At 49.4% G+C, this 461,373-nt stretch carries 375 protein-coding genes, 5 pseudogenes and 1 riboswitch (2 of these 381 cut by a window edge); of the genes and pseudogenes, 196 read left to right on the plus strand and 184 right to left on the minus strand.

Annotated elements, in window-relative coordinates; translation table 11 throughout:
- From PQG83_RS10240 to PQG83_RS10275, 8 genes are all read right to left on the minus strand, one after another.
- On the minus strand, positions 1–400 hold the beginning of the coding sequence (locus tag PQG83_RS10240; protein WP_312749062.1) for a dihydrolipoamide acetyltransferase family protein. It extends 905 nt beyond the left edge of the window; the window shows 400 of its 1,305 coding nt (coding positions 1–400); it begins with the start codon at positions 398–400; its stop codon lies beyond the left edge, outside the window.
- 90 nt (positions 401–490) lie between these two features.
- On the minus strand, positions 491–1,459 hold the full coding sequence (locus PQG83_RS10245) for a pyruvate dehydrogenase complex E1 component subunit beta (protein WP_312749064.1): 969 nt from the start codon (positions 1,457–1,459) through the stop codon (positions 491–493).
- Between the two features lie 97 nt (positions 1,460–1,556).
- The gene (gene pdhA / locus PQG83_RS10250) at positions 1,557–2,549 is read right to left on the minus strand and encodes a pyruvate dehydrogenase (acetyl-transferring) E1 component subunit alpha (protein WP_312749066.1); all 993 of its coding nucleotides are present in this window, start codon (positions 2,547–2,549) and stop codon (positions 1,557–1,559) included.
- Between the two features lie 307 nt (positions 2,550–2,856).
- Positions 2,857–4,017 (minus strand): DUF1207 domain-containing protein, encoded by a 1,161-nt coding sequence (locus tag PQG83_RS10255; protein WP_312749068.1) that lies wholly within the window; start codon positions 4,015–4,017, stop codon positions 2,857–2,859.
- A gap of 388 nt (positions 4,018–4,405) precedes the next feature.
- Positions 4,406–4,693, minus strand: a complete 288-nt coding sequence (locus PQG83_RS10260; RefSeq protein ID WP_312749069.1) for a hypothetical protein — start codon at positions 4,691–4,693, stop codon at positions 4,406–4,408.
- 149 nt (positions 4,694–4,842) lie between these two features.
- Positions 4,843–5,607 carry a chlorite dismutase family protein gene (locus PQG83_RS10265; RefSeq protein ID WP_312749071.1) on the minus strand — a complete coding sequence of 255 codons (765 nt, stop codon included), beginning with the start codon at positions 5,605–5,607 and terminating at the stop codon, positions 4,843–4,845.
- 606 nt (positions 5,608–6,213) lie between these two features.
- Complete coding sequence (locus tag PQG83_RS10270; protein WP_312749072.1) at positions 6,214–6,546, minus strand: hypothetical protein; 333 nt, start codon at positions 6,544–6,546, stop codon at positions 6,214–6,216.
- Positions 6,547–6,744: 198 nt separating this feature from the next.
- The gene (locus tag PQG83_RS10275) at positions 6,745–7,344 is read right to left on the minus strand and encodes a Slp family lipoprotein (RefSeq protein WP_312749073.1); all 600 of its coding nucleotides are present in this window, start codon (positions 7,342–7,344) and stop codon (positions 6,745–6,747) included.
- Between the two features lie 285 nt (positions 7,345–7,629).
- On the opposite strand from PQG83_RS10275, the gene PQG83_RS10280 reads away from it, so the two are divergent.
- Entirely contained in the window at positions 7,630–8,073 is a 444-nt protein-coding gene (locus PQG83_RS10280; RefSeq protein ID WP_312749074.1) for a hypothetical protein, read from the plus strand.
- Positions 8,074–8,476: 403 nt separating this feature from the next.
- On the opposite strand, the gene PQG83_RS10285 is transcribed toward PQG83_RS10280, so the two are convergent.
- Positions 8,477–9,376, minus strand: coding sequence for an NAD(P)-dependent oxidoreductase (locus PQG83_RS10285; protein ID WP_312749076.1), 900 nt, complete (start codon positions 9,374–9,376; stop codon positions 8,477–8,479).
- 494 nt (positions 9,377–9,870) lie between these two features.
- Here PQG83_RS10285 and PQG83_RS10290 point away from each other — a divergent pair, with 494 nt between their 5' ends.
- From PQG83_RS10290 to PQG83_RS10300, 3 genes are all read left to right on the plus strand, one after another.
- Complete coding sequence (locus PQG83_RS10290) at positions 9,871–10,977, plus strand: glucose 1-dehydrogenase (protein WP_312749078.1); 1,107 nt, start codon at positions 9,871–9,873, stop codon at positions 10,975–10,977.
- Positions 10,978–11,149: 172 nt separating this feature from the next.
- Entirely contained in the window at positions 11,150–11,971 is an 822-nt protein-coding gene (locus PQG83_RS10295) for an MIP/aquaporin family protein (RefSeq protein WP_312749080.1), read from the plus strand.
- A 41-nt stretch (positions 11,972–12,012) separates the two neighbouring features.
- Entirely contained in the window at positions 12,013–12,228 is a 216-nt protein-coding gene (locus PQG83_RS10300; protein ID WP_312749081.1) for a hypothetical protein, read from the plus strand.
- A gap of 394 nt (positions 12,229–12,622) precedes the next feature.
- On the opposite strand, the gene PQG83_RS10305 is transcribed toward PQG83_RS10300, so the two are convergent.
- Positions 12,623–13,837 (minus strand): hypothetical protein, encoded by a 1,215-nt coding sequence (locus PQG83_RS10305; RefSeq protein ID WP_312749083.1) that lies wholly within the window; start codon positions 13,835–13,837, stop codon positions 12,623–12,625.
- Between the two features lie 687 nt (positions 13,838–14,524).
- Between PQG83_RS10305 and PQG83_RS10310 the strand changes: the two genes are divergently transcribed.
- Positions 14,525–15,862, plus strand: coding sequence for a M20/M25/M40 family metallo-hydrolase (locus tag PQG83_RS10310; protein ID WP_312749085.1), 1,338 nt, complete (start codon positions 14,525–14,527; stop codon positions 15,860–15,862).
- A gap of 160 nt (positions 15,863–16,022) precedes the next feature.
- On the opposite strand, the gene PQG83_RS10315 is transcribed toward PQG83_RS10310, so the two are convergent.
- From PQG83_RS10315 to PQG83_RS10325, 3 genes are all read right to left on the minus strand, one after another.
- Positions 16,023–16,832 carry an RNA polymerase sigma factor gene (locus tag PQG83_RS10315; protein ID WP_312749086.1) on the minus strand — a complete coding sequence of 270 codons (810 nt, stop codon included), beginning with the start codon at positions 16,830–16,832 and terminating at the stop codon, positions 16,023–16,025.
- A gap of 11 nt (positions 16,833–16,843) precedes the next feature.
- Positions 16,844–17,113 (minus strand): hypothetical protein, encoded by a 270-nt coding sequence (locus tag PQG83_RS10320; RefSeq protein ID WP_312749087.1) that lies wholly within the window; start codon positions 17,111–17,113, stop codon positions 16,844–16,846.
- 213 nt (positions 17,114–17,326) lie between these two features.
- A complete protein-coding gene (locus PQG83_RS10325; protein WP_312749089.1) occupies positions 17,327–20,191 on the minus strand; it encodes a sigma 54-interacting transcriptional regulator in 2,865 nt (954 codons plus the stop codon).
- A gap of 240 nt (positions 20,192–20,431) precedes the next feature.
- Between PQG83_RS10325 and PQG83_RS10330 the strand changes: the two genes are divergently transcribed.
- The 17 genes from PQG83_RS10330 (at position 20,432) to PQG83_RS10410 (ending at position 42,859) form a co-directional block, all read left to right on the plus strand.
- Positions 20,432–21,130, plus strand: a complete 699-nt coding sequence (locus tag PQG83_RS10330; RefSeq protein WP_312749091.1) for an alternative oxidase — start codon at positions 20,432–20,434, stop codon at positions 21,128–21,130.
- A 36-nt stretch (positions 21,131–21,166) separates the two neighbouring features.
- On the plus strand, positions 21,167–22,378 hold the full coding sequence (locus tag PQG83_RS10335) for a hypothetical protein (RefSeq protein ID WP_312749092.1): 1,212 nt from the start codon (positions 21,167–21,169) through the stop codon (positions 22,376–22,378).
- Positions 22,379–22,621: 243 nt separating this feature from the next.
- On the plus strand, positions 22,622–23,062 hold the full coding sequence (locus tag PQG83_RS10340; RefSeq protein WP_312749093.1) for a hypothetical protein: 441 nt from the start codon (positions 22,622–22,624) through the stop codon (positions 23,060–23,062).
- 76 nt (positions 23,063–23,138) lie between these two features.
- Complete coding sequence (locus PQG83_RS10345) at positions 23,139–23,615, plus strand: GlcG/HbpS family heme-binding protein (RefSeq protein ID WP_312749095.1); 477 nt, start codon at positions 23,139–23,141, stop codon at positions 23,613–23,615.
- A gap of 88 nt (positions 23,616–23,703) precedes the next feature.
- A complete protein-coding gene (locus PQG83_RS10350) occupies positions 23,704–24,612 on the plus strand; it encodes a heme-binding protein (RefSeq protein WP_312749096.1) in 909 nt (302 codons plus the stop codon).
- Between the two features lie 33 nt (positions 24,613–24,645).
- The gene (locus tag PQG83_RS10355) at positions 24,646–26,292 is read left to right on the plus strand and encodes an SMP-30/gluconolactonase/LRE family protein (RefSeq protein WP_312749097.1); all 1,647 of its coding nucleotides are present in this window, start codon (positions 24,646–24,648) and stop codon (positions 26,290–26,292) included.
- Positions 26,289–27,350, plus strand: a complete 1,062-nt coding sequence (locus PQG83_RS10360) for an SMP-30/gluconolactonase/LRE family protein (protein ID WP_312749099.1) — start codon at positions 26,289–26,291, stop codon at positions 27,348–27,350. The genes PQG83_RS10355 and PQG83_RS10360 overlap by 4 nt, the downstream gene beginning before the upstream one ends.
- Positions 27,351–27,568: 218 nt before the next feature.
- Positions 27,569–28,075 (plus strand): YkgB family protein, encoded by a 507-nt coding sequence (locus tag PQG83_RS10365; RefSeq protein ID WP_312749101.1) that lies wholly within the window; start codon positions 27,569–27,571, stop codon positions 28,073–28,075.
- Between the two features lie 442 nt (positions 28,076–28,517).
- The gene (locus PQG83_RS10370; RefSeq protein WP_312749103.1) at positions 28,518–29,315 is read left to right on the plus strand and encodes a TVP38/TMEM64 family protein; all 798 of its coding nucleotides are present in this window, start codon (positions 28,518–28,520) and stop codon (positions 29,313–29,315) included.
- Positions 29,316–29,339: 24 nt separating this feature from the next.
- Positions 29,340–30,890, plus strand: coding sequence for a GMC oxidoreductase (locus PQG83_RS10375; protein ID WP_312749105.1), 1,551 nt, complete (start codon positions 29,340–29,342; stop codon positions 30,888–30,890).
- Positions 30,887–31,915 (plus strand): VOC family protein, encoded by a 1,029-nt coding sequence (locus PQG83_RS10380; protein WP_312749107.1) that lies wholly within the window; start codon positions 30,887–30,889, stop codon positions 31,913–31,915. The genes PQG83_RS10375 and PQG83_RS10380 overlap by 4 nt, the downstream gene beginning before the upstream one ends.
- Positions 31,916–31,949: 34 nt before the next feature.
- A complete protein-coding gene (locus PQG83_RS10385; protein WP_312749109.1) occupies positions 31,950–34,619 on the plus strand; it encodes an MGH1-like glycoside hydrolase domain-containing protein in 2,670 nt (889 codons plus the stop codon).
- Between the two features lie 4 nt (positions 34,620–34,623).
- Positions 34,624–36,708, plus strand: coding sequence for an amylo-alpha-1,6-glucosidase (locus tag PQG83_RS10390; RefSeq protein WP_312749111.1), 2,085 nt, complete (start codon positions 34,624–34,626; stop codon positions 36,706–36,708).
- Positions 36,709–36,944: 236 nt separating this feature from the next.
- Positions 36,945–37,217 carry a hypothetical protein gene (locus tag PQG83_RS10395; protein WP_312740614.1) on the plus strand — a complete coding sequence of 91 codons (273 nt, stop codon included), beginning with the start codon at positions 36,945–36,947 and terminating at the stop codon, positions 37,215–37,217.
- Positions 37,218–37,425: 208 nt separating this feature from the next.
- Positions 37,426–39,942: an ATP-binding protein gene (locus PQG83_RS10400; RefSeq protein ID WP_312740615.1), complete on the plus strand. Its 2,517-nt coding sequence runs from the start codon at positions 37,426–37,428 to the stop codon at positions 39,940–39,942.
- Between the two features lie 759 nt (positions 39,943–40,701).
- Complete coding sequence (locus tag PQG83_RS10405; protein ID WP_312740617.1) at positions 40,702–42,357, plus strand: PAS domain-containing sensor histidine kinase; 1,656 nt, start codon at positions 40,702–40,704, stop codon at positions 42,355–42,357.
- Between the two features lie 376 nt (positions 42,358–42,733).
- A complete protein-coding gene (locus PQG83_RS10410) occupies positions 42,734–42,859 on the plus strand; it encodes a hypothetical protein (RefSeq protein ID WP_312740619.1) in 126 nt (41 codons plus the stop codon).
- A gap of 569 nt (positions 42,860–43,428) precedes the next feature.
- Here the strand turns inward: PQG83_RS10410 and PQG83_RS10415 are convergent.
- The gene (locus PQG83_RS10415) at positions 43,429–44,520 is read right to left on the minus strand and encodes a hypothetical protein (protein ID WP_312740621.1); all 1,092 of its coding nucleotides are present in this window, start codon (positions 44,518–44,520) and stop codon (positions 43,429–43,431) included.
- A gap of 61 nt (positions 44,521–44,581) precedes the next feature.
- A pseudogene (locus PQG83_RS20985) lies at positions 44,582–44,902 on the minus strand (tRNA-binding protein); the annotation flags it as partial.
- Positions 44,903–46,020: 1,118 nt separating this feature from the next.
- Between PQG83_RS20985 and PQG83_RS10425 the strand changes: the two are divergent.
- The 10 genes from PQG83_RS10425 to PQG83_RS10470 all read left to right on the plus strand — a co-directional run bounded on the left by PQG83_RS10425 (position 46,021) and on the right by PQG83_RS10470 (position 55,263).
- Positions 46,021–46,332 (plus strand): virulence RhuM family protein, encoded by a 312-nt coding sequence (locus tag PQG83_RS10425; RefSeq protein WP_312740625.1) that lies wholly within the window; start codon positions 46,021–46,023, stop codon positions 46,330–46,332.
- Complete coding sequence (locus PQG83_RS10430) at positions 46,329–46,640, plus strand: DUF4258 domain-containing protein (protein ID WP_312740627.1); 312 nt, start codon at positions 46,329–46,331, stop codon at positions 46,638–46,640. Before PQG83_RS10425 ends, PQG83_RS10430 begins: the two co-directional genes overlap by 4 nt.
- A complete protein-coding gene (locus PQG83_RS10435) occupies positions 46,625–46,837 on the plus strand; it encodes a hypothetical protein (RefSeq protein ID WP_312740629.1) in 213 nt (70 codons plus the stop codon). The genes PQG83_RS10430 and PQG83_RS10435 overlap by 16 nt, the downstream gene beginning before the upstream one ends.
- Positions 46,838–47,115: 278 nt before the next feature.
- Positions 47,116–47,823, plus strand: coding sequence for a virulence RhuM family protein (locus tag PQG83_RS10440; RefSeq protein ID WP_312740630.1), 708 nt, complete (start codon positions 47,116–47,118; stop codon positions 47,821–47,823).
- Positions 47,824–47,834: 11 nt separating this feature from the next.
- Positions 47,835–48,041, plus strand: a complete 207-nt coding sequence (locus tag PQG83_RS10445) for a hypothetical protein (protein WP_312740632.1) — start codon at positions 47,835–47,837, stop codon at positions 48,039–48,041.
- Between the two features lie 561 nt (positions 48,042–48,602).
- Positions 48,603–51,809 (plus strand): PAS domain S-box protein, encoded by a 3,207-nt coding sequence (locus PQG83_RS10450; RefSeq protein WP_312740633.1) that lies wholly within the window; start codon positions 48,603–48,605, stop codon positions 51,807–51,809.
- Between the two features lie 137 nt (positions 51,810–51,946).
- Positions 51,947–52,351 carry a hypothetical protein gene (locus PQG83_RS10455; protein ID WP_312740634.1) on the plus strand — a complete coding sequence of 135 codons (405 nt, stop codon included), beginning with the start codon at positions 51,947–51,949 and terminating at the stop codon, positions 52,349–52,351.
- Between the two features lie 103 nt (positions 52,352–52,454).
- On the plus strand, positions 52,455–52,622 hold the full coding sequence (locus PQG83_RS10460) for a hypothetical protein (protein WP_312740635.1): 168 nt from the start codon (positions 52,455–52,457) through the stop codon (positions 52,620–52,622).
- 787 nt (positions 52,623–53,409) lie between these two features.
- Positions 53,410–53,898: a HugZ family pyridoxamine 5'-phosphate oxidase gene (locus PQG83_RS10465; protein WP_312740637.1), complete on the plus strand. Its 489-nt coding sequence runs from the start codon at positions 53,410–53,412 to the stop codon at positions 53,896–53,898.
- Positions 53,899–54,711: 813 nt separating this feature from the next.
- Entirely contained in the window at positions 54,712–55,263 is a 552-nt protein-coding gene (locus PQG83_RS10470) for an inorganic diphosphatase (protein ID WP_312740639.1), read from the plus strand.
- 178 nt (positions 55,264–55,441) lie between these two features.
- Here the strand turns inward: PQG83_RS10470 and PQG83_RS10475 are convergent, their stop codons facing one another.
- Positions 55,442–56,581 (minus strand): glutathione-independent formaldehyde dehydrogenase, encoded by a 1,140-nt coding sequence (locus PQG83_RS10475; protein WP_312740641.1) that lies wholly within the window; start codon positions 56,579–56,581, stop codon positions 55,442–55,444.
- Between the two features lie 408 nt (positions 56,582–56,989).
- Between PQG83_RS10475 and PQG83_RS10480 the strand changes: the two genes are divergently transcribed.
- The gene (locus tag PQG83_RS10480; RefSeq protein ID WP_312740643.1) at positions 56,990–57,529 is read left to right on the plus strand and encodes a ferritin-like domain-containing protein; all 540 of its coding nucleotides are present in this window, start codon (positions 56,990–56,992) and stop codon (positions 57,527–57,529) included.
- 9 nt (positions 57,530–57,538) lie between these two features.
- Positions 57,539–58,060 carry a gluconokinase gene (locus PQG83_RS10485; RefSeq protein ID WP_312740645.1) on the plus strand — a complete coding sequence of 174 codons (522 nt, stop codon included), beginning with the start codon at positions 57,539–57,541 and terminating at the stop codon, positions 58,058–58,060.
- Positions 58,061–58,177: 117 nt separating this feature from the next.
- Here the strand turns inward: PQG83_RS10485 and PQG83_RS10490 are convergent, their stop codons facing one another.
- Positions 58,178–59,005: a protein kinase family protein gene (locus PQG83_RS10490; RefSeq protein WP_312740647.1), complete on the minus strand. Its 828-nt coding sequence runs from the start codon at positions 59,003–59,005 to the stop codon at positions 58,178–58,180.
- Positions 59,006–59,268: 263 nt separating this feature from the next.
- On the opposite strand from PQG83_RS10490, the gene PQG83_RS10495 reads away from it, so the two are divergent.
- The 5 genes from PQG83_RS10495 (at position 59,269) to PQG83_RS10515 (ending at position 65,623) form a co-directional block, all read left to right on the plus strand.
- Positions 59,269–61,098, plus strand: coding sequence for a glycoside hydrolase family 15 protein (locus PQG83_RS10495; protein ID WP_376753592.1), 1,830 nt, complete (start codon positions 59,269–59,271; stop codon positions 61,096–61,098).
- Between the two features lie 99 nt (positions 61,099–61,197).
- A complete protein-coding gene (locus PQG83_RS10500; RefSeq protein WP_312749126.1) occupies positions 61,198–61,704 on the plus strand; it encodes a hydrogenase maturation protease in 507 nt (168 codons plus the stop codon).
- 347 nt (positions 61,705–62,051) lie between these two features.
- Positions 62,052–62,756, plus strand: a complete 705-nt coding sequence (locus PQG83_RS10505; protein WP_312740651.1) for a hypothetical protein — start codon at positions 62,052–62,054, stop codon at positions 62,754–62,756.
- A 189-nt stretch (positions 62,757–62,945) separates the two neighbouring features.
- Positions 62,946–63,362: a nickel-responsive transcriptional regulator NikR gene (gene nikR / locus PQG83_RS10510; RefSeq protein ID WP_312740652.1), complete on the plus strand. Its 417-nt coding sequence runs from the start codon at positions 62,946–62,948 to the stop codon at positions 63,360–63,362.
- A 188-nt stretch (positions 63,363–63,550) separates the two neighbouring features.
- Entirely contained in the window at positions 63,551–65,623 is a 2,073-nt protein-coding gene (locus tag PQG83_RS10515; RefSeq protein WP_312740653.1) for a TonB-dependent receptor, read from the plus strand.
- Positions 65,624–65,975: 352 nt separating this feature from the next.
- Here PQG83_RS10515 and bfr read toward each other — a convergent pair whose 3' ends face one another.
- Both bfr and PQG83_RS10525 read right to left on the minus strand, forming a co-directional pair.
- Positions 65,976–66,449: a bacterioferritin gene (bfr, locus tag PQG83_RS10520; RefSeq protein WP_312740654.1), complete on the minus strand. Its 474-nt coding sequence runs from the start codon at positions 66,447–66,449 to the stop codon at positions 65,976–65,978.
- Between the two features lie 231 nt (positions 66,450–66,680).
- Positions 66,681–67,001: a heavy metal-binding domain-containing protein gene (locus PQG83_RS10525; RefSeq protein WP_312740655.1), complete on the minus strand. Its 321-nt coding sequence runs from the start codon at positions 66,999–67,001 to the stop codon at positions 66,681–66,683.
- Positions 67,002–67,528: 527 nt separating this feature from the next.
- Between PQG83_RS10525 and dnaE the strand changes: the two genes are divergently transcribed.
- Positions 67,529–70,993: a DNA polymerase III subunit alpha gene (gene dnaE, locus PQG83_RS10530; protein WP_312740656.1), complete on the plus strand. Its 3,465-nt coding sequence runs from the start codon at positions 67,529–67,531 to the stop codon at positions 70,991–70,993.
- 19 nt (positions 70,994–71,012) lie between these two features.
- Entirely contained in the window at positions 71,013–72,008 is a 996-nt protein-coding gene (locus PQG83_RS10535; protein ID WP_376753521.1) for an acetyl-CoA carboxylase carboxyltransferase subunit alpha, read from the plus strand.
- Positions 72,009–72,282: 274 nt separating this feature from the next.
- Here PQG83_RS10535 and PQG83_RS10540 read toward each other — a convergent pair whose 3' ends face one another.
- Positions 72,283–72,684, minus strand: coding sequence for a hypothetical protein (locus PQG83_RS10540; RefSeq protein ID WP_312740660.1), 402 nt, complete (start codon positions 72,682–72,684; stop codon positions 72,283–72,285).
- Between the two features lie 41 nt (positions 72,685–72,725).
- Between PQG83_RS10540 and PQG83_RS10545 the strand changes: the two genes are divergently transcribed.
- Entirely contained in the window at positions 72,726–73,691 is a 966-nt protein-coding gene (locus tag PQG83_RS10545) for a metallophosphoesterase (RefSeq protein ID WP_312740662.1), read from the plus strand.
- 294 nt (positions 73,692–73,985) lie between these two features.
- A complete protein-coding gene (sthA, locus tag PQG83_RS10550) occupies positions 73,986–75,404 on the plus strand; it encodes a Si-specific NAD(P)(+) transhydrogenase (RefSeq protein WP_312740664.1) in 1,419 nt (472 codons plus the stop codon).
- 19 nt (positions 75,405–75,423) lie between these two features.
- Here sthA and PQG83_RS10555 read toward each other — a convergent pair whose 3' ends face one another.
- The 6 genes from PQG83_RS10555 to PQG83_RS10580 form a co-directional block, all read right to left on the minus strand.
- The gene (locus PQG83_RS10555; RefSeq protein WP_312740666.1) at positions 75,424–77,214 is read right to left on the minus strand and encodes a TIGR03545 family protein; all 1,791 of its coding nucleotides are present in this window, start codon (positions 77,212–77,214) and stop codon (positions 75,424–75,426) included.
- Positions 77,214–77,732: a TIGR03546 family protein gene (locus PQG83_RS10560; RefSeq protein ID WP_312740668.1), complete on the minus strand. Its 519-nt coding sequence runs from the start codon at positions 77,730–77,732 to the stop codon at positions 77,214–77,216. The genes PQG83_RS10555 and PQG83_RS10560 overlap by 1 nt, the downstream gene beginning before the upstream one ends.
- A 101-nt stretch (positions 77,733–77,833) precedes the next feature.
- Positions 77,834–79,450 carry a ferredoxin-like domain-containing protein gene (locus PQG83_RS10565; RefSeq protein WP_312740670.1) on the minus strand — a complete coding sequence of 539 codons (1,617 nt, stop codon included), beginning with the start codon at positions 79,448–79,450 and terminating at the stop codon, positions 77,834–77,836.
- 51 nt (positions 79,451–79,501) lie between these two features.
- Positions 79,502–80,389, minus strand: a complete 888-nt coding sequence (locus tag PQG83_RS10570; protein ID WP_312740672.1) for a formate/nitrite transporter family protein — start codon at positions 80,387–80,389, stop codon at positions 79,502–79,504.
- A gap of 489 nt (positions 80,390–80,878) precedes the next feature.
- On the minus strand, positions 80,879–81,358 hold the full coding sequence (locus PQG83_RS10575) for a cupredoxin domain-containing protein (protein WP_312740674.1): 480 nt from the start codon (positions 81,356–81,358) through the stop codon (positions 80,879–80,881).
- Positions 81,359–82,022: 664 nt separating this feature from the next.
- On the minus strand, positions 82,023–82,922 hold the full coding sequence (locus PQG83_RS10580; RefSeq protein ID WP_312740676.1) for a MerR family transcriptional regulator: 900 nt from the start codon (positions 82,920–82,922) through the stop codon (positions 82,023–82,025).
- A gap of 726 nt (positions 82,923–83,648) precedes the next feature.
- Between PQG83_RS10580 and PQG83_RS10585 the strand changes: the two genes are divergently transcribed.
- The 20 genes from PQG83_RS10585 to PQG83_RS10680 all read left to right on the plus strand — a co-directional run bounded on the left by PQG83_RS10585 (position 83,649) and on the right by PQG83_RS10680 (position 102,938).
- A complete protein-coding gene (locus tag PQG83_RS10585; protein WP_312740678.1) occupies positions 83,649–84,032 on the plus strand; it encodes a c-type cytochrome in 384 nt (127 codons plus the stop codon).
- A 159-nt stretch (positions 84,033–84,191) separates the two neighbouring features.
- Complete coding sequence (locus tag PQG83_RS10590; RefSeq protein WP_312740680.1) at positions 84,192–85,247, plus strand: SUMF1/EgtB/PvdO family nonheme iron enzyme; 1,056 nt, start codon at positions 84,192–84,194, stop codon at positions 85,245–85,247.
- Positions 85,248–85,555: 308 nt separating this feature from the next.
- The gene (locus tag PQG83_RS10595) at positions 85,556–85,915 is read left to right on the plus strand and encodes a hypothetical protein (protein ID WP_312740682.1); all 360 of its coding nucleotides are present in this window, start codon (positions 85,556–85,558) and stop codon (positions 85,913–85,915) included.
- The gene (locus tag PQG83_RS10600) at positions 85,915–86,718 is read left to right on the plus strand and encodes a formylglycine-generating enzyme family protein (protein WP_312740684.1); all 804 of its coding nucleotides are present in this window, start codon (positions 85,915–85,917) and stop codon (positions 86,716–86,718) included. The genes PQG83_RS10595 and PQG83_RS10600 overlap by 1 nt, the downstream gene beginning before the upstream one ends.
- A gap of 336 nt (positions 86,719–87,054) precedes the next feature.
- Positions 87,055–87,987, plus strand: a complete 933-nt coding sequence (locus tag PQG83_RS10605) for a TIGR01777 family oxidoreductase (protein ID WP_312740686.1) — start codon at positions 87,055–87,057, stop codon at positions 87,985–87,987.
- 35 nt (positions 87,988–88,022) lie between these two features.
- A complete protein-coding gene (locus tag PQG83_RS10610) occupies positions 88,023–88,607 on the plus strand; it encodes a redoxin family protein (protein WP_312740688.1) in 585 nt (194 codons plus the stop codon).
- Between the two features lie 11 nt (positions 88,608–88,618).
- A complete protein-coding gene (locus PQG83_RS10615) occupies positions 88,619–89,104 on the plus strand; it encodes a DUF4149 domain-containing protein (RefSeq protein WP_312740690.1) in 486 nt (161 codons plus the stop codon).
- A gap of 11 nt (positions 89,105–89,115) precedes the next feature.
- Positions 89,116–89,604, plus strand: a complete 489-nt coding sequence (locus PQG83_RS10620) for a PDZ domain-containing protein (RefSeq protein ID WP_312740692.1) — start codon at positions 89,116–89,118, stop codon at positions 89,602–89,604.
- Between the two features lie 311 nt (positions 89,605–89,915).
- On the plus strand, positions 89,916–90,950 hold the full coding sequence (locus tag PQG83_RS10625) for a YbgA family protein (RefSeq protein WP_312740694.1): 1,035 nt from the start codon (positions 89,916–89,918) through the stop codon (positions 90,948–90,950).
- A complete protein-coding gene (locus PQG83_RS10630; protein WP_312740696.1) occupies positions 90,943–91,890 on the plus strand; it encodes a MerR family transcriptional regulator in 948 nt (315 codons plus the stop codon). Before PQG83_RS10625 ends, PQG83_RS10630 begins: the two co-directional genes overlap by 8 nt.
- A gap of 32 nt (positions 91,891–91,922) precedes the next feature.
- Positions 91,923–92,432, plus strand: a complete 510-nt coding sequence (locus PQG83_RS10635; RefSeq protein WP_312740698.1) for a sirohydrochlorin chelatase — start codon at positions 91,923–91,925, stop codon at positions 92,430–92,432.
- A gap of 56 nt (positions 92,433–92,488) precedes the next feature.
- Positions 92,489–92,845, plus strand: a complete 357-nt coding sequence (locus PQG83_RS10640; RefSeq protein WP_312740700.1) for a VOC family protein — start codon at positions 92,489–92,491, stop codon at positions 92,843–92,845.
- An 82-nt stretch (positions 92,846–92,927) separates the two neighbouring features.
- Positions 92,928–94,163, plus strand: a complete 1,236-nt coding sequence (locus tag PQG83_RS10645) for an NAD(P)/FAD-dependent oxidoreductase (RefSeq protein ID WP_312740702.1) — start codon at positions 92,928–92,930, stop codon at positions 94,161–94,163.
- A 228-nt stretch (positions 94,164–94,391) separates the two neighbouring features.
- Entirely contained in the window at positions 94,392–95,033 is a 642-nt protein-coding gene (locus tag PQG83_RS10650; RefSeq protein ID WP_312740704.1) for a globin, read from the plus strand.
- Positions 95,034–95,130: 97 nt separating this feature from the next.
- Positions 95,131–96,087, plus strand: coding sequence for an ethylbenzene dehydrogenase-related protein (locus tag PQG83_RS10655; RefSeq protein ID WP_312740706.1), 957 nt, complete (start codon positions 95,131–95,133; stop codon positions 96,085–96,087).
- Between the two features lie 628 nt (positions 96,088–96,715).
- The gene (locus tag PQG83_RS10660) at positions 96,716–97,234 is read left to right on the plus strand and encodes a pyridoxamine 5'-phosphate oxidase family protein (protein ID WP_312740708.1); all 519 of its coding nucleotides are present in this window, start codon (positions 96,716–96,718) and stop codon (positions 97,232–97,234) included.
- A complete protein-coding gene (locus tag PQG83_RS10665; RefSeq protein ID WP_312740710.1) occupies positions 97,207–99,495 on the plus strand; it encodes a PEP/pyruvate-binding domain-containing protein in 2,289 nt (762 codons plus the stop codon). The genes PQG83_RS10660 and PQG83_RS10665 overlap by 28 nt, the downstream gene beginning before the upstream one ends.
- A 176-nt stretch (positions 99,496–99,671) precedes the next feature.
- On the plus strand, positions 99,672–100,556 hold the full coding sequence (locus tag PQG83_RS10670; RefSeq protein ID WP_312740712.1) for a phosphate-starvation-inducible PsiE family protein: 885 nt from the start codon (positions 99,672–99,674) through the stop codon (positions 100,554–100,556).
- 201 nt (positions 100,557–100,757) lie between these two features.
- On the plus strand, positions 100,758–101,642 hold the full coding sequence (locus PQG83_RS10675; protein ID WP_312740713.1) for a phosphate-starvation-inducible PsiE family protein: 885 nt from the start codon (positions 100,758–100,760) through the stop codon (positions 101,640–101,642).
- A gap of 780 nt (positions 101,643–102,422) precedes the next feature.
- Positions 102,423–102,938, plus strand: coding sequence for a DUF427 domain-containing protein (locus PQG83_RS10680; protein ID WP_312740714.1), 516 nt, complete (start codon positions 102,423–102,425; stop codon positions 102,936–102,938).
- A gap of 67 nt (positions 102,939–103,005) precedes the next feature.
- Here PQG83_RS10680 and PQG83_RS10685 read toward each other — a convergent pair whose 3' ends face one another.
- Together PQG83_RS10685 and PQG83_RS10690 are read right to left on the minus strand one after the other, a co-directional pair.
- Positions 103,006–103,350 carry an SDR family oxidoreductase gene (locus PQG83_RS10685; RefSeq protein ID WP_312749128.1) on the minus strand — a complete coding sequence of 115 codons (345 nt, stop codon included), beginning with the start codon at positions 103,348–103,350 and terminating at the stop codon, positions 103,006–103,008.
- Positions 103,351–103,738: 388 nt separating this feature from the next.
- Positions 103,739–104,176, minus strand: a complete 438-nt coding sequence (locus tag PQG83_RS10690) for a c-type cytochrome (RefSeq protein WP_312740715.1) — start codon at positions 104,174–104,176, stop codon at positions 103,739–103,741.
- A 478-nt stretch (positions 104,177–104,654) separates the two neighbouring features.
- On the opposite strand from PQG83_RS10690, the gene PQG83_RS10695 reads away from it, so the two are divergent.
- The 4 genes from PQG83_RS10695 (at position 104,655) to PQG83_RS10710 (ending at position 109,883) form a co-directional block, all read left to right on the plus strand.
- Positions 104,655–106,088, plus strand: coding sequence for a multiheme c-type cytochrome (locus PQG83_RS10695; protein ID WP_312740717.1), 1,434 nt, complete (start codon positions 104,655–104,657; stop codon positions 106,086–106,088).
- Entirely contained in the window at positions 106,085–107,359 is a 1,275-nt protein-coding gene (locus tag PQG83_RS10700; RefSeq protein ID WP_312740719.1) for a multiheme c-type cytochrome, read from the plus strand. The genes PQG83_RS10695 and PQG83_RS10700 overlap by 4 nt, the downstream gene beginning before the upstream one ends.
- Before the next feature lie 236 nt (positions 107,360–107,595).
- The gene (locus PQG83_RS10705) at positions 107,596–108,282 is read left to right on the plus strand and encodes a hypothetical protein (RefSeq protein WP_312740721.1); all 687 of its coding nucleotides are present in this window, start codon (positions 107,596–107,598) and stop codon (positions 108,280–108,282) included.
- A gap of 167 nt (positions 108,283–108,449) precedes the next feature.
- The gene (locus tag PQG83_RS10710) at positions 108,450–109,883 is read left to right on the plus strand and encodes a cryptochrome/photolyase family protein (protein ID WP_312740723.1); all 1,434 of its coding nucleotides are present in this window, start codon (positions 108,450–108,452) and stop codon (positions 109,881–109,883) included.
- Positions 109,884–111,453: 1,570 nt separating this feature from the next.
- Here PQG83_RS10710 and PQG83_RS10715 read toward each other — a convergent pair.
- Positions 111,454–111,810, minus strand: coding sequence for a c-type cytochrome (locus PQG83_RS10715; protein ID WP_312740724.1), 357 nt, complete (start codon positions 111,808–111,810; stop codon positions 111,454–111,456).
- 403 nt (positions 111,811–112,213) lie between these two features.
- The gene (locus tag PQG83_RS10720; protein ID WP_312740726.1) at positions 112,214–115,072 is read right to left on the minus strand and encodes a cbb3-type cytochrome c oxidase subunit I; all 2,859 of its coding nucleotides are present in this window, start codon (positions 115,070–115,072) and stop codon (positions 112,214–112,216) included.
- A gap of 838 nt (positions 115,073–115,910) precedes the next feature.
- Between PQG83_RS10720 and PQG83_RS10725 the strand changes: the two genes are divergently transcribed.
- The 16 genes from PQG83_RS10725 to PQG83_RS10800 all read left to right on the plus strand — a co-directional run bounded on the left by PQG83_RS10725 (position 115,911) and on the right by PQG83_RS10800 (position 130,537).
- Complete coding sequence (locus PQG83_RS10725; protein ID WP_312740728.1) at positions 115,911–116,147, plus strand: hypothetical protein; 237 nt, start codon at positions 115,911–115,913, stop codon at positions 116,145–116,147.
- Complete coding sequence (locus tag PQG83_RS10730; protein ID WP_312740730.1) at positions 116,122–117,165, plus strand: SAM-dependent methyltransferase; 1,044 nt, start codon at positions 116,122–116,124, stop codon at positions 117,163–117,165. The genes PQG83_RS10725 and PQG83_RS10730 overlap by 26 nt, the downstream gene beginning before the upstream one ends.
- 11 nt (positions 117,166–117,176) lie before the next feature.
- On the plus strand, positions 117,177–117,716 hold the full coding sequence (locus PQG83_RS10735) for a DUF2878 domain-containing protein (RefSeq protein ID WP_312740732.1): 540 nt from the start codon (positions 117,177–117,179) through the stop codon (positions 117,714–117,716).
- The gene (locus PQG83_RS10740; RefSeq protein WP_312740734.1) at positions 117,713–118,519 is read left to right on the plus strand and encodes a DUF1295 domain-containing protein; all 807 of its coding nucleotides are present in this window, start codon (positions 117,713–117,715) and stop codon (positions 118,517–118,519) included. The genes PQG83_RS10735 and PQG83_RS10740 overlap by 4 nt, the downstream gene beginning before the upstream one ends.
- Positions 118,516–119,184: a DUF6134 family protein gene (locus tag PQG83_RS10745; RefSeq protein ID WP_312740735.1), complete on the plus strand. Its 669-nt coding sequence runs from the start codon at positions 118,516–118,518 to the stop codon at positions 119,182–119,184. The genes PQG83_RS10740 and PQG83_RS10745 overlap by 4 nt, the downstream gene beginning before the upstream one ends.
- Positions 119,185–119,196: 12 nt before the next feature.
- Positions 119,197–119,733, plus strand: coding sequence for a lipocalin family protein (locus PQG83_RS10750; protein ID WP_312740737.1), 537 nt, complete (start codon positions 119,197–119,199; stop codon positions 119,731–119,733).
- Positions 119,734–119,904: 171 nt separating this feature from the next.
- Complete coding sequence (locus tag PQG83_RS10755; RefSeq protein WP_312740739.1) at positions 119,905–121,197, plus strand: NAD(P)/FAD-dependent oxidoreductase; 1,293 nt, start codon at positions 119,905–119,907, stop codon at positions 121,195–121,197.
- Positions 121,148–121,945 carry a DUF1365 domain-containing protein gene (locus PQG83_RS10760; protein WP_376753593.1) on the plus strand — a complete coding sequence of 266 codons (798 nt, stop codon included), beginning with the start codon at positions 121,148–121,150 and terminating at the stop codon, positions 121,943–121,945. The genes PQG83_RS10755 and PQG83_RS10760 overlap by 50 nt, the downstream gene beginning before the upstream one ends.
- Entirely contained in the window at positions 121,942–123,231 is a 1,290-nt protein-coding gene (locus PQG83_RS10765) for a class I SAM-dependent methyltransferase (RefSeq protein ID WP_312740743.1), read from the plus strand. The genes PQG83_RS10760 and PQG83_RS10765 overlap by 4 nt, the downstream gene beginning before the upstream one ends.
- 401 nt (positions 123,232–123,632) lie before the next feature.
- Positions 123,633–124,970 carry a cytochrome ubiquinol oxidase subunit I gene (locus tag PQG83_RS10770; protein ID WP_312740745.1) on the plus strand — a complete coding sequence of 446 codons (1,338 nt, stop codon included), beginning with the start codon at positions 123,633–123,635 and terminating at the stop codon, positions 124,968–124,970.
- Positions 124,970–125,992: a cytochrome d ubiquinol oxidase subunit II gene (locus PQG83_RS10775; protein WP_312740747.1), complete on the plus strand. Its 1,023-nt coding sequence runs from the start codon at positions 124,970–124,972 to the stop codon at positions 125,990–125,992. Before PQG83_RS10770 ends, PQG83_RS10775 begins: the two co-directional genes overlap by 1 nt.
- On the plus strand, positions 125,985–126,419 hold the full coding sequence (locus tag PQG83_RS10780) for a thiol-disulfide oxidoreductase DCC family protein (protein WP_312740749.1): 435 nt from the start codon (positions 125,985–125,987) through the stop codon (positions 126,417–126,419). Before PQG83_RS10775 ends, PQG83_RS10780 begins: the two co-directional genes overlap by 8 nt.
- Before the next feature lie 102 nt (positions 126,420–126,521).
- Entirely contained in the window at positions 126,522–128,183 is a 1,662-nt protein-coding gene (locus PQG83_RS10785) for a cryptochrome/photolyase family protein (RefSeq protein ID WP_312740751.1), read from the plus strand.
- Positions 128,184–128,615: 432 nt separating this feature from the next.
- Positions 128,616–128,969 carry a hypothetical protein gene (locus PQG83_RS10790; protein WP_312740752.1) on the plus strand — a complete coding sequence of 118 codons (354 nt, stop codon included), beginning with the start codon at positions 128,616–128,618 and terminating at the stop codon, positions 128,967–128,969.
- 148 nt (positions 128,970–129,117) lie between these two features.
- The gene (locus PQG83_RS10795; protein ID WP_312740754.1) at positions 129,118–129,951 is read left to right on the plus strand and encodes a hypothetical protein; all 834 of its coding nucleotides are present in this window, start codon (positions 129,118–129,120) and stop codon (positions 129,949–129,951) included.
- Between the two features lie 178 nt (positions 129,952–130,129).
- A complete protein-coding gene (locus PQG83_RS10800; RefSeq protein WP_312740756.1) occupies positions 130,130–130,537 on the plus strand; it encodes a hypothetical protein in 408 nt (135 codons plus the stop codon).
- Positions 130,538–130,679: 142 nt separating this feature from the next.
- On the opposite strand, the gene nhaR is transcribed toward PQG83_RS10800, so the two are convergent.
- Positions 130,680–131,606: a transcriptional activator NhaR gene (gene nhaR / locus PQG83_RS10805; RefSeq protein WP_312740758.1), complete on the minus strand. Its 927-nt coding sequence runs from the start codon at positions 131,604–131,606 to the stop codon at positions 130,680–130,682.
- A gap of 250 nt (positions 131,607–131,856) precedes the next feature.
- Here nhaR and PQG83_RS10810 point away from each other — a divergent pair, with 250 nt between their 5' ends.
- From PQG83_RS10810 to PQG83_RS10830, 5 genes are all read left to right on the plus strand, one after another.
- Positions 131,857–133,284 (plus strand): HlyD family efflux transporter periplasmic adaptor subunit, encoded by a 1,428-nt coding sequence (locus PQG83_RS10810; RefSeq protein ID WP_312740760.1) that lies wholly within the window; start codon positions 131,857–131,859, stop codon positions 133,282–133,284.
- Between the two features lie 58 nt (positions 133,285–133,342).
- The gene (locus tag PQG83_RS10815; protein WP_312740762.1) at positions 133,343–134,785 is read left to right on the plus strand and encodes a TolC family protein; all 1,443 of its coding nucleotides are present in this window, start codon (positions 133,343–133,345) and stop codon (positions 134,783–134,785) included.
- 18 nt (positions 134,786–134,803) lie between these two features.
- Positions 134,804–136,468 carry an ATP-binding cassette domain-containing protein gene (locus PQG83_RS10820; protein ID WP_312740765.1) on the plus strand — a complete coding sequence of 555 codons (1,665 nt, stop codon included), beginning with the start codon at positions 134,804–134,806 and terminating at the stop codon, positions 136,466–136,468.
- 445 nt (positions 136,469–136,913) lie between these two features.
- Positions 136,914–137,249, plus strand: a complete 336-nt coding sequence (locus PQG83_RS10825) for a thioredoxin family protein (RefSeq protein WP_312740768.1) — start codon at positions 136,914–136,916, stop codon at positions 137,247–137,249.
- 553 nt (positions 137,250–137,802) lie between these two features.
- Positions 137,803–138,477 (plus strand): glutathione peroxidase, encoded by a 675-nt coding sequence (locus tag PQG83_RS10830; RefSeq protein WP_312740771.1) that lies wholly within the window; start codon positions 137,803–137,805, stop codon positions 138,475–138,477.
- Positions 138,478–139,222: 745 nt separating this feature from the next.
- Here the strand turns inward: PQG83_RS10830 and PQG83_RS10835 are convergent.
- The 44 genes and pseudogenes from PQG83_RS10835 to PQG83_RS11050 form a co-directional block, all read right to left on the minus strand.
- On the minus strand, positions 139,223–139,999 hold the full coding sequence (locus PQG83_RS10835; protein ID WP_312740773.1) for a CpsD/CapB family tyrosine-protein kinase: 777 nt from the start codon (positions 139,997–139,999) through the stop codon (positions 139,223–139,225).
- Positions 140,000–140,008: 9 nt separating this feature from the next.
- Positions 140,009–141,280 carry an AAA family ATPase gene (locus PQG83_RS10840; protein WP_312740776.1) on the minus strand — a complete coding sequence of 424 codons (1,272 nt, stop codon included), beginning with the start codon at positions 141,278–141,280 and terminating at the stop codon, positions 140,009–140,011.
- A 109-nt stretch (positions 141,281–141,389) separates the two neighbouring features.
- Positions 141,390–142,868 carry a GumC family protein gene (locus PQG83_RS10845; RefSeq protein ID WP_312740777.1) on the minus strand — a complete coding sequence of 493 codons (1,479 nt, stop codon included), beginning with the start codon at positions 142,866–142,868 and terminating at the stop codon, positions 141,390–141,392.
- Between the two features lie 4 nt (positions 142,869–142,872).
- On the minus strand, positions 142,873–143,718 hold the full coding sequence (locus PQG83_RS10850) for a polysaccharide biosynthesis/export family protein (protein WP_312740779.1): 846 nt from the start codon (positions 143,716–143,718) through the stop codon (positions 142,873–142,875).
- A 426-nt stretch (positions 143,719–144,144) separates the two neighbouring features.
- Positions 144,145–144,861, minus strand: coding sequence for a polysaccharide biosynthesis/export family protein (locus tag PQG83_RS10855; protein WP_312740781.1), 717 nt, complete (start codon positions 144,859–144,861; stop codon positions 144,145–144,147).
- Between the two features lie 414 nt (positions 144,862–145,275).
- Positions 145,276–147,810 (minus strand): polysaccharide biosynthesis protein, encoded by a 2,535-nt coding sequence (locus tag PQG83_RS10860; RefSeq protein ID WP_312740783.1) that lies wholly within the window; start codon positions 147,808–147,810, stop codon positions 145,276–145,278.
- Positions 147,811–147,979: 169 nt separating this feature from the next.
- Entirely contained in the window at positions 147,980–149,137 is a 1,158-nt protein-coding gene (locus tag PQG83_RS10865; RefSeq protein WP_312740784.1) for a DegT/DnrJ/EryC1/StrS family aminotransferase, read from the minus strand.
- Between the two features lie 152 nt (positions 149,138–149,289).
- On the minus strand, positions 149,290–150,000 hold the full coding sequence (locus tag PQG83_RS10870; RefSeq protein ID WP_312740786.1) for a class I SAM-dependent methyltransferase: 711 nt from the start codon (positions 149,998–150,000) through the stop codon (positions 149,290–149,292).
- Positions 150,001–150,623: 623 nt separating this feature from the next.
- Positions 150,624–151,709, minus strand: coding sequence for a non-hydrolyzing UDP-N-acetylglucosamine 2-epimerase (gene wecB / locus PQG83_RS10875; RefSeq protein WP_312740787.1), 1,086 nt, complete (start codon positions 151,707–151,709; stop codon positions 150,624–150,626).
- The gene (locus PQG83_RS10880; RefSeq protein ID WP_312740789.1) at positions 151,706–152,917 is read right to left on the minus strand and encodes a glycosyltransferase family 4 protein; all 1,212 of its coding nucleotides are present in this window, start codon (positions 152,915–152,917) and stop codon (positions 151,706–151,708) included. Before PQG83_RS10880 ends, wecB begins: the two co-directional genes overlap by 4 nt.
- A 59-nt stretch (positions 152,918–152,976) precedes the next feature.
- A complete protein-coding gene (locus PQG83_RS10885) occupies positions 152,977–153,981 on the minus strand; it encodes a glycosyltransferase family 4 protein (protein WP_312740791.1) in 1,005 nt (334 codons plus the stop codon).
- Positions 153,982–154,561: 580 nt separating this feature from the next.
- A complete protein-coding gene (locus PQG83_RS10890) occupies positions 154,562–155,896 on the minus strand; it encodes a right-handed parallel beta-helix repeat-containing protein (protein WP_312740794.1) in 1,335 nt (444 codons plus the stop codon).
- 125 nt (positions 155,897–156,021) lie between these two features.
- A pseudogene (locus PQG83_RS10895) lies at positions 156,022–156,209 on the minus strand (integrase core domain-containing protein); the annotation flags it as partial.
- Positions 156,210–157,138: 929 nt separating this feature from the next.
- Positions 157,139–159,004, minus strand: coding sequence for an asparagine synthase (glutamine-hydrolyzing) (asnB, locus tag PQG83_RS10900; protein ID WP_312740797.1), 1,866 nt, complete (start codon positions 159,002–159,004; stop codon positions 157,139–157,141).
- Positions 158,992–160,023, minus strand: coding sequence for a glycosyltransferase family 4 protein (locus PQG83_RS10905; protein ID WP_312740800.1), 1,032 nt, complete (start codon positions 160,021–160,023; stop codon positions 158,992–158,994). Before PQG83_RS10905 ends, asnB (PQG83_RS10900) begins: the two co-directional genes overlap by 13 nt.
- Positions 160,024–160,061: 38 nt before the next feature.
- Positions 160,062–161,204: a glycosyltransferase family 4 protein gene (locus tag PQG83_RS10910; protein WP_312740802.1), complete on the minus strand. Its 1,143-nt coding sequence runs from the start codon at positions 161,202–161,204 to the stop codon at positions 160,062–160,064.
- Positions 161,191–162,102, minus strand: coding sequence for a glycosyltransferase family 2 protein (locus PQG83_RS10915; protein ID WP_312740804.1), 912 nt, complete (start codon positions 162,100–162,102; stop codon positions 161,191–161,193). Before PQG83_RS10915 ends, PQG83_RS10910 begins: the two co-directional genes overlap by 14 nt.
- Before the next feature lie 202 nt (positions 162,103–162,304).
- Entirely contained in the window at positions 162,305–162,940 is a 636-nt protein-coding gene (locus PQG83_RS10920) for a hypothetical protein (RefSeq protein ID WP_312740806.1), read from the minus strand.
- A 546-nt stretch (positions 162,941–163,486) separates the two neighbouring features.
- Positions 163,487–164,428 carry a class I SAM-dependent methyltransferase gene (locus tag PQG83_RS10925; RefSeq protein WP_312740808.1) on the minus strand — a complete coding sequence of 314 codons (942 nt, stop codon included), beginning with the start codon at positions 164,426–164,428 and terminating at the stop codon, positions 163,487–163,489.
- A gap of 788 nt (positions 164,429–165,216) precedes the next feature.
- Positions 165,217–167,451 carry a right-handed parallel beta-helix repeat-containing protein gene (locus tag PQG83_RS10930; RefSeq protein WP_312740810.1) on the minus strand — a complete coding sequence of 745 codons (2,235 nt, stop codon included), beginning with the start codon at positions 167,449–167,451 and terminating at the stop codon, positions 165,217–165,219.
- 614 nt (positions 167,452–168,065) lie between these two features.
- Positions 168,066–169,196, minus strand: a complete 1,131-nt coding sequence (locus PQG83_RS10935; RefSeq protein WP_312740813.1) for a glycosyltransferase — start codon at positions 169,194–169,196, stop codon at positions 168,066–168,068.
- Positions 169,197–169,548: 352 nt separating this feature from the next.
- Positions 169,549–170,739 carry a glycosyltransferase family 4 protein gene (locus tag PQG83_RS10940; protein ID WP_312740816.1) on the minus strand — a complete coding sequence of 397 codons (1,191 nt, stop codon included), beginning with the start codon at positions 170,737–170,739 and terminating at the stop codon, positions 169,549–169,551.
- 410 nt (positions 170,740–171,149) lie between these two features.
- Positions 171,150–172,301 (minus strand): O-antigen ligase family protein, encoded by a 1,152-nt coding sequence (locus tag PQG83_RS10945; protein ID WP_312740818.1) that lies wholly within the window; start codon positions 172,299–172,301, stop codon positions 171,150–171,152.
- Positions 172,302–172,934: 633 nt separating this feature from the next.
- A complete protein-coding gene (gene asnB / locus PQG83_RS10950) occupies positions 172,935–174,839 on the minus strand; it encodes an asparagine synthase (glutamine-hydrolyzing) (RefSeq protein WP_312740820.1) in 1,905 nt (634 codons plus the stop codon).
- 428 nt (positions 174,840–175,267) lie between these two features.
- On the minus strand, positions 175,268–176,545 hold the full coding sequence (locus PQG83_RS10955; RefSeq protein ID WP_312740822.1) for a glycosyltransferase: 1,278 nt from the start codon (positions 176,543–176,545) through the stop codon (positions 175,268–175,270).
- A 30-nt stretch (positions 176,546–176,575) separates the two neighbouring features.
- Positions 176,576–177,805 (minus strand): glycosyltransferase, encoded by a 1,230-nt coding sequence (locus tag PQG83_RS10960; RefSeq protein ID WP_312740824.1) that lies wholly within the window; start codon positions 177,803–177,805, stop codon positions 176,576–176,578.
- A gap of 309 nt (positions 177,806–178,114) precedes the next feature.
- Positions 178,115–179,539 (minus strand): hypothetical protein, encoded by a 1,425-nt coding sequence (locus tag PQG83_RS10965; protein WP_312740826.1) that lies wholly within the window; start codon positions 179,537–179,539, stop codon positions 178,115–178,117.
- Positions 179,540–179,853: 314 nt separating this feature from the next.
- Positions 179,854–180,825, minus strand: a complete 972-nt coding sequence (locus PQG83_RS10970) for a glycosyltransferase family 2 protein (protein ID WP_312740828.1) — start codon at positions 180,823–180,825, stop codon at positions 179,854–179,856.
- A 262-nt stretch (positions 180,826–181,087) separates the two neighbouring features.
- Positions 181,088–182,929, minus strand: a complete 1,842-nt coding sequence (gene asnB / locus PQG83_RS10975) for an asparagine synthase (glutamine-hydrolyzing) (RefSeq protein ID WP_312740830.1) — start codon at positions 182,927–182,929, stop codon at positions 181,088–181,090.
- Positions 182,930–183,015: 86 nt separating this feature from the next.
- On the minus strand, positions 183,016–183,888 hold the full coding sequence (locus tag PQG83_RS10980; RefSeq protein ID WP_312740832.1) for a phosphotransferase family protein: 873 nt from the start codon (positions 183,886–183,888) through the stop codon (positions 183,016–183,018).
- 507 nt (positions 183,889–184,395) lie between these two features.
- Positions 184,396–185,745 carry an ABC transporter ATP-binding protein gene (locus tag PQG83_RS10985; RefSeq protein WP_312740834.1) on the minus strand — a complete coding sequence of 450 codons (1,350 nt, stop codon included), beginning with the start codon at positions 185,743–185,745 and terminating at the stop codon, positions 184,396–184,398.
- A gap of 26 nt (positions 185,746–185,771) precedes the next feature.
- Positions 185,772–186,584 (minus strand): ABC transporter permease, encoded by an 813-nt coding sequence (locus PQG83_RS10990; RefSeq protein WP_312740836.1) that lies wholly within the window; start codon positions 186,582–186,584, stop codon positions 185,772–185,774.
- A gap of 365 nt (positions 186,585–186,949) precedes the next feature.
- Positions 186,950–188,071 carry an SGNH/GDSL hydrolase family protein gene (locus PQG83_RS10995; protein WP_312740838.1) on the minus strand — a complete coding sequence of 374 codons (1,122 nt, stop codon included), beginning with the start codon at positions 188,069–188,071 and terminating at the stop codon, positions 186,950–186,952.
- 680 nt (positions 188,072–188,751) lie between these two features.
- Entirely contained in the window at positions 188,752–189,735 is a 984-nt protein-coding gene (locus PQG83_RS11000) for a glucosamine inositolphosphorylceramide transferase family protein (protein ID WP_312740841.1), read from the minus strand.
- 154 nt (positions 189,736–189,889) lie between these two features.
- Complete coding sequence (locus PQG83_RS11005) at positions 189,890–190,609, minus strand: class I SAM-dependent methyltransferase (protein WP_312740844.1); 720 nt, start codon at positions 190,607–190,609, stop codon at positions 189,890–189,892.
- A 197-nt stretch (positions 190,610–190,806) separates the two neighbouring features.
- Positions 190,807–191,988 carry a glycosyltransferase family protein gene (locus tag PQG83_RS11010; protein WP_312740847.1) on the minus strand — a complete coding sequence of 394 codons (1,182 nt, stop codon included), beginning with the start codon at positions 191,986–191,988 and terminating at the stop codon, positions 190,807–190,809.
- A gap of 135 nt (positions 191,989–192,123) precedes the next feature.
- Positions 192,124–193,116: an NAD-dependent epimerase/dehydratase family protein gene (locus PQG83_RS11015; RefSeq protein ID WP_312740850.1), complete on the minus strand. Its 993-nt coding sequence runs from the start codon at positions 193,114–193,116 to the stop codon at positions 192,124–192,126.
- Positions 193,117–193,267: 151 nt separating this feature from the next.
- The gene (locus tag PQG83_RS11020) at positions 193,268–194,566 is read right to left on the minus strand and encodes a DUF4910 domain-containing protein (protein ID WP_312740853.1); all 1,299 of its coding nucleotides are present in this window, start codon (positions 194,564–194,566) and stop codon (positions 193,268–193,270) included.
- Between the two features lie 23 nt (positions 194,567–194,589).
- Entirely contained in the window at positions 194,590–195,129 is a 540-nt protein-coding gene (rfbC, locus tag PQG83_RS11025; RefSeq protein WP_312740856.1) for a dTDP-4-dehydrorhamnose 3,5-epimerase, read from the minus strand.
- Complete coding sequence (locus PQG83_RS11030) at positions 195,126–196,364, minus strand: methyltransferase domain-containing protein (RefSeq protein WP_312740859.1); 1,239 nt, start codon at positions 196,362–196,364, stop codon at positions 195,126–195,128. Before PQG83_RS11030 ends, rfbC begins: the two co-directional genes overlap by 4 nt.
- 157 nt (positions 196,365–196,521) lie before the next feature.
- Complete coding sequence (locus tag PQG83_RS11035; protein WP_312740862.1) at positions 196,522–197,511, minus strand: GDP-mannose 4,6-dehydratase; 990 nt, start codon at positions 197,509–197,511, stop codon at positions 196,522–196,524.
- Between the two features lie 2 nt (positions 197,512–197,513).
- On the minus strand, positions 197,514–198,287 hold the full coding sequence (gene rfbF / locus PQG83_RS11040; protein ID WP_312740865.1) for a glucose-1-phosphate cytidylyltransferase: 774 nt from the start codon (positions 198,285–198,287) through the stop codon (positions 197,514–197,516).
- A 543-nt stretch (positions 198,288–198,830) separates the two neighbouring features.
- Complete coding sequence (locus tag PQG83_RS11045) at positions 198,831–199,511, minus strand: FAD-dependent oxidoreductase (RefSeq protein WP_312740868.1); 681 nt, start codon at positions 199,509–199,511, stop codon at positions 198,831–198,833.
- Between the two features lie 729 nt (positions 199,512–200,240).
- Complete coding sequence (locus PQG83_RS11050; RefSeq protein ID WP_312740871.1) at positions 200,241–200,741, minus strand: transcription termination/antitermination NusG family protein; 501 nt, start codon at positions 200,739–200,741, stop codon at positions 200,241–200,243.
- Between the two features lie 1,525 nt (positions 200,742–202,266).
- On the opposite strand from PQG83_RS11050, the gene PQG83_RS11055 reads away from it, so the two are divergent.
- The 5 genes and pseudogenes from PQG83_RS11055 to PQG83_RS20990 form a co-directional block, all read left to right on the plus strand.
- Complete coding sequence (locus tag PQG83_RS11055) at positions 202,267–203,154, plus strand: tetratricopeptide repeat protein (protein ID WP_312740874.1); 888 nt, start codon at positions 202,267–202,269, stop codon at positions 203,152–203,154.
- Between the two features lie 70 nt (positions 203,155–203,224).
- Complete coding sequence (locus PQG83_RS11060) at positions 203,225–207,457, plus strand: PKD domain-containing protein (protein ID WP_312740877.1); 4,233 nt, start codon at positions 203,225–203,227, stop codon at positions 207,455–207,457.
- 428 nt (positions 207,458–207,885) lie between these two features.
- On the plus strand, positions 207,886–208,131 hold the full coding sequence (locus PQG83_RS11065; protein ID WP_312740880.1) for a transposase: 246 nt from the start codon (positions 207,886–207,888) through the stop codon (positions 208,129–208,131).
- A 147-nt stretch (positions 208,132–208,278) separates the two neighbouring features.
- Positions 208,279–208,509 carry a hypothetical protein gene (locus tag PQG83_RS11070; protein ID WP_312740882.1) on the plus strand — a complete coding sequence of 77 codons (231 nt, stop codon included), beginning with the start codon at positions 208,279–208,281 and terminating at the stop codon, positions 208,507–208,509.
- 230 nt (positions 208,510–208,739) lie between these two features.
- Positions 208,740–208,970: pseudogene (locus PQG83_RS20990) on the plus strand (integrase core domain-containing protein); the annotation flags it as partial.
- Positions 208,971–209,140: 170 nt separating this feature from the next.
- Here the strand turns inward: PQG83_RS20990 and PQG83_RS11080 are convergent.
- The 4 genes from PQG83_RS11080 to PQG83_RS11095 all read right to left on the minus strand — a co-directional run bounded on the left by PQG83_RS11080 (position 209,141) and on the right by PQG83_RS11095 (position 217,448).
- Positions 209,141–211,402 carry an FG-GAP-like repeat-containing protein gene (locus PQG83_RS11080; RefSeq protein ID WP_312740884.1) on the minus strand — a complete coding sequence of 754 codons (2,262 nt, stop codon included), beginning with the start codon at positions 211,400–211,402 and terminating at the stop codon, positions 209,141–209,143.
- A 714-nt stretch (positions 211,403–212,116) separates the two neighbouring features.
- On the minus strand, positions 212,117–213,766 hold the full coding sequence (locus PQG83_RS11085) for an FG-GAP repeat domain-containing protein (protein ID WP_312740886.1): 1,650 nt from the start codon (positions 213,764–213,766) through the stop codon (positions 212,117–212,119).
- A 1,179-nt stretch (positions 213,767–214,945) separates the two neighbouring features.
- Complete coding sequence (locus PQG83_RS11090; RefSeq protein WP_312740889.1) at positions 214,946–216,247, minus strand: O-antigen ligase family protein; 1,302 nt, start codon at positions 216,245–216,247, stop codon at positions 214,946–214,948.
- A 235-nt stretch (positions 216,248–216,482) separates the two neighbouring features.
- A complete protein-coding gene (locus tag PQG83_RS11095; RefSeq protein WP_312740892.1) occupies positions 216,483–217,448 on the minus strand; it encodes a KpsF/GutQ family sugar-phosphate isomerase in 966 nt (321 codons plus the stop codon).
- A gap of 441 nt (positions 217,449–217,889) precedes the next feature.
- Here PQG83_RS11095 and PQG83_RS11100 point away from each other — a divergent pair, with 441 nt between their 5' ends.
- Positions 217,890–218,585, plus strand: a complete 696-nt coding sequence (locus PQG83_RS11100; RefSeq protein WP_312740893.1) for a hypothetical protein — start codon at positions 217,890–217,892, stop codon at positions 218,583–218,585.
- Between the two features lie 57 nt (positions 218,586–218,642).
- Entirely contained in the window at positions 218,643–219,611 is a 969-nt protein-coding gene (locus PQG83_RS11105; RefSeq protein ID WP_312740894.1) for a Gfo/Idh/MocA family protein, read from the plus strand.
- An 11-nt stretch (positions 219,612–219,622) separates the two neighbouring features.
- On the opposite strand, the gene PQG83_RS11110 is transcribed toward PQG83_RS11105, so the two are convergent.
- The gene (locus PQG83_RS11110; protein WP_312740896.1) at positions 219,623–220,327 is read right to left on the minus strand and encodes a hypothetical protein; all 705 of its coding nucleotides are present in this window, start codon (positions 220,325–220,327) and stop codon (positions 219,623–219,625) included.
- Positions 220,328–220,679: 352 nt separating this feature from the next.
- Here PQG83_RS11110 and PQG83_RS11115 point away from each other — a divergent pair, with 352 nt between their 5' ends.
- Positions 220,680–221,618: a class I SAM-dependent methyltransferase gene (locus PQG83_RS11115; RefSeq protein WP_312740898.1), complete on the plus strand. Its 939-nt coding sequence runs from the start codon at positions 220,680–220,682 to the stop codon at positions 221,616–221,618.
- A 248-nt stretch (positions 221,619–221,866) separates the two neighbouring features.
- Entirely contained in the window at positions 221,867–223,540 is a 1,674-nt protein-coding gene (gene ilvD, locus PQG83_RS11120) for a dihydroxy-acid dehydratase (protein ID WP_312740901.1), read from the plus strand.
- 24 nt (positions 223,541–223,564) lie between these two features.
- Here the strand turns inward: ilvD and PQG83_RS11125 are convergent, their stop codons facing one another.
- The 14 genes and pseudogenes from PQG83_RS11125 to PQG83_RS11180 form a co-directional block, all read right to left on the minus strand.
- Positions 223,565–224,386 carry a hypothetical protein gene (locus PQG83_RS11125; RefSeq protein WP_312740904.1) on the minus strand — a complete coding sequence of 274 codons (822 nt, stop codon included), beginning with the start codon at positions 224,384–224,386 and terminating at the stop codon, positions 223,565–223,567.
- Positions 224,387–224,416: 30 nt separating this feature from the next.
- Positions 224,417–224,824 (minus strand): annotated as a pseudogene (locus PQG83_RS20995) (multiheme c-type cytochrome); the annotation flags it as partial.
- A gap of 51 nt (positions 224,825–224,875) precedes the next feature.
- The gene (locus PQG83_RS11130) at positions 224,876–226,213 is read right to left on the minus strand and encodes a multiheme c-type cytochrome (RefSeq protein ID WP_312740907.1); all 1,338 of its coding nucleotides are present in this window, start codon (positions 226,211–226,213) and stop codon (positions 224,876–224,878) included.
- A gap of 9 nt (positions 226,214–226,222) precedes the next feature.
- A complete protein-coding gene (locus PQG83_RS11135) occupies positions 226,223–226,615 on the minus strand; it encodes a hypothetical protein (RefSeq protein ID WP_312740910.1) in 393 nt (130 codons plus the stop codon).
- A gap of 77 nt (positions 226,616–226,692) precedes the next feature.
- The gene (locus tag PQG83_RS11140) at positions 226,693–227,571 is read right to left on the minus strand and encodes an ethylbenzene dehydrogenase-related protein (RefSeq protein WP_312740913.1); all 879 of its coding nucleotides are present in this window, start codon (positions 227,569–227,571) and stop codon (positions 226,693–226,695) included.
- 386 nt (positions 227,572–227,957) lie between these two features.
- The gene (locus tag PQG83_RS11145) at positions 227,958–229,211 is read right to left on the minus strand and encodes an NHL repeat-containing protein (protein WP_312740916.1); all 1,254 of its coding nucleotides are present in this window, start codon (positions 229,209–229,211) and stop codon (positions 227,958–227,960) included.
- A gap of 90 nt (positions 229,212–229,301) precedes the next feature.
- Complete coding sequence (gene tatA, locus PQG83_RS11150; protein ID WP_312740919.1) at positions 229,302–229,625, minus strand: twin-arginine translocase TatA/TatE family subunit; 324 nt, start codon at positions 229,623–229,625, stop codon at positions 229,302–229,304.
- A gap of 22 nt (positions 229,626–229,647) precedes the next feature.
- Positions 229,648–230,463, minus strand: coding sequence for a tetratricopeptide repeat protein (locus PQG83_RS11155; protein ID WP_312740922.1), 816 nt, complete (start codon positions 230,461–230,463; stop codon positions 229,648–229,650).
- 14 nt (positions 230,464–230,477) lie between these two features.
- Complete coding sequence (locus tag PQG83_RS11160) at positions 230,478–231,590, minus strand: hypothetical protein (protein WP_312740925.1); 1,113 nt, start codon at positions 231,588–231,590, stop codon at positions 230,478–230,480.
- Positions 231,591–231,662: 72 nt separating this feature from the next.
- Positions 231,663–233,435 carry a B12-binding domain-containing radical SAM protein gene (locus tag PQG83_RS11165; protein ID WP_312740928.1) on the minus strand — a complete coding sequence of 591 codons (1,773 nt, stop codon included), beginning with the start codon at positions 233,433–233,435 and terminating at the stop codon, positions 231,663–231,665.
- 248 nt (positions 233,436–233,683) lie between these two features.
- A complete protein-coding gene (locus PQG83_RS11170; protein ID WP_312740931.1) occupies positions 233,684–234,640 on the minus strand; it encodes an ethylbenzene dehydrogenase-related protein in 957 nt (318 codons plus the stop codon).
- Between the two features lie 115 nt (positions 234,641–234,755).
- The gene (locus PQG83_RS11175; protein ID WP_312740934.1) at positions 234,756–235,727 is read right to left on the minus strand and encodes a TorD/DmsD family molecular chaperone; all 972 of its coding nucleotides are present in this window, start codon (positions 235,725–235,727) and stop codon (positions 234,756–234,758) included.
- A gap of 335 nt (positions 235,728–236,062) precedes the next feature.
- Entirely contained in the window at positions 236,063–236,674 is a 612-nt protein-coding gene (locus PQG83_RS21000) for a 4Fe-4S dicluster domain-containing protein (RefSeq protein ID WP_376753523.1), read from the minus strand.
- Positions 236,675–236,738: 64 nt separating this feature from the next.
- Positions 236,739–237,737 carry a hypothetical protein gene (locus PQG83_RS11180; protein ID WP_312643619.1) on the minus strand — a complete coding sequence of 333 codons (999 nt, stop codon included), beginning with the start codon at positions 237,735–237,737 and terminating at the stop codon, positions 236,739–236,741.
- A gap of 254 nt (positions 237,738–237,991) precedes the next feature.
- On the opposite strand from PQG83_RS11180, the gene PQG83_RS11185 reads away from it, so the two are divergent.
- Positions 237,992–239,086 (plus strand): WD40 repeat domain-containing protein, encoded by a 1,095-nt coding sequence (locus PQG83_RS11185; RefSeq protein ID WP_312740937.1) that lies wholly within the window; start codon positions 237,992–237,994, stop codon positions 239,084–239,086.
- Positions 239,087–239,157: 71 nt separating this feature from the next.
- On the opposite strand, the gene PQG83_RS11190 is transcribed toward PQG83_RS11185, so the two are convergent.
- The 34 genes from PQG83_RS11190 to PQG83_RS11355 form a co-directional block, all read right to left on the minus strand.
- Entirely contained in the window at positions 239,158–240,618 is a 1,461-nt protein-coding gene (locus tag PQG83_RS11190) for a sigma-54-dependent transcriptional regulator (RefSeq protein WP_312740940.1), read from the minus strand.
- Positions 240,615–243,800, minus strand: a complete 3,186-nt coding sequence (locus PQG83_RS11195; RefSeq protein WP_312740943.1) for a PAS domain S-box protein — start codon at positions 243,798–243,800, stop codon at positions 240,615–240,617. Before PQG83_RS11195 ends, PQG83_RS11190 begins: the two co-directional genes overlap by 4 nt.
- 102 nt (positions 243,801–243,902) lie before the next feature.
- Entirely contained in the window at positions 243,903–244,823 is a 921-nt protein-coding gene (gene secF, locus PQG83_RS11200) for a protein translocase subunit SecF (protein ID WP_312740945.1), read from the minus strand.
- Positions 244,824–244,975: 152 nt separating this feature from the next.
- Positions 244,976–246,610: a protein translocase subunit SecD gene (gene secD / locus PQG83_RS11205; RefSeq protein WP_312740947.1), complete on the minus strand. Its 1,635-nt coding sequence runs from the start codon at positions 246,608–246,610 to the stop codon at positions 244,976–244,978.
- Between the two features lie 19 nt (positions 246,611–246,629).
- Entirely contained in the window at positions 246,630–246,953 is a 324-nt protein-coding gene (gene yajC, locus PQG83_RS11210; RefSeq protein WP_312740949.1) for a preprotein translocase subunit YajC, read from the minus strand.
- Positions 246,954–246,994: 41 nt separating this feature from the next.
- The gene (gene tgt, locus PQG83_RS11215; RefSeq protein WP_312740951.1) at positions 246,995–248,170 is read right to left on the minus strand and encodes a tRNA guanosine(34) transglycosylase Tgt; all 1,176 of its coding nucleotides are present in this window, start codon (positions 248,168–248,170) and stop codon (positions 246,995–246,997) included.
- A 30-nt stretch (positions 248,171–248,200) separates the two neighbouring features.
- On the minus strand, positions 248,201–249,982 hold the full coding sequence (gene argS, locus PQG83_RS11220; protein WP_312740955.1) for an arginine--tRNA ligase: 1,782 nt from the start codon (positions 249,980–249,982) through the stop codon (positions 248,201–248,203).
- A 68-nt stretch (positions 249,983–250,050) separates the two neighbouring features.
- Positions 250,051–251,124, minus strand: coding sequence for a glycosyltransferase family 9 protein (locus tag PQG83_RS11225; RefSeq protein ID WP_312740957.1), 1,074 nt, complete (start codon positions 251,122–251,124; stop codon positions 250,051–250,053).
- A 4-nt stretch (positions 251,125–251,128) separates the two neighbouring features.
- On the minus strand, positions 251,129–251,749 hold the full coding sequence (gene mobA, locus PQG83_RS11230; RefSeq protein ID WP_312740960.1) for a molybdenum cofactor guanylyltransferase: 621 nt from the start codon (positions 251,747–251,749) through the stop codon (positions 251,129–251,131).
- A gap of 65 nt (positions 251,750–251,814) precedes the next feature.
- Entirely contained in the window at positions 251,815–253,638 is a 1,824-nt protein-coding gene (locus PQG83_RS11235) for a c-type cytochrome (RefSeq protein ID WP_312740962.1), read from the minus strand.
- Positions 253,639–253,699: 61 nt separating this feature from the next.
- Complete coding sequence (locus tag PQG83_RS11240; RefSeq protein WP_312740965.1) at positions 253,700–254,668, minus strand: c-type cytochrome; 969 nt, start codon at positions 254,666–254,668, stop codon at positions 253,700–253,702.
- A 45-nt stretch (positions 254,669–254,713) separates the two neighbouring features.
- The gene (locus tag PQG83_RS11245; protein WP_312740968.1) at positions 254,714–256,027 is read right to left on the minus strand and encodes a c-type cytochrome; all 1,314 of its coding nucleotides are present in this window, start codon (positions 256,025–256,027) and stop codon (positions 254,714–254,716) included.
- A 68-nt stretch (positions 256,028–256,095) separates the two neighbouring features.
- Positions 256,096–258,066, minus strand: coding sequence for a cytochrome ubiquinol oxidase subunit I (locus PQG83_RS11250; protein ID WP_312740970.1), 1,971 nt, complete (start codon positions 258,064–258,066; stop codon positions 256,096–256,098).
- A gap of 708 nt (positions 258,067–258,774) precedes the next feature.
- Positions 258,775–259,659 carry a formylglycine-generating enzyme family protein gene (locus PQG83_RS11255; protein ID WP_312740973.1) on the minus strand — a complete coding sequence of 295 codons (885 nt, stop codon included), beginning with the start codon at positions 259,657–259,659 and terminating at the stop codon, positions 258,775–258,777.
- 86 nt (positions 259,660–259,745) lie between these two features.
- The gene (locus tag PQG83_RS11260) at positions 259,746–260,663 is read right to left on the minus strand and encodes a formylglycine-generating enzyme family protein (RefSeq protein ID WP_312740975.1); all 918 of its coding nucleotides are present in this window, start codon (positions 260,661–260,663) and stop codon (positions 259,746–259,748) included.
- A 48-nt stretch (positions 260,664–260,711) separates the two neighbouring features.
- Complete coding sequence (locus PQG83_RS11265; RefSeq protein ID WP_312740977.1) at positions 260,712–261,089, minus strand: hypothetical protein; 378 nt, start codon at positions 261,087–261,089, stop codon at positions 260,712–260,714.
- Between the two features lie 3 nt (positions 261,090–261,092).
- On the minus strand, positions 261,093–261,827 hold the full coding sequence (locus PQG83_RS11270; protein WP_312740979.1) for a DUF3047 domain-containing protein: 735 nt from the start codon (positions 261,825–261,827) through the stop codon (positions 261,093–261,095).
- Positions 261,827–263,698, minus strand: coding sequence for a cytochrome ubiquinol oxidase subunit I (locus tag PQG83_RS11275; RefSeq protein WP_312740984.1), 1,872 nt, complete (start codon positions 263,696–263,698; stop codon positions 261,827–261,829). The genes PQG83_RS11270 and PQG83_RS11275 overlap by 1 nt, the downstream gene beginning before the upstream one ends.
- Position 263,699: 1 nt before the next feature.
- Positions 263,700–264,773 carry a hypothetical protein gene (locus PQG83_RS11280; protein WP_312740987.1) on the minus strand — a complete coding sequence of 358 codons (1,074 nt, stop codon included), beginning with the start codon at positions 264,771–264,773 and terminating at the stop codon, positions 263,700–263,702.
- A 65-nt stretch (positions 264,774–264,838) separates the two neighbouring features.
- Positions 264,839–265,318, minus strand: a complete 480-nt coding sequence (locus tag PQG83_RS11285) for a PCP reductase family protein (protein WP_312740989.1) — start codon at positions 265,316–265,318, stop codon at positions 264,839–264,841.
- A 7-nt stretch (positions 265,319–265,325) separates the two neighbouring features.
- Positions 265,326–266,051, minus strand: a complete 726-nt coding sequence (locus PQG83_RS11290) for a DUF420 domain-containing protein (protein ID WP_312740991.1) — start codon at positions 266,049–266,051, stop codon at positions 265,326–265,328.
- Between the two features lie 22 nt (positions 266,052–266,073).
- Positions 266,074–267,051 (minus strand): methyltransferase, encoded by a 978-nt coding sequence (locus PQG83_RS11295; RefSeq protein WP_312740993.1) that lies wholly within the window; start codon positions 267,049–267,051, stop codon positions 266,074–266,076.
- Between the two features lie 185 nt (positions 267,052–267,236).
- Complete coding sequence (locus tag PQG83_RS11300; RefSeq protein ID WP_312740995.1) at positions 267,237–268,031, minus strand: carboxypeptidase-like regulatory domain-containing protein; 795 nt, start codon at positions 268,029–268,031, stop codon at positions 267,237–267,239.
- 290 nt (positions 268,032–268,321) lie between these two features.
- On the minus strand, positions 268,322–270,331 hold the full coding sequence (locus PQG83_RS11305; RefSeq protein ID WP_312740997.1) for a thioredoxin domain-containing protein: 2,010 nt from the start codon (positions 270,329–270,331) through the stop codon (positions 268,322–268,324).
- Between the two features lie 71 nt (positions 270,332–270,402).
- Positions 270,403–271,737, minus strand: a complete 1,335-nt coding sequence (locus PQG83_RS11310) for a HEAT repeat domain-containing protein (RefSeq protein ID WP_312740999.1) — start codon at positions 271,735–271,737, stop codon at positions 270,403–270,405.
- A gap of 49 nt (positions 271,738–271,786) precedes the next feature.
- A complete protein-coding gene (locus PQG83_RS11315; RefSeq protein ID WP_312741001.1) occupies positions 271,787–272,461 on the minus strand; it encodes a hypothetical protein in 675 nt (224 codons plus the stop codon).
- Positions 272,458–273,378 (minus strand): carboxypeptidase-like regulatory domain-containing protein, encoded by a 921-nt coding sequence (locus PQG83_RS11320; RefSeq protein ID WP_312741003.1) that lies wholly within the window; start codon positions 273,376–273,378, stop codon positions 272,458–272,460. The genes PQG83_RS11315 and PQG83_RS11320 overlap by 4 nt, the downstream gene beginning before the upstream one ends.
- Positions 273,379–273,393: 15 nt before the next feature.
- Positions 273,394–274,311: a carboxypeptidase-like regulatory domain-containing protein gene (locus PQG83_RS11325; RefSeq protein ID WP_312741006.1), complete on the minus strand. Its 918-nt coding sequence runs from the start codon at positions 274,309–274,311 to the stop codon at positions 273,394–273,396.
- A gap of 366 nt (positions 274,312–274,677) precedes the next feature.
- Positions 274,678–275,619 carry a formylglycine-generating enzyme family protein gene (locus PQG83_RS11330; RefSeq protein ID WP_312741008.1) on the minus strand — a complete coding sequence of 314 codons (942 nt, stop codon included), beginning with the start codon at positions 275,617–275,619 and terminating at the stop codon, positions 274,678–274,680.
- A gap of 486 nt (positions 275,620–276,105) precedes the next feature.
- Positions 276,106–280,980: a hypothetical protein gene (locus PQG83_RS11335; RefSeq protein WP_312741010.1), complete on the minus strand. Its 4,875-nt coding sequence runs from the start codon at positions 280,978–280,980 to the stop codon at positions 276,106–276,108.
- Positions 280,981–281,254: 274 nt separating this feature from the next.
- Complete coding sequence (dat, locus tag PQG83_RS11340; protein ID WP_312741012.1) at positions 281,255–282,109, minus strand: D-amino-acid transaminase; 855 nt, start codon at positions 282,107–282,109, stop codon at positions 281,255–281,257.
- 13 nt (positions 282,110–282,122) lie between these two features.
- On the minus strand, positions 282,123–282,437 hold the full coding sequence (locus PQG83_RS11345; RefSeq protein ID WP_312741014.1) for a protease inhibitor I42 family protein: 315 nt from the start codon (positions 282,435–282,437) through the stop codon (positions 282,123–282,125).
- A 48-nt stretch (positions 282,438–282,485) separates the two neighbouring features.
- On the minus strand, positions 282,486–282,878 hold the full coding sequence (locus tag PQG83_RS11350; protein ID WP_312741016.1) for a Rieske (2Fe-2S) protein: 393 nt from the start codon (positions 282,876–282,878) through the stop codon (positions 282,486–282,488).
- Positions 282,879–282,891: 13 nt separating this feature from the next.
- Positions 282,892–283,389, minus strand: a complete 498-nt coding sequence (locus PQG83_RS11355) for a DUF192 domain-containing protein (RefSeq protein ID WP_312741018.1) — start codon at positions 283,387–283,389, stop codon at positions 282,892–282,894.
- 220 nt (positions 283,390–283,609) lie between these two features.
- Here PQG83_RS11355 and PQG83_RS11360 point away from each other — a divergent pair, with 220 nt between their 5' ends.
- Positions 283,610–283,942, plus strand: coding sequence for a hypothetical protein (locus PQG83_RS11360; RefSeq protein ID WP_312741020.1), 333 nt, complete (start codon positions 283,610–283,612; stop codon positions 283,940–283,942).
- An 85-nt stretch (positions 283,943–284,027) separates the two neighbouring features.
- Here PQG83_RS11360 and PQG83_RS11365 read toward each other — a convergent pair whose 3' ends face one another.
- Positions 284,028–284,525, minus strand: a complete 498-nt coding sequence (locus PQG83_RS11365; RefSeq protein WP_312741022.1) for a hypothetical protein — start codon at positions 284,523–284,525, stop codon at positions 284,028–284,030.
- 635 nt (positions 284,526–285,160) lie between these two features.
- Positions 285,161–285,799, minus strand: coding sequence for an MBL fold metallo-hydrolase (locus PQG83_RS11370; protein WP_312741023.1), 639 nt, complete (start codon positions 285,797–285,799; stop codon positions 285,161–285,163).
- 338 nt (positions 285,800–286,137) lie between these two features.
- On the opposite strand from PQG83_RS11370, the gene PQG83_RS11375 reads away from it, so the two are divergent.
- On the plus strand, positions 286,138–286,896 hold the full coding sequence (locus tag PQG83_RS11375; protein ID WP_312741025.1) for a hypothetical protein: 759 nt from the start codon (positions 286,138–286,140) through the stop codon (positions 286,894–286,896).
- 103 nt (positions 286,897–286,999) lie between these two features.
- Here the strand turns inward: PQG83_RS11375 and PQG83_RS11380 are convergent, their stop codons facing one another.
- From PQG83_RS11380 to gltB, 3 genes are all read right to left on the minus strand, one after another.
- On the minus strand, positions 287,000–288,499 hold the full coding sequence (locus tag PQG83_RS11380) for a multinuclear nonheme iron-dependent oxidase (RefSeq protein WP_312741026.1): 1,500 nt from the start codon (positions 288,497–288,499) through the stop codon (positions 287,000–287,002).
- Positions 288,500–288,774: 275 nt separating this feature from the next.
- Positions 288,775–290,205: a glutamate synthase subunit beta gene (locus PQG83_RS11385; protein ID WP_312741027.1), complete on the minus strand. Its 1,431-nt coding sequence runs from the start codon at positions 290,203–290,205 to the stop codon at positions 288,775–288,777.
- Positions 290,198–294,754: a glutamate synthase large subunit gene (gene gltB / locus PQG83_RS11390; RefSeq protein ID WP_312741028.1), complete on the minus strand. Its 4,557-nt coding sequence runs from the start codon at positions 294,752–294,754 to the stop codon at positions 290,198–290,200. The genes PQG83_RS11385 and gltB overlap by 8 nt, the downstream gene beginning before the upstream one ends.
- Positions 294,755–295,080: 326 nt before the next feature.
- Here gltB and PQG83_RS11395 point away from each other — a divergent pair, with 326 nt between their 5' ends.
- Entirely contained in the window at positions 295,081–296,085 is a 1,005-nt protein-coding gene (locus PQG83_RS11395) for a polyprenyl synthetase family protein (RefSeq protein ID WP_312741029.1), read from the plus strand.
- A gap of 192 nt (positions 296,086–296,277) precedes the next feature.
- Here PQG83_RS11395 and PQG83_RS11400 read toward each other — a convergent pair whose 3' ends face one another.
- The 5 genes from PQG83_RS11400 to lptF all read right to left on the minus strand — a co-directional run bounded on the left by PQG83_RS11400 (position 296,278) and on the right by lptF (position 301,974).
- Positions 296,278–297,231, minus strand: coding sequence for a hypothetical protein (locus tag PQG83_RS11400; RefSeq protein ID WP_312741030.1), 954 nt, complete (start codon positions 297,229–297,231; stop codon positions 296,278–296,280).
- A gap of 5 nt (positions 297,232–297,236) precedes the next feature.
- On the minus strand, positions 297,237–298,202 hold the full coding sequence (locus PQG83_RS11405; RefSeq protein ID WP_312741031.1) for a diacylglycerol/lipid kinase family protein: 966 nt from the start codon (positions 298,200–298,202) through the stop codon (positions 297,237–297,239).
- A gap of 107 nt (positions 298,203–298,309) precedes the next feature.
- Positions 298,310–299,515 (minus strand): CDP-alcohol phosphatidyltransferase family protein, encoded by a 1,206-nt coding sequence (locus tag PQG83_RS11410; RefSeq protein WP_312741032.1) that lies wholly within the window; start codon positions 299,513–299,515, stop codon positions 298,310–298,312.
- Positions 299,516–299,755: 240 nt separating this feature from the next.
- The gene (gene lptG / locus PQG83_RS11415) at positions 299,756–300,826 is read right to left on the minus strand and encodes an LPS export ABC transporter permease LptG (protein WP_312741033.1); all 1,071 of its coding nucleotides are present in this window, start codon (positions 300,824–300,826) and stop codon (positions 299,756–299,758) included.
- An 89-nt stretch (positions 300,827–300,915) separates the two neighbouring features.
- Positions 300,916–301,974 carry an LPS export ABC transporter permease LptF gene (gene lptF / locus PQG83_RS11420; protein ID WP_312741034.1) on the minus strand — a complete coding sequence of 353 codons (1,059 nt, stop codon included), beginning with the start codon at positions 301,972–301,974 and terminating at the stop codon, positions 300,916–300,918.
- Between the two features lie 59 nt (positions 301,975–302,033).
- Between lptF and PQG83_RS11425 the strand changes: the two genes are divergently transcribed.
- Complete coding sequence (locus PQG83_RS11425; RefSeq protein WP_312741035.1) at positions 302,034–302,753, plus strand: phosphocholine cytidylyltransferase family protein; 720 nt, start codon at positions 302,034–302,036, stop codon at positions 302,751–302,753.
- Between the two features lie 99 nt (positions 302,754–302,852).
- On the opposite strand, the gene PQG83_RS11430 is transcribed toward PQG83_RS11425, so the two are convergent.
- From PQG83_RS11430 to PQG83_RS11440, 3 genes are all read right to left on the minus strand, one after another.
- A complete protein-coding gene (locus PQG83_RS11430; RefSeq protein ID WP_312741036.1) occupies positions 302,853–303,662 on the minus strand; it encodes a nucleotidyltransferase family protein in 810 nt (269 codons plus the stop codon).
- 27 nt (positions 303,663–303,689) lie between these two features.
- Complete coding sequence (locus tag PQG83_RS11435; RefSeq protein WP_312741037.1) at positions 303,690–304,814, minus strand: GNAT family N-acetyltransferase; 1,125 nt, start codon at positions 304,812–304,814, stop codon at positions 303,690–303,692.
- 99 nt (positions 304,815–304,913) lie between these two features.
- Positions 304,914–305,648 (minus strand): sterol desaturase family protein, encoded by a 735-nt coding sequence (locus tag PQG83_RS11440; protein ID WP_312741038.1) that lies wholly within the window; start codon positions 305,646–305,648, stop codon positions 304,914–304,916.
- A gap of 400 nt (positions 305,649–306,048) precedes the next feature.
- On the opposite strand from PQG83_RS11440, the gene PQG83_RS21005 reads away from it, so the two are divergent.
- From PQG83_RS21005 to PQG83_RS11495, 12 genes are all read left to right on the plus strand, one after another.
- Complete coding sequence (locus PQG83_RS21005) at positions 306,049–306,480, plus strand: HIT family protein (protein WP_376753594.1); 432 nt, start codon at positions 306,049–306,051, stop codon at positions 306,478–306,480.
- Positions 306,481–306,697: 217 nt separating this feature from the next.
- Positions 306,698–308,464, plus strand: a complete 1,767-nt coding sequence (locus PQG83_RS11445; RefSeq protein ID WP_312741039.1) for a fatty acyl-AMP ligase — start codon at positions 306,698–306,700, stop codon at positions 308,462–308,464.
- 36 nt (positions 308,465–308,500) lie between these two features.
- Positions 308,501–309,445 (plus strand): NAD-dependent epimerase/dehydratase family protein, encoded by a 945-nt coding sequence (locus tag PQG83_RS11450; protein WP_312741040.1) that lies wholly within the window; start codon positions 308,501–308,503, stop codon positions 309,443–309,445.
- A gap of 40 nt (positions 309,446–309,485) precedes the next feature.
- Entirely contained in the window at positions 309,486–309,731 is a 246-nt protein-coding gene (locus PQG83_RS11455) for an acyl carrier protein (RefSeq protein WP_312741041.1), read from the plus strand.
- Positions 309,732–309,733: 2 nt separating this feature from the next.
- Entirely contained in the window at positions 309,734–310,963 is a 1,230-nt protein-coding gene (gene spt / locus PQG83_RS11460) for a serine palmitoyltransferase (protein ID WP_312741043.1), read from the plus strand.
- A gap of 115 nt (positions 310,964–311,078) precedes the next feature.
- Positions 311,079–313,457, plus strand: coding sequence for an ELM1/GtrOC1 family putative glycosyltransferase (locus PQG83_RS11465; protein WP_312741045.1), 2,379 nt, complete (start codon positions 311,079–311,081; stop codon positions 313,455–313,457).
- 64 nt (positions 313,458–313,521) lie between these two features.
- Positions 313,522–314,913 (plus strand): surface carbohydrate biosynthesis protein, encoded by a 1,392-nt coding sequence (locus PQG83_RS11470; protein WP_312741047.1) that lies wholly within the window; start codon positions 313,522–313,524, stop codon positions 314,911–314,913.
- Positions 314,914–315,005: 92 nt separating this feature from the next.
- Positions 315,006–316,097, plus strand: a complete 1,092-nt coding sequence (locus tag PQG83_RS11475; protein WP_312741048.1) for a Gfo/Idh/MocA family protein — start codon at positions 315,006–315,008, stop codon at positions 316,095–316,097.
- A gap of 24 nt (positions 316,098–316,121) precedes the next feature.
- Positions 316,122–317,705, plus strand: coding sequence for a D-lyxose/D-mannose family sugar isomerase (locus PQG83_RS11480; protein ID WP_312741050.1), 1,584 nt, complete (start codon positions 316,122–316,124; stop codon positions 317,703–317,705).
- Positions 317,702–318,400 carry an HAD family hydrolase gene (locus PQG83_RS11485; RefSeq protein WP_312741052.1) on the plus strand — a complete coding sequence of 233 codons (699 nt, stop codon included), beginning with the start codon at positions 317,702–317,704 and terminating at the stop codon, positions 318,398–318,400. Before PQG83_RS11480 ends, PQG83_RS11485 begins: the two co-directional genes overlap by 4 nt.
- 106 nt (positions 318,401–318,506) lie before the next feature.
- A complete protein-coding gene (locus PQG83_RS11490; RefSeq protein ID WP_312741055.1) occupies positions 318,507–319,214 on the plus strand; it encodes an acylneuraminate cytidylyltransferase family protein in 708 nt (235 codons plus the stop codon).
- 163 nt (positions 319,215–319,377) lie between these two features.
- Positions 319,378–320,400, plus strand: coding sequence for a class I SAM-dependent methyltransferase (locus PQG83_RS11495; protein ID WP_312741057.1), 1,023 nt, complete (start codon positions 319,378–319,380; stop codon positions 320,398–320,400).
- Positions 320,401–320,486: 86 nt separating this feature from the next.
- Here PQG83_RS11495 and PQG83_RS11500 read toward each other — a convergent pair whose 3' ends face one another.
- A complete protein-coding gene (locus PQG83_RS11500) occupies positions 320,487–321,104 on the minus strand; it encodes a class I SAM-dependent methyltransferase (protein ID WP_312741060.1) in 618 nt (205 codons plus the stop codon).
- 400 nt (positions 321,105–321,504) lie between these two features.
- Positions 321,505–322,443, minus strand: coding sequence for a phytanoyl-CoA dioxygenase family protein (locus tag PQG83_RS11505; RefSeq protein ID WP_312741063.1), 939 nt, complete (start codon positions 322,441–322,443; stop codon positions 321,505–321,507).
- A gap of 330 nt (positions 322,444–322,773) precedes the next feature.
- Here PQG83_RS11505 and PQG83_RS11510 point away from each other — a divergent pair, with 330 nt between their 5' ends.
- Both PQG83_RS11510 and PQG83_RS11515 read left to right on the plus strand, forming a co-directional pair.
- Positions 322,774–323,517 carry a 2,3-bisphosphoglycerate-dependent phosphoglycerate mutase gene (locus PQG83_RS11510; RefSeq protein WP_312741066.1) on the plus strand — a complete coding sequence of 248 codons (744 nt, stop codon included), beginning with the start codon at positions 322,774–322,776 and terminating at the stop codon, positions 323,515–323,517.
- A 16-nt stretch (positions 323,518–323,533) separates the two neighbouring features.
- Positions 323,534–324,247 (plus strand): 2OG-Fe(II) oxygenase, encoded by a 714-nt coding sequence (locus tag PQG83_RS11515; RefSeq protein WP_312741069.1) that lies wholly within the window; start codon positions 323,534–323,536, stop codon positions 324,245–324,247.
- Positions 324,248–324,285: 38 nt separating this feature from the next.
- Here the strand turns inward: PQG83_RS11515 and PQG83_RS11520 are convergent, their stop codons facing one another.
- The gene (locus tag PQG83_RS11520) at positions 324,286–325,014 is read right to left on the minus strand and encodes a hypothetical protein (protein WP_312741072.1); all 729 of its coding nucleotides are present in this window, start codon (positions 325,012–325,014) and stop codon (positions 324,286–324,288) included.
- 362 nt (positions 325,015–325,376) lie between these two features.
- Here PQG83_RS11520 and PQG83_RS11525 point away from each other — a divergent pair, with 362 nt between their 5' ends.
- Both PQG83_RS11525 and PQG83_RS11530 read left to right on the plus strand, forming a co-directional pair.
- A complete protein-coding gene (locus tag PQG83_RS11525) occupies positions 325,377–326,381 on the plus strand; it encodes a glycosyltransferase family 2 protein (protein ID WP_312741075.1) in 1,005 nt (334 codons plus the stop codon).
- A gap of 48 nt (positions 326,382–326,429) precedes the next feature.
- A complete protein-coding gene (locus tag PQG83_RS11530) occupies positions 326,430–327,692 on the plus strand; it encodes a glycosyltransferase (protein ID WP_312749129.1) in 1,263 nt (420 codons plus the stop codon).
- Between the two features lie 409 nt (positions 327,693–328,101).
- Here the strand turns inward: PQG83_RS11530 and PQG83_RS11535 are convergent, their stop codons facing one another.
- The 4 genes from PQG83_RS11535 to nadA form a co-directional block, all read right to left on the minus strand.
- Positions 328,102–328,608, minus strand: coding sequence for a DUF2141 domain-containing protein (locus PQG83_RS11535; RefSeq protein WP_312741077.1), 507 nt, complete (start codon positions 328,606–328,608; stop codon positions 328,102–328,104).
- Positions 328,609–328,694: 86 nt separating this feature from the next.
- A complete protein-coding gene (lspA, locus tag PQG83_RS11540; protein ID WP_312741079.1) occupies positions 328,695–329,216 on the minus strand; it encodes a signal peptidase II in 522 nt (173 codons plus the stop codon).
- Positions 329,213–332,071, minus strand: coding sequence for an isoleucine--tRNA ligase (ileS, locus tag PQG83_RS11545; RefSeq protein ID WP_312741081.1), 2,859 nt, complete (start codon positions 332,069–332,071; stop codon positions 329,213–329,215). The genes lspA and ileS overlap by 4 nt, the downstream gene beginning before the upstream one ends.
- A 175-nt stretch (positions 332,072–332,246) precedes the next feature.
- Positions 332,247–333,350, minus strand: a complete 1,104-nt coding sequence (gene nadA / locus PQG83_RS11550; protein WP_312741083.1) for a quinolinate synthase NadA — start codon at positions 333,348–333,350, stop codon at positions 332,247–332,249.
- A gap of 336 nt (positions 333,351–333,686) precedes the next feature.
- Positions 333,687–333,789: riboswitch (TPP riboswitch) on the plus strand.
- Positions 333,790–333,893: 104 nt separating this feature from the next.
- On the opposite strand from nadA, the gene thiC reads away from it, so the two are divergent.
- The 5 genes from thiC (at position 333,894) to ygfZ (ending at position 338,813) form a co-directional block, all read left to right on the plus strand.
- Positions 333,894–335,828, plus strand: coding sequence for a phosphomethylpyrimidine synthase ThiC (gene thiC, locus PQG83_RS11555; RefSeq protein ID WP_312741085.1), 1,935 nt, complete (start codon positions 333,894–333,896; stop codon positions 335,826–335,828).
- Between the two features lie 119 nt (positions 335,829–335,947).
- Positions 335,948–336,748 carry a sulfide-dependent adenosine diphosphate thiazole synthase gene (locus PQG83_RS11560; protein ID WP_312741088.1) on the plus strand — a complete coding sequence of 267 codons (801 nt, stop codon included), beginning with the start codon at positions 335,948–335,950 and terminating at the stop codon, positions 336,746–336,748.
- A gap of 52 nt (positions 336,749–336,800) precedes the next feature.
- Positions 336,801–337,316, plus strand: a complete 516-nt coding sequence (locus PQG83_RS11565; protein WP_312643834.1) for a tetratricopeptide repeat protein — start codon at positions 336,801–336,803, stop codon at positions 337,314–337,316.
- 22 nt (positions 337,317–337,338) lie between these two features.
- Positions 337,339–337,722: a response regulator gene (locus PQG83_RS11570; protein WP_312741091.1), complete on the plus strand. Its 384-nt coding sequence runs from the start codon at positions 337,339–337,341 to the stop codon at positions 337,720–337,722.
- Complete coding sequence (ygfZ, locus tag PQG83_RS11575; protein ID WP_312741093.1) at positions 337,719–338,813, plus strand: CAF17-like 4Fe-4S cluster assembly/insertion protein YgfZ; 1,095 nt, start codon at positions 337,719–337,721, stop codon at positions 338,811–338,813. The genes PQG83_RS11570 and ygfZ overlap by 4 nt, the downstream gene beginning before the upstream one ends.
- Before the next feature lie 45 nt (positions 338,814–338,858).
- Here ygfZ and PQG83_RS11580 read toward each other — a convergent pair whose 3' ends face one another.
- On the minus strand, positions 338,859–339,335 hold the full coding sequence (locus PQG83_RS11580) for a hypothetical protein (RefSeq protein ID WP_312741095.1): 477 nt from the start codon (positions 339,333–339,335) through the stop codon (positions 338,859–338,861).
- Between the two features lie 237 nt (positions 339,336–339,572).
- Between PQG83_RS11580 and PQG83_RS11585 the strand changes: the two genes are divergently transcribed.
- Positions 339,573–339,794 carry a hypothetical protein gene (locus PQG83_RS11585; protein ID WP_312741097.1) on the plus strand — a complete coding sequence of 74 codons (222 nt, stop codon included), beginning with the start codon at positions 339,573–339,575 and terminating at the stop codon, positions 339,792–339,794.
- Between the two features lie 147 nt (positions 339,795–339,941).
- Here the strand turns inward: PQG83_RS11585 and PQG83_RS11590 are convergent, their stop codons facing one another.
- The gene (locus tag PQG83_RS11590) at positions 339,942–340,334 is read right to left on the minus strand and encodes a nuclear transport factor 2 family protein (protein WP_312643846.1); all 393 of its coding nucleotides are present in this window, start codon (positions 340,332–340,334) and stop codon (positions 339,942–339,944) included.
- Positions 340,335–340,371: 37 nt separating this feature from the next.
- A complete protein-coding gene (locus PQG83_RS11595; RefSeq protein WP_312741099.1) occupies positions 340,372–341,295 on the minus strand; it encodes a DMT family transporter in 924 nt (307 codons plus the stop codon).
- Positions 341,296–341,820: 525 nt separating this feature from the next.
- Here PQG83_RS11595 and PQG83_RS11600 point away from each other — a divergent pair.
- Entirely contained in the window at positions 341,821–342,168 is a 348-nt protein-coding gene (locus PQG83_RS11600) for a 4Fe-4S dicluster domain-containing protein (RefSeq protein WP_312643850.1), read from the plus strand.
- A gap of 105 nt (positions 342,169–342,273) precedes the next feature.
- On the opposite strand, the gene smc is transcribed toward PQG83_RS11600, so the two are convergent.
- The 3 genes from smc to PQG83_RS11615 all read right to left on the minus strand — a co-directional run bounded on the left by smc (position 342,274) and on the right by PQG83_RS11615 (position 348,353).
- Positions 342,274–345,948 carry a chromosome segregation protein SMC gene (smc, locus tag PQG83_RS11605; protein WP_312741101.1) on the minus strand — a complete coding sequence of 1,225 codons (3,675 nt, stop codon included), beginning with the start codon at positions 345,946–345,948 and terminating at the stop codon, positions 342,274–342,276.
- Positions 345,949–346,260: 312 nt separating this feature from the next.
- Positions 346,261–347,199 (minus strand): 4-hydroxy-3-methylbut-2-enyl diphosphate reductase, encoded by a 939-nt coding sequence (gene ispH, locus PQG83_RS11610; protein WP_312741103.1) that lies wholly within the window; start codon positions 347,197–347,199, stop codon positions 346,261–346,263.
- Positions 347,200–347,360: 161 nt separating this feature from the next.
- Positions 347,361–348,353, minus strand: a complete 993-nt coding sequence (locus tag PQG83_RS11615) for a 3-oxoacyl-ACP synthase III family protein (RefSeq protein WP_312741106.1) — start codon at positions 348,351–348,353, stop codon at positions 347,361–347,363.
- Between the two features lie 235 nt (positions 348,354–348,588).
- Here PQG83_RS11615 and PQG83_RS11620 point away from each other — a divergent pair, with 235 nt between their 5' ends.
- A complete protein-coding gene (locus tag PQG83_RS11620) occupies positions 348,589–349,650 on the plus strand; it encodes an outer membrane protein assembly factor BamD (RefSeq protein WP_312741108.1) in 1,062 nt (353 codons plus the stop codon).
- 395 nt (positions 349,651–350,045) lie between these two features.
- Here PQG83_RS11620 and galE read toward each other — a convergent pair whose 3' ends face one another.
- The 3 genes from galE to PQG83_RS11635 all read right to left on the minus strand — a co-directional run bounded on the left by galE (position 350,046) and on the right by PQG83_RS11635 (position 352,905).
- Positions 350,046–351,065: a UDP-glucose 4-epimerase GalE gene (gene galE / locus PQG83_RS11625; protein ID WP_312741110.1), complete on the minus strand. Its 1,020-nt coding sequence runs from the start codon at positions 351,063–351,065 to the stop codon at positions 350,046–350,048.
- A 462-nt stretch (positions 351,066–351,527) separates the two neighbouring features.
- Positions 351,528–352,277, minus strand: coding sequence for a cytochrome c biogenesis CcdA family protein (locus PQG83_RS11630; RefSeq protein WP_312643863.1), 750 nt, complete (start codon positions 352,275–352,277; stop codon positions 351,528–351,530).
- Positions 352,278–352,284: 7 nt separating this feature from the next.
- The gene (locus PQG83_RS11635; protein ID WP_312741112.1) at positions 352,285–352,905 is read right to left on the minus strand and encodes a TlpA disulfide reductase family protein; all 621 of its coding nucleotides are present in this window, start codon (positions 352,903–352,905) and stop codon (positions 352,285–352,287) included.
- 431 nt (positions 352,906–353,336) lie between these two features.
- Here PQG83_RS11635 and ccmA point away from each other — a divergent pair, with 431 nt between their 5' ends.
- Positions 353,337–354,011: a heme ABC exporter ATP-binding protein CcmA gene (gene ccmA / locus PQG83_RS11640; protein WP_312741115.1), complete on the plus strand. Its 675-nt coding sequence runs from the start codon at positions 353,337–353,339 to the stop codon at positions 354,009–354,011.
- Positions 353,998–354,675 (plus strand): heme exporter protein CcmB, encoded by a 678-nt coding sequence (locus tag PQG83_RS11645; protein ID WP_312741117.1) that lies wholly within the window; start codon positions 353,998–354,000, stop codon positions 354,673–354,675. The genes ccmA and PQG83_RS11645 overlap by 14 nt, the downstream gene beginning before the upstream one ends.
- A gap of 558 nt (positions 354,676–355,233) precedes the next feature.
- Here PQG83_RS11645 and PQG83_RS11650 read toward each other — a convergent pair.
- A complete protein-coding gene (locus PQG83_RS11650; protein WP_312741120.1) occupies positions 355,234–356,907 on the minus strand; it encodes a hypothetical protein in 1,674 nt (557 codons plus the stop codon).
- Positions 356,908–357,423: 516 nt separating this feature from the next.
- Between PQG83_RS11650 and ccmC the strand changes: the two genes are divergently transcribed.
- The 7 genes from ccmC to PQG83_RS11685 are packed head-to-tail and all read left to right on the plus strand — an operon-like array spanning position 357,424 to position 363,029.
- Complete coding sequence (gene ccmC / locus PQG83_RS11655) at positions 357,424–358,149, plus strand: heme ABC transporter permease CcmC (RefSeq protein ID WP_312741123.1); 726 nt, start codon at positions 357,424–357,426, stop codon at positions 358,147–358,149.
- Positions 358,146–358,658: a cytochrome c maturation protein CcmE domain-containing protein gene (locus PQG83_RS11660; RefSeq protein WP_312741125.1), complete on the plus strand. Its 513-nt coding sequence runs from the start codon at positions 358,146–358,148 to the stop codon at positions 358,656–358,658. Before ccmC ends, PQG83_RS11660 begins: the two co-directional genes overlap by 4 nt.
- The gene (gene ccmE, locus PQG83_RS11665; RefSeq protein ID WP_312741128.1) at positions 358,642–359,097 is read left to right on the plus strand and encodes a cytochrome c maturation protein CcmE; all 456 of its coding nucleotides are present in this window, start codon (positions 358,642–358,644) and stop codon (positions 359,095–359,097) included. The genes PQG83_RS11660 and ccmE overlap by 17 nt, the downstream gene beginning before the upstream one ends.
- An 18-nt stretch (positions 359,098–359,115) precedes the next feature.
- Positions 359,116–361,065, plus strand: coding sequence for a heme lyase CcmF/NrfE family subunit (locus PQG83_RS11670; protein WP_312741130.1), 1,950 nt, complete (start codon positions 359,116–359,118; stop codon positions 361,063–361,065).
- The gene (locus PQG83_RS11675; protein ID WP_312741132.1) at positions 361,062–361,625 is read left to right on the plus strand and encodes a redoxin domain-containing protein; all 564 of its coding nucleotides are present in this window, start codon (positions 361,062–361,064) and stop codon (positions 361,623–361,625) included. The genes PQG83_RS11670 and PQG83_RS11675 overlap by 4 nt, the downstream gene beginning before the upstream one ends.
- Positions 361,625–362,089 (plus strand): cytochrome c-type biogenesis protein, encoded by a 465-nt coding sequence (locus PQG83_RS11680; RefSeq protein ID WP_312741134.1) that lies wholly within the window; start codon positions 361,625–361,627, stop codon positions 362,087–362,089. Before PQG83_RS11675 ends, PQG83_RS11680 begins: the two co-directional genes overlap by 1 nt.
- A 16-nt stretch (positions 362,090–362,105) precedes the next feature.
- Positions 362,106–363,029, plus strand: a complete 924-nt coding sequence (locus PQG83_RS11685) for a tetratricopeptide repeat protein (RefSeq protein ID WP_312741137.1) — start codon at positions 362,106–362,108, stop codon at positions 363,027–363,029.
- A 141-nt stretch (positions 363,030–363,170) separates the two neighbouring features.
- Here the strand turns inward: PQG83_RS11685 and PQG83_RS11690 are convergent, their stop codons facing one another.
- Both PQG83_RS11690 and PQG83_RS11695 read right to left on the minus strand, forming a co-directional pair.
- Positions 363,171–364,049 carry a hypothetical protein gene (locus tag PQG83_RS11690; protein WP_312741139.1) on the minus strand — a complete coding sequence of 293 codons (879 nt, stop codon included), beginning with the start codon at positions 364,047–364,049 and terminating at the stop codon, positions 363,171–363,173.
- Between the two features lie 244 nt (positions 364,050–364,293).
- Entirely contained in the window at positions 364,294–365,313 is a 1,020-nt protein-coding gene (locus PQG83_RS11695; RefSeq protein ID WP_312741142.1) for a hypothetical protein, read from the minus strand.
- 503 nt (positions 365,314–365,816) lie between these two features.
- Between PQG83_RS11695 and PQG83_RS11700 the strand changes: the two genes are divergently transcribed.
- On the plus strand, positions 365,817–366,059 hold the full coding sequence (locus tag PQG83_RS11700; protein WP_312741145.1) for a type II toxin-antitoxin system Phd/YefM family antitoxin: 243 nt from the start codon (positions 365,817–365,819) through the stop codon (positions 366,057–366,059).
- A gap of 108 nt (positions 366,060–366,167) precedes the next feature.
- Positions 366,168–366,446 carry a type II toxin-antitoxin system VapC family toxin gene (locus PQG83_RS11705; RefSeq protein ID WP_312741147.1) on the plus strand — a complete coding sequence of 93 codons (279 nt, stop codon included), beginning with the start codon at positions 366,168–366,170 and terminating at the stop codon, positions 366,444–366,446.
- 103 nt (positions 366,447–366,549) lie between these two features.
- On the opposite strand, the gene PQG83_RS11710 is transcribed toward PQG83_RS11705, so the two are convergent.
- Entirely contained in the window at positions 366,550–369,027 is a 2,478-nt protein-coding gene (locus PQG83_RS11710; RefSeq protein ID WP_312741149.1) for a VIT and vWA domain-containing protein, read from the minus strand.
- A gap of 182 nt (positions 369,028–369,209) precedes the next feature.
- On the opposite strand from PQG83_RS11710, the gene PQG83_RS11715 reads away from it, so the two are divergent.
- A complete protein-coding gene (locus PQG83_RS11715; RefSeq protein WP_312741151.1) occupies positions 369,210–369,476 on the plus strand; it encodes a ribbon-helix-helix domain-containing protein in 267 nt (88 codons plus the stop codon).
- On the plus strand, positions 369,476–369,628 hold the full coding sequence (locus tag PQG83_RS11720) for a type II toxin-antitoxin system RelE/ParE family toxin (RefSeq protein WP_312741154.1): 153 nt from the start codon (positions 369,476–369,478) through the stop codon (positions 369,626–369,628). The genes PQG83_RS11715 and PQG83_RS11720 overlap by 1 nt, the downstream gene beginning before the upstream one ends.
- A gap of 314 nt (positions 369,629–369,942) precedes the next feature.
- Here the strand turns inward: PQG83_RS11720 and PQG83_RS11725 are convergent, their stop codons facing one another.
- The 4 genes from PQG83_RS11725 to PQG83_RS11740 all read right to left on the minus strand — a co-directional run bounded on the left by PQG83_RS11725 (position 369,943) and on the right by PQG83_RS11740 (position 373,633).
- Positions 369,943–371,316, minus strand: a complete 1,374-nt coding sequence (locus tag PQG83_RS11725; protein ID WP_312741157.1) for a hypothetical protein — start codon at positions 371,314–371,316, stop codon at positions 369,943–369,945.
- Entirely contained in the window at positions 371,316–371,867 is a 552-nt protein-coding gene (locus PQG83_RS11730) for an RNA polymerase sigma factor (protein ID WP_312741158.1), read from the minus strand. The genes PQG83_RS11725 and PQG83_RS11730 overlap by 1 nt, the downstream gene beginning before the upstream one ends.
- 252 nt (positions 371,868–372,119) lie before the next feature.
- Positions 372,120–372,959, minus strand: coding sequence for an endonuclease/exonuclease/phosphatase family protein (locus PQG83_RS11735; protein WP_312741160.1), 840 nt, complete (start codon positions 372,957–372,959; stop codon positions 372,120–372,122).
- A gap of 194 nt (positions 372,960–373,153) precedes the next feature.
- Positions 373,154–373,633 (minus strand): hypothetical protein, encoded by a 480-nt coding sequence (locus PQG83_RS11740; RefSeq protein ID WP_312741162.1) that lies wholly within the window; start codon positions 373,631–373,633, stop codon positions 373,154–373,156.
- A 145-nt stretch (positions 373,634–373,778) separates the two neighbouring features.
- On the opposite strand from PQG83_RS11740, the gene PQG83_RS11745 reads away from it, so the two are divergent.
- Positions 373,779–374,465 (plus strand): class I SAM-dependent methyltransferase, encoded by a 687-nt coding sequence (locus tag PQG83_RS11745; RefSeq protein ID WP_312741164.1) that lies wholly within the window; start codon positions 373,779–373,781, stop codon positions 374,463–374,465.
- Between the two features lie 130 nt (positions 374,466–374,595).
- On the plus strand, positions 374,596–376,113 hold the full coding sequence (locus PQG83_RS11750) for a class I SAM-dependent methyltransferase (RefSeq protein WP_312741166.1): 1,518 nt from the start codon (positions 374,596–374,598) through the stop codon (positions 376,111–376,113).
- An 18-nt stretch (positions 376,114–376,131) separates the two neighbouring features.
- Here PQG83_RS11750 and PQG83_RS11755 read toward each other — a convergent pair whose 3' ends face one another.
- On the minus strand, positions 376,132–377,067 hold the full coding sequence (locus tag PQG83_RS11755) for a Ppx/GppA phosphatase family protein (RefSeq protein ID WP_312741169.1): 936 nt from the start codon (positions 377,065–377,067) through the stop codon (positions 376,132–376,134).
- A gap of 244 nt (positions 377,068–377,311) precedes the next feature.
- Here PQG83_RS11755 and PQG83_RS11760 point away from each other — a divergent pair, with 244 nt between their 5' ends.
- The 3 genes from PQG83_RS11760 to PQG83_RS11770 all read left to right on the plus strand — a co-directional run bounded on the left by PQG83_RS11760 (position 377,312) and on the right by PQG83_RS11770 (position 379,734).
- Positions 377,312–377,584: a Fe(2+)-trafficking protein gene (locus tag PQG83_RS11760; RefSeq protein ID WP_312741175.1), complete on the plus strand. Its 273-nt coding sequence runs from the start codon at positions 377,312–377,314 to the stop codon at positions 377,582–377,584.
- 225 nt (positions 377,585–377,809) lie between these two features.
- Positions 377,810–378,370, plus strand: a complete 561-nt coding sequence (locus PQG83_RS11765) for a YqgE/AlgH family protein (RefSeq protein ID WP_312741178.1) — start codon at positions 377,810–377,812, stop codon at positions 378,368–378,370.
- A gap of 89 nt (positions 378,371–378,459) precedes the next feature.
- A complete protein-coding gene (locus PQG83_RS11770; protein WP_312741181.1) occupies positions 378,460–379,734 on the plus strand; it encodes an AmpG family muropeptide MFS transporter in 1,275 nt (424 codons plus the stop codon).
- 110 nt (positions 379,735–379,844) lie between these two features.
- On the opposite strand, the gene PQG83_RS11775 is transcribed toward PQG83_RS11770, so the two are convergent.
- The 4 genes from PQG83_RS11775 to PQG83_RS11790 form a co-directional block, all read right to left on the minus strand.
- On the minus strand, positions 379,845–380,264 hold the full coding sequence (locus tag PQG83_RS11775) for a hypothetical protein (protein WP_312741184.1): 420 nt from the start codon (positions 380,262–380,264) through the stop codon (positions 379,845–379,847).
- A gap of 6 nt (positions 380,265–380,270) precedes the next feature.
- Positions 380,271–380,687: a hypothetical protein gene (locus PQG83_RS11780; protein ID WP_312741186.1), complete on the minus strand. Its 417-nt coding sequence runs from the start codon at positions 380,685–380,687 to the stop codon at positions 380,271–380,273.
- Positions 380,688–380,704: 17 nt separating this feature from the next.
- A complete protein-coding gene (locus PQG83_RS11785) occupies positions 380,705–381,466 on the minus strand; it encodes a DUF1295 domain-containing protein (RefSeq protein ID WP_312741191.1) in 762 nt (253 codons plus the stop codon).
- Positions 381,467–381,571: 105 nt separating this feature from the next.
- Positions 381,572–384,535, minus strand: coding sequence for a DUF748 domain-containing protein (locus tag PQG83_RS11790; RefSeq protein WP_312741193.1), 2,964 nt, complete (start codon positions 384,533–384,535; stop codon positions 381,572–381,574).
- Between the two features lie 398 nt (positions 384,536–384,933).
- Between PQG83_RS11790 and ffh the strand changes: the two genes are divergently transcribed.
- From ffh to PQG83_RS11845, 11 genes are all read left to right on the plus strand, one after another.
- Positions 384,934–386,322, plus strand: coding sequence for a signal recognition particle protein (gene ffh, locus PQG83_RS11795; protein WP_312741195.1), 1,389 nt, complete (start codon positions 384,934–384,936; stop codon positions 386,320–386,322).
- Between the two features lie 60 nt (positions 386,323–386,382).
- Entirely contained in the window at positions 386,383–386,661 is a 279-nt protein-coding gene (gene rpsP, locus PQG83_RS11800) for a 30S ribosomal protein S16 (RefSeq protein ID WP_312643964.1), read from the plus strand.
- An 82-nt stretch (positions 386,662–386,743) separates the two neighbouring features.
- A complete protein-coding gene (rimM, locus tag PQG83_RS11805) occupies positions 386,744–387,286 on the plus strand; it encodes a ribosome maturation factor RimM (protein ID WP_312741198.1) in 543 nt (180 codons plus the stop codon).
- Entirely contained in the window at positions 387,276–388,040 is a 765-nt protein-coding gene (trmD, locus tag PQG83_RS11810; protein WP_312741200.1) for a tRNA (guanosine(37)-N1)-methyltransferase TrmD, read from the plus strand. The genes rimM and trmD overlap by 11 nt, the downstream gene beginning before the upstream one ends.
- Positions 388,041–388,055: 15 nt before the next feature.
- A complete protein-coding gene (gene rplS, locus PQG83_RS11815; RefSeq protein WP_312741201.1) occupies positions 388,056–388,514 on the plus strand; it encodes a 50S ribosomal protein L19 in 459 nt (152 codons plus the stop codon).
- A 25-nt stretch (positions 388,515–388,539) separates the two neighbouring features.
- Entirely contained in the window at positions 388,540–389,193 is a 654-nt protein-coding gene (gene rnhB, locus PQG83_RS11820) for a ribonuclease HII (RefSeq protein ID WP_312741203.1), read from the plus strand.
- Positions 389,190–389,576, plus strand: coding sequence for a YraN family protein (locus PQG83_RS11825; RefSeq protein WP_312741206.1), 387 nt, complete (start codon positions 389,190–389,192; stop codon positions 389,574–389,576). Before rnhB ends, PQG83_RS11825 begins: the two co-directional genes overlap by 4 nt.
- Positions 389,577–389,716: 140 nt before the next feature.
- Entirely contained in the window at positions 389,717–390,385 is a 669-nt protein-coding gene (gene ftsE, locus PQG83_RS11830) for a cell division ATP-binding protein FtsE (RefSeq protein WP_312643977.1), read from the plus strand.
- Positions 390,382–391,281 (plus strand): cell division protein FtsX, encoded by a 900-nt coding sequence (locus PQG83_RS11835; protein WP_312741210.1) that lies wholly within the window; start codon positions 390,382–390,384, stop codon positions 391,279–391,281. Before ftsE ends, PQG83_RS11835 begins: the two co-directional genes overlap by 4 nt.
- A complete protein-coding gene (locus tag PQG83_RS11840) occupies positions 391,230–392,474 on the plus strand; it encodes a murein hydrolase activator EnvC family protein (RefSeq protein ID WP_312741213.1) in 1,245 nt (414 codons plus the stop codon). The genes PQG83_RS11835 and PQG83_RS11840 overlap by 52 nt, the downstream gene beginning before the upstream one ends.
- 27 nt (positions 392,475–392,501) lie before the next feature.
- Complete coding sequence (locus tag PQG83_RS11845; protein ID WP_312741216.1) at positions 392,502–393,815, plus strand: S41 family peptidase; 1,314 nt, start codon at positions 392,502–392,504, stop codon at positions 393,813–393,815.
- 27 nt (positions 393,816–393,842) lie between these two features.
- On the opposite strand, the gene PQG83_RS11850 is transcribed toward PQG83_RS11845, so the two are convergent.
- Positions 393,843–394,079, minus strand: a complete 237-nt coding sequence (locus PQG83_RS11850; RefSeq protein ID WP_312643985.1) for an Lrp/AsnC family transcriptional regulator — start codon at positions 394,077–394,079, stop codon at positions 393,843–393,845.
- A 124-nt stretch (positions 394,080–394,203) separates the two neighbouring features.
- A complete protein-coding gene (locus PQG83_RS11855) occupies positions 394,204–394,680 on the minus strand; it encodes a histidinol-phosphatase (RefSeq protein WP_312741219.1) in 477 nt (158 codons plus the stop codon).
- A 200-nt stretch (positions 394,681–394,880) separates the two neighbouring features.
- Between PQG83_RS11855 and thiS the strand changes: the two genes are divergently transcribed.
- The 10 genes from thiS (at position 394,881) to PQG83_RS11905 (ending at position 404,768) form a co-directional block, all read left to right on the plus strand.
- Complete coding sequence (thiS, locus tag PQG83_RS11860; protein WP_312741222.1) at positions 394,881–395,135, plus strand: sulfur carrier protein ThiS; 255 nt, start codon at positions 394,881–394,883, stop codon at positions 395,133–395,135.
- A gap of 19 nt (positions 395,136–395,154) precedes the next feature.
- Entirely contained in the window at positions 395,155–395,928 is a 774-nt protein-coding gene (locus PQG83_RS11865) for a thiazole synthase (protein ID WP_312741225.1), read from the plus strand.
- A 12-nt stretch (positions 395,929–395,940) separates the two neighbouring features.
- Complete coding sequence (gene thiE / locus PQG83_RS11870) at positions 395,941–396,567, plus strand: thiamine phosphate synthase (protein WP_312741227.1); 627 nt, start codon at positions 395,941–395,943, stop codon at positions 396,565–396,567.
- A gap of 196 nt (positions 396,568–396,763) precedes the next feature.
- Positions 396,764–398,446: a proteasome ATPase gene (gene arc, locus PQG83_RS11875; protein ID WP_312741229.1), complete on the plus strand. Its 1,683-nt coding sequence runs from the start codon at positions 396,764–396,766 to the stop codon at positions 398,444–398,446.
- Between the two features lie 30 nt (positions 398,447–398,476).
- Positions 398,477–399,955, plus strand: coding sequence for a depupylase/deamidase Dop (gene dop / locus PQG83_RS11880; protein ID WP_312741230.1), 1,479 nt, complete (start codon positions 398,477–398,479; stop codon positions 399,953–399,955).
- Positions 399,956–399,997: 42 nt separating this feature from the next.
- Positions 399,998–400,840, plus strand: coding sequence for a proteasome subunit beta (prcB, locus tag PQG83_RS11885; RefSeq protein ID WP_312741231.1), 843 nt, complete (start codon positions 399,998–400,000; stop codon positions 400,838–400,840).
- A gap of 3 nt (positions 400,841–400,843) precedes the next feature.
- Positions 400,844–401,527: a proteasome subunit alpha gene (prcA, locus tag PQG83_RS11890; protein ID WP_312741232.1), complete on the plus strand. Its 684-nt coding sequence runs from the start codon at positions 400,844–400,846 to the stop codon at positions 401,525–401,527.
- A 281-nt stretch (positions 401,528–401,808) separates the two neighbouring features.
- On the plus strand, positions 401,809–403,185 hold the full coding sequence (gene pafA, locus PQG83_RS11895) for a Pup--protein ligase (RefSeq protein ID WP_312741234.1): 1,377 nt from the start codon (positions 401,809–401,811) through the stop codon (positions 403,183–403,185).
- A gap of 44 nt (positions 403,186–403,229) precedes the next feature.
- On the plus strand, positions 403,230–404,093 hold the full coding sequence (locus PQG83_RS11900) for a M23 family metallopeptidase (RefSeq protein WP_312741236.1): 864 nt from the start codon (positions 403,230–403,232) through the stop codon (positions 404,091–404,093).
- A 117-nt stretch (positions 404,094–404,210) separates the two neighbouring features.
- On the plus strand, positions 404,211–404,768 hold the full coding sequence (locus tag PQG83_RS11905) for an LOG family protein (protein ID WP_312741238.1): 558 nt from the start codon (positions 404,211–404,213) through the stop codon (positions 404,766–404,768).
- A gap of 11 nt (positions 404,769–404,779) precedes the next feature.
- On the opposite strand, the gene PQG83_RS11910 is transcribed toward PQG83_RS11905, so the two are convergent.
- Positions 404,780–405,547: a hypothetical protein gene (locus PQG83_RS11910; protein WP_312741241.1), complete on the minus strand. Its 768-nt coding sequence runs from the start codon at positions 405,545–405,547 to the stop codon at positions 404,780–404,782.
- 410 nt (positions 405,548–405,957) lie between these two features.
- On the opposite strand from PQG83_RS11910, the gene PQG83_RS11915 reads away from it, so the two are divergent.
- The 12 genes and pseudogenes from PQG83_RS11915 to PQG83_RS11970 all read left to right on the plus strand — a co-directional run bounded on the left by PQG83_RS11915 (position 405,958) and on the right by PQG83_RS11970 (position 419,269).
- Positions 405,958–407,553, plus strand: a complete 1,596-nt coding sequence (locus PQG83_RS11915; protein ID WP_312741245.1) for a TolC family protein — start codon at positions 405,958–405,960, stop codon at positions 407,551–407,553.
- A gap of 311 nt (positions 407,554–407,864) precedes the next feature.
- Positions 407,865–409,004 carry an efflux RND transporter periplasmic adaptor subunit gene (locus PQG83_RS11920; RefSeq protein ID WP_312741248.1) on the plus strand — a complete coding sequence of 380 codons (1,140 nt, stop codon included), beginning with the start codon at positions 407,865–407,867 and terminating at the stop codon, positions 409,002–409,004.
- Between the two features lie 23 nt (positions 409,005–409,027).
- Positions 409,028–409,726, plus strand: a complete 699-nt coding sequence (locus PQG83_RS11925) for an ABC transporter ATP-binding protein (RefSeq protein ID WP_376753595.1) — start codon at positions 409,028–409,030, stop codon at positions 409,724–409,726.
- Positions 409,727–409,730: 4 nt separating this feature from the next.
- Positions 409,731–410,951: an ABC transporter permease gene (locus tag PQG83_RS11930; protein ID WP_312741253.1), complete on the plus strand. Its 1,221-nt coding sequence runs from the start codon at positions 409,731–409,733 to the stop codon at positions 410,949–410,951.
- 64 nt (positions 410,952–411,015) lie between these two features.
- Positions 411,016–411,711 (plus strand): hypothetical protein, encoded by a 696-nt coding sequence (locus PQG83_RS11935; RefSeq protein ID WP_312741255.1) that lies wholly within the window; start codon positions 411,016–411,018, stop codon positions 411,709–411,711.
- On the plus strand, positions 411,708–412,715 hold the full coding sequence (locus PQG83_RS11940) for a ribonuclease Z (protein ID WP_312741257.1): 1,008 nt from the start codon (positions 411,708–411,710) through the stop codon (positions 412,713–412,715). Before PQG83_RS11935 ends, PQG83_RS11940 begins: the two co-directional genes overlap by 4 nt.
- Before the next feature lie 27 nt (positions 412,716–412,742).
- Entirely contained in the window at positions 412,743–413,084 is a 342-nt protein-coding gene (locus PQG83_RS11945; protein ID WP_312741260.1) for a DUF3147 domain-containing protein, read from the plus strand.
- Between the two features lie 75 nt (positions 413,085–413,159).
- Positions 413,160–413,579 (plus strand): DUF6941 family protein, encoded by a 420-nt coding sequence (locus PQG83_RS11950; protein ID WP_312741263.1) that lies wholly within the window; start codon positions 413,160–413,162, stop codon positions 413,577–413,579.
- 483 nt (positions 413,580–414,062) lie between these two features.
- The gene (locus PQG83_RS11955; RefSeq protein ID WP_312741266.1) at positions 414,063–415,136 is read left to right on the plus strand and encodes a hypothetical protein; all 1,074 of its coding nucleotides are present in this window, start codon (positions 414,063–414,065) and stop codon (positions 415,134–415,136) included.
- Between the two features lie 227 nt (positions 415,137–415,363).
- Positions 415,364–417,802, plus strand: a complete 2,439-nt coding sequence (locus PQG83_RS11960) for an SUMF1/EgtB/PvdO family nonheme iron enzyme (RefSeq protein WP_312741269.1) — start codon at positions 415,364–415,366, stop codon at positions 417,800–417,802.
- A gap of 312 nt (positions 417,803–418,114) precedes the next feature.
- A pseudogene (locus PQG83_RS11965) lies at positions 418,115–418,659 on the plus strand (REP-associated tyrosine transposase).
- Positions 418,660–418,930: 271 nt separating this feature from the next.
- A complete protein-coding gene (locus tag PQG83_RS11970; RefSeq protein ID WP_312741274.1) occupies positions 418,931–419,269 on the plus strand; it encodes a hypothetical protein in 339 nt (112 codons plus the stop codon).
- 219 nt (positions 419,270–419,488) lie between these two features.
- Here the strand turns inward: PQG83_RS11970 and PQG83_RS11975 are convergent, their stop codons facing one another.
- Both PQG83_RS11975 and PQG83_RS11980 read right to left on the minus strand, forming a co-directional pair.
- Positions 419,489–421,867 carry an nSTAND1 domain-containing NTPase gene (locus PQG83_RS11975; protein WP_312741277.1) on the minus strand — a complete coding sequence of 793 codons (2,379 nt, stop codon included), beginning with the start codon at positions 421,865–421,867 and terminating at the stop codon, positions 419,489–419,491.
- A 17-nt stretch (positions 421,868–421,884) separates the two neighbouring features.
- On the minus strand, positions 421,885–422,643 hold the full coding sequence (locus PQG83_RS11980; RefSeq protein ID WP_312741280.1) for a TIR domain-containing protein: 759 nt from the start codon (positions 422,641–422,643) through the stop codon (positions 421,885–421,887).
- A gap of 502 nt (positions 422,644–423,145) precedes the next feature.
- On the opposite strand from PQG83_RS11980, the gene PQG83_RS11985 reads away from it, so the two are divergent.
- Positions 423,146–424,120, plus strand: a complete 975-nt coding sequence (locus PQG83_RS11985) for a TraB/GumN family protein (RefSeq protein ID WP_312741283.1) — start codon at positions 423,146–423,148, stop codon at positions 424,118–424,120.
- Between the two features lie 22 nt (positions 424,121–424,142).
- Here the strand turns inward: PQG83_RS11985 and PQG83_RS11990 are convergent, their stop codons facing one another.
- Positions 424,143–424,955: an SDR family oxidoreductase gene (locus PQG83_RS11990; RefSeq protein WP_312741286.1), complete on the minus strand. Its 813-nt coding sequence runs from the start codon at positions 424,953–424,955 to the stop codon at positions 424,143–424,145.
- A gap of 560 nt (positions 424,956–425,515) precedes the next feature.
- Here PQG83_RS11990 and PQG83_RS11995 point away from each other — a divergent pair.
- The 6 genes from PQG83_RS11995 (at position 425,516) to PQG83_RS12020 (ending at position 432,272) form a co-directional block, all read left to right on the plus strand.
- A complete protein-coding gene (locus PQG83_RS11995) occupies positions 425,516–426,112 on the plus strand; it encodes a nucleoside deaminase (RefSeq protein WP_312741289.1) in 597 nt (198 codons plus the stop codon).
- Positions 426,113–426,156: 44 nt separating this feature from the next.
- Positions 426,157–426,990 carry an ROK family protein gene (locus tag PQG83_RS12000; protein WP_312741291.1) on the plus strand — a complete coding sequence of 278 codons (834 nt, stop codon included), beginning with the start codon at positions 426,157–426,159 and terminating at the stop codon, positions 426,988–426,990.
- 95 nt (positions 426,991–427,085) lie between these two features.
- Positions 427,086–427,475, plus strand: a complete 390-nt coding sequence (crcB, locus tag PQG83_RS12005; RefSeq protein ID WP_312741294.1) for a fluoride efflux transporter CrcB — start codon at positions 427,086–427,088, stop codon at positions 427,473–427,475.
- 148 nt (positions 427,476–427,623) lie between these two features.
- Positions 427,624–430,461, plus strand: a complete 2,838-nt coding sequence (gene uvrA, locus PQG83_RS12010; protein ID WP_312741296.1) for an excinuclease ABC subunit UvrA — start codon at positions 427,624–427,626, stop codon at positions 430,459–430,461.
- Between the two features lie 488 nt (positions 430,462–430,949).
- On the plus strand, positions 430,950–431,444 hold the full coding sequence (locus PQG83_RS12015; protein ID WP_312741299.1) for a hypothetical protein: 495 nt from the start codon (positions 430,950–430,952) through the stop codon (positions 431,442–431,444).
- A 48-nt stretch (positions 431,445–431,492) separates the two neighbouring features.
- On the plus strand, positions 431,493–432,272 hold the full coding sequence (locus PQG83_RS12020; protein ID WP_312741302.1) for a L,D-transpeptidase: 780 nt from the start codon (positions 431,493–431,495) through the stop codon (positions 432,270–432,272).
- Positions 432,273–432,295: 23 nt separating this feature from the next.
- Here PQG83_RS12020 and PQG83_RS12025 read toward each other — a convergent pair whose 3' ends face one another.
- On the minus strand, positions 432,296–432,850 hold the full coding sequence (locus tag PQG83_RS12025) for a Slp family lipoprotein (RefSeq protein WP_312741306.1): 555 nt from the start codon (positions 432,848–432,850) through the stop codon (positions 432,296–432,298).
- Between the two features lie 523 nt (positions 432,851–433,373).
- Between PQG83_RS12025 and PQG83_RS12030 the strand changes: the two genes are divergently transcribed.
- A complete protein-coding gene (locus PQG83_RS12030; protein WP_312741309.1) occupies positions 433,374–433,796 on the plus strand; it encodes a DUF6335 family protein in 423 nt (140 codons plus the stop codon).
- 211 nt (positions 433,797–434,007) lie between these two features.
- On the opposite strand, the gene PQG83_RS12035 is transcribed toward PQG83_RS12030, so the two are convergent.
- Both PQG83_RS12035 and PQG83_RS12040 read right to left on the minus strand, forming a co-directional pair.
- Entirely contained in the window at positions 434,008–434,559 is a 552-nt protein-coding gene (locus PQG83_RS12035; RefSeq protein WP_312741310.1) for a Spy/CpxP family protein refolding chaperone, read from the minus strand.
- Positions 434,560–434,869: 310 nt separating this feature from the next.
- Positions 434,870–435,208 (minus strand): tRNA-binding protein, encoded by a 339-nt coding sequence (locus PQG83_RS12040; protein ID WP_312741313.1) that lies wholly within the window; start codon positions 435,206–435,208, stop codon positions 434,870–434,872.
- A gap of 316 nt (positions 435,209–435,524) precedes the next feature.
- Between PQG83_RS12040 and PQG83_RS12045 the strand changes: the two genes are divergently transcribed.
- Positions 435,525–435,887: a hypothetical protein gene (locus tag PQG83_RS12045; RefSeq protein WP_312741315.1), complete on the plus strand. Its 363-nt coding sequence runs from the start codon at positions 435,525–435,527 to the stop codon at positions 435,885–435,887.
- 270 nt (positions 435,888–436,157) lie between these two features.
- On the opposite strand, the gene PQG83_RS12050 is transcribed toward PQG83_RS12045, so the two are convergent.
- On the minus strand, positions 436,158–436,790 hold the full coding sequence (locus PQG83_RS12050) for an HNH endonuclease (RefSeq protein ID WP_312741318.1): 633 nt from the start codon (positions 436,788–436,790) through the stop codon (positions 436,158–436,160).
- Positions 436,791–436,921: 131 nt separating this feature from the next.
- On the minus strand, positions 436,922–437,653 hold the full coding sequence (locus PQG83_RS12055; protein ID WP_312741321.1) for an oxygen-binding di-iron domain-containing protein: 732 nt from the start codon (positions 437,651–437,653) through the stop codon (positions 436,922–436,924).
- A gap of 361 nt (positions 437,654–438,014) precedes the next feature.
- Between PQG83_RS12055 and PQG83_RS12060 the strand changes: the two genes are divergently transcribed.
- The 10 genes from PQG83_RS12060 (at position 438,015) to PQG83_RS12105 (ending at position 457,952) form a co-directional block, all read left to right on the plus strand.
- Positions 438,015–440,477, plus strand: a complete 2,463-nt coding sequence (locus tag PQG83_RS12060; RefSeq protein ID WP_312741324.1) for an ATP-binding protein — start codon at positions 438,015–438,017, stop codon at positions 440,475–440,477.
- Between the two features lie 187 nt (positions 440,478–440,664).
- Positions 440,665–441,102, plus strand: coding sequence for a DUF2780 domain-containing protein (locus tag PQG83_RS12065; protein WP_312741327.1), 438 nt, complete (start codon positions 440,665–440,667; stop codon positions 441,100–441,102).
- A gap of 41 nt (positions 441,103–441,143) precedes the next feature.
- A complete protein-coding gene (locus PQG83_RS12070) occupies positions 441,144–441,836 on the plus strand; it encodes a DUF2959 domain-containing protein (RefSeq protein WP_312741330.1) in 693 nt (230 codons plus the stop codon).
- A gap of 309 nt (positions 441,837–442,145) precedes the next feature.
- A complete protein-coding gene (locus tag PQG83_RS12075) occupies positions 442,146–442,394 on the plus strand; it encodes a GlsB/YeaQ/YmgE family stress response membrane protein (protein WP_312749131.1) in 249 nt (82 codons plus the stop codon).
- Between the two features lie 573 nt (positions 442,395–442,967).
- Positions 442,968–446,543 carry an AsmA family protein gene (locus PQG83_RS12080; RefSeq protein WP_312741332.1) on the plus strand — a complete coding sequence of 1,192 codons (3,576 nt, stop codon included), beginning with the start codon at positions 442,968–442,970 and terminating at the stop codon, positions 446,541–446,543.
- Positions 446,544–446,890: 347 nt separating this feature from the next.
- Positions 446,891–447,511, plus strand: coding sequence for a DUF1318 domain-containing protein (locus PQG83_RS12085; RefSeq protein ID WP_312741334.1), 621 nt, complete (start codon positions 446,891–446,893; stop codon positions 447,509–447,511).
- The gene (locus tag PQG83_RS12090) at positions 447,484–455,388 is read left to right on the plus strand and encodes a CHAT domain-containing protein (protein ID WP_312741336.1); all 7,905 of its coding nucleotides are present in this window, start codon (positions 447,484–447,486) and stop codon (positions 455,386–455,388) included. The genes PQG83_RS12085 and PQG83_RS12090 overlap by 28 nt, the downstream gene beginning before the upstream one ends.
- A 220-nt stretch (positions 455,389–455,608) precedes the next feature.
- Positions 455,609–456,136, plus strand: a complete 528-nt coding sequence (locus PQG83_RS12095) for an SH3 domain-containing protein (RefSeq protein WP_312741339.1) — start codon at positions 455,609–455,611, stop codon at positions 456,134–456,136.
- A complete protein-coding gene (locus PQG83_RS12100; protein WP_312741342.1) occupies positions 456,133–457,032 on the plus strand; it encodes a M48 family metalloprotease in 900 nt (299 codons plus the stop codon). Before PQG83_RS12095 ends, PQG83_RS12100 begins: the two co-directional genes overlap by 4 nt.
- Positions 457,033–457,235: 203 nt before the next feature.
- On the plus strand, positions 457,236–457,952 hold the full coding sequence (locus PQG83_RS12105; protein ID WP_312741344.1) for a TIGR02391 family protein: 717 nt from the start codon (positions 457,236–457,238) through the stop codon (positions 457,950–457,952).
- A gap of 645 nt (positions 457,953–458,597) precedes the next feature.
- On the opposite strand, the gene PQG83_RS12110 is transcribed toward PQG83_RS12105, so the two are convergent.
- From PQG83_RS12110 to PQG83_RS12115, 3 genes are all read right to left on the minus strand, one after another.
- On the minus strand, positions 458,598–459,311 hold the full coding sequence (locus PQG83_RS12110) for a PD-(D/E)XK nuclease domain-containing protein (protein ID WP_312741347.1): 714 nt from the start codon (positions 459,309–459,311) through the stop codon (positions 458,598–458,600).
- Positions 459,280–460,224 carry a TIR domain-containing protein gene (locus tag PQG83_RS21010; RefSeq protein ID WP_376753524.1) on the minus strand — a complete coding sequence of 315 codons (945 nt, stop codon included), beginning with the start codon at positions 460,222–460,224 and terminating at the stop codon, positions 459,280–459,282. Before PQG83_RS21010 ends, PQG83_RS12110 begins: the two co-directional genes overlap by 32 nt.
- Positions 460,225–460,431: 207 nt before the next feature.
- Positions 460,432–461,373, minus strand: the final stretch of a protein-coding gene (locus PQG83_RS12115) for a hypothetical protein (protein WP_312741350.1). It continues 4,134 nt past the right edge of the window; only the last 942 of its 5,076 coding nucleotides appear in the window; its start codon lies off the right edge, out of view — the gene reads right to left on this strand; its stop codon occupies positions 460,432–460,434.

The raw sequence follows: 461,373 nt of genomic DNA on the forward strand, positions 1-461,373 counted from the left end.
TCTTCGCACTGCCGGACTTTTCTTCCTTGGCCGGGATGGATGGTGCCGGGGACGGAGGAGAATGCTTTTCTTTTCGAGAAGGAGCAGGAGAATCCTTTTGAGGTTCACGTGCTGCAGCCTGGTCCTCAGAAGTCTCAGACAGCGTGGCCTCAATATCATCGTCCTCTTCTCCGATCACGGCAATGAGCTTCCCGGCTTTCACGGTTTCCCCTTCGGGCACTAATACTTTTTTCAGGACACCGGACCCAAAGGATTCCAGATCGAGGACGGCTTTGTCCGTTTCAATTTCTGCCAGAATGTCTCCCGAGTCAACAGCATCCCCTTCATGCTTTTTCCAAGCTACCACCACTCCTTCCTCCATCGTGTCTGTAAGCTTGGGCATGACGACGCGCGTAATCATAAGCCTCTCCTGTTATGGCAGAAAAATCCATTGTAAGACTCTATGACGAAAAATGTTGGAGAAATAGTCATGACAAAAATAGGTTGCATGTTAAAGGATCTCTTTGACCGCCGATATAACCCGAGCCTGGTCGGGAACGGCCAGATCTTCAAGCGGCCTGGCATACGGCATGGGGACTTCCTCACCGGCGACCCTCACGATGGGCCCATCTAATAAATCAAATCCTTTTGAATAGATAGTCTCGGCAATCTGAGCGCCCAACCCGCAAAACTCCCATCCCTCTTCCACAATAACGACACGCCCGGTTTTCTTGACAGATTCCAGGATGGTATCGGTATCCAGGGGTTTTAATGACCTCAGATCGATGACTTCGGCATTGATGCCTTCCTTTGATAAGGCTTCCGCGGCCTCAAGCGCCAGTAAGGCCATCTTTGAATAGGCCACAATGGTCACATCGCTTCCTGTTCGCGTCACAGCGGCTTTGCCGATCGGAAGAGTGTAATCCTGCTCAGCCACCTCGCCTTTCGTGCCATAGAGAAGTTGCGCTTCAATAAAAATAACCGGATTCTCATCACGAATGGCGCTCTTCAATAATCCCTTCGCATCAGAGGGCGTTGCCGGGGCAATCACTTTCAGTCCGGGTACATGGCAGAACCAGGCTTCAAGACTCTGCGAATGCTGGGCGGCCAGTTGATGGGCCGCACTCCCCGGCCCGCGGATCACCATGGGCGCTGATAACTGGCCTCCGGACATATAGCGAATTTTCGCCGCATTATTCACGATTTGGTCAAGGGCAAGAATGCCGAAATTAAAGGTCATCAATTCAACAATGGGACGCAACCCAGCCATCGCCGCGCCAATGGCCAACCCGGTGAATCCGGCTTCAGTAATCGGCGTATCTAATACCCGCTCAACGCCGAATTCCTCCACAAAGCCTTTGCTCACTTTAAAGGCTCCCTGGTAATACCCGACCTCTTCCCCGATTAAAAAGACGCGGGAATCCCGTTGCATTTCCTCACGCATCGCCTGATTTAAGGCTTCCCTATAGGAAATCAACATGGTTCGTCATCATTCAAAAATAATTGATCATCGTGTTGCATTGATGAAGGAGATACCACCCCGATCCTTCCGGCTTAACCTTTGTAAGAGCAAATTTTCACTCAACTAATACATCCTCATGGAGCGCGCCGGGCTCAGGAAACGGACTTTCATCGGCAAACTTCACAGCTTCGGTCACCGTCTCAATCACATCTTTATCCATCTGCTTAAAGTCGGCCTCGGTAGCCAGGCCATCCTGAAGGATCCGGCTCTTGAGAAAAATCAACGGATCCTGCTTACGGGCTTCTCCAACTTCTTCCTTCGTTCGATAATGACCGTGGGCGGGATCGGACATGGAATGACCCATAAATCGATACGTTGACGCCTCAATAAAGTATGGTTGTGGTTCTTTTCGCAACTTCTTCACCACGCCCGCGGTCAACTCCTTCACCGCCAGCACATCCATCCCATCCACCTGTTCCGCTTCAATCCCATGCGCCCTGGCCCGTTCGGCAATGTCTTTATACAGCAGCATCTCGCGTTCAACCGGCGTACCCATCCCGTACCGGTTGTTTTCGCAAATAAAGATGACAGGTAACTTCCACAACGCCGCCAGATTGAAGGCTTCATGCGTATGCCCGCTGGGAACCGCTCCATCACCAAAAAAGCAGAGAACCACCCGGTCTTCCTTGCGATACCGTGAGGCAAACGCCAACCCGACTGCAAGCGGTAAATGCCCACCAACAATGGCATACCCGCCCATGAAGTGCCGTTCGACGTCGATGAGATGCATCGATCCTCCTTTGCCTTTACACAAGCCGGTGGCCTTTCCAAACAATTCAGCCATCACATTTTTGGGATCCGACCCCTTGGCCAGACAATGTCCGTGATCCCGGTAGGAGGTAATGACATAGTCATCCGGGCGAATCGCATGCATACATCCCACGGCGACTGCTTCCTGACCGATGTATAAATGAAGGAAGCCTGCGATCTTCGCTAAGGCGTACATCTCCGCCGACTTTTCCTCAAAGCGTCGGATGAGGAGCATGTCCCGGTACAATGTCAAGAAATCGTTCTTGTTCGAATGGTGTTCCACCGTACTCTTCGCCATAATTGCGTGTCTTCGTTTTCCTTCAGTGCTGTCTTTGTAACGTTAGAAGAACTGTAGCAAGAGATCGCCTGCCGATACAATTTTTAAAGTCTTTACCGAAAAATTTTTTACCTTTCCTTCCCCTTTGACTTCCATGCAAATCAGGACCAGTCCTAGACTCCTTCTCAGGTTCACCTCGTTTGGAATTTTCCAAAAAAATCCAGGAAACACATTTCACATGTTGTCAGGCATGTGGAAAATTCCCACATCAAGGAAGGGGCTTACCTTTTCTTCTCCAATGACTTCTAAGGCGCGATAAGGTTGGAGGTCAGTAATACAGATGAAGGCCGACTCCGATCCACTCGGTTCGCTGAGAATAAAATTGGCCGTTGGGTGAAGCACCCTTATAATACTCCATTAAGAGTTGAAGTTTGCGATCGCCGATACGGGCATTTTCGAATTGTAGCCCTGCCATCAGCGAACGGTTGATGATCCAATTGCTTCTCTCATTGACCTGAAAATCTCCATACGCCACCGGACGAATCTTCCCGCTCAATAACGTCCAAGGGCTCGTTAATTCGGCCCCGAATTGGCTTGTGCCGCGGCCTAACGAGTCGGGATCCCGATTCACCAGTATCCCGCCGCCGCCATACACCCGGAACCAGTCGAACAATTCATAGGACAACTTTGCATCAATTTCTTCATAGGACAAATTGATTCTGTTCGGCTGGTTATTGAGAATGAATTCATCACCAAGATGGGAACTTTGATGATGGATGCGAAGGAAGCCGGAAAGGGAACCGGTCCGATAACTGGCAAGAAGGCCGGCAGTATAATCAGCGTTGACAAGGTCTTTGGACGACGCGTCCAAATCGAACACGCTGAAAACTCCGCCCTGGAACGCGATTTCCCATTGTCCGTCGAATGGCGCAGCATTCCGATAGATCGCGAACGTTTCTCCGAAATTTGCCGAGCCGGTTTTTGAGGGTTCGGAACCTTTTGAAATATCACGATAGGTCACGGAGAAATGCGGCCAACGTGGGTCGGCATGAAGCGGATCGAAGAGAAGACCATTCGGAAGAAACTTGGACTCGGGCTTGGGAATTTCTTGCGTGATAGCATCCGATGGAGGAGGTTTGGGAGTCACGGAGTCGGCATTGCCCTCTATGACTTCTACTCGCTTGACACCGGGAATGTTTTCCAGCGCGGTCTGGACCTTCGTTCGGTCCAGAGTCCCGAGCGAAACGGCATAGACGGTCACGACGCCGTCTTTTACGATCAAGGAGGCATTGGTTGCGTTAAATTCATGTTGAAGTACAGCGGCGGCATATCCGGCGATGTAGGAATCTTCGACCGCGATGGCGTTTGGCATCCATCCAAAAATACAACAGAGTAGGAACACGATCACGTTTGTCCATTTCCGCAATCCTGTATGGGTCGTTGTGGGAACCGTAGAATCTGCGGCGAGAGAAGCAACCGGTTGGGTCATGGGAATTTGCGCTCCTTACCGAAGGTTAAAAGGAATAAGAACCTCGCGAGGAAATACTCAACGCTCAGGGAACACCGGAAAGTTCTCTTAGCTGGCACCACAGACCACTTTCTTTTTGGAGTGGTCAGGTTAGGGCATCCTGGTTTATCAGGAAGAAGCCCTGCTCACAAAATAGCATGACGAATGATTTTGGTTGGACAGACAAAACGTCAGGGTGAGCGGCATAATTTGGACATTGTCAAATAAGAAGATTCACGGGGTCACGCGCAAAGGACTGATTATTTATTCAACAATGACGATTTGGTTCTTATGTCTGTCCCAATAAGAAGGCCGGCTGCAGAGTCAGTCCACAGCCGGCCTTCTTAGAGATGCGTAAAAGGAATGAGAATTACTTTTTCATCGGTTCTTCTTTCATGGGTTTCTTTTTCTTTTTACCCATTTTCTCTTTTCCCTGGGCTTCTATGTTACCAGGCATCTCCTGGCCTTTGGCGTCGGATGACATCTCTTCGCCTTTTCCCTTCATGTCCCCCATGGCGTCATCAGCCGTTTTCATGCCCTCCTCTTTCATCGTTTCGGTCTTGTCTGTCATTTCGTCTCCCATCCCGGCCGCAAACGATACGGAACCGATCCCAAACAGCAACACGATACCTGCACACATCAGAAATACGCGTTTCATAGAATCACCTCCTTGAACAGACACACAGGTTGAATGGTGAAGATGTGAAACCGTGGGAAGAATGTTTGGCATGTTTCAATCCTTTCACCTCTGATGCCAAGGTTGGTTGCCACAAGGATGACGGGGCCCATCACCAGGCCGTCATCCGGCTATTTCACAAGAAGGTCGACAATATCATTCCAGCTTTTCAATGTGCCGATGATCGTCGGCTCTCCGAGCTGAACATTGAAGATATCTTCACGGACCATCCGTAACGCAATAACCAGGTCATTGAAATCCACCAGATTATTGGTTTCAAAGATGGTGAGAAAGTCCACATCCGAAATCCCGGTGGAATGGTACAATTTCCGCTTCACCGTTTTTAAATAGGCAACCGTGGGAATGGTGTGTTCTTTCATCAGTGCCACACGATCCTCTTTAGACAGGTTCCACCATTCGGCATTTTTCCGAATGGGGATCATAATCGCATAGGTAGACGGATCACCTTCGTATTTCGCCCCTTTCAGTTGTTGAAGCAAATCAGGAAAATCCGGAGCATAATTCAATCCCTTGGTCACCCCGCTGATCGTGTACTCCAAATCCAAATGCCGGCCAAGGCGGGTACTCCGAAGTTGGGTCAGTAATTGCTGGTTGGTTTTGAGTTCAGCGGAATGCAGACGAAGCAAAAAATGGGATTCTGTCGTCAATCCATAAGTCCAATATCCATCCACGGTCACCTGACTTGTGAATGCCTCCAACAGAGCTTTGGCCTCCTCCCCGCCTTTCTGCCTTTCCTCCATCGGCAAATCCTTCCAATCTTTATCCACCTCATAAAGGGCGAAGGTCCCAAACACCGGGGCATCGGCGGCCCAGCTTAACCCAGACAAACAAAATTGCACGACCGTAATGAACAACAAAGATAGTAATACAGGCATATGTTCACTCCTTTTTACCTGAGCCTTATTTTTTAACATGCGAATAGCAAACGTCGGCTTACGGATGACCGGATAGATCTCCCAGGAATCCCCTTAGGAATTTTTGAACGGGAATCACCACACGCGGGTCGACTTTAGAACGGGCACGAGGGAAGAAATAATCTTTTAAGAAATGTTGAGATCTGGAGAAAGGCCACAGCAGAAAAAGGTCAGGAATACCACAAAAAAAATGCTGGTACGGGAGTTTTTGCGGAGGGTCTGCTCCGTGGCGGTAAAGCGGCCATTGCCCTATCAATAGCGCGACTTTCAGAACAGTCGGGACTCTCACGAATATTCCCTTTCCGACTGAATGACTCCGGCCCTACCCGCTAAGAGACCATTGTGGAGAAAACCTCACCAAAGACCTGTGGAGGTCATTCCATATTGACGATCGACCGGAAAACCCCAGGCAAACGCATGGACTTGGATAGTTGTCTTTTATCCCTTCTATCCGTTACACGAGAAAAAAAACGGCCTGTCGAGAGAAACACCCTCGACAGGCCTCAACACAGCTGGATAACTCTGATATTTCTCTAACCGGAAAACACTCCGATCATACTTCTGTCCTTATCTCCCTAAATTGTCTATTGTTGAATTGATGCTTTTACTCCGTTGATTAACCTCCCCCTTTGCCCCTTCCCGGAGTTGATCCACAATTCCCCCGGCTTCTTGTTGGGTGGAACGTTGGGCTTCAATGGCCCGCTCCTTTTGTGTTTCCTTGATGTTCTCTGCCGCATCCTCCATATTTTTCATCTCTCTCTCCTGAGCTTCATTGGCCGCCTGGTTTCTCTCTTCAGCTTGATTCTGTAAATCATCCGCCGTCCCCGTCCCCGCCACGGACAATCCTGATACACCAACTACACACAGTACAGAAAATGCTCCTGATAATATCCAGGTCATAAAAACCTCCCTGAGAAGAATGGTAAAGAGTAGAAAAACAAAGATGCCTCAATATTACCCATGAGACAGATATGCTGTAACTATTGGAAACCCTGGCAGTCAGCTACCCTCTTTTCGGATCTCAAATTTTTTGTACGGACACATAACACCTTGCCTCTTTTATACAATAGAGTCAATTTGCATCATCCCGGCAAATGTTCATCGCCAACCCCTGTGTCCCCTAAAATTGCGTCGGGCGTACCCAAAGGAATACGGAGAATACGGCCAATACCATCCCCGATTCCGGCCCCAGTAGGGATAAGGCCCCCAATAGGGACCATACCCGTATCCGCCTTGAGGAATCAGCGGCCACACTTTCAAGGCTTGAATGGCAAGAACAGGATAATTTTTTTCTTCTGCATCCACTTGCACGGACTTTTGGCCGGTCACTTCGCCTAGAATTGTTACCCGAGTGCCTTCGGGAAGCGTGGCCGGATCAAGAAAGGGCTGCTGAGTGGCAATGAAACGACCTTGGGAGAGAGTCCGATTCCATTTGGGAATCGAATCGCTGTCTAAGGGGATCTGAAGTACCATCACTTCGGTCCGGTCCACGAGACGTTTCGCAGACAGGACGACTCCACCCACCTTGAGAAGGTGTCCGATATGTGCAGAGGGGTCTTGAATCACGTTGGCAAACGACGCACCGGCCGTCACCTGCCCTTCCTGGTTTGTGGAAAACGGGGAGGAGGAAAATGTCGCGCACCCACTCAGGCCAACCAACAGAACCACCAGATGAATACCCCGCATCCCAATTTTCATAGAGCCCTCCTTCACCCCCTTATCTATTATACGCTTTCTCCCCCGTCCTTGAAGAGGAAAGAAGGGTAAGGATCTCTTGTTTGCCGGATTGATGAACTTTCGAATCTATTCGTTGAGAAGCCAACGAGAATGCAAAGACACAGGTGCTCCATCCACGAATCGCAATAATCCCATGCCCAGATGGTTCTTTGACTTGTGATTTCCCTTGTGATTTCCGTTGTTCCAGGTTACATTTCACCTATCACTATCAATTAATGACCTCTACCTACCCAAAAGGAGCAGACAATGGCTGCAAAAAAAGCGGTAAAGAGCACGGCGAGAAATGCCTCCAAAAAGGTCTCTCAAGTTAAGTCAGCGGCAAAGAAAAAATCAGCGACCGTGGCCAAGCAAGCCAAGACAGCGGCCAAAACCGGAGTCAAGAAAGCTAAGACCGCGACCAACCGGGCAAAAAGCACGATTTCCAAAGCCAAGAAAACGGCTACAAAGCGATCCGCCGGCGTTTCCTCGCGTGCGAAGAAAACCGTGAGCCAATTGAAAAAGGAAGGGGCGAAGAAAGTAGCCTCCACCAAAAAGGCCGTCAAAAAGAATACTCGAAAGGGTAAAAGCACCGTGCGCAGCGCAGCGAAGCAAGCCGGGAAAACGGTAGGAAAAAATGTGGGAAAAGCAATAAAAACAGTTGAGGAATTGGTCCAACAAGCCCAGGAATATGGCAAATCCCTACTTGGCTAACAAGCACTGGGTTTCAAAGATGTCCTTGCCATACACTTTAACCGACCTGTCATCCTGAGACCATGGCGAAGGATCTGTGCCCAGGTTGACGATGCGACGGCACCGCGAGATTCTTCGTTTCACTCAGGATGACAAGGGCTCCCTGGACGTTCTCTAACTGTTCCTCGCTCATGATGCACCCGGCCGTGTCCGAACATGCCCATCGTCGTTCCTTGAACCCTTGGATGAGTGATTGAGACAGCTTGTCATGCTGAGCCCACGGCGAAGAATCTGTGCCCAGGCGGAAAATAATCCGGCTCAGCGAGATCCTTCTGTGGACCCGGCCCTGAGCTTTGCCGAATGGGTCAGGATGACAAGAGCCTCATTAATCCGTGGGACTAAGAGAAAAACGGGTGCGACCCAATTACTGCGAACAGCGGTCTTTAAAGGTCAGTTCCGCAATACCGGATTTATCCAATTCCCCTTTCCCCAGCTTCACCAATCGTTGATATTGTTCCAACGTCGATTTGGCCAGAGGCAAAGTGAGGCCCACGGATTCCGCGAGCGCATAGGCAATGCCGGAATCCTTGGCGGCATGGGCTACAGAAAAATAGCATTCGTGATCGCGTTGTTGCATATCGGCTCCGTCGGTTTCCAGAACCCGTGATGCCGCTCCGGTCTGACTGAACACTTCCCGCAACATCGTCAGATCCAGCCCAAGCGCGTCTCCAAGGCCTAACCCCTCCGCCAAACCGGCGGTGTTGATATTCATCACCATATTGACCAAGGCCTTGACCTTTGCGGCTTGACCGGCGGGGCCAATAAGACGTAACTGAGCACTTAAGGTGGTTAAAACCGGCTTGGCTCGTTCAAAGACTTCAGGCTTTCCTCCACACATCAGGTATAACGTGCCTTCACGCGCTTGAGGAATGCTGCTGGCCATACAGGCCTCCAGACAATACCCCCCTCGTGCTTCCACATGTTGTTCGATTTCCATGTGAACGTGAGGGGAGAGTGTCGCACAATTCACAAACAATCGATCCTCGGCATTTTTCAAAAGACTGTTCGGATGACCATCTGAAAAAATCTCCTGCATCGCCCCGTCATCCGTCACCACCGTAAAAATCGTACTCGATAAGGCGGCCACCTCACCAGGAGTGGACACGGCCTCACAGCCTAATTCTTTGGCTAGACTGTTCGCTCTTTGGCTGTCCACATCGAAAACCGCAGTCACCGGATACCCCACATCCCGAAGCCGGCGAGCCATATTGGCCCCCATCCGCCCGACCCCCACAATCCCGATCCGTTCCATTGACGGTTTCATATCCTCCCCTTTTTAAACAAATTGAACCCGAAAAAAAAGGCTTGCTGGTTCACTCCATACATCTACCAAACATGGACACCGATGTATAGCAGTCAGCCGACACTCTTCTCATGAGAGGTCATCATTTGTTCCAAAACATTTCAGCATGGCCGGGAACTTCTCCGGCCCTTTCATGTCGTCAATCGAGTTGGTCCCCTAAGTTCAGTGGTTCCCGTGGAGTTGACTCCACGGGTCATGGGCCCAATCCCTCAGTAATTTTCACCGCGCCCCTGCCTCCCACCGGAACATGAATGAAGGAGTGGCTTTCCTTCCCAATCAACCAAGCTTGAAAGAGCCGAAAGGGAATACCCACCGTCCCTGACGGGTTATAGGGCCAACAGAACCCGGCAATTCGATGAAACAAATTTGAACCACATTAGACGATAGGGCATGTTGTTGCGAACGAACGTTCACGTACCCCATGTACTATTATTCTCTTGCCATGGAGTCACCAGATGAAAGCCATTGCCGTGATCCCCGGAAAACCCAACTCCATCCATTTACGACAGGTTCCTTCCCCTCGATTGGACCACATTCCCGATCATCGAGGTGTGCTCATTCAGGTGCTTCGAGTCGGGGTGGATGGCACGGACAAGGAGATTAACGCCGCCGAATACGGGCAGGCCCCTCCAGGAGATGATTTTTTGATCACCGGCCATGAATGTTTTGGGCAGGTGCGCGAGGTGGGAAAAGAGGTCACGGAATTTGCCACCGGGGATTATGTGGTCCCGACGGTCAGACGGCCCGGACAAAGTTTTTATGATCAAATCGGTCAATACGATATGACTACGGACGAAGTGTATTTCGAACGAGGGATTAACTTGCGGCATGGGTATCTGACTGAGCACATCGTGGAACATCCCGATTATCTAGTGCGGATTCCGCAAGGCCTCAAACATGTGGGTGTGCTGTTGGAGCCCACCTCCGTTATTGAAAAAGGCATCATCCAAGCATATGAAAGTCAGCGCCGACTCAAAATCTGGAGGCCGCGGCGGGCCGCCGTGTTGGGTGCCGGAACCATCGGGCTCCTGGCCGCGCTCTCCCTCCGCATGCGGGGACTGCAAGTCACCAACATCGGTCGGACTCCGCCGCCCTACCGCAACTCACGACTGCTGGAAGAAATCGGTGTCAGGTATGTCTCCAACCAGGAAATGCCTCTTCCTGACGCGGCCAAACACTTTGGCCCGTTTGACATCATGTTTGAAGCCACCGGCCATGCCCAAATGGTCTTCGAGGCCATGGAGCATCTGGGAAAAAACGGAGTATTGATTCTATCCAGCGTGACGGGAGGGGGACGGACCTTACAAGTGCCTGCCGACATGATTAACCTGGGATTTGTGTTAGGGAATAAAGTGATGGTCGGAACCGTGAATGCCAATCGCGAATATTTTGAAGCGGGGGTCTACGATCTGGCGCGGGCGGAGTTGGAGTATCCTGGCTGGCTGTCCAAGCTCCTGACTCATCCGGTTGACGGATTGGACCGCTATGAGGAGATGATGCGTTTACTGACCGAGGAAAAGGGCGCCATCAAAGTGTTCGTGAATGTTGCCAAGGAATGTTGAAAGTTCCGGTGGATAGCTTCCGACAGTTTGCCGTAGGTAGAACGCATCCATATTGGGTCGTCTGTCTCTACGATCGTTTCTGTCTTCCTTGTGTCACCTGAAAAACGGGGTTTTCCCATAATGGCTCACCATCACCTTCTCAAAGCAAGCCAGTGGAGGACCTAAACGTTTCATGCGTGAATCCTTCAGACATCATTGGCCTGAATACTTGATGGAGGCGGCAGGCCTGGGATTATTCATGATCTCGGCAGCCACGTTCGCCATCCTTTTGGAGCACCCCGCGTCTGCTTTCAGGCAGAGCCTTCCCGACGCGACGGTTCGCCGTTTAATCATGGGAATCGCCATGGGACTCACCGCAATCGGCATTATTTATTCACCCTGGGGGAAACAATCCGGGGCCCATATTAATCCATCGGTCACCTTGACGTTTTTCCGACTGGGGAAAGTTCAATTCTGGGACACGGTCTTCTATATCCTGTTTCAATGTTTTGGCGGGGTGGTAGGCATTTTCCTGGCTTCCTTTGTGGCCGGGAGCTTTCTGTTAGATCCCTCGGTCAATTATGTGGCGACACTCCCTGGACCGGAGGGAGAGAGCCTGGCCTTTTTCGCGGAAATGTGCATTTCCTTCGGGTTGATGACGGTCGTGTTAATGTCAAGCAATCATCCGGCCCTTTCACGCTGGACCGGAGTGTTTGCCGGAATGCTCGTGGCCACCTACATTACGGTTGAAGCGCCATTCTCCGGGATGAGCATGAACCCTGCCCGGAGTCTGGCGTCCGCTTTTCCCGCTCAACTCTGGACCGGTTTTTGGATATACCTCACCGCGCCGGTTCTTGGAATGCTGTTGGCCGCGGAAGCCTATCTTCGAGTGGCGGGGATTCACAAAGTCTGGTGCGCCAAACTTCATCACCACAATTCCAAACGGTGTATTTTCCGCTGCGGATATCATGAGGCACCGGCATCGAAGACCCCGTCTTTTCACACATCAGGCTGAACTCACCGCAATCAACCATTTTCTCATAGGGGAGAGCGTATATGACCTGTGCATGCGGCCAACCCATCGCTCATTCGGAATTCATTCAATCCATCCGTGATGGCCGGATACCATTTGAGGTCTATCACTGGCCCTGCCCCTCCTGCTCCACCTTGATGGAAGAACTGCGTTTAGCGGCCGACCCGAATTATCACACGGCATCTTCCCTCGCCTATCCCGTCAGAACTGACAGGGAGCCAACAGTCGTATGCCTGTAAGGCCTGCCGCATTCCCCTATTCCCAGCATCAATGGGTATTGGTTTTTTTCAACGGGAAATCCACCCGCCTTTCAATTCCCAAGGCCGTCCGGCTTTAACGAATCCCCCTCCTGATCGGCCTGGGGGGAAAACGGGAGGTTACGAAAGTCCATATTCAGCATCCCGATGGGTCCGTTTCGGTCATCCAGCAGCACCCATCCATCAACCAACCACTCATCGTCCAGGAATACCAAGGAAACGTGAATGCCCCAAGGGCAGAATAGGAAGGTCGAGTCAGCAGGAACTATCCAAAATACATGACCAGTTGTGGGACCTTTTCCAAAATGAAAATATCGTATTGCACGACTTTCCCCAGAATCTGACCCCGAATCGTGATTGAACGAAACCTCTTCTCCTAATCGCCGTGGGGTGTGTTCATAGGCTGAGCATTTTCTTTGGTTTTAGGGTACTTCTTCAATTCTTCTCTCGTGGCCCCCTGAACGAGATCTGTGGGTGAGGACAAACGCAAGTAACTGCCCATGCCAAATTGGGTATTCTTATCAAATGTGAGGTTGGCCATCACCGAATCCCCTTTTATTCTGCCTAAGGTCGTTCGGGCCTCATCGTGCGAACTGGCATGAACTTCAAAGATGTTGGTTGTAGCCCGCTCGGGGGTCATGAGATGTTCAAAAATCTGCCGTCGTGGATTGCCGACGGCCACGGGCCACACAACGGGAATTAACACATGGAGTTTGTCCCACTCTTTCGGACCTAACTCTTTTTTCCATTGGCTCATTGCGCTCAACCCCGCTTGTACCTGCAGTTCCACGGCGGTTTTCATGGCCTCCGCAACATAAGGGATTATTTTGTGAGAAAACGCACGATAAGACTGTTCATCACCGGAGCCATTTTCAATACAATCACGTAAATATTCATTCACCATATCCAACATCTTCATGGCTCTCATCGAGGTAGCTTGACCAATATCACTTTTCCCTAAATGTTCTTTGATGTTTTCAACATGTGTTTTATATTTAATCAGAGGTTCTTCCCATCCCTCAGGTCGATTGGCCACATTGTCAAAGTAGGGAGAAATTAAAATAAAGACTCCCATTGGAATGTGCGCAAGGATCTTTTCCATCTCATACCTGACGGAAGTCGGCGTGACGGATTCGACGGGACGGTCTCTTCGGTACAGGTAATAGGTACTGCCAACCCCCTCTTTTCCCGGTTCATAGTCACTCGCAATGATCACCGGGTAAATATTCTGACCAACATTTCGGATGAAATTTTGATAATTGTTTTTCCTGAACCAATCCATATTGCGCAAGGCTTCATATGTTTGTTTTTTGAAATGAGCGGCGTCTGCCCCCGCACCAGCTGGTTCGGCTCCTTCTTCATCGACATTGGGCCGCACACCTTTATAATCCATATACTCCACTGTCTTATCTCCCGCGTACGAAACACTGTCCATCAAGAATTTTTTATACTCCTCGTCTTTTTCAAGTTCCAGAAGGGCTTTAAAATATTCCTGATCGCCCTCCGGGTAATCCTCTTTCGATTGTGAAAAAACCGGGCTAGGTAATAGGGTTTGAATAAACAACTCGATCCCCCAGATCAAAGCAAACAAAATCCTCTTGTTCCTCATGAAGTGACAATGTTGGAAAAATGGATATAAGGAATGGCTTGCGATTAGTGTCTGGCGTTTCTTGTGAAGCTTTTGCAACATAGGAACTCCCGATTCAAAAAGAATGAAAAGAAATTTCAACGCACATTTCCAGCCTATTTTTGGGAAGATCCCTACAAATAGTCAATTGACCGTTGCCAGATCTTACTTAAACAAATTGTCATGCTGAGCAACGCGAAGCATCTGGCTAAGCCAAAGCCTGATTGAGCTGGGCTCAGATCCTTCGTTCCTCTCAGGATGACAAGAAGAAGCACGAAGTCTTCCACCGCCTGTCCTGAGCTTGACCGAAGTTAATCAGATAAATCTTGCTAGGGAACATTGAACGTCTGAAGATGAAAAGAGGACCGGGTGGGAGACACCCTCAAGGGAATTGTCATGCTGAGCATCGCGAAGCATCTGGATGAGCCAATGCCTGGGTGAGCTGGGCTCAGATCCTTCGTTCCTCTCAGGATGACAAGAAGAGGAAGTTTTATAGCGCCTGTTCTGAACTTGGCCAAAGGGAGAAAATATGACTGAAGTTTTTCGGTGATCATTAAAAATGAGTATCCTTTGGTCAGCCGCAATTGGTATACACTATTGAACCCTTTTGGGCATGCAAGTCATCAACGTGAACTTCCCGGATCAAGCCCCATGATACCGTTGTGTCTGAGAACTCTCTTCCTGTTAATCCTGCTGGTCCCTCCAACCATGGCCAAGGGGCAGGAGGTTGACTGGATGGCGACTGTCGGCGAGGCCAAGGAAACCTTGCAGCGCTATCTTCAATTCGACACCACCAACCCGCCGGGGAATGTCACGGAGGCAGCCGGATTCCTTCAGGCTATTCTCGAGAAAGAGGGACTCACGGTCACGCGGTACGAAGCTGCACCGGACAAAATCAATCTATTAGCTCGTCTCAAGGGCACGGGGAAGGCCAAGCCTATTCTGTTGCTCCATCACATGGATGTCGTGCCTGCAGACGCGAGTCGCTGGGATGGCGTCGATCCTTTTGGTGGCGAGATGAAAGACGGCCACATCTGGGGCCGTGGGGCGATCGACATGAAAGGCACGGGTGTGCTTCAACTCTACGCCTTTCTGACGCTGGCGCGGCAGAAGATTCCACTCGACCGCGATATCATTTTCATGGCGGTGAACGACGAAGAAATCGGCGGGACGATGGGCACGCGCTATATGCTCGACCACCACTATGAGGCACTCGATCCCGAGTACGTTCTGGACGAGGGAGGGTTCGGCAGTCGAGAAATTTTCGTGGACGGGAAGTTGGTTTTCGGCATTTCCGTGGCGGAGAAGCGGGCGCTCTGGCTCCGTGTGACAGCCCGCGGAACTGCCGGTCACGGCTCTCAACCGCATGATCAGAATCCGAATGACAAGTTGCTCCAGGCGCTCACGAGGCTTTTCAGCAAGCCGTTTCCGACGATTCCCAATCCTGTCCTTGACGCGCTCGAGACCCGGCTCGGCCCACTTACACCAAACCAGTTCACGAACGCCATCCGGCAGACGACGGTCTCGCTCACCTCGCTTCGGTCCGGTGTGGGCGATCCGCCCAAGGCAAATGTGATTCCCTCGCTGGCCACTGCGACTCTCGATACCCGATTGCTGCCGGGCATGGATGCCGAAGCTTTTCTGTCGGAATTGAAGTCCAGACTTGGAGATGAGATCGACGTGGAAGTGATCCACCCGGCGAGCGAGTCTGTCGTAACACCTCATGACACCGAAATGTTTCGAGCGCTGTCCAACGCCATCACACGGCACCATCCCGACGCGACCGTCGTACCGATGATTATTCCTTACGGAACCGATTCGAGGATGTTTCGTCTACGCGGAGCCAAATGCTATGGCATCCTCCCCCTCGTGCTCAGCACTGAACTTGCCACGTCCATCCATGGTGACACTGAGCGAATCCCTGTCGACCAATTCGAGACGGGAATCCGTATCTATTACGAGAGCCTGGTTGAAGCGGCCGCCCGCTAGGTCTTGGTTATCCCTCCGATATTGTGATGTCCCCACCGCTGGTCATGTGCCCTTCTAGCGGTCCTTCATGACCTGACCACGCATTCGATACCCTCCGGCGCTCAGCATTCACGGCGCCGTCCATCTATTCCCAAGCCACTGAACATTTCCCCTTCATCGATCAGGCACATTGTTTAAGGGGCCAGGGATCTAGAGGCTCCGGGTCGGACTGCTCCATGTAGGGTTGCAACGCCTCGCGGACTTTGGTTCGTGCCCGATGTAATAATACCCGTTGATTCGTATCGGAAAGATTGAGCATGCTGCACACTTCCTCAGACTCAAAGCCCTCAACATCCCGGAGGAGGATGACTTTGCGTTGCATGGCAGGAAGCCTGTGAATGGCTCCGGCAATTCGGTGAATGAGTTCCTTGTTCATGATCTGTTGATCCGCTGGAACATCGGGTTGAGACGACGTCCTATTTAAACAAGACCCGGGCCACGCCTCACCACCCAGGGCGATCATGTTTTCAAATGATTCCGCCCCCCCCTGTTCAGTCCCGTCTGATTTCCCGGGAAATTCCACATACCGGCTTTCCCGCACTCCCTGGGTTTTAGCCCGGTTCATAAGGATCCGAAACATCCAGGTTTTGAGCGATGAACGCCCTTCAAACCGGTGAATCCCCTCTAACACAGCCACCCAGGTGTCCTGGACCACCTCTTCGGCCACCGCTTCGCAATGAACGAATGTCATGGCCACACGGAGTAATGGGGAATGAAATCGCTCGACGAGCTCAGAAAAAGCATGTTCCTCTCCCCGCTTGATGGCCTCTACTAAAATCGCTTCGGCACTTCCAGCCTTGATGCCAACCAGCGATTGCGACGTATCCGATTCCTCGACACCCATGACAGAAGTCATGAGACGTTCGGAACGATCAACCAAATGCTGGACAACAGGCAACACGTCAACGCAATTAGCCATGGCAGTATTCATGACAAACTCCTCTATGATGTAATTTGAGTAAATAAGACATGATGAATAAACAGTGGACAGCTTGATAACACGCAGCCCTTGTCGAGAATCCCTCGAATCATGTGGACGCCTTCGGGTTCAACAAAGGTGACTTCAGATAAATCCAGTGCAACAATTTTCCCTTCGGCCAACAGGTTCTTGAATTCGGTTTCCATCACCTCGATCCAATCTGAAACGATCCGACCTTCAACTTTCATCGTCGTGTGCTTTTCTGCGGTATCCATCAGAGTAATTCGAATCATCGGTATTTCCTTCTGCTCGATTGTGTTCAAGGTCTTCATGATCTATGGCATTTCGCAACCTTGATGCCAAAATAAAACCGGCCACAGAGATCCCCTCTAAGTGGCCGGTTTTGATAATGTTTCTTTCGAATTACCCGTTACATGTCATCCTGGCTTTCGGTTAAATCAATTCCCAATATATTGGGACCTTCCCAACATATTGGGAAAATATTCCTATTTCTTCCGGGAAAGACCCAATTTTTTCATTCGAGCTTCCAATGTTGTAGGCCTGAGTCCCAACAGTACCGCTGCACCGCCAGGACCGCTGATCTTCCATCCCACCTGCTCCAGAACCTGTTCGATATGTCGCCGCTCACAGGCCTCTAACGTCAACACTTCTTCATTTTCACCAGCGTCTCCTACGGGTTGGGAATCAATCGTGATGGTTTGCAGACTCTTTCCTTCCGACAAAATAACGGCCCGCTCAATCACATGCTCCAACTCCCGAATATTCCCCGGCCAGCCGTATGAGATAAGCGTCTTCTGGAATATCTCGGGAATACCGGTAATTTTTTTCCCCATGCGGGCAGCATATTTCTGCACGAAGTATTCCGCTAACAGGGGAATATCTTCTTTCCGTTCCCGGAGGGAGGGAAGCGCGAGAGGAAAGACATTTAACCGGTAATATAAGTCCGGTCGAAATCTCCCTGCCCGTGTTTCCTGAGCTAACTCCCGATTCGTCGCCGCAATCACGCGAACGTGCACCTGAATGGTTTTCGTTCCGCCCACCCGCTCAAATTCCCCTTCTTGTAGGACCCGCAACAGTTTGGATTGCACATCCAAGGGAATTTCCCCTATTTCATCAAGGAAGATGGTGCCCCCATCCGCTAATTCAAATCGGCCGATCTTTCGACTTAGCGCTCCCGTAAATGCTCCCTTTTCGTGTCCGAATAATTCGCTCTCGATCAACCCTGACGGAATGGCCGCGCAGTTCACCTTGACCAACGGTTTGGTCTTGCGGGGACTCAAATTGTGAATAGCCCGCGCCATAAGTTCTTTGCCCGTTCCCGTTTCCCCGGTAATCAGAACTGTGGAATCGGTCGGCGCCACACGCTCCACATTTCGTAACACGGTCTTGAGGGCAGGTGATTCCCCAATTAACTCCTCGAAGTTGTGTACGCTCTGGATTTCTTCTCTGAGGTAGGTATTCTGCGCCTCAAGTTTGGCCTTCTCCTGTTCCATCAGAATGCGATCGGTAATATCCAGGAACATCGTGCGGGTGTACTTTTCGCTGGGGTCGGGCTTTGACCACCATTGGATCCATAACGGCTTGCCGTTATCCTTGCGGCGGAGCTCCAGTACGACTCCGCCCGTGTCCGTGCCGCGACCCATAGCCGCAAGCGCATCCTGTAAGCGTCGCTGGGCATCAGGCGTGTCGGGAATGAATGTTTTTCCGAAGGTGTGAGGAACCTCTTCGGGCGTGATTCCCAGGATGTTCATCGCCGCACGATTGGCGCGGATAAAACGGGTATCCACTCCCTCATGGACATAGGCAATCGGAGCCTCGTCAAATAAATCCCGCAAACGCTCTTCGTTTTCGGCCAGCCGGGCATGGATGGTTTGGCGCTCCAATTCCGCTCCCGCCCTCGCGCCGAAAATTCGAAAGAGGGGGAGCAGCCGGGCATCCATGGGCATCGGACGCACGTCCAACGCGGCCAGATGTCCGAGCACGTCACCAGCCTGATTCACTAAGGGGATGGCCAGGTAACTTTCGGCTCCTAATTCAACCAACCCTTCTTCGTGCGGAAACAACTGTTGAATACGTTCCGGAAAATGACAGATCTCCCCGGCTAACACCTGTTTACAGGGGCTATGCTCCAATTCATATTCAAAATTCGGTAGAAACCCTTCGCCTGTCCAGAAAGCCAGTGTGCGCACCTTGGTCTCGTTCGGGATCATTTCGGACACGAAGGCATAACGCACGTCCAGGGCAGATGCCAAATTCTTCACGAGTGATTGGAAAAATTGATCACCGGTGGTCGCGGCCGTGCCCTCCACGATTTTTCTCAGGATCAACTCTCCGCGATGAACACTTTCCTCCAGGCGCATTCGGGCCAACTCGGTGGCCGCGCGTGCCGCGAATATTTTAAAGATGGAATAATCTTGCGGACTCGCCGACATCGGTTTGACATCAAGAGCCGCCAAATGCCCCAGCACGGTTCCATCGGAAGCAATCAATGGAATGGCCAGATACCCTTCCGCTTGTAATTCCACCAATGCCTGATCATTGGGAAACAGGGTTTGGACTCCGTGAGCGAAATGACAAATTTCGCCACGAATGACTTTTTCACAAGGCGTTCCCGCCAAATCATATTCAAAATTTTCGATAAACTTCTGTCCCTCCCAAAACGCCAGAGTCTTCACCCTGGTCCCTTCCTTGAGAAGTTCTCCCACAAAGGCGTACCGGACTCCGAGGGCGGCCGCCAGATTACGCGCCAGGGCTTGGAAAAACGCTTCTCCGGATGTCGTCGCGGTACCTTCATCCACCAAGCGAAGAATGAGATTACTTTTTCGCAAGGCCTGATCCAGCCGGGCGCGTTCAATTTCCGCGACGAGACGACTCGCAAAGATTCGCATGACGGAGGCCGTCTCCTCCGTTTGAGGCATCGGCTTGTCGTCCAGAACGGCCAAATGTCCCACAACCGTATTCGAGGAATCGATCAACGGGACGCCATAATAACTGGTGACATTCCATTCTTTGATCAATGGACCGGCAGGATAGAGGGCAGCAAGATTTTCAGGATGGTGAACGATGTTTCGATTCAGCACAGACTCACAAGGCCCCCCCGGCAATACTGGAAACCGGGAAAGCAATCCATGGGGAGACCATCCGGCTTTCAACTGGTAACACCCTTCGGTCTCGGTTAACTCGGACACGTAGGCATATTGCACGCCAAGCGATTTGGCCAACTGCTCAATGAGCGATTCAAAGAAACGTTCACCCGTCTGAGTCTCAACGCCCTGAACGATATTGTGTAACGTCTGATCTTTGGCAGATGACAAAAGGGGAGAAGTTGAGGTGGTGAGTGCTTCGGCCATAGCACCCTCCTTTGGATAGAAAACAGCCGGTCATACACACGTGAGCGAGGGAATGTGAACCCCGGTCACACAATGGGACTCTATTATCCATAAACAAATGCAGAAATGGAATACTTATCTTTGTTCCTGGCTTCGGGTTCAGCCGGGTGGGTGTACCAATTGGCTTACTTTTCTCTCCCTTTTCCCTGTTCAACTGTAATACCAAGCCTCCATCGTCTGACTAACGGGGAAAATTTCCTGGTGACATCTCACCCGGGATCACCAAAAACCATCGACTTCATTATTACTATGCTTTCCCACGAACAACTCCATAAAGAACAACAGAATTCGCTCGCCAGCCCGCCGATCCGTTATGGAATGCTCGCGAAAATCCTGTTTTTGACCATGGATATCGTGTACGGGCGTAAGCGAACCTGGAACAAATTTAAAATTTTGGAGCTCATCGCACGAGTTCCTTATCAGGCCTGGGAACACGTCGCCTATATTGCCATCACCCATTCCTACCACCAGGCGGACTTCGCCCGCCGCATCTACGAGAGAATCCAGGAATCCCGGCACCAGCAGGACAATGAACAATGGCACTTGCTCATCCTGGAGGAATGGATTCATCGCCGCGGCATCCGTGAGGGGTTCCTGCGACACCGTCTGATCCCCCAAGTCATCGCCTTTGTCTACTACCACATCAGTTGGTTGTTATACGTCATCAACCCGTCTCTCAGTTATCGATTGAATATGGAATTTGAAGACCATGCCGAACGTGAATATATGAGATTCGTGCAGGAGCATCCGGAATTCGATCGGGAACCGTTTATGAGTTGCTTCAAACAGGAATTCGGAAATTTTGACACGATGGGGGACGTTCTCCGCCAGATCGGATTCGACGAGCGCATGCACAAAGAGGACAGCTTGAAAAAAATTGAACAGGCACGGTTCACGTAATTATCTTCCGCCTTGCAGCGAATCACACACAATCTCATGGCTACACCGATCCTCTTCACTCTTGGTATGGCCTTTATTGTAAGCCTGTCAGGTTGCCTATCACCCATCGCTCTTCATAAAGCCGTATTGGAATACGACCGGACGGTCAACCGTGTGGAAGCCGAACTGCTGCTCCTGAATATTGCCCGTGCCCGTCAATACCATCCGATCCACTTCACGACGGTGTCCAGCGTCGCGGCCACCTTCGACTTTCGCACGGAGGCCGGCATCCTTGGTCGAATCGGTCCTTCGCCGGAAGATGCGCCGGTGGAGGTGGGATTCAGCACGAGTGTGGCAGAAAATCCCACGGTCACCATTATTCCCATATCCGGAGAAGAATTTACCAAACGCATTCTCAGGCCGCTGGACGAATCCCAGTTTGAATTTCTGGTTCATCAAGGGCTGGACATCAATATGCTCCTCCGGTTGATGGCCCGTGGTGTGCTTGTAGAAGAGGAAGGCACGTCCGTCACCCTCTTAAATAATCCCACTCACACAGATGATTACCGGCAATTCCGCCAACGACTTCTCCACCTGGCGGCGCTCAATCAATCCGGCCATCTCTTTATTCAGCCGTTATCGTATGAAGAAGCCTACCCTGTCGCGCTGGACCGTGCACTCACGCCGGTGGAGGTCGTGGCCGTTCTGGAGAAAGGGTACCGGTGGGTGCGGCCGGAGAAATCTTCAACTCCCATGCTGATGCGCAAGATACTCGGACGCCTCGTCGTCACCAATTACAATCCGAATACGATGAGCAGTGACACACGCCGGGTTTTGAATGAAACGATCAATCAGGACCCTCGGGACTGGGTCTACGTGGATATCCAGCCGGGATCTCCAGGAGGTAATTATCCCTTTCAGGGACGTATCATGCTCAGAAGCTTCAATGCCATTCTCGGGTTTATCGCCAGAGGGATCGGAGAAGATCCTGAATTTCCCGTCGATGCGGATCCCCGAACCGATACGATCGGCCCCAACCCGGCCCGTACGTTGGAAATTGCCGAAACCACTTCCCCACCGAACGATTCGGATTTCTCGGTGGAACTGGAAGGACGCCATTACTCGTTACGACGTGTCCCCGTGACGCAAGGAATGGTCCCAAGCTGGAACCAGGAAGCCTTCAGCGTTCTAACTAATCTATTTCAAATGACCGTCACCGACGTATCCAATACGAAAACCCCGTTGATCACGATTCCCAAGGGCGAATAATTTTCTCATTTCCACGCCCGACCTAATCACCCTTCTATTGTTTTTTCATTTCCCGGTTTCATCCGTCCGTCATTCTTATGGTCGTTTTCAGGAGTACTCTATGCACGTTGCCATACAACGGAACACGTGTAGGGGTTCATGTGAAACAGAACACGGGTATGTCGGACTAAGGGGCGACACAAGAGATGAATGTATCGGAACGATGATTCATCTCACCCACACCAACACATACAGGAGGTTTCCATGAACACATTCGCACAGCGGCTTTCTATTCGTCGGACGATCGGAATGGCGGTACTCGGGCTTGTTCTTATGAGTGCATCCCAAAGCTTTTCAGACATGACGGTGTCCACCACGAAATTCGAAGGGATCAAAGCCAACACGGGAATGGCCATGCTGACCAAAGAAGGCAAGACCAACACCTTGTCATGGTCGAAAGATTTTAAAATCCCCGATGCGCCGGCTCCTCATTGGCAGGTGGTGGATTCAAACGGGAATACCTTTATGCTGAATCGTCTGGTCATCAAGGGCGACAAGCAAAATAAATCCATTACCGTCCCGTCGTATGTCAAAGATATCGCCAAAGTACAAATCTGGTGCGCGTACGCTGAAGTGTTGCTCGGGGAAGCCTCCTTTCCAAAGCCAATGGCCATGGACAGTTTCGATTGGTTCAACCCGGCATAAGGCCCGTGAAGAGTTTCCTGCTCCGTGATTCACGGAGCAGGAAATTTTCATCCTTTTACATTGGGGAGCTCGATACATGCTTACGACACGCACCATTCTCGCATGCCTCTGTCTTGTTGTGCTGACCACTCCGGTTCATGCGCAATTACTGGTGAAAAAAACTCTGTCGCTGGACGCAGCCAAAAAGGTGGCCGCGGCTGCAGAGGCCGATGCCAGGGCCAAAAAAGCACGCGTCGTCATCGCTGTGGTGGATGAAGGCGGGCACCTTCTCCTGTTGGAACGACTGGATGACACCCAGGTGGCCAGCGTGGATGTGGGTATCGGGAAAGCACGAACGGCTGCGATCTTCCGGCGCCCGAGCAAAGTCTTTGAAGATCAAATCCGCAACGGACGAGTGGCGGCGCTGGGCCTTCCCGGCGTCACGGCCTTACAAGGCGGCATACCCATCATCGTCGATCAGCAGGTGATCGGAGCCATTGGCGTCAGCGGAGAAACTCCACAACAAGATGAGGACATTGCCGTCGCCGGCGCACGGGCGTTGGCCGTCCCCTGAGAAGGCCAATCGGAGTTCACCATCCGGAACACGTTCACGGCAGGATGCGGCAAGTAAAATCCTATATGCATTAATAAGGAGAACGACGATGAACCGGTTCATGCTCACTTCAATCAGTCTGGCCTCTGGAATCATTCTGAGCTTCGGTCAGACCGCTGCAGATGCCCAGGTTTCGGATAAGCGAACGCTCACGCTGGCGGGCGCTCACACCGTGATGAACGGTGCGGTCGAGGCGGCCAAAAAGATGAATGCCCCCGGCGGATCGATTGCGATTGTCGATGATGGCGGAAACCTTCTGTGCTTGGAACGACTGGACGGGACGTTCGCCGCTTCCTCGAATATCGCCATCGGGAAGGCACGAACCGCAGCCTTATTCAAAAAACCCACCAAGATCTTTGGAGAAGCCATTAACAAGGGGCGAACGACCATGGTTTCCCTCAATGACTTTACTCCCTTGCAAGGAGGCGTTCCGATCCAATGGGAGGGAACCGTGATCGGGGCAATCGGAGTGAGTGGCGCGGCCAGCGCTCAACAAGATGAAGAGTTGGCGATGGCCGGCGCGGAAGCTCTTGATGGGATGAGTCCGTCATTGACACCCGCGTCCCAACTGCTACCCGTCACATTTATCGCCAGTCATGAGGTTCATAAAGCGTTCTCCAAAGGCGCCGTGCTGGTGGGTAAAGAAGAAACGATGATGCATGCCGACCGGAATTATATGGTGCATGCCAGCCATCGCGAAAAAGCCGGGATGGCGGAGATACATGAATTGGATACCGATATCGTGTACGTCCTTCAAGGCACGGCGACACTGGTCACCGGCGGCCAGGCGATCGACGCGAAAATCACCGCGCCCCATGAACTTCGCGGATCGTCTATTGAAGGGGGAGAGACCCGTCATCTGGTAGCAGGCGATGTCATCGTGATTCCCCATGGCGTCCCTCACTGGTTTCAGGAGGTTCAGGCGCCTTTTGATTACTACGTTGTCAAAGTCAGGTAACCACAACACTGTTTCTGCAAACGGAGATTCATCATGTCGGCATACTGGCACATATTCATCTTACTGACGGTTTTCGTATGGCATTCCGCCTGGCTCCCTTCTGCCTGGAGCACAACCTCGGTATTGAATAAGCGGCCGGATGCGATCATAGATCTTATGACCGAGGAGGGCGTCCAACTGGTGAAGGGACAGTGGCGATATCAGGATACCTCGCTGGTGGAAGTCACGCATCCAGGTCCCGGCGTGGATTTGGGACCGAGCGGCCCTCCAATCCGCACGTTCGATGTGTTGCCTCATGCCGGCGTGAAGGAGTTTGACGATTCGTCCTGGCAACCTATTCCGGCACCGGGTTTGGAAACCAGACGAGCCACAGGAAAATTGTGCTTTAACTGGTACCGCATCAACCTCACCATGCCCGAACGGATCGGAACCTTCAACACCGCAGGATCAACGGCCGTGTTTGAAATCGTGATTGACGATTATGCGGAAGTCTGGGTGGACGGCAAACTTCCCCTGGTTCTCGGCCAATCCGGAGACCACCTCATTCAGGGTTTTAACGCTCCCAACCGTGTCGTGCTTTCCCGCCATGTGCAACCCGGCCAGACCATCCAACTCGCCGTGTTCGGAGTGAACGGTCCCTTATCCAATCCTCCCGGAAATTTCATATGGGTTCGATCGGCGACGCTTGATTTTTATCAGGCATTCCGGATCGAACAGAACAAAGAATTTGTCGGGAACGTGGTCCGGAAGGATCCGGCCCTCGATGCCATCGTCTCCCCCGAAACCAAACTGGAAAAACTCGCCTCAGGCTTCTCGTTTACCGAAGGTCCCGTATGGGTACCCAAAACCGACAAGACCGACGGGTATCTGTTGTTCAGCGATCCCAACGACAACACGATTTATCGCATGACGGCGGAAGGCACGGTTTCCGTCTTCAGGGTGAAGAGCGGGTACTCCGGTTTCAATATCGGTGAATACCATCAGGCAGGCTCGAACGGACTCGCCTTGGATCACCAGGGACGACTGACCATCAATCAACACGGGAATCGCCGTATCATCCGGGTTGAACCACACGGGAATATCACCGTCCTCGCGGACCGGTATGAGGGGAAGCGGCTCAACAGCCCGAATGATCTGGTGTATAGATCCGACGGGTCGCTTTACTTCACCGATCCCCCATTCGGCCTTCCCAATGCATTCACCGATTCCCGGAAGGAACTGCCCTATAGCGGGGTATTCCGTTGGCATGAAGGGAGGCTTCAATTGGTGGCCAACGACTTACGCGGACCCAACGGCCTTGCCTTCTCGCCGGATGAAACATATTTATATGTCGACAATTGGGATCCCGAGAAAAAAATCATTATGCGCTATGACGTGCAGCCAGATGGGACATTGTCGAACGGACAGGTGTTCTTTGATATGACCCACGCCACCGGGGAGGATGCCCTTGACGGGTTAAAAGTGGATCAGCAGGGAAATGTGTATGCGACCGGACCCGGCGGATTATGGATCCTTTCGCCCGAAGGCAAACACCTCGGAACCATTCAGGGACCTGAAAATCCTCATAACATGGCGTGGGGTGATGACGACCGGCAGACTTTATACATCACGGCAGAATCGGGAATTTATCGCATCCGCCTGAATACCTCAGGTGCCGCGTCAAAGAAAGACCCCACATGACACCGGCACATCGTCGACCCTCCAGTCTGATGATCGTCCTCGCCCTTTTCTGGTATCTGGGATTTCCGCTTTTCGCCTTATCGGGAGACTCCATGAACCCGATGGCCGCATCCGGGATCCGCCTCATCTCACTGGACCCACGTTTCGAACACATGCTGTCGCCGGATACACCCCTGGAAATACTTGCGGAGGGGTTTACGTGGGTGGAAGGTCCGGTCTGGAGATCGGCTGACAACACGCTTGCATTCTCCGACATTCCGGACAACTCCGTGTTCATCTGGAAAGCGGGAAAACCGGCCACACGCTTGTTGTATCCCAGCGGCTACTCAGGAATGACACGATTTGGGGGTGCCGAGCCGGGTTCAAACGGATTAACGCTTGATGCCACGGGCCGATTGGTTCTATGCCAACATGGAGACCGTCGTATCGCGCGATTGGAATCGAATGGGCAACTCACCGTCCTGGCCGATCGGTATCAGGGGCGGCGCCTGAACAGTCCGAACGATCTCGTATACAAATCGAATGGCGATCTGTATTTCACCGATCCCCCGTTTGGTCTACCCAAGCAATTTGACGATTCTTCAAAGGAACTATCTTTTCAAGGCGTCTACCGTCTCACCCCGCAGGGCCGTCTGGATGTGATCATCCGGGATATCGTCGCCCCGAATGGCTTGGCGTTTTCTCCCGATGAAAAAAGGCTCTATGTGACCGATGTGAATCCCAAACGTGCTGCCTGGCTCGTCTATGATGTCCTTGGGGATGGAACGGTCACGAACGGTCGGGTCTTCGCCGATGCCACACCCTGGCGGAAAGATCCGTATTTCGGACCCGATGGTATCAAGGTCGATAAGGACGGCAATGTGTGGGGAGCCCGCCCTGGCGGGATCAACACCTTTGGCCCTGATGGCGATTTATTGGGGATGATCGAAACCGGCATGCCGACCTCTAATCTGAATTGGGGAGAAGACGGCAGCATCCTCTTTATCACAGGAGGTTCCACCGTTTACCGTTTGAAAACCACAACCCGTGGTGCAATCGCTCAATCTCCTCTTCAATGAGTTTGTGTATTCAACGGCCTCCCGCCGCCGTGTTTTCACAATGCTGACCTTCCGATTATTCCGTTCATATCCGTAACAAAAACTTCGATCATCCGACCAATAGGTGAAAATAAACGAATAACCTTTTGGACCATCCGGATTAGGAATTCCCAAACACCGCCAACTCATACCGAATATTGCCCGGTGCAGACCCGGCTCACAAAAAGGAGGATCACATCATGGCCACGATAACTGCAACAACCAGCCTGACCCATAAAGTGGATATCGGACAGACGATCACCAGGATGGGAATATTTCTGACGAGATTGGGCCTCGTCATCGTTTTTCTTTGGATCGGTGCCATGAAGTTTACCGCCTATGAAGCTCAGGCCATTCAACCGTTGGTGGCCAACAGCCCGTTCATGAGTTGGCTGTATGGTCTCTTCAGCATCCAGGCTTTCTCGAATGGTTTAGGAGTGCTGGAAATCACCATCGGCTTGATGATTGCCGCCAGAGAAATTTCCCCGCTGGTGTCTGCAATCGGGAGCGCGTTCGGCGCCGTATTATTTTTGGGCACACTGAGTTTTATGGTTTCCACGCCTCCGGTGTGGGAAGCCACTCTGGGTGGGTTCCCGGCCTTGTCAGTCGCACCGGGGCAGTTTCTTTTAAAGGATCTGGCTCTCCTGGGAGCCGCCATTTGGATATGTGGGGAATCTCTGGAGGCCATGAAAAATCGATTTGCATAAGTCCGGAAGGAGACCAACGGCCCCGTCACAAGATAAAGGAAATCATCATGGTAACCTGCGATCAATGCCGACATTCTGTGACATTTTACGAATGGCATTCCAAACAGAACCTTTGCGAACATTTACTCTTAGATGTTTTATCCAGCTCCCAATGCCTCTCATACCCTCGGCCACGGTTTTTCACCCGCATCCCCGAGCAGACGGCCGCCTAGGATCCTGGAGCACAGAGAAGGAGATTGTCCCCTTTCTGTGCTCCACTCCGTGAATCCTCTTCTTAATTTCCCCCAAATCCTTCAGCCTTTGGCGATCGGGTTTTTTCCTTACACGGCCCTTGGAATAAAAATCTCCGGACCCATTCCACTGTAATATTCTCACGCGACATCGGACAAAGAGTGGACATTGATCCGTCACCAATCACAGCATAGGCGTTGAGGAAACGTTGATGACCTCGTCCATCTTAATCAATAACATCTCCCTTTTCCGGCTGCTGAAATGGACGGTTGGTTCAATAATCGTTCTGTCCCTGGTATTCATGCTCCCTTTCGAGGGGTTGTCCATTCTCTCGTCCGGCACGCTGGAGCACCACTACGCACATGTCCGGACCTTTTCTCATGATCATTATGCGTTGAGCGTCATGTTGTATATCGGTCTGTATTGTTTCCTGGCGGCACTGTCTCTTCCTGGAAAATTGATGCTCACCCTTGCAGCCGGACATTTCTTCGGAACGGTATTGGGCACCGTGTATATTCTCTGGGGAGCCACGACAGGAGCGGCTCTGGCATTTTTAGGAGCACGATATGTCTTTCGGGAGGCGGCACAGGAGACATTCACCCACCGCCTTCCCGCCTTTCATCACACCCTGAAGTCCAAGGCATTTTCCACACTCCTGATTCTCCGGCTGCTTCCTGTCGTACCCTTTACCATCTTAAATCTGTTGGCCGGTCTCACGCCCATCACGTTCAACACATTCTTATGGGCTACCGTGATTGGCATTCTCCCATGCGCGCTCTTCCTCTCCTATTTGGGAAGCCAAATGGCTCACCTGTTGCCGGTATCCGATTGGGCACCTGATTCTCTGATTCTGCCTGTATCGGGTCTGGCATTACTGGCACTCATTCCACTGGCCTATCTATCTTTCACTTGTCAGAAAAAATTTGTCGAGGCCGGAGCATCTTCCGGTCGCCCGGTATCCCGGTCTTTCAGGCCTGACCATTCCAAGATCACAGCTATACACCCCTAACGGCATTTTCACGACGAGGCACCTATGTCCAACTCCAATCATTATGATGTCATCATTATCGGAACCGGAGCCGGCGGAGGCACACTGGCGTATCGACTGGCCCCGACAGGGAAAAAAATTCTTCTGCTGGAGCGAGGGAATTATCTCCCGCGTGAAAAGGATAATTGGAATTCCCGCGCCGTCTTCGTGGACAGTAAATATAAAGCCAGGGTGACCTGGAAAGACAAACAGGGCCACCCATTCCATCCCGGCATTCATTACTATGTGGGAGGCAACACGAAGGTCTATGGAGCTGCCCTTCTCCGCTTCCGGCAGGAGGATTTCGGCGAAGTCAAACATCACGGCGGCGTATCTCCTGCCTGGCCCATCCAGTATCAGGATTTGGAACCCTATTATACGGAGGCCGAACACTTGTACCACGTGCATGGCCGACACAGTGAAGATCCCACCGACCCTCCGGTCAGCGCCGATTACCGCTATCCAGCCATGCGTCACGAACCCCGAATCCAGGAATTGCATGAAGACTGGCAGCGATTGGGTTATCGCCCCTTTCATTTGCCGGTTGGCGTCATGTTGGATGAAGAACGACCCTCTCAGAGCCGATGCATCCGGTGTAATACCTGTGACGGCTTCCCGTGCGTCATGAATGCCAAGGCCGATGCCCAGGTTGTTTGCGTGGATCCTGCTCTTCAACATTCCAATGTCACACTGCTGACTCAAGCTGAAGTCATCAAACTGGATACCAACGCTTCCGGCAGATCAGTCACGTTCGTTCACGCCAAGTGCGGTGAGGCGCTTCGAACATTCTCCGCGGATATGGTGGTGGTAGCCTGCGGCGCCATCAACTCGGCGGCACTGCTGTTGCGATCGGCCAACTCCCAACATCCTCATGGCCTGGCCAATTCATCGGGTGTGGTGGGACGCCATTATATGTGCCATAACAATTCCGTCATGCTGGCGATTTCCAAGCGGCCCAATCCGACGCAATTCCAAAAAACAATCGGATTGAACGATTTTTATTTTGGCTCTCCGGATTGGCATTTCCCCATGGGCCATATATCCATGGTGGGAAAACAGGATCTGGACATGCTCAAATCCGGCGCACCAGGCTTTGCACCAGGGATGGCCTTGGATGTTATGGCCAAACATTCTTTGGATTTCTGGATGACCTCCGAAGATCTTCCGGACCCTGATAATCGCGTCGAAGTGGATCGAGACGGTCAGATCACCCTGCGCTATAAGGACAATAATCTGGAAGGACACCGAAGGCTGGCGGCAACCCTCAAGGGCATGCTGAACCGGATTGGATGCGAGGAACGGCTGCTCCCCTCACACCTCTATCTTGGCAAAAAAATTCCCATTGCCGGCACGGCCCATCAATGCGGCACCATTCGTTTCGGTTATGACCCTACGACGTCTGCCCTGGATATCAACTGCCGGGCCCATGACCTGGACAATCTCTATGTGGTCGACGCCAGCTTTTTCGTCTCCAGTACCGCGGTGAATCCATCCCTCACGATTATGGCCAATGCCCTGAGAGTTGGTGACCACATTAAGGAGCGTCTCCAAGCATGAACGTCTTGATGTCCCTCCGACGTACCTTTGCCCTCTGCCTGTTCGTATGGCACTTCGGAGTATTCGCCTGGGCCGCGCCATCGGCACCCGGCATTACGGCCGTCGACTCCGTGGGAATGACGGTTCAGGAGATGGACCGCTCCATGAAGTTTTACACCGAGGTCTTAACCTTTGAACCCGTCTCCGATGTGGAAGTCTGGGGATCTGAATACGAACAGTTCCAGGGCATTTTCGGCCTCCGCATGCGCGTGGTTCGCCTGAAACTTGGCGAGGAGTGTATTGAACTCACCGAATACCTGACTCCCAAGGGTAAACCTATCCCACCGGACTCACGCAGTCACGACCATTGGTTCCAGCATGTGGCCATTATCGTTCAGGACATGAACCAGGCCTACCACTGGTTGCGGCAGCACCAGATACGTCATGTTTCTACGGGCCCCCAGCGGCTACCTGACTGGAACCCGCAAGCAGGCGGAATTCGGGCTTTCTATTTTCAGGATCCGGACGGGCATGTCCTGGAAATCCTTCAATTTCCGCCAGGAAAGGGACAAAGCAAATGGCACCAACCCACCGACCGGCTGTTTCTGGGTATCGATCATACCGCCATCGTCGTCAAAGAAACGGAGGCCAGTTTACGAATGTTTCGTGATACACTAGGATTACGCGTCGTGGGGGAAAGCGAAAATTATGGAACAGAACAGGAACATCTCAACCAGGTGTTTGGCGCACGACTTCGCATCACCGCTCTTCGGGCAATCGAGGGACCCGGAATCGAGTTCCTGGAATATCTAAGCCCCAACGACGGACGATCGATGCCGGAATCTGAACGCCCGAACGATCTGTTTCATTGGCACACGCGACTGGTCACGACACAAATGCCCGCCCTGATTCGCCAGCTCACAATGATGCGAACCCCGTTTCTTTCCGGTGGGCCCATCACCCTCCCCTCGCCAACCTTTGGATTTGCCTCAGGCCTCCTGATCCGCGATCCAACAGGGCACGTCCTGCAAATCGTCCAACGATAATCACGAACGCATCTAGCATAGGGAGCCTCGTCCAATGCCCAAAGCCCCGCTCCACCTGACAAAAGAAGAAGCACGATTAGAGGAAGCCAAAAAGCGCACCGTGCATTGGAAACGGTGGGGACCCTATCTGAGTGAACGCCAATGGGGCACCGTTCGTGAGGATTACAGCCCCCACGGGAACGCCTGGGAATACTTCTCTCACGACCAGGCCCGCTCACGCGCCTATCGGTGGGGCGAGGATGGCATCGGTGGCATCTGCGACCGCCACCAGCAGATTTGCTTTGCGCTGGCGCTCTGGAACGGAAAAGATCCGATTCTGAAGGAACGCTTGTTTGGCTTGACCGGGAACGAAGGCAATCATGGGGAAGACGTCAAAGAGTATTACTTTTACCTGGACTCCACACCGACGCATTCCTACATGAAGTTTTTGTATAAATATCCCCAACACCCGTTTCCCTATGCCCAATTGATCGAAGAAAACCGGAAGCGGGGCAAACACGATTGGGAATATGAGTTGATGGACACGGGTGTGTTTGATGACAACCGGTATTTCGACGTGTTTATCGAATATGCCAAAGCCACACACGAAGACATCCTGATCATGATTACTGCTCATAACCGGGGGCCTGACGCCGCGGAGCTTCATGTGTTGCCGACCATCTGGTTCCGCAACACCTGGTTCTGGACGCCGCATGCGCCACGTCCCACTCTCAATCGGGATGAAGACCTTGGCGATGCGCAGGCCATCCACCTGGACCATGAACAATACGGGTCGCGATGGTTGTTATGCGAAGGCACACCGGACATGCTCTTTACCGAAAATGACACCAATACACAGCGACTGTATGGGGTGCCCAACGCCGGCCCCTACGTCAAAGACGGGATCAATGACTATATCGTCGCCGGCACACAAGGGACAGTGAATCCGCAACAAGTGGGAACGAAGGCTGCGATCCATTATCATCCCTTGATTGCTCCCGGACAAAGCATCACCTACCGACTGCGATTGACCAACCTCCCTCCGACCGAGGGCCAGTTGGGCGAAGAATTTGAAACCCTTTTCCCGGCGCGCCAACAGGAAGCGGATGAATTTTTTGCCAAACGACTCGGAACGTGCCATTCCGCCGATGCCCAAAATGTTCAGCGTCAGGCATTTGCGGGGATGCTGTGGAGCAAACAGTTTTATCATTTTGACGTGCGCACCTGGCTTGCCGGCGACCCCACAGGACCGTCGCCTCCCGCAGGGCGAAAAGATGGCCGGAACACGGATTGGAAGCATCTCTATAATGAAGACATTATTTCCATGCCCGACAAATGGGAATATCCGTGGTTTGCCGCCTGGGACCTTGCCTTTCATTGCGTGCCGTTGGCTCTGGTCGATCCCGATTTCGCGAAGGACCAGCTCCGGTTGCTGGTACGCGAATGGTACATGCATCCCAACGGTCAAATTCCGGCCTATGAGTGGGCGTTCGGCGATGTGAATCCGCCCGTCCACGCCTGGGCCACCTGGCGGGTGTATAAAATTGAAAAACGCATCAGGGGCAAAGCCGACCGGGTGTGGTTAGCCAAGATATTCCATAAACTCCTGCTGAACTTTACCTGGTGGGTCAACCGGAAAGATGCCGATGGCCGGAATATTTTTCAGGGAGGGTTCCTCGGACTGGATAATATCGGCCTTTTCGACCGGTCCGCGCCGCTTCCCACCGGCGGATATATCGATCAATCCGACGGCACCAGCTGGATGGGCATGTATTGCCTGAATATGCTGGCCATTGCCCTGGAACTGGCACGACACGATCCATCTTACGGCGATGTGGCCAGCAAGTTCTTTGAACATTTTGTCTACATCTCGCACGCCATTAATCACATCGGGGAAGGCAATCACGAAGCCTCCCTCTGGGATGAGACCGACGGCTTCTATTATGACATGCTGCATTTTCCGGACGGCCACCATCAACAAATGAAGGTCCGGTCCATGGTGGGATTGATCCCGCTCTTTGCCGTTGAAACGTTGGAACCGGAAGTGGTGGATGCCTTGCCGGGCTTTAAACGGCGCCTGTTGTGGTTTATCGAAAACCGCCCGGAATTCCGGCGTCATGTCTGTTCAACCAGCCTGCCGGATGGAAGTGTTCGTCGGATGCTCTCCATAGTGGATCAGGAACAACTTCCTCGCGTCATGAAGTACATGCTGGATGAAGAAGAATTTCTCTCCACGTATGGCATTCGAGCCTTATCAAAATACCATCAAGACCACCCCTATGTGCTCCATGTGAATGGAGATGAACATCGCGTGGATTATGAACCGGCCGAATCCAAAACAGGGTTGTTCGGCGGCAACTCCAATTGGCGGGGACCGGTTTGGTTTCCGGTCAATTTTCTGCTCATCGAATCATTACAAAAGTTCCATCATTTCTTCGGCGATCAGCTCACCATGGAATGCCCGACCGGATCAGGATCGCAACAAACTTTGTGGCAAGTCGCGGCGGAACTATCCCGTCGTCTCAATCGTCTCTTCCTTCGTGATCCTTCCGGGCATCGACCGGTCTTCGGGGGAGTCGCCAAGTTTCAACAGGATCCGCATTGGCGGGATTACCTGTTATTCCATGAATATTTTCACGGAGACAATGGGGCGGGATTAGGCGCCAGCCACCAAACGGGCTGGACCGGACTTGTCACCAAACTGTTGGAACAATCAGGAGAATAGGACCATGCCTTCCACGACAAAGCCGTCAGACCGCAGGCCAACCCTGTCCCGGAGCGCACCAGCCTGGCCACAGGTCGTGGATGTTGGCAGAGAAATTTGCGGCGATTTGTGGCTGTCCGAACGGCGGGAATGGCTCGTCACTAATGGCATCGGAGGGTTTGCCTCCGGCACCGTGGCGGGTTCCCTGACCCGACGGTATCACGGCCTGCTCATTGCCGCCCTCAAGCCACCCCTCGGACGCACCTTGTTGGTCAGCAAACTGGAAGAAACTGTGGAGTACCAGGAACAAATCGTTCAGCTCTCCACCAACCATTGGCATAGCGGAACCGTGGCGCCAGCGGGATTTGTCTTCCTGGAACGCTTCCGCCTGGAAGGCACGACACCGGTCTGGACGTTTGCCATCGGGGACGCATTAGTCGAAAAGCGCATATGGATGGAACCCGGTGAGAATACCACGTACGTGCAGTACGCCTTCACCAGAGGATCGCTTCCGATTCGCCTCAATCTGCGAGCCTTCATCAATCACCGGGACTACCATGGCATCACGCTGGACACTCTTCATGAATTTTCAACCACCGCCATCCCGCATGGACTCCAGATTCTACCCGCAGAAGGTTCTCCGTTTATCCTGTCCGCATCGGGAGGATCGGTTGAAGCCGCCAATATGTGGTACCACAATTACGATCTGCCGCTCGAACGCGAACGGGGACTTCCCGATCGGGAACATCATCTGCACATCGGCACATGGAACATCGACTTGAAACCGGGCGAAGTGATCACCTGGATGGCCAGCACCCGTCTTAAGCCGTCCAGACCCGCTGCTTCGTGTTTCGAATTACGCCGACGCCATGATATGGCATTACTCCAATCGGAACCTACGGTAAAACAATCGCCCCAGGGTTGGCCGGACTGGATCCAACAGCTCACACTGGCCGCCGATCAATTTATCGCCTCACGCCCCCTGGCAACTCATGACGCCGGTCATACCATCATTGCCGGGTATCACTGGTTTGGGGATTGGGGCCGGGACACGATGATCAGCCTGCCGGGACTCACCCTGACCACCAGGCGCGTTGACATCGCTCGCAGCATTCTGTCGACGTTCGCGCAATATGCCAATCAAGGCATGCTGCCCAATCGTTTCCCCGATGCGGGGGAGGAACCGGAATACAACACCGTTGATGCGACGCTCTGGTACGTCGAGGCCGTCCGTCAATATGTGGACGCCACCGATGATCGCACCTTTCTCAAAACGATCTTTCCCGTGCTTGTCGAGATGCTGGCGTGGTACCGCAAGGGCACCAGGTTTGGAATCGGTATGGATCCCGCCGATCACTTACTTCATGCCGGAGAGCCGGGCGTACAGCTCACCTGGATGGATGCCAAGATCGGAGACTGGGTCGTGACTCCGCGGGTCGGCAAACCTGTCGAGATCAATGCGCTGTGGTACCAAGCCTGGCTGACCTTGGGCCAATTGGCCAGGACCATGAAAGAGCCGCACGAGGAATTTCTACAAACAGCCAAGGCCATCCACACATCCTTTCAACGGTTCTGGGACGAACGATTACACCGCTGTTATGACGTGGTGGACGGACCGCATGGCCATGATCCGGCCCCACGACCCAATCAATTGTTCGCCGTGTCCCTGCCAAACAGTCCGCTCACCTACAAACAGCAACATGCTGTCGTGGATTATTGCGCCCAACATCTCTACACATCGTATGGGTTACGCAGCCTGGGACAGGAAGATCCCCAATACGTAGGACAGTATGAAGGAGATACCCGGCAGAGGGATGGCGCCTATCATCAAGGCACCGTGTGGGGCTGGCTACTTGGTCCTTTTGTGCTGGCACACTTTCGGGTCTATCGCAATCCCGAAGCTGCTCGATCGTATCTTGCACCGATGGCTCATCATCTCAACGATTACGGACTGGGAACGCTGGGAGAAATTTTTGACGGCCAACCTCCGTACGCTCCACGTGGCTGCATCGCCCAAGCCTGGACCGTGGCCGAAATCCTCCGCGCCTGGCATCTCATTCACACGTCCACCAACAAGCATAGAACAGAAAACCATACGCCCCAAAAATAAAGTGCTCTGGTCCAATTGAGACTTGTCATTCTGAGGCCAGGCCGAAGAATCTGTGCCCAGCCTGAAGATGTAACGACTCAAAGGGATCCTTTCATTTTCCGCAGATGCCCCTTTCACCACTTGTTTTCTCTCACACATCCATCCTCCAATGTTCCCCAATAATAGAGACTTAAAGAATTTGAAGATAATGGATGTTTTATCTATAGTGGCGTACACAACTGGCGGGAGGCACTGTCATGGTAGCGGTCTCATTTCGCTGGATCGTGGCGGACCAGATGCAAGAAGGACGGCCAGCCGCCAATACAATCGCGTTCGATTTCCAACACACCGGCAATGGCTTTGTTCAGAAGCCTCTCCGTAACCACAAGATAATCTCATTCCTCCAAACCATCCGGATCGGCCCTTGGCGGGCAGAAACCGGGCGTTCCAAATTCCTTCGTTCCTCGTCGGTCGAGCGAATGGGGGCGTCCATTCATGCTCGCATGGGCCACACCTCCATCTTCAGATAGCCGAAAAAGGAATACTTCAAACGTCACGACAATAAACATTCCCTACATTCGTACAGTTATGTGGAATAGTTATGGCCCTTCCTTTCCTACCGATTGATCTTTTTTTTCGAACCGAAACGTATGGGCGAACCGCGCATGACTTGTACGAGCAGGGCAGTAATCAATGGATAGACTGTCAAAACCTATCCAGATCATTCCGAGGTTCACGATGACCCTCATCTCCACGTTACGCAGTTTTTATTTAAGACTCGTGACAAACAAGGAAGACAGTTCGCAGCTCCATGAATCTGAATCTTACACAAATTGGTGCACCCGGTTTGCCTGGGAACGCTTGACCGTCCTTTATCTTTTGGGTTTGGTCGCCAATCCGGCATTCATCGTAGCCGACGTCCTCCTCCATCAAGAGCACCTCGATGCAATCCTCGACATACGCACGATTTTGGAGTTAGGGCTCCTCGGTTGTTTTCTGCTGGTGAGATACCAACCTGCCGCAATCCCGCCACATGTGTTCTTAATCCTTTGGGTATTGATTGGCAACCTGTGCATCGTCCAGATGACCGTCGTGCTTGGCGGATTCACCGCCCAGTATTACAACGGACTCAATCTCGTATTCCTGGCTGCAGCGGTCATTGTGCCGGTGTCCTGGCCCAGTCATCTGATCGCTCAGGCGGGAACGCTCATAGCATATTATGGGCTGAATCTTCTCAAGACATCTGTGACGGCTGATATCGATGCAGCCATTGAGAACTCGTTTTTTCTCATATGGACCTGTGTCGCCTTACTGTTCTCGGTTTCCCTCTACGAGCGACTGCAGCGGGCCGAATTTCAAGCACGGCTCCTCGAGCGAAAGGCAAGGGTTGAATTGGAGACATCCAATCAAAAACTTCTCGAACTGGATCGGTTGAAAAGTGAGTTCTTTGCCAATATCAGCCATGAAATTCGCACGCCGCTCACTCTGGCGGTGGGTGCATTTAAGACGCTCTTGAAATCTTCACTAGGCGCAGAAGCCAAAGAGGTGGTCCAGACCGGTTTACGGAATGCATCAAGACTCTTGTTTCTCATCAATGAGTTGCTGGACCTGGCTAAATTCGACAGCGGTCGCACCACTCCGAACAAACGGTGTATGGATTTCGCTGCGCTCGTGAGCAGTGTGGTGATGAATTTCGATTCCAGCCCGACCCGTCGCATCCATGTGAAAGGCCTGATGCAACCGGTGGCCCTGGAGGCCGATCCACTCCAAATGAAAAAGGTGCTGTATAACCTGCTCTCCAACGCCTTCAAGTTCAGCGATCCCCATGAAGGCCAGGTGTGGATTCGTCTCTCCTCCAAGGAACATTCCATTGAGCTGGAGGTTGAAGACAACGGCATCGGCATTCCACCCGAACAATTAGGTCGAATCTTCGACCGATTCACTCAAGTGGAAAGCAGTGCCACGCGGCGGTACGAAGGCAGCGGGATCGGATTGGCCCTGGTGAAGGAAATCGTCATGCTGCATGGGGGAACCATTGCGGTGGAAAGCGACCCCGGCCGTGGTTCCGTATTTACCATCACCTTGCCTCGCGGGAATGTGACGGCTGATCAGATCCTTGCCATTCAAGACGACGAGGAGGATCGGGACGTTCTTCCCAGACCAGCCGAAGACGCACAGAAAGACGATGAGTCCTTTCTTTCCCCCGCTGAAAAACATGACGCCCCTTTGGTGTTGGTGGTCGATGACAATGCCGATATGCGCGGGTACGTCAAAAAAATATTGCACAGACAATATCAGATCGTGGTAGCCAGGGACGGGGCGGAAGCCCTGGAGATGGCTCAACACTTCCACCCGGCATTGATTCTGACGGATGTCATGATGCCGAAAATGAGCGGACAGGATCTCTTGAAGGCCGTTCGAAGCGATAAGGCACTTCGCTCGACCCCCGTGATTTTCTTAACAGCCCGCGCTGGGACCGAAGCACGCATTGAAAGTCTGGAAGCCGGAGCCGACGATTATCTTTCCAAACCCTTCGACGAACCGGAACTCCTGGCACGCGTCGACAACCTGATACGAACACGCCTACAAGAACGGGAACTCGTGCAATTACAAAAAGAAAAATTAGCCAGGTTCTTACCTCAAAATCTGGCCGACATGATTATGTCGGGCGACCACGAGGATTTCCTGAAAGGGCATCGCAGAGAAATCACCGTGCTCTTCATCGACCTTCGAGGATTCACCCCCTTTACTGAAACGGTAGCTCCCGAAGTGGTGATGACGGTCCTTCGTGAATACCAGACCGTGATGGGTTGTCTGATCTCCGAATATGGCGGAACACTTGAGCGATTTGCCGGCGACGGCATCATGGTCTATTTTAACGATCCGCAGCCCTGTCCCAATCATGCGGAACAAGCGGTGCGCATGGCGATCGCCATGCGACGTGAGGTCTTTTCGTTGGAAGGGCAATGGAAAAAGCGCGGCATTTCCCTCGGGGTAGGAATCGGGATAGCGACCGGATTTGCCACAATTGGTTTGATTGGATTTGAAAGGCGAATGGACTATACCGCGATCGGGCCCGTCACCAATCTTGCCTCCAGACTCTGCAGCGAGGCCCAACACGGTCAAATCCTGGTCCCGGAACAAGTCTCCTTCCTTCTCGGAAAGTTGGTCTCGACCGAACCGGTCGGGGAACTCGCACTGAAAGGCATTCAACGGCCCCTTTCCGTCTATCAGGTGATCGGATTGAACACCTAAGCGAATGATCTGACGATTGATAAATATGGTCAGCGCAGTCCGGATGTATTCGACAATAGATCCGCCGTTTAACGCTGGGAAAAATCTTTGGCTGCCAACCGCCGTTCGCTCCACGTGTCCCCAACTCTGGACCGTGTCAGAAGTCATCCACGTCCCCCAGTCGTTCCCCATCCCCATTGTCATTCTGAGGTCTGCCGAAGAATCTGTGCCCAGCCTGTAGACTCCACCGCCCAGCAAGATCTTCGGTGCCCCCCGTCGTTCCCCATCCCCATTGTCATTCCGAGGCCACGCCGAAGAATCTGTGCCCAGCCAAAAGACCCCCACAACTCACCGAGATCCTCTCGGTCCATTAGGAATGACATGGTCGCTCAGGACATATGCATTTCAGTGGTCACCCACCATAAGCAAAGCCTCCACCACAATCATCCGCGACATTAATTATCGCGATTCTGCCCTTTTTCGTCCTTTGCGTTTGTCCTTCTTCAACTCATCACAATCCAAGCTTTATTGCGCACTATAGCGGGTTGCGCGTGCACAGTTTCCTTCTTGATGTTGTCCCCCACGATTAAGCTCCTCTATTCCGCTGATCCAAGACTGGGGGAGAGTCAGCCGTCTTCCAGATTCCGTTTTTTTTGGTAGTGAGCAATTTTGACCAGACTGCTGCGTGGCTTCTTGCAAGAATAGATCGCCTTGAATGACAAAAAACCAATAACCAATCTAACGCAACCCTGAGCGATCCTTACAGGAAGGGGGCACGCTATGGCCACAGATTATCAAAAAAGAATAGGGATGCAGTTCAAAGATACCAAAGAATTAATAGACGGTCATGTGCATCTCTTTCTTTCGGCTTCTTCACGAACCAGTCCTACCGGGATCGTTCATCAGGATGACCTCAAACAGCTAAATCGGCAATGTGATAAATCCTTCATTCTGGTCGGGAATACCGGGGGAGATATTCTTTTCGTCAATTCCCGAATAGAGGACTGGTTCGATTATCCCAGCAAGGAGTTAATCGGGAAACCCTTAGAATGTCTTATTCCGGGACAATTTCGAGTCCAACTGACCGACGAGCGTTTAGCATTCGTGTTGACACCCTACCGCGAGTCCAAGGAACATGAACCTGAATTTCAGGGACGTGGTAAAAACGGAAGGACCATCCCACTCCAAATCAGGCTCGATCCGATGGGGAAGGAACACGATGGAGTAACTTTGGTGACGATGACGAATATCACCGAGCGCCAACGGGATGGGGAAACGATTCGCCAGTCGGCCGTGGCGCTTCATGAACAACTGGATCTCAATAAAACCATCACCGATAATGCCTCTGCCAGCCTGTTGATGCTAGATACCGCCGGACGAGTGACATTTGCCAACCCCTCCACGGAAATCGTGATGGGGTTCAAACCCCAAGAACTGATCGGCAAAGTCCTGCATAAGATGGTTCACCATAGTCATCCTGATGAAACGCCATTTCCCATTAAGGATTGTCTCCTTAACGGCCTTTTTCCTTTACACGTCGTTCTCATCAGCCATGAAGACGTGTTTATCCATAAAGACGGTCATTATTATCCCGTGCGGTGCAATGCCAGGCAGATTGTCAAGCAAGGAGTGCCCGTTGGCATCGTCCTTGAAGTTGTGGATATTACAGACCTTCAACGGGCCGAGAAAGGTCGACTACTTTTCACGCTGGAACTTGCGCGACAAGTGCATGATCGCACAGAAGAACTGGTTAATTCTCAAAAACGGTTACGGGAATTGGCGACCGAACTCAATTTAACCGAACAACGCGAACGGCAACGCATTGCGATAGAACTCCATGATTATCTCAGCCAACTGTTAGTAGTGTGCCGCTTAAAGCTGAGCCAGACCATGCAGGTCCTCAAACCTGAATCCCAGGAGTTCGGTCTTATCAAAGAAACCGACGACGTCCTCGATCAAGCCCTCACCTATAGCAGAACATTAGTGGCGGAATTAAGCCCCTCGGTCTTGTTTGAATTCGGATTGGTAGCAGCGTTGCAATGGTTGGCCGGTCAAATGATTAACCATGGACTCAAGGTAGCAATGACCTGTGAGTGCATTCAAGACCTGAAAATCCCTGAGGAACAGGCAATTTTATTGTATCAATCGACCCGCGAGCTGTTACTCAATGTCATGAAACATGCCGCCATCGACCGTGCCACGCTCAAACTCGGCAAGAAGGAGAACGTATTACGCATAACCGTGCGCGATGAAGGGAAAGGGTTTCAGCCAACCACAGGAATCGGTACACAGCCCTGCAAGGAGCAACCGATGAAATTCGGCCTGTTCTCCATTCGCGAACGCATGATCAGTCTTGGAGGATCATTTGAAATTTCATCACAGCCTGCTCAAGGGACCACGGCCAGCCTCATCATACCCCTATCACTGGAGGACTAAGCGCGTGCCTTAATACAACAGGACCCTGCTGGTGGCTTAACCAGCACCTCCTCTCTCTCCGAACTACTCCATGATATTTCACTTCCTTGTCTCAAAAGTGGAGTGTGTCTCAAAGATTTTCCCTTGGGGAGAATTAACGAGCCATGTTGAAGGCCGGAGCCGTGGCTCTTTTACCCAAAGAAGCTGCCGTGGCCGAACTTTATCACCTGGTCAGGACCGTCACCGGGTCTCAGTCATAAGTCAACGCTATTTAGATTGTTGATAGTGCGGCCCGAGGATTACCCCCTGACTGCACGACGTCCGGTCGAGATGATATGGTGTTCTGCTCTTCGCGGGGACCAGCTTGGCCACCGAACCGACGGAGGTGGAGAAATTTGTGAAGTCCCGTATTGGGATCAGCAAGATGATGATGGACTATTTTAAGGGTGGAAATGGTTACGGGGACGGTCAACGACCCTCGCCCGAGGCGATGAAAACAATGGGTGCGGATATCAATACATAGCTCAGCGAGTTGTTGGTAAAGCATGATATGACGATCGATAAATATCGCCAACACAGTTCTGAGGTATATGACGATGATGCGGTCGCAAGCACTATCTCAACGATTACGGACTGGGAACTCTGGGAAAAATCTTTGACGGACAACCACCGTTCGCTCCACGGGTCCCCCAAGTCTGGACCGTGTCCGAAGTCCTCCGCCCCTGGCATCTCATTTACCATTCCACCAACAACCCCAGAACAAAAAACCACACTCCTAAAAATAAAGTTCTCTGGTTTCCCCTTAGAATTGTCATTCTGAGGCCACGCCGAAGAATCTGAGCCCAGCCAAAAGACTCCACAACTCCCCAAGATCATCAGATTCCTTCAGGCAGTCCCCCCACCCGCCTTGTCATTCTCAGGCCATGGCGAAGAATCTGTGCTCAGCCTGAATATGACCATTTTTCCCAGAATGTTTTCTCCGTCATCCCGACATTAATTATCGGGAATCCATCTATTACATTTGTTCTTCCTGCTGGACTTTGACAGGAATTTCCTTATTTCATTATCCCGTATTTTCCACACCTCATCACCTCAGAGTTGCACGTGATCAAGAAATTTGGACACGGCACTGACCGCTTCCCGAAGCTCCTGCATGTTCCCGGACGGATCATGATAGATCCAGATTTTCGCTTGAAGGAGATGCAGGAGTCCGAGCACACGGTCCGACCGACTATTACTCAAGGACCAGACCACCTCCGTGAGTACTGGAAACTCAATATCATCAGGGGAGGCGATCGTATCCACCGCTTCTGCCAGATACTCCACCATCGGCACAAAGGCGGCCCGATTTCCCGTGGTGCCATAAATTCGGCCAATCCCTCTGGCGGCAGACGCCTGAATCATAGGCAACTGGTTCCGGTCCTGGAACAACGCCACAAGATGAGGCAACCCTTCCTCCCCTGCGGATGCCAGGGCCTCAATCGCTTCCACCGGAAAATGCTGCCGTTGAATAAAAGTCAGCAGGCTGGGAAGAAATGTAGAGGAGGAAAAACCTGCCATCTGTTGAACAATGAGTTGTTGTTGAGCGGGTTGGGTTTCAGAATCCAACAGGAGCGAGGCTAACCGTGAGGCATGTCCCCAGTCAGCCATGACCAGTAACGGAAACTCCGATCGTGCAACCTCTTGAAGCAGCGAGGCAAACACGGCACTCTCTTCAAAGGCTTCCCCGGCCTCACGGAACCCGAGCTTCTCATCAGAAGAAGGACCCCGTACCTCCGTGAGCCAACCCAGGTCTACACCATTCAAATGATATCGGAACCGGCAGGCCGGACCATTCCATAGACGATCCGGGGCCTCCTCCAATTCCGCATCCCCACCCCCGGGTGTGGTTCCCACAAACCGTTTCCGCTCCACACAAAACACGCGAAACTCTACATCATGCGAAGCCGAGGAATCGCTCACGACCGAAAATCCCAGTTCTTGAAATCGCTTGGCAACCAGAGTATGCAATGCCTCCGACTGAACGAGTCCCTCCTCCGTCCTGACGCTGGAAGTAAGGAGAATGATATGGATCTGAGCTAACTGCGAGATCTGTTCAGAGGAAAGATGCACCCGCCGGGCCATTCCGTCGGAAGGTCCGGTGACGAAGACCAGCGCAAACAGGCAAACCAGCACTCGACGCATAGACGCTCTCCTGGAGAAAGGTTGGCAGGGCTAATACCCCAGGCTTGCACCATCTTCGTTCCAGGGGAACCGGCTTATCCGGGACACACATCGCGACCTCCACGTTGACCGTAGGCAACAATCCGATGACCAGATATTCGGACATCACCGGACCAATCAGCTTGGGTGCCAAACTGACAATCGCCACAAGCTTTCTCTACAGCCCATCCTGTTTGGACAGATGCGTGTTCTGCGCGCACGATTGCTTCATGCCGACTTCCCCGCCGAAATCAAACTGCAAAAGGTAGGCCGGTTTGCCAGCCACAGAAAATAGCGCTGCACTGACAATACGCCCAACCCGCATTTCAACGGTGGTGAATTCAGTCCAGGAGATATTCTGCACTTCGCCCTCCTTACCAAACGTCAATGCCCTGGACTCATTTCTGATCATCCAGGGCTCTCCTCTCCCGGTTTGGATCGGCGTCAAAAATCCCGTTTCTCCAGGATCGAATCCAGGAAGAAGTCATGTCGATGCCAAACATGAACCACCCTTCTCCCTCGAAAATCGGTTAGTAGGCTTCATTGATCTCATGAATTTTCAAGGTTTGAATCTCGCAGGTGCCCCCATGGTCGGCACAAAATTGAAGTTTCTCCTGAGTTTCTCGTCGCCAGAATATCTCGTTCAATCGCATCCCCACATTGTCATTCTGAGGCCACGCCGAAGAATCTGTGCCCAGCCCGCAGACCCCACAGCTCAGGGATATTTTTCGGTGGACCTTGCCCTGAGATTTGCCGAATGGGTCAGGATAGCATCGGCGCTCAGAACATATGAGTTTCGTTGATTACTCACCTTTGGAAAACATTCCCCTCCGTCATCCTCGCCATCTGTGATCGTAGATTCATCCTATAGATTTTTCATTCATGAGGTTTTTCCCTTGCCCTTCCTACAAATATTTGGCAAAAGCTTTCGTCCGAAAACCCTCATATTCTATCTGTACATTAATGTAAGGGTTGGCTATCCTCCTTTAATTGCTAACTAAGTCCTGCTCGTAACAATAAAATTGTGCGGCAAGATATATTTGGAAGGCGTTAAATTCGTTTTCATTTTTCTCAAACTTCCAAGGTACAAAAAATTAATACCAACCACTTTTCGATGAACTCAAAGAAAAAAATCAACCCGATAAATTTCATTATCATCGTCCGCATTTTTGCGGTGTCCTCCTTTTCGCATAAAGTTAACGGATACTATTTTTTAACCACGAATGAAGATATCGCCCTGAGAATCGGAGAATTCAAATTGGGATTCAACTCAGATGCTTTGAAATATGCTCTTTTTATCAAAGAGTCTGGGCAACACGGATTTGCCACAAGCGAGACCCTTTTATATTGATTAACGAATAGGCCGCCACACACTCTTGTACTCTTTTCACTGGATAGAGCCACCCTTAGGAATCGTGTCAAACTGTGACCGGGCATTCACGAAAGAGGCTGATATGGGCATGCCTCCCCAGGAGACTTTCATTGCCGACTAATCGCCAGAGGCAAACAACCGGCTCCGTGCAACCATCTGCCGCCCCTTCCAAAAGCCCTGGCGGGGAGGTGGTGTTTTATCGGTCGCCGGATGGGATGGTTCGCCTCGACGTTCAACTCACCAAGGACACAGGCTGGCTCAGCCTGACCCAGATGGCTGAGCTGTTCGGACGCGATAGGCCATTGATTTCACAGCATTTACGAATTGTTTTCACTTCTGGGGAGCTGGAGCGAGAGGCAACCGTTGCAAAAGATACAACAATTACGGCCGACAGAAAGACCGGCCACGAAAGAAGCGTGTGAAAACTATTCAAGATTGTTTCGGACGAAGTGTGAGGCTCACGAATGAGCGTGTGGCCCACATTCTTCAACACAAAGAAATGGCCGACATGGCGACGGAAATTGAACGAGTCCTCTCAGCTCCAGCCGAAGTTCGGCGTTCTCGATCAGACGCCACTGTTCAATTATTTTACGAATTTTATGCCAAGACACGTGTGGGTGGGAAATGGCTCTGTGTCGTGGTAAAGTATGGCACAGATGATGCGTTTGTTGTGACGGCCTATTTAACCGACCAAATCAAAGACGGAGCAATCGTATGGCCGAAAAAGTAAAAGTGTGGTTCGATCCGGAAGGGGACTTTTTGGAAGTCCAATTTAAAGACGCCCCTGGATTTCTGCGTCCTACCGGTCATGAGGCGGTCATGGAGCGCGTCGATGAACAAGGCCATGTATTGGGATTTAGCGTTTTCGGTGTCAGCCGTTTTCAAAAAGATCATCCCCTGGAAGCTGAACTCGTCACGGACAGATAACCGGACCACGGGAATTCATCAATCCTTTTGTCACTTTGGACCCGGCCTTTCTCCCCTCAAAGCTGTTATCTGCACTAAAGGTTTCAAAACAAAATACTGCTTTTTTTCCGCAAAAAACATTTTGTGTGAACGAAGCCTGACCTTCACGACATCCGGTCGATGGTATATTGAGCCCGACTCGACCAACCAACTTTTCTTACTACATTCTGAGAGACTCTACGCATGAGCACGGCAGGCGGAGAATTGTCGTTTATGAGACCCCGGACGGCGAAATTCGTGTGGACGTGCGACTTGAGCAGGAGTCCGTCTGGCTTACGCAACGGCAAATTTCAGACCTATTCGATACATCCACGGACAACATCGGCTTACATTTGAAGAACATCTTCAACGAAGGTGAACTGGACGAATCAGCAACTGCCGAGGATTCCTCGGTAGTTCAAATGGAAGGCAAACGACGGGTCACTCGCACAATTAAACACTACAACCTGGACGCCATCATCTCCGTCGGGTACCGCGTCAACTCCAAACGCGGCACACAATTTCGCATTTGGGCGACACAGATATTGCGTGATCATCTGGTGAAAGGCTACTCCGTCAACCAGCGTCGGCTGGAGGAACTCCAGCAGACGGTCCGGCTGATGGCGACCATGGCTATACACAGGGGCCTTTCCGGTGATGAGGGCACCGCGCTTCTCCGCATGGTGGGCGAGTACAGCCGGGCGCTGGATCTGCTTGACGATTATGACCACCAACGGGTTCCCGCCCCCAGGTCAGGGAGCCAGACACGTTACGCCTTAACCTATGAGGAAGCCATTGGCATTGTGGATCGTTTGCGAGAACGATTTGGGGGTTCGGCCCTCTTTGGGCAGGAAAACGATGAAAGCCTGCACAGTAGCCTGCAAGCGATCATGCACACGTTCAGTGGGCAGGATCTCTATCCCAGCTTGGAAGAGAAAGGGGCCCACCTATCTGTATTTCCTGGGTAAACCACTTCTCTGTGGATGGAAACAAGCGTATCGCGGCTGCGTTATTTCTTTGGTTTCTGGAACGCAACAGCGTCCTGACCAATGCCACCGGGGCGCGTTTGATTTCGGATGCCGCACTCGTGGCCATGACCCTGATGATCGCGAAAAGCCGTTCGGAAGAAAAGGACGTGTTGGTGCGCATCGTCATGCACCTCCTCTGTCAACACGACCCAGTATGAGCCACGCTAGACATTAGACGGCAATGCTAGATTGATTTAGCTGGACTTTACCAATTTTTATTCTCTCGTTCTGAAAGACATTCATGACCATGAATCTGACCCCCATCATGATCGGAGTTTCTTTGAGTGTTGTGCTCCACGCAGGGAAAAGTCTGAAGACGGTCACCCTCATTTTACCATTATCACTGGCAGTGATAAGGGAGCTCAATCTTACATTAGGACCCAGCCGGTGGCTTAACAACACATCCCCCTCTCCCAAAACTTCTTTTGGTACATCACTTCCTTGCCTCAAATGTGAAAAGTGGCTCAACTCAGTACCTGTACAAAATGGGCTAAAAAATTTGATTTGGATCTTTGCTGACCCGGGCAGGGAGTGCATCCCCTGAAAATTCTCATAACAACAGCCCCTTATCGATGAAATTCGATCTCCACAATTTGAAAAATGAGGACCGATTCGGATGTGATGGATGTCGCAGCTTGGCTTTGTCCGATCCCCTCCAGGCCTTGTATAATCTGACTAGAAGACGCCCGACACAATTTCACTAAATTTAGGAATAAAAGTTGAGCCCTAATACCCCGGATACCGGCTTAGAAACTCTTTGGGAGGAAATCCGCCGGTATATGGGAGTCACTCCTTCCTTTTTTCGGCTGGCCAGTGCAGATCCGGCCGTTGCCCGCGGTTTATTCGAACTTGCCAAATTCGCCTATCTGGAAAGTCCCCTTCCCGCGCTATTCAAGGAAAAACTTTTTACCTATTTGTCCCGCTTCTGCGGAGTCCGCTATTGCGTGACGCGTCATGCGGCATTTTTGTTGGGTCGGGGGAATATCGCCGGAGACCCTGCCTGCCCTCCCCTGACACCCGAAAAAGTCATGGTCCTGCTCAGCGAACCTTTTCCTGAACGCGATCAACTCCCGCACATTCTTTCAGAACTGGAAAGCCTCACGGCTCCCTTAAAAGAATGGCCGGACTTCGAATCGGTGACGGGAAGGTATGTGCGCATCGCCTCTGCCGTCATCTTCCTAGAACCCGGACGTTCTCCCCAATGGTGTGCCGCCTTGCGGCGTCTCTTGGGACCACGTCAATTCGAATGGCTCATGCTGTTTCTCGCCTTTGTCAGGACCGCGCATTTTTGGACACAGGTCCACATGTCGACCGACGACACAATCCCGATGTTGAGTGATTCGGCTGCCACCGAGCATGATCCCGTGAGTAGTCCATCTCCCAGACTGGTGTTTGAGGAGGATATAGAAATTCTGTTTCGGGAGCATCAGGCGTTGGTCGAACCGCTCTTACAGAAGGCCCAAGATGCCGTGCAGTTCGAATTGGGATCTCAGCTTCGAGCGGAGTTACAGGAATTACGCACGACCCATCGGCTTGCCCAGGCTTTGAAAAAAAGTGAGGCCCGGTTTCGCGATCTCTATGAAAATGCTCCGGATATGTTTTGCTCGATTGATGCCGAGACCGGCGTTATTCTGGAATGTAATCACACACTTCTGGACAAGACCGGTTTTACTCGCGAGGAAATCGTCGGCAAGCCCGTCTTCGAACGGTATACCCCCGCCTCTCGGGAACAAGCCCGCTTATGCTTTCAACAGTTCCGCCAACATGGAGTCGTCCAAGATGCAGAATTGCAATTGCTGACCCGTGAGGGAAAAACAATTGAGGTCAGCCTGAATGCCACGGCCGTGCGTGATGCTTCCGGGCACATTATCTCCAGCCGCTCCATATGGCGTGATATCAGTAAGCAGAAATCCCTTGAGGATCAACAACGCTTAATATTTGAAGCCTCCCCGAACGGCATTCTCGTCGTCAATGCCGAGGGAAGGATTCTCATGGCCAATTCCCGAATAGAAGACTGGTTCGGCTATCGCCGTGAGGAATTGATCGGGACCCCCGTTGAACGTCTTGTTCCGGAGCGGTTTCGAACTCAACATGCCGGCGACCGTCGTGAATTCATGTTGGTGCCACAAGTCAGGCCCATGGGAAAAGGCCGTGATCTCTATGGCTTGTGCAAGGACGGCAGCGAAGTCCCTCTCGAAATCGGCCTTAATCCGATGGGAAGAGAACATGACGGAAGGATCCTGGTGACGATAACCAATATGACCGAACGGAAGCGGGATAGAGATACCATTCGTCGGTCGACCGTGGCACTCCATGAACAATTAGACCTCAATAAGACGATCACCGATAATGCCTCCACCAGCCTTCTGATGATTGATACCTCAGGACAAGTGACTTTTGCGAATCCAGCTACTGAAACCGTGATGGGGTACAAACCCGAAGAGCTGATCGGCAAAGTCTTACATCAAGTGGTGCACCATTCGCACCCGGATGGGGTGCCCTATCCCAATGAGGAATGTCCTATTACCAGGATTCTTCCTTCAAACGACGTCCTCTCCAATCATGAAGACATGTTCATCCATAAAGATGGTCATTTTTATCCCGTCCGATGCAATGCCAGGCAGATTTTTAAACAAGATGTGCGGGTGGGCATTGTCATTGAAGTTTCGGATATCACGGATATCAAGCGTGCGGAGAAAGACCGTCAACTCTTCACCCTTGAACTCGCCCGACAAGTCAATGAGCGGACGGAGGAGCTCCTCAACTCTCAAACTCAATTGCGTGAATTGGCGACAGAACTCAACCTGACAGAGCAACGGGAACGGCAACGCATTGCCATGGAGCTGCATGATTACTTGAGCCAACTCTTAGTGGTGGGGCGGTTGAAGCTGGGCCAGACCAGACAGGTCCTGGATGGGAACGTGGAAAGTCTTAATCTCGTCAAGGAGACGGAAGACGTTCTTGATCAAGCCCTCACCTACACGAGAACCTTAACGGCTGAATTAAGCCCGTCGGTCTTATTCGAATTCGGATTGCTGGCCGCCTTGCAATGGCTGGCCAATCAGATGATCCACCATGGATTAAAAGTGGAATTCGAATCCGGTGGGGTTGAAGAACTGAAACTGCCGGAAGAACACGCGATCTTATTGTATCAATCGACCCGCGAACTGTTTCTCAATGTGATTAAACATGCCGACACGGGCCGTGCCACACTTACACTTGGCAAAGAAGAGGGGATGTTACGTATTTCCGTCCGCGATGAGGGGAAGGGGTTTCATCCCCCCAAAGGAACTGCCACCCAGCCGTTCACGGACCAAGCGGTGAAATTTGGTTTGTTCTCCATTCGCGAACGCATGATCACCCTTGGAGGAACATTCGAAATTGAATCCCTACCTGATCACGGAACCACGGCCCGCCTCATGGTACCCCTAGCGTTAAAGTTGGAAAAGATTTCTACACCACAACCGGATACGGACGGGCAGCACGTCGATCAACCCACGGTCGATCAATCTTTACCGGAAGCAGGCGATCTCCCAAAGACCAGCACAAAAAACCAAATCCGCATTCTGATCGCCGATGACCATGTGATGGTGCGGGAGGGGTTAAGGAAAATGTTGGAGAGCCATGAAGATCTGGAACTGGTAGGGGAAGCCGGGAACGGCAAGGAAGCCATCGATTTAGTTGAACGCCTGAAACCTGCTCTGGTGATCATGGATGTCAATATGCCACAACTGAATGGCATTGAGGCTACATCCCGGATAAAAGCGCATCATCCGGATATCATTATTATCGGTTTATCTGTCAATGCCGGTGGAGAAAATCAACAAGCCATGCTAAAGGCCGGAGCTGTCGCCCTCTTGCCTAAAGAAGCTGCGGTCGCCGATCTATATCAAATGATTACAACCGTTATGACGTCACAGCCCTGAATCTGTGGCATTCTGATAGTTGACAGAGCGCCCCGTGAGTTGCGCTCTAAACTGCACAAGGTTTGTTGGAATGCTATGATGGAATACAACATGAAGGACTGAATTATTTACTCACATTCTGAAAGGAATTCATGACCATGAATCTGCTACGCATGATGATCGGCGTTTCTTTGGGTGTTGTGCTCTTCGCGGGGGCCGGGTTTGCCACAGAACCGGCCGAAGTGGAGAAATACGTGAAGGCCCGTATTGAGATCGGCGAGATGATGACGAACTACTTTAAGGGTGGAAAGGGATACGGGGACGGTCAACGACCCTCGCCGGAGGCCATGAAAGAAATGGGCGCAGATATCAATACAAAACTCAGTGCATTATTGGCAAAGCATGATTTGACGATCGAGGATTATCGCCAACGCAGCCCTGAGGTCTTTGCCGATGATGCGGCCGTACAAGAGTATCTCAGTAAGCATCCGGAACTGAAAGCACGCTACGATGCTCTTCCACTGGGCAGTATGAAAGGCGGGAGCACCGGGCGGGGATACTGAGACACCCCTAATTTCAGACAGAATTCTCCCTCAAAAAAACTCCTTGGCTATTGCCAAGGTGACCAAGGGAAGGGGCGGTCTTAATGGGACCCTGCCCATAACGATGCTAATCTGTTTTCCCATCGACACACAATTGAAGGATGGTTCGGCCTTGCGATTGGCGCTGGCCGAACCCAAAGATATCGAATCGCTTCGCCAGCTGTACCACGTGATTGTCGATGAAGGGACTTCCTTTCCCCATGAGCAGATGCGGCCAGCTGGTTTGGTTTGAGTTCAGAGGCTGTTGAAAAAAGCCGCCAGCGGCGTTCTCCCCATTTTTCTGTGCTCACGTACTGGAAGTACGCTCTGCGCGCAAAACAAAAGTTGTGCCCTTCGGGACACGGCAGGCAATTTTCGGCCTCCCCTTCGGCATGACTCAGGACAGGACTGGACGGAACCTTCGGGAACACTCAGGGCATGCTTTTGGGGACCGCCCCGAGACCTCTAATATGCAACGTGTCTGTGAGGCAATATGCCCTTGAAAATTGGTTTTATTCAACACTCCCGTTCAGAAAAATCTGTCGTGACGGATTACATGTTTCCAGGAAAGATATTTTCATGAAATTGAATGCCTCCGAAGTTTTATTGACTCACCCCGTTCCAGTCACCTAGGTGATAGGCTCGCCAAACACAAGATTTACGAAGCCAGAGAACTCACTCCGAACAGGGGCTACTCCTTGCCCTTGAACTGTCCGATGCCGCTGCCGCTCTCCAAGGCGCGTGTTCCAACAAGCATTAACCGTCATTGTTTCCCGCCTTGAAACAGCCAAAGCACAGGTCCTTATCCGAACATTCTGTCGGGTTACGCCTTGACAAATAGGCCCGTTCCCGTACTATCGAAACACAAGAACAGCAGGGCAGATCCGTGCTCAACCCTTACAAATAAGACACACAATTAATTGGATTTTTCTCTTTCTGTGCCTTTGTCATAGAACTTGAAATCAGGGAGATGCGGGCGTGGCATCATTCGCTTCCCCACTCTCCAACTGAAACTCTATCAATGGAGGTCGTGACATCTCATGAACGATGAACAGCCGGCCACGGTCTGCACCAGTCTCATAGACGGAATGCAGAGTCTCCAACTCTCAACAGTCGGGGTGGACGGCACCCCTCACTGCAGCTATACGCCCTACTTACACCGGGCTTCTGGCAGCTTTTACATCTTTGTCAGTCAACTGGCCACGCATACCCGTCATCTGCTGGCAAACCGGACTGTTGCCATCATGATCATTGCCGATGAACAGTCGACGCCACAGATTTTCGCCAGGACGAGGGTGCAATACGTATGTGAGGCCGTACAAATTCCGCCCGATCATCCCGAATACGAGTCTGTGCTGGACGATTATCAGGAACGTCATGGCAAGATGGCCGGCCTGTTACGGCAGCTGCCGGACTTTGTTCTGTTTCAACTGCACACGAAGAGCGGACAGTTTGTCATGGGGTTTGGCAAAGCGTACACACTGACCGGAGACAATTTGTCGGTCTTCGAACATTCCCGCACGGGATAGCGTGATTAATGGGGCGGTTGAAAAGCCGCCAGCGGCGGGAAGACTCAGGGCATTCTTTTTTGAACCGCCCCGAGGTCTGTGATATGCAACGTGCCTGTGGGTAGATATGCTCTTGAAAATTATTATTATTCAATACTCCCTTAATCAATAGCCTCCTGTAATCCCTTATGGGACGTTAACTAGATACGTAGGTGAAATACGATCTGCAACCGACCCAGTAAATTCCCCTTCAGAGAAAGACTGGGTAATCGATCGTTTAAACAAAACACTGGCCGGCCTCTATTTCAGCCCTAAACGCGTCTCTGTACTTTACAGGAGAGTAAGGGTTCGCTATTCTTGCCAAGGACTGAAGACACCTTCCCGATAACTGTTCAGGGAACTCTCCATCACACAAACGATCGTCATGGTGCAACCTCGGCCTTGGTAGCCCGGGCTTTGGTCCTCTGGCTAGAGCCACGGCTCCTCCTGGATCCTCCCCCTCACAAGGATAGCGGACTCCATCGGACGGCAATCCGTACATTTCGAATACGTGTAAATTTGCTTCCTGCGTGCTCCCTCGCGGGCGGAAATCACACGAAGGGAGAGGCTTGAATGGATACCCTGGAGAACCGACACGAGCAACTTGTTCAAGGGAAAAACACAATTATTAAACGGTATGTGAATAATGGAGAACACTATACGGCGGAACAATGGAAAAGCAGATTTTATGTGCAAGGATACGGAAAACGTATATGCATCTGATGAACCATATGGAGAGCGCTTTCGCATAGAAAGCACCACGATCACCAACTACTGAATATGAGGAACACCACGATGACCAAGTTAGCCAAGAGTCAGTATTTTAATCCCTGGCATCATGCCAGCCCCGGAGACAAATTACCCGAGTTCGTGAATGGAATCATTGAGATTCCCAAAGGCACGAGAGCAAAATATGAATTAGAGAAAGAGAGTGGCCTGCTGATACTGGACAGAGTGTTATACTCTTCCGTGTATTACCCCGCCAATTACGGATTCATTCCCCAAACGTACTGTGAAGATAAAGACCCCTTGGATATTTTGATTATTTCACAAATTGATGTGGTCCCGATGTGTATCGTGCCGGCCAAAGTCATCGGGGTCATGCGGATGCTTGATAACGGAGAAGCGGATGACAAACTCATCGCGGTTGCGGCAGGCGATCCCAGTGTCAGTCATATCAAGGACATTTCCGAATTGCCCCAACACTTTATTTCCGAAATGCGGCATTTCTTTGAAGAGTACAAGACTCTTGAACATAAAGCGGTGGTGGTGGAGGAGTTTTTAGAAAAAAAAGTGGCTCAAAACATTCTGAATCAGAGCCTTGCGATGTATAAAGATATGTTTTGAAACATAGAGTTACCAAATTGGCCCAAGGCCGACAGTCCGGGTGAGTCACAATGGATCTCCCCGGCCTTCGTCTCATGCGGGACGATTTTCAATCAGGATTGAACCGAAAAATCTGGTAACACATCACCCCTGAGTGCAAACCGGTTGCTCATGATGAGGATCTACCATTTTCCTATTCTCAAGCTGCAGGCTTAAGCAGGACCTTGACCCAGCCATTTTCCCCCGCATCAAAATGCCGATAGGCTTTGGGTCCATCCCGAAGTGGCAACTCGTGAGTGACGAGGAACGAGGGCTTTGCTTTGCCCACCTCAATAAGATTGCATAATCGCCGATTATATGCCTTAACGTTGGCCTGACCGGTTCCTATCCGCTGCCCCTTGGACAGGAAAAGACTCCAGTCGAATGCCGGCTGTCTTTTCTGAGCCAATGCTTCTGACAACTTCGGATCCTCAGGTTGGAACCCGCCCACCACACCTATTCGGCCTGTCGGGCGCACCGATCGTATAAGATTATTCATCGTGATATCGGCCTGTTCGTGATTTTGCGGATCGTACGCATGGTGTCCCAGGCATTCGCAGCCTGAATCCGCGCCCTCCCCGTCAGTCAGGTCCAGAATCTGATCAACCGGGGAAACTCTCGATTCATCGATGGGAATAGCACCGATTTTCTCTGCCAGTCGTAATCCATCGGGGTGACGGTCCACAATCATGACCTTACTGGCACTTTTGAGGATGGCCGAGTAAGCTGCCAGGAGCCCCACCGGTCCCGCACCATAGATGACGACCGAATCGCCCGGCTGGACACCGGCCATCTCAGTCGCATGATATCCGGTCGGAAAGATGTCCGACAGCAGCACGTAATCGGCTTCTTTCTCCTGCGCATCCTCAGGCAACCGCAAACAGTTAAAATCACCGTATGGCACACGCAGGTACTCCGCCTGGCCACCTGGATAAGGACCCATTCCCGCACAGCCATAGGCTCCGCCGGCCGTACCTGGGTTGACCGTCAGACAGAAGGCGGTCAACCCGCTTTCGCAGTTTTTGCAGAATCCGCAACTAATATTGAAGGGCAGACAGACACGGTCGCCAACCTGCACCTGTGCCACATGAGCGCCCACCTCAATCACTTCGCCAAGATTTTCGTGCCCGAATATTGTGCCCGGCTCAATGGGCATTCGTCCTTCATACATATGTAAATCAGAATCGCAGATATTGGTCGTGGTCATTTTCACCAACACATCCGTTGGTCGCTCGATCGTTGGATCAGGCACTTCTTCCAGACTCACATCATGGGGTCCGTGATAGACCAGTGCTTTCATGGCTTCGTTCCTCCTATGGTTATAGGTGAAACATCCAACATTCCTTGTTAAGCCCAAGCCACGGACCGGTTGTAAACCACATTTCCCCGGCAGGCTCAACCATGACTTCGGTAAGAATAAAGTAGCCTCTTATTAAAAAGGAAAATGACAGAAAATGGCACTGGGAAAAACCCTGGCTGACCCATTCTCAAGAGACTCCCCTTTGCCTTTCCCTGAAGTCTTCCACTTTTTAGATAAAATACAGAATGAAATGAATATTTTGGCCATTGCCCTCTGACAGACAGGACTGAGAAGGTTGGGAAAAACACCATGAAGGCCGTCCAGGCTCACGTGCCAGGGACCTAGTCTGATGACGGTTCCTGAGCTGAAATACTGTTTATATAGACAAGACTACGTTAGGAGGCATGAATGAAAGATCAACCATTTCTCACAGACGTCCAAACCTTACGCAAACGCGCAAGAGAACACATGGAAAAAGGAGCGGTGACGCCTGGTTACTCCGCCGACCGGGACACCGTGATAAAGCTACTCAATGAGGCCCTTGCAACTGAAATCGTCTGTGTCCTCCGATATAAGCGGCACTATTATATGGCCTCAGGCATTCATGCTCAGAGCGTGGCGGCGGAATTTCTTCAACATGCCAATGAAGAGCAAGGCCATGCCGATCAGCTGGCGGAGCGGATCGTCCAATTGGGCGGCGAACCGAATTTCTCTCCTGAGGGAATGCTTATGCGCAGTCATGCCGAATATGTGGAAGGCACTTCCCTGGTCGACATGATCAGGGAAGACCTGGTGGCGGAGCGCATTGCTATTGATAGCTATCGGGAAATGATCAACTATCTCGGCACCAAGGATTCGACATCCCGCCGCATGTTGGAGGGCATTTTGGCGGTCGAGGAAGAGCATGCTGATGACCTCGTCTCCCTTCTGGAGGAAATGGGCTCCTAACGATTAGCTATGAGAGAAGCAAAGAACCGGGACATATGGATCGTCATCCTTATGGGTGTCTCGGGTTCAGGAAAAACCACCATTGGTCAACTCCTGGCCAGAAATCTCGGTTGGTCTTTTTACGAAGGCGATGATTTCCATTCAGCGCGGAATGTGTCCAAATTGCAGGGTGGGATTCCGTTAAGTGAGGAAGATCGGCTTCCTTGGCTTTTTGCTATTCATCAACTGGTTCACGATCTGATAAGCCAATCACAGCGCGCCGTCATTACGTGTTCCGCTTTAAAACAGGCCTATCGGAAGTTAATCACTGAGGGACGCCCTCAAGTTTCATTGGTGTATTTGCGAGGCAATTATGCGTTGATCCACCCGCGCCTGCAGTCACGAACCGGCCACTTTATGAAAGCCGACCTGTTAGCCAGTCAGTTTACTGCACTTGAGGAACCTCACGATGTCCCCTTCATCGACGTTTCTCAACCGCCGGAAGTGATTGCGGAACAAATCAAAAGAATGCTGCATTTACAACCCGCATAACAGATCTGCGAGGTCATGATACGAACAGCTGTACATGATTTGGACATTGTTCCCGGAGGGAGAAGATTTATGATGAGGCATGAGGGAGGGCCCCTTCCTCTCACATTGATCAGAGAATCAGGGCATTCTGGGAGATTGGTCTTTTTCCTTTTTCCACTTATACCAGATGGTTTCATTGCTCCCATGCGGATAGATCATGCGTTTCAGCGCAATGTAGGGTCGCCAGAGAAAGCGGTGGTATCGTTTATTTAAATCCGATCGTTTCGCCAACTGCTGTTCGTTCTCTGATAATCTCTGCGGTTGGAACGTGTGTTTGTGTTTATACAGATGATAAATGTCCTCCCGAATCAAGCGTTGGAAAATCTTCTCAGTCAGCCCGCCCACCCAACCCTGCCGAACCGGGACAGTCAGGCAAATTTGGAAATCGATGAGAAAGGGCTTTCCCTCTGTGGAACAAATGATATTCCCCCGTTTATTCAGGTCCGCATAGAAAATGCGACGCCGGTGAACCGCCTGAAGAATGACCCGTAATTGATCGAAAAAATCCGGAGCCAGTGATGTGGCATACGTCGCCATCGCTGGATCTCCGACCACCACGTTAAATTGTTCCTGGATGCGTTTTTCTATTTCATGAAGCGTGTGTCCTTCAATAAACCGATGAAAATATCCTCGTCTCCCATATCGCGGTCCTAAGGCTGGAATGCCCGGGAGATCAGACACCATCTGATAAATGCGATATTCCCGCCTGGATATCCAACCCGTCAGGGGGCGAAACAGCCAGCCCAGGACAAAACGAAAGTCGCTGAGCTTAAGGACATATCGTTCGCCTTCCTGATTCCGATACAAAACATTCACGGAGAAAAAATCGTCCTTCAGTATCCGTTCATAGCCGTACTCGGCTCCATAAATTTCCACGACTGGGGGATAGGATCGTGTGATAGGCATGGTATGTTCAGCGCCTGTGCGCAACCGGCTCCCATGGTACACCATCTGAAAAAAAATTTCGCCCGGTTGTCTTCATAGATAAATGACCGCAAAACGGTTACCCCACCACAAGTACGGCTCACGTCTCAATACATGCACTCGCGTAATCCCGGGTATTCCAGCTCATTTTTTTCAGACATATCCTGGATTTTCTGATAAGGTAAACCAAAGAGACGTTCAGCAACCCGACTCTTTCGTATCACGAGACCGACTTGTTTTCAACAATGCCCTATCAGCCCATCGAAAATTACGGCCTGATCGGAAATATGCAGACGACCGCACTGGTCGGCATGAACGGGTCCATCGATTGGTTCTGCTATCCTTATTTCGACTCTCCCAGTGTGTTCTGCGCGATTCTGGATGATGCCAAAGGTGGCAGGTTTAAAATCGCTCCCGTTCCGGACGGGGTGAAGTCCAAACAATATTATTGGCCGGACACCAATGTCCTCGTGACCCGGTTTCATACTCCGGCAGGAGTAGGGCGGATGATCGACTTTATGCCGGTCGGGGTTCGCACGTCTGACTGCACCCGGGACGGGTTGATCCGCCGCGTGCAAGCCATTAGAAAATCGATGACCTTTCGTCTTGAATGCCGTCCGGCCTTCAACTATGGTCGAGATACCCATACACTCACGATCACCAAAGATGGAGCTCGCTTCCAATCCTCCCGCCTGACGCTTCGACTTGGATCCACGATTCCACTGATACAGGATGGCGACGGAATTTTCACCGAATTCACCCTTCAAGAAGGGGAAGAAATCGATTTTTGTCTTCAAGAGGTCGAATCGGGCCATACCCAAAGCACCTCATGTCCAGAAACACAAGCCGAAGAATTATTTAAGCACACGGTCGACTATTGGCGTCGATGGCTGTCGAAATGCACGTACACCGGTCGCTGGCGGGAAATGGTCCACCGCTCTGCGCTGGTTCTTAAACTGTTGACGTTCCAGCCAACCGGGGCCATTGTCGCCGCTCCAACCTGCAGTCTTCCTGAAGAGATCGGCGGGGTTCGGAATTGGGATTATCGTTATACCTGGATCCGGGACGCCGCCTTCACCTTGTATGGATTATTGCGTATCGGATTTACTGAAGAAGCTTCGGCCTTCATGCAGTGGCTGGAAGCCCGTTGTCATGAATTGAATCCTGACGGATCCTTACAACTGATGTATGCGATTGACGGGCACCACCAACTCACCGAAGAAACATTGGCTCATCTCGAGGGCTATCGGGGTTCACGACCGGTCCGAGTGGGAAATGGCGCCTATAATCAACTCCAACTCGATATTTACGGTGAATTAATGGATTCCGTGTACCTCTACAATAAGTACGGCACTCCTATTTCGTACGACCTGTGGAAACACCTTCGGCGCATGATCAATTGGGTCTGCGACAACTGGCAGCGCACCGACGAGGGCATATGGGAGGTGCGCGGGGGCCAGCAACATTTTGTCTATTCCAAATTGATGTGTTGGGTGGCCGTGGACCGTGGGCTGCGCCTGGCCGAAAAACGGTCCTTCCCGGCAGACCGCGAACAGTGGCTGAAGACCCGGGATAATATCTATGAAGAAATCATGTCCAAAGGATGGGATTCAGATCGACAAGCCTTTATCCAGCGATATGGAAGCTCTTCGCTGGATGCCGCAAATTTAGTGATGCCCCTGGTGTTTTTTGTCTCACCTACCGACCCCCGTATGCTCAAGACCCTGGATGCCATCAACCGGAAGCCGGAACAAGGAGGCCTGGTCTCCAACGGACTGGTCTATCGGTATAATTTATCCGAAATTCAGGACGGACTGGACGGAGAGGAAGGCACGTTCAATCTTTGTACGTTTTGGCTCGTAGAAGCCATGACCCGCGCCGGACAGGCGGATCGCAATCGCTTAGAAGAAGCCCGTCTTGTGTTTGAGCAAATGCTCGGATATGCCAACCACTTAGGGCTGTATGCCGAAGAAACCGGCCATCACGGTGAGGCCCTCGGCAATTTCCCGCAAGCCTTTACGCATCTCGCCCTCATCAGCGCCGCCTTCAATCTGGATCGGGCGTTAGGTAAGTAACCCGGAGCGCCTCTCTTTTCGACTCTCTGGTCTCCGGTTCTTCCTGTGAAATCCGGACGACCATTGCCGAACACCTCAACATGCTCCTACACTTTACGGATGCATGTGATCATTGGATGCGGGAATCTCTATCGAAAGGATGACGGGATAGGAGTCGTTGTGGCTCACCGACTCCAGTCATATTTTTCCCAACATCCTCAATCCGATCTTCAAATTATTGAGGCAGGCACCAATGGGATCGATGTGCTGTTTCAGGCTCAAGGGGCCGCCAAGCTGACTATGATCGATGCCTGCTCCAGCGACTCCGAACCGGGCACCATTTTTCACCTCTCCGGCCGTGACCTAATAAAACGGCCTCCACCAAATTTCAATCCGCATAATTTTCGCTGGGATCATGCCGTCCATGCCGGGCGGATCATCTTTCAAGATGCGTTCCCCCAAGATATCACCGTCTTTCTCATTGAAGTGTTCGATACCACCTTTGGAGCCAATCTGAGCCCGGGTGTCGCCGCTTCGGTTGAAAAGAATTGCGCCATGATCACCTCATTCATTCACGAATCATCCCCCACACCTTTGCCGACACCACAATCACAAACTCTTCTCTAACCGGCCTTACTCGGCTTGCTGTGAGAAATATGTTATATACTGCCAAGTGTCCTTCATGGGGCTTTTCCAATGTCTGAAACTTTTTCGAGATTTTCACCTCAGAACCAAAGCAATTCTCCAAACCACAGAAGCCCGTTTATGATTGATATGGAAACCATTAAACAATCTCCGGAAAAAGCCTTTGCATTTGACGGGTCATCTTACATGGACAATTCCCTACACGGTGTCAACATGGGAAACGCCACGGTTCGTTCCCTCAAGCTTTCCGTTCCAAGGGGAGAAGGGGTCGCAGCCCGGCACCCATGGATTCACCAACACCGACCGTCTTGCCCGGATTACAAAGGATTATGATGCTCAGTATTCTTGGATTAGGGTTTTTAATGGGTATGCGCCATGCTTGTGAAGCCGACCATGCTGCCGCCGTAGCCTCTTTAGCCACCCGAAGTGGATCGATCTCACAAACCGTCAAACAGGGGATGGTCTGGGGATTGGGGCACACACTGACGTTGTTGATCTTCAGTTCGCTGGTTTTGTTATTGGGCAGTATCATTCCCGAACGATTCGCTGCAGGATTGGAACTCATGGTGGGTTTGATGTTAATAGGTCTGGGACTCGACGTGTTCCGACGACTACTCAAAAACCGGATTCATTTTCATGTTCACCAACATCCGGATCGCCCTCCTCACTTTCATGCCCATGCCCATACCGAACCCACACACCCTGATAATACGTCCCATGATCATGCACATGGTTTTCCCTATCGTGCGTTGCTGATAGGCCTGATGCACGGGATGGCCGGATCAGCCGCGCTGATCCTCTTAACGCTGAACGCCACCCTGTCCATGAGCCAAGCCATCATGTATATCCTTCTGTTCGGGTTAGGATCGATACTCGGCATGGGCCTCCTGTCCGTGGTCATGGCTATTCCCTTTTGGTACTCAGCCCGATCCCTGACATGGCTCCATAACGGGCTTCAGGCTTGCGTGGCGGTGATGACCACCATTCTGGGGATCGCGATAGCATTTTCCTCAGGATCCGCGCTCTGGCATTAACGAATCTTATCTCAAGTCTTCACGCACCCCGCCTTCATCAACGCGACTTCACATCCTCCTCGGCTTTTTATGCCGATCGATTGTCATGATGTTCGGACCGGTCTTCTCGTCCGGCCCATCAATTGTCTTTTTACAGAAAAGGCCATAGGATAGGAGGCATCTCAAAATCTGCCTGGAAGGAATATGACAATGAGTCAATTGGTCCGCTTTGGAGTTTCCCTTGAAGAAACACTCCTTGCCGCTTTTGATCAACACATCAACCGGAAAGGATACCAGAATCGCTCTGAGGCGATTCGAGACCTCATCCGCAATCAGCTTGTGGGGGAAGAATGGGGCGGAAATAAAGAGACTGTCGGCACCATTACCCTCGTGTATGACCATCATCAATCAGATGTGCTGCAGCAATTAACTCACCATCAGCACGAATACGGGAAGCAAATCATTTCGAATCTGCATGTGCATTTGGATCACGACCATTGTCTGGAAGTCATTGTGGTCAGAGGGCGAAGTTCAGCCCTCGTCGATTTAGCCAATCTGTTGATTAAAACCAAAGGAGTCAAGCATGGACAACTCACGATGACGACCACGGGAAAAGCCGTGAAATAGGCCTCATTCCTCCTCTCAAGACTTTTCTGTCACACCGCATAGCTTCCTCTCCCCCCATGCCGTTTGCCGCGCGATTTTGGATTGACAATATGAGCGGACCTTGCTAAAAGTCGTGCTACTAATTTAACTTTCGTGTCACTAACCAGTTTCTCCTTCGCCCCCACACTCGTTTTTTCTTTACCAATTCCATGGGTAGGCGGTATCTTCACACGCTGGCGGTATGTTCACCGGCCTGTATTCTCTTCAGCCTCTTTTGGGCCGGTTCGGCATCAGGCCATGACCAGGAGGACGTCACGGTTTTAGAAGAGGTGCAGGTCGTTGGAGAACGCCCCATTGCGGCTTCTTCCAATCGAATCATTCTCAATGAGGATATCCTGCTTCAACCTCAAGGGCGGCCTGCGGACTTATTGCGGTTGGCTCCCGGCCTTATTACCTTGGAACATTCAGGCGGCGCCGGAAAGGCTGACCAGTTTCTCCTGCGCGGCTTTGACGCCGATCATGGCACAGACCTGGCCCTTCACGTGGATGGCATGCCGATCAACATGCGCAGCCATGCGCATGGGCAAGGATACGGGGACTTGAATTTCATTATCCCGGAAACCATTGAGGAAATTACCGTCAAAAAAGGACCCTACCATGTGGAGTATGGGGACTTTGCCACTGCCGGCGCTGCCAATTATGTCACCCGTGAGTCGGTTCCCCAAACCATGGTGCAATCCGCCGGAGGTAATTTCAATACCCAACGACATCTGTTCATGACCTCTCCCACTCACGATAGATTCCGCACCCTTTTTGCGGGAGAATTTTATTACACCGACGGCCCCTATGATTTTGTCAATCGCAATACCCGATACAACGGGCTGGCGAAACTGACGTTTGATCCCTCAGCCACATCCCAACTCAGTGTGACGCTTTCCCAATATTATGGACGATGGAACGGGTCAGGCCAGATTCCTTTACGGGACGTAAGGTCCGGAGGGGTGGACCGCTTTGGTTCCCTTGACCCTTCAGAAGGCGGCAAATCGTTACGGAGCACCGGTCGATTGGATTACCATTACGATCTACCCGGCGGGGGGACGGTATTCGCCAATCTGTGGGCTCAATATTATTACCTGTCCCTGTTCAGCAACTTCACGTTTTATCTTCATGATCCGGTCAATGGTGACGGGATTGAACAGACCGACCGACGATGGTTGACCGGAAGTGATATCGGTTATCGGCAGATTTTTCGCCTGCTCGATTATGAAGGCACCATGACGGCAGGACTTCAGACACGCTTTGATCAAATCCAGGTGCGTTTGGGCACGCAACAGAAACGCTCGTCCCTGGCGATCACACAGGAATCAGACATTTTCGAGGCCTCTTATTCTCCCTATCTGAGGTTGGATCTTCAATTTCTTCCCTGGATGCGATTTGTAGGAGGCGGCCGTGTTGATGTCTTCACGTATCATGTGAAAGATCGTTGCGGGGCAGATTGCTCAGAAAGACCAAACGGGACAGCCTCAAATGCCATCGCCAGCGGAAAAGCCAATCTCATTGTTGGTCCCTGGTACCAGACGGAATTTTTCTTAAATGTGGGAACCGGTTTTCACAGCAATGATGCGCGGGAGGCCGTGGAAAATCCATCGACTAACAGCTTAACCCGAGCTATTGGCTATGAAATCGGGATCAGGAGCCGCCCATGGAACTGGTCCGAATTTCTGGCCACATTTTGGCTGTTGGATCTGGAATCTGAATTGGTATTCGTGGGGGATGAAGGGACCACGGAACCGCGAGGAAAGACGCGTCGCCTGGGAACAGAATTCAGCTCTCGAATCACCCCGATGGATTGGCTCACCATTCGAGGAGATATCACGTATACCCATGCCGAGTTTCGAAAAACGGGGGATGCCGTCCCTTTGGCGCCGCAGTTCACCGCGTTTTCATCCGTCACAGCCCGCTTCCCGATTGGACTATCGGGAACGTTGCAAATGTTGACGGTGGGAAGCCGTGCCGGCACGGAAGATGACAGCGTGAAACTGGAACCATTTACGATTTTCGATCTGGTTCTTCGCTACAAAATCCCTCTTGCGCCACCAACCGGACGACTGGAGGCATTTTTTAGCATCCGCAATTTGACCGATACCGATTGGCGTCAGGCCCAATTTTATTATGAGTCCCGTCTTCCCGGAGAACCCGCCGGAGGTGTTGCCGATATTCACTTTGTCCCCGGCACTCCACGGATGTTCATGGGTGGGATAACGTGGTTTTTCCCCGCATAACGGCAGGTCAACGATCGCCTTCGACAGATTTGCAAGAGGCTCCTCTGCAAACAGTTTTAGGGTCTGTTGAAAAAAGCCGCCACCGGCGTTCTCGCCATTTTTCCGTGCTCACGTACTACGCGTACGCTCCGCGCGTAAAAACGGCTGCGGCCTTGCTGGACGGACTTTTTTGAACCGACCCGGAGCCTTTGATGAGAAATCTAATCCTGGGCAAATTTGTCCGTGAAAATCTTTATTATTCAACACTCCCTTTTACGATAGACTCACCCCTCCTCCATGACATGAAACAGGGCTTTCCAGAATGCCATCGGCAACCCCGGAAAGCCCTATAAAGTTTCAGAAATGGAAGCGCCTATTTTTCGTGCATGTGTTGGGCCAGATAATTTTCTACACCCACCTGCTTGATTGTTTCCATTTGCGTTTCGATCCAATCGATATGTTCTTCTTCACTTTTAATAATACTTTCCAACTTGGCGCGAGTGGTGAAATCGCCCACTGTGGCACAATGGCCGATGGCCTCGGTGAGAAGGACCACCGCTTCGCGTTCAAGAGCCAAATCTGACTTAAATTGCTCAGGAACCGTCTCCCCAATTTTAAGCGTACCCAATTTTTGCAAATTGGGAACACCTTCCAAATAGAGAATATGCTCAATCAGTTCTTCTGCATGTTTCATTTCATCAATCGAATGTTTCCTGATTTCATTATGCAATTGTTCATATCCCCAATTTCCACACATTTCGCCATGCAGAAAATATTGATTAATCGCAGTGAGTTCATTCGTCAGAATTTTATTGAGAAAATCGATCACACCCTTTTTTGCCTTCATGGAAGTTCTCCTTTTTTAAAAATTGTCTCAAACGTGAGAAATTGCGTGTTCTTGTTCAATTACTTTAAATATTTTATCGGTCCAGCTTCGGCCTGGTCAATGTTTTTATTTAGGGAAAATTAATTAATATTGAATTCCTTTCTCAACTTCGTTGATCTATATTTTCAAGTTCAACTATTTCCGTTATTCCCGAGCTGGAGAATATGAAGTTCGTCCTCCGTCACCCAATGCTTATTCCACCCTCACGGCAGTCCCGCTGACACTCACCATGAGCATGCTCCCGGTTTCTCCCATGACTTCGTAATCCAAATCAATGCCGACAATGGCATTGGCTCCCACCCTTAAGGCTTCTTCCTGAATTTCCTGGAAGGCGATTTCACGCGCGCGTCGCAATTCCTTTTCGTAGGCCCCTGATCGGCCGCCAACAATATCACGAATATTGGCAAAAAAATCTCTAAAAAAATTCGTGCCCAAAATGGCTTCCCCTGCCACCACACCTAAATATTCTTTAATCCGTTGGCCTTCAACATTGGGCGTCGTTGTCAGAATCATGTCTTCTCCCTCCTTTTACCTGAGTAGCAAATGCTTCAGATACTCTGTCAATTGATATCCATGCTATTCAACGTGGGTGTTCCCCATTATAATTTTTCCACAAACAATTCGTGCATGTCAGTTATGGGAGCGTGAGAAAGAGTCGAATGAATACAGGGAGAAAAATTTATCTCTGAAATCAGGATTTTTTTCGGAACATCTTTTTTGTGACCCAATTCTCCGCAACATCTCTATTGTGACCCAACCCGTGGTAGGAGTTTCATCGGTCACTACTATGCCCACCAAATAAGCAATCTGCTTAACGCATTCTCTCCCTTGGCGTTCAATCGGATCCTCACGATTTATCCACATACTTGTGCCCATTTTTTCTGGATTACTTATTTTCAATTCTCCTTATGATTCTTTCAATTTATCCTTGCAATTTTTGAAAAATTCAGAAACACGGTCACCGCGTGGTTTTTCACAGAGTGATTTCATTTGACTTCATTCGAGGTGCTCATTAGAATTTTTACGGAAGGACCATATGAGTGCCGGCACAATTCGTTCATCTTCATCTTCACACCCAGTATAGTCTCCTCGACGGGGCCAACCAACTCACACCCCTGTTCCAACAGGTGAAGAATTTTGGTATGCCCGCCGTCGCCATGACCGACCATGGCAATCTCTTCGGCGCCATTGATTTTTATCAAAAAGCCAAAGCGCATGATGTCAAGCCGATTATCGGGTGTGAAGCCTATATGGCTCCCGGCCACCGCACGCAGCGGGCAGGACACCTTGCGCATAACGAATATTTCCATCTGATTCTTCTTGCCACGAATCAAGTCGGCTATCACAACCTCATTAAACTCTCCAGCAAGGCCTATCTTGAAGGCTTTTATTACAAGCCTCGCATGGACAAGGAATTATTACAGGAACATCAGGAAGGTCTAATTGCCCTGTCAGGTTGTTTGAGCGGAGAGGTGCCACAGCTCATTAACCACCAGGATATGGAAGGGGCGCTGCGGGTGGCAGATGAGTATCGGTCAATCTTTGGAAAGGACCGCTATTACCTGGAAGTTCAGGCTAACGGGTTGGATCATCAACTTGTTGCGAATCGAGGGTTACTGGAGATTCATGAAAAGCTTGGCATTCCGCTGGTCGGCACCAACGATTGCCATTATCTCAATAAACGAGATGCGCGTCCCCATGAAATCATGTTGTGCCTTCAAACGGGAAAAACGCTTAAAGATCCCAACCGGATGAAATTTGATACCGATCAGTTATATGTGAAATCCACTGAAGAAATGATCGCGGAATTTGCGGAATTTAACCGCGCGGTCTTAAATACTACTCAGGTGGCCGAACAGTGCGATCTTCAATTGGAGTTCGGAACCTCCTATCTGCCGGATTATCACGTTCCTGAAGGACAGACTCATAACTCCTACCTTAAGCACCTTGCGGAAGAAGGCCTTCGAAGCCGTTTACGAGAACGCCCAACGGGCATTCCATCCGAAGCCTATCAACAGCGACTTCACACTGAACTCGCTGTGCTGAATGCCATGGGGTATGCCGGATATTTTTTGGTTGTGTGGGATATCATCAATTTCGCCAGGTCCCGCAACATTCCGGTCGGCCCCGGGCGAGGATCGGCCGCCGGAAGCCTTGTGGCGTACGCCCTGCGAATTACGGACCTCGATCCCCTCACCTACAACCTGCTCTTTGAACGCTTCCTCAACCCCGAACGTGTCACCATGCCGGATATCGACATGGACTTTTGCATGGACCGCCGTGGCGAAGTGATCAACTATGTCATTGAGAAATACGGAGAGGCGCATGTATGCCAGATCATTACCTTTGGCACACTAGGGGCCAAAGCGGCCATCCGGGATGTGGGGAGAGTGATGGACTTTCCCTATGCCGAAGTTGACCGGGTCGCGAAGTTGGTTCCCACCCAACTCAACATCACTCTCCAGGATGCCCTGAAACAGGAACCACGCCTGCAGGAACTTGTCGATCAAGATGCCAAAATGAAGGAACTCATGGATACGGCCATGGCCCTGGAAGGCCTGGCGCGACATGCCTCGACTCATGCGGCAGGCGTGGTCATTTCACAAAAACCCCTCATGGATCATGTGCCCCTCTACAAAACAAGTAACGACGAAATCGTGACCCAATACACGATGACCGATCTGGAAAAAGTCGGGTTGGTGAAATTCGATTTTCTGGGGCTCAAAACCCTGACCATGATTCATGACGCAGTTCGGATGGTCAATGCTCAACATCCTGATGAGCCGCCATTGGACATCAACAATCTGCCCTTGGATGATCTCCAGACGTTTGAGCTGCTCAGCTCTGGAAAAACTTCAGGGATTTTCCAACTGGAAAGTTCCGGCATGCGAAACCTGTTGGTTAAAATCAAGCCGGAAACGTTTGAAGATCTGATCGCTATCCTCGCGCTCTATCGTCCCGGCCCCTTAGAAAGCGGCATGGTGGATGATTTTATTAAACGAAAACGCGACGCCTCCCAAATTGTCTATGACCCTCCGCAATTGGAACCCATTCTCAAAGAAACTTATGGGGTGATCGTCTACCAGGAACAGGTCATGGCCGTCGCCAACCAGTTGGCAGGATTTTCATTGGGACAAGCCGATTTACTTCGGCGGGCGATGGGCAAGAAAAAACATGAGGAAATGGCCAAACAAAAAGAATTGTTTGTCTCGGGCGCCAAAGGGAAGGGAATTTCGGAAAAACTCTCCGAAAAATTATTTGACCAAATGGCCTTTTTCGCAGGCTACGGATTTAACAAGTCTCACTCCGCTGCCTATGCGGTCGTGACATACCAAACGGCTTACCTGAAAGCCCATTTTCCCACTGAATTTATGGCCGCTCTGCTGACATCTGAAATGGGAAATACCGACAAAATGGTCGGCTATTTTACCGAATGCCGTGAATTGGGGGTACACATTCTGCCCCCCGATGCCAACCAAAGCTTAAAAAACTTCAGTGTCGTGCCTGAGGGTATCCGGTTCGGGTTAGTGGCAATCAAGAACGTCGGTGGAAACGCCGTGGACGTGATTTTAGAATCACGAGACAGGGAAGGCCCGTTTTCATCCTTTATTGATTTTTGTTGCCGCATGGATTCGCAAAAGGTCAACAAACGGGTGCTGGAAGGACTCATCAAGGTCGGAGCCTTTGATTCCATGGGTTTCACGCGCGCCAGCATGTTTAAGGTCCTGGATGAAGCCTTGGAGCATGCCTCGACGGTCCAACGCAACAAACGGGAAGGGCAAACCAGTTTGTTTGAAATACTGGCTCCGGAGCCGGCAGCCCCCAAGCAGGAAGGTTTTGGTTTCGCCATTCCACAGATTCCCGAGTGGTCGCAGAATGACTTACTTAAATATGAACGGGAGCTGACCGGCTTTTATATCACCGCGCATCCTCTCAACCGTCACAGCGTTGGTATCACTCATTTTTCTACCTGCTCCACCCAGACCATTCGCGACGTCGGCGACGGCCGAGAGGTCAAAGTTTGCGGCGTCATTTCCAGTCTCAAAATTACAACGACGAAAAAAGGCCATAGGATGGCTTATGCCCAATTGGAAGATTTGCACGGAACCGTTGAAGCGATTATTTTCCCTGAGACCTTTAAGCAACACGAAGAATTATTGGGGCCGGAATCGGTGGTTCGAATTACCGGGACCGTCGATCTCATGGATAATGGCGCCCGAATCAAAGCCACCAAAGTCGAATCGCTCTCTCAATTAGAAAATGAAACGGTGAAGCACGTGACCCTTAAGGTCCACGAACAGGACGTTACCCCCCACAATCTGCTAGACTTAAAGGAAATATTCGAACGCCACCGCGGTCCGACCCCTATTTCGTTGGCGTTTCACTTGCATCCTAACTTGACGGCCAGCATGTCAGGATTATCGGACATTGGCATTTCTCCGTCCCCGGAGTTTTTAGAAGAAGTGGAACATCTCCTCGGCACATCCACGGTCACCTTCCAATAATTTCTCTCTACCAAGGAGCTTGTCCGTGCGTGAATACCTGGACTTTGAAAAACCCCTGAAGGAACTTGAAGAACGCATCGCCAAGTTAGTGAAATCAAAATCCAAAAAGGTCTCGGTTCAGGAGGCCATCGTCAAATCGACGGAACAACTGGCAAACCTTGAACGTGAGATCTATGCCAATCTTTCCCCATGGCAACATAGCCAAATCGCCAGGCACCCACAGCGCCCTTCGATTTCTGATTACCTGGAGCACATGACCAATGGTTTTATGGAACTCCATGGTGACCGCCTGTTCGGCGACGACCGGGCGATCATTGGGGGGTTTGCCACATGGAAGGGTCGCTCCATCATGGCCATCGGTCATGAAAAAGGAAAGACCTTAAAAGAACGCATGCGCCGAAATTTTGGTATGGCTAAACCAGAGGGCTATCGAAAAGCCTTGCGTCTCATGAAATTAGCGGAACGCTTCAATCGACCAATCATTACCTTTATCGATACGCCAGGAGCATACCCCGGCGTCGATGCGGAGCAGCGCGGCCAAGCCGAGGCCATTGCCAGAAATTTACTTGAAATGTCCAGATTGCAAGTGCCGATTCTTGCCGTGGTCACAGGAGAAGGCGGCAGTGGCGGCGCGTTGGCCTTAGGTGTGGCAGATCGGGTTCTGATGCTCGAACATGCCATTTATTCGGTCATTTCCCCGGAAGGCTGCGCCGCTATTTTGTGGGGAGACGCCTCAAAATCCGCCGATGCCGCGACGGCCTTACGAATGACGGGACCGGAGTTGCGCAAACTCAATATCATCGAAGAGGTGATACCTGAACCCATGGGAGGAGCCCATCGCGATGCGAAACTCATGGCCGACCGGGTCTCCGAGGCACTCGACACCCATTTCTTGCAATTACAGAAAATGTCGCCCGCAGCACTCCGAAAACAGCGAGAGGCGAAATTCCGGAGTCTGGGTGCCTTTGGCTCTTCTCCGGCCACGCCCAAACAGGTGAAAATGGTCAACTCATGACGCGCTGGAAGTCCGTCACCGGGTTTACGCGACCACGACCCCACAGGATAATTTCCTTTTGAGTTGTTCGCCCGTTCTCCAGGCGGTTGTTCATTCCCCCCCCATTAGGTATCACGAGGTTCACGTTTCGCAGTCCTATTATTTTTGTGCTCAAGGCAACTGCCACTATTTATTGCGGACCAGAGCCCACAGGATGATCCTTCTCTGAGCAGGAAGGACCTCCATCTATCAAAGAGAGTCGGCCCAAAAAATCTTCGACTGTGAGGATAGAGAATTAGTTTGAAGATGCTGGAGGATTCAAATTATCTGGAGGAGGTTCCCACTGTTCTAACCGCTCGACCAAAGGACGGGCTTCCGGAGTCGATTCGCGCGTCGGCTCACTTGGTGGATGATCCCAGGTCAACTCAACAAAACCATGCTCCTCGAAGGTCTGTCGGATCACATGGACCAAGGCCTCCAGCGTGACTTCATCACTCATGGTCAAATCCAGGACCCGCTCTGGCGTCTTCACAGGCGGAGGGCTTTCATGCATCAATGCCCAACACCGATTGAAGACCGTCTCTCTCACAGAATGCGGGGCATTCATCGTTTCGAGATCTGCCGTACATAATGCCAATACCATGAGGACAAATTGGATATCGGGCAATTCAGGATTCATGAGATCTAATCGTTGCATAATGCCCATGCTACCTCTGATCCCACTTGGCTGACAAGCATATGACCCATCACCACGACCAAGAAGCCTTTGCCAAATTAGTGGACCGTATCGGGCCTGACCATGCAGGCCAACGCATGGAAATGCAGGCCCACTATTCGGCCCTCCTGTTAAAAGGTTATCACCTTCACATTCACATGGAGGAATTTCCAGCCATTGCCTGGCTCATCAAAACACTCTTAAAAACGACCGGCCTTTGGCCGCTGGCCGTCAAGAATACCTCCCAATATCGAATTGTCGAACACACGGTCCCGATTCCGCACCTGCCCGAGTCCTTTGATGGATTTCGAATTCTGCATTTGTCGGATCTTCATATCGAAGGGATGATCGATAAAGGCCAAGCGCTTCAGACCGCTCTGTCCACCTTGCGATACGACCTGTGCGTCATGACGGGCGATTTTCGCTTTCTCACGTATGGCCATTATGACAAGACACTGACACTCATGGAGTCATTGGTCAGCACGATCCATGCTCCCTATGGCGTCACGGGCATTTTGGGGAATCACGATTGGTTGGAAATGGTGCCCGGACTTGAGCGGTGTGGAATCCGCATGCTCCTCAATGAAGCTCAATCCCTGGAAAAGGGATCGGATGCGATTTGGCTCCTCGGATTAGATGATGTCCATTATTACGAAACCGGTGACCTGGAGAAAGCCATACGCCTCGCGCCCACCGACGCCGTACGAATTCTCTTGGTCCATTCCCCGGAGATTATTCCTGAGGCCTCGATTGCCGGAATGGATCTGTACCTCTGCGGCCACTCACACGGAGGCCAAATCTGTCTTCCAGGAAGCCAACCCATCATTACCCATTGCCGCTGCCCCAGAGCCTACAAGGCAGGCCCCTGGGAATATCAATCCATGCGCGGGTACACCTCTCGAGGAGTCGGCACCTCCCTGTTTCCCATCCGGCTGTTCTGCTTTCCGGAAATCATCATCCATACGCTCACACGAGCCCCTAAATCTTGAGCGTCGCCTGTCCCCAACTCACAAAGAGGCTCCTCGACATCCCGGGAAATTTCACTACAGATCAAGATGGACAGCCCATATACATTCCTAAGAGTATGACCCCTTTAAAGCCAGATTTCCACCGGCCATCAATGCATGCACGGGCGGGCGGAAGCCTTCTCAGACAGTCTTATGTACCCAACAGCAAGCATGCGGCTATCAGGATCCAGAAGTAGCTTGACCTGTACTTCTTTCTTTTGCCACGCTATGCTCTGAGCGATCACCTGTTATAGCATCCTCCTTCGTTTTTTCATCATGAGCTCCCAGATCACGCCACCTTCACCATTTGAATACGACCTGATTTGTATCGGTAGCGGACCGGCCGGACAACGGGCGGCCATTCAAGCAGCCAAAGTAGGAAAACGCGTGGCGGTGATTGAAAAGAAGCGTGTCGGCGGCGGCTCCTGTTTAGAGACCGGAACCATTCCCAGTAAAACCTTTCGTGAAGCCGTCTTGTCCTTTACCGGACCCCAGCAACATTGGGGTCGTCTGTCGGACACCGCGAAAATACGACCCACGGCCGAGCAACTGATCACTCGCGTGGCGGAAGTCATTCGCATCGAAGGTGAGGTGATCAACGATCAATTACGAAGAAACGATGTGGAATTCTTACAAGGAGAAGCCTCCTTTGTGGATCCTCATACCCTCTTGGTTCAGACCGACCAACATTCACAAACCCTGTCGAGCGCCCACATTCTGATTGCCGTGGGGACCATACCAACGCCTCCACCCAACATTGCCATTGACGGCCAATATATTCTCGATAGTGATAGCATCATCCATCTGCAACAGCTTCCACGAACCATGACCGTGGTTGGAGCCGGGATCATCGGCATTGAATATGCCTCAATGTTAGGCGTACTTGGCGTCGAGGTCACCCTTGTGGATTCACGAATCCGACCGCTGGAATTTCTGGATAGCGAAATCGTCGATGAACTCATTTATCAGATGCGAAATCACCAGGTGACTTTTCGACTGGGTGAAACTGTCGAAAAGTTAGAAATCGCGACCACACCTTCCCGAAAAGTCGTGATTCATTTGGCCTCCGGAAAACGACTGGTCTCAGGCCTGGTCCTTTATTCCGTCGGACGAACAGGATCCACATCAACACTCCAACTCGAAAAAGCCGGATTGTCCGTGGATGCCCGTGGCCGTCTGCAAGTCGATTCGCACTATCGCACGACTGTCCCGCATATTCTAGCCGCGGGCGATGTCATCGGCTTTCCAAGTCTGGCAGCCACCTCTTCCGAGCAAGGCCGTTTAGCGGCCTGCTATGCCTTCGACATGGAAGCCACACCGATGACGAACCTGTTTCCTGTTGGTATTTATGCCATTCCGGAAATTTCTATGGTGGGAGCCACAGAGGAGCAACTGACGCTCGAAAAAGTTCCGTATGAGGTGGGAGTCGCCCGTTACCGCGAAATCGCAAGGGGCACAATTCTGGGGGATCCGAACGGCATGTTGAAACTGTTATTTCATCGAAAAGATCACCGGCTATTGGGTGTGCATGTGATCGGGACTGGAGCGACCGAGCTGATTCACATCGGACAGGCCATCCTTCATACCGAACGGGGGCTGGAATATTTCCTCACGACAGTCTTCAATTATCCAACGCTAGCGGAATGCTACAAAGTGGCAGCCTTGGACGCCTACAATAAGCTTTGTGAAATATAATACACATTTGAGGTCACAGTTAAAACGGAAGTTTGAATCCGCCGGGAAGATCCTTTAGGCCTTTCTTGGGAAGACCTTTTTCCAGAAGACTCTTGAGCACCTCATTATGCTGCGTGACCCGCTCCGTCAACTCACCGGCAATTCGTTCAAACCCGGATAAATTTTTCTTGAGTTGTTGCATCGGTTCTGCAATCTTCGCCGAGATGGCCGTCTGAAGCTCAGCACCAAACTTCGCAGCCAATTCATTTACCATCTTGCCGGCCGCATCCTGAAGAATACGATCCAGGTCGGAGGATATCGTGACATCAGGCTGGTCCAATGTCCCCGTCACATCGGCCTGAATAGACAACTGGGAAATATCAGTCACGGCAGAGCTGAGCGCTTGAGTCAAAGGATTGGGATCATCCTCCCTTCCTGCAGACAGGTGAAGGCCACGAAGATTCCCGGCGCCATGAACCGTCAAGGCCTGGCCTATGAGTTCCGTGTTCACATTGATATCGCTCATCCCGCTCGTCAGGGTAACCGGCCATTTGGCATCTTTGGATAATGCGAGATCGGTGAGTTCATATCCTTTCGCCTGCACCATAAACTGATCCTTGGAATCGGCGGGCTCCACGTGGTTGAGCGCCCCTTCCAATGCAACAGACTGGACTCCTTTTAACCGGTCACCGGAAAAAGCGAATGTCGTGGGTTGTCCCAACGTCGGTTGATCGGTGGTGATATTGCGAACAGTCCCTGCCAACTCCCCTAAGTCTAAATCGATTGATACCTTCGTCAAACGAATCAAAAAGTCCGGGAGCGGATTCGCTTCCATGAAATGCACATCCAGGCCCTTCCCCCGCAAAGGCTTGTCCACCTGAGGACCATCCTCCCCACCCACGGTCCTTGCTCCTTCCAGAAGCGGTTTCGCTCGCGCATACCAAAACGCCCCCTGGTGAACCCACGAACTAATCTGAGGTCCTAATAGCATTTGGCTCATATTGGCCAATCCTTGCGGAGACAAATTATATTTAGCCTTGAGATGTTGAATATCCCGTTGTGGTGCGGTTTGAATCTGCTTCAACCGAGTACGGAACAACGCCATCGTTTTTTCAAAATCCTTTTTGGCGCCTGTGAGAGATTCAATTTCCTGTTCAATATCCTGCTTCAACGCTTGCACTTCGCCAACTCCTCCCAGCAAGCCTTCCAATCCACCCTTCCCCGCTTTTTTTAAATTTTTTACGCGTTCCTCATATTGGGCCAGCTGAGCTTTTCCCGGTAAATTCTTCAGTCGTGATTCCCACGCTTCCTGTTCCCGCTGCATATCCCCCTTCAGCGCTTCAATCAACCGGAGAGTTTCCAGATCTTCGTTCTCCAAAATTTTTTTCACGTCAGGCACTTCCAGAGCCGGAAGAGCAAGAGAAAACATCCCGGACTCCTCTTCAGGAGACACATCTGAGACCGGCTGAACGGCGCCGGAAGTGGTTCGGGGAGTATCCAATCGAACCCCTTCCACAGTCATTTCCTCAACAATGACTTTTCTTCGAAACAGGTTCAGTCCGTCTAGATTCATCGTCACCGTGGCCACTTCCACCGCATTCGTCATGGGCATCTTGGGATTTGTCACTTGCAGTCCGGTCAAGGAGAGTCCTGCCGGAAACAGGCTGAGATCGGCCGCATCGACCTCCACCTTGGCTCCCACAGCTTTGGTCCCCGCACTTTCAATTGCACCTTTCACCCATTCATCCACAAAAAATATCCACACACCACACACAATGGCCGCAAACACCACAAATGCCCCAAGCCCCCACCACCGAATCCATTTCGTCATCAGCCTGGCCTCCATGACGAAAGGGTTTCATAGGTCTGATACAACTTACTGGCTTTAAACATTTGCATGATCCGTGTTTTCTGAACCCAGGCCATGACATGTTGGCGATAGCGACGTATCAGGAGGTTCAAAAGCAGAAGAACAGGAACGAACATCGCAACGGAAAACACCAGGCTGCCCATCACAATAGAATTATTGAAATGCTCCAGTCGCCACCACACCGATTGATAGAGAGAGGTCCAAAGATCTGCCAGGGACGGAGCGGTCAGAACAGCCAACCCAAGCCGGTGGAAGAGCGGATCAAGCAGATAGGCAATCCCCGTAAACAGCGCCAGCCCCAACAGAAAAGCCGATAGATTCACACGCAGAACCAATACCAGCAGGACCACAAAGAGATTGTGCAAGCTCATAAATGGGGTGAGCCCCACGATCATCGCAAAACACAATCCCAAAGAAATTTGCCCTGGATCGGTTTCTGAATTCAGAACGCGGAGCAGTTTGGCAAGAAGCTTAATCATGTCCTTTAAAAGGCAGGTAATATGGACATAATATCAGAATAGCGTTGAGACCGTGCTACGTCTACCCGATAAATGGCAGAAAAGTTCAAACAGATTGGAACTTAATTCATACTTGGTGAGGTAAGTAACGTAGCCGCGGTGTCGTTCCTTTTGCTTGTTGTCTTTTCTGGATCAATGGGCCGCCGAGATACGCTACGCTTATTGATGGTTTTGGCCTTTGTACGATGCATTTTCTCTCGAGAGTGGTACGGAAGAATTCCGCTTAGGACCTCCGCCAGGGTATCGCACGGGACATCCTCTAATAATTTGATGGCAGGCTTGGGATCGGGGCCGGAACGGCCACCGACAAAAATATCCACGGCCTCGATAATCTGACCTTTAATTCTGACCTTTTTCCCCAACAAACCGACATCGGCTACAAGGTGATTTCCGCAGCCTGCCGGACATCCCGACCAGTGCATGGTGATGGGCTTCATCTCCGTGCCGATCATCGCTTCAATGCGTTTGGCGGTTTCCACCGCCCGACTTTTCGATTCGATCACGGCGAGGTTGCAGTAGTCGCTCCCCACGCAACTGACCAGGCCCTTTTGTACCGGTGTGGGATTGTAAACAAAGCGTTGTAATAAAGGCTCCTCCGTCAGGTCTCCCAACACGCGGTCCGAAACGTTGGGCATGATGACCGCTTGATTGGCTGCCAGGCGGAGTTCCCCGGTACCGTAGGTATCAGCCAGACCGGCTATTCCGTGTAAATCATCCGCCTGAATCCGGCCGACGGGAATTTTAAGCCCCACATAGTTTAAGCCTGACTGCTTTTGCCGATAGACACCCATATGATCGTTGACGGACGACTTCCGTACATCGGTCCCCGCTCGTGATAATTCCCATCCCACTTCCCGCTGAACTTCCAGACGAAACCGCTCTTCGCCCCAGTCATCCAACAAAAACGCCAGTCTGGCAGTGGTGCGGGAGTCCCGGCATCCATGATTCCGAAAGACGCGAAGGATGGCTCCTGTCACCGCCACGACTTCCCGGGGAGTTACGAACACGTCAAGTGGGGTGGCAATGCGGTACCCGCCGGATCCAAGTTTGCCTCCGGCCAACAGATTAAATCCGGTGATCGCGTTGCCCTCCCCCTCGACCGTCGCGGGCACCAGAGCCAGATCTTGTGTTTCAAGATGTAAACAATTGTCAAGGCAGCCGGTAATCGCCATGTTAAATTTTCTGGGAAGATTCGAATAGGCCCGATGCCCTACCAATTCTTCTGTGAGCCGCTTGACCAGATCCGTGGCGTCCAGTTGTTCTTGCGGCGTCAACCCGGCTACGGGACACGTCATGATGTTGCGGACGTTATCCATGCCGGTTTGCAACGAGCACAAGCCCGCCTCTTCCATTTGACGAAACACTTCCGGTACATGCTCAATCTTCATATGGCGTAATTGAAACTGCTGACGGGTTGTCAGATCCAACACGCCGTTTCCAAAGGTGTTCGCGAGGTGCGCCAATGTGCGCATCTGGACCGACGTGGTTCTTCCTCCTGGAATCCGCACGCGAATCATGAAGTATCCCGGCGTGGGATTTCGCAAAAATAATCCATACCATTTCAGCCGTTGAATATCTTCATCCGGGATCGCCTCCCACCCTAATTCGGCATATCGGGCAATATCCTCTTTGATGTCCAAGCCGTCTTTTTCCCCCTTGAGCACTTCAATCTTATTCATCAGAATCCCTTCCCGTTCCTTTCTCGATTTGGTCAAACTCCTTGATATTATCTAATTTCTCCGAACAGCTAGGGGCTGAGACAATATTTTCCCCTCTGCTGGTAGATGTATGGGCCGTGACGATTCAGGCGCCACACCTTCCACAATCCTTTCTGTGTTCCTGATCCACCCACGCACAGGACTGATGATCCAATAAGCACCTCCCATAAACACGACCCCACCGACGATATTTCCGGATACCACCCACATCTGATTCCAGAAAAACCCGGCCCAGGAAACCTCCGGACCATGGGGAAGGAATAAGGCGATTCCTAAGAGCGATTGATTCGCAATGCTGTGTTCAAACCCGCTTCCGATGAACGCGAAGAGGCACCAAAAAATCAGCATGATCTTGGCGGCATCATTGGTCGTGCGGGCAGCCGACCACACCGCCAAACACACAAGCCAGTTGCAAAGAATCCCCCGAATGAACAGTTCCCCCATCGATAGATTCATTTTAAGGGATGCCACGTGCAGCAATAGATCGCTTTGCGGGGCCTTTCCCACCACCCCTGAATACGCGACCAACCAGGCCAATCCCAATGATCCGGCGAGATTACCCACAAACGACCAGAAAAAAATCAGCCCGACCTCTTTCATCGTGATGGCTTTCGCCAGGGCACCAAGGGCACACACCATATTGTTTCCGGTAAATAGCTCCGATCCCGCAAAAATGACGAGGGTGAGCGCAATGCCAAATGACACGCCCATCACAAGTTTCAACCCGGCAGAACCTCCGGCCCAGAATGGAGCTCCGACACTAAAAATCAAACAAATTCCAAACCCGAGATAAATGCCGGCCAGGGCGGATAAGACGAGGTATCCGATGGGATTGCTTCGGAAGTACCCCACTTTTCTTTCTGCCAGTTGAACCATCCGTTCGACATCCACCGTATGCATGACGTTCTCCTTAACCAGGTGTTCGGTTGTCAAAAAAAAAGCGCCAACTGCCTGAGCTACGGTCGGATTCTTCCGCCTTGCCCGGGCAGTGGCGCCTTTGCCACCTTCCCCACCGTTCGCTCCTCGAATGATGGAGTATGAATGCTGTTTCTTACCTGATGGCTAAACCGTTCGTTTAGAAAGATTGTCGATTCAAAGTGTCAGTTCCGTCGACCCATCACCCATTTTTCGCATTCGACTAAAATAAATAAAAAAAACGCCCAATCCCCTCTCAGGAATTGGACGCCCATTGTCCAAAATCTTCATGTAAATTGAAAAGCGACGTCATCGTCACTTTTTGATATTTTTATCAGACAACCAAACTGATGTCAAATATGGGGCAGACCCATAGGGTTGAATCAATTACACCTATCGAAGGTATAAAGAGAACAGGGCCCCTGAATTGATGTGATCCAGAGACCCCATTTTCATTGCCATTTAGTCTGAAGGTTAGAAGGCGCCGGTCCCAGTCCTGGAATCTGCGACAATCACTTCACCCCTCATACTGCCCTTTCCGTGGATGGGGCAGTAGAAGACATCCCAGCTGCCTCCAAAGTTTTCCCCCACTTTGGGGGTGACTTTAAGTACCACGGTTTGCCCCGGCATAATCTTCCAACCGCTAGCGGCCCCGTCCTTCACCATCTCGGCCTCCCCAGATACCTCCACATCCATGTGCTGGAAGGACTTAGAGACAAATTCATGGGGGGTCATATCTTCATTTTTTAAGGTGATGGTGTTGGTCATGCCGGCATCCATAGTAAACCCCGGGGTCAATGTGCCGGATGGGCCAGTGGTGTTAATGTGATAGCCATTCCCCTTCATGACAATTTCTGTGGTCGGCCCCTTGGCCGCCAGAACCGGAAAAGCCATGGCAAGAGTGAGAGTTCCCATAAGTAATAATTTGGAACTGTTTAAATGGAAATTCTTCATAAGTCCTCCTGTGGGTTGTGAGTGATAAATTTTTGAAAGGTTGGGGATAACCGAATTCTCCACTTCAGCTCCCTTAACTTTCTTCATACCCCCAATTTACTGTCAAACATTCCACAACATCAAACAATGTTTAATAAAACATTAGACATAATTTATTTATACGTATTTTTACTCTGAAACCCTAGACAGGAAACTCGTTCAGATTGAGAAGAAAAATTCACTCTGTCCTCTATCAGCCTCAAGCCATTCCATTACCTAATTTTCGATGTATTGCTTACCCGTTCCGGCCGCCAAGGAGCCCAGCTCAGTCATTAATCAACGCATCTTTTTTTGCTTTCTCCATTTTCTAAAAGGCCAGAAGTTCGGTCTAATTACAGGACCCACTCCCCTGAAAATTTATAGCGTGATTTCATGATTGCGGAACTGTTTGGTTTGCTTCTGAAGTTCAGAAATGACTATCGGGTTCTCCAACGCATTTGAAAATTGAACTCTGATCATGAAATCCGGATTCCATCGCCATGATTATGAATGCACAGACTGGCAAACCAAAGCATGTCCAACGAGAGATGGAGAGAAAGAGAGAGAAAAAGAAGAAATATCAGTAAGGAAATTGCTGCACGGGAAAAGCCATCAAAAAGTTGATACTGAGGATGAAGAAAACTCTTTAGTGAGGAAGAGAGTGTACGAAGGCATCAAGGGATGACATGTCTGAAAAGACCGTGATTTTTTCATTCAAAAAGAGAGAGGAATGGGCTTGCGCAAATTGTCCGCCTACGCCAATGGGTGCGAGGGGTTTAACGAGTGAAGTTAATTCCTTGACCATCATCCTGGCCTCCGTGAGGGTACGGTCAACCGTCAGGGAAAGGAGAACATACGATGGGCGGAACTGTTCACAGAATTTCGCCAGTTCGGGAATCGGAAGATTGGCCCCTAAATAGTGTACGCGACATCCACGCACCGCGCAGAGGTAGGCTGCCGTCATGGCCGAAATCTCGTGCCACTCCTGGGCCGGACAAGCCACAACCACATGCGGATCTCCCTCTGATAATTGAAATTGATTCAGGGCCGAAAAGATTTTCTGCTTGACCTGGTTTGAGACGAAGTGCTCTTGGGCGACCCCCATCACGCCGTCATGCCATAGCTGGCCCACCCTCTCCTGTAGAGGAAGCAGGAATCGGTGCAACGCTTCCTCAAACGGGATGACAGCCAATGCGCCATTCAGTTTTCGCTGAAAGATGAGCCGATTTCCCTCCTGGATCGCCTGAATCAATTCGGAGATGAGGCCCTCGGAATGCGGTGTCTCAGCCGCGGATCTCACCCAGTCCTGTTGAGCTAGCCTGAGGAGTGTTTCCCGGCCGGTCTCTGCCAGTTGCCCGATACTCATCCCCTGATCGACTTGTGATTTCAGGTATCTGAACAGTCGAACATCTTCATCCTTGTAGAGCCTATAGCGATTGGCTCCCCTAGTTGGATCTACTAAACCATAACGTTTTTCCCAAGCACGTATCACATGTGTCGAAATTCCCGTAAGTTTTGAAAATCGTTGAATTCTATACAGTGCCATTCTAAGAAAATACAATTAGAGTCTAATGTATGTCAAAAATTTAGACATTAACACTTGACAAACATTATACTAAGTGATAAAACTTTAAACATACAATAGACAAACATTAATGAATGATCATTCAATTACGTCAATCTTTTAAGGGAGGTGCTAAAATGGATCTTCAAATCACACTCCAGAACACTGGCTCAATTGACGGATCTATTGCCGACCCTGGAACACGACCGACATGCATGAGATGCGGGGGCCTCTTAGTTAGCACGTTTTGCATTTCCCCAGACGAGGGCACCTGCGATTTTCAAATACCAGTGGCTAAGTGTCTCCAGTGCGGTGATGTGATTGACCCGGTAATCATGAAGCACCGACTATCAAAGACCCTGCCCCAGCCGAAGCCCAAGAATAGACGTCAATTTGCCAATCTGCAGGTCATTTCAAAAGGATGAATCGAAGTAAAGGAGACAGAAATTCAATTTTCATTCATCTATGAAGTCACGGATCAAAAAATCTCAAAAAATAAAATTTCCTTTGTATTTACGGATCAATTTCTAAATAGCGGCCATGAACTTTTCTCTAATCAAAAATTTATCCACAGACTCAATAATGATGCAGCGAAGCAATTTTTTATATTTCACTTACCTAGCCGTATTCCTTATAATAGGCTGCGGTCAAGGAGGCACTTCTTCGCGACCAACCTTAGACGTTCCGCTTGAATACGCCGACAAACACATGCCAAAAGGATGGTGGAATGACTCAGTGGTTTTGTCGGAAGGTCGCCTACTGTATCAGGGTGTAACGAAACCATTCGTGAATTGTGCGAAATGTCACGGGAGGGATGGGAAACCCACCAAGAGAGGTGCCCCTGATCTCACTGATCCTAGAAGAGTCAGGAGATTTTCCGATTCCTACTGGTTTTGGCGCATCGAAGAGGGAATTCCCATGACTACCATGGAGGGCTGGTCCAAAAAGTTATCTGATCAGGAGATCTGGAAGATTATTGCCTATCAACGGAACTTTGCACTCAGGGGGCAGGTCTATAATCCTGCAACCGACAAATGGGAGGATCCTGAGGCCCAGCAGACACCCGGTGCCAGCCCGGATAACTCAAAATGAGGCGAAATAAAACATCGACCGATAGACAAAGGGATTCAGAGAGCAAGGAGGTAATGATGTCTGTGTGTAATGTGCAGGCCGGGCCGGCGGTTCATGCGACAGAGTGTCACAATTGAAATCTATTATTAATTTTATGATCCACCTGGGAGGTATGAAGTGATGAAGTTCAAAAACTCACTCGCTGAAACAAGAAAAGTCGGCGATCAACTCAAAATTCGATTGTTCGCATCCGCACTCATCGTTCCGGCCGTTCTCATGTCATTCGGGTCTGTGCTCGCCAACGAGATGGTCCATATTCCATCCGGCAAATTCATAATGGGAATCGATAAGGTCATGCCAACTTCGGCCAAGGGTGGGAAGTTAAGACCCTGGTCTGCGGAAGCTTTCCATGATGAAGGTCCTGCACACCAGGTTGAGTTGGGCTCTTATATGATCAACAAATATGAAGTGTCCAATGGCGAGTACAAGGAATTCATGAAGGCCACCAATCATCCTGCGCCCGCCTACTGGGACGACCCTCGTCTCAACAAGCCTAATCAGCCAGTAGTGGGAGTCAATTATAATGATGCAACGGCCTTCTGTGAATGGAAGGGGGCACGCCTGCCCACCGAGGCCGAGTGGGAAAATGCAGCACGTGGGCCGCAGGGACTCAGGTATCCGTGGGGAGACCAGCTCGACCCCAAGCTCGCCAATTTCGGAAGGAATCAACCTTCCACCATGCCGGTCGACTCTCTCCCTGAAGCAGCCAGTCCCTATGGGCTCCATCATATGGCCGGGAATGCTTTCGAGTGGGTCTATGATTGGTATGATCCCCGGTTTTATGAGAAGGGCCCATTCACCGTGAATACGACGGGTCCCGAAAAACCGGTATGGCTCGGGGGAACCGGTCTGTATGTTGATCGGCTCACGACCGGTGAAAAGAGAGTGATCCGCGGCGGGTCTTGGAATGCCCCAGGCACGAGTGTCACCACCACGCATCGGTTTTGGAATCAACCTATGAACAACAGCTACGGCGTGGGCCTGGGATTCCGGTGTGCCAAAACAGCCACCAAAGAACCGGAGCAGTACGTGCAATATCACTTCATGCATGCTCTGATCAGCATGGGAGAAGAAAAGTGGAAGGATGCACTTGATTCAATAGAGAAAGCCCTCCAGGAGGACCCGGATAATGCGGAGTACAAGGCCACCCGAGAGGTCATCAAGAAGCAGATGTAAGCATTTCGGATGAGATTCTGACGAGGCAGCATCATCATGATCTGCCTCGTCACCCATCACTCTTTGCGAGCCGTCCTATGCTGGCAAGCACAATCAAGTAGTTCAACGAGAACCCAGCTTCTCGGTCATTCCTTTCAGTAAGAAACCAGGAGACAGTGCGAATGGGGTGTCCCCGGGTGGAGACCAGAATCCGAAGCTTACCCAAAATACGTCTGAGGAAGTCAACATGATCGCACCCTCTCAAAAAATTCCTGAAATGGAGTGGCGGCAAAGAAGATTGAGGCGAACATTCTTAATAAGAGGTTGTCATGAAACACCTATTGCCAATTGCGATCTTGCTGCTAGTCACCATCTCAGTCCCCGCAGCAGCCGAGCCAATCCAGCCGACTCACGATACAGTCGCCGAAGCCCAACATCTTATCCATGATGCCGGCCATTCCATGGATAAGGCATGGGATGCCTTTCACAAAGCCGCCCTTGGAGGGACTCTGGCTTCTCCGGAAATTCAAACTGCCGCGGAAGCAGACCTGATGAAAGGGCGCGATCTTTTGCGGAAAGCCATGATGGCGCAACATGAGGGCAACATAGAAGAGGTGAGAAATTTAACGAAACAAATACAGCAATTGAGTGTTGAGATCCAACGAAAAAGCCAAATGGAGAAAGAATAATGGTCTTGCTGTCCTTATTGGTATTCCTGTTGTCCATAGGGTTGGCACAACCCTCATGGGCACTTCATCTCGAAGAACTATGGGATTACGCGCCGATGATCAAGATTCCGAAGGGTCCATTTCTCCGCGGAAGCCTTCCGGAATCAGGTCGATTGGACGAATTCCCACAAAGGGAAATTTATCTGGATGAATTTTTCATCGACAAGTACGAGGTCACCAATCATCAATATACAGAGTTTTTGGTGGCAACGGGGCATAGGGAGCCGTTGAATGTGTATGGGGAGGTCTCTCTAAGCCAGGAAGAGGGGATCGATCATTTGCCGGTCGTACAAGTGAACTGGAATGACGCTGAGGATTACTGCATATGGATAGGGAAACGTCTTCCAACCGAAGCAGAGTGGGAAAAGGCGGCCCGCGGAACTGATGGGCGGACCTATCCATGGGGGAACTCCCCTCCCACGAAAGATCTTGCGAACTATGATCGGGAATGGGATGACGGAAATGCACTGCAATTGATCGGGACTTTTCCAGGTGGGGCATCACCGTATGGTGTGCAAAACATGGCCGGAAACGTCAGGGAGTGGGTAAAGGATTGGTACGCCGAGGACTACTACAAAGAATCCCCAGATCGAAATCCCAAAGGTCCGGGCTCAGGAATTTTGAAGGTCGTTCGTGGTGGATCCTGGCATAGTTTGGAGGCCGATATCAGGACGGCCGCCAGAGGGAAGGGAGGGTTTGCTCTGAAAACTCATGGAGTGGGCTTTCGATGTGCCAGGGATGTCAAATCACCTGAGGCTCATTAAAGCCAGGCTGGGATATGAATATCCCTGTATTACGGAGGAAGATTGACCGGAAATTCGAAGGCTCACCATGAATAAAATCAAATAACCTTATCCACGACTGTTTCGGCATAAGGGCCATCCCACAACGTTGGCCCCCATCCCGGTTCTTATGAGGTGGGAAACTCAAGGACACGCTGTTCATGAAACCATGGATCATTTCTCCTCACATTTTTCATTCTACTTACCATCCGGAACTCAACCAAATCCGGCGGATTCCGGTTGGGAATCCATGTCGTCGGCATTCCTTCATTTTCCGTGTGAAGGGAGGATGAAGGAAGGGTCCCGAAAGGAGTTGTCATGAAATTTGTCATTGCCGGTGGAACAGGATTTATCGGACAAGAGGTTTGCCGGGTGATGATTAATGAAGGGCATTCCCTAATCATTCTCACCCGCCATGCAGGGAATTACAGCGCGTCTGCCACCCCACAGCGTCATTTCGTCCAGTGGGACGGCGTAACTCAGGGGTCATGGGTACAGGAATGCGATGGCGCAGATGCCGTCATCAATCTATCCGGTGCACCAATTGCGGATTCCCGTTGGACGGACAAGCGAAAACACGAGCTTATTGACAGCCGGGTTCAGCCGACTCAAGCCTTGCTTCAAGCCATCCCAAGCTGGAAAAACAAACCACACACCTTTATTTCCGCATCAGGAGTCGGCTTCTATGGAGCCAGAGGTGAAGAAGAGCTCAATGAATCTTCTCCTCCTGGCAAAGGCTTTCTTTCAGATCTTTGTCAGGTTTGGGAAAATACGGCCATGGAAGCCGAAGCCCTGGGTCTTCGGGTTATTCCAATCCGATTCGGAATGGTCTTAGGGCCGGACGGGGGAGCCCTATCGAAAATGTCTTTGCCCTTTCGCTTGTTTCTGGGCGGTCCCGTTTTACCAGGAACGCAATATGTTTCGTGGATCCACCGGAATGATCTTGCCCGTCTCATTCTTTTTGTGATCACCCGCTCTACGCTGATCGGACCGGTCAATGGAGTCGCCCCCGAAACAGTCACCATGCGCGACTTTTGTACGACATTGGGGCAATCCATGAACCGTCCATCCTGGTTCCCCGTTCCGGAATTTATGTTGGAAGTCGCCCTGGGAGAGCTTGCCACGATGTTGACGACCGGCCAACGCGTTCATCCGCAAAAAGCCCTGAAGAGTGGATTTTCTTATTCCTATCCCACCCTCCAGGACGCGTTACAATCAATATTTGGCAAACCATCATCTCAAGCAACATAGCTGAATTAACCCCATTTAAGCTAAGGAGCGAACCGATGAACATCACAGATAAAAAACAATCACTTTGGTTACTCTTTATCATGCTGTGTTTTCCAGGTTTGACTGCCGGATTGGTTATTATTTCCGGAGGATCCTCCGTCTTGGGAGCGCCTCTCTTATTAGAGAAAGGCAGCCTCATCCCTTCTGTGACCGTTATCGGAAAAGATGGAGAGGCCATTTCCCTCGATACTCTCAAGGGAAAAGTGACGTTAATCAGTATTGTGCCACAGCTGAATACTCCGGTGTGCGATGAACAGACTCACCGGTTCAGTGAACGCAATGGAGGCTTGGATCAATTAATGTCATTTGTCACCCTGAGTACGAATACCTATAAGGATCAACAGGAATTTTCGGATAAGGCGGATATTCATAATATGACATTTTTATCGGACGCTCCTGATTATCACTTCGGCACACATACAGGTCTGCTGCTAAAAGATCTGAGCATCCTTCATCGCGCCGTGCTCGTGCTGGATACTCAGGGGATTATTCGATATGTTGAAATGGTACCCATGGGACAGCTGCCTGATTTCGACCAGGCCTTGCAGGTGTCCCGAAGCCTGCTGGCCAATGTTTCTTAAGAGGTGACGCCATGACTGAACACATTCTCATTTTTTTTAATTTGTTGGCCAGTGCCGTGTTGGTCGGGAAAATTGTCTTTCTTTCCTTTGTCACAGCACCCGTGCTTTCCCGGACGCTGGATGCCGATGCTTTTGCACGAGTCGTGCGAAGTCTGTTTCCTCCCTACTACGGATTGGGAATGCTCAGTGCCGCCGTTGGATGGTTCACCAGCCTCGCCCTGGGTTTTTTTCATGGATTCGGACCCGTGGTACTTATACCCGCTACGTTGTGGTTGGGAATACTCGCGATCGAGCAGTATTGCCGAACTCCTCTGATTGCCCAGATTAATGAACTCAGCGATCAGCTCAAGGCCAAACAACTCAAAGGGATTTCCACACCTCTCCTTCAACGACAAAGAGATGGCCTCCATCGGCGTTCCGTGCAATTAAATTCTCTTGTGCTGCTCATGGGTTTGTGTGTTCTCGGTTTTTCCGGTCTGTCATCCTCACTGCCATAAAGGAGTTTTCCATGCTGATACGCTTACCCTTCAATACCTATGCAAGTCGGTGTCTCAACATTTTAGGAGCCGTGGTCCTTTCAGCGGTGGTATGCACGCCATGGGCCTTGGGTGAGGATGTCCGCTCTATTGATTCAGCGGCTCCCACCAATCCTCATGCCAGTCCTCCAGGCCCCAACACACCCCCTCCCTCGGGGATTGTGGGACTTGCCTTGCATATCACAGCCGGTCGAATTGGAGAACCCGCTCGATTGATCATTCGCGCCGTGCATCCGTCCGGACCCGCCGCACGGGCCGGACTGAATCATGGGGAGGAAATTCTGACCGTCGACGGGGTCCCCGTGGCCGGGAAAACCTATCAGGAAGCGGTCGGGCTCATCCGTGGAGAAATAGGAAGCAGCGTAAGCCTTGGACTCACGGGACCGCAAGGTGAACACACGGTCAGTCTGGTCCGAATCAGCGAATCGATCTTAATGGAGCAAACACCTCAGGTCATGTGAGCAAGGAAAATATACAGCAGGGTGGTAGAAACTCAAGCCACCTTGTGCAAAAACGAATCAGACGATTACTGTGAGGTATGAGACACAACAAGGCCATGGCTCCCTCCATCAGATTTTGTAAAAATTATTTTCGCCTGAAGGAATACTTTTCTCGAATCGGATTTGGTTTTTTGCACAACCCGGCTCTTTTCAATTGTGGATCATACCCAATCCCGTTCACAGGCGTTCAATCAACGCGTACCAGGAGTTTAAAAAATTTCAAAAGACTATCCGTGAACCGGTGAACCTCAACTGAAAGAATGAGTATGACCATGACCACACGACTCATCGCCATTGATCACGCGAAAGACCGGAATGCTGCGGAAAAAGAAGCTCTGACCACGAACCAACTGCAAGACCTGAAACCGCGATTGGGCATCAGCCAATGTTTGCTCGGCGACACGGTTCGATACGATGGCGGACACAAACGGGATGCCTTCCTCACAGATGTGCTGGCCCCCTTTGTCGAATGGCTTCCGGTCTGTCCGGAAGTCGAAGCGGGACTGGGCACCCCGCGAGAGGCCATGCATTTGGCCGGCGATCCCGATGCGCCACAACTCCTGACCATCCGCTCTCACATTGATCACACCATGACACTCCAGACTTTTAGTCAGCGCCGGGTTCAGGAATTACAAGAAACTGATTTAGATGGATATATTTTCAAAAAAAGTTCCCCCAGTTGCGGAGTCTATCGGGTCAAGGTCTATACCGAGAAAGGGCAACCTTCTAAACAGGGTACCGGTATTTTTTCAGCCGCCTTTCAAAAAGCGTTCCCCCTGCTCCCTGTGGAGGAAGAAGGACGCTTGAGCGACGCACCAATTCGGGAAAACTTTATCGAGCGCATTTTCTGTTATCGGAGGTGGAAAACCCTGTTCCAACAGGGTCGGGTCAGCCGGGGGGCCATTGTCCAGTTCCATACCCGCCACAAATATTTATTGCTCACCCACAGCCGTTCGCATTATCAGGACCTTGGACAACTCATCGCGAAGGCCGGCCAATACACACCCGGTGAGCTGGCGGATCACTATGGCCCGCTTTTTATGGACGCCCTGAAAAGCAAGGCCACAGTGCGAAAACATGTGAATGTTCTCCAGCATCTGGCGGGCCACTTTAAAAACCAACTGAGCCCGGTTGAACGGGCCGAGTTGCAGGAAACCATTCAGGATTACCACCGGCATCTCACCCCCCTGGCCGTGCCGCTCACGCTCATTAAACATTATGTGCGCATCCTGGCTGTCCCCTATTTAGTTGACCAGGTCTACCTCAACCCGCACCCCAAAGAACTCATGTTGCGCAACCATGTCTAACAGTCCAAAAGATTCCCAGACCTTTCGGATTAAATCTGTGGCCAGTACCACTGGACTCAGCACTCACGTGATCCGGAAATGGGAAGAACGCTACCATTTAGTCCATCCGCAGCGAGGCCCTAACGGCTATCGACTCTTTACCGAAGAAGACATTCAATTTCTCCTCTATTTGAAATCACAATTGGATCATGGTGAATCCATTGGTCAATTGGCCCAAGCCGGGGAGCAGGAACTCCGACATTCGATGAATCATGTCCCTCTCAACCTCTCGGGGATAGCCCCCACCTATTGGAATGACACCCAGGAAATGATTCGCTTGGCGCGCCACCAGGACGTCCAGGCCATTACCATCATGCTTGAAAAGTGGATTAATCATATGGGGCTTGAGAAAGCCCTGGAGAGCATTATTTTTCCGGTCTTGCGTCTGATCGGCGACCTGTGGCATCAAGGAGGGATGAGTCTGAGGGGGGAACAAAGCGTGAGCCGGTTGGTGCGTCAACACCTCATTAACGTTCTACGCGAAGAACCTCCTCTGGGAGGACCGCACGCCTTAATCGCCTGTGTGCCTGGAGACTTTCATGAAATTGCTCCACTGACCGCGGCGGTCCTTTTACGAGGACTTGGATGGCACAGCATCTATCTCGGGCCCAATGTTGCATTTGAGATGCTGGAAATGGCTCTGCGCCGGAAACACACACAGCTCATTCTCCTTTCCTGCAATCTTGAACCGGAAGAGAAAATACTACGGTCCTGGCTGCAAAAGATCACTCGACATCTTCAACCATTGTGTGCGGTAATGGTGGGAGGACCTGGGTTTAAACCGTATGAGCCTCTTTTTCGCACTCACAACATTACATATTTCACCCAAGTCCATGATGTCAAAACGTTGAAACAACGAACTGGCATGGCTGAAAGCGCCAGGGCTTTCCACCCATTATAATTCTCCCCTGGCAACATGAAGGAGTCCGCAACATGTCAGAACCTCACAAAGCTATTCTTCTTGTCGGACACGGAGGCATTCCCAAAGGATACCCATCGGATCTCATTACAAAATTGAAACGCCTTGAAGCCCAGCGAAGAGCAACAGGCAGTCCCATGTCGCCCGAAGAATTGGAATTGGACACCAAGGTTCGCACATGGCCGCGGACACCTGAGACAGATCCGTACAAGGCTGGCCTCGAAACCCTCGCAGCCGCCATGAAGCCACTCTTAAATGGTTCATTGTTTGGCCTGGCGTATAACGAGTTCTGTGGACCGACACTCGCCGAAGCGGTTGAATCCCTCATTCGCCAGGGCGCACAGACCATTACGGTGGTCTCGACTATGTTTACTCCTGGAGGATCACATTCCGAAAGTGAAATCCCCGAAGAACTGGAAGAACTCCGCAAGAAACACCCGAAGGTCACCCTCATCTATGCCTGGCCCTATAATCTGGAAAAGGTCTCAAAAATGTTGATGGAGCACGTCCAACAATTTTCATAGGCTGTCATTCTTTCACCCATCTCGAAACACACGCAAAGAGAGGTAAGCAAAAGCGCATGGCAGCCAGAGGGCAACGCACCTTGACTAAAAAGCAAAAGCTCCCGTCCAGGCCCCCAAAACTGGATACGATCCATCATGTGGCGATTCCCGTCCCGAATGTGGCCGAAGGGGTCGAATGGTATACCTCCCGCTTCAACTGTTGCGTCGAGTATATCGATGACACCTGGGCGCTTCTGGCTTTCGCCAATACCAAGCTTGCCCTGGTCCTCCCTCGGGAACATCCGTCTCATTTTGCGCTCAGTCGTCCAGATGCCCACAAATTTGGAGAGCTTGTTACCCATCGTGACGGACTCAATTCGGTCTACATCACCGATGCCTTCGGCAATTCCATTGAGGTGTTAGAAGAGTCATAATTTAGAGATCTTTCGACACAGTAGGCATATCATTTTTTCTTTCTGGGCCTAAACACACACATCTTCTATGAAGAATGCTGATGTGCTCATCATCGGAGCCGGCCTTGCCGGACTTTCCTGCGCAAAGACCTTAGCGGATCATGGGATAGATTTTTTACTTCTTGAAGCATCCGAAGAGGTAGGAGGGCGAATTGGATCAGATCATCTCGACGGCTTCATTCTCGACCGGGGCTTCCAGGTCTTTTCCACGGCTTATCCCGAAGCCAAACGCATGCTGGATTATCCTTCCCTTGAGCTTCATCATTTTTTCCCTGGTGCGGTGATTCGGTCTCTTGGAAAATGGCATCGAATGCCGGATCCCTTTCGCCATCCCTTACAGAGCATTCACGCACTTTTCAATCCTATTGGTACCCTTTCAGATAAAATTCGGGTGGCCAAATTTCGCCATCTGGCCCGGTCAGGAAATCTGAATGATCTCTTTCAAAGGCCCGAAACCACAACATTCCAACACCTCAAAAATTTCGGATTTTCCTCCTCCATAATCGAACGATTTTTTCGACCATTCCTTAGTGGTGTCTTTTTGGATCCTGAATTACAGACTTCCAGTCGTATGGCGGAATTTGTCTTTCGGATGTTTGCGTCTGGAAACATTTCACTTCCCGCCAGGGGGATGGGAGCCATACCCCGACAACTGGCATCCGGTCTTCCAGCAGGACGAATTCGAACTCAAGCGAGGGTCACATCCATTCAGAAAACATCGGTGACCTTGGAATCCGGGGAAGTCCTCTCCGCTCGCGCCAGTGTCCTGGCCACCGACGGACCAGCCGCAACGAGTCTTGTTCCCGGCCTCAAATCATCTTCCTATCGCAGTGTGACCTGTTTCTATTATGGCGCCCCTGAACCGCCCTTTTCAGGGCCATTTCTGTTATTGAACGGAGAGGGAGCCGGCCCAATCAATAACCTCTGTGTCCTCACTCAAATCGCCCCGAACTATTCCAGGACCAAAAGCCAGTTGATCTCCGTTTCAGTGCTCAACCATGCTGATTCTTCCACAAAAGACCTTGCCACCCGGGTTCGCCAACAATTGCGGGAATGGTTTGGCTCACCAGTCGAAGACTGGCAGCCAATTCGCGCCTATCACATCGCAGCCGCTCAACCCGTCCAGGTCCCACCATTCCCTAACCCGCTCTCCCGTCAGACACATGTTCAGGATGGCGTCTTCGTCTGTGGGGATTTTTGTGCCACCGGGACTATTGATGGAGCCATCTTTTCCGGTCGCCGTGCGGCGGAGGATATTCGAAAATGGCTGGAGGCATGATATCCGGCATTCTTCCTATTTTCTAGAAATTCCCGCCCGACAACATTTGAATTTCGATTCCTACCATTGAGAGGGTCTGCCTTCAGACACGCACACGCGGAGATTGGGCGGTCCGTTTGTCTAAGGTTTTTCCATTTCCCTTCAGCCTCCTTTTAGCCTCCGTCAGACTCCAGGGTGTACACTGAAAAAGGAACAACATTCAGAGACCTTAAGGAAAGGCACCTTGACATGGATCACATTACCCCCAAATTTTCAGATACAGACATTCATATTCTGGAATGTGGCCTAGGATGGATTAAGGACGCTGAGGATGCTTTTGCCGACAAGCTTTTTCATCGCCTGTTGCGGGATCATCCTGAGGTCACAAGCTCTCTTCTCACAATGGGACTACAACCATTCAGCAGGCGAATCGTCCAGATCCTCGATACGATTATCCGGGAAATCCGCTCATGCGGAAACATTCATTCATCCATTAGAGAACAATGGACAGACCTGCTTCCCACAACGGTGAACCACCACCTGGAGCCTCAACAGCTGCTCAGGATGGCGGAAACATATTTGGACATTTTCTCTGAGTTAGCGGAAGATGCCTGGAGCCCTGCCATGGAATCAGCGTGGGAAAAAATTATTCACGAGGTGAGCGTCAACTTGTGGGGACAACAACCTGCATCATTGTCTCTTACAAACATTTCATCGCCTTTTCCATTCTTTAAAAGGAGGAATCATCGCATGACCCAACCGTTTGCATTTTTTTTGGGGACCTTCATGATTTTGGCCGGCAGCATCGCCTCCATCGGGCTTTGGAGTCGTTATCGGCTGGCAGAAGCCAAGCTATCAAGGAACCTCAGGCTTAAAAAAGTTTGGTGCTGATCTGTCAGCGGTGTGATACCAAGGTTCCCAATGGATATTTCCTAAGAACCGGAAATGAAAATATTGAGGAATGATCTCTCAGCGTAAAGGAGAAATAATGAGGAATCCCACACAACAACGCCCAATGACTTCAATCATGCTCGTCTCCGGAGTTCTGGCAATAGGGGGTCTTTTCGCCATGATCGACATCCCTCTGGCCGTAAGCCAACCGGTGACGATTCCCATTGCTTCCATCACAGGAGACATCGCGATGGATGCGGCAAATCCAATTTGGGAATCCGTTCCTGGAGTGGTCGTGCCATTGAGCGGGCAGACCATCACCACCCCCATGCATCCCAACATCTCGGTGAAGACTGTTATGGTGAAGATGGCCACCAATGGACAGGACATTGGCGTCTGGGCTAATTGGGGTGACCAGACCATCAACAACACGACCATCGGGCCTCAAGATTTTCGAGATCAAATGGCCATCCAGTTTCCGGTTCAAGATTCCGGAGCTCCCCCATTTCAATGCATGGGTCAATCGGGGGGAACCGTGAATATCTGGCGATGGAACGCTGAATGGCAAAAAGACCTTGGCGCGGGAGTGGCCGGCATGTGGGACGTAGATCAGCAATACCCCTCAATCGCCTGGGACTACTATTATGAGGAACCCTCACGGGGCGTCACATATATGAATCGAACCGGACGAAGCTCCGGGCCTTTTAATGAGGGCATCTGGTCTGGAAACATCATGTCAGATCCTTCACTCCGGATCAGTTCAGTAGAAGATCTGAACGCCAATGGCTTTAGTACTCTTACCACTCAGGCGACACAAAACGTGCTGGGCAACGGATTATGGGAACCATATGGCGCCCTTAAGGGAGGGTGCTGCAATGGACCAACGTGGCGGGTCGTCATGAAACGATCCTTGACGACTGATGATCCCGGTGATGTCCAGTTTAAATCCGGTTCAAGCTTTCCAGTGGCCTTTGCCGTGTGGGACGGCTCGAATGTAGAGCGTAACGGGATGAAAGGGATTTCAACCTGGTTTACCGCTCAAATGCCGAATTAGTCACCTGTTTTTCTAGGGAAATAATCAGTTTACCCTGAGCCCTCGGCATAAGCCGGGGGCTTTCCTCATCTGTTGTTATTTCGAAATTGATTGGTCTCTGATGTCGTGGCTAGCCTGGCATTTTCGCCAGATACTTGCACCTCCAGAAGCTTCAGAGAACTAGATGAACATGCTGTGTCCCGACATTCATCCAGTATGTCAGCCCTCTCCAGTGATTGTTTCGGACTTGAAATAGCCCTTCTCCCTAGCCACAAAATGAGGAGTTGGAACTACTCCAACCGTCAGGCTATCCCTTATCTCAATCGTGTTTTTTAAACTTTCATGTTATGGAAATTGTTTTTCTTCACTAATGATAGTATACCTATCATTTCAACATAACTTGGCTTTGACCAAAACCTGAAGTGGAATCTCAGTCATAAGGTTCGTGCCCTGGCGCTGAGAGAGGTTCCAACCATCCGTCGTTTTTCAAGAAAGAGACTTTTCTGGCCAAACGATCATTTATCAACGTCATGCCACAACAACACAAACACACATTCTGTCAATGGCCGGGATTGAAACAGAAACCCTATTCTTACATTCTTGAAACTATCTTTTTTCAGCCATATCAAAGGACAAAGAGGGAACGAACGTGATCGAAGAACCAGCGCTTGGTTTTGCATTTGATGGCGAGAACCCTTCGTCCAAAGAATCTGGAGAGGCTCTATCTCTTCGAATTCGGCGGCTGATGGACTCTCAGCCCTTTGCGGTATTATGCACACAGGGTGAACAGCATCCCTATGGTTCTTTGGTGGCCTTTTCGATGACAGAAGATTTGGCCACCGCTGTCTTTGCCACCCCTGTCACCACAAGAAAATTCAAGCTACTAAGCCAAAGCGATCGGGTCGCACTCCTGATCGACAATCGTTGCCAGCATCCCGACAATATGATGAATGTGGAAGCCGTCACGGCAACAGGACAGGCCAAACGGGTGGAAGAAGGAAGGGACTTCGAATTCTGGTCGCGATTATTGACGGCACGCCATGGGTACCTTTCCGGTTTCGTCCGCGCACCAACTGTGGCACTCTTTCGCATTGAAATCGTAAGGTATTTTCATGTCGAACGGTTTCAGGAGGTCCGACAGTGGATTCCCCAAAGAATACCTGGATAATTTCCCTTGGAGAGACGGCCGGCCATGATGTGAATGTGGTTGGAGGAAAGGCGGCTGCTCTCACCAGGATGATCTCTGCAGGTGTCCACATCCCGGCGGGTTTTTGCCTTACCGTATTTGCCTATCAACACGTGCTTTCTCGTTCAGATCTGCCGAACGTCATTCACATGGAATTGGGACGGAAACCCCTGGACAAGATGCGCTGGGAAGAAATTTGGGACGCGGCCTTACGAATTCGATCAGCCTTTTTGAGAACTTCTCTTCCGCCTGAACTTGTGCAAGCCATCTATGAGGCTGTATCCCGGCTGAATTCGGGACATCCCCTTGCGGTGAGATCTTCGGCTCCTGGCGAAGACTCGGCCCAACGTTCCTTTGCAGGGCTTCATGAATCGATCGTGAATGTTCAAGGCAAGGAATCGGTGATTCGAGCCGTGCAGACGGTTTGGGCGTCTCTTTGGTCGGATGCGGCCCTGCTGTATCGCAAGGAATTACTCCTCGACCCACGCCACAGTCTCATGGCCGTCATCGTTCAGGAAATGGTTCCTGCGGAATACTCCGGTGTCGCCTTTGGACGTGATCCGCGAAACCAGACTGTGGATAGGGAAATTGTGGAAGCGGTCCCGGGCCCATGCTCAAATCTGGTTGACGGTCTCTTGGAACCCGACCGATGGATACTCAAACGGAGCTCCGGGGAAGTCGTCGAGTGGAAGGCGGGGGTCCGGAATGGCGAACGGCGTGACTCCGCCCTCTTGAGTGATCAGGATCTTCACGTACTCCATACACGTCTTGGGCAGGTAGAGAAATTGTTCGGATGGCCTCCGGACATGGAATGGGCAGAACAAGGGGGCACATTCTCGGTCCTTCAGGCCCGTCCCATTACATCCGGTCAGTCTGTGCTCCAATCAGATGACCGTGGCTGGTATCTGACCCTTCGCCCCAAACTTCCACAACTTCGACAATTGGCAGAAACCGTCTCCAAAACATTAATTCCTGAACTTGAACACCTTGGACACCAATGGGCCACCCAGAACATAGAAAAACTGGATGACAGCCGTCTTGCGGACTGCATGGAGGAAAGACGTTCTTCCCTCAATGCCTGGCGGGAAATTTATAAGAAGGACTTTATTCCTCTTGCCCATGGGGTACGGTATCTGGGGGCCTATTACAATGATGCCATCCAGCCCAGGGATCCCTATGAATTCATGCTGCTCCTTAAGGGACAGAATTTTCTTGCCTCCCGACGCAATACCGCTCTTGAGCACCTTGCCCAACAGGTCCAAAACGTTCCCCTTCTTAAAAGAACACTCAAAGAAAGTGCGATGTCCGTATCAGACAAGTCATCTGAACACTGGGAAGCTCTAAAGCAACACATTATGGATATCCAAGGGGGGCCTGAATTTCTGAAGAATTTCGAGCGATTTCTCTCGACCTTTATGGACACCGCCTATAATGGAGAACGTCTGCTGAATCGTCCGGATTCCTTGTTCAATTTACTTTGCCAGATTGGGACTCTCGCGATACAAAGATCTCCGCAAAACGAGCACAATCAAAAGACCAACGTTATGGCACTCCAACAGCGTTTGATAGACGCGGTCGGAAATCCGCGTCAGGAGGAAGCCGGGGAGGTCATTGCTATAGGCCAACTCAGCTGGCGTCTCCGTGATGATGACAACATCCTTTTGGGCCGCCTGGAAAGCCAGTTTCTTCGGGCATTGCAGCTTGGGGCCAAACGGTTACGCGAAACCGGGCGCCTGACCGGGGGGCATCCAGGGGAGAAGGAGGCACCCCGTATAGCCCAAATTCTTCGTGATCCACAACACGGCCCCCTTCACATCGACGAAGAAGCGCCAAAGGCATGTCTTTCTCCCCTGCCCGTCAACGAAAAGCCTCGTCAGCTCGTAGGACAGCCTGCTTCCCCCGGACTGGTAGAGGGACCGGCTTGCGTCGTGAACGGCATCGAAGAGTTCCGGAATTTTCAACAAGGCGACATTCTGGTGTGTGAATCCATCCAACCGACCATGACCCATTTGGTTCTTCTCGCCTCTGCGGTGGTTGAGCAACGAGGAGGTATGTTGATTCACGGGGCCATTATTGCGCGTGAACTGGGCATTCCCTGTGTGAATGGCATTGCCCATGCGACAAATGTCATTTGCCATGGGGATCAATTAATGGTGGATGGTCATCTTGGCATTGTGACAATTGGAGCTCCAGATTTCGAACTGGAAGACCATGTCTTTTCCGAACAACCGTACCCAATCTGAATGGTATCCCAATTAAATAATTATGAAGAAAATAAACGGCTACGGCTTTGGGATAGTGAAGCCTATTTTCTCATAAAATTTCCGAAGATCCTCAAGTGAAATTTTGAACGGTCAATTGATCTTTATTGTGAGCTCTATGAGATTTTTTTAGCCAAAATATAAGGGGGATTCAAGCCATGATCCAAATCACCTATTTGAGTTCGGCCACACGAGCCATGTCTCAGGGTGACTTAGAAGACATTCTGAAAACGGCCCGAGAAAATAATGCCCGCTTAGGCATCACCGGAATGTTGCTCTATGGCAATAAAACCTTTATTCAAATCTTGGAAGGTGAAGAGGGCGTGGTTGATGAATTAGTCAAAACCATCAAACGCGATCCGCGTCATACCAATTTTCAGATTGTCAAGAAAAAGCTTATCGACCAGCACGAATATGCCGACTGGAGCATGGGCTTTAAACGGGTCTCCGGCGAGGACTTTGAGGCAGTCAAGGGACTCGAGGATTTTGAGGAGAAGAATTTCAATACGATGTTTTTGGGTAGTCATGCGAGTCTGGTCGACTCCTTGATGGATCATTTCCGGAAGGAGCGAATCAAAAAAATCGGCCAGGAAGAACTCTCCCTGGATGAAGAAGATCGGTTCATGAAAATTCTTCATCACATTATTCGTGGAGCCGTAAAGGTTCTGGCCGTTCTGATGGTCTTTACCATTCTCTGGGGCGTGGTTGATGTCGTATATATCCTCTATCAACAGCTACTGGCCCCCACCTTTACCACCTTCAGCATTCGGGATATTGTCACGACCTTCGGTGCCTTTATGGCCGTGCTCATCGCTATAGAAATTTTTATTAACATTACCCTCTATATTCGCAAAGATGTTATTCATGTCAAATTAGTCGTGGCCACCGCTCTGATGGCGATTGCCCGAAAGGTCATTATATTTGACTTTTCAAAAATCACCCCACTTTATATTTTCGGCACGGCGACTGTGGTGTTGGCTTTAGGCATTACCTACTGGCTGATCGACAGACCGTTGCCCACAGGTGAGTCAGAAAATCAATAGATACCCACGACCTTTCGGAGGTGGTGTTTTGAATTTCGCGCTTCGCCCGTTTTGCTCTGTCGTGGCCTATCCCTGACATCATGGACACATCTGAACCACTCGAGAATGTCCGTACAGGGAGAGCATGAAAACCCGCGAAGGCTTAAAAGCACGTTCCAGGATGCCTTCCTACAAAAACGGGTTCGGAACGAGATTGAACCCATGATCCAAATCACCTATTTGAGTTCGGCCACACGAGCCATGTCTCAGGGTGACTTAGAAGACATTCTGAAAACGGCCCGAGAAAATAATGCCCGCTTAGGCATCACCGGAATGTTGCTCTATGGCAATAAAACCTTTATTCAAATCTTGGAAGGTGAAGAGGGCGTGGTTGATGAATTAGTCAAAACCATCAAACGCGATCCGCGTCATACCAATTTTCAGATTGTCAAGAAAAAGCCCATCGACCAGCACGAATATGCCGACTGGAGCATGGGCTTTAAACGGGTCTCCGGCGAGGACTTTGAGGCGGTCAAGGGACTCGAGGATTTTGAGGAGAAGAATTTCAATACAACGTTTTTGGGCAGTGATGCGAGTCTGGTCGACTCCTTGATGGATCATTTCCGGAAGGAGCGAATCAAAAAAATCGGCCAGGAAGAACTCTCCCTGGATGAAGAAGATCGGTTTATGAAAATTCTTCATCACATTATTCGCGGAGCCGTAAAGATTCTGGCCGTTCTGATGGTGTTTACCATTCTCTGGGGCGTGGTTGATGTCGTATATATCCTCTATCAACAGTTACTGGCCCCCACCTTTACCACCTTCAGCATTCGGGATATTGTTCCAATATTTGGTTCATCGTTAGCGCCAATCATTGCCATAGCAATTTTCAAAAACATTACGCTCTATATCCGCAAAGATGTTATACACATTAAATTAGTCGTGGCGACCGCATTAATGGCCATCGCTAGAAAGGTGATCATTTTCGATTTCAAAGAGATGACCCCGCCCTATATTTTTGGAACCGCTGCGGTCGTGTTGGCTTTGGGTATCACCTACTGGCTCATCGAAAGACGGCTCACCTGGAGTGAGCCGGATAATCTGTAATGATTAAAGAAGTAATTATCTGCCATTGTGTATTGACGGAAGACCAATCGTGTCTCATGTCACATCCGCTGAAGAATTGTATATGCTCACCGCTACGTGTTTCCCGGCAAGAGACCTTCGCGAGAAATAGCTTACCGCTTACACCGTCGTTGGATATTTCGGTATTCCAGCTTCTTCAGTCTTTACGACCATTTGCACCTCGACCAACTATTATCCCCTGCCCCCGCAGTCGGTGTGTCCTGTCACTCCCACCTCTCGATACCATTTAGGTATCCTTTGTACTCTTCCGAAGTCACATTTCATTTGCAACGGAAGTTTGCGTGATTCTTTTTCCATAAACCTGTGGTCCACCAACTTTCCTGTATTCATGCTGATTCACCAACTATCCCATTCTAAAGGGGCGGATTTTTATTCATTCGACAGAGATCCTCCGTCAACACATGAGATCTGGCAGAATTGTCTAGGGTTTTTGATGTTCTCCTTGGAGAGTACGTGACTGGTGTAGTTAAATGGAATAAAGGGCTCAATGTTCTACAAAAATATTTATACGATGGGGGAGTGGGACAACATTTTGTTGGGCTACCAGGTTGCGGTCAACTTACCGAATGGACAGATCATCTGACTGTTGAGTAATCCGCATCCCTCTACTTTCAGGTGGGAGGACGCATTACAGGAAACTGTTTATAACTGTGGTCATCTTATTCGGCAGTTAGGACAAAACTTCATGGAGAGACTTCAGAAATGATGTAAATCTGTTCTGCAATATCTTAGGACAATACAATGCAAAAACTCATCTTTGAACAAAATCCGGAAATCCAGATCCCGAGGCGAGGGCAAGAGTCTGTTTGGAATTACCCCCGTCCACCCAGACTGCAGCGGGTTCATCAACAAATGAGAGTTGAGTTTGGGGGTTTGGTCTTGGCTGAAACAACCCAGGGCTATCGGGTACTCGAAACAGGAATCCCTCCGGTATATTATTTTCCCCCCACTGATGTCCGAATCGCCTACCTGATGCTGAGCGTAAGGCAAACCGTATGCGAGTGGAAAGGAATGGCGCGTTATTGGTCAATTAAAATGGGGAAACGACTGGCGGAAGATGCCGCATGGAGTTACCCACATCCCGGGGAAGGGTTCGAAGATATTTCCAATTATTTAGCATTTTATCCCGGGAAGGTGGATGCCTGCTATGTGGGAAAGCAAAAGGTCAAACCACAGTCTGATGAATTTTATGGCGGGTGGATCACCTCAAAAATCCTCGGTCCCTTCAAAGGCGAACCAGGCACCGCATTCTGGTAGACAAAAATGGACCAATGAAATTTCCTCATGACTTACCAGGCCACACTGTCTGGAAGAGTACCAGCTTCTATCCCAACGCCGGACAGAGGTTAGCCATTGGTACAGGAAGAACTGCTTCATCACCAGCAGATGAGATCAACACAATCGAACCACCTCCGCCTTTCATCATGACTCGTGCAGCTGCGCGAAGTACATAAAAGGCGGAATGCAGATTGTTGATTATTGTTGCATCCCACTCCCCGTCTCTCGTCAAATGAGCAGGCTTGAGAAGAAAGGATCCGACGCAATGGACCACACCGTCGATACGGCCATAGCGTTCGGCGATGTGATCGAAACATTGCTTAACCTGTTCAGGCGAAGTAGCGTCAATGACGAAAGGATCCACTCCTGTCTCAGCTGAGAGGCTTGAGATTTTTTCCTAACTACGGGAGGCGGCGACAACTTTCGCCTGCTTCTTTTCGAATTTAGCAGGGTTCCCAGGTCAAGCAGTCCGACAGCACGAATGCCCTCTGCGATGAGATCAACGACCAACGCTATATCATTATGGGCGGCTTCGAACATCCAGTGAAGGATTTGGAACATGCGACGAGTCACATTCCAATGTGAATGAGGGGTCTTCAGATATCGCGTGCTGGAATCAGAAAACCGAGCCGATCAATCTTCAATAGATTTTCGATCACGCTTTCCATGATGCCAATATTTGGTTTCATTTGTTATTTTCCCTGCTTCCTGATTTACACGGATCATGCGCATATTAAAAAACCTTCACTCTCGGTGCCTACCTGATCTTCATGGCTGACTCACCCGGAGGGAGCCCAGCTTTTGGTCATGGGATCATATTGCCGACCATTCATTCCCAATGTGCTCACAAACGCGATGACCTTCCAGATTTCATCTCGAGAGAGCTTATCCTTAAAGGCTCCCATAGTGCTGTAGGGCACTCCCTCGGAAATACGCCACAGCATCTGGGAGTCCGAATAACTTTCCATCTTATCCACATCGCGGAAGCTCAAAGCTGCGGTTATCACGGGTTTGCCGTTTTTACCATGACATTGGGCGCAATTGACATTTGATTTATTCAAACCCAGGTACAATTGACGACCATCATCAATAATTGCTTTGTCGGTCCACCAGCCATCCGGCATGTGTAAATCTGCGTAAACAGATGGGATAGACTCAGCGGTCTGAGGTGGCTCCGGTAGGCTGCACCCGCCAACCCACCCCACTAGGAAAATCATTAATCCTCTCAAAGCCCTATCAATAGAACGCAAGTGGCTTAGGGCCTCCTCTCCCGTTTTTTACCTGAATGCATTTGATCACTGGAAACAATTCCCACATATCATGCCGAATACTAACATTTGTGGGATGGTCGAAACTAAATGTTTGTCAAATGTTGGATAATTTTGCCTAACTTGAGCTCTCAGATCTCTGTCTTCCGTGTTGCTGACCTTCACCACACCCAGCAACGCTGGGCTCGAAAAAGAGTGTGATGTTCCATCAAGTGGTCGTCTAGAGCTGGACAAAAAACCTTTGACCGGTTTGCGGGTAAAAACCCGAATTTTTTAAAAACTATGGACTTACCTCTCAGGAGTGATAGGCCGAATGTCCGGCGGAAGTCTGTTCCCACCAAATATGGAAATAAACCCCCGCAATTATTTGTCGAAGGATTGAGTATTTTGATTGTTTGAGCTCCTTAAATGCACGATATGATAAAGAATGAAGAAATGCCAGCGAACGCATGCGACAACCGATGCTGCCGACCAGGCCCTTACACAGACTAGGCGGTTCGAGGGTATGTCTGTGGTCATTACCAGGAGACCCACCAAGACCCACTTCATCTTATTGGTCGTTGTAGGTCTGTTGTTGATCGCAGCGGAATTTGTTCCAAGTCCGGGGTGGTCACAGAATAAGGGAGAATCGCAAGAAGATCTCATCTGGCTCGATGAAATTGAGAAAGCCTTTATCCCCTCCAGCCAGTGCAGGCAATGCCATGAACGCCATTTTGAAGAATGGAAAGGTATGAGGGAACGTAGTGAGGATTTGTTGTCATTTGGACGGATGGACGGGGGGCTGCTGCATGGCACAGCCCTGAAGTCTCCTGTCTTCAGAACTGTGCTTGGTTTGTGGCTTCAAACTTATCCCACGCATGAACAACGAACAAAATGCCTGGCTTGCCATGTCCCAGCGGTCACCGTCTTTCCCCAACATGCAGATCGGATTATTGACCAAGTCATGAGAGGACCGAAACACGTTCAAGTGGAAGGCATCGGATGTGCCTCCTGCCATCTCATTCAGGCCTCAGGGGGAAAGAATGATGCTTATCCGGCATTTCAACTTGCCCCTGGATCCACATTTTTCGGCCCGTATGGTGATGCAGAGGATAACCTGGCCCATCAATCACAAAAGGCGGAGATCTTTAAAGGAGCGAATTTCTGTACCTCCTGCCACTTCAGCAAGGTCAAGGATGTCACACAACCACATCTGAACGGAGCCATTTTGAAGGACCTGGTTTGCCAAAATTGTCACATGGAACAATCTTATGGCAGCTCCACCGACAAGGGTGGGACGCACTCCAGATCCCTGGCTCGCCACTGGTTTCAGGGAGTCGTGGCGCCTGGAATCATGTTGAGTAATCGCAACGTGCAGGCAGAATGGACATCACGCCTCGATATCGAAATCACACAGACCACCTCCTCGGTTCAGGGTACTCTGCATGTGCCTAATGGCAGCTTGATACACATGTTCCCAGGGGGAGACCCTGTTCTCAAGCAATTCATCGTGAAAGTTATGGTGAAGGACCAAACAGGAGCTCTCATTGGTGAAGAGGCCAAAACATTCGGGCGCTCATTTGAAGAATTATTAAGAGGACCAATTCCCCAACCCCTGGTCAACAGCGGTATCACCCGCCATATTCCCTTCAATATTGCGGTCCCGGAAGACTCCACTCCGGCGTTCATCGAGGCCACAATTAGCTATGCTCTTATGCCGAAACCCGGAGAAGAATTACAGAGCCGCTATTTGGCGACCTTGTCTGGAGAAAAGCAGCGAAATGAGGCTTTACAAATAGTTGAACACTATACTGCTCCCCGTCTCCTGACATTTCGCACGAAAGCTTTGGAAACAATTCCCCATCCATTGGAAAAAACATGAACCGACTTGGCGTCATCTATAAAAGGAACCGGGCGCTCTTTTGGGGAGTCATGGTCATCTTCGGAATCTTGATGATCAATGCCATGACATCATTTCACCAGATGATCTTGCCACGCGCTCTGGCAGGCAGCAATTCCAGCGTTCCGGATAAGCCACTGGAAAAAGCCTTTCCGCCGTCCCACAAATGCCAGCGATGTCATTTACGTGCTTATGAAGAATGGGAGTCTTCCGCACAATCCCGATCTATTGAAACTGCGCCCTTTCGAGTCACCCTGGACCGATATCTTCAAACCGCGCCAACGGACCAGCAAAAAATGTGTTTTCAATGCCATGCTCCTCATATTTTGAAATACGGGCACCTGTTTCAGGATTTTGTTGAGGAAGTCAAATCGAAAGATCCGCAGATTGACGGAGTCGGATGTTCGCAATGCCATTTGATTAGCGAGGTGGATTCCAGCATCCGTCCCCCTCACCCCATTTTCTCGCTAGGTAAAACGCTTTTTGGGGGTTATGACAATCCCAAAAAAAACCTCGCTCATGATTCGCAAAAGCTTGACCTGTATACGAAGTCTCAATATTGCGTGACCTGTCACCAATCTCTTCCTTCTCAAAACGGCGCCATCACCCATTCGGACTGGTTGGGAACCTGGCAAGAGACCAAGGCTGAACAGAATGGAAAAACATGCCAGTCTTGTCATATGCCGGAGGCATTTGGTGAATCGGCCACAGGGGAACCATCCAGGCGAATCGCCAATCATAGCTTTCCGGGACGGTTTGGAAAAGTGAGGGCCAATGCAGTTGAATTGGAGTTCACGGCCCATGTGAAAGGGCAGGTGTCCGAAGTGGAAGTGACCATCCACAGCCTGGTCCCTCACAATCTGCCCTTGCCCCACCCTGGTTGGTCTCGCATCGTGCTCGACCTGACCATTCTTGGGAAAAATCTCAACAAAGTGCATGGTGAGCAACGTTTTTATGAGCGCATGTATATCGATTCAGAGGGTGCCCAAACCGTGTTTGATTTTGAGGCCGTCAAAATCTTGAAGGATACGTCCTTGAAGCCTGAAGAAAAACGGGTCGAGAAATTCAGCTTTCCGACTCCGGCGGATGCCCCCTCGATGGACGTCATCGTCACCATGAGTTATGCGCCAGTGCATGGTTCGGATGATTTTTTGAAAGCTATCGAAGACGAAGCGACCCTTGGACGAAAAGATCGTTCCTTTCAAAAGGTGCTTATTAAAGAGGAAAGGGCAAACGTCCCGATCTCATCATAAATGCATCGAATGAATTTTTACTAAAGGAAACCATCATGGAAAATCTCGAACTGTTCGGAGTGTTGTTGGTCATTGCAGGTCTGGTGGGATTTGTGGTGATGCTAAAAGCTAAAAGGCCTTCTTAGCAGTCCTCAGACCATTCGCCCAAAGAAAGGAACAACCAGGTGGAAATTTAAGCTATTGGAATAATCCACTTCCTCACCCTACCAGGCAAGACAATACCCTCAGGAATGTTGATGAGAAAAATTTTTCTGGTACTCTTCGTCCTCTACTTTGTCTTTTTTGCTGGCGTGCCTTTCCCACTGGCAAAGCCGGTCAACAAGAACTCCGTCATACTCGACACAGTCCGGGATCTCACCACCGCCCAAGGCTCAATCTACGCCGGAGAATCGATTTACCTGGGAGGAATAACGGCTGATCAATCGATCAAGCCAGGCCCAGGGAGCCAGGAGGGTGGTATGGCCCTCAGGGAACTCTATTCACCAGATGGCGTTTTTACCGTCACCAAGGGCGGTTTGACTGTAGAACTACAGGTCGTTCCCATGGTGGTTGAATCAGATCAACATGACCGGTTCCGCCCTGCCTTAGGTCATTGGGAATTCACATTTGAAAAAACGAATAATTATGAAAGCGTGATCCATGTGCAGAGAGGTGGGGACTTGGACATTGCCTATCAGAGTTCACAGATGAAGATAGGAGAACAGGAGCATGTCTTGCATTATGGACTCAGCGGCAATCCACACGCCATCAGTTTAGCCAGAAAGCGCCTCAAAAAAGCCTTTGCATCCAAAACTTCTTTCTCAAACATCAAGCCCGTTCTAAACTACCAAGTTCCGAATGACATTATTATCGTTCTGATAGAAGTCACGCCGGAAGGCCTGGTATTCGAGCCGATTTTTGATTATCAGATGGCAAAGGAGTAACCTGGCACCTGAAATTAAAAATTCCAAGCCCCCATTAAAAATTAAAATTTTTGATCCGTCAATTAAGCCATGCATGATTCGACACAATCAGTTGGTATGAAGAACAACATGACAGGGAGACTGGAATCGAGGCTACTCCTGTTCAGGGCGTGGCCAAGGACTAAGGCATGACAACAGACACCTCCCCTGTCGTCGTCTGGTTTCGGCAGGATTTACGCATCAAGGACAACCCGGCACTGTTGGCCGCCCATCAAACAGGGCATCCTATCGTCCCGTTATTTATTCTGGATGAGGAAAATAGCGGAGAGTGGCAGTTAGGGGGAGCCAGCCGATGGTGGTTGCATGAAAGTCTCAAGGCACTGAACGAAGCATTGGATGGCAAACTTTGCTTCAAGGCAGGACCGGCACAAAACATACTAATGGACGTCATCAAAGGGGTAGGAGCAGAAGCGATTTATTGGAACCGGTGTTACGAGCCCTGGCGAATCACTAGCGATGACGACGTTCAAGAGACATTGCAGACCAAAGGAATCGAGGTGCACACCTTTAACGGGGCCCTGCTTTTTGAACCCCAAACAGCGCTTAAAAACGACGGCACTCCTTATAAGGTGTTCACGCCCTTTTATCAAAAAGGATGTCTCGGAAATGGCAATGAACCCCGACAACCCTCAAAAGCCCCAAAAGATTTAAAGCTATCCACACACAGAGGTGTGGCACTGATAGATTTAAAACTGCTGCCGGCCGTTCCCTGGCATAAAAAATTCATAAACCATTGGAAGCCCGGGGAAACCGGGGCACAGGCCCGACTGAAGGCATTTCTCAAAAACGGCCTCAAACAGTACAAAGAAGGCCGGAACTATCCTTCTGGAAATAATGTCTCCCGATTATCGCCGCATCTGCATTTCGGAGAAATCTCACCGAATGAGGTGTGGTATGCCGCCAAACAACGCATGGGCACGGAAGGATGGCGGAAAGACGGGGAAACCTTTCTGAGTGAGCTAGGATGGCGGGAGTTTTCCCATAGTCTGCTCTTCCATTTCCCCGACCTCCCCCGAAAAAATCTGCAAAAGAAATTTAATAAATTCCCCTGGCGTAAGGACCAGAAATCTCTGAAAAGATGGCAACAAGGCCAAACCGGATACCCCATCGTGGATGCCGGCATGCGGGAGCTGTGGGAAACCGGTTACATGCATAACCGCGTACGCATGATTGTCGGATCGTTTCTGGTCAAAAACCTTATGTTGCATTGGCATCTGGGGGAGGATTGGTTCTGGGATACATTAGTTGATGCCGATCTTGCCAACAACAGTGCCAGCTGGCAATGGATCGCAGGCTGTGGAGCCGATGCCGCACCGTATTTTAGAATTTTTAACCCCGTCACGCAGGGGAAAAAGTTTGATCAAACCGGCGAGTATGTTCGACGGTTTATTCCCGAGTTAAAAAAAGTGCCAGACAAATATCTCCATAATCCATGGGAAGCGCCTGAAAAAGTGTTAGTGCAGGCGGATGTGCAACTTGGAGAAGATTATCCCCTACCGATCGTCATGCTCAGCGATTCCAGGGAGCGAGCGTTGAAAGCATTTTCTGAATTGGCATCGTGATCCACATGTTCCCTCCAAAGAGGTCAAGATAGGACCAGAGTCCAATGGGTCGAGTGCTCCCTGATCAACTTTTAAATTCCATCTTGCGAGCGCTTATCCTTCTTTACTCCGTTGGGGCTGTAGAACACTCTGCAGTTAATCGCCCAGAAAGGACGAGACCGAGGTTGCGTTCATGGTTCTGGCGTTTCCAAAATCTTTGACTGAACCTCTCACCGGTTTTCCGTTCTTACCATGACACTGGGCCCAGTTCACACACGGTTTCTTCTGGCCCGGATATCATTCTCATCCCTCATTCATAATTTTCCGGTCGTTCCACCAGCCCTGGAGCATAGGCGAGGAGGAACATTCAGTTGGAAACGAGCCAAATGATCTGGCGCGAGGCGAGGGAAGGCAGCAGCTTCTCAGCCCCACTGATTATGAAGAGGGGAACACCAGATCTTTGTAAAATTCGTTTCCATTTGTTTCCCTGACAGTTTCCTCCCCAGAACCCTTCAATGGAGAAAATGTTCCTTAACATTTTCTTCTCTTCAAAAATCTAGACTGATTCTCCTCGGGACTATTTTCCCCTGAGTGTTCACTGTTTTTTTTCGGGCCTCATGACATTTCACCAGGATGGTCAGAGGTTTCATGAAGATCCCGTCTAAGGTTTCAACCGGTTTCCATTGACCAGCTTAAAGTTAGGTGTTTTTATAAACCATGAACAAAGTTTAGATGAATTTAAATGCTCAAAATTGATGCACGAAACACTTGCTATCTTCCGCTGCCATATAACCAAAGGAGGGCGCCATGTATGGTCTTTACGCAATGGGACTTTTAGCCGGGATCCTTCTGTATTTCGTTTTTAAATATCTGGATGAGCAAGATCTTAAGAAGGCTGAAAAGGACCACAAATCCTAAAGGCCACCAAAGGAGGACATCAGATGCACATCTGATGTCCTCAAGTAATTAGTTAGACCGCTCAAAATTTTTTAAACAGGATTAGTCAAATCATTTTGTGAAACTCCAACCGTATGCGGATTACTTCGACCCGTCATGACGGAGTTATTCGTCAACACTGCCTTGAGGTATTCAGTGTTGATGAACCCTAACCAACGATTTTTCGCATGAAAAACCTGGAAAGGGCCATCAACCAAAAGCAGGTGCCCTTTCCCTTCCCATAACTTTTCACCTTAGCTTGATCTTTCGAAGGCCAGTTTCAATTTTCAAACCTGAGTCTGGAAAGGTTCTGTGTTTAAAAAACTCGCAGGGTGCGATCTACTGGAAAGATAGTGTAATGCGGCAGGAAAATCCGGAAATGTACCGACCAGCAGTGAATGATCTGGACACCAAGTCGGCTCTCATGAATGGGAAAAAGAGATGTGAATGCATGATGGACCCCCGTCTGAGGTCATTGGTATGTCGATCGTGGCTAAAGTGATGAGAGTAGAGCCGACATGGACTCGCCTCAACCTTTGTGGCGAGTGATCGGATGCCGGGAGCGAGTGCTTTCCTCACCACGTATTTTTTTAAAACGAACGGGCAAGCTAACATCTCACTTGAGTTTGACGAGCGTTATTCCCTTCTTGCCGACTCACTTGTCTAAGCTTCTTATGTAGGCAATGACATCGGTCATTTGCTGCGATGAAAGATCTTTTTCCCAGGCCGGCATTGCTGTGCCAGGCTTCCCTTTAAGAAGGATATTCATCAGTTCGTCGTCTTTTTTGTTCTGGACCTTATCACTGGACAGATTGGCTGGAGGGGGCTTAAGAGCCATTCCCACAGGTCCATCGCCCTTCCCTTGTGCACCGTGGCACACCTGACAGAATTGCTGAAATACCTGCTTTCCTTTTGTGCTATCCCCGGTCGCACTCTGCACTGCACTAATAGAAAACATCAGGCTAAGCCCCAAACTAACGAGTAAAACGATGAAGGTGTTTTTGGGTGTCATGTTAATTCTCCTCAGCATCGAATGAATGATCATTGACGAATACGTCTGAAGTTCATATACGGGTGGCCCGTTCACAATGCATAAACCGCCGCGCGTTTCTCCCGGCATCTTCTGCTCCACGTTTCAACAACGCCTCGATTGATCCGGATAACCGTTTAATACATTGCCGGGGGGGGATTCCAATTTTGGACCGTATAAAAAACACCACAACACACGATCACAATAGCGACAACAACAAGCCATACGGGCATTATACCATGCCTCTCCTGAATGCCGGAATGCCGATACTCGTACTTTTCACCATGTGCTTCATCACCACGGCGACCTTCGGTGAAATTCACGGAATCACCTTTTCGTCTTTCGTTTTTGGCTCGTCCCCCATGTACCCGTCCTTGTTAACTGGCTATAGTTTTTGGTCGTTTTCAGAGATGTGCGGCTTTGTTCGCACCACTTCAGAATCAACAGCATTGAGGTTTCCCGAGTTCAATACAGTCGCCCACATTTTTCTTCTGGCCTCCTCCATGTTTTCAATCTTTACGCCGGCCGCTACCAATTCACGTTCATGGGTTTCGACACGTAAAGACTGAACATAATGAACGATATCCCAAATTTCAGCAGAAGTCAGTTGGTCCTGATAAGCCGGCATGGGCCCCCCGCCAATTCCAACCAATAACGTCTTGAAAATATGCTGGCTCCCATGCCCCAATTTCACTCCACCCGAAACCCCTGCAGGAATGGTCAAATTGGCCGGCTTGATGGGTTGCTTCCAGAAGTTCTTGAGTAAGCCGGACAGTGGTCCATTACCTTTCCCTTCGTTTCCATGGCAAATCATGCAATTTTGGAGGAAAAGCGATTTTCCCTGTTCCAGTGATGATGCTGTGACTATCGGTTCAGCCGGGACTGAGACGGGTTGAGGGATTTCATTTTTCTCCCAGCGATCTGAAAATGTTTTGATGTATTGAATGACCGCCAACCGTTCACGCTCCGATATCATGTACCAGGCAGGCATTGATGTCCCCCACAGACCATGGGTGAGAGTGGCGAAAAGGTCTGTATCGGTTGGGAGCGCGTCTACTCCGGGCGTAGATTTAAATTTGAAAATGCCTGCGATGAAATTCCTGGGCTTGGGATTCAAAAATTCGGCTGCCGGACCATTTCCATCTCCCTTGATCCCGTGGCATCCCGTGCATCGCCGTTCGTAGACATACGCCCCTAACTCCAACAGATCCTTCCTGGCCTGGGGTGTGACCTTGGCCGGATAACTTCCCCCCGCCTGAGTCGACGAAAAGCCTTCACGCCAGTCTCCGATCGACGTTCCCAGCCTTTGAAGGTACGCGACAAGGGCTTGCCCTTTTTCGTTTACTTTTGGAATGCCTTCCTCAGGTGGTTCAAACAACCAGGTGTAAGCCGGCATGATTGAATCGGCCACAACGAATCGAGGATCCCAGAGGTGAGCCACGTGCCAGTCGTCCCCATACTTTCTCCCAATGCGGGAAAGATCGGGCCCGATTCTTCGAGTGCTGAAAAGGTGCGGCCGATCAAAGGCATATTCGCCGGCCTGGGCTATGGGGCCCCACCGGTCCGAGTCGCCGCTAACCGGCCTGATGTATTGGGAGTGGCAATACCAACACCCTTCCTGGATATAGACCTGCCGGCCCTGAAGTTCTAATGGGGTATAGTCCGAGACCTGAATGCGTTGCTCGGTGACTTCATCGGCAACGGTGGTCTCAAGGGTTTCCGCCATCCTCATGGGAAGAATTCCTTGAATGATCACGGCGAAAGAAAAAAACCCGATTCCCGCCGTGACGAAAACGGTGGATGGGGTTTCCAGCCAATTCGGTTTGTGGAGCGGACGAATCGGAATGGCATCGGGTGGCTTTGCTTCAGATTCACCCTGCTCAATCGGCACACCCTCCTTTGCCGTCTTGTAAAAATTCCAGATCATGAGAAAGGTCGGAAAACTCATCGTGATACCGCCCACTGTCCGGGAGATCCACCATGGTTTCATCTGATTCATGGCATCGACAAAATTGGTTCCGTTCGCGAGCATAAAACCTTGAATCAGGCCCTGAGCGGTAAGCCCGAAGGCCATAACGACGAAACCTACGATTCCAAGCCATAAATGCCAACTGGCTAATTTGTCGCTCCAAAGTTTCCGACCAACAAGATGGGGCCAAACATAATACAGCGATCCTATTCCCCACAGAGCCATCGCCCCAAAGGCCGTGAGGTGAGAGTGGGCAATCACAAAATCATTGAAGTGGGTCACCGCTTGGACACGACGCAGTCCTTCCACTGAGCCCTGTGTGGTCCCGAGTAAATAATAAAAGGCGCCAAGCATGAGAAACTTCGCCGCATAATTTCCCCCGCCTCCCCGACCAAGCACCTCCTTCCACCGACCCTTCATGGTCCCCCAAAAGTTTGCGGTGACGGAGAGCACCGGGATGATCAGGAGCATGCCGGTGGCGATGGCAATGGTCTGCGTCCAATGGGGGATGGGGCTGTAAATGTAATGGTGGGTCCCTACGAAGGGATACACCAGAGCCAGAGCCCAAAAACCCAAAAGCGACAATTTATGGCTAAACAATGGACTGTTTGCGCTGAGGGGAAGAAAATAATAAATCATGGCCAGACCGGCTGGAGTCATCCACAGTCCGACCACATAGTGAATATACAGACCATGCATGGCCGCGCTGTTGACGCCCGTAATTTGGCCATATGGGAGAAACGCGTTGCCGAGGACGAGATTAAACAAGGTCCAGGTCAGAGCCGCGATCGTGTACCACAGTGCAACATAGAACCGGGGCTCGGTCCGGCGATAAATGGTCCCGAAGACTTGGATGGTGATGAGGAAGAGGGCGGTAAACCGCAGAATGTTTAGGGGCCATTCGTATTCCGCTACCTCCAGGCCGAGATTGTACCCCATGAGAAGCGACGCCGAGCCGGCAATCAGGAAAGCATTCCAAAGGCCCAAAACCAACCATCCCCAGCTCTCCTTGTACATGCGGATTCCGCATAACCGGGGAACAAAATAATAGATCATCCCGAGAAAGGTCGTCGAAAATGCACCAAAAATAACCCCATTCACATGGACGGGCCGTACCCGTCCGAAACTCAACCACGAGATGTTCGCTAAAAATTCAGGATTATGAAACTTGATGGCAACCGTTACTCCTATCAGGGGGAAGAGAGCAAACCACACAAAAGCCCACGTACACCATGCCTTGACCAAAGAACGGTTTACCAGCGAGTCTTGATGCATGAAGAAGCCCCCAGTTTCATATTACTGACCGGCCATATTGGAACATGCAGAGCCTTCAATTGAGTAGATTGCGAGAGACCTCATTAGGGTTCTGAGAATGCCGGATGGGAATCTAAGCATGGTTAAAATACCAATTCTCTTAAAGGATCGCCATGCCTTGAAAGGAATTTAAACCAGACGCTCATGGTTTCTCTCTTCACCATTGCAGAACCCTGCCCTTCAGTATCAACGATTTTGCGGGTAAATCCACTCCTGCTCTTCACCTGAACAAAAGAAATCCCAAAATCTTTCTTTAACGCCAAAAAGGGGAAGGTGAGAAGAGGAAAGGGACTATGAGCGTCTAAACCCTCTTCTTAGAAGCACATTGATCCATCGGCCCCTAACACAGAATGCGGCCCGTTGGGGGAAATGATTGGCCTGGAATCAGGGGAACGATACCTATTGCCTAAGAAGTATTAATGCAACAAGACCGCGTTGGACCAAGTGCGATTGAATCATTAAAGAGCCATTGAAAGAGTCAAAACCAAATCCACTAAGTGCCTTCATCCACCCCCACTAGTGAAAGCATGACCTTAAGAGTTCCTGGATCGAATGAAGCTAAAAATTTGAATATCATAATTATTTCAGCACTTTAATCATCATTTCATAAGGGCCATGAGATAAATTTACATTTTTCTCATTACACTGTCTAATCTTTGTCAAACTTTAAGTGGATACAGGGAAGGCGGTTTCATAAAATGAAGATGGAAATGAAAAAAAGCCATGAAAATATTCTTATGAAAGTCTTAAGGCAGTTAAGCAAACTTTTAAAGCATCTCAAAACGACGGGAGACGAGGCATGGGAAAATTGGCCAAACAGCCTGGACTGTATGTCACGCAGGGCGTCTTGGGCCTTATCACATTGGGAATTCTCATCGCCTTCACGCCCGGCATTCAACGATCAAGCATCGATGGCAACATGGAACCACGATTTACTGAAGTCAGAATCGTCAAGCTTCAGGTGACCAAAAGACCCGCACAGGGGGTGAAAATTTATTATGTCCCTCGCCATGAAACTAGCACTTTCATTTACTGATCGTGATTGGCTCCCAGATCTTCTGATCCGCTGTAGCATCCGGCATCTGGTGCGCCAACGGTTATCCGAGATTTCGTATGAAAACGGGGCAGAGTTGGCATCCCTCAAAACGGCGTTTATTTCGAAGATGTCCCGTTCCGACATTGCAATAGATCCTGACAAAGCCAACGCACAACATTATGAGGTTCCACCGGACTTTTTTCGTCTGGTGCTGGGACCTCATCTGAAGTACAGCAGTGGATTCTGGCATCCTGGGGGGACGTCTCTCGCTGAAGCAGAAGAGTCTGGCCTCCTGGAGACCAGTGCGCATGCTGATCTTCATGACGGGCAATCCATTCTTGATCTGGGCTGTGGGTGGGGATCTCTGTCTCTCTGGATGGCGTCCCGCTATCCGCACAGTCATATTACGGCAGTCTCGAATTCCCATACACAAAAAGCCTATATCGACGCTCAGGCACAACAACGCGGATTGCACAATATCCACGTGCTCACATGCGACATGAATGGATTAAACCTCGAACAGGCCCAATTCGATCGCGTGGTGTCGGTGGAAATGTTTGAGCACATGCGGAATTGGTCTCATCTTTTTGATCGGATTCACGACTGGCTCAAGCCTGACGGGCGTTTCTTCATGCACATCTTCGTGCATCGAGCCGTCCCGTACACCTTCGAAGTGCGGGACGAGAGTGACTGGATGAGCCGCTATTTTTTCACCGGAGGCATGATGCCCAGTGATGATCTACCTTTGGACATTCAGAATCCGTTCAGACTCGTGAATCGCTGGAGATGGGACGGCACACATTACAAACGAACGGCTAACGCCTGGCTGGGGAACATGGACTTTCACCGGGAATCCTTGTGGCCTCTATTCATCGAGACCTACGGGAAACAGAATGCGGGCCTTTGGTGGGTCCGCTGGCGGATATTTTTTATGGCCTGCGCCGAATTATTCGGCCATCGTGAGGGCCAGGAATGGTGGGTCAGCCATTATCTTTTTGAGAAAGCCGACCTCACCTGAAGGAAAAATTCATGGCCAGGACTCTCTGCAACCTTTTACTGTTTCAGATCGGCTGGTTCGCCTGCGTTCTCAGCGGAGCCGGCCAACGCCCGTGGATCGGGGCACTCATGGCCCTAACCATTGTGGCCATTCACCTGTCCAGTGCGCCCGCGGCAGAAGCGGAATTCAAACTGGTTATGATCGCCCTGGTGATTGGGGCCGTGTGGGACAGCATGCTCGTGTGGCTCGATTGGCTGCACTACTCCTCCGGCATCCTCATCCCACACACCGCCCCATACTGGATCGTACTCATGTGGGGACTCTTCGCAACCCTGTTGAACGTCTCACTTCGTTGGTTGAGGGGGCGCTGGTTCCTAGCCGCACTTGCCGGAAGCGTGGGAGGACCATTGGCCTATTACGGAGGTTACCGGTTGGGAGCCCTCGAGTTTGGTAACCAAAACGCCGCGTTGACCGCCTTGGCCATTGGCTGGGCCGTCATCACACCAATCCTGATGGGACTATCCACCCGCTTTGACGGCTTTGCACCAAGGCTCAAGGAAAGCACCATATGACCTTCTCAATCTACCTTTACGGCCTGGTCGGAACACTCATCCTGGCGATACTCACCTGGCTGGTCAGCCTCGTGAAGCGGGACGTCAGCATCGTAGATAGCATGTGGGCCGTCATGATTTTCGCGTCTGCCTTTATCTATTCAAGCAGCATGGAGCCCTACTGGAATCGTTCCTCCCTGGTGCTCACCCTCGTCCTTCTTTGGGCCCTCCGACTGACGGTGTATATCACCTGGAGAAACTGGGGCGAATCCGAGGATGCCCGGTATCAAGCAATTCGTCGCAAGTATGAGCCGAACTTTGCGCTGAAAAGCCTCGGAATCATTTTTGTGTTTCAAGCCGTGTTGGCCTGGATCATCTCCATGCCGTTGTGGATCGCCTTAACTGTGCCGTTTGAATACAGCATCTTCGATACTCTGGCCGTGACACTCTGGATGATCGGGATGTTCTTTGAATCGGTGGGCGATTGGCAGCTGGCTCGTTTTAAGATGAATCCCGCGAATCGGGGCAAGGTGATGAATCAAGGATTGTGGCGTTATACACGCCATCCTAATTATTTCGGCGAATGCCTGATCTGGTGGGGATTTTTCCTCTTTGTGATCCCGCCCGGCGCTTGGTGGTCGATTCTCTCACCTATCCTGTTAACTTTTTTATTGCTGAAATTTTCCGGTGTGACGATGCTCGAAGAAACCATTGTGGATCGACGACCAGCCTATCGTGAATACATTGCAAGCACCAACGCCTTCATTCCAGGGCCTCCGAAGCACATAAAAACGTCTTCCCGTCCCGAGGAGCGCATCTCATGAAGGGCATTTCGCGCATGATAAAGAGCGCACCGGTTTGGTTGACGGGTCTCGCCTTTTTCCTTTTCTCAATGGGGTGGGCCGGCTCCGCTCATTCTTCCACCAAGGCCTATGATTTCACGGTTTTTCTGGATGGTGATGAAATCGGCTTCCAACGCTTTGTCGTGTCAACGGAAGGGACGCGCACGCAAATCGAAGTGGAGGCCCGGTTCGATGTGACCTACCTGTTCATCACATTCTACAGTTACCGGCACACCAATGCTGAAGTATGGAAAGGGGAGTGCCTTCAGGAGATTCACGCAAAAACAGATGACAATGGCGAAATTTTTTTTGTGCAGGGAACCCGAGAGGATGGGCATCTGCAATTGCAAACCCATCATGGGGAACAAATTATCGAGGGATGCGTCAAAACCTTTGCCTACTGGAATCCGGCCTGGCTTCAAAGCCATCGTCTGCTCAATTCACAGACGGGCGAATTGCAGCCGGTAGAGGTCCGGACTCTGGAAAATGAAGCACTCCCAATTCGCGGAACCCTCACGTCTACCAGACACCAGAGAATCACGAGTGACAAGTTCACCATTGATCTCTGGTACACCATGAACGACGAGTGGGTCGGGCTACAATCGACGACACAAGACGGCAAAACGCTCCGGTATGTCCTCCGGTAGGGAAATAAAAAAATGAACACCTCATCATTCATTGCCTTGGGACTGCTCGGAAGTCTGTTAGGGTGCAGTAGTCCGCCTCCCATTCAGATCGCCAGTCAGGTCAATCTCGAGCGCTTCATGGGGGACTGGTACGTGATTGCGAACATTCCGACGTTCATCGAGACCGAGGCTTTCAACGCCGTGGAGTCGTATCGGCTCAATGACGATGGAACCATCGCCACCACCTTTACCTTCCGCAAAGGCGGATTCGAGGGTGAAAAGAAAATGTATCGCCCGACCGGATTTGTTGTGGATCAGGAATCCAATGCCGTGTGGGACATGCAATTTCTCTGGCCGTTCAAGGCCGACTACCGAATCGTGTATGTCAATTCGGATTACAGCCAAACCATCATCGGCCGCCTCAAACGGGACTATGTCTGGATCATGGCCCGAACTCCCCGACTGCCGGAGGAGGATTATCAACATCTGCTCAAGATTATTGCTGATCAAGGGTATGATCTCTCAAAAATTCAACGGGTCCCGCAACGGTGGGAAGTTGGACGGAATTGATAACCATGAAGAGGAAAACGAAAGCATGACCGTGAACTACCACATGGCTGAAACCAGTCGGCTGTTTCAACGGCCCGGTCCGGGACCTGATGTTCAACCGGTTCCGACAGGATCCTCCGGCTCCAGGAGAATCCCTCCTGTGCCGGACCGAAAAATCCGGAGAGGCCCGCGATGAACATCGCCATCATCGGAACCGGTATCGCGGGAAATGTGGCGGCCTATCATCTCAGCCGTGACCACCGGATCACGGTTTTTGAAGCCAATGATTACGTGGGAGGGCATACCCACACTCACGAGGTCGAGTGGGAGGACCAACGGTATCGGCTTGATAGCGGGTTTATGGTCTTTAATCACCACACCTATCCCTGCTTCACCCGGTTGCTCAAGGAACTGGATGTTCCAGCTCAAGCCTCCTCGATGGGCTTCAGCGTTAAATGCGATCGTTCAGGCCTGGAATATAACGGGACGACTTTGAACACCCTGTTCGCTCAACGGCGGAACCTGCTCCGGCCATCTTTTTACAAAATGATCAGGGACATTCTTCGTTTCAATCGCGAGGCCCCGCAGTGCCTTGCAACCCCGGATATGGACACCACGTTAGGAAGCTATGTGAAACAGGCCGGTTACGGCAGAGAATTTCTTGATTGGTATTTGATACCCATGGGAGCGGCCATCTGGTCGGCAGATCCTGCACAGATGTGGGCAATGCCCGCGCAATTCTTTATCCGGTTCTTTCATAACCACGGAATGCTGAACATCAATGATCGTCCCACGTGGTATGTCATTCGTGGAGGCTCCCAGGCCTACGTCAACAAACTGACCGCTACCTTTCGCGATCGTATCCGCACCAATGCCCCGGTCGAGAGCATCAAACGAAACCGGAACGATGTTACCGTGACAGGGTTGCATGACTCCCCCGAGCGATTCGACGCCGTGTTCATTGCGACGCACGGAGATCAGGCCCTTCGATTATTGAGCGATGCCACGGCACTGGAAGAAGAGGTGTTAGGGCCGATGACCACACAGAACAATGAGGCTGTCCTGCACACCGATGCCGCAATGCTTCCCACACGTCGACAAGCCTGGGCTGCCTGGAACTACCATATTCCGGTTCACACCCAAAATCGGGTTGCGGTGACATACAATCTGAATATTTTACAGGGTTTTCGCGCACCCGTTCAATTTTGTGTCACCCTGAATAACAGCCGGGACATCTCCCCCGGCAAAATTCTGAAGCGCATGACCTATGCTCACCCGATTTTTTCCACCCCCAGTGTCCGCGCGCAACAGCGGCAGGCGGAGATCAACGGCCGGAACCGGACCTATTTTTGCGGGGCATACTGGAGATACGGCTTCCACGAGGACGGAGTCGTGAGTGCCCTGAACGCGTTGGAACATTTCAAAAGGACCACGCATCATGCAAAGTTGCCTCTACCACGGACGAGTACGGCATCGACGGTTTGAACCGAAAGCCCATTCGTTCGATTACCCGGTGTTCTATGCGTACCTTGATCTCGATGAGCTCGACAAGGTCTTCGAGGACCGTTGGCTCTGGTCAACGAAAGGCCCTGCACCGGTCAGATTTCGACGAAGGGACTATCTGGGAGATCCGGGAATCCCTCTGCAGACAGCTGTCCGGGACCACATCCGGCAGGAAACAGGACACACCCCGGATGGACCTATCCGCTTACTCACGCATTTGCGACATTTCGGGTTTTCGTTCAACCCTGTCAGCTTTTATTACTGCTTCGATGCCCGGTCTCGACGTCTTGAGACGATCGTCGCGGAGATCACCAACACCCCATGGGACGAACGGCATGCCTATGTCCTTCCAAGGCATTCGAGTCTGACACAGACCGAACATTTACGTTTCCGGTTTGGAAAGGCGTTTCATGTTTCGCCATTTATGCCCATGGACATTCAATATGATTGGACATTCGGAACTCCCGACACACGCCTTTCGGTGCATATGAAAAACTTTCAGCACAACCGGAGCATCTTTGACGCGACACTGATATTGGAACGTGAACCGATCAACGGAATGAGCTGCGCCCGCGAATTGGCCGGCTATCCCCTCATGCCCATAAAGGTGCTGAGCGCGATTTATTGGCAGGCCTTTAAACTTTTTCTTAAACGCGTGCCGATTTTTACTCACCCCTCAAAAATTGTTCAAAACCCACAAGGAGAAGCTAGATCGGCAGACCGCCTATGACGTCAAAATCCCTATCAATCCCGTCGACCATTTCGGCGGGCACCGCTCCCCAGCCCAGATTTCTTGAGGCCATCGCCAGGCGCGCTCTCCTCAGTCGGCTTAGCCGCATAACCAACGGGGAGATTACCCTTCATGATGGAGGCACCCAACAACGGTTCGGCCGGGTTACGCCGCAATGCCCTCTGAGAGTCACGGTCACGGTCACCAATCCCCGATTCTACACAGATACGGCGTTTGGTGGATCCATCGGGGCCGGAGAGGCCTTTATGGCAGGCCATTGGCAGATCGATGATCTTCCGAACCTGATACGCATTTTCTTATGTAATCGGGAACTTCTGGACGGAATGGATGGAAAATGGGCCTGGTTAACCATGCCCATCCAAAAATTATTACACCGGTTGAACCGGAACACGGCCAAAGGGAGCCGACGGAACATTTCAGCCCACTATGATGTCGGCAATGAGTTCTTTGCCCTATTTCTTGATGAAAGCCTGATGTATTCCAGTGCCATATTCCCGGATTCGTCCATGACGCTTCATGATGCTCAGACGGCGCGCCTGGACCACATTTGTCGCAAGCTGGAACTGAAATCCACAGACCATCTTCTTGAGATCGGAACCGGGTGGGGCGGGTTTGCTCTTCATGCGGCTACCCGTTATGGCTGTCAGGTAACGACCACCACCATATCACAACAACAATACGATCTGGCCTGTGAGCGGGTGGCTGCAGCCGGCTTGAATGATCGCATCACCGTGCTGTGCACGGATTATCGGGACCTCACAGGAAAATACGACAAACTGGTTTCGTTAGAAATGATCGAAGCGGTGGGATACCAATATTTCGATGCCTATTTTGGCGCATGCAGCCGGCTTTTGAAATCGGAAGGGATGATGTTGTTGCAGGCCATCACGATCGCCGATCAGCGATACGAGGCCGCCAAACGATCGGTGGATTTCATCCAACGGTACATTTTTCCGGGAAGCTGTATTCCCTCCATCACCGCCATGAGCGGGTCTATCGCACGAGCCAGTGATCTGCGACTCTTTCATCTGGAGGATATCGGGCCTCATTATGTCACGACGTTGAAAACCTGGCGAGACAATCTGTATCGGAACCGGAATAAAATCCTCAGACTGGGCTACACTGAGGAATTTTTCCGTATGTGGGAATTCTATTTTTCATATTGTGAGGGGGGATTTACGGAACGCGTCATCAGTGACGTTCAGATGCTGCTGACCAAACCGGGCAACAGGCGGGCTCCGATTCCCTGCCTCGCAGGGGCCTGAACGAGCCACAAGGCTTGAGTGAGGACAAGGTACACCGACATCGGAAGAATAGCTTCCTTCGGTCCCGAAAAAGAGCTATGACACCAAATCAACCGAGCAATCCAATCCCGGATGACACTCAAAAAACCCGTCGTCTCATTGACAGACAAGTGGTCCCCATCTCTGACATCCGGACCTACTTGAAGACACTGAAGCCGGTCTATCACCCCTGACGACGCCCACATTCCAGGGTACAATGAATTGAGAAGGTTGAACGGTGCACCTGGCTTCTCCAAGCAACGGCTATTTTGGTACGACTGACAGATCAAGACCGGTGGGAAATATGGTCAAAGCTCCTTTTTCAAAAAGAGATCGAAACATTATGAACAACCCAAGCATAACCCGGAAGGATCGATATTCACATGAGTGATCTAATCGCCGCCAGGTCCCTAATGGCCATGTCGCTGGGGTTTCACATTATTTTTGCGGTTGTGGGCATGGCCATGCCTCTTCTGATGGTTGTGGCCGAATGGCGTTGGCTGAAAACGGAGAAAGCCGTCTACCTGATCATTGCCAAACGCTGGGCCAAAGGCACGGCCATTTTTTTTGCCATTGGAGCCGTAACAGGCACCGTGTTGTCGTTCCAATTGGGACTACTCTGGCCCCGGTTTATGGAATGGGCCGGTCCCATCATTGGACCGGCCTTCGCCATCGAAGGGTTTGCGTTTTTTACGGAAGCCATATTTCTCGGGATCTATCTCTATGGATGGCAAAAGGTGAGTCCGGGTGCACACCTCGCGGCAGGAGGCGTGGTGGCGCTGAGTGGAATCATGTCCGGGGTCGTCGTCGTCATGGCAAACGGGTGGATGAATACCCCAAGAGGATTTATGATGCATGGCGAAATTCCGGCCAACATCGATCCCGTTGCCGCCCTCTTCAATCCCTCGGGTTTATTGCAGGCCCCGCACATGATCCTTGCCGCGTTTGCGGCTACTGGTTTTGCGGTGGCCGGCATTCATGCGTTTCTGCTTCTCCGCCAACCCGGCAATGCGTTTCATCAATCGGCTCTACAAATTGCCTTGGTCATCGGTGGAATCAGCGCCATTCTTCAACCGCTCAGCGGAGATTTCCTCGCCAAACGGGTGGCAGAATTCCAACCCCTAAAATTGGCGGCCTTTGAGGCCCAGGTCGAGACGCAACAGGGCGCGCCGTTTCGAATCGGCGGAGTTTGGGATTCAGAAAGAGAAATGTTTGACTATGTGCTGGAAATCCCTTATGCCTTGAGTTTACTCGTCACATCGGATCCCAACGGTCAGGTGATAGGTCTCAAGGATTTCCCCAAGGAAAACTGGCCCCCTATTGGAATTACCCGAACGGCGTTTCAACTCATGGTGTTCATCGGATTTTTAATGATGGGCCTGGCTCTCTGGGGCCTCTGGCTTATGTACAAGAAGAACTCTTTCTATCAATGCCGGCGATTCCTCCAAGCGATGGTGTTGGCAACCCCATTAGGCTTTTTGGCGATCGAAGCCGGTTGGGTAGCAACGGAAGTGGGCCGGCAACCCTGGGTCATTGTGGGCTATCTGAAAACCGCAGACGCCGTCACACCCATGCCGGGATTGATCATTCCCCTGATGATTTTTGGCGCTTTGTATATTTTCCTGGCCTGTATCGTGATCTGGTTGATGTGGCGCCATGTCGCAGCCACTCCCGATCAGTTTGAGATGACTTCCCCGCGGGAGGAGGTGCAACCGGTCTAATGGAACTGGAAATCGCTCTTGCCAATGTCTTACTGATCGCCCTGACGTTTTACGCCTTGCTCGGCGGGGCAGACTTTGGAGCCGGGGTATGGCACCTCCTGGCCAGAGGTCCCACCAGGCGGGCGCAACATCAGTTGATCGGGGAAGCCATCGGACCGATCTGGGAAGCCAATCATGTATGGTTGATTCTGATCGTGACGATCGTCTTCACGGCTTTCCCAGAGGCGTATGTGCATATTTCCACCACACTGCATATTCCTCTGACTATCCTGGTCATCGGCATCGTCCTTCGCGGATCAGCGTTTGCCTTTCGTCACTATGATATTAAAGATGATGACATTCACCTCAGGTGGGATCAACTGTTTGCCATTTCCAGTTTCATCAGCCCTTTCCTTCTGGGCATGATCATTGGCGCCATTACCACCGGCCACTTTCCCGTCAACCCTGCAAGCTTTTTTGATGGGTTCATCGCTCCCTGGCTGCAACCTTTTCCGTTAGGCATGGGATTGTTGACCCTCTTGCTGTTTTCTTATCTGGCAGCCACGTACCTTCTTGTGGAAACCCGTGATCCCACACTGCAGAAGATTTTCCGGAAACGGGCGATTACTGCAGTCCTCCTGGCGGGCATACTGGAAGAAGCCGTGTTGTACCTGGGAAGGTCCGGGGCGCCGCGACTCTGGGGAGAGTTGACGACCAGCCTCTGGGGAGTGTTCATTCAACTCGGCGTCGGCAGTTTGACGATTGCAGCTATCCTATTGCTCCTCACGCAGCGCTACTGGTGGGCACGGACCTTTGCTATCCTGCAAGTCACCCTGACGATTTGGACATGGGGCATCGCACAATTCCCCTATTTGATCCCCCCCAACCTGACGGTCTTCAATACTGCCGCTCCCGAGGTCACCCTGCATTTTATCGCAGGGGCGTTATTGGTTGGCACACTGTTGCTGTTCCCTTCACTGTTTTATCTGTTTCGAATTTTTAAAGGGAACACCTTGTTCCGGCATAAGGGGCACCATGGATAAGAAGGCCTCTACGGGACACTGCCAAACATCCCCAGATGTGCACCCCAAGGTCATGCCCCATTCCGGGGGAACCAAACCCTATCCCTTGACCGTGTACTTTGATGGCGACTGTCCAATTTGTCGTCGTGAGATCGATCTCATGAAAATATTCAACCGGAAGAAACATCTGGAATTCATCGATTTTGCGGCTTCCTCCTACCATCCGGCAGAACACAGATTGAGCCCCTGTGATTTGGGCCAGGTCATTCATGCCCGGTGGGCAGATGGAACGCTCATTACCGGAGTGGAGGTGTTCAGGGAAATGTGGGAAGCCATCGGATTGCGCACGCTCGCACGATTGGCCCGGCGGCCCACGATCAACAAACTTCTGGTTCGGGCGTATGACTGGTTTGCCAGAAACCGGTTACGCCTGACCGGCCGCGGCTGACCGACTTCCTCGAACGGATTGCAACGGTATTCATGTGGTTGGCTCATGCAGAGATCGCCTGAGCCCTGTTTCATTTCTGACTCCGGGATGGTCGGACCAAGCATGAATGTATTTTTCAGAATACTGAACTCCTTTGGAACGGGGGAAAACGGGAGGAGCTGGATTCTCGTTTTAGAGGACCAACTTTCCGATGACATTGGCCCCTTGAGCCGGGAAGATCCTCAGGGCCTTGGTGCTGTGTTCATCGAGTCGCATTGGAAACTAAAAAGAAGGCCCTACCACAAACAAAAAATCGCCTTTCATCTTCTCAACCTGCGTCATTTCGCACTCGAACAGGCGAAGCGGGGTGTGGCCGTTCGCTACCAAACGACCCCCGAACCCTTGCGAGAAACGTTAAAACCCCTCATTCGGGAATTAGGCTCTTTGCGGGTCATGGAACCCGCGGAACTGGAAGTCAGGCAGGATCTTGATCCGCTCGTCAAAAGGGGTTTGGTCACCTTTATTCCTCATGAAGGTTGGTTAACCTCCAGACATGACTTTGAGGAGGGCGCGGGGAAAGAGCCTCCCTGGCGCATGGATACCTTCTATCGGTTCGTTCGAAAACACACCGGCATCCTGATGGAAGGTCCCCGCCCGATGGGCGGAAAATATAGTTTCGATACCGAAAATCGTAATCCCTGGAAAGGAAACCCGTGCCCTACTCAGGAATTCCGCTTTCCGCCCCATCCGATCAAGACCGAGGTCGTCACACTAGTTGAATCCAAATTTGCCGACCACCCCGGCACGCTTCACCCGGAATTCCTCCCGGGAACAAAACAAGATGCCCTCCGGCAATGGCGCTGGGCCAAAACACATTGTCTCCCACATTTCGGTCCCTATGAAGATGCCATGGCGGAAAAAGAACAGACGCTCTTTCATACCCGTATGGCCGCTCTCCTCAACATTCATCGTTTGCTGCCCTGGCGGGTTATTAAAGACGTCGAAGCCATAAAGCTCCCCTTGGCTTCCAAGGAAGGTTTTATCCGGCAGGTTCTAGGCTGGCGTGAATTTGTCCGGCATGTTCATCAAGCAACGGATGGGTTCAGGAATCACTTCCCCAAAGCAGACGTTCCCGGTCATGCCGGATACAACAAATGGGTTAGGCCAAAATGGAAGGCTTCCAGGCATGTCCCCGATCTGGATGGAGGGGCAGCTCCTTCATTCTTGGGAGCCATGAACCCTCTGCCCGCCGCCTTTTGGGGAACAGCGAGCGGCCTCCATTGTCTCGATCAAGTGATCGGTCAGGTCTGGGAACATGGCTATTCCCACCACATTACCAGGCTCATGATCCTTGCGAATATTGCCACTCTGCTCGATGTGTCTCCTCGTGAACTGACCGATTGGTTCTGGATGGCCTACGTTGATGCTTTTGATTGGGTCGTGGAACCGAATGTGCTGGCCATGGGAACCTTTGGAACGGGTCCTTTCATGACCACCAAACCCTATATTTCGGGAGCAGCCTATATCCATCGTATGAGTGATTTCTGCACCGGATGCGCCTTCAACCCCAAAACGAATTGCCCCATTACCAATTTATATTGGGCCTTTCTTGAGCGCCACAAAAAGCAATTGCAATCAAATCCCCGCCTCATGCTGCCACTTCGAAACTTGCAGAAACGAGGACCGGCCACCATTCGTAAAGATCGTCAAATCTTCACCATGGTGCGGCGTGAACTTGAAAAATCCACAAGCCTAACTCCTGCGCATCTGCTCCTTTTCGAATGAATTTCACCATGCTCACATTATCCCGCTTTCTCGAAAAACCCTGACTGCCCCGCTCCCGATCCTCCCTGGTGTGTTCCTCAACAGCCTGGAAAAACTTCTTTGGACAGGCTCGCACACTTTCATTGAAATCCATGACGGCCAGGCTGAAGGCCCATCCAGGAATGAGCATCCAGGCTTTGGGCCGGGAGCCGAATGGACAGGCAATATTCGATAAGATCTGAAAAAACACTTATCCTACCCCCCAAGCCACTCTTCATTATCAAGAATTTACGAACATTTTTCATCATCCATTTTTTTTATGATTATATGAATTTTTATGTATTTGTCTATACATGTAAAACTAGTATCTAATAATTGTTATATAGCGGAGGAATATATAAAGCCTTCACAACAAGGACGGTTGGCCGTCTACTTTACATGGAGGATTCGAAAATGAGCACTCGACTGACAACAACCAAAGCATTCAGTTTCACGTTTGCGTTAGCTCTTGCCGGACTGTTGGCTTGGCCTCAAATGGGCACAGGGTGGGGTAAGGAAGGCAGCGGGCAGCTGCCTTTATTCGACGGCAAATTCACCTGGATCATGGCCACCGAGGCGGATAAGCAGGAGGAAGGGGTGGACTGGACACTGGCCGACAGAGTTAGCAGAGACATTAGCGGTGATGAAACTGACTGGACTCTGGCCCATGGTGAGTCCGATGCTGCGGACGAGGATGAGACCGATTGGACATTGGCCAGTAACGATAGCAGTGAAGAGGAAGAGGAGGTCGATTGGACCCTCGCATAGGGCTTTGTTGGGTGGGAGGAAACTTCGGTGAAATGTTCCTCCCACCATTTCTTCCTCATTACCATCATGGAGATCTTCCGAACCAACCCCTACCTGTACAACAACCATTACACAAAATCTGACTCAAACTGAAGAGGAGATCCAAATCATGCGTATCCATAACCCATCCGTGACCGGCCGGACATGTGACGATTTAACAACGGCCGCTCAATCTTGCTGCTCGAGAATTTTTCCTCTTCTGACTTTAGCCCTTGCCTGGACGAGCGGATGTGCCGGCCCTTCTTCTCTCGGGCTGGAGACGCAATTTGAAAAAGAACTGAATTCTTCGTCGATTATCCAGGAAAAGCTTTCAATTCAATCTCAAGACCGGCTCCCGGCTGGGATGGTCATCGTCATGTCCTCAGACCACTCCCGGACCACCCAGGCGCTGTCCGACAATAGCTGGTTACAGTTCGCGGCCCGGGTGAAGCAGGAGGTTCAAAACCAGATTCCCCTCTCCGTGGAAGAGGTCATTCGTCTGGAGGACATCCCCTCCGGAAATAGAGTCAGCCTACTTGACGGACTGAGAGCCACCAGGGATCTTGAGGTGGCCTTGATACTCCTAACAGCCAACCAGGAAATCACGGGACCGGCCCAGCTTGATCTTCTCCCCGAAGTCAGTCGGCTCAACGGTCAGCAGACGGAAAACCACGCGACGATCGAATTAGGTTTGTTAGACATCAAGTCGGGGAAATTACTTCTCCGTGCACTAGGCCGCTCTCATGCAACTTTGGAACAATTGGATGTTCCTCTGGCATCCAACCGGTATCCCAGAGTAAGAGGATCCGCCATGACCAGTCCGATTTATCCTGAAGAAGGAAAGGCTCTTGAGACTGTCAGAATGATCGCATTACACGAGGCCCTTGATCAGGCAGTCATGAAATTGGCCCAACAGTGGACTGACGGAGTCGGTGCACCGACTCCTTCCAACCGGACTTCTTAAACAGATACAAACTCCCCGTCTTGAATGGAATGAAGGATGGAGACAACCCGACGTGGGGTCATAATGGTTCCCTGCGGCCCCAAAATAGCTTTCTAAAAAGGGACTCTGATAATTTTTTTTGTTAACATTTCGTATTCGTCGTGTTTCAAAAATTTTAACCCAACAAGGAGAGATCAACATGAAAGTCTTTGCGTATGTGTTGATGGGGGTTTTGGGAGGAGCGGGGCTGGTGTTCTTTTTTACAGGACCATCCTCACAAAACTTTTTGTCTTCCCCGATGACTTATGCCATGCCTGCACCTGAGACAGAAGATGTGAAGCCCTGGACCGGAAACGATCTACTTGAGATGGCACAACTCTATGATCAACAGGCCGATGAGTTACAAAGTGAAGCCGTTCGCATCGAACAGCGGGCGGCCTCCCTTATGCTTAAGCCGCATATGGATCCCAAAGGGTTTCATCGGACCATGCTCATGCATGTGGCCTCTGCACGTTGGAAATCGGCTCGGGAGCTCCGGGATTTAGCCGTCATGCACCGGCAGGAAGGTCAACGTCTCTTAGCCTTCAAAAGTCCTGAAGGTCCTTAAGCCAAAGAAAAGACATACCAAATGTGTAGAGGGTAGTGAGAGTCAAAGACTTTCGGCCTGGATCTGCTCCACTGGAAAGGGGGAAGCCAGACAGCATGTCGTTTGAGGTATTTCCACGAAATGAGAAATTCACAAAATCTTTTCAGGCTGAACCGGAGCGTCGAAAAATGGTTTTTTCAGCTGAGTCGACAATGGCCAGCACACCAGGGTGTTTAAGGCGTCGCTCAGCCGAGATGGCATAGAATTGCTCTCGGATACCTGAAACGATTCCGATTTTTTGCACCGCATATTGCCGGGCAATCTCTTTGGCCATGACAGCCGATCCCGGGAAAATGCCTTGGCCGGCCCCTCCGAATGCCTTCATGGTGGCACTATCTTCAAATTCCCCGATCACTCTGGGAACGATTCCAATGCGTGCGAACCACTCATCCATCCCACGACGAAGTATCGAATTACTCGTCGGCAGGAGAAATGGGGCTCCGGTTAACGATTTGGGAAACCCTTTTCGATATTTCGCCGCAATTTTTTTCATCGCAAATACGGCCACCTCTGATTCTCCCAGAAGGTGACTGTGCCCTTGGATTTTGACAGTGGCGGGAATGGGGGTATCCGCCAACACGAGATCCAACGCATGCAAGGCTAATTCTCCTAATAACCTGTCCAACCGTCCCTCCCAACAGACAATTTGCACAGGCTCGCGAAGGGCATATACCGATTCCAGCAGTTTATAGGCCACCATTTTGGGGACCACTTCGGCAATGCCTACCACTAATTTCAAAGGACGATGAGTCGGTCGACCTTTCAAAAGGTTGGTAAATTCCTGCCCCAGGGAAAAGATTTCCTCGGCATACCGGTAGGCCACCTGTCCCATTTCCGTCAAGACCAGGGTTCGTCCGACCCGATTAAACAATTTTTCTCCCAGGGACTCTTCCAACGCACGAAGCTGAGCACTCAACGCAGGTTGGGAGAGGTTCAGCTCTTCACAAGCACGCTTAATGCTGCCTTCACGCGCGATCACCCAGAAATACAGAAGATGATGGTAATTTAACCATTCCATGTACGGAAGCATACATTCAGTTTTTAAATGATTCAAGAAGAAAATATGAATTTGTTTATGTCAACAACCAATGTTGATGAGGGGATATTGAAGAGTATGCCGGGACTTGGCTTTGCGATCAGAAGACCCTAATATGACATATCCGATTAAGATATCGATGAACTACATTCCGGTATATGATCCCGTTTCTTCGTTCCCTCTAGAGAAGCGGTGGGACAGGTGGGGTGAATCCCCAGGAAACTTGGCGGACAAACAGTAACCGATGGCTCTTGAGCGTTTACCCACAAAATCATCCGGCCCTCAACTCGTTTCTCGCCAGGATCTTTCTTCGCTACGCGTCACTGGTCGTCCTCCACAGTATGAATCATGGGCGGCGGTGAAAATTCCGACGAAATTGTACACCGCGACCCGTCTCGCCACCGGTTGTTTTCTTCTGTTCACTCTTATTCTTGTCTTCGTTCCATGGACCCAAACGATAACCGCTCAGGGCCAACTATCGGCCTATTCCCCTGCCGAACGACCGCAGGAAGTTCATGCTCCCATAGAAGGGCGCATCATGACCTGGAAAATCAACGAAGGGGTTATGGTACAAACAGGTGATCTCCTGCTTGAACTTGCCGATGTCGATCCCAAATTTCTTGCTCCCGATCTGTTGTCACGCCTGGACCAATCCAGGGTGGCTCTAGAGGAGAGACGGGAAGCGGCGTTATCCCGGGCCCAGTTATTGGAGCAACAAATCGAGGAAATGAAAAAGCTGAGCGACGCGGCGACTCGCTCGGCCGATTCCCGGGTGCAGGAAGCCTCCCGGCGGATTCAAAGTGTCGAACAACGGTTGGCGGCCGCAAAAATATCAGTCCAGACGGCTCAACTGAACTTACAGCGCTCGCAGGTGTTAGAAGCCGAAGGCCTCCTCTCCCGGCGGGATCTGGAGCTGGCCATTCAAGCGGAAGCGGCCGCTCAAGCCGAACTCAGAGCCAGTGAAGCGGCTCTTCAGGAAGTGGGCCAATCACGACAGGCCCTGTCGTATGGGCGGACTCAAATTGAAGCAGAGCTGGTTCAACGAATTCTTGACACCCGCTCACAACGGGCCTCGGCGCTGGCGGAAGCCGCCAATGCCTCGAAGGAATTGGCCGACCTGGCTTTGACGCAGTCCAATGCTGTGCAGCGACGGGCAGCCAGCCGTATTACCGCCCCCATGGATGGGACAGTGGTGCGAATGGCCCGGGTGGGACCTGGTGAAATCGTACATCCCGGCGATCCGTTGGTCACGATCGTTCCAACCACCGCCACTCGTGCCGTGGAGATGTGGGCGGACGCCCTGGATGCCCCACTGCTCAAACAGGATCGAAACGTGCTTCTGATGTTTCAGGGCATACCAGCCATTCCCTTACCATCCTGGCCTGAATTGATGGCGGGCACGTTCGATGGCCGCATTCGTGTCGTGGATCAGACATCGGACGCACAAGGTCGCTTCCGGTTCTGGGTGGTTCCAGATCCGGCAGGCTCACCTTGGCCGCCGCAAAATCAAGTCCGGCAAGGCACCCAAGTGATGGGTTGGGTCCTGTTGAACCGCGTACCTCTCTGGTATGAACTTTGGCGCCGCGTGAACCTTTTCCCGGCTGACTACCAGGAACATGGCATAGCTTTGCCACAGTCCATTCTTCCCAAGGCCGGAAGACCCGGAAAATAACTTCTACTTGGTAGATCCCAAACCATTCACTCTCGGCCATCACAAGGGAGGACCACCCATGGCAAGACCACTTGTAATCCTGTTAGGCCTCTTGGGGATTTTAGAACTGCTTGCGCCCCTTCTCCGGGCTGCTCCGGGACCGGACGTCACGCCTACGCCAAACCAGCAATCCCGATCGCTACATCTGGAAACCGTGCTCACACTCGTGGAAACCCAACATCCTCTTTTGCATGGAAGCCGGACGGAAAAACTGGAAGCGCAAGGCAAATTATTAAAAGCCATGGGAGCATTTGAACCGACCTTGGTCAATGATTGGGAATTGGAACGGCTCGTGAAAGACGGGCAGACCAAGAGTGTGGGGTTTAACGACACGCTGATCCAGGCCCGCCATCCCTGGGGAATTCAAGGGTTTGCAGGCTGGCGCACCGGTATCGGAGACGTAGAGGTGGCCGACCTTGGAGTTCAACGCACGAATCAACCTCTCCTCGGTATCGTTTTGCCTCTCCTTCGGGGCTTGGGAACCAACCCCGAACGGGGCGAATTGGAAAAATCCAAACTCGCCGAACAGGAAGCGACCCTGAACATTCAACAAACACGTCAGGACCTGTATTTGGGTGCGGCGACGCAATTTTGGAAATGGGTCGGGTCAGGGAAGATTGTGGTACTGCAGCAGGAAGCCTTGGACGTGGCCAAGGCCCGTCTGCAGCAACTCACCCGTCAGGCTGCGGCAGGGGCTGTCGCAGAATTTGACGTCACTGAAGCCCACCAGGAAGTCCAACGTCGATTGGAAAACCTCATTAAGTCCAAACGGGAAGCCGAACAGGAACAGTTCAAACTGTCCCTGTTTACCTGGAACAATAATGCCCTTCTCTCCTTCGACCGGTATTCGATCCCTGAATTCCCGGCGTTCAATGCGTCAAGCCAGCAGGCAGGAGGAGATCCCGAAACCGAGCTGGCCCAACAGCGCCGACCCGAAATTCTTCAAGTGTCCCTTGAAGCCGCACGTAACAACATTGATCTTGGCGTGGCCAAAAACAACTTGCTCCCTGATCTTCGTGCGGAAGCCGAACCCACACGCAAACCCGGAGAGTTTGTGCTGGGGCTGGGGTACCGATTTGGCGTGCAATTGAGTTTTCCATTTCTTCAACAGGACGCCACCGGCCAAAAGCTTCAATTAGAGGCCAAGGCTGAACGATTAGTGTGGCTACAACGGTATCGGGTACAGCAGGTGGCCCTGGATATCGAAAACGCCCGCTCGGCCCTGGACCGGGCGAAAGAGCGCATAGAGGCGGCATCTCAATCCCTCGCCTATGCCCGTTCCCTGGTGAAGGGTGAACGAAAGCGCTTTCAAATGGGTGCCACGAATCTACTGTTTGTCAATCTCCGGGAGCGCAATGTGATCGAAGCCCAAATCATTCACATTCAGGCACAGGCCGAATATCAACAAGCCAAAGCTTTTTATTCATGGGCTATCGGCGAATGGACGCAACCTGTAACCTGAGGACGTCAAGGACACGCGATGCACAATGGCTCTCCCCATTCCGAACGATCCTTGAATCAGGAAGTGCTTCAACATGTGGCGACCTTTTTCAGACAGGAACGCCAAATCCTGCTCACGATCATCATGTATGCCTTGGCCGTGGGCCTCTTTTCCTTGATTGTTCCTGTCACCGTACAGGAACTGGTGAATACCTTCGCTTTCGCCATTCAACCAATCATGGTGGTCACCTTGGTCAGTATCATGGCCGGTATTCTTTTATTTGTCGGGATTTTCAAAGCCCTTCAATTTTTCGCCACGGATCTTCTTGAACGCCGTATCTTTGTCCGGTTCACTCTGGCCTTTGCGCGAACCTTGCCATCGATTCAGGAAACTCAATTTCGGAGTGAATACGCCAGCCGGTTTTTTGAAATTATCTTTATGCAGCGAGCCGTCGCCGCGTTATTGGTGGATCTGACCAATGTGGCAGTCGGAGGAGTCATCGGCATGACCTTGCTCGCCTTGTATCACCCGTATTTTCTTTTCTTTGATCTTCTCCTCTTGCTCGCGGTGGGCTTCATTGCCATATTGGGGCACGGAGGACTCCAGGCTACCCTACACATGTCCGAGGCAAAATATGACACCTACCATTGGTTTCAGGAGATTGCCGACAACCTCAGCCATTTTAAATCCAGCCTGAGCCGCGACCTTATACTGCAAAAAGCCGATTCCCTGGCCCATACGTACGTCAATACCCGACAAGCGCGTTTTCGCATTCTTGTTCGACAATACATCGGATCCCTGCTCCTTCAGGTGATTCTGCACACCGGCCTGTTGGGCACGGCAGGCTGGTTGATGAGCCAGGGGCAACTGACGCTCGGTCAACTCGTCGCTGCGGAAGTCATTATTGCCACCCTCCTGTTAAATCTGGAATCGGTGATCAAACGCACGTATGTCATCTTTTATTTTTTAACGGCCTTGACCGAAATTCATCATATTTTTTCTCTCCCCAAGGATCAAAGACCGACAACTCAATTTGTCCAGCTTCCGGCCACTGGCTCACCACAAGGATTGGCACTTTCCATCTCCCATGTACGGGGCCTGCCCCCCCCATGGCCACCTACGCTGGAACTTAACATGGACCTTGCCCCGAGTGAAAAATGGGCCATCGTCTGTGTCACGGAATCCCAACGGCTGACAGTGTCCAGGCTGCTGGCCGGATTGGATCATCCACCGCAAGGATCCATCCGGTACAATGGCATCGATGTCCGGGATCTCCACCCCGATGACGTCAATGAAACCCGCGGCCTCGTCTTGAGTCGACATATGACCCTCTTTGAGGCCACCCTGATGGAAAATATCACCCTGAGACGAAAAAATCTGGCCACAGAAGATTTGTTGTGGGTTTTGGATTTGGTGGGCTTACAGGAGGAAATCGAACACATTCCTGACGGATTACAAGGTATGGTTCAGTACGGCGGAAAAAACTTTTCTCCAAGTCAAACGATTCAAATTTTATTGGCCCGTGCCCTGATCGCCCGTCCGAAATTGGTCATTATCGATGGGGGTCTTCATGAAATTTTTGCTTCCCGGAGGGAGTCAATTCTGAACGCGATTTGCGACACGAAATGTCCTTGGACCATTGTTATCGTTACTACCGATTCCAATATTAAAAAATTTGTGCAGCACAGTATTGTATTGGAATAACAGGTGGTTCTTAGGAAAATCTTAATTAACCCAAATCGTTCAGGCTGATGATTACCAAAGAAGCTGATTTTTTATGTATCGGCAGACATCCGGCAGGTCAAGTGGCCGCCGTTCAAGTAACCTAAATGGGATTGCGGGTTGGTCATTTGAAAGCACCGGGTAGTAAAAAGTTCCTGTATCGATTCGGGAGCGGTTTCCAACAAAACATTCCAAGAGGCGTTCTAGGCTTTGAAGCCACCCATTCCCGGAAATGTTTCTTTGGAGCTTCGTTCGATTTCTCCTGCTACCTGGGAGAATAGTTGAACAAGAATAGTTCCTTTTGTCAGACCCGAATCCCCGATTGTCGAAACCCAATTGTCACGAAGTAATGTCACCCTGGTGTCGGGCGACGCATGTTTTAAGAAATCCAATTCGTCAGGCTTAAGAATCAGCATAGCTGAATGATATGATTGCAAACATTGAAGACCGCGAATTTGATGGGATAATCGAAAGGTCGACCGTGCCGGTTTTGGTGGAATTTTGGCAACCAGGCTGTGGACATTGCCACGCTCTGGCCAAAGAATTGGAGCACATCCAGGAAGATCTTGGGAAACGCCTTCTCATTCTCGCAATGAACGTTCAGGAGAATTTCCTCATTCCCGGCGAATTAGAGATTCAATCTCTTCCCACCTTAGCCCTATTTGTGAATGGGGAATTCAAGCAATTCATTGGTGGAGTCGGCAAGAAAGACCAGATCCTCGAGCAAGTCTTTCCTTGGCTTGAAGATTCACACCCGGGCTAAAGGTTAATGGAAATTTTCACCGATGCTTACAAAACGACGTACATCAGAAAGGCTCCACACTTGCCTGGTCCTTGCCTGGCTCATACCTATGAAAGATTCCTTCCTTCACCTTGCCTGTCTCCATCCTCTTACATAGCCTCTCTTCACGGGAAATTGTCTAATGTTTCATTCTTTTCCTTACACACCGGAAAAACTAAAACGATATGATATTTAAAACGGCATTTATCCTTATTGAAAACATTGGTTCCTGAATCAAACTGTCATGACAGGGGGGAAACGGATTCTGATGATCGATGGGTAAGATTTCCGGGTTTGCTTTTTTGCGAAAACTTGTTTCTGGAGGGGTCACTCACTCGATTGGTCTGTATGAAAGTTTTCAACCTCCGATGTCTTCGCCTTTCCCTCGAACCCTGTCTGTGATTATTAGGAAAAGGTCCGATTACATGATGCCACTGTTGACATTTTCATCCAGGCCATTTGCCCTGACCTGAAATTGAGGATTACACTGGAGTCAGAGTAGGTCGGATTGTCGATCATTTGAGGAGGATCTAACATGCCATACTCCAATTCATTCGCTCCGCGTTATGCACTATTAGCCAGCTTGAGCGGTCTGATAGCCTTTGGCGGATGTGGCCAAGACTATACCACCTCATTAGGGGAAGCCGTTGCCAATGAACCTCCACCTCAAGTAAGCCCTTCAGACCAACAATCATCAACATTTGATATCACAAAGACTAAGCGGGCAGCACAATTATACGACTTCACCATGGAAGATATTGAGAATAAACCACGCTCTCTCAACGAGTTCAAAGGACAGGTCGTTATGATCGTAAATACGGCAAGCTTTTGTGGAAATACGCCGCAATACGCCGGACTGCAAACGTTATATGAACGTTACCGTGATCAGGGATTTACGATTCTGGCCTTTCCCGCGAATGACTTTGGCAAACAGGAACCTGGAGACAACAAGGAAATCGCGGAATTTTGCTATACAAAGTATTCCTTGGAATTTCCGTTGTTTAGCAAAATCACTGTGCTGGGAGAACAGAAGCATCCCCTCTATCGTTATCTCACCGAAGACACCAACTTTAAAGGTGAGATCACATGGAATTTTCAAAAATTCCTTATCAACCGAAAAGGAACTGTCATTGCCCGGTATGATCCTCGACAGAAGCCACTGTCGCCAGCAATCGTGAACGATATAGAAAACACCTTACAATCTTCTTAAATCTAAGATCGTTTCTTAATATTATTGCTACTCATAGAACCAATCATTGCTGAACAAAAGTGTATTCCCAATTGTGAGCAAATTTCCTTCGTTGGACTCTTTTTTTTGGAGATGATTGTTCAGAAACATCCGTTCCGATCTTTCCTGAGCCAGGGACGGGATATCCAAATGTTTGGGATGCTTTTATTCCTGGCAGGCACCTTGGATTTAGTGTGGATAGCAAGCTACCCTCACTATGCACTCAAGGTTTTCGGAACTACATTTAGCGGATGGGCAGGAGAATTTGTGAAATACCAACACCCGTTTATCCATTGGGTATTGGGATATGGTTTTTTGAAAAAAACCTTATGGGCATTCTGGGGTTACTTACTCTATCTTGGTCTCGGCTGCCTCAGTGAGTTGACAACCCAAGTAATCGAAGGATTCCATTCCACCCGGACAACCATGATTCTAGTCAGCCTGATCTTTGGAGGTTACATTTTCCTACGTCGTGATGTGTTTCTGTCTTCTGCCCCCTAAAAGATAATTTAGGCTATTTCAATCAAGTGGCACCAATTCCAACATGATCATATTATAATTGGAAGGCAGTCCAAACCAGGGACAGAAATTTGAAAGGTTAGAAAGGGAAGACGTCCGAAGATGACTGATTCTATTGAATATGTGTTCTTAAAGGAAACAATGGAGGAAGTAATAGGTAATCACACGAATGAGGAGAAAAAAGCAGAATTAGAAAAAAAAGAAAAATCTAGATGAATTTATAAAGAGATTCTGGGATATATAAATGCCTTTTCGTAAATACCATGCCAAGAAGATTTCCTTCCTGCATAAGAATCTGATCTCTGACTTTTTTTGCGACAGCTGAACGGGTTCGTTCGGCTTCAACTACCAGCACAATACCATCAACCGTTTCACAAAGTGCCAAACTATCTGCTGTGACATTGGCCGGAGAAGAATCTATGAGTATGAGGGAAAACTGTTCACGAACAATTTTCCACATATCAGTAGGATTGTAAAAAGTGCGTGTCGTAAGAGCCGACTGAACTTTAGAAGATAATGTAGCTAGAAAAAGATTTGATTGTTCAACCTGAGAAACGACACCCTCAAGCGCTTTCCCATCTTTTAATACATGATCCAAAGGGGTTTTAGCTTCGATCCCGAATGCCTGATACTGACAAGGCTGCATAAGATCAGCTTCGACAAGAAGAACCGGCTTATTGCTGTGCTGAGAGGAAACCAGAGCAAATTCCCGAACGAGGGTGGAGGTGCCTTCTCCCCTTCTTGACCCGATAAACTGAATGACGTTTTTGTCAGGACTTGGAAGTAGTGCAGCAATATTTTGTGCCATGACCATCAATTCGGATTCGTTATAAAGCCTTGGACAAGACGTGGTATTTCTAACTTGTAATAAAGAAGGAGACGGGATCGACACAGAAGGAACTTCAATTGGCTCCTTTTTTGTTTCATTGCCGGTAGCCAGCTTTTCTCCATACGCAATCTGCAGAGCATCGTAAATTTTACTCATAATGTTGTCTTACTCTTTCACGTACTCAGGTAACACTATTTTTTGACCTGGAAGAATAATATCCGGATCGCTGATTTGTGGGTTATGCCGACGGAGCCATTCCACATACTGCCGGCTTGAGGACCCATAGGCTTCATTGGCAATTTGACTCAGATTATCCCCTTCCTTGACCGACCTGGTAATTGATGAACCCTGGCTTGGCTTTGAAGGTACTTCCCTGTGATCCCTGAGTGTACCATCAGACTTGGAGGTTCCTATTACCTTTTCGACGGATTTTTTCGTCATACCGGAATCCACTCTTCCTTCATCCGCATGAGAAATGGGTCTTTCAATTTGAGAGACAGATGACGCCATAGGGATAGACTGCTCTTCAAGTTGACCTATGTTTTCCTGAGACATTTTTTCAGAGGAGGTCGCCCTCGCATTCTGGCTGTCACGTTCGCTCAGGCCTATTTGGGATACTCCCACGTTTCCAGGAAGGAATATCGGGCTTAATAAAAAAGCCCCAATTGCCAAAAGTATGACCACCGCAACACCGACCGCCCACTTCACAAGATAAGATGAACGGGAACCTTCCATGTCAGCAAGGATTTCCCGCACCTCGCTTACAGAAACGGGTTTTTGTTGCCTGCCATATCCAGTGATCAGGGCGTTATCGCAAAGAATATTAATTCTTCGTGGAATGCCCTGAGCCTCGCGAATAATCAGTTTCATGGCTCCTTGCGTAAATAAAGGCGTACCGGTGGATGAAGACAGTGCAATCCGATGTTCAATATAAGCTTGGCTCTCTTTCGGCTGCAACGGCTGTATCGTTGCACGAAGGGCAATGCGCTGGTTCAAAGACTTCAAGGTAGGATGATTCAGTAATGTTGTTAATTCTGGCTGCCCGATTAAAACAATTTGGATGAGCTTGTCTGTGGATGTTTCCAAATTAGAGAGCAGCCGTAACTGCTCCAATGTTTTAACCGGCATATTTTGAGCTTCGTCAATGACCAGCACCACCGTGCTGTCCGACCGGTATTCCTGAATCAATGCTTCCTGAAGTTGATTGACCATCTCCGCCGAATCATCCTGAGACGGAACAAGGTCAAGGCTTCGAAATATGTCGGTCAGAAGCCCATGAAATGACAAAACTGGATTAAGAATGTAGACTGTTTTTTGTTTTCGGTCACTCGTCTTTTCAAGATACGCACGAATAATCGTCGTTTTTCCTACGCCGACCTCGCCATAAATGGCGACAAAACCTTTTCTTCTCTCAATTCCATAAATAATAGCCCCCATCGCTTCCTTATGGCTGGGGCTTAGATAAAGGAAATTTGGGTCAGGAGTAGTATGAAATGGTTCTTTTTTGAGACCGTAAAACGCTAAATACATAGTGATAATTTTCTGCTTACAGCTTTTGCCCGAAAGTAGCCAGGAGGGGGAGGTTTAAATCATTTGCCGCTTGTTCCGGGCGAGTATAGGCGCCTTGAAAGTACTCTAGGAGAAGTCCAAATCCGGCTCCAGCAAAAATCCCCAAAATAGCTCCCAAAGTTACAAGCAATATTGGAGAACGTCCCGCAGGGCCCCCGGGAACTTCAGCGCGTTGGATCACACTGATGTTGGCCATTTTGAGCCGGTCCATTTCTTCCGATACATTCGCTTCCTCTACTCGAGTAAGATACAAATTGTAATTTTGCTCATCTGCTGCTCTCTGCCGCTCCAGGACAATCAGTTCTTTATTTAATTCGTCAAGCCTCTGGATTTTTTGGTCAAGATCCTCGATTTGCAGAGCAATCACCTGACTGCTTGCCTGGAGGGTCGTTGACTCAGACACGGCTCCCAGCCTCTCCTTTTCAAGCTCGCTGTACATCGCTTTCTTGCCACTTGCTATGGTATTGGCGCGCTCGTTTTTCTGTTCGGCACGAATAAACTGTTCCACCTGGTCAATTTCTCTTCGAAGGTTTAACACAGGAAAACTAGTTTCGGTGTATTTTGTTAAAAGTTTTTGTTCTTCCCGCTTCAGATCAAACAATTCCGCTTTGGCCTTGTCCAGGTTTCCCCCTTCTTCCACCGTGGAAACAGAAATATTCTCCAAAATGGTTTTCATCTGAGCATCAAGTGAAGCAATTTTACCTACCAATCCTTGCAACTTATTCTTGGTAGTCTTGTATTCACCATCCAGGGCGGCCCGCTGATCCAGAAGACGGCGTTGTTGTTCGACAAGGGGGGAGGAAAGATCATGCCTATGCTTAAAAGCCTGAAGATTAGCCTCCGCCTGTTCCAATTTCTCCTGGTAGGTATGTAATTGTTTGGTTAAAAATGATGCCTTCGGATCGCTAAACACTTGAAGATGCTTCTCTTTCAATAAGTCAACAAGAAGATTGAGTGCTTCAGCTGCTACCTTAGGTCGGGGATTCAAATATGATATTTCAAGCACGCTTGAACCCTTGACCGGGGCGGGTAATAGATTTTTCATAAAAGTTGAAACACCCTTTTCTAAAGGGTCATGAATCTCCAATGAAGGATCTAAAAATTCCGGATAGACTTTTTCAACACCTAAAGTACTCACGACCCTTCTTATGAGGTCTCTACTAGAAATTATCTCCATTTCTGATTGAAGAGCGGCCTCCTCATTATATTTAACAAATTGACCTTCCTTTCCTACTTCAGGACGGAATACATGTTCCCTCCCAACCTTCAAAAGCAGACTCGTTTTGGCCTCATAGAGAGGGACCAACGTAAAGACATACCCTGCGATAATCCCAAAAACCAACAGGAAAATAGTAAGTACCTTATTTTTATGCTTGAAAAGAGCGGTCAGGATATCTCGTACACTTCCCAAGGGGTAAGGCAAACCCTCATCCGCTGCATAAACTTCAGGTTCCATTATGTTATTTCCCTACAAAATTTCCTTCGGCTGCTGTTGTGCCGGAATCTTCTCCAGGCACATTTGTTGATCGAAGAAGGACCGCTACTTCAGGATTTTTGAGTTGCCCGGAATACGTCTTGATTAACATCGCTCGAATTTGTTCCACCGTATGTCCAACAACAGTGATTTCACCGACCAACTGCAAAGCGATACGACCATCAGGGCGAACCAGAACCGTTTCATTGAGTTCCGGATTAAAAAAGAATTTAATATCGAGCTGGTCCCCAACCTGAATTTGATAATCTTGCGGTGGGGTCTTCCCTACTTTGGTGAGGTAATTTATGTAATTTCTTTCATCTGCTGTGACTTGGCGCCGCAGTTCATCGAGTTCCGGTCCCAAATTTCTCAGCCTATTCAGTTCCTTATCCACTTCAGCAATCTGTTGTTTAATCACTCCACTTTGGGCTTCAGCCGATACGAGGTCGGCTTGAGTATGAAATAATTGCATTTCCATCTCAAGATAGAGCGGGTTCTTGCCGGTGGAGACACTGCGCGACACTTGAGATTCCTGTTCCTTTATGAACTGATTAATCAATTCCATTTCTTTTCGAATGGATTGAACATGAGGGTTATTCTCGGTGTATTTGTTTAATAATTCCTGTTCTTTTAATTGAAGGCTCAGTAAATTATTCTTGGCCCCACCAACAATCCCTTGCTCTGAAGCCGAACTTGAAAGAGGAATCTGTTCCGGAATCTGGCTTATCTGACCCTGCACCCAAGCGAGTTTCTCTTGAAAGCCCTTTACTTGGTTTTCGGCCTGCTTTAGTGCATCGTCCAAAGATTTACGCTGTTCAAGAAGATGACTCATTTGCGTTTCAATTAAAATTATTCCATGCTTCCGTTGAAAATCCTGAAGACGCTTCTCGGATTCTTCCAGGCTTTGTTGATAAGAACGGAGTTGTTGTTTCATAATCGAAAAAACCTGATTGTCAGATTTTTCAACATCTGCCGGGTTCGAAACATTTCCTCCGGTTCCTGATTCAGTGTCCGCATAAGAGGAAACCTGGTGAGCGAGAATACCCCCAAACAGGACGATGGCAAGTGAAACGGGCGATATGATTGCCATAATCAGACTATGTCTGTAGAAAGGTCGAAAAGCTAATTGAATCTTTGTAATATCCACGGTATTCCTTTCATCCCTTTTCAAAACAAATCTCTGTTAATGCTAATAAACTCATTAATCTAGAAAAGGGTTGAGCCTGGAAATGCAGGAAACAATTTTACACTTGCAAACCTACCAAAATGATCTGGGCACATAGACCATATCGGACGGAAGCAGTCGGATATCCTGACTCAGATCACCTCCATTGAGGGCCCCATCCAAATCTACATTTATGACAAACCTCTGACCATCTTGATCCTCTCGTATGACTTTTACATCGCTTTTCTTTGCCGTGTCTTCCTTCATACCCCCGGCACGCGCAATTGCTTGCAATACACTTAGCGACCCCACCATTTCATATTCCCCCGGTGTCTTGACTTCTCCATCGACATAGATTCTATAAGGCTCTCGAATTGAACGAACAATGACGGCAATCTCGGGATTTTTTAGTTGCCCAACATATTTTTTTTCCAAAACGCCTTTGAGCTGCGCGGGCGTCAGATCTGATGCCTTGACTTCATGCACCAATTGGAGGGAAATATGTCCATCAGGCCGCACAACTAAGTCTTCTTCGTTTAACTCTGGATTAAAAAAGAATTTTATGCTTAATTGGTCGCCTGGTTGAATGATATAACGCGGATCATCAATGCTAATTTGTTCATGCTCTTTCCCCTGAACCTTAGAGGGACGTTCAACATTCGTAGTTTTTCCAGAAAGAGCAGGATAACCATTGGGTTCCAAACTTGAAGCATCAACGGTTTTCATTCCCTTCCATCCTGAATTACACCCACATAGAAGAATAAATGTCGCTACAACAATTAAAATTCTCATCCTCTTAAATTCCTTCATCGGTAACAAATCCTCTGTAGATACACTCATGTTCACTTACATGCACATGCAGGAGGAAACATTTTGGGCAGAGGAGTAATTGAAAAAATAATCTCTTTGTTCACATTAAAATACATTATTTTTCAGACATTTATATATTTTCACCTGAAATGAAGATGAGCCCTCTCTATACCATTATTGCCTTAGGTATATTTATCCATATTAGTCTAAATCCTAACCATAAATGATAACTGATGAAACTGATTTCTATCAAGACTCATTAAGATTGAACCTTATTTCCCTCTCGGATGAAACAATCTGAAAATTTAGAATAACCGCAAATTTAGACCTAATCAGTTCTCAAATAGAATAGAAGCTCAACACATAATCACCCAACGCCTGAAACCGCCTTGTGGGATTTTCACTGGCCTCTCATCAATGAATTTGATATTCCTCACTCATCGCTGCCATTTCCAAAATTTCAGGACGATGGAAGGTCGGCACCAACTGCTGAAGAAGCTCAATAACCGAGGGTGAATGACCCAATATCTGTACGTCCTCCAGCTTGCTCAGAATATTATTCAGGAATGCCGGATCAAGGGATTGTGCCGATTGAATCCGGAGGATTTTATCAATAGATGAAGGCACAGCTTGCTCACATTCCCCCACCAATTCTTCTTCGAGTTTTTCCCCAGGGCGAAGACCGATAAACTGGATGGGAATATTTTTCTCCGGCACATGCCCAGAGAGTCGAATGAGGTTCCGCGCGAGATCCACCAGTTTAATTTGTCCACCCATCTCCAGCACATAAATCGCCCCTTGCTCGCCAAGGGCTGCAGCCTGCAATACTAAGATCACTGCTTCTGGAATCAGCATAAAGTAACGGCGCACTTCCGGATGCGTGACCGTGACTGGTCCGCCGGCCTTAATCTGTTTTTGGAAGCGGGGTACGACACTGCCATTACTGCCCAAGACATTGCCAAAGCGAACGGTCAGAAATCGAGTCTGACTCTGACTCGCCATGGCCTGGACAACCAACTCCGCTACCCGCTTGGTCGCTCCCATGACACTGGAAGGATTCACAGCCTTATCTGTCGAAATTAACACAAAATGCTCGGCACCGAAGTGGGCGGCCGCTTCGGCCACTAAACGGGTTCCCAGGATATTGTTTTTGAACGCCTCCCCCGGATTCGCCTCCATTAACGGAACATGCTTGTGAGCTGCCGCATGGAAGATTATCTCCGGACGGTAAGTCTTAAATGTCTCGTGGAGACGGGGAACATCCGTAATATCTCCCAGCACTTCATGAACCACACCGGAATTACCCTGATCGGTCAGCTCCCCCGAGATCGCATATAAGCTGTTCTCGTGTCGTTCGTATAGGATGAGGGCTTTGGGAGCCAGCGCGACAATTTGCCGACAGAGTTCCGAACCGATAGATCCGCCAGCTCCGGTCACTAAGACCCGCTTCCCATCGATTAAATTGCGCACTGGCTGAGGATCCAACCCCACGGGGGGACGCTGAAGCAGGTCTTCAATTGCAAGATCCCGGATTTGACTGATCGTGACTTTGCCTTCAAGGATATCGCCCAAGTTCGGGAGAGTTTTGATGCGTACGTTAAAGGGGGCCAGCACTGCGGTAATATCTCGAAGGACGGCTGAATTCGTCCCAGGAAGGGCTACTAACACTTCCTCCGGTTTGTGCGTGTGAAGAATGCGTGACAGATCCTGGCGTGTTCCCAAAACTTTGATGCCATGGATGCGTTTGCTCACTTTAGATACATCATCGTCCACAAATCCAATGGGCGTATAGGAGGAGGTGGAATGTGATTGCATTTCCCGAACGATGTTTTCCCCCGCATCGCCAGCCCCAATAATGAGAACTCGTTTCGTCTTTCGCAAGATCTTTCGCTCTCGAAAGATTCGAACAGCCAGCCGGATTCCACAAAGAAACCCGATCAACAGGATACTATCGATGATAAAAATGGACCGGGGATAGCCTGTGAGACCAAACCCCCATTTGACGAGGCCATAAAACACAATGGTTCCGGCCAACACCCCACCCGTAATTTTCTTTAAATCCCAGATACTAATATACCGCCACAGCCCTTCATTGAGGCGAAAGATCATAAAGGCAATCCCACGAATCACAAGCAGCCCTGGCAAAGTCTTGAGCAAAAGTTGGCTGGCGTCTTCCGGAATATGACCGTCAAATCTCAGCCAGAACGCCAAATAATAGGCCATCATAATCAGTGCCAGATCCAACGTAATAATAATGGGTCGGCGATATTTGGTGATAAAATGGAATATTGCCGAGCCTTCAAGAAAAGCCACCTCATCATGATTGTCACGATCGGTGACCTTTAGAATGACGCTACGCAAGCCCAGCAGTTGCAATAACGTCTGGGCAATGACGGCAAGGTCAAAAGCTAAAGAGGCATGCTCGATATATAATTTTGCTAATCGGATTTTTTCCGGCAGAATCGTATTCGTATACTCATCTTCAGGTTTCTCGACCTTCCCAAGCATTCCCTGTTCATCGATATACTTCAGAGAAGCCAGATCTGTTAAACCAGGTCGGACCGTCAAAACATCGTGATAGTCCTCTTTGAATTTTTCGACATAATAGGCCACCTCAGGACGTGGACCCACCAGACTCATATCCCCTATCAAGACATTGAACAGTTGGGGGAGTTCGTCAAGTTTCAACTGACGCAAAAATCGTCCGATGCGGGTCACACGAGGATCTTCGCCGATTGTCAGCTCCCCTCCCTTTTTTGAGGCGTCCGGTGCCATCGTGCGAAACTTATACAGACAAAATGGTCGAAATCCGCGACCCACGCGCACCTGTCGAAACAAGACAGGCCCTCGGGAATCCATTTTGATAAGGAGGGCGAGCACGACAAAGAGGGGGGTACACACCACTAATCCTAAAAACGCACCAAGAGTGTCAACAACACGCTTAGTCATCACCGATACTCCTGAATGAACATAGCAACCACTTCGCTGGAATGTGAATTTCGGTCTCTGTCATTTTCCAATTAGATGGAAAAGGAGAGCTACCACCATAAGGAGGGGGGGAACAAACCATGTATCCACTAGATAGCTTCAAGAATCTGAGTCTCAATGTCTCGATTACTTATCGCCTGTGCTCTTTGATAAGCGTTTCGACCACCTCAATGACGTTTTGGATATCGATTTCTGTCATTTTAGGATAAATGGGGAGAGATATAATGCGTTCAAATACGGAACTAGCCACAGGGAAATCATTGGGGAGATACCCGTAATTATCCCTATAATAGGGGTGAAGATGCAAGGGGATAAAATGCACACTGGTTCCGATGCCCTGTTTCTTCAGAAGATCGATCATTTCGTTCCGTCCGACCCGCAACCGTTCCAGGTCCAACTGAATGACGTAGAGGTGCCAGGCATGCTCCACATCGTCGGCCACGTGGGGTATCGTAATTTCCGGAATCCCCTTAAAACCTTCATTATAGAGGGCGGCGTACCGCTGGCGGATTGTTCCAAAGTGGTCGCATTTGTGTAGCTGGGGAATTCCTAGTGCTGCCGCGATATCCGTCAGATTATACTTATACCCGGGATAGCAAATCTCGTAATACCAGGTGCCCTCAGGGGTATATCGATTCACGGCATCCCGCGAGATGCCGTGCAGACTTAAGATTCGCATGCGCTCTGCCCATTCGGTATTGTCAGTCGTGGCCATCCCCCCTTCACCAGTGGTGATCGTTTTGGTTGAATAAAAAGAAAAGCACGTAATATCACCCAACGACCCGATCATCCTTCCACGATAACGGGTCGGAAGAGCGTGGGCAGCATCCTCAATAACCTTCAGATGATGAACTCTGGCAATCTCCAGAATGCGATCCATTTCACACGGCTGACCGGCATAATGAACAGGTATGATCGCTTTTGTTCTCGGCGAGATCGCTTTTTCAATCTGGGCTACATCCATATTCAAGGTGTCAGCCCGGCAGTCCACCAAGACCGGTTTCGCCTTGAGGTAATGCACCACCTCTGCGGTGGCGGCAAAGGTCATGGTGGGCACAATGACCTCGTCGCCTTCGGTCACGCCAACGGCTTCGAGGGCAAGATGCAAAGCAGCCGTACAGGAATTCAGGGCCACAGCATGTCGAGCCTCTACCCGCTGCGCAAACTCCGCTTCGAACTGCTTGGTCTTTGGACCTGTGGTTAACCACCCCGAACGAAGAGTCTCGACCACCGACTGAATTTCTTCCTCCCCGATATCAGGAACATGAAAGGGTAAAAATTGGTTCATCCTGTCCTACCTCGATCGATGAATAAGAAAATAGGGCAAATTTGAAATCAACTGGCTTAAAAGTAAAGAGAGATGGGTTTCTGATCGTTAACCTCAGCACTATTTTTGATGAAACTCGACCCCATCCACAGCCTCTTCCATTACAGGCATGCCTATACCTTACGAATAACTCCCAGATAATGAGTATTGAATACTTTAAATCGTTCGAGAAGGTAACAAGCCAGCAAGGAATAGGGCGCAAGCAACCGGGCCAGAGGGGGAGCCAGAGTGATGCGTCGAAGTTCAATCCGACAGCCCGAAAACAGCTGCTTGATTTTCCGTTTGTTTATACCCTGAACATCAGGGTTTCTCGGGTTATTCACATGAAAGTCATACCAAAGAATAGCACCATTTTCCTTTATAACGCGGAGCATTTCCAGGGCAATTTGTTGCCTCAAAGAGGGATCGAGTACGGAGGAAAAAACCGTAGACTGCAGAACGAGATCAAAGGACCCGTCTCTAAAACCAAGCTTCCCGGCACTCCCACATTCAATTTCTACTCCTTCAGGGCAGAGCCTCCTGGCCACTTCTACGCGATCTGCAAGAAGATCTATCCCGGTAATATTTTGGGGCTTGGCGCCCCATTTAATGAACTCTCTAAGCCAATATCCCCTTCCACAGCCAATTTCAAGAATTTTTATGTTTTCCAAACAAGCAAACCCATGTTGCTTCAGAGCAACCAGCATTCGCCGTTCTTGTTCCTGTACCATGAAAACATAGGTTGGATTAAACCACGAATAATAAGTATTCTCTGGCCGCTTGGCATAGGCGGCTTGAATCCGAGCTTCTTCAACTTTTTCGGACGCAGAGAATTGATCATCCATAGCACCACCGACATCCCAACTTCGCGACTGACCCTAAAAATGAATTTTTTACGGACATCTAAATGTTGGGAATAGATCTAGATTTCAATGCGTTCGTTAAGAAGTTCATCATGACACTGTCCAGGCAAATCAAATAGCCTTCTCACTCACCTTTTCCTGAACCTATCCTCTTTCTTTAAACGTCGATATTCACCTTACAAACTCCTAAGGATGATCAACCAGACGCACAGCACAAATTCCCTTCATCAAGTGGGTGGGTCCTCTTGCTCCCCGCACCACCCCGTCTACCTCCCATTTTGATGAATTTCGCGGATAAAAATTGCAAAACGCAGGATGATAGAGGTTTGTCGAGAGGGATTCAATGGCCTAGAGGTTCTCACTAAAAATCGAGCTGCAAAGCTTAAAGGAAGACCATGCCATTTCCAATCACGTATAGAGAAGCACCGACTTCAATCCGACAGAATATCACAAAGGGAGAGAATCCTTCATTGGACAAATCAGCGAGCCCATCCACGGCACAAATGACTGGCCTGAATCAGAGATAGCAAATACCTTTCTGTCGCTTCGCAATAAGTTGGGAAATTATCATCATTTGGAATGAAAAACTTGTCAAAACTGATCCCCTAGCTGTCCCCCAGTTCTTTTTCTATCATATCAACAATCCGACCGGCCGCCTTTCCGTCCCACAGCGTTGGTGATACGGTGTGTAAAGATTTTTGAGAGAGAGCATCGCTGGCAGCTCCGATAATACCTTCCCTGGTAACTCCTGCAAGCCGATTCGTTCCTGATTCTATGGTAATTGGTCGCTCGGTATTAGGACGTATCGTGACACAAGGCACTCCCAAAATCGTGGTCTCTTCCTGGATTCCCCCTGAATCGGTAAGAACCAACCGTGCATTGGCCATTAAGGCCAAAAAATCCAAATAACCCAATGGTTCGATGATTGTAATAGAAGACCAATCAGGTAAGGCTTGCTTAAGCCTGTCACGAGTTCGAGGGTGCACGGGAAACAAAAGAGGCAGATCGGAAGAAACTTTCTGCAGAGCCAAGCTAATCTCGGTAAGAGTGGAAAGGTCATCGACATTGGCAGGCCGATGCAGGGTAACTAAACCATAAGAATCGGGTTCCAGATGAAATCGCTGCCAGGGTTTCCCAGCCAGGGCCCTATCAAGATGGGCCATCAGACTATCAATCATCGTATTTCCAACAAAGTGAATCTGACTTGAGGAAATCCCTTCCTTGAGTAAGTTAACGTTTCCACTTGGTTCCGTCGTAAAAAGTATGGATGAAAGGTGATCGGTCACGATCCTATTAATTTCCTCGGGCATGGAACGATCAAACGAGCGCAAGCCCGATTCCACATGAGCCACCGGAATGTGTAGTTTGGCAGCAACGAGCGCACAGGCAAGTGTCGAATTAACATCACCGGCAACAACAACCAAAGTAGGTTTTTGCTCCAGGCAGAGTTTCTCGAAAGATACCATGATACGGGCTGTCTGTTCCGCATGCGAACAAGATCCTACTCCCAAAAAAGCATCCGGTTTGGGCATACCCAATTCATCAAAGAACACCGTCGACATTTGCGCATCATAATGTTGTCCCGTATGCACACTATATTGCTGCACCCCACGCCGATTGAGTTCGAGGATAACCGGCGCCATTTTCATAAAATTGGGACGGGCCCCTACCACGGTACAAATCTTAATCATAAGCAAATTTCCAAATGATCAATGAAACGCGCGGCAATAGTGGTCCGATCAAAGTATTGTTCAGCCACCCGACGACCATTCTCGCCTAAGGTCTTACGGAGGTCGGGTTGGGTAAGCAAAGTCCGAATGGCCTGTACCAGGCTGGCGACATCTCCCGGCTCTACCACCATTCCAGTTTGATGGTCGCGCACGATTTCGGCTGCTTCGCCACCCGCAACCAAAATCACTGGACGTCCGCTGGCCATGGCTTCGTATAACTTGGAAGGGACCGCTCCAGTGATGTACATCTTGAGGGGAACCAATACAATATCAGCGGCGGCAACCAACGCCGGAATCTCCCGAGCCGGCCGGGATTCCAGAAAACAAACGTTAGTTAAATTATTCTGTCTGGCCTGCTCAACCAAGGAATGTTTCGTGGGGCCACTGCCAATAAGCACAAACTTCAAATCGTCCTCTTTCCGAAGCAGTTCTGCCGCAGCCAGTGCTTGTTCCAAGCCTTGAGCCAGGCCATGCAACCCGGCATATAACACTATACAGTTTTTGCCTTTGCCTATAGCTTCGGAGGCTTCTTGGGTCTTTCTGTCAGGATGAAACACGTTGGTATCGACACCATTTGAAAGATGAAAAGTCGGACGATCAGGAAAGCGGGTCCGAATGTCCTCCATGATACTCTTGGATTGGCCCGTTATCAGCCATGCTTGCTGATAACAAAACTTTTCCAATCGTGCGCTTAATTGATATGCAAAACTATTCTTATCCAATACTCCTAACTCCACTGCCGATTCAGGCCAGAGGTCTGAGACATTAAAAATCATTCGCATCCGCTTCAACCTGCTTAACCAAAATCCGGACAACCCCAAAAAAAGTGGCGGACTCTCAACAAACAAATAATCAGCTCGAGGAAGAACAAAGGAACCCAAGAAAGCTGACGAAAGGGCAAATGAAAAATAGTTGGTTAACCTATGGATAAAGTTAGCTTTCTGTGTCGGATAAATGAAAGTCCGTATAATATCTATCCCCTCAGAAGTTTCGCGTCGAATGGCTCCACCGTATCCGTCCAGAATTTTTCCTTGGGGATAATTGGGCATGCCTGTCAACACCGTGACAGAATGACCGTGCTGGACAAAATGGCGACATAACTCTGAAAGTCGCGCCTGTGGTGCTCCAACTTCAGGTGGGAAGTATTGGGTTAGTATGATTAAATGCACAATACATTCATTCCAGCAGAATGCTGCATAATAATATAACGCTCCTGTTTCAATAAATCTTATAAGAGCTCTTCGTAGAGATTCCTTAGACGAATTGCAACCTTCTCCAGGGACAGCTCCTCCATGCAATTTCGTCCTGATACTCTTTTATTGCCAGCTTTGACCAAATGCAGTTTCTCCGCCAGGTCACCAGGATCTGGCAACCCAATATAACACCCTTCAATTTTATGTATACGCTCTTTGACATCACCTACATCCACCGAAACAACAGGTATATTGCAAGCGAGCGCCTCCTTGATAATGTTGGGGGATCCTTCATGCAGGGAAGTAAGGAGCACAACATCACTGGCATTGAGCCATATGGGAACCATGTCATGGGACACGCCGCGAAGCTGATGTATTTCAGCAAAATTTCTTGATGAATTATTAAGAGTTTCCACAGCAGATTTCGCCAAATTGAAACGCTTACGAGGATCCCCTAGGTTAGTCGGAAAAAGCACGTGAAAATTATTGTTATTCCAGCCAAGCTGCTTCCGACATTTTTCTTGATCAATGGGCTTAAAGCGCACAAGATCGATTCCATTAGGAATTATTCTAACCTTGGATAGATTTATATCTTTGGGTAAGGAATCCAAGAGATTCCTGGATTTGACTACGACCCCAGTGGCCCGCCTGGCTGCCCTCCAAGAGGCCCGGACCCCGAATCCAGAAACTATCTTCCTTAAATATCCCGACAAAAGTTCTCCAAGTAGATCCGAACCACAAAATGAAACAACAGTAGGTCTGTCCCGAACAACACGAGTCGTGACATTGGCCATTACCCCTCCATACATGGAATGAACGATATCAGGACAAAAACTCTCACATCGAGTGAGAAGGCGTTTCCTCAATCCAAGATATTCCTTCATCCCACCCCCAGCACGTTCCACAACGAGTACGTCAACATTTATACCAACCTCTCTCAATCCTTTAATTTGTTGCTCTACAAATGTGCCCGAAGTAGGGAAGTTTTGAGAAGGATAGAGATTGGTCACGGCGAGAATACGTAAATTATTAGAACCCATAGCTATAATGACCTTCTAATTTATCTGAAATGGCCAATTTTCTATGAAAAAATGGAGATATGGTCAAATCTGGTGTCCGAGCGGTCAATCCTGCGACGAACAAGTTAGGAGGGTAGCTGCATCAATTCCCTTGGGAAATTGAACTCTCACATCACGTGTGCCGGCTGCTGAAATTATCTGAACGTCACAAGGTTTCTCGGGGATTTGCCCCACCTTCATGTAGGAAAAGCCGCCACTGGTGGGATGCCCACATGCTCCACGTGTCCAAGCCGGATCGTCAAAAATATGGATTTAATGGGCGTTGTGCTGCAAAAAATCCGCCTATGATTAGCGGAAAAATCGAAGAACTTCAAAAACTTATCCTGATCTTTTTGCACATACATCGTCGCCGAAAGATAATACGGTTCACATGAATAAAAAAAGTGTCGAAGCGTTGTGCGGTAGCAAATTGGGGGGTCGCTCGCTAAATTCTTTTGCAAAGCCAGAAGCACCTCAGTCAATTCTGAGGGGCATGGTGTTTTCAATTTCTATTCTTTGCACATTCTAAATATTTACATCCCGTAGCAGGCCCCACTCCATCCTACTTATACGAAGTAATTGCAAGATCAGTGGGGGGCGCAAAGGAGGAACCAAAAACATAAGCTCCAATGTCAAATGGCCCTCTAGGGTCTCTTGGAACACCCTCAAAATCAGTTTTTACTTCGGCGATTACAAGACCCTTTCCTATGGCAGAACTTTCTTTGGTGAGATGGAAATCATGATTGGAGGCATCGGCAAATCCCGGCTTGTAACTATGCCCAACCAGATTGTTCTTAAGAATCGCGTTTGGGTCCCAAGGAGCGATAGCCTTACTCCCGATAATAAGGTTATTTTCAATATTAGAGACACCACTCCCTTTCGAGATCATCAAACCATAAGAATCGTTGGGCATATAAATAAAATTGTTCTTTACTACTGAGGCATCACTATTATTCCCTAACCACATGCCATAACGCTCATTAGTATAGACGGTATTATTATAAATCTTTGTGTTTGATGCACCAGAGTCCACTACTATCCCGTCTCGGTTGCCCCAGATGATGTTATTAATGACTGAATTATTAGTACCTCTGTAAATCCCTATTCCTGGCCCCCCGCTCTTCAAAGCATTATTATTGTAGATTCTATTATTCCTCATAATATTGTGACTAGGCGTATGAGAAGTACTGAACATATGGATTCCCCATCCACCATTTTCAAAAATTTCGCAATTTTCAGTTAGCGTATTGCTTCCATTATTATAAATGCCATGAGATTGAGTAGTTTCATATGATTGGCTAGTTAAGCCATTGTGATGGATGCTCAGATTTATAAATTCATGAAATGTTCCAGCACTAACTTGTATCCCTTGATGATCATTATTCTTAATTTCACTGTTGAAAATACGGATGTGATGACTTCCCGCTCCCATTCGAAAACCATCGTGCCCACCCTCAACAATAAATCCTCCCATCATAATGTATGCGCTGTTATCCTTAAATTCAAATACTGTATAGCCCTGTAAGGGTTTTATGATTACTTTTTCATTCTGATAAGCTTTAATTGTGATTGCATTCTCCCATGATTTGCCATTCGGCGGCTCCCACAAATAGTGATTTCTCGTGTAAGTGCCGCCGCGAACATAGAGGGTGTCACCCGGAGATAGGACGCTCACCCCCTTCTCCAGCGTAACAAATGGGGCCTCTTTGGTGCCGTAACCTTTATCATTTCCACTACTCGCTGCCACAAAATATTCCTTGGCAATCGCTTCGCTTATGCCTGCAATGCCAAAAATTCCACTTAAAACAAATAGATAGGATAGGAAAAATTTCATAACCCGATAATGATTATTACAATATGCCATTTGACTCCCCCAAACTCCAAAGTTAATGATCATTTGTCTTCTTCCTTTTGAAGATTCGACAGAATCGGTCAAAACTTTAGTTACAAACTTCTGGGGAACTTCAACCTAAGTAATATTGTATGATATTTTCATTAAACTCTACAATTCCTACTATCAACATTGGGCCGAGGCTCATTGTCATCCATTCGCCTCATCCCCGTTTCAATCTTTTGTCGGGCATCGAACAGAGAGACGAACATTGACATTGAGACATTTGTCCCGAAACCGACCGTTAAAACTCTCGATCACTGCATTTCCCCACGGGTTGCCCGTGGCGAATAAAATCGAGTTTAACCCCATGCGCGAAGCCTCAGACATCTAACGCTTCGCGGTAAATTCTATCCCTTTATCCACCGTAATTCTTTTCGGATATTTCCTCCATTTCAACACACTTTCCAAGAGTTTTGTCTTGTCTCCTACACCATATGCAGAATGGAGATTTTCTGCATGCTCATTAGTCGTCTCCCCACCTTCACTCACCATGGAGGGCATTAGGTGCAGTGAGGAGCACATTGCCTGAAGAATCCGCCTACTGGGAAAACAAAACCAATTCAGGAAGGGAAATTAAACGTCACAATTGACTCAACTCATTCAAAGCCAATCGCACCAGCCTTGTTTGTGTAGGGCTCCAGCGCCGCGACCCCCAAATAGAATTGGGCCAGTGACATCACCCATGTCTGGGATGACGAGGAGTGATTGATCTTCATCGGATTCTGTGGACACGTCCCAAAGCAAGGATAATGAAATTGAGGATGTGTCCCCCATGATTTGGACATCAGGGATACGATGTTAGGCCTCTGGAAACAGGAGTTGGCCCCGCCCTCGATAAGCGGTTCACAACAAAGAATAGGGAAATCCAGAACATGAGAAACTGCGGCGGCTGCGCCAAGACAATACCCAACTCCGGAAGGAACGAGATATCCAAAAACAAAGCGGCCGCCAACTCCTCGAAGGATTCTCTGTGAGATTTAGGTTGATCTAAATCATCCATAGACCTTTCTGAGCCCTTGTTGTGCCAGGTCCCCAGCGGGACCATACTTAATCATCACTAGTCTCCCCTCCCTTGCCTCACAAACACCCATTTAACGCCAAACCCCAACTCATCCTAAACAGTCCTTAAACTCTTCAGGGAAATTGAGGGAGACAAGAAACATAAAGGTAAGCTCCCATTAAGTGGCAACGCCATACATAAACACAGCCAACGCCCATCACCGCAATCCCCAACGGTATGAGTTTCTAGGCAACATTAAAGACCTCCAGCCACTTATCCAGCAGGAAGCAACGAACGAGCGATTGCCCGGGTGCGTCGCGGCGCCCGGCGGTCTGCCAAGTCTCCTCGGCGAGCCTTCGAACTTTCGTGCGGTCCACCCAATCCCACAGGGGACGATCGAAACTGAGCCATTGAGTTAGAGCGGGGCGAAGGGGATCGCACAGCCAGAGGTCTTGTGGCACCCAAAATCCGTATTTGCTTCGTCGGTGTGCCACTTTCTCAGGGAGGGTGTTCTGGAGACCACAACGGAGCGGCCACTTTGTCCAGCCACGATGATAAAGTATCTCGGGTGCGAATGAGAGGCACAGCTCGATCAGCTCGTGGTCCAAGAATGGATAACGACCCTCGATCGAAAAGGCCATTGAGTTCCGATCGTCCCACTTGAGCAATCTGGGCAAGAACATAACCCGTATCTCGTTCACTCTTCGAGCTTGCCCCCGGTTTGCCAGCGCGTGCTGCAATATCGCACTGCCCTCCGTTGGCTGTTCTACCAGCGAATTAAGCCCATTGCGTCGCGACAAGTATCGCCGCAGCATAACTGGAATTTGTGTGAGCAAGGACGAATTCCCATCCGCAAGTAGTGTCCCCCCAAGATGTGCAGCCAAGGCGAGCACATGACCGCTCAGCCCGAGCTCTCTTAGGTACAGGAAATATGATTGCCAATAACCGGAGAGTATCTCGTCTCCGCCCTGTCCACTCAGCGTAACGGGAACGCCCGCGATGTGGGTCAATCGTGCGAGGCAGTACCCTGCATACATCGAAAGGCTGCCTACTGGCTCGTCGTGGTGCCATACGAAGTCGTTCAGGTCGTCCAACAATCCCTGAGCACTGGGCATAACGTAGTGCGGAATCCCACGAATGCTGTCCAGCACCGCTTCCACGTACGCGCGCTCATCCGGTGGGTCTCCGATACAAGTGGAAGTAAATGTGTGAAGATCGGCCGACGGGCCGGCTTGTCTGTGGACGAGAATCGCAATGGAGCTGGAGTCCAACCCACCGCTCAGCGTGCAGCCTACCGGAACGTCGCTGCGCAAGTGAATGCGTACACACTCGTCGAGTTTGGCGGCAAAGGCTTCGCTTGCCTTTGCGGCGTCAGACACCGAGGCTTCGATTCGCTCGGGCCACCAAAAGGCCTGAGGTGACGAGAGAGCCATTCTGTGTATGGAAAGCGTGAGATAGGTACCCGGCGGAACCGGATCCACCCCGCTGAAGAAGCTTCGCGTTGAGTTTTCGTACCCGGTGGAGAGATACTCAGTTACTGCCTGCTCTGAGTGCTGGGCCTGAAAACCAGGAATAGCAAGTAGTTGCTTGATTTCAGAAACCACTGCAAGCAGCCCGTGACTTCGCCACACATAAAGGGGCTTAATCCCCAGTCTGTCCCGGCAAAGAACCGCCCTCCCGCTCTGGGCGTCCAGGAGGACAATCCCCCACATCCCGCGCATCCGCTCGAAGCATCGCGGCCCCCACTCGGCAAAGGCCGCAAGCACTACCTCGGAGTCACTTTGAGTGCGAAAGAGGTGACCGAGTCGCTCTAATTCTGCGCGGAGCTCGAGGTAATTATAGACCTCACCATTGTAGGTAAGCCAATAGCGGCCGCGGTACACCATCGGCTGCGACGCTTCTGGACTGAGGTCGATGACCGATAAACGGCGATGAGCAAGGGCAACCTCCCATCCGGTGGAATCGGCCAAGCGAGTGATTACATCACCTTCAAAACCCACCAGGCCACAGCCATCTGGACCCCTATGAGTAGCTTTATTGCTCATCGCCCGCACGAGCGATAAAGGTCGCGAAAGATCCTTCTGCTTGAACAGCGCGACTATCCCACACACGCGAAGCGTGTCTCCCTACGCAATCGGTCGTAGACCCTCACAAGTCTTGTCGCCACGGCGTGGGCTGTCAGTCCTTGGCCCATCAGTCTATCACGCCCATTTGAACGGCTACCCTGCTCCAACACCTGCCGAATGGAAGACGCCAACAAGGAGGCATTGTACGGAGCTATACATCCTGGTTGAACACTGGCAAGTCGCTCTTCCACATCGCCACATGGAACGGTAACTATTGGGAGATTGCATGCCATGGCCTCTTTAACAACGTTGGGCGAACCTTCGTGCAGGGAGGTTACCAACAGACAGTCAGCGGCACTCATTTTGAGGGCCACCTCAGCCTGCGGAGCATAAGAGAGTACCTCTAATCTGGCCGTTGGGTAGGTCTGTCGTAGCTCAGTCATCGTCGCTTGCGCAAGCGGAAGATTCTTCACCCGCTGGTTATGGCGCGTGCCCACGTTAAAGAGGACGATGGGTTGGGACGCACACCAGCCAAGTTTGCAGCGGGCGTCTAGACGATTTAGGGGCGCAAAGACTTCATGGTCAACGCCATTGGGGATGATTTCGGCATGCCTGCGAAGCCCTGTTGGCAGGGCGGAAAGAAGATTAAGGCTCTTAACCACTAAGGACTGAGCACGCCATGCGGATATCAACCCAATTGAGCGGGATATGCAGATGCGCATTTGCCATGCCAGACCAGGTTCCGGTGTGCCCAAAAGATCATCTCCACAGAAAGAAACTACCAGGGGCAACGTTCCGCGTGCAGCGTCGGCAACTGCGGCTGTGACAGTGCCATATTGTGCATGGACAATCTCTGCCCCGGAACGTGCGACTTCGGCGCGCAAACGTAGCACGTTTCGTACAATACCCCGGATCGAGGTGCGATCATCTACCACTGATAGCGTCACGGCCCAACCAAGGTCTGCAAGTGAGCGCGCTTGTGTCTCGGCCCACGGCCAGGTGCGCGGGGCGCCGTGGATAAATTTTCCTGCGCTGATCAGGAACACATTGCCGGGTATTAGCATATCATTGTCTTCTCAGAAAGGGTCTGGAGCGGCAATTTCTAGGAGAGCAGTGAGTTATAGACCGCAAGATTCAGATCGATCACCTTCTCCAGCGAGAATTCGGCGACAGCGAGGGCATACCCGCGAGTACCCATAGTCGCTCGAAGTGGCGCATTTTCTATAAGCTGCACGAGTGCACCTATCAGGCCGTTTAGGTCGCCCACGGGGACAAGCATACCATTCTGCCCATGGCGAACGATTTCACGACAACCTGGAATATCGGAGGCAACGATTGGGCGGCCGCAGGCAGCGGCTTCTTGGAGAATGCGAGGAACACCTTCTCCGTAGATCGTGGGCAAGCAGACGATGTGACTTTGCCCTATCAACACGGGTAGGTCGTGCCGAAATCCCAGCCAGTCCACATCCTCCGTGTCACGCCAGTGCTCAAGAGTGCGCACTGGAATGGCGGATGGATGACCATTATCTGGCTCACCAATCAATACAAAGCGGGCTGGGATTTTACGGGCACGTACCGCTCGGGCTGCCGCTACAAATTCGCTAATGCCTTTTATCCATAGTAGTCGAGAAACTAGCAATACCACCGGTGGTCCATCCGGTTCCGGCTTGGGCTTGAACAACGACAGATCCACGCCGGACCCGCTAATAAGCACTGCGACTTCGCAGGCCAAGTTGTATTTTGAGAGCAGCCAATCGCGGTCAGCCGAGTTCTGCACAATAACGCGGTGGTTCTTGTGTCCGAAAGCAAACCGAAGACCGACCATGACAATCGAACGGAGTACATACGTTTTCACAGTTTGTGTCGAAAAAAGGTATCCCAAACCATAGAGGGTGCTAACTACTGCTGGCACACCGACAACCCGCGATGCGATGCCGCCATAAAGCACTGCCTTTAGACACATATGGTGTACTAGCGTGGGACGCAAGCGGCGGTAAAGTCGAAGCAGGGAGATCAAACAGCGCAGCTCATCAAAAGCCCCCATGCTCAGACGCCGCATAAAAATGGGGTGAACGATAATGCCTACCCGAGAAATGGTTTCCATACCGGGCTCTCGCGGAAGAGCAACATGGACTTCGAACCCGGCCTCCTGCACTTTACGGGCAAGCCCCATTCGGTACATCAGGAAGTCGTCGACTTGGGTATCAACAAAAAGAAACCGTGGTAGGCCTTCAATTGGCCTCATGAGAGAATCCTTGCATAACGAACGATAGAAGCTTTTTTTCCAAACGAACCCCAACGTTTGAGAGCCCAACCGTAAATTTGTTTGGATACCAACGGGCAAATCCCAATCTCAATAGTTGCCTTCGATAGGACGCTAGCTTAGATGAGGGTTCATACCTGACCCCCCATTTATTCATGAACAGTCGGTTGCGGGCTTCCCACGCCGCCGCGTCCCAACGAAACTTGAAGGGCGGAATATCGTGGACTTCCCATTGGGGAAGCGCTGAGTAGGTGACCCCTGAACGGGGCTCAAGAAAGACTTTGAGTCCGTATTTTCGGAGCGTTAGTCCTAGATCGACATCGAACGGCTCCACGTCATCGAAGATGGCAGTGCCTGGGAGTAGCCGTCGATCAATAAGGACACAGTGACATTCCGGATAGTCAATTTGCTTCCGTCGTATTCCCGTGTACAGAATCTTATGATGGAATACAACCTTCCCATCTTTTTCCCGTTCTTCAAACATTGCTCCAGCCGCGTGAATACGCCCGTACCACCATATCAAAGGCATGACCACTGCTGCGCCTTCTTCTCGCATGCAGTCAAGCATGGGGAAGAGCCAGTTTTCGTGGACAATTGTATCGTTCTCTAGAACGATGCAAAACCTTTCGTCGGCTTGTTGGATGCCGAGATTGCGCCCCTCGCCCTGCATCAACAGTCGGTCTACAAGCACAACACTCAGATTATCTTTCTGCTCCCGAAGTTGATGAAGATAGTCTTTAGTTCGCCTATCGATGCCCCCAGCAACCACAATGACACGAAAAGGCACATACGTCCGTGCATAAAGCGCCTCAAGACACTTGGGAAACATGCTAAACCTATCGCGTGGGACCACCACTACAACGATGCTGTCGGAGGACATCCTTCCACCCATTAAGTCAGGATCAAAGCCAGATTAATTTTTGTCCTAATAAAGTTTGATCTTTTTGATATCAGAGTAATTTATGGGCACCTCTAAAAGCATGAGCGTTGGCTCGTTTCCCCTGCTGCGGAGAGCCTGGCACGAAATCAGAGACGAAATCTCAGAAGTCGATAGGCTTGCTCCCCTCCTTGCTGTTTCATAATTACCTCCGGCTCCATAATGACCCGGTTTGTCTGCTGGCGGCGCATGTCTCCACAAGAACCCGCCGAAAATTGCAGATGAAATTCTTGAGTTCGATCTTCGCCCGCGTTGGTACCCGGCCAATTATTCGAATCAGTTTGCCACCCATTGTCATAAAGTGGTGGCCGAACTTATTGTCACCGCGTGCGCAAATGCGGGGGCGTGGTTGATTAGTATTCTGTTGGCGAGGGCTCAAGGGCTTGTCTCGATACCCCTTATACTGAACGCGCGAGGGCAGTTTTCGCTTCTTGATCTGGACCTCGACTTCTTCTGAGCGATAGGCGACTTTCGCCAAAATTTCCCGACCCGCCGTCTTGGACTGCCACGCTTCCTCAAGTACTTGACTGTCATGCACGGCCTCATTGGTGACCGCATACCGGCGAATGAGTGTGTGCTGTTTATCCACATTGAGATGATTTTTGAATGGCGGGCGGCATCCCTTGTAACGCTTGGAGCGAAACAGGCTCTTCTCTAGCGGCTTACAAAAGCGAGCCCAGGGGAAGTGTTGGGCGAGGGGTTCTAAAGGATTGCCATTCGGGGTAAGGTCCTCGTAGCGAGCGGTCAGAGCAAAGAACCGGAGTTGGTCAGGTGTGGGCATAAACGATCCACCCTCGAATAGAATTATGCCAAAATTGAAAAGAATTCTCGGTAGTAAAAGGTGCCCTTATAGAACAAATCTACTATTCTCTAAATTGCCTCCCTCCCCAAACACTTTTGCCCAACATGGCCCCTCCACTGGACTATTCTTTAGCTTAATACCCCAAACTCTACCAAAATGAAGGGAAAAGAATATAGTAACCCACAACCTTTGTACGGTGAATGGAGATGATTGGTAAAAAGATCTTTCAAACTTTGGGAAGGGACGAGGGCCATGCTCAAAAAGCAAAAACTGACGTCTCCCCGAAAAGGATAGCATAGAACGAGAGGAACATGGCAGTTTCAGTGTTCCGACATGAAAGAATGGGAACGCAACTTTGAGCAGTTTAAATCAAAAGAAAAAGAGATCCACTTATCAAGGTGTAGGAGGGATGCAAAGAAAAGCGATTACTTCTGCCAAACAGGTCACACCCATTCTTAAAAAAAACTATCCATGATAAAAGAGGGAAAACCCAAGTTTATCGGATGTAATAATAAATAGAATTTTTTAAAAAGCTTTATGCAGCACAACTAATGCACTACGGGTTTTTGAATCCTCCGCGCTCAGATTTTGAAACCGAGGAGCCAAGTCATCGATTTCTAGGCCCGTTTTATCATAGTAGCGCTGAACATGTACCACCTCAAACCCGGCTTCCTTCGCATAAGCAAGATGAACGCTCAGTGGTTCCCGATTCAGAAGGAATTCCCGTTTCCCCGTTACTAATTTCCATTCCCAATCAGAATACGCAAAATGGCCATTCCAGAAAGGAGCCAACCCATGCGAACCAAAATCAATTACATTACTGGCATATCCACCCGGTTTAAGCCATGAAAACATGGCCTTATACGTTTCCCTAAGTGGATCAATATGCTCGAATACCGCCTGTGAAATAATTAGATTAAGACTTGATTCTCGGATGACTCCTGATGACATCCAAGGCGCTCGATACATGACATATTGACCACCAAGCTCATCCTTCTTCAATTCAGAGCGAACCCCTTCAACTTTTTCATTGAAACTTGTCCAGTCAATCAATTGGTCTGGAAAACGATACGAACTCAACGGCGGAAAAACACCTGGAAATTCGTCTTGGTCAGGGATTGATTCCCTAGCGGAGTACAACTCCACCAAATCATCAAAGATTTTATTCAGATCTGCCTTCTTTGAAAAGGGGAAAATATCCAGACCTACATATTGGTTTGCTCCAGAAAGTAACCCGGCTAGTCCAGTCCCTATACTATCACCAGGTCCCAATTCACCTATACAGGAATCTCTTACATTGAAACCCAACTGACTAAGTGAAACTAAATGCCTAAGCCAAACCGAGTAACAGTATCGCGCAGAGGTAGAGCCTCCGGTGGAGGCGCGTCGTATCCGTATATCATTCAGTTGGGGCACCCAAGTTAAACTTCCTTTAAGAATGGGGGATAACTTCCAGAATTTTTTCATAACAATTTTATTTGCTAAACTAGGAATAAATTAATGCCAAATATTGCTTCTTAGGAAATGAGAGGCTAAAGGAGGTATCTTTCTGAGCCAGCATCTTCCAGATTGTCTTTAGGGGACCCTGGGTTAAATAGAGTTAAAGCAGACATCATAATGTTTGGTATATTGAAAAGGCCAATGTTTGAACCACGCAAACTGCGGTTAAACAGAGAAGCTTTTGCCGGTCCTATTTTCCCGTCAAAAATTCCCATCAGTTTTTCGTCCAACGGGTTTGTCAGGAATTTCTCGGCTTATCCCTGAATGAGCTGGTCTCTTTGCTTCTTCGAACAAGGTGAGAAAGTGCCTGAACGGGCAGCCAAAGTCTATTATGTTTATGCCAAAAGAAGCCCTAAAAATTTATCCTTCTTTGGGCAGAACAATAAAACATTAGCAGAGAATAAACAAGAAATCTCAATTTTTAAACAGGGGAGTTTCCCTGTGGTGAGGGAGAAGTTATTAATAATCTGAAAGTTGTCTGGGAGCAATCCAAACAACATTATTCATTACTTATTTGAAGTGATGAAGACAAACGAGATGATTGGATCGGCACTTTGGATGGCCTAGACATCACCAACAAATGATCGGCAGGGTAGGAGATCAATCCGGAATTAAGGCCAGTGTTGAAATTTTCAAAAAACCGGACCTCGGCAGATCACCCCTCCCTATACGGGAGAGGTGATCTTTGTACTTTAATGACCTCTGCTTCAGGCAAAGGTTGTAGGCCAAAATTCCGGCCGCCGTTAGCGTCGCTTTTACTGCTTAACGATGACGGAATACATACTGCAACATCCACCGCTGGCATTACCTCCAAGGGTAATGGTCCCTGCAGGGAAAGACCGCACATAAAGGCTGAAGGTCGCATCCGAGGTCACCAGATCCGCGCCGGTATCTGTAAAGGCGCTCAACCACGAGGGTTTCGAGGAAATACGATCGCCATGAGCGACATACACCGATACCGCTTGATTAACCGTAAACCTGAGGAAGGTGGAACTGGTCCCCGCTTTGTCATTATTAGCCGTTTGGATATACGTGCCTCCCTGCACATTGGAAGGAACGGTCTTAAACGTATAGGCACGGTCGATATAAACGCGGGCCCCGGCTTGGAGACCGGAGGTGGGCACCACATAGGCTTGCCCACTGGCAACCGTCAGATTCGAAATACTGAAGGAGGAGGAGGAGGTGGAAGAGGAAGGGGGAGGCGACGACGTGGTAGTCCCGCTCTGCGGTGTGACCACCACGGAGTACATGCTGCAACATCCACCGCTGGCATTGCCCCCAAGGGTGACGGTCCCAGCAGGGAAAGACCGCACATAAAGGCTGAAGGTCGCATCCGAGGTCACCAGCTTCGCGCCGGTATTCGTGAAGGTGCTCAACCACGAGGGTTTCGAGGAAATACGATCGCCATGGGCCACGTATACCAATACCGGTTCATTGACCGTAAATCTGAGGAAGGTGGAACTGGTCGCCGCTTTATCATTATTGGCCGTTTGGATAAACCTGGCTCCACTCACGATGGAGGGAACGCTGGTAAACGTATAGCTACGATCGATATAGGCCCTGGCCCCGGTTTGGAGTCCGGAGGCGGACACCACATAGGCTTGCCCACTGGCAACCGTCAAGTTCGAAATACTGAGAGAGGATGAGGTAGGAGAGGAGGATGGGGGCGGAGTACTAGTCGACGGTGGCGGAGTACTAGTCGACGGTGGCGGAGTACTAGTCGACGGTGGCGGGGTTGAACTGGCGGGGGGCGGCGTCCCATTAAAAGCAAAAGCTCCAATATCATATGCATTGGAGTTCCTTGAAGCATAATCAAAATCATTTTTGACTTCGGAAAGAACCACACCGGCGGCAATGGCAAGACTTCCTTGTTGAATGTGAAAGTCCCGGTTTTGATGATTGGCATATTTTATGTCATTGATTGATCCGGCCACATTCCCCTTAACGGTTGCATTACCCTCCCAATTTTTCAGTCCGGTGCTTGAATTCGTTGCAGCAACCAGGTTATTGAAAATCTGCGGACTTCCGCTTCCCTTAGTAATGATTATCCCGTTCGACCCATTCGAACTGGCAATATTGTTCTTAATATGGGCGTTTTGACTATTCACTGCTACCCATATGCCATAGACGGAATTAGCATGTACCGTATTGTTTAAAACTTTGGCATTTGATACTCCCCCCCAAACCACTATGCCCATATTATTTCCCCAAACAAGATTATTGTAAATCCCATGATTCTTTCCTGTATAAACTCCAATTCCATCTCCCGATGTACCTAAAGTACCATTGTTGTAGACTTTATTGTTTCTCATCACAATATTTTCAGACGTATAAGAAGTGCTGAATATCGATATTCCCATCGCACCATTTCTATAGATTTCACAACCTTCTATAAGATGGTTTGAACCTGCGATGTAAATCCCGTGATCTTGGCCTGCGTGGGAACCATTATCATGGATTTTTAAGCGAATAAATTCCAGATCATTTGCTGGCTGTGTAGCAAGAATCCCCTGTTGACGAGAATTCATTATTTCACTATTGAGGATACGTATATGATGGTTTCCTGGAAAAAATTGAATCCCACTAGCGCCGCCTTTGGCATCAAAAACAAACCCGTCGATAATAATGTGATGGCTCCCATTGGAAAAATACAATGCAGAACGGAAACTCTCCGCTGTAATCACGACTTTTTCAGTTGCGTATTTTTTAATAGTAATGGGTTGATCCCAAGAATTCCCATTGGGAATTTTCGCAAGATTGTGGGACCCCTCATAGGTACCACCTCTCACAAACAACGTATCTCCTGGGATTAACACGCTGACTCCCCTTTCAAGAGTTTTAAACGGCGCGCTCAATGTTCCACTATTGCCATCATTTCCATTGCTTGCAGCCACATAATAATTTGTTGCCTTGGCTTCGCTTATATTGCCACTCATGATTAACACACAAAAGCAAAGCTTCAAAAACCATCGATAGCGTGAAATACTCATTACTGATCCTCCTAACAAAAAAAGAGACCGATGGTCCTGCTTCTTGGAGAGCAAGAAAATCGATCCAGTATTTACCTCTTTAGGAACCGGAGGATGGATTCAGCAATATGTATTCCAAAAAAAATTTCTTATCACTAAAAAATGTCAATACCCTTGTTTATATACAAATATTTTTTTTGAAAACCAATTTTGTCCAATAATACTCAAGGCAATAGTTGTAGGTCATAGCCTTCACCTGAATGAAAAATTGCCGAATTCTCCTACGGAAAATAATGCCTAGCAGTCCTGACAGAAAATCCGTGAGGAAAAAAACGACCACTGATTTCTGAAACGTTCTTCGCCCATACCGCATGGCACCAGGAATGAGGTATACCGATGACTCAAAAAGACGGCAGGATCGAACGCCGAACAACTCAGATGAAATTAATTATACTTCCCTGCCACATCCTTCAGTGAGATGACCAGGACTTTGCAGCACAGTCGACTTTGGATTTACGGAGGGTCACGCGATACGAAATTAGGGGATGCTTCGTAGACTCAAAATTAATTACAGCAACCACCCCAGAAATAATGGGACAAAAAATTTCTCAGCTCTACAATGACATGGAATTGCATTAATGCCTTGTGGGAGAAAGTACGGCATTTTGTGAATCACCCAATATCGTTTTGTAAAATTGGACAAACTTTTCAAGAATACGTTCCTGGTTATACGTGTCTTGAACATGAAGGTTTAATTGTTTTCCCAGTAAATGACGCCGCTCGGATGACCGCAATAATTCCATCAACGCTTGAGCCAAATGAGTTGGCGAACCTGGTGCCACTAATATGCCCGCCCGCCCATAATCAAGGACTTCAGGACATTGACCTACCTGAGTGGCAACAGTTGGAAGTCCTGCCATGCCATACTCAAGAAGTGCCATGGGAAATCCTTCGGCCTTTGAACTGAGTACCCCAAGGTCACATGTTCTGAGTATGCTCAACACATCCTTTCGATATCCCAAAATAGTAATGTGTTGATTCAATCCGGCGATTGAGATTTCTTTTTCAATGGAACTGAGGCAGTCTCTATCGCTCGTAGAGCCCACCAGAACCAGGTGGGCCTTGGGGATATCTTGAATTATTTGTGCCATCGCGCGAATGAGAGTTATATGGTCCTTTACCGGGAGAAGATTTGCCAGACAAACTATTCTATAACCTTCTTCACCGGGAAGAATTACCTTTGGTCCAATTCCATTAATTTTAACGATGAAATTGGGAATATAACGAACCCGGCTTGACGACATAGGCAATGCCTGGCAAACCCAATCGGCCAAGGCTTGATTCACGGTAATGATTCCTTTTGCACGTCTTGCCATAAATTTATAAGCCCAGGAGGGGGAATCTACACTTGTCATACCGCCGTCATGAATATGCCACACCACTGAAGGAAAGGGAGGGAAAAACGCCGCGATCGTTGCTACAAATACAGATGGCCCATGCGCGTGAAGAATCTGTATATTATACTTTTGAATAAATAGAACCAGGAGTGTTAGGGCTTTCACATCCAACACGTGCCGACGCCCCAAATGGAGGGTGATGACATCGCTCCCTAATTCTTTCGATAAGGGACCGTCGCGGCGTGTTGTACACAAAAATGGCTGATATGTTTTTCTCGGGAAATTATTCACCAGATTGACCACTACCCGCTCTTTTCCGCCAGCCACGAGAGTATCCGTAAGGTGCAACACACGGCAGGGTTCTTCCATTACCAACACCTATTGCAACACACGCATTGACATTTTAAATTGTGGAGACGAGCCTTCATAATCAATGGATTACCGCCACTACCAGGAACTTGAGAACATCGAAATGCGTTTTTGAACCCCGCCCTCTATTATGCCCGGCAGTTCCGGTGTCAGAGTAGATTTATATTATGAATAGGAGTTTCAATGATTTCGGTAGTTTTTGTGCTTAAATTGCCCGGCATTCCAGCATTCGCCTCGGATTTATTTCCGGCTCAAAACTAAAAAACTTCAGCGCAATTTACTTCAAACCCCAACATCAACGGAACCCCTGGAGAGCGCAAAATTTTCCGTTATTGGCACACAACAAAATTCATCATTCCCCGCGCTCTTTATCCTCCTCCTTTAAGAAACTATAATTCCAACGCTCTAGAAATAAACGCCGTAGAGCCTCTCGAACTCCTTCAATAGAGTAGTTTTGTGCCCACGCACTCGCCTCTTTTGAAAGTCGTTGAACCATCGAAGGATCTTCCATGATACATCGCAGTTGAGCTGCCAATTTTTCCACGTCCCCATAGGGAAAGACAAAACCTCTCTCCTTAAGCATCCACGGGATCAACCCGGTGTCGGTTGCTACGCACACCACCCCATAACACATCGCTTCTACGAGAACTTTAGGAAAGCCCTCACTTTTGGTAGGTAGGACCAACACATGCGCCTTTTCATACCAACTCATTACTTCAACATAGGGAAGTGGCCCGACAAAATGTACATTCTTTTCCAAATCCAGCTGTTTCGTCATCGTTTCAAGACGGCCCCGATCGTGCCCATCCCCCACAATTGATAACTTGAACGAAATATTTTGTTTTAACAGCGCAGAGGCTGCTTTCAGCAAGACATCAACTCCCTTGGCGGGGACTAATCTCCCTACAAACAGGATCTGAATAGGAAAAGTCAATTGCTTTTGACCCGCAGCCTCCACGCCACGCTGCACTTGCTTTGCCGTCATTGTGGAAGCAAATATTGGGATAACCTGCTTGGGCTGGTTTGGCTCTCCCCCATAAACAAAAACCAGCCCATTTCGCCACCACCAGGAGCGTAAGATAAACCGCTGCAAACGATAAGAAAAAGGTTCCCCGGTAAAACTCATCCACTGTCCGGCATAGTTGGCTATTAAATACTTGGAGAACAGTGGGGCCAGAATAGTTCCAAACAATCCAAGATTACATGGGCATCGAACCTGGATGACATCACCTTTTAACATTGCATTACTCAGTTCCAGCAGATGTCTCGGGATATTGACATAAAGCAAAATTTTTTCCTTAAAGGTTCGTCCACCGGTCTCCATTTGCGGCAAAATTGAAATATTACCGTTGGCAAAGGGGAGACAATCGCGAGGAGGGAGGCCTTTCTGAAATGGTGCTGCGATCAATACTTTTTCAAACAGATCCGCTAAAGGCTGGATCTGTAGAGTGTAGGGACCGGACGCGTAGAATTGTCCCGCAACTTCATAATGCCGAACATTCGTGATGATGACCAATTTTTTATTTGCATTCTGTAATGCCATATTTAATTTTCCCTATGAATCAGTTGTCAAAAATTGATTCCGAAAACAGCTGATGCCATGCAGGAATACCATGGTCAGTTTCTAGTTCCGGCGAATAATTAAAAATGCAGAATATTCTTGTTCGGCAGCCTAAAAGCATACTCTGTGGTCCACTGTGGCCGCAGTAAAACTGCCAATACGGGACGAGTTCATCCTTTATGCTCGTCGGTGCATAAACTTCTTGTCCCTTTTCCAGAGGCAGACGCGTCTATAGCCAATGGGATTGCTTCTATTGATCCCAGGATTATACAGATTTTATGAGTGCCTGACTTCCCTTAGTTTCGGGTAACGATTATCGGATGGGTCGGTGTTGATGTGATTTAGACGTGTAGTCTATACCGGTTTTCCGCGTTTTCGATGCATCTGTAAAATCAGGGTTTAACTACCTGATAGGCTGAGTAATTGGTGCGGCTATCTGTTTTTACGCCCTGCGGTCGCGTTCTCCATCCGTTTTGCCGTCGTACCCTTGCTCCCCGTGTGTTACCAAGCAACGCCATACCCAAGAAAAGTCCAGACAATGGATCAAAAGCAGACACGGAAAGACCGATCGTCATGAAACACAATAGGCCTAAAAGCGGCCCTACTTCGCCCGTCACCCGTCTATGAACAAGCCCTTTGCTCATTAGGGTAGCAAGGAAACCCGTCAAAAGTATGAGGCCGATTAGCCCCGTCTCAACACCCACGTGGAGGTACAGCGAATGCCAGGCCAATTCCACACCGGGTTTAAAATGTACATTAGGATCAGAGATGGAATAGGTCGCATAAACCTTTGGCCCTGAGCCAGGGCCAAAGCCCAAAATTGGTGAATCTTTCAGGACTTTCGGAAATAGAATCCACATATCGAAACGTCCCGTAGTTTTTTCCGCCAGACTTCTCTCACTGTCTGTAGCCTTGTCAAACCATTTGTTTATGGTGGCGCCCTTTTCCGTTAAAAGGAGGCTGAATAAAAAAACACACATGAACATTAAGGACATCAGTATCCGCATTTTCATTCTGATTTTAGAAAACAGGAGCATGATGAATACACCCACACAGGCAACAGCCCAACTCCCTCGCGATGTTGAGAGAAGTAAAAAAATAAAAGCTGTTCCCCCAACTAACCGGCGGGAAAATGCCGAATTTTGTAAAAAAAGCCATTTGCCGTCGTCCACAATTGAATACAGGAGGATAAACGCCGCAGGAATACCGAAGCTGATCGGATTTCCGAAAGTCACGCCTTCTATTTCAGCCTGCACCAATCGTGGTGCCCCGTATCCCAATAAGGCTAACCCAATAGCAAAGAGGGAAATGCCCGCACCGACGAGTGCCGTTGACAGGTATTTTCGTTGTTCAGCAAGGAGATACACGATGCCTGCACTGAACCCAAGCTCCAAGATCTTAAGACCAGAGGAATAGCTCCCCGTCAAAATAAAAGCTCCCGCCCAATACAATATCCCTACAATGAGAAGCCAACGCAACGGGAGATTGTTCCATAATTGGAAAAATTTTTGAGGGCTTATAAAAAGCCTGAGAGCCAGCCCCATCCCCAAAATGGCTATTACCGAGTTGTAGAACAGACCCTCACGCAAAAACGCCAAAACGGGAAGGACTGAAATGGACAAGGCAAAAAAACTTAAGGGTTTTCCGGACACCATATAATACGCAAGAAACAGTAACAAAAAAGCGAAGAAAACTTTTCCGCCGGCGAATAATTTCCCCATTCCAACCAAACCCATGGCAGGCACGACGCAAATCATTATCTTGATGAGGATAGGCCAAATCAGTTGAGCACTGATTTCTTTGGCCTTCAGTTCAGTCTCTTTCGTGAAAGTCGAACTTCTCGGTTTTTTCATTGAGGATGAAAAAGGCGGATTTATCTTAGCCATACATCTTTCCTTGCACTTCTGGAACAACCGAAATCAACAAATACTGAACCTACGAAATTTAGCTTCATCAGGATTTCTCCTGGATCACTCCCATTTTCGTGTACATCGTTCGAAAAAAATGGGACTCAAATTCCTCTCCTTTGTAAGCAGAGTATAGGTGAGGTAGAGTCCGCGACTTATCAATCAACCACCGCGGAATCAAACATTGAAGAATCTTCAGAGGCCGTGAAAAGGTCTTCTATGAATGAGATTCCCACCTTATCAGCGAGACTACTGAATACCAAACCTGCCTTACCTATCAGAAAGGGCCAATTGGACGGCTAGCAGCATAATGGCCCGTTGGTACAGTCCTGCCCGAGAAATTGTACGATGAGGCATTCCAGTACAAAAAGCCTCTATTACCGGGCGATACGCCTCAGGTCGGAAGAATTCGGGAAGGCGACTGGAAGTACCGAGCAGCGCCTCTGACAATTGCGATTTGAATTCCGCATCTACCCAGGTATCCATGGGGATTCCAAATCCAGATTTTGGCTTTCCAGCAACGGCTTTAGGCAATTTACTTTCGGCCACTGCTCGTAATACCTTTTTACACATTCGTCCTCTCACTTTCAGCCGGTGAGGAAGTGTAAGGCCAAAGGCAAACAACTCTTCTTCTAACAAGGGCACACGTACTTCCAAACTCTCTTTCATGCTTGCCATATCCACCTTAAAAAGAAAGTCATTGGGCAATCTTAGACGAACGTCGACTTCAGCCGCATGCGCAGACAACCGTTCCAACCGAGAAACCTTACTTGGCAACCGATGCTCCCATTGTCGTTCAAACAGGCGACGGACGGGAAAAAGATTGGCGTCCAGGCAAAGATTTTCATGTTCGTCCTCGCGTATCCAAGAAACTAAGGTCTGCAAAATCATGGTGTCGTCAGCGCCGGTAAGATCCCTGATCCTATTTGGAAATGAATTACGCAACATGCCAAGTTGAGCTAGTGGAAACGAAATAGCACCAGCTGTCCGCCACAACCATGAGGGAAAACGCTGGTATCGAATGATATCCCCAATTCTCCAATAATGGTCATAGCCCCCAAACCCTTCGTCCCCTCCGTCTCCAGAAAGTGCGACTGTCACATATCGACGCATTAGCCTGGAAACCGCATTGACTGCAAAAAATGAGGTATCGGCAAAAGGCTGTCCGGCATGAAGAAGAAGATCTGTTATATGGTCCCAGGTCCCTTTGCTGTTTCCGACTCTTAGCGTTCGGTGATGGCTTCCAATGTGTTTCCCTACTGCTACCGCTGCCCAGGTCTCATCATACTCCTCCTCTGAGAATTGCGCGTTAAAGGTCTGCAGGGAAGATTTAAGGTTTTGCTGAGCCGCAACACTTACCAAGGAGGAATCGATCCCACCGCTGAGAAGGGCACCAAGCGGAACATCGCTTTCCAATTGTTGTCGGACGGCCCCTGTTATCAAAGAATCAGCTTGTGCCTTAGCCTGCTCTAACGACATATCTAAATTGGGAGCAATGGCCCATTGATGATACTTTTGGATGTCCCAGGAAATCGTGTGGGTATCCAATTGGGCGACCAGGACCTCTCCCGGTTGAAGAGCACGAATTCCGACAAAAAACGTCTCAGGGGCAGGAATGTAGAATAGGGCAGCAAAATCGGAAATCGCCTGTCTATCCGGCTGAACGTTGATTCCCGGCAATTCACGGAGTGCCCGGATTTCGCTGGCGAACGAAAGCCGGTTGGCTCCCGGGGCATAAAACAGTGGCTTAATACCGAATCGGTCTCTGGCCAGAAGAAGGGTGTCAGTTTGTGTATTATAAATCGCTAAGGCAAACATGCCACGCAATCTATCCAGGAACGCTAAACCTTTTTCCTCATAAAGATGAACAATGACCTCAGTGTCCGATCGCCCTTTGAAAATATGTCCGCGAGCTTCAAGATCCTGTCGAAGTTCCCGATGGTTATAGATTTCCCCGTTAAAAACTACCCAGATGGTCCCGTCTTCGTTCGCCATCGGTTGCGCACCACCCGGAGACAAATCAATAATACTTAACCGTGTATGAATGAGAGTTGCCTCAGGCCAGATCTGAATGCCATGTGCATCCGGACCCCGGTGATGGAGAACTTTGGCTAACCGTGCTGCGTAAGACTCACTGTCAGGAAGATGTCCTAACCACCCGGCAATACCACACATAAAATAATCATTCCTCCACGCACTCGAGATTGGCAATCAGCCTTAGTGGAGTCCACAAGCCAACATCGTTCTAACGGTTAAGTCTTGCTCTGTCAGAGATTACGTCTACTCGAAAATTATCATCTTCCTTGCAGGTATTACGTCGCTTGTGAACCAGCATTAAGGAGGCCAAAACCAGTTGGCCAAAAGAGTTGCTGACCGTCTTCCTCCAGATAGGGGTAAATTAAGAGAAGAGAGGCGTGACAACCCGACCTTGCCTAATGTTTTTAGCGAACAACCAGATTGTTTTGACTTCACGAATAGGGTATCGGAAGTCAACCCTTAAGAATCACATGAATGAAAGCTCATCCACCCGAATTTGACATTCGGGTTACTCATCAGTCATTTCTTGGTTTCACATTGAACCAACTGACACAAAAAGAAACCGTCTACTCAACTAAAGACTTTTTGAGAAGAATGTCATTCAGCTGCTTACTTAAATTGACCCATGAATATGGGTCTTCTCCTTCTATTCTCTCCCCTTGACTTTCAATTCGTTCATTGAGATAGGAAGCCATACCAACGATATTATTTTTTTGGAACGCGCGTACCCCTTTACACTGTTCTAATATGGCGACATCACTACCCAATGGACATATCAGCAGAATTGGAGTCTTCAACCCTAAAGATTCAAAGACTTTGCATGTGATCATTCCTTTATCGGCAATCGTGACGTCGTCAGGGATGGAGGTAATGACAATGGATATGTTCGCACCAGCAACAGCGGATAGCGCGACATTGCGGTGGACCTTTCCCTGAAGCTTCACTTCATCAGTCATCCCCAATCGCTCGGCTTCTTCTCTGACATGCTCTCCCATTTGACCATAATAATACAGACACCATTTTCCCTTTTCTTTACCTCTTAATTCCTTCAAATGCTTTAGAGCTTCCATGAACGGCGTAATCACCCGTTTGGGAGGATAGAAATCCCCAGTATACACTATCGCGAAATGTGGAAAATGGGTAGGCTGTACTTGACTCATTTCATCCGGATCAAAGCCATTCGAAATGACGTGAATTTTTTCCTTCAGACCATATCGTCGGGTTAAATCCATTGCCCAGGAGGGGGAGACGATGGTCACAGCAGCGCTACTTTGGAGCAGCTCTTTCTCTTCATTAATGGTTTTCTGAGGTTTCGGATACTGTGCGTGAGGATTGCCGGTCCAAGGATCACGGTAATCAAGCACATAGGGTCGGTTCAGTTTATCTGATAGCCATTTCGCCAATCCAAATGAACAAAACGGTGACCCACTCGCAAGAATGATGTCTACATCCTCTTTACCTAAGGTTGAGCATGTCCGCTTGGCTTCTTTGATCCAGCCAATTTCTCTTTCAAGCCTCCACTTGCTTGCAATCCGTCGACCTACCCCTCCCAAAAACCATTTGATTCCGGAATTCTCGAATTTCAGGCATCCAGGTGAAAGAAACCGCCAGTCATGCCCGGTATGAATACACTTAATTCCTTCTTTATTTAGCTCAAGATTAATCTTCTCAATTTCGCTAATGTCCCTTAATCGCCACAGGTGAGGATCGGGTGTTACCACAGTGACATCCCAACCTAACCTGGAGAGATACTTGGCGATATTCCAGGTTCGGACACATGCACCGGCATTGAGCGGGGGAAAATAATACGCAAGAAACAGGACTTTGGGTTTTTTGGGAGGCATCGTTCTATCCTTTTCACTCATTGGCAAATATCACGTTTTTGCACACACTTGTCCATACAATTCCACCAACCGATCATTTAGAGTTTTCATGTCATAGTCCGTTTCCACCCGGGCACGTCCGGCTCTTCCCATATCCGGCCATTTTTCAGGATGGTCAACCAGGTAGGACAGTCGATCGGCCAGGGCATCCGCGTCTCGCTCCCGTACCAGATAACCCGATACACCATCTTCCACGAGTTCCGGGATGCCGCTATGCTGAGTGGCAATAACCGGCAACCCCATGGCCATGGCCTCTTTAATTGCATTGGGAATGCCTTCCTGATCACCGTCTTTGGCGGTCACACTTGGAGCGATCAATATGTGTGCATCCTGCAACAATCGAATGACTTCCTCATGGCTTTTCCATCCTAGTAACCGCACATGCTCCTTGAGATCTCGCTCCTGAATTAATTGCTCCAGGTCCCCTCGTAATTCGCCCTCTCCGATTATGGAGTAGCGGATGGATTTTCCCGATTTAACTATCTTATCGACTGCTTCAATCGCATAGGGAATACCCTTTTTCTCAATCAACCGGGCAATGGTTATGACGTGTATCGGTTCATCCTGGAGAACGTTCTTGGGGGACCATGCGAGGTTTTGGCATTTAATACCAGAGGCCAAAACGACAATTTTCCTCTCATCACATCCTTGTTGGACAATGAGATTTTTCAGAGAATGACTGACCGGTAAAAAGAGGTCCCCTTCCCTAAATAATGTTTTATACAAATCGGGGCATTCATAGATCATTTTTGAGGCATCAAATCCTCGAAAAGAAGTCACCACTTTAGCCGTTGGGGCAGCCACCTGCTTAATATATAATCCTTGCAGACCATCCGTGCCAAATTGACAATGAATAATGTCATAGGGTCCCGTTCCTAAAAAGGGAATAATTTTATACAGAAGCGTTAATGATGAAGCGGCCCTTCCATATTGAAAAACATTTAAGGATCTCACTATTGGAACGGGATATTTTAGGATATATTTAAGAATAAGATACAACCCCTTGGCGAATCGTCGAACTTTATTTTTTGGTACAACTTGATACCTCGTCCGTTCCCTCAACATATATTTTTTGAGGTTTTCTGAATTCGGAAGATCATCTCTTGCTTTCCCGGCAAAAATGTTGACCTCAAGTCCAGCTTCGATCATTCCTACAATTTGACTTTGCACAAATGTTTCCGTGGCAGAGGGAAACTGGCTCACGATAAACGCTACTTTCATTCTTCATCCTCTACCATTTTTTCAGTTACGTCTTTCAAAAGACACCTGCAGGAATCATAAACCTTTTGCGGATATGGGCAATCAAATACACCATCTTTCAACCCTCACGTGATCTTCTTCGAGGATCTTGCACCAACGATAGAACATTCTCCTTTTGGATTTTCTGATAGAACATTTCCATTCACCTGTTCACCATTTTGAATAAACCTCCAGGATGACCGGAGGGAAAAATATTCAGTAGATCCTTAAAAGAGTTTTCATATTTTCTAAGGGGAGACCGGCTTAAAATACCATCTCCGTATACCCTTCCTATTTCCCCCGCACAAGTTCTGAGGCATAATAATCAACCGAATACCCGCCCGTTTGGCGACAGATAGCTTCTTTCGCACGCTGCATTTCTTCATGATCTAATTTTTCAATATATTTATCATACATGTACAGGACATCCATAAATTCGATGTAATAGGGACTGGACTCAAGAGCATTGGTTAGACCGAATTGGAGGAGAAATTTCCTGAGAAAATAAAAATTGTTTTTTATGTAAGGAAGCAACCACGAAAGTGGCATTTGCTGATACAAGGTAAGGAAATCCTTAAGATTGGTAATTTGGTATTCTTCAGAAAAACAACTGATGGTTAAATCCCGATCAATCCATCCGCCAGGATACACAAGCCGGGGATACTGCCGTCGCAGAGCCCAAAAAACCTTTCGTATACTCCTTACTTTAACGGCATGTGCCACAACTTCAACCTTAGATCGTGGCTTTTTTCGTGATTTCATCCACATTACAATAAAAATTTTATACAGGGCCTCTGCCGGTTGATGTTCTAAGACTCTTTGTAGCGCTCGCAATCCCTTTTCGGACCATTCAGCATAACGTGTGTTTTGTGGAATCACATGGCTAAGGCGATTCACTACGGTCAATGCCTGCACATGCGTATTGAGACAAAGCGAATTACCAGGAGATTTACCAAAAAGGACAGATTGAAAATGTGCATGTTTGTCCATATGTTCATTCGTATCGTGTAAAAACCAAAGACTCCCGTCATCGAGCTGTTCCATCAGATGCTCGGACACAAAATCCATTCCACGTTCTGCGGCTTCTATCCATAAAGACTCACCCGTTTTTTCATACTGCGAAATGAGCAAATGAATGCCGTCCAGATGGAATCGGGCATGGGTTTCAATTTCATCGGTCCAAAAACCGTGCCCCCACTCCCCTTTTGGCGACAGGTCTAAAACAACAGAATACGCAATGACATTTTGGATGATGTCATACAATTTTTTGCCGGTTTCCTGAAATAAAAACCCAAAATAACTCCACCAGGCGAATGCACATTGCTGACATTTGAATCGTTTCTTAAGGTCTTTGTGCCCACGAGGGTCATAGAGACTGCCGTTGACCAGATAGGTCCAGATATCTGAGGGTTTGCTGGCATAAAACCAATCTGTTTTTCGATAGACACGTCGTTCAATGGAATTCAACGATGTGATTTCACCGACAAACTCCTCGCAAGCATCTTCGATAATCATAAACGGGACAATGGCCCGTTCTCCTGGCATTCCTGTAAGGAACAAATGCAGTTGAATACCGGAACTCACTTCCCAATGGCAGGGAAGAAACGAGTCCTCAGGGGCTGAAATACGTTGGGATTGGTCGAAATGAAATTTTGCACCAGCAGCAGGTAGCCAAACCGTATATATTCTTTTTTCATATTGAACGGTTAGGAGCATTCCAAATTCATTTCCATGAAAAACTTTCAGGACCGAGGCTGCACTTGAAAATGTTATGTGGGTAGGCCTCTCCTCTGCACAGACACGAAGGCTATGTATTCTCACACCCTGCCTCACATGGACATCCACCAATTGGGAGCAAAACTCATCAAATGCATATTCAACCCGCTCAAAACCGTTAGAAGCGAAAATTCGCTCCTCTTTTTCTTTTCCAAAAAATATATCCGTTGGATAAACTTTACTGTGTGAATCCATGGTACTCCTTGCTCAAATGGGGATTCGGTAGCTAAGAAACAGCAATGTTGGTCCAACCGCTACGCTTCATACCCAAAAGAACCTATTAATCGTTTCATTTTCCTTTTACCCGCTTTCCATTCATCAAGAATGGCGTATTTCAAAAACCGGCTGAAAGAAAATAAATACCCACATTTCCGGGAAATCAGGAATAAGGCCTTTAAACGGGAGCTCAAAAACTTCTCTTTTTTTAGTAAATTATAATTATGTCTGAAGATGAAATTCTTCCCTGTCCTTCTTATTTTTTGGACCATACTCTTTTCAGAAACCAACTGGCACATCGTTTCGACCAATAGCAATGACTCTTCACACCACTCTTTAGTTTTCAGAGATAATGTTAATTCATTGAGGTGTTTCCGATTACTTGCCTTACTTTCTCGAATATCCTTTCGGCCATACCGAGAGGATAATTTGGCTATTGCCATGACATCTAACAGTAAATTATGTTTTGAATGCATGCCGCCGATTTCTCTTAACTTTTTGGTATTCAATAGGGTACTGCAGAGGTAAATACCCGTCTCAAAGGATAAATACGCCAAAAGAAATTCTTCCGTTGAAAGTCCACCTACTGTGTTGGGCCACTCCCCTAGCCACTGCCCATCTGGGCCAATATAGCGAGTTCCTGTTCTGATCACTCCAATATCCATCAATGAATAGTTCACCGTTTTTAAGCACACATCAACAAAATCCTCATCAATAAGATCATCATCCTGTAACAGTAAAAAATAATCTCCCCGGGCTTGTTCTATACAATACTTAAAATTATTGAAATGCCCGATATTTTGACTGTGCTTTTCATATCGAATGCGAGAATCATTAAATTCGTTCACCACTTGTTCGGTATGATCAGCCGAACAATTGTCTGAAACGATAATTTCTAAATTTTTATAGGATTGGTTTATCGCGCTGTGAAGGGTGTGCTTCAAATACGTGTCTGCTCGATTGTAGGTCGGAATCGCAATCGTGACTAATGGCTTTTCCTGATGGAGCATATTGGACCTCTTCAAAAGTGTTTCTCTTATCCCTTATGGGTAAAAGCATGAAATTTATTTCTCAGACAATGAGGATAGCGTGCAGGTTGCGTTGTGCCTCCATTATAAACCTCACGGCCGCGTCAGACCCTTCGTGCCACTCAGAATGACACTCCTTTCAAACTCTGGCTCGATTCCTTTGTTGATGCCCCAGAATGACAGATCAGCCAATTATGCCGTTTAACCAATAGGATATTCTTTGTCCTCTGTGTTTTTTTCTTGGCTACTGATAATGTTTATTCATCCATAGCGATAAGCTGAGCAGAGGCCATAGCGCCCATGAAAGATCGCTCCCACCATCGAGATGCAGATCATACAGCCGTCGAAGAGCTTCCTTGTTTACTTCCAACCCCAACATTTCATCTCGTTTCAGTAGACTCTCCTCAACCATTTCCCGGAGTGAAGTACGTAACCATGCTCCCATAGGCACCTCAAAACCCCGCTTTCCTTGAGTCTGTTGTTTAGCATACTTGGATAAGACCTGACGTAAAACCATCTTCCCCATTTTTTGCTCCACATCAAGGCACTGGTGCCAGTCGGTTTGTGCCGCTATTTCAATAACTTCCTTATCCAGGAGCGGCACCCGAACTTCCAATGAATGGAACATGCTTGCCCGATCCACTTTCATCAACACATAGGGCAAATGACATTCAAATTCGGCAATTCGGGAATATTGTGCTGCACGATCTTGATCGCAACTATCATATTCAAAGGCTTTATAGGCATTTGGCCAAACTGGCAATGACGGAAAAATTCGGTTCAACCATTTTTCAGAAAGATGGGTGAGCATAAGACGATGATAGCTTCCGAGTGAAGGTTGATTGAGATGGTTATAATTTCCATATTGCAGAACTCTCTTCAATCCCCGCCATACCCAACGCCACCAAAATGGGTACCGAAAATCCCCTGCATTTTTCACCAAGGAACCAAAGCGGCCCGTGTAGCCCCAAAACAATTCATCACCGCCATCGCCGGAAAGCATGACCTTGTAATTTTGACTGGCCAGGCGGGATACCATCATCGTGGGGAATATAGAATAATCTCCAAACGGCTCTCCACAGCTTTCTATCACATCATCCAAGAAATCAAGCGCTTTGGCGGGATCCATACATTCAATCCTATGTTTAACCCCAAATTCTTTCGCATAGGCCATGGCATCCTGTGTTTCATCCGTGGCTTTTTCACCGGTTCCGATTGTAAAGACCTCAACGGGGCCTGCACTCACCGATCTCATTTTTGCGACGACCAGCGGTGAGTCAATACCTCCGGAAAGGAATGCTCCGACGGGAACATCACTGATCAGATGCCGTTTCACAGCCGCGGTGATCGTCGAATCCACCGCTTCCAGAGCCTCCCGCCCTTGCAATTTCGGCGTTTTGTACTGCGGAAATTTAAAGTATTGCCCTTTTTCTACGTGTCCATCCGCCGTAAATTTGACCCAGGAACCAGGCTCAAGCATATTGGAATCCTGCATCAGGGCATAAGGCGCAGGAATATAGGCCAACCGCAAATAGAGACCCAGTGCTTCAGGCGAGACCTCAAGATTATGGCTCAAGGGATGCGCCAGAATCTGATTATATTGAGACGCAAATACCATTCCTTCAGACTTCTTGAGATAATACAGCGGTTTCATGCCAGCATGGTCCCGAGCCAATAGCAATCGCTTTTCCACCGAATCAAAAAACCCCAAGGCAAACATTCCGTTAAAGCGATCCAATGCTGCGACTCCCCATTCCATCAGGGCATACAGCACTACTTCGGTGTCGCTGGTTGACCGAAATCGAACTCCACGAACTTCCAATTCTTTCCGTAAGTCCTGAAAATTATATATCTCACCATTAAAGACCAGCGTATAGCGACCATTTTGAACGGTCATAGGTTGGTGGGCATTCATACTTAAATCAATGATAGCCAAACGGCGGAAGACTAATGTACACGTCCTATGATCGGTCCAGATTCCTTGGTCATTGGGTCCCCGACGTGCCATCAAAGCACTAATCTTTTCCCAATCGGCTTCAGGCCCCAACGCTTGATTAAATCGTAATTCTCCAGCTATCCCACACATGTCCTAGCCTACTCTCTCGAGGAACAAGAATTTCAAGATGGTTGTCGACGATGCAACTAAATTGTTTGAAGTAGATTTTTGAAATGTCAGTCGTTCTTAACGGCACACAATTCTTCGTAAAGATTAAACGCCTTTAGATATTCTTGGATATAATGCATCACATTCAGGTTTTCATCTGTCATTTCACGATCTATTAATCGAGAGATCATCTCAAGATAAAAAATCCATCGATAGGTTTTTTCTAATGCTTTCAGGCTGATTGAAACTTCCGGAGCCTTTGCGGTTAATTCCGAAATGACCATCGGCAATGCCTTCTGTATTTCTGAAACCAACACACTTACTGACACGCCCCTACAGGCGGGTCGATAAAAAAAATAACTGTAAAAATCAAACAATGCACTCCGATATCCAGCCCCTTCCCAATCAATTATTTTCATTCCATGCCGGGTATTCAGCATATTGGCTGGAACAAAATCTCCATGGGCAAACACCCAAAAAATTGGGAAATTCCCTTCCGCTTGGAGTCGACGAACGATGTCTTCAATAAATGATGTAATTTTTTGATACGCCGCTCCAGTGGATCCCGGCTTTGACAAGATTTTTGATTGTAATCCCCTGGTCATATCCAGAGCATGTTCTACAGAGTTTTGAGAAATTGGTTCCTGAATCAGCATTAAACTTATCAAATGCTGAAGAATTTCATTGAAAAATTTTTCTAATAACGCTACGGAATCCAAAGCCTTATAGGAGGAATCCAAAGATCCATTCACATATTCTTCCTCGTACCATCTTTCCTCAATACTCCATTTTTTTAATGAAGAGGCAAATTCCATACAGGAGACACGTTTCAATATTTCAATTTCATCGCGAATAACGGCGGAATTCACATGACCATCGAATACTTTAATGGCAATCCTCTTGTGAAAATCGAATATTTTGTACCCCTGATGAATGGGCACACATATTTGACCATAACATGGCAACTCAACGACCCCTTCGCTCTGTAATATTTGAAACTTATACCCCAAAAAAGTAATAAGACACCTCACATTGCTCTTCACAAATCCCAGATAACTATGGACCTGTTTTACGAATAACCTGCTACGAGAAGTCTTTGAATCAAATCGTACAATAGGGGTTAAGGAGTCTTTTATGAAAAACAACATCCAAGCTAAATCAAGGATGTTTTGCTGTAAACAAAAAAACCGTCTATTCTCACTTTGGATTTTTACATATTGAAAGCCTACTGATTGATGGGAGGTCATCTCTTATTTATCCGAATCTTTTTTATTTGAGATCGGCATGGTCAAGCGGATGCTTCAATCAGACCAACATGGCCGGGATTTACAGTTGAAATTTTGTGAATAACAGGATTATCTGGAGTGGATCGAAGGGCAAGTTGCGTACTAAAGTACAGAAAAAGGAGCAAATCCTATGGAAAAAGTAGAAATATTATAATCCTCAACCTACACTTCGGTCTTTTCTGCGTGTGCTTCTTTTGGACTAAATTGCGTTTCCCACTTTAAAAGGGGCCTGACTACTCCCGGGATATGTCCGACAGAATCACCACGAGCCCCATTACCATCCATACTGTCAATTACATGAAATGCCACAACATCATTAACCTTCAGGCGCTTCACCCACGGATTTTCGGTGCCTATCGTCGGCCCAATAAAATATCTCCCTTCGGAAAGCAAATTCCCAGGGATCACGGACGTACTCACGTATCGCCCAATGGGGCGCGGTTTCTGTCTCCAGGCTAGATCATTTTCGAGCGGTAAAAACGCTTCAATTCCTTCTTCATTAAACACATGGTAATAGAGCCGCAGCACATAGCCCGGTTGCAGTATCTCATACTCTATCTCGATTCGAACAGGTTGACTAATATCCGCAACGTCCGACACCAGGCCATCGTGTGTCCGCACTCTTACACCGCATAATCGAACGACTTCATCTCCAGGTGCCTCCATGACATTAGGCCATCTACGCTCAGCTTTGGTACATTTATCGGAATTCATGTAACTGGTGATGACTTCATGAGTTGGACCATCCTCACGCACTTTTCCACCTTCGAGCAGAATAGACCTGGAACATAGACGGGTGACAGCCGGCATATTGTGCGAAACGAACAGTACGGTGCGCCCATGTTGGCCGACCTCTTTCATTTTATCCAGACATTTTTGTTGAAAACGTGCGTCACCGACCGCCAACACCTCATCAATAATCAAAATCTCCGGCTCAAGATGAGCGGCGACGGCAAACGCCAGGCGCACTTTCATGCCGCTCGAATACCGTTTCACAGGGGTATCGATAAATTTTTCTACTCCGGAGAAATCCACAATTTCATCAAATTTCCTGTCGATTTCTTTCTTCCGCATGCCTAAAATGGTCCCATTCAGGTAGACATTTTCTCTCCCTGTCAGCTCCGGATGGAATCCGGTTCCAACCTCGAGAAGACTTGAAATCCTTCCACGGATCGTGACCTGCCCACTGGTGGGATAAGTAATTTTCGACAGAATTTTCAGGAGAGTCGATTTTCCTGCGCCATTGCTCCCGATAATGCCGATAATTTCCCCTTCTTTTACCTCAAACGAGACATTCTTGACAGCCCAGATGACATCGGGAGGATTGGTATCTTGATCGGGATTCACATCGTCGAATTTATAGAGGGAGCGATAAACCCGGTAATTTTTGAGAGGATTTTTAATGAAATTCACGATGGTGTTAAAAAAATTATCCTGGATGGTTTCTTTCAATCCGATCCGGTAGCACTTACTGATATTTTCAATTTTGATGGCGAGATTTCGATTATTCATGTTTTTCCTGATACTGGTCTGGTTCCTTAAATCACATCTACAATGATACGCTCCATCCGCTTAAAATACACCGCTCCACTGATGACCAACAGGACCGCTGTCAGTGCTCCAGGCCATATGTAAAGCCAGGGAATGGGCGTTCCGAGCAAACACGCTCTGAATCCCTCTATGACACCGACGAGGGGATTGAGCGAGTACAGCAATCGATACCCCTCCGGTATCGATGATGCCGAATAGACGATGGGGGCCGTATACATGAGCATTTGAATAAAAAACGGCATGGCTTGTTTGACATCACGAAATCGAATGGCCAGTGAAGATAGCCACAATCCTATGCCCAACGGAACAGCCATCATCATGATGACCAGCACGGGGAAAAGCAGGAGATTCCATGTGGGGGACACGCGATAGTACAACATGATGCAGAGGACAATAAACAGAGAAATTCCAAAATCAACCAGCTTAGCCAAAATGGGAGTAATGGGGAATATGATCCGAGGGAAATAAATCTTCCCTAATATATTCGATCCCTGAAGGAGGCTTTGACTCGATTGCGTAAGCGCCTGTGACATATACGTCCAGGGGATCACTGCTACACTTGAAAATAAAATATAGGGAATGCCTTCCGTTGGCAGTTCCGCAACCTTTCCAAAAATAACCGTGAAAATCAAGATTTGCACAAGAGGTTGAATGATTGCCCATGAAAATCCCAAAACAGTCTGCGCGTATAACGCCTTAATATCGCGCCAGGTGAGAAAATAAAACAGGTCTCGATAATCACTCAGCTCTTTAAAATTTATAACTTTCCAGCCGGAATCAGGTTGTATAATGGTTACCATATCGGCACTTGAACATGTAGTTTCTTCTGTATTTTTCATTTTGCTTCCAAACATTTTATTCCTTCGTTTTGGCACGAATTTGGATTCGTTTCACGATAACAAACCCGACACTCATTCCTTAATGGCTTCGATTATCCACGTCAGCTGATTATAAAGGATTCGGAGACTTTCCATTTCCGGGAACGGCTACTATTCGTTGATTTTAGGATATACCTCGACGGAGCTCTAACCATTGGCGGTCAAAACGTTTCGCTGTTACCATTTGCCTCTTGGAAATGAACAGATTTTGCTTGGGATGCTGCCTTTCAATGGTCCAAGCTATCCTAGACATAATCTGAATACCATAATCTGGAGCAGTGTAATAGCTACAACTCATCGGACCTGTTCTTTTCGTGCCAATGAAACACCACATCACAAACCACCTTATTTCCATAAGGGGTATGATGACTATAGAGCTGATATCCAAACCAGAGTTTTTCCTTCTTTTCAGGAACATACACCTGATCGAATGAATCAATAATTTCAATAGCATATTTTTCTGCATATTTTCTAATAAGGCTTCGTTCATGATCCCTTCTTTCAAAGCCTTCCTCCAGAAGGATCCCCGGACCATACTGTAGTAAGACCACCTTTGCCTTAGTCCCGGTTAGATTAGCAAATCGTTGAAAGGAAAAATCCATGATCTCCTCGATTTCTGCAGCATTCTCCCCTGGAATTTCATATCTCCCGTCGTATTCAAAATTCCCTCTTTCCTGAAGAATTGGCAACAAATGCCTTTGCAGGATCACCGAATATCCAAGAAACCATAAGAAATCCGGGGAAGGATCAAATCTCCCAGGCGGCACTATCATCGGTTTTCCATCCACCGTGGCAATATACGGTTTAGAAAAATTCGACCGGACCTTTAATCGAACGCGATTAAAATCTGATCCAACCGTAATCGACCAGATAAGGGTGTCGAAAGGTCCATGATTGGCAATGGCCTGTTCCGCCCTCAAGAGGGCTTGGGCAGCTCCATAGCCACCCACTCCGCCATTCCAAACCTCATGGCCTGTTTTGTTTGCAAAACAAGCCGGCCACGTTTGAGAGTTATGCACCTGATCCCCAAAGGTGAAACTATCGCCCACGGTTAACACTTTTTTTCCGGAATGACCGGGAACATTCACATTGCTGTCATCGACATTACGACGGAAACCGTGACGGTCAATAGAGACATGGACGTTATCCCAATACGGTGGATGATGAATGATTCCACTAAAATCCGGATTGGGCTTATACCCAAGGACGGGATCGTGGGTGGTAAGACCAAGCAATCTATTTTCATGGAATAAATTGAACCTGGTGAATAATTGTCCATCACATTGCCCCGTCAGGCAAGATTTGACGGTAGAATATGTCCTTAACCCGATTTCGGCGAGGACAAAAATTAGGATCACCACGCCAATATTAATGAGGAGAATTTTAATCCAGTTCTTCAATATTTTCACGCTCGAATTTAACTGATATCTTGGACAAGAGGTCTAGCTGCTCAACCAAGGGGGTGAAGGCAAACTCATTCTTTCTTTATCTCGCTTGGTATTGGTTAATGTAGAGATTTTGCCGGCATTCCTATTAATAAGATGGTGAAAACGATGAGCAGGGAACCATCTATAGCAGATTCGTAGGGAAATACCTTCAGTCAACGCTAGGCAAAACCATCCATCGAATGAACCCTTCCTCAGATCATATGAGAAGTTACGAATACCTCACCCAAGGATAAAACCCTCTGGCTGAAACTATGGAGGGCTGGAGGGATAATATTTCTCAATCTCAACAGCAGCGTTTTCAGACTATTTGTTTATATATCGTCCCGAAATGCTCCCAGCCTTAGGCTTTTCGGATTCCCCTTCTATCGCCACGCCCGTCTCACTGCCATTCCGCATACATCCTTACCTAGGGGGTTCCGGCATACTTTCACACTTTAATGTGGAACCCCCCATCCTTCTGAGCTCCGAACAATGAGGGACAGCTGACTGGGCCCGTTCAACAACCGATCCGCCAATATCGCGCATTCCTGCGGTCATTGAAGAATGGTATGGGATAAAAGGTTGAGAATGGATTAGCCAAATTCCAAAACAATCAGGGCATTTTATACGGAATTTTTTGACCGGATCTACCGATCAGCCGGTTATTGAACCCGCTTCTTTCCTTCGGAATAGGTCTTACACGGTATTGAACTGGGCCCACATCTTCCATCAACCGCTGCCATCCATTGCCCATTCATGAAATGCGGATCGACATGGTGCATGCCATACGCATTCCATCCTTCTCCTGACATCGTGACGACAGGTTTTTCTGAAACGATTTTCTCTTTATAGGCGGTTTTCGATAATTCTTCTATTTCAAAGGCGAACACCTGAATGCCGTAACGTGGCTCAGTATCTTGGGTGAACCGGTAAATTCGACCCTCATGAACGAGAACCCTTCCGCCCGGCCTGGCGATATGCTTATTTAATTTTATGATCGGATTCATCGGATGAGGCATCCATTCCCCCATCAACTCATCAGCATAATAGAGGTTTAAGGCATCATTTAGTGGATTGGTATAAAACAACCACCAGACATTCTCATATCGAAAAATTGAGGGATCCACATAATGCTCCCCATTGAAGATACTTTTCACAAATTGCCATTCCGCAGGAAATGACGTGGCCCGGTACAGCCTGATCGAGAGATCCTCGTGGCTCTCCAGTATCAAGTAATCATTGTTGTCCCATTCAAACACATAGGGATAGGATAAATGGAAGGGTTCATTGATGAGAATGTTTTTGTATTTCCATTCTTTCCCATTCTCGCTTTCGGCATATCCAATGTCTCCCTGTTTATTGGCACGATTCAACACTTCAAAAAACAGATAAAAACGACCATCTTTGATGGTCATAAAGGGATCGGCAACAAATTTGGCATCGACATCCGTCACATCCTCTGCCGTAAGAACGGGATTCGAGATGTCTTCCGGATCATGCAATTCAAATGGGGATACACCCGTGTAGATGCCAATGGACCAGGGCCCGGAACCAGCATTCTCCATCTGTGGACTTAAAAAGCCACGGACCGCACCCAGATATGGAGAACTAACCCTCCAGATCAATGCCCCTATTACCAGGCTCATGATGATTATCCCAGCAAATACAACTGGAGACAGTCTAAATTTCCTCATTAATGCCATATCCTTCCACCGAGGCATGTTCGTAGAAGGGCATCACACACACTTTCCAGTCTGGGTATGGGAGCATAAAATTTTTCGCCCTTCATCCACCTCACAGTTAAATCCCAACACTGCACACAACCGTCGCGAGGAAATCTTTGTACTCTCTCTTCTCTTTCAAAAATGAGGGGAAAGGTGGTCCTTTTTTTAAAATCTTTTCCACATCACTAATTTTCCAGAGCCCCAATGATTTGTCTTTGTACTCCCCCTTCTTGGTCTTTTGAGTGCAATGTTCCACAAGAAGGAATTGGGGGGGAGGAAAATGGAAAGGACCCGCTTCAAGATTCAGGGGCCTCCATTGCCCAGTTGCTATGTCCCAGTTTGCGTTTCGCTCAGGAAATGTGGTTGTGAGCAAATAGGATGATTCACTCCGACTCATGTTCTTCAACGCCATGAAAATGTTCGAAAAGGAAAAATGCCCTAAACAATCACGACAAAAAATAAGGTCAACTTTGGGCAAGTCACTTCGCAGGAGATTGAGCTTGGTGAAAACGATATTATCCGTCTGATATAATTGTCGATTACGCTCAACTAATTCTTCAACTATATCTGCTCCTGTATAATGCACACCCTGCAAATCCACCATTTTCATCCAGAAAAAATCACCACAGGGTATATCCAGCATTGTGGAAATTTTTAAATCGTTCAGGAGAATTGGCAGTTCTTTCACAATCGTCTGTGTTTGCTCAAGATCTGAGCCTTGCCCGGAAACGCTACTTTTCCCCCTCCAATAATTTTCCTTATAAATTTCAGTGAATATGGCCTCCGTGGATTTCATACGTGAAGGCACTTCCTTGTAAATTTCCAATATCAATTTGTAGGCAGAACGGGCACCTGGAATTGATTTAATCAATCGTTTTAATTTTGATTCCATTTCCAATATCGTGAAAATCCTTTTCTCTTCTAGAGACGGTCTGGTGATAATTGGCTATTTCGTGTTTAAACCAATTGTCAACCACAATCAAATACTGATTATTATTTTTTATATTCACTAACCAATGTTTCGATCACGTTTCGATATTTTTTCTCAAAATTTTTTATTGTATGATTTTCTTGGGCAAACTCCCATGACTTCCTGGACATACACCTGAGTTCCTGAGTTGAACGAGACGAAGTTTGACGAACCGCCTCCCGAATTGACTCGATGGAACAATCATCAAGGACCACACCCTCGTCCTTACCCACATCCACACCGGATTCACAGCTTATGATTGGGATAAGTCCAGCATGCAAGGATGTCAACACCGAACCGGCATTCGTTTCAGAGCATGATGGATAGACCAATCCGAGGCAGCGATTGGTCAGATCCCTAAACTCGGCGCTTTCAACGTCAATCCATCCATGAGTATGAATATTGGGAGTATGATACAACTCCTGAAAATATTCCTGCTCAAAATCCTTTTCTCTCGCGACCGGACCGCAAACCGTCAAATGATATTCTGGCATCCCTGCGAATGCCTCTAAAACCAAATCAAGACCTTTGTGCACCATTCCCTCACTCCCCAACCACAAAAATCGAAATCGACAGGCTTCAAAATCCTTTGAATCTCTCCAGGTATAGTTGTAGGGAACTGCATTTGGAACCAGATACATAGGCTTATTGGCATACTTAAAGTTTTTGACACCAAATTCACAGTGAACGACCACACAATCAGCATACGTTACCGCCATGGCATACTTCTGGTTCATGAATCTTCGCGAACGCAAGGTCACATGCCTTCGCTCTTGCAGCGCCAATAAGCGTTTGGATTCGGCATAATTATTAAAGTAGGGATGAGCAGTGGTCGCATGCAATATTTTTACGCAATCCTTATTCAGTCCATTCGCGATCCTTTCAAAATTCATCCGGGTATCGATAAAAAAATCGTATTTCTTTTTAGGAAGAAAACTCCTATTCTCATTACTAATCACATCAACAGCAAAACCAAGATCAACAAATGTTCTTGCCATCACAACGGACAATTGACGGTTATAGTGATAATAAGGGATTGGTTGTCCCGGCTTGATTGAGAAAAGTTCGATTCTATAGGAGAGAAGCACATGACCTCGAGGTGGGCCATCAGGATTAAGGGATATCACTTTTTTATTTGAGGGGGAATTGATTTCCTTAAGAAGGTTCCCGAGTGCGCCATGGGTCAGTTGGAGTACTTTTTTCACAAACCTACGAACAATCCTCATGAGTAATAGCACATTCTTTTCATTGGAGTTTGGAAGCTTTTTTGACAGAGGACAAAAACCTCTGTCAGAGATAATTTGATTGAGAACCTGCAAACCTGCCCCCCAACACCAACATCATGGAAACACTCTTTCATTCGAATGCCCTGGGAGTTGAGAATCTTTGTAGGCAGAAAGCTGAGCTTTATACCATTCCACCGTTTGCTGCAATCCATTTTCAAGTGAGACTTTCGGTCTCCAGTCGAGCCTTTTAAATGTCCTCGCAACGTCGGCCGTTCGCGCTGGCTCCAATACCCGATCAGGTAGGACACCGAATAGAGGTTGAGTCCCCTTCCCCACTATCTCCACCAGCCGTTCAACCAATTCACGAACACTCACCAATGTCCCCGATCCCAAATCCACCGTGGTCCCTTCAATTCGTGGCACTTGAGCAGCAGCAAGAAACCCCTCAATAACGTCATCGACATAAATCCAATCAGCCATCCACTGCCCACTCGAAAGTTTAGGCGATTCTCCTTTCAATAGAGAAAGTGCGACTGTGGGAATTAGCTTTCGCGTTTCTTGTCCTGGTCCATATGTCATAAAGGTCCTGACAATGACCACGGGGGTACCATAGAGCGCATGAAACATACGCCCATACCCGCTACTCGCCCACTTGGCAGCCGCATAGGGTGAACTGGGGATACTCTCTCCATCATCCGGTGGTTCATTGAGGGATCCGGCCAGCACAATGCGTTGACACCCCACTTCCGCCGCAACAGTTAAGAGATTCACCGTGCTGGTCAGCAGGCTGTGGAAAGCCGGCAAAACAAGTTCTTTGTTCTGAATTCCTGAGACTAATCCGGACAAATGAAAAATGATGTCGGGTTTTACGGAGTCGAACAACCTGCGAACTGCTCCTACATCCTCCAAGTTCGATTGCCACCAGATGGGTCCACTTTTCTGACGGTCCCGTTGAGATCGAGATATCGCATGTACCTCCCCACCCCGCATGCCTAGATGACGGCACAAATGCGATCCCAAAAAGCCGCTGGCACCGGTGACCATAACGGTGCAAGGTTTCCATGAAGTGATCGTTTCCACCAGGGGGTTTTGATTAGGAGAGGTCATCGCTCATCACCCGACCACATGGACTAGGCCATTCTTTGCGTGATCGAGGTATCCTGCCGAAGTATTTCTCTTTTGAACCATCGCACAAGTCGTTCTTTCTCTCCACTGCCCTCGACCCTCCTTGATGTCCGCTGAAAATTCATTGAACGTGTCACAATGAGACTTTCTTTAGGAGTCCGTGCTCTTCCAACGATTCAGCAGCTTTGTCAATAACCTCAAACTCTAATCCAGATCGTTCGGCTATGTCTAAGAGCGAATGCGTTCCATCCGAAAAATTCAACACCCACAACATCGCCATCTCCCTTTTGGCGCCTTCCGATTCACCACCAATGGCACGGTAAAGGCCCCGTTTTCCCAAACGAGGTTCGCACTTGGGATTTTGACTGAGAAATGTTGTGTTCCTTTCCAAAAGATTGACCGCCTTTACACAACAAATCAAGGACTCTTCCAACGGCTGAGGCTGGACAAACGTTAAATTGTCGCCTGACGTATGATATTCGGGATATTCGCCGTGAGGTGTCCTCATGAAACAGCCCACGGGCAAATTAAAACCAGGGGAACAATATTGCCTTTCATCATACCCATAGGGGAAGAAATCGATGATGGCATGCTCCAAGCCCGAGGTTTTCAGTATATGTATGAAGGCCCGATCGATCCCGGCCTTGCCTTGCCGGCTCTTTTTATACGTTAACGCTCCGGGATCTCCCACCCCGGTCACCACCATGCCATTGGTGATGGTGGACACTTGGTTTTCATGCAACGCCAGCCAGGCAATGGACCCGATCGTCCCTGGAATAAAGAGAAAGCGGTAAGAATATCGCAAGGATCGCCCGCTCAACGTCTTGGCCAGAAATGTAGTAACGGCAATTCCGGACAGGTTGTCATTGCACAAGGATGGATGGCAGGTATGACAGGAGATCAAGATCTCTTCTTCAGTTTCCCCTTTTATGACGTATTCCCCATAGGTTAAATGCCCGGATTCTAAGGTCGAATGGATACATACCTCATATTCCTCCTCTTTCAACGCCATCAGTTGCCGATGGGTCAGACAGAATCCCCAGCTTTCCTTATAGTAAGAGGTTCGGTAGGGAATCCAATCAGGATGTTCGGGCAATGAATACAGATGGGGTTTTAATTCTTCCAGCGTCATCGTGGTGTGAATGGGCTGACTATAACTAACAACATGCAGGTTCGATTGCGTAAAATCGACAATCCGTTCTCCCTTTTTATTTTTTATATACGCATCCTGAATATTCCACTCCTGTGGCACTGTCCAATCAAACACCTCGGTTCCGCTTGGAATCTCATGCATCTTCACAGGGATATGGCGGGCAATTCCTTTTAGCGTCTCCCGAACGCCCTGACCTGTAATACTCCGACAGAGGGGATATAGTTCAGCAAGAAACTGATACATCTCATGTCCGACTTGCTTTGAAATTTCATCAATCATATGACCATGCAGCCTTATCGTGTTCAATGTTGGGGTTCGATAAAATCTGGGTAAGCCAGGTCGCGATCAGATATGAGCCGCTCATCGGCCGGCCATTGAATCCCAAACGCAGGATCATCCCACCGCACCCCTCTGGCACATTGAGGATCGTAGAACGCGGAGATCTGGTAAAAAATCTCCGTATTATCTTCTAGAGTCTGAAATCCATGGGCACATCCTTCCGGGATATAATGCATCCGCCGGTTTTCCGCAGTGAGAATGACCGCGGCATGCTGAGTATACGTTTGAGATAAAGGCCGCAAATCGATCAACACATCGTAGATTGCGCCCTTAATGCACCAGACGAGCTTGGCTTCTTCAAACGGCGCACATTGATAGTGCATCCCCCTGAGGATCCCTTTCTTTTTATTAAAAGAAAGGTTGCATTGCACCTGTTTGAATGTGAGTCCATGCGCCTCAAACTCTCGTTGACACATCGTTCGGGCAAAGAACCCGCGACTGTCTTCAATCCGCTCCGGATCAATGAGGAAGGCTCCCTTGATTGTTGATTCGGTGAAAATCATGGATACACCCTGACCTCCGGAATCGGCACCACGAATGCCCCGCCCCATTCGCGGATACACGCCATTTGCTGCATTATTTCATCCTTCAAATTCCAGGGCAGGATCAACACGTAATCAGGCTTGGTTTCCCTAATCGCATCGGGGGCATAGATTGGAATATGCGTTCCGGGCAGATAAAGCCCTTGCTTGTGGGGGCTACGATCAACCGTGTAATCAATGAAATCCGTACGAATTCCACAATAATTTAAGAGGGTATTCCCTTTGGCGGGAGCACCATACCCTACGATGGTCTTCCCCTTTTCCTTCGCCTCAATCAAGAAGGAAAGAAGTTGCCTCTTGGTATGATGAACTTTTTCGGAAAAAGAAAGATAATGATCTAAGGTTTGTAAGCCTGCCTTTTTCTCCCGATCCTGTAAGGCCGCAACTCTGGACTCCACCGGCTTTGAGTGGTCGGCTTCATGGCGAGCATAAATTCGAAGAGACCCGCCATGCGTGGGAATTTCTTCGACATCGAAAAGAATTAAGCCGTGCTTCCTGAATACCTGTTCTACGGTGCCAAAAGAAAAATACGAGAAATGTTCGTGGTAAATCGTGTCAAATTGATTGTCCTCCATGAGGCGCATCACATGGGGAAATTCCATGGTGATGACACCCTGAGGTTTGAGCAGCGTTTGAAGCCCACACACAAAATCATTCAAGTCCGGGACATGAGCTAAGACGTTATTGCCAATCAATAAATCTGCCTGTTTCCCTTCCTCAACCAACAATTGAGCTAAACGTTCCCCAAAAAATGAAACCCGTGTCGAAATCCCTTTTTCCGTAGCCACTTTGGCCACATTTTCCGCCGGTTCGATTCCCAAAACGGGGATGCCCTTTTCAACGAAATATTGAAGTAAATACCCGTCATTACTGGCAACTTCAACCACAAGACTGCGTTCATCCAATTTTATCCGCTCCTGAATCATGTCTGTATACGCGCACGCGTGTTGAAGCCACAGATCAGAATAGGAAGAAAAATAGGCATAATCGCTAAAGATTCGCTCAGGGCTTGAACAGTCTTTTAACTGCACCAGAAGACACCGGCTACAGACAAAGGCATACAATGGGAAAAACGGCTCCATCTCCCCCAAGGATTCGTTTTTCACATAGGAATTTGAAAAAGGGGAAGTCCCGAGATCAAGAAACGTGTGCTCTAGTACCATACCGCAAAACCGACAAGACTGAGAATTTTTCATAGTTTTCCCCTCATGAGTTGACCGCCTCCACTCTGGAAACCGGGAATTGTTCGGTCGGCGGCAATCCACGCCAGAAACAAATCATTTCAATGAACTACCATTCACGTATTCGTGGAGGGAGATTTTTAACAGGGCCCAATGTAACGGCCTTTTTTCTTTAATACTTCGTCGTACTTTTTTGCTCGAGAAATTCTTTATACCATGCAATCGTCTCAGCCAGCCCTTTTCCCAAATTATACAAGGGAGCCCAATTGAGGATTCGCTTGGCTTTGCTGGAGTCGAGATATTGATCCCGGATCTCGGCATTGGCCTGATTCATCACGATCGGGGCTAACTGATGGCACTCCATCAGGTTCTGAATTTCGCTCACAACATCCAAAACCGTCCACGGTTGTTCTCCGCTAAAATTAAACGCCTCACCACGAACCCCCTCCTCCTGGGCATGTAAGGCCAGAAGCATATAGGCTTGCACGACATCCAGGACGAAGATGTAATCCCGTGTAAATTTTCCATCGCTTCGAATGATGGGGCTTTCCTGTTTCAAGAAGCTTCGAATCGTGCCAGGCACAATGCGACTCCAATTCAGATCGCCTCCTCCATAAATGTTGCCACATCTTGCAATCGTGACAGGCAAATCATAGGTCTGGCTATACGAGCGCGCAAGCAAGTCGGTACAACTTTTACTCACATCATAGGGAAACCGTCCCAACGGCGGCATATCTTCCGTATAAGGTAAGACCTCAACATCACCATAGGCTTTATCACTGCTGGCCACGACAATTCGCTTGACCAGGTTTTTATGAATCCGACACGCTTCCAATACATGATATGAGCCACGAATATTCGCCTCGAACGTGGGCAGTGGGCTTCGCAGAGCAATCCCCACCAACGGCTGGGCGGCCAGATGAAACACCGTATCGATATCATTCTCGCTGATGGCACGCTCCAGAGCCTGATAATTTTCCAATTCCCCTGAAACCACCGTTGTTCTTTGAACATCGCCACTCCGTATGAGCTCGCTCTGAGGATTCCAATCTCTTACGAGGGTGGCCACAAACGCGCCTTTTTCAAGCAGGCTTTTCACCAGCCAGGAACCGACAATGCCCGTTGCGCCAGTCACTAAAACCCGACTTTCACTCCACATCATGCTCATTCCCACACCTTCCAGGGGGCTTGTCCAGAATTCCACAATTCATCCAAATAATTTTTCTCTTTCAAGGTATCCATGCAGGACCAAAAGCCAAAATGCCGATATCCCATCATTTGTCCATCTTTAGTCAGACCTTCCAACGGCTCTTTCTCCCAGGATGTTTCATCATCACGGATGTAATCAATGGCCTTACCATTTAACACAAAAAATCCACCATTTATCCATCCTTCTCCTGATTCAGGTTTTTCATGAAAGTTACAGATCCTATCTCCTTCATACCCGATTCGTCCAAACCGGGCAGGTGAACGTACAGTGGTTACGGTTGCCAGTTTCCCATGTGAATGATGAAACTTAATGACCGATTCAATATCAAGGTCCGCCACGCCGTCACCATACGTAAACAAAAAAGTTTCATCATCACCTAACCACTTTTTAAGACGTTTGAGCCTTCCACCAGTTTGCGTCTGCATTCCAGTATCAACAAGATGAATTTTCCAGTTTGGCTGTTTGCCGTCATGTATCGTGGTTTTTCCATTCGCTAAATCAATCGTAAGATCATTATTGATAGCATAAAAGTTTAGAAAGTATTCCTTAATAACCTCAGCCTTGTACCCTAAAGCCACGATGAACTCGGTGACATTATACGCCGCATATACTTTCATGATATGCCAAAGAATCGGTTTCCCTCCAATCTCTATCATGGGTTTTGGTTTTAAGGCTGTCTCCTCAGAAAATCGAGTCCCGAATCCACCTGCTAAAATAATAGCTTTCATAATTTTGTCCCTTTTCTTTTTTTCTCGTCAATAATACGACCCAAGCTTAGGACAACTCATAAGTGCTTAAAAAACGGACAACAAAAGAACTCAGAAGCCCCGCATTCCGTATATCCCGACCTCAATCATTCGCTGCCATCGAACATGAGGCAATCAAGCAAATTTCAACACACTCCCATGCACTTCGGCATGAGTTTCCTGCATCAACCATACTTGCCCTCAGGCGGTTTTCTTAGACACCTGAACCCTCTCACAGACATATTTTGAAAAAGGAATAGAGCATGTAAATCCAGGAGAGACCGCATTTAAAAAATGCATGGATTTGTTATCTTCTTCAAGGACAAAATCCATTTAAAGGTTCTTCTCCTTCATATTAGCCAATTGTGCTCTTATACTGGTCTTCCCCAGGAGGTCCTACCCTGCCTGCACTCCATTGGGCAAAGCAGAACCCAAGGTGACCAGATGGCTGCGGGAGTATTTTCTCAACTCTTGAAAAGCCGGTTTTTAAAGTCAAAATTAGGAGTTCAATAAGATGCGTTTGCCTTAATGTGAGATCGATACACTCTTGAAAACTAAAGTTCTCAAATCGGGGACATGATTCCCGCCAAAAAGCTGAAACGGTCGTTCGTCCGATTTTAGCTTTTCACTCCAAGGTGCCAGTGATTGGACTTCGAGGAACGGATTCCGCAAATCTTGGACTGGATAATTGTTTGTTGATGTTGTTGGAGAGAACAGGGCTTGCTGACAGGTTTTCACGCGAGGCTCAATAGCTTTGGCTTCCTCCTCGGTAATGGCTTGTAAATTAATGTCGTTTACTTTTCCACGCCTGAGAAGCTCGTCAAGAGCTGTGTGTTCTTTACAATCTTTGGTAAGAACGAGCTTTCCACACTTATTCATCGGCATCTGCTTTGATTCACAATATTCCATTAGCCGTTTATTTCCAAGACGTGTAAATTTGCCCGTCAGACTTTCAGGCGAATAATAAAACCCAGCATGCAACACCCCGCTATTCCGACCGCTGGCCTGAGCGCCACAGTGATTTTCCTTTTCAATAACAGTCACGGTCGCATCGGAAAACTGCCGTTTCAGTTGTCGGGCTATATTAATGGCAATGATTCCGCCGCCAATGACCAGAAAGTCTGAGATTGCCATTTTTTCCCTACAGCAAATTCGAGAAAAGTTATTTAGCCCTAAAACTCTGACAAAATTGACCCAATGAAGCATGCCTATGACGTTTTAACCATTTGAAATAATAATCAATCAGGGGAAGAATAATATCTGGACAACTTGGGCCGAGGCCATCATAGGGGGAATGAATTAAAAAATAAGTCATCCTTAATCTTCTTCAGGGGATAAAAAGAAAAGGTTAATCGCATTTTCGTCAAACCATCCATTTCAATTTTTCTAAATTCCTGCTTGGCATTTTCAGTTCTCCTAAAAAATGTCCGAATACCCGGAATGCAATTCTAAATTATGGCAATTTTCATCAAATTTAAAAGTAAAATAAGACGACTTCACTTTTTGTCATGGGGGTATGAAAATTCAAGGCCAGTTCCAAAAATAGACAAGCTGCCGCCATCCCCAGCTAACTGAGTTAATCGGCTTATCGTCAAATTTCCCCGCTCCCAAAAATTCCGAAACTATTCAGACCGCAATGAGAACAAATGGGAATATATTAGAAAACACGCTACAAGCGTTTCTCATTCAATTTATTTTATTAATCCTAATGATCTATGCCCTGAAATAGGTGTTTGTTCTTTAAAGTTTTTAAATAGCCTTGCAGCTACTTAGCGTAATTTATTTGTACGCGTTTTCAACCCTGAAGCAAAAATTAAGGACAAATCGAGGAGTATAATTTTGTTTTTGGAGGAACCTATTGGCTAGATTTGTTGATTGGTCTTATTTTAAACAATTTTTTTCTCGTAATGGCCAAATTAGCCAATGCAATTCTCATTACAACACCACACAATCGCGATCAAGAACCATACGAACTTGAAATGTCACGGTTTTCATAAGAAGGGCGACTCGTTCCGTCCCATTCAGTTCTTGCTCAAAAATTGCCTCAAAGCCATGAAAAGGCTCTTTATGAATACGAACTATTTGTCCAGGTTCCAAGGAAGCTGAAGGGGGTGGGAGAACAGATCTATTGTGAACTCTCTTCCTAATTGAGTCAATGATTTCTTCTTCCACGACTGCGGGGCCCATCCCAAACTTGACCACCCTCAGAACCCCGTGAGCATAAGTCACTTTCCGGTATCCGGTCTTCATATTAACTCTTACAAAGAAATACCCTGGGAATAATACTTCTCCCTCACCCTGAGCCTTATTCCGAGTGTATTTCAATTCCCGTAAACGCGGACAAAAGGTTTCAATCCCCAACAATCGTAGATTGAACTCCGCGACATCTTCCTGACGGGCTTTACTATGAACGAGGTACCACTGCGAGTCAGACATTTTATCTTTGTTCCTTCCATCAGATCATATCAGAAAATTCAACTAACTCAACGTCTTACCCAAAAACCATTTTTTCTTTGACAGACAATAAAACAGCATGGAATGTATTTGTCATCCATCATAAGTCCTTGGACTCCATTGGCAGTATTTTTTTTACAATTACAATCGCCCAGACATCTGAATTGTTTCGGTTTTTCGCTGGTTGAGGCATGCATAATCGGAGAACGGGAGACCTCCAATTTCTGCAGCCCGTCAGTATGTCCCCGAGGGACAGGACTGCGGATTTTGACCTGTGGCAAAATCATACCGATATTTGTCCAGTAGAAACGATGAATAAAACATGTGGGCTTTCCTTGTGGTTTTCCTTTCCGGATTTTCCGGCAATCAGTCGGCTACCAGCAGCTCTCAGCAATCCCCACGTCAGACTAATGGTTTGGAGCGGACAAAAAGATGTACTAATGCTTGCCTTTGAACGCGGAACTGAATCTTCTAACACACATAACGATATGCCAGGGGGAAGGAGTGCCGCCGGCCATCCTTTCTACCTGGCATTTGTGCAGTGCCAGGTGGCTGACTCGCCCTGCAGGATTGAATATGAAAGGGATAGCACTTTACATTTCTGCTCTTGGTATTAATACACAATAGATAGGGAACATGGTCGGTGGAGGTTGTTATTGTGTTAAGAAATCAGAGGGACCTCCTTGCCGTCATTGACCATTGAGGTGTAACACAACGAGAACCAAAGGTAACCGAGGATCCTTCGAGCCTCCCCATAATATCTGTTTGTCAGGACCATGATTTGTTAATCACAATTCGTAGATTTTGGTTTCACGAATCAATTATTGACAAACTCGGAACAGTTGTGGAAATAGACAGCCAAGAAAATGGCCTTCAGCATCAAAATTCAAACCGGAATCAGAAACCCTCCCCTGGTGGGCTCGACCATAAATATGGCTTATTCCTGGGTCACGGACTCAATGACTCTGAGATGGGTATATAGGTTTCAGCCCACACCAATTGCCCTACAAGTAGATATAAAGTGGCGATTTAGCCAGGACTTCTCCTCCGGATACCAACAACTGCTTTGGCCAATGGCCTAACTACAAAGAAAAGTGGAACGGTTAATCCACCATTCCTTCCAAACAGATGCTGACCAAATAGGGCAAAAGAGGCATTGCGCATGAATTACTTATTTCAGAAAAGTATTACTTCCTAAGCTTGGATTCCTTTACAATTTATAATAAGCTAATCACAACAAGATGATTGCCTTAGTTCAAGAGGTTATCATTCTTGGAGAGAGACTCATCAAATCCATGTAAAGTTAATCGCCGACCCTACCGAATTACCAAACGGCTCCAACTCTGAAGAAGCACAAGATGGAGCGATCCACTTAGTAGGAGGTCCACAGATGAACAAGATGAACCCAGTTACCAATAAAGGACCGAAACGTTTCAAATCCCTTGCTGGAAAGATAGGCCAGACAATCAGATCTCCACACAGATTTTTCCTTGTGGGAATGACCTGCATGGCACTGGCCATTGGTTGTTTCGGTTTCATCAAGCTGGCCACCGCCCATTCAGGGCTTGAGCCGGAGATTCAAGAAATCACTGAGAAATTGATCAAGGATCCAAATAGTGTAGATCTGCTGGTTCGTCGTGGCCAAGTCTATCGGTCCAATGGGAAATACGTCGAATCCTTGCTTGATTTAGAACGGGCCTGGCTGCTGAACCGCGAGAACCGCACTGTTGTCTTACAACGCGCGCTGACTCTTTCTGCCTTGGGCCGTGACAGGGAAGCCGAAAGCGCCTTAGATTATTTTCTCCAGGAAGAGTCAGACCCGAAACGAGTCTTTGCCCTGGCCGAACGCGCGAGCATTCATGCACGAAACGGTCAAACTGAACTGGCCATTATTGACTTTACCTCAGCCATTCAGTTGCAACCTACAATTGAGCTATACCTTGTTCGGGGGGAGCTCCAGGAATCTTTGGGAAAGCTTGAGGATGCGGCGGCAGGATATCAGGATGGCATTGCCAAACTGGGAGATGCCATCTTATTAAAGAAAGGCCTCATTCGTGTCCGGATGATTCAAAAACAATACAGTGAAGCGCTAGCCTTGGTAGACGAAGAGATAGCTGGCTCCTCAGTAAAAACATCCTGGCACCTCAAACGGGCAGAAATCCTAGATCATATGGGTCGACCAGACGAGGCCAAACTCGCCAATGAACAGGCATTAGCTGAAGCCAATCGGGTACTGGGAAAACGCCAGACAGCCATGCAATTACTTGCCCGCGCTCAAGTTTATCAAGCTATGGGTCGAATTGAAGAGGCGAAAAATGACCTCCGTGTGGCTATTCAAAAGACTCCGCATTTTGACGAGGCCAATGAACTTTTAAAAACATTAGAGAGCCGATAGCTACTCGCCAATAGCCCCCACACCGAAAATCAAGCACTTGGAATACTTAAAAAAATCAAAATGGTTTATAGTGTCACTAAGCTGTGCGCTATTTGTGCTGGTGGCCACTGTGGTGCCAGCCGCCGCAGCTGTTGTGCGGCAACCTTACCTGCAGCTTGTCACCCCCACCTCCATTACGATTATCTGGCGTACCGACCTGAATTCAGCGGACAATAGCCAGGTAAAATACGGCACGGCGTCCGGCTCCCTGACCCAAACGGCAACCGGTACGGCGGTCACCCGGACCGGGCTCAACGTCAAGGATCACATTGTTACCATTACAGGCCTGACGGCTGCCACGAAATATTTCTATAACGTCGGCACCGCGACCGACGGGATACAAGGGGGTGGCACGACCAATCACTTTTTTCTCACGGCGCCCCCCGTCGGGTCGGCTACACCTTTTCGAGCATGGGTGCTGGGCGACTCCGGCAATGCCAGTGTCAACCAACGAAATGTGCGGGATGCGATGCTGACCGAAACCACATTGAATCCCCCTACTCCCAACCTTATCCTGCACATGGGAGACATCGCGTATGAAAGCGGCACCGACGCGGAATTCACCAGCAAACATTTTGCGATCTATCAAGATATTCTCCGCCAGACGCCCCTCTGGCCGACGCTGGGCAACCACGAGGCTCTGTCGGTCACAACTTCCCTGGGCATTGGCCCTTACTACGAAGCCCATGTCCTGCCGACCAGCGGCCAAGCAGGAGGGGTAGCTTCCGGCACTGAGGCCTACTATGCCTTTGATTACGCCAATGTGCATTTTATTGTGCTGGATTCGATGGACAGTAGCCGGGCGCCGGGTTCACCGATGGTGACCTGGTTACAAAATGATCTGGCTTCGACCGGGCAGGAGTGGGTGATCGCTTTCTGGCATCATCCGCCCTATTCGAAAGGCCACGACTCCGACAATGCTGCCGACTCCGGGGGACGGCTGGTCGACATGCGGGAGAAGATTCTCCCCATTCTAGAAGCCGGGGGCGTTGATTTGGTCCTTGCGGGACACTCCCATGCTTATGAGCGATCCTACCTCCTGGATGGGGCCTACGGCTATGGCACAGCTCCTAACTTTGCCACCCCATCATTCAATACGCTGCAAGCCGATGGCCATATTCTTGATGCGGGAAATGGGAATCCCTCTGGCACGGGAGCGTATCAAAAAAGTGCCGGGGGTGTTTCACACGAGGGAACGGTCTATGTGGTCGCAGGGCATGGGGGTAAAAGCATTGAAACCAATACTGGATCCCATCCGGTCATGACAGTGGTTGACCTGGCCTATGGGTCGGTGCTCTTGGACATTACGGGCAGCAGCCTCACGTTTCGGAATTTACGGGCAGGAGGTGCCATCACCGACACCGTGGCTATTCAGAAAAATCAGCCGCCACCCTCCCCTTTAACCATTTCGAACCTGACCGTGGCCAGCGGGCAATCATATGTTGTGCCCGCTTCCGGCCTTCAAGCTGGGAGCACCGTCTATATTGACCGCGGCTATACCTTTACCACGGTCCCTGCCAGCGTACAGGGTGCCACGTACATCCGAACCGCTAATAATGATAAAACGGCTACTACTGCGACTTTTCTCAGCTTTACGGTCAATCAACCCGTCTCCGTATCAGTCGCCCATGACGTGCGGCTCACCCCTAAGCCGTCGTGGTTGAGCACCTTTACAGATACCGGTATAAATCTGGTGACCTCGGATACCACTCTTCGCCTCTTTGCACGGTCATTCCCGGCCGGGACTATTACCCTCGGGGGCAATGCCAGTGGTGGGAGCGGCAGCATGTATTCGGTTATCGTCCAACCACAGGGGGGAGGAGGACCGGTTAACCAAGCCCCGAATGGGGTCATCAACACCCCAACTGGGGCGCAGACCATCCAGGTGGGCCAGACCGTCACCTTTACTGGCACGGGCACTGATCCTGAACCGAACCTACCCCTTACTCATCGGTGGACCTTTGGAGCCGGCTCCGGGATTGCTGATCGCACGGTAGAAGACCCCGGCGCCATAACCTTTACAACCGCCGGGGTGTTTACGGTGACCTATACGGTGACGGATGGCCTGGGATTGGCCGATCCCACCCCCGCGACTGTTCAAGTAACAGTCCAGACACAAGGAACAGGTTTTACCGCCTATAATGACCTCGCCTGGGGCACCGGACAGCTCGAAACGAATATCACAAAGTTCACCTCTCCCGTCGGAAACTCAGGCTTACCCAGCAGCGGCATACTTAAAGATTTCACCACCGGCCTCAATACCGGTGTGACCCTGACTGTGACGGGCGGCGAATTTATCGGAAGTGGCCAAGCCACTCAGGGTGCAAACCCTACCGAGGGAGACGCCTTCACCATATTTAATGGAAAAGTCAGTACTCTTGGCGTTATCTCCTACGTCGATCAAGTCGCCAACTCGCTCCTGTTGGCCTTTAATGGGCTCAATCCGAGTAAGACCTACGATTTGTCCTTCTTTGCTCATCGAGATTCTTATGGTTGGGATCGGGCCTCACTCGTGACTCTATCCGGTCAGGACGCGTTTACCAATACTAGTTCGGTCGCCAGCGATAATCCCAGTGAGGTCGGCGGGGTGATCTTCTCCGGGCCGTCAGATACCTCGACTCGTCTACCGGCCGACAATGACAAGGGGTACGTCGCGCGATTTAGCAATATTGCACCAGGCAGCGATGGGAAAGTCGTGCTAACCATTAGCTTCGACGGAAACGTCGCCAGCCAATACACGGGTAAGTATGGCAGTGCAATCCGGCTGATGGAGTCCGGCGACGGAGGAGGGCCGGTCAACCAAGCCCCGAATGGGGTCATCAACACCCCAACTGGGGCGCAGACCATCCAGGTGGGCCAGACCGTCACCTTTACTGGCACGGGCACTGATCCTGAACCGAACCTACCCCTTACTCATCGGTGGACCTTTGGAGCCGGCTCCGGGATTGCTGATCGCACGGTAGAAGACCCCGGCGCCATAACCTTTACAACCGCCGGGGTGTTTACGGTGACCTATACGGTGACGGATGGCCTGGGATTGGCCGACCCCACCCCCGCGACTGTTCAAGTGACGGTGTCCGACACACCGCCACCCTCCGGCTTAACCATTTCGAACCTGTCCGTGGCCAGCGGGCAATCATATGTTGTGCCCGCTTCCGGCCTTCAAGCTGGGAGCACCGTCTATATTGACCGCGGCTATACCTTTACCACGGTCCCTGCCAGCGTACAGGGTGCCACGTACATCCGAACCGCTAATAATGATAAAACGGCTACTACTGCGACTTTTCTCAGCTTTACGGTCAATCAACCCGTCTCCGTATCAGTCGCCCATGACGTGCGGCTCACCCCTAAGCCGTCGTGGTTGAGCACCTTTACAGATACCGGTATAAATCTGGTGACCTCGGATACCACTCTTCGCCTCTTTGCACGGTCATTCCCGGCCGGGACTATTACCCTCGGGGGCAATGCCAGTGGTGGGAGCGGCAGCATGTATTCGGTTATCGTCCAACCACAGGGGGGAGGAGGACCGGTTAACCAAGCCCCGAATGGGGTCATCAACACCCCAACTGGGGCGCAGACCATCCAGGTGGGCCAGACCGTCACCTTTACTGGCACGGGCACTGATCCTGAACCGAACCTACCCCTTACTCATCGGTGGACCTTTGGAGCCGGCTCCGGGATTGCTGATCGCACGGTAGAAGACCCCGGCGCCATAACCTTTACAACCGCCGGGGTGTTTACGGTGACCTATACGGTGACGGATGGCCTGGGATTGGCCGACCCCACCCCCGCGACTGTTCAAGTGACGGTGTCCGACACACCGCCACCCTCCGGCTTAACCATTTCGAACCTGTCCGTGGCCAGCGGGCAATCATATGTTGTGCCCGCTTCCGGCCTTCAAGCTGGGAGCACCGTCTATATTGACCGCGGCTATACCTTTACCACGGTCCCTGCCAGCGTACAGGGTGCCACGTACATCCGAACCGCTAATAATGATAAATCGGCTACCACTGCGACTTTTCTCAGCTTTACCGTCAATCAACCCGTCTCCGTGTCAGTCGCCCATGACGTGCGGCTCACCCCTAAGCCGTCGTGGTTGAGCACCTTTACGGATACCGGTACAAATCTGGTGACCTCGGATACCACTCTTCGCCTCTTTGCACGGTCCTTCCCGGCCGGGACTATTACCCTCGGGGGCAATGCCAGCGGTGGAAGCGGCAGCATGTATTCGGTTATCGTCCAACCCCAGAGCCCAACCCCATAAACTGACTTATCCCAAGGACCCCAACAATATACCTAGGAATGGGGCCGTCATCTGGTGCATTAGAGGTGGTTGAAAAACTCGCTCAACCCTTCAGGTGACAGCATATGCATATCTCTTGGACGACAGACACCCCGTCCAATGGAGAAACCAAGCATTAACCATTTGATAACGAGGAGTTTTAAGAGGTCCTTATCTTGTTTAGTAGTTTATTTGTCCGCGGCGGGTAACAACTCAGATGCAGCCATCAACAATTAACCGGTTAAAGCAAACATGACGATTGTATAGGATCCTCTCTGAAAACATCGGGAGTTGTTCAGACAACTTGAATAATGGCGGGAACTTTCTCGTGCTGGGGCGTCCGGCGGTGTGCTCCCCGAATTTTGGACCACTTGATATGTTAGGTTTTCCTCAACCCGAGGAGGCCCGACATGAAGAAGAAGCGGTTCACCGAAGAACAGATTTTCCGGATTTTGCGTGATGCGGAAGCGAAGACGATTGATGCGGCAGCTCGGCAACATGGTGCTTCGGAACAATCTATTTATGGCTGGAAACGCCAATTTGGTCAGAAGGAGGAGGCAGAAGGAGGAGGCAGAAGTGCGGGAACTCCGGCACCTTCGGCAAGAAAATGCCGGGCCAAGAAAGACTTAGCCGAACGAGACTTGGAAGTGAAGTGATAAAGGAACTGCAGGCAAAGAAGTGGTAACCCCACGGGCACGGCGTCAAGCGGCGCGGGTCGCGTGGGGTGAGTCAACGGCGGGCAGCGTGGCTGTGGACGACGCCTTGTTCGGGAATGAGATATGAGGCCAAGGGGCCCCGATGGTATGCGCGCTTGGCGCAAGCGCTCCAGGGAGTGGCGCACCGCTATCCTCCAGTGGGGCTATCGGCTGGCCGGAGGCTTCCTCCAATGTCGGTTACAGGCGCCCCGTCGGAAGTCTCGGAAGAAAGTGGTCACGGGGGCCACCCTCCAGCCCACCGCCACACAGAAGAATGCGGTATGGAGTTGGGATTCCGTACATGTGCCACGACGGCGGGGGAGGCCTTCCGCTGTTTGACGGTGAAGGATGAAGCCACGTGCTTCTGTTTAGCCATTGAGGTGGAAGGGTCCTTCTCACATCAATGGTGCTGGCCGTCTTGAAACGGCTGGTGAGCCTCTACGGGCAACCACTTTTTGTCCGGAGTGAGATGGGCCTGAACTCCGGGCTCAGCCGTTGCTCACATTTTTTGAGGATCGGGGATGATCCCCAGTCGCATTACCCCGGGCAAGCCCTGACAGAATGGCAGCAATGAAAGGTTGAATGGGACGTTTCGGCGAGAATGTTTAGATGCAGAAGTGTTTGATTCCCTCGCAGAGGCGCGGGTCGTGATCGAAGATTGGCGCCGCTTGTATAATCAGCAGCGGCCTCACAGCACGCTGGGCTATCAGACGCCAGCTACCCTCTATTGGGGAACGGTGAGTCCACGAGCCGGTTCAGGAGGTACTCAGGGACCGCGGTGGAATAATCAATGCACATAGTGGGTCATCAAGCCACGATCACGGGCCGACCCGACTCAGAGGTCGAAAGGATATCATCCTACAAAAGCAAAAGCCGAAAACCAAACATGATCACTCGGAAAACCTAACATAACCAAGTGGCAAAAAAACAAGGGCAGCTCACCGTGGAGATGTATCCCTGTTACCTCTGCCTATTGAATTTGCCAATCTAGGGAGGTCGTCGCGGGATAGCCGGTTGAGGTTATCGTCGCCCCATTCATTAACCATACCGCTACTGTGCCACTACCAGTATTATGCCAGACGAGGTCTGCCTTCCCATCGCCATTGAAATCACCAACTTGCCGAATCACCCAATTTAACGAGACACTACCTGGAAAGCCGGTCGATGTGATAGTCGCCCCATTCATGAACCACACCGCCACCGCGCCTGAACTCGCATGACGCCAAACAATGTCATCCGTGCCATTCCCATTTACATCTCCCAAGCCCACAATCTGCCAGGCTAAGGATCCACCGGATGGGAAACCGGTTGACGTAATAGCGGCTCCATTCATCAACCACACTGCCACGGCCCCTGTGCTGTTTTTACGCCAAACAAGGTCTGCCTTCCCATCGCCATTGAGATCGCCTACCTCCTTAATCACCCAATCCAAGGGAACAGTGCCTGGAAAGCCAGTCGATAGGATGGTTGTCCCGTTCATGATCCACACCGCCACGGCACCACTGCTCGTATTTCGCCAGACGAGGTCTGCCTTCCCATCGCCATTGAGATCCCCCACGCCCGCGATCTGCCACGCTAAAGGCGCCCCGGGTGGGAAACCCGTCGACGTGATGGTTGTCCCGTTCATGAACCACACCGACACGGCGCCACTATTGGTATTTCGCCAGACGAGGTCTGACTTCCCGTCGCCATTAAGATCGCCCTTTCCGGCGATTTTCCAGGATAAAGACGCCCCGCCTGGAAACCCGGTGTTGGCAATATTAACACCATTCATGAGCCACACGGCCGAGGCCCCGGTACTGGTATTCCGCCAAACAAGATCCGATTTGCCGTCAATATTAAAATCATGCGTGGCAATGGTACCACTAGAATTTTTGACGATACTCACGGTGTCGGTAATGTCGCCCCCTTCCCGCAAATTTCGAAATGTGAGACTGCTGCCCGTAATGTCTAAGAGTACCGATCCATAGGCTACGTCCAACACCGCCATGACGGGATGTACGGGATGGGTCGAATCAAGATCATGGCCTCCGTGGCCTGCCACGACATAGACTGTCCCATCGTGCGAAACACCGCCGGCACTTTTTTGATATGCTCCCGTGCCAGAGGGATTCCCATTTCCGGCATCAAGAATATGGCCATCGGCTTGCAGCGTATTGAATGATGGGGTGGCAAAATTAGGAGCTGTGCCATAGCCGTAGGCGCCATCTAGGAGGTAGGATCGCTCATAGGCATGGGAATGTCCCGCAAAGACCAAATCAACGCCCCCAGCTTCTAGAATAGGGAGAATCTTCTCCCGCATGTCGACCAGCCGTCCTCCGGAGTCGGCCGCATTGTCGGAATCGTGGCCTTTCGAATAGGGCGGATGATGCCAGAAAGCGATCACCCACTCCTGCCCCGTCGAAGCCAGATCATTTTGTAACCAGGTCACCATCGGCGAACCCGGGGCCCGGCTACTGTCCATCGAATCCAGCACAATAAAATGCACATTGGCGTAATCAAAGGCATAGTAGGCCTCGGTGCCGGAAGCTACCCCTCCTGCTTGGCCACTACTCGGCAGGACATGGGCCTCATAGTAAGGGCCAATGCCCATGGAGCTCGTGCTGTTCGGAACCTCATGATTGCCCAGCGTCGGCCAAAGGGGCGTCTGGCGGAGAATATCTTGATAGATCGCAAAATGCTTGCTGGTAAATTCCGCGTCGGTGCCATTTTCATACGCCATGTCCCCCATGTGAAGAATAATATCTGGTGGGTTCGCCGAAGTTTCGGTCAGCATCGCATCCCGCACATTCCGTTGATTGACCCCGGCGTCGCCGGAGTCGCCCAGCACCCATGCTCGAATAGGTGTAGCCGACCCGATGGGGGGGGCCGTGACAAAAAAGTGATTAGTCGTCCCACCCGCCTGCACGACATTCGGCGCGGTGCCGACGTTATAGAAATATTTCGTGGCAGCCGCCAGGCCCGTAATGGTAACAATGTGATCCTTGACGTTGAGCCCGGCCCGGGTGACCGCCGTGCCGGTTGCCGTTTGGGTCAGGGAGCCGGACACCGTGCCGTATTTTACCTGGCTATTGTCCGCTGAATTCAGGTCGGTACGCCAAACAATCGTAATGGAGGTGGGGGTGACAAGCTGCAGGTAAGGTTGCCGCACAACGGCCGCAATGGCTGGCACCACAGAGGCCACCAGCACGGACAGCAGACAGCCCAGGCTTACCAAAACAATTTTCTTCATAATTTTTTAATCCCTAAGTGGGGGGAAATAGGCCACCCTTCGGATCACCTAGAAAAAGTGAAAGGGAACCCTTTCTAATTTTATTGAGGCTCCTTTGAAGTAGACAACATCTCCTGGCAACCAAACCTGGTTATTATTGAGAAGTGAATCCAGGGCACTGATTCCATATGCTTTTTCGCACCTGATTATTCCAGACCATCAAATTGGGTTTTTCATCCCTTTGAAATTACCGGATCATTCATTTTGCATCAAAAACATGGGGAATGAAGAAAATATTTAAGTAAATTACCATGAATTAAATTTTTAGGCTTAGCTATGCGTATACCCAGATAGTTCGCTTTAAAAATACCGCAATAAGACTATCAGCTATAATTTAAAAAGCAAACCCCGTGCCAAGCCAATGTCACATAGAGAATGTTCAACAAATATAAGGCCCGAAACCTCTTCGATTTTCTTACTATACGTAAAATCTGCTGGACCTTCTCAATTTTCATTAGCTGTCAACATACAAAGTGGAGGGCAATATCGAGAGAGGTTTAAATCTTTCCTCATTTCCCGCCATGCTTCCCAGATTTTTAGGTGAGATTCCTCTCCTCTTGCACCAATTGCAGAATTCTCTAAAGCTTTGATTCCCACAGTTTGACGTGACCCCCGTTTCTTATGAGAAACGGGGGTCACATTCAGCAGGACTTTCTCTTTAGTGAGCTGATTAAGTCATTCTTGAATTTCCCAAGCCGTCGACGCACTGCCGATAAATCCAACGTCCGTCCTGGTTGCCCCGTTCATCAGCCACACGGCCACTGCGCCGCTCGTGGTATTGCGCCAGATGATATCCGCATTGCCATCCCCATCCGTATCGTCTACTTGCCTAATTTGCCACGCTGAGGCCACACCACCCAGTGAATCCAGGGAGAAGGGCACTTCTTTTCCATTCAGCAACCAGACCGCAGCACTGCCATTCGTATGCCGCCAGACAAGGTCCACCTTGTTATCACCATTCAAATCCGCGATTCCCTTGATTGTCCAAGCTGTCGAGGCAGTTCCGGGAAAGCCCACATCCGTTCTGGTCGACCCGTTCATCAGCCACACAGCCACCGCGCCACTCGTGGTATTGCGCCAGATGATATCCGCGTTGCCATCGGCATCCGTATCACCCACCCCGGCAACCTGCCACGCGGAGGCCACACCACCCAGTGAATCCAGGGAGAAAGGCACTTCTTTCCCATTCAGCAACCAGACCGCAGCACTACCATTCGTATGCCGCCAGACAAGGTCCACCTTGTTATCACCATTCAAGTCTCCGACTCCCTCGATTGTCCAAGCTGTCGAGGCAGTTCCGGGAAAGCCCACGTCCGTCCTGGTCGACCCGTTCATCAGCCACACAGCCACTGCGCCGCTCGTGGTATTGCGCCAGATGATATCCGCCTTGCCATCCCCATCCGTATCACCCACCCCCGCAACCTGCCACGCGGAGGCCACACCGCCCAGTGAATCCAGGGAGAAGGGCACTTCTTTCCCGTTCAGCAACCAGACCGCAGCACTACCATTCGTATGCCGCCAGACAAGATCGGCTTTGCCATCCCCATCTAAATCATGCCGTACAGAACTAGATGATGATTCAATCAACCGGACAGCGCTGCCATACTTACCAAGGAATTCATTGCCAGCGGTTCCGTCCCAACTGATGGTCAGCACTACGATACCATCGCCGCCGGAATTCACCTCGCTCCACCGGGCAACATAGCCATTATCATTGTCAGCAGGTAGCCGAGTTGAGTTATCTCCCGACCCTGAAAAAATCACACCACCCGCCTCACTAGGATTATCGGAAGCGACCGAACTCGTATTCATTCGCGCATCCGTTCCGGAAAGAGTCACGAGGGAGGCCCGATCCCAACCGTTCGCATTTCGATGAGCAAAATAGGCCAGATCATACGTCCTATTCGGATTAAGCCCGCTAAAGGTCAACACGAGCGGATCGTTCACATTTGGATCGTTGTAGGAAAGCACACCCTGTCCGCTGATCTTGCCATCAAAGATCGTAAAGGCATCTCCAGTAGCCGGGTTTGCCCCTTGAGTGGCCTGGGCAGCACCGAGAAATTGCCCCCCCGTCACAGTCAGGGTCACACCGGTATCGAGGCCCGTGGTGAAATCCTTCAGTAGACCAGTGCTGGGTAAGCCTGAGCCTCCGTTGGGGGAGGTGATCTTTGTGATATTTGTTTCGAGCTGACCAGTGCCCCAGGCAAGGTCATTATAGGCCGTAAAACCTGCCGCAGCGGCCATAGACCCTGTTCCCATAGCCAATACTGCAGTCGCTACTGACCCCGCTACCCACCATGATGTTCGACACGTATTCCTTTTCATAAGTCCGCCTTTCTTTCTCTCCAGGAATGAGATCTATTCTATATGGAATCTGTTCATTATCGATATCTCTTCACAAAAGATCCTTCCCGGTCAATTGTTAGAACACACCTAAAGAATATGCATATGACCGCATGCTACAGCTACATTTTCCCTCTCAAACGTATTGAAATGTTGGGGGAGCAATATCTCCAATTATCCGATTTCATAAAACGCTTCAAGTATTCTCCTTGTCACCACCTCCTTTGTGTCTCTACAGAAAAGTCGATTTTCATGGATGGACAATTTCTGAAAAAGCAGGAGTTTTATCATAGCTCAATACCGGTTACCTGCTGGTAAAACGATGAGATCTTTCTTCCGGATTAGTACAGCAAAACAGCTGCCACCTTTCGGGGCACCACGATTTTCTCTGTACATTTCTTCTTTTTCAGTGCGTTTCGTGAGCTCAATGAAAGTATGCCGAAGTTAGAAAACTGGCTGTTTTTTGAAAATAGTAAACGGCTATGACAGATTTGGGTGCCCGGTGGTTTTAGACCCAAAGAAAGGTAAAACATCTTCCAGCAAGTGATGTAATAGGTTCCTAACATAGATAAGTTTTTCGACGACACGGATATTTTCTATACCCAGTGCTCCGATTTGAATTGTTGATTATTCGACTATTTGGGGAATTTCAAATCCTTTCCGAATCTTCTCCTTGAATACTTTCAGATAACTCCAATTCCTATTTCTTAATTCTCTCCTAAATCCCTAATGTGGTGGTTTCCCGAACGAAAAACTATTCTTATTTGTTTAGTTAACTATGGGTAGGAATAAAATTAGGCCTGGATTGAAAACCTTGAGCGAGAGAATGGCAAAAACCACATCCGTCTCATGCGGTTATTTTTTGATGAAATTTCCAGAATTCCCTCAGTGGGTGGCGGCTTGCTTGCAGACAAAGAACACTATATCAAGAACTATGATATACCCTCTATTGAAAGGCTATATCACCAGATCCAACAAAATATTAAGGCATGGCATTTCTCCATCAGAATTTTCTAAAACAGGGTAGATCCATTTTTTTGAAACCCTCCATGTAAATTGGGAGCGCCTCAGTGGAAGAAGAGTTGTTGACAATTGTTGATCACGTAAAACAATTGCATGGTTTAACACCCCTAACATTACCAACTTATCTCGATACATTTGCTAGCCACTTCTATGCCCGGACTGGTTGCATTTTCCCTCCACGTGTGAGTGCGAAAGAACCACACTCGTCCCGACAAGTATCCAAAACAGATAGGAATGGCTTCCGCCGAAGCTGTCCTCGAAAAAAATACGGATCGAAAATCCAAGAACCATGAGAAATACCCCCATCTGTAACCACCGATATGAGGAAGTCATAGCTTTTGTCCAGTCTTCATAGATGGTAAATCCCACTTTGGCGAGCAACCAAAGAAACAAGGCCAATCCGGGTAACCCAGCCCCTGTCACCACCATGAGATACCAGTTATGCGGTTTTTCGGGAATATCGGGAATTCCGAGATTCACAGCTTCCAACTCAACGATATTTTGCCCATGCCGCTTTTCTAAAATAGGCACGCCATAACCCACGCCAACGATTGGATGGTCCAGAATATCTGCAGCACTAAGATTCCATACTGCTAACCGAGCCTTAATAGTCCAGGGATTGAAGGTTTCACGATGTAGTCCCAATTGACCAAGGACCACTCCAACCGAAAGAAATACCACCATTCCTATCACCAGCAAGCGAAATGCGTGACGTTTATGGACAAGAAATCCTCCAACAATTAATTGCGTCAGACAGGCTAGCCAGACACCACGACTATAGGAAAGCACTAGGGCCAAAAAAGAGAGAAGCATGCCACAACCTAACAGCACCCGTTTCCAGGAACTGGTCACCGCCAAGAATCCCGTGATGAACAGAGGGAAAACCATCAACACATTGGTACTCAGCCAGGTAAAATCTGCGCCGCCCGCTTTTGGATAACCCGCACGAATTGTGCGATCCAAAAGATTTCCTCCCCGGTCCCAAAAATCAAGAAGTGAATAGGAGTAACAGACAATAGCCCCCACCAATAAGACGGGGAGAGCCTTTCTTAGAAAATATTCATTTCGTTGTTCCTGCACAATCAAACAGGTGCCATAGAACACTGCCAACTGTGCTACAATTTTTTGCCATTCCTTCAGACTGACCCAAGGATCAATGGAAAAAGGAATCGTAAAGGCAACCCATCCCACAAAACAGATAAAGGGGGCAAGGAGCGGGGCATGAATCCAGAGGGGCTTTCGCTCCAATACACAAAGGAGTATTGCCATACCCAGAAGAGTGAAAAAGAAATATTCTTGAATATGAAACAGTCGGGGAGAAAACCCCAAAAGAATAACTAGACATAGACCCCACCCAAGGGCGGGCCAAAGATCAGAACGGGAGAAAGTCCTCGAAGAAGAGGTGCTGCCAACCTGTCCCACGTCCAAGTCGATACTCATTGGATCAGATCATTTGAGACAAGGTAGATCTCGCACAAGAAATGTTTTCAAACTAATCCCCATTAGCCGTTCATGGGTGAGAAAATGCTTTAACATTTCTTCCCCTACACGCATAGCATCCTGTAATAACGGAACTTACAGAAATGCTTACTATCACGCCGTACCCTACCCATCTTAAACGACATTCTCCCCTCGAATCAGATTTAAGCCTCTTCTCGTCTAGTACGAGTCTTTGTTAAAGGCCACGGGAGATCAGATCATGAATATGTATCATGCCGACGACTTTTTCCTGTCGATTAAGGACGGGTAGCACGGAAATGGGCTTTTCCCGTTTCTCCATAAATTGAAGAACTTTGACGGCCTTTTCATCTTGATATACCCAACTGGGCTTTGGATTCATGACCGCTCCAATCGTGAGAGCGAAAAGGTTTTGTCCCCCTTCCAACACCCGACGAATATCAAAGTCAGTGATCAATCCCAATAAACGATCTTCATCATCAAGGACGGACACGGCGCCAGCACGTTTACTCGTCATTTCACACAACATGAATTGAATCGTGTGAGAAAGTCGAATAACCGCATTGGCTTCACCGGTTCGCATCAGATCCCCAACGTTTAAAAGCAGTCGTTTTCCTAACTGCCCACCAGGGTGAAACATGGCATAGTCGGTTGGTTGAAAGTTTCGCAATTTCATCAAAGCCATGGCCAGCGCATCCCCTAAGACCAAGGCTGCAGTGGTGCTGCATGTTGGTGCCAGATTGAGCGGACAAGCTTCTTCTTGTATGGGCGTCACAAGAACAAGATCGCTCCCTCGTGCCAGAGTGGAGTTTGCCTGCGCCGTAATGGCAATCATTCGTGCACCAATTTTTCGAATAAATGGAAGCAGTACCAGCAATTCTTCGCTTTCGCCTGACTTGCCTACCGCAATCACTATATCTTCTTTCGCCACAATCCCAATGTCCCCATGCAGCCCCTCGGAGCCATGTAAATACACCGCAGGTGTGCCGGTGGACACCATCGTCGCCGAAATTTTATTCGCTATCAGGCCGGATTTCCCCACCCCTGTGAGAATCACTTTTCCCTGACAGGCTTGCAACATCCTTACGGCCTCCTCGAAAGGAAGACCTATGCTCTCCTCAAGGTGTGCTATGGCCTGACCTTCCAGTCTGATCACCCGACGAAGTTCCTGAAGAATATCCATAAGAATCTGATCCTTTGATCTCTAGTAAAATCGGCAATTTCGGAAAAAACGTTTCAAGGTGAAACTATCATTAGATAAACAGCTCCCATTCGCTCCATCATAGAAAAGGCGCGGGCTTCCTTCGGCAACCGCGGAGCACCTTCGCTATGCTAGAGAACCCCAACAAAGAGATTTCCTATTAACACACAATAAAAAAAGGAATGGGATCGGTGATAGGAGGAACTTTTGCCCCTTTTTGGGAAAAGACCTTTTTCCTTGAAAGAGCGTCTGAGCCTGTTCCAGTGTATCAATACACAAAATCGTAATTTGGGTCAAGTTGAGACAGGCTCACCTTCCTGGCTTGGATCATGGCACCGCCCATTCCTGGGAGGGCTATTATCTCCTTCGCCGAACCTGGTACAAAGAAGGAACCCGAGACACATTGAAAGGCCCACACAGAGGATGAAAACTCAAAAATTATCATCTGCCACGACTCAAGAAATTTCCAGAATGTATAATGTGTTGGACTATGATCGGCTTGGCCCGGTTTATTGTGACGAAGGTGGAGACGCCTTTTGGGAGGACCGCCGAGGTCCTTGCAAGAAACTGGGGATCGCGATTGCGAAAGCCCTCCGCACCCGTTTGCCGGCAATGGGACGAAGTTTATATGTGGGAGCAGGAGTCCCCGAAATTCCGATTTTGCTCATGGAACGGCTGGAATTACATCGAACGGTATGTCCCTATAATCTTCGGCAAGCAGAAGTGGATATTCTCAACCAAGCCGGGGGAGAAAATGGAATACATTTTTACTGCGGGTCGGCAGAGACTGCGACAGGCAACGTTGATCATCTTTGGATTGTCAGCGTTCTGAATGACCCGGAAGAATTTCCTAATCTGTCAGTCCTTTTTTCATACGGCCGTGCGGACCCTCTGGCATTTGACGTTTCGGCCTTTTCACACGAACGGGAAAAAGGAATTCGCTTATTTGCCAATTGCATGGCCAAACTTACCATGCCAGGGTTGCTCACGACCTCGGTGGAAGAAATGCCCTGGGTTGAACACTGGTGCCACTCACAGGGCATTCCCTATCTAGTTGAGGATCGGACCTACCCAACAGCCTTGGTAGGCGATCCGGTATGTTTCATACACGTTGGATAAGGACAACTTCTCTTTTTTTAGCACTCCTGCGGGATAAGGGAAAGAACCAGAGTGGTTATGAAACCGATTCTCCTTGGATTGATTGGCGTAGGACGACACGGCTACCGTTATCTTCACCATTTGCTCTCCGTCGAGACGGGAGGAAAATTGATTGCCATCAGCCGAAGAAACATGGAAGAAGGCATTCGACTTGCCGCTGAAAACTCCCTCCGTTTTTACCCGAATTATCGTGATCTTTTAGCCGATTCGGCTATTCAGGCCGTTTTGATCGTGACCCCTCCCTCACTCAATCTTCCTATTGCCTTAGAAGCCATTCAACATGGCAAAGCGGTTCTTCTGGAAAAACCTCTCGCCCTTACCCCGATCCAAGGCCGCCAAATCGTTGAAGCAGCCACCAAAGCTAAAATTCCTCTTATGACTGCCCAGACTCTGCGGTATGAGCCCACAATCCGGCAATTGCAAGCCCTCGCCTCATCCTTAGGTCAATGGCGCTATCTTGTGTGCACCATGCGATTCGAATGCCGCCAAGAGTTGCCTCAGAAAAACACATCATGGAGCAATTATGGGGTCCTTATGGAGTTCGGGATTCACTTGCTGGATCTGGTCCGTGTCCTCACTCAGGATGAGATCCATTCGGTCTCGGCTGACATTAGTCGACCTACGGCGCATGACCCCGAAAATCTGGCTTTCATCAAACTGATGACGCAGAGAGGAGTCCGCTGTTATCTCGATATTTCACGCCTCAGCCAGGGGCGAGTCACCCGCGCAGAAATTATGGGGTCAACAGGACAAGTCCAAGCCGATTGGACGACCAACATCGTTCGGAAAATTTCCGGAAGAAATGAGGTATTAGACTACCCCTGCCCTTCCAGTGCCACGTTGATTGAAGTGCTTCGAGACTTTTGTCAGGCGATTCGAACCGGAGGCCCTATGCCCGTTACCGCAGAAGATGGGTTACGAGCAGTGGAAATTGCCGAAGCCTGCTACCGATCGGCACAGACCGGGAAACCCGTTTTCCTCAATTAATTCCGGTATCTTCATGACCGGCCTCCTGGCATTTGTGCTCTCCAAAGCTCATAAGCATCATGGATGGATGATCCTTTGATGCGATAGGCTACTTCGGCTTCACGGAAGATTTTTTCAATCAATTCCCAATCCTGCCGGGAAATATTATAGCGTTGAAAAAGTTCAATAAGAGCTGGTTTCTCCCACATTGGTATTTTGTGATTATAGCTCACGAGGCTCTCTAACAATTTGGATGTCAAACCACTCTGATGCATTGATTCTAAAAGCTCTGCACTTTCCTTTTCAAAACGCTGTTTAACCGCCGCTGAGACATATTCGCTCAACTCTGAGGATTGCGATTTCACTAAGGCCGACTGCATTTGAATAAGGCCATGAATCAGTTGATTGGCCTGGGAGGTCCCCTCCGGTGGAAGAACATTTGCACTTTCAAAGGTGGCTAAAAGGGCCATGACGGAACCAACCAAGGCCGAGCCAGTTCTCTTTGAAGAAAAATCTGGCGAAGGCTGGGGAGACGAGGCAACCTCGCCGTCAGCAAAAAATACATGACCCGCCACCCACGGTTTATACGTATAGGCTAAGGGAACGTTTATATTCTCCTTTTGAATTGGATTCAAATTTTCAACTTCTGAAAAGGACTCATTCTTCAAACCTCCCTCACTTCTACTTAGACCAACCTCACACAGGAACAGGACAGTCGCCCATATCCATACAATCAAGAAGATCCACGAGGATTTACGAGTGTCAACCGGGCAGATTATCAAATTCATGACGTTCACTGATTTTTTGGTCCTATGAACCATTTCCTTGCTGCCTTCGCGTTTTTCAGGAAAACCGATGTATGGTCAAAGGACCGATATAATAAGTCCAATAGGCAACCGGCAGATTCTTCCTGTGTTTGGGGAATTTTTTTGCTTCAGGAAAAAGACCTTCACCTTCCTAACAGATAATTTCGATAAAAATCCATTGTCTTCTTACCTCATTTCTCCAAATGATAGCCGGTACCGTTTTTGCTTCTTTAAAATTAAAGGAACAACCGATAACTTCACTTTCTCTCTTTATATCTTAATCATGAACGACCCCTTATGTACCTCTCAACTGCCTTCTCTCGAACGACCAAAAAACTCGGACCTTCCCCGATCACTTCGTTATTATCAAAAGGGCATCTTACATCCCGAAGCCTGGTTTTCAATTGTGGAAAACGATTACATTAAATTCGTAGATGCGGTGAATTGGGATTCGCTATTTCCGGAACAGAACGCTGGCTATCAAGTTCTAGACATTGGATGTGGACCCGGCCGATTTCCTAGAATGTTGCAGGCATGGCTTCCGTCAACAATACGCCTTCATTATGATTATTTGGACCCTTCCCACTATTGCCTCTCCACCTGCAGCCAATCTCTACGCCGGCCATTTCTCCCCAGACATGCCTTGCAAACCACCTGGGATAATGCTGAAAATTTCTTGGCTCCAGGTTCTTACGATGTGGCATGGGCGATTCAATCCTTCTCTTGCCTGGATCATGCCTCTCTCCATCCTTCATTGTCCCGACTAATCGGTGCTCTGCACCCATTTCGAGGAACCGCATGTATTGTGCTTGCCAAGCAAGAGGCTTTTTTCTCACAGCTGCATCATACCTTCTTTCAAGAATGTTCCCCTCACGCTTCAGTGCCCTATCTTTCTGCAGAGTCGGTCGTTGCTGTTTTAGAAAAACTGGGAGTTTCTATCACTATTCGAGAAATAGCCTGCACCCATAGCATTTCAATCCGGCATGATCGACTATTAGAACAATACCTCCAACAGGTCGTTATGGACTCAACCCCCCTCCCAAACTGGATGAAGCAGCCAAGATTACGACAGCTTGTAGAGTCCTGCCGTGATGGTGAGACCTACCATTTTACCAATCCCTATTGGCTCATATTGTGTACACCCCCATCCGCAGGAGCTGGAGGAAGGCTTCGGCTTCAGCAATACCTCTCATCGGTAACATCTTGTAAACTCGCCTCCTAGAAATCTCACAAAACCACCCTCCTAGCCATCTCAGTGGACAAGACTCTGTGGCGTCTCCCCACTGCGCATCCCTTTTTCTCTTCTCCTGTTGATTCCTCGGAAAATCATCATCGCCAGGGCTGGACGTACAAACTTTTGTCCCACCAACATTGACCATTTTCCTAGCATTATGAGACATTCAGGAAACGAATAATCGACTGACCCTATATTCCATTCATCAACGGTTATGATCCAAGGAGCACTGTTTCATGTCAAAAACCTTGAAGAAAAATAGCCTCCCCCTGACTGAGGGACCGGACCGTGCCCCCGCTCGCGCGATGCTCAGAGCTGTAGGCTTGACCGACGACGACTTTACCAGGCCCCTCATCGCGATCGCCAATACCTGGTCGGAAATCACCCCTTGCAATTATCATCTCCGCGATTTGGCGGCGAGTGTGAAACAAGGGGTTCGTGAGGCGGGAGGGACCCCCATCGAATTCAACACAATCGTGGTCTCAGACGGTATCAGCATGGGGACGGAGGGGATGAAAGCCTCTTTGATTAGCCGAGAAGTGGTGGCGGATTCCATCGAATTGGTGGTTCGCGGACATTTGTTTGACGGAGTCATTGCCTTATCGGGTTGCGACAAAACCATTCCCGGATGCGTGATGGCGCTGGCCCGTCTGAATCTTCCATCAATCATGCTCTATGGAGGCTCCATTATGCCTGGAGAATTCCATGGAAAACCGGTATCGATCCAGGACGTCTTTGAGGCTGTAGGATCACACGCCAAAGGAAAAATGACGACGGAGGAGCTGATTGAATTAGAGCGACGAGCCTGCCCGGGAGCCGGGGCCTGCGGTGGTCAATTTACGGCGAATACCATGTCAATTGCATTTGAGTTTTTAGGAATTTCCCCAATGGGATTCAATGGCGTGCCAGCCCTCGACCCCAGAAAGCACCAAGTGGCCAAGGAATGCGGAAAAATCCTAATCAATCTCCTGAAAAACGATCTTCGCCCACGGGATATTATCACTCGCCCCGCATTGGAAAACGCCATCGCGGCAATCGCCACTACCGGTGGATCCACCAATGGGGTCCTCCATCTTTTAGCCTTGGCCCATGAAATGTCGCTCCCATTAAATATTGACGATTTTGATACCATTAATCGCCAGGTCCCGCTTCTGGCTGATCTGAAACCAGGAGGTCAGTTCATGGCAGCCGACCTCTATCAAGCAGGAGGCACACCGTTGGTGGCAAAATGGCTTTTGGAATCTGGCCATCTCCATGGAGACCAAATCACCGTCACCGGACGAACGTTAGCTGAAGAAGCGGCCACAGCCAAGGAAACCTCAGGGCAAACAGTTCTTTTTCCCCCTTCCCATCCAATTAAGCCAACGGGAGGACTTGTGATTCTGAAAGGCAACCTTGCTCCAGAAGGTTGTGTTGTCAAAGTGGCTGGCCATGCCAAATTAGCACACCATGGCCCGGCCAAAGTCTTCGACTGCGAAGAAGATGCGTTTCAGGCAGTCCAACAAGGAAAAATCATGGACGGGGATGTGGTCGTTATCCGCTATGAAGGGCCACAAGGCGGACCGGGGATGCGAGAGATGTTAGGCGTAACGAGTGCTATTGTCGGAGCAGGATTAGGCCAATCAGTCGCCCTTTTGACGGACGGACGGTTTTCAGGAGCCACGTATGGTTTCATGGCTGGACACGTCGCCCCTGAAGCCGCAAAAGGGGGCCCGATTGCGGCGGTTCAAAACGGAGACATGATTCATATCGACATTACTGCGAGACGTTTGGATGTTGAACTTTCAGAGCAAGAGATTGAAGGCCGTTTGGCAAAATGGACTCCACCACCACCAAAATATACAACTGGCGTCCTGGCCAAATATGCCAGGATGGTTTCCTCGGCATCCCTGGGAGCCGTAACGTCTTAACGGATCATCCTCCGGGAACAGACATTATTTTTTAAGAGGAACATTCGACTTCTTTTGGGCAATTTGGACCGATTGAAAGGCCTTGTCCTTTTGCCCAAGTGCCGCCTCTTGTTCAACCTTCTTAAGGAAATCCTCTGGTCCGTGTACAGGAGCATACGTGAGAGTCACCACTACATCCATTGATGGCGCATCCTGCGGTGTGGGAAATGAAAAGACCTCTACCCGCATCTCTTCAGGTTTAAGCAGGGTGTCGCGTAATACCTTTTTTGCCTCAAAATCAAAGACCGTCTCTTTTCCCTCAGCATTCCCAAATGTCCGTTCATAAAAACGTTGTTCATTGTAAACCTTTTTGAGATTTTTCCCAAAAATAGAAAGATCAACGACGACCCGAGACCATCCGGGATGGGGCAACGGCAAATTATGCGGGACCAAGCTCTGAATACTGACCTGCACTTGTGAAGTTTCAGGAGTGGTTTCAGTGGTAAAGTCCAAGGTGACAGCTTCCGCGCGGACTTTTCCGAATCTCCCAGGGAAACTGTGATTGGCGACCTTCCTGACCCTCTCCCCATTAGCAGATTCATCAACTGCCTCTGGCATATGACAGAATTGACAAGGCTTCCCATTGGTTTCAGATTTGGTTTTTTCCCAAGATCCAAGCCAACCAGGGAGGTCCTTGGCAGAGCCTGAGGTCTTTGGAAGTGAATCATGGCAGGTCACGCAGAATTTTGACTCTCGATAGAGATCCAGCTTTTGTGATTGATGTGCCAGGTTCTCAGCGGCTTTGTCATATCCTCCAAAAATCGTCGTCCCCAATTGAAATGTTGGCGTTGGTGGATGGGAATTCATGTCCACATCCTGAATAAGATGGCATTGAGGGCAGCCGACTCCATCCATCTGTGGGTCTTTTGATTGAACTTCCTTAAGGAAACGAGGCAAGTGGTCAGGATACTCAAGAATGTGAGGCGCATGACAGCGAAAGCACATTGCATGATCTTTTTTATCGGTTGAAGCCAGATATTGGTCCAAGGTTACTCGGAAAGGGGCAGTCACAATCGAACGCGATTGAGCTGAAGCTTCCCATTCTTCGAAGACCCTAAGGTGGCAGCGTTTACATTTCTCGGAATTGGGAAATGATTTTTCTAATGGTTTTTTGGTTGAAGACGATTCACCTGCGACCGAGCCAAGAAGAGGCGCCGTCAGCAGAAAACATCCCAAAACCAGCAAAAATATCCCTCTCCTCACACCTGTACTCCTGCGGGCACTCTTTTTATAGCTTTTCCTCATCAGACAATCCTTCGTATGTTATTCAACAAAAAATCTGGACGTTTCTGCTGCCTATAAACTCATGGTGCGAAACGTGAGGAGACGCGGAGAAGAATAATCATGAATAATGCGTTCTGCAGCTTCCCGTTCTTTATCGGAAGCCAGACTTTCAAGGAATTTCGCAGCAAGAGCCTTCGAGGGCTCAGGAATGAGCGAATAACTGACTGAGGCCTCAATGAGGGAAGCCTCTGAATCTTTGGGATATTTCAACGTAAATGGGATATGTCTGGTTGTACCTCCATTGACAAATGGTCGGGGGATCGGACCACGAAGCAGTTCTTCAAATGTTCGGCCAAACCGTTCCTGATATTGATCGATAACCTGTCCATCTGAATTTTTGAGAGTTATCGTGACATAAAATTGTTTTAACACTGGATCGCCACCCGGAAAAGTATGAGGCAAGGCACCATTTCGCACCAGGACTTCTCCCTCAACCTGCCCCTGAACCTTTTTAACCTCAATATCCACCCGCGAAAACCATTCGGCCTGTAAATTTCTATTGCTCAGCATAATCCCCGGAATCACAATACCTTGGAACCAATGCCGCCCGATTGGCCGAGTGAGGGCTCCACGTTGAGAGGTTGAACTCCCGGTAGAACGCTCCATATGACAATCCTGACAAATCGTGCCTTTCAAAATTTCCCCTGGAATATCAGCCCGAGTAACATCCCTTACCTTATCAAAGTGGCAGGATGCACAATAATGGGCCCCTCGATAAATATCCACCTGCCCGGATGGATGCACTAGATTCTCCTCTGGTTCTGCGTAGGGTCCGTAAAGAGTCTCCCCGGAGGTAATTTTAAAAGTGGGGTGCCCATAGGCATTTTCTTGAATGCCGGTAATCAGGTGACAGGCACTACAACCGATGCCTTCAATTTTGACCCGTTTTCCCCCTTTCATCACTTGATCAATAACTCGATCAGTGTGTTGAGGGAACACGGTCACCGCTGGAGCATGACAAGAAAGACAGCGAGTACGTTGCTCCTGATCCGGATCCGTTTGAAGCCACAGGCCTAAAACGGTTTTGAACACTGGAGAGGTGAAAGCCGTCCCATGCAGGAGAGCTCCATCCACGCGGCCAAATGTCTTTAAATCCATGGTCTGCTCGCGCATCCCCTTCCACTCTTCATAATGCCGGTCATGGCATTGTTTGCATTGTTCGGAAGGGATAAAAACTTGTTCAATTTCCTTAATCCAGGATTCTTCTGCTTCACCAACAACCGTGCTTGGCTGTTGACCAAACCCGATGCCGGATAAACAAAAAATCCCCAACATGATTGTTAAAATCCATCGGTTGTACATGGGTATTATTTCCAAAAACCGAAAAATTTTACTAAACAGATTCTTCATGCAAGTAACTTAATCCTGCAGAATTCGTACAAAATGGAAATTAAGCCCTCCGGTAACCCCTTGATTATCGGGATCCGCAGGTTCATATGTGGCAACAGTAAAATTCTTTGTGGGGAGGGTCTGCTCCAAGGCTGTTCCCAAATCTACAAGGGATTGAATTTCATATTTATCCACTTCCTTAATGATCGCTTTCACTTTTATGCCTGACAATTCAGCGGGAGACCCTCCTATGACGGCATACACTACCACCCCTTCAGCTTTGGTTAAGCCAAGAATTTTCTTGACCTCCTCATCTACTTCCCCCACATCGATGCCAAACTTTTCAGCTAGAATCAGGGCTTTTTCTTTGGTCATACTCTCACTTGGCGGTTGACCAAATGCTTCTCCTTGAAGAACCATCATTCCAAACCACAGGCACCAACATATTAAGAACACTTGCATTCCGCCTGTAGATCTCATCCTCTTCATTATTGGGATCCTCATGATGAGCTCTGCGTGGACTCAATCCCTCCTGCCCCATGTTGAGATGAGGCCTGAACAGGATCAATAAGTAATTGCATCCAGGAAGCAACAGATTTTTGCCCATTCCGCTCCTTATTTTCTCCATTCCAAACGGCAAAGGCTATGGCTTGCATGCGCCCGGGAACCAACATCGCTTCATTGTCCAAATCGTCTCCCATAGACGTCAAAGGCCGTTTCATGACCACTCGCCATAGGCCATTTTTCCATTCCCCTTGTCCTTGAATTCGTCCCTGCTGTTCTTTGCTAGTTAGGGTGCTAAACCCTCCTCCCACGAGGTCCTCAACCGATGAAGGCCGACGCGGGATCACTTCAAACCGGCGAGGACCTGATTCCTCCCGCTTAGATTCTTTGGCTCGCTCGGCCCGCCGATCCACGTCGCTTTGCCAATCCGCTTTCCAATGCCAAATATTCACATAATGATCAAGTTGGCCCATGCAAAAAAAGGCCGGTGCATCTCCCAGAGGCAGAGCCACGGCAACCCCATCCCTAAAAACCCCGGGCGTCAATGATTCATTAATTGTGGCATCCTGCCATTCCAGCAAAAACGCAATATCTTTTCCGTTATGAATTGATCGAATAGAGAGGGCTCTCGCACTTGGCTCCGGCCATACCGGTCTGGTAATGATTTGGCCACTGAGAGGAACAGGGAGGGGAGCCACGGTCTCCCACGCTGAATCGGAAGGATGGGAAGGCACTTCCCCTTTTGAAAAATGCGAAAGGACAACCATACCCTGGGAACTGACAAGGGGGACTTGATACCAAGTCAATCCGAATAAAACCACCAACGCAAGAACCACAAACGAAATAATCCGTTTTTTGGCGTGAATTGTGCTCAATTCTCGGTTTCCTTGGAAATTTTAAAGATTCAATGCCAATAATATTTCAAGAATGAGAAAAACTTAATTCATTATTACATATATTTTCGCGAAGAGATTCTTGATCATTCTCTATTTGAATGCGTGTTTTTCGAATTACAGCCCTATCCAATCTTGAGGGCAGAGCGGCGCGGAAAACAAACCGTAACAACGCTTTCAGGCATTTTGACCAAAAATGAGCAATGAGAAAAGACGGAGTCCCACCAACAGGATATGAGGAGAGTAGAGAAGCGAAGCAAATGATATAGCTTAGAAACAATAAGTGTGACAGCAATTATTGATCTCACTGGGGCAGGAATAGCTGTACCGGAACAGCTAATCTCTATTGAAAAATCAGATTAGCCTCATTATCGTAATTTTACCCGACGAATTTTATTTTCATTCCGTTCACATATGTACAAATACCCCTGTGAGTCCAAGGTCAGGCCAGCTGGAGTATTCACAATTGCCTCTATGGCAATAAGGCCATCACCATGTTTCAACATCCCAGCGTCTTCTTTTGCCACAAAGCGCGCAGCACCGCACCCACCCATATTTTTGTCATCGTAGCCACTATCGCCATTCCCCGCGACGGTTGTAATGATACCGGTCTGGCAATCAACTTTTCGTACCCGGTGATTCATGGAATCGGAAATATACACATTTCCATCTGAGTCCACCACAGCGCCCTCCGGGACATTAAGCATGGATTTCACCGCTAACTTTCCATCGCCGTCAAATCCATACCGACAGATGCCAGCCACGGTGGACATCGTGCCCGTTTTCCGATCTAGCTTTCGGATGCGGTTGGTTCCCTTATCGGTGATATATAGATCCCCATGTTTGTCCACATCGATATCGACCACGTCATACAACTTGCACTCCAAAGCCGGCTTGCCATCGTCAAGATATAGCGATAAATCCAGTCCATCGGAACAACGGGGACGCAGTAAGCCTTCATCGTTGCTAAAATCTATCCCAATCGCATCGCCAGAAAGAACAATTAGATTTTGAGCGGTCAGAGGGCTCACGCGCTCATCATCTTCTGCCGTCCAACATCCGGCAATGGTCGTCAGCATTCCTGTCTGAGGATTGTAATGCCGGATCCGATGGGCTTGAGTGTCTGCAATGTAAAGATGATCCTGATCGTCGATTGCAATGGCTGCCGGATAGGTTAAATTGCACTCCAAGGCTGGCCCATCCCCATTATATCCCCACTGCCCCGTCCCGATGATGGTCGTAATGATTCCTGTATCCGCGTCAATTTTTCTGATTCGATTGCTGCCTGAATCACAGACATAAATATGATTGTGAGAATCACACAAGACATCTAATGGAAGGTAAAGCCCAGCTTCCCCACAAGGTCCGTAATCGCCGCTGTAACATGTCTCACCGGTCCCCGCAAAGTTATGCAGAAGGCCTGTTTCCATATCCACCCGCCTGATTCGGTCAGAACCGGATTCGGCAATGTAAAAAAACCGACCATCCCGATCAACCGTAATATGGTTAGGCAGCGGAATTCCAGATTTCACCGCTCGCTTACCATCACCCGTACTGCGAGATTTTCCATTGCCGGCAAAGGTTTCAATCACTCCGATTTCTAACGCGGTCTCGATACTCATAGACAATTCACCCTTCAAGGTTCATTTCAAAAAATCCGGCCCAATCGCCACCACGGAATAGCCTTTTGGCCCCTCGCCGTTTTAGCAGAATTAGGCCTTAGAGGACGCAGGAACCTGTTCCTGTTGAGCCGGCTGGACTGCTGCCGGTGGCATTGGGGAACCCGTTTCCAACGGGGCGGTCTGCATAGGCTGTGAAATTTGCGGTTGAGCATTTCCCTGGTTGGCGGATGCCGAATTTTCAGCCTGTGCTTGGGGGTCTATGTCATATGCTTCTGCCTCTTGAACAGATTTCTTGAACCCTTTAATCGCTTTTCCGACCCCTTCGCCCAATTGCGGTAATTTTCCCGCCCCAAAAATGATTAGCACAATCATGAGGATGAGAATTAATTCTGTAAATCCTAAGCTTCCAAACATGGTACCTCTCCTTGTTGGGGTATCACTTTTTCACCGTTTCACGCGAACGCTTGTTAAATCGATCCTTGAGACGATTTCTGGTTTCTTCCGCCTGCTCAAACATCTTACACTTTTCATAGGTGTTAATCAGATTATAATAGGCCAATGGTTCGTCCTGATTATTTTCAACGGCATCTTCCATGACCTTTACTGCCATATCAGGTTTCTTCAGATTCAGGGCAATTTCCATGAGCCTAAAACTCGACTCAAGATGACTTGGATCAAACTGCAGGACTTTCATATACGCCTGCATAGCCATGTCTATCGTATTAAAATCGGAGACATTGGGATCATCCAATTTTTCATAGACTCCAGCCAAATTATACCAAGCAATCGGATCTTCAGGTGAAATTTCGATCAGACGTTCGAAATACTCTTTGGCCTCCAGAAATGCATTTTTGTCATTATAGAGTCGGCCGACATTAAAAAGTGCAAGAACATCATAGGGGTTTAGTTCCAGCGCTCGTTTAAATTGAGCCGTGGCCTCATCCAACATCCCTTTCGTTCCATAGATCGTTCCAAGATTCGAGTAGTACATGGCTAGAGATCGATCCATCTCAATCCGAATGCCCTCTGCCATCTCAATGGATTTCTTTACTTCCGCCAGTGCTTCATCCATCCGTCCTTTATTGAAATAAAGTTCACCCAAGCGACACCGCGCTTGAAAGTCGTCAGGCTCCTCACTCAGGAGCTTTTCAATCTCTGCAATTTCCTCATCAACCGTTAAAGGGCGATCTTCTGTGGTCGTCTCCCCCGACTGCGGATCCATTGTTTGGCTTCCAGCACTTTGTTCTTCCATTTCAGGTGTCCTAACTACTGTGTTTGCCCGTATACGGGACGAATTGGTTGATAGACTACCCCCTCTAGGGATTTCTTACGAAGTTTTCCTAACGTTCCTCTTTTATCAATATTTAGCAACATTAACCCAAGCACTACCATCAAGGTCAAATGTGATAATTGAAGCGCATAGCCTGCCATAAACATGAGGCCTAGCCCATATCCTGCTAATCGACCAATCAACACTAACTTAATCACGGTATACGCCCAGCAGGTAAAGCCCAACACATAAAATGCAAAAGGGAGATAAAAGGTATAGCCCATTCCCATTTGAAAAATCCAGCCTATCCCCTCTCCAGCCTTCCTGACTTCTTTCGCCACTTCAGGGTTCCAAAGAGAAAGGAAATAATCCATGAACAGTAAGGCGACAAAAGCGCTGCCCCCGCTAATAACCAAAGTTAATCCCCACCGGCGTTGTTGCTTGTTTTTGGTAATAATTGAAGTAGTGCCATAGGCCCAAAATACCAGGATGCTTGAAAGAACCATGAGTGCTTCCCCGAGCCGATTCCCTTCATGCACCAGCGGAGGGGCATCAAAAATATTGAGCCATCCATACGTCGTTGACATCGTCTGATAATACAGCCATCCACTAATACCCAGGAAAAAACTACCTACCATAAGCCGTTGACTCAACACCCGGTGAGTAGCCCAATATTCCAAAACCAGAAAAACGATCAACCCAAACGCCAAAATATTATAAATAATGGTCCCGACCATGACTGGAGGAAAGAATAAGTAACCCACCGTACATGCTACCAATAAGGCCGCCAATGGAATAATAACCTTATCCCACTCTCCCACCCACAGCTTTGTCCGTAATTTTTGAACCAGCAAAATACCCAAAATCAGAAAAACCAGAATGGCCGTCATATTCAACAGAACAAACCCTAATGAAGAGAGTGTGCGAAATCCGATCCTGACCGCTTCATATTTTTCGGCTAATTTGCCAAGGTGCATACCCAACCGTGAAACCAGCCGATACAGCACCAATTCAAAAAAGGCTGCAAACAACAAACTCTTAAGACCCCATTCAAAAAGAAGCCCTGGGCCGTCGATTCTTTCCTGGTTCTTTTCAGTAGTAGAAATCATTTTTTTGAACTTCAGATATTGGTGCGCATGCGTAAGAAGATGGCTAGATTTTCATCCAGAATATCTTAATTTCTACACCCTAGAGGGCTCCACCTCAAGCTCTTTGTTATGCCGGGTGATATATAACAACCCATCCGCCATGGAGTAGTTAAAGGGTAATTCACATACCACTTCACTAATCTTTTCATACACATATTGATATACTTTTTCAGCCTGTTCTGGAGTCATCCCCGATTTTACTTCATAAAAGAACCCTAAGCTCAAATCTTCCGAGGCAGGTCGCATAATTCGTTGAATCCCATACCCCCCTGGATCGCTCATAATAGGAGCTTCCTTTTCTAAATCAAACAAGCACGGTTGACAGGAAAACCCATAGGAGGAATGCAGCTTCGTATTATTAACAATAAAATTCAATGTTTCCAATGATTCTTCCTCTGTTTCGGTCGGAAACCCTACAATCACATAGCAATGCACCGCAATTCCAAGATCAACACAATCGGAACAGATCCGATCAACATTTTCTTGGGTAATCCCCTTCACCATAAAATCCATCAACCGGGCATTATAGGTTTCCAAACCAAAGACAATTTTCTGACATCCTGCCTCCCGCATAGATGTAAGTAGCTCACGAGATAAATTCTTTTCAAACCGCAGCTCGGCCGTCCACTGTAAACCCAATTTTCGATGAATGAGTTCCTTACACAATCGCTTGGTTGGCGAAAGAGCCAGGCATTCATCCGTAAAGAAAAAATACGGTGTTTCATATTTATGGGACAACGCTTCCAATTCATCCACAACTTTTATCGGATCCTTTTGCCGAAAATTCTGATGATCCAAAGTCAGGGCACAAAACGCACAATCCTTATAATAACAACCCCTAGAAAATTGTACTGGCAACACCGTATGCGGGGCTAAATAGTCACCCAAGGGAAACCCGTCATAGTTTGGGGCTGGGTGGTCCGCAAGATTTTCCGAGTAAAAGGGTTGATTCACAATTATTTTTCCCTCTTGCCGCCAGATAAGATTCGGCACTTTCGAAAAATCTTTTTTCCCGTCTAGTTGATTTATCAGTTCCAAAAGTGCCGTCTCACCTTCAAACACAATGAAGTCATCTGTCAATTGAAACAACCGATCACACCGTCTGAGATTGTCTACCAGTCTTGTAAAAATACTACCCCCGATGGTGACATGAACCTCCGGATGAATTTCCTTAATTAATTTACACAGAGTTAAACCAGGGATAATCTGTGAGGTTGCGGTAATGGAGACTCCAACAAAATCTGGAATATCTTGTCCAAAAGCAGGAAAGAAAAATTTTCGATAAAGCACAAGATACGGATTTTGGTTTTCATCGTGGATAGCTTGGAGAATTTCTCGGGAAGAATAGATTGAATACGCAAATTGGTTGTCTACCACCGTCATTCTGGTGGGAAAATATAAAGAAGATACAACCTCCAACCACCGATCAATTAAAAAGAGACATTCTCGGTAACGCTCAATGTCGTAAAACTCTTCCCCACGCAATGATGCTTTAACGGGTTCGATTTCATCTATGAGATAAGGAAAGCGGTCAAGTGATTCAACAACACGAGCGTAATGCTCCTTACTCCCATAGCCGGTATCTCCAGAAACCGATACTTCCAGTTTTTTAACCAAATCAACTAACTGTGGATAAATATCTAACCCAAATTCTTTAGTTAACACCCTATCAAGCAACTCAATATTTAAATCGCGTTGCTGATGAACCGGAACACCGGATTTTTCAAGAAAGGCCGAAAGACACGGAATACTCAAATAGGGCTGAGAGGGATGCCAACTAGGAGGGAATAAAAGTGAAATTTTCACAATGCGGCTCCCAGGTAATGGGGAAAATAAGAAACGCAGAATTTGCCTATTTTAAATTTATACACGTCCCATTCTCTTCAATGCAACAATTAGCTTTTTCTTGTCTTGTCGGATAACCATTTATGCGAAATACGTGCTTATAAAAAAAACCTCCGGCAACTTCCCCCATTACTGGAGTCCATTACCGGAGGTTTTCAAGCTCAGCTACGTCCTATATGAAAAAGGACCTGTTCAGAAAAGGAATGAACTTAGTTTGGCATTTGAGCCGTAAACCAAGTCGAAATCCCTTTCATCCCATTTCGTTCTACGTTTGAACCGTCCCAGACCGCAAAAGCTACTGGGAAGCTCGATCCTGCCGCGAACTGAACATCATTGGGGTCTTGAGTTTTGAGACTCCGCTTCATGACCACTCTCCAGGTCGGACCGCTGCAGCATCCACCCTTCAGTGACCCATACGGCTCCCATAATCCATTTCCTACCACGTCTTGCGACGCCTGGGTAGTCAACGTACTAAATCCGTTAGCATTCAAATCTTCAACTGATCCCAGCCGCAGGTTAGGATCGGACATGATGTTACCAGACCAAATGCCGGGGTTAAATGGCCCTAAGCTCCGACCAATTCGGTCAGGATAGGTCACACCACCAGCTGGCTCTTCATAGTAGTAATCCCATGCAATGGAGGGATATTGATTATCCACATCCCACATACCGGCCACGCCCGCTCCAAGATCCTTTTGCCATTCCGCATTCCAACGCCATATGTTGACCGTCCCACCAGACTGTCCCATACATTGGAATGGAGGCGCCCCTGCAGATTGCACAGGGAATTGTACCGCCACTTGATCCCTGAAATCCTGAGGACCAATGGTGGTGTTATTTAATGTTTGATCCCCCCAGTTAGCCCAAACGCCGATTTCTTCGCCATTTGTTGCCATTTTGATCATCACAGTTTTCACTGAAATGTTCGGGTGCATTGGGGTCGTTATCGTCTGCCCACTTAATGGGGCAACGATACCGGGCACGGATTCCCATACAGGATTCGCCGCATCCATAGGGATTGGGCCAGTAATTTTGCCAACCGGAATCGTTACCGGTTGCGAGACGGCCAGCGGAATCTGCCCCATGGTCAAACCTACACACACCACCAGGACAGACAGAAGAACGCCAAACACCAGTCGTTTGTTACGCGTCTGCACCAATCTCATAATGACGCATCCTCCTTTGATAAAAGATTAAAACCGAAAAGACTGCTAACTACCTGTCTCCTCAAACCTGTCGCCACTAAAACAAATTTTAAAAATGACTTAACTCAATTCTATACTAAGCATTTCCTGACTGACCTGAAGTTCCACTTTCCTTATCCAAAAATGCATCTGCTCCAACTTCACTCATCAGAAGGCTTAGCTCATTTCCTTGATCTTGAGCACCACATTCAAAACTTTGACCTTCAGGGTTATTGTACGACGCAGGGCGATAGTCTGTTTCTGAATAAGGCTGAGGTGTCACCCCTAAGAACGCAATATCGAAAGCAATCCAATGAGAGGTGAAATCAGCCAAAATCTTATAAAAACCGTAATCGGCTTTTCTATTTAACATTCCTGAAAACAAAGGAACCCATCGACCAATATGCTCTTTAACGAATTTTTTTTCAGCTTCAATGACGGTTTTAAGTTTATCTGCTCCATCATGGAGAATGGCATATGATTCTTTGTACGCCAGATAATGCATAAATTCCAATTCTACACTCAAATGATCCAGGCGTTCATGAATATCCGGAGAAAGCTGAAGGCCAAAAGCACTATAAAAACCAGCAATGTCTCCCATTACGTAAGACTGCCCGAAAACATGATCATTTCCAAATAATGTCTCGTATGGCGGACAATCTAACGCGATGACATTGCTAAACACGCGACGATGCTCATCACGTAAGTCTTGAAGACTCCAGTTTTCGCCCTCTGAGGATATCCAAGATTCAATGGCATCAAAATTACCCACCAATGCATCAAGACGCTCTTGCGCTTCATTGCCACCTATATTTTGCAGCTCTTTTTTCAACCCTTCTAATGCCGACTTTCCATCCTCAACAAATTCCCCACTCTGAAGATAATCCAGAAATTCCTCGTCTTCTGGGTAGAGATATCCCCAGGACACCAACAGGTAAAGTTTGCTTCGACAAAGCGCCCGGTCAACAGCTGGCGCATCTTTTGGAGAAATCTTGACGGCCTTTTCATTTCCAGAAACTGGCATTCCGTTTTTCCCTGCTTTTTTCCCCTCTTTAACGCCTGATGTCATATTTCACCTAACTTTTAAAAATTTTTCATTTCACAAGCATTTGCTTCAATTAGGATCATTGTCAGGGCCATTAAGGATTCATGAAAAAGGGATCAGATAATAGGACAACAGCCCTATGAAGTCAAGACTTCATTATCCCTGATGGCCCCATAGTTTCCAGAATTTTCCAGGATTTGAATCCCCTAATTTTATCCTAGAAAATCCACACCAAAAAACTCCTTTTTATGCCTTCGTCCATTTTCCATACCTCCTAGCTTTAAGGTCCATATTCACACTTTTCTTCTCCAGGTCATTCAGATTATTAATATCATTAATCCTAAAATATCATACGGTCCTTACCTCGAAACAATCCGAATTGCGCTACGGTCATTTACCGTTCCACAGATATATTGGCATATGCCACAACCCACGCATACTGAATCATCTACACGAATGTGATAAGAAGCAAAATCCATCGAAAGTGCCTCCGTAGGACATTTAGACACACATGCATTGCAGCCAGTTCCTGCCGTACACATTTTTGCCAAAACTTTCGCCACTCCCATATTTACCTGAAACCGATCCGCAACGGGCAAAAGGGCCTCCGTTGTGCACGCTCCGATACAGGGGAGATCTTCACATAATTTGCATGGAGATTCTCCTGGATAGATAACGGGAGTATCATTACTCGCTAACACTTGAATGGCATCGTGAGGACAGACCTCGACGCAATCGGCGCATCCCGTGCATCGCTCCAAAAACAATTCCTCATCAACAGCCCCTGGGGGACGGAGCCACCCCGTTTTCTCAGGAACAGGCTCCTCCTTTTTTATCGGGGGAGGAGCATCACGATGTTTGACAAATTCATGAACTGTGGCGCCAAGGGAAATGGCCGACTGTCGAAGAAACATTCTACGACCTAATGTCGGATTGGACGAAGGTTGGTTTGGCAGATGGGAGTCCGACATTACGACGCTTTCAACAGTCTATACCAATAAAACCAATGGAACATGAGGATAGGTGTTTTCGAATTTATACCACTCCGGAGGCCCGTAGCTTATACACCTCCACGCATCTGTCACAGGCTCCATATTCCACATCCCAACCTGGGTGATTTTCTCGAATGAAATCTAAGACAAAACCTTCGAGCGTCTCATCCATGTTTTCTACCCAGGTATAAGTTGGGAATCGACAAAGAGGACACGGAAACCCTGGAAGAAGCATGGGTTTCGTTGGCACATCGGGAACCTCACTATCCTCAACCTCAATGGCTCTCTCAATCACTCGAATCGTATCAGAGGCCATTTCCACTAATTCGGCATGAGTAAGATAATCCGTCTGCCAAATGCCTTCAAACACGGATTCCACCTGACCTGGAGGAATTTTCCGATACCAAGAACGGAACTCCCGAAACCGATATTCTTTGGAAAACATCGGTTCTTTGCCTGTTCGGGCAATTCGGCTATCGACATGAAGATTCCACAGCACACGGTAACGATTTAATATCAAATGTTCTTCACCAGGGTTCAATCCTACTTTTGTGTCAGGATCGTAACCAAAGGCCTCATCTAACATGTCAGAAATATGGGTTAACTCATGTCGTAGGTACCGGGTAATGGCTGGATCATAAAACCGCCTCGGGATCAATTTAATACCCACCCCTTTTTTCCCGGCCTCTTCAAATTGGCGAGCGAGTTTTTCTTCGACCACTCCCCACTTTCGAAGAACATCAACCCCTTCCTGATCTTCTTTCAATACGCCTCGCACCAACACAATCCCAGTTTTATCTCGTAAAACCGGGAAGTCATCAAAAGCATCACGAAGAATTTCGGCAAACCCCCATTTAGCAAATAAATGTTGATAGAGGCGTTTGAACTCCGGATCACGGTCATCAAGGGAAAATTTCTCGTAAATGGGATCGGCAAACTCATGAAATTCATTAAAATAAGTCGGGTCCCCTTCACGCTCAGTTTTTTCCGCAAACGAATCAATCACCTCCTGAAGGAGGGCGGGTTGAAAACGAATTTCCATGAGCAAACCTCCGTTTACCGCAAGATCACCACAAGACGAGTTTTGTTTCTCGGAAGATGATCACGTAATAATAAATTCACAATAATTTGGGAGGTAGCTACCTTGACTCCCTCGAAAAGCGCCGTTTAGTATCATAACTAGTTGAATTATAGGAATGCGTTTTCCCTTTTGGCAAGAGAATCCCATTCATCCATTCCTGATTCCGTTTAACCGATCCCTTTAGATGTCAATCTGTTTCCGAAGCGAGGAATTCCATGACCCAGCCAACAAGCCCAGACACACTGAGTTCTAATCCCGGGTTCATCCATAATCCTGATTCACAACCTCCGCCGCTCATCGATTCACTGGCCTATTGGAAAGGCGGTATCAGGGAACTGAAGTCATTCCGTGGTCACACACAAGAGATATGGGCTGTCGCCTTTTCCCCTGATGGGCTGACATTAGCAAGCGGAGGGAATGACCGTTTTATTCGAATGTGGGATATTGAGACCGGCCGCCTTCTTCGTTCCCTACGAGGGCACACACATGTCGTTCGAGAAGTCAAATATAGCCCTGATGGCCAAATAATCGCTTCCGCAAGTGAGGACAGGACCATTCGACTGTGGAATCCTCAAACGGGAGAATCCCTCCGGTTACTCTTTACTCGTTACGACCATGCCGTATGCAGTATTTCCTTTTCCCCAGACGGGCTCATGCTCGCGAGGGCGGGACAGAATAAAGACATTAAAATTTGGGAAGTAACCACCGGCACCGAACTCATGACGCTTCTTGGTAAAGATCAATACGACCATAATTGGAGTGTCTGCACAGCATTTTCACCTGACGGCATTCACCTAGTGGCTGGCACCGATATCGGGAAAATTAAGCTTTATGAGGTTTTGCCAAGCGGGGAAGAAAAAATTGTACACCTGGGCCATTGGAGAGATGAGGCCGATGACGAAGAGACCGAAAACCGTGGTTTTTACGTAGATGATCAAGGCGGATTTCAAAAACCCATGGAATATTGGATTGGGGCCCTCACCTTTACCCCTGACGGGGGCACCATGATCTCAGGTAGTCGTGACTGTACGATTAAATTCTGGAACATGCCGACCATGGAGGAACGCCGCACGCTGAAAGGTCACTCTGAATGGGTCAGGAATCTTCTTGTAACCCAAGATGGACAGGTGCTTATCAGCGCCAGCGATGATGGGACCGTCAAAATGTGGGACATTCAAACCGGCCGTCAATTCCGAACGCTTCGATCGCACAAAGGGCCTGTCAGGGGAATTGCTCTTTCTTCTGATGGTAAATACCTCGCCACAGCTGGGAATGACCGGATCATCACCCTCTGGGAGGGTGGAGAATAATTTATTTCCCGCCACAGAAATCCTTAGCTTAGAATGCTCAGGGCAGCTCTCTTCCTCAAAGGGCTGCCCTTTCAACCCTCATTCTCTTCGCCCTTCTCAGAGTCTGTGTCGTCGCCTGCCCGCACAATTCCATACCGTTTACATTTTTCCCAAAGACCTTTTCTCGACAATCCTAAAACCTTCGAGGCCGTCATCCGACTCCACCCTGTTCGATTGAGTATTTCTAGAATATGCCCCCGTTCAAAGTGCTCACGCGCTTCGGCCAATGTTTCCATCGCCCCATTTTTCACGCCTCTCCTGCTTTCTTGATTCCCGCAAAATCCGCATCCCTTTTGCGGTTCCCCTCCCGCATATGGACATCGACTCTGTCCGCAGAGATCCCAAACCTGGATTTCTTGCGTGTGTTGTGCCAATGCCAACGCCCGTTCAATAGTATTTTCCAATTCGCGGACATTCCCCGGAAAAGAATACTGCAATAATACCTCGCGAGCTTGCCGTGACAAGGCTTTGGGTTCTTGGTGATTTCGACCTGACATCGTCTCCAAAAAATGCTGGGCGATCATGAAAATATCTTCTCGACGTTCTCGGAGAGGGGGAAGCTGAACGGGCACCACATTCAATCGATAATAGAGATCTTCCCGGAATCGTCCTTGTTCAACTTCTTTCCGCAAATCCTTCTGCGTTGCACACACTAATCGGACATCCACCTCGATCGTGTCATTTCCTCCGACGCGTTCAAATTGCCGTTCCTGTAGAACACGAAGCAATTTAATCTGGACCAACGGAGAAATTTCGCCGATTTCATCCAAAAAAAGTGTTCCCTGATGAGCAAGTTCGAACCGCCCCTGCCGTTGCCGAAGGGCTCCCGTAAATGCCCCTTTTTCATGTCCAAACAGTTCAGCCTCTAACAGCGTTTCCGGGAGCGCGGCACAACTTACTTTGACCAAAGCATGATTTCGGCGAGCGCTATTGGTATGGATGGCATTGGCAATCAATTCCTTTCCCGTTCCACTTTCCCCTACCACTAAAACGGTTGCGTCAGTGGCCGAGACTAGCTTGACTTTCTCGAGCACTTGTCGCATCCGCTCATTTTTTCCCACAATTCCTTGGAAGCTAAATTTCTTTTCCAGGGCATCCCGTAACACCCGATTCTCTTCACGAAGAGCCACCACCGCACAAACCCGCTGCACACTCAATAACAATTCATCCATAGAAAAGGGTTTTGTGATGTAGTCGTAGGCACCGCTTTTCATCGCGTCGACAGCCGTGTCAACGGAACCATGTGCCGTAATAACAATTACTTCCGTGCCTGGGCACTCCTCCCGGCACTGCTTGACGATATGCAGTCCGTCCACACCGGGCAATCGCAAATCAGTAATGACCAAATTAAACCGTGAAGTCCGCAACCGCTCGAGTCCTTCCAATCCAGAACTGGCTTCCTGGACCACATAGCCGATAGCCTTCAGGGCATCGACCATAGAGACTCGCATCAAAGGCTCATCATCAATGATCAAAACCGAACCGAGAGTCATATGCCTACCTTTACAGGAATGCCCGCACGAGATCGAACCAAGGGCAAGCGAATGGTAAAACGAGTGCCTTTTCCCTCTTCACTGTCAACCAACATTTCACCTGCGTGCCGCTGCACAATTCCCAAACTCACCGATAATCCCAATCCGGTCCCCTCTCCGGTCCCTTTCGTCGTGAAAAAGGGATCAAAAATATGAGTTCGAATCTCTTGAGGTATTCCGCACCCGGTATCCTCCACTTCAATTTCATATCCTTCTTCCTGCTTTCGGGTACGCAAGGTCACCTTGCCACCGTCTTTGAGTGCCTGAACCGCATTCAGGACTAAATTCATAATCACCTGCTCAATCATATGCGCATCGACCATTACCATCGGCAGTGTCTCATCATAGTCCTTACTCAGAGTGGCATGCTTGACCAGGAATACATGCTCGGTCAATACCAGAACTCGGTCTAAAATTTGATGAAGATCTGTCATGGCCAATTCCGGTTCACGTTGCTGGGAAAAATCCAGAAGCTGCCGAACGATGCGTTGAACGCGTCGCAATCCGTCCTCCATAAAATGCAAATATTCCTGAGATCGCTCAGGCGTCAACGTTCCCTTTCGAATATTATATAAACAATTTAAAATTCCCCCTAACGGATTGTTGATTTCATGCGCGACCCCGGCGGCCAGCTTACCAATGGAGGCTAAACGTTCAGAATTCTGCACCTGGCGTTCCAAATGCTTCCGTTCCGTGATATCCCTGGCAATACCCAAGACTCCTGTGTACACGCCTTCATCATTGAGAAGCGGGGCCACACTCACCAGAACTGACCGCAACTCTCCCTCTCGACTGACCACCTCTACTTCGTAGACTTGCTTTGTTCCAAGATCCAATGTTTCTTTCAAATACCGTCCGCGATACCGCTTGGAGAGTAACGAGAGATACGGTTTACCAATCAAGTCTTCTTTTCGATATCCCCATGCATCAACTTTCCCATTGACATACGTAAACCGTAAATCAACGTCCAAGGTATAAATCACGTCATTCGCATTTTCCAACAAACTTTCAATGTACAGCTTGGCCTGTTCAATTTCCCGCGTACGCTCAGAGACTTTCTCTTCCAGGACTTCATTGTATCGTTGCAGTTCAGCTTCAAGTTTTTTATGCTCGGTAATATCTCGCAACTGCACCATGATTGAGGCTCTTTCACCCATATCGATGCGAACCAGGTCCATCTCCATGGACTTCATGATGCCTTGCCGGTCATAAACCTCAATCTCTGTCGTGGGGACCTTTGACTCTTCACCGCTGACTCGTTCCAACAAATTCTGACTGATCATCTGGAATGCCGGAGGAACAAGCTTCACGAAGTACGCGCCTTCTAAATCAGAAGGGACATACCCTAGAATTTCCCGTTCACGCGCATTGATATCCAGGATCCGGCCTTCCGAATCAATCACAAAGATTGAATCGGCAGCCAAATTAAATAACGCCTTATAGCCCGCCTCTGAGTCAGACAGTTGTTGGGTGCGTTCGGCGACAATCCCTTCCAATTGGGTGGTATATCGCTCAACTTCACACTCCAGAGCCTTTCGGGCAGTGATATCCCTCACAAATCCTCTCGAATACACCACCGAATGGGTCCCCGGATCCATCAGCGTTGTTGAATGAATTTCCACATCCATCACTTCACGGGATTGCGTACGAAAAACAGTTTCTATGGAGCGCGCCCCACCCATGGCCAGCCCTTGAACATAGGCCCGCACCCCCTCTTGTTGTTCCGCCGGGACAATATCCCAGAGCGACATCTCAAGCATGTCGACAAGCGAATATCCCAGCTTTTGCAACTCAGTCGTATTTACATGGACGAACCGCCCTGCGGGATCTAATTGATGAATCATTTCCGGAGCATTTTCAATGAGATCACGATATTTCTGCTCCAATCGCCCGATTTCATCCACTTTCTGATTCAACTCAGAAAACGAATGCTGTAGATTGTCCGCCATGGCATTGAATGTATCAGCCAAGCGTTCGATTTCATCACCGGTACGGATCGCAATCTTTTCCGAAAGATTCCCATCTCCAAATTGCTCAACTCCCTGCGATAAGGCTTGTATGGGCTTCACGATCCGGCCAGCAACCACGACTCCCGCTCCCCACAAGATGACAAAAACAGAGATTCCATAGAAGATGACCTTGCTTAATAATTGATCCAGTGGTGCATACGTCTCCGCCGAATCTTGACTGGTCAACATATGCCAGGACTTTCCACCAAAACTTTCTGGAGCGAGTGTCAGCCCCAAATGAAGAGGAGCATAGCCAACAATGGCATTCGGCATACCATGAGAATCCGGATCGGCAACCAACCACCCAACTCCACCTTGCTGAAACGCATTGACCACATTGGGCGGCATCACGTGCTCTTCCAAAGAAAACGCGGGACAGAGAATCGGCATTCCATCGGATGCGGTTAACATGGCATGACCGGTTTTCCCGGCGGCCACTTCAGAAATCGACCGAAATAACGAATCTCTTCTCAGAAGGATACTGATCGCTCCCACGACGTTTTGGCGATGATCATCCCAAATCGGGACGCCAACATTCAGGACATGAGTCCCAAACCCTGGATCAAATGACAAATCGCTTACAAACGCCTGTGCATCATGATGTTGAACCACGGCCTCCCACCAGAGACTGTTTCCATGGAAAAAATTGACTTGGGGAAAAGAGCTCAACACCAATGCCCCCTGGGTATCCACCACCACAATTGCGAGATAATCCGATTTTCGAATCGCGTGCCATTGAATCAGGTAGTCGGTAGCATATTTGTTCAGAAAAACCGGGAACTCATCTTTTTTGGATTGGGCCCGCCAACTTTCCTGCCACTGCTGAATTAAAGCCTGAATTTCGTCTGGATTTTTATCAGCATAACTCCGGTTCGAATTCATGATGGCACTTCGAATAAAGGGAATCGTGGCCAGCTGTTGCGCCTCATTAATTCCACGAACAATCTGGGTCTCGACTTTACGAGCCACTTCCACCGCAATCCCCTTCATGGTGATACCGGCGGCTTCCCTTAGGGCACGTTTTTCTTCAAAATATGTGAGGAGAAGAGAAAGAATAAGGGGCAAAAGACCAACCAGCACCATCGCCAAAATGGTCTTGCCCTTGAGTTGGAGGGGAAATCCAAAGCGTTTCACTTTGGTAACATCGCAAAATCCATAAAAAACGTCTAACTCCTATGATTTTCTACATTTTGGTACTCCTTTTTCCTTGATGTCAAGAAACGGTAACAAGGAAGACTATTTACCTCGGCTCAGTAGCTTTCCCTCTGCACCTGGCCACAGTAAGAGGAGTGGACTCGCGACAAAAATCGAGGAGTAGGTCCCAACCATGACCCCCAAGAGTAAGGCCAATGAAAAATCATGTAAGACTTCCCCTCCCCAAATGGTCAGCGGCACCAAGACCAGAACCACAGTCAGTGTGGTAATTAATGTTCTGCTTAGAACCTGATTGATTCCATTATTAATAATCGTCGTCGTCGTTTCCCGTCTCCTCTGACGAAGATTTTCACGAATCCGGTCAAACACAATCACGGTATCGGTCAAAGAATACCCTGCCAGGGTCAATAGCGCCGTCACCACCAGCAGCGTAATTTCTGTATTTAACAAAAAATAAATCCCCAACACCGCCAGAACGTCATGAAATGTGGCAATGGCTGCAGCCACGCCAAAACGAAACTCAAAACGAACGGCGACATAGAGGATAATGCCTGCAAGGGAAAGGATGACCGCAATCAAAGCATCTTCTTGCAGTTTCTTTCCAATGGTGGGTCCTATTGACGTACTGGAATCCACGACAAATCCATGGTCAGGAAATTCAGCTTGAAAAGCCTGAATGATATTCTCACTGATTCCTTCTTCGATCGTGGTTTCCGTTTTTACACGAATCAAGAGCTTATGGTCCTGGGGAAACTCCTGAAGTTCAGCGGAACCCAATCCATGCGCATCCAAGGCTTTCCTGGCCTCGGCAATCAGGAGTGGTTTATCAAACTTAAGCTGAACCGCCGTTCCCCCGGCAAAATCAATACCCAGATTTGCCCATCCAAACAGAATTCCGATAACGGCCACCAATCCCAGAGAAGCCAGAACGCCCGATACCACGAAAGCAATGTTCCGCTTTCCCATAAAATCAATATCTGTTTTCCCAAGAATTTCCATCATGACCAAAAATTTCTCCTCCCCAAAGAATATCCCCTGCCTATGAGCTGTTGATACCACCCCTTCTTAATCGATCCTCGCATTTGAAAGTGCCGCGCCTTACCTCCCCTCAACCAGGAAGGGTCAACCAATTACGCTTCAAACAAGGTGGTCCCTTAGATACTTAGCGAGTCCAACTTTCGGCGATTCAGGAAATCAAACACCACCTTCGTTCCCACCAACGCTGTAAACAAGTTAATAGCAATTCCCAAACACAAGGTTACTGCAAACCCTTTGATAGGTCCCGTTCCAAATAAAAACAGCGCCAACCCTGTAATCAGAGTCGTCACATGGGAATCGACGATCGTCAAAAAGGCTTTACTATACCCACTATCTACGGCTAAACGAACGGGACGGCCCTGACGGAGTTCCTCTCTAATTCGCTCAAATATCAACACATTGGAATCGACTCCCATTCCAATGGTCAAAATAATTCCGGCAATGCCTGGTAAAGTTAATGTAGCATTAAGCCCTGATAAAGCTCCCAGTAAACAGATCAAATTGAGAAACACCGCCATATTGGCGATGAGACCGGAGAGCCGGTAGTACACAATCATAAAAATGAGGACCAGCGTCCCGGCAATTATCGTTGTTCGTAACCCCTTCTCAATTGAATCCTGTCCCAGAGAAGGTCCAACGGTTAAATCCTGCAAGGTTTTCAACGGTGCCGGTAACGCACCAGCCCGGAGCACCACAGCCAGATCATTCGCCTCTGCAGTGGTAAAGGTGCCTTCAATGATCGCCCGGCCGCCGCTTATGCGATCTCGGATAACTGGCGCCGAATACACCTTCCCATCCAGGACCACCGCCATCCGTTTCCCGATGTTGGCAGCGGTGAGCTCATCAAATTCTCGCGCCCCTTTGCTGTCAAAGGTAATACTGACAATCGGCTCATTGAAATCCCCAATCGTCACGCGGGCATCCTGCAACACATCTCCGGTGAGAACGGCATCTTTTTTCACAAGGTAGGGAATACTATACGCCCGACCATCCGGTTCCGAGATAGCCGTTTCAAAGAGAATTTCTGCCCCTTCGGGAATTTTACCTTCTAAGGTCTTCCTCACCGTACCCTCTTGGCCTTTTTCGACTTGAGGCGGTAAATCCAATGCGGCCTTGGACTCCTCCAACAATTTAAATTCTAAGAGAGCCGTTTCTTGAATGAGATCTTTAGCCCGTTGAGGATCCTTGACTCCAGGCAATTGAATGGCAATTTGGTTGAGCCCCAACCGTTGGATAAGAGGTTCGGCGACGCCAAATTCATCAATCCGGTTTCTGAGGGTTTCAAGTGCCTGGTTGATGGCTGAGGTTTGGATTCGATCCACCTCGGTAGAGCGGAGTTCGTATGCCAAACGCGTTCCTGAGGGATTTTGCGATTCAAAATTTGGGAAAGCCTCATCGAGCAGCGTTCGGACTTGCTCCCCATCGGCTTCTTGTTGAAGGGTGATGACAATCATCTTCGACCCCTCACGACGAACACCCTCCACCACGATCGCCTTGTCCTTTAGCAAATCCTCAACAGCCTTACGAATTCGATCAACGGCAATCTCCACCGCTCGTTCCTCTTCGACTTCCAAAACAAGGTGAATGCCTCCCTGAAGATCGAGTCCCAAGGAAAGCCCACGGTGACTTAATACCCGCTTGACCCCATCAGGCAACGACTGGAACAGCCCTGGGAACGAAGGAAGGGCCAGGATGACGGACACCACCGTGACCACAAAAAGGAGAAACAACCTCCCACGAAGCTTTTTCATTCATCTACCCCTTGATCCATCATGATTCATTCGACGTACGGATGCTCACGATATGATCGCGTTGCAACCGAATTTTTGTATTATCCGCGACTTGCAGGGTAGCCGTTTCCTTATCCAAATTGGTCACGGTTCCCCAAATCCCCGAAGACGTAATGACCTTATCGCCTTTTTTAAGGCTATCCAACAATTCCCGTTGTTTTTTTTGCCGACGTTGCTGCGGTAAAATTAGCAAAAAATAAAACACCACAAAAATCAGAAGAAAAGGAATGAGCGATAATAAGCCGGCGGAGGAATCGGGACCGGCTCCCCCGGCTTGGGCCCAAGCATAGGAATCTAGATTCATAAGTACCTCAATTAAAATGTGTCTGTGGCCAACCCATTCGATCAGGTCGATACTTCTTGAATGAGCGTTTCACTCGTGTCACACTCGCGTCGGCGGTAAAAATCTTTCCGGTAGTCGTCAAACTGATTCGCGCTGATTGCTTGTCGTAGCCCCTTCATGAGCGAGCCATAATACCAAAGATTATGGATCGTATTCAGACGGACGCCTAACATTTCATGCGATAAAAACAAGTGCCGTAAATAGGCTCTGGAAAACCGTTGGCAGACCGGACACCCACATTCGCTATCAATGGGATTGGGATCCCGGGCATAGCGAGCCTGCTTAATCAACACCTTTCCTGTCGAGGTAAACAGCCAACCCGTACGCCCATGCCTGGTCGGGATAACGCAATCAAATAAATCCAACCCTCGAGCCACCCCTTCCACAATATCTTCAGGAAGCCCAACTCCCATTAAGTAGCGGGGACGACTGGGGGGAAGCTGGTCAATCACCGTCTCGATCATCGCCAACATGGCGGCTTTTTCTTCTCCCAAAGATAATCCACCCAAGGCATAGCCATCCATATTCAAATTGACCAACTCCTGAGTCGACTCTTGCCTCAAGTGGACAAAGACTCCGCCCTGAACAATCCCAAACAACCATTGATGCTCTTTTCTCGGTACCGCAGCGCATCGCTGAGCCCACCTGGTCGTTCGCTGTACAGCTTCACGTGCTTGCTGTTCGGTACAAGGAAATGTCGGACAATGGTCAAGAACCATCATAATATCGGAGCCAAGTGCAACCTGGATGGTCATACTTTTTTCCGGTGAGAGTAAATGCCACGCACCGTCGATATGAGAGCGAAAGCCAACCCCCTCCTCGGTCACCTCACAAAGATCGGCCAGGCTCACCATCTGATAGCCACCGCTATCGGTCAAAATCGCTCCGGACCATTGCATGAACGCATGAAGCCCTCCCAGAGATTCAATCAGTTCATGCCCAGGTCGCAAAAATAAATGATAGGCGTTCGCCAAAACCATATGAAACCCGCATTCGCGGACTTCATTTGGGTCCAGTCCTTTAACCGTCCCCTGTGAGCCAACCGGCATAAAGGCCGGAGTATCGATCTCACCATGGGAGGTTAAAAGTCGTCCAACCCTCGCACGACCAGAAGGCAACGTATGCTCAATATGCAAACGATTTGGACCTGATTGTGAAGTGGATGGTTCTTTAGACATTATCTCTGCGCATGCTTGACTTCATGCATGTTACATTTTCTCCGGGGCAGAAATTCCCAGGATGGCCAGCCCGTTACCAATGACCGTCTGGACTTGCCGAAGCAGGGCTAAGCGGGCAGCGGTCAAGTCCGGCGAAATACTTTCGTAGATACGCTCCTGACTCAACGCTGTACTATGCTCACTTGCCCCTAATTTAATGTTATCTCCCGCATCCCCGGTGTTCCTCTCAGGATCCAATGAGGGAAGGACCCGATTTTTGTTGTAGTAGGCATGCAATTGGGCCGCAAGCTCTTGGAGATAAAACGTGACCCGATGAGGCTCCAACGCCATCGCACTGTTTTCAACCACAAAAGGATACTGTGCCAACGTTTTAATCAGCCCTAACTCTTCATCCTGGATCAACAAGGCCTGATCGACATTCTGGATAGTCGGAAGGGGTACTTGGCGTTCCTGCGCCACTCGAAAGAGACTGGCCAATCGCGCATGCGCATATTGAACATAATAGACGGGATTGTCGGAGGACTGTTGTTTGGCCAATTCCAGATCAAAATCCAAATGCGTATCGGCCCTTCTCATCAGGAAAAAGAATTTGGCGGCATCTGGACCAACCTCATCAATCACCTCGCGCAGGGTCACAAATTCACCGGCTCGCTTTGACATTTCAATTTTTTGACCACCACGTCGCAGGCTCACCATTTGTACCAGGACGATTCGCAAAGCCTCCTTGGCAAAGCCAAACGCTTGAACCGTCGCTTCCATGCGTGGAATATACCCATGATGGTCCGCTCCCCAAATATTTATTAAGGTATCAAAACCACGATCTAATTTTTGTCGATGGTAGGCCATATCGGCCGCTAAGTAGGTATAGCTCCCATCCTGTTTTTGAGCCACACGATCCTTTTCATCCCCAAACTGAGATGAACGAAACCACCAGGCACCATCCTCTTCTATGAGCAGCTTCTTTTGCCGAAGTTCTTCCAATGACTGTTGGATAAGGCCTGCCGTATGCAGGGATGTCTCGCTAAACCAGGAGTCAAATTCAACACCAAATGTAGCCAAATCTTCTTTAATTCGATCCAAAAGCATCTGACTGGCCAATTGAGCACAGAGCATTTCAGCATCATCCGATGAGTTATCCAGTAAGGTTGGCCCCTGGGTCTTCACTACAGATTCAGCCACAATTTTTATATAGTCTCCATGATACCCATCCTCGGGAAAGGCTGACGGTTTTCCCCAATGCTCTCGATAGCGGGCATAGACGGACCGTCCCAACAACTGTAATTGACGACCGGCATCGTTAATATAATATTCACGGGAAACCATAAATCCGACAGAAACCAACAACCTAGCCATGGCCTGCCCCAATGCTGCTCCTCGTCCATGTCCGACATGCAGGGGCCCAGTCGGATTCGCACTCACGAACTCCAGGAGGATGCGTTTCCCTTTTCCGATGTTGCTGGTGCCATACAAGGGTCCCTTGTCCTGAATCATCCGTAAAACCTGAATCCACCTGAGAGGATGAAGAGTCAAATTTAAAAATCCTGGAGAGGCAACGGTAACGCGGACAAATACATCTGAAAACTGGGCCCGAAGACCTGTAGCCAACAGTTCGGCTACTTTCAGAGGCGATTGTCGAACTTGTGAGGCCAATGTCATCGCGAGACTAGACGAAAAATCACCCCATTCCGGTCGCTTAGGAGGTTCCACGGCAATGGTTGGAACCGTGCCAAGATTTAATTCGCCAGAATCCCTGACCTTGTCTAGGATAACTGCGATGGCCTCAATGACTTGGTTTTGGAGAAATTTCTCCACCGTTTAAAATCCTATCTACGCAGAATATATGGGTTTTTTAACAACCGCGGCGAATGTAACACAGCATTCTAGCCAAGGCAAGGCACAGGGAACGCTTCATCAACACACTCGAATCTTGGGCAGGCCACCGACGCCTTCATTCCACTTAACACATCTTCAACATTTGCGAGGACTTCACCTTGGGAAAAAGAAAGACACGGCATATCCGTACAACGAGCAATGGCCGTCTTCCCTAGGCAATGACAGAATTTTCGTAATACGGCTACATGATTTCCACGCGGGGCCCATTTTCCCGGATCAGTGGGACCAAACATCAGCACCGAAGGCACGCCAAAACTTGCAGCCAAATGCGACAAACCGGAATCATGCCCAATAAACAACTTGGCGTGTTGAAGATATTCCCCTATCTGAAGCAGATCCATTCCTGTCAGAATGTTACATTCAAATTGAGTCAGGAGGCTTTGTACATTTCGAAGAGAGTCATTATCTGCAGGTCCTCCCACAAGACAAATATGCCATTTCGGTTGCGCCGTCATCAGGTCCTTGACAATGCTCGCCCATAATAACGGAGAGGCGCATTTGTATCGACTGCCACTTCCAGCATGGAGAAGGATAAGTGGCTCCTTGATGGGATAAGGACGTCTCACCGAGTATGATTTGTTGAAAACTAGAGGACTCGTAAGATTCCTGTTAAATTCAATGTCACATAGGAACTGTGTGGTCCACGGCTTGAGGATTTCCACATACCGATCAACCATGTGATTTTTTACCAATGTTCGGTCATGAGGGGACCGAAGAATACAATTTTGAATTCCCGCAGCCTTTAACCAACTTCGCCAAATACCCTCTGTGTCATCCAACCAACCTATGGCTCTATCGCCACGCCGGATGATCGAAAGGGAATTTTCCTGATGGGAATCATTAGTCCCTCGATATGTCAAAAACTCCAGTCTATCAAAAGAATAGGACTGATGAACTTCCTGCGCATTCACAAGTACATCACCTAATTCCTTATGACCAAACCAAATCAGGCGGTGTCCAGGAAAGGTAGCCTGCAATACCCGAATAGCGGGCAGAGCCAACAACCCATCCCCTAATGCGCCAGGATGGACAATCAATATATTGTGAGGTGGAAGGGACATACCATTACTTCAGATGAGGACCAGCTTTTCTGGCAAATTCATAATCAGCGGGTGTATTGATATTCAAAAAAGAATACCCATGGGGATCAATGTCATCGAATAACGTTTCCTCAACAATCTGAACGGAGAGGGATGGGTCCTGAATCAGACTTTGAATTCGAAGATTCCCTTCCTGAATCATCTTCTCCATTATGAGGGAGCATCGTTTGGAATATCGGGCATGAAGAGGCTGATATCCTGTCGAAAGTTTGGGCATTACCACATCATTTTCAGGCAGCGCACAAAGCCTTGAAATGACAAAAGGATTTAAAAACGGCATATCGCAAGCCACAACAAATACGGAAGAATAAGAGGCTTCCTTAATCCCCGTGAATATTCCACCTAATGAGCCTTTTTGGGGGATGGCGTCAGTCACTAAACGAACAGGGAGATGCCCGCAAGGGTAATCTTCTATTGCAGTCACCAGTATTATCTCATCAAATAATTCCCCTATGGTGATACAAACTTTGTCAAGAAATTTAGTTCCTCCCCATTCGAGGGTTCGTTTATCTTTTCCCATCCTCCGGCTTTTCCCACCAGCGAGGACCACTGCGGAAATGTTTGTAATTTTTTGTATATTGGTCATAAAAAAAGGGGGTGGTTGCCCACCCCCTTCATTTTTTTCGGATAATTCCGAGGTTTACAACATTTTTAGACTTTACCCTTGCGCCTATTGGCCCGCCGGGTCAAAATCCACCCTTCCACAAGGACCAACCCAATGGCGGCCAGCGTTGGGTAAATATATGTTTCCTTTTCAATAGGTGGCTCTAACACCAGATAATAGAAAGCGGAGACTGCCATTTTACGTCCTACGTCCCCATTGTGACCATCCCACACGAAGAAATTAATAGGAATATATTTTCCCAATTCGATGTAGGCATCTTCTTCGTAGTCACCTTTGAGGGGTCTGGTGACGATAACAGTCCATCTTCCATCCTTCCACTCGGCTTTCACCGTTTTCAGTTGTTCGGTGAAATCGTCACGATCATCAAAATCTATATCCCAACCCGTACCTTGATAGGCTTTCAGTTTCCCATCAGCCGTCCATTTAGTGATATCAACGGGAAATCCCTCATCTCCCCAAAAATATCTTGGTTTTCGTGGAGCAGGCAATTCCTGCCATTTAATAGGAAACTGGAAGGCAAGCGCATCATTATACACTTGATAGGCGGTTTGTTTCGCAGCGATGGACTCAGGATGTTCAGGATCATCAGCAAACTTCGACCCGCCGGGAGGCTGCTCCTCTATCCCATAATCACCAAGATTTACTTCATAGGGTTCCCAGTCTACCTCATCTTCCTGCACACTCTTTGTACGATCATCCCACCTGAACATAAACGAAATATGAGTTTCATTGTAAAGGGACTGAATCCAGACGTCGTCAATTCTGGTTACAAAGTTTCGTGGCTTATGAGTGATTTGTCCACCCATTGCCACAATCCTTCGATCAACCAGGTCCCACCGTTCGTCGTGCTCGTCAGCAGGCAACTCTCCTTCGACGAACTTTGAAGGAACAACGAAGTCAACTTTTGGCTTATCCGTTAAAGGATCAATTCCCCTAGGTTTGGCTGCAACTAATTCAGCCGCGATTTCATCGGTCACATTACCACCGGCAATATCAACATCCTTATCCCGTTCACAGAGATGATTTACATAATTTGCAATGTGCCACCGATCTTCGACGGTTGTATTGTCGGCGAACGAAGGCATGGGCGTTCCACTCACCCCCGTTGAAAATGTTCTAAAAATATTCTTCACATTATAGGCATCCTGTCGGCTACCTCTGAAATTCCAACATTTATGCCAGTCGGCAGGTTGTATGGAAAATCCCCAGTCATCCTTGAGGTTGAACGCATTCCCGTCTCCACGTCCCTCCAAACCATGGCATTCGATACACTTCATTTCCTTCACAAGCTCGGATCCACGCTTCACCGATTCTGCCGTAGGAGGAATTGGTTCAATTTTTTCTAATTGTAACACATGAAATTCTTCAAATTCGGTATCTTGCCAACTCCGGTCCTTGACCAATTCGGTGGTGACAAATGCTAAGACATCCCTGCGTTGGTCCTCAGTCAAAATACCTTCCCATGAAGGCATCGCAGATCCCGGCAGACCATGAGTCACGGTTTGAAATAGATCTACGTCAATAAGGGGCAATTCACCGCTGGCCGTATGACGGATTTTAAAAGTACCTGCATTAAAATTACGTGGTCTGGGCCAAAGTCGGTCAGCTCCAGGCCCGTCTCCGGCTCCGTTAACTCCATGGCACCAAACACACTTTGTGAAATATACTCGCTTCCCTGCTTCAACTTGTTCGGCAGATGGTGGAGCAGGGCGACTTCCCTCGGCAAATCCTTCCGCCATTTCCGCCTGGGACGTGGTAGCAAAGCCTAGTCCGCCAAAAAGAAGACCGCAACTCAGAAGCCAAGCTCCTAGGCCAGGCCTACCATATCCGGCTGTAGTCGTTTCGTTCATGACCATCCTCTTTTCAAAGTGTCCAGTATCGAATTGAATTCCATTCATGACCGCGTCCTCCTTATTCCCAAGTCCGCGGGTAATACCCGGTGTGCCAGTATTCAAACATGATGACCTTCCAGATTTCATCAACAGTCAAATGCTGTTCCCATGGTGGCATGACGGATGCCCAAGGGAATCCTTCACCAGGAAGTCCAATACCTCCTTTAGCCACCCGCCAGAACACAAAGGTTTCTTGTAATTGAGCAATGGTTCCTGCATCAGTAAAATTGGCAGGTATGGGATTAAAGGCAAAAGCCCAGAGGCCGCGACCGTTCAAATTATCACCATGACAGAAATGGCAATTTTGAAAAAAGATTTCGCCCCCTTCCCGAACATGCTTAATATAACCTTTAGCATTAGGATCCCAGGGGTTATCTTCCGGGTTTTTTACATCTTTCATTAAACGTCCCATATCCTGACTTACGATATGAGCGTTGCTATATGCCTGATCGTATTTTCCCTCTGGATTAATGCGATAGGGATTTGCCGCAGTTTGCAATACATACGTTTTCCCATGCACTTTAGTTGTCGCCGGAGGGGCCGGATGCACGGTTCTCAATTCAATGGGTTCATCAAAGCTGGGAAGGAAAGAATTGTAAGCAAATCCCCAAAGCCCGATTGGCAATAAAATCAATAAGGCTGTTCGAATGAACTTAGTCATTCCGGTTTTTGCATCCAAAACGTTGATGATGGGACGTTTAAATTCTTCCCACTCCTGCTGCGATCCCGAAACCCACATAAAAATACCGCAAGCAGCAACGGTCCCATAAATGGCCCTCACACTAAAGGGAATGGGCGGATAGATTCGATACTTTAAATAGAACAAATTCACAAAACACCAGACAAAGATTCCTGCCCAAAACTTGGGCAAACCCATGCCCGCTCTTTTTAGCGAATAGTTAATAATAGAAAACACAAGGATGCAGATAGCCAACTCGGTAATCATCTGCATCGGCATGTAGCCTTCAACTAGTTTAAGCCACGTCATTCTTCCTTACTCCTTATAAAGGGTTATCCCCTAAATTAATATTCCTTATTCTTTTGGAGGTAAAGGTTGGCCTTCTTTTAATTGCGCCAAGTAATCAACCATTTTACTGAGAGCCCCGCCTGTCAATCTTACGCCAAAATCCTTGGGCATTTGATTGTCCGGAAAATCCTTCACGACGTAGGCACTTGGATTTAATATCGACTCAGTAATGTACTCCTTTGGCGATTTGGCTTTACCCTGATAACCTGGATCTTTAATACGAATCGGAGCATTGCTTCCTTCCATGAGGAGAGGACCGACTTTTCCCGTGGCCCCTTCAATTCCTGGGATCGTATGACAGGCCGGACAACCGGCTTTCATAAAGAGTTTGTCGTATGGCTCGCTTCCGTCTGCTAAAAGATTTCCACCACCAGCTCCAGCTTCTTCTTCCCCACCTGCAGCGGGGCGATCGGCTTCCGGTATAAATTTTTCATATGAGGTGACGATTTCATCATATGATGGAGGTTCTTTCCCTTCCCGCGTATATATCCAGGTATCCACCGCGGCCAATTCACCCAAAGTCAAAGATATCGGTGGCTTGTGAATCTTCGGCATGGGACTTACCGTGTCGTTCGACCCCTTCACACCAAAACCAGTCACCACAAAACAGCTTGGACATGCATGTGATTCGGCGATATATTCTTGGGCATTCGTAGCCGTTCCTGACCCTGGAAAAGCTTCTTTTTGTTCAGTGGTACGTGCCTCAGGATTATTCATGTGGTAGTTTGGCTCTTTTAATCTCTCAGGGGCCGTATCCGGAATTCCATATAGATTCGGTGCGCGCTCACTCAAAAAGCCTTTTTGGAATCCATGGCACAATGGGCATTGGCCCTTGCCGATGGCCCCTTGCGTTTTACTTTGTCCAATCCCACCAAAAATGATTTTCTCCCCCTCATCACCCAACTGTTGCGCTGACATGCTTTGGAAGTCTAGCTTGACGACAGGAGGAGGAAACCCTCCTTCGACTTGAGGCAGCCAATTTCCATAGCCGGAGAGCGCGGCAGCAACAAAAAACATGAAGCCGCCAATTTTCATCAGTGCACTGATGTTGGGAAAATAAAGCCCCATAACGAAAGTCATGATGGTAATCATGACCAGAGAAACCGGCAATAAACCGCTGTTCCCTTCAAAGTTATCTACGTAATTGGAAATGGCGATAAAGGCCAAAAATGCGCAGAAAATTCCAATTAACGTCTGGAAACTCGCTCGTTTCTTTTTAACCGGATCAGAAATTGTTGCCTGAAAATACAGCAACAACCCAACCAGCATCAGCAATACTGGCCAACCCATTTCTATGGCCCGTTCCAATAACTCAACCACAGTGCAATCCTCCAACTTGGGGGCTGCCTATTGCAGCCCCACGATTGTTTGTAATTGTATTTTTCGTTCTAATGACCAGTTGCAGACTGAGGAGATGGAACTGGTTGCCCTGCTGGCGAAGGAACCGGTACTTTTTTCGCACCAAGGGTTCCTAACCAAAAGACAAACATGATACTGATCCAGAAAAATAACACGTTAAACGAAATAACGTTGGCCGCAAACCCGATGGTATGGGTATAAGCCCATGGAGAATTATCCCGCATGACCTCGTTGACGTGCCAGAACAATCTTACGGAAGAACGGATATACCCCATCAACCCCATCATCCAGGTGAATGCTGTGGCCAACATGATGATGGCATATTGGGAACGTGGTGGAATTTGACCCCATCTAATCGGGCCCAGCTGTCTTCCATTTTTCAACATCGCAAGATTCAGTGGCGTCATTAACAGCAGACACGACAATGTTCCGGCCACCTGAGGCACCGACAATCCAATTCGCACGTTGGCAGGGATGAAATACCCATAGCAAGCCAACCAAACATTGTTTAGCTGGGCTATGATGAAAAAACATCCCATAAAAATATTGCCAAATTTGGCCCAGCTAACCGTTGGGACCCTGTTCCCTCGCTGGTACCATATAAAGCTTAAGACGGTCGTCATAATAATGGCGTTAATACCGCCATTTTTTGCCGACATGACACCATAATTACCCAGAACCGGATGTTGTTGACCACCCATAGCTTTCAATTCAGCCGGAGTCATGACGATCGTATGTGGCGTAATGAAAACCAGAAGACCAACAACTAAAATAAACACGAGATACTTAATATACTTCTGGAATCGTTCACCACCCGTCATTCGTCCGAGGGCTTGCCACAAATAATAATTTGTGGTCAGGAACAGGATTCCGATCATGGTGGCTTGGATAATAAACAACCAAGCTAACAACCCACCCATCAAGGTAATACCCATTTGTTGTCGATAGGCATACACCTCACGCATCAACCAATATCCTGCAAAGGGCAATGGGATGAGAAATGCCACACCTAAACTCATTGCGATATAGCCCATCCAGTCATAATGAGCCCGCTCCTCATCTGTTTTTGAAGAAAGGAAACGGTAAGCTGCATAGGCTGCCACCACACCACCACCAAAGGCCATGTTCCCGAGAATTCTATGAACATTCAAAGGATTCCACAGCGCCGTATGAATCACGTGCCAAATATTTCCAAGATAACGTCCTTGCTCATCTACTCCTGCCGGTGACATCATAAATGCGATCCATGAATTGGCGAGGAACATGAGGACCGTTCCAATCACATTCAGGATGACGGACATGCTGAGATGAACCCATTTCAGAACGCCTTCCCGCATCTTGTCCCAACCGTAATAATAAATGTAGAGGGTTGCACTTTCCGCCACGAACGTTAAGGCATAGATGTGCATAACCGGCCGGAAAATACTGGATAAATATCCAAAGAAGGCCGGATAGAGCGTGAGGAAGGTAAAGATCAGGATCCCACCAAGAATGGCGGTTAAGGAATAAGCCGTCAGGCTGATCTTGATAAAATCATAAGCCAATTGATCGTACTTCTTGGCCATGGCTTTATCTTTACTGACCATCCCGGCAAACTCGATACACATACAAAAGATTGGTACCGCCAACACAAAACTTCCATAATAAAGATGCTGCTGGTTGGCCACCCAAAGAAGAACACGACTCTCAAAGTTATACCGAGGGTAAAAAGTTTCATTGTCTTCCGTTACCGGTGCCGGCATCCCAATGGCTGGACCTTCGGTCTTGTAATACACGTCCCGGCCCATTTCCACTTTTTCGGCCTCGCCCTCCTCACCTGCTGCCTTTTGCGCAGCAACGACATCCGCAGGAGGACCACCGGCCGGTGCACCACCCCCACCTGCCACGGCGGTGACTGACAGGAAAATCGGCAACAACAGCAGACAGCCCATCACCATCAAGGCCGATACGGCAAACAACTTTTTCTTCCCCCGGGTCATTTGATTGAACAGGCGACCCATTGACCTACCTCCTTGTGAAAACGTGTTGAGTTAAACCCATCAAAATTACCTAAATAAACCTAATAAATCACGTCAAATCTTAAATCTATAAGTTCCATGCTCATAGATTTTTCAATTACCTGAACATGTAGAAATAGTCGAGTCCCTGGGCATCCATCAATATATAATCCAATGCCTGAAAATATACAAAACAAATGACCAATGAAACTATGACATACAGAGCTGTCTGCATGCGCTCCTCCTTGGGTCTAAAAGAATTAAATGATTGACTACCTTATTGGAAGTCATGATTTTTTAGCAGGGGCACTGAATACCGGCAAACCAATAAAAGAACCACAAACTTACCGCGCATGTCAGATAAAAAATAGCTTTACCTATTTTGGTCTCTAACTCCGTTGACTCCCTTATGACAGCCGTGGAATCCCCCATCTTAATTCCTCCCTATGCTTAATTCGCATCCAAAAAAATTAAACGATTTCACCTAATAAACTTCATTGACACATTATGATTTTTCGTGCTATTCAAACATTTATTGATCACGTAAAACGAGGGATTACTCATGCGTTCAAATGCAAAAGTGTTCGACATTATAGTTTTGGCCGGAATGGTTGTCAATATTCTGCTTGCTGTGTTTCTCATCCTCTACTATTTTGATTTTCTTTAATTTTTTTCAGTTTAGCTCCACACAAACATAAACGGTTTTTGGTCTTAATCTGAACGTGCACACCTGAACCCAATCGTCTCGTCTCGGAAATCAGGGACCATAAAACTTCTATTAGTTATTCTGATATCGACTCCTTGGCTTGTATAGCCACTACCTCGCATGGTCTTGTAGGTAGAAGGAGACCGATTACTCGTCGGCGTAGCAGCATTTTCTTGAAGGTAGAGATCTTCGACATACCAATTATCCGTCCATTCCATAACATTTCCTGCGCCGTCATAAACTCCAAAGACACTTTGATCAAGAGGAAAAGCCCCAACCGGAGCCGATACAACATAACCATCGGCCTCTCCTGCAAAATTGGCAGGATGGCCGCTGAGACCCTCACCCCACGGCCAGGTGCGACCATCCGTCCCTCGCATAGCCTTTTCCCATTCCTGTTCAGTAGGAAGACGCTTGCCTCTCCATTGACAATAGTCATTCGCATCACTCCATGACACATAGGTAATCGGCTGATGAGGGCCTCGCAGCAAACCGAGCTTTTCGGCATAGCGGGAAGGTGGACCAGGCTGCCGATGTCCGGTGGCTTCAACAAATTCCATATACCGCTGATAGGTCACCTCGTACCGATCAATCCAATATGCATCGAGATGAGCGACGTGCGCAGGCTTTTCATTGAATCCGCCTTGATTACTTCCAAGTATGAATTCCCCGGCAGGAATTTCAACCATCTCATCTTCATTTGCCCGACCAGAAAGCGCCACATCCCTTGATGCTTCAGATGGTTTCTCTGAAGCTGAAGAAGGCTGAGATTGAAGATCGCGATCCGGTGGAGTTGGAGGAGCATCGGTTCCCCTCAGTATTCCCAACACCGGCAACCCGGTCATAAATAATACCGCAATCAAAAAAATAAGTTTAAATCGACCGTCCATGTTCCCCTATTTCTGGTCCGTCAAAGGTTGCCTATTCCGAGAAACTATGGGCGATTGGTCTCGCCGACGAGAAGTTTGCTTATCGTTTATGAGGCTTGGGGAGTCTCAGTCGGGGGATCCTTTGCGCACCGAAATCCAACACTGGCATCGTTCCTCCACATTTTCGCTGCAAAACGCTTGGTCACCCTGGCGCCTATACGAGATTCTCGCCAAGAACCTCCACGAATGACTTTATTCTCGTCTTCGTCTTTTGGGCCGGGGGGGTCCCGATACGGAGCCTGCTGATAATAGTCTGGAGCATAACTATCCATGACCCACTCAGCAACATTACCGGTGACATCATAGAGTCCAAATGGGCTTCTCCCTACTTCATAAGATCCCACGGGAGCTAAAAACTGAAAGCCATCCTCCTCCCCATCCACATTGGCAAACTGATAGTCAAACTTATCACCCCAGGGATAACGGCGCTTTCCTTCCCCCCTTGCCGCTTTTTCCCACTCCGCTTCTGTCGGCAACCGCTTGCCAGCCCAGCGACAATACCCAAAGGCGTCATTCCAGGACACCGCCACCACCGGATAATCGGGCCCGATTAATTTAGCGACATCATCTTCAAAGACCGGCACCTTAGGTTTGTCCCGTTTCGTCATCTTGATATACCGCTCATAATCTGCCTGCGTGACTTCTTTAAGATCGATGTAAAACGTTTGGAGGTATACCGGATGGGGTGGCCCTTCATCGGGGTCTCCATCGCCAATACCCATGGTAAATGGTCCTTCCGGAATTTCTACCATTTCACGATTATCATCCCCCACGAGAGTTTTATACATAGAAAAGTCTTGTGTGGGCATTGGCTGCAACACACGGACATTGGCCGTTTGACCGGCTGACAACTCATCCAAATCTTTTTTCCCTTTATAGGTCATAACAATCAACATCACGATCATCATGATGAAAGAGCCAAACACAAACAGAATGGCCCCCATGAGGACCCGTTGATTTTCCATTACTATTTTGCCTCTCGCTTCGACATAATCAGCACGATTTCAGTTAAATTAGGGTTGTAAAGGCCCATGATGCTTAATGTTCGACTCAGGAAGGTTCTGATTTCGTTGTTGCCAGGTTTCAATTAGCATCGAAATCCAAATTCCCAAAAATCCACCCATCGCCGCCCCTGACGCGGCACCAACGGTCACAGCCTCCGTTCCACTTAATCCTAAGGCCAACAATCCGCCTAAAATGGTCCCGATAAAAATGCTCAAAAAAAATCCCCGCCCGCCTACCAAGCCTACCCCGGCGCCAAGAAGGGTGCCGGCTGCTAGCGCGACAGGAAGCCATCCATCTCCCATAAAGATCCCGATCAACAGGCCTACTGTCCCTAATCCCAGGATACCCAAAAGGACATCAAATATTTTCGATGGAGTCAGTTTCACTTTTTATTCCCGCCCAAGATTACCGCTGGATGATTCAGATTGAACCCGAATAGAACCGAAATCCACCTCGACTCCCGGCCCCCCTAACAAGGAAATACCCCAGGCATGTGGGGCCGGTTCATGTTCATGAATCTTCAGGAAATCTTCATACACATTTACCCGCTCCTCTACCCACATCCCAAGAGATTCCGTCCCACTACGAATGACAATTTCTGTGGAGCTAAACATGCCACCCTCCTTGACTGACCCTACAGGAAGCGTGGCGCTCCACACATATTTCGTGTTCACGGGAATAAACATTAAGTCAACATCCAAGGACGGGTAGATTGCGGCCAGAAAATCGGCATCATCGGGAACACTCTGTATTCTCCAACGCCAGGTTAGAATCGGGTGTTGCTTCGGATCCCACGTTATATGCTTGGTATACACCCGTTGATTGGCGTTTTTCGCAGAAAGAAAAAAAGTCCCACCCTCTTCTTGAATCGTATAAGTTTCATGGGCTGTGACCGTACTCCGCTGCGCTTCCCATCCTTGAGGAAAGCCTTTAGCATCAGGATGCTGAAAATCCTCCAACACCATCGAACTGCTGGAAGGTCCTGAGCTGGGGGCCTCTTGGGCCCACACGGCACTACTTCCATTTATCAGAAGCCCCACGACCAACCATGTCAAACATGCCGCACTTACCCGGCTCCGCTTCACATCCTTAAAATTATTGTGTTGCCAAAAACTGATTCTCATTACGCGGATTCCTCTTCTGAAATGACCTGAATCACCGGAGAAGGCCTTTCAAATTCAGCCGTTCGCCTCTCTACCACACGCTGATCCCATCGGCTAAGCCAAAACACGAAAAAGACTGACGACCAGAAAACAATCATATTGAGGGTGACCATTTTCGCGGCAAATCCCAGGGAAGGGGTAAATGCCCACGAGGATCGATCGGGCATTAATTCAGAAATATGCCATCCCAATCGGCCTACGGACCTGATGTACCCCATCAACCCCATTACCCAGGTGAACGCGGCTGCGACCACAAACAGCGCCACAATCCCACGCGGGGTAATTTGTCCCCAATGCACAGGCCCATTTATATGAGCACCCCGCAACATTAATCGATTCAATAATATCCCTCCAACTACCACAGTAGCGGTCGTCATCCCTTGAGGCGATGAAAGACCCACCCGAACATTTGCCGGAATATAGAATCCGTAAATGGCCAACCACACAATATTGGCAATCCCCATGAGAAATAACATCAATAAGAAAATATTTCCCTTTAATGCCCACTTGACTGTCATCACACGATTAGCTCGCCGATACAGAATGTAACTCAATGCGGTTAAACAGATCATGACGTTAACCGCACCATTCTTCGCAGACATCACACCGAATTGACCAATGACCGGGTGCTGGGCCGCGCCCATCGCTTTCATCTCACTGCCACTCATGGCAATGGTATGCGGCGTAAACCACACGAGGAAACATACCATCAGCCCAAAAAGGATCGCCTTAAAGTGGGGATGAAAGCGCTCACCACCTTGAAGGCGCGCCAAGGATTGCCAGATGTAATAGTTAATTCCTAGAAACAAGACCCCAACCATAATCGCTTGGAGGACAAACAGCCACGACAACATACCTCCCATCATTGCCATGCCCATCGTTTGCCTGAACTCAAAGACGGCCCTCATCAACCAGTAGCCGGCAAGCGGCATGGGGAGAAGCGCACACACCACCACTATAAGAAAAACATGTCCAACCCAATCGTAATATGCCCGGTCCTCCGCTGTTTTGGACATGAAAAACCGGTAGGTCGCATAGGCGACAACCACTGCGCCACCTGACATAATATCCGCCAAAAAACGGTGCGTATTCAGTGGATTCCATAATGGAGAGTGCAGGAGATGCCACACATTCCCCAAAAAATGACCTTGGGCATCAACCCCGGCCGGGGCCATCATAAACGAAGCCCATGAATTCGCTAACAACAACAAAATGACTCCGGTTGCATTTGAGAGTACACCAAGAGTCATATGCACCCACTTCAACGCCGGGGTTTTAAGGAAATCCCAGGTGTAATAATAAAGCGCCAAGAGGAAGGCTTCACTCACAAACACCATGGCATACACCGGCATCACCGGCTTAAAGGTTCCCCCCATGTAACTCATAAACCCCGGGTAAAGAGTCACAAACGTGACCAGCATGAGAGAGCCCAACAAGGCCGTAATAGAAAGCGACAGTAGTGCCACACGCAAAATATCATGGGCCAATCCATCCAATTTTTGCTGGGATGTCTGTTGTTTTCGTGTGATTCCTAAAAATTCTAATAACAAGGCAAACAAAGGAATAGATAAGACAAAGCCTCCGAAATAGGTATGTTGTTGAGTCACAAACCACACGACCAACCGGTTATCCACCAAAGGATAAGAGGAATAGTCCTGAGGACTTTCCGCGACGGACGGACTGGAAATAGACCCTGGAGTTTCGTAGAAAATATCCTGGCCTGTCTGCCCTTCCGTCGAGGGCAAGGCCTGATTCTCCATGCCAAATGCCAACCCGGCCTGAAGCAAAAAGAAAAGCAGCACACTGATCAATGTCTTGGAAATGGTTCTCAATTTAATTCACCAGATTGCCGTGCCCCACTTTAACGTCAGGGATAGAAGTAGGAGTTGCAGAGGATTTAGAACTTTGGAGCATCCCCATCACAAATGGACAACGTTGTATGGATTCAGGAATGCCCACGAGCTGCTCTTCATAGGCTTTCCGCCAACCCAGAAAGAGGGTATATAGCGCCATCAACATGGCGGTACAGGCGGCTATCCCCATAAATCCTCCTTGAGAAATCTGCTCAACCCGCAGCACAAAGGCAGCCATCCCCATGAGGACCAGAAAATACGTCGCTGAAAAGGTGAGATTTGGCCACATCCAAAACCAAAGAGATGACAACCAGGTTCGTGGCCTGCCTCCCTGGGTATTTTGACCATATAACGATTCCCCCCTGAAAAACGTCTTCATTCCGATGGAGGCGATCATAACGGGAACTAATAGTGATTGAAGGATGGGTTGCAGTTCAATCGGCCCCACGGTGAACAGGAGCCATGAACCGGCTATCCCTATCATGGTTGCCAACGCTCCCCATTTCACAATACTTCCTATCTCCTGCGGGATCCATTTTCGTAACGCCTCTCCGTCGGGAAAGGTTGGGACCACAACCCCTTGTTGCCTCATCCGTTGCACATGACCAATTTCAAAAGCATCCCGAGTTACGGACGTACACGAAATGATGGTTGCCATCATGCCCGGACCCTCCGGATGGAGCAAAAAATCATAGGCCACAAATACTTGAAGAATCGCCAAAACCAACAGGGATAACTGCATTCCATAAACCAGACCAATCCACCCCACCAACCACACCCACTGCCGAGCCCCGTCTTCGCGCCAGGATTCAGTGAGAGAGATTCCACGTCCCTGTCGATAGGACCAGATGGCGGTAATCATACAAATACACCCGGTGAATGCCAGAAGCGCCAATGGATTGGAAAGCGGCAAGACAGGCTTGAGAAGGTGATAGATCCCAAAAGCCACGAAGCCGGGAGCCAGCATCACCAAACGCTTCCGCTTGCGAACGGGTTGATCCGTTACTAAGGCATTCAATTGTGGAAGGACACGAAGGGAAAGTCGATGCAACATATCGTGACTCGCTTCAAAAAGATTCCCGGTTATTTATTTTGCGCCCTATTCGCTCCATAGGAGTTTCACGTGCGCCCGGCCGCCATACCAAAATAGCGGGCCTTCACCTCTTCCATTAGAGCAACCGTTACCGCAGGCATCCCGCGATCCAGAGCTGTTCGCTCCAACTCAACCTTGGCCATCGCCCGGATTCCTGAAGGAACATTGTCGATACGACGCTCCGCGTCCGGAGTCCACTCCACCATCCCCTTATTGCGGGCCGACCCCACACGCCCAACCGTCACGATCCTTTGTTCCCTGCTAGAGACAAACTCCTCTACCTCCTCACATACGAGAGAAACTAAATAGGGAGGAAGCCGGCTCATGTGATATAAGGCCTCGTCCGTCCATACGACGTGGGAAACCACCGCATCCAATTCTTTCGCATTCCCTTCTGCTCCAAGGGAAAATCCACACCGATCGCAATGAAATTTGGCAAACACAGAATCAGACGGTAACTCTTCAACCTCCACAATTCGTAAAGAATATTCACAACCACATTGCATGAACGGTCTACCCAATTTTTCCCGGATAGAGAATATAGAGCATCGTGTAGGTGAACGTTCCCGTTACGAACAATACACAGTAAATCACCATGGTGAATCGTCCAAGCACTCGATGCCGTCTGGCCCCATTTGGCCAAATCCGCTGGATAGATATTTCAATGCCAAACACCAATGCAATGAGAAGAATAAGACCAAGATATACACTAAATTTCCCCATGGAAAATCCAGAGGTCATGACCCGTGACAGGAAAAATAGGAGGACAATGGTGGTCACCCCTCCCAGGATCATCACAATCCTTCTCCCGGAAGTCTTTAACATCGCATCCTTCAAGACCCGCTTCCCTTCCACGAAAGTCTGTGCCCGAAACCCCAACACCATCATATAAATGGCCATTACGAGGCCGATCACGACCAGGAGAATATGCAGCGTCAAGACAGGCACAAACACCTGATCGTATAACCATTGAGGTCCACCAAAGCCTTCCTTTCCCTCAAAAGCCAGGACCCCAAGACTGCGAAACAAATAATAACTGATAAAGAAGGCGAGCATGGCAATCATCCCACCGAACATCAGCCAATGGTGCTGATCATTTTTATGCTGTCTCGCCTGAATCCATCCGACAATAAACAATATCGTAAAGAACGTGGCCATGAGTTGGCTCACATCCGCTCCAACCGTGGCATGGGTCCCGAAAAATCCCGGTTCTCTCAGCCATACTGCCATTTCATCCATAATTTCGTGCCATGCCCTTCTGTTATTTCGTGCCTTGAATCATGGCACGCGGTTCTAACTCTTCCACAATTCGAAAGCCGGCTTGCTCCATCCATTGGCGACTGTCTTGAATCGTAAAACATTCGCCACATTCTGTGTTCACTAAAATATGGACAGCAAAGGCTGTCGTCCAGGCAGGGCTGGTTTTAGCCGGATCCAAGAACCGGTCTTTGATGATCAGTCGCCCTCCCTCTGTCAAACAGGCAAATACTTTCTTCACTAGTGCCGCATTGGTACTGCCATCCTGATAATGCAGAATATCCGACATGAGGGCCAGGTCATAAGACCCCTGAAATGCATCGACATGAAAATTGCCCCCTTGCAAATGTATACGATCCCCTAATCCGGCACGATCTACATGGTCTTTGGTCAGCTTCAAGGTTTGCGGGAGATCAAAAACCGTAGCGGACAATCCGGGATGCTCCAGGCAAAAGGCAATGGCATTGGTTCCGGCCCCACCACCAATATCCAGCATCCGTACCGTTCCGTGAATGGGGACACTTTTCGCCAATCCCTGCCCACTTCCCTGCCCGATTCGATCCAGGACGGTGAGCACATGGGCTCCCAATTCCGGATTCGTTTCAAAAACATGTTGCGTCACAGGTGACCGCCCGGTTTTTACGGTCTGTTCCAATTGCCCCCAATGACTCCACTCAGCGTCATGCAACAGTAATAAATGGCCCACATACTCTGAGCTTGATTGCACCAAATGTCGTTCAGCCACAGGAGTATTGGTATACAGCTTCTCTCCCTTCGTTAACACACGCATCGCCACTAGTGCGTTCATGACCAACTCCAAAGCCCGAGAATTGAGCTTCAGGGAATCGGCAACCTCATTGACCGTGAGCGAATGTCCCTTGAGGGCGGTAAAGAGATCCAGCTTAACAGCAGTAAGGAGAATTTTGGTTTCCCAGTAGTATCCTATCTGGAAAATATCTGCGAGAGACGATTCACGAATCACATGGGGCCTCAAACTCAACTGGCAACATGAAAAATCATTTTCGATGTCGATCTTAACGGGGTCATTTTGCGAGGTCAAATGCTGAACGATCAGAAAAATAATCTACCCTTCTCCACAAAAAACAAGGGCAACTAGCTCATGGCTAGTTGCCCTTGAAGAAATCCTCTGCCTCAATCGAAAGAGACTTATTTGATCTCGAAATTGGCTTCGACGGTTCCCCCGTCTTTCACATCCACATCGGCTTCTACTTGGCCGGCAATAGGATGCCAGGCCACTACTTTATGCTTGCCGGCAGGCACGTCCTTAATTTCGAAAGTTCCATCCGCACCAGCCACACCATAATGCCCATTGGTGACGGGCAAATACCAGCCTTGCATAAATTCATGCTGGTCACATTGCAACCGCAACACAGACCCCTTTTTCGACATTTTCAATTTGACACTTTTCTCTAAAGAATCGCCTTTTTTGGCCAGACCGATATTGAATTCGGTGCTGGACTTGGCACCCAATTGATCAAAGCTATGCGGGTTGTGCAACACCCCTTCAGCCGATTTAGGATCGCTGGGATCGGCATCGTTGTTAACGACCTTAAACAGGCCCTTACTCACGGCTACTCCGGTATATGGCCTAAACTCACACAATTCCGCCTCCACCAATTGGGGAGCCTCTTTATCCGCTTTGTCTAAAAATGCTTTATCCTTAATATCAGTAACAGCGACGACCGCGTGCTTTAACCCCTTGCTTCCGTCTACTTCCACTTCTTTGAGAAGCCGAGTTTCACCATCCGCACTTTTGCTCTCATTTTTTTTGCAAAACGCTTCATTGGGAAATTTTGAGAAGGCAAATTCTTTGGGCGGTGGAACTTCTCCGGTAAATGTGACTTTCCCTTTAATTGTTCCCCCGGCCTGAGCGACTAATGGGGCAGCAATAAGAATGCAGCCCACTAAAAAAGACATAGTTAAAGACTGACGATTCCTCATGATTCTTCCTCCTAGTTAAGAATGAAATTGAGTTGACGTGGGAAAACAACCTAACTTGATGAGATCAACCCCTTCTACCCCGGCCAGGTATAAAAAGGCTGATCTTGAAATGGATCGTCCGACAGCACCCACTTCCGTATATATCAGGAATAAAAAAAACGTGTCAAGAAACCCAACAGGAACTAGGTCCTTTGCGCTAAACCTTAGGCCTTTTAGTTCGCTGAAAAATGAAAAGGGTTGAAACACCCGATAATCCCCTAAAATTCAGACTGGTAATTAGGCAGCTTCGCTCATTGTCGAACAGGGGCTCTGAGTACGGCCATCATGTCAGCCACACTCTGTTTCATGTCCTCGGCATGAAAAACCGGAGCGGAACACAGCCGGTCAGTACAGATAAATGCTGCGGGTCGTTCGTCATAGGGAAAAATAATGTCACCCCATTTCGGCTGTCCCTCCTTGGGATCAAAATTTTTCACAATTTTTCCAGGGCAAAACATTCGCTGACCTTCCATCATTAAAATTCTGGTCATGGCATCGTCAAAATCTCCCACCACCGCAATATGAATAGGTATCCGAAACCATTGATCGATAGCCAAACCGGACAATGCGAGGGGAAGAGGTTGCCGGGACATGACCATGGCCTGCAACGTGCTCTCAGCAATGGAGCGATACGTGTGCTTCTCCGTCGAATGAAAAAGATCAAGGTACCAGAGAACGGCTTGAAAATTCTCCTTCACCGGTTTGGTGGGGAATTTCAGAAGACCGAATGTACCTGGAATCTGTGGATGATCAAAAAATCCTCCATTCGCCGAATCGTGCAATAACCGCTGGGTCACTTGGGCAAGGGCTTCAGCATTTTGCAAAAATTGATACCGCCCGGTCACTCTAAAGGCCTCAAGTAACGCTTGGCCAAAGAATATGTGATCCGATAATAAACCGTAAAGGTTGGGGCCGTCTCCAGGTGCTCCATGAGCAAGCCCCTTATTCACGTCAAAACGCTTCTGAAATAACCGACTCAATATCTGTAGAGCCGAATCCCCTATCTCGACCTGTTCCAACACCACGGAGGCATGCAAATAGGCCCATGCCATCAAAGCATTACTCCCTGTGAAAACTCGTTGGTCCACATATGGGATACCGATGGCCAATCGTTTGCTCTCATTGAGAGAATAGTACTCGGCACCAGACATGGACACTATCCCATCAGTTCCTCTGACGTCGGCGTCCTGACTTTCGTACAACAACCCCGTTTGCGGATCGGTTAAAAACCTCGAAACATATTCAATGAGCGCCAAACCTATGCGTTTAAACTGAAGATCTCCGGTGAGTTGGAATGCTTCAATATAATTGCGAAGATTCAGAGCTTGAATCGACAACATCTTTTCGAAATGCGGTTGGCTCCAATCTGCTTGTTCAGCATAGCGGTAAAACCCGCCCCAAACCGGATCAAGTAAGCCCACTTGCTTTTTTAAGGTATCCAATCCTATCTTGAGCAACTCTGGATCATCCTCAAAGAAGCCATAGGCCAAAACCATTTGGATGGCTTCGGGTTCAAAGAATTTGGGGGCATCCCGAAACCCTCCATTGACTGAGTCAAATTGGGCTCTCATCATCTCCACGCTTTGTTTGACCATGGCAGCCTGAAGCACATTCGCTTTGGAAGAACCGGCTTCCACCTTCTTTTGTACCCGCTCCCATAATTGAGAAGCTTTCTTAAGCAACATTGCCTTGTCGGTGTCATAGATAGACTGCACCTCAAGAAGCATGGCTTCCATTTCCTCAGAACCCAAGGCATTCGCTTGAAAAAGAATTTCTCCGGTTGGCAAGAGGACATTGGTCGTCGGCCATCCTCCCGCTCGGTAACGAGCATCTAAATCGGGACGCTGATCCGTATCGACCCGAACAGGAATAAATTTGGTGTTGAGTAGCTGTACGATATGAGGGTTGGCATAAGTCGTCTGATCCATCACATGGCAGGCATGACACCAAATGGCGGTGAGATCCAAAATAATTAATTTATCTTCGGATTGAGCACGTCCGAATGCTTCATTTCCCCATTCATGCCATTGAACAATCGGATGACCGACAGACTCCCCATGAGGCCGTATTTCAGCATGAAGGGGACTGATGAGAAACAACACGCTGAGCCCAGCGACCATCAACAATCTGCAACTTCCCCGGATATGCCGTAAGTGATTTATACCCACAGATTTCGGGACAAATGCGAACTTGATGATTGTGCGCCAGAATTGGTCGAGAGGGGAGCAGTGACTAAAAAACTGCACAAATTGGGGAAACATGTTCACACCCTTTATCCGGTCATACCTGGCCATCTTCAGGAAGACCTCTCTTAGGGCCGCAAACAAACCGGTTAAAGACCGATCTCCTTATCCAGAATCCTCACAATGGCGGCGGCAGCAGTCACCCGCACCGCTTCATCAGTATCTCGCAGGAGACGCTTTAAAGTCGGGAGGAGCGTGCGATCGCCAATACGACCCAATGCGCGCGAGGCCCCAATCCTGGGTCGAGGCAATGGATCATTGAGAGCCAAAATAAGAACATTGAGAACGTCAGGACCTTTTCCATTTCCAAGCGCCTTGACCGCACCCGATCGAATGGCCGGATTTTGGTCATTGAGGAGATGTTGAACGGTATCTTTGACCACTGAATAAGGCGCTCCTGACCGTAGCAATGACGCCACGGCCGCCGCTTGCACCCCGGAATTTGAATCGGCCAACGCCCTGGTTAACGGAGTTAACACTTGATGTTGTTCGTAATACCCCATGCTAAAAGCCGCCACACTCCGCACCGCAGGAATACGATCAAACAACACTGCCTTCAATGTCGGCAAAGATTCAGGAGCTTGCAATTTTCCCAAGGATGCAATGGCCGCGGCACGGATAGAGGGTTGAGAATCGGAAATAGTCTTTTCCAAGATCGGTATCGCACGACGATCCCCTAATTCACCAAATGCACGGATAGCCGCGCCCCGTTCATATCCTTCCTGGCTTGACGCACCTTGCTCCAAACGCGCCCAGTATTCCTTGTAACCCAGCTCATATAATGCCCTTGCTGCGGCAATTTGGACAAGATGCTGCTCATCATTCAACGATGGTCTTATGAGGGGCTCAAGACTCCTGTCGCCGGATTTTCCAAGTCCAATCAAAACAGTTGCCCGCACCAAACCGGCTCCGTCTTTCAATGCTTCACGAAACACCCTGGAACGCTGCCCCGCTTTTCTTTGCCCTAAGGCTTCTGCCACTAATGCTCTAATCATGCCGGTTTCATCGGTTAAGCCTTTTTCTAAATACTCCACGGCCTGATCAGATTCGATTTCCTTTAACGCCGTATAGGCAGCGCCCCGCATTTGTTCCCGCATGTCGGAACGGACAGGCAATATACAGGCGATGGCAAGCTGGCGTAAGAAGGGTTCATCTTCCCGTTTTGTCGCGGTAATGGATTTTTCATAAATCTCAATGGCTTCGGGAGTCTTTCCCAAGCGTGCTAATGCAAGGAGGTATAGACGAGAAGGCTGGGAGAGGGAAGTGCTCTCTTTGTGTAAAGGCTTAACAAGGTCAACGACCTGTTGAAATTGACCCTGATCGTAGGCTTTTTGCGCCTGAATGAAGGTTGAGTCATGTGCCTCTTCCGCCAACACCGACCCTGAGAGAGCCCACAGAACACCGAGAACGAGCACAACATTCATACGATTCATCCTTTATTGTTTACCCCCGTCTCCTAGCCATATCATCTTTCTACCCTCTCGGAATCGGGGCTTCCTGTGCCTCAATAATTCGATAGCCCAAAGGCGCTTCAAAGTAATAATCCGGTTGCGAAGAAAGCACCACATGGTGATATTCCACAAACCAATCCCGATCCTGACTTAAGAGCTTCAAGAGAATCTCCCGTTTAGGATCCACCCATTCGAAATATCGTTCCAGTTGGCCAAACCGATCCTTGACCTCCACATCATAGAGCAGGGCCGGTTGATCGCCTACCACGGATTCCCCAATAACCGATCGACTCGTCTCTCCTTCCAACTTGATAGAAAATGGTAACAAAAAATCCAAAGTTAAGGGAACGCTCACAATCATTCGGCGTTGCGAAAACACATACCAGGTTTTTTGTTTATCCAACCGAATAATGAGGACACTCGCAAAGCCTAACTCTGTTCGTACTCCTCCCGCCGGTTCAATCCGATACCGATCATTTTTCACAAACAACTGGGCTTTGGCGATACGTCCTCCGGTTTTCCACATCAGTCTCGCCGAAAATTCTGGGGGATCATCGTGGGGGAAACTGGAAGAACCGGCAAAGCCCCAGGCTAACGGGGACCAGGCCACCGTTCCGAAAATGGCACAAACAACGAACCCTGCAAAGGTTTTGTCACAAGTTCGGGAGAGAAGGAGGGAAAAGTCTATCCATTTCATGGCCTTTGGTGTTCAACCAGAGGCTCTATCAAAACTGGATGGCCCAAGGCAGCGGGGGTAAATCTCGGCGGCGTCCGGATGGTATGCGCCGTCCAACGAGCCACGGGAGATTCTAAGGAAAAATCCTTCCGCACGGTTTGGTTTGGTTCTACGGAAAATTCATAAACCTGCTCATGTTTGACACTTGGATGCCAGACACGAATGCGATAGCTTCCAGCCGGGAGTGAAGAAATGACATACTCTCCCTTTTCATTGGTAAAGCTGAAATAGGGATTATCCACCGCAATCGCCCAGCTTTCCATGTAGGCATGGAACCCGCATTGCATCACAAATGTTTTTCGTCCTTTGCTCAGTTGAAATTGATGAACCAAAGATTTCCCCGGCAGATGCTCATGCGTCGCATGGATATTCTCACGTTGATGCCGAGGATTAAAGGGCAGAGGAGAATTAAATAACACCCGTGTCCCTTGGCTCAACGACGTCTCATAGGCTTGAATATCATGCATGACCGGATCCATATTCACCACTTCAATCCCATGCTCATTACGCACTACCGTCGTAAAGGGCAGAAATTGACAATCCCGAGCTTCCACCTTCGGAATAGAAAGGGAAAAAGGTTTCCCGGCATTAACGCCTTCAACCACCACCACGACTCCTTGAAGTTGATTGTCATCATTCACCACGAAATCCTTAAGTAGCCGCCAGCCCTGCCCATCAGAAATGCGGCCGCAATACTCCGGATCAGGGAACGTCACCAGGTTATACGCTTTAGGAGAAGGCGGAATGCCCTTGAGGGTCACATTACCGACAATGGTGGCCCCGTCCGTTACGTCAATAATTTCATACGCGAAAGCGGTCGAACTGGTTATCCAGAGGAGACCGATGACGGCCATTTCTACTACTCGATTTTTATTCATGATTACCTCATGTCCTCAGGGAACTTGCCGTCGTAACGACGGAATAATCTCAACGCCCTCTCCAAGCATCTCCATTCCAAAATGTGGATTCTCCTGCATTTCATGCACGCTTCTCCGCCCTTGGGGAGACTCATATTGGAAATCCAATGTCAGCGTTTTTCCCGATTCCACACGTACAGTTTTTTCCAAATAGGTTTTCATACCAGGGTGCCAGACCGTCACTTGATATTCTCCTGCGGGTATATCGCGAATTTCGTAGGCTCCATCCTCTGGGGTAATCGAATAATAGGGATTATCCACCACTAATCCCCATGAAAACATATAGGGATGAAAACCACATTGCATAACAAAAACATCCCGTCCTTTTCGCAAATGAATTTTTTCAATCATCGGTTTTCCGGGCAGATGGGTATGGACGTTTTTTCCAAACATCCCAACCACATTATGAAAGGGATTCATGGGCAATGGACGATTAAACAAGACCCTGGCCCCTCGTTCTCTGGCCGTTTCATATCCCTGGATATCATGTTCTACCGGATCCATATTGATCACAGTTATTTCATCCTGATCCTTTAAGACATTGACAAATGGTAAAAAATCACAATCAATGGCTTCAACCTCTACCTTTGGCAAAGAAAACGGTTTGCCTTTTTCTATCCCTTTCACCATCACCACCGCATCCTTAAGCGATCCCTGAGGCCCAATAATAAAATCCTCAACAATGCGCCACCCAGTTCCGGTAGAAATTCTTCCACAATATACGGCATCCGGGATCGTGACGAGATTAAACGCCATCGGCCTTGGGCGTTCCCCATGAATGCGAATATGGCCTTGAATTGCCCCTCCATTGCTGACCGGGCTCTCCTGATAGGCCAACCCTATGGATGACACATTCATCAGGAACATCACGATCACCATGACCCTCATCATCATTCCAATTCCCTCCTTCCTACCACTGCCCACCAATAAATAGCTATGTGTAATATCTGTCTGCTTCCCCAATATCCTATGAGCAAGAAACACCAGGAGTCACATGCTACGACACACTCAAGCTTTTAAAAGGTTTATCCGAACCACGCAAAAGAGTATGGAGAATGCTTCTTGTATGAAACCACTCTTCTCATGTCACCCTACCACATTTGGGTCATCGGAACTTCAACTCTAAGCCGGTTGATAACTCAAACTCTCTGAAACTCGCACAGTCCACTATGTCCTGGAGAAAGGGATATACAAGAGTAAATAATTTGTGAGAAGGAATGAAAACCAGCGCAGAAACAAGAATACATCCATTTCTTACATTCAAGGAGTTGGAATCGAATGGGTAAGGTCGTCTTTCAATCCAGCAGCACACCGAAAGCCAAGCCAGTTGGCCTGTGTTTCAGGAGCGGTTCCATTGCGCTGGGCGGTCCGTACGGTCGGAGTACTGTCCATCCATCCACCTCCCCGGAATACCCGATGTTCACCGGTAGACGGGCCTTGAGGATTCCGGTCCGGAGCCGTCTGATAATAGTCCGGATCGTACCAATCGTTCACCCATTCTGCGACATTCCCTGCCATCTGGAACACGTTATAGGGACTGATACCGATTTCATATTTATCAACAGAAATAATAGGTGGATAAAGAAGCAACCGCTCAGGACGATCACGGACAGGACCGGATATGCCCGATCTCCCAAAATTGGCTCGCGTCAGACCTGCCGGCGTATTTCCCCACGGATAAATTCGTCCATCCGTTCCCCTGGCCGCTTTTTCCCATTCTGCTTCCGTCGGGAGCCGCTTGCCGGCCCACCGGCAATAGGCATCAGCATCATACCAGGTGACATGCATCACGGGATGATGGGCCATACTCTCCTGAAAATTTCCCCCGTCAAATTTCCAATCCGGCAATGGCGGACGGCCCGTGTCCACGACAAAACGCAAATATTCCAAAGCCGTGACTTCATAGGCATCAATCTCAAAAGCATCCAGATACACCTGGCGTTGAGGCATCTCAGGCCGGTAAGCCTTCCTATCAATTTTCTTATTACTTCCCATCGTAAACCAACCGGCTGGAATCACCACTCTCTTTTCTTTGGTAGGCCATTGCGTCCGCTGTAAAGCCAATTTCTTGCCCTCCTCCGTCCACTCCGGCCGTATGTCAGACACGTCCAGTGCCCACGCCATAATCCCCGACATCAGGGTAAACCCGATTACCATCAAGCCCATTACCACAAGATACTTCCTGCTTTGTCTTTCACGCATAGTCCCCTCCAAATTAATCCGACGACGAAGACGCCACTGATGGAAAAATTGGAGAATTCACCATCCCAACGACAAGCACTGATCTTTGTATGTCGTTCTGGAAGAAGGCATTTGCTGGGAATCCCAATAATTGTATTTCAGTATGGTCGTTTAATGGACCGAATCGTAGCTTCACCTTTCAGTGAGGTCAAGGCGTCTGAGACAACCACCATAATCCGCCTATACTCATTGCTACAATCGGTTTAGTACATATTCAGCAGAATTTAAAAAAGGATAAGTATGATGGATTATCCGAATATTTCATATACGAAAAAATCTTTCTAAAAGAATATTATATCAATTGATCTGTTGCCATTTTCAAATTTTCTCAAATGGAACTTCGAGTTGCCTGGCTTTAGAAAACCGAAGACGTCCGTTTTAATAAACATAAAAAAATGGGGGATTCTTGCGAATCCCCCATTCGTAAAACCTTAATGGTAAAAGTGGCTATTTGGCTGCCACCGGCAACACCCGGCCAGTCTCCACCACGTCGATCGAAGCTTGCTTCACATCACTGGCACCCCCTTCCAAAGGCAGGATCCGTTGGTCATTTTTAGGTAGGACCCTTAAATAACCCCACTGACCCGATTGGGAGTAAGGCAGGCGCTGATTATTCCAGACATAATCTGCGGCAAGCATATCACGCCCTCCGGCGGACGGAATAAACACATCGATCGTTTCCGAACCAGCGAATTCGACCACACTGATTTCGTCGGCTCCCGGCATGAAGGGTTCAATCGGCCATTCATGCTTTTCTACACTAAACATCCCGTTTTGCTCGCTGCTGGCACCGAACACATGGATCCTCACAGGATCTCCTGCATGTGCGTGGATAATCGGAGTAACGGGATCTTGGGGATTATCCACCTCACAGGGTTGGAACATGCGCCCAAGTGTACAACCTGCCTCTTCTCTATGAAGATAGGGTTCAGAGCGATAATTAACCCCGGTCAACCCGGCCACATTCTGAACATACGGCATAAAGCTGGTACCGATGATGTTGTCTTCATCTTGAAAGAGTAAAGCTACATCACGATAATTTCGGCGGTTTTCTTGACCAGGAATGGTCTGATCAACAATCACATCCGCTTCCCAGCTATTTTTAAGGGAAATATCCGCACCGGTCTTTGGATCCCGGTATTGCGACCCTTTAGGCCCGATGATGACTGCCCCGAACAAGCCGTTTCGCGGGTTTAACATCACATTTCCCCAGTCCCATACCAGAGATGAAATCTCCCCGTTAAAAGGATCGGCATAATAGGTATACGTCTTTGATTCACCTGGGGCAATCGTTTGATCCCCCGGGTTATTTCCGACGTTGGCCCCCAAAGAATCTTGCGGATTGAAGGCCAATGAAATGGCCGAGAATGAAGCCCGGCTCTCTTTCATTTTATTTTTGAGATTCACTTTAATGCAATCTCCCACGTTTGCCCGAATAGTCAATGGCATCGGATGGTAATCCCCTGCCACTTTAGTGACCTCATCCTCAAGGACGTAAATCTTGCCCTCAGGATTTCTCAGTTCGATGGTCCTCTCAAAGTCGATCTCAATTGATTCCTCAGCACTAGGATTAAAACTCATCCCTGGGAAGTCCATGGCGACCACGTTAAATGACTTCACCGGAGCCTCTTCAGGACATACAGGAAGAGGCTCTGGAATCTTATTTCGACCTGAATACCCTGCCGGGAGCGGTTTTAGGTCCTCAGTCTCCTTATCCAATACTCGTAAGATTCCCCATGCCCCCTCTGAGAATTTTGAAGACCGTCCGTTAAAATGGATATAGTCTCCAGGCTGCAGACGAGGACCGCCTGCCTTTGGAACGACTAAATCATATCGCTCGGCAATACCAATATGCATGGAATTTTTTCTATTGGCATCTCCTGCATATCTCTCGCTCAAAAACGTGTGTCCTGAAATGGTCCAGGTCATCGTTTCATTCATGAGGGTATGCAATAGACGGAATACCACGGTATCTCCCAGGTACGCCCGTAGCAACGGCGTGTCGGGATCACCGTGCTCAGTGCTACTGAATATTTTTGAAGCATCGGGATTCACGGCCATACGTTGGGCAATGGGTTCCGCCCTGAAATTGAGGCCGCTTCCCGTCGTATGCGTCCCTCCGTTAAGGAAGGGCATTGGGGTCATGAGAATTTTTTCCGGCATCATAAATGACACCGTTTTCCCCGCCTCTAAGGCTACCTCGACCGGCTGCCCAGGCGGATTCCCAGCGGTCACTATGTTGACTGTATGCGGAACCGTATCATGCACTTGGATAACCATTTCCCGGAAGCTGTTATCCACGCCGTAGCCGACCGGTTCCACCGTATGGATATCGGCGATAGGACCACTTCTGACCGGTTTCCCGGTTTTAGGATCATGATAGGTTGATCCAACCGGTTCCACCACTAATGTCCCGAATCCACCATGAGGCCACGTAGTGGCCCCAAAGGCATGGTCATGCCAAAACACCGTTCCCACATCTGCATCCGCCCACAGTCGTGACCGCACAAATTCTACCGTCACAATATCCCCCACGGGATGATCATGCTGCAGTGGTCGAACAAAAGTAATAGTGTCGCCTTTTATTGATTTGATGCGACGAATCTCGTTGCCTTTGACATTATCGGCCCCGACCAGCAATTCCGTATTGACATGATATTGCTTAGCGTTTTTAACCTTAATACTGGAATCACCTTTTTTGGCCTTAGCTGTGAACACGCTATTCATGGGCACAGGCAGACCTTTTTTGGTCTTTTTCTCCAGCATGGTAAACGGTCGGACGGACTGCTCATAGGAAAAACCTGTGATTACTCCATCCGATGCCTGGTTATCGAATTGAAGGAAATGAGGATGAATGTTGATTTTAGAAGATTGGAAATTTGTAAAATCGTCATCCAACCATTCGCTGGTCAGGGTATAGTCTACACAGTCATAGATATTGGCGCGAAATACCAACGGCAATTTTTTATCGTTATCTTTTCGTACTTCCTCTTCCTCTTCATGGAGGACGTAAATCAATCCGTAGGGATCAATGACAGGAGCTTCCTCACCCTGGGCCCCGGCCATTTCAATGGGGGTATTAATGAAATGAATGTTGTAATATTTTCGTCCGGCATTCTCCGGACACAAACTCCACCGGCCATTTTCTCCAGGTTTGGCTGGCTCGGAGGTTCGTAGACCATTTTCATCCTGATGAATCATTTCCAGCCATGGGGCTGGATTGTGATTTGGTGGGAACATGACCCGTTTACCGAAATGTGGGGTCAAATGCGGCCATGATACCTTTCCCGTCCTTGGCTCAAACAGAATTGGGCGCCGTTTTCCTGGAGTAGACGAATGGTATTTTGGGTTCTCGATTGTGCTTTCTTTCTCAGACATGGCTTTATTACCATCCCAGGCCCAATCCAATACCGTCGCATCATAAGAAATAATTTGGCCCTTTTCGTCATCTTTATGACCCGGTTTTCCTTGGGCCGGCAACTGAATTTCCACCCATTCTTTAATATTCACGACCGCTGGATTCGATTTCCAGTTGGTCTTTCCCTTTTCCACGATGGTGAATGTTTTCCCAAACCAATCAACTGTTTTACCAATCAATTGATCGGAAGTAACGCCCACCTGCATCCGCCCTTTTCTATCAGGCAACTCCCTGAGGTTTGGCATGACATCCGTACGGTTGTCGTCTGTCTGCATGGTATTATATACCCGCCAATACCCCCACATTCCTGCAACGTAATGATGAGCGACATGGCAGTGAAACAAGAAGTCACCCGCCAGTTGTTGGCATAAGCCAGATCCACATTCCGTCTCCAAATCCAACGCTTCTGATGGCCCAATCACTTCTACATCAACCCGGTCGGTCTTTGTCCTGATAACCGGATATTTAACGGGGCCATTTTTCGCGGCATGCCACATCGGCATTTGATCAATCGCCCGTGGGCTTCTTGGCCATCGGATCGTCCCGCCATGTGGATGGTGGGAATGGAATACCTCAGACCCTCCGTGAACCAACCTGAACTTGGCCGGATCCCCAAGATAGGAACGAGGAATCGTCGTTGGTGCATCACCAAAGGTGTAGGAACTATATCCCATAGATTCGTCTTCAAACCCGAAATATTCGTGCTGCACATGCATGTTGTTGATACCAAATGGCTCACTCCGGTAATTAAGAGCTCGAGCTCCAGGCCGATAGGCATCGGTGAGAGGATCCCGTTGGGGTAAGAAGTCACCATGTTTGTTTACCGGACGAAACGCTTCGTCACCCACCTCATGATAAATCAACACGAACTCACGAAAATCAGGTCCCGTTCCATTTTTGATTATGGCCTGCCACCCACTGGCCATCGGGGTTGGGTCTCCGTCTCCCAACGGATTCAAATATTCGGAACCATGCGGTTCAACCACGAATGTCCCCATAAGACCCATGACCGTCAATTCCCGATCATTACTAAATGTATGAAATTGGCGACCACCCTCCTGGGTGTCCGGATGAATGTACCATTCCATCTCCACGACTTCCCCTTCTTCAGCGACCGTGTCGCGATTGGTTGTCGTAGCAGGCTGCCCCGTCTTGCTGATAACCATATTCGAACCATGGATGTGAAGACTGGCCTCTTCACCAAACTCAAGTTGGTTTCGGAGGGTGAATTTCACACAATCCCCTTGGTTTCCTCTGATCACCAGTGGTTGGATCCACTGATCCTGAAGACCGTTCGTGACCGCGCCAGGATCACCATGGCCTTCCACCTCTCTCGCTTCAGCATTTTTGGCTTCCTCTTCCCGCACCTTATCGATATTTTCGGTCAGCACATACATATAGCCAGGATAGTAATCAAGCCATTGATTGAGAGTAATCTCGGCATTGATGGCCGAAATATCATATTCCCTGACAGGGGCAGTTGAAGGACAATTTCCACCACTCGCTGCAACAGGCTCCACATTACGATCAGATGCCAAAAGTAAATCCTGGCCTCCCGCCCCATACTGGTGCATATTGGTCATCGTGTTGTAAAAACCGGTCGCTGTATGGTCAGCATGTTGAGCACCAGACTCGTTTTCCATTCTCAGCATGATCCGATCATGTTGGCGTTCCACCATGGCCGCTCGATTCGGTCGGCCTTCTTTGGTGTCCTCCATGATGGTCTGGCCCTTCAAACGCTCTGCCCATTCAGGTGACTCTTGATGAACCATCCCCGTGCTATGAATAACTTTGTCCTGATTTTCTTCAGCCAGGAGGATTCCCCCTGACAAAAAACTGGACCCCCCGACTAACAATCCAATGGAAAGTGTGGTGATCGCTTTCCTAGATTTCATGTGAAACATGGACCGGCCTCCTTAAGGTGAAAAAAACTGACAAACCGAAGACATATTCTACAAATCAAACAGTCAAAAATATTCCATGAAAATGTTGGGAAGCGCAAAAGGTAATCCAATCGATTGAGGCTGTCAAGTCTGAAAGATATGAGTTTGATTTCATTGCATTTATCACAACTACTATAAAAATTGGCATTTCAGAAATGGATGTGGAAATTAGGCGAATTGTCACCGATTTACAGCTAAAATTCACTTCAGCCTTTTAAAATTGACTTTTAAAAAGCTACGACAGGGTGATCCCGGCAACATAGGAGGAAAACTCTTTCTGAAGATCACTGGAAATGGGGCCTGGCTTTCCATCCTGTATAAGTTGTCCATTCACCTGAATAACAGGCAAAACCTCAATTGTTGTGCCCACGAGAAAGATCTCGTCAGATTGAAGTAACTCTAAAATAGGAATTGGTCGAAATTGGACGTCCAAGCCCTTTGCCTGAGCTAAGGTCGCCACCTGTTGCTGTGTCACACCAGCCAGGACTAAATGATTCCTTTCGGGGGTAATAAGCACGCCATTTTTCACAACAAAGATATTACTCGTAGCCCCTTCAGTCACCTGTCCGTCTCTCACAAAAATCCCCTCAAAGGCCTTGGCCTCACGGGCCTGTTGCTTGGCCAGAACATTCGGAAGCAAATTCAGGCTTTTAATATCACAGCGGTGCCATCGAGTATCAGGCAGGGTAATAACACTTACCCCCTGCTGAAAGACTTTAGTTGGCAATCCAACCATTTGGCGAAATGCCAAAAAGACGGTAGGTTCTCTATTAGAAGGGAAAGTATGCTCACGCGGAGCGACACCTCTGGTTACCTGAATATAGATTTTTCCTTCCTGATACCCACTCTGCTGAAGACCGGAAAGAAGGAGGCGCAGAAATTGGGGTGGTTCTAAAAAAAATTGGATCTGGGTTTCTCGGGCACTCCTAACCAGCCTATTAAAATGCTCATTCCAAAAAGCAGGAACCCCATGATAGGCACGAATGACTTCATAGATGCCATCCCCAAATAAGAATCCACGATCATCCGGAGAGATCTTAATCTCCTCCAATGGAGAAAAGTGCCCATTGAAATACCCAATATCCGGCATGCCCTAACTTCAATCAGGAAGACAGAGGGGAGACTATGACCTTAAAAATCCGTCGATCTTCTGCGGTAAACTTCCATGCCATCCTTTTACTAAACTCCACATGATGGGTTCCGGGCTCCAGCGCCCGAAATTCAAATGATCTCCGTCCGGAATCTACCGCATTATTACTGACCGTTCGAAGAAACTCATCTCCCACTAATCCCAGCACTTTGGGGTCATAACTTGGAACCCATTGTTCCCCACGGGTCCGATCTTCCCATAAATGCACCATAAATGTGTCCGACTGGAAAACCTGAATTGCTTTCGCCTGAACTTGATCAATATTCATGCACTCACCTTGTCTAAAACTTAGCTCATGTTCCGTCTGTTAAGCTCACTATTCTCCTGTTAGCCAATCACGTTTTTTCAAACAAACAAACACATTTCCCTTATCAATCACCACATCATAGTTGACCACACAATAGCCTCCGCCATCCGGACCAAATCCCGAGCGAATGTCAAATTGCTGATGGTGCCACGGACAAGAAACCAGAAAGCCTTTCAACCGGCCCTTTCCCAACGAGGCTCCCTGGTGGGGACAGATATCATTAATAGCAAAGCAACGATCATCAACACGAAAAATAGCTACCCTTTTTCCGTCGACTTTGAATACACGTCCCTTTCCCTTTGGAATATCCTCCAGCTTCCCAACATAAACAAATCCCTCTTTTGGGCTCAGCGGTTCGCATACTCTGCAATCCCTACCATCCTCAAAATCTGAATCATTCATAGCCGGTTCTTCTCTAAGAGACCAGTAATGTAAAGGTGACCTGTTCCCCTATCTGAACTTTGGCTTGGTCCACAAACCCAGCATTGGCTTCCACAATATAGCGTGCATCTTGAGGCGGGGGCCCATACCAGGGGCATTGCCGTTCATTGCAAGGAAGGGCCTTTTCGACTATATGCACGACAATCTTGCTCTCATCAACCCAAATCACATCAACAGGAAATTGAAACTCTTTTGTCCAGACCCGGTGGAGACCGGAATTTTCAAATATATAAATCATACCCTCACCGGGAGGGAGAACATTTCTAAACGCTAATCCAAATAAAAGTTTTTCCGGTGTATCAGCAACCTCCGCTTTCAACACCCCGCCGCTTGGAAAATTTATATTGATGACTTGCGTCTGTTCCGGCGCATTAAACAATAGTGCACCGGAAATCAGAAACAACGCCATGACCAGAAGAAAGAAAATTCGCTTTTTACTTGGGACCCCTTTACCTTGCAGAAAAGATAACATTGTTATAAATATATCCTTTTTTTCTATTAAAACTTTTTGCCTCAAGCCCTGGGCATTGCCCTAGAAGCGCATTTCTATTATTTGGAGATTTGCTCAATTAACATACCCACGATAAGATATCATGTAAGTTAATATGATTTCAGCCAAAATGAAGGATGGCAAAAAGCCTTCGCACCATCTCCCCCAAGGAAAAATTTTACCTCATACCTGGAGGCCTCGTATGCGCTACCTCCCAAATTTATTGCTCACGCTTTCTCTAGTTCTCTTTTCCTCTACCAGCACCTCTGCTTACCCATCGATTTCTACGGCCATCGACCGGTTTGTCTCTAACCTCTACCCCAAGGGCAGCCATTACTTCTGGGTGATTAATAACACCACAACCGAGTCTCCGGAAGAAATGATTGTCGATCTCAACACCAGTGTCAGAAATTTACCGGAGGATGAACCGACGGAGAGTCGGTTTTTATTATTGGTTGTCGAAGGAGAACTGCTTGCGGCTCAGAAAATCCCATTAAACGCTAACGTGGATTGTCAGAGTGACGAGGAAGTGTAGTTAATAAACGAATTCAGATATAAAAAAGCCCCATCCTCTGAAATAGGATGGGGCTTTTTCATACAAAAGTACGTCCAAGCAATAGCTACTTGGTCAGAATCAATAACTGTCCACCCAAATGGGCTGCATGTAATTGACACTTGTAGTTCAATAAATTGTTCGAGGTCACATACGTGAGATCACTCATGGGAATACCGATATATTTGGTTTCCCCAGGAGCCAAAACAAGCTTAATATGCATCGACGTTGGAGCGGCAAAAGCTGAATCAGCGGAAAGCTCAAAACCATGTTCTTTGTCCATATTGTTGGTTACTTTGAACAAAATTGGTCTTCCTGCTCTCCCACCTGTTGCACCAGAAACTAGACTCAAAATGGATGTCGCGGGATACCAGACTTTCTTTCCACCAATTTCCATGGCATTAAACTCAAGATCAACATCCAATTTTGTAAACGGCTGGCCCACGACTGACCCCGTTTCAAGGTCACCAATTTCCACACCACCGGACTGTAACGCAAATGCGCCTGTACTACCGACCGCAACGAAAACCGCACTTAAAAGGACGGATAGAAGCACTCTGTGCATCGCCTACCTCCTCATGAGAAGCTGTTGATAATGAAGGTTTTACCTAAGAACGCAAGCCAATTTTCTAATTTACATGGTTTAAGTTTCAACAAGAGGGTTGGTTATAGCATATGGCATTCTTCGACGCAAGAAGGTTTTTAACATTGCGATTCCTGACAGATATAAACAAAAAAATGCTTTCTTTAATCCTCATCAGAAGAAAATTAAAGATTACTTAACCATTTTTTAAAAATTTCCTGTGATTATTAGCCTTTTCTTCCATGGTGTCTGAGTTTATGAGACAGGAGATACTTTATTAGACCATTTTCCTCTTAACTCAATTGACTGTTTGTCACCACACAGAAGAAGACCCATGACTTTGCGTGCACTGGTAATACATTTTTCGAACAGGGGGAATTGTGGAAACGAAAGATAATTTCAATTGCATCAAAAACAGATGGCCGCAATCTCCAGGCTTACCGCACAATAGGACTGAAACCGATTCTCAAATTTCTCCATTCACCTTACAGGCAATAGCCCAACATGGATGAATGTCCACTCTACAAGTAAGCCCCAAAATAAGCATCACAATACAAAGGGATGAATAGCGTCTCCTTGACTTTCTTCTGCGACAAACCCCACTCAATCGGCACTGATTATCCATGCACAAACATATTATGTTCCCGCTCCCAACCAATGGACGATTCAGGCCCATGTCCGGGTATGACGAGTGTACTTTCTTTGAGGGTGTACAAGCGTTCTCGAATCGATCGCTCAATTACCTGGCCATCTCCACCCCACAGGTCGGTTCTGCCAATTCCACCACGAAACAAGGTGTCCCCGGAGAACACCAGATTTTGGCTTTCAAAGAAAAAACATACCGACCCGGGAGTATGGCCAGGAGTATGGATCACGGTTCCTGAATAGGAACCCACACGCACATCTGATTCATCTTTAATCCAGCGGTCCGGCGGAGGAGCAGGCACATATGGGATGCTGAACATTCGGCATTGAATTTCCAGCATGTCCCAAAGATCTTGATCCTGGGAATGCAAACACAGAGGTGCCCCCGTCGCTTGCTTAATATGACCGGAGGCTAAGAAATGGTCAAAATGAGCATGCGTATGCAAAATTGACGTGACGGTGAACCCCAGGGCATCAATTTCCCCGAGTATGCGTTCAGGATTTCCTCCTGGGTCCACCACAATGGCCTGCTTCGTTTCTTTGTCACCGATAATCGAACAATTACATGAAAGTGGAGGAACAGGAAAAGTTATCCGAATGAGCTGATTCATCGCAATCTCCTTACACGACACTGAAAAGGCAGTGGATTAAACTTGAATGACACCTCTCTCGTGCAGATTTACACAATTTCCCATTGGAATTACAGACAATTCCTCTTCTTTAAAATACTCCTCAATATGAAAGTTTGAAATAAGAACAGTTTAAGCCTAAAATACCTAATAAAAGGTACCCATTTGATCCAACCACAACACAATCTTCCATACACGGATATGCTGAGCCGGTGAAAACTCAAGCATTCCAGCGCTGCCCAACATCCCAGCAGAGGCCAGATATTCTCCCCTGCCCAAGAAGCAAAGCCCTATTTATTGGCGCAGGGATGCTCATTTTTATGCTGACTGGTTGTCCCCAAAATAACTCCGGGCTCGAAGAAGAAAATATCCAGCTCAAAAAGCAGGCCAGCAAACTGGAGTCGGTTATTCATTCCCTCCAAGAGGGAAACAAAGTTATGCAGCAACAAATCGACTTGCTAAATCAAGAATCTAGAAAAACCGCAGAATCCTATGAATCTCAGCTACGAGATGCAGAAACAACCCACCAGGAACAACTTCGAGACGCACAGGCTCAAATGGCTGAATTGGCAAATAGCCCCAAAAAAGATGGAGCCAGGATTAAAACATTGGAACAAGAACACAGAAAATTGGAAGGAGAAAACAAATGGCTTAGGAGCCAACGGGACCAAATGAGGAAGACACTGACCCTCCATCAAATTGGCGGACAAAGTCAGGAGTTGCCGTTTCCCTTTTCCTCGGCTTCAGAAATCATAGAAGGCGCACTCACAAAAAATGGCTATTCAATACTTGCCAGCATGCAAACAGATCAAAAGGCCGTCTATATTACTGATCGCAAAACGTCTCTTCCTCCTTCGCTGGAACTATCAGGTTTTCGCAACCAATACCTCCTCTCGATTGAAAAAGGACCTTCCGATCATACCACTATCTGGGTCCGTGCCGAATTTGAAAAACTTTCCAAAAACGGGCAGATGTTCTCAGCCCAGCAATCTGAAATCACCGACATCGAATTGCGCCTCATTCAAGAAATCCATCAAGCCCTTTCTACCGGAGCGGCAGCCCAGGCCAAGAACTTTTAATTTCCTGACAGGCAGAAACCCTCAATCCAGCATTCAACCAATCTGCCAAACTCCTTTTATCGACCAAGTCACTGAAAGACAAAACCAATTTTACGGGGAACAGTCATGGGTCCGTCGATGGCCCCTGAGACGCGAGGAGATAGCCTTTGGCAAGAAACTCGGCTTCCTGCTTGACCAGTGAACTCGCCCCAGGAAACACCTGCACAATAAATTCCACAAATACATTAATTTTGAGCAGGAAGAAATCATATTCGGATTCAGATGTTCGAGGATGGGCAAACCAAAATTCAACGAATTGTTTCAAGGGAATCCCATATTGATCCAAAATAGCACACGCATTGGGAAACATTACCCTCACATCTCCACCCCATGAGAGAATCTCATATGGTAAATACTGTGTCGCATACACATGAAGACCCTTATTCATTTCAGCATCCCATTGGCTAGGTACCTCCAGCCGGCCACGCAGGACTTCACTGACCAAGGCCATGAATTCTCTGTATTGGCACGTTAATACATCACGAGTTTCCCGAGAAGGTTCGACGTTTTCTACTGGACAGGTTGCTGCCATCTGAAGATTTGTGGCGGGCGAAGGCACCCGGGCAGGCACATGCACAAAGGGCTCCATCATCTTCAATACCGTTTTCATTTCCCGACAAATGAGCGGTATCTGCTTATTGTCGACTTCTAAAGCGATGCCTTTGAGATTGAGTAGACGAGGTTCCCTTATCACCCGAGCCAAGAGTATAAGTAATTCGTCCGGAATGGGAGCTTCATGAGCGTCAATCCACTCAGGAGGATTCTCAAATTTTCCTGACCCCACTTGTGTAGGTATATGCGGATGGCAATCCAGACCTGCTACATGAATTTGAATCACTCTCTCCAGTGGAAATTTTTTAAGAAAATCTTCGAAAAATGATTCCAGACACTGGTTCCGCCAAGCGCCCGAATATCGATAGACCGTCCAAACATGCCCGAGATCCAAGACCAACCCACAGGGCGCTTTGTCGGTAATGTACGAGAAAAATTCTGCATACGGCATTTCACCCATCAAAAAATAGGTTAATGGTGGGCTTTCCAAAAGCAGCAATGGGGAGTTAGCCTGAGGCCCCCAAACACATTCATCAAGCTGCAACTGAAAGTTCCACGCCTGGTAAGCCGTAATGTCAGCAGAAGCTCTGGTAAAGACAGGAGGCAAATAGGTCCCAAATGAAAAACCTGCTATTTCTTTGGCCGCACATTCTTGATTGACCCAATGAGCCTGTAACATTCGAAGATTGCTGGCGATAGCCCGTAATCGGTCTTGAGAATTGTATGCGGTGTCCCAATCAGGTTGCGTGACCCATACCCCTTCGGCATGGTAAGCCAAAGGAGTGTCAGGAAGCCCAGCTCGAACCATCTCCAAAGCTTCAGAAGCCGCATGAAAAATTTCAAGATAACCGATAGGGGTTTGTTCACGTCGAAGTTCCTGATATAAATCAAAAACATCAGGAGAATACACATCCACCGATAAGCCAACACCCAGAAATGGAATCCTGCCTGCCCGCCGAAGAAACTCATCATGGACAGCCTCTCGAGTTGACGGGTCTGTTGAATAACTCAAAAGTTTCTTCATTCCAGCGACTTAAAAGGCTAGGAAGTAGTAAATTCCGAGGGGGACATTACAAAAAATGCCCGTCTGGCAAACTCAAAATTACAAGAACGAAGAGGTACAGGAAGGAGGCGTGATCACAGCGGAGTGGCGAACGCACTGGGGCTGCCATTGCTCACTACTTTTTCTTTATTGTCGGTGGCAGAAGGCTCACACCCATCACTTACATTTGACAAGAGCCTTCTAAAATCCGACGAATGCGCAAAACATCCTGGAAGGAAATGCAATCAGGACCCTCGAAAGGATTGCCCGGCTTGGAGATACCGGTGAATGCCGGCCGCAGACTTTCTTCCTTCTGCAATTGCCCAGACAATCAGTGACGCACCGCGCTTCGTGTCTCCGGTAGCAAACACCCCATCCACACTAGTCATAAAGTGTTCATCAACGGCTACATTCCCTCGGGGATCATATTGAAGCCCAAAAGAATCCAGTAGGCCGTTCTTCACCGGCCCGATAAATCCCATTGCCAACAACACCAGGTCAACATCCATCTTGATCTCGGACCCCGGCACAGGAACCACCTTCCCGTTCTCAAAATTCACACGGGTCGCATGCAAACTAGTCACATGTCCGTTTTCCCCTGAAAATTTTGTGGTGGCAATACTCCATTCACGATCACACCCTTCCTCGTGGGCATGAGATGTTCGTAATTGCATCGGCCATAAGGGCCATGGTGTCGACACAGCCCGAGCCGGTGGCGGTTGGGGTAGCAACTCGAATTGATGGGCTTCCAGACACCCTTGACGATGAGCCGTTCCCAGACAATCTGATCCGGTATCACCACCACCAATAATGACCACCCGTTTGCCCTGAGCCGATATGTGCTCTCCAGGAACGGGATCCCCGGCCACTCGCTTATTCTGCTGGGTCAGATAGTCCATGGCGAGATGAACGCCTTTAAGATCTCTCCCTGGAACCGGCAATTCTCTGGGTTGCTCGGCTCCCATAGCAAGTAATACCGCATCATAATCATGACGGAGGTCCTGAACGGTGGCGTCCACACCCACACACACGCCAGTCTGAAAGTTTACACCCTCTTTTCGCATTTGCTCCAAACGACGGTCTAATACCCACTTCTCCATTTTGAAATCCGGGATTCCATAGCGAAGCAAGCCTCCAATCCGATCAGCCTTCTCCAAAACTGTCACTTCATGCCCCGTCCGGGCTAATTGTTGTGCCGCGGCCAATCCTGCTGGACCCGACCCGATAATCGCAACGCGCTTCCCGGAAGAGCCAACCGGTACCACCGGTTCGACCCAACCTTCCTCAAATCCTTTATCAATAATATTCCATTCAATGACACGAATGGAGACCGGATCGCTATTAATGCCCAACACACAGGCCGATTCGCATGGAGCTGGACATAGGCGCCCGGTGAACTCAGGAAAGTTATTGGTCGCATGAAGCGCTTTGAGAGCGTCTTTCCATCGTCCGCGATGCACGAGATCATTCCATTCCGGGATCAAATTCTCCACAGGACAGCCGGCGGGACTTTGACAAAATGGCACCCCACAGTCCATACAGCGGGCCCCTTGAACTTTTAACTTTTCGTCGGGAAATGGGTCATAAAATTCCTTCCAATCCAACACCCGCTGCCCAACCGGCCGTCGTTGAGGCCCTTCCCTTTTATATTTCAAAAACCCACGAGGATCAGCCACGGCTCACCGCCTCACGTTTCCGTTGAGCATGCTCTTTGGCCAAAGCCGTTTTCCGGTCCTGCAGCACTCGCTTGTAATCACTCGGCATGACTTTGACAAATTTCGGCAACATCTTCTCCCACGATTCCAGAACCCGCTTGGCATTGACACTTTGTGTGTAGCGAAAATGGGCCTCAATCATCGCACGAAGGGTCTGTTGATCTTCGGAGGACACGACAGGCTCTAATTCCACCATGCCCATATTGCAACGTGCAGGGAATTGTCCATCCTCATCTAAGACATAAGCGTCTCCTCCGGACATCCCTGCGGCAAAATTTCGCCCCGTCTTCCCCAAAACCACCACCACCCCCCCGGTCATATATTCACACCCATGATCGCCGGTTCCATCAATAACAGCCCGTGCGCCACTATTCCGAACAGCAAACCGTTCTCCCGCAATGCCATAAAAATACCCTTCACCACCAGTCGCCCCATATAAGGACGTGTTCCCGATCAAAATCGTGTCTTCCGGCAAATACGTCACCCCTTGCGGGGGAACTACAATAATTGTTCCTCCAGAGAGACCCTTTCCCAAATAGTCATTCGATTCACCTTCCAGAGTCAGCGTAATACCCTTCGACAAAAATGCTCCAAAGGATTGTCCGGCCGATCCGGTAAATTTAATCCGAATCGTGTCGGGAGGAAGCCCTTCCGGCCCATACCGGCGTGCAATGTGGCTTGACAGAACAGTACCGGTGGTCCGATTCACATTTCGTATAGGCAGATCCAGCGAAACAGGTTCACCCCGGTCAATGGCAGATTGACACAATTCTACCAATTGATTATCTAAAATTTCTTTCAGACCGTGATCTTGTGCTTGCACACAGGAGGTGGCCACTTCAGGTCCGACATCCGGCTTCACTAATAACGGAGATAAATCCAATCCTTTGGCTTTCCAATGATCGATAGCTTTTTGCACTTTGAGCTTATCAACCCGTCCGATCATCTCGCGCATGGTCCTGAATCCGAGTTTTGCCATCAGGGAACGGATCTCTTCCGCCACAAACATAAAGAAGTTCACAACATGCTCTGGTTTTCCCGTAAATTGTTTTCGTAACTCCCCATCTTGGGTGGCCACTCCTACCGGACAGGTATTGAGGTGGCATTTCCTCATCATGATGCATCCCTCCACAATGAGGGGGGCGGTGGAAAAACCGAACTCTTCCGCTCCCAAAAGGGTTGCAATGACCACATCACGGCCAGTTTTCATTTGGCCGTCGGTTTCTACTCGAATTCGTCCACGCAGGTTATTGAGCACAAGAGTCTGATGGGTTTCCGCCAGACCTAATTCCCAGGGGACTCCCGCGTACTTAATGGACGATAAGGGAGACGCTCCCGTTCCTCCGGAATCTCCACTTATGAGAACTTTATCGGCATGTGCCTTTGCCACGCCTGCAGCCACGGTTCCAACTCCGACCTCGGCCACCAGTTTCACGGAAATCGCGGCTTCAGGATTGGAATTTTTAAGGTCGAAAATGAGTTGTTTCAGATCTTCGATAGAATAAATATCATGATGAGGGGGAGGAGAGATCAGTTGCACTCCCGGCGTGGAATAGCGAAGTTTGGCAATAAATTCATCGACTTTGTGGCCCGGCAATTGCCCGCCTTCGCCGGGCTTGGCACCCTGGGCCATTTTGATTTGCAACTCCTTGGCATTCACCAGGTAATGCGCCGTTACCCCAAAACGACCCGATGCCACTTGCTTAATATAAGAATTTTTGGAATCGCCGTTCGGCAAAGGTGTAAATCGCTCCGGATCCTCACCACCCTCGCCGGTGTTGCTTTTAGCGCCTATGCGATTCATGGCAATGGCCAACGTCTCATGCGCTTCTTTGCTGATTGCCCCAAACGACATGGCACCGGTCGTAAATCGCTTCACAATTTCGCTGGCAGGCTCCACCTCTTCAAGAGCGACCGGTTCGCCCGCCCAGCTAAACTCAAACAGTCCGCGAAGATTGGAGCGCCGTTGATCCTCTTTATTCACCAGGGCTGAAAAATCCGCATAGGCTTTGGCATCATTCGCACGCGAGGCATGCTGAAGTTTGTAAATGGTTTCAGGATTCCAATTATGGTGCTCTCCCTGAATCCGGTAATGAATCTCGCCACCAAAATCTAGTTGCCGCATGGGGACCGGACGATAAGCCAGCGCATGTCGGCGCAAGGTCTCTTCCCCCACCTCACTGAGACCAATTCCTTCGATCCGTGAAGCCGTTCCGGTAAAGAACCGATCAATCAGTTCGCTATTCAGGCCAATGGCCTCAAAAATTTGGGCTCCACAATAGGACTGGACTGTGGAGATTCCCATCTTCGAGAATATCTTCAACAATCCTTTATTGACGGCCTTAATGAACTTTGATTCGGCGGTTGCCGCATCCACGCTTTCAGGAAAATACCCTTCCCGTTCCATATCCACGAGGGACTCAAATACCAAATACGGATTGATGGCCCCGGCTCCATAACCGATAAGACAGGCGAAATGATGCACATCACGCGGTTCACCTGTTTCCAGAATCAGCCCGACCTCCGTCCGGGTTTCTTCTCGAACCAGATGATGATGCACAGCTGAAACACCTAAGAGACTAGGAATGGGCGCCCACTCGGCATTAACGCCTCTATCGCTCAAAATAAGAAACTTTTCGCCATCCTTTATGGCTTTCGAGGCTTGCTGGCATAATTGATCAAGCGCGGCCGCCATGCCCTCAGGTCCTTCCGAAACTTTAAAAAGCAAGGACAGGGTCTTACTTTTAAAGTGAGGATCCCCAATCATGCGAATCTTTTGCAGATCAACATTGCTAAGGATCGGTTGCTGCAATTTGATCCTTCGGCATGCCTCTGGAATCTCTGCAATGACATTCGGTTTCGGCCCGATGTTGGTGACAAGAGACATCACCAGATGCTCACGGATCGGGTCGATAGGAGGATTCGTCACTTGCGCAAACAATTGTTTGAAGTATTTAAAAAGAAGTTGCGGCCGTTCGGACAACACGGCTAAAGGGGTATCCGTTCCCATTGAAGAAATAGGCTCTTCACCCGTGACTGCCATTGGGATCAACACCATTTTCAACTCTTCCACGGTGAACCCGAAGGCTTGTTGACGTTGGCGCAGCGTCGGGTGATCGGGTTGCGGCACATTGAGTGGCTCAGGCAGTTCATCTAAGGACACCCGATATTGCGTGAGCCATTGTCGATAGGGCTTACGTTTGGTGATATCGGCTTTAATTTCCTCGTCGTCAAGAATACGTCCTTGGACGGTATCCACGACAAACATGCGACCCGGTTGCAGACGTCCCTTCATGCGAATGGTCTTAGGATCCGCCGGAAGCACTCCCGCCTCTGAAGCCAACACCACGACATCATCCTTGGTGATTTGATAACGACAGGGACGCAGACCATTCCGATCCAAGGTGGCACCCACGAGCTTTCCATCCGTAAAGCACACCGCCGCGGGTCCATCCCACGGTTCCATCACCGCCGCGTGATATTCATAAAACCCTCGCCGGTCAAAATCCATTTGCGGATTTCCCACCCACGGTTCCGGAATCAGCATCATCATGGCATGGGGCAAGGACCGGCCGGCCAATACCAAAAATTCTATGGCGTTATCCAAACAGGCCGAATCGCTTTGCGTGGAATCATCAATGATGGGAAATAACTTTTTGAGATCATCCCCGAACAGATCAGAGGCAAGCCTCCCCTGCCGGGCCCGCATCCAATTGACATTCCCTTTCAAGGTATTAATTTCGCCGTTATGGACGGAGTAGCGGTAGGGATGGGCTAAGGCCCAAGTCGGAAACGTGTTTGTACTAAAGCGAGAATGCACCAGGGCCAACGCCGAGGTAAATGTGGGATCCGCAAGATCGGGATAAAACAGTGCAACCTGTTCCGGCAACAGCATCCCCTTATAGACAATCGTGTTTCCGGACAAACTGGATATATAAACCCATTCCTTCCCAGGGAGAGCTGATTCGCGAATGGCACGTGTTATTCGTTTACGAATGACATACAGCTTACGTTCAAACTGCATGGGATTCAGTAATTCACGTGCCACGAAAAACTGTCGAATGACGGGCATCGTTTGTCGAGCCTGATCTCCTATTTGATCCTCTTTGGCCGGTACATCCCGCCACCCTAAAAAATGTTGGCCTTCTTCACGTACGATCGCTTCAAAGATGGCTTCGCACTGTTGCCTGGTCCTGGCATCCTGCGGCAAAAACACCATGCCGACCCCATAGGCTCCGGCTACAGGAAGGTCGACACCCGTTTCGGCGGCAACCCGATGAAAAAACTCGTGGGGGATCTGGGAGAGAATTCCTGCTCCATCACCGGTAGATGGGTCACACCCTTGTGCTCCCCGATGAGTGAGATTTTTATTGACCTCAAGACCCTTCTCTATGATGTCATGTGATTTTTGCCCCTTCATATGGGCCACAAACCCGATTCCACAGCCATCATGCTCATTTCCGGGATGGTAGAGGCCTTGCACTGAAGGAAATCCAGGGAGATTCCACACTGGTTGATTAGTCTCCTGTTTCACGTTTCACCTAAAATGTTGTTGGCCATCATTAAAAAGGAGATTAAGGCACGTTCCCCTTAATAAAGTCTCTATGGGCCATGGTGTCGTTGTGTGGTCCCGGAGAGCGACGGAAGAAAAGGGAAGTCTAAATCAAAATTGTAAACGATAACATTAATGGATGGTCAAAAAATCTGTCAAGACGATCCCTTTTCCGGTACGCAATATTTCCCTCACATACATGCGGGTTTTCAAAAAAAAGCTGATTGATTTCCAAGCTATGGTTCAGCTTGACAATCCACAGACGACTCCCTAGTATCGCCGCCATGCATCAGGAACCAGCCCTTAGAGACCTGGAGTCCATGGAGGATGTGTGGGAAGCCTTCCGGCCGGACCTCATTGAGGTTGAAAGCCAAATTTCCACACACCTTGAATCGCATGCCCCGCTTATCAATACTGTCGCTGGGCACATCTTTGCCAGCGGAGGAAAACGCATCCGCCCCCTGCTCCTGATTCTCTGTGCCCGACTCTGTGGATTTCTTCAAAAAGATTTTTTGTTGCTGGGCAGTCTCGTCGAATTTATCCATACGGCCACGTTATTACATGACGATGTGTTAGACGAAGCCGATCTGAGACGGGGACAACCCACTGCGAGAAAAATCTGGGGCAATCAAGCCAGTATTCTGGTGGGGGATTATTTATATTCCCAGGCCATGGCCCTGATTGCCACTTTTCACAACCATGGCATCAACGAAGCCTTAGCCGATGCCTGCCGAAAAATGGCAGAAGGGGAAGTTCTTCAACTCTGCGCCAACAGTCAACCGCACCTGTCTGAGGCCGCCTATCTTAAAATTGTCGAATATAAAACTGCTGCCCTGGTCGCTGCCTCCTGTAAGGTCGGAGCGATCGTGGGAGGTGCCTCGATAGAAGAACAAGCCGCCCTCTATCGGTTTGGTTATCATCTTGGAATGGCATTCCAATTGGCTGACGATCGCTTGGATTATTCCGCAGACGGCGCAAAGCTCGGCAAAGCCCTTGGTCAGGATATTCGCCAGGGCATGATTACCATTCCCCTACTTCATCTTCTCCAGACGTGTTCCCCTCAAGACAACCAATGGATCACCGAAAAAATCTTGGCACATGCCATTGAGGATGAGGACGTCGCGAAAATCATCCAATTAATGCAGAAACAAGGCTCTCTGTCCTACTCCACTGCCAGAGCTCGGGAATACGTAGAAGCCGCGGCCCTGGATCTTGAACCATTCCCCGCCTGCATGGCCAAACGCTCTCTCTCCATCACCGCCTGCTACATGGTCAACCGGGACCAATAGCATCACTCCCTGGCATTCCCGTCGTTTGTTTTAAGACAACACGTTTTACTTGTTTATTAAATAACCATGTCCAAGCGATTTTTAATGTTGCCTGGTTTCGCCCCGGCAAGCGAGTCTTTACACTCTTCACAACCCTTTCATTCCAAGGCTAGGGAGTCTTGAAACTTCTAAGTTGGAAGTTAAACGCTCTCTTTATCGGAAGGCCCCTTGGCGATAGAGACGCCAAAACGTGGTGAGCCCGGCCCAAATGGGATGTCGCCGCTGGGCGGGAGTCAATTCGATTTTCACTCCCGAATGCCGCTCGATTTTCCAGATGAGGTAGTCCGCCCCTCCTTGGAACGTAAAGGCGGCTTTCATAAGCCGCAAAACAGATAACATCTTCCCCTGCACTTTTCGAACAGCCCAGGCTAAGCGATTCTTGATATATTCCCACCTGGAATAATTCATCTCATACATAGTTATGTCATCCCGCTGATTGACCTTGATTTTTGGGAAATGTCCCAAAAAGGTCGCATGGGCGACTTGTTCATAATAAGCGTGGTTACTATCCCACAATGTTGCAATTCGGCCTTTTGATTCGGCACGCAATTCGGCGCCATAACTGAGGGCCAAACCAATACTCCATATATCTTTGGCAGAAAATTGTTGGGGCATTCGCGGAACCACGTTCCCCAAAAAGGTTAAAACCGCTCTGCCCAGCCCTAAGATAATCCGTTGATTCATCGCTTGGCTCGGACAGGCCATCACGGCCGTCGGCTGTGCGAAGCGCCCCCAAAAGTATGAATGAAACCACTTTGGAGTCACACTTCGCTCAAAATCTTCTAACGAGAGCACAGCATACTTCATACGAACGATTCGCCCTTCCAGGTTCACTTCTCCATAGAACACATTAGGTGGGAGCCAACGATTGAGGAGGGCTAACCAAATAGACGGGTAAACCGAGGCATACTGATCCACAATGACATAACAATCCACTAATCCGTCTTGATCCGTTCCCGCCCGCAAGCATGAGCCATACAATAGGATTCCTTGAACCGCTTGTCCGTATTTTTTAGCCAGAAAATTTCCCGCTGCTTGAATGGACGCAGGAATGGGTTGAGCGCTCGGTTGGCTAACGATTTCGAGGACTGATAGAGAACCGTCCATCACAGTTATTCAGTTTTCAAACGGACAAATGACAGCTCGCCGGGAGAATCCAGCGTTAGAGGCTCTTCGGGCATGGAAGAGGCGTACACTTCGCCATCCAAGACGAATCCACTGTTAAACACCAAGCGAAGCTCTGAGAGGTTTTCGCTGTCATAGCCATGCTCTGTCGTTGCTAAAGGATGCGTCGTTCCACGAAACAAGGTTGGTAAGGCACGCCACAAGTAGCGGTACGGTACTCGAAGACTCGTATAGCGTAAAGGCCAGGATTGCTTGCCCCAAAACGGCTTCATCCCTAAAAATAAGCGGTTCAAGGTGGTGACCAACAAGACCAAATACTCATGCTGGAGAGGTGCTGATTCTCCAGTTGCTACACCCACCGCGATCGGATTCAATCCTTTTCGGGACCCGGTGGCCAACGCCAATAAAAATTTCAACAGAATCAGCCCTGCTCCCCATTCCCCTAACCGGCCTATCGACTGTTTGGTTTCGAGGCCTAGTTGGGTCCCATGATAAATTGCTCCGGCCCCGAAAAACATTCCATGCAGGGGCTCGCGGTTTTCTGGAAATCGAATACGAAGAACCGGTCGTGTTTCAAAAGATAATCTCGGAGTCATGGCTTCGGCCTGAACCAACAATTGGTCCAGCGTATTAGACTCAAATTTCCCCAAACCCACATCCCCCGCAATCAAATTGGCCGTCCCTGCGGGCAACACAGCCAACCGGGGCATGACAGCAAAAGGACGATGATGAAACAAAGCCCCCATGGTGGCTTGAATCGTCCCATCCCCTCCATTGACGACCACACAATCAACCTGACGGTCAGCAAACGTCTTCAGAGATTCTAGGATATCCGCAGGCGTGTTGACCTCAGCCCGCTGCATTTCTGGATATTTGGTGTAAATTTTTTGGAAAAGGTCCGGCTTCCGCCTATTACGACCACTCAACGAATTATGAAGGATCCCCACATGCATCGTAGACCAGTCCAACCGACCTCAAGCGACGGCAAAGGTGAAATAGGAATCATTGACATTAGGGAATACGGGCAAGACGTAAAAATGTGTACAGTCCACCTGAAAGATCATTTGATCGTGACCGGAGGATTGGTAAACATTCTCACCGCCAGGGAATTTCGATTGACTGGATCGATCTCAGCCAACCAGGAAGTGAGGCCACCCATCCTGGCTTTCCCCCAACCAGCCATAAGAAGTCTCGCGATTAAAATCAGGGTAGAGCCCACTGTCCAAATGGCCACAGCCTCCAAGCCCAAATCGGGACGCCCAAAAAGAAGACTGGCCGTTAAGAGAATGAGATTAGGATTACGCCGAGCCGTGACAAGCCTGAAATAAGAATCCAAGGGTTTCCAACAAAAGATGACAAATCCCCCTAACCACCATTGAAAAATTCCTTCAACCATGCGTCCCAACACATATCCGATCAAAATGATTCCAATGGTGGTTTCCACCGTCAACCAGGAGAGCAAAGGGGCAAATGCGGTGAGACCCACTCCCCAAGCTAAATACCAAAATGGAGGGTGAATTAAATCAATGCCATGATCAAAAATATTCCCCCATTTACTGGAGGTCACCGTTACTCGAGCTAATTTTCCGTCCACCGTATCGAGAAACGTCATGATCCAGCCCAGGACAAGTCCCCAAAAAAACTGCCCAAAAGTGAACAACACGCCTGCTGCAATAACAAGTACTAAGCTCAGCGATGTCACCTGATTAGGCGAAATCCCCCAAAGCGCACAAAGCCGGGTGGCCCATTTGGCCGGAACGGGCCAAAGAAACTTCGTCACCAGATCAGTGACGCCTTTATACGATCCCGTAAATAAATGTTCTTCCAATGCCACCCGGTTACTTTCGCGAATGGGGAACACATAGGGATGATCAGTTTTTCGCAATTCGTTGGAAAAGGAAGTTGAAAGATCCTGCAATGTCACAGATTGTAGGTTTGCCACATTTCGTGTGTGTTCTCGTTGTATCCCATCACACGTTGCGGAAGCCAAAGAGGAATCCACATGAGCCACAACCGGGCATAACCCGGCTTGAGTCTCAACTTCCAGAACAACATTGGGTTGCTTCAAGAGAAAGGAGAATATTCGCGCATCAAATAAATAATCCCCTCTAATAATCAGAAGCGAATGATCGGATGGGAGTTCGTTGAGATTATTGAGAAAACTGCCAACCCCCAATCGACTTAACATACGTTGATACCGGATACGAGAGGTCAAATTCCACAAACGGATATTCGGATCATTGATAATATATGCGGACACAGTCATTGAACTACCACGCCTTATTCCCCTTACACATTAAAGAAAAATAGTCGACCGACTCTCACATAATAACTGACGGTTACAAATATGATTGGGACATATTCCCGTCTATGAGTGCAATCGGCATTCATTCCAACAAATCCCTCCGACATATGCTTGAATTGGTTTGCAACATTGCTTATTACCCACAGAGTTCGAAATAGCGGTTGATCATGCCCGATCTCTATGCCTACTTTCCACTGTTTTTCAATTGAGATAACGCCGCCACAACACAAACGTGACAAGAGACAACAGGAGGAAGGGAGCGGCCGTGGTTAATAGAGGAGAGGCTCCGAACAGAATGCCAACATGCTTAAAAATTTCCGTCATCAAATAATATCCCAGACCGACCAGGGATCCAATGAATACTCTTTTCCCTGCTGCAGACGTTCGCAAGGGACCGAACACAAACGGGATGGCCACCAGAATCATAAGCCCGGTATTCAAAGGCATAAAAATTTTGTCCCAAAAGCTTAACTCATATCTCAGAAAATTTTGTTTTTTTCGTTTTAAGATTTTCATGTATTGGTAAAGCTCGGAAGGGGCCAATGTGGAAGAAGGAAGGGTCAATAACCGGACTTCATTCTGTTTAAGCGGAGAGTCCCATTCCAGACTCTCCATCTGCTCCTGGGAAACACTATATCCGTGAATGACCTGCTTTTTAATATTTTTTAGAGTCCATTTCTGAGGATTGACAATTTCTGCCTCTTGAGCATGCATATAGAAATCCAATTGTCCGGCATCATCAAATTCAAAAATATCAAGGCCTTGTGGACTCTCTCCGTAGCGAATCTGATGAATTCTAATAAAGCGCCTTCCCTCACGAAACCAGAAACCCTGTTTTCCCTTATAGGCCCCTGAATCCGACAATGCCATTGATCGCTTAAAATAGGCCTCTTGATCCAGGGGGGGATTGACCACCTCTTCAAGGAAGGCCACGAGTAAAATAAAACATACCCCAACCTGCATCACTGACCAGGCTATTTGGTAGGGAGAAACTCCAGCGGCCTGAATCGCGATGAGTTCCCGGCCATTGGCAAGGCTACCCAGGGCCATAATACTCCCTAACAACGCCACAAACGGGGCTAGAAACACCAACCGGGTTGGCAGGGTCAGCATTAAAAACTCACCAGCGCTCCAAAAGGTATAGCGCCCCTTACCCACGTCATCCAGCTCTTCAACAAATACGATTAAACTGAAGACCGCTAAAAATATGGCCAGCACAGGGAAATACCCTTTCAGTAAACTGACCGCCAGATACCGATTGAGAATTTTCATGAAATTGTCGTAAAACCCGCCAGATACGCCATTTCCTACTTACGGCCTCTGTTCAGAAAATATCGTGAGAGAGATGAAACCGGGATCTTTTAGGACATGCCTCGGGTGAATCGTGAGGGGGCCAACCAATATGCCAATAAGGCTCCCAAGACAATAACAATCCACCAAAGCCCCGGAATAATGGGGAGTATGCCCTGATCAACAAGATTTCTCACCATCAGCCCCGTAAAGTAATAGACTGAAAAAATTACCGTCGCTGTGAAAATTTTGGCGTATTTGCCCTGCCTCGGTGAAGCACGACTCAACGGCACTCCCAGCAGCCCCATGAGAATAGCCGAAAAAGGCGCTAAAAACCTCCATTGCAGTTCTGTGATATCCTTGCGAGAATCAGATTTCATTAAATTTTGTGTGGATTCGGCCTTGCGTTTATATTCCGCCACAAGCTCCCGAGGATAAATCGCCATCCGTGAAAAACTAGAAATGTGCTTGATCTCCCCCTCCCTTGTCAGTTTATATTCGAATCCATCAAAGAGAACAGGAATCGAGATGCCACTTTGGGGATCAAGTTGCTCTTGAGCTGTCTTTGCTGAAAAGACTTGTAACGTCTCTCCATGTTCACTTTGAACAAACACCTCACTTAATTTTTGGTGACGTTCATCAATATCCTCTGCGAAAAAAACCAAGGATCCATTACGTCGTTCATAAAAATGTCCGGCATCCAAATTGCTCAAACGAAATCCAGCCTCTCCTTCATCTTTTAATCGATAGATTTCTTCATAGGCCAATGGACGCAGATATAAAGAAAAGATGCTGACAAGGACAGCCACCAAACAGGAAAGGGAAAAAACCGTAAAGAGGATCCGATATGGGTTAACACCACACGCCATAAAGGCTTTCATTTCAGAGTCGGTGTATAATCGGCCAAACCCCAAAATAACGCCGAAATACAACGAAATGGGAATGAGGACTTCAAGCGCGATTCCCACTTTTAACGCAATTAACGTGAGAATCATATTTGCCGGCAACAGGGCATTGACGGCTTTGGCTAAAAATGTGACCCAACTATATCCGGCAAATAACGCCACTAAAAGTCCACAGACCACGGCTGATGGCTTCAGGACTTCGAGAATTAAATATTTGACTAACATCAAACGATCCTCAGGCCAACGGTACACATGGAATATCTCATATTAGGAGACTTGCAACGATGAAAGCCGTAATATTAAGTGCCGGCCAGGGAAAACGGTTACTCCCGCACACAGCCGATAAACCCAAATGTACCGTTCCTGTCAATGGACTACCCATTGTGAAACGGCAAATCCAAGCACTCCTTCGCGCGGGAATCGATTCCATTCACATTGTGGTCGGGTTTGGGGCTGAAAAGGTTGAAGCTCTTCTAACCGAAGAAATTGCCTCTGGCTCTGTCCGCACCATCTATAATCCATTTTTTGCGATGGCAGATAATTTGATGAGCTGTTGGGCGGCTCGGAACGACATGAGTCAGGATTTCCTCTTAATAAATGGGGATACCCTATTTGAATCAGCCGTTCTTGATGGTCTGTTGCAGGCTCCCTCTACTCCCATCACCTTAGTGACCGATGAGAAAATGCACTACGATGCTGACGACATGAAAGTCATCGTACGTGGCTCACAATTGGATCGAATTGGCAAAACCCTGACCATCGAACAGGTGAACGGAGAGTCCATCGGCATGATACGATTTCAGGGCAATGGACCTAAAATCTTTCTTTCCACGTTAGACCAACGCATTCGCAAACCCGAGGCGCTCAAGCAATGGTATTTATCACTCATCGACGAATTAGCCCAACAGGGTCATGTGTCGACCTTTTGCATCAAAGGGTTGAAGTGGGCTGAGATCGACAATCCTTCTGATTTAGAACAAGCGGAGCGTCTATTTAAAAATTAGCAATCACGAACAGCCCTTTCATTGATTGCTCACGCTAGCTGATTGTTGGGAAATTGGGATCTGCCACCACATCTGCGTGTACTATACAGCCATTCCCTGCTAGAGGGTATTTTGTCGGTTCGCCAAGATTTCTTCCGCTAAGGAAAGATCTTCAGGAGTATCCACATCGATGGCTGCTTCAGGAAACGGAAGCAGCACTTCCTGCACTTGAAGATTGAGCTTTTGCCCCAGCCGCCGTAGAGCTTCTGCAAGGGATAACCAACCAAGCACATAGCGGACTAGGGCCAGCCCCCCAAGCGTTCGAATCAGGCGAATGGGATGCTTGCGCTCACGCTCAATCCGGCTCCAAAACTCCACTATTCGCTTAGCCTTTGGTGTACAGAGGACAAATAAATTGCATCCACAGAACCCTCCGCCCGTCAGTCGAGTGACCGTTCGCTTGGATTGAGGATAGGAGGCCACAACCAGGGAATACGGCACCAGGCCTACGGCCACATCCATCTGCTTTTCCTGGGCTTCACGCAGAAAATAATTCACCATCTCTGGTGTTAACAGGGCATGGTCCGCCGTCGTGACCAGGATAGGGAATTCCTGAGGATGTTCATTGAGAAACCTCGCAACGCTGAGACTTGGACCTTGTGCAGGCTCCATCCACTGGACCGCTCCTGACGCAATCAGTTTCTCTAAAAACGAATTATCTTGCACCGTTTCCCAGGAAGGCCCGCATAAAATTCTTTTTCCCACTCCATCCGATTGGGCTAAGGTCTCTAAAACACGGGAGACCATCGGTTCTCCACCAACCTGCGCCAGAACCTTATTGGCTACCCCTGCCATCCGGGCCACTGGGTCTCGACCGGTTCTGGCACCAGCCAATACCAGAGCCGTGACAGATTGGTGCTCAAGCCCCATATGTCCTCACGAAACAGATATCTGCGATCATTGAAGATGCTTCTCATAAATTCTATAGGTCTTGTATGGTTCGGCTCCGAGTGATTCCAGAATGTGACGCATGCGTTTATTCCCTTCCAAAATCCAGGAGGTTTCGATCTGCTGGATATTTTTACGAAGGCCAGCTTCTCTCACAGCTTCAATCAACCCATAGGCCATCGCCGCCCCCATGGGACTTGATTGGAATCGTTTACGCACTCCCATTAAGGCAACCCGAGCCGACCGGGGATAGGAGCCTTTCACCCGCCATAAGATTTTTAGCCACCCCCATGGGAACAACCGCCCATTAAGATCTCGAATGACCTCATGAATATTGGGAAAGGCAACCAACATCGCCGTTGGCTCTCCATCGATTTCAGCGATCTGCACAAAATCATCTTCGACCAAAATCTTAAGCTGCTGACCGATCTCGGCAAATTCGGCATCGGTGAATGGAAGAAACCCCCAATTGTCTGACCAGGCCTCTTCGAAAATATCCTTGATAATCGCCAAATCCTCTTTCAGATGCTTCCGACGTAAGGGACGAATGCGCATTGAGGTTTTCGCTTTTTTAAGAAACAGGGACACTCCAGGGGGAAAACTAAAATGTATTCCAATCCGATAGGCTAAAAGGTCCTGTGCCTTCGCATAGGCATTTCGTTCAACCAATTGCGCGTAGTAAGGTCTGGCATGGCCCATCATAATCATGGGCGGTGAATCAAATCCATCGACCAACAAACCACATTCCTGATTGATGGACAAATTAAACGGCCCCCGAACATTCGTCATCCCATGAGTCTGAAGCCAGGTTTCGGCTGTCTGGAACAGTGCTCGAAAGACACTGTTTTCTTCTTCTGCTTCAAGCAGGCCAAAAAACCCCGTCTGATCCTGATACTTGCCGAGATGCAGGTCGTCGATCTGAGCACAGATTCGCCCGACAGGTTCCTGCCCGCGATAGGCTAGCCAACATTGCCAACGAGCATGCTGAAAATACGGATTTTTCGGAGAAAAAGTATGAAGCCGCTCAAGCCATAAAGGTGGAATCCAATGAGGATCTGAGTCGTACAATTTCCATGGAAGACGAATAAATTCTTTAAGGGCGGCCTGGTCGGCGACCGGTTCAACACGAATCAAAACGCCTTTCCCCACCCATCTTGAAACACCACTCGGGTCCAGGGAAACAGGATTCGTGAGCCGAAATGAGGGTCACCATTCTGAATAGCCATGCGTCTCTTATGGCTTCTGTTCGGATAGTTGGGCCACCCACGGATAGTGGGATCGTTCCTGATCCGCATAACCCAGGTTGGAAACAGTCTGACTGAAAGGCACGTCTTCGGCATTCCCGTACTCACTGCCGAATATCCGATCACAGAACAGACTCGTGATGCCAAAGTTTCCCTTTTCGTTATGAAAATGATGCAGTAAATGGTGGCGTTTGACACGCCGTAAAAATTTATTCTTTGGATTCACACGCAAATGCTGCATGCAGTGACAGAGTTCATACACCATAAAACACGCCAATCCTGTCGCAAAAGAAAGGGCAACCCCTACCCAGCCACCAATACTCATCCCGATAGGAAAGGTGGCCACAACAATCGTCGGCAGGGTGGTTGAAGCCGCCCCAAACAACACGCGCAAATCGTTGGAATCTTGGTGATGATCATAGTGAATGCGTTTCCACAAAGCTGCCGTCCATGGCGACCGATAGAGATATCGCCCATGTAAAATAAATCGATGAACCGCATATTCCACGAATGGGTAAGCCAGCAGAGTCGCCACGATACTTCCTGCCACACGCAATGGAGAAACAGGGAAATAAGGGAAAAACACGAAGGCCCCGATAATACTACAAGTCAATAACACCGCATACATTTGAATACTCGGGTATAGAATATACGCCCTCCTTAGATCGCGAAATGTCATGCGATCAAGGAGATACTTTTCACGATACCATTGACTGGTTAACACCCTAGAGCCTCCATCCCTTTCTGCATTTATTCATTGCCATCAATCCACCATCACCTGATTCGCCAGGGAATTACTCAGGCCCCAATTATAGAAACCTTCAGAAGAAGCCACAAGAATACCCAATCCTGAAACGATACCTCCAATTGGAAGCCTGCAGAGAGCATGGACGAAAGCCTTAATTTCCCTCAGCAATACACCAACACCTAACTCACTACCCTTTGGGTTCAATGCCTAACCTTTCCACATGATAATGTTCAAACCCGGTTCTGACACAAAAGCTGTGCTATATTTCGACGTACCGCGCAGGATGACCACCTAGGCCTATGGGAACTGGGACTCCATTGCCTCATAGACACAAGGATAACTCTTTGGGTATAAGGGCGTGCTCATGAACTCCACGATGAAAAAATTTGGGTATCCTAACTCCTGCCTCAAAGAATTGTCCCATTGGGTGGTGCTCTTACGCCCCCAACAGGTAACTCTTGGCTCACTAGTCTTAATTTGTCGAGAGGAAGCTACCGCATTTTCCCAAATTAGTGCGGAGGCATTTACAGAACTGCCAAAGATCATACGTGAGATTGAGACAAGTGTCTCACGCACATTTACCTATAGCAAAATAAATTACCTCATGTTGATGATGGTTGACCCAGAGGTTCATTTTCATGTCATTCCCCGATATGACACACCTCGATTATTTTCTCAACAGCAATTCCTTGACCACGGATGGCCTGGGCCACCACTTCTTAAAAATTCGAATGACATATCGGAAGAGGTATACCAAAACATTTTCAGTCATCTCAAAAATAGCTGGATTCGTGAGTTCGAAAACTAGTTACAAATACTTAAAAAAAGAAAAAAGCGTGTTGCAAAATAGACTCATTTTGCGGTTTTTTTGCTACAACATAATGGGAATAGAAAAATTTATTTTCACTTTTCCTTCGTTCTTAGCAATTAACCGACAAAAAACAATGGCATTACTATTGCTTACTTAGTTAAATGCTTTTTAGCAAACCACTGGGAATAATGCTGCCTTTAATCCTTGAGATAGAATGAACGCTACACCAACTCATCACCAACTCAGACTAAAACATGGGAACTTCTCCACTCTTTCAGAGGCCCTTGACTATGCGGCTGCAGGAGAAACCGGCTGCAATTTCTATTCAGGAAGGGGCAAACTCACCCACGTCCTGACATATGCCGATCTGAAACAACAGGCGCAAAATCTTGCTAGAAGATTGAACGGATTGGAATTAACACGCGGGGCTCGGGTCGCTTTAATTGCTGATACCACCCCAGATTTCATTCGATTCTTTTTTGCCTGTCAGTATGCGGGACTGATTCCAGTTCCACTCCCGATTTCATTACACTTAGGGGGGCATCAGGCATACGTCACCCAACTTAGACGGCTCCTCGATAGCTGCCAAGCCTCTATCGCCATGGCACCTGAAGGCTTCTTGCCATTTTTGGAGGAAGCAGCAACCGGTTTAAACCTGGTACTCATTGGAGGCCCGGAAACGTTTGCTTCGCTAGAAGAAATACAAGGTCCCCTCAGCCCACTTGAGCCTCAAGAATTAGCCTATATTCAATACACTTCCGGCAGCACCCGCTGGCCTAGGGGTGTCGAGGTCACTCAAGCGGCCGTCATGACCAATCTCTCCGGAATCATTCAGCATGGCTTACAAGTTCAACCTGGTGATCGTTGCGTCTCCTGGCTTCCCTTTTACCATGATATGGGACTGGTCGGATTCGTTCTTGGTCCAATCGCTTCCCAGCTTTCTGTTGATTATCTGAGCACACGCGATTTTGCCATGCGACCGCGTCAGTGGCTGGATTTAATGACGAAGAGTCGGGCGACAATTTCATTCAGCCCCTCTTTTGGATACGAGCTCTGCGTGCGAAGACTGGGCGAAGACTTTAATGAGCACTATGATCTCAGCTCTTGGCGAATTGCCGGTGCCGGAGCAGAAACCATTCGTGCCGATAGTCTCTCACGTTTTGCCAAAACTCTGAAGACCAGCGGGTTTAAACCTGAAGCATTTCTGGCCTGCTATGGGATGGCTGAATGCTCTTTGGCAATTAGCTTTGCTCCCTTGAACAAAGGCCTCGAGGTCGACAGAGTTGACGCAAATCAGCTTTCCAATAACAGGCTAGCCATGCCCTTCGTTCCATTCTCAAATGATGAGGAGCAGGCTCGATGCAGCAAATTTGTAAATTGCGGAGTTCCTCTCCCCGGATATGAAGTCGAAATTCGAAATATGACGGGAGAGGTCGTTAAAGAACGAGAAAGTGGAATTATTTTTGTTCGTGGGGCAAGCACCATGACGGGATACTTCAATGACCCCATCTTGACACAGGATGTTCTTTCCACTGATGGCTGGCTCAATACGGGCGACATCGGCTATTGGGTCGAAAACAGCCTCGTCATTATTGGTCGTTCCAAAGATATGATTATCATAAATGGACGAAATATCTGGCCTCAGGACCTCGAATTCATGGCAGAGCAACAGGAGGAAGTCCGACCAGGTGATTCATCCGCTTTTTCCGTTTCCACACCAGACGGTCATGAGATCGCGATCATGGTGGTTCAATGTCGCGAAATGGATAACAAAAAACGAGAAGACCTGGTTCAGCGCCTACGATCCTTAGTGCACAAAGAGTTGTCTATTCCATGCTACATTGAACTCATCCCACCAAGAACGCTTCCGCGGACGTCATCTGGAAAACTATCTCGATCTCGTGCCAAAGCGGACTTCCTCACCCGCATTCAGTGGGAAGAGGTAACTACACACTTGTCTACTACCGCTAGGTCTGCCTAAGACCAGGCATTTTCCCTCAGACGTCCTCCACGGTCTATGCACACTACCGTTGCCCTAACCGGGGCTTCCGGTTTCATTGGGGGAGTCATCGCACAACATTTAAGGAATGGCGGATGGCATGTGCGTGGACTCGCGCGCTCCCCCCGCCAGGCACAACAGCTCGAGGACCTGGGAATCACACCGGTCCAAGGCCAATTGGAAGATCCTGGCAGCCTGGTACCCCTCGTCAAAGACTCGGTTGGTGTCATTCACTGCGCAGGAGCGATTCGCGGTGTGAGTCGAGAAGACTTCTTTCCGACCAACGTAATGGGAGTCTCTAACCTAATTCACGCCTGCCTTGCACAGCCTTCTCTTCCACGGTTTGTTCTTCTCTCATCTCTCGCCGCTCGGGAGCCATCACTCTCACCATATGCATGGAGTAAGTATGAAGGTGAATCTGTTTTAATCCGTGAGGCGGGTTTACTAGAGTGGAGTATTTTTCGTCCACCTGCCGTCTATGGACCTAAGGACCGTGCGCTACTCCCTCTCTTTACCTTGTTACGCAAAGGGATTGGGATTCAACTCGGGCCCTCCCAAGCCAAATTCTCCTTAATTCATGTCGAGGATCTCGCCAACGCTATTCTTCATTGGCTCAAAAACGGAGATCCACCCTTTCAGACCTTTGAGATTGATGATGGCTTCCCTGGGGGATATACCTGGGAGGATATTTTTCGTCTTTCCAACCCTCGCCTCCGACTATGCATGCGTATTCCACCAAGCCTGTTACAAATAGGAGGGAAAATTAATGAAATAAGTTCCCGCGTCTTTGGGTATACTCCCCTTTTCACTCGCGGGAAGGTTGCTGAACTCCTCCACCCAAATTGGGTCTGCAATAGTTCTCACGCGACGCAGACCCTTGGCTGGACGCCACAAATCAGCCTCAAAGAAGGCTTGCGTCGGTTGTTCACATCGGATAGGCTCATGCCATTCCATAGGAATTAGCACGGGTTTGTTCTCTTCATCCATCAAAAGGGCTATTATAATGCAGAGTTACTCCGACATCCTTCCCCAACTGTTCGACACTCTCAAGCCTTTTACCAAACAGGGCTTTCGATTAAAAGAATCAACCGAGCTAGTCGCAGAACTGGGATTGGATTCCTTACAAGTCATGCAAGTCCTTTTAAAAATCGAAGATCACTTTGATATTTCCATCCCTCTGAACAATCTTCCCAATATCCGAACAGTCAAGGACCTTGGTGAAGAGATTGAGAAGTTGCTGAAAGGGTAATCATGTCACTATTTGACAAATTTCTTCCCATTCAAGAAGCCAGAAACGAGTTACTCAAAAGTGGGGTCAACCCCTTTCACGTCACCGTCGAAAAGATCATTTCTCCGACAGAAGCCATCATCAATGGTCGCAAGACCATCCTGGTTGGCACCAATAATTACTTAGGATTGACCTTTCATCCCGACTCTATTCTAGCCGGCCAACAGGCGCTTGCCCAAGAAGGAACAGGCACCACCGGATCGAGGATGGCAAATGGATCTTTTGCGAGCCACAAGGCGCTGGAAGTCGCCATCGCGGAATTCTATGGTGCGCCCTATGCGATTGTCTTTTCCACAGGCTACCAGGCCAATCTTGGAGTGCTTTCTGCTCTTGCAGGCCCAGGGGACACAATTTTGATAGATGGGGACTCCCATGCCAGTATTTATGATGGATGCCGACTGGGAGGCGCAGAGGTTATCCGGTTTAAGCATAACGACGTGGCAGATTTGGAGAAACGGCTCCGCCGATTGGGGGACCGAAGTTATCGGACCTTAATTGTCGTTGAGGGCATTTATAGCATGCTGGGAGATCGAGCTCCGTTGGCTGAAATCGTCGAAGTGAAGAAAAAATATGGGGCCACCCTGATCGTCGATGAAGCGCATTCGTTGGGGGTACTCGGACAACATGGCCGTGGGTTAGCCGAAGAAACAGGAGTCGAACAGGACGTCGATTGTATTGTCGGAACATTCAGCAAAAGCCTGGGCTCGACGGGGGGGTTCGGCGTAAGCTTCCATCCCGAATTCGAATTAATCCGATACACCAGTCGGCCCTATATTTTCACCGCTTCCCCATGCCCTTCAGTTGTTGCTTCGACACGAGCAACCATTTGCATCATCCAGACTCACCCTGAACTCCGTCAGCATCTGTGGGACAATTCACGGAATTTGTATGAGGGGTTAACGAAGAGTGGGTATAGGCTTGGGGCGGAGGTAGGACCGATTATTGCCGCAATGGTCCCCAATAAAGAATTGGCTCTGGCCATGTGGCAACAACTCTTGGAAAATGGAATTTATGTCAACCTCATGATTCCTCCTGCCACTCCAAATGGCGAATGCCTCTTGCGATGCAGTGTGAGTGCCGCTCATACACACACACAAATTGAAAAAATTATTTCGGCATTTGATGAATTGTCTCATGGAACGCAAACCCACATCAGCCCTGCTCACTCACAACCAGATGCAACCTTCAATTAAAAAATGCTAGCGTTTCGGTTACCTGTCGAAACAACGATCCTGATTCCCCAAATGTCCAATGTCACGTCACCGCTCTAGACCCTACGGTATCAGGGTAATACCCGAAAAAATCATTTTGGAGGTCAGAGAAGGCATAGCTTCCTCTGGAAAAACTCCCGTTCGAATTTTCGTTGGAAGCGAATCGGCCCAGGGCCGAGCCGAACGCATACTCATCTGGTCGATTGAACAGGTTCGGGATCCGGCTCGAGTATACGAAATTTATCTCATGAAGGAATTAAAGGGATTTGACCGACGCAAATGGCTCACGGGGTTTACCAATTATCGTTTTGCGATCCCGGCATTTGCGGGCCAGTCAGGGCGAGCGATTTACAACGATGTCGATCAAATCTACCTGTCGGATCCTGGAACATTATTCGACCACGATTTGAACGATCATGGCTTTCTTTCCATTGCACGGAATGATACTTCAGTGATGGTCATGGATTGCCAAAAAATGGCCGCCATCTGGTCACTTGATGCGGCAAAATTCGAGAAAAAAAACGCGCTGGTGCAGCGCGCCTTGGAAGTGCCCGACCTTTGGGGTCCATTGGAACCCGAATGGAATGCCCGTGATGAAGAATATCGGGCAGGACAATCTAAAGTCCTCCATTATACGGCTCTTCATACGCAACCTTGGCAGCCCTTTCCTCAGGAATTTGTGTACCAAAAAAGTCTGGAGGGCGATGTTTGGTTTAATTTGGAGCACAGTGCGAATCAAAGGGGATTTCATCTATTTTCTCGAAAACATCCCTCCTCCCTATTTACAGAATTTGCTAAACAGACGAGAGACCTCCGGAATATTTCCCCGACGAAACTATCTCCTTTCCAGGATGTCGAGACCATACACGAACTTCAAGAAGGGATGCGCACCCTCCAGGCCAAGTCGCTTCTGTATTGTCATTTTGGGCAACTGTTCGAAAATGTTCCCGAACACCTTCTGGCGACAGACCTTTCCACATTAACCATGACCTCAATGGATCTTTGCCAGGAAGACTCCGGCCCTCTGCCTTCCCGACAATTCGACCTGGTCCTGTCATCCGGAGGGCTTCATCTCGTCCCAGATGAAGATATCCCCTGGGTTATGGAAGAAATGTTTAACCGTGCACATGGCATGGTCTATATGGCGATAGAAATCACCAACCCCGACCAATCCTATGGTGCCCAAACTCCTCATACCTGTTTGAAACAAAATATTACCCGGTGGATGAGTCACCTTGAATCAATTAGCGCCCGCTATCCGGCTATTCACTGGAAGCTTGTGTTCCACACAAAAACACCTAAGGGAATTCCGGAGAGATTTATCCGTTGTGGAGGCCATTGGATCGGGTCTCCCCCACGAACCTGGATACTCGCAGACGGCAAAGTTGGACATACCACTCAATCAGAAGTACTCGCGAAGTCGTTGGGGTGGCCTTATGAAATTAAACAGTTGCGATTCTATGGATGGCATAAAATTCAAAAACTCGTGTGGGGATTATTCCCTCCAAACTTGATAGGCGTAGATAGAGTTCACTCTTCCCCTCTCTGCCCCCCATGGCCAGACCTCGTGATTTCTACCGGATGGCGACCGGCACCAATTGCCAGATGGATTCGTGAACAAAGCCAGGGGAAAACACGCATCATTCAATTGGGGCGAAAAGGAGGGTGTTCGGCTGACTTATTTGATGTAGTCATTACTCCGTCCTATTACGGCTTCCCTCCACATCCACACCGCATCGAGACGGTGGCCCCCTTGAACGAATTAACTCAGGACAGTTTGGATAGGGTGAAGCAGCGATGGCCAAATATTTTCGCTAACGCTCCACATCCTCGCATTGTCTTCGTCGTGGGAGGTGCCACCGCACGGTTCAAATTTACTCCCGATATGGCTCGCACGATTGGTGGCCAACTCAAACAGCTTGCGCAAAAATGCCATGGGAAAATTTATGCCGTCACCTCTCCTAGAACGGGCAAAGACCTGATTCACGCTCTTGAGTCAACATTGCTCCCTGATCATTTTGTGCATAAGTGGGAGCCAAACCAGCCTGACAATCCTTATTTCGCCTATTTGGCTGGTGCCGATGTCATTATCGTCACAGGAGAAAGCGAATCCATGTTGGCTGAGGCGGCCTCTCTAGGCAAACCGGTTTATATTGTTCCACTTCCGGAAAATTCCCCAACATGGAAAGTACGGCTCAGTGAGAAGATTATTCAACGAGCCCAATCCCAGCCCTTGAATAAACGGGGGACCGCTCGTCCACAGCAGGGTTTGGAAAGGCTTTGCGCTCGGTTGATACGTGCGGGTTTGGTGCAACCACGACGAAACCTCACCATGCTGCATGACTCCCTTATCAAGAATGGGATAGCCCGGCCGTTCGGAGAACCCATTACAAACGGAACACGCCCACAATTAAAGGAAACGGAAACGGTCGCCCGAAAAGTCAAAGCCACTCTTGGAATCTTTGATCACCGATAACTAAAGTCACCATCAGCACAACCGGAGCAAAACGCTCTCCGAACCGTGCTCGGATATGTATGAAATGACAAAACCGCGACGCCGTCTGACCATTCCCGTTGAAGTCTTTAATAGGGAATTTGACGCCAAAGTTTTGCTTTCCTGCTTCGCCGCAGAGCGTGGATTTACCGTCATTATTGGGGAAAAACACGAAATTCAACTCAATCTGGCCGCGTTACCCAAATCCATCTACCTGCCCACCAATCTTCATAACCGGAATGCCATCGTTTTCTCTCTTCTGGCGCAATTGGGGCACTCATTGGTAGGAACGGACGAGGAAGCCATTGTGTATTGTTCGCCAGAAGTGTATGTGAAAGAAAAATTGGGCTCGACAGAATTTTCCCGGCCAAACCTCTTTTTAGCATGGGGACCGGAAAATGCCAGAATCTGGAAATCACAGCCCACATACAATGGAATGCCTCTGCATATAACCGGAAATTCCCGGGTAGACTTACTACGGCCGGAAATGCGCCAATATTGGACACCGCAAGTCGAAACAATCCATAAAAAATTTGGGAAGATCATCCTGATTAATACCAATTTTGGTAAATTGAACCACTTTAGGCCCAACAAGGGTGCTGAAAAGGAGGCGCTCGAACGAGCGGCAGTTTCACCATCGGACGTGGACGAATTTGATCTGGGAATGGCCAGGCACCGTCTGGCGCTATTCCAGTATTTTCAGGAAATGGTCGGCCAAATGGCCGCAGCCTTTCCCGGTCATACCATCTTGATCCGTCCTCATCCCTCTGAAAACCACGAGACATGGAGGCAGGCCGCCAACGGATATACAAACGTCCAGGTGCATATAGAGGGACATGTCATTCCCTGGCTATTGGCGGCCGATGCCATCATTCATAATAGTTGCACCACCGGCTTGGAAGGGTATGTCCTGAAACGTCCCGTTTTTTCCTATCAGCCGATCATTTCCGACCGTTTTGACAAACAACTCCCGAATGCCGTGAGCCGCCAAGCAACATCCTCCCGGGAATTAATTGAACTTATCAAAACAACCTTTTTAGGTGATCAGTCTCCACAGGAAAATGGCTCTGAAGCCAAAACACGGTTAATTGAACAATATCTTTCGGCCCTCCAAGGGCCGTTTGCCTCAGAAAACATCGTGAGTACTTTAGAAACATTCGACGCCACCTATTCATCCCCAACCCCAAATTGGGGAACGGTATTCGCCGCAAAATCTCAGGCCTTCGGCAGAAAATTACGACGCCGATTCAATGCCCAATTTCGCATGGGGGATCAAAACCGATCACAACGCTACAATTATCTGAATCATATTTTCCCTGATATCACCCTGGCGCATATCGAAGAACGCATTGAGCGCTTGCAACACGCGTTAGGAAGATTTCACCACACACAAGTCAGGCCCTTGCACGACAATATTTTTGAAATATTTCGCAACTAACTTCTCCATCATGAAGAATGCCTATAGCCGCACATGCTGAACATGCATGGGAATCCATATTCCGAATCCGGTAAACACTCTAAGGAGGATACATGTATAACGTAAAAATTTTTGGAGCCGGGTCTATCGGCAACCATTTGGCTCATGCATCCCGTTCCCTGGGCTGGAACGTCACGATATGCGATGTGGACCAAGCGGCGTTGGATCGAACCAAGCAGACCATTTATCCGACTCGTTATGGAAAATGGGACGAGGCCATCAAGCTTTCCCTGGTCAAAGACGCCCCGAGAGGAGGATTTGATCTCGTGGTGATTGGAACTCCTCCAGACTCCCACCTCTCCCTGGCACTCGGGGCTCTTGCGGAAAAACCCAAAGCCATTCTTGTGGAAAAACCTCTCTGCCCCCCGAACTTGGAACAGGCCCAAACATTACACAAGATGGTGATCGAGTCTGGCACATTCGCTTTTGTGGGATATGACCACGTCGTGGGAAAGGCCGCGCAGGAAACACTCCAAGCCGGTCGCCAATTATCCACCATTGAAACCATCGACGTGGAATTTCGTGAACATTGGGGCGGCATCTTCGCAGCTCATCCATGGTTACAGGGTCCCCAGGACAGTTATTTGGGATTTTGGAAACGGGGTGGAGGTGCCAGCGGGGAACATTCCCACGCGATCAACCTATGGCAATTTTTGAGTGGGGGGCTGGGGAAAGGCCGCATCATCGAAGTATCCGCGACACTGGATTATGTCCAGACAGATATGGTGGAGTACGATAAACTCTGCCTGCTTAGCCTGAGGACTGAAGCGGGGTTACTCGGAAGGGTGGTGCAGGACGTCATTACCTCCCCTTCCAGGAAGTGGGCAAGGATTCAAGGAAATGACGGTTTCGCAGAGCTCACCATTGGACACCAACCAGGGGTCGACAGAGTGGATTGGAAAACCGGTGGCGATGACACCCAATTCCGGACCATTCAAAAAACGCGACCGGATGATTTTATCTGGGAATTACAGCACATCGAGGACGTAATGACAGGCAAGACCAAAGATTCCGTCCTCTCACTGGAGCGAGGCCTGGAAACCATGCTGGTGGTCGCCGCCTCGCATCTCTCGTCAGCCAAGAAACGCACTGTGCGCATCGATTACCGGAAAGGCTATACACCAGAGGCACTAGAATTGCTGTAGATCTGCCAGAGGAAGGGGAAAAGCATGATAGACCAAGATTTTAATTTCCATGATTTATTCATATTGGATCTGGCCAATAACCACCAGGGAAGTGTGGAACACGGCTTGGGAATCATCCAATCAACGGCTGAGGTGATCAAACGGCACCAAGTCCGGGCAGCGATTAAATTCCAATTCCGCCAACTCGACACCTTCATTCATACAGATCATCAGTCAAACAGCGAGCTCAAATACATCCAACGATTTCAATCCACCCGATTGGACCAGACCCAGTTCCAAACATTGCTCAATGAAGTATGGGCCCAAGGGCTCCTGGCCATGTGCACCCCCTTCGATGAAGAGTCTGTCAATATTGCCGTCGACATGGGTTTCAATGTGTTGAAGGTCGCCAGTTGTTCAGCCAAGGATTGGCCGCTTCTTGAGGAAATTGCCGGCGCCGGGCCGCCGGTGGTCTGCTCAACCGGTGGACTGACACTGGAGGACATCGATAATGTGGTGAGTTTCTTCCAACATCGGGCTGTGCAATTCGCGCTCATGCATTGCGTGTCGGTTTATCCAACTCCTGACCCGTTGATGAACTTGAATCAAATACAGATGTTGCGCAACCGGTATCCCAATATTCCTATCGGCTGGTCCACGCATGAAAACCCCGGTGATACCGTCCCTGTGCAAATTGCGGTCGCTCTTGGTGCCAGACTGTTCGAACGGCACATTGGACTGGAAACCGAAACCATCAAATTGAATGCCTACTCGTCCACCTCACAACAAGTGGACACCTGGCTGGAAGCCTATCATCGGGCAAAAGAATTGTGTGGCTCAAAAACCCGTCCACCCGCCTCCGAAGTGGAACAGTCCTCATTGGACGGCCTTCGTCGGGGGGTCTTTGCCAAACGATCCATTAAAAAAGGCCGGGAACTCACACGGGACCTTGTGTATTTTGCCATGCCCTACGTCGAAGGGCAGATGGAAAGCGGAGCATGGAAAGAAGGCTATACGGCCGTCCAGGACATGACGCCGGACCAACCGGTCATGCGGGACGCTGTCGAGATCACCCTCAATCAAGGTCTCGTGACCCTTAAACAGGCGATTCACGAAGTCAAAGCCTTACTCAACGAAGCCAACATTCAATTAGGCAGTGAGTTTAAAGTCGAATATTCCCACCACTACGGCCTTGAAAATTTCCGACAAACCGGCGCGGTCCTTATCGAATGCATTAACCGGGAATATTGCAAAAAACTCGTCATTCAATTGCCGGGACAGCGACACCCCTCACATTATCATGCGAGAAAAGAGGAAACATTTCAAATACTGTTTGGCATCCTCCACGTGAATATCGACGGATATCCCCGCATTTTGCATCCCGGTGAAACCATTCTCATCCTACCCGGAGTCTGGCATTCCTTTTGGACAGACACCGGGGTTGTCTTTGAAGAAGTATCCACCACCCACTATAACAACGATTCCTTCTATGCCGACAAACGAATCAATAAGCTGCAACGATCTGAGCGGAAAACAATGGTTGATCATTGGGGTCGGTTTCAAATCGCCCAGCAGCCAGCAGCAGAAAAGGCTCCCGAGGTGCCATTGCCCGATCCTCACGCGCAATGATTGCTTGCGTCACCTTCGATTTTGACGGAACGCTGGTTGATTCCAATCAGGTGAAGGTTCAATCCTTTTATAAGATTGTCGAGAGTTATGATCCCAGCGGATGCATCGTTACCGAAATTCTTCAACGGTGCTCTCATAAGGATCGGTACGGAATCACTTGTGAACTTGCCCGGGAATTCATGGCGAAAGGGCTTATTCCGCCCCACACAGGCACAGAGGTCCTCGGTTTACAATTGGCCGAGACTTACACAAACACCTGCGAAACGGCCGTTGTCGGGTGTCCGGAAGTCCCTGGGGCCTCAGGAATACTCTTATGGCTGTTGAATCAAGAGATTCCTCTATACCTCAACTCAAGAACGCCGGCCACAGCCCTCAATCGCCTTGTGACCCTACGAAACCTCACCCACTATTTCGCGGGAATATACGGGGCCCCCGCAAGTAAACTCGAAAATTTGCTGCACATCCAAGAGCTCACTCAGGCAAAACCAGAGGAAATACTCTTTGTCGGAGACAGTGAGGATGACCGGAAGGCTGCAGCTGAATTTGGCTGCCACTTTGCCGGAGTCATCCTTGGTGGTAACAGCCGATTTACACAGATACCACCACTCCACATGACAAATCTGGCTGAACTCAAAGCAATCGTGGAGAATCTTCAGGGAAAGCGAAATGGCCTGCCCAAACCATTAACCATCTAAACGCCGCCTTTTATGAGAGATTCTTTACACTTTTGTAACAGGAAGTTATGATTTGGACAAAACCGATGACGACATCATCAACGGCGTGTATCGCTAAAAAGACCACATGATAGGGACTCAACGCATTCTGGCTGTATGTCCGGCCAGAGGCGGCAGCAAAGGAATTCCGCTCAAAAATCTGACTCCATTTCTTGGAATCCCCTTAGTTGCCAGAGTTGGCCAGTTGGTGAAAGAAATCCCCATCATCGATCGAGCGGTGGTTTCGACCGATCATCCTGAAATTGCCGAGTGTGCGAAACAATCAGGCCTGGACGCCCCTTTCCTTCGGCCTCCGGACCTCTCAGGGGACCGAATATCGGACGCGCCGGTTTTGATCCATGCGTTAGAAGAAATGGAGCGCCTGGATGCGGCGCGGTATGACATTGTAATCATGCTCCAGCCGACTTCCCCTCTTCGTCGACCAGAGCATGTCATACACGCCCTTGAGATGCTGGTGAATGAACAGTGGGACGCCGTATGGACCCTGTCCGAAACTGATTCAAAATCACACCCTCTCAAACAACTGACCCTGGACTCAGGCAGGATCGACTATTATGACCACGACGGAAGCCAAATCATTGCCCGGCAACAACTAACCCCGGTTTATCACCGGAACGGGGTGGCCTATGTCATGACACGAAACTGCCTTATGGAAGGAAGGAGCATCATGGGGAAACGGACTGGAGCGCTCCTCCTCGATGAATATCTGGTCAGTATCGATACCATGTGGGATTTGGAACTTGCCGAATACATTTATGCCAAAAATCAGGCATAAGATCTGACTGCAAATCAAGATGCGGATGAACCTCTGTGAATCAGGGTCATCTCGCAGGTCGAATTGTTCCATTGCAATGCATATCTCCTATGTTCAGCCTCGAACAGACCAACCGAATCAGTCTCAACATTCCACCTTTCCTCTTTAGACAAGGAATGGTGTCTTGAGTAATTTCCTAGACCAATCCTTTCAGGCAATGGATCAAGATCGCGTCGTAAAGGGAAACTGTGACCTCTGCCGTTCGACAGAAGCCTGTGTTGTTGCAGAACCATCGGATCTGAATTGCCGAATTGTCATATGCATCCATTGTCAATTGATGTACGCGTTTCCACAAATTGAACAGGAGGATCTGGATAGGTTCTATGAGAGAAGCTTTGCCAACGACCCCGGTAGCCGCAGTAGGCCTGGGGAAGGAATCGAAGATGAAGATGACATTCAAAAACAGGATGCCGTCGCAGAGTGGGGATTGGACATTATCAACCGTTTCATTCAGGTTAAAGACAAACGGATTCTAGATCTGAGATGCCAAACCGGTGCACTCTCGGCAAGGCTCCGGGCCGGGGGAGCGAAAGTATTCTGCGTAGAGCCGTTCGAAAAAAATAGATTACACGCTAGCAAGCGACGCGGATTATCCGAAATCTTTCCTTTGCCATTTTCCCGGTTCTCCCAGTTACCAATTCCCTTTCAGGGACCCTTCGATGCAGTTAATGTCCTGACCCATCATGTTCTGGCCCACGTCCTGTCCCCCCGCATACTCTTGGAAAAAATTTTCAGGATACTCACGCCAGGTGGATATCTTTTTCTTGACGAAAAGGATGTGCTGAAGCCGGCCCGATACAAAACAGGATCGGTGTTTCAGTCTGGTCCCGTCCATCAATATCATCTCACCGCACAGACCACAGCCCAATATCTCAAAGCAGCCGGTTTTGTATTGATTGAATGCACGATTGACAAGGGCCGGACAAGCGATTTCCATCACATCCGGGCCGTAGCACAAAAGCCTGACCCTCAGAACCTTTCCGGGGTACCACCTCAAACAATTCGGTATGATTCATCCCTAGAAGGAATCAGAAGGCGATTATGGTGGCTCAAGCAGACATGGACACTTCGACAGATCTCTTTCTTAGGAAAACGCAAAACCCATAAACTTCTACGCCGAATCCGTCGACGAATTGCATCCACCTAACACGCATAGTCTTGCGAACAGGCAGACTCAATCAGGAAAGCCAGAATCTTTCAGCAAGAAAGTCGATCGGCTTCTAGATCGTGAAATTATGATATTGGACTGGCAATGACCATTGCAGGCCATAAGCGAATTTTGTGGGGAATGTCAGAATAGACCAGATGGGGCTCGAGGCCATCCTGGGGCAATTCCTCAACTCTTCCACGAAAATATTGGTGACTGGTATGATAAAAGTACCGAATGCCTTTCTCATTGAAATCAGAAAAAGGTTCGATCATGATGACATATTTCCTGGCAACCCTGGCTAATTCCTGAAGAGCCTGATGGCGAATTTCCTCCATGGCTTCTAAGGCCAGCACGGTATAGACCACATCAAAACTGTTATCCGCAAACGGCAAATTCTTGGCACTTCCCTGATAAAAATTGACGCGCCTATTTGCATTCACGTCTATAATTTTATCGGGGGCAAAATCGACGATATCCTGAGAAAGACAAGACATCTTCCCGATCTTTTTTGCTGCCAAGGCTCCCTGCCTGGTCAATTCCAAACCGGAGAATTGTATTGTAGGAAAATACCCGGATAGAACAAACAGATTAATGCCATAGCCACTTCCAACCTCAAGAACGCTTTCGGGTTGCACGGCCTCAAAAGCCCGTTTCAACAAGAGAAGGTGTACACGTTTTGTCCCGATTCCTCTGGCTAACATTCTATCCTCTCCCCACAAACACGGAGTAGCCTTGCCTTTCGTGCTTAGGTGCGCGCCAGTCTCGGTAGAACCCCAGAAGTTCTCGTATGTGTTTTTCACTTTATACTGCCGCCCCCCAAAAGAGGTGTTCAACCGCTTGAAAATTTTGTGTTGCCAAAATTCAAGAAATTTTTTCCGCCAAGATCGAAACACTCTACGCTTCCAACGCATATCGCTACTGCGAAAACGTCGATGAACGAATGGTTCAAACGCGGAGTAAATTTCCTCACGGGACACACGAAAATTCAATGGTAAAGATTGAGCCATAAGCCGTCGCCTTTTCGTTATTGTAAAATGAGATCTATCATCCTTACGGTATTGCTATTGCACAAAAGTCATATCCATGAGAAAGCCGATTTGATTAATGGATCCCTAAGGCCAGCCTCTGAACAAGGTCCGGCTTAAATCCAAGAAGGTCGGGAGGCACATTAAAGGGAGCTGTGGGTCGGAACGCGGAATACCAGTTGAGAAATTGGATGATTAGGACCACGCGATCTCGTCGGTTATACCGGCTTCCATAGTGAAGACAGCGGGACGTGTCCAGGAACGCCCCTGAGCCTGGCGGTCCGGTTAACTTCACCTCATGGTTTCTTCCTCCTCCCTCATAAATTCGTTCGTCCGGCACACGACCAAGCACACGCCCGATCGCTCTCTGCACCTGATGGGATATATCCGCGGGAAGAAACGTCAGCGGCCCCTGATCCTCTTTCGTCTCAAAGATATTAATAAATACTTTGACTTGCCTGAGATCTTCATAATCGAAGTGAAAGAGCTGGCTGGATTGAGCCGTTTCATTTTCAGGCGACCAACAGAGCCGGGCTCCGGTCAACTTCGGGACCGTTCCCAGATACGCGGCTGCGGCATCAAGAATTGGGCGGGATACCATAAGCCTGAGCAATTCTGGATGGCGGCAGAATTCGGCACCCTCAAGAATGGGAAACAGAAATTTCTTGTGAGGATGTTTTTGAAAATATTCCGGGGGGAAAGCCTCTCGTGATTGCCGATACACTGCTTCACAAAGCCTGACAATGCCATCGGTTCCTTCAATATCGTCAGGCCCAAAAAGCCGATATCCGGCACTCTCTTGAATGGTCATCCGGGACTTAGTGATCGCAACAATTTCTCTGGCCAATCGCTTTCGCAGACGATATTGAGTGGGGCTACCGGTGATTTTCAGGGCGCGATAAAATGGCCGAACCACCCAAGGGGGTATTCTCAGATGTTTATGCAATACCTTATAAAGCCGATTCTGACGAATCGGCTGCTTGACCATTTCCGAATTTTCAGAAGATAAAGCCATAGTACGATCCCATGCGGAAAATTGAAGAATTTGGCTGTATAGCTTAGGCTTCTTTCATGTTCCATGTATGCCAGGGCACGATCCCTGCCCATCGGCATCTAGGGAAAGCGACTCATAATTCCTGAAAATACGCTTTCTGTCAATCATTCACATTGAGCTCCCGTGAAACAGAATGCCCCATTTTGAAAATCCTTATTCATTCTCGAGAAAGCCTATGGTATCCTTCGGATTGGATCCGAAGATTGTATATTCAATGCCTTTCGCTTCTAATCCTGCGAAGCCATTACCGGTCAATCGAAACATCAAGGAACAAACTTTCCTGCAAACGAAATGGGAACTCTCGTTCTTTTACGCCATGGAGAAAGCCTATGGAACCGCGAAAAACGGTTTACCGGCTGGACCGATATCGGGTTAAGCCAAAAAGGTGTCAATGAAGCTCAGCGGGCAGCCAAAATTCTTAAGGGGAAAAGAATGATGTTTGACCTGTGTTTCTCATCGGTTTTAAGCCGAGCGCATGAAACGGCAACCATTGTACTGAAGAACATGGATTTAACCTCTGTCCCGGTGCGGAAAAGTTGGCGACTAAATGAACGTCATTACGGCGCTCTCCAAGGAATGACCTGGTGGGAAGCATCAACACAGTTTGGTGCGAAACAAGTACTGATATGGCAGCGACACTTTTCTGCGGTTCCACCTTCGCTCTCTCCTCAGGATCCTCGATTTCCCGGACTAGATCCCTTATATGCAGATTTGAATCCTCGGGACCTTCCCTTGACAGAAAGTCTCCAGTACACCCAACGCCGGCTCATTCCTTGCTGGGAGGAAGACATTGCTCCTCTCGTCAAAGAGGGAAAAAGGATTCTGCTGGTGGCGCACAACAATAGTATCCGAAGTTTGCTACAATTCCTTCTTCATCTCGATGAAGCCAGTATTAAACAAATCACGATTAGAACCGGAGAACCCTTGGTCTGTAAATTTGATGCCAAAGGCAATCTTATCAGTTATTCCTATATGCGGTGGAAGCCAAAGTTGAAGGATTGCACACAAAGGCTGTTGAAATACTGCCTCCCCTAAGTTCATTTTTGATTTTATGACGATTCTAAACTTTTCAGCCCTCGAAGCTATTTCGGCCCAATCCTTTCAGGAAGCCAAGCCTTACCCGTGGATGAATCCCGCGGATCTCTTGACGGATGTAGGTTATCAAGGCCTGGTTGAGACCCTTCCGGATGTCTCCATGTTTCAAAAGCGTTTTGGGGTTAAACGGGCTCATGGGCAACAAAGCCATGATCGCTACACGTTAGATTATCGCCAGGGCCTACCCCTGTCTCCTCATTGGGATCAATTTCTAATCGAGCTTCAGGGAAAACCCTATTCGAATTTTTTAAAACGATTATTTGGGGTCAAGTCCCTTGAATTGAATTTCCATTGGCACTATACCCCCAATGGATGCTCTGTTTCTCCACATTGTGATGCCAAACATAAACTTGGTTCTCACATTTTCTACTTTAATACGAAAGAGGATTGGGACCCCGCCTGGGGGGGGGAAACCGTTATCCTCGACGATCAAGGGAAATTTAGCCGAAAAAGCGCTCCCAGTTTTGAAGATTTTCCACAATCGTTGGCTTCAACCGCCATTGGGAATTTCAGTCTGTTATTTCAACGATTGGATAAATCCTGGCATGGGGTCCGCCCCGTTCAATGCCCGGAAGGGCACATGCGAAAGGTGTTCATCGTCGTCATCAATCGGCTCTCCCTGGTGGACCGAATCGGCCGGGTCTTTGGAAAAAGCCCTAAGGGGTACTAATTTTCTCAATACGTTCCAGCGCTCATTGCCCATAGTCCTTACAGTCTCCGATACCCTTCGAAATAGTCGGGCTTTATGGCTTTCCAATCTCTTTCAAAAAATGCCCGTTTCGTCCACTGGGCGAGAAAACACAATTCGATAAATCCATAATAGGCTTGAATATCCGGCGCGCCCTTCGTTGCCAACAATCGGAGAAACTCACTCTTGAAGGGATTCAGCCACCGCACCAAGGCTTTGGCAGCACCCATGCCTATGAGATGCTCGCAGACGAGGCCTTCCACATCGACGGCACAAAGCAAATGAGTCTTGGGATGGAGGACAAAATTTTTCTTGACAGGATCGGTATAGTCAAACCCGATCCAACAATGTGTGGGCTGCAGGACATCCACGGATTTTCTGATCTCCCCCAACAATCCATTCGAAAGGATTCCAATCTGATTGAGAAAATGCAGATCCCGATCCAGGCGATCGGGGAACAGGGTCTTATTCGTTTCCACCAACCGTGGAGATTCAGAGTATACACGACTATAAAACATGGCCACTTTTTCAACGAGTGAGTCATCAACCTCTTTGATGAGAGACCCTTGAACAAACTCCACCCAGATTTCCCGTTCATAACGAATCACCATATTCGGGAAGATCCCGTCCCCACGGAAGCACTCGAGATTACGCTCAATTTCAACAGCCACCGAAGAATCACAAAAAACCAATCGCTTAAATTGCTGCCCATTGATGGTCACAAAATGAAGGCTTTTGTCCTTTTGCAACCGGACTCCAAAAAGCCGAGATAAAAAGTATCGGGCTCGCTTCAAGAAAAAGGGCGATCGTTGTTTGACCTTTAGTTGAAAAGACATTGTGATGAAGAGTGTTTGGGTTAAACTGGTGGTGTCAAAACACCAAAAATTTGGAAAACAGGAGATACATCGGATATGATTGAAACCCCTTAGAGAAGAATGCGTTACTGCCACCTGCCTGAGAAGCTCCGATTACCGTAACGGCACGTGAACTTTCAGGAGATGTGTTATGAACTTTTTTTAAAAAAGAGTCAACATCTTATCGGATTTTAGCTCCAATAGCGCATGAATTGAGAACTCCTCCGGTATAACCAAAACATTCTGGTCAGACGACGATGCTTGCCAACCCAAAAGTTACCGTATTTATCCCGGCTTATAACCGCGAAAAATATATTGGAGACGCCATTGAAAGTATTTTGGCACAAACGTTTACCAATTTTGAAATACTCCTCATAGATGATGGTTCAAAAGACCGTACAATTGAAATCATGCGTTCCTATCAGGATCCTCGTGTGCGCATCATCAGGAATGAACATAATCTCGGGATTCCCAAGACCCGCAACAAAGGCATTGAACAGGCCCGGGGTGAATATATCGCCATGTTAGATAGCGACGATCGGGCATATCCCATACGACTGGAGAAGCAGGTCAACTTTCTGGATGCTCATCATGATTATGCCCAAGTAGGAAGCTGGTGCCGCATGATGGACGAACAAGGTCGGCCATTAAAGCGGATCAAGCGTCAGCCCATTTTACCTGAGGACGTCGACATTCAACTTTTGTTTCGATGTTCCCTGAGTAACCGATCAATAATGGCTCGGACTGAAATTTTGCGGGAATATGGGTATCGAAATGACTACCCACGCTGTCAGGATTATGACCTCCACGTGAGACTGGCCCAAAAATATAAACTCGCCAACCTCCCTGAGTGCCTGGTCTACGGCCGTATACACGCCGATCAAATTACCAGTCAAACAGAAGAGCTGGGGGATGAAAAAAAGCGGGCAATCATCCGCCATCAACTCAACGTCTTGGGGGTACCCTTCACCGAAGAGGATCTTGGTCCGCATTTGACGTTGTCCCGCATGCGAAAATCCCAATTCACGCCGGATCGTGATTACCTTCAATGGGCGGAAAATTGGTTACTGAAACTTCAAGAAGCCAATTTGCAGACACACCGGTATTCGCAGCGCGCAATGGCACAAGCGGTCCGCGAAAAATGGATACGGACATGTTGGGCGGCCTGGAAGGGCATGGGGTGGAAAGCCCTGAAATATTATGTTCACTCCCCCTTGCGCAAAAGCCTCGGCAATACGATACGAGAACACGTTCTCACTTAATCAGCCCGGTATCTATTCATTAAGTCTCAAACGACCTTTAATTATATGATGACGACGAATTCCTCGGATTTCGCGCCACTTCCGAGTCAATCGATAAAGATAGAAGGTGAACCACCATACCGTAAACATCTTGCGATATTTTTACCATCTCTAGCCGGGGGCGGCGTCGCAAGGGCTATGGTCTATCTTTCAGAGGCCTTTGCCGATCGCAACCACAGAGTGGACCTGATCTTATGTCAGGTCTCAGGGCCTTACCTGGACAGCATTTCTCCGAAGGTTACGGTCATCGGGCTTAAGAGGAGAACAAAATGGCGGGGATGCTTCCATGCCGTGTCAGCTGATTTTGGGGCTTTATGGTCAATGCTTCTCCCGGTCCTTCTCTCGTCTCATCCTCCAAAAACTATCGGGTATCTCCCGGATTTGGTTGAATATTTACGACGTGAGAAACCAGATACGATGCTCACGGCGAAAACTCCTGCGAACCTCATAGCCTTGTTAGCCGCACGCCTTGCAGGTGGCAAAACGCGCATTGTGATCAACGAACAAACCAGTTTGTCTCCCATCATCAAGACATCCAAAAAATGGCGTTGGCGTTTCCTTGCTCCTCTCTTGCAACGCGTGTACCCATGGGCGGATGAAATCGCGACCGTGGCGGATGGCGTCGCGGAAGATGTGTCCTCATTGACGGGAATCCATCGTGATCGTATTACGACGATTTTCAATCCGGTGGCCCTCACCCAGGTACAGGAAAAAGCCCGCATCTCGGTTGACCATCCGTGGTTTCCGGCAGACACTCTGCCGGTTATCTTAGGTGTAGGGAGACATGTGCCACAAAAGGACTTCGCGTGTCTTATAAAGGCCTTTGGGCGAGTTCGTTCTGTGCGTCCAGCCCGGCTGGTGATCCTCGGGGAGGGAAGGATGCGGAATGAGCTTGAAGAGCTAGCTGAAACCCTGGCCCTCACCAAAGATATTTCCATGCCCGGATTTGTCGACAATCCCTTCGCCTTTATGGCCAGAGCTTCGGTATTTGTGCTCTCGTCAGCATGGGAAGGTTGTCCGAATGTGCTGATCGAAGCGTTAGCATGTGGATGTCCGATTGTCAGCACAGACTGCCCGAGCGGTCCTACCGAGATTCTCCAAAAGGGGGCTTTTGGACCATTGGTACCGGTAGGCGATGACAAAGCGCTGGCCGAAGCTATTCTTCAGGTCCTTGACCATCCACTTGGCCAGGAGCAGTTGCGTGCCCGCGCAACGGAGTTCGAGGTGGGCAGGATCGCGGAAAAGTATCTCCGGCTTATGTCGGCGACCTAATATCCCTTCAAAGGACTCCGTTACGAGTGGCAAGATAGCAACAATAGGACCTGTGCGGAACGGTTTTCGATAAAGACAATCGTCGTGACGGTCTTTTATCCCCCCTTAATAAATGGGGAATGATGAGGAGCAAGGCTTATCGTCATGGGGGGCCCCGCTCCTCATAGCCAATCAATATGGGTGCCTGAGACCTACCTCACGACGCTTCTATGCGGTGAGAGAGCTTTATCATGGCCAGGAAGTTTATCCCCTTGAAGCTTCCAGCAAATATGCAAAATTACCAACTGGCAGATAATCAATTGACGTCCAAGTCCTGTGACCACATCTCCAGTTCGCCTGTCTATCCCTATAGCAACACTCCATGTGGCTGTAGGCGTTTATATGCCCAGGCATCGGTGATGATATGGCACTAATATTTCATATCAACATCTACATGGGTCACTTCCCCATTCACCTCGAAAGAGGATTCCTCAAAGCTCGGAGCGGCTAAAAATAAGGAGGGGTTTTTGGACACACCAAACCCTTCGGTAGGCAAACCGATCCAATTACGGTCGAATTTATGATTGTCGTTTTCATCATGGTACACGACCACAGCATATTTTCCTTCCACCGGTGCGGCCAAACATAGGGTCATAGAATCTTTTTGGGCAGGTTCCCGTTCCTTATCAGCCTTGGCTCCCTTGACTAAAAAACTCTCTGGATCAGGTCCATACAGGACTGCCTTAAGTGTTCCTGCAGCGCTTTTGATTCCATGCACATGAATGTGAATAGGCTTCCCTTCGGAGGGGCAGGTATTTACCGGTAGCTGAAAATCTGCACCAAAACTTACTGAAACACTGAGCAACAACACTAGACACAAAATAGACAGGACAACCCCATTTGGTCGCGAATAGGCTGTGCTCGAAAACATTTTCATCCTTCATACTCACTCATGCACATCATATGATGAGAGCAAAATAAGCGGATACACACGTGGTTCGCAACTGAAGATAATCCGGAAGATTAGAGAGGAGGATTTTCTTGAGCGGTCAAGTTGGGTTTTCGTTTTTCAAAGGCAAACAGGAGGAGAAGGGAGCACACCCCCACGCTAATCGCCGAATCGGCCACATTGAAAGCGGGCCAATGGTAGCCATTGATATAGAAATCTAAAAAATCGATGACTTCTCCATATTGCAGGCGATCAATAAAATTTCCAATCGCACCCCCAAAAATAGACGCAATGGTCAATTGTCCCCACCAATCGTGGGGTTCCAGCCGTAAGAAGATGGTGATTAATAATCCCATGGCAAATAGGGAAGTCAGGAAAAAGAAAATGAGCCTAAACCCGCTACTGGTCGTGCCCATGATCCCAAATGCGGCGCCAGGGTTTCTGATGTAGGTCAAAGAAAAATATCCCGGAATAATAGGGATGGATTCGTGAAGATACATCGAAGTGGCAATATAATACTTGGTGACCTGATCAAGGCTTACGATGGACGCGACGACGAGGCCCAACAACACAAACCGATGAAGGCCGCCGCTCACCCCAACGCCTCCACGCATCGCCCGCAGAGAGTTGGATGTTGGGTCTGTGACCCCACATCCTGGCGAATATTCCAACATCGATCACATTTGGTGCCTTCGGCTTTGACGACCTCAATTGCCAACCCGAGACTCGCCTCTACCAATTCGGCTTCAGGCAGGGTCGCAACTGCTTCCACCTTTACGCACGAGACAATAAATAGTGCCGGCAAATCAGTGAGATACCGTTTGAGCGACGTATAATTGGGTTCAGTCGCATGCAAGATTACAGTGGCATCCAGAGAAGAACCAATCACCTTGTCCCGTCTCGATTTTTCTAGAGCGAATTGCACCTTACTTCGGACTTGGAACAAGTAGGTCCACGTCGCATGGAGCTGGTTATCTTGAAAGACTGTGGGGGATTCCGGAAAATCGGCCAAATGTACACTAACCGGGCTCGATCCTTCTTTCGGGGACTTTGGAAAAACCTGCCAGATTTCTTCAGCCGTAAAGCTCAGGATAGGCGCCATGAGCTTGGCTAAGGCTGATACAATCTCATACAAGACCGTTTGAGAACCACGACGAAGGGGCGAGTCCGCTGGAAAGGTATACAATCGGTCTTTCAAAATATCCAAGTAGGTGGCACTCATATCCGTGGAACAAAAATAATCAATCTCATGCACGACTTGGCGAAACTGAAATTGTCCATATCCTTTTTTCACGTTGTCGATCAGTTGCCCGAGCCGCCAGAGTGCCCATTGATCCAGTTCCGGCAAATCGGCATGTGGGACCGAATGAACCACCGGCTCAAAATCATACAGGTTACTCAAGAGAAACCGACAGGTATTGCGCACCTTACGATACGCATCCGTCAATTGCTTTAAAATTTCTTTTGAGATACGCAAGTCTTCCTGATAATCCTGCGAGGCCACCCATAGTCGCAGAATTTCCGCACCAGACTCTTTGATGATTTCTTGTGGAGTCACGACATTGCCTGCCGATTTCGACATTTTCTTGCCTTCCCCATCCAAAACAAACCCATGCGTAAGCACAGCTCGATAGGGCGCTTGTTCATCCGTCGTCACGGACGTCAAGAGCGAACTGTGGAACCACCCCCGATGTTGATCGGACCCTTCAAGATAGAGGTCCGCGGGATACCAGCCTTCGCCCTGAGGCCTCAACACGGCCGCATGACTCACGCCCGATTCAAACCAGACATCTAAAATATCATGTTCTTTTTTCAACGACCCATGGCCGCATTGCACACATGTCGTTCCCTGCGGAAGTAATTCCTCGGCGGATCGACTAAACCAAATGTCGGCTCCACTCTCCTGCATTTGAACACTGATATGCTCAATCATCTTATGATCAGCAAGCGGGGTCGAACAACTTTCGCACGAAAACGCGGGAATGGGGGTCCCCCACATGCGTTGCCGGGATAAGCACCAATCCGGACGGTTCACAATCATGCCGTAAATACGATCTCGCCCCCGTTCAGGAATCCATTGAACTTTATCAATTTCTTTCAAGGCTTTCCGACGAAGATCGGCTACCTCCATGGATACAAACCATTGGTGGGTAGCCCGAAAGATGACCGGTTGTTTACAGCGCCAACAATGCGGATAAGAATGCTCGAGTTTTTTTTCGCCAACCAACAATCCTTTGGCTTTTAAAACTTCTACAATCCGAGGATTCGCCTCCAAAACGGGTTGACCGGCAAACTCAGAGGATTCCTCCGTAAACCGTCCAGCATCATTGACCGGCACCAATATCTCTAAAGGCTTCCGATCTGGAAGGATTTCGACATAAGGGGATTTGTTATATTTCAGAACTAAAAGATAATCATCCATCCCATGTCCGGGAGCAATGTGGACACACCCCGTCCCTTGCTCCAATGTGACAAAATTTCCATTGAGGATGGGAACCTCTTTCTTGGCAAATGGAGGATGACACGTCCACCCCTCAAAATCTTTTCCTTTCTTTTTGCCTAATACCTCAAACTTCTCAATGTGACAGGCTTTGGCAAATGCGTCTTCCAATCCAAGAGCCACGATAAACGCCTCTTCACCAGCTTGAAGAACCGCATAGTCAAAATCCGGATGCAGGCAAATGGCTTGATTCGCGGGAAGGGTCCACGGAGTCGTCGTCCAGATAACAGCCGAAACGGCTTTCAACGTTTTGACTGTTGGCAGATCCAATCGTTGGGCGGAACCCATTTCAGTTGGCGAGACGGTAAAGGGAAATTTCACATACACCGACGGTGAGAGATGATCCTCGTATTCCACTTCGGCTTCAGCCAGCGCGGTTTGATCCACGGGACACCACAAGACGGGCTTCAGCCCTTTATATACTCGACCTTTTTCAACAAACTTTCCGAACTCCCGGACAATCGCTGCCTCATAGGCAGGATCCATGGTCAGATACGGATGGTCCCAATCCCCGAATACTCCCAACCGGCGAAATTCGTCTCGTTGGATCTCAACAAATTTTTCCGCATATTCCCGGCAGAGTTTCCGGAGTTCCACGGCACTCAGATCTTTTTTCTTGGGACCAAGTTGCTTGGTCACCTGATGCTCAATCGGCAACCCGTGACAATCCCACCCAGGGATATAGGGAGCCTGAAAACCCGCCATGGTTTTCGATTTAATAATGATGTCTTTGAGGATTTTATTCAGGCCATGCCCGATATGAATATGCCCATTGGCATAGGGAGGGCCATCATGAAGAATATAGCGGGGGCTGCCATTTCTGGCCTTCTGAATACGGTCGTACACCCGCTCCTTCTCCCACCAAGCTAATCGCTCCGGTTCCTTTTGTGGCAGGTTGGCCTTCATCGGAAACTCAGTCCGGGGAAGGTTCAATGTCGCTTTGTAGTCCATGGGGAAATTCTCAAGAATAGTGGGATAAATTCGAGGCCATTCTAGCCATGCCCCTCAAACCCGTCAAACAATGCCCTTCAGGCATCTCGCCACGACGCAGCCATAAGCGAGGCCCATATTATTGAGTTGAAAGCGCCACAAGTTAAGGGAAGAAGAAACCACAAAAGGAAGGCAATCAGCTCAGATCCATCATGCGGTCCAAAGCCAGCTTGGCAAAGACTTTCTCCTCGTCGGGAACTTGTATGTGATTAACCACATGGCCCTGGACGAGATTTTCCATGGCCCAACATAAATGAGGTCCATCAATTCTGTACATGGTCGAACACCGACATACCATTGGGGACAGGAAATAGATTTGCTTATCGGTTTGTTCATGTTTCAACCGATTCACCAAATTCAGCTCAGTTCCCACTGCCCAAATTGTTCCCGGATCGGCCTGGGTCACCGTCCGAATAATAAATTCCGTCGATCCCACCAGATCTGCCTGATTGACCACATCCTCATGACATTCAGGGTGCACAATAACCTGAACGGTTGGATACTGCTTCCGGAAATAGGCCACGTGTGCCGGTTGAAACATCTGGTGCACACTACAGTGTCCCTTCCAGAGAATCAGACGAGCCTTCTGTATTGATTCCCGGGTATGTCCGCCGTTGGGTTGGAAAGGATCCCACACAATCATCTCTTCGCGAGGAAACCCCATGGCATTCGCGGTGTTCCGCCCTAAATGCTCATCAGGGAAAAAGAGAATCTTTTCTCTCCGTTCCCAGGCCCAATTCATAATCGCTTTGGCATTGGAGGAGGTACACGTCACACCGCCATGTTCCCCGCAAAAGGCTTTGAGCGCAGCAGCCGAATTCACATACACGATTGGCGTCACGGTGTCTTCCACCGGCAAAAACCGTCCGAGCCGATCCCAGCAATCATCCACCTGTTCCATGGATGCCATATCCGCCATAGAACAGCCTGCAGCCATGTCAGGCAGAATGACGGTTTGATTGGAACGACTCAAAATGTCGGCTGTTTCAGCCATAAAATGCACCCCACAAAACACCACGTAAGGATGCTCAGGGTGCTCCGCCGCATACTTGGCAAGAAGAAGAGAATCGCCTCGGAAATCGGCATGCACAATCACATCGTCCCGCTGGTAATTGTGCCCGAGCAGAAGCACGTCCGTGCCAAGTCTCCGCTTAGCCTCCACAATTCGTTCGAACAATTCCGTCTCTTGGAGAGATTGGTAGTCCGCAATAGGCCGCTCTATGATGGTCGATAAGGTCACGCCAAATTCCTTAGGTTAATGAGTAAATTCTTTTAAATCAGTCCTCGGCTTCGCATTAATCATTTCGATGATGTCTCATTTGCATGGGACACCAGTCTTTCATTGTAGCAAATCATTCCCTCATGAAAAAGCCTGAATGCCTGAGAGCAAAATTTCCCCTGGCAAACTTGACGGATAACCGACTTAAATTTCTGCACACAACAATTTTACCGTCAAACCGTTCGTTGATACTGAAATCACAGTGCTGGCGCTTTCTTCCATGAACATTTTCAGCCGTTTATCCACCATCTCGCATGGCGTGAGGGTTTGACAAGGGAAAAGACCCAGCGGTACGATGACTTTCGCTAGGGGTGCGACACGCTGAGAGTCCCAATAAGGGGGACGACCCTCACGACCTGACCTGGATAATACCAGCGTAGGGAAGCAGGAGCCACGAAAGCCCGCACAAGCAGCCGCACTCTTTAGCTAAAAAAGGGGCGGCTTTTTGTATTTTGGAATAAGCTTCCTGGACCAATTCCCTAAACCCAGAAAGAGAGGGTTTGCATGACACCAGCCCAAACCACCACATCTAGTCCTTCGACACCATCATTACACGTCATTTCGGAGGAGTCCCGCATTCCTCTTTCTTCCCTATCGATTCAACCGTTTCCCGGCTCACAAAAAATATATCGAACCGGCTCGAGACCGGATGTACAGGTCCCTATGCGGGAAATTCATCAAACAAGCAGTCGGAGCGTGCACGATGACACCGAAGTTCAGAACCCGCCTGTCATTGTCTATGATACCTCAGGACCCTACACCGATCCCGGGATTCAGATTGATGTGCGCAAGGGCCTCCATCCCGTTAGAAAGGATTGGATCGCCGAACGTGAGGACGTCGAACCCTTGAAAGAGGTCAGCTCACGGTATGGACGAATTCGTGCAAACGATCCCGCTTTGCAGGCCATCCGGTTCCATTTGCAACGCCCGCCCCTGCGGGCGAAATCAGGCCGGAACGTCACGCAATTGCATTATGCCCGGAAGGGAATCGTCACACCGGAAATGGAATTTATTGCCATCCGGGAGAACCAGGCGCGTGAGGAGCGCCTATCCTCCCAACACGGGACGGGGCAGGCCTTCGGGGTGGCACAACATCCTGGTCAGAATTGGGGCGCGTCCACTCCCTCCTACATCACACCGGAGTTTGTTCGTGATGAAGTAGCTCGAGGACGGGCCATTATTCCTGCCAATATCAATCATCCAGAAATTGAGCCTATGATTATCGGGCGCAATTTTTTGGTAAAAATCAACGCCAACATCGGAAATTCTGCCGTGACGTCCTCTATTGAAGAAGAGGTTGAAAAATTGATCTGGTCCATCCGATGGGGAGGAGACACCGTCATGGACCTCTCCACAGGGAAAAATATCCACGAAACCCGTGAATGGATTATCCGTAACTCTCCCGTGCCCATAGGGACCGTACCCATATATCAGGCCTTAGAAAAAGTGGGTGGGAAGCCAGAGGAACTGACCTGGGAAATCTTTCGAGATACTCTCGTGGAACAGGCCGAGCAAGGCGTGGATTACTTCACCATTCATGCCGGTGTTCGCCTGGCCTATGTTCCATTGACGGCCTCTCGCATGACCGGCATCGTCTCACGCGGCGGATCCATCCATGCTAAGTGGTGCCTGGCTCACCACCAGGAAAACTTCACCTATACGCATTTTGAAGAAATTTGCGAGATCATGAAAAGTTATGATGTGTCATTTAGCTTAGGAGACGGATTGCGACCGGGTTCACTGGCAGACGCCAACGATGCGGCTCAATTTGCCGAACTGGAAACGCTGGGAGAACTCACGAAAATCGCCTGGAAACATGACGTCCAAGTCATGATTGAGGGCCCGGGACACGTCCCCATGCAACTCATCAAAGAAAATATGGACAAGCAATTGGCTGCCTGTGACGAAGCCCCATTCTATACTCTGGGCCCCCTTACCACTGATATTGCCCCAGGCTACGACCACATCACATCCGCGATCGGCGCAGCCATGATCGGCTGGTACGGATGCGCGATGCTGTGTTACGTCACCCCCAAAGAACATCTAGGGCTTCCTGACAAAGAGGATGTGAAAGCCGGAGTGATGGCCTACAAAATAGCGGCACATGCCGCAGATTTGGCAAAAGGCCACCCGGGGGCTCAACACCGGGACAATGCCCTTTCCCAGGCACGGTTTGAATTTCGATGGCAGGACCAATTCAATTTATCGCTTGACCCTGAAACGGCGAAGGATTTCCATGATGCCACACTCCCCGCTCAAGGGGCTAAACTGGCCCATTTCTGCTCCATGTGTGGCCCGCATTTTTGTTCTATGAAAATTACCCAGGACGTGCGAGAGTATGCTGCTGAAAAACAATTGGCAGATGATGCCGCTCTGAAACAAGGCATGCAGGAAAAATCAGAAGAGTTCCGAAAAACCGGTGGAGACTTATATCGATAAAGCGGGAAGAGTCAATGACGGAACCTGAAGGGAACCAGAGGAATCTGTACAGAGACAAAGCCCACAACGTCATTGGCCTGTATGTTAAATAAAAACGAAATATTACCTGGGAGCTCCATATGAATCCTATTAACATCGCTCCGTTACGAGAACGTGACATCACCCGTCACATTGCCCGGGAGTATTACAAAGAATTCGATTCACTGATTGAAAGCGATATCATTATTGTCGGAGGAGGTCCATCCGGACTCCTCTGTGCCCGCGATCTCGCCGCGATCGGCTTCCGGACTCTGCTCATCGAACAATCACTGGCTCTTGGTGGCGGCTTTTGGTCTGGGGGATTTCTCATGAATAAGGCCACGATTTGCGAACCGGCGGACCGGATTCTTGAGGAATTGGGCATCCCCTTTAAACCGATTAAAGACTGCCCTGGCATGACCATGGTTGACCCTCCTCATGTGACCAGCCGGCTCATTTCCGCCGCTTACGAAGCCGGCGTAAAGATTATGAATCTCACCAAAGTCGTCGATCTCATTCTTCGGCAAGATCATCGTATCGAAGGTGTCGTTGTCAATAATTCCACTGTGGAAATGGCCGGACATGATACCATTCACGTCGATCCCATTGCCCTTGAAAGTCAAATTGTGGTTGATGCGACCGGTCATGATGCCGTCGTGGTTAATCTCCTCAACCAACGTAATTTATATCAGAAGGTTCCGGGAAACGGAGCCATGTGGGTAGCGCGTTCTGAAGCATTAGTGGTAGAAAATACCCGTGAAATCTACCCAAATTGCTTTGTGACCGGCTTGGCCGTTGCTGCAGTTGATGGCAGTCCACGGATGGGACCGGCATTTGGGTCGATGTTGCTGTCCGGCCGACGTGCAGCTGAATTAGTGCAACACAAGCTCAAAGGCGAGTAACCGCCTCTTTTCCTGAGAAACACAAAAAGGACTGTGCGCAACACAATTTCCTATGGATATTCAAGATTTTCTCGACCAGGGTGAGGGCAACGAAGAGGATAAGGTGGCAGCCTGGAATCTTTTCCAGCAAGCCTATGAGCTCCAAATGAAGGGACAACTGGAAGAAGCGGTGGATCTTTACAAACAATCCATCGACCTCTTTCCGACCGCCGAAGCCCACACATTCCTTGGATGGGCCTATAGTTTCATGGGTCAATTACAGGAAGCCATTGAGGAATGCCAAATGGCGATTCGCCAGGACCCTGAATTCGGAAATCCTTACAACGATATCGGGGCCTACCTTATTGAGCTCAACCAGCTGGAAGAGGCCATTCCCTGGCTTGAAAAAGCGATGAAAGCCAAACGATATGAAAACCCCTCATTTCCTCATATGAATCTCGGCCGGGTGTACGAACGACAAGGGGCATGGGACCAAGCCGTCGATTCCTACAAAAAGTCTCTGGCCCTTAATCCCGAATACAAAACAGCCAAACAAGCGCTCATGCGCATTCTAACTCTTATGAACTAACACAATGTAAAGGCCTTACTAAATGCCAGACACCAAAACAATTCTTGTGGCCGTGAGTGATATCTTCTTCTACACCAAAATACGCGATGCCTTTTTACCACAAGGCTACAAACTGGAACGCCTCCGCACCGGAGATGACTGGCAAACAAAAGCTCTTGCCAGCCAACCCATGGGTATCATTATTAACATGAACGATGACCGCCTTAATGCCTCCGAAATTGTGAAATCTCTACGAACCCTTCCCCAAACACACTCATTGCCCATTCTGGCCTTTGCCAATCATGAAGAGGTTCAAACCTGGAAACTGGCCAAAGACCTTGGAATTCAAAAAATTGTCTCCCGCAATGAATTTTCTGCGCGGACACTCGCGCTGTTTGAGGAAATCACGGTGGCAACTACATCATGAAAACACTACCTCTTCATAAGCAGCATGAAGCCCTGGGAGCCACGTTTCAACCTTGTGGCGAGTGGGACGTCCCATTGCATTATGGGAATGCGCTCTTAGAGTATGAGTCCATTCATCAGCGAGCTGGCCTCGCCGACCTCTCCTTACGCGGGAAAATCATGGTTACGGGAGATGACCGGGTCACCTGGCTTCAAAATCTCATCAGCAATGATATTCTTCCTCTCAAATCCGGGCAGGGCCGGTATTCTGCATTTATGAACCATAAAGGGAAGATGCTCTCGTATTTTCGGGTGTTCCGGCAAACCGAAACCCTGATCATTGAAGATGTTGGGGAGGTAGGAGACCTCACCTATCAAGCACTTCGAAAATTTCTGCTCTATGGGACAAAAGCCAAACTTCACAATGGCCTGGAAAGCTGGGGACTTCTCCTTGTGACGGGGCCGAAGAGTCCGGAGGTTCTTAAGGATGCCTTGAATTTAGAGGTGGAATCGCTCCAGGTCTTAGACACCATCACCTTCGCATTAGGTGATACCCAAGGATTTCTTGCTCGCACGGAAGAAACGGGGGGACAAGACTACGAATTGTTTATTCCGGTCGAAGCCCTTCCTTCACTCTGGTCTCATCTCTTGAATACCGGAAAAGAGTTAGGCCTGCTCCCAGTCGGAAGGGAGGCACGTGAGACATCCAGGATTGAAGGTGGGTTGGCTCGCCTTGGGCCAGACTTAAATGAAAAAATCGTTCCGCCAGAAGCCAACCTTGAGGGAATTGCCTTTAGTTTATCGAAGGGATGTTATCCCGGGCAGGAAGTCGTCGCCCGAATGGATACGTACGGGTCGGTGAAGCGGCGAATGGTCGGCTTAGTTCTTGAAGCGGAAATCCCACAACTTCCTGAATTAGGTGCAAAGCTTTTTAGTGGAACTCGGGAAGTGGGGTGGGTGTCCAGTTCCACCCACTCCCCTCTCGTCAAAAAACCGATCGCCCTTGGATTTCCATTACGAGATTTTACCCAGCCCCAGACAAAACTGGAAATCGAGATCAGAGACCAGCGCTTCCCAGCCTCTGTCTGCGCCTTGCCGTTTACAGCCTCTTAATCAGCCGCGAGATTCCAAAAGAATTCTTCCGCACTCTGATAGGGATCAGGCTTTTTCCGGGTGTCGGCCATGAGAGATTTTTTCCGCAAAAGACAATACCGCTGGACGTTGTGCGTCGTTAAGCGCAAGAAGAATATGCGCCTCATCGCCATGCATCAATCGTAGACTAAGAAATGATTCTTCCGTGCGTTTTTCCTTATTATCCCAAGTCCCATCAATCAATTGAATTTTATCCAAATCACAGCAAGAAAAAACGTCATACCGAAAATACGAGTCCCCGATAACCATATCGAAAAGAACGTTGCCAGATGTCATAACCATGACGTTAAAACGCCCTTGATCCTCATAGCCTTCCGGCAAAAATTCATTGACATACAGAAGGTTAACCTTTCGACCTGTCAATGCCTGTTCAATCTTCGTGCTCAGAGCCGGATAATCGATTTGAAGAGCCCGCTCTTCCTGGCTCGTAGCGCGCAAAGCCATTTCTCTCGTTTGTTCAAACACATCTGTAGCAGTCAACACAGAATACGCTCCTTTCTTCCACGACACTATTAAATTATGTCGAATTGGTTCGTCTAAACAGGGTGCCTACGATACCCGCCATTTGACAGAGAAAGCAAGGGAATCAAACCCTCTATTAATGGCATCCACGTATAATTATTTTTAATCATGGCGTGAATTGATTGCCTTCTCAGCTCGCAGTTGGGCATACTTCGAATGGAAAATGTTGCCAGAGGAACCTTTAAGGAGAACCAGCTTATGGATGCCGATACGTGTCTAATTGGGGGATGCACCGAACCCCTCTACGCCCCTGCCGGAACTCAATCGTTATGCAAGGAACACTTTTTACAATTCGTCGTATGGCGCCGGAAAAAAGGCGGATTGGGTATGTTTAAAAAATATTGCGCCTTGAACATGGAAGAACGAGACGTGATTGTTGAAGAATGGGCTAAAACGACATTTAGTAAATCTGCCTCTTGATCAGTTCTTCTTGGCCTTCACACGCGTTGAATCATCATCCCGCCCTCACGCCTCTCTTTCCATCCCAAAAGTGAGGAAATCTCTCCTGCTACCCAAGCAATAGAAGGAATAACCTGCGTCGCCAAGTACCCAATGGATGATTTAACCTTATTCCATGAGCGGTGATCCATGGTGATGGATAATCTTCCACTCGTCTCCGATCCGCTCGAATAAATTGGTCGATACCACCTGGCTATTCTGTTCGTTCTCTCCCACCCGGCTGGTGATGTTTTCCGTACAAATGACCCAGGCCACATCGGCGGCAACTTGAACCTGTACTTCCGTCAGTTCAAATTTCATTGAAAACGTATTATTGAAAATGACCACCCAGGAATCTCTAACCGCCGGCCACCCGACCCGGATACTCCACCCTGGATGAATACAGGTTACATACTCTTGATGAGCCCAAATAGAATCCATCAGCGCAACATCCAGCTGTTCAAACCCACGGTAAAACAACTCATTCATCTGCGTCACTTCTTCAATCCGTTCCTTCAGCATTGTGCGCTCTCTTTCTCCATTTTTGCCAATTTCCTAATCAGGTGACCTTCACTAACACGGCACAGGATTGTCGATCAACCAACCAGACCCCAATCAAAATCAATCCTATCCCACTTATTTCTCTCATGCCAACCGGTTCCCCCAAAAACATCACCGAAAAACACAGCGCAGACACCGGAATAAGATTCCCAAAAATTCCTGCTCTGGACGGACCAATCCCTTTGACGCCAAGCAACCAGGCCTGTTGACCCAATGCCGTGGCAAATACCATCACGTAAAGAAGTGCCAGCCAGCCAGATACCGAAACCGACTCTACCCCTGTAACCAGGACTTTGTGATTTATGCTCAACAAAGGGATTTCCCAGATCAAAGAGAGTAGAAGAGTCGTCCACGTCACAGTCAGCGGAGAAAACCGTTCCATGGTTTTTCGACAGCCAATCGTATATAAGGCCCAACTGACTAAGGCACAGACCACCAGACTCCCTCCGAGTAAAGGATTGGAACCCAATCCATCCACCGCCTCGCGCCCGGAAATACTCAATACTCCTAAAAACGAAACAAGACAGCCAAGCCAAATCACACGCAGGGGAATATCCTTAAGGATGAGCGAGGACAAGAATGCGGTTATGGCCGGGCTTGAGCCTATAATGATGCCGGCAGCCCCTGCCCCAATAAATTGCAGGCCAAAGAGAACGAATAGATGATTACCAAGGACCCCAAATCCTAGGAAAAAAAAGTTTCGCCAATCTTTTCGTGAAAAAGAAACGACCCCTTCCTTCCAGAGCCAAAGCGGAATAAGAATGAGTAAGGCTCCCAACCCTCTAAAAACAGACGTCTCTACAGGCGAGAAAGGACCTAAAGCGACTTTTTGTGCAACTACCGACCCTCCCCAGACCACTGCAGCAGTTGTGAGGGCAGCGTAGGCGGAAAACGCTGAGGATCCCGAGCTAGCGTTCTTCATGGGGAGGCAAGTGAGAAAAATACGGAAGGGGCTGGAACCCCAATCGGACTGTCAGGCCAGACAACCCCTATCTTGAACGTACTCTGAGATGAGCCTACCAAGAGTTCATCCGCACATACAAAATCTTTCGCTCTACTTTACCCAAAGATAACTCCTAAAATGCGATGTGTCCTCTCCCTCAGCTATAATGAGGCATCGCTGCCTATAACAATAGTGCCTAGGTTCGTCAAGATCAGACTACATGACAGACTTCCAGCAATGCATAAATATATTCTTGATTTGTATGGGTACGGGGACCAACAATGTTCTTAGAAAAGTTTCTGAATATCTCTCATTTACCCGCCGGCCCGAATGGCTTATCTGATAGGTCTTCTGTCCGGTTGACGCAAAGAAATTTACACCGTTAAAATCGCCAAAGAGTTGATACTGTTCCGGCCCTCATGCCAAGGCAAATTTCAATAAGAATCGTAGGTGTTGGATTCCTACAATTGACATGACGGTTTATCTGTCCCCTAAGGAGGAATTATGTCGTTGCTAATCACAGAAGAGTGCATTAATTGTGGTGCCTGTCTCCCGGAATGTCCCAACGAGGCAATTTTTGAGACACGCAGTGCCGCGGAGGAAAAGGGCAATAAGGTCGGTGAAGGTCAGGGTGAAGGGGACACGGTCTACGTGATCACCTATGAGCGCTGCACAGAGTGCGTAGGGCATTTTGATGAGCCTCAATGTGCAGCTGTCTGTCCTGTCGACGATTGCTGCATACCTGATCCAGAAATCCCCGAGACAACGGATACACTACTGGATAAGGCCAAACAGCTGAATCCTGACAAAGAAATCGATCCAGCGAAAGTTTGGGCCGGCGTTCGGAATTAACCATTCCCAAAAACGTGGCTCTGTAAAAAAAGCCCCTTCCGATTTTCCAAGGAAGGGGCTTTTTCTTTTGGACTCCAACTATTGATGGAGCCCCACTGTGTATCCTCAGCTTACCTCTTCTAATTCATGGAGCCGGACAGCAATCAATTTCGAAACGCCAGGATCCTCCATTGTCACACCAAAAAGGGAGTTGGCAGTCTCCATGGTTCGTTTATTATGCGTGATCACAATAAATTGAGATCGGTCCGCCATTTGGCGCAAAAACTGACCAAACCTGACCACGTTCGTCTCATCTAATGGCGCATCCACCTCATCCAACACACAAAATGGAGAAGGTCGAATGAGAAAGCTCGCAAAGAGAAGGGCCATGACCGTCATGGTCTTTTCCCCTCCGGAAAGCATGTTGAGATTTTTCAAGCGCTTGCCTGGTGGTTGGGCGACAATTTCCACACCTGGCTCAAGGTTGGGACCTTCTGATTCCTGTCCTTCCTGAGTATCTTCGACTAAAATCAATTCAGCGCGTCCTCCAGCGAACAAGGCTGAAAAGACTTCGCTAAATTTCACTTGAAGTTCTTTAAAGGTCTCCGCAAACAGCTTATTGGTAGTTTGATTCAAACGCTGGATAATTTCCTGAAGGGATTGAATTGAACCGGCTAAATCTTCTTCTTGCGCCAATAAAAATTGATAGCGTTCTTCTAATTGAGCATGCTCCTCAATAGCAGCCAAATTAATTGGACCGATACGCTCTAATTTTTTCCTGATACTCTGTAATTGCTCTCTCCACTGGCCGGTTTTTTCCTCAGAAGCCTGTTCACTCCCTTCCAGACCTTCGGCGATCTGTCCGGCATCAGGAGGATTTTTGAGGTCATCCGTTGATATTTCGTATGTCATGGTCAGGGTTTCTTCCACAGCACGAAACTTCGCCCGAACTTCCGCTAAACGTCCCTCGATCGGCACACGGGACTTAAAGATGTGGCTCAATGTTTCACGAGCCTTTCCGATTAGACCATCCAACCGTTTCACTTCCTCCATACATCCTGCATGACGGTTCTGAAGCTCCAATAATGTGCCGGCAACGGCCTCTTTCTGGATGTCTAATTCTTCAACCAAACTCTCATTTGTGAGACGTTCTTCCTGACTCTTTCGACTTTGCAGAAAGAGGTGCTCCAATTGTCCATCAATTTGTCGAATTCGGGTATTCCGATGCTCTTCTTCCCGTTCAATTCGTTCAACATTAGCCTGCTCATAATCCCATTGGGACTTCAAAGCCTGAAAATTCATTCGTGTGTCATTGAGACTTTGCAACATGTCCTGTCGCTCTTGGTCTAATGTATTCAGAGCATCCAACAGTTGCCGAAGCGCCTCATCCTCATGGGCTCGTGTCTGATTAAGATGCTCAAGCCGGGTCTGGACCTCTACTTCTTCAACTTGCAGCTGTCCCCATTCCTCCTCTTCCGCTAATCGATCCTGCTGAAGTGCATCTAACCGACGTAGGAGATCGGGAAGAGCCTTCTCTTTGGAAGAAACCTCTTTTTGAATGGTCAACATGTGAAATTCCATCTCCCGGATGGACAACGTGGCTTCTTCTAGTTGTCGCGACACGTCCTCAATTTCCTGTAGAAGCGTCTTCCGGTTCGCTTTGGCTTCCTCCAACCCCACGGTAAGACTGTTCAACTTTTCTTCCAATGTGAGAATTTCTCGCCGGCGACGTAATAACCCACCAGCTTCTCCACCAGACCCGCCACTGATGATTCCAGAGGGGGACACAAGTTCTCCGCCCAAAGCCACTAAAAGCGGGCCGTTCCCCTGGAACCAGGAATGTTCGGTCATGAGATGTAACGCTCCAGACAATGACCTGACAATGACCGTATTCCCCAGCAAGGCCTCGATCACAGGTTTCAACTCGTCCGGAACCTGAACAAAATTTATAGCCAAGCCCCGCACTTCCGGATCATGCTGAATGATATTCCACCAATCAGCTGTGCCCTTTGGACCCTGTCGGGGAATATTCAAAGGAATAAAGCTGCCTCTTCCCCATTCATGTTGTTTGAATTGCGCAATGGACAATTCTGCCTCTTGTGACGATTGGACAATCCATGCCTGCAGCCGGTCGCCTAGAACGGCTTCTATGGCTTTCTCAACATCCTCAGGCACTTCCATCCGTTCGGCCAACGCCTCTTGAATGGACGAACACGCAACGCGAATGGAGGCTTCATCCCCCTCACCATGGTGGCCATACCCTATTGCTTCCCGAAAAACACTTTGAATCGCACGCAATTCAGATTCAGCGCCAGCGGCTTGGGTTTGAAGGTCGAGAATTTTTTCATCAAGCTCTTCTCTGGTTTCTCGCTGACTTTGCAGGTTGACCTCTAATCGGTCCTGGTTGTTTCGAAGCGCGTCAAGCTGACTTTCGAGCGATGAGGATTCCTGTCGAAGGGCCTCACTTTCAGCTTGAAGGGTGGTTTGATCGTTCTGCGATTGAGTATATTCCACTGCCAGACGTTCGATCCGTCTGGCCATCGAACTCTGCCCTTCAGCAATACTTCGCAAGCGGTTTTCCTGATTCGTTTTTTCAACAGCCAAGGCCAGGATGGTTTCCCGCCCCTTGTCGACCTTTTCCGCAGTTTCTCGACGGCGAACGGCCAGATCGGCTATGCCCCCCTCTCCTTCTTCCAAAGTGACAGAAAGAATTTCCATCTCGCACCGAATTTGGGCCAGTCGCTCTCTCAAGGCTTCCAACGAACCCGTGGCCTCCCGGCCCTCCCCATTCAACCGTGCTCGCTCCTCCATGACCTGTTCATGTTGCTGTTCATATTGGTCAAGCCGATTGCGTTCAATCTGAATTGCCGTAAACGCATGGGACAGTTGCTGCTCAATCTCTCGAAACCGGTCCTGCGCTTCCTTGAGAGTTTCGCTAGCAGACGTCAGCTCCAACTGCACGGTTTGGTGTTCGGCCACAAGTCGAGCCTCTTCAGTCAAACAGGAGAGTTCTTGGCTTTCAGATTCTTGTAACTCATTTTCAAACTGACACTGGTCTTGATAAAACCGGCGAAAGTCATGAGTCAATAACTGCACCTCAAGCTCGCGAGCTTCACGGAGAAAGGCCTGATACTCTTCTGCTTGTTTCGCCTGACGATTGAGCGTCCGAAGCTGACCCCGGACTTCTCCGAGAATATCCCGAACCCGCAAAAGATTATTTTCCGTACTTTGTAATTTTCGTAACGCCTCCGCCTTTTGTTTTTTATATCGAATGATACCTGCCGTGCCCTCAATAAATTCACGCCGTTCCTGTGGGGAGGCACTCAGTAACTGTTCAATATTGCCCTGTTCAATAACGGACTGTCCTCTAGCTCCCGCTCGGGCATTCCAGAGAAATCCTCGAATATCCTTGAGGCGACAGGGAATCTTATTAAAATAATATTCACTGTCTCCCTCGCGGTAGAGCCGACGGGTGATCATCACATCCGTCGGCTGATCAAGCCCTTCCAGAATGGCAGAGACAGGCTCCAACTCACGGGACGTCACCTCGGAAAAAATGAGCGAGGCCTCGACCATTCCCATAGGTTTGCGTTGCTCAGTCCCATTAAAAATAACGTCTTCCATGCGCTCGCTTCGTAAGCTCTTTACGCTTTGCTCACCCATTGCCCACAAAATGGCATCCACGATATTACTTTTCCCTGTCCCGTTGGGACCGACGACAGCAGTTATCCCGTTCGGGAAATCTATTTTTGCCTCAGCAAAAGATTTAAACCCACTGACGACTAGAGTACGAAGAAACATATTCCCCCTCAGAATGGAGTGGATGCCAGGGCAGTAATTTGGCTCAAATCAGTACCATAAGAAGAAAGAAAAATCAAAGTTTTCCACAAAATGCTGTGGGTCTGACTATCGGCCTATTCAATATCTTGACATATTGCCAAAACTACGGCTCCTGTCAACAGGACAAAAGCCTTTTACGGGACATCTTCCATCAAGGGGGATTCCCGAAACAAACAGGTCCGACTGCTTCACAGTACGAGGAAAGGTAATGAGGTAGGATATATCGGAAAAGATACGCTTGCGCTCCTCCAGGAAAGCGGAAACTATGGGAACTTATCGCGGAACTTTGGCCATCAGTAATTCTTTGGGAAGAAGAAATTCAACATTCTCTTCCACCACAGTCAACTCCTCTACCGATGTGGCTCCATGCTCTTTCAAAAACTTAATGACCTGAGCTACCAATACTTCTGGAGCCGAGGCCCCTGCCGCAATGCCGATTGCGTTCACACCTTCCAGCCATTGAGTCTGAATATCCTGATAAGAATCAATGAGGTATGAAGGGATCCCACAACGCTCGCCCAATTCTCTCAATCGGTTGGAATTGGAGCTATTGGGAGACCCGATTACCAGAATGACATCAACAAATTGGGACAGCTCTTTGACTGCATTTTGCCGATTTTGTGTGGCATAACAAATATCTTCCTGATGTGGCCCCTTAATTCCCGGAAACCGACGGTGCAAGGCAGCAACAATATCCCGACATTCATCCACGCTCAACGTGGTTTGTGTGACATAGGACAGGTGAAGAGGATTTGCAACTTCTAACGAATCCACGTCCTCTACCGAGGATACTAAATGGAATTTATCAGGCACCTGTCCGAGAGTTCCCACAACCTCAGGGTGTCCCGCGTGACCAATCAGGATCAGCTCATATTCGTTGGAATAATCCCTGTTCACTTCGTTATGGACCTTGATGACCAGGGGACATGTGGCATCAATCACTTTCAAATTTCGTCTTCTGGATTCTTCCCACACCTCTTTTGCCACACCATGTGCGCTGAAAATGACAATGGCGCCATCAGGGACCTCATTCAGTTCTTCCACAAAAATAGCGCCCTTTCCACGAAGGGACTCGACCACATGACGACTATGGACGATTTCATGCCGAACATAAATTGGTGCCCCGTAAGTCTTAAGGGACAAATCGACGATTTCAATCGCTCGATCCACCCCCGCACAGAACCCTCTCGGATTGGCCAGGAAGATTTTCAACGCACCCTCCTTACAAAATATTTATATTAAATATTTATCTAGCTAAATTATCTATTCCACTCATGCCTTTTGCGCACGATAGGCCAAATTGCCAGAGATCGTCAACACGATGCCCAACCCGATTTCTCGGATAAGACGGCTACCACGCGAAGAGGGCGATGTTACCCCCACCGAACCAAAGCCGTACCCCAGGTAAGCCCTCCCCCAAAGGCTCCCAACATGACCCGATCGCCCTTTTTCAGTCTCTGATTTCGGCACGCATGATCTAACGCCATCGGCAATGAAGCCGAAGAGGTATTTCCGACTTGCTCGATCATCGAAAGGCATCGCTCAGGAGCGACTCCGATATTTTCACAAAACTGGGTCAGCATACGCCCATTCGCTTGATGAAAAATGACCTGGTCAAGCTGCGACACATCCCATTTCTCCTGCGCCAAATGGTCGCTGACCGCTTGGCCTAGGCGCCTGATTGCGATACGAAACACCCGCGAACCCCGTATTCGCAGGGTATGCGCACTGGCATCAAGGACATCTTGGGACAAAGGTTGACGGGAACCACCTCCGGCAATTTTGACCAGATCATGATACGCCCCGTCGGCGTGAAGTCGAATGCTGACCACGCCCATGTCGGGATTTGACGATCTCTCGACAATAGCCGCACCAGCCCCATCACCAAATAACATGGCTGTACTCAGATCTTTGACATCCAAGGACCGAGATTTGATTTCAGAAGCCACGACGAGACATCTTCGAAACTGCCCGGCCCGAATGAAACAATCCGCCATGGAAAGACCATAGAGAAACCCTGAGCAAGAGGCTGAGAGGTCAAATGCTGGGATGCCCATGATACCAAGTCGGGCTTGAAGCAAACAGGCCGTGGAGGGAAAAATCATCTCCGGAGAGGTGGAAGACACCAGAATAGCGTCAAGATCTTCCGGAACCAAACCGGCCTGATCCAATGCCCTTCGCGTCGCCTGTTCCGCCAAAAATGAGCATTCCTCCTGCGAATCCGCCCAAAACCTGGTCCGGATACCAGAAACTCGGAAAATATATGACGGCTCAATTCCCAAAAGATCGGCCACCTCCTGATTATCGACTCGACGCCCAGGAAGAAAAGAGCCGGTTCCGACGATTCGAGAAAGGTTGGTATTCATCTTATTTTCATCGCCTATCCCTTGAATGAACGCACATTGACTGTGGCAAATTTTTCATATCTACCAAATTTTGTGGTAAAAGGGAGACAATTTGTCCTGAAAAAATTAACACAGTCGCAACATTAAAGACTTTCTTTCATTGGTCCGAATCTTGTATAGATATGGGCTGTTTCTACCTCTATACCAACTTTCACCGAACTTATATGATCACAACCCTGCCTGGAGTGACTTACCTGTGAAATTTCCGGTCAATTTTCGAACTCTTTTGCTTCCATTCCTCACTGCTCTGATCATAATCGCCGGATGCTCCTCAACTCCCAAACCAACGGAGCACACCGACAACACATCGAAAAAAGAAGTGTCTTCAACGGACGAACAAATCTTCGTCGGCGATTCCGTGGAAATGAGTTACGATCCGAACGTAATCATGAAACGTGCCGAATCTTTTTTTGACAAGGAATCCTATGCGGAATCCATCGTGGAATACAAACATTTTCTTGACCTGCACCGAAATCACATATTAGCCCCTTATGCCCAATACAAAATTGGGGTCAGCCATTTCAAACAATACCGGACGGTCGATCGTGACCCAGAGCCCTTGGAGGAATCGATCCAGAGCTTCGAGAAACTTCTTCAAGAATTTCCGGCAAGCCGTTATGAAGCGGAAGCGAAGCAAACCATTTTGATTTGTAAAGAACAATTAGCACAACGGCACTTGATGGTTGGGCATTTCTACCTCAAACGTGGTTCTTATCTCGCTGCTGCCCATCGATTCGAAAAGATCATCAAGGAATATCCTGAATTAGAAACTGCTGGGGATGCCATGTTCCATCTGGCAAAAACCTATCAAAACCTGGGAATCGAAGAATGGTCCCAGGAATGGTTACTCACTCTGGTCAACGAACATCCCAACAACCCCTATCACTCAGACGGCAAAAAACTCCTGGCAAAGCTGGAAAAAAAGAATCCTACTCTTCTAGCTTCCCTTCCTCCCGATCCCTCGCCGAATGAGCACAACACCCCCGATCCTGCGGTAAGAGGACAGCGTTCTGACAATCAACTCCTTGTAAGGACAGTATCCCATACCCCGGAATCCCCATTGTTATCCTCAGCAGCAGCTACCTCCCCGACAGTAAAGCCGGCCATGCTAAGCGCCCCCACAGCTTCGGACCTGCCTCTCTCCAAGACAGCTTGTACAATTGGCACGTGGTGTGATTCACCATCCTCCTCGGCCACAACGCCCCCCATACAGTTATCGAGTAGCGCGAAATCCTGTAAAACCGGCGAATGGTGCTAACCCGCTATTTTCTTACTGACTTAGCTGAACCCTGTTCTTAAGTGGTCGTATAAAGGCCAATTTCCCTCATTGGCCAAATCTTCCTTTTTCCTCCCCAAGTATTTGTCCCAAAAGACTGAATTCCTCTGTGGTGGAAATGAAGGACGTCTCGTTCCAAAAATATTTATCGAGCAGACTCCTGACCGCTTTCGGAATGAATTCCCTAATAGCGGCTCCCACGCGAACTTCCCGTGGCTTCACGGAACCGAATCTTCTCTGGCTAGATCATGCCATGCAATTGAGTTGGGAAAGCCCGTATGGTACGTCCGGCCATGCGCCATTTACCAGAACCTTCGGGCACTAGACTCTCGGCGGCCCTTCAAACAGAGACCTGCAGATCAACTTTGGGGGATGAATCAGAGAGCATAGCCCTGAGGGTTGTCATGTTGCCACCGCCAGGCATCCGCGCACATCTTATTGAGTCCGCGTTCAGCTCGCCACCCCAATAGTGTGAAAGCTTGTTTCGGATCAGCATAGCAAGAAGCAATGTCACCGGGGCGGCGTGGTGCGATCTTATAGGGAATCGGCTTGCCACTCACGGCCTCAAATTCCCGCACGATCTCCAAAACACTGTACCCGAAGCCCGTACCAAGGTTAACCGTTAGGCATTCTTTCTGAACATCCAGTCGAGCCAATGCCTCTAGTGCTTTGAGATGCCCCAGTGCCAAATCAACTACATGAATATAATCCCGCACTCCGGTCCCATCGGGAGTAGGATAGTCGGCACCCCATACGTTCAAATGTTCCCGCCGTCCCACTGCAACCTGCGCCACAAAGGGTAACAAATTGTTGGGCATCCCCTGAGGATCTTCACCAATCAGACCACTATCATGCGCCCCAACAGGATTAAAGTACCGCAAGATGCCGATCCGCCAGGAGGGATCGCTGCGGTGTGCGTCCCGCAAGATCTCCTCCACCATCAGTTTTGTGCGACCATATGGATTGGTCGCAGATAGGGGGTGGTCCTCGGTGAGCGGAAGGTGTTGCGGATCGCCATATACCGTGGCAGAAGAGCTGAATACAATCTGTTTCACGCCGCACTCTCCCATGGCCTCCAACAGGCGCAGGGACCCAACCACATTGTTGTCATAATAGGCCAATGGTTGTTGAACCGATTCTCCCACCGCCTTGAGACCGGCAAAGTGGATGACTGCAGTCGCCCCGCTTTCGCGCAGAGCCGCCACTACTGCGGCACGATCACGGCAGTCCCCGCGTATCAGGCGAAGGGGTTTCCCTGTAATATGCTGCACCCTCGCCAACGACTCAGGATGGCTATTAGAGAAGTTGTCAAACACCGTCACATCACAGCCCGCATGGAGGAGCTCCACGCAAGTATGTGACCCGATATAGCCGGCACCGCCGGTTACCAAGATCATTGAGAACGCTCCCGTTGAAATTGAGATAGCCCGCTGCTTTTTCTTTTCATCTTTTTCCTTGGTACATCACGTGCAGGAGGCTGAGATACATCAATGATGACAAGCCAACGATTCCGTATTATGGAGTCTCAAAAATGTGCTGGGACCCTACATTGAGAAGAAATGTGCGTCAAGAAATAGATCGGTAAGGAATAGAGGTGAATTGAGGAACATCAATACATGAAACCGGGGAGCCGGCGGCTCAAAAAAAACAAGACCCGTTCATGAATCCTCTAACCAATTCTCTCCCACGGCCCCAACCACTCCATAACCAGGAGAAAACCGTCCCTACTCCATAAATATTAAACGCTCCAGCATACCCCTACATCAGCTTGAGCCCACCATCATTCTGGACACTATATAAGCGAGTGGGAAAACGAGGAAAGAAGAAAGAGGAGAATAGGCCAGATCGTGCAGGCCTTTTTATTGGCCGATGTACCAACCAATACCGTTACGTTCAAGAAAACTGGTGATGAGTGTCAGAGAATCCGCATAAATCATGACGCCGACCGCCACTAACAGCCCGCCGCTAATAAACGACACCCCCCCTAAATATGACCGCAGGTTTTTGAAGTAGCTCAAAAACGTATCCATCCCAAATGCCGTCAAAAAAAACGGGAGACCTAACCCCAACGAGTAGGCCGATAGAAGCATCACCCCGCTGGACATTGATTCTGTCGTACTGGCATAGGCCAGTATGGCCCCCAACACCGGTCCTACGCACGGCGTCCAGCCGGCGGCAAATGCGGTCCCGATCAGAAAGGAACCCAGGTAGCCGACGGGACGCGTCTCGAAATGCATCAACCGTCGTTCAGTCATAAAAAAACTTAATTTCAAAATACCAAGCAAATATAGCCCGAAAATAATAATCAGGACACCCCCGACTTTCCGGATCACGTCCTGATAGTCATACAACAATTGCCCCATCAGGCTGGCCGATGCTCCAAACGCGATAAAGACGGTGGAAAACCCGGCAATAAACAACAGCGCATTGAGGATAATCGCGGACTTAAATCGTTCCCGCTCTTCAACTTTCGCGAGATTTTCCACCGAGAGTCCGGTGATATAGGATAGATAGGAAGGGACGAGGGGGAGGACGCAGGGGGAAACAAAAGACAGCAGTCCGGCACTAAACGCCGCAAGCAAAGACACCTGGCTGATCGAATCGATCATATTGTTCTTACATCCGTTGGGAAGACTCTGGAATCGACTCTTGAAGTACCTCGGCAATTCCCCTGCGAGCTTCAGGGCTATTCCAATCACGGGATCCGAAGACCACCTGTCGGATGATGCCTTGACGATCAATCGCAAAGGTCATAGGGAGCGTCCGTGCGCCATAGGTCAACCCTACCTCATAATCCTGATCATGCAAGATAGGAAAGCTCAAGCCCATCGCCTCCTGAAAAGGCCTAGTCACGGCAGTGCCCTGTTGGTCAACGGAAACCGCCACAATTTCCAAACCTTTCGATCGCATACTCCGATACAAAGCCTCCATTGCGGGCATTTCAACCCGGCACGGCCCACACCAGGTCGCCCAAAAATTCAGCAACACTACTTTTCCCTTAAAATCGGACAGCGAAACAGCCTTTCCATGCATATCCATCAAGCGAAAATCCGGAGCGGGGGATCCCTTTGACGGACGGGAAGCTACAGAATGAGAAGATGGCGCATCGGCAAAAGAACTTTCAGAATAGCCGGAATCGCAGCCTAGAAGAAGGCAAAAAATCCCCATCCCTCCCAAAAAGAGTCCAGATTTCGAGAGGTAATGGCCTGCGGCCCTCAACCCAAGAATGGTTTTCAATTCACTGCCTCCCCACAAAACAACTATTCAAGCACACCCAATGGACTATACCGACAAACTCCTTCAACCTTCATCATAAGACCCGATAAATTTCATCGTCAACGCACTTCCTTTCTTACGGATTGACCCACCAGGATCATTGGGATTTTATTGGATCAGGTGCCTGCCAACTCCATATTTTTGAGGAGATCCATATAAATTACCAGGTCTGGACGATAAGATAACGGGAAAGCCAAATGTGATGGTTCAATTTATCCGGCAAGACCTTACGTAGCCGTGAACGAAACTCCCTATTCTGCGAGACTCGGGAAACTGTGAACGATAAAAGCCTATCGCTGGCGACTGTTTCCAACATCTTGTTACATTCCTAGACAACCTTCAAAACATTTCGTAGACTGCAAGGCTAACTTTTCCAAGTCTCTTACCATGACATGATCGCCATTCAGGTCAGCAATCTTTCCAAAGCCTACGGTTTCTATCGTATTTTTGAGGATCTGTCTTTTGACATTCATCCAGGAGAGTGTTTTGCCTTATTTGGCCCCAACGGGGCAGGAAAAACGACGTTGCTCAGGATTTTAGCCACCCTCCAAGCGCCTTCTCATGGTCAGTTTACCATTTTTGGCCAGGATGGCGTGGCACAGAAGGATACCGTTCGAGAAATCATCATGCTGATCGCCCACGGATCCCATTTATATGATGAACTCAGTGCCACCGAAAATCTTCAATTTGCCATGGGCCTGCGCGGGCAAACCCCATCTCCACCTCACATCAAACGGGCACTGGATCGAACCGGAATCGGGGCCTTTGCCGACCTCAAAATACGTCAATTTTCGGCCGGGATGAAAAAGCGATTGGATTTCGCCAAAACCATTCTGGCTCAGCCACAACTCCTTTTACTCGATGAGCCCTACAACGCCTTGGATCATGACGGGGTGGCTATCACCAACCAGCTCATTCAGGAAACGCTGGACCGCGACGGCACCGTGTTCATGACCACGCATGACCATGACAAGGCCACCCAAATCGCTACACGGGGCGGGATTCTCAAAGGCGGACACCTTCAACTTCTCTCCCCTGAGCAACTCACCACTGATGCCATTTTTTAAAACAATTCGCTGGGTCGTCTGGAAGGACCTGATCAGTGAATGGCGGACACGGGAAACCATGTCGTCGATGTTGTTCTTTGCCCTCATTGTCATTCTGGTATTTAGCTTCAGCTTTTCCATGGACCAGGATGCGGCACGTCAACTGATTGCGGGAATAATCTGGGTGGCCTTTACCTTTACGGGCATTATCGGCTTAGGAAAATCCTTCACCTCGGAACTGCAAAACGATTGTCTGGAGTCCCTGCAAATGTGCCCCGCTCCCAAGGGCGCCATTTATCTCGGAAAAGTCGCGGCCAATTTCCTCTTCATGCTCTCAGTCGAAATCCTCTTATTCCCCTTGTTCGTCTTATTCTTTAATCTGGATGTCTTTGAAGCCGTCGGAATCCTCTTGATTATATTTTTTCTGGCCACCTTGGGATTATCGGCCGTCGGCACGCTCTTTTCAGCCTTAACCGTGCAGATTCGAGCCCGGGAGGTCATGCTCCCCGTTCTCCTTCTGCCCCTGGCCGTTCCGGTCATGATTGCCGCCGTAGAAGCCACACGCGGAGCCTTAAGTGGCGATCCATTTTCTTTTTACTCGCAATGGCTCCAACTCTTAATCATTTTTGACATTATTTTCACCGTACTCTCATTCTGGCTGTTTGAATTCATATTAGATTCGTAAGTGTCCACAGCCCGTTCATCAGCACAATCCTGCTCCCGCTTTCAACCGATCTAAATGCCATCTTTATCGAAATAATCATCCTCAGCAAATCCCCTACCCGCCAACATCCGGCCCTCCACCACCCCGACATCACAATGCTTCACAACATTGATAACACCAGTGAACTTCCCCTCGCGAACCGGTGCGGGTCATCACGAGGCCTCCCATCAGTCTGAAATAAAGGACCAACCCGAGGGAACGGAAAGATTGTTGTAGAGGTCAAAACAGGACAAGACAACACGGGAAAGTCGGCCAATCTATCTATTCACTTTGACCAAATCGGAGGCGGAGGCGGGTTGATACCGATCAGCCGAAAGGGGCACAGGGAAACGCTTCAGTGATTAACTGAGTACCCTTTAATCTTACATACCAAATCCTTTTTCCGGCAAAGCATTCAAACGGATTCTCGCTGGAGGGAATAACCTTCCAAAAGAATGTAATCCTCCTAGTCGGCCTCGCATCATGCGATCCTCCTGGCTCACGGCCGCCAATGTGGCGCGACCATAGGGACAGAAGAGGTCAATTCGTCAATTCCAAGGGCAGTGTGTTGGAGAAACGATTCTGGCCATTGAACTGTGTGTTGACTTGAACGGGGTAGGTGCCTGCGGCCAAAGTCAAATTACCTAGGGTGACTTTGATCGTCATGTTATCCATGAGATCGACATTCGTGCCGAGGTTGATCGGCTGTCCGCCAATAAGCACCGCCGTCACGCTGCCAGGATACAGAAACTCCCCGGTGATTGTGACCTGACCGCCATCCTTCTGGACCATGGCCGGGTTGAGGTTCGTCAGGTGCGGCGGCGAGACCGTCCATGCTGAGAATGGGTAAGTGACATTACAGTTACGGAACCATTCAATTTCGTCGAAAATTGACCCGCCACTGTTAAGGTTAAGGATGCCGTAGGCATTGAGCCAGGTGATTTGTCCGCTGCCCGTCCCGCCATGTGGATAGGCGTCCTGTGGTATGAACCACGTCCAAGTCGGCGAATAAGAATAGGAGAATCCTGGAGTAAAATTTTGTGGGATAAATTCCCAGGTAGGCGATAGGTCTACTGAAACGTTCTTAATAGTCGTCGCAGGCATGCTGTAGGTCGTTGATTGGCCAGACGTTATGGAGCCACCCGCTGTAACGTTAGGACCATCCGAATCCACCCCAATCGATCCGCTTACTGTAGTGCTTGAGTCGTTGGTGTATGAGGTTTCAACAGTTGTCACGGTTTGGGGGTCTGTAAATTCGAGACCGGATATGGACTCATCAATCTTGTCACCCGAAGATGCCTCTACCAGTGTGGACTGATAAGCGGCCGCGAGAAACGCGTTCCCTGCCGTGGGATTAGCCGTCATGTATTGCTGAACAAGGTAGTAGTCCGCGCCAGGAGAACTGCAGGAGCCACAACCCATATCCGAAAAATTTCGCATTCCGTAGACATAGACATCCAGCTCGGCAGACCCTCCAGCAAGTCCCTTCGCTCCAGTGCCGCTGTCTTTGAAGCTACAATGCGTCGCGGTGGCGAGGTCCGTCAGGAACGTGGTCGGGTCGCTTGTCTCGCTGACATTGCCCTCACGAGGCTGTGGTGGACTCGCCGCAAAACGCTCGCGTAACCAAGCGCGATCCGTAGCTCGGTCCTGACGCCGGCCGAGACCATTCAGGCAAAAGGAGGAACTCTGCTCGGGGACTCTGGTGACGGACTGTTGTAATCCATAGAGCGGAATCCGTGTTTGCCCCGGTTGTGGAGTGCAATTGACCTCCTGCCCCGGACGCAGCAGCCGGTGGAAGGTGCGTGCTTCATCTTGGGTCGCGCCGACGATGGCGACTGTCTTGCCGACCTGGTGGGCCTCTCTCATTACAGCAATCGTCCCCGGGTCGTCGAGGTCTTGTGATGCGATCACCACATGCGTCGGGAAGTGCTCGGATGGGTTTTCCCCAATCGGAAGCAGCAGATAATCGCGGCGCAGCAGATCAAGCGCGGCACTCTCAACAACGTCAGAGACCTGGATGATATTGCCTGCCTCGCACAGGTTGCGTGCTTCCAAACCATGGTTGTCGCAGGAGGCTCCCTTTTTCTTACAATGCCCCTTACCTTCTTCCCACCCTGTGCACCGCTTCGCGGGGGAACCCCCCTCTGCCGCGACGGTTCCCGTGATGAGGAAAACACAAAATCCGACCAACCCAATTCTCATGAGGTCTCGCATGGCGTCCTTTCCTCTTGCTGGATCCCTTCTTCGCCCTGGCTTTACCCAGCGTTTGGTTTCTTGTCAAAATTGTGAAGATTGATAGCAAAAGATTAAAAAAAGAAAAAAATTCTTATGTCGCACAATAAAACGGCGTCTCGGATCTCCTCTTTTGTCTCCGGCCCGATTGAAGAAATATGCCGATGATTCGACGGTCATATAGATTTAGGCTTCTCTGGATATATCATCCATAGTCAACGTTGAGTTGGGGGAAGTCAATTCCACCTATTGACTTATTTATTGACATTGGCCTTATTCATCCTCATCTTGGCCCCGTGCATGGCGCAGAATGCCTTCATTACCTACCTTAGGGCGAAGCTAATATCCAGTAATGATGAAGAGAGGTCATCTGATTCATTGTCATGCAACATGTGCTAGAACTTTATTAGGTTGTTTTAATGACCCAGATCCTTATCAGCAGCATTTGAAGGAGTTAGCCCTTCCCTCCGTCGGGTTATCCGTTTTACAATGCCCAACATGATCAATCGCATTATTCGTCAGATTCAACGCTATAAAGGATGGTTTGGCGGAGGGGCCGCTCTCTGCATCTTTTTAGGCTTGTATATCGGCTTGCTCGCCTCACCGCCTGATTATTATCAAGGAGAACTGGTCCGGATCATGTATGTGCATGTGCCCCTGGCTCACACAAGCACGTTGGCCTATTCCGTATTATTTTTCGGGAGTATCTGGTATTTGTGGAAACGGGATCCGCTTGTGGATAACATGTGCCAGGCCTCGGCGAGCATTTGTGCCCTATTTACCTCACTTGCCCTCGTCACAGGTTCGATCTGGGCAAAGCCCACATGGAACACCTGGTGGACCTGGGACCCACGCCTCGTCTCGTTTACGGTGCTCCTCTTGATTTTAGGGGGGTACATCATGCTTCGGCGCCTCGTGGATGACCAGGCGCAGGGCGGGCGCTATGCGGCAATTCTGGCCATTGTCGGAGGCATCGATCTGCCCATCATAAAATTTTCGGTGGAATGGTGGAGAACACTCCACCAACCCATGTCGTTCTCTACCAGAGGAGTCAGCATTTCAGAAGACATTCTGGTACCCCTGACGTTAATGAGCATCGGCTGTTGGTTATTGTTTGCCTATATGGTAATGGTCCGCACTCAAATTTTGTACTTGACTGACTTATTGCATGCCAAAAAAGGTCGATTTCTCAGTCAGACCCATTTTTCTCAGACGACTCCATGACCGGGTTATATACACGCTGGGCGTTGATTCTGGTGGCAACCCTCCTTCTCGCCATCCTGACCTATCAGCACTACCAGCAAAACTTATCCACATTGTCCATGGGAACGCTCTTGAGCAGTCCTCCGGTCACCCAACCGGTCAGGATACAAGGGATGGTCAAAAGTGGTACCTTGCAGGGTGACGTGGAACATGGGCAGGCCACATTTGAATTTGTGGATGGGGCAGCCAGCCTTACTGTGGAATACCAGGGTCCTCCACTGGAAAACATTCGCGAATTAAAAACCCTCGTTCTCATCGGGCGCTGGGACAGCCAGGCACAGATTTTTCGCGCGCAAGACACGGCGTTGATTAATAATTTTGGATTTGTGGCCGCCGCCTATCTGATTTCCGTCCTGGCCTTGGGGTGGATGGTATTTGCCATGAGCCAAAGAGTCATGGTTTTATTTAAAGAGATCAAAGAATCCAAACTTTACGAACCAGAGGCAGACTCCCTTGGGTACAAAGAATAAAAAAATCGCCATCATTGTCAGCATACTCCTTGTTGCCGGTTCGCTTGGGTATCTCGCGTTTGGGAATTTCGGGGAAAATATTGTGTACTTCGTGACCCCCTCTGAGGTAAAAGCCTTTACCGCCGAAGCCTACAGCAAAAAAGTTCGTGTGGGTGGCATGGTGGTCAAAGGCAGTCTCAAAACCCAACCCGAGCCGGTAGGTCTGACCTTTGAGCTCACAGATGGTGCCGCCACGATTCCTGTCGCGTTTCAGGGTATTCCCCCGGACCTGTTTAAAGAGGGACAAGGGGCGGTGGTGGAAGGCCAATGGCGTGACGGCCGGACCTTTCATTCCACGATGATCATGGCCAAGCATTCCGAGGACTACATGCCCATGGAACTCAAACGAGCGGGTGTGGAACTTCCCAAAAAAGATTTCATGAAAACCCTCTCGCCCTAACCCTGTTCGCCATTCTCTATGATTATTGAAATTGGACATTTTTCGACCATTGTTGCCCTGGTGCTGTCAGTCTTTGGCATGGCCAGCGCCGTACTGGCCCTCCAAACCCGCAACCCCGATTGGGCCCGCTCCGGGCGCATGGCCATCACCCTCATCTTCGTTCTGCTGGGCGTGGGCATGCTTTCCCTGGTCTATGCCTTTATCATACGGGACTTCTCGGTTCTCTATGTCGCCAACAATTCCAATTCCAAACTCCCGTTTTTCTATACGGTCGCGGCGGTCTGGGGCGGGCATGAAGGCTCGCTTTTACTCTGGGTCTTCATTCTTTCCGTCTTCAGCACCCTGGCCGTCTGGCTGCATTGGCGCACCCAGCCCGCCATCATGCCGTATTTGATTGGCGTGGAATCGGCCATCATCTTCGGATTTTTATGTTTAATTGTTTTTCTCTCCAGTCCGTTTGAACGGCTCCTACCCGTTCCCCTCGATGGCAAAGACCTGAATCCGTTGCTGCAAGACCCAGCGATGGTCATGCACCCCCCCATGCTCTATATGGGTTATGTGGGATTTTCCATTCCATTTTCCTTTGCCATGGCGGCCTTATTTTCCGGGCGATTGGGAGAAGAATGGATCAAGGTCACGCAGCGATGGAGCATGTTCGCCTGGATGTGCCTGACGACCGGCATTCTGCTCGGCGGCTATTGGGCCTACTATGAACTGGGCTGGGGTGGGTATTGGGGCTGGGACCCCGTTGAAAACGCCTCGTTTATGCCCTGGCTGGTGGGCACCGCCTATCTGCATTCGGTTCTGGTGCAGGAAAAGCGGAAAATGTTCAAAGTCTGGAATTTATTCCTCATCATTGTCACGTTTTCTTTGTCCCTGATCGGGACCTTTCTCGTGCGAAGCGGCGTGCTCACTTCCGTCCATTCCTTTGCCACGGATCCTGAGCGTGGTCTCTATATTCTTATATTCGTCGGCACGGTCATCGGAATTGCCTTCGGCGCGTTAATCCTCAGATCCAATAAATTAAAATCGCAGGTTGAGATGGATTCGCTGGTTTCCCGTGAATCGATCTTCCTCTTTAATAATTTATTCTTTCTGGTGGCAGCCGCCACGGTCTTTCTGGGCACCCTCTATCCATTAATTCTCGAAACGTTGCAGGATGCCAAGGTGACCGTCGGGCCGCCCTATTACAATGCGGTATTTATGCCCATTGCCCTTGGACTGTTATTTCTCATGGGTATCGGCCCCTACATCCCATGGCGGAAAGCCTCCGTGGCGAGCCTGAAAAAAAGTTTCTCCACACCACTTTTAGCAGGAGCGGTCATCGTTGTCCTGCTGTTTGTAACCGGCATTCACAACCTCTATGCCCTGGCAGGAGGGTATGTGGTGGCCTTCGCCGGCATGGCGATCGTCATGGACTTTGGGAAAATTTCGCAACTGTATGCACAGCGGAACGGGAGTAATATCTTCCAGGGAAGTCTGGCGGCCTTTACCGCCAACCAACGACGCTATGCCAGCATGCTCACCCATATCGGAGTCCTCGTCTTAGTTGTCGGCATCATCGCCTCCACCGTGTATCAAACGGAAAAAGTCGTCTCGATGCGCGTGGGAGACGAATTCGAAATCGGGGCCTATCGCATGAAACTGGCAAAAATTCATGAAGTGGCCGGCGGAAACTGGAATGCGCAGGAGGGAGTCTTTCAAGTCTTTAAGGGAGAGGATTTGATCACCGAACTCCGGCCCCAAAAGCGAATCTATTCGGCCACCCAAACGCCTACCACTGAATCGGCCATTTATGCCACCAACATGGGGCACGTCTTTCTGACCATGCCGGAAGTGTCCGAGGACGGTGTGGCCGTCGCGCGTGGCGTGCTCAATCCGCTGGTTCTGTGGGTATGGGGAGGCGGTGTCATCATGGGCCTCGGCGTAATTTTGAATATTCTCCGCCCGCGAAAGAAAGAAGAATGAGCAAAGGCTGGCAATTAACCCTCATCCTCTGCCTTATAGGATTGTTCGCCTTGTTTTATCAGGGTCTCTGGGGAGATCCACGACATATCCCCACGGTCCTTATTGAGACCGATGCGCCCAACTTTGAAGGACCGGATGTTGAAACCGGACAGACCATCTCTCTGGAGCAATTCAAGGGAAAAGTGGTTCTGCTCAATTTCTGGGCCTCATGGTGCTATGAATGCAAGGTAGAGCACAAAAGCATCTTACAGCTTCATCAACTCTTTAAAGATAATCCCGACTTCGTGATGCTGGGCGTGAATTATCAAGACGAACTACCTGATGCCCAAAAGTATTTACAGGAATACGGCTCAACGTTTTCCCATGTCCGCGACCTCAAAGGACAATTGGCCATTGATTACGGAGTCTATGGGGTACCCGAAACTTTTGTGATTGATCAACAGGGAAAAATCCGCCATAAATGGGTCGGCCCGATTACCGGTGAGGTATATACCAACATCACACAAAAAGTCATTGCCCCGTTGCTCAATGCTCAGCCGACCACAACCACGACATCCTAATGTCCATCCGACTTACCTGGTGCCTTGCGGCTCTCTTAACGATTCCTCTTCCGCTGTTCGCTACCGTGCAGGATGAGACGGACGTCGACATTCAGGTCCGGGAAATTGCCAAAACCCTCCGCTGCACGGTCTGCCAAACAGAGAATATTTGGGAGTCGGGCGCTCCATTGGCCCAACAGATGCGGGGAGTGATTCGTGATCGGATCGCCCTGGGGCACAGCACGGAAGAGATTCGCGCCTATTTCCTCAGCCGCTATGGTGACTATATTCTCATGGAACCCCCAAAGCATGGTGTCAATTGGCTCATCTGGGTGGCTCCGTTTCTCCTGCTGATCATCGGGGGATTTTTTCTCTACAAGGAAGTGACTCACTGGGTCCGTGATACACCCACTCCGCCCAGCCAACCTGAACCGCCATTGGACGATCAGGCTCGAAAACGTATCGAGCGTGAACTCAAGTCCTGAATAGTCTCAATCCCCTATGTCGACGCTCGCCATTTTCGTGATTCCGTTTGTGATCATCCTGGGGATCGTGCTTGTCTCCCTGACCCTTCCGTTTTGGCGGCGGGATCCTTCACCCGTTTCCTTTGGCCTGGACGATGACCGTGCCCAGGAACTTCTTGACCTTCAAATCGAACGAGAAACCGTGGTCCGTTCTCTACAGGACCTCGAATTAGAACTTTCACAGGGGAGGATGGACCCGTCCGACTATGAACGGTTGAAGGCCACAGACGAACGCCGCCTACTCAGTCTGTTAGACCGCCTGGATACCTTCAAGGACACAGTTCACGACGAAACCAGCGAACACCAACCGGCAGCCTCGAAACGAATCAATTGGGTTCCGACCATCGCCTCTGGCTTGGTGGTCTTACTGGCCTCCATCGGCATTTACAGCGCGCTTCAATTCAAGGCCGCACAAAAATTAATGGCCGTCGAAGCCCAAATGGGCGGGGGCCCGAATCCGATGGAGATGGTCGCCAAACTGGAAAAACGCCTCAAAGACAACCCCGATGACCTGCAGGGCCAGATCATGGCCGGACGATCCTACATGGCCTTAAATCGAATGCCTGAAGCCAAAAAGGCATGGGAAAAAGCCTTAGAGCTGGACCCGAAACAGCATGAAGCCCACTTCAATTTAGGAGTGATCCAGATCGAAACGCGTCAAATTGACGATCCGGAAATTTTCAAACAGGCTCTCGCACATTTTGACATGGTTCTGGCCGACCTACCCAATCAACCCGCCGTCAATTGGTATCGGGGTTTAGCCTTGTGGTATTTGAATCGCCGCCAGGAAACCGATGCCGCCTGGACTCTCGCCGCACAAAACATGGAGCCCGGTACCAAGGACATGGAGTTCGTTAAAGACGCACTCGTCAAACTCCGCGCCGGTGAAGTTCCGTTTTAATTATTCTTTTCGGTTCCTCGCACTTCCAAAAATCTTGCCCATTGCTTACCACAAGTGGCCATCCAATCCTCGCTTCAAAAGTATCCTTTTTTTTAAAAAAGCGTGAACTCAAGACCTTTTCCCATAGGACCAGGGAAAATTTCACGCTTCCACTGGATGCGAAAATAGCGAAGCAGAAGAATTCCAATTAGTGAGTTCTCTGAAGGCAAACGAGATCACTGCTACTTCAACTGGAGTAAAAATAAACCATACGAAAGAACTAATGTAGGAACTGAACATGGGGAATTCAGAGAGTCCGATGAAAGGCAAAACATGTTTAAGATTCCCTACAATCAGTAGGAGAAAGCCAACTAAAACTGCCATGCGCCAACCATTATGTTTTGTTTGCTTCCATGACCAACTTAAGCTTGGTCGATGATCAATGGCAATAGCAGGAAACACTAAACTCCAGCGACCAAGAATGTAGAGGAAAGGGCTCAGAAATACTCCATACATAAACAAAAACTCAGCCAGGGTTTTAATCCAAACACTATTCAAATAGACATTATCCATTTCCGGTGAGAAGAACCCGGCGAGGGCCCCTATCCCTATTAGGGTTATGCCTGGAAAGATAAATAAAAATGCTCCCGTATACACCACAATAATCCAGGCAAAAAACCTCCATTCCCCTGATGCAAAAATCAATCGAAGATTGGGACATTTTCCCCCGTTATCAATAAGAATTGAACGATGACAATTAATAGCTAACATCACAAAAACCAAAGTGCTTGGTGTCGACGCCAAAAATATTATCGAACAATATTGCATCACCATCAGCACATTAGGCCAAGCATCAACTTCCCCTTCTTCCTCAATTTTTACGAATGGATCGACTAAATCTGTTAATCCGGAAAGGAATGCACCAACAACGATCCAACCCCAAAGTGCCCGACGCTGATCCCACGCAAAACTAAAAGCTTCTCGAGTAATGGGCAAAACTTTGAGTGGTTTAGGAGAAGGGTTAAGTTGAAGAGTGTTCATAAAGGCAAAAACGCCGTTAATTTGAGGCGATGGATTTTCCAACTAATATCGGTTAATCCGAATCCCCTCTGGAGAATACATAGATTTTTTTGGCTAAGGTGTTGTGGAGAGAACAGTAAAATGAAGAGACCAGACACATGGCAAAGCCCCCTCATCAAACTTCGAGACGGCCAAGTCCCGTTTTAATCCTACAATCCAACAGTAACGCATTCCTCCTTCATTAAATAGAATCCATTTCTACTTTTCACGAACCGCCTTCGGAAACTAATGGGGGTTTGGGGTGTAAAAAATGAGGATTTAACTGAAGATCAGACACAATATGTTCGGCTATTTCGCCATATGCATTATCCAGATTTGACTTCAGCAACCATCCATCCGCATCAGACCACTCATCATAGGTATAGGGACCTTTATCTACCTGGATGTCTTCTTCCATGATGGTGGCTTTGAGTGCATCAGACACTATCCATTTTACGTTTATTCTTAACGTCAATTCTTCGGGTCCATCCGTCGGTCCTTGAAAAAGCTGCAGGTGCAGAGGGGTTATCTGAATAAACCCATCAAAGGGGCGCTTATTTAAGCCGAATTCAAAGGTCTCCCGCTTTTCATTGAGTCTGGTTTTGTCAATCTTTTCCTGAAGGGAATCGCTGCGTAACCTCCTTCCCTTACTTATTAACTGTTTCCAAATAGCCTGAACCACATTTTGTTTGACCAATTCAAAACCTTTCCGAACGGTCTCCTCCTCCACAAAATAACTCAGTGATCCAATCGTTCCCCCCATCACCCATCCGACGCTGGTCCCCCCTATAACCCCTCCCCCGCATAAAAGAGCGAAGGGCAAGGCACCCTCACACGACCCCCTGCACTGTCCTACAATCACCATAGGCAAACAAAACACCTTTCCAATCGTAAAGCCAAGATGCCCCCCTAAACGCCCCCCGCGTTTCATCCCCTTCCACCCCAATTCAGCCCATTCCTGAGATTTCAGAAGAGGGCTTTCCCAAAAAATAATTTTTGGGTCATTCTCCAGTTCCTCTTTTGCTGGCACGATGACGATAATAGGTTCATTTTCCCTTGAGTCATCGTCCAGCAACCCGATATTCGTTGGAAATGTTGCAAGTTTTTCCTCCTGAACGTTCAAGTGGGCATCTGTTGGTCCACCCGGAAAAATCAACGATCCACATCCAGAGATATTCAAAAAAAGAAAACTTCCAAAAGTATAAAAGCAAAAAGATATCGGCAGCCGAAGGATGGATCGTTCCATATTTAATCTCAATTTTTCCTTCCATCAAACCATAGGCAACCAAGACCGATTTTAGGACTAACCTGGATCCGTAGCAGAAAACCCGGCAGTAGACGCAAAACTAGTAAAAACACCCTCGTTCATCTCCACACCAGCCAGAAACCGTTTTACTTTTTACTGCGGGGTCACCATTTTTTTGGCACCGTATCCTCTACAGGCCCCATGCAAAACTCAAATTTTCCCGAATAATGGGCCAGGTTTTAAGTGGAGAAAGGTTGAGTGACAGAATGTCCATAAAAGCGAAAGGAGTCAAAAATCGAGCCCTGGCACTTTCCATTTAGTATCGGTTAATCCGAATCGCGGATGGAGAAGACTTGGCATTTCTGCCTGAATTGTGAAGAAGAACAGTAAAATATGAGAGCAGGCACATGGGAAAAACGCCCTCTGTCTACTGAACACATCACAAAGAGTTCAACTAATTAGCCAGAGTTGAATTAGTTCATGTTATAGTTCAATTTTAAACTATGCTTAAACTCAACATTCACGAAGCCAAAATTCACCTTTCTCGCTATCTGGACAAACTCAAAAATGGCGAAACAATTCTTCTGTGTAAGCACAAACCAGTGGCCGAAATCAGAGGGTTACCAACGCCTCTCTCACCCAAACGACCCATTGGCCTAGCCAACGGTCAATTCACCATTCCCGATAGCTTTTTCGAACCCCTACCCGACGAACTGCTCAAAGCCCGTTCCGGACAATCCGAGTGAAGGTTCTGCTGGATACACCTGCACATTTTCTGTGGATCATTTCAGACGACAGGGCGCTTTGGCTGGTGAGTCGGGAGATATTTTCCGACCCTTCGCATGAAATTTTGCTTGAGTGCCATTTCCGTTTGGGAAATTCTGGTGAAATACTCTCTCGGTAGGATTCCCCTTCCCACACCAGTGGATCAATTCATCTCTCAACAGCGGGAGCGTCATGGTATTGGCACACTCGCGTTGGAAGAAGCCGCAACCGGACACCTGCCCAAACTCCCTACACTTCATAAAGACCCTTTTGACCGCATGCTCATTTGCCAGGCTATCCAACATGAACTGACCATCCTGACTCCTGATCCACTCATTACCCAATATGCCGTCCGAACCGCTTGGTAGGGGTTTTTCCCAAAATATTAGGTTCCTTTTACCAAGTCAGGACTGACAAAAAATCAGGCGGCTCAGGTCTGAGCCCGAGCCGCTTGCCAGCTAAAACACCAATTTAGGCCGCTGCACGTTGCAACGAGATATACCGCACCACGGGCAATTTCGAAAAGCCTTCCAATTTTTCAACGGACAGCCGCCCGATCACGAGCGTGCCCGTCTTGGGCTGGGCCACCACTTCAAAGCCCAATACTTTCAACTTTTCCAAGGTCTCAGGATTGGTATCCGTCAACCAGACTTGAAGCAATACCTTCCCATCGGTCACATGTTGCGCCATGTCCTGGGATAACGTGGACTTCTTCTCCACATGTTCCACCAACGATCGGAGTGTGGAATCCATTTTGCCGGAGGAAGCCCCCAGACGAGCATCATTCCTTTCGGGTTCAACGCGATCAACTATGGCCGGCGGGCTGGAGGCCACGGATTCCCGGGCAACCTTTCCTCCCAGAAAAGATCGACTCATTTTCGCAATCGGCTGCATCATTCGATGCCCAAAACTCCCTGCGTTCTCGTCCCTGCTGCCAAATATGCCTTCGTAACTTACCCCTTCCGGCAGTTCCACCGGCACTTCTATACGACGAGGCTGTCCACCTTCCGTGATGGTCAACTCTTCCACCGCGACAAATGAGGTGAACTGGGTCATCAGTCGATAATCCAACCCTAATTGCGTGATGGCTTCCCGGACATCCTTCCGGGGGTTTCCTTGCTGAATACCTTCGAGATCCTTAGCCATCAGCTCCACAATTTTTGTCCGCGCCCACAAAGAAGTCAGTACATCATGCTCCGGAGCAAAACCGGGGAGATCGACGGGAATATTCCGCACCACTGAACGCCCTGCCACTTTGCCACGCAACCGTATCGTGCCCTTGCCCGGAGTCGTATACCGTCCAGTCAGCACCAACGGTTTCGCGCTAAACAAATCTGGAAGTCGCTTTGGATAGACCTCCGACACATCCAGCCCATCCCAGTCCACGGACAAATCCGTGAGCAAAGGATGTTGGACCCGCTCATGGAAACGCCGGGCCGCAGCCGAGCCATCGTCATACAAGCCCACATACTCCACTTCACCACGACCCTCCTCGGCCATCCTATCCAATAAAAACCGATTGACGCTGCTGCCAATCCCAAAAGAAAAGATTCGGGCTTTTGGATATTTCTGCACTTCGCCCAGAATGGCCATATCGTTGCCGATATACCCATCCGTCATGAAACACACGATGCGAACATGTTCTTGCGAATCGGAGGGTTCCAACGCCGCCCGAATGGCCTTCATCATTTCCGTTCCACCCCCGCCGGACCGTGAGGCCAGAAACGCCTGGGCCTTCCGGACATTCGCCGAAGTCGCCGGAACAGGTTCGGGAAACAGAATATGGGTATCCCCCGCAAACGTGATGAGATTAAACGTATCGCGCGGGTTCAACCCGGCAATGGCCAGGCGCATGGTTTCCTTGGCCTTTTCGATCGGAAAACCGGACATCGACCCGGAGGTATCCAACACAAAGATCAATTCCTTAGGTGTGACTTCATCAGTTTTCACCCGATCAGGCGGCTGGAGAAGCAAGGTAAAAAACCCATCTTCTCCGATTCGATGCGTCAGGACCGCATCGTGAATATCATTCCCTGCTACAGCATAGGTCAGGATAAAATCTTTATTGGGAATAGTCGCTTCCTGTTTCAGGTGAACTTCTGCTTGGGAGGCCTTTGAATTGTTCAAATCAATATCATGCGTCGCAGAATGGACCTGTTTAATCGAGACTCCGGCATCTATCTTGACGGACAACGACAGGTCATGGCCTGACCGGGTGTCCGGCTTCAACACAGGCGGAGTGATATGGGAGGCATCCGGGACCTGATCGGTGTCATAGGCCCACCCCTCGCCGAGCGATGGTACCTGGGCTGTGGGTTGCCCTGGAATGTAACGGGGACCAACCACCATCGGAAACACCACCGAATAGATTCCATCGTCATAAGACAGTGTCTCCACATAACTGATCGTCACCGTAATCTTCTCCCCCGGAAGAATATTCGCGACCGACTGTGTGAAAATATTTGGCCGTTCCTGATCCAAAAGCCCCGCCACATTGCCCCGACGTTTGGCCGCTTCATAAATGGCTCTAGCCTCTTCTCGCTTTTTAATCGTACCTTTCACCACCCGGTCTCCCACCGTAAGCGTCATGGAATCCACCGCTGCATCCTGTGGAAGTGGAAAGGTATAGACGGCTTCAATTTTATCGGGATAGGGATTTTCGAATTCCTGAGTGACCTGAGCCCGGGCAAGCGGCCCGCTGACCTGGATGGACACATCCGTATGCTTGAGGGGAAAGGCTTGGGTGAATTTTCCTTCAGGATCCCGCCCTACCAGGCTTCCGGATTGATCTCCCACCCACCCTTCATTGGGATGGGTACCGGCATGGGCAGTGGGGACAGGATGTGTTCCCGCACCGAAAAATCCCGCTCCCACAAGAGCCAACAACCCGGCCAGCCCTCCACTAATCACCAAGCTCCAAAATCGTTTTCTGCCATGTGCGACGTTCATGTTCTACCTCCTTATGTGCAACGGCCCCATGCCGCCTCACAGGAGGGTATGGCAGGACTTTTAAAATCCTTTCAGGGAAAAAGAGGAGTCTATGTAAATTGTATTGCAATATTGCTTTACAGAGTTGACAATTAATCGTGTGACTAAGAAAAGTCCCCTGCCCAGGAAAGGAGAATAAAATTATGGGATCAGAAAATGTGAACGTCAGAGTGACAGGAGATCTTCGCGCTCATCTCCAACAACAGATTGGTCAATATGGGCTGTATGAGAATGCCGGCGAATATATCCGTGATCTCATCCGACGGGACCTGAAAGACCATAAAACTGCTTGGGAGTGGCTACGCAAGGAGTTAGAACCAGGACTCAGGACCGATGAAAATCAATTTATTCGAGTAACTTCCGCCGATGTGATTAGACGAAATACCAATCCCAAGAGGGCTAAGCCCTAATGGCTGACTATCGATTTTCACCGGCGGCGGATAAACGGCAAGATGAAATTTGGGAATATACCACCGAAAAATGGGGCGAGAACCAGGCTAAGAAATATCTTCAAGGTTTGCACGATCACCTTCAAAGGCTTGCAGACAAAGAAATCCCATGACCACTGCTTCCCCTACACCTGCTCGTACCAACGGATTTGAACCTCTCGGTCTTTTTTAGCCGTTACGAAAAGCATTACATATTTTTCCGGAAACTCTCTGGCAACGACATTGGCGTGATCAGCATTCTCCATGGAGCGGTGCAGGTCCCTGTTCGCTTGAATGAGGATTTGGAGAGAATTTTGGAAAAAGAAAAGGAATAGAATCTTGTTTGGCAGATCTAAGAACTACGAGGATTTTGTAGATCGAAAGTGATAGGGCGGTATTATGGAAAAACATCAGATACCCAAGTACCAAAGCTCCATTCTCATCAGTGCTATTTCATTAAGGAAACCACCACATGAAGTGGATTCTCTTTTACTAGGGTAGGTTGAACCACAAACACCGCACCTTCTATCCGCTCAACTTGAAATTCCGACATATCAACTTTACTTTCCAGCCATTGCCCCAGGTCATTTAGCGGCATAAGTGAAAGCAAAACGGTTAGAGAAGGAGCAACGGATTTGTTTGAGTTATCCGTTAATTGACTAAGTGAGAATTCCACGCGGTGGAATGCTTTCACTTTGATCCCCGCTTCAGTTTGCGCCGTCTTGTCGGATTCAATGGGCACCAGGTTTTGCCACTTGCCATTTCCTAATGGCGCCAGCACATAGAGATATCCTGACACGTTCGATTCCACGGCCAATCGAATTTCTGACCAATTTCCGGTGACCTGCCGGATTTCCATCTCCTCATCTTTGCCCTCTTTTGTTTGCTGAACAAAGCTGTATCGGAGCCCTCTGGCAGTTGGCATAGCTGCCCCACCTGCAAAATCTCGCTCCATGGGCTTTAAAGTTTTGGATAGTGCCCCTCGTGGGGCCTGGTCTTCCCTATCGACATCGTTTTTCTCGCCAACCACTTCATCGACTAGCGAGCCACTTGCGGCATAAAACAGTTCCTGTGCACTTGGTGGTAGTTGAGTTGCCTCATCCATAGCTTGATCGGCCATTCTGCCAGGGACAGGGGCTTGTGGGACCCCATCCGTCATCGGCACGTCAGGCGACGCAGGGACCGAAAGAGGCTGAACGGAGCGCCCGTCCTTAGGCTGGATCAATGCTGAAGGTGCTGGTGGGGATTGAGTCACTTGTTCATGTGTTCTTTGGTGCCTCATGGCTAGACCGCTTTCTCTCGCGTCGTTTTCCGTTTTGGCTCTACCTTGACGTTCCCTCTCAATTGCCTCCTCCTGAGCCGGTTTGGTCTCCAAGGCCTCCTTCTGTAACGATGATGTACCTTCATCCGAAGGTTTCTGTGTCCGAAATGGGAGTTCCTCTCTTGATGAGGATTTCGCGGCTTCCTGCTCCTGACTGACCACCGGCCCCCATTCTTTTTCCATTTGCCAGCCAAAGATGAGAGCCAGACCAACGGCAGCCATGCTCCCCGCCCAGGCAAGTGACGTGTGCTCCTTTAACCATCTCACCCATTTCACTTTCTCATCCGGAACACCACCGGAACGCTCTGTTGCTTCCAAACTGGCCAGAATACGCCGGCGGGCCTCAGGATCGGCGAGCATGACTTTCAAGGCTTCTTCATCGGCCAAGGCATTAAAGAGGGCTTGATCGTTGAGGGCTGCTTCATATAATTGGCGCTTTTCCTCGTCGGTCAGCGTATTTGTGGCATAGCCGCCAAGCAGATGTTCCCAGGATACGGCCATTATAGATCCTTCTCCACGGTTTTCTTTTTGTCTTCACCAGCCCGTGGGGTAGTGGTCCGCCAACGCCCTCCCATGAGAGCCAAAAGTTGTTTCCGACAACGGGAGTCCCAGGTATAAATGGTGTTGATGGATCGCTCACCGAATATCTGTTGAATCTCAGGAAAGGTGTGGCCTTGAAGTTTCAACCGGAATAATTCCCTGCAACGCTCACCCAATTGCTGAAGCGCCTCAATCAATTGCCCCACCCGCTCTTTCTGCTCGGCTTGCATGGCGGGATCATCTCCAGGATCTGCAAACGGCTGATCGTCAATGGATTCCTGATGATATTCGCCCCGTCGGAGGCTTTTTCGATGGAGATCCAGCATTTTATACCTGAGAATTTGAAAGGTCAGAGGAACCAGCTCGGTCAATGCCGTGACTTGAGGATATTTTTCGTGCAAGACCAGAAGAACCTCCTGAGCCAAATCTTCAGCCACATCCCTTGATCCACGAGATGTCGCAAATGCCACAATCCTTTCACGGAGTTGGCCAATAATTTGATCCCGGGCCATAGCCGGTTATGGCCTTTTCACGATATCACCAACCATTCAACCTCCGAACTTATTTTGCACGAGATTTTTCTGGCACAGGGTAACTTTCCGGAAAGCATACGGTTGATTATGGAAGGTGGCGCCCTCATGATTTCTGAAGCTTGTGGGCATTGTATCACTGGCTGGGGATAAATCAGCGAACCTGCATGAGAGCACACGCGAGCCTTAAGACAACCCCCGGAAAACTCGGAAGATGATAAGATGCAGAAGGCTCTACACTTTTTGCACTTCAAAATACAGAAGCGCGTGATCGGAATATTTCCTGGTCCACGCATCTCGTTTCTCAGGAGTCGTTTCTTGCGGCCACCCGCGAATATCGATATGGGCTGGTCCAAAGGCCTTAAACCGCATATGGTCCGCCGCTACCACATGATCAAGGTTGCCCGGTGAGTAAGAGGACTTCGAACCCGGCCAGTAGGTCTCCGGATAGGACTTGTCGAGTACCTGCATCTTCCGGTTTTTCACCCGTTTCTGCAGACGTTGGACTTCCTCGTCTGCACTGACATCCTTCGTGCTAAACGTCAGATTCATCCCCATCGTGTTGAGATCCCCCAGAAAAATATAATTCGCCTGGCCATCACTACACGAGGCCTTATCCAGGACTTTTCGCAATTTGAGCGCCCGTTCGGTCTGATCGTCCCGCAAGCCAAACCCTCGAGGTTCCGTCAGACTTTTTAAATGCAAAAACAAAAGGGGATAGGCATTCCCGTCCACTTGGATCGTCAGCAAGGAACCTGGCCGCAGCACGGATACTCCTGATTTAAATTCAAGCCGTTGAGTATAAAAACTTGAGAAGGTTCGCTTCACACCTATTAGAATTTCCTGTGCTTGAGGCCCCTCCGTAATATGAAACTGGTAATCCGGCATCACCGTCACGATGGTGTCATATACCGTCGAGCCCACAACTTCGTACACCGCGACCACATCGGCATGTTGTTGGGCCAGAAATTCGATAATGGGGCCGACCGGTTTTTTCGGCTTCCCCTTGTTTTTGTGCATCGCCCCAAAATGCTCCACATTCCAGGACGCAACGGAGAATGCTTTGGCCATCATGTCCTCCTTGGTGACGTGTGAGAGGTTATGAAATCTTCACCGTTTGCAAGGTTGTACCATAGGCATGGAAAACTTGGAAGAAAAGAACGCTGCATTCAGCAGGCCTCAAATCCGCTCGCGATTCCTTGAGGATACCTTTCAGCCATGAGACTCATTGGCAGAAAACGGAAGTATCAGAGGAAACGTGGCGCGCGTCAAATAGACGTCAAATAAGCCGCAATGAACAAGACGGCCAGACTCAGACTTAAGATGGCTCGTTGGACCCACACCACTTTGCCGGAAAACAGGAGTGGCTCCGTCTCATTCTTTTTGCTTTTTGCGGAGACACCATAGGGATCAAGAATAAGATCGTGGACGAAAATTAATCCTCCGACAATCGCAAATACAAAAAGCTTGAGCATCATGATCAAGCCCCAACTGGTTTCAATGCGTGCTGAGCCGCTTTCATCCAATAACTGAGACGCTCCGGTAAAGATCAGCGCCATGAGACTTACCCACCCCACCATTTTAAACCGTTGGCCAACTTTTTTGACCATCTCAAGAGCTTCCAACGACGGTAGCTTGGCCTTGCCTTCGGTCAAACTTGGCCGGACGACGAGCTGAACAAACATCCATCCGCCAATGAAGGTGATGGCGGCCAATAAATGAATCCACGTGACAACATAGGCGGGCATATGTTTTCTCCTACAATTTCCTTTCATCTCCCAAACGGTGCCATAATACCCACTGAAACGGGGAAAGACCACCAAGAAACGTGCTGAATTCTTTCGTCCCCTGACTGGAATCGGCTAGGGTTCTCTGAACAGCTGTGGAGGCCAAATGATGAAAATTCGCGTTCAGCTAATCCCAAATCTTTCCAAAATATTTGTCCTGGGGCTCCTGGGTCCGTTCGCCCTTGCTGGATTCATGGCCATTGACTCCTCGTGGGGAGCCGAAGCAGACAAGGAGCGATGGAATAAGAAATATGAAACCGAGAACTATCTATTCGGACGTGACCCCATTCCGTTCTTAACGGACCATGTCGATCTTCTACCCAAAGGGGCTGCCCTTGACCTGGCCATGGGTGAAGGACGCAACGGGGTCTTTTTAGCCACGAAAGGCTTTCAGGTCACCGGGGTCGATATTTCAGAGGCGGGTTTCAAAAAAGCCCGAGCCCTCGCTGCCGAGAAAGGCGTGCAACTGACCACGGTCGTCGCCGACCTGGAACAATACACCATTCCCCCCAATTCCTACGATGTGATTATCTGCACCTATTTCCTGCAGCGCGATCTCTTCCCAAAAATTACTGCTGCCCTCAAGCCCGGCGGTGTGGTGCTGATCGAAACCTATACAGTTGATCATTTGCAATACCGCCCACAATTTAACAGGACCTTCCTCTTGGAGCGGAACGAATTATTGACGCTACTCCCTGGCTTGCAGGTATTGCGTTACCAGGAAGTCAATACTGGAGATGCAGCCTTTGCCAGTATCCTGGCACAAAAACCCCTACAGCCCACGCGGCAATAAATGCCAGGACTTTGATTTCTCTCCCTGCTGGAATGGAAGAAATGGTTGCGGCCTTTTGGATCGATGGGGTACCCTGGCAGCTTCCTTTTTGTCCGTGCATGCTGATGACTAGAATCGGAACCCAACCCTCATGACCCAAACCCACGCCTCTCAACCCACTGCCGATACCTGGGCAGGAGTCACCCCTCAGGTCTTGGAGGGGGACATACTCAATCAACGGGCATGGCGCATGCCCGATATTGTGATTTATCAGCATGCGCCGGATGAATGGTGGGTGGCCCCGCTTGATGAAGAGTTACCCCTGGTTCGGCTCAATCGCCTGGGCGCAGCCCTGCTCGGCGCGATGGATGGTCGTATGACCATTGGCGCCCTACTCAATCAGTATGGGAAATGGGTTTGCAGCCCGACCCAACAGAATGGTCGCTGGCATTTAGAACGGTGGGCCCAACCGCGGTTTTCGTTAGCCTATTTTGGAACCGAACCCCCCAGCGGACACAGCGCAGAGGCGAAATGGGATTTGTTGCTGCAAAAGGTGCGGGAAGGTTGGCATCAAAATGTTCAAGCTGAAACCGAAGATCATCTGTCCAAATTTCACGTTCAGGGCATTCAAGGGCCTCACGGCCATTTTGAAATCATCGAAACGACGGTCTCTCATTTATTTCGCGAACCCTGCGAAGCCATGAATGGGCTGACCTATGGGCGACTGCTCGGCAAAACCCTGCGCCAAATGGGCTGGCTCTCCCCCAAGCCCAAACGCATTGTGGAAGTGGGCGCCGGCCTCGGGTATGTCTCAAAGGAACTGGCAGGAGAACTCTCAGCGGATGAGCGGAAAGACATCCAATACACCTTTCTCGATCTGACCGGCCCGTTTCTGGGATCCCAAACGTCGCTGGCGCGCCAAGCAGGGTGGACGGCAACGGCCATTCAAGCCAATGCCGAACGAATGCCCTTGGCGGACCGTGCCGTTGATTTGTTAATCGACAATGAAAATCTCGCCGACATGACGCCAATCCAATTTACCGGGGACGAACTCCTTACCTTTAAAGGGGAGAATCCCCTGCATGAGGAAGCTCTGGACCTTATCCGGCGCATGCGCCTGCCACTCATGCCACCCTTCCCCGACGAAGTGATTTTCAATTACGGCGCCATTCAATTTCTACAGGAAGTCTGGCGCGTGCTGAAGCCGGGCGGACGGGCCATCCTGGTTGAATTCGGGATCGAAGATGATTGGCCTTCTCCCGTCAGATTGCCCGGGCACACCGAATATGAAGTGCAATTCAGTCATCTGCGTCATGCCGCCAAATGGCTGGGCTTCCGCGAGCAGTATTGCACCCTGCCACAATTGCTCGGCATGAAACGGGACATTAATGTCTTATGTACCGGGGCGGCCTATACCCTACGGCGATTTTGTCGTGAATTGGAAAAGCCCTTCTCCGTCCGCGCTTACACAGAAAAAGAATTGGGCACCGCGCTGGGTGCTCTTCTACCCAAACTCACCGGCCTACACTACCATAACGTCTTAGATCCGGCATGGTTTGGTCTGTGGGATTTCAAAGTCTTGTTGGTTGAAAAGCCCGGCGGCATGAGCATCGGGCAACAACCGGCCTTCAAAGAATCCGGCGGCTTCCGCTGGTACACTCAGCGATAGAACCCATTCCTACCCTTCTTATTCCACGTTTTTCAATTTGCTGGCTTTATCCACCAGGATTCCTTCCCGAAGGCCGAAGTCGCTGACCAGGCATTTGTCAAAGCCGAAGGTCTCCATGATCCTTCGTAGAATCACCGTACCTGCCACAATGACAAATTCCCGCCCGGGCTCAAGACCTGGCATGGCCAGGCGCTGCGGTCCTGTTTTGGTGATGAGATCCTGCTCCAGCCCTTTGATGGTCGACAATGTTAACTCATAATTGTGGACACGTGCCGACTCATATCTTGGCAATCCTTGAGACATCGCGGCGAGTGTGGTGACGGACCCTGCTGTCCCGACCAGGGGTATGCCTGAAAAGGTGCCGAAGGCTTTTGACACCTTGGCCAATTCCTCATCAATACAGGCTTCGGCCTGGGAAATCTCCTGGAATGTGGGTGGATCCAGACGAAGCACCCGCTCCAACAAGCGCACCACTCCCAGATCCAAGGAAATGACGGCAGGAGCCATTCCAGAATGAGCCAGGATGCATTCGGTACTGCCGCCGCCAATATCCAATCCCAAAAAATTCGCAATGGCTGGTGGAAGACCAAAACGAATACCCAACAAGGTTCGCCGGGCTTCTTCTTCTCCCGTTAAGACTTCCACTTCCCATCCGGTTTCTTGAGTGACAAGGGCGAGAAAGTCTTTGCGGTTTTCCGATTCACGCACGGCGCTGGTCGCCACGACTGCCACCCCGTTGAGCGGATACTTCGCGGTCTGTTTTTTCCAATCTTTAAGGGTGGACACCACGCGATCCATTGCGGCCTGGGATAACCGTCGGTTTTGGTCAACCCCTTCCCCGAGCCGTAGGATCCGCCGATCCCCATCAACCACGGTCATTTCTCCTGGGGGATTCACTTCTGCCACCAACAAGCGGCAGGTTAAGGTGCCAATATCAATTCCTGCGAGTAACATGCTGTCGCTTCTCCGATCTTGAGATAGGCCCCACAAATTCTCCCTCACGGTCTTTCAAATTCCAAATTGAAAGAGACCGAAAGGTGAGGTCGACATCCATACCTGAAAAACACTCAAAAGACCAGGACATTGAAATCCGTCCTGACTTCTTTTCCCACCCAAGTTTTCTGTGTTAGGATTTTGAATTGTTCTGCATATTAATACGCATAAACTTTGGGCTTGTCACTTACAAAAGGAGAACAGGATGGCGCAAATTCATTGCCGAAAATGCGATAAAGACGCGGACCCGATCACGGACAATCTTTTTATGGGAAAACTGGAAGAAGAAATCAAACAGAAAGTCTGTCAAACCTGCTGGAATGAATGGGCTGGCCCGGGCGGAACGAAGACCATGGTTATTAACGAGTACCAGTTGAATTTAGGGGATGAAAATGCCCGTCAAACCCTGAAGACACAGATGCGGACGTTTTTGAAATTGGATGACGCGACAGGCGAATTTAAAGATTACCGACATTAATCTATCAAAATTTCCTAACAAATTTCCGAAGGGTTCGGATTGCGGCTCCTTGCTTACGAAGGACTTCTCCAGCTTTGTGAGGCAGAGCAGGAGGGGTCATCGTGCAGCCTTGTTGACGAGAGTTGGGAGTGGGCCAGCATTCCGATGGTACCCTTGCAACCATGTATGATTTTCTCCCGGGAAATGCCTCTTGATGGATTCCCCGTGGCACGTTAGGATGAGTGTATGGACACACCATTAGGCAAGGGGGTTTTCCTCATTGCCACTCCGGCATTGCGCGATCCCAATTTTCGTCAAACGGTCGTGCTGCTCTGCGAGCATGGACCGGAAGGCGCCCTAGGCGTGGTCGTGAATCGTCCGACCGAGATGAATATTGCCGAGGTCCTGCCGCAAGTTCCAGTGCTCGAAGGGCAGGAACATCGAGTCTATTCCGGGGGGCCGGTTCAGAAAAACAGCTTGCTCGTCTTGTACCGTCTAAATGAGGAAGTTGAAGATACCCATGCGGTGCTTGACGGCGTGTATCTCGGCGGGAATATGGAGACGCTGGAGCGCATTCTTGAAGTTCCCGGTGAGCACGAATCGTTTCGGGCATATATGGGCTATTCAGGCTGGGGACCCGGACAATTGGAGACGGAAATGGAAAGTGGGTCATGGCTCACCATGCCTGCCCAACCTCACCTCGTCTTCGATGAGGATTCTCAGGACTTATGGGGCGAGGTCATCCAATCCTTCGGAGATCAATATACCATGTATGCACACATGCCCGTAGATCCAAATTTAAACTAACCGCCTCCCTGGCTCGGCTGCATCCTCATCCCCAAGACACCTTCGGCTTCAACAAGACCTAAGCCTATTTCTTTGATAAGGTCTGGTGTATGACCACGCAGACCGAGCCAGGTCATTGGCTTAAAAATTTCTGTCTTCTTCTTGTCAGTCCCAAAATGCTGGTCATGCTGTTGACCGGCTTTTCTTCCGGCCTTCCTCTCCTGCTCATTGGCTCGACCCTCAAATTCTGGATGCGGGAAGAAGGGCTCGATTTAACCACCATTGGTTTTTTCGGATTAGTCGGCCTCCCCTACACGCTCAAATTTCTCTGGGCTCCAGTGATGGACCGTCTCGTGTCTTCTGCTCTGGGAAGACGACGAGGGTGGATGCTGGGCACTCAGATAGCGTTGATGCTCACCATCGCCTCGCTCGCCTTGACTCAACCGGCCATTCATTTATCAACCCTCGCGGTCTTGTGTGTCCTTGTGGCGTTTTTTAGTGCCAGCCAGGATATCGTCCTGGATGCCTATCGCCGTGAATGCCTCTCTGACGAGGAACTCGGCATTGGATCTTCCATGTTTATTTATGGCTATCGCTTGGGAATGTTGACCGCTGGAGCGTTGGCTTTATTTCTGGCCGATCAGGAGAGCCTTTCCTGGAATGCGGTCTATTTCATCATGGGCGCCATGATGAGTATTGGCATTCTCACGACATGGTTTGCACCGGAACCCACCATTCCCACACCACCACCAGCATCATGGCAGGAAGCCATCACAGGTCCGTTTCTGGAGTTTTTTTCCCGTCCTGGCGCTCTCATGATGCTGTTGTTCATCCTGCTGTATAAAGTCGGCGATAGTATGGCGTCAGAAATGCTCTCTCCATTTATGGTGGACCTCGGCGTCTCGAAAACCGACTATGCGATGATCGTCAAGGTTTTCGGCATGATTGCCTTGATGGCGGGAGGATTGATTGGGGGTCTCGTCGTCTATCGCATGGGGATTGTGCCTTCTCTGTTTATTTTGGGTTTTCTCCAAATGATTTCAACGGCAGGGTTTGTCATTCTCGCATATACCGGCAATCACCTCCCGACTCTTACTGCCGTCATTGCCTTTGAGACCATTTCCAGTGGGCTGGGACAAACCGCGTTCGTGGCCTTCATGGCCAGTCTCACCAACAAGCGGTTTACCGCCACACAATATGCCCTGTTGACCAGCTTCATGGGCATTCCGCGGGTCTTTGCCGGCTCCACCACCGGATTTCTGGCCACCTGGTTAGGATGGGAAGGGTTTTTTCTTCTGTGTACCTTAATTGCCCTGCCCGGCTTATTCCTCATTCCCTATCTCCGGCGCTTGGAAGAAAACCACCCATCCCTCACCAAACAATAGGCCTTGTTGCGCCGGCAAAGATGGAGTCGAGACAAGCAAGGACGACCACATCCCCTATTTCCAAATGAAGTTGGAACATTTCCTAATAGTTACCATGCACCATAAGGCAGTCAAAACGGCCAAAACCAGAAATGGGGGGTATCGGGCGGGGGCTGAATGACTGAATGATCAAAGGTTAAATCCGGTCGCAACGCCACATGTAAAATATAGGTGACCCCTTCACCTCTTCCCAGATTCATGGATGGAGAGACGGGCAACAAGACACGAAGAATCCATCCGAAATTTACCCGCATCGTCTTGCTATCTCCATATCGATAACGAAAGACCATTCCGCCGGCCCCTTCTTCAATCTCATCAGGAGCGCCTAATTTCCCGGCCACATCCTGCATCGTGCTTTTCCCTGGTACCAACTCTTTGAGAGAGTCGGCAACTACTGGATCATTGACCACCACACGACGAAAGTCACAGCCGGCCAGGGAAAGAACCAACAGGACGCCAAGGATTCCGGTTTTTCCAAAGACCAGGACCATCTTGTCCTACTCCCCAAACGGCCAGATTTGGAATTCCACATTCCTGGTCCGATTGCCAAACACCACGTCATCCACTAACCCTTGGGAATTAAAAAATACCCAGAGATGATCACTGCCGATATTCAGACGGGACAGAAACAGCAACCATCCCAACTTGCTGTCAAATCGGCGGTAGTGAAAGATCTCATAGCCGTTTGCCTGGACAATCTCATCGGGAGCCCCAAATTGTTGGGCCACTTCCTGGCGATTTGTTTTGCCTTTCTCAATCGTCTCAATCCGATCCTCCGGAAAAGGCTCACCCACTTCTCCCCGGACAAATGCACAACCAGTCACCATGCTCAACAACACCAGAAGGCCGGCTAAAAGTAAGAGTCCTTTTGGATTTCTCCAATGGTGGCTGAGGCAGGCTTGAGATTTCCGCATAGTTCTCCTCCTCTTTATCAGCTGTTCCGTCGAGGCAGCCAGGGAAACAATTTATTGGTGGTGCGTTGATAATTGCGATAGGCTTCCCCTCGGCTGTGTATAGCCTGAGCCTCGGCTAGGGGCACTCCCGTCACCCAGACAAGCGACAACATCATGAGCAAAGGCCACACGATCGCCATCCATGCCCCCGGCAATCCCACTGCCAAGGGAATATAGGCACACCACTGTAGGATTTCAAAAAAATAATTAGGATGACGGGAAAATCGCCACAAGCCCGTCTGTAAGACCTTACCCTGATTAGTCGGATCGGATCGGAACCGTTCAAGTTGAATATCCGCAAGAGTCTCTCCAAAGAAGGCTAGCAAAAAGATCCCGAGGCCCAGAAGATCCCAGCCTCTTACTGCCGATTCAGAATGACCCATAACCCAGCACAGAAGAAAAGCAAAGAACAGACAAGCAGGAACTTGCAGCATGAAGTACCCGAAGATTCCGACCGATTCCCATTTGCCTAGCACGGCCCGAAGGGTTTTATACCGGGGGTCTTCCGTTTTTCCCCAAACGCGATTCTTCCACAGGTGCCAGCCCAACCGGCAGGCATACGCACTCCCCATGCTCACAACGAGAGCCCGTCGCCAAGGGCTGCCCTCGCCCTCTATTCCACAAACAATACCGACAAGGCCCAATCCCAAACAAAACCCTACATCGGCCAGGGAGGCATTGCCCACTCGCACATGTGCAAGCCACAAGACAATGAAGAGCACCAGGAGGAGACCTATCATCTGAGACACATGCGGAAGAGTGAGCATATGCCAGGAAAACGGATTCACCTTAAATCAGAAAACACACGATCAACACCACGACCATGAAGATCTTAAGAAAGGGACTCAATTCGCGGCTAAAGCCAAAGGATTCCGAACAGTTTGTTCTTCCGTAACGGGACTGAGGTTGGGTTCGAGGAGGAACACTCGATCACCGGCTACCTTCCCCTCCTGAATGAGAAATTCACGAATGCCTTGAGCCCGTTGCTGAGCCAGGAGGCGAAGCTGCTCGTCCTCCACCTTGATCGATTCAAGCAATTTGGATTTCATCTGCTCCGGTGAAGGAATGTTCGGACCCTTCCCTTCGGGAGAAGAAGCCTGGGTATCGGGTTGCACTCCAAATTGCTCGGCATACACCTCTGCGAGCAAGCGACCTTCCTCCTCTGGACTGAGTTCAATCTGATCTAAAGACATCCCCTCCCTCGCGGAAGAGGAGCCCTGGACGAATTTTCGCTGTTGCAGTTGTTTCCGCAATTCCCCGGCAGCCAAACCCTGGCGATCGACCTGGGGATCGGCAGCCCCGGCAATATCCAGTCGCAAGGCAGGACGATCGCCCAGCGCTTGACCAAGCGTATGCAGTTTTTCCTGTTCAGCAGGAGACAACTGGGCATTACCCGAAGGAAAGGCCACATATTGCAGATCATCACCGCTGCCACCCACCAACCTTCCGACCATGGCAAAAGGAGATGTCGCAACTTTCGTCAGAAGATTTCTCAGGGTATTCCAGATCACTCCTCCATAACTAAAATCCGGATCGTCCAAATTCCCGCGAACCGGCAAATCAATATCGATCTGTCCTTTGCGGTCTTTCAATAAGGCCACGGCAAGAGGAATTGGCAACGACGTCGCATCCGGACTTTCGATTTTCTCACCCATGTTCAACTGGTCAATCAACACCTTATTTTCACCAACGAGAGTCTTTTCAGAAACTTTATACTCAAGATCCAACGACAGCTTCCCCTTCGTGATGGGATATCCGACATAATGGGCCGAATAAGGAGAGACGGTGGGGAGATCAAGATTGTTAAACGTGACAGTCAAATCCGTATAGGCCTCTTCACTCAAAGGATTAATCTGCCCGGCAATCTTGAATGGGGCGTATTTATCTACCGTCCCTTGTAACGCGACATCGGCTTTGGCTAGTTGGTCCGAAGAAAGGCCCTTAATCGTACCGCTCAAACCATCAATTTTTGTCACGACATTCGGAGTAACCGATTGATCGGTAAAATGAGCCAGAAGATTGGTAAGAGACACCGACTCAATTTTGACCGGAGTCGAGGACGATTCGGAAGATTCGGCCTCTACCGGGGTTTCATCTGATGTCGTTTCTTCTTGAGATACGGATCCTGGCGGTGAAAACAATCGTTGAAGATTCAACCTTCCTTCCTCATCAATCAACAAGGCAAGTGCGGGGTTGATCAGTTCGATTTTTTGAAGATTGACTATGGTCGGTTCAATCTGAAGGTCCAAAGCCTTCAGCTCAAACGCCTCCCATGTCAAAAAAGAGGATTCCTGGATGGGATCTCCAAGGGCCAAGTGGGATATCCCCATTCCTCCTTTAAAGGTCCCCATTGGTTGAGTCGTCGTTTCCGCCTGATAGTGTGTGCTTCCTTGCAGCGAGAGCGCGCCATCCTCGATATCAAATTGAACAAAGCGAGCTATGTACGGTTGAAACGGCTGAAGGGCAATGTTCTTTAATGACAGGTCAAGGTCAATGGACAGAGGATCTATCTTCAACACCCCCTGCAAATTAGCCTTGCCGGTTTGATTGAACTGAAACGAAAGATCCAGAGGAAGAGAGCGATCCAAATCCAATGACACGTCCGAGGTGTGAAAATGAATGGTGTCCAATAGCAGTTTGACAGGATCTTCAGGCTGGCGGTCCTCGAAATCAATCGTGAGGTTATCCAAGGCAAGATCCTCAATGACCATCTTCCACCGATTGGCCGGGGAAGACTCCGGTTCAGGAACTGTCTGATTTTCTAATGCCACAGGTGAAAACAACGTTTGATAATTGACCACTCCATCCTTCCCGACCCACCCGGTAAAATGAACGTCACGAGACTTTAGTGAAGGAATTCGAACGTCCTGCTTGGCCACATCAACCGAGACGCCGTTGACTTCAAAAAGGGGAATCGTGATCACGGGGGAAAGAGTCCCTTTCTCCTGAATTTGTAAATCATGAATCGTCAGGGTCCCTTCATCGACCACGACAGCCACCCCCTGATCGGTCGTAGACAATCGATAATGTCCCTTTATCGTCGTCCGTCCTTGGGGAATCTCAAATCGAACCAAATCCTGAGCATAGGTCCATAGGTGGGGCAATTGGTAATCTTCAAAAACCAAGCGCCCTTCGGACTGAAAGGGTTCTAGAGTGACCGTCCCCTCCCAGGTAATTTTCTCTCCTGCACTGCGTTCAGCTGAGAGAGCATAGGAATTGGCCTGCCCTTTTTGGGTACTAAACTGTTGCAACGTGAGATTGATTGGCACGAAATGCGCCACAAATGGAGTCGGGCGGGAAGAATCCCGAAATTCCAACATTCCCTGTTGAATGGAAAGGTGTTCGATGAGAATCGCCGGCAATTCTGCTGATTCTGGTGATGAGGATTCCTCAGATAGAGCCTCGGGAGGGACATCCTGAGATTCGGAGGAAGAGCCTAATGGGGCAAGATTCAAGGTCCCGTCGGGGCGAACCCATGCCAATCCATACGGCAGCTCCAACCGGATTTCCGCAAACGTGTAAGCCCGGTTCACCAGCGAAGCGGCAGGATCGAAATTAATGAACAGGTCCTCAAACCCCAACATAGGTGAGCTATCCTGTTCCTGAACATCAAACCCGTTTATCTGTAGTGTAAACAGAAAGGGATTAAACCGGACTTCCTGAATGCCCACCGGCCGACCGAGTTGCTCCGAAAGCCTTGGAGGAACCTTCGTGGCAATCGCCCAAGGAATCACTAGGTAACCCACAAACGTATAGAGTAGGATCAATCCAAGAAGAATACACAGAAGAATTTTGCCATTTTTTTTCATGATTGGATGTTTATACTCAGGAAAGAAAACGAAGTAGAGAAGATACGATCAATGAAACCCAATTGAAATTTGACGCGAGCCACTAAACTAATAGGAACAACTCAATTAACTGGACGTATCGGTTCATGATACCGGCCTGACCCTTTGAGAGCCAGCCTGATCCACCCCTCTCTTGTTACTCCTCCTCCATATCCTGCCTTCCCAAGTTGGTTTTGATATAGGTCCTGCTCGCCCATCACGGGGATTACACAAAGTTTATGAAAACAAAAGATTTCTGGTGGATACCCATCCCGGTTTTGCCCAACCAAAAGGTGGCACTCAACTTGACATGCCTGATGTTTGTTCACTATTGTCTTGGGTTTGCTTAAAATGGTGTATTTTCCATTGGGTCCCTTTTCATGTTTACCACGCTGACAGAGAAAATCGAAAAAGTTTTCAAACAGTTACGCGGCCAGGCCGTTCTGACTGAAGAGAATATTACTGATGCCTTGAAAGAGGTGCGCCTGGCGCTGTTGGAAGCCGACGTCAACTTCAAAATTGTTAAAGACTTTATTGAAAAGGTTCGTATAAAAGCCGTCGGGCAGGAAGTCCTGAAAAGTCTCACACCCGCCCATCAAGTGGTGAAAGTCGTCTGGGAGGAGCTGCGGGACCTTCTCGGCCATGAACAAAGTGCCCTTCATCTCTCTTCCCAGCCTCCTACCGTCATCATGATGGTCGGATTGCAAGGCTCAGGCAAGACCACCACCACCGGGAAACTCGCTCATTATTTTAAAACTGAAGGCAAGCGGGTCTTGTTGGTCGCGGCCGATCCCCGTCGCCCTGCCGCCGGAGATCAGCTGACCTCACTCGGAACTGACCTTGATATTACGGTCCATCGTGGGACGAACGAGGGGCAACCTGGCGCCCAGGCCGTTCAAACCTGTCGGGATGGAGTCACTCGCGGGCGTGATCACGGCTACGATGTGGTGCTCTTAGATACCGGCGGTCGACTGCAAATCGATGAAGAATTGATGCAGGAGTTAGTCGATATCCAAACAGGCGTTAAGCCACAGGAAATTTTGCTAATCGCCGACTCCATGACCGGTCAGGAAGCGGTTGCTGTCGCCGAACGTTTCAATCAGGCCCTCGGTCTCACTGGCGTCATTTTAACGAAGGTCGAGGGCGATGCCCGTGGCGGAGCGGTGCTCTCGATCCGTGCGGCGACAGGCAAACCCATTAAATTCCTAGGAATCGGGGAAAAGCTGGATGCGTTAGAGCCCTTTTACCCCGACCGGATGGCCTCCCGTATTCTCGGGATGGGTGATGTGCTGACCTTGATTGAGAAAGCCCAAGAGAACTTTTCGGAGGAACAAGCGGTCGCATTGCAAAAAAAGGTTTCGAGTAATACCCTGACGTTGGAAGATTTTCGTGATCAAATCAAACAGGTGAATAAATTAGGATCGTTCGATCAGATTTTAGACATGCTCCCGGGCGGGCAAAAAATTAAAACAATGATGGGTTCCGGCGCCGCCGGGAATGCTCAGGTACCAGAAAAAGAAATGAAACGGGTGGTGGCGATTATCGATTCGATGACTCCGCGCGAAAGACGGGATCATACGATTTTAAATGGGAACCGAAAAAAGAGGGTGGCCAAAGGTAGCGGAACATCCGTGCCAGAGGTCAATCGGCTCATTAAGCAATTCTTGGATGCCCGACGCATGATGAAGTCCCTGGTCGGAGGGCAAATGGGGATGGGAAAAGGAAAAAAGCGCGGGAAGCTGATCCGCCGGGCAATTCATGCCAGGTAAAAAAATAAAGTCTTCTTGAGCTTTTTCATTCATTCATATTCACGATAGAGGAGATTGCCAGTGGCAGTACATTTGCGACTTACACGTGTGGGCCGGCATAAACGACCATTTTATCGAGTAGTGGCAGCCGATGCCCGCATGCCGCGGGACGGTCGATTCCTTGAGGTCATTGGGACCTATGACCCCCTCAAGGCAAGCGATAAGGCGTCGTTTAAAGAAGATCGGGTGTTGAATTGGCTTCAAAATGGGGCTCAGCCCACTGATTCCGTCAGGGGGTTATTACGACAGACCGGCATCTTGAAGGCCTTTCGGGAATCCAAACAAGCCCCCGCCAAATAATCTCGGCATGTCAGGGTAATGGGAGAGGTGTTACCCTGATGTATCCTGCATTTAAGGATGCCACCGTCATAATGGCTAAATTATGGATGCTCCTGAGCTATCCCGGTCTCCCATGGTAACCATTGGCCGGATTCTCAAGCCGTTCGGCGTCCATGGGGAAGTCCGTATTGAATCCCTGTCGGATGTTCCCGGGCGATTTGAGGGATTGGAGACGGTGACACTGGCCCTTCCAGATGGAAGGATTCTGGAAACCCTGGTGACCTCGGTTCGGCAGATCAACCAGGGGGTGATTTTGGGACTTTCAGCGTTTTCGACACCGGAAACCGCTGCGTTGTACCGAGGGGCCTGGATCAAGATTCCAGAGAACCAGAACCTTCCCAGGGACACTGATACGTTTTATCAGTTTGAATTAATCGGGCTCAAGGTTGAAGATGCCGAGGGACATCCCGTAGGAACATTAGAAGAAGTGCTGGAATATCCCCAACATCATGTGTTTGTGATTCGAAATGAGGATCGTGAAATTCTGGTCCCTGCCAGTCGGCGAACCATTGCCATGGTAGACCTCGCCCATAAGGTTTTGCGGTTAACCTCACGTGAATGGTGGGATACCACGTATGCGTTGTGACATTTTGACGTTATTTCCTGAGTTGATTCATTCTGTGAGCTCACAGAGCATCATGAAACGCGCCCAGGATAAGGGCCTGCTCACACTCACTGTCCATAACATTCGAGACTATACCCATGATCCACATCGAACGGCAGATGATACACCGTACGGAGGTGGCGGCGGGATGGTCATGAAGGCCGAACCGATTTTTCAAGCCATTGATCGGATAGCACCGGACCTTAATGAAATACGCATCATCATCCCCTCTCCACAGGGCATCCCGTTTTCTCAAGAAATTGCGAATGACCTGAGCCAGGATACTCGCCCTTTGTTATTTATTTGTGGGCACTATGAGGGAATTGACGAACGGGTACGAACACATTTGCGGGTTGAAGAATTTTCCCTTGGGGATTATGTGCTGACAGGTGGTGAATTGGCGGCACTCGTGATGATCGATGCGGCCATGCGTCTCATACCCGGAGTATTAGGGGATCCACATTCTGCTCAACGAGAGTCCTTTGTGGAATCCCTATTAGACTATCCTCATTTCACGAAACCCGTTGAAATTCGAGGCATGTCGGTTCCCGACATTTTAATGTCCGGCAACCATGAAGCCATTCGCCGTTGGCGTCGAAAAGAATCCTTGCGCCAAACGCTGCTGAAACGGCCGGATTTGTTAAATCACCATACTTGGAGTAGTGAAGATCGTGAGTTATTGGAAGAGATTGAACACAATTATACCTCGACGTCCGGTCGTACGACGAGACCTTGAAGGAGGGAGACTCTCATGAATTTATTAGAGCGTTTAGAGCAATCGTTGGCACAGGGAACCGTGCCGTTTTTTGAAATAGGTGACACCGTCAGAGTTAAAGTGCGCGTGGTCGAAGAACGACAATACGGGAAAAAGAAAGAAGAGGCCAAAGAACGCATTCAGGTGTTTGAAGGACTCGTGATCGCTCGAAAGGGCCGAAAGGTATGCGAGAATTTTACCGTTCGAAAGATTTCATTTGGAGTCGGAGTCGAGCGAATTTTCCCCCTTCACTCTCCTAATCTGGCAGGCATCGAAGTCATCAGAAAAGGTCAAGTGCGGCGGGCGAAGTTGTATTACCTTCGAGACAAAAAAGGCAAAGCTGCTAAAATTTCAGAACGGGAGTTTTCGCGCACACCAAAAACGGTGAAAAACGCTGCGGCGGCAGTCGAGGTCCCTGAATCCGGTGAATCGGAACCCACGGAAGTAGCGGAATAACGCAGAAGAAAGGGCTCACCTTTCATTGCACACCGACTCTCCCTCATGGATGGGTACGGGTCCGACAGATTTCTTTGAACAAGCGGCCCGAGCCCTTGGATACCGGCGCATTGCAGGCCTGGATGAGGCTGGGCGCGGTCCTTTGGCCGGGCCGGTGGTTGCCGCCATCGTGATTCTTCCACGTCGGTGGTCACCGGTCCTTCTCGACGACTCCAAACTCCTGACTGAACAGCAACGAAACGTATTATATGAGGCCATCACCACCCGGGCCATTGCTTGGGCGATCGGCATGGCATCAGCACAGGAGATTGACGAACTTAACATCCTGGGGGCCACCCGATTGGCCGGTTGCCGGGCTCTGAGCTACCTGGCTACGCCACCCGATTATCTCCTTCTTGATGCTTTGCACCTCCCTAGGGTTTCTGTCCCTCAACGACCGGTTATCAAAGGCGACCAACTTTCACGATCTATTGCCGCCGCATCTATTCTGGCGAAAGTTGCACGAGATCGCATGATGATCTCCTATCACGAACGGTTTCCTCAGTACCAATTTCATCTCCACAAAGGTTATTCCACACCGGAACATCTCAGACGGTTACAGCAGTTCGGCCCTTGTCCAGGGCATCGACGAAGCTTCGGGCCTGTCCAGGCCTGCCTGAATGTGCCCTCGCTCGCATGAGCACGCCTTCTCACCAGTTTGGGCGATCAGCGGAGGAGTTTGCAGAGGAATGGCTCCGGAAAAAGGGCTATCGGATTCTTGAGCGAAATTTACGGGTAGGAGGTGGAGAATTGGATCTCATTGCACAACAGGACGATACGCTGGTGTTTATTGAGGTCAAGGGACGACGCACCGATCAATTCGGCGGCGCTCCCTATGCCATCGATGCGCGCAAAAAACGCCAAATCATTAAATTGGCGTCGTATTACCTTTCTCAAAAGGGCCTCAGCAACCAAGTTTGCCGGTTTGATGTGATCTTGATCGCAGGTACCCCTGAGGGTTCTCCGAAATTAACTCACCTGGAACAGGCTTTTGAGGTTTCCAGCTCCGACTGGCAATGGTAAATTAAAGAGGTTGGCCTCTGCATGAGTCCAATGTCTGAAGGTGAACGGTCGGCAGCTCTTCCTGGGTACTCTCACCCAGGAACCATGGTTCCGTTTTATCTAGACAATAAACCATTTCAAGGTCCAGGCCATAAGATAGCATGATTCAATTATTTCACGTCACCAAATATTACGATGGCTGTCTTGCGCTTTCAGATATTTCCCTACGAATCGAAAAAGGCGAATGTGTGTTACTCACAGGACCCAGCGGAGCCGGCAAAACCACTCTACTCAAGCTTATTTTTGGAGCCGAACACCCTGATGAAGGTCAAATCCTCGTCCAAAATCGCAACATTGCCAGACTCGGTGGATCCGATGTCCCCTATCATCGGAGAACCATGGGGTATGTTCTTCAGGATTTCAAGTTGCTCCCGCAGCGGACGGTCTCCGAAAATGTGGCTCTCCCACTCATTATTCGTGGATTATCATCGTTCGAATCGCGACGGAAGGTCCTGGAAGCCCTTCGCGCGGTTGGCATGGACCATAAACTCAGCACCATTGCCTCCGTGCTGTCCGCTGGAGAGCAGCAACGCGTGTGTATCGCCAGGGCAATTGTGAACAGTCCCATCATACTTTTAGCCGACGAACCAACGGGAAATTTAGACCCCCAACTAACCACCGAAATTGCGGCATTATTTAAAGCCATCAATACCCGGGGAACAACCGTCATGATGGCAACCCACAATCGACAAGTGGTGGAGCAATTGAATGGAAGAATCCTCAGGCTGGATTGCGGACATCTCGTGTCGGATCAAGGAGCCTATACGTGAAACGGCTTTGGTATTTTATCCGTGAAGCCTACACCAGCCTTCGCACGCATCAGACCAGTACGCTGATTGGTATTCTCATTACCGCGTTCACCCTGACCAGCTTTGGCATCTTTCTCCTTCTGTATCACAACGTGCATAATCTGTTGGGTCAGGTTCAACACACGATTCAAATCATCGTCTATCCCAAGGATGGCATTGAATCCGGCAAACTTCGTGATTTGCAACAGGGCCTCAAGACGGATCCAGCGGTGGACTCCCTCACCTTTATTTCGAAGCAAGACGCCTTAACGGAATTCAAAGAACAATTTCCAGAGGAAGTCTATCTCCTGGAAGGGCTTGGCGAAAGCCCGTTTCCCGCATCATTGGTATTAACCATGGCCGCGAAAACCCCAACCACCGATATGATTGCCAACCTGGTCAACCGGCTCAAACATCATCCCGATATCGATCGGGTTCGGTATAATCGAGATTGGATCGAACGCCTGACCCTCATCATCGCCTATATGGAGTTCGGCGCGTTAGTCGTTGGGAGCATCTTGGCCTTAGCCTCCGTCACCATCATTGCGATTACCGTGCAACTGGCATTTCATACCAGACAACAGGAAATTGAAATATTACGGTTGATCGGGGCGACGAGTCTCTTTATTAGCATTCCGTATCTCATTGAGGGAGCCATCCTAGGGGCTGCCGGGGGTGGTATCGCCTTAGGATTCTTACGTGGGGGATTTGAACTTTTCACGCACAAAACCCAAGGCATGAGCGTGTTCGGGGGATTTTCTTCCGCATTAGAATTTTTTCCCCTTCCCCTATCACTCATTTTGATGGCAGGAGGCATCCTCTTGGGGTGCCTGGGAACACTGACGACCATTTATGGCTCGTTGCGATTTCGGCTATGACGCGAGTTAATCTATTTTTCCACACAGGAGTGCTCCCAATTGGACTGCTCCTAATCTTAGTCCAAGCCGGTTGGAGCGCTGATCCATCCACCATCAAAGATGAAATCAGTCAGGAACGCCTGCGGTTGGAAAAGCTCAATCAGGAAATTGCCGAAACCCAAAAAGAAACCAAACGGATCGAGAAAAAGCATGGGTCGGTTTTGAAAACGATTGATAAATTGGATCGCCAGCTCTATGAGCAAAAGAAAGAACGCAATCGCATTAATGACCAGATCAAAGTAACAGACGAGGAATTGGCGAATCTGAGCACAAAGATTGGGGAAGTTGAGCGGGATGTTCAAACCCGGCAATCCTCCATTTCCGCCAGACTTCGGTTATTATACATGGAGGGACGCACAGGCTATTTGAAAACTCTTTTCGCAGCTGAATCATTTACCGAGGCCGCACACCGGATGGATTATCTTTCATGGGTTGCCCAACGGGAACATCAGCTTGTCCGACAGTTTCAACAAGACCTGTCGAATCTCCAACAGCTCAAGGAAAAACAGACGGCAGCCCGCGAGGATCTCCTTCGCTTTCAGGGAGAAACCCAACAGACCATCAAAAAAGTCTCAGGGCTCAAACGTCAAAAACGCTCTGTCCTGGTCAATCTCTCCAAAGAAAAGGACGCACATCAACGGATGGTTGAAGACCTTCAGAGATCAGCTGAACAGGTGGATAGCCTTCTCAAAGAATTGGACCAACGTTTCAAATTGGCTCAATCTCGGATGCGCCAACCACCTGGAGCTGTCCCATCCCTTGGATCTCTCCTATGGCCCGTTGAAGGAAAAGTGGTTTCAAATTTTGGTCGGCAAAAACATCCCACTTTTGATACATTTGTGACAAAAAAGGGCATAGAAATCAGCGCGAAGGAAGGGAGTCCGATTCGGGCAGTCTCATCGGGAAACGTCGTCTATGCCGACTGGCTTAAGGGATACGGCCTGGTCGTCATCGTCGACCATACCAATGGCTTTTACTCTCTTTACGCCCATGCCTCAAAGCTCTTAGTGGCTGAAGGCCAATCGGTCAAAAACGGGCAAGTCATTGGTGAAACAGGCGAAACAGGCGTCACCCAAGAAGACACTCTTTATTTTGAATTACGTAAAGGCACCACCCCCATTGATCCCCTGAAATGGCTGGTAAAACAGCCTTAATTGAACAACTGGAAGAAGGAACACCTCATGTCACATGAACGATTGTCGACGGTAGTGATTTCTGGTTTGACCTTAACCGCCATCCTTTTGGTGGGGATTGTCATCGGAAAAGGAGGAGACCGGGCGGGGTATGCCAGCGAACCCTACGAGGAATTGCAAATCTTCGCTGAAGTGCTTTCGCAAGTCAAAAAGAATTATGTGGAGGAAACACAAACCAAAGATCTTGTCCAGGGTGCCCTACGAGGCATGCTGGCCGGACTCGATCCTCATTCTTCTTTTATGACGCCCGATATGTTCAAAGAAATGCAAGTTGAAACGAAGGGAGAATTCGGAGGACTGGGCATTCAAATCGGCGTAAAAAACAATCGCCTGACCGTGATCTCTCCTATTGAGGATACGCCGGCCTTTGAAGCCGGCATCCAGCCCGGTGACACCATTATCAAAGTTGACGACAAACCAACAAAAGATCTCACCCTCATGGAAGCCGTTCAGCACATGCGCGGGGCACGAGGAACTTCTGTGGAATTGACCATAGAGCGTGAGGGACTGGAAAAACCACTGATCTTCACCCTCAAACGCGATATCATTAAAATTCAAAGCGTTCGTTCCAAGCTTCTGGAGGGCAACCTTGGATACGTTCGTCTGAACCAATTTCAAGAGGCGACAGTCGACGATCTCTCAGGGGAATTGGAAAAATTAGCTTCCAAAAACATTCAAGGTTTAATTCTGGATCTTCGAAATAATCCCGGTGGGCTGTTGACGGCTGCCGTAGGAGTCTCCGAACAATTCCTAGAATCCGGCCGACTCGTGGTCTCGATTCAAGGACGCAACGGCAAAAAGGATGAATATCGCGCACGGGCAAGTAGTAAGAACTATCAATATCCTATGATTGTGTTGGTCAACCACGGTTCTGCCAGCGCTTCAGAAATCGTGGCTGCAGCCATGCAGGATTGGGGGAAAGCCGTCGTTATTGGCACCACAACCTTTGGAAAGGGGTCGGTGCAAACCATTCTCCCCCTTTCCGATGGGTCAGGGCTTCGTCTCACCACAGCGAAATACTTTACGCCAAACGGCAAGTCGATTCATTCTATCGGAGTGCAACCCGATATTGTCATTGATCCGAAACCCGTTCAGGTGGCGAAACAGGAATCTTCCGAAGGGAAAAAGGAGGAGAGCACTGTGGGTTCCCCTGTACCTGCTCCTGCCAAGCCTGCCGCCCCCACGGATCCCCAGGACAAGGACCAGCCCCAACCCATTCCCCCCGAGGACCTTCAGTTACTGAAGGCAGTAGAAATGTTAAAATCGTGGAAAGTCTTTAAACAGTTGAAACCGGCCGCATAATGCGGCCGGCCTAAAACGCTGAAGAATTTAAAAGTCGAGAACAATTGCCGTATTCGTTTTAATGACCCCATCAATACCTCGAAGACGAACCATAATGAGGTCGTTCAGCTCCTCTAAAGTTTCGGCTTCCACATGGGCAATTAAATCAAACGGACCTGTCACGGGATAGACAGATTTCACACCTTGAATGCGTGTAAGAGTTTTATATGCACTCTTGGTGTGATTGCCTGTCGTGTCAATCAAAACAAATGCCGAAATTGCCATTACCTAACCATCCTGCTGAGGTGATTGCCTGGTATGTTTCCATACCTTTTTCCTGTTCGATGGCGATGGGGATTGCGTCCGTCCGAAACCATGGGAGAAGCGTCTCCCACTTACCTCCCCTCATTTATGACTCCTGACAAGCTGCTCGCTTTGCTTGAATCGCCGTTAAGATTTCCTCACCCCGATTCCCTAGACCTGGAAGAGTTTGCAGTAAATGCGATTGGGCCAAGGCTTCCAGATCTTCCCAAGTTGTGATGCCCAATCGAAAAACCAGATCGTGGACAATCGGTTCTGAAAATCCTGGCAGCTCCACCCATTCCAGGACTGAATCAGGAAGAGGAGTTTTTAATTCGTCATACGCACGGATACGACCCGTAGAGAGAAATTCCCGAATTTTTAGGGATAATTCCTTGCCGATGCCGGGAATCGTTTGAAGTTCGCCACGATTTGCCAACTCTGTCACATCTTCCTGGAGACTTTTCAGTGAATCAGCAGCCCGGCGATAGGCTTTCACCTTGTAGGGATTTTCACCTCTGGATGCCAACAAACCTGCCATCGACACGAACAAAGCCATGAGATCCTGGTTGATGTTTTTCTCCATGACGATCGCCTCGGTGGGACAAGCTTGTATCCTGACACCTTAAAGATCCACTGTGTGACTTAATCATTTTATGTCAGATGTGATCGATAAAACCAGGTCATAACAATGAGCCTTCGTTGGCTCAACAGAACCATTATTATCCTTTCTCACTCCAAGGCATTTCATTGACAAGAATTTCTCAAGTCCCGTAGGATGAAATCTTGCATGGCCGGAATACACTGGCCATTGCGTTCTTATCTATACGCATGAAAATCGTCGTGAATGGAGAGCACCGCGAGGCCGAGGAACCTTTGACGGTCGCACAGCTTCTAGAAACGCTTCACCTCCGTTCCGAACAAGTCGCAGTAGAAATCAACCTTAAAATTTTGGACCGCGGAGAATTCCTCAACTGGAATCTCCAGGATGGGGACAAGGTTGAAATTTTAAGCTTTATTGGAGGCGGCTCTCCCACATGAGGAAATTGAAGAGGAAGAGATGAATCAGGATCCGTTAATCATTGCCGGTCGAACTTTCCACTCTCGACTCTGGGTTGGAACAGGAAAATATCAAAACTTTGAGGAAACCCGAAAAGCGATTGAGGCTTCAGGGGCTGATGTGGTGACGGTTGCAGTTCGCCGCGTCAATATTACCGATAACAAATCAGAAAATTTACTGGACTACCTCGATCCGAAGAAATACACCATTTTACCCAACACGGCCGGATGTTATACCGTCGAAGATGCCGTTCGTTATTCTCGACTGGCCCGCGCTGCGGGAGTGTCAGATTTGGTGAAATTGGAAGTCATTGGAGATGAACGCACACTATTTCCCGATACAGCAGGACTTATTGAAGCCGCAAAAATTTTGATTGCCGAAGGTTTTGTCGTATTGCCATATACGAATGACGACCCCATTGTCGCCAAAAAGTTAGTCGATATTGGCTGTCCTGCCGTCATGCCACTCGCCGCACCGATCGGTTCCGGGCTTGGGATCCGCAATCCGTATAACCTCAAAATCATCATGGAAACGGTCAATGTCCCGGTCATCGTAGACGCCGGAGTTGGAACCGCTTCTGACGCAGCCCTGGCCATGGAATACGGAGCTGATGCCGTATTAATGAACACGGCCATTGCCGGAGCCAAGGATCCGTTGATGATGGCCACGGCCATGCGGTATGCCGTTGACGCCGGACGCTTGGCTTACAAGGCTGGGAGAATTCCCAGGAAGTTATATGCGACTGCCAGTAGTCCTATCGAGGGAATGTTGTAACCCCTCTTCGGAATGTCCTCGCGCATCCTTCCCAGACTCTACCTTCTGACCGACCGCCATCAAACCCTTCACCGTCCCCTCTCTTCCGTGATAACCGAAGCGGTAGACGCAGGAGTCCGGATGGTACAAATCCGGGAAAAGGATCTTACGACTCGAGAATTGACTTCCCTCTATCAGGAGCTCGGCCCACTCATCAAGCACCACCAGGGAACCATTTTATTGAATGATCGTATCGACTTGGTCCTTGCCCTGGGAGCCGACGGCGTACATCTTCGGACAGATAGTCTTCCCGTTTCCGTGGCCCGTCGCCTGTTAGGGACGGGACACCTTATCGGCGTCTCAACGCATTCCGTTGAAGAAGCCCGAGTGGCGGAAGGGGAAGGCGCCGACTTCATCGTGCTGGGTCCCATTTTTGATACGCCTTCAAAGCGAGCGTATGGACCACCTTTAGGAATACAGATTCTTCAAGAGACCAGCCGATTCCTCCACTTGCCCATCTATGCCATCGGGGGAATCATTCCTATTAAAATTCCTGACGTCTTATCAGCAGGGGCTTACGGTGTGGCCGTCATTTCCTCTATTCTTCAATCGCCGTCCATTCCAGACACCACCCGTGAACTGTTGGCACGATTGTCCTGAATTGTCAACTTATTTTAGCCGTCACAATGCGGGTGTTTGGTTGACCCTAATTTTTTTTGGGTGGTAAGATCTTTTCAGAGAAAGAACGTGCGGATTTCCCTTTTACCACTTAATAGACTGACAGGTAGGGAGATTTTTTGAGAGCGAGATGTGCCCTTCGGTTTCGTTGAAACCTTGAATCAGGTAGGATCTAACTATGGGTATACGAAAAACAGACGATCATATCCGTGAGATTGAAAAGTTACGAACCGAGCTTGAGTCCATGGAGCTCGAAATGCGGCAGCTGCATGAATCTCGACAGAAGCTGCACCTTTCTCAGCAGAAAAACGAGCAGTTAGTTTCTACGTTACAGGAAGCCAAAGTACAAATCGAAGCGCTTCGAAAAGAAGTCGACAAACTCACTGCGCCTCCATCAACTTTTGCCGTCTTCTACAACACCAACACAGACGGGACCGTGAATGTCTCACTTGGCGGCAGAAAGCTACGGGTCAACCTTCATCCGTCTATTCCGGCAGAATCTCTTAAAAAAGGCCAAGAGGTTATTTTGAACGAAGGCCTGAACGTGATTGAATCGCGAGGGTATGATCCGCAGGGGGAAATCGCCCATCTCAAACACCTTCTGGACGATGGGCGAGCCGTGGTCAGTCTGCGCCTGGACGACGAGCGAGTGGTTGAAATCTCGGATTCGCTGAAGCACCAGACCTTGAGTGTCGGCGACCACCTCCTCTTTGAACCACGATCCGGATACCTCATCGAAAAACTTCCCAAAAGTGAAATGGAGGAACTCGTCATCGAGGAAGTTCCGGATATTCAGTATGACCAAATCGGCGGGTTAACCAAAGAACTGGAGCAGGTCAAGGACGCCGTTGAATTGCCTTTTCTCTACCCTGAGCTATTCGCTGAACACCGCTTATCACCCCCAAAAGGTCTTTTGTTGTATGGACCTCCGGGATGCGGGAAAACCTTGATTGCCAAAGCTGTCGCAAACTCCATTGCGAAAAAACTCGGTCACCTCAAAGGCAAGGACGTTCGTAGTTACTTCCTCCACATCAAGGGACCCGAGTTATTGAACAAATATGTGGGTGAATCCGAACGCCAAATTCGAGAAGTGTTTGCGAAAGCGAAAGAAAAGGCGTCACACGGCAATCCGGTCATCGTCTTTTTTGATGAAATGGATGCGTTATTCCGAACAAGAGGGACAGGAATTTCCTCGGACATGGAATCGACCATCGTACCCCAATTTTTATCTGAGATTGATGGAGTAGAAAGTCTTCGAGACGTTATCGTCATCGGTGCCAGTAACCGTCAAGACCTCATTGACCCTGCGGTTTTGAGGCCGGGACGCTTGGATATCAAAATTAAGATTCCCAGACCTGATAAACAGAGTGCCAAGGATATCCTTGGGAAATATCTCCACTTGGACTTACCCCTTGCGGAATCTGAATTGACCCAACATGGCTCAGATCGATCAAGGTGCATCAATCATCTTATCGACACCACGGTCGAGGCCATGTATGCATTGACGGAGGAAAATCAATTTCTAGAAGTCACCTACGCCAATGGTGAAAAAGAAACCGTGTACTTCAAAGATTTTGCCAGTGGCGCATTAATCGAAAGTGTGGTCTCCCGCGCGAAAAAATTGGCTATTAAACGTGCAATCTCCGGCGACGTCAAAGGTCTCAAATCCGAGGACTTTCTGCGGGGCATTCGAGAAGAATTCAAGGAACAGGAAGACTTACCAAATACCACGCACCCCGATGATTGGGCAAAAATAGCAGGGAAAAAGGGCGAAAAAATCGTTCATGTGCGCACCTTAACCACCGATGAGGATTCAGAGCCACGAGAAATAGAAACCATCAGCGTTGGTCATTATTTTTAATCATATCTAGCTGCTTTTCATGAGGCCTCCTTGCTGCGAATTCTTGGAACGGAAACTGAATTCGGGATTATTTCTCGCTCCCCGGATCATCCTGATCCCGTAGCGAATTCCCTTCGATTAATCAGTCACTGTCCCCATCTCCCCGCTCCCACGGCTCTATGGGATTACGAAAATGAAAATCCCTTTTGGGATGCGCGTGGGTTTCCGGTCGAAGGCGAACCCGAACGACCAAGCGCCACCTATAATCGTCAACTCAATAAAGTATTGCCGAATGCCGGTCGCCTCTACGTCGATGGAGCTCACCCGGAATATTCCACTCCCGAATGCAGCAACCCCCGGGAAGTGGTGGCCTATGAACGTGCCGGGGACTATATTGTGGCTGAGTGCTTGGCCCGACTGAATCACAGTATGGGAGAAGAGAATTTTCTGGTTTACCGCAACAACTCAGACGGAAAAGGAAACAGCTTCGGATACCACGAAAATTACATTTTGTCCCGCCGGATTCCATTCGAGCAGGTAGCCAACGTTCTACTCCCTTTCTTTGTTTCACGCCCCATCTTTTGTGGCGCAGGGAAAGTCGGAGCCGAGAACGGCACAGATCCTATTCACTATCAAATCTCACAGCGGGCAGATTTTTTTGAATGTCTGCTTGATCTCAATACCATGGTGAATCGTCCCATTATCAATACCCGGGATGAACCCCATGCCCATCAAGCCGACTACCGACGTCTTCACGTCATCGTGGGTGACGCCAATATGTCCGAGGTATCAACCTTCTTAAAAGTCGGCACGACGGCCATTATCATGGAAATGTTGGAGCAGCAAGGATCTCTCCCATGTATTGAATTGACCGATCCGGTCAGGGCCATCAAGGCGGTATCACGAGATCTGACTGTGAAAAGTTCGCTTCCGCTTAATAATGGCCAACACACCACCGCTATCGCTATTCAGCGGGCCTTCCTGCAATCAGCCCATGACTTTTATCGAACCAGAGAGGTCTCCCCTATCACCAAGGAGGTGCTTGTCCGCTGGGAATCCACCTTGGATACCTTGGAGCGTGATCCTTTTGAGCTTCGGCGAGAAGTCGATTGGGTCGCCAAGCATGCATTGATTCAATCCTATATGGATCGCAAACACTGTTCCTGGAATGATCCCAGGGTGGCCATGATGGATTTACAGTATCACGACGTGCGACCAGACAAAGGGCTGTACTATACCCTGGAGCGGACGGGACAAATTGAACGTTTGACTCTCGAGCTGGAAGTCGAACGTGCCCGCCAGACTGCACCGGCTTTCACACGGGCATTTTTCAGAGGTCAATGTTTACAACACCTGCCAAGCCAGGTATACGGCATGAGTTGGACTTCCGTCCTTCTTCATACCGGAAATTCTACCATTAAGCGTATCCCATTGATGGATCCTTATCGAGGCACCCAACAGCTCACCCAAGAATTGTTTAGGGACATTACCTCCGTGGATCAGTTATTATCCCGACTCGTGAAGTCCTAAATGAAACAGGGAACCCAGTCGGTCAGGAAACATTGAGGTCGCATGAATTCTGAAAACGTCTCCCTTCCAAACTTCTCAGCTGATCCGTATTCCAGTTTCTACCAATATCTCACCTCCCAACGACCCGACTTACTCCCAATGGCGCGGTGGGAAAACTCACTCTCCCAGCAAAGCCAAACAGACCCTTCGTTGATGTCTACCAGGCATCTTCCCTGGCCACACGGCACCACGGTTCTCGCCTTTACCTATGATAACGGCGTCCTCATCGCCGGAGACCGTCGCGCCACCGAAGGATTTCAAATCGCCGCGAATCGCATGGAAAAGGTCTTTCAAACCGATGGCTTTTCCGCCATGGCTATTGCAGGAGCTGCAGGACCCTGCGTGGAAATGGCAAAACTTTTCCGCATCGAACTGGAACATTATGAAAAACTTGACGGACAACCCTTAACCTGCGAAGGGAAAGCCAATAGGCTTGGGCATATGGTAAAGGCCAATTTTCCCATGGTCTTACATGGACTCGTGGTCATTCCCCTGTTTGTCGGCTATGATCACAAACGGGAGATTGGTCGACTCTTCAAATATGACATTACGGGAGGACGCTACGAGGACAGGGAATTTCACGCCGTCGGCTCAGGCGGAAAAGATGCGCGATCGACCCTCAAAGAATATTTCCGGAAAAACTTATCAGAGGACGCGGCGGTCAAAGTGGCCCTTCGCGCCCTCCTCAATGCCGCAGATGAAGATGTCGGGACCGGTGGACCGGACCTGATCCGACGAATCTTCCCGACCGTCAAATTAGTTGATTCCAGAGGGGTTCGGGATGTGGATGACACCCAATTGGCTACTATGTGCGAGGCATTGGTGAACGAGAAACAGGAGACATAAACCGTGGCCTTGCCCTATTACGTTTCACCCGAACAAATGATGCAGGACAGGGCGGAATATGCCAAAAAAGGCATCGCCAAAGGCCGGTCGATCATCGCCATGGAATATGCAGATGGCGTCTTGTTTGTCGCCGAAAACCCCAGCGCCTCCCTGTTTAAAATTTCTGAGATCTATGACAGCATCGCATTTTCCGGGGCGGGGAGATACAGTGAATTTGAGAATCTTCGGAAAGCCGGCATTCAACATGCGGACGTTAAAGGCATGATGTATAGCCGAGAAGATGTGACCGCACGATCACTGGCAAATGGCTATTCACAAATTCTCGGCACACTCTTTAGCCAGGAAATGAAACCTTACGAAGTGGAACTACTGTTGGCTCAGGTCGGTGAGACACCGGAGCGCAATGAGTTATACCGCATCTCTTTTGATGGGAGTATTGTGGATGAACGAAAATTCACCGCCATTGGAGGACGATCTGAAACCATCTTAACTCTCCTCAGAAAAGAAATTCCTCATACTTGCCCATCCCTTAAAGAAGCCTTAACGCTCTGCCAGCATGCCTTTGAACAGGGCACGGATCCTCGATCAAACCTGGAAGGTTTGGAAGTCGCGGTTTTGGACCGAACTCGAATAGGTAGAAGATTTCGGCGAGTCCCGATCCTCGAAGCAACTCAAATTCTCGCATAACCCCTCATACGTTCCTCCTTCGTATCAGTTGATCATTACCTGATCTGGGTGTATTCTGAGTATAAGATTGATCGAAATAATGCCATATTTTCGAGCATGATCCATTTCCAAAACCCGGAAAGTGTAGATCGAAACACGCAAGAAGGCCTGTTTACGAAAACCGAAACACTCGAGGAGAAATATTGTCGATTGGCGGTCAGATCCTTCAAACGAGAAGGAGTCCTGTAGCGGAGATGGGATAATATGCCCTTATTAAGCCGCAGGAGAGAGAGGGGCCGGATATGATGAAACGCATTGTTGGCCTTGAGAGTGAATACGGCCTGACATTTTCGCCGAATGGACGGGTCTATCTTCCCATTGAAAAAATACTCGGGTACATTTTTGAGGGACTCATCCCCAATAGCTGGCCGTCCAATGCCTTCCTCACCAATGGGGCGCGGTTCTACCAGGACACGGGCTGCCACCCAGAATACTCTACGCCCGAATGCGACGATCTGCTTGATTTGATCATCCACGACAAAGCCGGTGAGCGGATCCTGGAAAGTTGTCTGCCCATTGCCGAAGAGCGCTTGCGCGAAGAAGGACTGTCCGGCGAGATCTTCATTTTCAAGAACAACACGGATTCCCTCGGCAACACGTATGGCTGCCATGAAAATTTCCTCATGCGTCGGGATGTGGATTTTTGGAAAGTCAGCGAACAACTCATCCCCTTTTTCGTCACGCGTCAAATTTTTTCTGGAGCCGGGAAAATACTGAAAGTATCCGGGAAGTCTCAATATTTTATCTCCCAACGAGCGCAACATATTCATGAAAAAACGTCTTCCTCTACGACGTCGTCCCGAAGCATTATCAACACACGCGATGAACCTCATGCTGATGCCGAAAAATACCGTCGGCTTCATATCATTCTCGGCGATTCCAATATGTCGGAGTTTTCCACCTACTTAAAGGTAGGGACAGCCATGATCGTCCTCTCCATGATCGAGGACGGATTCACCATTCCACATATTGAACTTGAAGAACCTGTCAAAGCGATTCGAGACATCTCCCGGGATCCCACTCTGAAAAAAACCGTCAAGCTTGAAGATGGGAGCAACCTGACCGCATTGGAAATTCAACAGACATTCTGGGAACGGGCGGGTGAATATTTGGCGTTGCAGCCTCCCAACAAAGTCATGGCAGAGGTGCATTATGAATGGGGTCGCGTGTTGAAGATGCTGGATACCTCCCCCATGGCACTCGTCCGCGAAATCGACTGGATCACCAAGCAATGGATCCTCGAAAATTACATGGCCAAAAAATCTTGTGGATGGGATGATCCCCGATTAGGCATGATGGATTTGCAATATCATGACATTAACCGACAACGAAGCCTGTTTCATCTCCTGGCAGAACGTAATCACATTCGAAAAATGATTGATGAGGACGCAATTGAACAGGCCAAAACGGTTCCTCCTCAAACCACACGAGCAAAAGTGCGAGGAGACTTCATCAGATTTGCCCGTGCAAAAAATCGGTCATATACTGTGGATTGGACCTATCTCAAACTGAACGGGTACTGGGAAGAAACCATTTTGTGCATGGACCCCTTTTGTCCTTTTAATCGACGCGTAGAAGAATTGCTCAGCCAGGTTCCTCATAATCGGCTCTTCCCATGATCAGCTCATTGTCCCCACGCCCTCCTTCAGCTTCATGGAAGGTCTTGTTTGTCGTTTCCCTGCTGCTCGCCAGCATTTTCCCTATTCAGATCGTTCCGAGTGCGGAACGGAACCGACCGGGTGCCAATGGCCATCTCAGCGGAAAACAGGGCCAAGTTCTCTGGATTGACGTGCCGATATCTCAACCTAAGGCCAAAGTAAGTGGCCTATTTCTCAAGAGGAAGATCCCCTTCTTCCCACATGGTGATACCCACTTTGCAGGCATGGTGGGAATCGACATGGAAGATCCACCGGGAATGCAGGAGTTGAGTATCACGGTCCATTCCGACTCCGGATCAGACCATCTTAGCTACTCCGTCCAAATCATCAAAGAAGACTATTCCGTCCAACACCTGACGCTCCCGAAGAATACAGTGGACCTTGACGCCAAAACTTTACAGCGCGTTCAAAAAGAAAAAAAAGAATTAGCAGAGGCCTTTCACCACATTGGCACACGTCCTTTATGGGACGGTCCGTTTCTTGAGCCTGTGAATGGGAAAGTCACTGGAGTTTTTGGCAGTCGTCGGGTGATTAATGGTCAAACCAGAAAACCCCACTCAGGAGAAGATATCGCGGCGCCAAAGGGTACTCCGGTTCAAGCCATTAACAAGGGTATCGTCGCGAAAACAGTCGATCACTTCTTCTCCGGAAAGGGTGTGGTCCTGGATCATGGGGTAGGCCTATTTTCCATGTACTTTCATCTCTCAGAGGTCGATGTCACTTCTGGCCAAACAATTCAGAAAGGAGAAGCCTTAGGCAAAGTCGGAGCCACAGGAAGAGCCACTGGCCCGCATCTCCATTGGGGCATACACTTAAATGGCTCCCGAATCAATCCATACGCATTGACCGCCCTCCCCATAGCCAATTAATTTAAGGACTCCGGCATTTTGGGTATTCCTCCGCTTCTCCTGACTCAACCTAAACCGCTTTTTTTTCTCGCAGACACCAGATTCATATCGATTACCAGAAAGTAAACAACTCATCCCATGCGAAATATTTGTGTTTTCTGCGGCTCTAGTCTGGGGAACGACCCAGGATATACCAACATGGCACAGCGGTTGGGACATGCGCTTGTCCAACAAGGAATGGGTTTAGTCTATGGTGGGGGGAATATTGGACTGATGGGGGTGCTGGCATCAACGGTACTGCAGGAAGGCGGGACCGTCATCGGAGTTATTCCCAAGCATCTGGCAGAAAAGGAACTCCTACATCAGGAACTCACAGCTACGCATATTGTGAACTCCATGCATGAACGAAAAACTCTTATGGCAGATCTATCAGCCGGATTCATCACGTTACCCGGTGGATTTGGAACGTTGGAAGAATGCTGTGAAATGGTAACCTGGGCACAGTTAAAACTTCATCACAAGCCCTGTGGCCTGCTGAATTGCTTTGGGTTTTTTGATGGGCTGTTGAAATTTTTCGACCATCAAGTCCAACAAGGGTTCCTCACCCGAACCAACCGGGCGTTACTCCTTGAAGCCACCACTCCTGAAAATCTTCTGCCCCTCATCCTAGACCGACTTGAGCCCGACGTTCGCTAACAGCCTCCGGCTTAATAAGCCGACGGTCTGGAGAGGGGGCGATTGGTCATCAATTCCATCGCACGAAGATTATCAAACGAAAACCCGCCATCTCCCATTACAACCAATCCCAATTTGCCCTTTTTAAATGATTGATCGTAGACATCAAGGGCCAGGTGGTTATCAAAAGAGATTTCGGTATATTCCTTACTGATAATGGTATTTCGTTGGATCCGGAGAGAGTGCCAATCAGCAGATCGAATGATTAAGGACTCCCTTCCTAATTCGGTTGGTTGCCCATCCTTAACGACATAAGCCACAACCTCGTTTGTTCTGGGTTCAACAACAGTGGCAAAGAAATTTTTATCATCTTGGATCCCATATGCCAACCCGGCTTTCCCGGTCGGTGTTCCCAAATTAAGCTTTAAGCGGACTGAAAGATCCACATATTCAACCACCGCGTCTTCTGCGATCAAAAGCTGGTAGCACCAATCCTCACCACACTGTAATCGTTGCTCTACCAAATAGGGCGGACTGGGAGCGGTGCTATCTTCTTTGACTGACCATTCCCCTTTTCCTGAAGATCCACCAAAAGCCTGCGTAAAGCCCTTTGGCAAGCCACTAAGTGACGGTTGATCAAAATTCCATTCCTGAAAAAGAGGGGGAGTCGTTTTATGAAATGGCTTGGGAAGCTCCTGAGGTGGCTCTTCCGAAAATCCCATGGAAGCCCCCATCACAAGAAAACTCAAGGCCGTCCCCAGCACCAGTCCTCCACAACTAAATAACCTTTGTGTGCCCATAACCCTTTGCCAAGACATCCGGCTAGACAGAAAACGCTTCTCAAGCAAACTCAACTCCTCGTGTTTCATAATCATCCCTACCCCAAAAAGACATGAATATTAAGTAGACGGAAAACCCATAGCGCTTAGGATGATACGCATTCTCACCGGAAGTCCACAACCCCTTTTTGGCAGTCAAGACAGGGCACCATCACCCGCCCGCCAACCTCCTCATGCACTCAAGTTCTGACAGGAAAAATTCATGAGCCCCTTCCCTCTCCTCACAGGACCGCGGATAAGGTCCAGGTGACCCACGAAACACAAATGTCATGAATTCTGTCTAATCATTTTTCAGAAAAAATTGCAGAAAAAATCAAGCTTTGATAGGTTGAAACTAGCGTTGGTCTCCTGGAAATCTGAAATAAACAGATATGCGCTGGACCACGATATACCAAGCTCTGACTGGACTGGCTTTTTTGGCCGGGATTTTCCTCAGCGAACTCGTATGGCCACCGATTAGTGAGAGCCGATCCGCCAGACCCGTTGAGACGGAAGAATGGTCCTTTCAGGAACTCCTGCCATCTGAATCCGTCATCACGCTGACGTTGCAGGAAGCCGTTATGGAAGCATTAGAACATAATTTGGACATTCAAGTGAGCCGACACACGAGAGATCTTCGACTCACCGACATTGTCTTTCAACAGGCACAATTTGACCCCACGGTTGAGCTCGGCGGACGGTACGACCGGACAGTCGTCCCACTCAATAGGCCCATATTCGGCCTTGGAGGCATCACGGTAGGATCGATTCCAGACACCTTTGATCAAAATGAAACAAATTTCAGCCTGGGATTGAATCAAAAGTTGCTGACCGGCGGATCGTACGATCTGACCTTTGACACAAGACGGAATTCCGTAGCCGGATCAACCAGCTTTCTTTTCAACCCGGCCTATTCAAGTAATGTCCTCTTTAATCTGACGCAACCACTTCTTCGCAACTTCGGACCTTCGATCAACAATATACAAATCACGCTCGCACAAAACGCAGCTGATGTGGAACAACTGACACTCCTTAACCAGATCCTGTCGGTGATCGCCCAAGTCGAGCAAGCGTATTGGGAACTCGTCTTTGCCCGGGAGAACCTAAAAGTCGCTCGGGCGACCTTACAGGCCGCAGAAGAATTACTCGCCAGCAACCGCGCAAAGGTTAAAGCCGGGGTGATGGCCGATGTAGAGGCCCTTCAGGCTCAGGCAGGGGTAGCCAACCAGATCGAACAAATTTTGCTGGCCCAAAAAACCGTCCTGGATCAGGAAGATCAACTTCGACTCCTCCTTAGTAAATCGGAATTCAACCTGACCCAAACCACACCCCTTGTCCCACTCGACCCACCTATTCAACATCTTCAGGAAACCCCGCTCAAAGAAAACCTAGAGGTAGCATTCGAGCAACGTCCGGACATTCTTCAAGCCAAAAAGAACATTGAAACGTCCAACGTCAATACCCGCTTTGCCAAAAATCAGCTTCTACCCGACCTCTCGTTTCAAGGAAGTTTGGGGCTTAGCGGACTGGGGAAAACCCCCCGGGATGACTGGGATCGTTTAGGCAGCACGGATTTTTATAACATGGGAGGAGGACTCGTCCTCAGTTACCCCATAGGAAACCGTTCGGCGCAGAGTCAATATCAACGCCGGATCCTGGAAACTCAACAAAGCCAGGTCTCTCTCCTACGCGTTCGCCAACAAATTATCCTGGACGTCAAAGAAGCCATCCGTCAGGTACAGACGAGCTTCAAGCGCACCAGAACGAATCAGACGGCTCGCCAATTGTCCGAAAGGCAACTCAATGCGGAGCAGGAACGCCTCAATCTCGGGCTCAGCACCACTCGATTAGTTTTAGAATTTCAAAGAGATCTTCGAATAGCTCGAGGTAGGGAATTACGAGCCATCCTGGACTACAACCAATCATTATCACGCCTTCGCCTCGTCACCGCCTCTACACTCGATCATTACAACATTAAAATTCAGTGAAGAAAAAAACGAAAATTCCCGTAAAGATTTTCTTCCCGTCCCTAGAATATACCCATGCTCAGGTAAAGACCACACCATTCTTATTTTGTGAGGCCTTGTCAAATTGACCATGCCGGCCTTTCTTCCCAAAGCGGAATAAGCTTCCACCAAAGGGATCCTTGTTACGTTCCTCTCCTTTTCACGGCGGTTTGTCTAAATAAAATCATACCTCTATGCGCAAAGGGGACAACCCTCTCATCCCGCAATTTATCCCTTTTCTGTCTTTCTATTTCCCAGGCGTTTGCCGGACTTGTTACCATACAAGTAAAGATATGAATAAAACATCTTGGATTTTGACCATCATCATACTTGCGGGAGCGGTGGGTGGTTGGGTGTATTATTCCCGGTCGACTGGTCAACCTTCTCCTGAGACCGCACGTCACAACGTGGTCGAAGTTGTCCGAACCTCACTTCAGACGAAGGTGTCGGAGACCGGGACGATCATGCCTTCTCAAACCATCGAAATTAAATCTCAATTTTCCGGCGAAGTCGCTCAATTGTTTGTGACTGCGGGGCAAGAGGTTCAAAAAGATCAGGTCTTAGGAATTATTCGACAGGAATCCAGCCAGGCCCGCCAGGTGGCCCAACTCAGGGCAGGTATTTCGGAAGAACGTTTAAACGTGGACACCGCTCATCGGGAATGGATCCGTGCCGAATCCCTCTTCAAAAAAGGGTTTATCCCTCAAAAAGAGTTGGAACTTTCGCATCGGGACTATCAGCAATCCCTGGTTCGTCTGGAGTTGGCCGAGCGACAACTGTTATTGGCCTTAGGCGGCAACAAGGAATTGTATGAACGATACCGTGATGGCGCTGCCTCAAAAACCCGCCCTGAAGAATTTCAGGTCCGGTCACCCTCCCAAGGTACCGTCCTGGAAGTTCTTGTCCATACCGGAGAAATCATTACGTCCGGAACCGCCACATTCGGCGGCGGAACAATTCTCATGCGCATTGCCGATCTGTCCCACATGGTGGTCAAAGCAAAAATCAATGAAGTCAATATTCCAAGAGTGTCGGTTGGCCAGTCGGTGGAGATTCGCCTGGACGCCTTGCCGGAAAAAATTTTTAAGGGCCGGGTGATGGCCATTGCCGCCCAGGGGGTCAAAGAAAACAATCTGGTAACCTATGAAGTCTCTATTGATATAAAAAATACCCACGTGGATTTAAAACCGATGCTGACGGCCAACATCGATATTGAGACAAAACGGCTGGAGAATGTCCTCACCGTGCCGCTTGAAGTCTTACGTGTCAATAAGGGGGACGATGTGGTGGATGTACTCGTGGATGGACAACCCCAGACCCGAAAGGTCCGTGTCGCCTTCCGGACTGATACGCAGGCCATCATCACTCAAGGACTTCAGGAACACGACCAGGTCGTCGTCCCCTCCTTTAAAGCCGAAGAGGCTCGCCGATAACGCCGGAAGTAGGTTTGGCCATGTTGATTGGACTCAACCACATCTTCAAAATTTACCAAGCCGGGCACGTCGAGGTCCCGGCCTTAATCGATATCACTCTCCAGGTCAATAAGGGAGAGTTTGTGGCCATTATCGGACAGTCTGGAAGCGGCAAAACCACCCTTCTGGATATTATTGGCTGTTTAAGTCGCCCGACAAATGGGGAGTATTGGCTGGATGGGGATTTGGTCAACACCCTTCCCGATTCCCGCTTAACCGGCATCCGTAACAAAAAAATCGGGTTTATCTTTCAAACCTTTCATTTACTTCCGCGGAAGACCGCCTTGGAAAATGTCCAACTCCCTCTGATGTATGCGGGCGCCTCACGAACAGTCCAACACGACACTGCACAGACATTATTAACCAAGGTCGGCCTGCAGGACCGCCTTCGCCATTACAGCAATCAGTTATCGGGAGGCCAACAGCAACGCGTGGCGATCGCGCGTGCGTTAGCCAACAGTCCAGCGCTCCTCCTGGCGGACGAACCCACGGGAAACCTGGATAGTCAATCAGGCAAAGACATTCTTGCGCTCTTTGAACAACTGCATCGTCATGGACAAACCATCGTGATGATTACTCATGATCCGCTCATCGCACAGCAGGCGGAACGTCGCATCACCCTGGCAGATGGCAGAGTCCTGACTGATGAATACACCCATCAACCCCTCACGGTGCCGGGATAAGATTATGTTACGTTCAATTTTCCTGGACGCGCTCAAAAATCTTTCAGGGAACGCGCTTCGTTCGGGGCTTACCATGTTGGGAGTCATTATTGGCGTCGCCGCGGTCATTACCATGATTGCCATTGTTGAGGGCGGACAAGTCTGGCTGGTGAATTCTCTTGAGCGCATGGGTACCAATTTGCTGTTTGTCTGGAAAAAGCGGTTGACCGTTGAAGAACGGCAGCTCTTTGCGGGGAGAAATACCGAACTCCGTTATGACGACGCTCTGGCCATTCAAACACGTTTTCCGGATCTGGTTGTTGCTCCCATTATTGAGCTGGATGGTCAATTAAAAGCGGGGGATCGTGACTACAGCGGCCGAATCACCGGCACTTCTCCCGAATATAGCCAGATCCGGAACTTTCGCCCCGAATCTGGACGATTTGTCTCATCCATCGACATCAAGGAATGGAACCGTTCCGTCGTATTAGGTCATACCATTGCCGAAGTGTTGTTCGGATCCCAACCCGCCATCGGAGAGGGCGTAAAAATCGGCGATCAACGATTTACGGTAAAGGGCATCATGGAGCCCAAGGGGGAGATTTACGGGCACGATTACGACGAAATGGTGATCATTCCTATCAGCACGGGCCTGCGCTTTTTCCAGGGATCCGACAAAATCCGATCTATGATCATTCATGTGCCTGACCGGCAGCGCATGGATGAAATCTCCCAGGCACTGCATCAATTTCTGGTTCAACGTCACGAAGGGGTAGACGACATTCATATCCGGAATCAGGGAGAATTTCTGAGTGCGGTGGACCAAACGCTGTTAACCTTCCGGCTTGTTCTGGGAGGCATTGCGGTGATTTCCCTCCTTGTTGGCGGCATTGGCATCATGAACATCATGCTCGTTACCGTCACCGAGCGAACCAGGGAGATTGGGCTACGAAAAGCCATAGGGGCCAGGCGGCAGGATATTCTGTTGCAATTCCTCATTGAGTCCACGACCATTAGCGTGATTGGCGGATCCATTGGCATTCTTGTGGGCATTCTCGCAGCCTATGGCATTGGGGATGTCGTCGCTCGGGCCATGCCGGGTGGAGGAGACTGGGGAGCAGTGGTTCAGCCGACCGCCATTGCCATTGCGTTTGCCTTTGCGGTCGTCGTCGGAGTGGGATTCGGTCTCTTTCCCGCCATGAAAGCTTCGAAACTGGAGCCCGCCGAGGCCTTGCGTTATCAATAAGTTTCAGGAGTGCGCTCCTTTTTTATCTGGAATCCGCCACACCGTCCATGACCATTGCCCAGCTGTGATACCTCAGAAAGAACGAGCCGCAGGATTAGCCTTCCTCCCGATCTTCACCACTATCGGATTTTACCTCTTACCCCCAAACTGGCAACTCCACCCGGTCGTCCAGTTTGTTCCACAACTGATGGCTTATGCCGCCTTGTGCGTCTGGGCTTATAAAAATGAGGATCTCCGGCACAAACTTGGGCTAGGATTCAACCACATCCAGTCAGGGGTTACCCGAGGGACTGCGGTTGGCCTCATGCTGGGTCTATTCAATACCGGGATCATCTTGTACGTCATGCCTGCTTTGGGAGTGGACATCAATTTTCTCTCTCAGACCCCTCATGCCCAGGTTCCGTTTTGGATCATGATGCCTTGGTTCATCATCCTGATTGCTATGACCGTGGAATTGAATTTCCGGGGATTTCTCCTGGGCCGATTACTGGTATGGTTTCAACATGTGCGTCAACCCGTTCACCCCTCGACCACCAGGATTCGCCTACAGGCCTTCCTCCCCTTATCCCTATCAGCCCTGACGTTTTCATTTGATCCCTTCATGGTGTCGACATTCCGTGATTTACATTGGATTGCCGTATGGGATGGCCTGGTGTGGGGATGGCTATGGATGCGCATGCACAATCTTTATACGGTCATAGCCGCTCATGCCGTGGAAGTGATTCTTCTCTATCTCATCATACGGGGAATATTGACATGACACCCTCGTTCTCTCCTCACCTGGTAAATCATCCCTTTGGAGACCCCGGCCTCTATGTCGATATACGGTGGAGCCGGCGTGCTCTTCTCTTTGACCTAGGGGATAATATGCCCTTGAGCCCAACCCAGCTTTTACGGGCGCAGGATATTTTCATCTCTCATACGCATATGGATCACTTTATCGGGTTTGATCGGCTCATTCGTGTAGCCCTGGGTCGTGGCAAACATCTTCGATTGCATGGTCCACCGGGCCTTATTGAAAATATTCAAGGCAAACTTCGTGGGTATACCTGGAATCTGGTTGATGGATATCCGCTCACCATCGAGGCCAGGGAATATCACCCTACCCATATTCAACCCGCGCATTTTCATGCGAAGAACGCCTTCGCCTGTAAACGGGAATCCATAATCCCAGGCGATCATTCTCACGTTTTTCCGGTTCTTCAAGAGCCGGCTCTTCTCGTAAAAGCCGTCGCACTCAACCATCGGATCCCTTCCCTGGCCTTTTCCCTGGAAGAACCCTTTCACATCAATATTAAGAAAGCCCGACTTCATGAGGCAGGGCTTCCGGTTGGCTCCTGGCTTAAGGAAGTTAAACAATTAATCGTAGATGGCGCCCCGGATTCCCACATCTTTTCCGCCACAATTTATGTTGAGCACCGAAAAGAAGAACGCGTATTTGATGTAGGCACCATGAAGCGAGAATTTACGACCATCACCAAGGGGCAAAAAATCGCTTATGTCGTTGATTGCCGATATGATACCGACAATGAGCAGCGGATCATTCAATTATGCCAAGGGGCCACAACACTATTTTGCGAGGCACCCTTTTTAGAAGTCGACCGGGACAAGGCTGCCAATCGCTACCACCTCACCGCTCGTCAAGCCGGAATCCTTGGACGAAAGGCCGGGGTACAACAATTGATCGTCTTTCATTTTTCTCCCAGATATACCGGGCAGGGAGACAAACTTCACCGGGAGGCCATGGAAGCCTTCCATGAGTAGTAATCACACATGACACGAGGAGGGACGATGTCGGAATGGGTCAGATATGGGTTGTACTTTGTCCTGGGTGGAACATTAGTGAGTGTCTCAACCTATCTGGGAAGTCATGGGAGAGGGTTCCTGGCTGCCTTGGCCAGCACTCTGCCGGTCATCAGTGGAGTGACCTTTATCCTCATCTTCATCAATGCCGGATCGGCTCCAACCATTTCATTTGCCAAACACATGATTTGGCTTTCTCCCCCATGGTTTATGTATGTGGGAACGATGATTGCGTTTGTCCCCAAGTTAGGATTTTGGCCGGCATATGGGTTGGCCATCGGGATATACTTGGCGGGAGTAGGGTTGACCCGACTATTACTTACCTCATAGAGACACCTGGAATTGGGCAATCAGGATAGAAGAGCCTTTAGATAATTATGTGGGCAGGTATAGAAGACGAATAATATGGGAGAATTCATCAAACCGATCATCCACGCATTTTTAGTGTGTGACACCATTATCATTGATAGTCTGACAGGGAAAAAAAGCATCATCGGGGCCTTTACCCATCTCTGGGCCAAGACATTTCCATGCCAGCACCCACAAGTCGGCGTGTATTTTTCGCTCACCGATGCGGAAGGCCGGTACGCATTCGAAATCCAACTGGTGTACCTTGATCAAGATCAGATTGTCGGCAAGGGTTCCCTCCCGCCAATTGACATTTCCAACCGGTTAACGACCCAGGACTTCGGCGTGAATATCCCGTATCTCGTGTTTCCAGGGCCTGGACGGTATGAGTTTCGTCTGTATGCCGATGGTCATTTCATTACCCAAAAGGACTTTCAGGTAATTCAACAAGAAACTTCTCCGAAACCCCCGTCATAAGAGAGCCATCCTCTCAGTTAGGAAAAATCAGACCTCTCTTCAGTTTGTGGCAAATTATCGACGTTGAGGAAAAAGTGGGTGTCCTTCTGCCAGTTCGTTGACTGCGCCCATGTCGGCACCAGCTGGTACGTGTAAGCATTCCGCCATGATGAACGGAGGGGGCGTGGGTGCAGGCTCCTCTTGTGTAAGAGAGAACCTTAGGACTCATCTTGTCTTGGAATAGACTTCTACTGGACAATTTTTCTAAAAAGACTACAATTGCTGCATCCACTATGATCTATCCTCTTCATCAATTATGCCATGGGGGGTTTCTGAACAGAAGCGATAGAAAGTCGTTTACACGCAAGATGGCAATGGTGTTATAAGTGGAACGGTTTAAGCTTACCTGTGGATATGGAATGGCCAACAGTGGGTGAAAGGGCAAAATCGCTGAGTCCCTAACAGGTGGGTAAGGTCAGCAACACAGAGATCAAAGGGCATTGAATGAAAAACCTGGTCAACATATCAGGAGGCGATAACCCTGAGCGCTGTGCCGATGTGGTCTTCGTCCATGGTCTTGATGGGGATGCTCGAACGACGTGGCACCCGAAGGAGAGCCCCGACAAGTTTTGGCCAGCCTGGCTAGGTGAGGATTTTCCTGCCATTGGGATCTGGTCGCTGTGGTATGCCGTCAGTTCATCCGCATGGAAGGGCACCACCATGCCGCTGATCGACCGGGCGACCAACACTCTAGACCTGTTCGAACTGGATGACATCGGCCATCGGCCGGTGGCGTTCATATGCCATAGCCTTGGCGGCCTGTTGGTCAAACAGGCCCTGAGACTGGCTGCCGAATCGAGAAACCCCGCGTGGCGAGCCATTGCCGAGCACGTCGGGCTCATCGTATTTCTGTCGACCCCGCATTCGGGGGCGGACATGGCAAGCTGGATACAATACCTCGGGAAACTTTTGCGCACCACGGTCACCGTCGAAGAGCTTGAAGCCCATCATCCCCGTCTGCGCGAGCTTAATGATTGGTATCGGGACAACGTTGAGAGTCTGGGGATTGAGACCTTCGTGTACTGTGAAAAGTTACCCACGGCAGGGATACTGGTGGTCAATGAAACCACTGCCAATCCGGGCATCGCTGGGGTCAGGCCAATCCCGGTGGATGAGGATCATGTGTCGATCTGTAAGCCGTCTTCTAGAGAGGCCCAAATTTACCGAAGGGTCAAACGCCTGATCGAAACGAACCTTCTCAATCGAGGTGTGTCAGAATCTGCAACCACGCAGACCACGCACGACAACAGGCACAGGAATCGTTCACCCGAACAAGGCCTACCATTCTCCGGGAAAGCAAAAATCGAATTTGGGCGGCGGATGACATCAGATTGGCCTGAGTTAGCCGACTACTTCGAGATTCCCACAGCCGATCGGGCACGCTTCAAACGGGGGCGCGAACCTCACGGGGTGTGGGAATGGCTGGAAGCCCGATCCCGACTGCGGAACTTGCCTGAGGCTCTGCGCGACATCGGGCGCGATGACCTCTTGGAGGAATTCTTCGACCACCCTCAGTAGGCCCGTCGCGTCCTGGTGCGCCGGACGCGACGGGCCCCATCACAACGGCGCAGGGGCGGGAACGACCCTGGCAACACTATTACAAGAAATGCCTCAGGCGCTGGTCGGACCTACGGTATGCGCTGGACACACGATTCGTTCAGTTAACCTTGCTGGTGGATCAAGGAGAGGACACCCAAGGTCCGAGATGGCAAGCGTCAAGTGAGACATTCCAAGGTCTTCGGGAGGTGCTGGATCGGGTGCCGGAGCAAGCCATCGTGCTCTTGGGACCGCCGGGGTCAGGAAAAAGCACGCTGCTGCGGCATTTCGAGCTGGACGGCGCTCGTGCTGTGCTTGACGGGACCGCTGAGCATTTCATCACCTCAGCACCACTGACATTCTTCATCCAACTCAATGACTATAAGGCCGACAGCCCCCATGATCCCATGCCCGATCCCAAAGACTGGCTGGCCGACCGGTGGGCCGCCCAGTGGCCGAAGTTGCCTCCTTTGGACACCCTCTTGCGGGAACAACGCCTGACCCTGCTCCTGGATGCCCTCAATGAAATGCCCTATCCCGGCCCGGAACCTGTGCAGCGTTGGAAAGACTATTTGCGCCATCTCGCCCAAGAGCATTCTGAGACTCGCGTGGTCTTCTCCTGTCGCAGTCTTGATTACAGTGCCTCACTGTCATCCAACGAGTTTCCAGTCCCCCAGGTACGGATCGAATCCCTGTCCGATGAACAGGTCCAAAGTTTTCTGGAGGTCTATTGTCCGGCTCATCACCAAACCCTGTGGGATAACCTTCGGAATTCGCCTCAGCTCGATCTCTTGCGATTGCCGTACTATCTCAAACTGCTCATCGACCAAACAGCCACCGGAGAGATCCCGGCGGGGCGGGCCGCCCTCTTTACGGGCTTTGTCCGGCAAGCGCTGAAGCGGGAAGTAGATGGGGACAACCCACTGTTTCAGCCGGGCCGACTATTGGATCACCGGGATCTTCGCCAACTCACACTGGCGAGTGCTGGCAAACAACCATTTGCCCTGCCTGAACGTGGACCCTTGGTGCCCCAATTGAGCCAACTGGCCTTCTCGATGCAGCACCGCCAACCCGTTCAACAGGAAGTCCCCCATCAGCAGGCGGGAAGGGAAAGCGGACAAGTGCGGGTGTCATACGATGAGGCGGTGGCTGCCATCGACCATCCCGCTGCGGAAGACATCCTCAATGCCGGTGGGGCGCTCGGCATGTTGGAAGAAGATTTGGGGCGCCTAGGACAGAATGAGATTCTTTTTATCCATCAATTGGTACAGGAATATTTCGCCGCGCGAAAGTTGGCGCACGAGCCGAATCCGGAATTGGTGGCCCAGGAATGGCGACAGGACCGGGTGATGCCGAACTTGGCCGACACGATAACCCGGCTGGCCGGTTCCGACCCCCTCCCGCTGTTACCGACCAGTGGGTGGGAGGAAACGACCATCCTGGCATCCGCCATGGCGGAGCAGCCTGACCGGTTCCTGACCGACATGATGGCCCATCATCTCCCGCTGGCCGGGCGCTGTGCTGCGCAAGGGGAGGGAACCGTTTCAGACCAGCTCAAGACCACACTCCGTCTGGCCTTGGTGGAAAGAATCCAGGATCCGGAAGCCGATCTGCGAGCACGTATCGAGGCCGGTCTGACGTTGGGTGAACTGGGCGTTCCCCGGTTTGAGTGGGAGGAAGGACCTGAAGGTCCCTACTGGCTCCCACCGTTGATCGAAATTCCCGGGGGAAGGTATACCATCGGCAGTGATGAGGGAAAAGAAGAAGACGAGAAACCAGCCCATGAGATCGAGCTGGAACCCTTTCTGATGGGGCAATTCCCTGTGACGAACGCCGAATGGGCCCTGTTTGTGAAAGCCGGCGGGTATGACGATGAACGCTGGTGGGAGACAGATCAGGCCAAAGCCTGGCGTCGAGGTGAAACCACCGCCGAGGGGCCGAAGGAGGATTGGCGCTCCTGGCGCAAACGGTTTCATACCAACCCCGAGAAAATTCGTGAGCGGATGAACCAAGGACGAATGACGTCAAAAATGGCTGAACAATGGGAAAAATTTGTCCGAATGAACGACAAGCAATTTGAAGCGGCTCTCGAGGAATGTTGGCCAGCTGGCCGCCAAACCAAACCAGCTTACTGGACTGATGCGAACTTCAATAATTCCCAACAACCCGTCGTCGGCATATGTTGGCATGAAGCCCGGGCCTATTGTGCCTGGCTCAGTGCGCAGATAAACGTAGGCTATCGATTGCCCACTGAAGCCGAGTGGGAAGCGGCAGCCAGAGGTTTCCCAAGACGTCGCTTTGCATACGGAGATGAGTTCGATGCGGTCCGGTGCAATTCGTTTGAAACGCACATTCGACGGACCACACCCATTGGTGTGTTCCCAGGAGGCCGAACCCCGGAGGGCCTCATGGACATGACCGGAAACGTCTGGGAATGGACCAGCAGCCTGTATCAACCCTATCCTTACCAATATCCCGATGGACGTGAAGTTCCCGTCACCGGGGCAGGCCGTCGAGTCCTGCGGGGCGGGTCATGGTACGATAACCAGAACCTCATGCACGCTACGTATCGCGGCAAGAGTCGTCCCGATGGCCGTTACAACCTCATCGGGTTTCGGGTGGTGCGGTCGTCCCCCATCTTTTCCTGATCTTCTGGTTTCTGATTGCCGCGTGAGCGGCAAAATGCGGTTTTTGGATAGTTTGGATTTCATTGTGCCAGTGTAAAATACTCGTGATGCTGGTTTCGGCCAGCGGGGCTCCCTGTGACAGGTAGGGTGGCCACGGACCTCCGAAAAAGGAAGCGGTGGGCGTTGGCCCACCCTACAAATTTGAAATGTTCTGGGTGTGAAACGGAGAGCAACGGCGGTCCCCGGATTGAAAGCCTGACCTTGTCCGTCAATATCGCAAATGGAGACAATGTCCAGAAATGGTAGGGTGGGCATCGCCCACCAATTAGATCGATGCCCCAATATCGACGAGCGAGGATACCCGGTGGAACATATTTTTTTACGGTCGTAACCTATCATCGTCAGTCACTTCTGGAAAATCCTTTATGTCAGGACATTCTCTGGACGGTTATCCAAGAAGTCAAAACGGAACTTCCCTTTACGCAGGACGCATGGGTGTATCTGCCTGATCATCTGCACTGCCTATGGACGTTGCCTGAAGGAGACTCCGATTACTCCAAGCGCTGGGGATTGATAAAAGCGCGATTTTCGAAACAGGCCAAAGGGCTTATGAAGGAAAACCGTGGGCTAGGAGTTTCTCCCGGTAAGAAGCGCGAAGCGGCAATTTGGCAGCAACGGTTTTGGGAGCATACCATTCGCGACGAACATGATCTTCGGAGGCATCTGGACTATATTCATTACAATCCTTTGAAACATAGATTGGTCGAACGAGTGGAGGACTGGCCACATTCGTCATTTCATCCGTTAGGAAAGGAATGTATCCTATGGATTGGGGAGGTAGAGTCGTTTTACCAGATGTTGAAGATTTCGGAGAATGAAAAAATGTTTTGGGGATCAGATAGGGCAGGCATTGTCCACCAATTTGGCCGGTGAGTATTACCCACCATTTCATACAGTCCGAGGGAAGCCAAGTGCACTGCAGACTGCTTCCACCGGTTCTTTTGTGACGCACTTCCTTTTTCATGAGTTGGCTGTGGAAAAAGCCGGTGGGGTACCGGGTATCTACGATATGTCGACGATCTGGCGCTGTTCAGCGACCACGCACGTGACTTGTGGGAGTGGAAACAGGCAATCAGCGAACGCCTGGCCATGCTCAGGCTGACTCTGCATCCCCTCGCCCAAGTCAGCCCGACCAGGCACGGCATCCCCTGGCTCGGGTTTATCGTGTATCCAAACCACCGTCGAGTGAAAGCCCGCAATTTGCGAAACTTTCAGCATCAACTACGGGACCGCTGGCAGGAGTATTGCGAAGGCCACATCACCTTTGCTGAATTTAACTCTAACGTTCAGGGTTGGATCAACCATGTCCGTTATGCCAACACCTGGGACTTACGCCGACATGTGTTGGCACAGCCCTTGTTGAAGCCAACTGCTACGAAACATGCACGCAATGCGGGGTACCCGCGCTTGAATGAGACAATTGAATAATTCGAAATTCTTTCAATGCCGGTTGGCTTTGGCATATTCCAAGAATTCTCAATAGCAAGAGGGAATGTTCAAAATGGCCGGTCCAGCAAGACCGCAGGGCTTTTGGCGCGCGGAGCGTACAGAAAGTACGTGAGCACGACAAAAGATCGAGAACGCCGCTGGCGGCATTTTTCAACATTCCCTGAATTGCCGCTTACGCGGCACCCCGTGAGCAGGAAGTCAGGAAGAGATGGGGGACGACCGCACCACCCGAAACCCGAGGCGGTTATTACGGTAATCGGGACGGGCGCAGAAGCGAGACGTGGCGAGCGCGTCGAGCTGGTGATTGAGCCAGGACCCCCCACGCAGGACACGCGAATTCTCGGTCGCACTATTCATCTCCTTTTTGGGGTTCTCGGATTCGTTGAGGCACCATTCCCAGACATTCCCGCTCATATCCAGAGCCCCCATGGATGATTGGCCCTGAGGATACAGTCCCACGGCTGTGGTGCGGGATAGGCCGCTTTCAAAGGTATTGGCGAACTCAGGATACCAATCTTTTCCCCAGGGATAATGATTGGCTGACTGACCTCCAGTGGCCGCCTGCTGCCATTCCCACTCCGTCGGGAGCCGAATCTCATACCCTACTCTGTGGCTCAACCACCGGCAAAACACCATCGCATCGTACCAGGACACATTTTCTGCCGGATGGTTGTCTCGCGTTCGATATTGGTTCCCTGGTTCTTGTTCTCTCCCGGCTAACCCTTTCCACCACTTTTTCCAGCGATAGCCATCCTGGGCTTCCAGAAAACTCCGGTACTGCACCCAGGTGATCGGATAGCGGCTGATAGCGAACTCCTTAACCGTGAAGGTCCCCCCGTTGTCTTCCAGCGTGATCTTTCCCGGAGGGACCTCACACCATTTGAGGACCGGGAGGCCATCGGCGTTGAGGCCAACCCCCTCTCTGTGGTCCCCAATGTCAGCCAGGCGATCGCCGATGATGGCACGTTGTTGGGGTGTGGTGGCCGGATTGTCAATGTTCTCCAGCAGTCGATCGGCTTCGGAGCGGATGAATGCCTTCTCGGGGTCTGTCAATTCCGGCTGCAACCGTTCACGCATGTGATGGACAGGCTTTAACCGCTCATGACGCCACAAATTCGCGTCGGGGCGTCCCTGCCGTTCCCACTCCGCCGCGTCCAGCCTGACCTGCCGCAACAGGCGAAAATCATCGAAGCGCGCCTCGATCCACTCATGGAGACGCGGCCAGTTGGTCAATAACGCTTCATGGGCCACTTCCACAACTTCTTCTCCGCCAGGAGCATCGCTTCCGACAAACAGACGGGCTTGGGTAAATGTGTTGACCAACGCGTTCGCAGCCGGGGAGTCTATGAAACGACGAGAGGGTGCTCGTTTTCTGGTGGGGACACCGCACTCTGGATCAACCTCCACTAATTCCTTGAACACGTTACCAAACGCGGTGCGGGTATCCTGATCCAGCTCCCCATAGGCCGTGTCGGCACGTTTGGCAATGGCTCCTCGTACTCCTCCAAAGCTGTCATAGGCGGAGTCGGTCATAATAGTGGAGGGTTGGCAGGCGCGATACAATTCCGCCAGGGCAAACGCCATAAGCGCCAAGGCTCCCGGCTCATCTCCGGTATCTTCTAGGATGCGCCAGGGAAGTCCCTCATCAAAGGATACGCCCGCTAAAGAGGCCGGCCCGGTAATCATCACATAGAGAGCCCGTTTGTCCGGTGCCGCCAACGAAAACATCCCGTCATTCAGCAATGTTTCTAGTGACCGGTGTTTCAGACAATGCGGGTAGAAATCGGCCCGCAGGGTGATCACGGTGCAAAGCTGCGGTATCTTTGTTGCTTTCTCCAGCATGGCCAGAAACTGATGGTGATGTTCGGGCTTCGTTCGAGTAAACAGTTCTTCGAATTGGTCAATGAAGAGGAACAGTTTTCCTTCCGGGCGACCTTTCAGGATCCGGTCGGCGTACTCGGTGAGATCCCCTCTGGCGCGTAATTTCACCGCGATGTCCTTGTCTCGTTGGCCATGCTCCACCAGTCTTTGGTCGAGCCTGGATGCCAGTGCCATAAAGGGATCCTCGAAAATCCCAGGGGTGAACCGCACGCACTCCCACTGAAACCCACCGGCAATTTCTTCAAGACGTGGGATCACCCCCGCGGCAATCAGGGAGGACTTGCCGGAACCGGAGGCTCCCACGATGGCCAGAAAAGGGTTCTTGGACAGTTTGTCCAGTAGGGCCCTTGTCTCCCGTGCACGACCAAAGAAAATGGGAGCCTGGGCTTCGGTAAAGTGGCAGAGCCCTGGATAGGGTGATCCCTTCCAGGTCACCTGCTGCGGGGTCTTGGGAGGGGCAGGGGGTTCGAAAACCTGAAGCACGATATCTTCACGGTCAATGTGACGCAAGGCATCCGGGAGTTGATGGAGTTGATTGCGGACTTCTGCCCATTCCCAGATACGTCGTGGTTCATTCCCCTGTGGAAATGTTCGTTGTGTATCAGATGGAATATCGAGATAGGCTGCAACCTTCCACCAGTCATCCCCCAGACACTCACAAAATTTCAATTTTTGTTTGCCGGAATACTGTGCCACGAGTGGGTGGTCCCTTCTTACTTTGCTCCGAGTCGGTCGGCTAAATCTGCCCTTTCGATGGCCGCCAGGGCAGGCAGCAGTTCCGGTAGCCGCTGGCGGTTCTCTAACCACACCCAAATTCCGCGACCTTCGTCTCCTCGCTCGAACCGCGCCTGGTCTGCTGGACGGATGTGAAGGTAGTCGGCCAAGCGCTTCCAGTCGTCTCCCAGACCGTCACAAAAGGCAATCTTGGCTTTGCCGGAAAATCTGTTTCCTGGGGACTGGATTTGAGCCACGCCTTGGACACTTTTGGTCTGGGGACTGGTGGGGTTTGGTACATTTTGACGAATTTTGGTGACGAGTTGCCGCATGTGTTCCCGAATCTCCAAAAACAGTCTTTTGCGGCGGCCGGGATCTTGAAAATGTTCCTCGACGGTCTGGTCGCCGGCAGGCAGAAATTGACGACTCGCCAACCAGGCATGCCGACGCCATTCGCAGGCAGAGAGGATAACGGGAATCAGATGGGTTGTTCTCTGCAGGAAGCCTTGGATCTCGACATCCTGGCAGTATGGCGAATCCAGAAAGCTCTGGCTGACCAGCACCAGTGCCATATCCGATTGTTGGATATTGGTCTTCACCACCTCATCCCACAATTCACCGAGAAGAATCTGGCGATCAGTACAAAAGACGACCTGGTCCCGCTCCAGTCCCTTAAGAAAGCCAAACAGAGAGTTGTCCTCAAGATAGCCGGCATCCTTGTGACTGTAGCTTACAAAAATTTTTATGGTCCGGACCACACTTGTCTCCTTTGGATAGCTATTCCAATTTGAGGTGACGCCACGAATTGTATCGAAATTTTTTAATGATGGGAATGGAGTTCGGGACTATCCTCTGAATGCTCCATGTCCCCTGGGCTTTGCGACCCCCTCTTCTCTTTGAGAGAAGTCAGTCGGGTCGACTAGACAGTGATACACGGGAGAGAAAAATCAAAAATTGTTTGCCCTGGGCCCGGACAAGCCCATGACACGAATTCCGGCCGTCCCCTCAACCGAACCGTTGGGCTGTAGGTATGAGTTAAATGCACGATCTGTGAATTGGAAAATATCCGAGATGAAAAGACGGTCATCTATGACGAACATTCCATAAACATGAACAACCAGTTGCACCGGTCTTATATAATCTTTTCTCCTCTGGTGATTGATATTTCTTCCTCACACACCGATGAACTAACCGGGTTAGTTGGTGCAGTCCTTGAACAACGGTATGGGATAGCCGGCAACCCGACATACGGAATTTTCCATGACAAAATTGAAACTTGCCTTAGGAAGGGACATGGGCATGGACATTGATCATCTACCATACTGGAAACAACATCTACGTTTTTTTATCTTACCGATTCTCTTGTTGATCGTGCCTGGCATGGTCCAAGGCCAGGTGGTCGGGGATGGATACAACAACAGCCTGATTTACAAAATCCAATCTGAGACGAATACCGTCTATATTTTGGGATCGATCCATGTGTTGGCCGAAGAATACTATCCTCTCACCAGGTCCTTCTCCTATGCCTATTACAATTCCCAAAAAGTCGTCTTTGAAATTGATCCGGAAATATTATTTTCTCCCGATTCATTTTCTCAACACGAAAAACAGTACACCCTCCCAAAGGGTAAAACACTGGAAACGGTGCTCTCCCCAAAAACTTATGGGCTGGTCAAACAGAAGATTCAAGCCTTGGGAGGGAACATTCAGGATTTCCAACAATACAAACCCTGGGTGCTCTATCTCACGTTAAGCGGACGATTGGATTCTTCCATAGATTTCCGGCCTGAATTAGGAATTGAAAATCATTTCTATCGCATGGCCAAGGATGCCGGAAAACCGACGGGCGGGCTGGAAACCATTCAAGACCAATTGAATGTGTTCGATACTCTTCCGTTCAGCATTCAAGATGCGCTTCTTCAGGAATCACTCGCTGCCGCCGGTTCAAAGGAACGAGAACAAGCGTTTTTACATATGGTGAAAGACTGGCACCAGGGAAATCTCAACGGGTTGGAACAATTGGTGGAGTCATTCAAAACCTACCCGCTGTTCTATAAAAAACTTCTCGTCCAACGAAACCAGAACTGGATTCCCCAAATCGAATTGTTCCTACAAGAGGAGAAAAACGTTTTAATTATTGTGGGTGCGGCTCACCTCGCGGGACAAGACGGATTGCTCGCGCTGCTGAGAGAAAAAGGCCACCAGGTTGAACGCGTGTCGTATGCCATGCCTTAGAACAGTACAAGAGTGTCCCGCGTTAGGGCCGATCAGCATCCACCATGCCCTTTCGGGCTATCCAATCAATGATCTGCGGGCTCATCAATTTCATCCACCGGCCCCACTGGCCTCTCAAGGACGTAAACACCAGTCGTTCCCGCCGGGTCATCCCCTTTATAATCATGTCCGCACATTTCCTCGCGGTTAAAAATCTGGCATGTCCTTCGAGAACTCGCCCGAACGGTTGACCATGAGGCCCGATACTTCGTTCATGAATTTCGGATTGCACAAAATCGGGGACCACAATGGTGACGGTGACTCCCGTCCCTGCCAGCTCAATGCGAAGCGACTCAAAAAATCCGTTCATCGCATGCTTACTGGCACAATAGGCTGAATGAGCAGGCACTCCCGTCAAACTTGCGACGCTGGAGATTGCCACAATCCGGCCTTGCGCGGCCTTTAAGAACGGCAACGCCAATTTGGTACAGTACACCCCTCCGAAAAAATTCACTGCCATTACGCGTTGATACAGCTTCACGTCATGAGCATCCTCCACCGTCGACCACATGGATATCCCGGCATTATTTACCAACACATCAATTCGGGAATACCGAGTCACGACCTGTTGGATCATCGCGGAACAGGCATGGGGATCCGTCACGTCCGTCGGAATGACCAGTGCCGAGGCTCCCAGGTTTTCACAGGCGAGCGCCACCTCCTGCAAACGTGCCCGATCTCTCGCGACAAGCACCAGCTGGGGAGCCTGTGGCGCCAACGAACAGGCGAGCGCTTTTCCTATACCCGAAGACGCTCCGGTGATGAGAATCACCTGGTTTGTAAATTCACTCATCATCCTTCCCTCAAAATTTCGAAAGGGGATGGACCCTATTGACAGATTTTTTTAACGAGCGTAGCATTACATCTGAGCTCATGAAAAACGATTATGAAAGGAAGGAGAGAATGAGCGTACATCTCCTTTCAAACCGTAAAGAGGAAAGGGGGTCTCATATGGACGACCTTACTCCACCGGATCATGTAGGCCCATCGGCGGCGAAACCCGCCTCAGTCTCCTGACGGGCCTTCTCGTTTTCGCCGAATCATATCCCTACTCAAACACAAGCACGCCTAAGGGCATCTGCCAGCGGGAAATGCACTGAGCTTGATGATAATGAGTCACAAGAGGGATCCTCAACCTTCACATCTGGAAGATTCGGCCAACCCTTAACGAGGAACGCGTCATTAGCCTACTGATGGGCCACGTTGAACATGAGGTTCACATTTTGTGGTGTATGCCACATAATCCGAGGGGCTCCCTTTCAAGGGACAAGCCCCTCGGATTGTTTTTGATGCCGGCGCCACAATCGGATAACCATTCTTCACACCTTCTTCCACTCAAACCCGTGACTTTCTAATATGAGCATCCCTTCTATCCGCTTTCACCCATATCGTCTTGAGTTACCAGCCTGGGTCGCCGATTACCTTGTCCAACAACCGGAGACCTACCCGACTCAGGATTCCCGTATGGACCTGGTCATTAAGCTTGCGCAACTCAACATTCAATATGGAACCGGGGGACCATTTGGAGCAGGGGTGTTCCGCTTGGACACTCAAGAACTGGTCGCGCCTGGAGTGAATCTCGTCCTTTCGTCAAAAAGTTCAATGGCCCATGCTGAAGTTGTTGCGATACTGATGGCACAGCAACTGGTGGGCTCTCATAATTTAGGAGCAACCGGATTTCCCACCCACGAGTTGGTCACCAGTTGCGAGCCCTGCTGTATGTGCCTGGGCGCGATTTCCTGGTCCGGCGTTCGGCAAATTGTCTGTGGCGCCAGAGGGGGCGACGCCGAAGCGGTTGGTTTTGACGAGGGCCCCAAACCTGCCAATTGGATTGTGGAACTTGGGCTGAGAGGGATTGCCGTGACCACGGATATTGCGCGAGGCAAGGCCGCGTCTGTCCTCCAGCAATATGTTCAAAACGGCGGAGTGGTGTATAACGGCGGGAAAGGGTAGATGAGAGCCCTCATTCACTTTCCCTATTTTAAGGAGAAACGTTGATGACTCCTGCACAGAACACATCCAATGCTTCACACGCATCAACTATTACTCTCGCAATTGATATTGGCGGGTCCGGCATTAAGGGCCTCCTCCTCAATCAGTCCGGCCAACCTCTGTCTGAACGGGTACGAATGGTCACACCAAAACCCGCTACGCCAAAGGCCATCGTCCGGCTTATTTCAGATATCGCCAAAACTCTGGGCCGGTTTGATCGCATATCAGTGGGCTTTCCGGGCGTCATTCACCAAGGGCGGGTGAAAACAGCCCCCAACCTGGACGCATCCTGGCCTGGAACCGATCTCGTTGGAGAACTGGAACAATACCTCCATAAACCGGTTCGGGCAGCAAATGATGCGGATGTGCAGGGCTATGGAGCGATCAAAGGCCAAGGGGTCGAAATGGTCATTACTCTGGGAACCGGATTTGGAACCGCCTTATTTATTAATGGGCACCTCGTGCCAAATTTGGAAATTGCTCACCACCCCTTTCGGAAACAAGAGACATACGAAGTGCAATTGGGTGCCAGCGCATTGAAAAATGTGGGGAAAAAGAGATGGAATCTCCGTCTGGCCAAAGCGATTGACATATTAGATCGAGTGATGAATTTCGACCATCTCTATATAGGGGGGGGCAACGGCAAAAAGGTCACCATTCCCTTGCCACCTCATGCCACAATCGTCTCAAATACCGCCGGGCTCCTTGGGGGAATCGCGCTCTGGGCCGATCCCAATGTGGTCATTCCATCTAAGCCTAAGGTCCCTGGTGAAGGAAACGCACGAAAACAGGCTCCGCGAAAAAAGTCATCGAAAACTCTCCGGAAGAAAAAGAATTGACTCCCATAAACCCTTCACCATCCCTCAGCTCGTTCCATGCCAAGTTGCACCTTCCCTTCATCTTGAGGGAAATTGCCTAACCGGCACACACCACCATGATTCCTTACGGATTACCTCAACTTTTCTGGGTTGGTTTGGGCGGGTTTTTAGGGTCGGTAGGCCGATTTGTGATCTCCGGCTTCTTTAACCGCCTGAGTCCGACTCTTGCCTTCCCGATTGGCACTCTGGCCGTTAATATTCTCGGCTGTTTCCTGATCGGATTGCTCCATGGGTTGGCCGAGTCCAGGAATATGCTAGGAACCGACACCAGAATCTTTCTGTTTATCGGCGTTCTGGGTGGATTCACGACCTACTCCACATTCGGGTTCGAATCCCTGGCACTTCTGAAAGACGGGGCCATGCTCAAAGCCTCCGCCAATATCCTCATCCATGTCTTCGTAGGTCTAGCCGCTGTCTGGCTGGGCGATACATTAGGACGGCTGTAAGCTCAGGTCCCTACTTCCTCCTTGTCAATTTACAAAATAGATTTTGGGAGTGGATTACTTCTCTTGAAGCCACTTGGCGAGAAGGGGGTGAACACGGTACAACCATTATTCGTCGTGTTCACTATCCGAATGGTTAGCATCCCTGAATATGTCCTCAAAGAAACAGTTATTATCTTCCAGTTCCCCCCATGCCGACCTGATCATTGAAGGCGCACGGCAAAATAACCTTAAGAATATTTCTCTCCGTATCCCGCACAACGCTGTCACCGTCATCACGGGGGTGTCAGGATCCGGAAAATCCTCTTTGGCCTTCGATACCTTGTTTGCGGAAGGCCAGTGGCGTTATGTGGAATCGCTCTCATCCTATACGCGCATGTTCCTGGACCGTGTAAAACGCCCTGATGTGGACCGACTCACCAATATCCGCCCCTCAATTGCCTTGGAACAAAAAAATCCGATTCGGACTTCGCGCTCCACCGTCGGCACTACCAGCGAAATTTCAGATTATCTCCGGTTGCTGTTCTCCAAAATCGGACGATTGACCTGTCCCGACTGCAAGGTGGAGGCCATCGCCCACCACCCCACCACGGTCGCGCAAGATTTACTGAATCGTTTTCCCAAGGAACGTGCCCTCGTCTGTTTTCCCAAACCCGCCCCCCATCCTGACGCACTGGATTTCATGAAAACGGCACTCCTCAAGCAAGGCTTCATTCGCGTCGTCATCAACCACCAACTGATCAACCTCAACACCGACCCCCTCCCCTCACCGCTGCCATCGGAGTTGTCAATCGTCGTTGATCGCCTGACTCTGGATACGGAATCGCGGAGTCGGTTGGTCGAAGCCTTGGAATCAGCGTTTCGCGAAAGTGAAGGACGCGCGAGTGTCATGATCGGGGATAACCACCCCCTAGCCTATAGTGCACACCTCTCATGCCCGGGCTGCGGCAGGACGTTCCCGACGCCACGACCCGTATCCTTTTCCTTCAATCATCCACTTGGAGCCTGTCCCGAATGTAAAGGGTTCGGCAACATCCTGCGCTACGACGAACGGTTACTGATTCCCGACCCCGACAAATCCTTACAGGACGGGGCGATCGAACCATGGACAAAACCGTCCAATGTGTGGTGGCAGAAAGAAATGCTCAAAGCCTTCAAGAAGAAAAATCTCGACCCGACCACACCTTACAACCAACTCACCCAAGCAGAACTAGACCTGATTTGGAAAGGAGAAGGAAAGCTCGAAGGCATTGATGATTTTTTTACCTATCTAGAAGGCAAACGCTACAAGATGCATGTCCGGGTCTTCCTAAGCCGGTATCGCAGTCCTTTCCCCTGCACAACCTGCCAGGGAACCCGCTTACGGCCGGAATCTCTCATGGTCAAGATTTATGATTGCCACATTCACGAGGTATGTGGATGGCCCCTCTCTGACCTTCATCGATGGCTTCAGACCTTGCCGCTAAGAACATTTGAGGAGGCGATCGCCAGGGATCTGTTGATGGCTTTGCAAACGAAACTGTCATTTCTCCTGCGCGTAGGGTTGGAGTATCTCACACTCAACCGGGAAATGCGGACGTTATCCGGAGGCGAAGCTCAGCGTATTCATCTGGCGACACAACTGGGGAGTCAGCTCATGGGCACACAGTATGTCCTGGATGAACCGACGATCGGCCTCCATGCCCGCGATACCGAGGCCATGGGCATGATTTTGCGGGAGTTGGCGGAGCGGGGCAACACCGTTATTGTGGTGGAACATGATCCGCAGATCATTCAACAGGCTGATTACATCGTCGAACTGGGACCTCAATCAGGCGATCAAGGCGGAGAGGTCATCTGCGCAGCCCCCTACCAATCCTTTCTGAAGCATCCCCAGTCACTCACCGCACAATATTTGCGTGGGGAACGAACCATTCCCTTACCGTCCAAACGTCGATCAGGAAATGGAAAAGCGCTTCAGTTCACAGGAGTGAACGAACAGAATCTCAAAAACCTCACCGTCAACATTCCCCTCGGCACGCTGGTCTGTGTCACGGGTCCTTCCGGTTCGGGGAAAAGCACGTTAGTCGAGGCCACCATCTATGCAGCTCTGGCGCGCTTTTTTAAGGTGGACACTCCTCCCCAACCCGAGCTGGCAAGCATGACGGGGCCGGAACACCTTCGAACCGTCTGCCTTATTGACCAGGAACCCATCGGCAAAACCCCGCGCTCGAATCCCATCACCTACATTAAAGCCTATGATGAAATCCGGGCCTTATTTTCTCAATCGCCAGAAGCGCGGGCGCACCGGCTCACGCCCGCGCATTTTTCGTTTAACACCGGGAAAGGACGATGCCCTCGTTGCCAGGGGAACGGGTATGAAAAACTGGAAATGTATTTTCTCGCGGACCTCTACGTACCCTGTGCAGACTGTGAAGGCAAACGGTTCAAAGAAAAAATCCTACAGGTCCACGTCAAAGGGCATTCCATTCATGATGTATTGAACCTCACCGTCGATCAAGCGGTACCCTACTTCGCCACGTCATGTCCCAAGGTCCTCAAAGGATTGCGCGTGCTTCAACAGCTTGGACTTGGCTATCTCACACTGGGACAACCAGCCACGACTCTATCCGGAGGCGAAACCCAACGCCTTAAAATCGCCCGAGAATTGACCAACGCCCCAAAACGATCAGCCGTCAACTCAGACCACAACGGTGCCCTTTACATTCTGGACGAACCCACCAGGGGACTGCACCTTGAAGATATCACGCGCCTGTTAACCGTCTTGAATCAACTGGTCGAGGAAGGGAACACGGTCCTGGTAGTCGAACATCACCTGGACGTCATCAAATGCGCGGATTGGGTTATCGATTTAGGCCCCGGCGGAGGCGAATCCGGTGGCCACATCGTCGCGCAAGGCCCGCCGAAAGAGATTGCCAACAGCCCTCAGTCACTCACCGGAAAATATCTCAAACCACTTCTCGGTCCTAAAGCCCAACCACTCAAATAGTTCCACCTCAAGATTTGCTGCCTTGAATTATTTGGGTCGTCTTCTTGGACAAAATGAGCTCGGCACGTTAATTGATTAGGAACCTTTCTCATACGATGTCCGTTCGCCTCGACAACCACAAACGATTTCAGTAACCCCTTTTTCAAAGTATGAGGTCAACACTCATTCCAGTTCATCAAGAACTTTGCTTTGGGTTGCAGAAGTCATTCACAGGCTTGTTAGAGATCTAATTCAAACCTCTATAGATATTCTTGCTCGAAGGGCTCCAACCTTTCGTCCGTGAAGCCAAACTTTTCTCTCAAAAGGCTTCAAAAGGCAGCTTCACGTCCTTGTTTCCATCATCCCGGATTTTCTTGGATAAGATAGGCCAGGGTTTTTACCAGCTTTCTCAAAGCCAGAATTTCCTTTATACTTTTTCCACAGTTCGTTTTTTGATTCAGAGCGCGCTTACTCTTATGCTCTTTCCTTCCTTTCAAAATCCATCCTTAGTGAGACAGGAAGTCCTCACTCTCTGCTTCTTCGTTATCTTGGCCGTCGGCATCCAAGGATGCTCTGATTCCGAGGACAAAGCCTCACCGACTACCCAGGAAAAGCCGGCACCGACAACATCAGCAATTGCGCCAATAGATGAGCAGGCTCCATCAAGCACGAGCGAGCAAGGAAATGTTTCTCTGCCTGCCACAACACCGGAACCCTCCCGCCAACCAGCCCAGGAAGAATTGGAACGCGCAAACTTTGCCATAGGAAAAGCTGAACAACTCCTTCGTCGAGCTCCCATGGGCAAGGAATCGGACCTGGCATTATCCGCTTTGGAGCGGGACCTGGATTCAGCTCGAACCCTTCTTCGAACCGGTCAAACTCATTTCGATGAACAGAAATTCGAAATGGCCCAAACTCAGGCCAAACAAGCCACGGAAAAAGCTTCGGCTGTGTATGAGCACATTGAGCAGGCCATCAGTACGGTTAACGAAAATTCACGATAGCTTGACGATTTTTATGGTTAATTTGGTCTCTGGTGGTGATGTTCCATCATGGCTCCCGACAACCGAGATCTTCAGTTTCCCCGGAAGACTTTTGAAACTATCAGAACCACCGGTTCCATAGTTTTCTGGGCGGCGGCAGCTTGGGGAGTCTTCATGCTTCCCCTGCTCATTGTCCTCGCATCACCATTCCTGAATTCTGCCCAATCCATCCCGTTATCCAAACCCCTCCTCCAGGTTTCTGCCAGTCTTTCTCCAGATGGGACTCTGGACGATACGTCGGCACACATTCGCCAGACCCGTTATAAGGAAATTGAATTTTCGCCATCCCAGCCACTCCACACCGCCCCTAGTCACGTACCAAATCCCATGCCCCTCACACCGCAGGCAACAGTCTATCTTCTTGTAGATACATCCCGACATCGGCTTTTCGTGAAAGAAGGCGATCGGGTTCTGCATGAGGCCCTTGCCTCAACCGGCAGCGGGAACACCTTAGCGGATCCCAGGAACCCGGAAAGAACGTGGACGTTCGAAACTCCCAAAGGGACATTCAGCATTCAGAGCAAGCTAGAAAAACCGGTATGGATTCGTCCCGATTGGGCCTTTATTGAACAAGGCGATCCCGTTCCCGGAAAAATGGCTGATCGGTTACAGCCGGGAGTGCTCGGACAATATGCGTTGGGTTTTGGCAATGGATATTTCATTCATGGGGCCTTGTACTCAAATTTATTAGGCCAGGATGTCACCCACGGATGCATACAACTGCATGCTGACGATCTTCAATTTGTGTTTGAAACCGTCCAATTGGGCACCCCGATCATCATTATCTGAACCATTTCAGGGGCTCAAAACTATCAATAATAGGGATATGCGAGCGGACGATATCCAGTATAAAAATCGGCTGGATAACCCCCACCCCAACCAAATCCTGAATAGCCTCGCCCCCAATACAGTGCCTTATCCCATATGGTCAAATCTTTGATGCCAAAGATGGGGACCTCTTTGGTATCTTCACCCACCTGGATAGTTTCCCTGCCTATAACCTCACCGACAATGGAAATGGCTTTGCCATTTTCAAGCACGGCTGGATCTAATGGATCCTTCCCCTTCGATAGCGCAATGAATCTTCCCTGAGTTTTGGTGCGATGAATCGCTGGAGTAAAATCATCGTTCAGTGGAAGTTGGAGTACTTCGATTCTTGTCGCATCCTGCTTTCGATTGACCGATAGCACTTCTCCTCCGACAACCATCAACTCTCCTTGATAATTATCAGGGTTCTCGCGAATCTGCTTAAAGTCCAAGGTGTGATTGACTTGATTTTCCAACCCCTCGGGGATCACCTGGTATTGAGAACATCCACTAAACATCAGCGAAAGAAATAGCATGGTTGAAATAGTTGAATTTTTCATGGCGGCGATTTCTCCTTAGGGATTTTAAAACGGGAAACACAGGTCGAAAAAAAAACGGGCCAAGTTTTTCTATCTTTTTAACCCTCTTTGTACTTTTTGAATTTTAACTTGTTCGCTCGGTTTTGAAGCCTGCCAAAAACCCTTGGAAAAAGTGTCCTATTACGGGACGGAAGGTTTGGGGGAAATCTGTTATCGGTTTCCAAAGACTTTTACAATCCAAAACTTTAGGGTGAAGACATTAGTGTGAAGACAGTGGATGGAATGGTCGGGAATAATCGGCCCAATGAAGAAATCGGACCGATAAAGGTGTCAAAAGTGACGACATCTTTTGCCCACTTTCCAAACAATCACCCCTACCGGTCGTAATTCGTGCGAACAATCTCACTCATTGGAGTCATCCCTACCTGAACTTTCTCCAGGGTTTTCTCCAGTTTGATACTCCTGAGCCTTGGGATACAGTAAAGCCCTAAATCGTTTACAAAGTTCAAAATATTTGCTGCTTATCCAATGATGAGGAGGATCCATGGCTAAAAAGAAAAATACGAATTCATCACGGAAGGATGCGGATACGATGATACGGCAATATATTGAAAATCAAGATCCTGCTGAAGAGGCTATCCAAGAGGATTTTAGCGAGACAAGGGTTCAGCAGGAATCGGAGGTAGTCCTTACTCGTGGAAACAATCGCCAAAAACAGGCCAGACTTTTCGGTGGAGATCTTGACGCAACCATGGACGCGGGGAGTTCCGGCGATGAAACTGTAGGGGGTTCCAATCCTACTCCGGATCAAGATACCGTGGATGAGTTGGGCGAAGCGGTGGGTTTGACCTTTGAAAATTCTGAAGAACTTGTAGGAGAAAAAGTGTATGACCGGGATACCCACCGATGGGAACTCGATCCTGCATCCTCTGAAGATTATACGGAACGAATCAAAAGATACCGATAAGCTTCTTCAGCACAACCAGAAGACAGGTTCAGTAGAAAGCGTTTTAAACACTCGTCCTACAAGCGGATTCATATGGGTGGGTGAGATTGATCATCCCCACCCATCCATGTCATAGCCGCAAAGGAAAAGCCTACAGGGAAAACATTCAAGGCGCGATCGGCTTTTCTCCAATTTCACACCCTTCAAACAATCCTTAACTCCAACCTCCGTGCTACATACTTCCATGGGGGGAATGTCCCTCTATCTGATTCATGCGCTGATGCAAGATCTCTCTAAATTTTCCGTATTGATCCTGAGTTAACACACCTCTCAATTTCAGCAGGGAATCAATGCGTGCCATCATCATATCTTCTTTAATGGCTCCAATGGTTTTGACCTGCTCTTCAATCGCCTGACGGTCTGGCTCACCCTTTCCGAGCAGGGTCGCAAGATCGACTTCCGCCGTTCGAACATCAGCGGTTTTTTTGACGACCATTTTATCGTAATCAAGTCGAAGCCTGTGAAAGGCCTCTTTTTGTTCATCGCTCAGCATTAATTCTTCTTCCATTGAGCCGGAAAAATGATGATGGTCCATATAATTTTGAGTTGCATGCGGAGATTCGGATTCGTGCGTATAGGATTCATGAGAACGTGTTCCCTCGGTAGAACTTTTGCCATCATGCGCACAGCCGCTTAATGCAAAAACCATAGAAAGAAGAAGAAGGAGACCAGTTCTTCCAGGATCATGCCGAAATAGATCTTTTAAGGTAGGTAGGAACGCCATAGTCGTCTCCTTTGGTTAAGCGGTTGGCCATTTCTTTTCCAATAGTTGATTGTGTCCATTATCAGAGAGCAGCATACACCCCACACCTGGCAAGAACCCTGGTTTCATTAAATCTCAGTAACTTAATGAGACTGGCCGGGTCGGTGTATCCAAGATACTGAATAGGTCTGGTGTCAGCATGTATTTCAATATCTCTGGCCATCTTCCCACCCATCCCACAGAGACCTCACGATATCTTAAATACTCCGAAGTAGGTGAAACTTGTTGTAAGGCATGGCTCTATCAGCAAATAGTTTAAGCAACGGAGAAACTACAACAACTTTCTGCCTAGAGGAACCGATTTGTCCGGGACACACAACGCCACCTCCCCGTTCTCAGTATGAAATCCGGTGACCAGACATTCCGACATCACCGGACCGATTTGTTTGATTGGAAAATTCACAACAGCGACAACCAACTTTCCCACTAACTCTTCCGGTTTGTAAAGATCCGTGATCTGAGCGCTCGACTTCTTCATACCGATGTCCTTTCCGAAATCAACTTGCAGAATGTAGGCAGGCTTTTTGGCTTCCGGGAACCGCACCGCACTCACAATGCGCCCGACGCGAAGCTCGACTTTTATGAAATCATCCCATGATATGGTCTGCACTTCAGCCTCCTTAATTAACTCATAACAGTTATTCGTATAAGAGTAGCACCCTTCTTCCGAAGCCCGTTCTCACTTTTATTCTCTATCTTTTTTTTACCTCCTGGAGGTCCAATAAAATCAATATTCTCCTATTCCTCTCATCCTGTTTGGTCCCCAGCTACGATTTCCAAGCTAGAGGCTAGACCATCTCCTCAATAACAGCGATTTCCAGAACAGATTCATGTCCCCAAGGAAAGTCCAAATATTTATTTAAGATTGCAAGAGGTTATTCCGAATTAACAGGCATTAAATTTAACCCTCTCTTAAGGAGAAGAACATGCCCAAAATCTGGCGATCGGTTCTGTTACTGACATGTATGTTGGCGGGATGCAGTACCACTGGAACTTTGGGGATTGTGACCAAAAGTTCAGCCGATCCAGCTTCGCTCTTGAAAACCAGCCAAGGTTATGAGGAGTTAGGGCCAGCTGAAGGGCAAGCTTGCCGTCATTTCATTTTGGCCATTATCCCATTTGGGCAATCGGACATGGCTAAAGCGGTGGATAAGGCCTTAGAAACCACGGGCGGAGATGCCTTACTCAATGTCTCAGCAGAAAGCAGCCTGTACGGTTTCATTCCCATTTACAACGTTTATACTTTTACCTGTACCACGGTCAAAGGAACCGCCATCAAATTTAAATAGAGTACTGAATTGACTTTGATTCTCTGGTAAACAGAAATCGTACGGCTTTTCTGTCGGATTGGCCCTTGCTATTTCCTCGATCTCATTCGATTGTAATACTGTTGAAGGTTTACTGAATCATGAGTACCCATACCTTAGCTTAGGCCGGCTCTGCCGCTTCGGCAGCCCTGATTCCCGCCGCTTAACTATAAGATAAATTACACAACGTTTTGCCCTGGAGCAGGGCGGAGGTGAGTAAACCGCATGCTTTGTAAGAATTGCTGGTTGTATTCATTGAATGTTTGCACTCTTCTCAATATTGTGGCGTGCACATAAAAGTTGGATATTCTCGACTTTCACAGAAGTCCCGCCCTTTGAATACGGAACAATATGATCGAAATGAAGCTCATCAGTCGCTCCGCAGGATACGCAACGGCCGCTATCCCGTGTCCATACCTCCAACTTTACGCTTGTTGGAATAATACGACTACGCTCTACAAGTCTAGTGGGCGGATCTTCGGCTAATGATTCATCTTCGATGCCTTCAATCGCGACCAACTTGAACTTAAATACATTTCTTTTTCCATCATGCTCGATCCACGAATCCACAAGGTGGAAGTAGCCGTTATCTGACCAAATCCCCGCCTTAATTTTCTCGTATACGCGAACAATGTCAGGTCCTTTCTCCCCCAACGTATAAGCTTGCGCAGCTTTGTGAAATTTTCCATTTTCCGTCAGAGAGTTATTTTGCCTTCGCTCTGGTTGGTCCAGGATTTTTGGGTCGACACCGCCGTTTTTCTTTGGCTCATCATGCCCTTCATAGACCAATACAGCGCCATCCTCCAACACTATATCCCTGTAGGGAGCATTAGGACGAACCGACATGAGAATTACTGAGTGTTTTCCCTTTAATCGAAAGTTCATCCCCTTCTGTAAACTCGTGCCTTCCTTCTGACACATTTGGATGTAGGCGATGATGTTTCCTCTCACTCTGGTTCCTTCTTATGCATTACCATGTATTATTGTGAGCCAGCATGTCCTGCTCAATATGGTATTCATCTTGCGGATAGCGAGTCGGAAAGCGCGCGAAGCAGTTTGGCGCCATCACCACGCCATGCACTCCCGTGCATGCACGCGAGTATGGTTGGATTGGTCGAGGCGAGCTTTTCCAGGAGCACACCATCCTTCTTCGTATGGGAGAAATAATCCATTTCGGATCGAAAGGATTCGCTGGGCTCCAGAATGTCCGACTCCGTAACAGGAGGGTGGTCTGCCCCTCCCTGCGTGAATAGATCGCCGCAGAACAACGTCGACGTCCGCTCTTCCATCAGTAAGCCGCATTCCCAGGCGTGAGGCAGATGCGGCGTGTCGAACCAACGCACAGTATGTTCGCCCAGAGTGAGCTGCTCTCCATCCGTTAGGGCGCGAGGTGCCCGATCGGCAAGGTCATTAATCGAGACCATGGCCGCAACTGTCCCACACAACGGCATAGCCTGGGGAGCAGCGGCCAGCCATTCGTTGAGTGACCCGCATTCGTCGGCTTCTACATGAGAAAACGAAATGTATCGAAGTTTCTCAACCGGCAACACGCTCGCCACGGCTTCACGGACGAATGGGAACATTTTCCGCGGGCCGGTATGGAAGAGCAGTGGTTCATCATCTACGATGAGGTATTGGTTAAACGAGAACCCACCCGCACCTTCGATGACGACCGGTGTGTTAATGCGATAGATCCCGTTAGCAATCTCATGCACGTTCGTTCCTGACTGCTTATTCGTTATGATCATAAAACTCTCCTCGTTACCGATTGGAACGCCACATTTAGGATATGAGAGATCCACCTGGTTGTTAAACTGGTAGTTAAAAAATTGTCGAGCCTAACAAATTGATTTTTGGTCAAATAACTAAGAATGTCAATTTGCCATAGGTTCAATGTTTTGATTTCTACATTGTCTGGACCATTATTGATTTCATGAATCCTTATGTAATGCGACGGTCCTAGATTCTTTGGTATCGTATTCCTGGCTCAGGGCAATCCGTGCTCAGGGCTACAATGCCTTTGAAAAGCATAACCAGGAAACGAGTTTCCCTCACCCATTTTTAACCAGGGAACTTCTATTTGCAAGTGAACGAAGGGAGTGGCTGACCATGTCTGATTTTGAAAAGCTCGGAGTGTTGTATTTAGGGAGGCCATACGACCTCGCCACCAAATCAGCAAAATCCGGCCCCCTCCTCTATGACTCGAAAGATCTGGTCACCCATGCGGTCTGTGTCGGCATGACGGGCAGCGGCAAGACCGGCTTGTGTATTGGCCTGTTGGAAGAAGCCGCGATCGACAATGTTCCTGCCATCATCATTGACCCCAAAGGCGATATCGCCAACCTCTTACTAACCTTTCCTGATCTGCAAGGCAGCGATTTTCTTCCCTGGATCAATCACGATGATGCAAAGAAACAATCCCTCACGCCGGAAGGTTTCGCGGACGAGGAAGCGGCCAAATGGAAAGCAGGCTTGAAAGCTTGGGGACAGGATGGAGCCAGAATCGCGAAACTCCGTGAAGCAGCGGACTTTCTGGTTTATACCCCTGGCAGCACGGCAGGACTTCCTGTATCCATTCTCCAATCGTTTGCCGTTCCCTCCCCCAACATCCTTGAAGACGCAGAACTTTTAGGGGATCGGGTGGGCACTACGGCGACCAGCTTACTCAATCTGGTTGGTCTGGATGCCGACCCCCTGCAAAGCCCCGAACATATTCTGCTGGCCAATGTTCTGAAAACCTCCTGGGAAGCCGGACAAGACCTCACGCTTTCTTCGCTTATCCAACAGATTCAAACCCCGCCGTTTTCCAAGTTGGGAGTGATGGATTTGGAATCGGTTTTTTCCTCGAAGGATCGCTTCGCGTTAGCCATGCGTTTTAATAATTTATTGGGAGCACCAGGGTTTTCTGCATGGCTGGAGGGCCAGCCGATGGATATCGATCAGATTTTGCACTCCCCAGCCGGCAAGCCCCGCATCGCCATTTTTTCCATCGCGCACCTGAATGATACTGAGCGCATGTTTTTTGTCAGTCTCCTGCTCACTCAAATGGTCAGTTGGATGCGAAGCCAATCGGGCACCACCAGTCTGCGCGCACTGCTCTATATGGATGAAGTCTTCGGCTTTTTTCCTCCGATCAAAAACCCGCCATCCAAAGCCCCGATGCTCACCATGCTGAAACAAGCTCGAGCCTTTGGCCTGGGTGTCGTGCTCGCGACTCAAAACCCGGTTGACCTGGATTACAAAGGATTGGGCAATACGGGAACGTGGTTTATCGGACGTCTCCAGACCGAACGGGACATGGCCCGCGTATTGGATGGATTGGAAGGCGCGGCGGCCAACAGTCAAGGAAACTTCAATCGTCAGAAGATGGAGCAGATTATCTCCGGCCTCGGGAACCGGGTGTTTCTCATGAACAACGTCCATGACGATGGGCCGGAAATTTTTGAGACCCGTTGGGCATTGTCCTATCTTCGAGGGCCTTTAACCCGAACACAAATCAAAACCTTGATGGATCCGGTGAAAGCAGCGCTTTCCGTTTCTACAGCCTCATCCGCTTCCACCAAAACCCTAACCACCGCTTCTCAATCTCTTCCCGGAACACCTCCTAAAGAAAGCACCACGCATCCACCGGTTCTTCCTCCGGACATCCGCCAATATTTCATACCCATTCGGGGAGCCAGGCCCGCAATCGGCTCACTCATGTATTATCCACGACTGTATGGTGCCGCATCGGTCCATTACCAGGATGCCAAAAGGAAATTGGATGAAGTCCGTGAGGTCCAAGCCCTTGTAGAGATAACCACGGGCGCGGTACCGGTCCATTGGGACCAAGCAGACCCTCTCGATATTCCACCTGCCGATTTAAATACTCATCTTTCTGACGGAGCACAGTTCGGGGAACTGCCAGGCGCCGCCACCCAGGCGAAATCCTATAAGGAATGGGAAAAGGATTTTGAGGATTGGGTCTACCGGACACAAACCTTGGATATATTCAGAAATGCCTCGTTAGGGGTGACTTCCGGCCCACATGAATCGGAACGTGATTTCCGCCTTCGATTACAACAGCTCGTCCGCGAACGGCGGGATGACGAGACCGACGCACTCCGAAAAAAATATGCCGGGAAAATGACGACACTCGAAGATCGAATCCGGCGGGCCGAACAGGCCGTTCAACGGGAATCCGAGCAGGCCAAACAACAAAAACTCCAAACGGTTATTTCCATCGGCGCGACTCTCTTATCGGTATTCATGGGCCGTAAAACCGTCAGCCGATCTTCGATGGGCAAGGCCACATCCGCCGTTCGAGGGATGAGCCGAACCATGAAAGAAGGCAAGGATGTGGACCGTGCCGAGGAAAACGTGGACGCCCTTCAACAACAATTGGTTGCGTCAGAGGCGGAGTTACAAGAAGAGATTCAATCACTAACCGCTCAGTGGGATGTCGAAACCATTCCCCTGGAGACTCTCAATGTGCGCCCCAAAAAGTCGAATATTTCGACAAAGTTGATGTGTTTGGCGTGGGTCCCGTATTGGGCAGAAACCAACGGCCAACAGACTCCAGCGTGGCGTTGACCCTCTAGTGTTTCCAGCCAAAGATTTGGCGAGTCTGGTTTCTTTTACAGCGGCATATCCCGTATCTTATCACCTACGGCTGATGCTTCAGCATCAAAGATCGACTGAAGTGGAGGCAATCGGCCCACCCTCACTCACTTTTCACCCGCGTGTCCATGCATTCGATTGTTTATCAGGAGGTCTTGCCATGGAATTGATTCAACAACTTGTCAGCAGTTTGAACATCAATGAAGGCCAAGCCAAAGGCGGCGCCGGTCTCTTGTTCAACCTCGCGAAGGAAAAATTGAGCTCAGGCGAGTTTCAACAGCTCGCCGACAAGGTTCCAGGGGTCAGGGACCTCTTAGGGGCAGCACCCGCTCCCTCCCCAGCAGCCTCTGCGGGCGGCGGCATGATGGGAGCATTAGGAGGAATGGCCGCTTCACTCGGCGCCGGGGGGTTAGGCGAGAAGATGGGGGGATTGGGAAATCTCGCCAATTTGGCAAGCGGGTTTTCGCAACTTGGATTAAGCCCTGATATGATTGGAAAGTTTGTGCCGATCGTCCTTTCCTTCGTCCAGAATCAAGGCGGGGATTCCATGAAGGGTCTTTTGGAAAAAGTCTTGAAGCCCGGGCCTTCGACAACCTGATGATTGGGCCAATGAATATAAACCCTTTGTACAAGGATGACATGATGTACCCTCAATATTCTCCAGGAGGTTCCCGCAGACTCTTTCCTTACCTGACATGGTTAACCATGCTCTTGAGTCTGAGCACATTTGGTTGTCAGAGTGTCTATTATGATGCGATGGAGAGAATCGGCTACCATAAACGCGACCTGATGGTCAGTGATGTGGAAAAAGCTCGTGACGCTCAAGAGGACGCCAAAGAACAATTCAAGTCGGCGCTTGACCGCTTCACCAAAACCCTTAATATCAAGGGCGGTGAGTTACAGGAGAAATACGAGGTCCTGAATGCGGAATACGAACGGAGCGAAGCCAAAGCCCAGGCAGTTCGAGACCGCATCGCGTCGGTGGAGGATGTCTCGGAAGCTTTATTTGATGAATGGGAGGCTGAACTCAAAGAATATTCCAGCGCCGCCTTGCGCAAAAACAGCCAAAAGCAACTCACACAAACACGCACCCAATATGCTCAATTGATAAAAGCCATGAAACGTGCCGAATCGAAAATGGATCCGGTATTGGCAAAATTCAAAGACCAAGTCCTCTTTCTAAAACACAACCTGAATGCAGAAACGATCGCGTCATTAAAGAGTGAATTGGTCTCGGTGGAAGGCAATATCGCCGCCCTCATTAAGGAATTGAACGCCTCCATTAAGGAAGCCGATTCATTTATCGCCTCAATGGAAAAAACAAGCCCATAACCAGGTTGGAGCATGTCCCATTTCAACCCGTCACTCTCACGGCCCTTTGATTGAAGGCCAGAAGCCAAATACTGCAGGAGTCTGTTGAATATTTCAAATATTTTCGTTTTTCATCGTCATTTGAGTGATCGAAACCAACACAAGAAAAATGAGGGAGTGTTCAAAAAGGCCCGTCCAGCAAGGCCGCAGCCACTTGGACGGGCGGAGCGTACGGAGGAGTACGTGAGCACGGCCAAGGGGCGAGAACGCCGCTGGCGGCATGTTTCAACACTCCCTGCAGTTCATCCTGAATCACAAGGAGGGTCCTCATTGGGCATCATTTCCTGGATCGTATTCGGCCTTATGGCAGGGGTTCTGGCAAAGATTATCATGCCGGGAAAGGACCCTGGTGGAATGATTATCACCATCCTGATTGGGATCTCCGGCGCCATGGTGGGAGGACTGATCAGCACCTACTTTGGCTATGGCGAGGTCACCGGGTTTAATCTGCCAAGTTTTGGCATCGCCGTTGGCGGATCATTTCTGCTCCTTTTTGCTTACCGAATGATCAAAGGATAACTATTTATACCCACACCACTAATCTTCAACTTACGTTCCTCTCTGTGTGTCCCCAGCCTTGCCCGTTCCCGATCGTATCAAACAAGCCCACATGGGGAGTGATAATAAAGATGTTCAAGGGCAAATTTGCCCAGGATTAGATTACTCATCAAAGGCTCCGGGTCGGTTCAAAAAAGCATGCCCTGAGTCTTCCCGAAGGGTCCGTCCAGCAAGGCCGCAGCCGTTTTTGCGCGCGGAGCGTACGCGTAGTACGTGAGCACGGGAAAATGGCGAGAACGCCGCTGGCGGCTTTTTTCAACAGACCCACATGGTGACTTCTGTCATTCCGAAAAGAATTTCCGTTTCCCTCGCATTCAGAAATCCCCAATCAGGTATCCTAAAAAATTTCATTCCTTTATTTAAGACATGAAGTTGACTAAACTCTTAGGTAATAGCCGTTATCCGGCATAGGAGACTGAACGGATCATACAAAACATCAGACTCTTCACGCCTTCACTAATCTGTATGATCTGTCTTACCTCCAATAATGAAAAAGGTCTCGTCGCTTTCCGGCAATAGGATTCCCCCACCTCCATGACGACTTCCGATACCCCCCAACAAGACACACCTCCGTCGGCAACGCCACCACGTTCAAGAAAAATCTTGAAATGGTTTGCCTGGACAGGCCTGGGCATACTGGCCCTTCTTCTCTGTGCGGGTCTGTTACTGACCTACTGGTTTCCTTCAGACATGGTCCGGCAAGAGCTGGAAATTCGTCTTTCCGAGCTTCTTCAAGGAACGGTCCGAATCCAATCCCTTTCGTTTAATCTGCTGACCGGCCTTCGAGTCAGTCAATTGGAATTGACCAAGCCGGGCCAAATCCCACTCTCACTCGAACACCTGACATTGGATTACAGCCTTTTCGGACTGTTGAAGGGCACCTTCACCATCAACGAAATCTCCATCGATCAGGCAGACATATCACTCAATCTGCCTGAACTCACAAAAGCCGAACCAGAACCTCCTCCCCCACCCTCTCCCGAACCGGCAGCCCTTCCGACTCTTCCTGTCTCGATTGATCTGGAAACCCTTAAAATTATCGAGAGCAATATCCAGCTTGTGGTGTCCCACGACCTCACAGTGAACCTGACCCATCTGAATCTCCAGAGTTCGGGAGGTGTGTCATCGGATGATGCACATCTCAACGGTACGCTGCAGGTTAAGCAGGTCGCGGTGGCGCTCCAAGGGAAACACATTCAACTGCCCCTGGTCGTGAAGTTTGACACTGCGATTCATCTTCCGACTCAACACCTCGATCTGAAACAGCTCACCATTGAATCGGATCCGGCCCTTCGTCTCACACTTGCCGGAACCATCAACGAATTCTTAACCCAAAAAGCCGTGAATCTTTCCCTTGCCGATACGGATCTTGACCTCGGGAAACTTATGGCCCTCGCTAAAGATTTTGTACCGCCGGAATTTGCCACGGCTTCAGTTGGGGGGAATCTGTCTCCCTCATTCACCCTCACCGGCTCACTTCCCGATTCCGGATTTGAGGGGACCATTCACGCGGGATTAGACGGGAAAAATGTCGAATTGCATCTACCAGGCCACGCCCTGACCGTGGGACCGACAAATCTGGCATTCGCTGCCAAAAGACTGCAGATCAAGGAGAACCTCCCGTTGACGGGAAACGTCTCGGCGAAACTTTCTACTCATGATGTGACGTTTCAAGCCTATGGAATACAAAACTTCGGTTTGAGTCTCCAGAGCGACTATCAGGCCTCCGGACCCTTTTCCGGAATCCTGCAGGTCTCCGGCACCACGGCATTACCCGGCGATTTACTTGGCACACCATTCACTCTTCCTTTTGCCGTGACCCTCGATACCAGTGGCAATCATCACACCCGTCACATAGAGGTAAAGCATCTGAACGCAGACCTTAGCCCCTATGGCACCTTACAGATAAACGGCGCGGTACAACCTCATCCTGCCCCGAAGGAAGGCATGGATGCTTCGCTGAAACTTCGTCTGTCCCCAAACATTAGCGCTCTACTCTCCCTCATCCCAAAAGACCGGCTTCAAGGACTCGTTCTCCAGAAAGGATCCGAACCGGATACCTTTGTGCTGCACGCCACCGGAGCACTTCATCCGGATTTCCGTCCCGAATGGGCAAAAGCGACGGCGGCGCTCAAGCTGTCCTCTCTTCAAGCTCAATTGAAACCCTTCGGCGCAGGAGGCACCATGCACCAACTCACCTTCCTGCTTTCTTCCGGCTATCAGGAAACCAATGGTGCGATTCAGGGAACGGTCGGATTTTCGTCACATTTCTCTGACCTCCATGCGGCTGAGACGATGACAATCGGGACCAGCCATGTGATCCTGAAATCTCACTTTCAAGGCCATCTCTCTCCGACCTATCAACCCACGAACCTTCGCTCCGAAGACCAGCTCCAGGTCACGCTCAGCAACCTGACCTACCAGGATCCCTCCCTGACGGCCACCCTTCCTTCAATCAGACTGACATTAAAAACCAAGGAAGATGTGCTCAAACAGGATTATTTACTGGAGAGCCTGCGACTGACCAGCGAAGAAATATTAGAGATGGGGATGAAAGCCCGGTATCAGCAGGCGAACCAACAATTTGACGTAGATCTGCAGCTACCCCTTCTCCATGTCGGCAACCTTCTCCCACATCTATCGGGACCGCTCATGAAGGGAGTAGATGAAATCAATCCAAAAGGACGGGTCAGCCTGATTCTGCGGACAGCGGGTAGGGTCCCCACGGAAGATGATCTCAAGAAATTGACCCTTCCGTTGGGAGTCAACGGAAAACTCACGATGCGGGACCTTGAGGGAGCCGTCTCGGGATATCGGGTTCAGGGAGGCAACGGCACCATGACCATGGCCTATTCCCCACAAGCGGCACCTCAAACCCAGCTCACCACTGATGTCACGCTCAATCGTATTCACCTGCCGGAAACCCTACCGATCAGGGAACTAGCCAACACTTCTTTGCACGTGAACCTATCGTCTCCTGATCTCAATGAGGTCCAGATTGATCCGATCCATGTGACATCAAGGGGAGTCGACCTTTCCATAAAGAGCACGGTGGTGGGCTTGCGTGAGCTATTGTCCTCCAACGCGCCCCATGGCACCCAATTGGCAAAACTCTTTGCCCAACTGCACACCCGCCTGGCTCTGGATGTGGAACCCTTTCAAGAAGCTCTCGAACCATTGGGGATTCAGGGAAACGGCAAGGCTCTGGTCACCCTGTCCATGCTCAAAAAAGAACAAGGGAGTCTGGATGCCTCTGTGGAGATCGGGTCTGAAACACTTTCACTGACTCGGGATGGCACGGAACTCCGTGACATGAACGGTGGAATACAGCTCAGAAAATCACTGGCCTGGAACCCGGATGGACTCCCGTCTCCGCCGAAAAAGCCATTTCAACCGTCCGACCGTATTGCCCAGCTAAAATCGTTTTCCCGAAAAGGACAGACCCTCACCATTGATCGCCTTCAGCTCGGGCCATTCACGGTCGAAAACCTCTCGACAAATTTGGCGTTTGAGCAACAGTCCTTGAAAATGCAAAATCTCGCCATGAATGTGTTGGGTGGAGGGATTGGGGGAAATGTCATCATCGCCGCCGAACATCCCTTGCGTCTATCGGCGGAGTTTGAAATAGCGAATCTCGATGCCAACCGACTCATTCAAACAGAATCCAAAATCAGAGGGGATAGCAACATCGCCGCCACCATTGGACTCACAACCCTATTGCAGGAAACCACGGGAGCCGTGGATTTGAGCCGGTTAGAATGCAATCTGCACATTACGCACATCGGAAACGAAGCGCTGGATCGTCTCCTCGTGTTCCTGGACCCGGAAGGGAGCAAACCGACGATTTCCAATGTTCGCTCCCAACTAAAATTCGCGAATCCCTCCCGGGTGATGGTGGAAGTGGCCAGAGGGCAATTAAATCTGACGATCCACTTTCAAGGCAGTCTGATCCCCACCTTTAGATTGGAGCGCATCCCGATCGCCAAAATGAAAAACATTGAAAAACTCACCGCCGCCATCCCCAACTGGGAAGACCTGGACAAGGTATTGGAATTAATCGGAGCCGAGACCTATTCGTTCACCCCTGAAGGAGAGATCGTGCTTCAATAAGTGATTATCCTCTTATCTAGTGTCATTCTGAGCTGAAGGCGAAGCCTCTGACTAAGCCATGGCTCAGTTGAGCTGGACACAGATCCTTCGTCCGACTCAGGATGACAAAACGGAGGGCGGGATGAACGACCGAGTTACCTTCTGCCTCGTTCATTGTTTATTGTCATGCTGAGCAGCGCGAAGCATCTCGCCAAGCCATGGCTCAGTTGAGCTGGACACAGATCCTTCGCTTTACCCAGGATGACATGAATCCGGTTCTAGATGACCATTTGGAGATTTTTCTTCAGCAGCTTTCCGGAATTTGATAAGATAAGGAAGACCCTACCCTCTTGAGGAGCCGATTAGTTATGTCCTACCTCCGATTATCGTCTTACACCAATATGCACACGTTCTTTTCCCATCCTATGTCCTTGGTCATGATGACCCTCCTTCCGGCCCTCCTGACAGCGTGCGGCGGTCCTTTAGTCGGGGTGACCGTGGTTGATGAACGCACGGCCTTGGAAAACCAGGTGCTTGGCACGTATCAAGAACTCAATCAGCAAGTCATGCTGGTGGCGTCCGTTCGCTATATCGATCCGAAGGGAAAATTGAAACAGACCCAGGAACTTCCCCCGGGGAAAAAGGACGTCGTGCGTGCCCTCCAACGAGTGTCTTTCAACAAAGATGATCTCAATCGCTATAAATCATTAGGAATCATCGGAGAAAACAATGAAGGCGGTGTCACCCTCCTGGAGCCGGAAAAAGTCCAACCTGACGATCGAGCATTTGTTGAGAATTTGATTAAGGAGGAGAATGAAGATCGCCTCGCGATCATGGGCCGGATTGTTGAAACCAACGAGACTCTGACACCTTCAGAATTACCACGGGTCCACAAAATGTTTGCCGCACTCAATCGGGATAAAGCACTCAAGGGAGAACGAATCCAATTGGACAATGGGACATGGACTCAAAAAGACGCCACACCCTAGCTCAAGACTCCATGTGGCGAGGTCATCTTCTTTCTCTCCCTCCGCACGAGGCTCGAAAGAGCACATCAGGAAGAAGAGAGAGCCGATTCTTTCATTTTCACCGAGCCCTATCCGGCTTAATCGCCTTCACCGGCCTGATCGGATTCCTGTGCTCCTCCCTCCCCGCTCTCGCTACGACACCTGAACGCCTGACCACTCACCCGGCCCTGGATTATCAACCGTCTGTCTCCATGGATGGACAAACGCTTGCATTCGTTTCTACTCGTTCGGGAAATTCGGATATCTGGGTCCAAACTCTCAAGAGTGCCGCCCTCACACTTCCCCGACAAATGACCACTCACCCGGCCAGCGATCAGGAACCGGCCTTGAACCGGGATGGGACCCGACTTTTGTATGTGTCGCATAAGTCCGATCCCCGTGGCGATGTGTACCTCCTGGATCTGATCACCCGTGAGGAACAACGACTGACGGATTTAACCAGCGGGGATGGGTCTCCTCAGTGGGATCAAGAAGAACAAGGATTTTTCTATCTCAAAAGTGATCCGCTTCACAACACCTCCGCCATCTACCGGAAAACTTTCTCAAACCAGTCGGAAGAATTGGTCGTGGCCCAGGCCACCAGCTTTTCTGTGAATGGTCAGGGACAGCTCCTGTATTCCACTGGTGCCCATTTGACCTTATTGAATCTTCAGGACAACAGCTCCACCTCCTTCGACCAGGACAGCCATGCTCTGGATCTCTGGCCTGCCTTGGACCACAACCCCTCTGACCTCACCACGACTCGTCACCTGGTGTTTACCCGCTATGACCGGGACACCAACGATGACGGGCTGGTTGATACCGATGATGAATCGTCCATTTGGATGAGACTCTGGGGCCCACAGCAGGCTGAATTCCAAACAATCTATCGGATCACTCCCGCGCACCAATTTCATATTTACCCTGCCGTGTCCGGGGATTTTCTCTATTACTCCGACCTAAAAGCCGGCGATATTTTCCGGATGGACATCCCCGCGTTTCTCAGGGATTACGTCGACCTCGATCACGCCAAATCGCTGGCCGCCTCCTATCAGGATCACGGGCAACTGGATCTCGCGCTCCTGGTTCTGGGAAACATTTCTCACAATCTGTTGGCACAACAACCTCCTGACGCACGAGCAGAATTTGACTTTTCCCTTGCCGAAGCACAGACACAGGAAGGAAATTTTCCTGCGGCCCGCGAATCGTTGGAGCCCTACACCCGCCAACCGGGACGGACCGGCGCGTTGGCCCGGATCTTTACCATCGTCTTGCGGGTCCAGGAGCAGGCACAGGGCATCAGCTCTGCGGCAAGACGCCGGTTGGTCACCACCGGCGTGTCCGATTTACTCACCATCGGGCAGGAGCACCGGGACATGGATGAGGTGTACGGTCAAGCCCTCATTGAAGCCGGACGGCTTTACCTCTTTGCGGACGATCCCCTGACCGCCTTGGAATACCTCGTCAAAGTCGAAGATCTGCACAACAAAGAGATTCGAGCCAAGGGTCTTTTCACCAGAGGGGAAGCCTATCGGATTCTGGGAGACGCTCCCAATGTGATCCGCGTGTTCGTGGATGTCATTCAATTATTTGGCGAGCGTTCCTCCTGGGGCAAACGTGCTATCCAAAAGGTCGTAACACTCTCCCAACAGGGTGAAACGGAACGTGAGCGCCTGACCGCCTTAAACAGGATCATCCCCCAATATCCTGACCTTCCCGTCCTGATCGCTACCGCCCGTTTAACCATTGCCGATCTCTATCACGAACAGGGAGAACAACTGTCCGCTCTGGAAACTCTGGATTTCGTCATCCCGGTTCCCGACCTTCCCCACGAACTCGTCATCCAGGCCTATCGAAAAAAGGCCGAAATCCTTTCAGAATCGGAACGGTACCAGGAAGCGGCGGATACCTATGCGGCCTTGAGTCAATTTACCGGGGAAAATCAGACTGAGCTCGAGGGAACCAAAAATCTTCTCATTTTACAATTGGTGAAAAAAGCCCTGAAGGACCGGAAGATCGGGGAGACCCGCATCGCCGCCAAATCGCTGAAACAGCTCATCGAGCAATATCCCGAATCCGTGGAAGCCCATCGGGCGTATATTGAAACCAAAGTCATGCTCAAAGAGACGATGGAGGTCCAAGCCTGGTATACCACCTTAGTTAAGACACATCCCGATCACGCGGTCTATCAGTATGGACAGGCCCTGGCATTGTCCTATGCCGAACCGCCCGACCTCCCGGTTGTGATCCGCCTCCTCCAACGAGCCATGAAAAAGGATCCCGCCCTGGGCTATGTCCACCAAACCCTGGGATGGGCCTACGAACAAACCGAACGGTCCGGCAAGCAAGGTTACCTTGAGAAGGCCGAGCAGGAGTATCGAATCGCGTTGGAGCTCAACGATGCCGGTCGCTTTCCCGACGTAGAATCCCAACTGCTGTTGAATTTAGGAAACACCTATCTGGCGCTCTCGAATGCCCGCGAAGCCTATCGACACTACCGGCAGCGCGAGGAACAATTCACTCCGTCAGGCGAATCTATCACCGAAATGCTCTATCGCAAAAACTATGGGGAAGCCTGTTTTAAAGCCGGACGCACCGAGGAATCGTTGGCGCAATACCAGTTGGCCTTACGGAACGTCCCTCCCGAGCAGTCAAGCCTACAAGCCGAAATCCTGGAACGCATAGGATTGTCCCATCAGGACATCGGCCAATATGCCAAAGCCATTGAGGCGTTCTCCCGGGCCTTAGTCCTCAACCGTGAGTTAGGGCAGGAACACAATGTCACATTGCTCCAGCGAAATATCGGGGTCAACCTGTTTAACCTGAGCCGCGCCAGCGAAACGGGTGGACGCGAGGAACTCAAACAAGCGTTGGGCAGTTACTTTACCAGCCTGGAACACCTCACCACCGGCGGCGGTAAAACTCTTTCCAAGGGACCGGGCTTGTTCAATGTGAATGTGGCCCTCAATGAAGGGGGGTCTCAGGCGGCCAGCGGGTTCGATCGAATGGGCGAACAAAAGCTCATGTTCAGTTATATCGCCAGCACCTATGAGCAATTAGATGAACCTGATCCCGCTCGAGATTTTTATCGCAAAAAACTCGCGCTCCTCAATCAGGGAGCATCGGCTGCGCAGGATGCGGCAACTCTGACAGAAAAAGCCATTGTCCTGAATCGGCTGGGAGTGCTTTCCCACCAATTAGATGAACCTGAGCAGGCGATGGAGTCCTTTCGTCAATCCTTGAATTACACCCGGACGTTGAATATCCCGTTCGGGACCAGCGTCAATATTTATAACTTGTCGACATTGGCCGTCGAAAGCATCCTACAGGGCCACACCCCGGACCACAGCCTTGTGGAGGCCATCACCTCGGGCATTCAGGATCTTCAACAACGAAACTATGAAGACCGCAATCTGTTTTTCACCCTCACCAACACCGCCATGCTCCTGTCCCTTCTTCCCGACCCATCGCCGGACCAGCGCCTCAAGCCGGCCGCTGCCGTCCAACGCATGCATGAGCAGTTCACAACCAGGACGCTTCCGTGGTCGTATTACCAAAAGGCCGACTCGCTCCTGAACAAGCCGGCTCTCTTTTCAGATTCAGAACGACTTCCCGCTCAATTCCTGGTGAAGTTGAATCAGGCCGAACTGGCACGCACATCGGATCAACCTCAGGTCTATCAGAACATTCAGGACGACTTACTTAAACTGGTGGAAGACCGGCAATCGCCCAATAGCTGGTTGTGGTATCTATCTCAAGCCGAAGCAACCGCGGATCCCCTTAGGCACGAGGAGCTTCTCACCCAATCTGTTGAGGCCGTCCTTCGTTTCCCCGCGCAAACCGACCCTCCCACGGGTCAGACCAATACCTGGCCCGCATATGAACGTCTGATTCAGCTCTCGGTTGATCAATTGATTAAAGCAGGCCGGCCCGACGACGCCTTTACCGTGGCGGAGCAACTGAGCCTTCGACAAGTAACCAGCGCCGTCTATGAAGCACTGGGAGAAAAAATCTTCCTCAAAGGGTTGGGAGACTATGAACCGGAATTACACTCGCTACTCGGAGAACTCCGGCAGGCCAGAAATCACGGGAACGTCGCGGCCATTGAAGAACTGGCTCCTGCCCTTCAAGACACGCTCTATGCCCTGTTTGAAGAATATCCCTGGGCCACCGCCTCCTTCTGGGCGTATCCGCCGACCAGAGACCTCATATTTTTGGGAGTGGACGCGCAACACCCCTACCTGAAAATTCTCAAAGGCATGCAAGGCTATCATGGCTTTGTGCATGATGGGGACACGCTCCATTACAGCCCGCTGGTGGTCACCGAAAAAGGAATCACGGGGGATCAAGAATTTCACAAGCGGCTCAAACAATCCGCCTCCGCCTATGTGGCGATGCCGCAGGAACTGGAATCCACCCTTCCTTCCCTGACGCTCGATCGGAAACCGCTCACGTGGGTCAGCAACTTCTATGATTTCCTGAATGGCTATCATCAGCGCAGCCTCTTTTTTTCTCACATCACCACCTCAAGCACGTTTCTCCCTTCCACGCCTCCCAGTGCGGGGGAAATTCCATTTGTGCTCCAGCAATTTAGCGGGGTCGAGACGCACGATCATCCGCTGGCCAGCCATACCAATATTGCCGCGTTTCTAAAAAATCCTGAGACGTTCGCCTTTGAAGTGCAGGAAGCTCAAAATGTCCGGGAATTTGTCTCCGTGCTTGATTTTGCCGGCAGTCAACACCATTCGATCCTGCTCTTCGGCGGTGTTCCGTCCTCATCGCCTTCTCCATGGGTGCTGATCTCCTCGCTCCTGCGGGCGGGATTTCCTCATGTCATCGTGAGCCGGACACCGCTCGATTCCCCAACCGCCACCAGGTTTCTGAATCAATATCTTACGCATCTCAATACGCTTCCTCCCGATGAAGCCGTCATGGCCGCGTCAAAGGATCTGTGGGGATCGGACACGGGAAAATACCCCTTCCGCCACTACGGATTTGCCGGCATGGGTCCGGACGAACGCCAGGAATATGCCGCCTCCATCTATGACCAGGAAGTGGCGGAAGCCATTCACGCATTTGAGACCAAAGACTTTCCCGCTTCTTTACGGCATATCGAGCATGCACTCGCCCTTATCGAGCATGCAAAAAAACGACAGGATTTCAAAGAACTCACCACCCTGGCCGTCGAAACCGCCTTTGAAGTCAGCGATTATGAAAAGGGCCTATTCTTTCAACAGAAACTTCTGGATGCGCTCACGCCGGAGACTCCGGCCAACGAACGGGCTGAGGCGGAATATCGCCTGGGCATCCTGCATTCCCGTCTCGAACATTTTGACCTCGCCGTGCAACATCTCGAACAGGCCAACCAGATCTGGGAACAAGGCGAACAGCTTGATCGACTCGCGGAAGGCATGGCGACATTGGGAATTGTCCGTGAAAATATGGGGGCCTATACGGAAGCCCTGGACCAATTCAACCAGTCGTTTTCCCTGTATCAGGAAATCGGGGAAATGGGGCACACGGCGTTTCAATACCGTCGAATCGGGCGTATTTATTACCTTCGATTGGGCCGGTATGAGAAAGCCCGTGAAAACTTTCTGGCCGCGCTCAAGCTCTATCAGGAACAAAGCGATCCCCAGGGAGAAGCCGAGGCGCTGTACGAAGTGGGATTGACCTATGAAAAAGTCGGCCTGTTCGACCAGGCCGCGGAACGCTACCACCAGGCCCTTGCCATTGCGAAAGAACTGGAGAACCCCAAGCTCCTCTCGACGGGCGATCTCTACCTCGCCAATGTGGCCTGGTTCCAAGGGAACTATCAAGCGGCCTTTCAACTTTTAACCCAGGCCGACAAAAAAGCCAAACAGGCCAATGACCCGCAATTACGCATTATGGTGAAAAATACCCGCGGGCTGATTTACTGGACACTGAATGACACCGACAAAGGACTCGTCCATTTACATGATGCGGTCACGCTCAGCCGGTCTTCCAATATTCAAACCGAGTTAGCCTCTTCGCTGAACAATCTTGGCTTGATCTACCGGCAACGGGGCGACCATGCCACCGCACTGGACTATTTTCAACAGGCGAAAACGCTTGACGAGTCCCTAAAAAGCCAATGGGGATTGGGCTATGACCATCGGAACATCGGCATCTCCCTACTGGCTCTGGGACAGTTGGAAAAAGCCGAAGAGCATTTCATCAAGGCCGAACAGATCAGCGCCGAGATCAACAATGTCATCAATTGGGTTAAGGCCCTGCTGGAACTGGGCAATGTCAATAAAGCGCTGCTGCGACCCGAACAGGCCCTGGGCTATTACGAGCGGGCGCATGAGATCTCCCGGCGATACGGCATCAAGGAAGTGGAATGGCGGGCCGCAGCGGGCAAGGCGACCCTGTTGCGAAAGGAAGGAAAGCTGCCGGACGCCCTGGACTGGTTTACCAAAGGCGTCGAGGTGGTGGAAGGCATGCGGGCCGCTCTGAAAATTGATGAACTCCGCAATAGTTTCCAGACGAACAAACTGGATCTGTACCGGGACATCATTACCCTGCTCATCACCATGAACCGGACCGATGACGCCTTTAATTTTTTAGAACGCTCCCGATCCCGAAGTTTTATCGACCTGTTGGGCAATCAAAAACTCGAATTCAAAAACCAGGGCGACCGGGAAACCTGGACCAAAATCAACAGGCTGGCTTCCACGGTGGATTCACTCAAATCGGAATTAGGATCGTATGAGGAGCCTCCTGCCGACCTTCAGGATCGGTATCGCAATACGAAGGCTCTCTATGAAGAAGCCATCCTGGAGGTCAAACAGCAGAATCCGGCCCTCAGTAGTTTTGTATCCGTGGATCCGCTCAATCTGGAGGGCGTGCAACAGCTCCTGGAACCTCGAGTGGGACTGCTCACCTACTTTATGACAACAGACCAGCTCTACCTGTGGCTCATTACCAAAGAACGGACCATCTTTAAAACGGTGTCGGCGAAGGAAGAAGATCTCACGCGCCTGGTAACCCGCTATCGGCAACTCGTTCAGCATCTGGAACCCGTTGATGATGAATTACAGAAACTCTATGGATCTCTGATTCAACCGGTTGAAGCCAACATCACAAACCTGGAGTATTTGGGAATTATTCCCGATGGACCGTTACACTTTCTCTCCTTTGCCGCACTCAAACACGGTCCGGCATATCTGGTGGATGAGATCCCGCTCTTTTACGCACCCTCGGCCAGTGTTTTTCAATTCACCTTTGCCAAACGGCAGGCCGTGAAAAATGACAAAGTCCTTGCGATCGGAAATCCGGATTTGGGAAATTTCAATTACGATCTTCCGCTGGCCGAATTAGAGGCCAAAAGCATCAAATGGAATTATCCCAATATGGATATTCTGACCGGAACGAAAGCCACGAAAGAATGGGTGGTGAAGAATATCTCCCGATATGGCATCATCCATTTAGCGGCCCATGGGGAATTCGATGAGGGCAATCCGCTGTTGTCTTCACTCTGGCTGGCTTCAGAAAACCCCGAAAACCGCCGACTGACCGTCAAGGAGATTTTCGGTTTGGAATTGAACGCGGATCTGGTGACGTTAAGCGCCTGCCAAACGGGTCTGGGCAAATTGGAGGCCGGAGAGCTCATCGGCCTGAACCGCGCATTTGTCTATGCCGGCACGCATGCCCTGGTGTCCGCCCTGTGGCGGGTGGATGATCTCTCCACCTCGGTGCTCATGAAACATTTTTACCGAAATTATGTGACGGCGAATAAAGCCAAAAGTTTGCGGCAAGCGCAACTCATCGTCAAAAAAGACTTCCCTCACCCGTCCTATTGGGCGGGGTTTAGTTTAATCGGAGACTATCAATAATGGGTGTGTTGAAAAAGCCCGCCAGCGGCGTTCTCGCCCCTTTGTCATGCTCACGTACTCCCACGTACGTTCCGCGTGCCAAAGAGGCTGCGGCCTTGCTGGACGGCCTTTTTGAACACCCCTTCATTAGGTCCCTTGATATATTAATGATATCGCAATGATTAAAACTCGTGAGAATTTTGAATAATCACGTCCTAGTCTCAAGCTGAAAGGGGGCCTCATGCCAGACCGTATCGCTCGAGTGATCGTCGGAATTGTCTTCCTCACGTTGGCTGCCTGGATATTACCCTCATCCAATTGGGCGGCCACACTTTATGCCAAGCAGGATGACGTCAAAGTTAATGCAGAGAAATCTCCGACCTCCGCGGTCATCGCCACCCTGGCGCTGGGAGATGCCGTCACCGTGCTAGCCGAGGAAGGGCGACTGGCCAAAGTCAAAACCGCCACAGGAAAAACCGGCTGGGTGTTTAAATTCCGGCTGGCAGAAGAGAAGCCTTCCACCGGTGGTGGCGGGCTTGGCCTCTCCGGACTCACGGGACGGAAAACCATTGCCGCGCGAGAGTCACGGGCAGGAGGTAGCATTCGAGGCCTCAAGGAATCCACCGAACAATATGCCAAAGCCAAAAATATCAAAAAGGAAGACCGTGATGCAGTGGATCGCATGGAGGCCTTTTCCATTGCCCCGGATGAATTGATGCAGTTTAAAAAAGCGGGAAACTTAGGAGAATTTTCGGGAGGTGTCCAATGAATACCGGAAAAATTTTGGCGGGTGTCAGCATTCTGAGTCTCCTCTTGTCCAGCATGGGATGCGGTGGATCACAATCCGGGCAATCGTCACAACAAACGGATCTCATTGGAGGTATCGGAGCGGCCCTTGGCATGAAACAACAGAAAATCGACCTTCTGAAAAAAGGCGTCGGTGTCGTTCAAGCGATGGAGCCTATCGGAGAAGAAGAGGAAATCACGTTGGGGGAAGCGGTCGCGGTGGAAGCCTTTAGCCGTTTCGGCGGGGAATATTCCAATCCAGCCTGGACACGCTATATCAATCTGGTGGGAAAGACGGTGGCGGAAGTCTCGGACCGGCCAACCCTGAACTACCATTTCGCCATTCTGAACAGTCAGGAACAGAATGCCTTTGCCGCTCCCGGTGGCTATATCTTCATCACCGTCGGGCTCTTGAAGACCTTGAAAAATGAAGCCGAATTAGCGGGCGTGTTGGCCCATGAGATTGCGCATGTCACCCAGAAACACATGCTGGACGCCATTCGCCGGGGAGCCCTGATGGGCAGTGTCTCGGAACTGTCACTCACCGCCATGAAACAGGATCCGGCGCTGTTCTCCAACGTCATCGACGAAATGACCGACCTCTTGTTCACCAAAGGTCTGGACAAGGACAAAGAATTTGAAGCCGATGTGGTAGGCGTAGAGTATGCCTATCGGGCAGGCTATAACCCGCAAGGACTGGAAGATTATCTGCAGACATTGGCCAAAGAAGAAGGGCATGTGGAGTCCAAGTTTTTCACCACGCATCCTTCCACCACCCTCCGTATCTCCAAAATCGATACACTCTTAAAAGAGTATTCCGACATCAAAAATCTGCCGTTTCTCGCGGAGCGGTTTCACCAATATGTGAAGGCGGGATAGCCTCTAAAGGTAAGGACGGGATGGAATTAGGCCTGTGCCCTTCGCATCTAGCATGACACAATGCTATTTTTTATGTCATGTCAACACTGAGTTGCGTAAAACCCTGAGAAGCCTATAAATTATTTCGTCAATTAGAGCCATTTTTCTGTCTGGGTTTTCAAAATTAACCACTCTGTATACTTGAAAGTTGGCTTTTGAAATTAATGATTGATCGATACATCACACTGAACCGGGCTGTTCGGGCAACCGCAAGACTTTCTCGGGAATTGCTTGAAGCAGAGAGATATGACGAAGGCAGCTACGCCGTCGGAGTCCTCATTTCATTAATATCACGCTGTTTGTCTGATCTTGAGCGTTTATGGCCCAAAGATCTTTCCGCAGAAGATATTAAACGCATCAACACTCTCTTAGGACAAGGAAAGCAAAGCGCTTACTATGACATTCTTGAGACACACATTCCAAACCTGGAGAATACAATTGATGACTATTTTCTAGTTCAGCCGTCCAGTGACCTTGCTTATGCAGTTCTGGATCTCCTACATCCTCGCGTTACAACCGCCGCATACGCTCACTTTCGTGGGGGTCGCTTCCGGGATGCAGTTCTAAATTCCATAGTTGTTGTCTTCGACATGTTGCGAGAACGGACAGGACTCGATGCCGATGGCGCAGAATTGGTAACAGAGACTTTTTCATTACAACGTCCGCGGTTAGTCTTTACTTCACTTGATACTGAATCGGGGCGAAATGAGCAAAAGGGTTTCATTCAAATTTTACAGGGTTACTATCTCGGAATTCGCAATCCGAAAGCCCATTCTCTGACAATCGAAACAGACCAGGTTTCGTCTGCACAGTACCTTGTCTTATCGAGCATTCTATGCAGAAAAATAGAAGAAGCAACCAAAATCGACACCGATCAATAACCAAAGGTCCATCGAACAAAGCGCAGTACCTGCAAAAGGAATTTAGGGTACACAAATTTTAGCCAATGTGAGGTAAGAAACACTCCACTGCCCCATTTGACCCACCATCTGGTGTGTCAGCCGGAACGAAAGCAAAATTCTCGCTTAACAAGGAACTTGAAACCATCGTCTGGACAAACGGGGCCGATTTCGCGCCTGAGTTCCTTTACCAGAAATTGTGCCCTACCTATTCCCTCAAGCCAACATCCAAAAGCAGCGTGGCTTAACGCTGCATAAACCACATCAAGTCCAAAAAAAACAGGGAGTCAAGTCTGTTGCTGAGGGTTTCGTGCGCTGGTATGCAAAAGCAGTCTGCAGACAAAGCCTTTAAAAACCAGATGCAACGGGTGGCAATTCATCAACAACAGATCTGACCCCATACCCGCTTTCAACAATATGTGAAAGCGGGTTAACTTGCCGTCAGGAAGAAGTGTCTGGTAGGAAGGTTAAATTATTCATCACTCTGATCGTCTATCCAGATAATACGAGAAGAGATCAGACCGTCAGGCGCTAGGACGTCGCATTGCTTGAGCGGCGTTGCTCAACCCTTTGCCGATCAGCAGCTGCACGAAGCTCCGTCCGTCTGCATCGGCCTGTTAAATAACTTCACAGCTCTACCACATAGAGCCGCACGTCAATTCTCTTCCCGCGCACAACTTGGACACCAGAGGTTTTGCGTTCGAACTGACGAGGATCTGGAAGATCCCTCACGGTGTCCAAAACCACAAACACGAGCGTCTCGCATGATGGATGCTCAGGGTAACACTGGATATCCGTGTGGATCTGCTCAAGTATCTTCTTCCATTGCCCTGTCTTGCCAATCCATTTGAGTTCGATGAAGAGACGGGATGCCTTGCTAGCCAGATCGACAATCTTGTGAGTCTGGACCAAAGATGGCGTAGGTTCCTCCTGGTTCAGGTCAAGCAAGCTCGCCCTCAGCATGACGTAGAGCAAATCACGCACATCGTCTTCTCTCGAGACGATCCAGGGATCGAACCCCTTCTCGCGTTTGCCGAAGGACCTAATCGCGGGAGTCAGGGCTGCTGCCCTCGCGATAGTAAACAGAGCCGATTCTCGCCCCAATAGTTCCAGAACCGTCTGACGTTCTGGTGATCCTCCGCACGATAGGGACTCCGAGTGCGGGCCGAGGAATGCCGCGAAGCAGTGATAAGGCGGCGGTTGGACAACGCCATCCACCGACTGCAATGAATAGGTGTCCGCATCTTGGGCGATATCTTGGGCGATATCTTCGTCGATTTCTGCGACATCACGCGCCCACTCGACTCCTTCAGCGCGGAAAAACAGTTCGTACGCTGCCAAAGTCGCTTAGCATGGATGGGGCATCGTCACGCGACATAGAGCTCAAGTTGATGCTCCTAAACCTGTCGACGAGCGGGACTGGTACTTGGCGTCGTGACGTGATAATTGCGCGACATCCGAGCCGCAACGCCTCCTGCAGCAGGACTTCCAAGTCGGCAGCTGGGGAGGCTTCATCATAGCCGTCCAAGAAAACCAATTTGCCCTCATGGGCGGCGTGTAGTTGCCAGCTCTTCAGTCTGCCAACGGCGTCTTCGAGCTTGACGACTTCTCGACCAGGCACATAAAGCACAGCTGCTTTCACCGGTTCGTCATACCCGAGGTAGCCAAGGGCGGTGATCCAAGTCTGTACCAGGCCACTCTTCCCATTTCCCCCGAGTCCCTGAATCCATGCGCCTCGGGCAGGCTCTGACCACCACTCGTCTAGGTGGCGAAGCTCGTCTTGCCGACCCGACCAATTACTCGGTTGTCCGAGTCCGTTGCCTTCGATCGAGACGCTCGAGACATCCGCGTTTGCGGCAATGACTCTTCTTGGCGTCGATCGTACTGCAAGGAGTTCAGCAAGGCTCTCGCACGCAACAGTGTCTAGCGGAAATGAGTTGTCCCACGGTGATCCCACTTGACCTTCGCATGGCGGAGAGTAGACGCGAGCGAGCGTGTGAGAGCGGCCCTCTCTGCGAAAGCGGATCGCCGTCTTGACTTCTCTTGACACCCAGTGGGACCGACGACTGAGAGGCGTATCCACCATCAGGAAGGCATCGGATCGTTGCAGCGCTTCTCCCAGCTTCGCCACAAAGGCTTGACCCATGGGGATGTTGGATTCGTCCAGCCAGCACTCGACTCCCTTACTTGCGAGGTCGCCAGAGAGAATCTTTGTCTCTGTGACATCAACTCTGGAATAGGAGATGAACAGCATCCCACCGCTTCCATATGGTCGTTGAATCGCCTAACACTCCAACATCAGCGGTGGCAAGCAGCGCCATCCGCTGCATGCCGTTGTTATGCGGTTGGAGGATGTTCTTCCTAATTCGTTAGTCAAAAGTTCCGGCAATCGAGACATTCCTAGGACGAGCCTGGGTGCTTTCGAGCGAACGAAGGCTGGCAGCCAGTTTTGTGGCCGACTTCACACCACCAAGACCCGTTCGACGATCTTCTTGGCGACTGTTCTTGCAAGGCCTTTGGCGTCGAGTCTGGCGTTGAACGAAACCGGCCCGAATGGCTGGCCAGCGTACTTCCCGCGCACGTGCAACGTCGCAATTCCCCGGCCTTGGCAGGCGTCCATGTTGCCGCTCACGTCGATTGTGAGGTTCTGGTCGAAGAGTGTCTTGGCACCACCCTGCAAGTACTTGATGCCCTGAGAGACCGGCGACGGCAGGAGCGCTAAGGCCCCGCTGATGGCCCATCGGAACCCGGCCCCGATCGTCTCGTACGTGGTCAAGTTGATCTTCAGTGCACCGTAGACGGCGATGTAGGCCTCCCATGTCGTGATGAAGTGTTCTTTGTTCCACGGCAATTTCGTGGCGTCGCGCCTCAGGCCATGGAGCGCCCACCTGAGTTTGGCGTCCACGGCCCTGTGAAGGGCCTGCTCCGCCTGGATCGCGGCTTCGGCGAGCACGAACGGCGAAAAGCTCTCATCGAAGTGACCCGTGATGGTCATTTTTCCGAAGGTGGACGGACTGAGTGTCCCGGCGGTTATCTGCAGTGCTAGGGTGGCGCTATCGCAAGGCAGCGTCAGGCTGGTCTTGAGCTCGAAGGTCTCGTGGGTGATGGTGAATGCGTCCTCGGTACGGGCGCCGAACAGCTTTACAACCGCGCTGCCCTTGGCGCCGAAACCCTCGGCCGTGATCCAGGCGCTCAAGTCGCCCTTCAGTTCGAGAACCTTTTCGAGACCCGGGAAAAGATTCGCCTCGCCGGCAAAATATATCCTCTCTGTCGTTAGCTCGGCGTCGGCCTCGAGGATCACGTGATCGCCGACGCTTAGCTTGGCCTGGCCCGTGAATCCGCTCGCAGGAAACGCGCCGCCGGTCTCGGCGGCATCGTCGTCATTGAAGAAGACGGCCGCGAT

Source organism: Candidatus Nitrospira neomarina, assembly GCF_032051675.1.
GTDB classification, from domain to species: domain Bacteria; phylum Nitrospirota; class Nitrospiria; order Nitrospirales; family UBA8639; genus Nitrospira_E; species Nitrospira_E neomarina.

Excerpts from the sequence above, each read along its gene's own strand:
- PQG83_RS10730 (WP_312740730.1), top strand. The coding sequence starts at position 116,122 with ATGAAACTAGCACTTTCATTTACTGATCGTGATTGGCTCCCAGATCTT.
- PQG83_RS11125 (WP_312740904.1), bottom strand. The coding sequence starts at position 224,386 with ATGAATTCCCATCCACCAACGCCAACATTTCAATTGGGGACGACGATT.
- ftsE (WP_312643977.1), top strand. The coding sequence starts at position 389,717 with ATGATTCAATTATTTCACGTCACCAAATATTACGATGGCTGTCTTGCG.
- PQG83_RS10620 (WP_312740692.1), top strand. The coding sequence starts at position 89,116 with ATGCTGATACGCTTACCCTTCAATACCTATGCAAGTCGGTGTCTCAAC.
- PQG83_RS10290 (WP_312749078.1), top strand. The coding sequence starts at position 9,871 with ATGAAAGCCATTGCCGTGATCCCCGGAAAACCCAACTCCATCCATTTA.
- PQG83_RS12035 (WP_312741310.1), bottom strand. The coding sequence starts at position 434,559 with ATGGCGTTCCTACCTACCTTAAAAGATCTATTTCGGCATGATCCTGGA.
- PQG83_RS11730 (WP_312741158.1), bottom strand. The coding sequence starts at position 371,867 with ATGGCCCGGGATCAAATTATTGGCCAACTCCGTGAAAGGATTGTGGCA.
- PQG83_RS10300 (WP_312749081.1), top strand. The coding sequence starts at position 12,013 with ATGACCTGTGCATGCGGCCAACCCATCGCTCATTCGGAATTCATTCAA.
- smc (WP_312741101.1), bottom strand. The coding sequence starts at position 345,948 with ATGTTTCTTCGTACTCTAGTCGTCAGTGGGTTTAAATCTTTTGCTGAG.
- PQG83_RS11600 (WP_312643850.1), top strand. The coding sequence starts at position 341,821 with ATGTCGTTGCTAATCACAGAAGAGTGCATTAATTGTGGTGCCTGTCTC.
- PQG83_RS10515 (WP_312740653.1), top strand. The coding sequence starts at position 63,551 with ATGGGTAGGCGGTATCTTCACACGCTGGCGGTATGTTCACCGGCCTGT.
- PQG83_RS12060 (WP_312741324.1), top strand. The coding sequence starts at position 438,015 with ATGTCTGATTTTGAAAAGCTCGGAGTGTTGTATTTAGGGAGGCCATAC.
- PQG83_RS11235 (WP_312740962.1), bottom strand. The coding sequence starts at position 253,638 with ATGAACGAAACGACTACAGCCGGATATGGTAGGCCTGGCCTAGGAGCT.
- pdhA (WP_312749066.1), bottom strand. The coding sequence starts at position 2,549 with ATGGCGAAGAGTACGGTGGAACACCATTCGAACAAGAACGATTTCTTG.
- PQG83_RS10340 (WP_312749093.1), top strand. The coding sequence starts at position 22,622 with ATGAACACATTCGCACAGCGGCTTTCTATTCGTCGGACGATCGGAATG.
- PQG83_RS11180 (WP_312643619.1), bottom strand. The coding sequence starts at position 237,737 with ATGGAAATTCGTTTTCAACCCGCCCTCCTTCAGGAGGTGATTGATTCG.
- tatA (WP_312740919.1), bottom strand. The coding sequence starts at position 229,625 with ATGTTTGGAAGCTTAGGATTTACAGAATTAATTCTCATCCTCATGATT.
- PQG83_RS10735 (WP_312740732.1), top strand. The coding sequence starts at position 117,177 with ATGGCCAGGACTCTCTGCAACCTTTTACTGTTTCAGATCGGCTGGTTC.
- PQG83_RS10640 (WP_312740700.1), top strand. The coding sequence starts at position 92,489 with ATGGCAGCCAGAGGGCAACGCACCTTGACTAAAAAGCAAAAGCTCCCG.
- PQG83_RS11290 (WP_312740991.1), bottom strand. The coding sequence starts at position 266,051 with ATGGATGAAATGGCAGTATGGCTGAGAGAACCGGGATTTTTCGGGACC.
- PQG83_RS11490 (WP_312741055.1), top strand. The coding sequence starts at position 318,507 with ATGATAGGGACTCAACGCATTCTGGCTGTATGTCCGGCCAGAGGCGGC.
- PQG83_RS11930 (WP_312741253.1), top strand. The coding sequence starts at position 409,731 with ATGTTACGTTCAATTTTCCTGGACGCGCTCAAAAATCTTTCAGGGAAC.
- PQG83_RS11595 (WP_312741099.1), bottom strand. The coding sequence starts at position 341,295 with ATGAAGAACGCTAGCTCGGGATCCTCAGCGTTTTCCGCCTACGCTGCC.
- ffh (WP_312741195.1), top strand. The coding sequence starts at position 384,934 with ATGTTTACCACGCTGACAGAGAAAATCGAAAAAGTTTTCAAACAGTTA.
- crcB (WP_312741294.1), top strand. The coding sequence starts at position 427,086 with ATGATTCCTTACGGATTACCTCAACTTTTCTGGGTTGGTTTGGGCGGG.
- PQG83_RS10380 (WP_312749107.1), top strand. The coding sequence starts at position 30,887 with ATGAACGTCTTGATGTCCCTCCGACGTACCTTTGCCCTCTGCCTGTTC.
- PQG83_RS10525 (WP_312740655.1), bottom strand. The coding sequence starts at position 67,001 with ATGATTCTGACAACGACGCCCAATGTTGAAGGCCAACGGATTAAAGAA.
- PQG83_RS11780 (WP_312741186.1), bottom strand. The coding sequence starts at position 380,687 with ATGCGGAAATCTCAAGCCTGCCTCAGCCACCATTGGAGAAATCCAAAA.
- PQG83_RS11530 (WP_312749129.1), top strand. The coding sequence starts at position 326,430 with ATGACGACGAATTCCTCGGATTTCGCGCCACTTCCGAGTCAATCGATA.
- ygfZ (WP_312741093.1), top strand. The coding sequence starts at position 337,719 with ATGAAAACACTACCTCTTCATAAGCAGCATGAAGCCCTGGGAGCCACG.
- PQG83_RS11255 (WP_312740973.1), bottom strand. The coding sequence starts at position 259,659 with ATGGACGGTCGATTTAAACTTATTTTTTTGATTGCGGTATTATTTATG.
- PQG83_RS10255 (WP_312749068.1), bottom strand. The coding sequence starts at position 4,017 with ATGACCCAACCGGTTGCTTCTCTCGCCGCAGATTCTACGGTTCCCACA.
- PQG83_RS11720 (WP_312741154.1), top strand. The coding sequence starts at position 369,476 with ATGGCTGACTATCGATTTTCACCGGCGGCGGATAAACGGCAAGATGAA.
- uvrA (WP_312741296.1), top strand. The coding sequence starts at position 427,624 with ATGTCCTCAAAGAAACAGTTATTATCTTCCAGTTCCCCCCATGCCGAC.
- PQG83_RS10260 (WP_312749069.1), bottom strand. The coding sequence starts at position 4,693 with ATGAAACGCGTATTTCTGATGTGTGCAGGTATCGTGTTGCTGTTTGGG.
- PQG83_RS12080 (WP_312741332.1), top strand. The coding sequence starts at position 442,968 with ATGACGACTTCCGATACCCCCCAACAAGACACACCTCCGTCGGCAACG.
- PQG83_RS10810 (WP_312740760.1), top strand. The coding sequence starts at position 131,857 with ATGGCTCTTGAGCGTTTACCCACAAAATCATCCGGCCCTCAACTCGTT.
- PQG83_RS11375 (WP_312741025.1), top strand. The coding sequence starts at position 286,138 with ATGCTGACTGGTTGTCCCCAAAATAACTCCGGGCTCGAAGAAGAAAAT.
- PQG83_RS11680 (WP_312741134.1), top strand. The coding sequence starts at position 361,625 with ATGTCCATCCGACTTACCTGGTGCCTTGCGGCTCTCTTAACGATTCCT.
- PQG83_RS11630 (WP_312643863.1), bottom strand. The coding sequence starts at position 352,277 with ATGATCGATTCGATCAGCCAGGTGTCTTTGCTTGCGGCGTTTAGTGCC.
- PQG83_RS10500 (WP_312749126.1), top strand. The coding sequence starts at position 61,198 with ATGCATGTGATCATTGGATGCGGGAATCTCTATCGAAAGGATGACGGG.
- PQG83_RS21010 (WP_376753524.1), bottom strand. The coding sequence starts at position 460,224 with ATGCTGTTCATCTCCTATTCCAGAGTTGATGTCACAGAGACAAAGATT.
- PQG83_RS10630 (WP_312740696.1), top strand. The coding sequence starts at position 90,943 with ATGTCTAACAGTCCAAAAGATTCCCAGACCTTTCGGATTAAATCTGTG.
- PQG83_RS11000 (WP_312740841.1), bottom strand. The coding sequence starts at position 189,735 with ATGAGCCTGGTAATAGGGGCATTGATCTGGAGGGTTAGTTCTCCATAT.
- PQG83_RS11360 (WP_312741020.1), top strand. The coding sequence starts at position 283,610 with ATGCGCTACCTCCCAAATTTATTGCTCACGCTTTCTCTAGTTCTCTTT.
- PQG83_RS11910 (WP_312741241.1), bottom strand. The coding sequence starts at position 405,547 with ATGGGCACACAAAGGTTATTTAGTTGTGGAGGACTGGTGCTGGGGACG.
- PQG83_RS11450 (WP_312741040.1), top strand. The coding sequence starts at position 308,501 with ATGCACACTACCGTTGCCCTAACCGGGGCTTCCGGTTTCATTGGGGGA.
- PQG83_RS10720 (WP_312740726.1), bottom strand. The coding sequence starts at position 115,072 with ATGCATCAAGACTCGCTGGTAAACCGTTCTTTGGTCAAGGCATGGTGT.
- PQG83_RS10840 (WP_312740776.1), bottom strand. The coding sequence starts at position 141,280 with ATGGGGGCTATTATTTATGGAATTGAGAGAAGAAAAGGTTTTGTCGCC.
- PQG83_RS10845 (WP_312740777.1), bottom strand. The coding sequence starts at position 142,868 with ATGGAACCTGAAGTTTATGCAGCGGATGAGGGTTTGCCTTACCCCTTG.
- PQG83_RS10985 (WP_312740834.1), bottom strand. The coding sequence starts at position 185,745 with ATGAATAATCGAAATCTCGCCATCAAAATTGAAAATATCAGTAAGTGC.
- thiE (WP_312741227.1), top strand. The coding sequence starts at position 395,941 with ATGTCCTCGCGCATCCTTCCCAGACTCTACCTTCTGACCGACCGCCAT.
- ileS (WP_312741081.1), bottom strand. The coding sequence starts at position 332,071 with ATGGACTACAAAGCGACATTGAACCTTCCCCGGACTGAGTTTCCGATG.
- PQG83_RS10820 (WP_312740765.1), top strand. The coding sequence starts at position 134,804 with ATGCACAATGGCTCTCCCCATTCCGAACGATCCTTGAATCAGGAAGTG.
- PQG83_RS11515 (WP_312741069.1), top strand. The coding sequence starts at position 323,534 with ATGACGATTCTAAACTTTTCAGCCCTCGAAGCTATTTCGGCCCAATCC.
- PQG83_RS11305 (WP_312740997.1), bottom strand. The coding sequence starts at position 270,331 with ATGTTTCCCCAATTTGTGCAGTTTTTTAGTCACTGCTCCCCTCTCGAC.
- PQG83_RS12095 (WP_312741339.1), top strand. The coding sequence starts at position 455,609 with ATGCCAGACCGTATCGCTCGAGTGATCGTCGGAATTGTCTTCCTCACG.
- PQG83_RS10585 (WP_312740678.1), top strand. The coding sequence starts at position 83,649 with ATGCCAAAAGGATGGTGGAATGACTCAGTGGTTTTGTCGGAAGGTCGC.
- PQG83_RS11650 (WP_312741120.1), bottom strand. The coding sequence starts at position 356,907 with ATGCGAGACCTCATGAGAATTGGGTTGGTCGGATTTTGTGTTTTCCTC.
- PQG83_RS11405 (WP_312741031.1), bottom strand. The coding sequence starts at position 298,202 with ATGCATGTGGGGATCCTTCATAATTCGTTGAGTGGTCGTAATAGGCGG.
- secF (WP_312740945.1), bottom strand. The coding sequence starts at position 244,823 with ATGATGGAAATTCTTGGGAAAACAGATATTGATTTTATGGGAAAGCGG.
- PQG83_RS10650 (WP_312740704.1), top strand. The coding sequence starts at position 94,392 with ATGGATCACATTACCCCCAAATTTTCAGATACAGACATTCATATTCTG.
- PQG83_RS10475 (WP_312740641.1), bottom strand. The coding sequence starts at position 56,581 with ATGAAAGCACTGGTCTATCACGGACCCCATGATGTGAGTCTGGAAGAA.
- PQG83_RS11480 (WP_312741050.1), top strand. The coding sequence starts at position 316,122 with ATGATAGACCAAGATTTTAATTTCCATGATTTATTCATATTGGATCTG.
- PQG83_RS11715 (WP_312741151.1), top strand. The coding sequence starts at position 369,210 with ATGGGATCAGAAAATGTGAACGTCAGAGTGACAGGAGATCTTCGCGCT.
- PQG83_RS11170 (WP_312740931.1), bottom strand. The coding sequence starts at position 234,640 with ATGAGATTGGTGCAGACGCGTAACAAACGACTGGTGTTTGGCGTTCTT.
- PQG83_RS11190 (WP_312740940.1), bottom strand. The coding sequence starts at position 240,618 with ATGACTCTCGGTTCGGTTTTGATCATTGATGATGAGCCTTTGATGCGA.
- PQG83_RS10375 (WP_312749105.1), top strand. The coding sequence starts at position 29,340 with ATGTCCAACTCCAATCATTATGATGTCATCATTATCGGAACCGGAGCC.
- PQG83_RS10415 (WP_312740621.1), bottom strand. The coding sequence starts at position 44,520 with ATGCGTCGAGTGCTGGTTTGCCTGTTTGCGCTGGTCTTCGTCACCGGA.
- PQG83_RS10785 (WP_312740751.1), top strand. The coding sequence starts at position 126,522 with ATGAATGTATTTTTCAGAATACTGAACTCCTTTGGAACGGGGGAAAAC.
- asnB (WP_312740830.1), bottom strand. The coding sequence starts at position 182,929 with ATGTGTGGGATAGCTGGAGAATTACGATTTAATCAAGCGTTGGGGCCT.
- PQG83_RS11020 (WP_312740853.1), bottom strand. The coding sequence starts at position 194,566 with ATGATTGATGAAATTTCAAAGCAAGTCGGACATGAGATGTATCAGTTT.
- PQG83_RS10320 (WP_312749087.1), bottom strand. The coding sequence starts at position 17,113 with ATGATTCGAATTACTCTGATGGATACCGCAGAAAAGCACACGACGATG.
- PQG83_RS11985 (WP_312741283.1), top strand. The coding sequence starts at position 423,146 with ATGACAAAATTGAAACTTGCCTTAGGAAGGGACATGGGCATGGACATT.
- PQG83_RS10955 (WP_312740822.1), bottom strand. The coding sequence starts at position 176,545 with ATGCCTCCCAAAAAACCCAAAGTCCTGTTTCTTGCGTATTATTTTCCC.
- PQG83_RS11400 (WP_312741030.1), bottom strand. The coding sequence starts at position 297,231 with ATGGACGGTTCTCTATCAGTCCTCGAAATCGTTAGCCAACCGAGCGCT.
- arc (WP_312741229.1), top strand. The coding sequence starts at position 396,764 with ATGGGTATACGAAAAACAGACGATCATATCCGTGAGATTGAAAAGTTA.
- PQG83_RS10545 (WP_312740662.1), top strand. The coding sequence starts at position 72,726 with ATGACCCATCACCACGACCAAGAAGCCTTTGCCAAATTAGTGGACCGT.
- PQG83_RS11365 (WP_312741022.1), bottom strand. The coding sequence starts at position 284,525 with ATGCACAGAGTGCTTCTATCCGTCCTTTTAAGTGCGGTTTTCGTTGCG.
- PQG83_RS12020 (WP_312741302.1), top strand. The coding sequence starts at position 431,493 with ATGGCTCCCGACAACCGAGATCTTCAGTTTCCCCGGAAGACTTTTGAA.
- PQG83_RS10495 (WP_376753592.1), top strand. The coding sequence starts at position 59,269 with ATGCCCTATCAGCCCATCGAAAATTACGGCCTGATCGGAAATATGCAG.
- trmD (WP_312741200.1), top strand. The coding sequence starts at position 387,276 with ATGCGTTGTGACATTTTGACGTTATTTCCTGAGTTGATTCATTCTGTG.
- PQG83_RS11510 (WP_312741066.1), top strand. The coding sequence starts at position 322,774 with ATGGGAACTCTCGTTCTTTTACGCCATGGAGAAAGCCTATGGAACCGC.
- PQG83_RS10885 (WP_312740791.1), bottom strand. The coding sequence starts at position 153,981 with ATGGGTTCTAATAATTTACGTATTCTCGCCGTGACCAATCTCTATCCT.
- PQG83_RS10765 (WP_312740743.1), top strand. The coding sequence starts at position 121,942 with ATGACGTCAAAATCCCTATCAATCCCGTCGACCATTTCGGCGGGCACC.
- PQG83_RS11995 (WP_312741289.1), top strand. The coding sequence starts at position 425,516 with ATGAGCATCCCTTCTATCCGCTTTCACCCATATCGTCTTGAGTTACCA.
- PQG83_RS11155 (WP_312740922.1), bottom strand. The coding sequence starts at position 230,463 with ATGGAAGAACAAAGTGCTGGAAGCCAAACAATGGATCCGCAGTCGGGG.
- PQG83_RS11660 (WP_312741125.1), top strand. The coding sequence starts at position 358,146 with ATGACCGGGTTATATACACGCTGGGCGTTGATTCTGGTGGCAACCCTC.
- lptF (WP_312741034.1), bottom strand. The coding sequence starts at position 301,974 with ATGTTAGTCAAATATTTAATTCTCGAAGTCCTGAAGCCATCAGCCGTG.
- PQG83_RS10590 (WP_312740680.1), top strand. The coding sequence starts at position 84,192 with ATGAAGTTCAAAAACTCACTCGCTGAAACAAGAAAAGTCGGCGATCAA.
- PQG83_RS11335 (WP_312741010.1), bottom strand. The coding sequence starts at position 280,980 with ATGTTTCACATGAAATCTAGGAAAGCGATCACCACACTTTCCATTGGA.
- thiC (WP_312741085.1), top strand. The coding sequence starts at position 333,894 with ATGACACCAGCCCAAACCACCACATCTAGTCCTTCGACACCATCATTA.
- PQG83_RS11725 (WP_312741157.1), bottom strand. The coding sequence starts at position 371,316 with ATGGCCGTATCCTGGGAACATCTGCTTGGCGGCTATGCCACAAATACG.
- PQG83_RS10275 (WP_312749073.1), bottom strand. The coding sequence starts at position 7,344 with ATGAAAATTGGGATGCGGGGTATTCATCTGGTGGTTCTGTTGGTTGGC.
- PQG83_RS11330 (WP_312741008.1), bottom strand. The coding sequence starts at position 275,619 with ATGCGTGAAAGACAAAGCAGGAAGTATCTTGTGGTAATGGGCTTGATG.
- PQG83_RS10790 (WP_312740752.1), top strand. The coding sequence starts at position 128,616 with ATGAGCACTCGACTGACAACAACCAAAGCATTCAGTTTCACGTTTGCG.
- PQG83_RS10990 (WP_312740836.1), bottom strand. The coding sequence starts at position 186,584 with ATGGTAACCATTATACAACCTGATTCCGGCTGGAAAGTTATAAATTTT.
- PQG83_RS10890 (WP_312740794.1), bottom strand. The coding sequence starts at position 155,896 with ATGATCATTAACTTTGGAGTTTGGGGGAGTCAAATGGCATATTGTAAT.
- PQG83_RS11300 (WP_312740995.1), bottom strand. The coding sequence starts at position 268,031 with ATGAGGAATCGTCAGTCTTTAACTATGTCTTTTTTAGTGGGCTGCATT.
- PQG83_RS11410 (WP_312741032.1), bottom strand. The coding sequence starts at position 299,515 with ATGACTGTGTCCGCATATATTATCAATGATCCGAATATCCGTTTGTGG.
- PQG83_RS11845 (WP_312741216.1), top strand. The coding sequence starts at position 392,502 with ATGTCACATGAACGATTGTCGACGGTAGTGATTTCTGGTTTGACCTTA.
- PQG83_RS10285 (WP_312749076.1), bottom strand. The coding sequence starts at position 9,376 with ATGAAACCGTCAATGGAACGGATCGGGATTGTGGGGGTCGGGCGGATG.
- PQG83_RS10245 (WP_312749064.1), bottom strand. The coding sequence starts at position 1,459 with ATGTTGATTTCCTATAGGGAAGCCTTAAATCAGGCGATGCGTGAGGAA.
- PQG83_RS10405 (WP_312740617.1), top strand. The coding sequence starts at position 40,702 with ATGGCCACAGATTATCAAAAAAGAATAGGGATGCAGTTCAAAGATACC.
- PQG83_RS10460 (WP_312740635.1), top strand. The coding sequence starts at position 52,455 with ATGCTAATCTGTTTTCCCATCGACACACAATTGAAGGATGGTTCGGCC.
- tgt (WP_312740951.1), bottom strand. The coding sequence starts at position 248,170 with ATGTCTAAAGAACCATCCACTTCACAATCAGGTCCAAATCGTTTGCAT.
- PQG83_RS11425 (WP_312741035.1), top strand. The coding sequence starts at position 302,034 with ATGAAAGCCGTAATATTAAGTGCCGGCCAGGGAAAACGGTTACTCCCG.
- PQG83_RS11250 (WP_312740970.1), bottom strand. The coding sequence starts at position 258,066 with ATGGGTCGCCTGTTCAATCAAATGACCCGGGGGAAGAAAAAGTTGTTT.
- PQG83_RS10625 (WP_312740694.1), top strand. The coding sequence starts at position 89,916 with ATGACCACACGACTCATCGCCATTGATCACGCGAAAGACCGGAATGCT.
- PQG83_RS10865 (WP_312740784.1), bottom strand. The coding sequence starts at position 149,137 with ATGAACCAATTTTTACCCTTTCATGTTCCTGATATCGGGGAGGAAGAA.
- PQG83_RS10740 (WP_312740734.1), top strand. The coding sequence starts at position 117,713 with ATGACCTTCTCAATCTACCTTTACGGCCTGGTCGGAACACTCATCCTG.
- PQG83_RS11915 (WP_312741245.1), top strand. The coding sequence starts at position 405,958 with ATGCGCTGGACCACGATATACCAAGCTCTGACTGGACTGGCTTTTTTG.
- PQG83_RS12090 (WP_312741336.1), top strand. The coding sequence starts at position 447,484 with ATGGACTCAAAAAGACGCCACACCCTAGCTCAAGACTCCATGTGGCGA.
- PQG83_RS11160 (WP_312740925.1), bottom strand. The coding sequence starts at position 231,590 with ATGATTTCTACTACTGAAAAGAACCAGGAAAGAATCGACGGCCCAGGG.
- PQG83_RS10680 (WP_312740714.1), top strand. The coding sequence starts at position 102,423 with ATGCAAAAACTCATCTTTGAACAAAATCCGGAAATCCAGATCCCGAGG.
- PQG83_RS11055 (WP_312740874.1), top strand. The coding sequence starts at position 202,267 with ATGGCACTGGCCATTGGTTGTTTCGGTTTCATCAAGCTGGCCACCGCC.
- PQG83_RS11260 (WP_312740975.1), bottom strand. The coding sequence starts at position 260,663 with ATGGAAAATCAACGGGTCCTCATGGGGGCCATTCTGTTTGTGTTTGGC.
- PQG83_RS10365 (WP_312749101.1), top strand. The coding sequence starts at position 27,569 with ATGGCCACGATAACTGCAACAACCAGCCTGACCCATAAAGTGGATATC.
- PQG83_RS11645 (WP_312741117.1), top strand. The coding sequence starts at position 353,998 with ATGCCATTTTTTAAAACAATTCGCTGGGTCGTCTGGAAGGACCTGATC.
- PQG83_RS10580 (WP_312740676.1), bottom strand. The coding sequence starts at position 82,922 with ATGGCACTGTATAGAATTCAACGATTTTCAAAACTTACGGGAATTTCG.
- PQG83_RS10635 (WP_312740698.1), top strand. The coding sequence starts at position 91,923 with ATGTCAGAACCTCACAAAGCTATTCTTCTTGTCGGACACGGAGGCATT.
- rplS (WP_312741201.1), top strand. The coding sequence starts at position 388,056 with ATGAATTTATTAGAGCGTTTAGAGCAATCGTTGGCACAGGGAACCGTG.
- PQG83_RS10960 (WP_312740824.1), bottom strand. The coding sequence starts at position 177,805 with ATGAAAGTAGCGTTTATCGTGAGCCAGTTTCCCTCTGCCACGGAAACA.
- PQG83_RS10565 (WP_312740670.1), bottom strand. The coding sequence starts at position 79,450 with ATGAATAAGATTGAAGTGCTCAAGGGGGAAAAAGACGGCTTGGACATC.
- PQG83_RS11710 (WP_312741149.1), bottom strand. The coding sequence starts at position 369,027 with ATGAACGTCGCACATGGCAGAAAACGATTTTGGAGCTTGGTGATTAGT.
- PQG83_RS11700 (WP_312741145.1), top strand. The coding sequence starts at position 365,817 with ATGCTTAAACTCAACATTCACGAAGCCAAAATTCACCTTTCTCGCTAT.
- PQG83_RS10815 (WP_312740762.1), top strand. The coding sequence starts at position 133,343 with ATGGCAAGACCACTTGTAATCCTGTTAGGCCTCTTGGGGATTTTAGAA.
- PQG83_RS11350 (WP_312741016.1), bottom strand. The coding sequence starts at position 282,878 with ATGAATGATTCAGATTTTGAGGATGGTAGGGATTGCAGAGTATGCGAA.
- PQG83_RS12100 (WP_312741342.1), top strand. The coding sequence starts at position 456,133 with ATGAATACCGGAAAAATTTTGGCGGGTGTCAGCATTCTGAGTCTCCTC.
- PQG83_RS11395 (WP_312741029.1), top strand. The coding sequence starts at position 295,081 with ATGCATCAGGAACCAGCCCTTAGAGACCTGGAGTCCATGGAGGATGTG.
- PQG83_RS10825 (WP_312740768.1), top strand. The coding sequence starts at position 136,914 with ATGATTGCAAACATTGAAGACCGCGAATTTGATGGGATAATCGAAAGG.
- PQG83_RS11225 (WP_312740957.1), bottom strand. The coding sequence starts at position 251,124 with ATGTCCCTTCCACCTCACAATATATTGATTGTCCATCCTGGCGCATTA.
- PQG83_RS11015 (WP_312740850.1), bottom strand. The coding sequence starts at position 193,116 with ATGACCTCTCCTAATCAAAACCCCCTGGTGGAAACGATCACTTCATGG.
- wecB (WP_312740787.1), bottom strand. The coding sequence starts at position 151,709 with ATGATTAAGATTTGTACCGTGGTAGGGGCCCGTCCCAATTTTATGAAA.
- PQG83_RS21000 (WP_376753523.1), bottom strand. The coding sequence starts at position 236,674 with ATGTCGGACTCCCATCTGCCAAACCAACCTTCGTCCAATCCGACATTA.
- pafA (WP_312741234.1), top strand. The coding sequence starts at position 401,809 with ATGATGAAACGCATTGTTGGCCTTGAGAGTGAATACGGCCTGACATTT.
- PQG83_RS12065 (WP_312741327.1), top strand. The coding sequence starts at position 440,665 with ATGGAATTGATTCAACAACTTGTCAGCAGTTTGAACATCAATGAAGGC.
- PQG83_RS10595 (WP_312740682.1), top strand. The coding sequence starts at position 85,556 with ATGAAACACCTATTGCCAATTGCGATCTTGCTGCTAGTCACCATCTCA.
- PQG83_RS10335 (WP_312749092.1), top strand. The coding sequence starts at position 21,167 with ATGGCTACACCGATCCTCTTCACTCTTGGTATGGCCTTTATTGTAAGC.
- PQG83_RS11500 (WP_312741060.1), bottom strand. The coding sequence starts at position 321,104 with ATGTTAGCCAGAGGAATCGGGACAAAACGTGTACACCTTCTCTTGTTG.
- PQG83_RS10715 (WP_312740724.1), bottom strand. The coding sequence starts at position 111,810 with ATGACACCCAAAAACACCTTCATCGTTTTACTCGTTAGTTTGGGGCTT.
- PQG83_RS10755 (WP_312740739.1), top strand. The coding sequence starts at position 119,905 with ATGAACATCGCCATCATCGGAACCGGTATCGCGGGAAATGTGGCGGCC.
- PQG83_RS11485 (WP_312741052.1), top strand. The coding sequence starts at position 317,702 with ATGATTGCTTGCGTCACCTTCGATTTTGACGGAACGCTGGTTGATTCC.
- PQG83_RS11285 (WP_312740989.1), bottom strand. The coding sequence starts at position 265,318 with ATGCAATGTGGTTGTGAATATTCTTTACGAATTGTGGAGGTTGAAGAG.
- PQG83_RS10795 (WP_312740754.1), top strand. The coding sequence starts at position 129,118 with ATGCGTATCCATAACCCATCCGTGACCGGCCGGACATGTGACGATTTA.
- PQG83_RS10670 (WP_312740712.1), top strand. The coding sequence starts at position 99,672 with ATGATCCAAATCACCTATTTGAGTTCGGCCACACGAGCCATGTCTCAG.
- PQG83_RS11690 (WP_312741139.1), bottom strand. The coding sequence starts at position 364,049 with ATGAACACTCTTCAACTTAACCCTTCTCCTAAACCACTCAAAGTTTTG.
- ilvD (WP_312740901.1), top strand. The coding sequence starts at position 221,867 with ATGTCAAAAACCTTGAAGAAAAATAGCCTCCCCCTGACTGAGGGACCG.
- PQG83_RS10455 (WP_312740634.1), top strand. The coding sequence starts at position 51,947 with ATGAATCTGCTACGCATGATGATCGGCGTTTCTTTGGGTGTTGTGCTC.
- PQG83_RS11695 (WP_312741142.1), bottom strand. The coding sequence starts at position 365,313 with ATGGAACGATCCATCCTTCGGCTGCCGATATCTTTTTGCTTTTATACT.
- PQG83_RS11615 (WP_312741106.1), bottom strand. The coding sequence starts at position 348,353 with ATGAATACCAACCTTTCTCGAATCGTCGGAACCGGCTCTTTTCTTCCT.
- PQG83_RS10860 (WP_312740783.1), bottom strand. The coding sequence starts at position 147,810 with ATGACTAAGCGTGTTGTTGACACTCTTGGTGCGTTTTTAGGATTAGTG.
- PQG83_RS11370 (WP_312741023.1), bottom strand. The coding sequence starts at position 285,799 with ATGAATCAGCTCATTCGGATAACTTTTCCTGTTCCTCCACTTTCATGT.
- PQG83_RS11790 (WP_312741193.1), bottom strand. The coding sequence starts at position 384,535 with ATGAAAAAAAATGGCAAAATTCTTCTGTGTATTCTTCTTGGATTGATC.
- PQG83_RS10360 (WP_312749099.1), top strand. The coding sequence starts at position 26,289 with ATGACACCGGCACATCGTCGACCCTCCAGTCTGATGATCGTCCTCGCC.
- PQG83_RS11565 (WP_312643834.1), top strand. The coding sequence starts at position 336,801 with ATGGATATTCAAGATTTTCTCGACCAGGGTGAGGGCAACGAAGAGGAT.
- PQG83_RS11430 (WP_312741036.1), bottom strand. The coding sequence starts at position 303,662 with ATGGGGCTTGAGCACCAATCTGTCACGGCTCTGGTATTGGCTGGTGCC.
- PQG83_RS10710 (WP_312740723.1), top strand. The coding sequence starts at position 108,450 with ATGACAACAGACACCTCCCCTGTCGTCGTCTGGTTTCGGCAGGATTTA.
- PQG83_RS11765 (WP_312741178.1), top strand. The coding sequence starts at position 377,810 with ATGGACACACCATTAGGCAAGGGGGTTTTCCTCATTGCCACTCCGGCA.
- PQG83_RS11505 (WP_312741063.1), bottom strand. The coding sequence starts at position 322,443 with ATGGCTTTATCTTCTGAAAATTCGGAAATGGTCAAGCAGCCGATTCGT.
- PQG83_RS10395 (WP_312740614.1), top strand. The coding sequence starts at position 36,945 with ATGGTAGCGGTCTCATTTCGCTGGATCGTGGCGGACCAGATGCAAGAA.
- PQG83_RS10610 (WP_312740688.1), top strand. The coding sequence starts at position 88,023 with ATGAACATCACAGATAAAAAACAATCACTTTGGTTACTCTTTATCATG.
- PQG83_RS21005 (WP_376753594.1), top strand. The coding sequence starts at position 306,049 with ATGAAAAAATTTGGGTATCCTAACTCCTGCCTCAAAGAATTGTCCCAT.
- nikR (WP_312740652.1), top strand. The coding sequence starts at position 62,946 with ATGAGTCAATTGGTCCGCTTTGGAGTTTCCCTTGAAGAAACACTCCTT.
- PQG83_RS11325 (WP_312741006.1), bottom strand. The coding sequence starts at position 274,311 with ATGATGATGAGGGTCATGGTGATCGTGATGTTCCTGATGAATGTGTCA.
- PQG83_RS10570 (WP_312740672.1), bottom strand. The coding sequence starts at position 80,389 with ATGCATACGGTGGATGTCGAACGGATGGTTCAACTGGCAGAAAGAAAA.
- PQG83_RS11570 (WP_312741091.1), top strand. The coding sequence starts at position 337,339 with ATGCCAGACACCAAAACAATTCTTGTGGCCGTGAGTGATATCTTCTTC.
- PQG83_RS10605 (WP_312740686.1), top strand. The coding sequence starts at position 87,055 with ATGAAATTTGTCATTGCCGGTGGAACAGGATTTATCGGACAAGAGGTT.
- PQG83_RS10750 (WP_312740737.1), top strand. The coding sequence starts at position 119,197 with ATGAACACCTCATCATTCATTGCCTTGGGACTGCTCGGAAGTCTGTTA.
- PQG83_RS11770 (WP_312741181.1), top strand. The coding sequence starts at position 378,460 with ATGACCACGCAGACCGAGCCAGGTCATTGGCTTAAAAATTTCTGTCTT.
- PQG83_RS12055 (WP_312741321.1), bottom strand. The coding sequence starts at position 437,653 with ATGATCATAACGAATAAGCAGTCAGGAACGAACGTGCATGAGATTGCT.
- PQG83_RS10970 (WP_312740828.1), bottom strand. The coding sequence starts at position 180,825 with ATGCTCCATCAGGAAAAGCCATTAGTCACGATTGCGATTCCGACCTAC.
- rfbF (WP_312740865.1), bottom strand. The coding sequence starts at position 198,287 with ATGAAAGCTATTATTTTAGCAGGTGGATTCGGGACTCGATTTTCTGAG.
- PQG83_RS12025 (WP_312741306.1), bottom strand. The coding sequence starts at position 432,850 with ATGAAAAATTCAACTATTTCAACCATGCTATTTCTTTCGCTGATGTTT.
- PQG83_RS11950 (WP_312741263.1), top strand. The coding sequence starts at position 413,160 with ATGGGAGAATTCATCAAACCGATCATCCACGCATTTTTAGTGTGTGAC.
- PQG83_RS10655 (WP_312740706.1), top strand. The coding sequence starts at position 95,131 with ATGAGGAATCCCACACAACAACGCCCAATGACTTCAATCATGCTCGTC.
- PQG83_RS10935 (WP_312740813.1), bottom strand. The coding sequence starts at position 169,196 with ATGGAAGAACCCTGCCGTGTGTTGCACCTTACGGATACTCTCGTGGCT.
- PQG83_RS10480 (WP_312740643.1), top strand. The coding sequence starts at position 56,990 with ATGAAAGATCAACCATTTCTCACAGACGTCCAAACCTTACGCAAACGC.
- PQG83_RS10540 (WP_312740660.1), bottom strand. The coding sequence starts at position 72,684 with ATGCAACGATTAGATCTCATGAATCCTGAATTGCCCGATATCCAATTT.
- PQG83_RS10505 (WP_312740651.1), top strand. The coding sequence starts at position 62,052 with ATGATGCTCAGTATTCTTGGATTAGGGTTTTTAATGGGTATGCGCCAT.
- PQG83_RS11045 (WP_312740868.1), bottom strand. The coding sequence starts at position 199,511 with ATGCTTCATTGGGTCAATTTTGTCAGAGTTTTAGGGCTAAATAACTTT.
- PQG83_RS11115 (WP_312740898.1), top strand. The coding sequence starts at position 220,680 with ATGAACGACCCCTTATGTACCTCTCAACTGCCTTCTCTCGAACGACCA.
- PQG83_RS11920 (WP_312741248.1), top strand. The coding sequence starts at position 407,865 with ATGAATAAAACATCTTGGATTTTGACCATCATCATACTTGCGGGAGCG.
- PQG83_RS11050 (WP_312740871.1), bottom strand. The coding sequence starts at position 200,741 with ATGTCTGACTCGCAGTGGTACCTCGTTCATAGTAAAGCCCGTCAGGAA.
- PQG83_RS10835 (WP_312740773.1), bottom strand. The coding sequence starts at position 139,999 with ATGAGTAAAATTTACGATGCTCTGCAGATTGCGTATGGAGAAAAGCTG.
- PQG83_RS11905 (WP_312741238.1), top strand. The coding sequence starts at position 404,211 with ATGCGAAATATTTGTGTTTTCTGCGGCTCTAGTCTGGGGAACGACCCA.
- PQG83_RS10280 (WP_312749074.1), top strand. The coding sequence starts at position 7,630 with ATGGCTGCAAAAAAAGCGGTAAAGAGCACGGCGAGAAATGCCTCCAAA.
- PQG83_RS11970 (WP_312741274.1), top strand. The coding sequence starts at position 418,931 with ATGCTCAGGCTGACTCTGCATCCCCTCGCCCAAGTCAGCCCGACCAGG.
- PQG83_RS10965 (WP_312740826.1), bottom strand. The coding sequence starts at position 179,539 with ATGCTCCTAACCGTTCAATATGAAAAAAGAATATATACGGTTTGGCTA.
- PQG83_RS11865 (WP_312741225.1), top strand. The coding sequence starts at position 395,155 with ATGAATCAGGATCCGTTAATCATTGCCGGTCGAACTTTCCACTCTCGA.
- PQG83_RS11945 (WP_312741260.1), top strand. The coding sequence starts at position 412,743 with ATGTCGGAATGGGTCAGATATGGGTTGTACTTTGTCCTGGGTGGAACA.
- ccmC (WP_312741123.1), top strand. The coding sequence starts at position 357,424 with ATGATCAATCGCATTATTCGTCAGATTCAACGCTATAAAGGATGGTTT.
- PQG83_RS10925 (WP_312740808.1), bottom strand. The coding sequence starts at position 164,428 with ATGAAAAAATTCTGGAAGTTATCCCCCATTCTTAAAGGAAGTTTAACT.
- PQG83_RS12085 (WP_312741334.1), top strand. The coding sequence starts at position 446,891 with ATGTCCTACCTCCGATTATCGTCTTACACCAATATGCACACGTTCTTT.
- PQG83_RS11735 (WP_312741160.1), bottom strand. The coding sequence starts at position 372,959 with ATGATGGCCAAAGCATTCTCCGTTGCGTCCTGGAATGTGGAGCATTTT.
- PQG83_RS11320 (WP_312741003.1), bottom strand. The coding sequence starts at position 273,378 with ATGAATAAAAATCGAGTAGTAGAAATGGCCGTCATCGGTCTCCTCTGG.
- PQG83_RS11825 (WP_312741206.1), top strand. The coding sequence starts at position 389,190 with ATGAGCACGCCTTCTCACCAGTTTGGGCGATCAGCGGAGGAGTTTGCA.
- PQG83_RS10435 (WP_312740629.1), top strand. The coding sequence starts at position 46,625 with ATGGCCGAAAAAGTAAAAGTGTGGTTCGATCCGGAAGGGGACTTTTTG.
- secD (WP_312740947.1), bottom strand. The coding sequence starts at position 246,610 with ATGAAAAAGCTTCGTGGGAGGTTGTTTCTCCTTTTTGTGGTCACGGTG.
- PQG83_RS11740 (WP_312741162.1), bottom strand. The coding sequence starts at position 373,633 with ATGCCCGCCTATGTTGTCACGTGGATTCATTTATTGGCCGCCATCACC.
- PQG83_RS11445 (WP_312741039.1), top strand. The coding sequence starts at position 306,698 with ATGAACGCTACACCAACTCATCACCAACTCAGACTAAAACATGGGAAC.
- lptG (WP_312741033.1), bottom strand. The coding sequence starts at position 300,826 with ATGAAAATTCTCAATCGGTATCTGGCGGTCAGTTTACTGAAAGGGTAT.
- PQG83_RS10370 (WP_312749103.1), top strand. The coding sequence starts at position 28,518 with ATGACCTCGTCCATCTTAATCAATAACATCTCCCTTTTCCGGCTGCTG.
- PQG83_RS11135 (WP_312740910.1), bottom strand. The coding sequence starts at position 226,615 with ATGATGGTTCTTCAAGGAGAAGCATTTGGTCAACCGCCAAGTGAGAGT.
- PQG83_RS12000 (WP_312741291.1), top strand. The coding sequence starts at position 426,157 with ATGACTCCTGCACAGAACACATCCAATGCTTCACACGCATCAACTATT.
- dat (WP_312741012.1), bottom strand. The coding sequence starts at position 282,109 with ATGCCGGATATTGGGTATTTCAATGGGCACTTTTCTCCATTGGAGGAG.
- PQG83_RS11130 (WP_312740907.1), bottom strand. The coding sequence starts at position 226,213 with ATGAAGAATCTGTTTAGTAAAATTTTTCGGTTTTTGGAAATAATACCC.
- PQG83_RS11990 (WP_312741286.1), bottom strand. The coding sequence starts at position 424,955 with ATGATGAGTGAATTTACAAACCAGGTGATTCTCATCACCGGAGCGTCT.
- sthA (WP_312740664.1), top strand. The coding sequence starts at position 73,986 with ATGAGCTCCCAGATCACGCCACCTTCACCATTTGAATACGACCTGATT.
- PQG83_RS11940 (WP_312741257.1), top strand. The coding sequence starts at position 411,708 with ATGACACCCTCGTTCTCTCCTCACCTGGTAAATCATCCCTTTGGAGAC.
- PQG83_RS11670 (WP_312741130.1), top strand. The coding sequence starts at position 359,116 with ATGATTATTGAAATTGGACATTTTTCGACCATTGTTGCCCTGGTGCTG.
- PQG83_RS10560 (WP_312740668.1), bottom strand. The coding sequence starts at position 77,732 with ATGATTAAGCTTCTTGCCAAACTGCTCCGCGTTCTGAATTCAGAAACC.
- PQG83_RS11315 (WP_312741001.1), bottom strand. The coding sequence starts at position 272,461 with ATGAAATGGATAGACTTTTCCCTCCTTCTCTCCCGAACTTGTGACAAA.
- PQG83_RS11590 (WP_312643846.1), bottom strand. The coding sequence starts at position 340,334 with ATGCTGAAGGAACGGATTGAAGAAGTGACGCAGATGAATGAGTTGTTT.
- PQG83_RS10910 (WP_312740802.1), bottom strand. The coding sequence starts at position 161,204 with ATGAGGCCAATTGAAGGCCTACCACGGTTTCTTTTTGTTGATACCCAA.
- PQG83_RS11475 (WP_312741048.1), top strand. The coding sequence starts at position 315,006 with ATGTATAACGTAAAAATTTTTGGAGCCGGGTCTATCGGCAACCATTTG.
- PQG83_RS11185 (WP_312740937.1), top strand. The coding sequence starts at position 237,992 with ATGACCCAGCCAACAAGCCCAGACACACTGAGTTCTAATCCCGGGTTC.
- PQG83_RS11310 (WP_312740999.1), bottom strand. The coding sequence starts at position 271,737 with ATGAATGTTGTGCTCGTTCTCGGTGTTCTGTGGGCTCTCTCAGGGTCG.
- mobA (WP_312740960.1), bottom strand. The coding sequence starts at position 251,749 with ATGACCAATATACAAAAAATTACAAACATTTCCGCAGTGGTCCTCGCT.
- PQG83_RS10355 (WP_312749097.1), top strand. The coding sequence starts at position 24,646 with ATGTCGGCATACTGGCACATATTCATCTTACTGACGGTTTTCGTATGG.
- PQG83_RS11760 (WP_312741175.1), top strand. The coding sequence starts at position 377,312 with ATGGCGCAAATTCATTGCCGAAAATGCGATAAAGACGCGGACCCGATC.
- PQG83_RS11090 (WP_312740889.1), bottom strand. The coding sequence starts at position 216,247 with ATGAGTATCGACTTGGACGTGGGACAGGTTGGCAGCACCTCTTCTTCG.
- PQG83_RS11240 (WP_312740965.1), bottom strand. The coding sequence starts at position 254,668 with ATGACGTGGCTTAAACTAGTTGAAGGCTACATGCCGATGCAGATGATT.
- rfbC (WP_312740856.1), bottom strand. The coding sequence starts at position 195,129 with ATGATTTTCACCGAATCAACAATCAAGGGAGCCTTCCTCATTGATCCG.
- PQG83_RS11560 (WP_312741088.1), top strand. The coding sequence starts at position 335,948 with ATGAATCCTATTAACATCGCTCCGTTACGAGAACGTGACATCACCCGT.
- PQG83_RS10800 (WP_312740756.1), top strand. The coding sequence starts at position 130,130 with ATGAAAGTCTTTGCGTATGTGTTGATGGGGGTTTTGGGAGGAGCGGGG.
- PQG83_RS10930 (WP_312740810.1), bottom strand. The coding sequence starts at position 167,451 with ATGAGTATTTCACGCTATCGATGGTTTTTGAAGCTTTGCTTTTGTGTG.
- PQG83_RS10315 (WP_312749086.1), bottom strand. The coding sequence starts at position 16,832 with ATGAATACTGCCATGGCTAATTGCGTTGACGTGTTGCCTGTTGTCCAG.
- PQG83_RS12045 (WP_312741315.1), top strand. The coding sequence starts at position 435,525 with ATGCCCAAAATCTGGCGATCGGTTCTGTTACTGACATGTATGTTGGCG.
- PQG83_RS11270 (WP_312740979.1), bottom strand. The coding sequence starts at position 261,827 with ATGAGAATCAGTTTTTGGCAACACAATAATTTTAAGGATGTGAAGCGG.
- PQG83_RS11855 (WP_312741219.1), bottom strand. The coding sequence starts at position 394,680 with ATGGAGAAAAACATCAACCAGGATCTCATGGCTTTGTTCGTGTCGATG.
- yajC (WP_312740949.1), bottom strand. The coding sequence starts at position 246,953 with ATGAATCTAGATTCCTATGCTTGGGCCCAAGCCGGGGGAGCCGGTCCC.
- PQG83_RS10675 (WP_312740713.1), top strand. The coding sequence starts at position 100,758 with ATGATCCAAATCACCTATTTGAGTTCGGCCACACGAGCCATGTCTCAG.
- PQG83_RS10295 (WP_312749080.1), top strand. The coding sequence starts at position 11,150 with ATGCGTGAATCCTTCAGACATCATTGGCCTGAATACTTGATGGAGGCG.
- galE (WP_312741110.1), bottom strand. The coding sequence starts at position 351,065 with ATGATCTTGGTAACCGGCGGTGCCGGCTATATCGGGTCACATACTTGC.
- PQG83_RS10490 (WP_312740647.1), bottom strand. The coding sequence starts at position 59,005 with ATGCCTATCACACGATCCTATCCCCCAGTCGTGGAAATTTATGGAGCC.
- PQG83_RS10265 (WP_312749071.1), bottom strand. The coding sequence starts at position 5,607 with ATGCCTGTATTACTATCTTTGTTGTTCATTACGGTCGTGCAATTTTGT.
- PQG83_RS10780 (WP_312740749.1), top strand. The coding sequence starts at position 125,985 with ATGGATAAGAAGGCCTCTACGGGACACTGCCAAACATCCCCAGATGTG.
- PQG83_RS10855 (WP_312740781.1), bottom strand. The coding sequence starts at position 144,861 with ATGAAGGAATTTAAGAGGATGAGAATTTTAATTGTTGTAGCGACATTT.
- PQG83_RS10400 (WP_312740615.1), top strand. The coding sequence starts at position 37,426 with ATGACCCTCATCTCCACGTTACGCAGTTTTTATTTAAGACTCGTGACA.
- PQG83_RS10770 (WP_312740745.1), top strand. The coding sequence starts at position 123,633 with ATGAGTGATCTAATCGCCGCCAGGTCCCTAATGGCCATGTCGCTGGGG.
- PQG83_RS10850 (WP_312740779.1), bottom strand. The coding sequence starts at position 143,718 with ATGAGTCATCTTCTTGAACAGCGTAAATCTTTGGACGATGCACTAAAG.
- spt (WP_312741043.1), top strand. The coding sequence starts at position 309,734 with ATGTCACTATTTGACAAATTTCTTCCCATTCAAGAAGCCAGAAACGAG.
- PQG83_RS11675 (WP_312741132.1), top strand. The coding sequence starts at position 361,062 with ATGAGCAAAGGCTGGCAATTAACCCTCATCCTCTGCCTTATAGGATTG.
- PQG83_RS11525 (WP_312741075.1), top strand. The coding sequence starts at position 325,377 with ATGCTTGCCAACCCAAAAGTTACCGTATTTATCCCGGCTTATAACCGC.
- PQG83_RS10600 (WP_312740684.1), top strand. The coding sequence starts at position 85,915 with ATGGTCTTGCTGTCCTTATTGGTATTCCTGTTGTCCATAGGGTTGGCA.
- bfr (WP_312740654.1), bottom strand. The coding sequence starts at position 66,449 with ATGAAGGCAAAAAAGGGTGTGATCGATTTTCTCAATAAAATTCTGACG.
- PQG83_RS10745 (WP_312740735.1), top strand. The coding sequence starts at position 118,516 with ATGAAGGGCATTTCGCGCATGATAAAGAGCGCACCGGTTTGGTTGACG.
- PQG83_RS11175 (WP_312740934.1), bottom strand. The coding sequence starts at position 235,727 with ATGACATCAGGCGTTAAAGAGGGGAAAAAAGCAGGGAAAAACGGAATG.
- PQG83_RS10465 (WP_312740637.1), top strand. The coding sequence starts at position 53,410 with ATGAACGATGAACAGCCGGCCACGGTCTGCACCAGTCTCATAGACGGA.
- PQG83_RS11080 (WP_312740884.1), bottom strand. The coding sequence starts at position 211,402 with ATGAAGAAAATTGTTTTGGTAAGCCTGGGCTGTCTGCTGTCCGTGCTG.
- asnB (WP_312740820.1), bottom strand. The coding sequence starts at position 174,839 with ATGTGTGGTATTGCCGGGTGGTTAGGACATCTTCCTGACAGTGAGTCT.
- PQG83_RS11085 (WP_312740886.1), bottom strand. The coding sequence starts at position 213,766 with ATGAAAAGGAATACGTGTCGAACATCATGGTGGGTAGCGGGGTCAGTA.
- PQG83_RS11685 (WP_312741137.1), top strand. The coding sequence starts at position 362,106 with ATGTCGACGCTCGCCATTTTCGTGATTCCGTTTGTGATCATCCTGGGG.
- PQG83_RS10945 (WP_312740818.1), bottom strand. The coding sequence starts at position 172,301 with ATGGGGCTGGCTCTCAGGCTTTTTATAAGCCCTCAAAAATTTTTCCAA.
- PQG83_RS10555 (WP_312740666.1), bottom strand. The coding sequence starts at position 77,214 with ATGACGAAATGGATTCGGTGGTGGGGGCTTGGGGCATTTGTGGTGTTT.
- PQG83_RS10690 (WP_312740715.1), bottom strand. The coding sequence starts at position 104,176 with ATGATTTTCCTAGTGGGGTGGGTTGGCGGGTGCAGCCTACCGGAGCCA.
- PQG83_RS10920 (WP_312740806.1), bottom strand. The coding sequence starts at position 162,940 with ATGCCCACACCTGACCAACTCCGGTTCTTTGCTCTGACCGCTCGCTAC.
- PQG83_RS11035 (WP_312740862.1), bottom strand. The coding sequence starts at position 197,511 with ATGATGTGGAGTGAAAGTCGGGTTTTAGTGACTGGCGCAACGGGCATT.
- PQG83_RS10575 (WP_312740674.1), bottom strand. The coding sequence starts at position 81,358 with ATGAAGAATTTCCATTTAAACAGTTCCAAATTATTACTTATGGGAACT.
- PQG83_RS11070 (WP_312740882.1), top strand. The coding sequence starts at position 208,279 with ATGCGCGCTTGGCGCAAGCGCTCCAGGGAGTGGCGCACCGCTATCCTC.
- PQG83_RS11105 (WP_312740894.1), top strand. The coding sequence starts at position 218,643 with ATGAAACCGATTCTCCTTGGATTGATTGGCGTAGGACGACACGGCTAC.
- PQG83_RS10270 (WP_312749072.1), bottom strand. The coding sequence starts at position 6,546 with ATGACCTGGATATTATCAGGAGCATTTTCTGTACTGTGTGTAGTTGGT.
- PQG83_RS10485 (WP_312740645.1), top strand. The coding sequence starts at position 57,539 with ATGAGAGAAGCAAAGAACCGGGACATATGGATCGTCATCCTTATGGGT.
- PQG83_RS11785 (WP_312741191.1), bottom strand. The coding sequence starts at position 381,466 with ATGATAGGTCTCCTCCTGGTGCTCTTCATTGTCTTGTGGCTTGCACAT.
- PQG83_RS10870 (WP_312740786.1), bottom strand. The coding sequence starts at position 150,000 with ATGGATGATCAATTCTCTGCGTCCGAAAAAGTTGAAGAAGCTCGGATT.
- PQG83_RS12070 (WP_312741330.1), top strand. The coding sequence starts at position 441,144 with ATGATGTACCCTCAATATTCTCCAGGAGGTTCCCGCAGACTCTTTCCT.
- PQG83_RS11745 (WP_312741164.1), top strand. The coding sequence starts at position 373,779 with ATGATGAAAATTCGCGTTCAGCTAATCCCAAATCTTTCCAAAATATTT.
- PQG83_RS10470 (WP_312740639.1), top strand. The coding sequence starts at position 54,712 with ATGACCAAGTTAGCCAAGAGTCAGTATTTTAATCCCTGGCATCATGCC.
- PQG83_RS11455 (WP_312741041.1), top strand. The coding sequence starts at position 309,486 with ATGCAGAGTTACTCCGACATCCTTCCCCAACTGTTCGACACTCTCAAG.
- PQG83_RS10775 (WP_312740747.1), top strand. The coding sequence starts at position 124,970 with ATGGAACTGGAAATCGCTCTTGCCAATGTCTTACTGATCGCCCTGACG.
- PQG83_RS11030 (WP_312740859.1), bottom strand. The coding sequence starts at position 196,364 with ATGAAAAATTCTCAGTCTTGTCGGTTTTGCGGTATGGTACTAGAGCAC.
- PQG83_RS11775 (WP_312741184.1), bottom strand. The coding sequence starts at position 380,264 with ATGGTCCTGGTCTTTGGAAAAACCGGAATCCTTGGCGTCCTGTTGGTT.
- PQG83_RS10310 (WP_312749085.1), top strand. The coding sequence starts at position 14,525 with ATGATACCGTTGTGTCTGAGAACTCTCTTCCTGTTAATCCTGCTGGTC.
- PQG83_RS11005 (WP_312740844.1), bottom strand. The coding sequence starts at position 190,609 with ATGAAATCCACGGAGGCCATATTCACTGAAATTTATAAGGAAAATTAT.
- PQG83_RS11355 (WP_312741018.1), bottom strand. The coding sequence starts at position 283,389 with ATGTTATCTTTTCTGCAAGGTAAAGGGGTCCCAAGTAAAAAGCGAATT.
- PQG83_RS10940 (WP_312740816.1), bottom strand. The coding sequence starts at position 170,739 with ATGGCATTACAGAATGCAAATAAAAAATTGGTCATCATCACGAATGTT.
- PQG83_RS11095 (WP_312740892.1), bottom strand. The coding sequence starts at position 217,448 with ATGGATATTCTTCAGGAACTTCGTCGGGTGATCAGACTGGAAGGTCAG.
- PQG83_RS11145 (WP_312740916.1), bottom strand. The coding sequence starts at position 229,211 with ATGAGTATCGAGACCGCGTTAGAAATCGGAGTGATTGAAACCTTTGCC.
- PQG83_RS11585 (WP_312741097.1), top strand. The coding sequence starts at position 339,573 with ATGGATGCCGATACGTGTCTAATTGGGGGATGCACCGAACCCCTCTAC.
- PQG83_RS11750 (WP_312741166.1), top strand. The coding sequence starts at position 374,596 with ATGACCCAAACCCACGCCTCTCAACCCACTGCCGATACCTGGGCAGGA.
- PQG83_RS12105 (WP_312741344.1), top strand. The coding sequence starts at position 457,236 with ATGATTGATCGATACATCACACTGAACCGGGCTGTTCGGGCAACCGCA.
- nhaR (WP_312740758.1), bottom strand. The coding sequence starts at position 131,606 with ATGCTTCCGTACATGGAATGGTTAAATTACCATCATCTTCTGTATTTC.
- PQG83_RS11755 (WP_312741169.1), bottom strand. The coding sequence starts at position 377,067 with ATGTTACTCGCAGGAATTGATATTGGCACCTTAACCTGCCGCTTGTTG.
- PQG83_RS10700 (WP_312740719.1), top strand. The coding sequence starts at position 106,085 with ATGAACCGACTTGGCGTCATCTATAAAAGGAACCGGGCGCTCTTTTGG.
- PQG83_RS11065 (WP_312740880.1), top strand. The coding sequence starts at position 207,886 with ATGAAGAAGAAGCGGTTCACCGAAGAACAGATTTTCCGGATTTTGCGT.
- ccmA (WP_312741115.1), top strand. The coding sequence starts at position 353,337 with ATGATCGCCATTCAGGTCAGCAATCTTTCCAAAGCCTACGGTTTCTAT.
- PQG83_RS10325 (WP_312749089.1), bottom strand. The coding sequence starts at position 20,191 with ATGGCCGAAGCACTCACCACCTCAACTTCTCCCCTTTTGTCATCTGCC.
- PQG83_RS11100 (WP_312740893.1), top strand. The coding sequence starts at position 217,890 with ATGAAAACTCAAAAATTATCATCTGCCACGACTCAAGAAATTTCCAGA.
- PQG83_RS12050 (WP_312741318.1), bottom strand. The coding sequence starts at position 436,790 with ATGAACTTTCGATTAAAGGGAAAACACTCAGTAATTCTCATGTCGGTT.
- PQG83_RS10695 (WP_312740717.1), top strand. The coding sequence starts at position 104,655 with ATGAAGAAATGCCAGCGAACGCATGCGACAACCGATGCTGCCGACCAG.
- PQG83_RS10830 (WP_312740771.1), top strand. The coding sequence starts at position 137,803 with ATGCCATACTCCAATTCATTCGCTCCGCGTTATGCACTATTAGCCAGC.
- PQG83_RS10385 (WP_312749109.1), top strand. The coding sequence starts at position 31,950 with ATGCCCAAAGCCCCGCTCCACCTGACAAAAGAAGAAGCACGATTAGAG.
- PQG83_RS12030 (WP_312741309.1), top strand. The coding sequence starts at position 433,374 with ATGGCTAAAAAGAAAAATACGAATTCATCACGGAAGGATGCGGATACG.
- PQG83_RS11850 (WP_312643985.1), bottom strand. The coding sequence starts at position 394,079 with ATGGCAATTTCGGCATTTGTTTTGATTGACACGACAGGCAATCACACC.
- PQG83_RS10915 (WP_312740804.1), bottom strand. The coding sequence starts at position 162,102 with ATGTCCTCCGACAGCATCGTTGTAGTGGTGGTCCCACGCGATAGGTTT.
- PQG83_RS10345 (WP_312749095.1), top strand. The coding sequence starts at position 23,139 with ATGCTTACGACACGCACCATTCTCGCATGCCTCTGTCTTGTTGTGCTG.
- PQG83_RS11470 (WP_312741047.1), top strand. The coding sequence starts at position 313,522 with ATGACAAAACCGCGACGCCGTCTGACCATTCCCGTTGAAGTCTTTAAT.
- PQG83_RS10725 (WP_312740728.1), top strand. The coding sequence starts at position 115,911 with ATGGGAAAATTGGCCAAACAGCCTGGACTGTATGTCACGCAGGGCGTC.
- PQG83_RS10705 (WP_312740721.1), top strand. The coding sequence starts at position 107,596 with ATGAGAAAAATTTTTCTGGTACTCTTCGTCCTCTACTTTGTCTTTTTT.
- PQG83_RS10615 (WP_312740690.1), top strand. The coding sequence starts at position 88,619 with ATGACTGAACACATTCTCATTTTTTTTAATTTGTTGGCCAGTGCCGTG.
- PQG83_RS10905 (WP_312740800.1), bottom strand. The coding sequence starts at position 160,023 with ATGCTAATACCCGGCAATGTGTTCCTGATCAGCGCAGGAAAATTTATC.
- PQG83_RS11345 (WP_312741014.1), bottom strand. The coding sequence starts at position 282,437 with ATGAATATTGATCAAGTTCAGGCGAAAGCAATTCAGGTTTTCCAGTCG.
- rimM (WP_312741198.1), top strand. The coding sequence starts at position 386,744 with ATGGATGCTCCTGAGCTATCCCGGTCTCCCATGGTAACCATTGGCCGG.
- PQG83_RS10350 (WP_312749096.1), top strand. The coding sequence starts at position 23,704 with ATGAACCGGTTCATGCTCACTTCAATCAGTCTGGCCTCTGGAATCATT.
- prcB (WP_312741231.1), top strand. The coding sequence starts at position 399,998 with ATGAATTCTGAAAACGTCTCCCTTCCAAACTTCTCAGCTGATCCGTAT.
- PQG83_RS10390 (WP_312749111.1), top strand. The coding sequence starts at position 34,624 with ATGCCTTCCACGACAAAGCCGTCAGACCGCAGGCCAACCCTGTCCCGG.
- PQG83_RS11535 (WP_312741077.1), bottom strand. The coding sequence starts at position 328,608 with ATGAAAATGTTTTCGAGCACAGCCTATTCGCGACCAAATGGGGTTGTC.
- PQG83_RS11280 (WP_312740987.1), bottom strand. The coding sequence starts at position 264,773 with ATGTTGCATCGACTTTCCCTTCGTGTCCTTCCACAATTGAATGCCTTA.
- PQG83_RS11955 (WP_312741266.1), top strand. The coding sequence starts at position 414,063 with ATGAAAAACCTGGTCAACATATCAGGAGGCGATAACCCTGAGCGCTGT.